We start from the raw sequence: 461373 nt of genomic DNA, 5'->3' as shown, positions 1-461373 counted from the left end.
GAATTATAACATGCACATTTTATTCGGCATGAATGGTGGGATGGTTACTGACACGGTGATTAATGGAGAAATTCGGATGCGTAATCGTGAAGTTCAAGGAATTGATGAAGAGAAAGTTTGGCATGATGCGCAAACGCAAGCACAATCTTTCTGGAAACGAGTAAATCAATAGCTTTCATTATAAATAAAAGGAGTGACGTTAATGAGTGATATTATGCATCCCATCTCAATTGAGGCTTTATTAAATTGGATTTTTAGTGAGTATCAACAAGATGGCACAATTTTTGGCATTCGTAAATTTTATCATGCGGATCCTACAAAAACGATTTCGTTATTTGGAGAAAAAATGGAAACCCCTTGTGGTCCAGCAGCAGGTCCTCATACACAATTAGCACAAAATATTATTGCGGCCTATTTAACAGGTTCTCGTTTTTTTGAAGTTAAGACAGTCCAGATACTGGATGGAGAAGATTTACCGGTGAGTAAACCATGTATCGCAGCAGCGGATGAATGTTACAACGTTGAGTGGTCCACAGAATTGCGCGTTCCCCAAGCTTATGATGAATACGTCAAAGCATGGTTCGTTTTGAAGTTACTGAGTAAAGAGTTCGAGCTAGGTGACCCGAATGGTTTCATTTTTAACATGAGTGTTGGCTATGATTTGGCAGGGATTCAATCACCAAAAATTGATCGTTATATTAACGAAATGCAGAACGCAGAAGGAACGCCGATTTGGGCGGAATGCCAAGCAGCTGCCAAAAAATATCTATCTTATTTTAAAAAAGTAGATGACTTATATATCGAAGCAATTAGTCCTAAAGTCTGTCATTCTATTACGCTGTCGACTTTACACGGCTGTCCATCAGATGAAATTGAACGAATTGCGGCCTATTTATTAAGTGAAAAAGGGCTCCATTCCTTTATTAAATGTAATCCAACCATGTTAGGTTATGAATATGCGCGTCAAACGATGGATGAGCTAGGGTTTGATTATATGGTTTTTGACGATCACCATTTTAAAGAAGATTTACAATTTGAAGAAGCAGTACCGATGTTACAACGTCTGCAATTATTAGCCAATAGTAAAAATCTAAGCTTCGGAGTTAAAATTACGAACACTTTCCCAGTAACGATTGCGGCAAATGAATTACCTGGTGATGAAATGTACATGTCAGGACGTTCGCTATTTCCTCTTAGTATTTCATTGGCACAAAAATTATCAGAAGCATTTGATGGGAAACTACAAATTTCTTATTCTGGCGGTGCAGATATTTTCAATAGTAAAGAAATATTTGATGCTGGGATTTGGCCAATCACTATGGCAACGACGCTATTGAAACCTGGTGGCTATCAACGAATGAATCAAGTTGCTAATGTATTAAGCGCAGCAGAATATCCTCAGATGGTTCATGTCAACTTGGATAAATTAGCCCAAGTTGTTGAGAAATCTAAAACACAATCGCGTTACCAAAAATCAATTAAATTACCAGAAAGTACCAAACTAAGAAAAACAGTTCCGTTAACAGATTGTTATATTGCTCCTTGTCGAAGTGACGGTGGTTGTCCAATCAATCAGGATATTCCTGCTTACCTTCGTTATGTAAGTGAAGGCAATTATTTAAAGGCCTTGCAAGTAATTGTCGATAAAAATCCATTGCCTTTTATTACTGGAACCATTTGTGCACATCCTTGTATGACTAAATGTACACGTCAATTTTATGAAGAATCTATTCATATTCGGGAAGTGAAGTTAGAAGCAGCTGAACATGCTTATGATGAATTATTGACGACACTAGAAAAGCCACAGCCAAAAGAAAATGCACCTAAAACAGCTGTTGTGGGTGGAGGTCCTGCAGGGATCTCTGCTGGGTATTTATTAGCACGTGAAGGCATGCCTGTTACTGTGTTTGAAAAATCCGAGACAATTGGGGGGGTTTGTAGCCAGATTGTACCAGAATTTCGAATTTCTATGGAATCTGTTCAAAAAGACGTTCAGTTAGCGGAATTTATGGGAGTTGAATTCCGTACAGGACAAGAGGCGCCATCATTGGCAGAATTGAAAAACCAAGGCTATACGAATGTTATTTATGCCATTGGTGCATGGAAACATGGGGTCCTTCGTTTAGAATCTGGGCGAGCATTGAACTCGTTAGAATTTTTAAAAGCAAACCGAGAAAATCCAACGATTAATCCTTACGGAGAACAAATTGTCGTCGTTGGTGGCGGAAATACAGCCATGGACTGTGCTCGTGCAGCCACAACATTACCTGGTGTTAAAAAAGTCTCAGTGGTTTATCGTCGGAATAAACGCAATATGCCAGCAGATGAAGAAGAACTTTATTTAGCCTTAGAAGATGGTGTCGACTTTTTAGAATTACTTTCGCCAATTAAACATGAAAATCAACAATTAACTTGTGAAAAAATGGTCCTAGGTGAACGAGATGCTTCTGGACGCCGTCGTCCGATTGGTACAGGAGAAATGATTGATATTCCTGCTGATACAGTGATTGCCGCTGTTGGTGAAAAAGTAGATACAGAATTTTACCAAGCATTAGGCATTCACACAGACAACTATGGGAAAGTCGTTTCAAATCAAGAAACATTGGAAACAAATATACCAGGCGTCTATGTCATTGGTGACGCTAATTTAGGACCAGCCACAATTGTTGAAGCAATTGCTGATGCAACCAAAGCGGCCAATAATATTTGTCTTGTCCACAATCATCACTATGAAAAAGATAATTTAAATAGTGATGTCGCATTTGTTAGAAACAAACGGGGTATCCTTGTGACAGACGAGATGTCTTGTAGTCAAGCTAGTCGTTGCTTAGAATGCTCCACAATTTGTGAATCTTGTATGGATGTCTGTCCAAACCGAGCAAATATTGTTGTGTACGTCGAAGGAAAACCACAAATTGTCCATGTTGATCGGATGTGTAACGAATGTGGCAACTGTGAAACATTTTGCCCTTATGCAAGTGCCCCTTACAAAGACAAATTTACCTTATTTAACAGTGAATCTGATTTTTATGACAGTACTAATTCAGGTTTCTATGTTCAAAATCCTGTGGATAAAATTTGTTTACTGCGTTTATGGGGAACGGTGTCAACAATTCAATTAACGGATCAAGGATTAGATGTACCAGAAGATTTAATCGCATTAATGGTAACTATGATTGAAGAATATGCTTATTGTATGCAAGCATAAAAGGAAATTTACGACTGGGGGATAAATAGATGTCTATTCTGCTCAAAGGTGGAACCGTCGTATCTGCATATAATCGTCGTCAATTGGATATTCGAATTGACGGCGAGCAAATTGTAGAGATGGGGGCAAATTTACCAGTAGAAAATTCTCAGATTGAGGATGTTACGGGGTGTTATGTATTACCAGGCTTTATTGATGCGCACACGCATCTGGAATTAAATAATGGCAAAGGTTCGTTAAGTACGGCGGATAACTTTACTACTGGAAGCCAAGCGGCGGTGGCCAAAGGTACGACTACGGTTATTGATATGGCTACACCTAATAAAGGTGGCTCATTGAAAGACTGTTTAGCTACTTGGAATCAATTGGCTGAAGGCAAGAGTTCATGTGATTATACTTACCATATGTCCATGATCGAATGGAACCCAACGATAGCTGCTGAAATTCAGGAAATGATTGCTGCAGGTATTACTTCCTTCAAAATGTATATGGCTTATGATAACTTACGGACCACAGATGCGGAAATTTTTGAAGCGATGAAGGAAATAAAAAAAGTTAATGGAATGTTAGGCGTTCATTGTGAAAATGGTGATTTAGTAGATGAATTAATCCAATCATATGTTTCTCAAGGAAAGCTAACCCCGCACTATCATCCGTTATCAAGACCGGCGGCTGTTGAAGCAGAAGCGGTAGCAAGATATTTGATGATAGCGGAAATGGCTGATTTGCCGGTTAATATTGTGCATTTAAGCACAAAGCGATCGTTAGAAGCGGTGGAACGGGCTCGTCAAAGAGGACAATCAGTCTATGTAGAAACTTGCCCTCAATATCTTTTACTAGATGATCACTTGTATGATGCGCCTAATTTTGAAGCAGCAAAATATGTCTGCTCACCGCCACTACGCAAACGAGAGGATCAACAGGCTTTGTGGCAAGGGATTAAAGAGGGAGCAATCAATACAATATCGACAGATCACTGCAGTTTTAATTTTCACGGACAAAAAACAGTTGGCAAAGATGATTTTAGTAAAATTCCAAATGGGATGCCAGGTGTTGAAACGAGACCAGAATTAATTTATACGGAAGGTGTGGCGAAGGGCCGAATCACCTTGGAAAAAATGGTTGCTCTGCTTTCTGAAAATATTGCTAAACAATTCTCGATGTATCCACAAAAAGGTGTGGTGCAAGAAGGCAGTGATGCCGATTTAGTTGTTTGGGATCCTAGAACAACCGGCGTGATTGCTGCGAGAACGCAGTTACAAAATGTCGATTATACACCATATGAAGGATTTGAAACACAAGGACAGGCTCGAATGGTTTATTTAAGAGGTCAAAAAGTTGCTGAAGCTGGGCAAGTCATCTTGGCAAATCAAGGAAAATTTGTTTTTCGTAAAGCAACTTAAAAATAGAAGGAGGAGAAGTTTTTTTGGAAAAAATTAAATGGACAGCAAATGAAATGCCGAAGACGGAGGATAAGTACTTACCTCTGATGTCTAAAGAAAAAATTGAGAAAGCTTTGGCTTTTCACAAAAGTTTTCCACAGTATTCAGAAACACCATTAGCAGAATTGAATCATATGGCCGCGTATCTGGGGTTAAATGATTTCTTTGTTAAAGATGAATCTTATCGCTTTGGTTTAAATGCTTTTAAAGTCTTAGGTGGTTCGTTTGCCATGGCTAACTATATTGCCGAAAAATTAAAGAAAGATGTTTCGGAATTAACATATGATGAATTAACTTCTGATCAATTACGATCAGCTTTTGGACAAGCTACGTTTTTTACAGCAACTGATGGCAACCATGGACGAGGAGTCGCTTGGGCTGCGAATAAATTAGGTCAAAAATCAGTTGTACTCATGCCGAAGGGTTCAACACAGACGAGAAAAGAAAATATTGAAAAAGAAGGCGCAACCGTCACAATCGAAGAAGTTAATTACGATGAATGTGTGCGAATGGCTAATAAAATGGCCGAAGAAACTGAAAACGGTGTCATGGTTCAAGACACCGCTTGGGACGGATATGAAAAAATTCCGACTTGGATTATGCAAGGATACGGAACGATGGCGTTAGAAGCCTCTCAGCAATTAAGAAAATTTGGCTCTGAACGACCTAGTCATGTTTTTGTTCAAGCTGGTGTCGGCAGTTTAGCTGGTGCAGTGATTGGTTATTTTGCTAATGCTTTTCCAGAAAACCCACCGATTATGGTTGTAGTTGAGGCGCAGGCGGCTGACTGTTTATATCAATCAGCAATTAAAAAAGACGGAGAAATTCGCTTTGTCGATGGTGATTTACAGACAATTATGGCTGGCTTAGCATGTGGAGAACCTAATACGATTTCTTTTGATATTCTAAAAAATCATACATCCTTCTTTGTTTCAGCACCAGATTGGGTTTCTGAAAAAGGAATGCGTATGTTGGGCGCACCATTAAAAGGGGATCCGCAAGTTGTATCAGGCGAATCTGGGGCAGTAGCAATGGGCTTAGTAGCTACAGTGATGCAAGATCCCGACTATCAAGAATTACGTGAGGCATTGCAACTGGATGAGACGTCAAACGTTTTAATGTTTTCTACCGAAGGGGACACTGATCCAGACAATTATAAAAAAATTTTATGGAGGTAAAAGGAATGGATTTTAATGCAGTAAATGCAGCAGCAGAAGGTTACAGAGAAGATATGGTCAAATTTTTAAGAGACCTTGTCAAAATTCCAGGAGAAAGTGCAGAAGAAGGCAATAAAATTGCGCGAGCAAAAGCCGAAATGGAAAAATTAGGTTTCGATAAAATTGACATTGATCCTCAAGGGAATTTACTTGGTTATATGGGGTCTGGTGAAAAATTAATTGCTTTTGATGGGCACATGGATACTGTCGGAATTGGTGAAATGAGTAACTGGAAATTTGATCCTTACGATGGCTATGAAACAGAAACTGAGATCGGTGGTCGCGGTACGTCTGACCAAGAAGGCGGGATTGTTTCGGCTATTTATGGCGCTAAAATCATGAAAGATTTAGGTCTATTATCAGAAAAATATACTGCTTTAGTAACAGTCACTGTCCAAGAAGAAGACTGTGACGGCTTATGCTGGCAGTACATTATCAAAGAAGACGGTATCCGTCCAGAATTTGTTGTTTCAACAGAGCCAACAGATGGTGGGATTTATCGTGGTCAACGAGGCCGAATGGAAATTAAAGTTGACGTCAAAGGCGTTTCGTGTCATGGCTCAGCACCAGAACGTGGAGATAATGCCATTTACAAAATGGCGGATATCTTACAAGATGTTCGTGCCTTAAACAACAATGGAGATACAGAAAGCACAGCGATTCGTGGTTTAGTTCGTATGTTAGATCCTAAGTACAATCCAGAGTGGCAAGAAGCCCGTTTCTTAGGACGTGGTACGGTGACTGTTTCGCAAATTTTCCATTCTTCACCAAGTCGGTGTGCTGTTGCGGATGGCTGTACCGTTTCACTAGACCGTCGAATGACTGCTGGAGAAACTTGGGAAAGTTGTTTAGAAGAAATTCGCAATTTACCAGCTGTTAAAAAATATGGAGATGATGTGACGGTTTCAATGTACAACTATGATCGTCCTTCTTATACTGATTTAACTTATGAAATTGAATGTTATTTCCCAACGTGGGTCATTCCAGAAAATCATGATGTAACAAAAGCCTTGATGGAAACGCATAAAAATCTCTATGGAGAAACACGGAAAGGCTCTGTAGAAACAGTGGAAATGCGTGAAGAACGCCCATTGTTAGATAAGTGGACCTTCTCAACAAATGGCGTTTCAATTATGGGACGTAATGGCATTCCTTGTATTGGTTTCGGGCCAGGGGCGGAAGCACAAGCACATGCACCAAATGAAAAAACTTGGAAAGATGATTTGGTTCGTTGTGCAGCCGTTTATGCGGCATTACCAACGGTCTATTGTGGTTAAGTAAAGGATTATTAGATAAGCAAAAAGGAGCAGATGGAATGGAAACGTTTAAAGAATATATTGAGAAATTAGATAAATTAGAATTTGAAAAAATGTACGAAAATGACTTTTTCCTAACTTGGGAAAAAACAAGAGATGAATTAGAAGCTGTTTTTACAGTTGCCGATACATTACGCTATTTAAGAGAAAATAATATTTCAACTAAAATCTTTGATAGTGGCTTGGGGATTTCTTTATTCCGCGACAACTCTACAAGAACACGTTTTAGTTTCGCTTCAGCGTGTAATCTTTTGGGCTTAGAAGTTCAAGATTTAGACGAAGGAAAAAGCCAAATTTCTCACGGAGAAACTGTTCGTGAGACAGCAAACATGATTTCTTTTATGGCTGATATCATTGGTATTCGTGATGACATGTACATTGGTAAAGGCAATGCTTACATGCACGAAGTATCAGAATCTGTCCAAGAAGGATATAAAGATGGGGTATTAGAACAACGCCCAACGTTAGTGAATTTACAATGTGATATTGACCATCCGACGCAAGCAATGGCGGATGCGTTGCATTTAATTCATGAATTTGGTGGCATTGAAAACCTGAAAGGGAAAAAAGTTGCCATGACTTGGGCGTATTCACCATCTTATGGAAAACCATTATCTGTTCCTCAAGGAATTGTTGGTCTAATGACCCGTTTAGGAATGGATGTCGTCTTAGCACATCCAGAAGGTTATGAAATTATGCCAGAAGTAGAAGAAGTTGCGAAGAAAAATGCGGCAGAATTTGGTGGAAACTTTACTAAAACGAATAGTATGGCAGAAGCATTCAAAGATGCGGATGTTGTTTATCCGAAAAGCTGGGCACCTTTTGCGGCAATGGAAAAGCGAACTGAATTATATGGCAATGGTGACCAAGCAGGAATTGATCAATTAGAACAAGAATTACTTTCTCAAAATAAAAAGCACAAAGATTGGGAATGTACAGAAGAATTGATGAAAACAACGAAAGACGGCAAAGCTTTGTATATGCATTGTCTACCAGCTGATATTACTGGTGTAAGTTGTGAAGAAGGTGAAGTGGAAGCTTCTGTTTTCGATCGTTATCGGGTCGAACTTTACAAAGAAGCTAGCTACAAACCGTATGTTATTGCGGCTATGATTTTCTTAAGTAAAGTAAAAAATCCGCAAAAAACCTTAACAGACTTAGCGGATAAAGCGACACCAAGAGAAGTAAAATAATGAATTTGGCATGAAGACAGATGCTTTTTCTTTACACAATGAATCATTAGAAGTTGCCTCTTCAACATGAACAAATAAGACCTTCCCAAGTCTATTCATGAATGTGTGATTGTCTCGAGTCAAGAACGCTTAGTCATGTGCGTTGACTTCATGCAACGACAACAGACAGTTAATACGAAAACTCGTTGTGAAAAAGAAAAAGCATCGTCCTTTTTATAAAACAGAAAATGAGGTGAAGCAATGGGCAAACGCGTCGTAGTAGCTTTAGGTGGCAATGCTTTAGGAAATAATTTGACGGAGCAGATGACTGCTGTAAAACAGACTTCCAAAGCGATTGCAGATTTGATTGAAGCAGGATATGAAGTTATTTTATCTCATGGCAATGGTCCTCAAGTGGGGATGATTCAATTAGCTATGGAAGAATTTTCCTTTAATAATCCACAATATCCAGTTGTTCCGTTATCCATGTGCGTAGCCATGAGTCAAAGTTACATTGGCTATGATTTAGAGAATGCGCTACAAGAAGAGTTGCGTCAGCGAAATATAAGTAAAGCCGTCACCACCATAGTCACTCAAGTGGTCGTGGATGAAAATGATCCGGCGTTCAAAAAACCAACGAAACCAATTGGTCGCTTCATGACAAAAGAAGAAGCAGAACAATTAGTCAAAGAAAAAAATATACAAGTGATGGAAGATGCTGGCCGTGGTTATCGCCAAGTCGTCGCTTCTCCTAAACCAAAAAATATTGTCGAACTTCTCACGATTCAAACATTGGTTGATGCTGGCCAAACAGTCATTGCTGGCGGCGGTGGTGGCATCCCAGTCATTCAAGAAGGGAACCGACTAAAAGGTGTAAATGCAGTCATCGACAAAGATTTTTGTAGTGAACGACTGGCTGAACAAGTGGATGCTGATCTGCTCGTGATTTTAACAGCAGTTGAAAAAGTTTGTATTAATTTTGGTAAAGAAAATCAAGAAGCCTTAGGGAATGTTTCAACAGAAAAAATGAAACAATATGCGCAAGAAGGTCAGTTTGCTCCAGGTTCAATGTTACCAAAAGTTGAAGCAGCGATTAAGTTTGCTGAATCTAAGCCAGGTCGAAAAACATTGATTACGTTATTAGAAAAAGCCAAAGAAGGATTATCTGGAAAAACAGGGACTTTAATTGAAAATAAAGAATCATAGAATGGAGGAAAACGATGACAAACAAAATGATTAATTCTGCACAGGCACCAGCTGCTGTAGGACCTTATTCACATTCTGTCTTAGCTGAAAATACGTTGTACATTTCTGGACAACTAGGATTAGATCCGCAATCGGGCGAAATGAAGACTACAGTGGAAGAACAAGCAAAACAAGCGTTTATCAATTTAGGTTCGATTTTAAAAGAGGTCGAAATGACCTATGATAATGTTGTGAAAACAACGGTATTTTTACAACATATGTCTGATTTTAGCAAAATTAACGAAATCTATGGGAATTACTTTTCAGAAGTTTTGCCTGCACGTTCTTGTGTAGAAGTAGCCAAGTTGCCTAAAGATGGGTTATTTGAAATTGAAGCAGTTGCTGTCAAAGGATAATTTTTAAGATGTTTCTGAGGGAAAAAGGATTGCATTCTTTACTGATTAAGGGGAACAATCCTTTTAGAATAAAAAGAAGAAGGAAACGATCCTATGAATGAAAAAAAAGAGCAAGCATTATTTGAATATGATGCGAAACTATCAATTTCTGAAGCAATTCCGATGGGATTGCAACACGTTGTCGCAGCAGTAGTAGGGATTGTCACACCGGGAATCATGATTGCCAAAGTTTGCCAATTAAGTCCTAGTGATACGACTATTTTGATTCAAACATCATTGATTTTTTCAGCAGTTGCAACGTTAATTCAACTTTTCCCTATTTTTGGAAAAGTGGGTTCACGGTTACCAGTTATGATGGGGGCAAGTTTTGCCTATGTACCGATTTTGATGGCCATCGGAGCTGATTTTGGGATTGCAGCAATTTTTGGTTCCCAATTAGTTGGCAGTATTCTTGTTATTATTGTTGGTTTGTTCATTAAAAAAATCCGTGTGTTGTTTCCGCCTTTAGTAACAGGAACGGTTATTTTAAGCATTGGACTATCCTTGTTTCCAGTTGCGATTAAATATATGGCAGGAGGAGCTGGTAGTGCTGATTTTGGTTCAGCCCGGAATTGGTTAGTTGCATTATTAACCTTTGCGATTGTCTTTTACTTCAATTATTTTGCAAAAGGATTTTTGAAGTTATCCGCAATTTTAAACGGAATGGTTATTGGTTATTTGATTTCTTTAGCTTTAGGGATGGTTAGTTTTGAACCAGTTCAAAATGCTAAAATCGTTCAGGTAATTACCCCGTTTCATTTTGGACTGGATTTTCAACTGGTACCTATCTTTACGCTTGTAGTGATGTTTATTGTTGATGCTGTTCAAGCCATCGGTCAATTTACAGCAACAACGGTTGGGGCAATGGATCGGGATGCAACGGATGAAGAATTATCTGGCGGAATTATGGGGAGTGGTTTCACTAACTTTATTGGCAGTTTATTTGGATCAATCCCAGTGGCAACTTTTGGACAAAATGTTGGTCTGGTTACGGTAACAAAAGTGATTAATAAGTATGTTCTGGTTTTCGCTTCAGTTATATTATTAATTGCTGGTTTTGTTCCGAAAGTAGCTGCGTTATTAACTACGATTCCTTACGCAGTAATTGGTGGCGCAACGATTTCAGTTTTTGCTTCTATTTCTATGACAGGTATTCGGATGATTGCTTCGCAGGAAATGACTCCTCGAAATACTGGGGTTGTCGGAACAGCTCTAGCATTTGGAATTGGTGTCACATTGTCTACTGGAAGCTTAGCTGGTTTTCCAACTTGGGTAACAACGATTTTCGGTAATTCGGAAGTTATCTTAACCACTTTGGTAGCAGTCCTTTTAAATGTCATTTTAAAACCAAAAAAGCGCGTAGCACTTGAGTGAAGATTGCTTTTTTTGATACGAAAGTGAGTAAGCTTTCGTATCCTTTTTCCCTTACGTTATCTATAAAAAAATGAACGAATAAAGGAGGAGAAGATGTTTACGTATTCCCTAAACTTAAAATTAAAAACAGATCGGAACTTTTTTGGTCCTGGCGTTGTCGAAGTTTTACAAAAAATTCAGCAAACTGGTTCACTAAACTTAGCGGCAAAAGAGATGAAAATGTCTTATAATAAGGCATGGCGAATTGTGCGGGTAGCTGAAGAAGAGCTATCTTTTCCATTAATTATCAAAAGCGTTGGCGGTTGTAATGGTGGCGGGTCAATTGTTACGGATCAAGGAAAAGAGTTGATTGATCAATATCTTTTATTTGAGAAAAAAGTGTATCAACAGGTAGAGGCATGTTTTGAAGAAATCTTTAAAGAACAGGATGTAGTATCGGAGGAACTGAAATGAGAGAAGTATTTCAGCGTTTGAAACAGGCAATATTGGAAAAGCAAGACACGATGTTATTAACGATTGGTACAAGTTCAGGATCTACACCACGAAGTCAAGGGGCTAGAATGCTGGTTTCCGCCGAAGGTAGAATAGCCGGAACTGTTGGTGGTGGCGCGGTTGAATTTCAGGCTGAACAAGTGGCAAAAAAGCTACTTATTGAGAAAGAAAATGCACAACGTCAATTTATTTTAGCACCGAATAATATTGCTGATTTAGGTATGGTCTGTGGCGGAAATGTCACGATTTTTTTCCATTATCTTTCATGGGAAACGCCATTTTTAAAAGAGTTGTGTGAGTCCATAGAAACGCATTTTCAAAATAATCAACAAGGTTGGTTAATGACTGAACTAGATCAAAACAATTTAGGAAAAGTATCCTTTTATAGTGAAACAGGCGAATTGATTGGTTCCACTTCTTGGGAGGGGGAATTAAGTTTGCTACCTAAAGGTATCCATTGTGAGCAAAAAGAGGACATAATTTTTTTAACAGAAGCAATCCTCCAAGTAGGGAAAGTGTATATTTTTGGAAGTGGACATGTCGCACGCGCATTGGTACCTATTTTAAACTATTTATCGTTTTATTGCGTTGTAGTGGACGATCGTCCAGAATTTTTGACGGCACAAGCTTTTCCACAAGCTGAGGAACTACGGGTTATTCCTTTAGAAAATTTAGCTGCGTTTATTGAAATAACGGCGGATGATTATGGTATAGTAATTACCAGAGGACACAATTTTGATTTCATCGTTGCCAAACAGTTATTGGAAACACCAGCCAAATATATTGGTGTGATGGGGAGCAAACACAAAATTGCTTCACAAGTTCGACGGTTAAAAGAGGTCGGTTATACAATGAATGAAATTGAAAGAATTTTCATGCCAATTGGCTTAGACATTGCAGCCGAAACACCAGAAGAGTTAGCGATTAGCATCGCGGGAGAATTAATTCAACAGCGCTATCAATAATGAGGACCTTTAAGTTGAATAAAAAAGTTTTTTTTGCTAAAAAATAATTTTTAGAACAAAGATTTGTGGTATAATCTAGATGATTGAACACTAAACTATATCAGAAATCGAGGTGCAAGAAATGTATTCAATTATTGTAAATGGTCAAAGTGAAACCTGTGAAACAAACAAAAAATTAATGGACTTTTTGCGGGAGGATCTGGGCCTAACTGGAACAAAAGATGGTTGTAACCAAGGCTCTTGCGGCGCATGTACGGTGCTAGTAAATGGAAAGGCTTCCAAAGCGTGTTTGTTTACTTTAGAAAAATTAGCTGGTAAAGAAGTCACGACAATTGAAGGTTTAAGCCAACGGCAAAAAGATGTCTACGCCTATGCGTTTGCAAAAACGGGTGCAGTTCAGTGCGGATATTGCATCCCTGGGATGGTTATTTCGGCACAAGGATTATTGAACAAGAAACCCGAACCCACAAAAGAAGACATTCAGAAAGCTTTACGCGGGAACATTTGTCGTTGTACAGGATATGTGAAAATAATAGAAGCCATTCAGTTAGCTGCTAAAATGTTTTGTGAAGAAACGAGCATTCCGGAAGAACATTCAAATGGTAAATTAGGGGAAGACTTCCAACGGGTCGATGCAGTGGAGAAAACCTTAGGAACAGGGATTTATGTAGATGACATTGACATAGAAGGAATGCTTCATGCATCTGCTTTGCGGAGTGCCTATCCTCGCGCAAAAGTTCTATCAATCGATAGTACCCAAGCATTGGCGCATCCTGACTGTGTGGCTGTGTTCACAGCTAAAGACGTTCCAGGAAATAATAAAATTGGTCATTTAGAATTTATTTCCGATTGGGATGTAATGATTCCAGAAGGAGAAATAACACGGTATGTTGGGGATGCAGTAGCACTCGTTGTTTCAAAAAGAAAAGAAACCTTACCAGAGATAAAAAATTTAGTGGAAGTTGATTACGAAGAAATGATACCGCTTACTTCTTGTGAAGCTGCTTTAGCAGAAGGTGCACCAGCTATTCATGAAAAGGGCAATATCTTGTCTCATGAACACTTGGTACGTGGCAACGCAGATGAAGTATTAGCAAATTCTGCGTTTGTAGTGACAGAACATTATTCCGTACCAATTAACGAACATGCCTTTATGGAACCCGAGTGTGCGATTGCACAGCCTGAAGGTGAGGGCATTTTACTCTTTAGTGCGGGTCAAAGTATCTATGATGAACAACGGGAAGTGGCTCGGATGTTAGGACTGGATAAGGAAAAAATTCATGTTCAATCAAAACTTGTTGGTGGTGGTTTTGGTGGAAAAGAAGACATGAGTGTTCAGCATCATGCATCCTTAGCTGCTTGGTTATTGAAGAAACCAGTAAAAGTACTGCTAAGCCGTGAAGAAAGTTTGATGGTTCATCCCAAACGCCATGGCATGGAAATGGACTTTACGACCGGCTGTGATGAAGAAGGCAATTTAACTGCAATGAAAGCAGTGATTTATGCGGATACTGGGGCCTATGCTTCTTTAGGAGGACCAGTATTGCAACGGGCTTGTACACATGCGGCAGGTCCTTACAAGTATCAAACGATTGATGTGGAAGGGTTTGCTGTATATACTAATAATCCGCCAGCAGGTGCATTTCGTGGATTTGGTGTTTGCCAAACGGCTTTTGCAATTGAAAGTAATTTAAACTTGTTAGCAGAAAAAGTCGGACTATCACCATGGGAAATACGCTTTAAAAATGCCGTCGCCCCAGGAGATACTTTACCGAATGGACAATTGGTCTCGAAAAATGCGGCGTTAAAAGAAGCCTTGTTAGCAGTTAAAGACGTCTATGAACAAGCGGAAGTTGCTGGAATTTCTAGTTTCTTTAAAAATAGTGGCGTGGGTGTGGGGCTACCTGATACAGGGCGTTGTATTATTTCTGTTGAAGAAGGAAAAATACATGTCCGCACAAGTGCTGCTTGTATCGGTCAAGGGATGGCAACCGTTACGACGCAAATTGCCTGTGAAACATTAAATTTACCACCAGAAATGATTGTTGCGGAAGCACCTGATACGAGAAGAACGCCGAATTCAGGAACGACAACGGCTTCGAGGCAGTCACTCTTCACAGGAGAAGCAACTAGAAGAGCGGCAATGCAATTACGGTATGAGCTTGATATGGGACGTGCTTTAAGTGATTTGGAAGGCGAAGAATTTTATGGGGAATATTCAGCGAAAACGGATCCATTAATTAATGATAAAAAAAGTCCAGTTAGTCATGCTGGTTATGGTTATGCTGCTGAAGTAGCTATTCTAGATGACAAAGGAAAAGTAGCTAAATTTGTGGCTGCGTATGATATGGGGCAAGTGGTGAATCCACGAGCTGCTGAAGGTCAAATTGAAGGTGGGATTGCAATGGGCATGGGGTATGCTTTAACTGAAAAATTTGCCTTAGAAGAAGGCTATGTTAAAGCAAAATATGCAACGCTAGGATTAGTGAACGCCACTCAAGTACCACCAATCGAAACAATTTTGGTTCATGCTGACAATCTTCACGAAGGTTTAGCCTATGGAATTAAAGGCGTAGGTGAGTTAGCAACAATCCCTACCGCACCAGCTTTAGCAGGCGCATATTTCGCCTTGGATGGTCAGCTCCGACCAAGTCTGCCTTTAGAAAATACCCCTTATCAAAAGAAAAAAAGATAAAAGGAGACAACTCATGTCACTCGTTAGTGTCATTATTCTAGCATCGGGCAATTCACAACGAATGGGCCAAAATAAATTGTTCTTAAAATATCAAGGAAAAACATTTTTAGAGCACACGTTAACCTTAGTGAACCAATTAGACGTATTAGAACGGATTTTAGTTGTTTCGCCTGAGAATCAGCCAGCGTTTCCTTTACCTAAGAACATTCAGTTGATTCTCAATCATCAATGGCAAGAAGGGCAAAGTAGCAGTATTCGTTTAGGAACTGAACAAGCTCGGGGAGCTGGCTATTTATACTTACCTAGTGATCAACCATTGTTAACACCTAAAATGCTACAACCCGTGTTAGATAAATGTCAGAGAAATAAAATTATAGTGCCATTACAAAAAGATGGTTGTCCTAGTAGTCCAGTATTATTCGGTAATCAATTTCGACAAGAACTATTAACATTGACTGGTGAAACAGGCGGACGCATGATTTGTGAACGCTTTCCAGAAGCAGTTCAGATGTTGAAAATAGCGACTCCTGGCCGTTTAAAAGATATCGATACGCCAGAAGAGTACAGAAAATTAATTCAAGAAACCAATAGTTAGAGAGGAAAAGCGTATGAAGGACTTGGTTTATTTAAATTATGCAGCGACTTCCTATAAAAAATTTCCAGCAACCATTGAGGCTTTGACTGGCTATTTAGCAGAAAATCAGTTCATGAATTACGGAAGAAATGCCCCTTTGCTTAGAGAGGGGCTTCCTCTTTTAGAGACACGTCAATTGTTAGCAGACTTTTTTCAGGCACCCAGTGCGGCTCAGATTACGTTTACGAATAACGCAACAACTTCCTTAAATCTTGCATTAGCGGGGATTTTACAACCTGGCGATCATGTGATTACGACCATGTTAGAACATCATGCAGTAGCTAGACCTCTTCACTTACTTGAGAAAGAACGAGGCATTTCAGTGACGTATGTTGCTTGTCAAAAAACGGGCCTGTTAGATGTAGAAGATATTCAGCGAGCCTGGCGAACGAATACAAAAGCATTGGTGATGACACACGCGTCGAATGTCTTAGGCACCATTTTACCCATTGAAGAATGTTTTCAATGGGCCCAACAGAAAGGATTATTAACCGTTTTGGATGTGGCTCAAACGGCGGGCTTTTTACCAATAAAAATGACCCAGATGGCCATTGATGTGTTAGCCTTTACTGGACATAAAAGCTTATATGGATTAGCAGGTATTGGTGGGTTAGCTTTTAGTGAGCGAGGGGCTGAAGCGGTCAAACCACTGATAACGGGCGGCACTGGTAGCCATTCTAATTCCTTTGATCAACCCTCTTTTTTACCAGATAAATTTGAAGCTGGTACGTTAAACAGTTTAGGTATTTTAAGCTTAAATAGTTCTGTTAAAGAGTTGAATAAAATTGGTTTAGCAGCGATTCAAAAGCACGAACGAACCTTAATGCAGAATTTTTTAAATGGTTTATCAGGGTTACCTGTCACAATTTTGGGAACCAAGGACGTGGCACAAACTGTCCCTGTTGTTTCTATCACACTGTGGAATCAGGAAGAAACAGTGGTGGCACAGCAACTAGCAGAACAATATGGCATTATGACGCGCGCAGGTTTGCATTGTGCACCATTAGCCCATGAAACAGCTGGGACTTTAGCAACTGGCACCTTACGTTTTAGCTTTGGTTGGCAGACAACGCCTGAAGAAATTACTTGGACAATTCACGCTTTACAAGAACTACTAATTTGAGAAGGAGCGGACAGCATGGATTTTTTATCACAATGTACATCAGGTGGCTGCGGGGCAAAAATTGAATCCCGTGTACTGAATCAATTGTTGCAACACTTACCCGAAACACCGGCAAATGAGCGGCTACTCGTCGGATTTGAACATGCCGACGACGCCGCGGTTTACCAAATAACGCCTGAAAAAGCTTTGATTTCAACGGTAGATTTTTTTTCACCAATGGTCAATGATCCGTTATCATTTGGAAAAATTGCGGTCGCTAATGCTTTAAGTGATGTTTATGCCATGGGCGGAACAGTCCTTTATGCGCTAAATCTTGTTTGTTTTCCACAAAAGATGTCAAAAGAATGGTTGGAACAAATGCTCTTAGGTGGCAGTTTAAAATTAAAGGAAGCGGGTGCTTTACTGGCAGGAGGCCATTCGATTTATGACCATGAACCCAAGTATGGTCTAGCGGTAACTGGAGAAGTTCATCCAGAAAATTTGTGGCATAATAATACGCCACAGGTGGGGGATGTCTTGATTTTAACTAAAGCATTAGGTGTAGGAATTATTCAAGCGGCTGTTCGGGGGCAATTGGCGAAGCAGACGGAACAAAAAATCGCACAAGATTCGATGGAACGTTTAAATAAATATGCCGCTGCGAATGCTCGATCCTACGCAGTACATGCTTGTACTGACGTGACTGGGTTTGGTCTATTAATTCATGCGAAAGAAATGGCTGATAATCAGGTAACATTACTGATTGATACAGAAGCATTACCAACCATTACAGGAGCGTTGGCCTACGCCGCAGAATGTTTAGTCACTGCAGCTGGGCAAAGAAACCGACAAACAATCGGAACGACAATCGATTATTCAAAAATTTCTATGGAAATGCAAGAACTTTTGTTTGATCCACAAACATCTGGCGGACTGTTAATTAGTGTCGCTGCTGACGAAGCGGCAGCCTGTTTAGCAGCTATTCAAAAAGAGGACCCTGTTGCCAAAATTATTGGCGAGGTTCTGCCAAAAGAACAACAAGCAGTAGTACTTTTATAGAAAGAAGGGCCAAATATGAAATTAGTAGATGCATTGGGGAAACCTTGCCCAATACCTGTGATTGAAACAAAAAAAGCTTTGGCGGAGTTAGGTTTAGCTGGAGGCACTATCGAGGTTTTAGTCGATAACGAAGTAGCTGTTGAAAATTTGAAAAAATTAGCTGCTAAAAAACAGGCCACTTTGACTGCGAAGCAGATAGAAGCCACGGTTTTCTCTGTCAAAATTACGGTACCTGAAGAAGCGACGCAACAAACAAGTCAGTCAGCAACAGATTTAGTAATTACGATTGGCTCCGATCAATTAGGTACTGGAGACGAGCAGCTAGGACGACTACTAATGAAAAGTTATCTTCAATCATTATCAGAAGCAGAAACTGTTCCTACACAGCTATTATTCTTTAATCGAGGGGCGTTTTTAACGAATCAAGCAGCGAACACCTTAGCTGATTTGCAACAATTAGTGGAGAAGGGAACCACGATTAAAACGTGTGGGGCCTGTTTAGATTTTTATCATTTAACAGACACCTTAGCCATCGGCTCTATTACTAATATGTACGAAATTGTTGAAACAATGAATCAAGCGGCTAAAGTAATTACGCTTTAACAAAAAAAGAAGGTGAAAAGATGGAGTATTTGCTAACCTTTCCGAATACACATTATGCTGTTCAGGCGGAACAAGTACTGTTGGCAAGAAAGGTGGCTGTTCGCGTCTTTACTTTGCCACCATCATTGACGGATGGCTGTGGGATCGGTTTACTCATTAATGAAGCGGAAATAACTCACAGTGTATGTTTTTTAGAAGAAGCAAAAGTACGCGTAGCCTCTATTTTTTCTGTGAAAAATGACCTTGGGGAAAGGAGGTACCAACTGTGGAGTCCTTAAAAAAGTGTTTTGATTTACAAGGAAAGGAGATTGTGTCAATTGTTGGTAGTGGTGGGAAAACAAGCTTAATGTGGGCGCTAGCAAAAACATATCGAAAGGAAGCTGTTCTGGTTAGTACAACCACAAAAATTGGGTTTCCCCAACGTCAATTGTATGATTATTTTTATACAAACCATTTTGAAAAAATAATGCCGAATATCTGCGGAATCACTTTAGCAGGAACCGCTATCAACAATCAAACAAAACTAACGATGCCTGCAATGACCTCGCTTCAAATATTGTTTCAGCACTTCACGAAAGTTTTTTTAGAAGCGGATGGATCCAAACAACGACCTTTGAAAGGCTGGTCCTCTTATGAACCCGTGATATTAAAGGAAACAACCACCACAATTGGTGTGCTTCCGATTTCTGTGATTGGTCAAAAGATAGATGAAACGACCATTCATCGGTTGCCGCTTTTTTTGGAATTAACCGATGCGCAACAACAAGAACCAATCACAGAAACATTGTTAGCTCAACTCATTGCTCATCCAAAAGGATTGTTTAAAGAGAGCCAAGGCAAACGAATTTTGTGTTTAAATCAAACCCATACGCGAAGAGAGTTCGTTCAAGCGATGAATGTCTGTCTTCAGTTACCCAAAAGCTGTTTTGAAAAATTAGACAAAATTATTGCTTGCAATATGGAATTAGAGAAAGGACTTATTTTATGGGAGAAATCAGTCAAAACATCCAAGAAAAATTAGTGATTGTTCGCGGAGGGGGCGATCTAGCGACAGGCGTTATCCAAAAATTATGGCACGTTGGCTTTAAAATACTAGTATTAGAAACAGAATGTCCTCTGGCCATTCGGCGGACTGTTTCAGTTTGTGATGCTATTTTCCAGAAAGAACAAAGAGTGGAAGATTTGGTTGCTGTTCGAATTACTTCATTAAAGGATTGCGCGAAATGTTGGCAGCAAAATAAGCTGCCTGTTTTTGTCGATCAAACAGCAAGTGCTATTCAACAATTGAAACCACTGATTGTTATCGATGCGATTTTGGCTAAGAAAAATTTAGGTACGCATCGAGGAATGGCACCGATTATGATTGCTTTAGGACCAGGCTTTTCAGCACCGCAAGATGTCGATGTTGTGATTGAGACAATGCGTGGACATAGGTTGGGACGTTTATACTTTGAAGGAACAGCTTTACCTAATACAGGTATTCCAGGTGAAATTGGCGGAAAAAGTGCGGAACGAGTTGTCCATGCTCCTGCTTCAGGACAAGTTACCCACCTTAAAAACATAGGGGATTTTGTGTTGAAAGGGGAAGCATTATTTTTTATCGATCAGGTTCCAGTTTATTCGCCTCTGACAGGGACTTTGAGAGGATTGATTTCAGAAAAGGTAACCTGTTATCAAGGGTTGAAGTGTGCAGATGTAGATCCTCGACCAGTTGAGAAAGTCGATTGCTTGACGATCTCCGACAAAGCTCGTGCATTAGGGGGAGCGGTTTTAGAAGCAATTTTTATGATTGGAAGAAGGAAAAACGTTTTATAAAAAAGAACCTAAATAATATTTTTTTTACCTTAAAAATATTGTTAAAAAGGTTTGGAGTGTGGTATAGTAAAGACGTAGTAAAAAATACTCTATCTCGAAAGGAGAAGAGTACATACTTAGTTAGATTAGTTTGTGAATAAAATCATTTGTTAAAAAATTTTTTTAGTAGTTAATGTAAGGGGTTACAATTGCATTTGAATGCATTGAAATATTTAGGACAACAGAAAGGAAATGAATGAAGATGGCACTAGTAAAAATTGTTTATGCAAGTATGACTGGAAACACAGAAGAAATTTCCGAGATTTTGGAAGAACAGTTTCAAGAAGCTGGAGTTGAAGTAGAACGTGAAGAATGTTCAGAAGTTGATGTAGACTTCTTTGATGATGCAGATGCTTGTATTATCGCAACGTATACTTATGGTGATGGGGAACTGCCTTTTGAATTTGAAGATTTCTTTGATGAATTAACTGAAAAGGATTTAGCAGGTAAGCCATTTGGCGTTGTTGGTTCCGGTGATCGTGAATATGGTGAATTTTTCTGTAAATCAGCGCATGATTTTGTAGGAGCTTTTGAAAAAGCTGGTGCTAAAAAAGTAGCTGAAACAGTTGAAATTGAAAACAATGCAGAAGAAGAAGACATCGAAATGCTAAAAACATTTGTTAAAAGTGTCGCCACAACTTTATCTGATAGCGTTGCCTAAGGATTTAAGAAAGTAGGAGTCAGAATGAAAAGGAATGATGAAGGTAGGTATTTCAATGTTTAATATTCTTCAGTCGACTCAATTATCTAGTAATACATTTGATTTTTGGCTGGAAGCGCCAAGAATAGCGACACATGCCCAGGCTGGACAGTTTGTTATTTTAAGAATTGACGAAAAAGGAGAGCGGATCCCTTTAACGATTGCGGAGACAAATCCACAAGCAGGCAGTCTTCGAATTATTTTCCAAGTAATCGGTAAGACAACAGCTGCACTTTCCCAACTTAAAACTTCCGACTCTTTGTTAGATATAACTGGACCTTTAGGTATGCCCACAGAAGTGAAGCAATATGGAACGGTGATGGTTATCGGTGGTGGAGTTGGCATCGCGGCTATTTATCCAATTATCAAGGCTTTAAAAGAAGCAGGCAACCGAGTGATTACGATTTTGGGGGCACGAACAGCTGAGTTAGTTCTGTTACAAGAAGAATGCCGTCGTTATTCGGATGAACTAATCATTACAACGGATGATGGTTCATTAGGTAAAAAGGGCTTAGTAACAGAAGCGATGGAAGAAGTTATTGCACGTGAATCTGTAGCGTGCAGTTGGGCGATTGGGCCCAGCATCATGATGAAATTTTGTACCTTGACAGCTGAAAAACATCAATTACCAATTTATGTTTCCTTGAATCCTATTATGATTGACGGAACAGGCATGTGTGGCGGTTGTCGGGTCACTGTTGATGGCACCATGAAATTTGCCTGTGTTGATGGACCTGAGTTTAAAGGCAATGAAGTAAATTGGGATGAATTCATTAATCGAATGAAGCAATATCAGGAAGAAGAAGCAGTTTGCTTTACAGATCGTTTGAAAGAGCAGGTGGAGAAAAATGGCTAGAAAAAGTCGTATAAAAACACCGATTGCGGAACAAGCACCTACTATCAGAAAGAGTAATTTTGAAGAGGTTTGCTTAGGCTATACATTAGCAGAAGGGCAAGAAGAAGCGGTTCGTTGTTTACAATGTAAAAATGCACCTTGTATTGCTAAATGCCCCGTGATGATTGATATTCCTGGATTTATTTTAGCTATTCGTGAAGGAAACATGGAACAAGCAGCCGATATTTTAAGTAAATATACGAATTTACCTGCTATTTGTGGACGCGTTTGTCCGCAAGAGAAACAATGTGAACAAGTTTGTAAATTAGGGAAAGCCAAAAACTTTGAACCAGTGGCAATTGGCAAATTAGAACGTTTAGTTGCCGATTGGGCATTAGAAAATCACATGTTTCCTAAGAAAACAGCGGAACCAACAAAAGGGAAAGTAGCAGTGGTCGGTTCTGGTCCTTCTGGGTTAACAGTTGCGGGGGATTTGGCAAAGCTCGGCTACGAAGTAATTATTTTTGAAGCGCTTCACGAAGCTGGCGGTGTATTAACCTATGGCATACCTGAATTTCGATTACCGAAAAAAATTGTTAAACAGGAAATTGCGAGTATTGAAGCCTTAGGTGTAACAATAGAAACCAATGTGGTAGTAGGTAAAACGATTACGATGGAAGAAATAATGTCAGAGTTTGATGCCTGTTATCTATCGGTTGGTGCAGGGGCACCAAACTTTATGGGAATCCCAGGAACTAGTTTAAATGGGGTTTATTCTTCTAGTGAATTTTTAACACGAATCAATTTAATGCATAGCTATGAGTTTCCAGAATATGATACACCGATTAAACGTGCTAAAAATGTCGTTGTGATTGGCGGCGGGAATGTTGCAATGGATGCCGCTCGTTCAGCCAAACGATTAGGCGCTGAAAATGTGAATATTGTGTATCGTCGTTCGTTAGAAGAATTACCAGCAAGAATTGAAGAATACCACCATTCCCTTGAAGAAGGAATTAACTATTATTGGTTGACGAATCCAATTGCTTATTTAGATGACCAACAAGGAAATCTAGCCGGTGTTGAATGTGTCAAAATGGTTTTAGGTGAACCAGATGCGTCTGGAAGACGACGTCCAGAACCAATTCCAAACAGCACGTTTACCATTCCTGCTGATGCAGTAATCGAGGCAATTGGCCAAGGAGCAAATCGAGTCTTGCTATCAACATATCCAGAAATAGAACTAAACCAATGGGGGTACATTCAGGCCGAACCTAAAACAGGAGCAACCTCAATACCTGGCGTTTTTGCTGGGGGCGATATAGTTACAGGTGCTGCCACCGTTATTTTAGCGATGGGCGCTGGGAAAATCGCAGCTAATGCAATTGATCAGTATGTCAAAACACAAAAAACAACAGTCACAAGCAATGTTTAGGAAAGATAAAAGGTGAAAAAATGAAAAAAACAATGGATGGAAACACCGCAGCGGCTTATATTTCATATGCGTTTACAGAAGTTGCCGCTATTTATCCTATCACACCAAGTTCAACAATGGCTGAGTTGGTAGATGAATGGGCGGAAAGTGGTTTAAAAAATATTTATGGTCAAAAAGTTCAAGTTATTGAAATGCAATCAGAAGCTGGGGCAGCGGGAGTAGTTCATGGTTCGTTAAAAACAGGTGCGTTAACCACTACTTATACTGCTTCACAAGGTTTACTGTTGATGATTCCCAATATGTATAAAATCGCAGGAGAATTGCTACCTTCTGTGTTCCACGTGGCGGCTCGGGCAGTAACGACAAGTGCGTTGAGTATTTTTGGTGACCATGGCGATGTGATGGCTACCCGCCAAACAGGTTTTTGTATGTTAGCAGAATCGAGTGTCCAAGAAGTAATGGATTTGTCGGCAGTTGCTCATTTAGCTAGCTTAGAAGGTAGTTTACCTTTTGTAAACTTTTTTGATGGTTTTAGAACGAGCCATGAACTACAAAAAATCGAAGTGATTGATTATGATGACCTGAAAGAAATGGTGAATCAGGAAGCTGTAACTCGTTTTAGAATGGGAGGCATGAATCCTAATCATCCCACTGTTTCAGGGACCGCTCAAAATCCTGACATTCATTTTCAACAAAGAGAAACAGTCAATAAAAATTACGAAGAAATGCCAAAAATTGTTCAAAAATACATGGAAAAAATTAACCATCTTCGTGGAACAACGTATGATTTAACCGATTATTACGGGGTTGAAGATGCAACAGAAGTCATTATTTCAATGGGGTCGGCTTCGCCAGTAATCAAACAAACAGTTGACTATCTCAATCAACAAGGACGCAAAGTTGGTTTTATCAATATTCATTTATATCGTCCATTTCCTACCGAAAACCTTCTTGAAAAATTACCAGCTACAGTAGAAAAGGTTGCGGTTTTAGATCGAACAAAAGAATCAGGAGCCGAAGGAGAACCGTTATTGTTAGATGTTCAAAGCGCTCTTTATCAACATGAAAATCGACCAATTGTGATTGGTGGACGTTATGGGTTAGGCTCTAAAGACGTAGCGCCTAATCAAATTAAAGCGATCTATGATCATTTGTTATTGCCATTTAAAGAATTAAAGCAACGCTTTACGGTGGGGATCGTTGATGATGTAACTTATCAATCATTGCCAGAAGAACCTACTTTAGATTTAACGCCAGATACTACCTTCCAAGCAAAATTTTGGGGCTTTGGTTCTGACGGAACTGTGGGAGCAAACAAGCAAGCGATTAAAATTATCGGAGATCATACCGACCTTTATGCACAAGCTTACTTTAGTTATGATTCTAAAAAATCAGGCGGTTTAACCGTTTCGCATCTGCGTTTTGGTAAAGAGCCAATTACTTCCACGTATTTAATTGAACAAGCAGATTTCATCGCTTGTCATAATGCGTCCTATTTGCATAAATACGACCTGTTAAAAGGTTTAAAAGATGGCGGAACGTTTTTACTGAATACTATTTGGGATCAAGAAAAGGTTCACCGTTTATTACCGGCTAAGTTAAAAAAATATATTGGGGAGCACCAAATCAAATTTTACATTATCAATGCGGTTGAGTTAGCTCGCAAAGTAGGCTTAGGTCGTCGGATCAATACAGTGATGTCTACTGCCTTTTTTGAAGTAACAGATATTTTAACGAAAGAGCAATATTTACCGTTACTTAAAGAAGAAGTGAAAAAGACTTATGGAAAAAAATCAATGGAAATTGTTGAAAAAAATTACCAAGCGATTGATGCTACCTTTGAATCGCTGCAAGAAATTGTAGTCCCAGAAGATTGGGCCACCATTGTTTTAGAACCAGAAAATCAAGAGTCGGAAGTTCCAGCTTTTGTGACAAATATTTTAGAACCAATCAATCGTCAAGAAGGGGATCAGCTGAGCGTTTCAGATTTGATTGAAAACGGAATGAAGGGCGGTGCCATTCCTATGGGCACTGCGGCTTATGAAAAACGTGGCATTGCGTTAGAAGTGCCTGAGTGGCAAATAGATAAGTGTACGATGTGTAATGAATGTGCCTTTGTTTGTCCACACGCGGCTATTCGACCGTTTTTAGCGGATGAAGAAGAACTGAAAGAAGCACCTGCAGGTTTTGCCATGCGCGAAATGCGTGGCACAGATGGATTGATGTATCGTATCCAAGTTTCTTTAGAAGATTGTACAGGTTGTGGTCTTTGTGTTCAGGCTTGCCCTGTGAAAGACAAGGCGATTTTAATGAAACCTTATGAAACTCAAAAAGAGCAAGCGATGAATTGGGCCTTTGCGATGACTCTTAAACAAAAAGCCAACCCAGTCAAAAAACTTTCTGTTAAAGGTTCCCAATTTAATCAGCCATTGATGGAATTTTCAGGTGCTTGTGAAGGCTGTGGCGAAACACCTTATATTAAGTTGTTGACACAATTATTTGGTGATCGAATGATGATTGCTAACGCAACAGGCTGTTCATCAATTTGGGGTGGTTCGTCACCAGTGACACCTTATACAACGAACGAATGTGGCCAAGGACCAGCTTGGAGTAATTCGCTGTTTGAAGATAATGCGGAATATGGTTATGGTATGTATATTGCCAATCGAACGAAACGTCAACATTTAGCTAATCTGGTTGAAGAAAGTCTTGCTAAAAATGTCGGATCAGATTCACTACAAGCCTTGTTAAAAGATTGGTTAGAACACATGGCTGAAGGGGAAGGAACACAACAGCGAGCCACCAAACTAGCGGCAGCATTAAGTGAAGAAGCCGATGAAGATCCACTTTTAACAAAAATTTACGAACAAAAAGATTTACTAGTGAAAACGAGTCAATGGATTGTCGGCGGCGATGGTTGGGCCTATGATATCGGGTTTAGCGGCATTGATCATGTCCTTGCCAGTGGGGAAGATGTTAATATTTTTGTTATGGATAACGAAGTATATGCCAATACAGGCGGGCAAACATCTAAAGCCACACCAGCTTCAGCCATTGCCAAATTCTCAGCGGGTGGGAAACATACCTCTAAAAAAGATTTAGGGATGATGGCAATCACTTATGGGAATGTCTATGTTGCACAAGTAGCTTTAGGCGCAAACTCAATGCAAACGATTAAAGCAATTGACGAAGCGGAGCGGTACCCAGGCCCATCAATTATCATCGGTTATACCCCATGTATTAATCACGGGGTCAAAGGCGGAATGGTTCGGACGTTAGATCAAGCCAAAGAAGCCGTTGAATCTGGCTATTGGCCACTTTATCGCTATAATCCAGAGTTAGTTAAGAAAGGCAAAGATCCGATGGTCATTGACTACAAGAAAACAGATTTTGATAAAATGCGTGATTTTCTTGAAAAACAAACACGTTACTCTGCGTTGCATACAATTAAAGAAAATCAAGAAGTAGTCGAACATTTACTTGATAAAACTAAAGAAGATGCAATTGAACGCTCTGAAAGTTATAACAAACTAGCCACACATATGAAAAAATAAAAAAACAAAGCCTCTTACTTGAGAGGCTTTGTTTTTTTATCCAATAATAATTTTTTCTGAAGGGTATTCGTAGCCTAAGTCACGTGTTTCTTTTGGTACAAAAATCATTAAGGTATAAAGCATACCAATACGTCCAATAAACATTAATAAGGCAATCATTAATTTACCTACTGTTGTTAAATCGTCTGTAATGCCCAAAGAAAGACCGGTTGTTCCAAAGGCAGAAGCGACTTCCACAATGATTGAAATCAAGGGCAGATTTTCAGTGGCTGACAAAAAGACGACAGCGAAAAAGCACATAATCAAAGATAACATGAAGACGACAATCGATTTTTTGACATCATCGTCATCTATTTTACGGCTAAAGATGCTAATATCATCTTCACTTTTTAAAAAGGCTAACAAATACAAGCCAATAATCGCAACAGTCGTTGTTCGAACACCACCACCAACAGAGCTAGGACTACAACCAATAAACATTAACACAGAAAAAATAATCAACGTTGTAATTTGGAAGTCCCCTAAATCATTAATTTGGAGGCCAGCGTTTCGTGTAGTCATCGAATAAAACATCGAACTTACCCAACGGCCACTTTCATTCATTGTCAAAAATAGGTGATCTTTTTCTAATAAGTAAATCAAAATAGTCCCACCAATAAACAGAACAATAAACGCTAGCAAAGCAATTTTACTAAACAATGAAAAGCGGAAAGGCAAGCCTCGTTTCTTCTTGCGAAAGTTCTTTTTCTTAAAATGTAACCACTCATGAATTTCCAGTAAAACGGGAAATCCAATCCCGCCAATAAAAATTAAGAACATAATTGCCAGTAAAAAGAGATAATCATGAGCAAAAGGGATAATTGAATCACCTGAAATATCAAAGCCTGAATTAGTCACTGCAGAAATAGCTTGATAAAATCCATAAAATATCGCATCTCGCCAGTTCGTATAATAACCACTTATATAAAAATAAAGCGAAAAGAGCGAGCCGAAGATTACTTGGAACCAAATTAAAATCAAAAAAGTGGTGCGGATCAGTCGAACAATTCCGCTCAGTCGCGGCTGATTCATGTCAGTCATAATTAACTGACGTTGCTTTAATGTGATTCGCCGTTTTGATAAAATAAAAAAGACCGTTGAAATCATCATAATCCCTAAGCCACCAACTTGGAAAAGAACCTCCAATAAGACAATCCCACGATCATTAAAAACCGAATTAATATCGACTGTGGTGAGTCCAGTAACACTGACTGTACTGATTGCTAAGAAAAATAAATCAATAAAAGGAACATGCGAGTCAGGTTCTCTGAAAATAGGGAGGCAAAACAATAAATAAGAAATAACCGTCATTAATATGTAATAAGCGACGATGATTTGAATAGATGAAAAATTTTTGCGAATAAATCGATCGCTTTTTCGCTGTGCTAGCCACAGCAAACGTGTATGGTTCACTAGATAACCTCCCAATTCTAATTAAACTAAGTATACCAAAACTTTTCGCCTCAAACGAATAATTCTGCCAGAAAATCCGTGAAATGACAAATAAAAATAAGAAATTCGTTAGAAATAATTGGAAAACATCCACAAACAAGCGAGAACATGATACTTTATGAAAGAATAGAAAAATAGGTTGTTCCCCAAACAACTTACTAATAATTGGTCAGTTTGTCTAACGATACAACTTTAAAAAGTAGTGGTAGCTTTTTTATTTCGGTTGATATGTGAATGTGTTCACTTTATGTAACAAACTGTTATTTTTATTCAAATGAAAAATAAGAAATTGTGTTGGTAGAAATCAATAGTTTATAAGGTGGGAAAACAATGAAAAAAGTGTTAATGGGAGTTCTTTCCCTAGGGTTATTATTAGGTGCAGCAACAGGTTGTACAAGCGATCAAGAAAAAGCTGCTGGTAAAACAAAAGCATCTTCTGAAAAAACAGAAGCAACATCTGGTGCCTCTGCTAATGGTTATACAGATCCAAGTGAACTAAAAGACAGTTATGATGTTGTTATTGTTGGTTCAGGTGGTGCAGGGATGACCGCTGCATTACAAGCCAAAGAAGCTGGCATGAATCCAGTTATTTTAGAAAAAATGCCTGTTGCAGGTGGGAATACAATTAAATCGTCTTCAGGAATGAATGCTTCACAAACAAAATTCCAAGAAAAAGAAGGCATTAAAGATAGCAACGATAAATTCTTTGAAGAAACACTAAAAGGCGGTAAAGGAACCAACGATCAAGAATTACTACGTTATTTTGTTGATCATTCAGCTGAAGCAATTGATTGGTTAGATACAAAAGGAATTACATTGAGCAATTTAACTATTACAGGTGGAATGAGCGAAAAACGCACACACCGACCTGCTGACGGATCAGCAATTGGGGGCTATCTAGTTGACGGGTTAGTACGTAACGTTCGCGAAGAAAAAATTCCATTGTTTGTTGATGCTGATGTGACAGACTTAGTTGAAGAAAACGGTCAAATCGATGGCGTAAAAGTGAAAATGAAAGATGATAAAGAAAAAACAGTTAAAGCAAAAGCAGTCGTTGTCACAACAGGTGGTTTCGGTGCCAACGAAAAATTAATTACACAATACAAACCAGAATTGAAAAACTATGTTACAACGAACCAAGAAGGAACAACAGGTGACGGTATCCAAATGATTCAAAAAGTTGGTGGTGCGTTAGTGGATATGAAAGAAATTCAAATTCACCCAACTGTTCAACAAAGCGATGCTTTCTTAATTGGTGAAGCAGTTCGTGGAGAAGGCGCAATCTTGGCTTCTCAAAAAGGAGAACGTTTTGTTAATGAGTTAGATACACGCGACAAAGTTTCCGCAGCAATCAATGCCTTACCAGAAAAATCAGCTTATTTAGTCTTTGACCAAGGCGTACGCGACCGTGCAAAAGCCATTGATTTCTATGATCAAAAAGGCTTCGTGGAAAAAGGTGAAACGATTGAAGAATTAGCTGAAAAAATTGGCATGCCTGCCGATACATTGAAAGCAACGATTGATACTTGGAACCAAGATGTTAATGCCAAAGATGACAAACAATTTGGCCGGACAACTGGAATGGAAGCTGACTTAAGCACAGCGCCTTACTACGCAATTAAAATTGCACCAGGGATTCACCACACAATGGGTGGCGTGAAAATCAACACGAAAACAGAAGTTTTACGTGAAGATGGCACACCAATTAAAGGTCTATATGCTGCTGGTGAATTAACAGGTGGCTTACATGGTCAAAACCGTATCGGAGGCAATGCCATCGCCGATATTATCATTTATGGTCGTCAAGCAGGTACGCAATCAGCAGAATTTGCCTCTGCTCAAAAATAACTAGCATTAAAAAGTCTGAAATTGTGGTCAAATAACTACAATTTCGGGCTTTTTTATTGCATACTAGCAGGATCATTAGTTGGAGTATAAACAGCCCTGCTAAAATGACTTTGGCGTAGATTCTGTTTTTTTCAGAAAAATGCACGACCATTTTAGCTAAAAATACTGCTTTTTTGCTGAAAATATAGTAAAATACGTAAGGAACTAACGGAAAGGTGTAGTGAACATGGCTCAATTATTTTTCAAGTATGGCGCAATGAACAGTGGTAAAACCATTGAAATCTTAAAAGTAGCACACAATTACGAAGAACAAGACAAACCAGTTGTTTTGATGACCAGTGGACTAGATACACGTGATGGTGTTGGGAAAGTATCCAGTCGCATCGGATTACGCAGAGATGCTATTCCAATTTTTGAAGAAACCAATGTCTTTGACTTGATTAATGATTTGTCTTACAAACCTTTTTGCGTATTAGTCGATGAATGTCAATTTTTAAACAAGCATCATGTCATTGAATTTGCACGAATTGTTGACGAATTAGATATTCCAGTAATGGCATTTGGGCTAAAGAATGATTTTAGAAATGAATTATTTGAAGGCTCAAAGTATTTACTTTTATATGCAGACAAATTAGAAGAATTAAAAACGATTTGCTGGTTCTGTCATAAAAAAGCAACTATGAACTTGCACTATATTGATGGCAAACCCGTTTATGAAGGGGATCAAGTCCAAATTGGTGGGAATGAAGCCTACTATCCTGTTTGTCGCAAACATTATTTTCATCCAAAAACAGTGAATGAAGAACAGTAAGGAGAGACACTATGTACGATCAATTACAATCTATTGAAGATCGCTATGAGGAATTGGGCGAATTATTAAGTGATCCAGCAGTCATTAGCGATACAAAACGTTTCATGGAATTATCGAAAGAAGAAGCTAATACACGTGAGACGGTTGAGGTTTATCGCCGATATAAACAAGTTGTTGAAGGGATTAGCGATGCCGAAGAACTTTTAAGTGAAAACTTAGATGCGGAAATGGCCGAAATGGCGAAAGAAGAACTTTCTGATTTGAAAAAAGAAAAAGAAGTGTTAGAAGACCGCATTAAAATTTTATTATTACCAAAAGATCCAAATGATGATAAAAATATCATCATGGAAATCCGTGGTGCAGCCGGTGGCGATGAAGCCGCACTTTTTGCTGGCGACTTATTTAATATGTACCAAAAATATGCAGAAGCACAAGGGTGGAAAGCGGAAGTTTTAGAAGCGAACGTCACTGGAATCGGTGGATATAAAGAAGTAATTATGATGATTTCAGGAGATAACGTCTTTTCAAAATTAAAATACGAAAGTGGCGCTCACCGCGTGCAACGAGTTCCTTCAACAGAATCACAAGGACGGATTCATACATCGACAGCAACCGTTGTAGTTATGCCGGAAGCCGAAGAAGTCGAAATCGAATTAGCTGATAAAGATATCCGTGTCGATATTTATCATGCAAGTGGCGCTGGTGGACAGCACGTCAATAAAACCGCTTCGGCTGTTCGATTAACCCATTTACCAACAGGAATCGTAGTCGCAATGCAAGATGAACGTTCACAGCTAAAAAACCGTGAAAAAGCAATGAAAGTTTTGCGTGCTCGTGTGTATGACCAAATTCAACAAGAAGCACAAAGTGAATATGATGCTAACCGTAAATCGGCGGTGGGGACCGGAGATCGTTCAGAACGAATCAGAACGTATAACTTCCCACAAAATCGAGTAACGGATCATCGTATTGGTTTAACCATCCAAAAACTAGACCAGATTCTTGCTGGCAAATTAGATGAAATCATTGATGCATTAGTCTTATATGATCAAACATCGAAATTAGAAGAGATGCAAAATGGCTAAACGTTACTTTGAAGTCCTTAACTGGGCTTCTTCTTTTTTAGAGGCGCAAGGCAAAGAAGGCTATGCTATTCACTATGTTTTTTTAGAACGTAAAGGTTGGGATAAAACGCAGTGGCTCCTGCATATGCAAGAAGAAATGCCCAAAGAAGAAGAGGAACAATTAAAAACGGATTTAGCCCAATTATTGACAGATTACCCAGCACAATATTTACTAGGACAAGCTGAATTTTATGGACATTCCTTTATTGTTAATGAACATACTTTGATTCCTAGACCAGAAACAGAAGAATTAGTCGAGCGTTGCTTAAAAGCCAATCCAGATACTCCTTTGACGGTCGTAGATGTCGGAACAGGGACAGGCGCCATTGCGATTAGCTTGAAACTGGCACGGCCCAACTGGCGAGTTATTGCCATTGATCTTTCAGAGGAAGCGTTGACTGTCGCTAAACAAAACGCGCAAGCATTAGGTGCTGGCATCGAATTTTATCATGGGAATGGCTTACAGCCAGTTACTTCTGAAAAAATTGATCTGCTTATTTCTAATCCGCCCTATATTAGTGAACAAGAATGGCATTTAATGGATGCAAGTGTCCGAACGTATGAACCTAAAACCGCTTTATTCGCTGAAAATAACGGTTTGGCCTTATACCAACAATTAATTCATGAAAGTCAAACGATGCTTAAAGCAGACGGTAAAATTTATTTTGAAATAGGGTTTCAACAAGGCGCGGCCCTCCAAGAATTATTGAGCGCCGCTTATCCACAAAAAACAATTAAAATTGAAAAAGATTTATCTGGCAACGATCGCCTCGCGATAGCCGAGTAACTAAGGTTCTTCGTCGCCACTTTTCTAGAAGGAGCGATTTGCAATGGAAACAAAAAAATTAACCAAACAAGAAATAGCCCAAGCAGCAGCAGCCATTCAAGCAGGCGAGCTAGTGGCTTTTCCAACAGAAACTGTTTATGGCTTAGGTGCCGATGCCTTAAATGAAGCGGCAGTAAAAAAAGTTTACCAAGTAAAAGGCCGCCCCAGTGATAATCCATTGATTGTTCATGTGAACAACGTTGAAATGGTCAAAAAATACGTGGCGACCTTACCAGAAGTCGCTACAAAATTGGTGTCTGCCTTTTGGCCGGGACCATTAACTTTAATTTTTAATGTGCCTAGGGATACATTTTCTAAAACAGTAACAGGTGGTTTAGAGACAGTCGCTTTTCGTATGCCAGATAACCAAGCGACCTTAGCTTTGATTGAACAAGCCAATGTTCCATTGGTCGGACCAAGTGCGAACACTTCTGGCAAGCCTAGTCCAACATCTGCAGAGCATGTTTATCATGATTTGCAGGGGAAAATTGCTGCCATATTAGATGATGGCCCAACGCAGATTGGGGTGGAATCAACGGTCTTAGATTTAACGGCGGAAGATGGTGTGCCAGTTATTTTACGACCAGGAGCAATTACCAAAGAGCAGTTGGAAAGCATTATTCCCCAAGTGAAAATCGATACACATTTGATTAGTGAAACTGCAGCACCCAAAGCGCCAGGGATGAAATACAAACACTATTCTCCTGATGCGGAAGTTTGGATTATAAGCGGTCAAACAGCAGAATGGCAAACGGCGATTCAGCAAGCAAAAGAACAACAGGAAAAAATCGGCTTATTTTTAAGTGATGAACAGGCAGCACAACTAGATACAGAAAATGCGTTTGTTTATTCTTATGGTGCAGAAACGGTTGAAAATGCCACAAAAGAACTATTTGCAGGGTTAAGAGCGTTAGATGAGCAAGGAGCTACCACGATTTTTGCACAAGGATTTGCAGAAACTGGTTTAGGCACTGCTTACATGAATCGCTTGAAAAAATCAGCTAATCAAAAATTTTTTGAAAAATAAGAGGTATTTGTAACGAAGCTGACACAGAAGTATGATACAATCAGACAAAAGAAAACAAAATGGAGTGTTGTTTGAATGGATTACAAAACGTATGACCCAGATTTATGGAATGCAATTGCAAGAGAAGAAGAGCGCCAAGAAAATAACTTGGAACTAATCGCATCTGAGAATGTCGTGTCAAAAGCGGTGATGGCTGCCCAAGGAAGTATTTTAACGAATAAATATGCAGAAGGTTACCCTGGCAAACGGTACTATGGTGGTTGTGAATTTATCGATATCGTAGAAAATTTAGCTATTGATCGTGCCAAAGAATTATTTGGTGCAAAATTCGCGAATGTACAAGCCCATTCAGGTTCTCAAGCCAATACAGCGGCATACCTTTCATTGGTTGAACCAGGTGATACCATTTTGGGGATGGATTTATCAGCTGGTGGTCACTTAACACATGGTTCGCCCGTTAACTTTAGTGGAAAAACCTATAATTTTGTCAGTTATGGAGTGGATCCTTCAACAGAAGTAATCGATTACGATGTCGTGCGAATTTTAGCAAGAGAACATCGTCCAAAATTAATTGTTGCTGGCGCAAGTGCGTATTCACGAACGATTGACTTCAAACGTTTCCGTGAAATCGCTGATGAAGTAGATGCCAAGTTAATGGTTGATATGGCGCATATTGCAGGCTTGGTGGCTTCAGGGTTGCACCCAAATCCAGTTCCGTATGCTGATATCGTAACAAGTACGACCCATAAAACATTGCGTGGTCCTCGTGGCGGTTTAATTTTGACAAATAGCGAAGAATTGGCGAAAAAAGTAAATAGTAGTATTTTCCCAGGCATTCAAGGTGGCCCGTTGGAACATGTGATTGCCGGAAAAGCCGCAGCTTTTAAAGAAGCTTTGGATCCAAGTTTTGCTGAATATAGTCAGCAAGTGATTGCAAATGCGCAAGCGATGACGAAAGTTTTCAATCAAGCGCCAGAAGCTCGTTTAATTAGTGGGGCAACAGACAACCACTTATTACTGATTGAAGTGACAGGTTTTGGTTTAAATGGAAAAGAAGCAGAAGCTATTTTAGATAGTGTAAATATTACTGTCAATAAAAATTCAATTCCGTTTGAACAATTAAGTCCATTTAAAACAAGTGGTATCCGTATTGGAACACCTGCGATTACTTCACGTGGTTTTAAAGAAGAAGATGCGGTAGAAGTTGCTAAATTAATCGTTCAAGTCTTAAAAGATCCAGAAAATACAGCAGTTCATGATGAAGTCAAAGCAGCTGTAGCAGCGCTAACTAAAAAATATCCATTATATAACTAACATCAGGGATAGCTGAAGCGCGATTCTCTGTACAAATAAGAGTCGGAGCTTAGGATTTAAGGAATTCAACTTGTGTCCTAGGCTCTTTTGTTTTACAATAAGAAAGAATAAAATAATGAAGGAGAATAGATATGGGAAAATTTCAAGTAATTGATCATCCGCTAATTCAACACAAACTAACAATGATTCGCGAAAAGAACTGTGGGACAAAGGTTTTCCGCGAAGTTGTCAACGAAATTGCTATGTTAATGGCTTATGAAGTATCACGGGATATGCCTTTAGAGGATGTTGTCATCGAAACACCGATGGGTAAATCAACACAAAAAACACTTTCAGGGAAAAAAGTAGCAATCATTCCTATTTTACGTGCCGGCATTGGCATGGTTGATGGGATTTTAGAATTAATTCCAGCAGCGAAAGTTGGACACGTTGGACTTTACCGTGATGAAGAAACATTGCAACCACATGAATACTTCGTGAAATTACCTGAAGACATTGCAAGTCGTCAATTATTTGTTGTTGACCCAATGCTAGCAACAGGTGGTTCCGCAATTATGGCCATCGATTCATTAAAAGAACGTGGTGCTAGCAACATTAAATTTGTATGTCTAGTGGCCGTTCCAGAAGGTGTGAAAGCTTTACAAGAAGCGCACCCAGATGTAGATATTTATACAGCAGCTTTAGATGAGCGCTTAAACGAAGACGGCTATATCGTTCCTGGTTTAGGGGATGCTGGTGACCGTTTATTCGGAACAAAATAATAACAAAAAACCGTTAGGTAACCGATTATGGTTACTAACGGTTTTCTTTTGCTTAAAGAACTTTTCTAGGTGTATAATAAAAAATAAAAAAACAAAGGAGGAGCTATGAAAAAGAATAAAAAAGTCTTACACGCTATCGCTGTGATTGCTAGTGTGATGTCAGTTTTGATGTATGTTTCATATATTCCACAAATTTATGGAAATTTACATGGGGAAAAAGGCAATCCGACGCAACCATTAGTGGCAATGATTAATTGTATTTTTTGGACGATTCATGGGTTATATGGAGACGATGGAGAAACACGAGATAAGTCCATTATTTTTGCTAATGTGCCCGGAATTATTTTTGGTTTTTTTGCGTTTATTACAGCATTATAGTTTCCGACGAATTGGAAAGTATTCCAATTCTGTACATAAAAAAGAGCGGGGGAAATTTCCCACGCTTGAAGAATTAAATCTTTTTCAATTGTTTGTAATTAATAACAATCACACCATTGCTGTGCACCATTAAGTGATTGTTTTTTTGCGTTTCGTCAATTTCGACGACAGCGGCATTTTTTAATTGTTTCGTAACAACGCCTGTTTGTGGCTGTCCGTGAACAAGAAAAGTAACATGGGTGTCAACGGCGAAATCCTTACCAGCATCCGATGGAACAACAGGAGTAACCATACCATTAAAATTTGACATACAAAAAACCATCCTTTCTTGATATCTCTATTATACCACATTTTCAGAAAAAAGTTTGTAAAGTCGCTATTTGGCTTATTTTAAAGAGATTTTGCATAAATAAATAACAAACAGACTTTACAAATAAAGTAGAAAGTCCTATAATAGATTTGTTTCAGGCCAGCTTAGCTCAGTTGGTAGAGCAACGCACTCGTAACGCGTAGGTCACAGGTTCGATCCCTGCAGCTGGCATAGATAGAAAAGACAAATACACCAATGTTTAATGTTAATTGGTATATTTGTCTTTTTTGTGTTTTGAAAGTTATCGATGCCTAAAATTGCCTACTTATTAAAAATTAGTATTTAAAACTTGTTATTTTATAGCTCAAAAATATCATAATTATCAAATTTGTCACTCATTGATTTTTGAGAATTAGGGTATAAATGACCATAAGTATCAATTGTTGTAGTAATTGAAGAATGACCTAATCGTTCTTTTATAGTAGTATTCTTTTCGTTATTGTGAATAAGAAGAGCTACATGTGAATGTCTAAAGTCGTGTAATCTTATAGGCTTAAGGTTCAAGTTGTTTTTTGCAATTATTTTTTTTATTTGTTTAGAGTAATAATCACTTGAAGGGTGTTTTTCACTGTATTGAAAAACAAGTAATTTGTCACTATCAATATTTTGAAAATTATCTATTAGTAATTTTGGTTGTATTTTTTGCCATTTTTTTAACATGGCGGTAATTTTTGTATTGATAGTAATATATCTGTTACTGCTTTCCGTTTTTGGTGTAGTAGTTACGTAATTACCATTTATTAGTTTAGCACTTTTATTTATACGGACTGTTTGATTATAAAAATCAATGTCATTCCACGTAAGAGCAATCATTTCTCCCGCACGCATTCCTGTAAAAAACGCAAACTGATAGAATACTTTTAAAAATGGTTTATTTTTATCAATATGAGAAATAAAGGTTGTAAATTCTTCTAATGTCCAAAAATCAATTTCTTTTTTTTGCACTTTTAATTTATCTATTTGGTTGCAAGGATTTTCGTAGGTTAATCCTTCTTTTATAGCTACGTTAAATAATTTCTGTAGATGAATAATAATCATATTAATAGTCTTGTTTGATAAGTTATCCTTTCTTTTAGGTTTACTTGTTAACAAAAATTGTTGGAAATCATAGATTTGTTGTTTTTTTATTAGCTTGATTTGAGTATTTTTAAAATAAGGTTCTATATAGTTTTTAAAAATTCTTTTTTGTGTTTGTTTGTAAGATGGCTTAAGGTTTTGTGTGTATCTTTCTTCGTAAATTTCGTAAATATCTTTCAAAGTTAAGTCAGAATTAGTTGTTAATTTATTTTCGTGGTATAACCTTAAATACTTTGATTCAATTTGTTGGGCTTCTTTTTTAGTTGAAACTGTAAGTCTCTTTCTACGTTGTTTGTTTGATATTGGATCAATTCCCAAACTAACGTCAACAAAGTAACCATTTTCTTTTTTTGTAATCATATGCAGGTCTCCTTTTTATTAATAATACATATTATCTTTTGCGAACATATGTTCTTTTTTCGTTTAAAAAAAATAAATCATATTTCATTTTTACAATATCGAAGTCTAAATTAAAGTAAGAAGATAGTTCGTAAATATTCATATTTTGGATAAAGGGTAATTCTTCTTTCAGCATTGAATCATTCAATAATAATTCAGTTGCGAATATATTTGCTTCATTTTCTAAAGTAGCCTCAAAAGCTAGGGTGTGCATATCTACACAAAATATATTTAAATGTTTGTGTAGGAAATAATGTCCTAGCTCATGAGCAATTATTTTATCTTGTGTTGTTTCATCAGTAATATTGCTATTAATGTGAATGATGTAAGTGTGATTGTAATATTGTAGAAAACCTTCTACATTGCCTAAGTTAGATTTTAAAATATAAATTCCTAAGAATTCGGAAATTCTTTTTGGATCATTAGATGAATAAAAATTAATTATACCTTCAACTTTGCTTTTTATTTTTGAGTAAATGTTACGTATTGGACTCACTCCTTGTCTTTTTTTGTCATATCGTCAACAGTTTTTATTGCATTTTTCATTGCAATTTTTAAAAGACGTGCAGTTTCTTCGTCAATATCTCCATTTTTTCCCATAAATAGAAGAGTATCTTCATTTTTTAATTCTTCTATAGTTTCTTTAATAGTACTATCTAGTTTTGTATCGTTTTTATCTGATATATCTAGCAAGTAATTTGCACTTACATTAAAATATTCAGCAATTTTCTTTATTGTTTCTGGATTAGGAGTAGAACGATTGTTCTCATAGTCACTAATTGAACTTTGTCTTAAATGAAGAATAGCTGCAAGCTCACTTTGTTTCATTCCTTTTTTCATTCGCAGCTTTTTCAATTTATCGGAAAATGCCATGTTTCTCACCTCTTTTCTGCAATAATATCACTAAATGTGATATGGATTAACTTTATTTGTAAAAAAAGAATATTAACCGTTGACAAAACGTAAAATGCGATATATACTTAAAACGTAATAAACGATATAACGGAATTATAGGAGGTAAAAAACGTTATGAAAATTAAGTTTTTGACAGCAAATGACGTTAGTGAATTAATGAATTGTTCAAAAGCTAAAGCCTATGGAATTATCAAAGAATTAAATAGCGAATTAAAAGAACAGGGAATGAAAACTTCGGCAGGAAGAGTGAATGAACAATTTTTTGCTAAAAAATTTGGTTTTGAGCATGAGTAATAAAATTGGATATTTTGTTTTATTAGAGTATCTGATTATATGTCGGATATTCTCATAAGGTAAAAAGCCTTAATAAAATTGAATAAACAAAAAAGCGTTCACGAGAAGAAAATGAATTTCTGTTTCGCAAACACTTAAAGTAATACCTAGACAATATTATTTTAAGCGATTTGATGAAATAATACAAGAATGAAATTTTTGTTCGAGGTTATAAGTCTGTTTGTGGTGTGGCAAGTCAGCCAATGAATGACTTGTAAGGTGGTAACGAGTATCTTTAATTAGAGCCACGTAGAGTGATTTTTTGTAGATAGAAGTTTTCTTGTTTATTGCTAAGGACTAGATTTCTTGTTCGTATTGAACGGTGGAAATGTTGGAAGTAATTCCGCTTAGCGTAAATCGGTATCTGTTTATGATAATCAGTTCATTTCTAATAGCCATGTCGAGATGACACGCTAGAAATGGATATGGAAGCATACTAGAAAACAAGTATGTGGAAATCGTTACAAAGGAGGATAGGGACACCGTATGAAGCAATTCTATTAATGAGCCGTGATGTATAATTACTAGCCGTTGAAGATCGATTCTAAGAATTGTTTTGAATGTAAGAATCAAAAATGTATTCTCACTAAGATGATTGTTTAAAAAAGTGGAAAAGATTTTTTCTAAAAGAATAATCAATCTTAGTTTAAGTATGCACAACTGGATTACTCTGGTTGTGTTTTTTTTATTCCAAATGAAAAACAGAATTTGTTATTAAGTGAATAAGGAGGATAAGAATGATAGAAGAGTTGTTACTTTTCGTTGAAAAGTTTGTTGAACGTATGAAACGACAGAAAAAAGCTTTTTCTATTTCGGATATAGAAAAGAGCTATAACTTAGAGCGTAAGAAGTTAGGTAAGAATACGGTTAAGTTAACAAACATGGAACGTTTAACAATTGAAAGTCGATTATTAAAAAATCAGATTTTACAACGAACATATAAAATAACAGGTTATCATGAACCTTGTCAAGTTGTGTTTTTTAGCTAGTAAGAAGAATTGCATAAAGAGAGAAAGGCAGTCAGCTGTTGACTGTTTATTTTTGTATAAAAATTAGTGAAAGAAGGAAATTATTTTGGCAAATAGAATTCAAGAAATTGCATTAAGTGATAAAAATTTAGGAAGTAAAATTAAAGCTGTTTATAAAACAGAACGTGATATTTATGTAAATGGGGTACCTGTTCGTGGTCGTGTGTTCACCGCTTCAAGCGAAAAGCAACGTGATTTTGAAATTTTTGTTCCTCATTTGCGAAATTCACAAATGTTGAATGGCCGTGAAGAAGTAAAATTAATTGATCCAGTAGCACGAATCAATGTAAAACGGAATAACATTGGTAATAGCCGCTCAATTGACATGGTAGTTTATGCAAAACGTTTAGAAGTAGTTGGAGGTAATAAATAATGGGATTATCATTTGAAAATAACACGATTGAAAATTTTGATGTAGTAGGAACATTTGGTACGATGAATTTCTTAGAAGTAGTTGCAATTAATGAACGTGATGGTGAAGGAAATGTGACTGACGATGTTCGTGAACAACGAGTAACGGTTTATTCTAGCAAATTAAATGACCAAGTAGAAATTGCGATTGATCCAGGCTATGACGTTAGTGATATTAATTATGATGATGAAATCGAGTTGACTGGAAATGTAACAGCTCGTGGATGGCTTAATGCTTACAAAGGTTTTAATGACAATGTACAAACAGAACAAGCGTTTAAAGTCCGTGCAGTGGGTATAAAAAAAGTAGGAGCTGTTAAACCAGCTCAACCTACACTACAAAAAGAAAATAAGAATCAAGCAAATGAGCAAAAATAAATATTACATTGAGGTAGATTAAATGAGCAAAAGAGAAGAATTAAAAAAAATAGGTGATGAATTGTATGAAGTTTTGGCACAAAACAACGTTACCTTTGAACAAGCAAAAGTAACGCTAAATTATCTTTCGATTAAATTAGATCATGAAATGCAACGAACAATGGTGTCTCTTAAGACGTTGTAAAATAGAGAATACTTTTTTCAGGAATGTAGTATTGAATATTGGAGCTGATAAATTCTAAAATTTTATCATCAATAATTGATTGGAATTTTTCAATTTTGAGTCTTTGGTTGTTGGCAAGAATAATTGTTACGGATTGCATGTCTATTTCACATGCTTTTTCAATTGTTTTTAGCATTATTATAGGACACCTCCTTTTGTTAATATTTTACCACTAAACCAGAAATTTCTGAAAAAATTAATTGGATGTGGGAATTGAAACGAAAGTAAATATCATATTCAGACGAATCGGTAGCACCGTTTAACAGCTAAAAAGGGCATTCTAACGAGTGCCCTTTTTACTATTAATTTGTGTTAACAAGATTTGTTAATAGACATTAATAATAAAGAAAAGGAGAGGTTAAATGAAACAAGGGAAACGCCTAGTTAGGAAAGAAAAAGAGTTGTTGAAAAGTTGCTGATTGAATCCAACAAATTGGTTAGTAGAAAGACGGTTGAAGAGTAGTGTGATTTTTCTTCATAAAGAAAGTGGTAATTTGAAGGAAATTTATTATTGAAAGGAGGTGGCGGAGAAGTAGTGTTAGACTTGGCGGAAAGAATGGGTGTAAAACAAGAAAAATATAGGAGGTTTTTAGAGAGAAAAATTAGAGTCTATCGTATGTGGCAAAGTTTTAGTTATTATAGTACATTGTATTTAAAACTTTATAACGAAACTAGTGAGTATCTTATCCAGTTTTTATTGTTAGATGATTTATTTTTTGAATGTGATGAAGCTGTTTTAAACTTGTTAGATAATTTTTTAGAACAATTAGTTAAAGCATATAATAATAAACTGCATGAAGATTTTGATAAGGGTATTTTTTTTGAGGAATACACAAGTAAAGTGAATTGATTGTGAAATTTGAATGCTTTATAATGGCTTTAGAATAGACGTTAGAAGAGGTGAGAAAAATGGTGATGACAATGAATGAAATTAAAGAGCGTGTGAAACCTGTAGCAGAAAAACACAATGTACCAGTCGTTTATGTCTTTGGTTCTTATGCACGTAATGAAGCGAAAGAAACCAGTGATATTGATTTTGCTGTAGATATTACAGGACAATCAGAAGAAGCCTATTGGAATTTATATGGAGATTTCTTTGAAGAATTAAAAGAAGCTGTAGCGCATGATATTGATTTAGTGGAGCTAGAAACTCTTGTTGATACACAAGATAAACCTGAAAGAAGAGAATTGTTAGCTACCATTTTAAAGGAAGGTGTAAAGGTATTTGAGAGATAGTACAGCAAAGGATTTACGTTTGTTAAGAGGAACGCTGATCTACATTGAAGATATAGAACAGACACTCAATCGTTTTGGAAGGGATTATGAAACCTTCTATCATGATAGAGTGTTTTTTAATGCAATCAGTATGTGTTTAATGCAAATTGGTGAATATACTGTTGGAAACAGTGGCTTTTCAGAAGAATTTAAAGAGAAAAATAGTGGTAAAGTTGATTGGAAAAGACTTAGGAATATGTTTGCACATTCGTATAGCACAATGAATGAACGTCAGATTTTTCGAATGGCTACAGAATATATTCCAGTGTATAAAGAATTTTGTAGACAAGAATTAGCACGGTTAAAAAAAGAAGGTAGGTAAATGGTAAAAAAATTATTTAGATATAGAGGTAGAAGAATTCGTTATTCTTCAAGAAATTTGTTGGTACTCTATAGAGTGTTATTTTTTATGCCAATTTTTGCTTGTTTAGGCTATTTTGTGGGCTATAAATGGATGTATCCTTTATATCTTTCAAATCCAACTGATTGGAAAATATATATTGTACCAGCGTTAATCATTATAGGTGTCTCGATAGGCTCAATCGTGCTAATTACATTGCTTGTTAAGGCTTCAATTATCAATTCGGGCTATTTTTCTAAAGTAGAACAACGTCAAGTGTTAGCTCGTATGATTATCGACAATGGCTATTATACGAAGAAGCAAGTTAAAGGTAGTGATGGTAAAACAAAAGAAAAAATAAAGTTCCCCAAAATTTATTATAAGTCTGCAAAAAATAGTATTTTCGTTTCATTTGAAACAGCAGGTAATAAATTTCAGGAAAAATTTGAAACCATTGGTGGTTTTTTGGAAACAGCGTTTCATGCGGACAATTTAAATAAAATTGATGAAAAAGGCTTTATTACCTATGAACTAGCTTCTGATGTTTACAATAAGCGTATTTGGATAAAGGATATGCAAGCTGATAAAGGAAAGGTTCAATTAATGAAAGGGTTGTATTGGTATTTTGATAAAGACCCACATTTATTATTAGGTGGTGGAACTGGCGGAGGTAAAACTTTTACCATTTTATCTCTAATTTATGCACTTTGCCGTGTGGGTGAAATGGAAATTTGTGATCCTAAAAATTCTGACTTGATGGCACTAGGTAAGTTACCAATGTTTGCAGGAAAAGTGCATACAGGAAAAATAGATATTGTTAATTGCTTGAAAAATGCAGTTGAATTAATGAATGCACGTTTTGAAATGATGAATAATAGCCCTGATTACAAAATGGGTAAAAATTATGCGTACTATGGTTTAAAGCCTAAGTTTATTGTGATTGATGAATTTGCAGCATTTAAAGCAGAATTAGCGAATGACTATGCGATTGATGGCGATGTAGATGAATATTTAACCCAACTTATTTTAAAAGCTCGTCAAGCAGGGATTTTCTTTATCGTTGCAATGCAACGTCCAGATGGTGAATTTATCAAAACGGCTTTACGTGATAATTTTATGTTTCGAATGTCAGTTGGCCGTCTTTCAGAAACAGGTATTTTGATGATTTTTGGTGATGAAAATAAAAATAAAAACTTTAAATATGTTGAAAAAGTTGACGGTCAAAAAGTCTATGGCCGTGGTTATGTTGCACAAGGAGGTTCAGTAGCAAGAGAATTTTATAGCCCGCAAGTACCACAAGATTTTGACTTCATTCAGGAATTTATCAAGATTTCTAAAGAACTAGGATATGAAGATATTTCAAAAGAAGTTCAAGAAGAAGTATCTCAAAAAATATCAAAACATGTGGATAAAGAAGCCCTTGCTGAAATTGATGAAGAGTTAGAAGCAGGGCAAGCAAAGTTAGCTAAGTTAAGTGAAAAATTTGGATAATAAGAAAGGAGCTTTTTATTGGATTCTAATGAAATAATCAAGCACGTTAGAGAACGAGTATATGTTGAAGTCAAGAAACGATATAAAAAGCCTGATTTAGATACACGTATTCGTGACATTCTCTATGAACAATCAGAAAGCTATGCAAAATTAGTTCGATTTTCTAATGGAAAGCGAATAAAAAAATTAACTGATCCTGTTGAGTTTGAAAAATTTATAGAAAATAAGGGAAATAAAATTGTTGAAGAAGTAATCTTTGCTTTGAATAAAAAGGAGGAAAAAGAAAGTGAAATTTAAATCGCAAGGACAAATGCTAAGTTATGTAAAAGAGAAGGAACAAAAAATAATTAAAGAAATTGACCGAAGAGCAGAAAAAGAAGGAGTTTCAGATGATAATAGATTGCTTGATTATAAGTCTTTAGTGACTTCTATTTTAGATGCAGAAGCTTTTTATGATGAAGATAGACCAGTTGAGGAAAAGAAATTCTCAACATCACAAGAAGTTGATAAGTATTTAGAAACAAGATTTAAGGAGCATATGGATTCTGCTTGGAAAGAAATGTTTGGTAAGTAGGTGTTAAGTATGTTTTCGTTTGAGGAAGTGATTTTACAACTTGAAAATAAAATTGCACTAAAAACATTAAAAAACTGGGCGAATAAAATAGAGAGATTAACAGATAAAAAATTTGAAAGGAAATATGCGAAAAATTCTAAAGGTTATACCTATTCGTTTAAAGTTTTCAGTTCTAATGATGTTGAATCCTTTTTTAAATTAATTGATCTAAGAAGTAAAAATATTCCTTTAGATATAGCTATTTCGGATGTTTTTATGTCAGAAGAAGAGAAAAAGAAGAAGGAAACTATTTCAATAACAAAAGCAGAGTTTCGAGAAAATCAAGCAACAGTGAAAGAGCTAATCGATTTAGTAAAGGACGTACTATCAGATAATGCAGAGATAAAAAAACGCTTGAAAGTTTTAGAAATGAAGTAAGGAATGGTAGGAGAGTAGACTAGAAGTTGCTAGGGATTGTTGCGTGCTTTGTAGATAGAATAGGGGTGGCGCCCCAAGGCGCCCGCCCCTATTCTATCGTTAACAAAAGTAGCAACGTATATCCCAAATACTTCTAGTCGTGAGGTGGGCTTGTCCCACCTCGAAAGTTTCTACCCCCGTTTTATAACATGGGGGTAGAATTTAATATACCATATAAAAAAGTTACTTAAACGCTATGTCCCACAAGGGATTGAGCGATTATAATTTTGTCACATTTTTCGACTAAAGTTGTCACATTTTTTGGAAGTAGGTTTAAAGCAGTGAGAGGTGTTGATTTAAAGCGGTATAGAAAAGAGCTAAAATTAAAACAGCAAGAATTGGCAAGTAAATTAGGAATTGAGCGTTCGTTAATTTCAAAAATAGAATCTGGAAAACGTGTTATTTCTAAAGAGTTAGAACAAAAGATTATTGATGTGTTGAACTTAGATGGTGGGCACGCTTCGGTAGAAGCAAAAATTGACTTTTTAAGAATACGATTTAAAACATTAGATGTTCGGACAGTTATTGAGAAGTTGTTGCACATGGATATGAACTGGTTTACTTATGAACCTAGAGGGTTTTATCATTATACAGAAACATTTTCATATAGCTCTATTCGGATTTTTCGGAATCCAGAAAACGTTAATATGGGAATTATGTTGGACTTGTCTGGTGAAGGTTGTCGACAACTAGAAGAAATTTTTGAAGAGGATAACAATAGATCGTGGACAGAATTTTTTCGCTCTCTGTATGATGACGATATTTTCGGTCAAGGTATTTTGGTAGATACAAAAATTACACGAATTGATATTGCTCTTGATGAATTGATTGTGAAAGGACAAGAAAATTTTGATTTATATGTTTTGAAAGAAAAAATGGAGCAAGGGCTTGTAGATACTACATTTAAGAATTTTGATTTTAGTGGGGGCTTTGCTTATGAAAATAAAAAAATGGTAAATAAAGGTTTGTCTCTTTATTTTGGCAGTCGTCAATCGCCATTATATTTTAACTTTTACCAAAAAGATTACGAGTTAGCAAGAAAAGAAAGTGTAAGTGTTGAGGAAGCAAGAGAAAAATATGAAATTAAAAATCGATATGAAATTCGCCTTTCAGATGAAAAGGCGTTTTTGTTTGTAGAATATTTTCTATCAAGCGGTGAGTCGTTAGACTGGTTAGTGAAAGAAATTATTAATCAATCTTTGACTGTATATGACATTGAAGATGATATGAAGGTCTATTGTAAATCTTGGTATGATGTTGTTGATAAATTGGAAGGCTTAAAATTATCTATTCAAGGTGAAAAACCGTCTATTGAAAAAACACTTCGGTGGTTATCAAATTATTTAGCCCCTTCATTAAAGATGATTAAAGAGATTGATAATCTGTTAGGAACAAATGAGCTGATGGAACGTATCGATTTAGCAGAACTAAAGGAGAAACACGAGGAAATTATTGAAATGGTGTGTGTTGATGCGAAAGATTTATTGTTTAATACTAATCAAAATAATAGTGTTCGGTCTTATATGGAACAAGAATTTGATTTAGAAGAAGCATATCCATTTTAAAGATTAAGGGGGGATATATGGATACAATTGATTTATTGCTAATTACTTTTGTTTTAGTAGTACTTAATTTTGAGATATTTATTTTTTCACTCTATTCGATGAGAAAGAGAAAAAAGCTAAATAATATTGATGAAGAATTTAGAAAACGTTCTGATGCTGATTCTTTATTAATAGATAATATTGTAGTTGAAAGGAGTTTATGTATATGGGCAAAGAATGTATTAAACAAAACACTAAAGTAGCAATTACTATTACTGGGAAAATGAAACAAACTAGAAATGACATACAAAAAACAAAAGAAAAAATAATTCAATTAGATAAACAAGGAGAATTGATTATTCCTTATTTAAAAACAGTCTTTGAAAAGCTTTTAGAATCTAATGAAGAACTTTTAAAAGAAATTTCAAGATATAGTTATACTTATGTAGCTTATGAAGAATTAATGACGGTTAAAGAGAAAGCAATTTGGGAAGAATTTTTTAGTGTAAAAAAAATATATGATAAAGAGCTTTCAGAATTTTCTAGTTTTAAAGAGAAATATAAATATTTTGAACCTAAAAACAGTGAAGAATTAAAACAACAAGCTCGAGTATTGTTAGAAAAGAAAGGGTATATTGTTGACAGTCCATTTGAAGGTGATTTTGAAAGATGGATTGGGGTTTACGCTAGACCAAAGGATAAACCAACTTATTTAGATCCAACGGATGGAGAAGAAGTTGGATTACAAGAAGTGTATAGTGTAGATGGATTTAAACAAGACTTTGCAGAATGGTTTGAAGGAGAAATTGTGGAAGGTAAAGTAAAAGAGATGCTTTAAATTTTTCAAATGCTAGGTGTTTTTTTGAAAACAGAACGTGCACCTTAATATATTTAATTGAATGAATCTGTGATGAAGCGATAGAAATTATTCTGTGGCTATTTATTATACAAAAAAATAATAATGAAAAGAGGAAATATTTTGAAGAAAACAACGATTATTCAAGGATTAGCAACAACAATCATTTTAGCAGGCATGGCAATGCCAATGATGGTTCAAGGGCAAGAAGGCGGACAAGTTCCACAAACAGTGAGAGCCGACTTTTTTCAACGTGCAAATGCAAGCTCTAACTCAATCATTAATGCGCCGAACGCTTCTGTGGTAACACCAGATGATGAAGCTGGTTCAAAATATAGTTTTATTGCAAAGTTTATTAAAGGTGTCACTACGGTTGAAACAGGTGGTGGTGGGTGGACGAATAATGTTTACGTTAATATACCTCCACAAAAATGGGACGGGAAAATCGGTCTTGATGTAACGAAAACGAAGAAAGGGCAATCGTGGATCCGTTACAACAATGTAGGTACAGCTGATGATGGGACACCAATTGATTTAAAAATTACCATTCAAGACTGGGAACAATACAAAAACGCACAAAATATGGTGTCAAATAATATTGTTGCCTTTAACAATGTTAGTGCGATTGCTACCTATCAAGGTGGTTTCTCATGGGTGAAACAAACTTGGACGTACCTAGAACATGGTACAGACAAAGAAAAGCCAGTTTCAGGCTACTATTCATGGATTGACGTAGATAATTTACAAGGAATGACAATTGGCAAAGAAACCTATAAAGCAATTGACAAATTATATGTACCGACAAAAGACACGATTATTAAATATAAAGAAGAAGCCGATGGTGGAAAAACTTTTTACGATTCTGATGATATTCCATTAGATGATGGTGACAATCGTGGTGATTTTACGTTTTTGTATTCTAATCGTTCTCGATTCGACTTCACATATAGTGAGGACTTCGCGACACGTGAAAAGAATTTAGGGTATCCTTTACCGCCAAAAAATAATAACCAGTATAGTTATTTTGGTTATAGTGCTAAAAAACCAGTTCGAACAGCGCCAATGATTCCTACTAAAACAGTGACAGATAGTGATGAAACAAATGTTGATAAGAATACCTTAGAAGGGTTAGGCGAAGTATATAGCTATACGATTACACATAAAGTTCCTGATGAAATGAAAGAATTCTACTACAGTAATTACGAAATGCAAGACGAGCTGGTTCCTGAATTAGAACGTGTGTCTGATGTGAAAGTCACGGACGAAGCAGGAAAGGACGTTACCAATAAATTTGAAGCGAAGCATGAAGGTAATTTAGTACGTATGGTCGCAAAAGCAGACGTATTAAAAACAGCGGATTTCTACAATCATGAATACAAGTTCAATTTTCAAACAAAAATCCGTGAAGGTGTTAGCTTAGATAAGTACCTTGTCGATGGCAAACTACAAATTCCAAATAAAGCAAAAATTATCCAAAACAACAAAGAAGTGCCAACTGATGAAACACATACAACTGTCACACCAAAAGACCCGTCTATCGCTAAGAAAATCCTTGAAGGCGATAAAGAAGTGGATTTGACCAGTGCCAAAGTGGGCGATGAAGTGACATTCAAATTAGATGTACAAGTGCCAAACACCAAAGATATGACGTCTTTAGTGATTCAAGATGATTTAGAAGATGTATTGGAAGCGAATAAAGAAGTGAAAGTTACTCTTTCAGATGGGACAGATATTACGGATCAGGGGAAAATTAGTGTTGATGAAAAAACACAAAAAGTTTCTTGGACTGCCAATGAACCAAACAAATTAAAAGAAAAACAATTGTTTGTGTACATTAAAGGGAAATTGAAAGACGTAGACTTTTCGCAATATGTCGATGATAAAGGGAATATTATGATTCCAAACGTGGCACAATTGGTGATTAATGATGAACCGACAAATTCTAACAAAGTGAATGTTACAACTCCACAAGAAAAACCAAAAGTATTACCAAATACTAATATGGATTTTGGAACAAGTGCAGGTGTAGCTACAGTGATTGCAATTTCATTAATTGGTGTGGTCGTAGCAGTGAAACGACAAAAAGATAGCAAAGAGGGCTAATTAATGAAAAAATGGATTGAAAAAAACAAATATTTTGTTGGAGCAATTGGAGTTATTCTCATTGCTCTTTTTTCATTCCTTCTTTTTGAAAACCAACAAAAAGAAGAAGTGAAAGAAGCTATAAATACAGTGGTATCAAGTGGCTTAGAGGAAGCGGAGAAGCCAAAAAAACATGTAGAGACAAAATCTAGTGAAACTGTTCAAAGTAATCAAGTAGATGTTATTACTGGTACGGAAGCACAAGAAGAAACACCTATTCCAACAGTGATTTCTTTAACCGAAGGCGAACGTCCGTCTGTTAAAACGATTCAAAATGCCCAAGAAAATTTTAATGAAGTGTCGGATTCTGTTTTAGGGTCTATTGAAATTGATTCTATTCAATTAAAATTACCTATTTTAATGGGTGATAGTTTTGACAATATGCTTTATGGAGCGTGTACTGTTTTATCAAAACAAACGATGGGAAAAGGAAATTATGCTTTAGCTTCTCACAATGCTGGGTATGAAGGATTACTTTTTACCTCGTTAAATAAAGTTTCTGTAGGGGATTTGGTCAAACTTAATGACCGTGAAGGACATTCGTTTATATATAAGGTAAAAGAGCAAAAGCATGTTGATATGACTGATACAACTATGTTGAATCTAACAAGAAAGCCAACATTAACTTTAATAACTTGTAACCAAGCCACAAAAACAACAGGAAGAATTATTGTGATTGCGGAATTAGTTTAGAGGAGGGAAAAAGTTGGTTGAAAAAATAAGGGAATTGTCAAAAGAAGAATTTGTCAATCAGTATATGTTTGATTTTAAGTCATTAATTTTCAAATCCAATAATCCTGAAAAAATAACAGCTAAACAAGAAAAACTCTTGGAATGTGAAAAGAAAATTGCTGTATTATTTTATGAAACATATAAACGAATGAAGGGGTATCCGCCTGATGAGAAAGAACTGGGTAGGATTGTTCAAAGAAATTTCCTTGACCGTTTAAAGTTATTTCGAGTGGAATATGATGTGATTAGTGAAGAAAAATTTTGTGGTCTACACGTAAAAATGGTCAAACAGCAAATGCCATTAGAAAAGTATCGATCCGATGATTTATCTTATATTTTAGGACGAGAAAAGAAGATAGCTATTAATTATTTTATCGCACATGATGATTTTCCTATGGGTTATGAAGAACTAATGATAAGTCGTTCTAAACAAGCAGTTACCCAAGGCTTGGAAGAGTTAAGGGGAGAATTTATGGAAAGATACCATAAATATTACAGAAAAATGGAAAGGAGTTGTATTTTATGAATCAACATATTATGCCAATTTTTAGAGAGCATAGTAAATTTTACCAAAGGTATTCAAATGTACCAGTTCCTGAAATGCTTCGCTTGCATGGATTCATAGTTGATGAAATGCCAATTGATGAAGCAGATATTGTTTATATGGAAGAATATAAAAATTCTTTACTTAAAATGGGGATTATTATTGATGAAGTACCTTTTAAGAAGGAATTTGTTGCGCAATACGTTTTTCATGGCGGTATAACTAGTTTGATGGCAGAAGGTCAATATTTGAGAAAGCCTAACGGGGATAAAATGTACAATTCGTATTATTTTTATTTGTATAAAGAAGGCTTTCAAACACATAAGGGGCATGTTAGAGAGAGAGTTTATGTTGAAAAGGCGATTAAATCTACTTTTTTAAAAACGTTTGAAAGTTGTTTGGGCTTATTAAGAGTAGGAGGGGAATATGAATTTAAAGAAAATTAAAAAGAAAGAGAAGAAAGAAAAAATACCAAAGGTTAAAACTTTTTCTCAAAAGAAAGCGAATCAGGTTGTGTTAATTGGCGCTAGTGTTTTACTGGTGATGTCAGGAGTTGGTGCGATTCGGGCCAATGTGATGGCAAGTAATGTAGACAATTTGTATTCAAAAGTGGATACGTTAAGCGAACAATCAAAAAAGAATAAAGTTGATAGAGAGGAGCTTGATTATTCAGCCCTCTCTTTTTATACTGAAAATTTTGCGAAAGAGTATTTGAACTATAATTCGAAAGCAAGTGATGAAGCGAAAAAGGCTCGTATTGATCGATTATCTAAATATTTATCACTAGATGTAAAAGATGTTGATGAAACAGAAAACCTACAAGGTAGTGTCTTGCGTACGTTTAAAAATACGTCTCTATCACGTATAGAGAAAATGGAAGATTGTTATTTGGTTTATCTAAATGTGAGTTATGAATGGGAGAAAGATAAAAAGACTGAAAATGTGACACAGAATATGGTTTTACCAATTCAAGTAAAAGACAATTTGTTTTCAATTGTAGGACGTCCTTATTTTGTAGCAAGTAGTTTACCACAAGGAAAAACAGTACCTCTAAAACAGACAGAAAATTCAATAGATGTTGATGGGAAAGAAAAACAATCTATAGAGAAATTTTTAAAGATGTTTTTTACAAAATATTCAGTTGGGAACAAACAAGAATTAATGCTGTTAATGAAAAATCCAACAACGACAGCAGGTCAAGACTCATTTGTTTCAATAGATTCTGGTGATATGAAATTTTTTAATACAAAGCAGAAAGACGTAACAGGGGTTCAAGTATCGGTTACTTTTTCAGATAAAACAACAAAATTAACGCATACAGAGGATTTTTCGCTTTGGTTATCTAAAACGGAAAATTCTTTTTTTATTAATGAAATGAAACATTATTTTAGTGAGAAAGAGGGAAATGACTAATGAATACAGGAAATTTAAGTAGTTTTTTAAGTACAGGTTTTATTACAATTTTAGCGGCTGGTGCGATTCTATTGATTTTAAAACATTGGAAAGGCGCTGAATGGGCAAAAATTGGTTCAGTAATTGTTATTGCCTTAATCTTACAGGACTTTGCGACGAATCAAGGAAAAAATATTTTTGCAGTTGTTAAATGGTTCCTAAGTTTAGTTGGAATTAAGATGTAGGTGAGTATATGAAATATTACGATTATTCGAGGGGCTTAAAAGCCCCTTATTCAATGCAAGTTATTAAGTCGCCTAAGGGTCAAGTGGTCTGGGTATTTGCACAACCTGTTAGCCTATCCTATCTCTTAATCCTATTTTTAGGGATTGTGTTAACTGGTTTGTTTTGGAAAGAAGTACCATTACCACAAATTTTAGGAATCAACTTAAATTTGTTAATCATGGTGTTGTTGCCGAATAAGGTTGCTCGTTGGTATTCCGAAAAGGAATTCGAAGGAAAAACAGGCTTTGGTTTTTTAAAAGATGGTTTTGTCTATGTGAAAAATTATGTGTTAGATAGTAGACCAATTGTAGCTTTCGAACGAGTAAAAGAAATAGAAGAGTTTTCGTTTAAACGATAAAAAATAAAAAGGAGTGTGAATATGCAACTAGAATATCCATTAACGAATCATATGAAAGGAAATATTGTTTTAACACAAGAAAAAACAGCGATAGCTTACTATCGTGTTCGTTCTGAAACCGTCATGTTGACTGATGTTGAAAAGAAATTAAAAACGAAAAGGAAAGTTGCTCGTGCGTTAAATCGTTTAAAAGCAAATGATGGATTTGAAATTAACCTTTTGCCAGTTAATGCCGACATTCGAGGGAAAATGGGTGCTATGCGTTCTTTAATTGATTCTAGTAATTATGAAGTAGGCGTAGATAAATTGATGAAAACGGCAATGGTTTTAGAACAAGAAATGGGCATGGTTTACGAATATACATGGGTAATTGGTGTACCTTTAATCAAAAAAGACTTGGCTGTTGATTTAAAAGAAACCGTTACTAACTCAATTAGTAACGTATCGGAAAAGTTTGTCAAAGGCTTAGGTTTTGATGTAGAACTAGCAGAAGATTGGGAAAAAGATTATCGAGAGCAAGAATTAGAAGTTTACCAAAATCTATCTGAATTGTTAGTTGAACGATTAACAGAAGATGAATTGTATTATTACCAAGCGTACCAATTCTTGAAAAATATTCCTCATGAGCGACAAGATGTTCTTTCTAGTCAAAATTTAGATAATTTAATGGCAACAAAAATTAAACCATTATTTGGCGGGGGGCTTCATTTAAATTGTGATTATGGCGAAAGCTATATATCCTACCTTCCAATGGGAGATGTAGGTGTTTTTCTTGATGGTAATCATTTTTTAGAGGTCGTTCAAAAAATGCCTTTCCCAGTTGAAGTGAAGATTCAAGCGACTTTTGCAGAAAGTAAAGGGCAATTGGCACTGTCTGGGCGTTCGTCACGTGCAAGAACTCGCACTAAGAATATCATGCAGGAAGCACACTTAGCTGGTTCTAAACAAAAACGAAAGATTGTTGAAGGTCAATTATCACTAGACGATTTAGACCAAAAAATTGATGATGGTGTGGATATTATTGACTGGAAAGCAGTGGTTGTTGTTAGTGGTAGTACAAAAAAACAAATGCGTGCAAGAAAAAAATATTTAATCAATCGTTTTGATAGTTTAGATATTCCACTTATTAAAGCAACGTTTGATAATCCTTATTTATTTCAATCCACTTTGTTTGGTAATTTTATCCGCATGCAGACTTCTCGTTGGCAACACACGTCAACGATTGAATCGTTTGCCGAGTTGAATTTCTTTACTTCACTTCATGCAGGTACGAAGTTAGGCTTTTACCTTGGACGAGTGGATACAACTTTGGAAGAAAAAGAAGATAGAAAATCTATTATTTCTAGTTCAAAAAATCTAATTTTTATGAACATGCTATTAGCGAATAAACAAAATGTTGATGGGAAGAAAACAAATAATCCCCACTGGGCTTTAACTGGCGATACTGGGAACGGAAAATCGGTTACAGCTAAAACATTGTTTATGCAAATGGCACTTTTAAAAGACAGAGTGTTATACATTGATCCGAAAAAAGAAATGCGAAAGCAATTTATGTATACAATCAATGCCCCTGAATATCAAAAGAAATATCCTTTAGATGTTGATTTTGTGAAGTCCTTTAATTTCGTCACTTTAGATGTTCGTGATACGAAAAATCATGGGGTACTGGACCCGATTGTTTTGTTTGATGAAACAGAAGCGATTGCAACAACTAAAGCAATGTTAACCAATATATACGAAGGAACATGGAACTTAAAGCAAAAAACAGAAATTAATGAAGCGATTGCGAAAGTTGTTTCGGAACGGAAAGAAGGAAAAAAGGTTGGGTTTTGGCATGTAATTGAGCGATTAGTGGAAAGTGAAATTTCTGACGTGAAAGATATGGGTAGATTTATTTTGTCGACTGTTAAAGGTTCAGTTTTAGAATTGGCGTTTTCTCATGGAGAAGTGGAAGGTTTGTCATTCGATAGAAAAGTAACCATTTTGGAAATCGAGGACTTAGATTTACCAACTGATAAAAATGAAAAGTTAGATGAAAATAAACGTCTTTCTGTTACATTGATGTTTGCTTTAGGAACATTTTGTTCGAAGTTTGGTTCAAGAAATCCAAAAGAAGAAACAGTGACGTTCTTTGATGAATCTTGGATTTTTCAATCTTCGCCAGAAGGTAAAGCGATTTTAAAATCAATGAAACGTATTGGTCGTTCGTTTAATAATTTCTTAGTATTGATTACACAATCAACAAATGATTTGGATGATAGTGAAGATGGTACTGGTTTTGGTACAGTGATTTGTTTTGATGAATTTCAAAATCGAGAAGGGGTTTTGAAATATCTCAATTTACCAGTGAACGAAATTAACATGAAATGGGTCTCAAATATGGTTCAAGGTCAGTGTTTAATGAAGGATATGTTTGGTCAGACTAATCGAATTGTTGTTCATGTAATTTTTGAGGAATGGTTGGAACTGTTCAAAACCGTTGATGATACAGAAGCTTCTAAAATGGAGAACCGCTTTGTTGCATAGGAAGGAAGTGAGAATATGCAGTATCTAATTGACAGTTATAGTGCGTATACGGTTGATGGTGGTTTGTTGGATAAAGGATGGCAAGTAGTGAATTGGTTCTTTGTAGATATACCATTCTTTATCTTACGAATGTTTGTTTCTTTTTTCCTTTTTTGTGAGAACGTCTTAAACCAATCTAGTTTCTTTGAAGGAAAACAAGAAACAGTATTGAATATGTCAAAAAATGTTCTAAGTGGCATTGGTGGCAAGGGATTTAGAGGTGGTTCTTTACTAGCATTAGCGATTCTTATTAGTGCATATTATCTGCTTTATCATTTCTTTTCCAGTCGTAGAAGCTTTTCAAAAGTATTCCTTCATTATTTAGCAGTTGTTGTTTTGTTTGGTTTTTGGTTTGGCTCTGTATCAACGTCAACAGGCACAACAAGTGGCTCAATGTTCTTGATTCAATCAACTAACGCAATTGCTAAAGGAGTACAAAGTACATTTACTTCAAGTGCTAATTTAGGAACAGAAGGATCTAAAGATGGAGAAGTATATCAAAGTCCAATTTTTGATGCCACAGTAAAACAAACATTTAATTTTGTGAATAGTGGTTCGCTAGATGGAAAAATGGAGAATGGTAAGAAATTAGATGAAGGTAAACTACTAGAAAAGCCTAAATTGTCTAAAAAAGAAAAAGCAAAGTTTGAGGATGAAAGAAGTACCTATATAAAAAATAATGAGAAAGATAATCCATACTTCTCACAGGACGGAGCAAAAACAATGGAAAAAGCTTTTGGCGTTGGTGTGGGGTTAGTCAATTTAGCAGTCTTAGCAGTGCCTGTCACGTATATTAATATTATGCTAAATGTAATTCAAATCATTGTTGATTTACTCATTCTTGTTTTTCCGATTATTGCGTTGGTGTCTTTCTTCCCTCGGTGTCAAATGATGATGTTTAAATTTTTTAAATCATTAATTGGCATTTTATTTTTACCTGTAGTTTTCGGTATATTTTTGTCTGTGTTATTTTGGATCAATAAGTTAATTGACCAAGCGTTTTTAGGATTGATGGATAAAGTAAGTAGTAGTTTATTAATGGTGATGTCTGGTGGTGTTTTTCTTTTAGGCACATTAATTGTTACTGCATTGGTGAAAATTATTTTGTATCGGAAAATTTGGAAAAGCAGATATAAAATATTATCATTCTTTTCTGATGGTCAAGTTCAACAACCTTCTTTTGAATCAAAAATGAATGAAAAAACAAAAGAAACGGTTGAGCGTACAGGTGAAATTGGTGTTGGAGCAGTAAAAGCAGGAATAGGTGCTTCCACTGGAAATTTAGCGTTGGCTGCTGATGGTGCTAGTCATTTAATGCCAAAGCATGACAAGGCATTGAACTTAGCTCAAGACCATTTTATTGACTATAATGGGCAATTTGCTGGTGTTAAAACAGGATTGAATTCATTGTTGAATCGTTCTACTCAAGAAGAACAACAACCATTAAAAGATGATTTATTGCCCAAAGAAGAAATTGTGGAAGTAGAAGAGCCAACCAATGTTGATAATGAGGGATTAGAAGAAATAGAAGATAAAGCTTTAACTGATGAAGTGGATAATTTTGAAGATTCAACAGATGATGAAATGGATAATTCTTTAGAAGAAATTGATGTTTCTGTATTAGATGAAACTGTATCTGATTCTGATACTTCTTTAGCTGATGAAAGTAATATTGAGTTAGAGCCAATTATTGAAAATGAACTTGATAGTTTAGATTCAAGTGTAGAATCAAGTGAAAATGGTAGAGAAGATCCAATTCATGAAGTTGATGAGCAAGAAATAGCGGACAATTTGAATGTTACGGTCGATAATTTTGATGAGTTGGCATTTGCTCGTGAAGAACGTGCATTTTTTGATGGTGGAGAGGATAGCGAGTTAATCACAAACAATAATGATTCATTAAATAACGTTTATTCATTTTACCAAACAGAAGAAAACTTCAATAATTTAGAACAAACAGAGGAACAATTTTTTGGTAGTGTGAATACGGAAGAATATAATTTTGATGTTGTAGAGGGCTGATGAAATGATTATCAGCCTTCTTTTTTATTGAAAGGAGAGATCATGAAGAAATTAGGCAAGGTTTTAATTGTTAGTTGTTTTATTTTTATTCTTCCTTTTTTATTATTTTTAGGTGTATTTTCTTCTAGTGAAAGCGGAGATTCTTCCCAGTTTCAGCCTGCTACACCACAGGAAAAAGTAGCATTAGAAGTTTCTAACTACGTGACGTCACACGGCGGAACGTTGCAGTTTGCTTCCGCTTGGATTGGCAATATGGAACATGAAAGTGGATTAAGTCCTGCTAGAATTCAAAGTGATTTGGCTTTTAATCCTTCTATTGCTTATAACGCTAGTTTAGGCGGTTATGGAATTGGATTAGGGCAATGGGATTCAGGACGAAGAGTTAATTTATTAAATTTTGCAAAAAGTCAAAAAAAGGAATGGAAATCAGTAGCTTTACAAATGGATTTTGCGTGGAATAAGGATGGTTCTGATAGTGACTTACTTAAAAGAATGTCTAAATCAAAAGATGTGAATACACTTGCGGTAGATATTTTGAAGCTGTGGGAACGAGCTGGAACAAAAGATGATCCTGTAGAACAAGTAAAAAGAAAGACTAGTGCTAATAATTGGTATAAGCGACTTTCTACAGGTTCCATGGGCGGAGGTTCAGCCAATATTGGTGGAGGAGAAATTGATATTTTAGAAAAAGTACTAGGACAAACTATTAATGGTGGTCAATGTTATGGCTTATCTGCTTTTTTTGTTGAAAAACAAGGAGGTCTACAAATGATGGGTACGGGGCATATGTTCGCAAGTGAAATTGGTAATGATTACAATTGGCCGTCAATAGGTTGGAAAGTGATAAAGAATCCAAACTACTCGGATATTAAAGCAGGAGATGTCATTAATTTTGGTCAAGGTGGTGTGGCTACTAGTATTTATGGGCATACTGGTGTAGTGGCAAGTGTTGAAGGTAAAAACAAGTTTACTACTTATGAGCAAAACGCTGAACAAGGTCAAATTGTTGCTAAGTATTCTCGAACTTGGGGATTAGATTTTCCACATGTAACGAGTTTAGTAAGAAAATAGGAGGGCTATGAATGGTAAGTTGTAAATCAGAAGTTGTTTCATTAAATATTATCAATAGCTATTTTTTAGGAATAAGGGAGATAAATTTTCCTGTCTATCAAAAGCAATTTAAACAAATAGATTTAGAATTATTTATAAGTTTAGCTGATTTTATGGGAAATTTAACAGAGCTAGAAAAAAATAATTATATACAATTGGTCTTAGAGGATTTAAAAAAATTTTTGATGTCTATTGAAAGTAAAAATTATTCTCGAACGGTTCAGAGAATGCTTTTAGATATGAAAACAGAGATAGCCAAGATAATTTAAGCTAAGGAGGAAGTTAAAAATGTTTTTAAATAAGAGAAGTGGATTAACCAATCGTCAGATAAAAGAAGTTTGTTCGAGATTTAACTGTAAAAAAAATGAATTTGCAGTTCAAAAGTATCAAGATGGTTTTTTAGTAGCTGTGAATAATAAAGAGTATCGTGTTAAATTTTCTGAGGGGATTTTTCAAAGATTGAGTATGTTAAAGAAGTACAACGCATTTCAAAGAAAGTAGGTAGAAAATGAAAAAGTTAAGTTTAGTAGTTTTATTATTAGGTGCTGGATTAGTATTTACTGCATGTGGAGGGAATACTAAAGGTCGTGAAACGGTGGTTTCGTCAACAACTGACTCTGTGAATATGAAACCAGTTGATGATATGACTTCTACGAAAGGAAGTGAAGTAACTGAAAAAAGTAGTACTAAACCTATGCAGATTAAAGATAAACTAGCAGAAGAAAAAGTATCTGATACTTACCAGTTGGTGGAGGACTTTGGAAATACTTATGCAAATTTTCCTAGTATCAATGATCGTAACGAAAAATTAAAGAAATTAATGACTGCTGAATGTGTAAAGAAAAATGGTATTGGTGTGAAAACTGGCGCAAAATTGGAAAGTAAAGGTGAAGTAAGCGCAATATATCAAAATGACAAAAAGGAATACGCAGTCTTACTTGATTGTGAACAAAACGGAACAAAAACAAGAGTACTTTTACTGGCAAAAGTGAAAGGTAATAAGGTAGTGGAAATGACCTATAATTCAGTGAAACAAGAGTATTAACCTTGATATATTTAGTTAATAGTATAATGTATGTATAAGTTAGGAGATGAGAAAATGAAAAAGGTAGTTTCAATTTTGTTGATGGTTGTTTCAATTTTTACGATATCTGCCTGTGGTTCTAAATTAGATAAAACAGGTGAAGAATTTAAAGATTCTATAATGAAAGATTCTGCATATGGTGATGAGTATTCGGAAGATGGTTTTAGTTTTTTAATGTATAAAGATAAAGACACTAATCGTTATTTGGCTGATGTTTGGGTTCCTGTTAAAGATGAAGCTAGTGCACTGGAGTATTTTTATTATTATGATGAAGATAAGCGGTTAGATAGTACTAAAAGTAAAGTAACCTTTGATGATATGAAAGCTAGAGGTAACTATGAGGTAGTGTATAAATCAGGGAAATTTAAGTGAAAATAAATTTTTTTAGATTGAAAAATTATTTAAGAAACATATGAAAATAATTAGTTTTAGGAATTCCTAAAGTTCTGTTAAAGTATTTTATAGAAGTTATTTAAGTTGTTTTTCAAATATATAATTTAAAAGGAAGAATAAAATAATTTGAGTTATTTTATTATTTCTTTTCACTTTAAAATGGCATATTACAAATTTGTTAGATTACGTTTATTCAATTGAATAGACGTATATATATGTTTGTGGTATTATTTATTTAATATTAAATGAATAAATTTTTTTTAATTTGATGTTGAATATAAATTTTTAGAAAGAAGGGATTATATGTATATGAAAAAAATTTTTATAGGTTTGTTTGGAATACTTAGTTTAGTAGGCTCTATGTTTATTTTCAACCCGCATGTTAATGCACAAATGACGGATAAAAAAGTCACTTTAGTCTCCCCTGATAGTTACAACATAGATTATAATACTAATCTAAATTTGAAAGTAGAATTAACATTTGATGATTCTGCTAAATCTGGAGATCAGGTGAATATAGCTTTACCAGATTACATGAATACTTATGCGGGAAATAGTCGTTTTAATGTAATAAATGAAAAAGGTGAAGTCGTAGGTGAAGTCATTTATAATGGTAATGGCACGTTGACTTTTGTAGCAGGTTCTTTTTTTGACACACATACCAATGTTAACATAGATTTCAATTTAATTACTAAACCAACTAATAGAGTATGGGAAAACAATACAGAGCAAGAAATTAAGTTAATAATAGACAATGAAGATGTTACTACTGGGATTAATAAAAAAGTAGTTGTAAGCACAAATACCCAATATACGGAATCCTTAACTCCAGCTCAATCATATGTCGAAAATAAAGAAGATATAGTTCATATGTATTCTACACCACAGTTTAAAAAAAGTGGAACATATAGCGTGGAGTTTGTTTCTGAGGAATACCCTGATGTGAAATATAACTGTGACTATATTAAAACGTATGGTATTAATTTGAACTACGGAAAAAATAAAGCCAACTATCAAAGGATAAATTCTGTTACAGATGCAGAAAAATACAATATAAAAGTTACTTGTACTGGCGATAGGGTTACTTTAACTATGGATGTTGAAGAAGGGTATGGATTTACTACTGCAGTGCCTGCATTGTTATCAGAAGAGTTGAAAAAAGAACAAAACAAAAATACTTTCTGGTTTAAAAATAACTCTGTACACACAGATGGTCAAACTTGGACTGGTAGAAAGCCTTTAGTATATGATTGGCAAAAAGGTGGGGGAACTGGAGGTACGACAGAACCAAGTACGACAGAACCAAGTACGACAGAACCAAGTACGACAGAACCAAGTACGACAGAACCAAGTACGACAGAACCAAGTACGACAGAACCAAGTACGACAGAACCAAGTACGACAGAACCAAGTACGACAGAACCAAGTACGACAGAACCAAGTACGACAGAACCAAGTACGACAGAACCAAGTACGACAGAACCAAGTACGACAGAACCAAGTACGACAGAACCAAGTACGACAGAACCAAGTACGACAGAACCAAGTACGACAGAACCAAGTACGACAGAACCAAGTACGACAGAACTAAGTACGACAGAATCAAGTGGAAATAAAAATGTGAATTCAGCGACAAACGATAGAATCTTACCTAAAACAGGTGAAAAGAAATCTTTTATATTCATTGCTTTAGGAGCTTTTTTACTTATGATAGGAACATTTATTTTTATTAAGACTAAAAATAAATAGATAAAGGATAAAGTATATTTATAGAGAAAACCCAGACTACATAAAAAAGTTTGGGTTTTTATTGTATGCATTGAAATTGACTTGCTGTGCAGTAGGTAATAAAAATCCTATTATAATGTTAAGATATAGATGATTTCTTTATCGCCGTCTTAAAAATTAAAAAGGTAGTGCTGTTGAAAAGTATATTAAAATATTCTATCAGACTGAAGATTCACATAATTTATAAGCTTTTTTTTTAGGTATATTTTTTAGAAATATTCCAAATGTTCAATGAATATTTTATTAAGAAAAGTGTTTAAAATAACATAAAGATAGACATAACTTCCACTATTGATAGTGTGCTGAAAACTGCATTAAATTAACCTGTATATAAAGTAAGAACACTGGATAATCTAATTTTTATTTAGAGACCAAGTTTAATATAGTTCTATAAATATAGTAGATTTATTAGGTTTTAAGCTTTTCAACAAAAACAACATTTTAGTGGGGTAAGAAAGTTATATTAAAAAATCCAATTGAAAACAATTTTCTTCAAAAATAATATTCAGAGTTTTTTTATGAGTTGAATATAGGATATCTTGGTTCTTGTTTAGAAGAGGTTCAACAACTTTAATTTAACATAGTTTTGAGGTGTCTTGTTTGAATAAAAAATGTTGGTAAAAATACTAGCATTAGAAAGCACAGGACTTTTTAAATACTATGAAAAAGATATTAATAATCTTAAGTTTTCTACATATCCAATCATAGTGCATAGTTTGTACTTCTAGAAAAGAGAAATTTATTAGTAGTAATAGTTTTATTTTTTATAGTGAGAAAAAAGTCTTTTATGTTCTTGTAAGTGTAATTAAAGAAATTTTAAGGATAGAGGTTAATAAAATAGATAAGAGTTTAAATGTGTATAGAGATAAAAATAGATGTGAATTTAGTGTTTGAGTTAAAAAGATGTATGTAAATGTCCAATTGTATTAATAAATTAGTATAGGACGTAAATTGAAATCATTTATAATCTATATATAATGAATTGAAAAAGATAGCTAAATTTTTCGAAGTTAAATAGTGGATTAGTTTTGGCTCAACAATTATAATATATTAATAATTATTATTTTTTTAAATTTAAAAATGGAAACGAGGATTAAAAATTTGTAGTAAAAAAACTAATAGAGCCTCACACGATAAATACAAATCTTTTTTTAGAAAAGAATATGATTTGTGGGGAATTATTATAATAAGAAAAGATTATATTGAATTTCCATTTTATATAGAATGTAATTGTGGACAATTAGCGGAAATAGTTCCTCATAAATATAAAGAATATGAATGTTCAAGATGTGGATGTTATTTTAAACGAGTAGTAGGAGGGTATATAGAAATAAAAAAAATGTCAAGTTTTTAAATGTATGACTATAGTAGTTTATGGTGTATAAGAGTGAGTAATTTTAAAAAGGAGGATATAGTATGATACATCAATATTTAAAAATTTTTATTTTAAGTGCAATTGTATTTTTAGTTTTTGATTTATTTTGGTTATTGGTGGTTTCAAAAAGGATGTACCAACAATTTATTGGTCATTTAATGGGAGATGTGCGTATATTTCCAGCAATTATTTTTTATGTAATTTATGTTGTTGGGGTAACAGTTTTTGTTTTGATTCCTGGGATAGAACGAAATCATTTAGGTTATCTATTATTATCTGGAGCTTTTTTTGGTTTTGTTTGTTATGCCACATACGATTTAACTAATTTAGCTACATTAAAAAATTGGCCAGTCTTAATGACTGTTATCGATCTTATCTGGGGAAGCTTTGTGACTATGGCTACAGTAGGGATTGTTTATTTTATAAATCTCAAGTTTTTTGAAGGGTCAGGTATATAATGATAACGTTGGAAAAATACCGTCTTATGAAAAGTATATTTTGCGGTGCGGAATTAGTTATAGAGAATAAAGAAGAGTTAAACAAAATAAATGTTTTTCCAGTAGCTGATGGAGATACTGGAAGCAATTTAGCCTCTTTGATGCATTCGATATTAAATAATGTAGCACCTCAACCTGATTCAATACAGAGTTTATTAAGTGATATTTCAGAGGCTGCTCTAATTGGAGCAAGGGGAAACTCAGGTTTGATTTTTGCGCAATATTTAAATGCTTTAGCAGAAAATTATTCCAAGGTTGATAATTCAACGAGTAACTTTGTGAATTCTCTTAAAGCAGCATCATTAAAAGCATATGAAGCTGTTATGGATCCTAAAGAAGGTACTATTCTTTCTGTTATTAGATTATGGTCTGAAACATTAGAAAAAGAGTTTTTTAAAACAAAATCTTTTTCAGAGGCGCTTGTGAAAGCCCTTCAATTGACAGAGAGAGCAGTTGAAGATACAAAATTTCAATTATCTGTATTGAAAAAAAATAATTTAGTGGATTCTGGAGCAAAGGGATTTTATTATTTTATTTTTGGATTTACAAAGGAGTACTGTCAAAAAACAGAAAATTTTTATGATTCGAATCCTTATCTTGTAAGCACAGGAGTAAATAAAAACTTATTGCATAGAATAACGGATAAACCAGAATATCGTTTCTGTGCAGAATTTATTTTAAACGAAGTGCAAATCACAACAGAAGATATGCGAAAAAGATTAAAATATCAAGGAGATTCTTTAATTGTAATTGGTAATCAAAAGAAATCTAAAATTCATATTCATACAAATTCACCAAAAAATGTATTAAAAAGCCTGGAAAAATTTGGAGAAGTTACTTATCAAAAAGTAGATGATATGTTAATGCAATATTTAGTTACAAAAAAAAGAAAATCTCCTATTGCAATTGTGACTGATTCTATTGCAGATTTACCAAGTAGTTATCTTCTGGAACATCAAGTACATTGCTTACCCATCAATATACTAAGTGATAACCAAGTTTTTTTAGATAAGCTAACTTTAGATGCAAAATTAATTAAAGAGAAGATAGTAAATAAGCAAAATCTTAGTACAGCACAACCTACCATTCCATCCGTGGATGCATTACTTTCTTTTTTGGAAGATAAATATGAACATGTATTAGTTTTAACCGTTTCTTCAGAACTCAGTGGAACATATCAATTAATTGCGCAGAGAATAAAAGAAATGGGATTATCAGAAAAATGGATCAAGCTGATAGATTCTAAAACTAATTCTGTAGCTCAAGGACTTTTAGTGAAGAGGGCGGTATCACTAATTGAAAAAAATATTGAATTTGAAATTATAGTTAAAAAATTGAAGAATCTTCGCTCAAAAACATTTATTTATGTTGCTGTGGCAGACTTAGAGCCGATGATTCAATCCGGTAGAATACCTCAAAAATTAGGAAGAGTATTAAAGAAGCTATCAGTTGTTCCAATCGTTAGTTTAGATAAATCTGGTCGGGGCGTTTTAAAGGGAATTTATTTAAACCAGAAACATAGTACTAACAAAATTACAAAAATAATTTCTGGTTTAGTAGAAAAGCATGAATTAGAAGAAGTAGCAATTGCGCATGTTTCTTCTTATGAAAATGCGAAAATGCTTTCGGATAAAGTTAAAATAATAACAGGTAAACCATGCGATGTCATAGATAGTTCTGCAGCAATAGCTATTAGTGCGGGTATAGGTAGCATTGCAATTGCGGGTATAAAGAAGGAGGAAAACGAATGATTTATTTAACAATTGGAATAGTGTTATTAATATATTTTTTAATATGGTTTGCAATTTCAACTTATAAGAAAAATTATGGATTGGTAGATATTGCATGGGGAGGAGGATTTGTTGTTGTCGCATGGACATGTTATTTAAAAACAGGAGTACATTCTAATCAGTCAATAATTATTTTAGCGTTAGTAACTATATGGGGCATTAGGTTGATTTGGCATTTAGCAAGAAGAAATTGGAATAAACCCGAAGATTATCGGTACGTAAACATGAGAAAACGTTGGGGGAACCATTATGTTTATTTAAAAGCTTTTCTGAATGTATTTTTGTTACAAGGCATATTACTGTGTATTATTGCATTACCTGTGATTCAAGCATTTTTTAATAGAGAGACTACTTTTAAATGGTGGCAATATTTAGGTATAATTATCTGGATAATAGGTTTCGTTTTTGAGTTTTTAGGAGATTATCAATTAGAGAAGTTCAAAAAAAATCCTGAAAACAAGGGGAAATTATTAACTACAGGATTGTGGTCCTTAACACGCCATCCTAATTATTTTGGTGAGGCAACCAGTTGGTGGGGGATTTTCCTTTTATCTATGAGTAGTATAAATGAAATTTGGCTGATTGTAAGCCCGCTTGTTATTACGTTATTATTGCTTTTCGTTTCTGGTGTTCCGTTATTGGAGGAAAAATATAAAGATCGTTTAGATTTTCAAGAATATGCAGAACGAACTGCTAAATTTTTTCCTTTTATTGGGAAAAAAGGAGTATAAGTTTTTTAACTTATTTTTCTAATTTTTATAGGGTTAATAGTTGTTAGATAAATAAATTAATTATATAATTGATTTTAAGATTAAGGGTCAGTAACTCACTTGGGAGATAGTGCAGGTTCAAATCCTGCTTGGCCCATTAAAAACAATAGATTTCTGTGATGATTTTTTTGATTTTAAGTAGTATATTATTTTTATTGCATTTAACTTAATAGAAATTAAAAGGTAAGTAAGGCATATTATAAGAAATAAAAAGCAGTCTCCCCGAAAGGATTTCTTTAAGAAAGAGATCCTTTCGGGGAGACTGCTTTTTATTATTTACGCCCAAGATAAATCTTTAAAAGTATATTCAATAGTTAAATTAGTCTCTTTCAAAACGCCTGATGTTAATTCAGGGTCATTAGCAACTAATTCGTAATCACCCCATACTAGACGTTCACCTGTGTTTATAGAGTAACATTCATAGGTTATTTTAGAATAAACAGTATATTCTGAACCAACATTAGTTGATATTGTTTCATCTGATAGAGTGGTGTCTTTATCAATTTTCTCAGTTTTTAATATATTACCTGCTTTGTCATAATAGGTTACCTTATAGAAATTAGGTTTAATATATCCTCTATTCGTAGCGTTGATAAAACCCGATTGTTTTAAGGTTATGTTTCCTAGAACGGGTTCTTTTTTATAAATGAATACTACAGTTTGACTTTCATTCAAATAAGTACCCGTACTAGAACCTTGAACAGAATCAAAAGTATACCCCTCAAAAATCTTTTGGTCCGCAGTATAAGAATCACCAACCGTACCAGTCAAAATAATATCCTCAGATAATTTATTGCCGTCTGTATCTTGATAACTAACAGTTACAGTGCTTGTTGGTATAGGACTTTTTTCAAAAATAAAAGTAACAGTTTGTGGGGTTTCTTCAAATTTACCAGATATATTTCCTATAACATTTTTGAAAGTATATCCCTCAAAAATCTTTTTGTCCGCAGTGTAAGAATCACCAATAGCACCAGTCAAAGTAATATCCTCAGATAATTTATTGCCGTCTGTATCTTGATAACTAGCAGTTACAGTACTTGTAGGTATAGGACTTTTTTCAAAAATAAAAGTAACAGTTTGTGGGGCTTCTGTAAAGCTACCAGATGTATTTCCTATAACATTTTTGAAAGTGTACCCCTCAAAAGATTTTTGTTCGGCGGCATAAGAATCACCAATATTTCCTTTTAAAATAATATCTTTAGAAAGAGTATCCCCATTAGAATCTTTATATTTTACAATAACCTGACCTTCTTTTACAAAAGGCTTATTGTCGTTTGAATACGTGTGAAGATAACCAATATATTTATATCCTGCCAAATCTACATTTGGAGTATAATTAGATCCTTTAGTTAGTATAGTTGAGTCAACAGTTGGTAGTATAACTTCATCTGCGTGTGCCTCATCATAATTGGTAAAGAAATTGCTTCCGCCTAAAACAATTAATAATGATAGAAAAGTTTTTAAATGTTTCCTTTTCCAAATTAATAAAAACAATACTAAAACTAATACGGAAAAACCAAGTAGTGAAATTAATATATTATTTTTCATAGCTCCAGTTTTTGGTAAAGTGTTTGAAGAAGTCTTACTTATTTTTTGAGGTAATTCTAACTTAGTATTATTTGTGGGTAGTATTGAATTAGTAGCAGAATCTGCTTTTTTAAAAACTAACTTAAAATTTTCTTTGTCATGAGTGACAGAACTAGTAGGTACTTTTTCAATAAGATTTTCTTGTTCAATTGAGGTTAAATTATCGTATAACGTGTATTCTGTAGTAACAAGTGAATTATTACCTGAAGCGTGTACATCTGTAAAAGATATACCGAAAGATAACGTAGTGAATATAAAGGTAAGAAATACAACTTTAAAAAAATTATTACGCAATAATAATCGTCCTTTCTATTTTAATTTATTGTATTTAGAGAAGTATAGCATATTGTGAACAAAATGTGAAAAAATAAATCTGTTATTTTTTTGGGAAAAAATCTTTTTTTAAAGGTATTTAATATAATTACATTTGTTATTTTAAATTTGTGATTTTTAAATAATTAGCATGTAAAATGTTTAAATTCACTAAAAATTCATAATATGATTTTTTTTAAATATTAAAAATTAGACTTTTTTTAGGTATCATTCAAAAAATGTTACTTAATTGAATAGTGAATCGATATTTTATTAATTTAAAACTTTGTAAAATTGGAATTAATAGGCTCATGAATAATTTGTAGTTAAAAGATGTTATAATTATAGGTCAAAAAAATGACTAGACTATTCCTATTTAGATATAAGTATTGTATTATTTATACGAAAAGGAATTGATTTAAATGTATTTATAGACAAAAATTCATTTTTTATTTACTCGTAACGCGTAGGTCACAGGTTCGATCCCTGCAGCTGGCATCTAAAAAAACAGACAGGCACTACCATCTGGTAGTGCCTGTCTGTTTTTTTAGATAAAATTTTGGATTAGTGCAAATGAAGCAATGCCTACCAGTACAATAAGCAATAAGTTTTTAGTAAGTATTGCGGCTAAAATGGTAGGAAATGAAGCGAATAAATAAGGAAGATTGAGGCTTGGTAAATGCCCAATTCTTTGTTCAAATAAGCTACTAAACCATAAGGCGGACATAATCACAATGGGAACAAAACTTAGATATTCTAATAATTTCTGTGGCAGACTGATTTTTTTTAAAAGTAAAAATGGCAGTATTCTTGAAAGCCAGGTTGCAACGGTACAGCCTAAAATTGTTAGAAAGAGATACTCAGAAGAAGGCATGTTTTATCATCACTCCTATTCCACACCCGATTAACGTGACAACTAAGACAATTAAATTACTGGGAATAAAAATTAGACCAATAGACATCAACCCAAAAGTAATCAGGACCATGATGAGTTGTAAAGCGATTTTCATGGAACGATCACTAATTATCTGCAGATAAAGTAAACCAATGAACATAGCCACGACCGCAAACTCAAGACCTAATGCTTGAGGGTTTGCAATAAAGCGCCCTAGATAGGCACCGATGATCGTCGAAAAAACCCAAGTCGCATAGGAAATCAAATTGGCAGCATTAAACCACTCAAAACTTAAACGTCCTTTGGTATGGTTTAATTTATTCATTCCTAGTGCAAAACTTTCATCCGTCAGTAAGGTTCCCAACCAGAGATTTTTACCGAGAGATTCGGCTTTAAAGTAAGGCGCAATGGTCATTCCCATAAGAATCATACGCGCATTTACTAAGAAAGTCGCTAACACAATAGATAAGATAGGGCTGCCGCCAGTCAACATACTAACTGTTACAAACTGAGCAGATCCTGCAAAAATAAAAAACGACATCGCACTAACAATAAGAGGGGAAAAACCTGCTGCTTGTCCTACGATACCAAAAGCAATGCCAATACCAATATAGCCAAAAACCGTTGGCAAGGCTTCACGAATGCCAGTGCGTGCATCTAATTGGTGGTTCATTCTCTTTTTTTCCTTCTTTCTGTATAAAATTTAAACACGTGTGTCTGAAAATCTAGACCTTCGATAATGAGGCACAACGAGCGAATGAGCGTTTTCATTATTAACCACTCCTTTTGAACAACTAAGATATATATTGTATAATACAATAAAGAATACTTTTGTTCAATATATTAAACTTTTGGATGATAAAAAGAAACAGAAGGAGCAACTATTTTGGAGATTAATACAATTATTGGCAATAATTTAAAAAAAATTAGACAAGAAAAAAAACTTACGTTAGATGAACTAGCTGGGATAACCGGAGTGAGTAAAGGGATGCTTTCGCAGATTGAAAAAGGAACCACCAATCCTACCATAAATACAATTTGGAAAATAAGTAATGGACTCAATGTTCCGTATACGTATTTATTAGAAGATGACTATGTTAAAGAAAATCCCGTGGTAAAAAAAACTGAGACGGTAACACAACATTCTGAAGATCACTCCTATCGAGTCTTTAATTACTACTCAGACAACCAGGAAAGAAACTTTGAACTCTTTCAGTTTGAATTAGATTCAGGGAAAAAGTATCAAGCTGTTGGGCATTCAAAACGTTCGACAGAATATGTCATGGTTATTCAAGGAACATTAGCTCTTGAAGTGGGCGATCAGAGATATCTTCTTCCTAAAGACGCCGCTATGTATTTTGATGCTAATCAAGTACACACGTATATAAATGACGGAACAGAGAAAGTCCAAGCAGTCGTCATTAACTATTATACGTAACAGTGTAAAATAAACATTAGGAAATCGCTGCATCTGTTATTTTATGGACAAAAAAAGTAAACAATGCTACCCTAAAAATAATAGAAAATGAAAGATAAAAGAAGAGGTCAAAATGAATAAAAAAATTGAAAGTCTTGGTAATACAGCATTAATTTTACTAAGTAATACGATTATTGTTGTGCCTTATTTACTTTACATTCAATTGAGTGATGGACACAACCTTCTAACAATTTTACCATTTGTCTTATTTTATACATTGCGTATGACAGGCATTTTTCTGGTTCGAGGAATTAATTTGTCTTTAACTAGTCTAGGTCTACTAAAGATTTCTCTATTGTTAGGCTTGGCAGGTTCCTTAATTGGGACCGCCGGCGCTTTTTCTTTCCCGCTTTATAGTATTTCAGGAATGTTGTTAGGACTTAGTGGGGCGTTGTTGCCACCAAGTAATCAATCAATTCGCTTTTTCTTGAAAGAAGAAGGTCAAAAAATCAGTCATAGCAATCTTTTAACGACAGTCTTATTGACCGCTGTTTTATTTGGCGCTTTATTTTTTAAAGCGACTGAGATTGGACTGGCGTTATTGGTGTACGCGCTCTATTTTCTGGTTGCTTTAGTAGCAATCAAGAGCTATCCTGTTTCATTAAACGAGCTAGAAGAAGAATCAGCAGAAGTTTCACGAAAAGAATTAATTCTGTTTATTATCTTTTTTGTGTTATTACTTTTATTAAGAAGTGGTCGCTTATTAACGAATGCGGTGGAATTTGATTATGCGATTGTTGGCGCCTGCTGTTTCTTTGTGGTGGCTGTCCTTTTCGTTAGTCATTATGGCAAACGCGGCGCGTATAAAGTATCGCTAGAAATGAATCTTGCGACCTTGATTAACGGGATTGTCGGGAACTATTTATTTTTGTTTGGTTCCATTTATGTTGCAGGGGTTTATGGCAGAGCTCATATGGGCATCTATCTCTATTTACCTTATGTTTTAGGGATGATTTTTGCAATGATTGCAGCTAGTAAAACGAAACAATGGTCAAACAACATACCAATGGTTGGTCTGGCGGGAAGTTTGGGAATATTACTTCTTACCTCGTGGACTATTTTAGGCCTGTTTCTCTTGAGTTTTTTCAAAAGCACATTGAACAGCTTTTTAGCTAGGCGATATTATCAAGAGACAGATTTGCCTAAAGATAGCCGCATCCTTATCAAATATACAACACAAACAAAAGGGAGTTTATTCCATCAATTTATTTTGATGGCGCTTATGTTAGTCACTGTAGTAGGCAAAGGTGGCACGACACAATTTTTATTAGAATTGACTGGCGGCAAAGGCATTTCAATGCAAACAAGTCAATTTTTAACTTTCATTAAAAATAGTAACTCGCTCTTAGTGTTATTGTTTATTGCAGTTTATTTCGTGGTCGTTTTTCGTCAAAAGAAACGATAATTTACAAATATTAATAAAAAAATACTTGGAAAAACAGTGATTGTGGCTGATTTTCCAAGTATTTTTTTATGAAAAGCTGTTTTTTTTTTTCGAAGATTCAAAAAAAATTAATCAATTGTTTCATTTTTAACAAGCTATTATTAGGTTATATGAATTTTATTGAAAGGGGATTAGTATGAAGAAAAAAACTTTTTCTTTTGTGATGTTAAGTATACTTCTCGCACAAAATTTCGGGTTTGCCGTAAATGCCTATGCTGTAACAACGACAGAAGCACAAACAGAGACCACTGATACAGCAAAAAAAGAGGCAGAGTTATCGAGCACAACACCAGCTTTACCTTTAGCAACAACGAATACTTCAGAAATGAATCAACCAACTGCAACAACTGAATCGCAAACCACAGAGGCGAGCACAACAGCTTCCAGTGGTGCTGCTACACCATCTGAACAACAAACAACGGAGGACAAGGACACCTCACTTAATGAAAAAGCCCTACCAGATGTTCAAGCGCCAATTACAGATGAACTACTTGACAGTATGAGTCTTGCGCCGATTGGTGGAACAGAATACAGCCAAACAGAGGTTCACCGCGAATTAAATACAACACCGGTAACCGCTACGTTCCAATTTGCTGTTGGAAACACAGGTTATGCACCTGGATCAGTTTATACAGTTCAATTACCAGAACATTTAGGTTATTCAACTGTCAGCGGAGAAGTGACAGGCATTGGCGCAACTTGGGCAGTCGATGCGGCAACCAAAACATTAAGTATTACGTTTAATCAACGAGTTTCAGATACTTCCTTTAAAGTAGAACTAAAAAGTTATCTAACAACAGAGGCGGAACCATTAATCAAAATTGAAACTCCAGGAAAAAATAAAAAAACCTACTCGTTTGATTTATATGAACAAGTGGAACCAATTCAATATAACGAACGAACCAGAACGACGGGATTAGATGGCGAAATTTTTTATAATTTAGACCGGACATTAACTGGCAATCAAACATTAGAATTATTAACAACAGAGACGCCAGGCGCTGTCTTTGGAAAACAAGATAACTTGGAACCTCAAGTTTTCAGTTACGATGTCGACATTAATGGTCAAATTTTACCAGAAACGCAAACCCTGTTAACACCTGGCAAAGATTATACATTAAGCGATAATTCACTCGGGCGGATTGCTGTAACTGTTCCAAACATGAATCAACAAAAAGCCTATTCCTTATCGATTAATCGGACAATTTATTTAGAGAGTGCTTCGGACTATAACTACTTATATTCGCAGCAGTATCCAACAACAAAAATTGGGTCAATTTCTTTGAAAAGTACGACAGGAACTAAACAAACAACCGATTTTACTGCTAAGACGAGTCAAACAAGTAAAGTAATTGCTGATCGTGAAATGCGTAGTATGTCCTATATCAGTTTTCAAAGCAAAGGGAAATATTATGTAACAATTTATGGCACGTTAACAGAAACAAAAGTGGGTCAACAAATCGTATTAGAGAGTACAAACGGTCAAGAAATTAAGAATCCTAAATTTACGGCGTATGGTCCTTTATATGAAAATGTAAAATTGGAAGACTATTTTGATATTAAAACTGAAGGTGGCAAGCTCACTTTAACGGCCACAAAAGATAGCTATTTAAGAATAAATATTTCTGATTTAACAATGGATTTTGACAAGAAGGACATTAATCTATCATTAAGTACACCTGTAATTGGTCCTAATAAAGCCATTCAATTAGTATCCGATCAATATATTGAACCAATTAGTGTTGTTAATCCTTTGAATGCTGAAACTGCTTGGGGTAATTATGATCAAAATGGTGCCTATTCATCAAGAACAACTGTCTCAGTTATGGGAAGCAAAGAGACACCGATTCAAAATTTAGAAATTAAAGTAAAGCATCCTAATTATCTTTCATTACGAGCTACAAAAGAAATTTATTTTTATTACAAGTTAGGAACGGATTATACAGTAACGCCAACGTCAGATGGTTCAGTTATTAAGTTCACTACGCCAATAACCAACGAAATCCAAATTCCAATTGGTTTTAATTATGTGCCAGATAGTTTGCCAAAAGATAAAAGTATCCCAGTCGATATGATACCAATAACAATGAGTGCTGAAGGTTTAACTCCAGTTGATACGACAGTAACTACTAATAGTAAGCGTGGTTCAGAACGAACACTTCAAAGTAGTAAAAATCAATTCCTTGTCAATGCACGAAATGATTCTTTTGACTCACTAAGCGTCCGTACAAAAATTCCAGCTGGCGCCGATGTTCTTTTTGACATTTATGATGTTTCAAACGATCAGGTAGATTCAATTTATCCACAATACTGGGATCGTGGCTATTATTTTGATAAACCAATGTCACCAGACAGTCCTGGATACCCAACGATTACTTTTGACGAAAATACCAATAGTTACACGTTTGATTTTGGAAAAACCAACAAACGTTACATTATTGAGTATAAAAACGCCAATGGCTGGATCGACGTGCCAACTCTTTATATAACAGGGACAGCTAAAGAACCACAATCGAATAATAATGAAGGGTCTGCTTCGGTTTCTGTTCAAAATGAAGCGTTAGACATTTTGAGTGCAACACAAGCGGCGAATCCAACATTAAAAAATGTAACAAAAACGACAGTAACAACAAAAAATATTGATAATAAAACACATCGTGTGAAAAATCCAACGATTGAATTAACACCAAAAGGCACAACCAATGCTCAAATCGATTTGAATTCTATTACCGTGAAAGGCGTGCCAGAAAATGTTTATTCATTAGAGAAGACTACAAACGGTGCGAAAATTATTTTTAAAGACTATACATTGACAGAAAACATTACGATTGAATACAATACTGTCTCTGCAAACGCTGGCCAAATCTATACAGAAACAACAATCGACTCTGAAACATTGAACCAGATGTCTGCTAGCAAGAAAAAAGTTGCCACTGCGCCAATCACATTGAAATTCTCAGAAGGCGATGCGGAAGGTATTGTTTATTTAGCAACTGCCACATTCTATACGCATAACATAGAGGATGAAAACCAAGCAATTGCGAAGGTTTCTTTTGAACTAATTGATAATGTCACGCATACAGCAACCGAATTTGCAACAGATGAAAAAGGTCAATACTCCTTTGATGCTATCATGACAGGTAATTATACTTTGCGAGTAACGAATGTACCGCAGGAATATTCCGTGGATGAAGAGTATTTGACAGGTAAAGCCATTAAGCTGGTCAAAGGAGACAATCAACTAAAAATTCCATTAACTAAAACAATTGATCACAGTCGTTTACAAGTCAAAGATTCAACGATTTATGTCGGCGATTCATGGAAACCAGAAGAGAACTTTGTTTCAGCGACAGACAAAACAGGTCAAGATGTCCCCTTCGAAAAAATCACTGTTTCAGGTCAAGTTGATACTAGTAAAGTAGGCGTTTATCCAATCGTATACAGTTACGAAGGTAAAGAAGAAACAGCTAATGTGACCGTCAAACCCGACCAATCTAAGTTAGAGGTTAAAGATACAACGATTTATGTTGGTGATTCGTGGAAACCAGAAGATAATTTCGTTTCAGCAACAGACAAAACAGGCCAAGACGTTCCTTTTGAAAAAATTGACGTTCAGGGAACAGTGAATGTTGATAAAATAGGCGATTATGAAATTGTCTATAAAAATGGCACAAAAGAAGCGAAAGCAATCGTTCATGTCCGTGATGATAGTCAGTTAGAGGTTAAAGATACAACAATTTATGTTGGTGATTCTTGGAAATCAGAAGATAATTTCGTTTCAGCAACAGATAAAACAGGTCAAGACGTTCCTTTTGAAAAAATTGACGTTCAGGGAACAGTGAATGTTGATAAAATAGGCGATTATGAAATTGTCTATAAAAATGGCACAAAAGAAGCGAAAGCAATCGTTCATGTCCGTGATGACAGTCAGTTAGAGGTCAAAGATACAACAATTTATGTGGGCGATAAATGGAAACCAGAAGATAATTTCGTTTCGGCAACAGACAAAACAGGTCAAGACGTTCCCTTCGAAAAAATCACTGTTTCAGGTCAAGTTGATACTAGCAAAGCGGGCATTTACTCAATCATTTACAGTTACGAAGGTAAAGAAGAAACAGCTAATGTGACCGTCAAACCCGACCAATCTAAGTTAGAGGTTAAAGATACAACGATTTATGTTGGTGATTCGTGGAAACCAGAAGATAATTTCGTTTCAGCAACAGATCGTGACGGTCATGCTATATCCTTTGATAAGGTTCAAGTAAAAGGGAAAGTTGATACAAAGAAAACAGGAGAGTACCAGATTTCCTATACCACTGAGCCAGTTAATGAAACCAAACCAGCTGTGCAGTCACGACTTTTCTCAATGTTTTCAAACGAAACACCTCGTCAATTAACGACAGTAGCAACTGTTCATGTGATTGATCGTAATCCTACACCGCTACCAGATAAAAATGAGAACAACCAGACTAGTTCCTCAACGAATCAAACCACGATAAAAAGTAGTCAGTATGTCACACACATTGTGAAACCTGACAAGCAAGGACGTTATCCAAAAACGGGAGAACAAACTAATGGTTTATATCGTGTGCTAGGACTTGTTGTATTACTTATTGTGATTATTAGTGGTATAGTCATCAAGAAGAAACGAAAATAATTAAATGAGCGTGGGGCAAAAGTTTAAAGTGACTTTTGTTCCACGCTTAAAAGATGAATAAGTGCATGAATGAGGGTAGCTGTTTCCTTGGAAAATAGGAAGTTTTACAAGTTACTTAGTTTAAGAACACCTATTAGCAGGTTTTTCTGTTAAGATAGTTGTTTTTATGAAATAGTTTGGAGGAATAATAAACGAGATGAACCAGCGAACTATTTATTATGGTAGTATCGGCACAGCCTTATTTCTTTCTTCAGGAATGTTAATTGCTTCAGTGAATAGCTATGCCAACGAAGTGACAACACCAGGCAAATACACCGTGACTTATGAAGTAGATGGCAAAATTGAAACAGCAACCATTACGGTCAAAGAAAATCAAACGGAACTTAAATTAAAAGACACGTTTGTAGGAGTTAATCAAGCATGGTCACCATTAGACAATGTTGTTTTTCTAAAAGATAAAGAGGGACGCCCTCTAAATTTAGAAAATGTAATTATAGAAAATAATGTAAATACTCAAAAAGTAGGCCTTTATTTTGTAACCTTCCGTTACGAGTCATACCTTTCTATTGCGAAGGTGTATGTCAACCCTACTAATTTTGCTGCAGAGGGGAATGTGCTTGCAGAGCTTCCTTATATTCAAGCAATGATTGGCCCAGAAAGACCAATTATTGCCTCAAGACAGGACAAGGAGCAACAAACAAAACAGGAGAAAAAGAAAAATAAAATTGAACAGGAACGAGTAAATAAAAAGGTGCTGTTAAATGATGAGTTGTTGAAAAAAATAGATACGATAGCCCCAGTGGAAATTACTGGAGGAGCGGCAAGTGGGTCCTCTCAATTTGGCACCACTTTAAGCTTCCTGTCAGGCTCACTTTTGTATGGAACAAGGAGAGTTTAAATGGAATTCTTGTTATTAGATGATCGGGAAAATTTAAAATTAGCGATTATTAGAAAGTTAGAGCAACAATATTCATTTTCTGAACGAAAAGATCGTTTATGTAAGCAATTAGCTATTTCTCCTTATTTGCTAGAACGGAACATAACAGAAATCAATGCAGATTTGCAACGCTTTGGTCTGATTAATGAGATGGAAATCAGTGAAAAAAATAATGAAATTTTTTTATCTCAAAGCCTTCGTATTTCTTCAAGTATTATTGAAGAATATTATTTAAAAGACTCGTTAGAATTTAATCTATTAAAAACGATTTTCTTTCATCAGTTTACCTCAATCAAAAAATATGGCGAAAAGCACGGGATGAGTCGAACGGTTGTATACAAAATTGTTGACCATATCCGGAAAGAATTGGGGCAATACGGTATTAAGTTATCCAAAAATTTACAACTTAGCGGCAATGAAATGGCGATTAGACAATATTTTACTATGCTCTATTACCGAATTTACAAAGATTCTGAAGAAGTATATAATCAAACAGATCTTCGCGCAGTGAACCAATTATTGGCTCAATTGAAAGGCTCTTATGAAAATATCACTAATTTTCATTTATTTAAACATTATGTATTGGTGGCGTTAGAACGAACGCAAAGAAAAGCTAATTATTTTTTATCCCAAGAAGAAAATCCATTCGCTTTTGACGAAGAAAGTTCGATTTATCAAGAAATTCAATGTTGGATCAACGAAGTAATGAAGGCGACTCATGCAGAGAAAAACGCAGAAATTCAAGGAATTATCGGCAATTTATCGGTCTATCAAAGTGAACTTATTTCGGAACATTTGCTGAGTTCTCACAATGAGGCAATTACGGCTACGAAAACATTATTCTTTTCTTATATACCGTTTACAATTTCGGAAGAAGAATTTTATCAAGAAATTGTTCCGATTATTTATCAACATCGTTTTATTACGCCGTTTATCGATATCACCTTACGAATTATGGATTTAGAATTTTTTCAGGAACGCTACCCAATTGTTTTTGATAGCTGTCGTCAGTTTTTATTTGCGTTGGACTGCTCGGCGTTTGAGTTTAGTAAGCTTTCTTTATTTTTTGATTTACTATTAGTGTTATCCCGTCTTTATGACCAAAGGAATGAAAAAAGCACGATCAATCTTTATGTGAATTTTACGCAAGGAGAAAAATATACTCAGTTTATCAAAGAACAAATCAAAATATTCGAATCTTTCAGCATTCACTTTCATTCAGCGATTCGACCAGATACTGATTTAGTAGTTTCAGATTATTTACCAAAAACGTTATTTTCAGTAAAATGTTTAATTTGGCTAGCGCCCCCGCGAGCCAGTGACTGGCAAAATTTTGGCAACGAAATTGTCCGAATTAATAAAGAGCTACAACAAACAAAACAAAGAAAAAGCGAATAACAGACGAGGGCGGGACAGAATTGTTTAGCTTCGAGGACCAAGTTGTACGCTGATTTTATCTGTTCGTATTTTACAGAGAAATATCGAAGCGTGTAGTGTTGATGCTATTCCCGCCGTTTATCAGGTTTTGAGTGTGGAACAAAAATCCAAAGGGATTTTTGTTCCACACTCGTTTTTTACGAGTAAGAATTGAGAATCAAAAAAAATATCGATATAATTAAAAATAGATGAGTTTTTATTTCCGTTAATTCTCATTTAAAAAAGAAAAAGGAGTGTATTTTTATGAAAAAATTTTTAAAAATTAGTCTCGTCTCAGTCATATTATTGTTGATTCTAACTAGTTGTGTCATTGTGAGGATGTGAGAAAATGAAAAAAAATATCTGGTTATCTGTACTGGCATTATTAATTTTGACTGGTTGTAAAATTAACATTAATAGTCCACAATCTGCCAGAGATGATAATTACGGTGAGACAACCCAGGCAAGTACTAGTATTAATGAAGTAGATGATAAGCTAGCTGGAACAATGTTTTCAAAAAAAGGAAGCGGTGATGATGTATTTACAAACTTAGCTTTTAAAAAGGGGCCAGTTATAGCAAACATTACTTTCAAAGGAACGGAAAAAATAGTTGTTCGGATCGTGGACAGTGATGGACAAGAAATTGCAAAGTTAATTGATACGCAAGGAAATTACATCGGAAAAACAATGGCTCAAATTCCTAAAGACGCAGATACGTATATTTTAGAAATTAAAGCAGAAGGAAGTTGGTCCATTCAATTTTCAGAAGCAAATACGAAAGCCAATCAATAGCTATTTTGGAAAGAAAGCAATCTATACCTATCTGAAGTGGAAGAAACGTAATTTTTGTAGAAAAATTAAGCATGAATAAATGGCGATCGAAAAGAAAAATTTTTATTGAATTCTCTAAAGTTTTTCTCAAATATAGTAGAATTCCTTTCTTTTCTTCTGTGAGAAAGATATAATAAAAAACGTATGAACAAAGGAAAAGGGATGACGAATGAATAGAAAAGAGAAAACAAATTTAGATAGTCGAATTGATTACGGCGTGATATTACCAGTTTTTCTTTTATCACTAATTGGTATGCTATCGCTTTACGTAGCGCTTTACAATGATCCAAGCAAACCTAAAATTGGTAGCTTGTTAATGAAACAAGGACTGTGGTATTTAGTCGGAGGATTAAGTATTGTCATTATTATGCATTTTAGCTCAAAATTACTCTGGCGGTTAACGCCCGTTTTTTATGCACTTGGATTAGTATTAATGGGATTACTACTGAAATTCTATGATCCCGTGCTAGCAGAGCAAACAGGTTCTAAAAACTGGATTCGCTTTGGTGGCACCACATTCCAACCATCGGAATTGATGAAGATTGCGTTTATTTTGATGTTGGCCTATATAGTGACCATGCATAATGTTAAATATGTGGACCGAACACTCAAAAGCGACTTTTGGCTAATCGCTAAAATGCTATTAGTGGCGATTCCGGTAATTGTTTTAGTACTTTTACAAAAAGACTTCGGGACGATGTTAGTTTTCTTAGCCATTTTTGGGGGAGTTTTCTTAATGTCTGGCATTACTTGGAAAATTATTGTGCCCGCCTTTATCATAGCTGCTCTAGTCGGAGCTGGAACCATCTACTTGGTAACAACAGAAACAGGAAGAGACTTATTGTCTAAAATTGGCATTAAAGCTTATCAATTTGATCGGATTGATTTATGGCTAAATCCTTTCCATACAGATCCAGATCGCTCATTCCAACCAGCGCTAGCATTAACAGCAATTGGTTCTGGGGGCCTTTTCGGAAAAGGCTTTAACGTGAGTGATGTGTATGTCCCTGTTCGTGAGTCAGATATGATTTTTACAGTTGTTGGTGAAAACTTTGGCTTTATTGGTGGCTGTTTCATTATTTTGTTGTATTTTATTTTAATCTACCGCATGATTCGCGTTTGTTTTGATACAAATAATGAATTCTATGCCTACATTGCCACAGGAATTATCATGATGATTTTGTTCCATGTTTTTGAAAACATTGGAGCGAATATTGGTTTACTACCATTAACTGGGATTCCATTACCGTTTATTAGTCAAGGTGGTTCTTCCATTTTAGGTAACATGATTGGGGTGGGCTTAATTATGTCCATGCGTTACCAACAAGAAACGGTTCGTACCAGAAGTGGTCGTTAAAGAAAGAAGAAAGAAGGGGTAGAAATGTACACACTTTATGAATATCCTAAATGCTCAACTTGTAAAAAAGCGAAAGCGTGGTTAGACCAACAAGGCGTTAAATACCAAGCAATTGATATTAAAGCAACACCGCCTAGTAGTGAACAACTAGCAAAATGGATGAAAGAAACCGGCTTGCCTGTTCGTCGTTTTTTTAACACAAGTGGGGTTTTATATAGAGAACAAGGCTTAAAAGATCTTGTTGACAGTTTTTCTATTGAAGAAGCAAGTCAGCGTTTAGCTGCGGATGGCATGTTGATTAAGCGTCCAATTCTCTTAAAAGACAATACATTTCTAACGAATGGTTTTAAAGAAGCAGATTACGAAGGAGTGCTTGGAAAATGAGTGAAATGAAACAAATCGATCAATTATGGATCTTACCAACAGAAGCAGGTTATAAAATTGGTTTAACTGCCGAAGCCCAAGAGGATTTAGGGAAGATTACTTTTGCAACATTTCCCAAAGTCGGACAAACATTAGCTAAAGGTGATTCTTTAATTGAATTAGAAGCGGAAAAAGCAGTCAGTGAATTCAGTAGTCCATTATCTGGTAAGGTAGTTGCGATTAATGAAGCGGCTGATCAAGAGCCAAGTGCATTAGATGAAGAAAATGCCTGGATTGCTGTTTTAGCAGATGTTGAACCAACAGAATTTGAAAATCTTTAGTCTTACGTTGACAAGGCCAATGTTTATTGCTATAATTTTCTCAATCTAATCAAAAGAAAGCTTTGAAAAGAAGAGTACATGTTAAGGACGTTTGAAGAGAGCCCTGTTTGCTGAGAATGGGTAACAGATTTAAGATGGAAGATGGTCTTTGAGCAGAGTAAGTGAGCGAAGCAGTGAACTTACTACGGGGCGCCCGTTACAGCCAACGGTATGCGAAGAATCAAGTACCGTATGAGGTTATTATTGAGAAATAATAGCGAATTAAGGTGGTATCACGAAATGACAAACTTTCGTCCTTTTTGCTGTAATAGCAAAAGGATGGAAGTTTTTTTGTTTTTATTAAGCAAATTCGTTTCATAAAAAGTGCGAAACCTTCAAAATAAGAAAGTAGAACAGAAAGAAGAGGAGAACAAAATGGCATTAATTGAATTACGTCATGTAAAAAAAGAGTTTTCCGGTAAAGCGGGTAAAGTCACAGCTTTAAAAGATATTGATTTAACGGTTGAATCAGGTGATATTTATGGCATTATTGGCTATTCAGGTGCAGGAAAAAGTACGTTGGTTCGCTTATTGAATGGACTTGAAACACCTACAGAAGGTGAAGTAGAAATTCAAGGACAAGATATTGCATTGTTGCCAAATAAAGAACTACGAAACTTCCGTAAAAAAATTGGGATGATCTTTCAACATTTTAATTTATTATGGTCACGGACAGTTCTAGAAAATATCATGCTCCCATTGGAAATTGCTGGTGTTCCAAAACAAAATCGGAAAAGCCGCGCAGAAGAGTTAATCAAATTGGTTGGTTTAGAAGGACGGGAAAATGCCTACCCAAGTCAACTCTCTGGTGGGCAAAAGCAACGAGTGGGGATTGCCCGTGCCTTAGCTAACAATCCTGACATTTTGCTTTGTGATGAAGCAACGAGTGCTTTGGATCCGCAGACAACCGATGAAGTGCTAGAATTACTACTAAAAATCAACCAAGAATTAAATTTAACGGTTGTATTAATTACCCACGAAATGCACGTGATTCGTAAAATTTGTAATCGCGTAGCCGTGATGGAATATGGTGAAATTGTTGAAGAAGGTAAAGTAATCGATATTTTCAAAAAGCCTCAAACAGAAATTGCGAAACGCTTTATCCAACAAGAAGCGGATAAAAACATTGAAGAAACGGAACTGGTTGTCGAAGAAATGTTGGAACAATATCCGAATGGAAAAATTGTTCGCCTACTTTTCCACGGCGAACAAGCGAAATTGCCAATTATCTCGCATATTGTCCAAGAATATCAAGTAGAAGTCAGCATTATTCAAGGGAACATTCAGCAAACGAAACAAGGCGCAGTGGGTTCTCTTTATATTCAATTATTAGGCGAAGAGCAAAATATTCTAGCAGCCATTGAAGGATTACGTAAACTTCGTGTAGAAACAGAGGTGATTGGAAATGAATAATCGTGGCTTAGCAAGTTTCTTTGATTTTTCGCAAATTGATATAAGTAAACTACAAGAAAAAACGATTGAAACACTCTATATGACAGGGATTTCAATCATAGTGGTCGCCATTTTAGGGCTGATTTTAGGACTACTACTTTTTGAAACGTCAGGCAGAAAAGGGATTTTGAGCCGATTACTGTATTGGCTAGTGGCCATTTTTGTAAATATTTTCCGTTCGATTCCGTTTATTATCTTAATCGTTCTGTTAATTCCTTTTACAAAAATTATTTTAGGGAGTATGTCTGGTGTCAAAGGCTCCTTACCAGCTTTGATTATTTCCGCAGCACCTTTTTATGCTCGCATGGTCGAAATCGCTTTTCGTGAAGTCGATAAAGGCGTGATTGAAGCAGCCAAAGCAATGGGGGCCAATCGTTTCCAAATAATTTGGAAAGTTCTATTACCAGAAAGTCTGCCAGCGCTTGTTTCTGGCTTAACCGTTACAACCATTTCCTTAGTGGGCTATACTGCAATGGCAGCTGCTATTGGAGCGGGCGGTTTAGGAAGTTTGGCGTATCAAGATGGCTTCCAACGTGGTCAAAATACAGTTACCTTAGTAGCAACGATTTGTATCTTAATTATTGTCTTTGCGATTCAATGGATTGGGGATACAGTCGCTAAAAAAATAGATAAACGATAAATGGAGGGAATAAGATGAAAAAACGTACATTATGGTCAGTAATTACTGTTGCAGTAGCTGTCTTAGTTTTAGGGGCTTGCGGCAATAAAAAGAGTGATGACTCGGTCTTGAAAGTTGGAGCTTCACCAGTTCCACATGCAGAGATTTTAGAACATGTAAAACCTTTATTAGAAAAAGAAGGCGTAAAACTAGAAGTGACGACTTATACAGATTACGTGCTACCTAACAAGGCGTTGGAAAGTGGCGATATCGATGCCAACTATTTCCAACATGTGCCGTTCTTTAATGAAGCGGTTAAAGAAAATGATTATGACTTTGTGAATGCAGGTGCGATTCATTTAGAACCAGTAGGGCTTTACTCGAAAAAATACAAATCGTTACAAGAAATTCCTGATGGTTCAACGATTTACGTTAGCTCTTCCGTTTCAGATTGGCCACGTGTTTTAACGATTTTAGAAGATGCTGGTTTAATCACGCTGAAAGAAGGGGTAGACCGGACAACTGCTACTTTCGATGATATTGATAAAAACACTAAAAAGTTGAAATTCAATCATGAAAGTGATCCAGCAATCATGACCACTCTTTATGACAATGAAGAAGGGGCTGCGGTTTTAATTAACTCAAACTTTGCCGTGGATCAAGGATTAAATCCGAAAAAAGATGCGATTGCCTTAGAAAAAGAAAGTTCACCTTATGCCAATATTATTGCGGTTCGTAAAGAAGACGAAAACAACGAAAATGTAAAAAAATTAGTCAAAGTGTTACGTAGCAAAGAAGTCCAAGATTGGATTACGAAAAAATGGAACGGTGCCATTGTTCCAGTCAATGAATAAAGAGAAAAAGACAATAGAATAAAAACTTGAGGTCGGGACAGGCGTGTTAAGCTTCAAGAAATAAGAAGAAAGTTCTGAAAGATGCTTTTTGTCTCTCAAGGACGTTCAGCTTATTTCCGAAGAAGCTACTCCTGTCCCGTTGTTTATTTAAAATTTTAGGGCTAGGCAGATATATCAGGTTGATTTACCTACCAAGCCTAAGTTTTTTTCTTTTAAAAAAGGACCATAAATGATAAAGTTACAAGGAATTTCTTAATTATCAGGAAAATTCAGGGACTATGCATAGGCATTTGCATTAGTTATTGTTATAATAATTAAGATAGATTTTTTGGAATGGAGGGAAAAAGATGTTACGTTTTTTTCCGCAAAAAAATAAATATGTAGAAGAAGCAAGCCAGTACGCCTTTGATAAAGAAGGCCAGATTCCACAGCACATTGCCATTATTATGGACGGAAATGGCCGGTGGGCACAGAATCGAAGACTGCCGAGAATTGCTGGACATAAAGAAGGCATGGATACGGTCAAAAAAATAACGAAGCATGCTAGTCATTTAGGCGTTAAAGTTTTAACACTTTATGCATTTTCAACGGAAAATTGGAAGAGACCAACAGATGAAGTCAATTTCTTAATGCAATTGCCTGTTGATTTTTTTGATACATTCGTGCCAGAATTAATTAAGGAAAATGTTAAAGTCAATGTAATGGGCTACCAAGAGTTTCTACCAAGCCATACGCAAGATGCTGTTAAGCGGGCCATTGAGCAAACCAAAGACAATACGGGCATGGTTTTGAACTTTGCTTTAAATTATGGGGCGCGTGCGGAGCTACTAACTGCCATGAAACAGATTGCTGCAGAGGTTTCAGAAAAAGCATATACGGCAGATGAGATTACAGAAGAAACGATCGCAGATCACTTAATGACTGGCTTTTTACCCACGGAACTTCGCGATCCAGAATTGTTGATTCGAACAAGTGGGGAAGAGAGAATTAGTAATTTCTTGCTATGGCAAATTGCTTATAGCGAGTTGTTTTTTACAAAAGCATTATGGCCTGATTTTTCAGGAGACACTTTAGAAACCGCGATTGCTTCTTTCCAAAATCGTAATCGTCGTTTTGGAGGTCTAAAAGAAACTACAGAAACAGAAGGGAGCGATCCGCAGTGAGACAACGTGTCATCACAGCTATCGTCGCATTAATCATCTTTATTCCAATTATCTGGTATGGTGGTTTTGCAATTGAGATTGCCGCTGTTGCTTTGGCAGTAGTCGGCGTGTACGAGTTATTCCGTATGAAAGGATTAACGTTATTAAGTTTTGAAGGTGTTTTATCAGCATTAGGGGCCGTTTTTTTAGTTATTCCAACAATTAAGTGGTTAAACTTTTTGCCGGAAATGCAAACAAATTTCATTTTATTTTATGTCACTGTGATGTTGTTGTTAGGTGCTTCGGTGATTTCTAAAAATACATATACGATTGAAGAAGCTGGCTTTCCAGTTATTGTCAGTTTATATGTAGGGATGGGGTTCCAGAACTTTATTAGTGCCCGTTCCGCAGGTTTTGAAGTCTTGTTATTTGCTTTATTCATTGTCTGGGCAACGGATATTGGTGCATATCTATTTGGACGCCGATTTGGTCGTCATAAATTGATGCCAGATGTTTCACCCAACAAGACAATAGAAGGTGCACTTGGTGGTATTTTATCAGCCGTGGTTGTAGCAGCGTTGTTTTTAGTTTTCACAGCTAATAAAGGGCTATTTCCTTATCCGATGCCGGTGATGCTCGTATTGACGGTTCTATTTTCTATAGTAGGGCAATTCGGTGATTTGGTTGAATCTTCTATCAAACGTCATTATGGCGTGAAAGACTCTGGTAACATCTTGCCAGGACATGGCGGTATTTTAGATCGTTTTGATAGTTTATTATTTGTATTCCCAATTATGCACTTATGTGGATTATTTTAAATTGATTAACAAAATTTAAAAAAGTATCGTCAAATAAGCAAAAATCCAGAAGAGAGACTCTTCTGGATTTTTGCTGTTTATTGGGTTAGTTTAGGTAACTTGTGAGTTATTTAATTTCTAAGAGTAATTGTATAAAGATGGCTAAAGTTTCTAAAAAATTAAATAGGTGATCGGATGTTAAATATCTGAAAATTCAGAGGGAAATTCGATTGTAAAAAATTAAATTATAACAATCGAATAACACTGGAATGTTTATTTCAATAAAGCCATTGACGTTTAGCATAGATAAATTTATACTTAAAAGAAGAAAAGCAAAATAATGTATTTTATAAGCTTGTTCAATCGTGGTGAGAGTTATTCATAAATTTAAACAAGTAAGGAGAAGATAATTTAGAGATTTGTGAACGCGTTCTTCATACAAGGTTATAGATTAGGATTATATTTTTGATAATCTAATGTAAAGGATTAATTCAATGAAAAAATTTTTAGAGAAGAGTATACATCAAGCCATAAAAGCTTGTTTTTTCATTTTGGGTAAACTACCTAAAAAGAAGTTATTTATTTTTGAAAGTTTTCATGGAAGACAATATAGTGATAATCCACGTGCAATTTTTGAGTACATAAGAGATAACTGTCCTGAATATCAATGTATTTGGGCAGTCAAAAAAGGATATGAGATGCCTTTTGTAGAAGAGAATGTTCCTTTCATTAAACGATTAAGTTGGAGATGGCTATGGATGATGCCAAGAGCTCAGTATTGGGTTTTTAACACACGGATGCCAGCTTGGATGTATAAGAATCAAACAACAATCTATATACAGACGTGGCATGGAACCCCTCTAAAGAAACTGGGCTTAGATATTGAAACAGTCAAAATGCCAGAGCATGAAACAGAGAGCTATAAACTAGAAGTTATTCAAGAAGCAAAGCGTTGGGATTATCTCATCTCACCTAATGCATACAGTACTAGAGTGTTTCGACAGGCCTTTCATTATGAAGGGAAAATATTAGAAGTAGGATATCCGAGAAATGATTTGTTAGTTTGTGAAAATAAGGACAAAATAGCTTTTTCTGTTTGCAATCAGTTAGGCCTTTCAGCCAATCAAAAAATTATTCTTTATGCCCCCACGTGGCGTGATGATGAGTCTATCCGAAAAGGAGCCTATCGTTTCACCAATCATTTGCCAGTTGAACAACTTTTAGAAATTGATCCTTCTATTGTTGTACTTACACGACTACATTATTTAATTGCAGAAAGTTTTGATATAAGTGCATTTGGTTCACGTGTAATCGATGTTTCTTCTTATCCAGATATCAATCAACTTTATTTAATCGCTGACTTATTAATTACAGATTATTCATCGGTTATGTTTGATTTTGCATTAACAAAAAAACCGATGCTATTTTTTATGTATGATAAGGAAAAGTATCAAAATAGTACAAGGGGATTCTATTTTGATCCAACAGCAATTTTGCCTGGAAAAATTGTGACAGACACAGATAGCCTAGTAACGTCTGTAAAAAACGTATTGTTTTCTAAAACGGAACAGGAACAACGTTTATATATGCAGTTTTTTCGTGAATTTTGCCTTGAAAATCAGGATGCCACTAGACAGCTGATTTCAGAAATTTTAAAGAGATAAAAAGCCGGAGGGTGTAGGTTGGAAAATCAAAAAGAAGTCCAAAAAGAATATGAAGAGTATCAATATATGTTAGATAATGAAACGTGGAAAAAGAAGTTAAGTCAATTTAAGCTGTTTTCTTCAGAAAAAATATCAAAAAATCCTAAGGTCTCAATCATTATTGCTAATTATAATAATGCACCATATCTTAAAAAGATGATGGATTCTCTTGTTCAACAAACCATTGGAATTGAGCAATTGCAAGTGATGTTTATTGATGATTGCTCCACAGACCATTCGTTAAAAGTAATAGAACCATATCTTGAAAGATATCCAAATATTGAAATTTATCAGCTACTTGAAAACACTGGAGGCGCTCACGGCCCAAGAAACGTAGGGATTGTAAATGCACGTGGTGAGTATAGTGTCTTCTTAGATGCAGATGATTGGTATGATTTAAATGCATTGAAATATTTATCAGACCTACTAGATGACTCTCACGATGATTTTGCTGTTTCTGGTCTAATACAGAGTACAGATGGCCACTTAATGTTAAAAAGTAAGCCATATTATATGGATGGTTCATTTAAAAATCGGTCTATCCAAGAATTGCCAGCTGAATTTTATGGGTGGTTAGGACCACAAGCTATCATGTTAAGAACTTCGCTGATACACAATAATAATTTACATTTTGTTAATCAACGGGTGGCTGATGATGTGCTGTTCTTTTATGAAGCTATGCGATTTTCAAAAACCATTACACAAGGGGAAAGGTTAACGACTTATTTAAATCGAGATGCAGATAATGAAAGTTTAAGTAAATCAATTAATCGGACATTTATGCTTTCCTGGTTGCGTGCGTTAAGCTATATCAATCAACAATTTCCAGATGATTTATCTAAAGAGCGGATGTTAGCACGCCGTTTAGAATGGCTAATTTATGACTTTTGTATTCGGAGGGATACTGGGTATCCATTCAGTAAAAAGCGATTACAGGACTTTAAAGTACAGATGGATCAGTATTTAGGTGAATTGAGTTTTGATCCTAGTCCGTATTTTAGAAGTGATGTGCGCCAAATCATTTGGACATTTTTACAAACTAACGATATTGATGGTTTGTATTGGTTTATTCAATGTCAGTCCATTCGTTGGGTGTTAGTCAATCGCTTTGGTTATGTTTCAAAAACAGAGAAAAGTTATTATTATCCAAGATTATTGAAACGATTCCCAGCAGTTCGCATGAATGCTTATGCAGAAGCAACGCAACGTGAAGGCAATACGCTTTCTTTAAATGTGTATACACACCAAAAAATTACAGGATTTGAAATAAAAGAGCTGAAAAATCCTTTTGAAACAAGACAAAGACTGGCGTTTAAAAAAATTAGTGAAACTAGTTATCAGGTAGAGTTGCCAGAAAAATTTTCAAATAAAGAAAGTAGATTTACGATAGTTTTTGATAATTATTTAGAAATTGGGGTTAAAGATTTTAGTAAGTTTTTTGCTTAATTTTATTCGTTCAAATCAGGATATTTTGAGTATACAACTATAAATGATAAGTGAGGGAAATTTGTTTTATGGAAAATGTGAAAGTGTCAGTTATTGTACCCGTCTATAACGTAGAAACCTATTTAGAAGAAGCATTAATGAGTTTGAAAAACCAAACATTGAAAGAAATTGAATTCTTAATTATTAATGATGGCTCTACTGATAATAGTCAAAAAATTATTGAAGAAATTGCACAAGATGATCCACGTTTTCGCGTTTTCAATGTTAAAAATGGGGGAATTGGAAAAGCCTTTAACTTGGGTGTTTCAGAAGCAAAAGGTGAGTATATTGCTGAATTTGAAAGTGACGATTATGTAGCGTTGCATGCCTATGAGCGTTTATACAATACGGCTAAAAGTCATCATGCAGATGTTGTCCGTTGTAACTGGGTTGAATTTTCTTCGGAAGAAGAGGTTGAGCGAGATATATTATGGCAACATCCCGATAAATACAATCAATTGATTGACTTAAAAACAACGGATTTAATTGTACAAGTTTATCCATGGAATGCCATTTATAAAAAAAGTATGATTGAGAAAGAAAACGTAACTTGGGATGAGGAAATTAAAAGTTATGGGGACACTGGTCTATTTTGGAAAATCAATTCAGCATCTCAGAATGTTATTTTTATTAAAGATTGTTTGTATTTTTATAGACAAGACAACCCAAATTCGACAGTAAATAATGTGGCAACAAAGGTTCCTTTCTTGTTTCAACAATTTAAACTAATTCGTTCAAACTTAATTGAACAAAATAAATTTGAACGCTACAAAGGTTATTTTTATAAACAAATGTTCGAAAAATACTTTTGGGCGATTGAAAAACTAACACATTTACGTGACGAGTCGGTTTATGAAGTGATTCAAAAGGTGGCTGTAGATTTTAAACAAGCTATAGAAATAGACCAGCTGAATGATATCGATTTTGAATACATCAAACAATTTTATCAAATTGCGAATGATCCAGTAGCTTATTATGAGGACTACTTGAAAAATCTGTATAAAGTTAGTGTAGTCATGCCGATTCACAATGCGTCCAAATATTTAAGACAAACATTAGAAAATGTTTGTGAGCAGTCTTTACGTGAGATTGAAATCATTTTAGTAGAGAATGGCTCTACGGATAATACAATGGATATTATTAACGAATTTGCAGTAAAAGATCCGAGAATTATGGGGATTTCTATTGGTAAAAGTAATCCTGGACACGCAAGAAATGTGGGCATTTCGATGGCACGAGGCCGGTATTTACAATTTTTAGATGCAGATGATCATTTTGAAGTGAATTTATTACAAGACGCTTATTATCGTGCATATGATAGTGCAACAGATATTCTTTTATTTGGTATGAAAGAAAAATTGCCAAATGGAGAAGTGCACGTGGTTCACAATCCATTACTAACTAATGGCGGACGTATGTCTGGTGAAGAAATTTCATTGGATGAAGTAACTCCTTATTTATATGACAAATTATTTTTATTAGAATACATCAAAGAAAATAACTTGGTAAACTTAGAACAATTTGTTGGCGAAGACGCTTATTTCACTTATACCGCATTATTAGGTACTGAAAAAATTGTTGCACTAAACAAATATTTGCTGACTCGAATTGTTAGACAAGATGGCTTGATGTCTACGTATGGAATGAATTATCGTGATGAGTTCAATTTACATGATAAAATGTTGGAGTACTTAAAACAACATGCTCCAAATCGGATTGAAGCATATCGTTTAAAAATTATTAATACATTAAACTGGTTTATTTTTGACATGAATCGTGTTGATCAAGCATTTAAAGAACGTTTCTATCAAGAATTAAAAGAGAAATACATCCAACAATTAGGGCTAGACTTAGTGAAAAAAGAAAAATATTCTAATGATCCAGAACAAGTAGAGCGTATCACACGAATCCAAAATATTTTACAATACAATCTAGAAATATATCAAAATATTTATAAAGATTTTGGGATGAAAAAAACCTTCATTATTCCGAATGTTCATATTCAAGAGCGTGGAGGTAAAGTAATTTTTGGACAAGAGAAAGCCCATGGAAATGGGACGGCAATTGAAATGTTTTCAATTATTATTGCAGATAACGATACAAGTAATGCCAGTGGAGTGATTGATTTCGTTTATATGGGTGACAATACAAAAATAATTCATGATAGTTTATTAGTATCTTTATTAATTAAAAAAGAAGGTACTACTTTAAAATCGATTGTTTTACAAGCCGAGTGGGAAAAAGGCTATACCTTACTACAAGAAAATATGTATTATACTTTCGTAGACAATGTTTTTACAATTTGGGCGGGCTATACTCAAAAATATGCAGCATTTGATTACAATGTTCGAATTTTGACTTCTCGAGAAGGGGAAACACATTTTAGTGTCGTTCGACAAAACCAAGGCTATATCCAAGATACAATGACAAGTATCGGTAACGAATTAACACCTATCAATAAAATTGAAGGAAATGAACCTACAACAATTAAAAAAGCTGTATCAAAAAGTCTTAAAAAAGCAAAAGGGTTGTTGAAATAGAAAGATTTTAAAGGAGATTAAAAATGAACGATTTATGGAATTTTTTAGATAATCATCCTGAAGAGAAAGAATTGATAAAGGTAAAAGCATTACAAGGTTATACAGTTGATGGAATTTTAAATGATCAACTTAATTTTGTTGCTCTAGATACTCTGTCTATTGGTCTGGAAAAATTTGGAAATATTCATTATAGTATCCAAATCCCAGAATTTAATGAATTACTAAGTAAGAAGATGGTAGTACTTTTTGTTCCTGCGGATGGAGTGGGACACTCTGGCGCCAAAGAAAGATATTTTGGATTGAGACAATGGAATACCCTGTCTCAATCTGTTCGAAAAAATACCATCATTCTTAGAATAGCTGATGTTGGCTTTGTGTCAGGATCCTATTACACATTATTTGAGCAAGAAATTTTGGATTTAATTGAAGCAAAGAAAACAGAATTTGGACTGAAGCATCAAGATATAATCTTCTATGGAAACTCTAGAGGCGGAACGGGAGCGTTATTATTAGGTATTACAGGTAATTACAAAACAGTTAGTGTAGATCCTGTAATTGATCGAGAGCCTTGGGTAAACAGCGCGGATGGTAGAATAGATCGTCAGTTAATGTTTGATTTCATAGAAATGGATTTTTCAAACCGAATAAAAAACAAGATGGAACAGTCAAACTATGAATTAGAAAATATCACGGTGATTGCTTCTGAAGCAAATAAAAAAATGTATGAGAAAATTTACCCCTTATCTAATGGTTTTACCTTAAAAAAATTAGAATTAATGATTGATTCTGAAAATACAATTGGTATACACGGCCTTACGATAATGGAAAGTATTCATTTACAGTTAGCATTAATAAATAATTATTTATTTGATTAAGTAACAGAGAAAGTAGGAGCGGAAGAATGAAAAAAGCAGCAATTATGGGCTGGTGGTATAACCAAAATTATGGATCAATCTTAACATACTATGCTCTAAACAAATATGTACAGAATAAAGGGTACGAGACGGTTATGATTGATGGACCACTAGGTTATAAAAACAGAAGTAACTTTCGAGCATGGATGCCTTTAGCGTATAATTTTTTTAAGAAAAATAATATGCCCTATACTGAACAATTAACAAAAGAAACGTTACCGACATTGAATGATTTAGAAAATCTAGATACCTTTATTTTAGGCTCTGATCAAATGTGGAATCCGTGGAATGGTTGGGTAGACGACGATGATTTCTTAGATTTTGTTTATCCTCGTAATAAAACAATTGCTTATTCTGTTTCATTAGGAAAAGCAGATACAAGTAAATATGATCCCAAATGGGTTGCAAACCGCAAAAAAGATATTACACAGTTTAATCATGTTTCTATGAGAGAAGATTTTTCTGTACAAATTATGAAAGATATTTTTCAAGAAGAAGTTATTCAGGCTTTGGATCCAACCTATCTTGTTGAAAGAAGTGAATATGATTCTTTAGCTGATCAAGCTACGTTTAAACGACAAGAATCAGGAGATTATATGGCTGTCTTTTTCTTGGATATTAACAAGGAAAAAGTTCGTGTAGCACTAGCGATCGCAGAAAAATTGGGACTGAAATTAGTGGTCTTGCCTAATCCCTTAAAAGGACGTGAACTAGCGAAAAAAACGTTTCCTAATACAGTAGAATATGTTTCTGAAGATACACCAGAAAATTTCTTAGCTGTTTATCGAGAAGCAAAATATATTATTACTGATTCGTTTCATGGCACTGTTTTTGCGACTATTTTCCAAAAACCGTTTTCAATTTTTTATAATGAACAACGTGGAATTGACCGCTTTAATAGCTTGATGAACCTGTTTGAGCTTGGCGAAACTAGACGTGTCTATGAGCAAAACACAAAACAAGAAATTGAAGAAAATAAAAATATTAGTTTAGCACTTGACTATCAAAAGACCGCTGGAAAGATTGCTAGAGAAAAAGAGATTTCAGATAAGTGGTTAACTGATGCGTTGACAAGTAAATTTAGCCCAGATGAAGACGAAGTATATGATGAATTTAGACGATATATTATCAATAAACCTTTGGATTTTTATCGAGCTAAAACAACTGTTCCGATTTCCGCAGCAATTATTTTATCGCCAAATGGTACGATAAAAAATTCCAACCCTAATGAAAGCTTTTGGAAGCTAACAGATAAAGAATTAATTTTTATGAATAATCATCGTGAAGTCACCACAAGATTTAATCGTGAAAAATTTAAGGGAAAAGAAACGTTCAGTCCTTTTAGAATCGTCGGCAAATATGTGAAAGATGAAAAAATCGAACATGTTATGTATTTGCATCCGATACAAAAACCTAAGCCTAAACCGAAACAAGGCACAGAAAAAAAAGCATTAGCAATTCCAGAGAATCTTTTAACAAGAAAACAATTAATTATGAAAATTGTACAAAATAAGAGAATTCGTTCGTGGAAACAAGATCTTTTAGAAGAATTACCAGATTTGGAATTATTTGTAGGTCGTGAATTAAAAGAATATGCTTCGAATTTTGTTGGTGGTCCAGCAGACCTTTTAATTTTTCCAAAAACGATAGAAGAAGTTGCTTTAATTGTAAAATATGCTAAAAATAATCAAATTCCTTTAACTGTTATCGGTAAAGGTTCAAATATTTTAGTCCGTGATGGTGGTATCCGCGGGATTACTTTAAATATGACTGCCTTGAATTATCGTAAAATTACGGGGAATGTTTTAACAGTTTCGGCAGGTGCAAGTTTAATTGAAACATCTTATTATCTACTAGAACACTTGAAATGCGGTTTAGAATGGGCAGATAATATTCCAGGAACCATTGGTGGCGCAGTTTATATGAATGCTGGGACAGTTAAGGATATTAATAGTATGTTTCTTGAAGCTACGATCGTAGATGAAAATGGAGAAATTAAAGTTTTAAATAAAGAAGATGTTCAATTTAGTCATCGCTATAGTTCATTTATGGATCATCCTGAGTGGATTATTCTAGAAACTAAATTACAGATTTCAGAAGGTAATTTAGAAAACATGGTAAATGACATGGTAGGAACTGTCGAAATTAGAGAAAGGATGCACCCACTAACACATCCAAATCATGGGTCAACTTTTACTTGGGGACGGGCGCCTCGATTAATTCAACAAGCTGGCTTAGTTGGTACTAGAATTGGCGGAGTAAAAGTATCTGAAAAACATCCAGGTTTCTTTATCAATGTTGAACAAGCCTCTGCTCAAGACTATGAAGCATTAATTTATTTAATTATTGCAAAAGTTTATGAATTTTCTGGATTTTTATTAAAACCAGAAGTGAGAATTTTAGGTGCAAATATGTGGGAAGCAAGTTTAACTTTTAAATAAACGGAGGAGTGTGTGACATGAAAAAAATAATCACGATAATTGTGTCTTTAGCAATTGGTATCGGTTGTGGTTTTTGGTCAGGATATTACATCAGTAAAAAATATTCAGAAAACCAAGAGACAACTATTTCTAAAAGTACTAACTCAGAACAACCTTTGATTGCAAATGGAGAGTATCAAGTAACAGCTAATTGGGATTGGAAAACATTAGTTGTTAAAGATAATGTGTGGACACTGGATGGCAAACGTATTTATGATGTTTCCACTACAAATGATAATATTGTGATTTTAAAGGGAAAAAATTTGAAATCACTTGTAGTTTATAAAATAGAAAAAGATAACGAAAAAATCAACTTATATTCTTACACAAAAGAAGGCGTTGGTAAAAAGGTACTGGCTACTTTAGTGAAAAAATAAATAATGCATTTAGTGTTTGAAATAAATTGAAAGTAACTTTGTTAGGAGAAGTTAGTTAATGAAATACAATACGAAAAATTATGACTATTTAATTGTTGGTTCAGGACCTTTTGGGGCAACGTTTGCATGTGAAGCAGCTAAACGAGGAAAAAAAGTATTAGTTATTGAGAAACGTGCTCATATTGGTGGCAATATGTATACACATAAAGAAAATGGCATTAATGTCCATGACTATGGTGCTCATATTTTTCATACTGACAATAAAGAAGTATGGTCTTATGTCAATGAATTGACGGAATTCAATGGCTACATCAATCAAGTAGTTGCTAATTACAAAGGAGAGCTCTACAACCTACCATTCAATATGAACACGTTCTACCAAATGTGGGGGGTAAAAACGCCAGCTGAAGCACAAGCAAAAATTTCAGAGCAACGGGAGGCAGCTGGGATTAAAGGAGCTCCAAAAAATTTAGAAGAACAAGCGATTCGTTTGATAGGAACGGACATCTATGAAAAATTAATTAAAGGCTATACAGAAAAACAGTGGGGACGTAAGGCTACGGAATTACCAAGTTTTATTATTCGTCGTTTGCCAACTCGTTTTACTTTTGATAATAATTACTTTAACCATCGCTATCAAGGCGTACCTGTCGACGGTTATACAGCTATGTTTGATAAATTGTTAGAGAGTGAATTAATTGATATTCAATTGAATAAAGACTTTTTGGCAGAGAAAGAAACTTACTTATCAGAGTTTCCAAAAATTGTTTATACAGGGATGATTGATGCATTCTTTGATTATTCTTATGGCGAACTAGAATATCGTTCAGTACGTTTTGAAAATGAAACAGTAGATTCAAACAATGCACAAGGTAATGCCGTAATTAATTATACAGATGCGGAAACTCCCTATACACGGATAATGGAATGGCGACATTTTGATCAAAAGGCCGATGAAAACAAAACAATTTTGACGAAAGAATACCCACAAGATTGGGATCGTTCAAAAGAAGCGTATTATCCTGTTAATGATGAGAAAAATTCGCTTTTGTTTAGAAAATACAAAGAAAAAGCAAACGCTCAAGAAAAAGTTATTTTTGGTGGACGTTTAGCCAATTACCAATACTATGATATGGACCAAGTTTTCGGAGCAGCTTTGAAGGCAGTCGCTAAAGAATTTGGTGAAATGGCCAACTAGTGAACGGTTAGACTCGGAGGAACAAATGGAAAAAGAACTGAAAGTTAGAACAAAATTACTTACCAAAGAATACAGTTTAGCGCAAACACGTATTGACAAATTGAAGACACTTTTTAGTATTTTTCAAAACAAAGTTCCCACATTTTGGGCGTTAAAAGGTGTTAGCCTCGACGTATATTCTGGAGAAACAATTGGTATTATTGGTTTAAATGGTTCAGGCAAATCCACTTTATCAAATATTATTTCAGGCATCACCCCTCAAACATCAGGAGAACTTGAAATAAATGGTGAAGTGTCAATTATTTCGATTGGTGCAGGACTAAATAATAATTTGACAGGACGAGAAAACATTCGAATGAAATGTTTAATGTTGGGAGAAAAAAATAAAGAAATTGATGCCAAAATCGATGATATTATTGAATTCTCAGAATTGGGTGTTTTTATCGATCAGCCTGTTAAAACTTATTCTAGCGGTATGCGTGCTAAGCTTGGTTTTTCAATTGCGGTTCATCAAAATCCAGATATTTTAGTGATCGATGAAGCGTTATCTGTAGGAGATCAAACCTTCTATAATAAAGGCTTAAAAAAAATGCTTGCATTTAAAGAGCAAGGCAAAACTATCTTTTTTGTCTCTCATTCTATTCAACAAGTAGAGCAAATTTGTGATCGTGTCGCTTGGATGCATTATGGGGACTTACGTGCATTTGGTGAAACTAAGCATATTTTAAAAGAATATCGTGCTTTCTTGCACCGTTATAATCATTTCACTGAACCGCAAAAAGAATCGTATCAGAGAGATGGCAAGGCCAAACAGAGAAATTTTTCTTTGGAACAACTTCAAGAAACAATTCTTGAAAAAGCCAATCAACAAGTAGGCAGTCGCCGGACGACTAAAGAAGTCATAAAATTTACTACTAAAAATAAGATTGGGGATAAAATGACTCTTGGTACGAAGAGCTTGTTAATTTTGCTACTTTGTATGATTTTTTATGTAAGTCTTACCTTTGTAAAGGGTATTTCATTAACAACAGCTTTCATTCATCCAGCGGAAACAATTCAACGTATATTTGTTCCTGAGAAAGTAGCAGGGAAGGATACAAACGCTGTGAAAACTACTAAAACTAAACCAGCTTCAACAAAAGAATCTAGGCAGCAGGAGGAAGTTCAGCCTAGCTCAACGAACGTACCAGAAAATAATAATAGCGAACAAGCTGTGTCAACGTATACTGTGGAAGTTGGAGATTCAGTCAGTTTGATTGCTGAAAATCACGGACTCACTATAGAACAACTTCAAACTTTGAATCCAGAAATCATTGAGGTACCTATTTATCCTGGACAAGTGTTGAAATTGAAAGAGGTGACTGAATAATGCGCGAGGTAAAATTAATTTTAGCGGAACAGTTTTCATACTTAGGCGTTGCACAACGAATTGCTAAATACAGTAATAAAGCATTATACCAAAGCCACATCTTAGGAAATTTATGGCAAATTTTAAGTCCTTTAATTCAGTTAGGTGTCTATTATTTTGCTTTTGGGATTGCCCTTGGTGGTGCTCGAACCGTAAAAGGAGGAGTATCCTATATCGCTTGGTTGATGGTAGGATTAAGTACATGGATTTTTTTAAGTACAGTAACGAAACAAGCTTCTAGTTCTGTTTATATGCAAGTTGGCATGGTCTCTAGAATGAAGTTTCCAATAAGTATTTTGCCAATGGTTAAAATATTTTCTGAGTTACCAAGTTATTTTGCATTCACTACGTTAGCAGCAATTGTGTCAATCTCGACAGGCGAAAAGATTTCTATTTATTGGATTCAGCTACCTTACTATATTGTAGCGATGATTATCTTTTTATATAGTTTTAGTCTAATTAATTCAACGATTGCTGCATTAATTAGGGATTATCAAATTTTCTTGAATTCTATTATCCAAGTATTAATGTATATGTCAGGGGTCTTTTGGGATTTGAGTACAAAGAACTTACCGTCTTGGTTATCAAAAATTCTTATGTTGAATCCTTACGCATATATTATTAATGGATTTCGAGATACATTTTTCTATAAAAGATGGTTTTTTGAAGATAAGCCCCAGCTTGTTGTTTTTTGGCTAACAACATTAGTAATATTTATCGTAGGAGCTCATTTACATGTTAAGTTCAGAAGCAAATTTGTTGATTATATGTAATATATGAAGAAGTAAAACCACCGTATACTGACAAGAATACGGTGGTTTTACTCTTTAATTGACAATAGCCTTCTCTTTAAAGAGAAGGCTATCTAACGAATCAATATTATTATTTTAAAGTTGGATCAGACTATTTCTAGTATTCAAGTATTTTTCATTTAAGCGATGTATTCCCTACCTCTAATACATCCTTGTATCTCTCTAGACACGCCAGTTTTGAATAAAATCATCAAAACAATTGAATGGTTCGTTTAAAAATATTTTTCGTGTTCTAATTATTATAACATAAAACTCGTCAACTGACCACTAGCTGACGAGTTCATAATTTTTCCAGATAAATAGACAGCCGTTTTCCGCCGACTGTCTAAGATTAAGATAGATTTGTAAAGAAGTGAATAAATGCTTCCTACTATCTCTTTATAACATGAGGAAAAGAAAACTGCAAAAGATAGCTGTGTTTTTTGAAAAAAAGATCAGCTGGTTTCCGCCAGCTGATCATCCGTTGAAAAGAGATATAAAGAAGTGAATAAAGCTTGCTTTACCTCTATTTTATACCATGTTTTGATTCAAATAACTATTCAGTATTAGTTATACTTAAATAATAAATATGTATACGGATATATTATTTTGAGGTATAGTCATAGAGAAAAGAGGGAACGTTTATGAAAAAATTTTGTTTAAGTTATAGCTCTGGTAAAGATTGTTTATTGGCGATGGATCGATTGATACAAGCAGGAAATCAGCCAGTAGCGTTAGTGACAACACTAAGTGATGAAATTAATCGTTCTTGGTTTCACGGGATACCAATCTCCGTCTTAGAAGCAGCGGCTGAAGCGTTAGATTTACCACTTGTTATCTCACATAACAATGAAACAAATTACACAGAAAAAGTGGTTGAGGCACTGCAGGAAACCCAAAAATTAGGTGCAGAAACGGTTTGTTTTGGCGATATAGATATTGAACAAAATGGTGCTTGGGATCGCCAAGTTGCATTAAGTGCTGGACTTGAACCACAATTACCTCTTTGGCAGGAAAATCGCGAAGCACTTGTGAAAGAATTCTTGGCAAAAGGGTACACAGCAATTATCAAAACGGTCAGCAAAGAGGCAGGCATTCCAATAAAATTTTTAGGAGAACCGTTAGATGAAACATTTATCACGTACCTTAAAGAACATCAATTAGATATTTGCGGAGAAAACGGGGAGTACCATACGTTGGTAATTGACGGCCCGCTATTTAAAAAGAGGCTCAATTATTATACTTCAGGAATTTATGAAAGTCCTTATGCTTATTCTTTGATTATTGATGCTTAAATGAAAGTAAAAGGACACAAGCTGCCACTTTTTCTAGCGATATGCTATAATTGACTTAAGAAAAGTAGAGAAAGTGAGTGGTTAATTATGGAAGAAACTGTCTTTTTTAATTTAGGAAATGCCCTTGCTTCAAAAAGAGATCAAAAAGAATTAATTAAAGAAGCCCAAATTGCGAAAGATACTCGAAAGATTCCAGGAAAACTGATTATCGTTGAAGATGAAGAAAATGGTACCCATATTTTATTTGAATTAGCTGATCAAACAGAACCGTCTGCTGAAACAAAAGAATTCAAAGTGAAAAAAGTGATTGATTAATAAAAAAGCAACTAATTTTTCTAAATTCGTAGTGCGCCCCCAAAGTTAGATTTTTTGGTCTAACTTTTGGGTCTCACTACAATTCGTTGCTTTTTTATATTTTTTTACACAAATGATACAAAAAGAATATCAAAATCAAATAAATGATTAGTATACTTGAAGAAACAAATAGGAAGCAAAGCAAACGTTTTGAGGTGTTCTTTCATGGAAAATCGAGGAATTTTATTTGATAAAGATGGTACGTGTATTCGTTTTGATACTCTTTGGCAAGCAGGTTTGAAAGCTTGTTTTGAAACACTAAGTATGTTAGCCCCTCATCATTCAGCAGAAATAAAAAAGATATTAGCTATTCAGGAGCAACGTTTTTTGCAAAAACATTTACTTGATGAAGTCCTTTATCAGGAACTTTATCAGGAATTGGCGCAATTTGAGGAATTAGTCGAACAGGGAATCAGCAGTCGATGGCTGGAGCAATTTTTTTATGATTATTTACGAAAAAATCTGAAAAAGATTGAACCAATTGGTGATTTAAAACAGTTATTTCTTGAGCTGAAACGGAAGAACTATAAAATTGGATTAGCAACTTCAGATACTTTGCCAGCGACTATGTTGATTATGGAATATCTTGGTTTAACAGAAATGTTTGATTTTATTGCGACAGGAGATCGTTACTTACCGAAACCAGATGCGGCCATGCTCCAAGCCTTTTGTCAGTCATGTCAATTGAAGCCGACAGAAGTAATTATGGTAGGTGATTCGCTCGTGGATGTTTTCATGGGAACTTGTCATGGTAAAGCGGGAATTGGTGTTTTAACAGGTAACTGCCAGTCAACTGATTTTGAAAAGTTTGAAGTAGCCTATTTTCGTGATATCCATGAAATACCTTATCAAGAATTATGGGAAAATACCAAGAATAAAAAAATCCTGAAAAGATGACGAGTCTTTTCAGGATTTTTTTATTAATCTAATTGAAGCAATTGCCGTTTCTTTTGTTGAAATTCTTCTTCTGTTAGAATTCCTTCATCAACTAACAGTTTTAAATTTCTTAACTCAGCCATTACGTCTTCAATAGCGCTAGGTGAGTTTTTTTGTGAATCAGATAGCTTTGGTTCAATCGGTTGGTTTTCATCACTCTTTATAGGAGTTGGTATTTCTTTTTCTTTTATTCGACGAACAATAGTGTCTAATGATGAAAGGGCTCGTTCGGCGTTGAAACGGGCTCTATCGATCGCTAATTGACGATCAAATTCAGTGGTTTGCTCACTAAGTGTCTTTAAAAAGGAAATAGTGATGGTTGGGCGTTGCAAATCATCTAGATTAATCAAAATATAGACACTACTGACGCGATCATAAGGTACGTTTTCTTCGGTGAAATGGGTATTTTTTTTCTCTAAAATTTTGTAATCAGCGATAATGCTTACTGGCAAAATTTTTGATGAACCAACCAGTCGAAATTTTTTTTCAGGTTCATCGAATTCAATCGAGCCAGCAATAGTTGTTGTAGGATTGAATAGCCGGTTGTCTTCTTGGACATTTCTTAAATCCGTCAATGTCCAAGTTTGGGTATATCCTTGTCCTTGGACACCGAGTTGACCTGCACATTTCTTACAGATTTGGTAATTATCTGAAGTTAAATATTTTCCTTTATTATCCTGACAAAGAGCACATAGATTTCCATAAACTTCAGCATTTTTTTCATTTGCTTTTGCGATTTCAGACTGCTTGTTTATTAACTCTTGTATTTGTTGTAAATCAGCTAAACTTTTTTTATCAACGGACCAAGTGGATACTTTAAGTTTTTTTAAACAGCTTTTTCCTACGCGATAAAAATCACTCGTAAAGTACTTGCCAGTTTCCTCTTCGCAAAGATAACATAAATTTCCCTTTGCTTGCATTGCTTGATCCTTTTTTATAATTTCTTCTTGACGTTTTATAATACTTTCCATTGTTCGATCTTTAATTTCTTTTGGTTTTAACTCTAAATGTTCTGCACAATGTTTACAGATACCGTGATTATCAAAGGTGATGATTTTACCAGGATTTAGATCACACAGTTCGCACATACTTTTCATGGGATGACTCCTTTTGGTTAAGATAAATTAATTTTACCATTCAACTCTATGAAGAACAAACCGAAAAAGCAAGTAGAACTAAGTGCCTACTTGCTTACAGACTATTTAATTGTAATTTCTTCAACAGCGATAGGATCTCCCATGCTGAACATACTGTCTCTGAAAGTAAAAGTTACAGGTTTTGTTTCATCAGCAAATTCATAAGGGTATGCTGCTTGGACAGTTGCGCCAGGATTAACTTTTTTATTTAACATGTCAATTCTATCTTTAATCGGAGAATCATTAACAATTCCATAAGTTAAATCTTCTGTTGTATCGCCGGTATTTTGTGATACGCTAACAAAGCTAGAGTATAACATTTGTACATCTTGTGCTTCCTTAGTGTTATTAGTCAAATCAAATAGTACATAAAAGATTGGTTTACCATCGAAACTTGTACCTTTTTGGAATTCGGTGATTTTTAATACACCATCAGGAACAGTCAATGTTCGATCTTTATAAGTCCCTTTATCTTCTTTAGCTTTTGTTTCAGTTGTTGCGGTAGCAGTACTTGAAGTTTTTTTAGTTTTATTAGTGTTGTTTGTTCCAGAACCACATGCACCTAAAATCAGAGTACTAATTAAAACTAATCCTAACATAGAAAATTTTTTCATTTTCACTTTACCTCCCATAGTTTAGTTAATGATTTGTAGCGCTTACTAAATAGTTGAAAACAATCCCCAATTAAATAACTTTGGACTACAAATCACTTAGTTTAAATGAAAATAAGTATACCGTCCTGTGTAAAAATAACACACCACAGTATACTTATTTTATCATTATTCCATAAAAATAACACCATTATTTTTATGGAATAATGAAAAAAGATAAAAAATCTAAAAACTTCGACCGCCGCCACCGAATGTGCCGCCGCCAGTTGAGTGGGTGGTGCTGCCACCACCGCCCATTCCGCCACTGCCGCCATTGTTTTTAGGAATACGACGAGTAGTGATGAAAGAGTTGGTTAACTGATCTGTGCGGGAGGTTAATTTTAACGTTGTTTTTTCCCTAAAAGGATATTGATAACTTGAAAATTTTAATTGATATTTAGAAATATTGATGCCTAAGAAGACCAAGCTGAGTATCAGCGCAGCAGCAAAAGCAATTACCATTTCCAGCGGGGTAATGACTTTATAACGAGTGATTTTACCTGTTTCGCTGTCCACACGATAGTGACCCCCAGGAACCCCTTTATCAACAAATGCTTGAGTTTCCTGAACAAAGGTTTGAGCAGCCGCAAAATAATTTCCTTGACTCATCCCATCCATTACTTTATCTAAGGTATCATCAATTCGTGCATCCGTCATATAATCAATCATGTTTCCAGAAGTAGAGATGTAGACTTTCCGTAAGTCCATATCAATGAGAAAAAGAATCGCATTTTGATCCTTGCCAACTTTATTTAAGAGATAATGATCTGCATATTCTTGTTCATCGCCATAGGTATTATTATTTGTGGTCACAATAAAGACAGAGGCTTTTGTTTTTTCTTCTAAAGGTTGTATCTCTTGTTTTAGTTGGTTGATTTGATCAGGTGTCAGTAATTGTGCACCATCATCAATTGAATTTTCAGCCGCCGAAACGGGTAGGGCAAGGCCAAAGGCAAGAAGTATTAGGAAAAAAATAGGTAAAAGTCGTTTTTTCATAGGAAATAACCTCCTAATAAAAAGAGTGCTAAGAGTCCAGCAAAAATGCCTAACGTTGCTAGCCCTAAACGAGTGTAACTAATTGGAAGTACACCGCTTACTTTACCTGTTTGTCCATTCATGGCGTAATAATAAACCTTTTTTGATTGTTCCTGACTGCGATAGGTGACTAACCAAATTGGTAAAAGCATATAGTGATTATTTTCTTGGTCTAGAGAAATATCCGTGCGAACATTTGTCAACGTAGTATAACCAGAAGCAGAGTCCCGTAACAATGATTCCGAATAATCTTGTAATTCTTGTTGGACGTGTTTTTTGATTGCTTCATATTCAATATCGCGTTTTTCTGCTTGAAAACCTGCTAGGTATTGGCTTTTGAAAGGCACTGCTTGATCAATTAAAAATGGTTGAACGCCTTCCACCATTTTTTGTTGGACGTTTTTTGACAAGGCATTTTTAACTAATTCTTTAAACGATAATTTTCCTGAACGTCCCACATTGAAACGTTTTGTTTCGGTGTATTCAATATCACCTACGCGCCAAATGCGAATACTTGTGCCAGTAGCTTGGAGTTGTCCATCGACTTCTGCATCAACGACCCAATAGGGGAAGTAAACCCCAGTTAATTTATCAATTTGATTTTTGCTGAAAAAATCTCGGGGAATGAACCATTTTTTCTTGGTCCAAGCGAGAAATTTTTCAATCGCTTCGTCTTTTTCAATTGTAAAGGGTAAGACATTTTCTGGTAAAAATTCGCCACTTAATCGACCAGCCAAGACAACTGGATTATGGCAATAATAACAGTATGTGGCTGCTGTTGTTGCATCGGTGACAATTTGAGCGCCACAGCTTGGACAATTAAAAATTTCCATTGTGCCTGCATCGGCAGTTGTTTCATTCTCAGTGGTCTCTGTTTGTTGCGTGGCGGAGGATTCTTCTTCCGCTGTGAAAGTCAAATTTTCCTCGGCGGTCGTTGTTGAGGGATTCTCTAAATGTGCCTCATGTTGCTGTTGCTCATAACGAGTCACTTCTTCTTCCGTGTAAATATTTAAACAATATTCACAATGAAATTTTTGATCTTTGGGATTAAATAAGAGCGGGCCGCCACAGTTGGGGCATTTATGGGTAAATGTTGTTTCCATTGCAACCGTCCTTTCTAATAGAGTGAGTAAATAACAGGAATCTGATTCAAAGAAAAAGGGTAGACTTGTGCCTGACCCTTTTCTTTAATTGTTCACTACTTGCTTATAAAGGAACCCCTTGGAATGGTTTACCACAATGTGGACAGAACTTAGGAATACCATTACTTAAGTCAACAATTTCGCTACATTCACTACATTTCATTTCTAATTTTGGCTTCTCGTTTGTTGGTTTTGGTGTACCACAGTTTGAACAAAACTTCCCAGTGTTTTCAGTCCCACATTGTGGGCAAGTCCAAGTGTCTGTAGACCCTTGTGCGTTTTGCTGGTTTTGTTTTTCTTGCATTTGTTGTTGGTTTGTTTGAGACGCTTGCGCAAAGTAGTTGCCATTCGCATTCATGCCCATACCAACGCCCATAAAGCCGCTCATAGCGCCACCTTCATTTTTACCAGCAGCCTCCATACCACGAGCCAAGGAACCTTGAACATAGCCTTCGCGAACACTTGGATCGCTGAGCATAGCTCCTTCATTTCGCATGTTGATTAATTTTGTTGAATCATCTGTATAAGAAATGCTCGCAACTGCTACAGAAACAATTTCCATGCCGCGATTGGTGCGCCAATCCTCATCAAGTGCAGTTTGCATATATTTGCTTAATTCAACACTTTTTGAGGGAACATAAGAAATACGTTGCCCATCAGCAGACATTTGATTGATTGCTGCTTGCAATGCTGTAATGAACTCTGCCAAATATTGTTCATTAATATCATTAATATCTACTTGCGTTTGATTTTTAGGAATCGCATTAGTATAAAATAGTAAAGGATCTGTAATTTTAATTGAGTAATTTCCGTGTGCACGTAAGAAAAGTTCGGCATTATAAAAATTATCAAAATAGTTTAATGGCGCAGGTGTTCCAAATTTAATGCCTTTAATTTCTTGCAAGTTAATATAAAAAACTTGTTGTTTTTGTGGAGTTACACCACCAAATTTGAAACGACTGAAGGTCTCTGCAATCGCATCTTTTAAAGAACCGTTAAACATTGAAGGCGCAGAATCATTTTTGACTGTATAATAGCCTTCTTCAGCAGTGTAATCGATGATTTTGCCCCCATCGACAAGAAGCATCATCATGTTGGGATAGACATGTACAACAGAACCATCTGTTAAAACATCGTCCGTTCCTTTACGATTAGAACCACGTTTATCATCTTTACGCACAAAAACACCTTTTGTCATGACGGTTGTGTCCCCCATATTATCAGGTTCAATAACCTCTAGCCATTGATCGGCCAAGCCACCGCCAACTGAACTTGTTGCTGCTTTAATAAGTCCCATGTTCATTCCTCCTAATAAAAAACTAATTGTTACAGCTAGTATACCACACAATGAATGCAGAGAAATCCAACGAAAGCCTGATGAAATGGAAAAAATTGATCAAACTTTATTAAGAAATTAAAAAAAGTATAGGTGAAACACAAGCATTTTAAAAAAAGTTACGTATAATAGAAGAAAAGACATATTATATAGTTAGGGGATTATTGAATGGAACGAAGCAATCGTAATAAAAAATCTTCAAAAAAACTACTTATTCTTGGTGTTTCTGCCTTGGTTCTAATCGCTGCTGCCGGTGGCGGGTATTATGCTTATAGTCAATGGCAAGCCAAACAAGAATTAGCCGAAGCGAAGAAAACAGCTACTAAATTTTTAAACGTATTGTCAAAACAGGAATTTGATAAGTTACCGTCTGTTGTTCAAGAAGCTAGCTTAAAGAAAAATGGCTATGATACTAAATCTGTTGTTGAAAAATACCAAGCAATTTATTCAGGGATTCAAGCAGAAGGAGTCAAAGCTAGTGATGTCCAAGTCAAAAAGGCGAAAGACAATCAATACACATTTACCTATAAATTATCTATGAGCACGCCTTTAGGCGAAATGAAAGATTTGTCTTATCAATCAAGTATCGCCAAGAAAGGCGATACCTACCAAATCGCTTGGAAGCCGTCTTTAATTTTTCCAGATATGTCAGGAAATGATAAAATTTCGATTCAAGTAGATAATGCCAAACGTGGAGAAATTGTCGATCGTAATGGTAGTGGGCTAGCAATTAACAAAGTGTTTGACGAAGTGGGCGTAGTGCCTGGCAAACTCGGTTCTGGCGCAGAAAAAACAGCCAATATCAAAGCTTTTAGTGATAAGTTCGGCGTTTCTGTTGATGAAATCAATCAAAAGTTAAGCCAAGGGTGGGTCCAAGCAGACTCCTTTGTACCAATCACAGTTGCTTCTGAACCAGTGACAGAATTACCAACAGGGGCTGCGACAAAAGATACAGAGTCACGTTATTATCCACTGGGGGAAGCAGCTGCGCAATTAATCGGGTATACGGGCACCATTACTGCAGAAGATATTGAAAAAAATCCAGAGTTAAGTAGTACGGGTGTAATTGGTAAAACTGGCTTAGAACGAGCGTTTGATAAAGAGTTAAGAGGGCAAGATGGTGGCTCACTAGTTATTTTAGATGACAAAGAGAATGTCAAAAAAGCTTTACAAACCAAAGAGAAAAAAGATGGTCAAACGATTAAATTAACGATTGACAGTGGCGTACAACAACAAGCCTTCGCTATATTTGACAAACGTCCTGGTAGTGCGGTCATTACCGATCCTCAAAAAGGCGATTTATTAGCAACGGTTAGTTCACCTTCGTATGATCCTAATAAAATGGCCAATGGTATTTCTCAAAAAGAATATGATGCTTACAATAACAACAAAGATTTACCATTCACAGCACGTTTTGCGACAGGCTATGCACCAGGCTCTACCTTTAAAACAATTACCGGTGCCATTGGTTTAGATGCAGGGACATTGAAGCCAGATGAAGAGCTAGAAATTAATGGCTTGAAATGGCAAAAAGATAAATCTTGGGGCGGCTATTTTGCAACACGTGTAAAAGAAGCAAGTCCAGTCAATCTGCGTACCGCTTTAGTTAATTCAGATAATATTTATTTTGCCCAACAAACATTACGGATGGGGGAAGACAAATTTAGAGCAGGTCTTAATAAATTCATTTTCGGTGAGGAACTAGATTTACCAATTGCCATGACGCCTGCTCAAATTTCAAATGAAGATAAATTTAATTCTGAAATTCTTTTAGCAGATACGGGCTACGGCCAAGGCCAATTGTTAATTTCGCCAATCCAGCAAGCTACCATGTATAGTGTTTTCCAAAATAATGGAACATTAGTCTATCCAAAATTAGTTTTAGACAAAGAAACGAAGAAAAAAGACAATGTAATCAGCGCCAACGCAGCGAATACAATTGCCACAGATCTTTTAGGTAGTGTGGAAGATCCTTCAGGTTATGTTTATAATATGTACAATCCGAACTTCTCATTGGCTGCTAAAACAGGAACAGCTGAAATAAAAGATAAACAAGATACAGATGGCAAAGAAAACAGTTTCCTCCTAACGTTAGATCGTAGTAACAATAAATTCTTAACAATGATTATGGTTGAAAATTCAGGAGAAAATGGTTCTGCAACAGATATCAGTAAACCATTAATTGATTACTTAGAAGCAACCATTAAATAAAAAGAGAAAATGAACGAAACGAGGTTTCTGTAAAAAGAAACTTCGTTTTCCCTTTTTAGAAAAAGGAAAGTGTGCTACAATGAAGCGACTAAATTGTAGAAGGAAAGGGATTCGTGTGCGAATTTTAGCAATAGATACATCTAACCAAACATTGAGTATTGCTGTGTGTGAAAATCAAAAAATTCTGGGAAGTTATACAGCAACGGTTAAAAGAAATCATAGCTTAACATTAATGCCGGCAATTGACTATTTGATGAGTCAATTGAACTTGGCGCCAACGGCAATTGATCGTTTTGTCGTAGCAGAAGGACCTGGATCATACACCGGCTTACGTTTAGGCGTGACGACTGCCAAAACATTGGCCTATACTTTGAAGAAAGAGCTAGTAGGCATTTCCAGTCTACAAACGTTAGCTGCCAATTGTGTTGGGCAAACCGGTTTAGTTGTGCCTCTTTTTGATGCGCGTCGTAAAAACGTCTATGCTGGTGCTTATCGGTTTGTCGATGGCGTGTGGCAAAATGAGTTACCGGACCAACATATTTCATTGCGGGAGTTATTAGAACAACTAAAAAATGAACCAAATCTTTTTTTTGTTGGTGAAGATGTTGAAAAATTCACTGAAGAAATAGCTCAAATCATTCCTCATGGGGAAATTTGTGATGTCCCGCAATGGCAAATTCCTAATGCTGCAGTTTTGGCTGCGTTAGGTAGTGTGGCTGAACCTGTTGAAAATGTTCATGGGTTCTTACCTGCATATTTGAAAAAAGTAGAAGCGGAAGAAAATTGGTTGAAGACACACACGCCTAATGGAGAAAGCTATGTGGAAAAACTTTAATTTTGTGACAAAATACTTTACAAAAAGACGGCAACGGTATATAACTAAAACCATTGCAATGAACCAGCAAGAATTTCAATTGCGTGAAATCACCTACCAAGATATTAAGGATTTACTAGCAATTGAACGTGAAGTTTATGCTGGGGAACTTCCTTGGACGATGTCTGCTTTCATGGCAGAACTTGGCTCAAAAGCGCCGCATCTCTATTTGTTAGCGGCAATTAACGGAAAAACAGTTGGCTTTATTGGTTGTCGGATTCAAGGAACGGATGCACACATTACGAATGTTGCTGTTCACACAGAATACCAAGGCTTAGGTTTAGGTCGTTCTTTAATAGAAGAAACGCGAATTTTTGCCAAGAAAAATCGTTGTGAAACCTTATCGCTAGAAGTACGAATGAGTAATGTTAAAGCCCAACGTTTATATCGAAAAATTGGCTTTGCCTCACAAACGGTGAAAAAAGGCTATTATGACGAAAATAATGAAGACGCACTAGAAATGATAATTGATTTAAAAGAAGAGTGAAGAAAAAATGTTAGTAACAAAAAAAGAAATATCTGTAGCAAATATTGGTGAAGAATTATGGCGTTTTAGTAATTCTTCTTATACAACTGGCTCCCCTTGGACAGAAACACAATTCGCGGAAGATTTTGCTCAGGAAAATAGCGAATATCTTTTTTTAGTTGAAAATGGCCAGTGGTTAGGCTATATTGCCTATCATTTTATTTTAGATGAAGCAGAAATTAGTCACGTTGTTGTGAATAGTCAGAAACAACACCAAGGAATTGGTTGTCAATTAATGAAAGCTTTTAAAGAATATGTTAAAAGTCGTGACATTACACAAATTTTCTTAGAGGTCAGAGAATCGAATACATTAGCTCAAAAACTTTATGAGAAAACAGGATTTCGGAAAGTAGCTGTTCGAAAAAATTATTATAAAGAACCGCAAGAAAATGCCTTTGTAATGTGTGCGAAATTAAGGAAGGAAGCCCAATGACAATTTTTACAAAAGAACGTAAATTATTATTAGCTGTGGAAAGTAGCTGTGATGAAACAAGTGTGGCTGTCATTGAAGATGGCGACAAAATTCTTTCCAATATCGTAGCTTCGCAAATTAAGAGCCATCAACGTTTTGGTGGAGTCGTTCCGGAAGTTGCGAGTCGTCATCATGTTGAACAAGTGACGATCTGTATTGAAGAAGCATTAACAGAAGCAAAAGTCACACCAGAAGAACTCAGTGGCGTTGCTGTGACCTATGGGCCTGGGTTAGTCGGTGCTTTATTAATAGGACTTTCTGCAGCAAAAGCATTTGCTTGGGCGCACCAATTACCACTTATTCCAGTCAATCATATGGCTGGGCACATTTATGCTGCCCGTTTTGTGGCACCGCTCGAATTTCCATTGATGGCCTTACTTGTTAGTGGGGGACATACGGAATTGGTCTACATGAAAGAAGATGGTTCTTTCGAAATTGTTGGTGAAACACGTGATGATGCAGCTGGTGAAGCGTATGATAAAGTCGGACGTGTGTTAGGGTTGCCTTATCCTAGTGGCAAAGAGATTGATGCTTTGGCCCATGAAGGCACAGATACCTATCAATTTCCACGGGCGATGCTAAAAGAGGATAACTATGACTTTAGTTTTAGTGGCTTAAAAAGTGCGTTTATTAACACGGTTCATAATGCAGAGCAACGTGGTGAAGCACTGTCTACAAAGGATTTAGCCGCAAGTTTTCAGGCGAGTGTGGTGGAAGTATTAGTGACTAAAACCATTCGTGCTTGTCAAGAATATCCTGTTAAGCAATTGCTAATCGCTGGGGGCGTTGCTGCGAATCAAGGATTACGAGAAGCAATGAGACATGCAATCAGTGAACAATTGCCAACAGTAACATTACTTATTCCGCCATTAAAACTTTGTGGGGATAACGCGGCGATGATTGGCGCTGCCGCTTTTATCGAAGCTGAAAAGAATCATTTTGCTTCGTATAACTTAAATGCAGAACCTGGCGTTAGTTTTATGACAATTAGTGAAGAAGGCTAGCCAGCTAGACAAAAATTTGCTATAATGAAGCCAGTTTAACAATGACATTCGATGATAAAGAGAGTACTTATTTCAACATCAGCTTAGCGATCTTGGGAAGGTGGGAGCCAAGAGTGATCGGAATGAGGAAGCGCACTTTTAGAATTCTGCTGAAAGCAGACGGCAATCACCGTTATCGATGAAGCAGGTCTATCCAAGTAGTATAGACAATTAGAGTGGTACCGCGGGTAAATTCTCGTCTCTGACAAAACAAAATATTTTGTTTTGTCAGAGACGTTTTTGTTTTTTTATACTTACAAATTAATCAGGAGGGTTCTTATGAACAACAAAGAAATCGTAGCAAAAGCGTTACATGATGTTTTAAATGAAGAATTAACGATGGATCAAATCGAACAATTATTGGAAAATCCTAAATCTGTTGATCATGGAGATGTGGCTTTTCCAGCCTTTTCATTAGCTAAAATTTATCGTAAAGCACCACAACAAATTGCAGCAGAATTAGCAGAAAAAATTGATGGCACAAATTTTGAAAAAATTGAAGTGGTAGGACCTTATTTAAACTTTTTCATGAATAAAGAAGCAGTCAGTCAAGCTGTCATTGGCGCAGTAGTCAAAGAAAAAAATAACTACGGAAACAGTACCTTTGGCAATAATGGCAATGTTCCTATTGATATGTCTTCACCAAACATTGCTAAACCAATTTCTATGGGGCACTTACGTTCTACGGTAATCGGGAATTCAATTGCCTTTATTTTAGAAAAAATTGGGTATCAGCCAATTCGGATTAACCACTTAGGTGACTGGGGTACACAGTTTGGTAAGTTAATTGTAGCTTATAAAAAATGGGGTTCTGAAGAAGCAGTTCGCCAACAACCAATTAATGAATTATTGCGCTTATATGTGCAATTTCATGAAGAAGCAGAAGAAAAACCAGAATTAGAAGACGAAGCACGTGCCTGGTTTAAAAAATTAGAAGAAGGAGATCAAGAAGCCAATGAATTATGGAAATGGTTCCGTAGCGAGTCTCTAAAAGAATTTGATAAAATCTATTCCATGTTAGAAGTTGAATTTGATTCTTATAATGGCGAAGCCTTTTATAATGATAAAATGGATGAAATTGTTACTTTATTAGAAGAAAAACATTTATTAACAGAAAATCAAGGCGCAGAAATTGTTGATTTGACAGAATATAATTTAAATCCAGCACTTATTCGTAAATCAGATGGTGCGACCTTATATATCACACGGGATTTAGCTGCTGCGCTTTACCGTAAACGGACGTATGATTTTGCCAAATCACTTTATGTAGTCGGCAACGAACAAAGCAATCACTTCAAACAATTAAAAGCAGTCTTGAAAGAACTAGGGTTTGACTGGTCAGATGATATGGAACACATTCCGTTTGGTTTAATTACTCAAGGCGGTAAAAAATTATCCACACGTAAAGGGAAAATTGTTTTATTAGAAGAAGTATTGAATGAAGCCGTTACTTTAGCAGGAAATCAAATTAACGAGAAAAATCCAGACTTAGCAAATCGTGAAGAAGTGGCGAAACAAGTAGGTGTAGGTGCAGTTATTTTCCATGACCTTAAAAATGATCGTCTAAATAATTTCGATTTTGTATTAGATGAAGTTGTTCGTTTTGAAGGCGAAACTGGGCCATATGTTCAATATACGCATGCTCGTGCGATGAGTATTTTACGGAAAGCAAACTTTACACCAGACGCTACACAACGTTATGCACTAAATGACAAGGATAGCTGGGAAGTCGTGAAGTTGTTACAAAAATTCCCTGAAACTGTGATGCAAGCTGCTGAAAAATATGAACCATCTGTTATTGCGAAACATAGCATTCATTTAGCACAAGCGTTCAATAAATATTATGCCCATGTTCGGATTTTGGATGAAGATGATCAAAAAGAGGCACGCTTAGCGTTAGTTTATGCAGTAGCTACTGTTTTAAAAGAAGATTTACGTTTACTAGGATTACATGCACCAGAAGAAATGTAGAAGTTTTTGTGAAAATTTTACTGCGTTGAACGCTAAACTTATTAAGCAAATATTAAAGTTAAGTTACAGATTGAGAAATTCATAGTAATTAAATAGCTGGGGTGCTATACTCGAGTCAAGTTATAAAAGGATTAGAAAAGGTGGCACCCAATTATATGACAGAAAAATGGCGTGAAGACGAAGAATATCTTTCTTATGTAGAAGATTTATTAGCAACCGAAGAAGTCCAAAAATTAGCAGAATACACACAACATATGCATTCAACTCGTTTAGAACATTCAATTAGTGTTTCCTATCATAGCTATAAATTAGCAAAGCGTTGGAACGGCAATGCTCGTGCAACAGCTCGTGCTGGATTATTACATGATTTGTTTTACTATGATTGGCGCACAACAAAGTTTGACGAAGGCTCTCATGCCTATGTTCATCCACGAATTGCAGCCAAAAATGCTGAAAAAATTACAGAGTTGTCTGATTTAGAGCGAGACATTATTATTAAACATATGTGGGGCGCAACTATTGCACCACCAAAATACAAAGAAAGTTACATTGTAACCTTTGTTGACAAATATTGTGCTGTGAAAGAAGCGGCGTTGCCGATGACGACAGCCATGAAAACCAAATGGCGTCAGTATTTTGGCCAACAGTCAATCTAAAAAGAGGTCGGGACAGAAGTGTTTAACTCCGAGAAATAAGAAGGAATTTCCGAAAATTGTTCTTTAATTTTTGGAGAATTTCGGCTTATTTCCGAAGGAGTTGCTTCTGTTCCCGCCGTTTATTAGTTTTTGAGCGTGGAGCAAAAATCCAAAGTGATTTTTGTCCCACGCTTTTTTTGTTTAACGTTGACTAAAAAGTCTAACATTCATCTATTTAAAATAAATATTAAAAGTAATTTTGTTCTGTTAATTTCTTTTGAGCATATCGATAGACTGCTTCTTGATTTTCAGTTGTCAATTGTTTGTAAACATTCATAATATTGGTCGGGACAACAAATGGCGTTTCTTCCGTTTCAGGAATACCTAAGATTTCAAGAGGTGATACATCTAAAACTTTAGATAAGGCGACAATTTTATCCCTCCCCATATTTTCAATCATTCCAGTTTCCCATTTCCTGACGGTACTTTTTCCAACACCAACAAAATTTCCAACTTGTTCTAATGTAAGATTTTTCTCCATCCGTTTTTGCTTTAAAAAATTCTCTTTCAAAAAAATCACCTCCGTAAAAACATTCTAGCACAAAAAGTGTCGCAAAAGAAACATGTTTTTTTGAAAGTAGATATAACAAATATAACAAAAAAGTTATTTGATTTTAATGATATTGACGTTTTTTTCACAAAATGATATAATTCCTGTGTCTTATTAGACACTAAGAGTGAAAAAGGGGGAGAGTAAAATGGAATCAAATTTAATACACTCAAAATTGAGAATGAAAGGAAAAAATGTTGAGTGGTTGGCAAATGAAATGACTGCATACGGACAACCAATATCCGCTTCAACGATTTACAAAAAATTAAAAGGAGAAGTTGTTTTCAAAGCAGCGGATATTAAATTGATTTCACAGTTGTTGGATTTGAAGAATGAAGAAATTATGACTATTTTTTTTAGTGAATTGGTGTCTAAAAAGACACATGTTGATATTGAAAGGATTGTGATGAATGAAAAAAATTATTAATAAGTTATTTTCACTTTGTTTAATTATCTTTATTATTTTAGGATCTAATACAAGTATTATTTCTTATGCGATGGATAATGAAAGTGGACAGCAAATTCGGTCTATATCTGTGGAGTATCCAGAAAATAAGACGGAAATAGTTGCAACAAAAGATTGGGCAACTGTTTCCTTGGCATTATCAATTTCCGAATTAACAAAGGGCGAGGTCCTTACGTTAAAAATGGCTAGTGAAAAATATTCCTATTCAATGACGCCTTTTGAAATTGGAGATGCACTCCAAGTGATTCCAAATGATGATGGTACTTGGACGATTAAAGCCTTACAAACAATCACAGATTACTCTGCTAACTTACAACTGAAATTGCGATATAATCAAAATTTATCAGAAGATTTTGAAGATCAAGTCGTTTTTACTTTTGGTGATTCACAAAAAGTTGCAATGATTAACATTGGGCAATATGTTGAGAAAGTTCCAGAAACTGAGCTCGTTCGGAAAGTTCCTTTAGGTTTTACGCCAGAAGGAAGAGTTGCTTGGGTCATCTATTTTAACTATAACCAAGCAGGACTTTCAGGTTCAGAAAAAACAACCTTTAAATTTTTAGATAATGTAGGTCCAAACCAAACATTAGCTGTTGACAGTATTGCCGCGTATCTCACCAAGCAGCCTATTTTAGAAGTAAATGGTGAAATGATTCGGAATTTAGAGCATGATGAATACAGTTACGATGCTAGTCAATTTTTCCAAAAACATGCTTCTAAAAGCGGACTTAATTATGAAGCGGAGAAATTTGAAGGAATACCAACGGCTACGGGCAGTTATCTTTCTAACAAAAACGCCTATTATATTTATTTAGAAACAATTCCAAATGAAAATATTCCAAGTGATGCCTTACTATCAAATTACACCTATATGCGTATTTCTAATGAGGGATTCGATGCTTGGGAAGATGAAGACATCGCTTATATCACTGCTGATGAAAATAGTGGAGGAACAGGTCAAGGTGGTGTTATTTTAGAAAAAATAGACGCAGAGACAGCTGAAGTGCTGCAAGGCGCTATTTTCAAACTTGTGAATAAAAAAACACAACAAGTTATTCAAGAGAATTTAAGGACCAATCAATCTGGACAAATCCGTTTAGCTGGTTTAGAACCTGATCAATATGAATTAATTGAGGTTAAAGCACCACCCGGCTATAAATTAGATGCAACGCCAGTATCATTTGAAATTAAATCAGGCCAAACTCAGACGATTCGTCTGAAAAAAGAAAATACACGTTTAGAAAATCAATTAAAAGTAGAAAAAGTAGATGAAAATAATGAGGCGAAGCGTTTAGCGGGTGCTGAGTTTTCGTTGTACGACCAAAAAGATAATTTAATAGAAAAAGGTGTCACGAATGAAAATGGCGAACTGTTATTTTCAAACTTATCACCTGATGGAGAATATTATTTAGTTGAAACGAAGGCGCCTAATGGCTATGAATTAGACGAAACTAAACATCCTATTTCATTTGCTGGAAAAGCCGACTACACTTTAACATATCGGGTGAAGAATACGCAGCAAGTACAAACTGGCTCTATTAAAATTGTCAAACAAGATAAAGACAGCAAAAAACGTTTAGCAGGCGCAGAATTTCAGTGGAAAGATACGGTGACAGGAAAGACAGGAACAGTGACAGTTGGAACCGACGGAACAGTCACAATTCCCAATTTATCCGTCAATCGTACGTATGAACTCACGGAAACAAAAGCACCAACAGGTTATGTATTAGATAAAACTGTGCATAAAGTCACGTTAACAACTGCACAAGCTAATAAAATAGTGACAGTAACCATTGATAATGTAGCGCAAAAAGGTTCCATCAAAATTGTCAAACAAGATAAAGACAGCAAAAAACGTTTAGCAGGCGCAGAATTTCAGTGGAAAGATACGGTGACAGGAAAGACAGGAACAGTGACAGTTGGAACCGATGGAACAGTCACGATTCCCAATCTATCCGTCAATCGTACGTATGAACTTACGGAAACAAAAGCACCCGCAGGCTATGTACTAGATAAAACCGTGCATAAAGTCACTTTAACAACTGCACAAGCTAATAAAGTAGTGACAGTCACCATTGATAATGTTGCGTTACGTGGCAATTTAAAATTAGTAAAACAAGATGGTTATTCAAAACAACGTTTAGCAGGTGCACAATTTAGATGGCGTGACACAGTGAATGGGAATACAGGCGTAGTAACTGCTAATACTAATGGTGAAGCAACTTTGTATAATTTTTCCGTCAACCGGATTTATGAAATTACAGAAATAAAAGCACCAAATGGTTATATACTTGACAAAACGGTGCATAGAGTTCTTTTACCTTCGAATTATGCTGGCAAAACCTACACGTTTACCAAAAATAATCAAGCACAAAAAGGCGCCATCAAAATTGTTAAGCAAGATGGATATACGAAACAACGTTTAGCAGGCGCACAATTTAAATTCCGAGACACAACCAATAATTATACTGCAACGTTTACAGCGGATAGAAACGGTGAAGTACTGATTCCTGGATTAGCCGGTGATCGTATCTATGAGATCACAGAAATCAAAGCGCCGAATGGCTATATCATAGATAGACGTGTTCATAAAGTTGATTTACGTGGACAAGGTGGTAAAACCTATACATTAGTTTTAAATAATCAAGCACAAAAAAGCGCCATCAAAATTATTAAGCAAGATGGATATACGAAACAACGTTTAGCAGGCGCACAATTTAAATTCCGAGACACAACCAATAATTATACTGCAACGTTTACAGCGGATAGAAACGGTGAAGTACTGATTCCTGGATTAGCCGGTGATCGTATCTATGAGATCACAGAAATCAAAGCGCCGAATGGCTATATCATAGATAGACGTGTTCATAAAGTTGATTTACGTGGACAAGGTGGTAAAACCTATACATTAGTCTTAAATAATCAAGCACAAAAAGGTGCCATCAAAATTATTAAGCAAGATACGGATACAAGAAAACGTTTAGCAGGAGCGAAATTCAGATTTCGCGATACCACCAATAATTATACTGCAACATTTACAGCAAATGGAAATGGTGAAGTACTGATTCCAGGATTATCATCGGATCGTATTTATGAAATCACCGAGATTCAAGCGCCAACTGGGTATGCGTTGGATAGGAAGGTCCATCGGATTGATTTACGAGGTCAAGGCACAAAAACGTATACGTTAGTGTTAAACAATAAAGCAAACTATGGTGCTATCAAAATTATTAAACAAGATGTTGAAACAAAAACACGTTTAGCGGGCGCTGTTTTTGAATGGAAAGATACAACTAATGGCTATACACAAAGAGTGACAACTGGGAGGGATGGTACAGTTACTATCAGTGGACTATCCGTAAACCGAGTGTATGAAATTAGAGAAGTTCAAGCGCCAGCTGGTTATTCACGAAATACTACGCCAACACGCGTCAGTCTGATGCAAAATCATGCGGGTCAAACAATAGCAATTGTTCGAGAAAATCGCAGAATACCAGTTTATAATCCACCGCCACCAACATATTGGCCCTATGTGCCGCCAATCACTAACTATAATCCACCTGTGTACTATAATCCGCCAAGATATTATTATGGGGGATGTGTCATGGTCATTGTGGTGGTGTGTTGGTAAAAAACAAATAGAGAGAAAGGAGTATTTAATGAGTCAATCCGCTTTACCTAAACTTGGGGTGATTTCAACGGGCGCCCTTTTTGTGACTGATTTAATTGGTGTTATTCTTCTTTCAATCGTCACTTCCTACATTCTATACCGTTATTTTTTTAAAAGAGGTCAAATTACATGAGTTATTTATATCAGTTATACAAAGTAATTATGTTCATCTTTTTAACCTATTTATTTACAAGTTTATTTCTCAGTTTTCGAACAAGAAAAAAAACAAGAAGAGAAGTCGAAGTAGCAGAAGAATTTTTCTGCTACTTTCTTGTACCGTGTGTAAACGAGGAGAAAGTCATCGGAGGAACATTAAAAAAACTGGTTGCTTTACCAATTCAGAAAAAAATAATTGCGATTGATGATGGATCAACGGACCAAACCAAAGCAATGATGGACAGTATTGCTGGTCCAATCCAAGTTCTGTCTCGTCAATTTCCCAATGCACAACAAGGCAAAGGCGCCGCATTGAACCACGCTTTCCAAATTGTATTAGCCGATGCAGAAAAAAAAGACTACTCAAGAAATCAAATATTGGTGGGAGTAGTGGATGCAGATGGTTTTTTTAGTGAGAATATTGTCAATGAACTAACTGATGTTTTTGCAGATACGACAATCTGTGCTGCACAAACAAGAATCAAAATGAAAGATGTCACAAATTTTATGTTTATTGCACAAGATGTTGAGTTTTTTACGATTAATAATTTTATTCAAAAGGCGCGTCGAGCAACAAAAACCATCGGACTTGGTGGCAATGGTCAGTTTTTTCGGTTATCCATGATTACCGAACACTTAGGCTATCAGCCTTGGGGAAATGCTTTGTTGGATGACTATGAGTTAACCATTAAATTAATGCTGAAAGAGTTATCGATTGCTTATATTGATGAGGCCTTTATGGCTCAAGAAGCGCTAAAGGATGTGAAGCGGTTTATTCGGCAACGAAGCCGTTGGGTCCAAGGGAATTTAGATTGTCTAGCGTATTTACCCAGGGTGATCAAATCAAAGTCATTAACGCTAAGACAGAAGTGCGGAATCTATTATTTTTTAGCTCAACCCTTTATTAATCTCGTCGCAGGAATTCTCGTTTTTGTTTTAACTGGGCTTCAACTGCAACACTTGTATAGGTTAGGTTTTTCGTTATCTCTAGGTATTAGTTTTGCTTTGGCTGTCAGTATTTCGCTCGTTTTCGGCATTTTTTTTACAATCAACTATTATCGCGAGTTGAAAAGTTTTCAATTAGCAGTACCGGCAAAATTGGGGCTAATTAGTTTACCTTTTACTATTTCCTACATGTACTTAATTTTATTTGTTAGTGTAGTAATGGCTTATTATCGGTTTATTAAAGGTAATACTACGTGGATAAAAACGGAACGCAATTGATTTTTTATTGCACTTTCCAGAGTTGCGTGGTATTATTTTTAATAGTTTAATAGCAATATGGTGATGGTGTTCACCACGAACTATTTATTGGACGAATAAATTAATGACGCCTACCAAACGGGAGAAGTGTACCCTTTGGTAGGCTTTTTCTGTACGCTAGGATCGGCGATAAGAAAATTGTAAAGGAGCATGTAAAGTGAAAAAAGAAACAAAGCAACTACTATCAATTGGCGGGTATATGACAAAATGGTTGCTCATTACCGCAATTATTGGTTTATTTATGGGGGCGTTATCCGCCTTTTTCTTAAAGAGTCTCACTTATGTAACAGATGTTCGTTTAGCAAATCCTTGGTTACTCTTTATCCTCCCCATTAGCGGTGTCGTTTTTACGTATTTCTATACGCGTTTTGGGAAAAATGCTAGCCGAGGAAATAACTTAGTGATTGAACAAGGCAATGGCGGGGAAGAAGATATTCCCTTGCGCTTAATTCCGTTAACGTTGTTTGGCACGATTACTACGCACTTATTTGGTGGTTCTGTTGGTCGTGAAGGGACGGCGGTGCAAATGGGGGGCGCAATCGCAAATGCTGTAGGAAAAGTCTTTAAACTGTCCGCTTTGGAACGACAAGTAATTATTATTAGCGGAATTAGTGCAGGTTTTAGTTCTGTTTTTGGCACACCATTAGCGGGAACGGTTTTCGGATTAGAAGTTTTGGCGATTGGAAAAGTTCGTGCAGAGGCACTTTTCCCAAGTTTTTTTGCAGGCTTATTTGCTAATTTTGTGACTGAAAGTTTTGGTGTAACACATACGCATTATCCGATGGGTAAAATTCCGACTTGGTCGGTTGAGCTATTCGTAAAATTATTTTTGGCATCGATTTGTTTTGGCTTGGCAGGTTGGGTTTTTAGTCGTTCCATTGTCTTTTTAAAAAAGACCTACGCAAATTGGTTTGCTAATGTCTACCTTCGTGCGTTTCTTGGGGCGTCCATTGTCGTTCTGTTTGTGCTCGTCTTAAACAACCAACGTTATTTAGGCTTGAGTTTACCTTTATTAGAAGATGCATTTGCAGGCAATGCGCAGCCTTTTGATTTTGTTGGGAAATTATTCTTTACGGTGTTATCCTTGGGTGCCGGATTCCAAGGAGGAGAAGTGACGCCATTGTTTGAAATTGGGGCTACGTTAGGTAGTTCTTTGGCCCCTTTGTTACATCTGTCAATTCCTTTTTTAGCAGGTTTAGGATTTATTGGTGTTTTTTCTGGCGCCACGAATACGCCGATTGCTTGTTTCATTATGGGCATTGAACTATTTGGTAGTGAAGCGGCGGTCTATTTTTTCATGGTCTGCTTAATTAGTTTTATGTGTTCAGGAAATAGCGGTATTTATGCTTCACAACAAAGTTTGTATCGCAAAGGAACAGCAGAATATCCTCTCTTTAATGCATTAAAAAATCGACGTAAATAAGATATTTTTTTATGAAAATATGCTAAACTAGAGAAGATGAGGTGAAGACATGAAAGACTATCAATATCCATTAGATTTAGATTGGACGACGGAGGAAATGGTGATTGTCACAAATATGTGGACAGCAGTTGAGCAAGCCAACGAAACAGGCTTACCTGTTGACAAATTCTTAACAACTTATCAACAATTTAAAACGGTCGTTAAAAGTATCGGCGAAGAAAAACGCTTAGGTCGTGAATTTGAAAATGCTTCAGGATATTCGTTATATCGTACGCTTCAACAAGCTAAAAAACAGGGAAGCGGTAAATTAAAGCTGGGGGATGATTAGATGACTGAAACGCAAAAATTTGTTCAAACAATTCAAAGTTGGCTTTTTGAAGCAGCCGATGTGATTCGAATGAACTTGGAATCAGAGTTAACCGTTCAACAGAAAAATGGCCGCACTGATTTAGTGACAAATATGGATGAACAAACCCAAGAATTTTTAATGAATAAAATTCAAACAAATTTTCCCGAAGATCAAATTTTAGGGGAAGAAAAAGGCTACAATACTTTAAAAAGTTTTGCTGGTCGCGTGTGGATCATCGATCCGATTGATGGCACAATGAATTTCGTGATGGAAAGAGAAAATTTTTGTATTATGTTAGCTGTTTATGAAGAGGGCATTGGTAAATTAGGTTTTATCTATGATGTGATGCGAGAAGAACTTTATTGGGGTGGCAAAGGGCTTGGCGTTTATCGGAATAATCAATTATTAAAAGCGCCTACTATGAAAGCCTTGGCAGATGGATTATGGGGCATGAATGCTTACATGCATGGAAAAAATATTCATCACGCAACGGAAATCGGACAAGCAAGCATGGGCGTGCGTATTAGCGGTTGTGCAGGTTTGGAAATTATTGCTATGTTAAAAGGCAACCATCATGGCTATTTATCTAATCTAAGTCCTTGGGATTATGCAGCAGGCTTAGTACTTTTGGAAGAATTCGGGTTTAAATACTCTGGTATTACAGGAAAACCATTAACTTTTGCGGGTCGTGAATACTTTATTGCAGCAACTCCTGAAACCTATGATGAAGTATTTACCCGGTATTTAAATGAATCGGAATAATCAAAGAAGAGCGTTGCTGAAAGGTAAGGCTCTTCCTCTTTTAAAAGAGAAAAATTTGTAAAAAAATGTCCTTGTTTTCAGAAAAAGCCGAATAATTTCTAAAACTTTCATTATTTTTGCAGGCGAAAGCCTTTTTTTAATGAAAAAAGTTTGCTATAATAAGCAGTCGGCTTTTATGGACTTAAGTAACATAAGCGTATATAGATAAGGAGCAATTAAATTGAAATACAGAGATGATATTCGTAACGTGGCAATTATCGCCCACGTTGACCATGGTAAAACAACCTTAGTAGATGAACTTTTAAAACAATCTGACACTTTAGATGGACACACACAATTACAAGAACGTGCAATGGATTCCAATGCACTTGAAAGTGAACGTGGAATTACTATCTTAGCAAAAAATACAGCCGTAGATTATAACGGTACACGTATCAACATTCTTGATACACCAGGACACGCGGACTTCGGTGGTGAAGTAGAACGTATCATGAAAATGGTAGACGGTGTTGTTTTAGTTGTCGATGCGTATGAAGGAACAATGCCTCAAACACGTTTCGTATTGAAAAAAGCATTAGAACAAAAAGTAACACCAATCGTGGTTGTTAACAAAATTGACAAACCTTCTGCTCGTCCTGAACACGTAGTAGATGAAGTTTTAGAGTTATTCATCGAATTAGGTGCAGACGACGATCAATTAGATTTCCCAGTTGTTTATGCTTCTGCTTTAAACGGAACTTCAAGTGAATCAGATGATCCAGCAGATCAAGAGCCAACAATGGCCCCAATTTTTGATAAAATTATTGAACATGTGCCAGCTCCAGTTGATAATTCAGACGAACCACTTCAATTCCAAGTCTCATTACTAGACTACAACGATTACGTTGGACGTATTGGGATTGGCCGTGTGTTCCGTGGCACAATGAAAGTCGGCGACCAAGTTGCGTTGATGAAATTAGATGGCAGCGTGAAAAATTTCCGTGTAACGAAAATTTTAGGTTTCTTTGGCCTACAACGTGTGGAAATTGATGAAGCAAAAGCGGGCGATTTAATTGCCGTTTCTGGAATGGAAGACATTTTCGTTGGGGAAACAGTTGTAGATGTTCACAATCAAGAAGCATTACCAATTCTACACATTGATGAGCCAACCTTACAAATGACTTTCTTAGTTAACAATTCTCCATTTGCGGGACGTGAAGGAAAATACATTACCGCTCGTAAAATCGAAGAACGTTTAATGGCTGAGTTACAAACAGACGTATCTTTACGTGTTGATCCAATTGGCCCAGATTCTTGGACTGTATCAGGTCGTGGCGAATTGCATTTATCAATTTTAATTGAAAACATGCGTCGTGAAGGCTATGAATTACAAGTTTCTCGTCCAGAAGTTATTGAACGTGAAATTGATGGAGTTAAATGTGAACCATTTGAACGTGTTCAAATTGACACACCTGAAGAATACATGGGTAGCGTGATTGAATCACTAAGTTTACGTAAAGGCGAAATGCAAGATATGATTAATGCCGGTAACGGACAAATGCGTTTAATCTTCTTAGCACCAGCTCGTGGCTTAATTGGTTATTCAACAGAATTCTTATCAATGACTCGTGGTTATGGTATTATGAACCACACCTTCGATCAATACTTACCAATGATTCAAGGAACGATTGGTGGCCGTCATCAAGGCGCGCTAGTTTCAATCGATACTGGTAAGGCAACGACTTACTCAATTATGAGTATTGAAGAACGTGGTACAGTTTTCGTTGAACCAACGACAGAAGTTTACGAAGGAATGATTGTTGGGGAAAACAACCGCGACAACGATTTAACTGTGAACATCACAAAAGCTAAACAAATGACTAACGTTCGTTCGGCAACGAAAGACCAAACATCAGTCATCAAAAAACCGAAAAAATTAACGTTAGAAGAATCATTAGAATTCTTGAATGAAGATGAATACTGTGAAGTAACACCAGAAAGCATCCGTTTAAGAAAACAAATTCTTAACAAAAACGAACGCGAAAAAGCAAACAAGAAAAAGAAAAAAGCTGAATAATTTTTTTGAAAAGTACAAAATGCCGATGGCTATTGTACTTTTTCTTTTAATAAGTAAGGGAGTTGTGTGGATAAGTGAATAAAATCGCCAAATCTCTGATAGTAGGGGTATTTCTATTAACTGGTTGTGCTAATAGTTCTGTTGAACGTTTATTACCTAAAAAACCAGACACAAATTATAGCTCATCGTGGAGATCATAATAAAGCTCCAGAAAACACTGTTGAAGCAATTAATGAAGCAGCTAACCAGAATTATAATGGTGTAGAATTTGATGTTCGTAGCAATAAAGATGGTCAATTATATTTAATGCATGACAATACATTGGATAGAACAACGAATGGACAGGGAAAATCAGAAAAATTTACCATGAAACAATTAAAAAAAGTAAGTATAAAAACGGCTAGTTATCCTAAATATGAAAACACATCAATAAAAATTCCGACGTTTGAAGAAGCAATTGAAGCAGCTGCAAATAATGGATTGATGGTTAATGTTGATGGATCCAAAGGAAACTGGTTAGATGAACATTTTGTTAAAAATGTCATGGACATCTTAAAAAAATATGAAATTTATGATCGTAGCTTTTTTGTGATTAGTGATGAACCAAGTCGAAATTTTGTGATTCAAAAGTATCCAGATGCTACTGTCTCATGGCTATGTGACAAAAAAGAAGATATTCCTAAAGAGATAAAAAAAATTAAATCATATAAAAACGCATTATTATCTGTTGCTAATGATATTGCGGATGAAGCGGTCATTGAGAAACTCAATGTTTCTGGAATTCGTTATCAAGTATACGGTGTTCAAACTTCAGAGCGATATCAAGAATTGAAAAAAATGAAAGTGCCTTTAATTGAAACAGATAAAGTTGTACCAGATAAAGCTGAATAATTTTTCGACAAATAAACATTTAAACCAACTATGCTCGTTTTACTACGAAAATAGTTGGTTTTTTTGATGGCAAAAACGAATTAATGCGTATTTTAAGATAAGGTTATTTTTTTATGTGTGGATAACTACTCGTTATCCACAACAAGCAAATGTCGCTATTTTTGAAAGCTTTTGATAGCAAGCTTTCACAATTTTTCATTCTTTTTGATGTTTCACGTTAACTGGTGTTTCACGATTGTGTCTTGTTTTAACACACCTTGTTCCTGTTAGATTAGCGTGTTAAAATGACTTGTAGAACAAAGATTGGAGCGCAATAAATGAGTGCATTACAAGAATTATTAAAAGATACATTTGGCTATGATGATTTTCGGCCAGGACAAGAAACGATTATTCGTCATGTATTGCGACAAGAAAATGTCTTAGGCATTATGCCAACAGGTGGAGGCAAATCAATTTGTTATCAGTTGCCAGCCTTACTTCTGGATAATTTAACATTGGTGATTTCACCATTAATTTCTTTAATGAAAGATCAAGTAGACGCCCTGAATTTAATGGGAATTCCAGCTACATATATTAATAGTACCATTTCCTATCAAGAAATGAATCATCGTATTCAATTAGCGGTTAACAAAGAAGTCAAGCTATTGTATGTTGCGCCAGAGCGATTAGAATCTTATGATTTTCAACAGATGCTGACACATGTACCGATTGATTTATTGGCAGTAGATGAGGCACACTGTATTTCACAATGGGGGCATGATTTTCGTCCAAGCTATTTGCGTTTAGCAGAGATTATCGATCAATTTCAACAACAACCAACCGTGATTGCACTAACAGCTACAGCAACGCCACAAGTAGCGGAGGATATTGTCAAGCAATTAAGAATTCCATCAGAAAATGAAATCAAAACAGGATTCGCTCGAGAAAATTTATCTTTTCAAGTCGTGAAAGATCAAAATAGAGACGTTTTTCTTTTGGAATATTTAAAGATGAATACTGGGCAATCAGGTATTATTTATGCAAGCACGCGGAAGGAAGTTGAACGAATTTATCATTTATTAGAGAATAAAAAAATTGCGGCTGGGATGTATCATGGGGGTATGAGTGAACAGCTACGTAGTGAAAATCAAGAAGCGTTCTTGTATGATCAAGTGCAAGTGATGGTAGCAACAAATGCCTTTGGTATGGGGATTAATAAGAGTAATGTTCGTTTTGTCATTCATGCACAAGTACCAGGAAATATTGAATCTTATTATCAAGAAGCCGGACGAGCTGGTCGTGACGGTCTGCCTAGTGATGCTGTGTTAATGTTTGCTCCACAAGACTTGCAAATTCAACAATACTTTATTGAACAATCTGAAATGACCATTGATTATAAGCAGAAAGAGTACTTGAAATTACGGGAAATGTCACAATATGCGAATGCACAAATGTGTTTACAAAAATATATTTTACGCTATTTTGGTGAAGAAGGGACGGACTGCGGTCGCTGCTCGAATTGTCTGGATAATCGAGAATTAGTCGATATTACGGTCGATGCCCAAAAAGTCTTGTCTTGTGTAAAACGTATGGGAGAACGTTTCGGTAAGGGCTTAGTTGGTAAAGTCTTGACTGGTTCAAAAGATCAAAAAATTGATCAATGGCATTTTGATCGTTTGCCAACATACGGACTAATGAAAGGTCGCACGCAAAAAGAAGTCACACAGCTGATTGATTATTTAACAGCAGAACGTTATTTAATTTCTTCTGATGGGCAATTTCCGTTGTTATCAGTCTCGACAGAAGGTGTTCAGGTGCTCTTAGGGGAACGGAAGGTCTTCCGAAAAGAAGACCAAAAAGTTCGAAAAGTAGCAGTGGATGATGCCTTGTTTGAACGATTGCGCGAATTACGTATGGACATGGCTCAAGAGGCAGGCGTGCCGCCATATGTAGTCTTTTCCGATAGTACACTTAAAGAAATGTGTGAAAAATTACCGCAAACAACGATTCAATTATTGCAAATAAAAGGGGTCGGCCAAAATAAATTAGATAAATATGGCACCGCCTTTTTAGAAGTAATTAAAGAATATCAAGAGACAAAAAAATGATATAGTTTGTTATTTTATTTAAAATTAAAAGCAGAAAATAAGAAAAAAGTCTTTTAATGTATTTGTTGTTGTATTGATAAAATAAGCTTGTTATATAAAGAGATTTCTTACTTAATATATCGCTTGGTTTTAGAAAATTTCTTAAAGGAAATTTTCTGAAATCATCATGTATCTAACTGAGAATTATGTTATAATTATTTAATTAAGATAGGGAGGTTCTGTACAAATGGACGAAGGAATTTCAAAGAAATTTGCCATTCAATTATTAGAAGACGATGCAGAACGCATTAAAATGCTTATTCGTAATCAAAAAAACAGTTTGTGCATTTCTCAATGTAAAGCATTTGAAGAAGTGGTGGATACACAAATGTATGGTTTTTCAAGACAAGTGACTTATGCGACCCGTTTGGGGATTTTAACTAATGATGAAGGACATCGCTTACTAAGTGATTTAGAACGCGAATTAAATCAATTATATACAGATGTTTATGAAGAAACACAAGAAAAAAACGAGATTGGCAAGGAGGGTTAAGCTTTGCCAAACAAAGTAAAGAAACGGCATTTGCTAGACTATAGTATTTTTATTCCATATTTAATTTTAAGTATCGTGGGATTGATTATGGTATATAGTTCCACATCCGCATTACAAGTAATGAAAGGTTTTTCACCTACGTCATTCGTTATTAACCAGGTTGCCTTTTGGGTGGTAGGGTTAGTTGCAATGTTTTTTATTTATAAGATGAAAACATCCGTTTTCCAGAATCGAAGTTTTATCATGTTTGCCATTGCAGTAATTACGGTTATGGTTTTAGCCGTTCGGATTCCTGGTATCGGGAAAGAAATTAATGGCGCACGTGGTTGGATTGAGATTGGTGGATTTTCGATGCAACCGGCTGAGTATTTAAAAATCATGGTTGTCTGGTACTTGTCTTATATTTTAGCACGGCGACAAAAGACAATTAATGGAGGCATAGATCAATTTAAACAAGCTGCCGGGCGCCCGTTGATGCTCGTTTTTGTATTAATTGCTCTAGTTGCAATCCAGCCTGACTTCGGGAATGCGGCCATTCTAACATTAATTACCATCGTGATGGTTTTAGCAAGTGGGATTAATTATATGTATACCTACTTGGTCGGTGGCTTGGGCATTTTAGGTAGTATCACGGCTATTCAGTTATTAATTATGTCTAAAGGAAAAATTTTCCCAGCGCGTTATCAATATATTTATAATCGTTTTGCTGTTTTTAAAAATCCATTTTTAGATGAACGGAACTTAGGCCATCAGTTAGCTAATTCTTATTATGCAATCAGTAATGGCGGCTGGTTTGGCAAAGGTCTAGGGAATAGTGTTCAGAAAAAAGGCTTTTTACCAGAAGCACATACGGACTTTATCTTTGCGATTACTTTAGAAGAGTTAGGCATTATCGGCGGTCTAGCGATTTTAGGATTGTTGATGTTTATGATTGCGCGAATTATTTTAGTTGGTGTACGCTCGAAGAAACCTTTTAATTCACTAATGTGTATTGGAATTGGTACAATGTTATTAATTCAAGTCTTTATTAATGTTGGTGGGATTACTGGGATTATTCCATTAACAGGAATTACTTTCCCGTTCTTGAGTCAAGGTGGGAATAGTTTGCTGATTATTTCGATTGCTGTGGCCTTTGTCCTGAATATCAGTGCAGATGAAACACGTCAGAAATTAGAAAATGAGTACTATTTATCTTTAGAACAGAACCGATAAATTTGAAGGAAATTGATGGTAGGAGTGACGTTATGAAAAAGGTATTAGTTGCCAATCGTGGCGAAATTGCGATTCGAATTTTTAGAGCTTGTACAGAATTAGATATCCGTACAGTAGCGATTTATGCTGCAGAAGATGAATATTCTGTACATCGTTTCAAAGCAGATGAAGCGTATTTAGTTGGTAAAGGGAAAAAACCAATTGAAGCCTATTTAGACATTGAAAATATTATCCAAATTGCCAAAAAATCGGGAGCAGATGCCATTCATCCTGGTTATGGCTTTTTATCTGAGAACTTGCGCTTCGCCGAACGTTGTGAAGAAGAAGGAATCATTTTTGTTGGACCTAAAACACACCATTTAGATATTTTTGGCGATAAAATTAAAGCGAAAGAAGCAGCTGTAGCTGCGGGGATTGCTTCGATTCCAGGCTCAGATGGGCCAGTAGCAACGGTGGAAGAGGTCGTAGCCTTTGGTGAAACGCATGGCTTTCCTATCATGATTAAAGCTGCTTTAGGTGGCGGCGGTCGCGGGATGCGGGTTGCCCACGATGCCAAGGAAGCACGAGAAGGTTACGAAAGAGCAAAAAGTGAAGCGAAAGCAGCCTTTGGTTCTGACGAGGTTTATGTTGAAAAGTATATTTCTAATCCTAAACATATCGAAGTACAAATTTTAGGCGATCATCATGGGAATGTCTTGCATTTATTTGAACGTGATTGTTCTGTTCAACGGCGCCACCAAAAAGTGGTAGAAGTCGCACCATGTGTATCAATGAATGAAGAACAACGAGCAGCCATTTGTTCGGCTGCTGTGCAGTTAATGGCGCATGTCGGCTACGTGAATGCGGGAACGGTTGAGTTTTTAGTAGAAGGGGATCAGTTTTATTTTATTGAAGTGAATCCTCGTGTTCAGGTAGAACATACTATCACAGAAATGATTACAGATATTGATATTGTGATCTCTCAATTACAAATTGCGCAAGGGCTTGATTTGCATAAAGATATGCATTTGCCAAAACAAAACGAATTGACATTAAAAGGCGCGGCTATTCAATGTCGGATTACGACTGAAGATCCACTGAACCAGTTTATGCCAGACACAGGGAAAATCGATACGTATCGTTCACCAGGTGGTTTTGGTGTGCGTTTAGATGTAGGGAATGCTTATTCTGGCTACGCTGTGACACCCTACTTTGATTCTTTATTGGTTAAAGTCTGTACGCATGGTTTCTCTTTTGAACAGGCAATCAGTAAAATGCAACGCTGCTTAAAAGAATTTCGGATTCGTGGCGTGAAAACAAATATTCCGTTTTTACAAAATGTTGTGAGCTATCCAGCGTTTCAATCTGGCGAAGCCAAAACAACCTTTATTGATAATACACCTGAATTATTTGAATTTCCTCGTATGCGCGATCGTGGCAATAAAACGATGAAATACATTGGAGAAGTAACGGTCAATGGGTTCCCTGGTATTGAACGAACGGAGAAAAAATATTTTGAAGCCCCGCGCGTGCCGACAGATATTGAAGTTCCAGAAAAAGTGATCACAGCTAAAAATATTCTAGACGCTCAAGGAGCAACCGCCGTCATCGATTGGGTTAAGAATCAAGAAAGTGTGTTAATGACAGATACCACGTTCCGTGATGCGCACCAAAGTTTATTAGCTACTCGTGTGAGAACACAAGATTTTAAAGCAATTGCTGGTCTAACTGATGCAGCCCTGCCTGAGCTGTTTTCTAGTGAAATGTGGGGTGGCGCTACGTTTGATGTTGCCTATCGCTTCTTAACCGAAGACCCATGGCAACGTTTAAGAAAAATTCGTCAGTTGATGCCAAACACACTTTTACAAATGCTGTTCAGAGGATCTAATGCGGTAGGCTATCAAAATTACCCTGATAATGTTATTGAAGAATTCATTAAAGAATCCGCTCGCCAAGGAGTCGATGTCTTCCGAATTTTTGATAGCTTAAACTGGATTCCTCAAATGGAAAAAAGTATTCAAGTCGTTCGGGATACCGGAAAAATTGCGGAAGCAGCAATTTGTTATACTGGGGACATCAATGATCCAGCCCGAGCAAAATATAATGTTCAATATTACCTTGATATGGCTAAAGAATTGGAAAATTTAGGCGCACAAATCATTGCGATTAAAGATATGGCTGGCTTATTGAAACCACAAGCTGCTTATCGTTTAATTAGTGAATTAAAGGCAGCCACGGATTTACCAATCCATCTCCATACCCACGATACTAGTGGCAATGGGATCATCACTTATTCAGCAGCCACTAAAGCAGGCGTTGATATTGTTGACGTCGCAATGAGTGCGATGAGTGGCGCAACTAGCCAGCCAAGTATGAACAGTCTATATTATGCTTTAGTCAATGGTGAACGGACGCCAACTATTAACATTGATAATGCACAGAAAATCAATCATTATTGGGAAGATGTGCGCATGTATTATCAACCATTTGAAAATGGGTTAAATGCCCCGCAAACAGAAGTCTATATGCATGAAATGCCTGGTGGTCAATACTCTAATCTACAGCAGCAAGCAAAAGCGGTAGGCTTAGGGCACCGTTGGGATGAAATCAAAAAAGTGTATCACACAGTGAATTTGATGTTTGGCGATATTGTAAAAGTGACGCCATCTTCAAAAGTCGTGGGAGACATGGCACTCTTCATGGTTCAAAATAATCTGACAGAACAAGATGTTTATGCGCGTGGTGAAGAACTAAGTTTTCCTGAATCCGTTGTGACTTTTTTCCAAGGTGATTTAGGTCAACCAGTTGGTGGGTTCCCGAAAGAGCTCCAACGAATTATTCTAAAAGGTCGACCAGCCTTCACAGAGCGACCAGGTGACTTAGCAGCACCTGTTGATTTTGCGAAAGTACAAGAAGAATTAGCCGAAAAAATTGGGTATCAACCTAAATTGGAAGAAGTTTTAAGTTATTTAATGTATCCACAAGTATTTTTAGAGTATCGACAAAAATACGAAACCTTTGGAGATATAACCTTATTAGATACGCCAACATTCTTTAATGGTATTCGTCAAGGAGAGACATTGGAAGTTCAAATTGAACGAGGAAAAACGTTAATTATTCGTTTAGATGAAATTGGCGAACCTGATATTGACGGAAACCGTGTCTTGTTCTTCAATTTGAATGGGCAACGTCGTGAGGTTTTAGTTAAAGATGCCTCTATTAAGTCAGCTGTTCAAGTTAAACAAAAGGCGGAACCAACTAATAAAGAACAAATCGGCGCAACGATGTCTGGTTCTGTTCTACAAGTATTGGTCAAACGTGGCGATAAAGTAGAAAAAGGTCAGCCGTTGCTGATTACAGAAGCCATGAAAATGGAAACGACTATCGAAGCACGTTTTGCGGGCACGGTAGATCACATTTATGTTGAAGAAGGCGAAGCAATCAGCTCAGGTGATTTGTTATTAGAAGTGAAAGAAAAATAAGATGAGAGGGGAAAAAATGAAGCGATTTTGGGCCTTTACTGCTGTTTTTTTAACAGTTCTACTCATCGGATATTTAGAGCCAGTTTTTTTCCCTGCTGAAAAACCAACCGAAACAGCTCAAAGTGGGCGCTTATCCAGCGCTCACACCGCTGTTCCTCATGAAGAATTGCCAACTTCTGGCTACGCAGCATACATAGGGAAAGATGTGGAAACCTTTATCCGCCAGTTTGGCAATCCTAAAGAAAAAATTAAAACAGGTCGTACGTATGAATTATGGACGTTCGGTTTGACGATGAATGATTACTTAGAAGTCAACGTTCGAGAAAATAAAGTCATCGCAATTAAGGCCTTTAACAATGACAAAATGATAGAACCGTTTAAGATAGATATGAAGCTTGCTGACTTGTCTGATTTAATGACGATTTATTCGAATTTTGCATTTAATTTTCATCATGAAGCTTACGATGTCGAGCTGATGGAAGAAGATATGAACTATCGACCACTGGTTGCTTTTGATAATGGCAGTTTTGCAGTGTTATTTTTTAATCAGCGGACAGGCGGTTTAATGGCAGTTAATTATGTCAATAAAGAAACGTTGCTCACGGAAATGCCGTATCAATTAAATGAAGGTTCTCCTTTGCCAGTTGATATAACGCAGTCAATGACCTTCGATCCTGTTCAAAGTAACCAAGCGATTTATGTCATGAATCTGGTTAAACAGCAAGAAAATCAAGCTGCTTTTTCAGTTTCCACACAAAGTCAAAAAGATGCCCAAACATTGTATCAAACGATGGCCAACCATACACCAACAGTTTTGTCAGCAAATCGACAAGCGGAATTGTTACAAACAAGAGAGGAACATACGGCTATTCATCCCTTTCAGTTGACTAAGGACGAATTTTCTTTATTAGTTAAAACGAGCAAACTTTCGTTGAGAGAACCAGCAGGTATTTTCCAAGAACCTGTTTATGATAGTACCTTTACTATTTTGTCGTGGTTTTCGGACCCGCAATATGATAGCTATTTTGCTGAGTCAGAAACGACAGAATTGGGCGTTGCCTTTTCCAATGAAGGTGTGTTAGTCTTATTAGAGAAACGACCAGAAAATAGGCAAATCACGGAGAGTAGTGAAAAGTTATGATTGTGACAGAACATTTATTTGCAATTGAAGATCAAACAGAATGCTTAATTTCAGCACTTTTAGAAAGTGATGCTGTTCAAAACTATAAAGAAACAAAAAAGGCTATGTATGCTTCGGCGGAAGTTGCTCAGTTACAAAAAGCATTTTTAGAAGCTAAGTCAGCTTTTGAACGAGTAGAAGCTTATGGAATTCATGCGCCCGATTTTCGGGAGAAACAACGAGCCCTACGTAAAGCAAAGCGGGCGCTTGATTTAAATGAAATCGTTGCAAATTATCGTTTTGCTGAGACAAACGTTCAAACGTTGCTAGATACAATTGGTTTAAAGATCGCGCAACTAATTTCTGAAGATATTAAAGTAGATGCTGGAAATCCTTTCTTTGAACGAGGAAAGAAACATTCAGGTTGTGGAGGAAGCTGCCATGCAAGCTAAAGAAGAAAAAGAATTTACGCTTCAAGAGCGTCGTTGCCTAATTGTTTGGGTATACACATTAAAACCGTTAAAACAGTTACGCCGATATGGACTGATTCACTATGTTTCACGAAAAATGAAATATGTGGTGATTTACATGAATGAAGAAAATATTGAAAGTAACATGGAAAAAATTAATCAGTTACATTTTGTTCGTAGTGTCGATAAATCGTATCGACCAGATGTCGAAATGAATTTTGCTGAAAAAATTGGTACCAAAGCGGCTTATCAAGAACAAGAAGACGATGGCTATGTAGTAGAGGAATTATCTACAGAGATTCGCTTAGCAGAGAATGTCTAATGCAAAAGAGTGAGAAATGTTATGAGAAATTTCAAACATTTTTCACTCTTTTTGTTATAATGAATTATAAAAGAATGATTGATAAAGGAGTCGAAACAATGCGTGTTATTTCTGGAGAATATGGTGGCCGACGCTTGAAAGCGTTAGATGGCGACAATACTAGGCCCACAACAGATAAAGTAAAAGAATCTATTTTTAATATGATTGGTCCATATTTCGACGGTGGAATGGCGCTGGATTTATATTCAGGAAGTGGCGGGTTAGCGATTGAAGCCGTTTCTCGTGGAATGGACAAAAGTATTTGTATTGAAAAGAATTTTGCTGCACTAAAAGTAATTAAAGAAAATATTGCGATTACAAAAGAACCAGAAAAATTTGAAGTTAGAAAAATGGATGCTAATCGTGCCTTAGAACAGTTTTATGAAGAGAAGCTACAATTTGATTTGGTCTTATTGGATCCGCCCTATGCCAAACAAGAAATTGTTTCACAATTAGAAAAGATGTTAGAACGGCAGTTATTAACAAACGAAGCCGTTATCGTTTGTGAAACAGATAAAACTGTCAAATTACCGGAAACGATTGGCACACTAGAAAAAACAAGAGAAACCGTTTACGGAATCACTCAAGTAACGATTTATCGTCAGGAGGCGTAGGATGCGTAAAATTGCTCTATTTCCCGGAAGTTTTGATCCGATGACAAATGGTCATTTAAATTTGATTGAACGCAGTGCGAAGTTATTTGACGAAGTCATTATTGGCGTTTTTATAAATACAAGTAAGCAAACATTATTTACGCCAGAAGAGAAAAAATATTTAATTGAAGAAGCAACTAAAGAAATGCCAAATGTGCGTGTTATTATGCAAGAAACCCAGTTAACTGTGGAAAGTGCAAAATCATTAGGGGCTAATTTTTTGATTCGTGGCATTAGAAACGTCAAAGACTACGAGTACGAGAAAGACATTGCTAAAATGAATCAACATCTGGCGCCAGAAATTGAAACGGTTTTTCTATTAGCAGAAGAACCATATGCACATGTAAGCTCCAGTTTACTAAAAGAAGTTTTACGTTTTGGGGGCGATGTGTCTGACTATCTTCCTCCCAATATTTATCACGCGTTAAAACAAAAGAAGAATGACTGGAGCTAAAATAATGAATAAAAAAACAGAGAAATTTTCGTTTAAATCACTCATTCCAATGGTATTGGCATTGCTGCTAATTGGTTTGTTTATCGTCCCCATTCCTTATTATATTGAAGGACCAGGAACGACTGAAAATTTAAAGGAGTTTGTAACTGTTGATGGAAAAAAAGATACGCAGTCTGGTGCTTTTTATTTAACAACGGTGGGCATTCGTTCGGCCACTATTTTTTCTGCCATAAAAGCAAACTTTTCGGATTTTCAAGAAGTTATGTCTAAAAAAGAATTAATGGGGGATAGTAGTAATAGCGAATACAATCGAATTCAACAATATTATATGGATTCCTCAAAAAACGCCGCAATTGAGCAAGCCTTAAAATTAGCGAAGGTTCCATATGAGATGAAATTTAAAGGTGTCTATGTGTTAGCGATGGAAGACAACTCAAGTTTTAAAGGAAAAATTGAAGTTGGCGATACCGTGACAGGCGTGGATGGCAAATCTTTTAAAAGCAGTGAAGAATTAATGAATTACATTAAAGCACAAAAAGTAAATCAAAAAGTCACTGTTCAATTTATTCAAGATGGCAAAGCAAAAGAAGCGACCGGCAAATTAATTGAATTGCCAACAGATAAAAAAGCGGGGATTGGTATTGGTTTGACCGATCATACAGAAATTGATTCTTCTATCCCAGTATCTATTGAAGCGGGTGATATTGGTGGGCCATCGGCTGGGTTAATGTTTACTTTGCAGACCTATGAACAATTAAGTCATAAAGATTTACGAAAAGGTCATGAAATTGCTGGAACGGGTACGATGAACAGTCAAGGAATCGTTGGTAGAATCGGTGGCATTGACAAAAAAGTTGTAACTGCCAGTGAGAACGGCGCAGAAATTTTCTTTGCACCTGATGATGAAATAACTCCAGAAATGAAAAAAGTTGAGCCAAAAATCAAATCGAATTATCAAGAAGCACAAGAAGCTGCGAAAAAAATTGGGACAAAAATGAAAATTGTCCCAGTAAAAACGGTTCAAGATGCCTTGAACTATCTAGAGAAATTAAAATAAAAGTACGCCTGGACCAAAAATTACTAGTGATTTTTGGTCCAGGCGCATTTTTTTGTTAAAAAATGCGTAATTATATTTTGAAGGGAGGACAAACGATGGATTGGTTGAAACAGTTACCCAAAAAGTGGCTATTGCTAGGTAGTGGCGCGTCTATGGTCATTTTGATAACTCTATTAGTGGGCATTTATTTGATGGTTAATAAGAAGGCACAAGTAGACACCACAATGTGGGAAGAGACAAGTCTGACCACTACGGCAGAGGCCGCCACAGATGCCACAAAAGAAAGGGCAGAAACAATAATCTATGTTGATATTAAAGGCGCAGTGAAAGTACCAGGAATCTATCAACTAAAAAATCAGCAGCGGATTTGGGATGCTTTAGCTTTAGCTGGAGGCGTGAGCGAGGAAGCTGATACTGCCCAGGTCAATTACGCTCAAAAAGTAAAAGATCAAATGATTATTTACGTGCCCAAAAAAGGAGAATCAGTGGCACAGTCATTAGAAACGCTGCAGGAATCAGCATCTGCTCAGCAAAATCAGGAGGAAAAGATCAACCTTAATACGGCAACAGAAGCAGAGCTACAAACGATTTCAGGAATCGGTGCGAAAAAAGCACAAGAGATTATTCGCTTTCGTGACGAACAAGGACCGTTTAAAACCGTCGAGGAACTGAAAAATGTTCCAGGTATTGGAGAGAAAACAGTAGAACGTTTAAAAGACATGTTGACAGTGACTGGCTAACTTTTAACAGAAAATTCCTGAGAATTCTTGACTATGGGATGCGGATAACATACTATTTGTAATAAGATTAAATGATTTGGCAAATCGAACACAGGAGTCATTAAAAATAAAGGAGGTTTATTATGGAACGAATTCCATGGGACCAATATTTTATGGGACAAAGCGTCTTATTATCATTAAGAAGTACTTGCACACGTTTAACTGTCGGAGCAACCATTGTTCGCGACAAACGAATTATTGCAGGAGGTTACAATGGTTCAGTCAGTGGGGGAACGCATTGTATTGATGAGGGATGTTATGTTGTTGATAATCATTGCGTTCGAACAATCCACGCAGAAATGAATGCAATTTTACAATGTGCGAAGTTTGGCGTCCCTACAGAAGGGGCAGAAATTTATGTGACACATTTCCCGTGCCTGCAATGTACAAAGATGATTTTACAAGCAGGGATTAAAAAGATTTATTATTTAAAGGATTACCGTAATGATGCGTACGCCCTAAATTTAATTGAACAAGTAGGTGCCACGGTTGAAAAAGTGACTTTAGTACCAAAATATTTTGCCGAATTACAATGGGGAGAAGAATTTGCCACACTTGAGGACAATCCTTCCTCAGCTGAGGAATAATTGGTTCTTCGTAGCTCTACTGACGAGTTGTGGGCTGTGGTGTCTTTTCGCACCTAGTCTATTAGGAGCTCTTCTTCTTTCTATCACTGTTATCCGTATTGTCTGTACAAAAAGTTTTCCTGTTATATTGGGAGGTTTTTTGTGCAGTTTTTTAATAGTAGGGGGCATATTGATTTTCCAGTGGTTAAAGCCAGTCTCTTTGTTGCCTAAAGAAGTCCGCTTGTCAGGACAGCTAACGATATTGCCAGATGAAATACAAGTAGATGGCGATCAAGTAAAATTTCCTGCCAATTGGATCGTAAAAGGCAAAAGGCAGAAAGTGATGGCATTTTATCAATTAAAAAGTGTGAAAGAAAAACAGCAATGGCAACAACTAGCCACAACCATTCAGGCAACCGCTGTAGGTATTTTAGAATCCCCCCAAGGTCAAACCAACAAAAATGGCTTCAATTATCAACTATTTTTAAAGAATCAAGGAATCGAAGCTATTTTATTCATTGAGGAGATAGGACAACCGCGTTCCTTTTTTTCTTGGCGGTTTAAAGAAATCATTAGCGGCTGGCGGAAATGGGCGATGGTACATATTCAGAAAAATTTTGCTGATACTAGTGCAATGTACATGAATGCGTTGCTTTTAGGTTTTCGTAATGAAGAATTTGCTGAAATAAGTGATAAATTTTCAGCATTAGGCATTTTGCATCTTTTTAGTTTGTCAGGGATGCATGTTTCTTTTTTCCTTCGTTTATTTCGCTTGCTGATGCTAAGAATCGCTCGTCGAACGCAAGAAAGTTATTTTTTGTGGCAATGCGGTTTTTCTCTGATATATGCTGGTTTAACAGGATTCTCAGTCAGTGTCATGCGGGCGCTTTTACAAACAAACCTCAATACGTTCAATCGACGGTTTAATTGGCAGATTCCGGCCCTCGATTGTTGGAGTTTAACTCTCTTAGTGCACTTGATTGTTCAGCCAACCCTCTTTTTATCAGTCGGTGGACAATTTAGTTACTTACTTTCCTTTGTTCTGCTGTTTTTAGAGCAAACATTAGTCGGTTATTCTTCGCCTTTCATTAAAAATTGTGTAGGCTCTTTCCTATTGGCTGTGGCTTCCTTACCTATTTTAGTCCAATCATTTTATGAATGGCCCTTGTTAGGGAGTTTCTTAACCTTTCTCTTGTTACCAATTTTTGAACGGTTCTTGTTACCGCTTTTGACGTTGAGCTTTTTTCTAGTGATTATTATGCCAGCACGCTATTTAGCAGTCTTGCTCGAACCACTATTTTTAACAATGAATGGCTTATTTGAGTGGGTGCTAGTTCACTTAAATCCGAAGCTGACCATCGGCTATTTAAATGCTTGGATACAAATTAGTTTGTTATTACTAATCGGACTTTCAATGATTTATTTAGCAGATAAGTCTAAAAAAATTTTTTTCTCAATCGGACTACTAATTATTTTGATAAATAGTAAATACCTTTCGCCAATTGGCATTGTTGCAATGATTGATGTAGGCCAAGGGGATAGTTTGTTTATCCAAGCGCCTTTTCACAGAAAAAATACACTGATCGATACAGGTGGTCGGTTGTCTTTTGACAAAGAAGCTTGGCGGCAACGGAAAAATAGTCGATCAGGAGCGGAATATTCAGTGATTCCTTTTCTCAAAAGTCAAGGAGTCAAACGTTTAGATGAAGTGATCATCACACACGCACATGAAGACCATTTTGGCGATTTATTAGCCATTGCGCAGAAGGTTCCAATTTCTGTTCTTTATTTCCCTAAAGGAGCAGCTGAAGCCAATTTTTCGTTTCACCAAGTCTTGAAACAACTCCAAAAAAGCGGGACAGACTGTCGGCCAATTTTAGCGCCCAAGCGAATTAATGGGCCCGTTTCTTTTCAAATTTTATCGCCAAATAAGAGCAGTATTGGGGGCAATAATGACTCGATAGTGTTTTCCACACAATTAGGTGGACGGCATTTTTTATTTACTGGTGACTTGGAAGCCGAAGGAGAAGAACAAGTGTTGGCTCGCTATCCCCAGTTGAAAATCGACATCTTGAAAGTCGGTCATCATGGTAGTAAAACGTCGTCTACTAAAAGATTTATCAAACAGCTTAATCCGCGAGAAGCATTGATTTCAGCTGGACTGAATAATCGTTTTAAACATCCTCATCAGGAGACATTAGCGACGCTGAAGGAGCAAAAAATAAATTATTATCGGACCGATCTTCAAGGAATGATTTATTATCAATGGTTACCTTGGCAAGGGCTTTCTAAAGCCAAATTTGTTAAAGAACAAGACTAGTATTTCCAGAAGTAACATGATAGGATAAACAAGAGAAACGAGAAAAGGAGCGAGCCAATGGAGTTACAAAAAGCTTTGAAAGAAGTGCGAGAGCAAAAAATCGCTCCAGTGTATTTATTAATAGGAACAGAACTTTATTTAACTGAATTATTTAAAACAACATTGATGAAAGAATTGTTGACGGAAGAGGATGATCAATTTAACTTTTTCTCATTTGATATGGAGGAAACACCTTTAAGTGCAGCGATTGCTGAAGCGGAAACAATTCCGTTTTTTGGTGATTATCGCCTTGTCTTTGTGGAAAATCCTTACTTTTTAACTGCCGAAAGAAAAACAAACGGTGTGGAACATGATGTCAATCTTTTATTGAATTATTTGGAAAGTCCATCACCAACAACTGTTCTTGTTTTTATGGCCTCATATGAAAAATTAGATGAACGCAAAAAAATTACCAAAGCATTGAAAAAAAATGCCACAGTAGTTGACGTCAATCCAATGGATGAAAAGGCTATTCGTCAGTACATTTCTCAAACGATTGAGAGCGAAGGGTACACTATTCGCTCCGATGCTTTTGATTTATTACTTCAATTGACAGACTTGAACTTATCAAAAATTATGGGAGAATTACAGAAGCTGTATTTATATGCCCTTGAAACGAAGACAATTACACGAGGTGCGGTTCAAGAATTAGTCCCTAAGTCTTTGGAACATAATGTTTTTGACTTAACCAATGAAGTACTTTCTGGAAACAGTGAAAAAGCTGTTCAATTGTATGAAGATTTACTTTTACAAGGAGAAGAAACCATTAAGTTAAATGCAATCTTATTGAATCAGATTCGCCTTTTTCTACAAACAAAAATTTTGGCTAAGATGGGCTATCAACAAGCGAATATCGCTGATACATTAAAGGTTCATCCTTATCGAGTCAAGTTAGCGTTACAACAAGTCCGACGATTTGAATTGTCTCGATTAGAAAGACTTTATGATGAATTAGTTGAAAATGATTACCGCATGAAAACGGGCCAAATGGATAAAGAATTACTATTCCAATTATTTATTTTAAAATTGACTGCACAAGCAAAATAAGAAAGTGCCAGAGGCAATCGTTGTATGACGATTGTCTCTGGCACTTTCTTTTTATTTAGCTCCTAATAGTTCTTCTTTTCCGTGAACAAGCTGTGTCAACATGGCACAGAAAGGTGTTGCTACGTTGTATTTTTGTCCTTTGCGCCAAACGGCACCATTGATGTAATCAATTTCTGTGAGACGATGATTTTTAATTAAATCTTGATACATAGACGGATAGTGCAAGCCAATACCGTTTGGATCATAAGTTTGAGCAATATGTGTATAGACTTCTGCTTGATCTAAATGAATGGCTTCTTTTTCTGCGACTGCTGCAAATTCACTGATTAATGTTTTAACAAGGGATTCACTAACAGGTAGTGCACCAAATTCGGCAATATTACAATCAAGGATTGTACACAAACCATTTAGCGTGCCATTGACACAGGCTTTCCGCCAAATAGAGTAGCGAACATTGCTACTATAGCTTGGATTTAAACCAGCTTGTTGGAAGACATCGACGACTTCTAAAGCAAATTCTTTACCAGAAGGATCAATATTTTCTAATTCAATTTCGCCATCACCTAAAAGTTTAACACGTCCCGGTCCTTCTAAACCAGCTGTCCACATGGTAATGCCAACCAAGATGTTTTCTTTTGGCACATATTTTTCTAGTACATCTTCATGACCTAAGCCATTTAATAAACATAGTACATACGTTTTTTCAGTAATCATTGGTTGAATCGCTTTAAACATTGCATCTAATTGTTGTGCTTTGGTTAAAGCAATAATTAAATCTACTTGTTCATTTTGATGGTCAATTTCTTCTGGTGAGAAGATTGGTAGTTTTGCGACAACTTCTTCTCCATTAAAATCAGCGATTAAACCATTTTTACGAATGGCTTCAATGTGCGCGGGCCATTGATCGATTAAAGTTACATCATTTCCGCCTTGATGCAACATAATTCCTAAACGGCTGCCCATAGCGCCGGCACCAGCAATTGCAATTTTCATGTATATCCATCTCCTTAAAAGTTCTTTAACCGTTATTATTATACAGCAAATTTCCTAAAAATGAATAAATGGGACTTGCAAATTTGTTATTTTTTAAATGTTTCCTAAAAAGTAAGGATTGCATCAAATGGTAAAGTAAGCTAAAGTAAAGCGTGGAAAAGTTTATAAATGAAAGTAGAGGAATCGTTAATGACGAAAGAAAAATTTTGTCGAGAATCACGAGTGATTCAAACACATCGTGTATTTCCCTTTGATTTAAATCCCTTTGGTGCACTATTTGGTGGGAAATTAATGTCTTTAATTGATGACGCCGCATCCATTTCCGTTTCACGACATTGTCGGAGAGGGGCAGTTACAGCATCTTTAGATAACTTGAATTTTTTAAAACCTTTAAAAGAAAATCACTCAGTGTGTGTTGAAACGTTTGTTTCTGGCGTGCATCATAAATCGATGGAAGTATTTGTTAAAGTTGTAGGAGAAGATTTAACAACTGGAGAGCGTTATTTAGCGGCGACTTGTTTTACAACTTTTGTAGCCATTCCGTCTCATATGAATCCCGAAAGTGACTTCCAATTAGCGGCAGTCGTCCCAGAAACTGCAGAAGAAAAGTTGATTTGTTCCAATTATGAAACGAGAAGACAACAACGTTTAGCTTTGCGAGAAGAGACTAAATTATTTAGTCAACATCTCACAACAGATTTACCGTGGATTGATTCACCTTTATAAAAAAATGTCCGAGTCTTTGTGAAAACAGACTTGGACATTTTTTGATGAAAAAAGAAGCTAACATGAATGCTAACTTCTATCTCACATTATTTAGCTAATTTGCTTAAACGAATTTTATCGCGGTTAGCTTTGTTTTTATGGATTAAACCTTTAGTTGCAGCCATATCAACAGCTTTAACAGCTTCGTTGTATAAAGCATCGACGTTATCAGCTCCAGCAGCTACAGCTTCTTCAAATTTCTTGATTGCTGTACGCATTGCGTTTGTTTGAGATGAATTTTTCGCATTCGCGTTAGCACTTGTACGTACGCGTTTGATTGCAGATTCGATATTTGGCATTTGTTTCACCTCCGATGATTTAGGTTTTACACTGGTCAGCCAATGTAATTCAACAGTAATCATTATACCTAATCCATTGTTCCATTGCAATAAAAGACGACAAGTTTTTTTCCTTAACAGACAATTTCAAGAAAAAAATAAGAAAATTTGCCAGAGCCTTAAGAAAAAAGCATACATTTTTTTTAAAACATGCTATGATAAAATAGATAAATGAAAAATGGTGGTGTCTTTGTGAGTATTGCATTATTGGTAACGATTACTTTGGTAATGGGTGTAATTTTTGTTAACGGTTGGACGGATGCGCCGAACGCAATTGCAACCGCTGTCTCGACTCGGGTGTTAAAGCCGAATGTCGCAATTTGGATGGCTGTTGTGATGAACTTTTTAGGTGCATTAGTCATGACCTTTTTTAATGCCCAAGTAGCTGAAACGATTAGCAACATTGTTAGTTTTGACGCAAATGGAAACGCTTCACAGGTGGCTTTGGCTGCTTCGCTTTTTTCAATTGTGGTTTGGGCAGTTGCTGCGTGGTATTTTGGTATTCCCACAAGTGAAAGCCATGCGTTAATTGCCGGCTTGACTGGTTCGGCAATGGCATTAGGTGGTTTGGGTGCAGTCAATGGCTCGGAATGGATCAAAGTGCTTGTTGGCCTAGTTGTTTCTACCGTTATGGGCTTTGGCGGCGGTTATTTGATTGCCAAACTTGTTGTGAAAGCTTTCTCGGCTGTGCCTAGAAGAAAAGCCAACAAATTTTTTACAGTTGGGCAAGCCTTTGGTGCAGGAGCTAATGCTTTTTTACATGGTGCGCAAGATGGGCAAAAATTTATGGGCGTGTTCATGTTAGTGCTTTTTTATAATAATTTAGTCGAAAAAACAGGTGGCGGTTTTGTGATTCCGTTATGGGTTATGGTTCTGTGTTCCATTACAATGGGCATTGGAACTTCTGTGGGCGGCATGAGAATCATTAAATCAGTCGGGATGGATATGGTAAAACTCGAACGCTATCAAGGCTTCACTGCAGATTTAAGCACGGCTATTTGTTTATTTTTAGCATCGGCTTTTGGGATTCCAGTTTCAACTACTCATACAAAAACAACAGCGATTATGGGAGTAGGTGCTTCTAAGCGAATCTCAAGTGTTGACTGGCGTATCGTGAAAGAAATGCTGATAGCATGGATTTTAACTTTCCCAGGATGTGGGCTGATCGCTTATGTGATGTCAAAATTATTTATTGCAATTTTTTAAGGAGAGAAAAACATGGCACGTAAAAAACAATTTGATTATTTTGGAGAATTAAACCAGTTAGCAACAAATGCTTATGAAGCAGCAAAGGTTTTGCAAGAAATTGTAGACAATTATTCATTAGAAAACTTAGTAAAAAAATCAGAAGTGATTCATCAATTGGAAAAAGAGAATGATGAAATTGTTCGCAAAATTTTAAATGAACTCTATATTTCCTTTATTACGCCAATTGATCGAGAAGATATTGTCGATATTACGGATCACTTAGATAACATTATCGATAGCATTAATAGTTTGTCTTATTTACTTAATCATTTAGTTGTCGAAGAAATGATTACGCCCGCGCTAGAATTAACTGCTTATATTGTTAAAGCGACAGAAGGCGTTAAATCAGCAACGAAGGAATTTGCAAAATTTAAGAATTCTAAAACGTTAGTTTCATTGATTGATGAAGTGAATACGATTGAATCTCAAGGCGATAAATTATACAGTAGCGCCATGAAAGATTTGATGACTAACGAAAAAGATTTATTAAAAGTTATCAAGTGGAAAGATGTTTACGATCAGCTTGAGCGCACGATTAATGATTGTGAATCAGCTGTTAATATTATTGTCGGAATTGTCATCAAAAATACGTAAAGAAAAGAGGGGGAGCTGTTGGTTAAAGTAATTATTGATGCTGATGATTTTGGGATGTCAGAAGCGATTAATCATGGCATTATCAAAAGTTATGTCGATGGTTTAACGACGTCGACACTTTTGATGCCCAATTTACCAACAGCAGAACACGCCGTTGCTTTAGCAAAAAATTATCCAGGCTTATTTGTAGGTCAGCATACGAATTTTTTATTAGGGAAACCTTGTGCGGACCCATGTATGATTCCTTCACTGGTAGATGAACAAGGCAATTTTCATCGCTCTTCTTATTATCGTCAACAAAAGCAAGTAACCTTCGTATATGAAGAAGTACGACTTGAAACGATTGCACAATTGACGCGCTTTAAGGAACTAACTGGACATTATCCTGAACATTTTGATTGCCACTCGATTGGGGATGAAGTGGTTGATCAAGTATTTTTAGAATTAGCAGAAGAGTACGGACTTCATACAACCCTGAAATATAGTGGGGAAAAAGAATATCCACCGCAACAAGGTTATTTCCAGGTGACACATTTGTTAGAGTCTGGCGCGTTATCTTATATTCACGAAGGCGTATCAGTGGAGAATTTTTTAGAAGATGACTTTGGTTTATTACGGATGCCGGAATCGGCAATTGCTGAGATGCATTTTGATGTTGGATATTTGGATCAATTTGTGTTAGACAATTCTTCTTATACCACTTTACGCTGTAAGAATTAGCAACGATTTGTGATCCTCGTGTTCGTCAGTGGTTTGAAGAACAGGAGATTGAGCGAATAACGTTTGGCGATTTAAAAAAATAAAACCGTTGCTTTCACTGTTGAAAGCAACGGTTTTATTTTTTATGAGAATAACCAGTAGCCAATTAAAATCGCACCTAAAATTACACGATACCAACCGAAAACTGTAAAATCGTTTTTCTTCAAGTAATTCAATAAGAATTTAATCGCAATGATGGAAACAACGAAGGCAACAATAGAGCCAGTTAATAAAATAATGATTTCTTCTGATCCAAACGTATTTCCTTTGGCCAAGAATTTAAAGATTTTTAAAAAACTTGCTCCAAACATTACTGGAATTCCTAAGAAAAATGAAAACTCTGTTGCAACAAAACGTGAAGCCCCAATTAAGATTGCCCCTAAAATGGTCGCTCCTGAACGTGAAGTTCCTGGAATTAATGCCAGTACTTGGAAAGCACCAACGATTAAAGCGGCTTTATAAGTGAAGTCTTTTAGATTAGTACACTTCGGTGCAACATTTTTATTTCGTTTTTCAATGATAATAAAAGCAATCCCATAAACAATTAACATAATCGATACTGTTAAAAAGTTATAAAAATGTGCATCTAAATAATCATCAAATTTTAGACCAATAACTGCCGCTGGTAAACAAGCGACTAAGACTTTAGACCAAAGAATCCAAGTATCTTTTTTCTCTTCGCCATTTTTCTTTGGTGAGAAAGGATTCAATTTGTGGAAGTATAAAATAACAACCGCCATAATTGCTCCCAATTGGATAACGACGTTGAACATTTCCATAAAATCTTTACTTAGATCGAGTTTAATAAACTCATCCACTAAAATTAAATGTCCGGTACTACTAATTGGAAGCCACTCGGTAATTCCTTCGATAATACCAAGAATAATTGCTTTCCATAGGTTAGCAAAAAGCATGTCACCATTCCTTTCTGAAATAAATGCAAAATACATCAAGTATAAGTATACCCGCTGACAAAGTAAATGCCAATGCAAATTCTTATTTTAAAATAAATTTTAGAATTATACAAAGGTGCCACTTGTAATTCATGAAACTTTTTTCTATACTAGTGATACTTTAAAAAATGGGGGAAGAGAAATGTTTGGATTTTTGAAGAAAAAGAATGAAGTTGTCGAAAATAATACAATGTATGCCGTTGCCAATGGAACCGTTATCCCAATTAGTGAAGTGAATGATCCTGTTTTTTCACAAAAAATGATGGGAGATGGCTACGCAGTAGTTCCAGAAAATGGTGAAATTTATGCACCTATTGAAGGAGAAGTTTTAAGCGTTTTCCAAACAAAACATGCCATTGGTTTAAAAATGACAAACGGTCTTGAAATTTTATTACACATGGGTATCGATACGGTGGAGTTAAACGGGGCACCGTTCACTATTAAAGTGAAAGAAGGCGACCAAGTGACTGCAGATACGGTGGTCGCAATTGCTGATTTAGAGGCAATTAAAGCAGCTGGTAAAGGAACTGAAATGGTTGTCATCATTACCAACATGGATAAAGTAGCACAATTTTCGTTAGAGAAAACTGGCGTGGTTACAGCTGGTACACCAGTTGGCTCTGCCACAGCCAATTAATGCATTAGACGAGGTCGGGACAGAACCGTTTAGCTCCGAGAAATAAGAAGAAATTTCCGAAAATTGATCTTTGATTTTTGGAGAATTTCGGCTTATTTCCGAAGGAGTTGGTTCTGTTCCCGCCGTTTATCAGTTTTTGAGCGTGGAGCAAAAATCCAAATTGATTTTTGTTCCACGCTCGTTTTTTTTGAACAGAAATAAAATTTTATTTTGGAATTAAAAAATATTTAGAAAAATAGTTGAAATTTTATTTCAAACAAGTTATAATGAAAGCGTATTAGAGAGGAGCTAAAAAGATGTATGGTATTTCAGTTTTTCTTGGTGAAGAGATTACAAACGATACAATTATTTATATCAAAAAGATGAAAGCGCTTGGATTTGATGGTATTTTCACTTCTTTACACATTCCAGAAGATGATACTTCCCTTTACCGCCAACGCTTGACTGATTTAGGGGCAATTGCTAAGGCAGAAAAAATGAAAATTATGGTAGATATTTCAGGTGAAGCGTTAAAAAGAGCGGGTTTTTCTTTCGATGAATTAGAGCCTTTAATTGAGTTGGGCGTAACTGGCCTCCGGATGGACTATGGCATTACGATAGAACAAATGGCTCATGCTTCACATAAGATTGATATAGGATTGAATGCTAGTACCATTACACTGGAAGAAGTGGCTGAGTTAAAGGCTCACCAAGCGGACTTTTCTCGCTTAGAAGCTTGGCATAATTATTATCCAAGACCTGAAACAGGCATTGGAACAACATTTTTTAATGAAAAGAACCGCTGGCTTAAAGAATTAGGCTTACAAGTTTTTACTTTTGTGCCAGGAGATGGGCAAACAAGAGGCCCAATTTTTGCTGGTTTACCAACATTAGAAAAACATCGTGGGCAAAATCCTTTCGCCGCTGCCGTTGGTTTGATGGCTGATCCTTATGTCGATGCTGTTTATATTGGTGATCCCAAAATTAGTGAGCGAACCATGGCTCAATTTGGTTATTATCACCAAACCAATCAATTTCTGTTAGAAGTAGCACCTAGCAAGAGCCGCTATTTGAAGCGAATACTTGGGACTCATACCAATCGTTTAGATGCTGCAAGAGATGTTTTGCGAAGTGAATTATCAAGAACGAGTGAAATGTTCAGAAAAGATGAAATTGCAACGATTGAGTCAGAGCAGACTGAAGCCCGTCCAGTGGGAACCGTAACGATTGATAATGAAAAATATGGTCGCTATATGGGAGAAATTCAAGTCACACTGGTGGACTTGCCGAAAGATGAAAAAGTCAATACGATTACACAAATTATTGAAAAAGATCAAACGATATTGCCGTTAATCAAGGCAGGCAATCAATTTACGCTAGTCACGGAAGGAACGATAGAGAATGAATTTAGAAAACTTAACAACTGAACGTAGAAATGAAAATACAATGGGCTTAGATGAGATGAGTGTCAAAGAAGCTTTACAAAAAATGAATCAAGAAGACCAAAAAGTTGCAATTGCAGTGGGTCAAGAATTAGCAGCCATTGAACCAGTGGTAGAAGCCATCATCAAAAGCTTCAATCAAGGCGGCCGCTTGATCTACATGGGCGCTGGTACGAGTGGTCGGTTAGGTGTCTTAGATGCAGCCGAATGCGTACCAACTTTTGGCGTCGAGCCAGAGATGGTTCAAGGCCTCATCGCTGGTGGTCAAAAAGCAATGACTGTCGCAGTAGAGGGTGCCGAAGATTCAAAAGAACTAGGTCGTCAAGATTTAGTTGATCTAAAATTATCAGCAAATGACATTGTTGTTGGGATTGCAGCCAGTGGTCGGACGCCTTACGTAATTGGCGGTTTAGAATATGCTACAACGGTGGGAGCAGCTACCGCAACTGTGGCATGTAATAAAAATGCCGAAATTAGTAAATATGCGCAAATGCCGATTGAAGTAGATGCAGGACCTGAATTTTTAACAGGTTCGACTCGCTTGAAATCTGGGACAGCTCAAAAATTAATTTTAAATATGTTATCAACTATTTCCATGATTGGTATTGGGAAAGTCTACAATAACTTAATGGTTGATGTAAAACCAACCAATGAAAAATTAGTGGAGCGTTCCAAACGGATTATTATGGAAGCAACGGGTTGTAGTTATGAAGTTGCCGAACTAAAATTTGTAGAAGCAGAAGAAAATGTGAAGTTAGCAATTGTAATGATTTTAACTGATAGTACTAAAGAAGAAGCAACACAAAAATTAATTGACGGGAATCAATTTATCAAGAATACATTAAATTAAGGAATTAGGAGGGTGTTTTAACATGGCAGAAGAAAGAATTAAACGCATTGCTGATGGGATTTATAAAGAAGTTGGTGGTCAAGAAAACGTGGACAAAGTCATTCATTGTATGACTCGTGTTCGTATGGATATCCGCGATTATGACAAAGTGGATATTGAAGGATTGAAAAAAATTGATGGCGTTATGGGCGTCGTAGAAGACGATACGTTGCAAGTAGTTGTTGGTCCAGGGACTGTTAACAAGGTTGCACAAGAAATGGTAGATCAAGCAGGTGTCAAATTGGGAGAACCATTTAATCATGGCACCGCAACTGATGATTCAGCAGGCAAATCTGGAAAAGATTTAGTAGAAGAAAAAGCCGCTCAAATGAAAGCACAACAAAAAGCGAAACAAAATAACACTTCACCATTTAAAAAAGTGTTAAAAGCCATTTCTAGTATCTTTGTTCCGATGATTCCTGCCTTTGTTGGGGCTGGTATTATTGGCGGGATTGCAGCTGTTATGTCTAACTTAGTTGTTGCTGGTGATATTTCAGCTTCATGGCAACAATATATTGATGTCTTAAATATCATTAAAAATGGGATTTTTGCTTATTTAGCTCTTTACACTGGGATTAACAGTGCCAGCGTTTTTGGTGCAACGCCAGCGTTGGGTGGTGTTATTGGGGCAGTCACAATGTTGACAGGAATGAATCCAGATGCACCAATCAGTAATATTTTCACTGGGGGAACATTATCTGCAGGTCAAGGCGGAATTATCGGTGTTATTTTTGCCGTATGGTTATTATCATTGTTAGAAAAACAATTGCATAAAATTGTCCCAGAATCAATTGATATTATCGTAACGCCAACCATTTCACTTTTAGTGATTGGCTTAGCAACTATTTTCTTAATCATGCCTGTAGCCGGAGCTATTTCTAATGGCTTAGTTGGTATTATCAATGTTGTCTTAGAAAAAGGTGGCATGGTTGCTGGCTTTACTCTTGGTTTAACCTTCTTGCCAATGGTAATGTTTGGTTTACATCAAATTTTGACGCCAATCCACATTGAAATGATTAATCAAACAGGGATGACTTTGTTATTACCAATCTTGGCCATGGCTGGTGCGGGACAAGTCGGTGCAGCTTTAGCATTATGGATTCGTTGTAAATCAGATAAAAAATTAGTTGAAATGATTAAAGGTGCCTTGCCAGTTGGGATTTTAGGTATTGGTGAACCATTAATCTACGGAGTTACTTTACCATTAGGACGTCCATTCATTACTGCTTGTATCGGCGGTGGTATTGGTGGTGCGGTGATTGGGGCCTTCGGTAATGTTGGTGCGATTGCTATTGGACCAAGTGGGGTGGCTTTAATTCCATTAATTGCCAACAACCAATGGCTTGCTTACGTATTAGGTTTATTGGCTGCTTACGCAGGTGGTTTTGTAGCAACGTTATTCTTTGGGATTCCTAAAGATATGCAAACAACTAAATAATAAATAGAAAAAGGAGAACTTGGCTTCTCCCTTTTTCTTTGTTAAAATTTAATTGCGTAGGAAATGGTGTATCAGGAGGGGTGTTTATGCAACAAAATATTGTCTTATCTATCCAAGATCGTCTACAACAATTACCAAAATCAGAACGAAAAATCGCAGAATATATTTTAAAAAATACAGAAACAGTTATTTCAATGAATGCGCAAGAGCTAGCGAAACAAGCAGGATCAAGTCCAGCGGCAATTATTCGCTTTTGTCATTCTATGGATGTGAATGGCTTCACAGAATTGAAACTTTTATTATCTGCAAATCTTGGCCAAATGAAGCAGCAAATGTACACTGAAGTTACTAAAGGGGAATCAACAGCTGATATTAAACAAAAGTTACAAGCGCGCTTTGTTCATGTGGTTGAGCGAAGCGGTCAGACATTAGAGGATGTCGCAGTGAATGAAGCCGTTGATTTGTTGGAAGAAACAGAAGTAATTTTTGTCTATGGGTTGGGTGCCTCTTCGTTGGTTGCTCAAGATATTTATCAAAAATTTACGCGATTAGGCCGAACGGTATTTACAACATTGGACCATCATTTATTTGCTTCTATGTTAGGCTCAACAGAAAAGCCTAGTGTTTTTATTGTTATTTCTAATTCTGGAACGAATAAAGAAGCAAGTACTTTAGCTGATTTAGCGAAGCAGCAAGGGATTCCTATTATTAGTATCACACAAGATGAAAAATCAGTGATTGGTGAAAAAAGTGATATCGTCCTCCAAACCTCTAGTGGGGAAGACGTGCCATTGAGAAGTGCGGCTACTGTTTCCTTGGTGGCACAATTGTATGTAGTCGATGTTTTATTTTTTGCTTATGCAGCAAAAAACTATAAGGAAACCTTAGAAAAAATTCAAATCTCAAGAAAAAATGTAGAACGTTTAAAAGAATAAACAAAAAGAGAAGGTTATCTGTCATTTTGACAGATAACCTTCTCTTTTTTTACAATAAACGGCGCTTTTCAGCGATCTTTTTTCCCTTTTCAATATAAGAAATATCATTAATTCCTTGAATGGTAAATGTTCCTTTTTCGTAAGTTAAGGTCGTCACGCTACCATTCTCCAGTGCCATCTGCATAGGCAAACTTGCATCAATTAAGGAAAGTAAAAAGGAAATTGTTAGTCCATGGGAAACCACCATGACTTTGCCGCCACCATTTTTTTCTCGATGATGAGCGATATCTTCGAAACCAGACCAAACACGATCACGGATAACTTCATAAGGCTCCGCCCAGTCAGCCGTATCGGCTTCAATAATAGCATTTGCTAACTCGCGATAGGTAATCTTCGTGGTCATCATGTCTTCATAACTTTTAAAAGCTAAAATGCGTGGCACCACACCCCAAAGTTCACCATCATAGCCGCCATCTAAAGAACCAAAACACCACTCACGAATCCGTTTATCGGTTAGGTAAGGAATCTTTTGGTGGTTTTGATGTTCTTGTAAAATAATCTGAGCGGTTTGCATGGCACGACCACTATCACTACTATAGGCTTCCTTAAAGTCTATGTCTCTAAGACCTAAGCCTAAATGATAAATGCCTTCTTCTCCTTGTTTGGTTAAGGGGGTATCTGACCAGCCTTGGGTACGGCCAATCGTATTAAACATCGTTTTTCCGTGACGAATAATATAAAGTGTCGTTGCTTCAGTCATTGCTACTCCTCCTAAGTTTCTTTAAATAGTGAATAAATCTCTAATTAAAAAATGGGTTTGTGGCTTTTTCATGTTGAATGGTTGTGGCATCACCGTGACCTGGATAAACAGGAAATTCTTCCGGTAAAGTGAATAGATAGGTCGTAATGCTGTGTAATAATTGTTGCATGTCACCAGTGTGTAAATCGGTACGACCAATACTACCTTTAAACAATGCATCCCCAACAACAACAAAATCATCAAAGACAAAGCTGACGCTACCAATTGAATGACCAGGTGTTGGGACTACGGAAAATTTCATGCCACCAATTTCATAATCGGTTAGTTTAAATTCATGTTCGGCGGGTTGAACAATAATATTTGCTATATCATCATGTCTGCCTAATCCTGAAAGATTCAAAATAGGATTGGAAAGCCACGCTTGTTCTAATGGACTAACATAAACAGGGATTTGATAATGATGGCGCAATTCTTCTACCGCACCAATATGATCATAGTGAGTATGTGTTAATAAAATAGCGGCTGGTTTCTTCCCTAAACGGGTAATTTCTTGAATTAGTTTTGCTCCTTCTGCACCTGGATCAATAATTAATAATGCTTCTTCATTATAAACAAGATAACAGTTCTCTTGAATAACACCTGTTCTAATTTGTTCGATCTGTATCATCTCAGGACCTCCTAAAGTTCTAACGATTCTCTTCAAGTATACCGAAGAATCTTAAGAATAGAAAGTTTTCTTGTTTATCCAAAGAAAAAATAAATCATTCTTAGAATGTTCGGTTTTTGCTTGTTTGAACATGGATTTTTTTTAAAAAAATCACATTTTTATAGTTATTAAGCGAAAGTTTATGTATAATCTTCATGTGATAGTAAGGAGGAGTATTAAATGTTTCATTTTGTAATAAAAGGAACAGGTTTTTCTAGTAAAAATTTGCAAGAGATTAAAGTCTATGAAGAGACACTTTTTTGTATAGATGAGGCCGGAGTAATTCAGGAAATAATTGAACCAGATGCTGAAGCGTATGAAACTGTGCTAGCAGAACAAAAAGAAGCACAACGTTTTCAAGAATTGCCCCAAGATTCTTATCTTTTACCCGGCTTTGTTGATTTACATGTCCATGCACCTCAGTGGGCACAATCAGGGACCGCTTTGGATATTCCATTGTATGAATGGCTGAATACGTACACGTTTCCTTTGGAGTCCAAGTTTGCAGATTTAGCATTTGCCCAACAAGTCTATGATGAATTGGTAACCCAATTGTTAGCTAATGGGACAACAACAGCCCTTTATTTTGCAACCATTCATTATGAAGCTAGCCGTTGTTTGGCAGAGATTTGTGCGGAAAAAGGGCAGCGTGGCTTAATTGGTAAAGTTGTAATGGATGATCTTAATGAGAATCCAGAGTACTATCGTGATCAAACAACGGAACAAGCATTAGAAGAAACGGAACGGTTTATTCAAGAAATTCAAACATTAGCGCAGCAAACAAAACAAGGCGTATATCCCGTTGTAACTCCGCGTTTCATTCCTAGTTGTACAGAAGAAGCACTTAAAGGATTAGGAGAATTAGCAGCGAAATATCAAGTCCATGTTCAAAGTCATTGTAGTGAGAGTGATTGGGAACATCAATTTGTTCAAGAACGTTTTGGAAAAAATGATGCTCAAGCATTGAATGATTTTGGTTTATTGACAGAAAAAGCAGTGATGGCACATGCAGGCTTTTTAGAAGAAGCAGATATGAATTTATTCCATGAAACAGGGACGGCTGTGGCGCACTGCCCAATCTCTAATGCTTATTTTGGTAATGCAGTAACACCGATTGCAAAATTAGTACATCAACATCAAGTAGAAGTTGGTTTAGGCAGTGATCTTTCAGGTGGTTTTTCACCAAGTCTTTTTGACAATTTAAAGCAAGCGGTTATTTCTTCTAGAATGTTAGAAGATGGCGTCGATGCTACAAAAAAACCAGAAGTACGAGGTGTTAAAACAGCACGGATTACAGTAAATGAAGCGTTTTATTTAGCTACTGCTGGTGGTGGTCAAGCACTAAGTTTGCCAATTGGAAAATTAGAAAAAGGGTATGCTTGGGATGTTCAAATTATTAATACAAGCTTGTCACAAGCACGAATCCCTAAAAATCCAGGGGAATCATTGCTTGATATTTTCCAAAAAATCTTATATTTAGCACGACCAGAGAATATTCGAGAAGTCTGGGTACAAGGTGAAAAAGTACATGATAAAAATTTAATGTCAGCAACTAAAGGAGTATAAAAAATGAGTGAAAAGAAACAAAATAATCTTCATTTAACAGTGGGGCCAGAAGATTCAGTATCTTTTGGGCAGGCCACTATGTTAGGGATTCAGCATGTCTTAGCAATGGACGTGTACGTCGTACCTGTGATCATTGCTTCAATTATTGGGATTAGCACAGCACAAACGTCTTCTTTAATCCAAGCGACATTCATAGCAGCAGGACTTGCCACGATTATTCAATCTCATTTTTGTATGAGATTACCAGTTGCGCAAGGCCCTTCATTTATTCCAATCGGGGCAATTGCAGGAATTTATTTTGCCAATAACCAACAAGGAAATGGCTGGGGCGCAGTTTTAGGTGCTAGTTTAGTGGGAGCAATTGTTGTTATTATATTAGGATTTACTGGTATCTTTAATCGTTTAATCACTAAATTTGTTCCACCAATTGTGGGAGGAACAATTATTTTTGTGGTGGGGCTTTCGTTAATGCCAGTCGCTTTATCGGATAATATTTACCATGCAAAAGGGGAATTAGGACAAAATATTTTATTAGCATTTATAGCAGCGGGGACGTTGATTTTCTTTGCACTCTTAGGTTCTGCTTTGAAAAAAGGGCGGATTTTCCGCGTTTCTTCTGTTATTTTGGCATTATTATTTGGGAGCATCGCGGCACAATTATTAGGGGTACTTGATTTATCAGCCGTTAGTGAAGCGGCTTGGTTTAGTTTGCCTCAGTTACCATTAGTTAACTTTTCTTTCCAATTTGATTGGTCAGCTATTGCCACGATGTTAGTTATTTATCTGGTTTTAATGGCGGAAACAACAGGCACTTGGTTTGCTGTGAGTCATGTTGTCGCTGAACCTTTGACCGAAGAAAAAATTAATCGCGGCGTAATTGGTGAAGGCTTAGGTTGCTTAGTTTCTTCATTCATTGGCGGCACGCCAGTAACTAGTTACTCTACAAATGCTGGGATTATTTCAATCACTGGAGTTGCTAGTCGCAAGGTTTTTGTGGCTGCAGGGGCGTGGTTTGTCTTATTTGGCTTATCTGGAAAACTTTCCACCTTGATTTCGGCCATTCCGGCACCAGTTATCGGCGGCGTTTTTGTGGTTGTTTGTGGCATCATTTCTGTAAGTGGAATGAAAGTCATGAGTGATGTAACAATTCATGAAAAAGAGATGTATGTAATTGCCGTTCCGATTATTATGACATTAGCGTTGACATTGTTACCAAAAGAGTTTTTGGAAACTCTACCACAATTTTTACAATATTTATTTAGTTCACCCGTGGCAACTGCCTCAATTGTTGCTATTTTATTGCAGGCCATTTTACCAAACGTTCAAGAAGGGTAAAAAGATTAATTTTCGTTAAAACGCCTTTGACAAGTGGCGGTAAATAGTGTAAATTAACAATGGTGTTTGTAAACACGAACGTTAAACGACCGAATGTTCGGTTTTTACGTTATTCTTGTAAATAACTAGGAGGCAGTAAGTATGAAAGTTTTTGATTATGAAGATGTCCAATTAATTCCCAATAAATGTATCGTGAATAGTCGTTCTGAATGTGATACTACAGTAACTTTAGGAAAACATTCGTTTAAAATGCCTGTCGTTCCAGCGAACATGCAAACAATTATTGATGAAACGATTGCGGAAACCCTTGCTGAAAATGGTTATTTTTATATCATGCATCGGTTTGATGAAGAGGCGCGAGTGCCATTTATTAAAAAAATGCAACAAAAGGGCTTGATCACGTCAATTAGTGTGGGCGTGAAAGAAGGGGAATACGCTTTTGTTGAAACGTTAGCCCGAGAAGGTTTAGTTCCTGACTACGTGACAATTGATATCGCCCATGGTCATTCAAATGCGGTGATTAATATGATTCAACACTTAAAAAAATTTTTACCAGAAACGTTCGTTATTGCGGGCAATGTTGGAACACCAGAAGCCGTTCGCGAATTAGAAAACGCTGGAGCCGATGCCACCAAAGTGGGGATTGGACCAGGAAAAGTTTGTATTACTAAAATTAAGACTGGCTTTGGGACAGGTGGCTGGCAGTTAGCGGCTTTACGTTGGTGTGCCAAAGCTGCTCGGAAACCAATTATTGCAGATGGTGGGATTCGGACCCATGGAGACATTGCAAAATCTGTGCGTTTTGGGGCAACTATGGTCATGATTGGTTCACTATTTGCTGGACATGAAGAATCACCAGGTGAAACAAAAGTGGAAGATGGCGTTGTTTACAAAGAATACTTTGGTAGCGCCTCTGAATTCCAAAAAGGCGAAAAGAAAAACGTTGAAGGGAAAAAAATCTGGTTACGCCATAAAGGGAAGTTGGCAGATACTTTAGTCGAAATGCAACAAGATTTACAATCTTCCATTTCATACGCGGGAGGTCGCGATTTAGAAGCGATTCGTAAAGTTGATTATGTGATTGTAAAAAATTCTATTTTTAATGGTGATACCATTTAAGATTCAACTATAGACTGAAAAGAAGACAGCACGTAGTGCAGAAATTAAAATGATTTCTGCATTACGTGCTTTTTTTACTTTACCTATCGTAGTAATCGTGTTAAGATAATTACAACGACAGACGTAGTACGATAGTTGAAGTACTTGAGGGAGGAATTTATGTGATTGGTAGTGATGCAATTCGAGGATACAACGATACCTTTATTCTCTCAATCTTACAATCCGGCGCTTCATATGGTTATGCGATTTCTAAACGCATTCGTGAAATTTCTAAAGAACAATATTCGATTAAAGAAACGACACTTTATTCTGCTTTTACACGTTTAGAGAAAAATGGCTACATTGAATCATTTCCAGGAGAAGTAACGCATGGCAAAAAGCGGACCTATTATCAAATAACCCGTGCAGGAGAGCGTTATTTAGAGGAAAAGTTACTAGAATGGGAAGTAACAAAAGACGTCGTCGAAGCATTTGTAAAGGAGATGGGAAAATGAAAATTATAGAAGAATTTATTGATAGCTTATTTTCAGGCGTTGTTGAAACATCTGAAACAAAACAATTAAAGGCGGACTTATTAGCAAATGCTGAGGATCGTTATGAAGATTTGCTCAGCCAAGGAAAATCGGAAAATGAAGCAATTGGTACAATTATTTCTGAATTTGGTACTATTGATGAATTAATGGAAGAATTGAATTTAGAAAATAAACAAGTGGATGAAACAAACGATTCAATGAACGGTTTGCCAGAAATTTCAGTGGAGGAAGGACTTGACTATTTAGCTGTCCAACGTAAAGGTGCTATTCAAATTGGTCTTGGTGTTGTTGCAATCATGGTGGGTGTTGGCTTGCTGGTTGGTATGCGTGGTGTTCTTTCTAACGGTCTCGGTTTAGTTTGTCTTTTCATAGGTGTGGCAATTGGCGTTCCATTATTTATTGTTGCTGGTAATCGGTTTGTTGCAATGGATAAACAACTGGGGCAACGATTGATTCCGACTAAGTTAAAAAAAGAAGTTGCACAAAGAGAACAAAGTTTTCAACGATCATTTATTTTTTGTATGGCAGCGGGCGTCGTTTTTTGTATTTTGGGTTTAATCCCAGTTGTTGTCTTTAGTAGTGGCCTTCATCTGATGATGCGCCGTTCCATGCATCAAATGATGGGCGGACAGTATTATAATGGAACGATGGGGATTAGTTGGCTCTTCTTTTTAGTATCGGTTGGCGTCTTCTTGTTTATATTTGGTGGAGTAATTAAAGGAAGTTTTAATAAATTGTTGAATGAAACTTATTTTTATTCAGAACATGTTGGTCATCCTGATTTTGCCCCTCAGCAAACAAAAACAGAGGAAGGACCTGTGGGAAATCCTGTCGGTGCAATTATTGCATCCGTTTATTGGCCCTTAGTTGTTGCACTCTATTTATTTATTAGTTTTGTTTTAGGGGATTGGCGGTTTAGTTGGTTAATCTTTATGTTCGCAGGAATCTTTTATAACACCATCCAAGCATTTTTACACAAACATTGAGACAAACCTGTTAATAGTAAAACAGAAAAGTGGGACATTCGTCAAAACGGCTGTTCCACTTTTCTTGTATTTTCGATTGACAAAAGCATTAAACTGGATTACTTTTAACTCATCCAATTGTTGAGGTGATGGCTATGTGGCAACTTAAAAAAGAACAAAGTGTTCCCATTTATCGCAGTATTATGGAAATGATTGTTCAAAAGATTCAAACAGGCGAATTATTACCAGGTGAAAAAATCCCTTCGGAACGTAAACTGGCAGAATACTTGTCTGTCAATCGTTCAACCGTTGTTCATGCATTAGATGAACTGGTGGACTTAGGCTGGATTGTGCGAAAAAGAGGGAGTGGAACGATCGTCAACGAAGGAAAATGGGGGGTAATGATGACGCCACGAACGGATTGGCATCGTTATTTAGAACAAAATGTGTTCAAACAAGCTCATCCCTTGGTGGCAGAGATTGAGTTACGTGCTAAACAAAATTTGCCGACTGACTTAGATATGTATACAGGTGAGTTACCGTTAGACTTAATTCCCAGTTTCGATTTTCCAGCATTAAATTGGAAACAATTTTTAAAAGAGGAAGCACAAGATGAATTAGGTTATTTGCCGTTAAGAAAAGAAATCCAAGCCATTACAGCAACGGAATATCAGCTTCATTTACCAAGTGAAAGTTTATTGCTTACTTCAGGTGCGCAACAAGCACTTTTTTTAGTTTTACAAGTTTTATTGAGACAAGGAGATAGTGTTGCCGTAGAAGATCCATCTTTCTTCTATGCCTTACCAATTTTCCAAGCTGCTGGTGTGCGCTTATTTGGTGTGCCCATGACAGAGGAAGGGATTGATCTTGAAGCGCTAGAACAAACAATCCGACAACATCGCATCAAAATGGTTATGGTTAATCCTTCCTTTCAAAATCCGACTGGGACAGTGATGCCTTTAAGAAAAAGAGAACAGCTCGTGAAAGTCTGTCAAACGTATCAAGTTCCTATTTTAGAAGATGATGTTTTTGGGCAGCTAAGTTTTATCCCGAAAACAGAAATTCCTCCTTTAAAAAAATTAGATCCAGACAATGTCTTGTATATCGGTTCGTTGTCAAAAATTTTAGGTTCGACCACGAAAATTGGTTGGTTAAGTGCGCCCGCCTCCGTGACGAAACAAATTGCAGAAGCCAGAAAAATGATGGATGTTTCGTTGAGTATTTTTCCGCAGATGCTCGCTAAAATGGCGATTGAAGATCCTTCTTTTTCTGAAAAAATTACGTTATTAAATAAACAAGTGGAACAACGAGCAACAGCTGTATATCAAGTATTTAAATCGTTGCCAGAATGGGAAGTTTCGCCAGTAAAAGGCGGCTTTTATTTATGGGCACATTGGCGTCAAGGGGCACTTAAGCTAGAAGAGTGGCAAGTGTTTTTACGAGAAGGTGTTTTGGTAGCACCAAGTGTCGCTTTTAGTGAAAAACGTGGAAGTATTCGCTTGAACTGTTCCCGAATTTCACCAGAAGAAATGCCTCTTTTTTGTGAGCGAATGGTACGGATTACACGACAGCTTTCTGAAAATAGACAAACAAAAATAGAACACTAAGTAAGATTTTTCTTATAAAAATCATTTGCTGAGAGAAAACGCTACAACTTCCCTTTTCTAAACGAATATCCAATGCTATACTTAAAAAGTAAAAACAAAAAAACAAATGAGGTGTTTTCCATGTCTTGGGAACAAGTTTACCAACAATGGTTAAATGAAGAAAATATTCCAGAAAATTTAAAAAATGAATTAAAGGACTTAAATACAGACCCTGAAAAATGTGAAGATGCATTTTACGCACCATTAGAATTTGGGACTGCCGGGATGCGCGGGATTTTAGGCGCCGGTATTAATCGGATGAATATCTTTACGGTTCGTCAAGCAACAGAAGGACTTGCACGTTTTATGGATACGCAAGATCCTGAAACAAAACGTCGCGGTGTAGCCATTGCCTATGATTCACGTCATATGTCTCCAGAATTTGCAATGGAAGCAGCTAAAACATTAGCTAAACATGATATTCCTTCTTTTGTGTTTGAAAGCTTACGACCAACACCAGAATTATCTTTTGCGGTCCGCTACTTTAAAGCTTTTGCGGGAATCATGATTACGGCTTCTCACAATCCAGCTGCCTATAATGGCTACAAAGTCTATGGTGAAGACGGTGGTCAAATGCCGCCAGCTGATGCAGATGCATTAACTAAATATGTTCGTAGTATCGAAAATCCTTTGAAAATTGATGTCTTATCAGATGAAGAAGTTGCCCACAGCGGTTTAATTAACATTATTGGTGAAGAAGTCGATAATGCGTATTTGAAAGAAATTAAAACAGTTACGATTAATCAAGAATTAATTAACGAAATGGGTAAAGAATTAAAATTAGTTTACACTCCCTTACATGGAACTGGGAAAATGTTAGGAGAAAAGGCATTAAAACAAGCCGGTTTTGAAAAATTTGTTTTAGTACCTGAGCAAGCCGTTGCTGATCCTGACTTTACTACAGTTAAGTCACCAAACCCTGAAGAACATTCGGCATTCGAATATGCGATTCGTTTAGGGGAAAAAGAAGGCGCTGATTTATTGATTGCAACAGATCCAGATGCTGATCGTTTAGGTGCTGCTGTGCGGATGCCAAACGGAGACTACCAAGTATTAACAGGAAATCAATTAGGTTCAATTATGATTCATTATATTTTAGAAGCCCATCAACAAGCAGGCACGTTGCCTCAAAATGCTGCGGTTCTAAAATCAATCGTTTCTAGTGAACTTGCTACAGCGATTGCTGAGAAATATAATACGAAGATGTTTAATGTTTTAACAGGTTTCAAATTTATTGCTGAAAAAATTCAACAATACGAAGAAGACCACAGTCAAACGTTTATGTTTGGTTTTGAAGAAAGTTATGGTTACTTAGTGAAACCTTTTGTTCGTGATAAAGATGCAATTCAAGCGTTAGTTTTATTAGCAGAAGTAGCGGCTTTCTATAAAAAACAAGGAAAAACATTATACGATGGCTTACAAGATATCTTTGAAGAATTTGGTTACTTTGAAGAAAAAACTATTTCCGTAACAATGAGCGGAATTGAAGGAAGCGGTAAAATCAAAGCTTTAATGGCAAAATGTCGTGAACAAGCGCCAACTGAGTTTGCCGGGATTCAAGTTACTCAAACGGAAGATTTTAAAGAATTAACACGCATTTTTGCAGATGGTCAAACAGAACAATTACAAACGCCTCCTTCTGATGTGCTGAAATATCATTTAGAAGATGGCAGTTGGATTGCTATCCGACCATCAGGAACAGAACCAAAAATTAAATTCTATCTAGCGACAAAAGCAACAAGTAGTTCAGAAGCTTCTGAAAAAATTGCTGCGTTTGAAGCAGTCGTTAATGAATTAACAAAATAAAATAAACGAAACAGGCTGTACGGAAAAAAGTACGAATGTTAGTGTTTGTGTCAAAAGCTAATTGACTTTTGACACAAACACTTTATTTAACTAAGGAGGGAATGCTATGAAAATTGGCTTTATCGGTGCTGGCAGTATGGGCGGTGCCATGATTAAAGGGTTACTAAAAGCTGAGGCAGTCAAGAAGGAACATTTATATGTGAAAGGCGGCTCAAGTGGAACAGCAGAAGCACTTCAAAAAGAGTGGGGCTTTCAACTTGTCACAGATTATGCACTTTTCCAAGAATGTAAGGTTATTTTTATTGCGACAGGAGCAAAGGTCGTGTTACCTGTCCTTCAGGAATTAGCCCCTCATTTTTCCAACGAAAGTCTATTGATTTCTGTTGCAACAGGTCATACCATACAAGAAGCACAAATGGCCCTTGGCAATAAAGAAGCTAAAGTTGTTCATGCCATTCCTAATACACCAGTTAGCGTGAATCAAGGCGTGATTGGCGTAGCCTTGGCACCAACAATTGAAGGCCAAACGAAGGACCTGGTAATGGAACTTCTTGCTACTTTAGGGTTAGTCAAAGAAATTCGTGAAGCACAACTGGAAACTTTTGGCACTGTGGCTGGTTGCAGTCCAGCTTTTGTTGATATCTTTATGGAAGCATTGGGAGATGCAGCAGTCTTAGAAGGGTTACCAAGGGACTTATCTTATGAAATTGTCGCTCAAATGATAAAAGGAACGGCGACCTTAGCCTTAGACACGAAAAAACACCCAGGAGCATTGAAAGATGAAGTGACTTCTCCAGGAGGAAGTACGATTCGCGGTGTCGTAGCTCTAGAAAAAAATGGCTTCCGTTATGCCGTGATGGATGCAGTTCAGCAAGCCAACCACGAATAGATGAAGAAAGTTGGAAAATCGACAAGTTTGTCATTTTTCCGACTTTCTTTGTGCCATATTTTTCGTAGGAAAGAACAATCGCAGTTCTTATTTTAAAAAACTCTGTGTTATAATGAGTGGAAAGTGAGGCGACTATAATGAAACAAATGGAAGAAATCAAACAAGTAAGTCAATTATATAAAGTATTAAGTGATCCAACACGTTTAAGAATTTTGCTACTTTTAAAAGAAGGCGAGCATAACGTAACGGCGATTAGTGAACAATTGGAAATGGAACAGTCCGCCGTTTCTCATCAACTAAAATTATTAAGAGATAGCCGGGTTGTCAAGGCACGTCGCGAAGGAAAAACGATTTTTTATACATTAGATGATCATCATGTAATAGATATTTTAAATCAGACCTTTGAGCATATTGAACATCGATAAAAAGTAGGAAAAAATAGCGTAACTAGAATAGCGCTGTTGATGGAGGTAAAAATGAAGGATACCTTAAAGATCGGGTTACTAGGATTAGGGACTGTAGGCACTGGCGTTTTAACTCTCTTGAAAGAACATCAAGAGAAAATTTCACAAGTGACAGGAATGAATGTAGTCATTGAAAAAGCATTTGTCCGAAATCTTGAAACGAAACAAGCGCAAGCGGAAGAATACGGTCTGTCTTTAACAACTTCAATTGATGATATTTTAGAAGATAAAGAGATTCAAATCGTTGTGGAATTAATGGGAACCATTGAACCAGCCAAAACGTATATCATGAAAGCTTTAGAAAAGGGCAAACATATTGTGACTGCCAATAAAGATTTACTGGCGCAACATGGGAGTGAATTAGTAGCGTTAGCCCAAAAACATCATTGTGATTTATATTACGAAGCAAGTGTTGCTGGCGGGATTCCTATTTTAAGAACAATTGCTAATAGCTTAGCGGCAGACAATATTCAACAAGTTTTAGGAATTGTGAACGGTACGACGAATTATATGCTTACGCAAATGGTTTCTGCTGATAAAAGTTATGAAGAAGCTTTAGCAGAAGCGCAAGCGTTGGGATTTGCTGAAGCGGATCCGACAAATGATGTCGATGGAATCGATGCAGCCTATAAAATGGTTATTTTAAGTCAATTTGCTTTTGGGATGAATGTTTCATTACCACAAGTTGATATTCGTGGAATTCGCGGATTGTCTTTAGATGATGTCGCTATGGCTAAACAACTGGGGTATGAAATCAAATTGATTGGCTCTGCTGAACAAAATGAGAATAGTATCTCGGTGGAAGTAGCGCCTATGCTAGTCAATCAAAAGCATCCTATTGCATCTGTTCGTAATGAGTACAATGCAGTATTTATAAAAAGTGCAGGCGTGGGCGAATCAATGTATTACGGTCCAGGAGCTGGCGCTAAACCGACAGCAACCAGTGTTGTCAGTGATTTAATTACGATTGCTAAAAACATTCGCTTGACAACGACTGGCCATATGTTCAATTCGTATCAACATAAAACCCAATTGACGCGTTCCGAAAATGTATTTGGGCAGTACTATTTTTCGTTAGATGTTCCAGATACACCAGGACAATTTTTGCAGTTGACACAATTAATGACTAAAGCAGAAGTCAGCTTTGATCAATTAGTTCAACAGAGATCAGATGGACAGCGAGCAAGAATTGTTGCCATTACACACCAGATATCAAAAGCACAAATGCAACAAGTTGTGACAGCTATTCAAAATACGGAAGCCTTTCAGTTATTGAATGTAATGAAGGTTATAGGAGATGAGTAAACATGTATGAAGGTTTGTTAAAACAGTATCAAGCGTATTTGCCCGTAACAGAAAAAACACCAATGATTTCTTTAGCCGAAGGAAATACGCCACTGATTCCTTTACCTAATTTATCCAAAGAATTAGGTATTCAATTATATGGAAAATACGAAGGCTTAAATCCCACTGGCTCATTCAAAGATCGCGGGATGGTGATGGCTGTAGCAAAAGCGGTAGAAGAAGGTGCCAAAGCGATTGTTTGTGCTTCTACAGGAAATACTAGTGCCGCCGCTGCTGCGTATGCCACAAGAGCAGGCATTAAAGCGTATGTAGTGATTCCAGAAGGAAAAATCGCACTGGGAAAATTGGCGCAAGCTATTATGTATGGGGCGGACATTATTTCGATTCCAGGTAACTTTGATGAAGCATTAAAAGCGGTGCGAGAGATTGCGAAAACTGAGGCAGTTGCGCTAGTTAATTCAGTGAATCCTTATCGCTTAGAAGGGCAAAAGACAGCAGCTTTTGAAGTTTGTGAACAATTAGGTCAAGCGCCCGATGTCTTAGCGATTCCAGTTGGAAATGCCGGCAATATTTCCGCTTACTGGAAAGGCTTTAAAGAATGGCATGAAAAACAAGGAACAACTTTACCAAGAATGCATGGTTTTGAAGCAGAAGGTGCCGCAGCAATCGTGAAAGGACAAGTGATTGAGCAACCTGAAACCGTGGCGACAGCGATCCGGATTGGAAATCCTGCTAGTTGGCAATTAGCAGAACAGGCACGCGATGAATCGGGTGGTTTCATTGATGCCGTGACAGATCAAGAAATTTTAACGGCTTACCGAAAAATTGCTGCTCAAGATGGGGTTTTCATTGAACCTGGTTCGGCTGCCTCATTAGCTGGAGTTATTCAACATGTTAAAAGCGGTAAAATCAAAGCAGGTGAAACCGTCGTGGCAGTCTTTACTGGTAACGGACTGAAAGATCCTGATACAGCAATGGAGACAGAAGTAACTATTTCAAAAATGAGTGACGTGGAAGAAATGCGTCTGCACTTACGAAAAGGAGTCGCAACACTATGAAAATAAGAGTACCTGCCACTAGTGCCAACTTAGGACCTGGCTTTGATTCATGTGGCATTGCATTATCCGCTTATTTAACAATCAACGTTTTAGGTGAAAGTGAATTTTGGGAAATTCAACATACTTTGGGAGAAGAGATTCCTACTAATGAAGAGAATTTATTAATTCAAACGGCATTGAAAATTGCACCAGAATTAACACCAAAAGTTATTCGGATGGTTTCTGACATTCCCCTTGCAAGAGGACTAGGCAGTAGCTCAAGTGTGATTGTAGCAGGAATTGAATTAGCTAACCGACTAGCACATTTAAATTTGTCCCCTAAAGAAAAGGTCCGTTTGGCCACAGAGATGGAAGGACATCCGGATAATGTGGCCCCAGCTATTTTAGGAGATTTCGTGGTGGCTAGCCATGTAGAAAACCAAGTCTACCATGTCAAACATCACTTTCCAATGTGTGATGTCATTGCATTTATTCCAGAGGAACCATTATTTACCGAAAAAAGTCGTGCTGTTTTGCCCGAAAAATTGGCTTATAAAGAAGCAGTCGCGGCCAGCTCAATTGCCAATGTAATGATTGCCGCAATTTTAAACGGGGATTTACCTTTAGCAGGCAAAATGATGGAACAAGATAAATGGCATGAAACGTATCGTCGTTCATTGGTTCCTCACTTAAAAGAAATTCGTCGTTTAACTCAGCAAAAAGGTGCTTATGGCTCTTTCTTAAGCGGTGCTGGTCCTACTGTTCTAATCTTATCGCCAGAAGAACGAACCAACGAAATTGTTCAAAGCTTGGAGAAATTATCTACCAAATCGAGCATCCAAATTTTCAATATTGATCAAGAAGGCGTTCAAGTCTTTTAAAAAAACGAGAAAAAATCACTAGTGATTTTTTCTCGTTTTTTTTAATCCTCGGAGGTTTCCGTGGAATAATAACTATGATCTTCTAAGTTCAAAGCATTAAGAATCATTGAGGCAGTTTCTTCAATTGAAAGAGAAGCGACATCAATAACGATACAACCTAATTTTTGATAAAGATCATTAGCAAAAGCCAGTTCTCGCCGAATTTTTTCAATATCTGAATAAGAAGTATTTTCAGGCAATCCATATGCGCGCATTCGTTCTTTACGAATCCCGTTTAAAACATTGGGATCGTTGGTTAAGCCAACAATTTTTTTAGGGTCCATTTCGAATAATTGTTTCGGTAAATGTGCTTCAGGAATTAGTGGCAAATTAGCAACTTTTAAGTTCTTGTTGGCTAAAAAGAGACTTAGCGGTGTTTTAGAAGTTCGGGAAACACCAAGAAGTAACACATCCGCTTCTAAAAAGCCTCGTGGGTCCTTGCCATCGTCATATTTGACAGCAAATTCCATTGCTTCAATTCGTTTAAAATAATTTTCATTCAGATGATGTAAGGCACCTGGTTCCCGCATAGGTGCGACACCTGTTAATCGTTCGATTTCCGCAACAGGTGGTGTCAAAATGTCAAAATGGAACAATTGATGCTCATTGAAAAATTGATTAGCAATCGCCACGAGATGATCATTAATGATAGTATGCAGTACCATGGCCTCTGCTTTTTTGGCATCTTCTAACGCTTGCACCAGTTTATCTTCGTCTTTAACGAATGTTCGTCTAATCAAAGTAAAATCAACAGTGGGGTACTGGGCCATTGAAGCAGCCGCCAATTTTGAAGCGGTCTCGCCAGCAGAATCTGAGATGACAAAAATCGTCACACATTTTTTTTCTTCAGAAATAGTCATAGAGGGTAAGTCCTTTCTTGCATTTTTAATAATTTTATTATACCATAAGTCCAGAATCTATTTCGTAATGATTCTGATTTAGGTTGGTGAGGGAGGAAATGGCGATGGCACCAGTAAAAACCAATATTGAACAAGCCTTAGAAACCATGAAAGCCAGTGGATTAAAATATACTAAAAAACGAGAATTACTGATGAGCTATTTGATTAAGCGAAATCGGTATGTTTCTGCACGTGAAGTGTATGAATTTATGAATGAAACCTTTAAAGGAGTCAGTTATGATACGGTTTATCGTAACTTGCATGACTTTGAGCGCTTAGAATTGCTAGAAAAAACAGAATTAAATGGCGAGCAAAAGTTTCGCTTCCGTTGTTGCCAAGAGGTGGAACATCATCATCACTTTATTTGTACGGTTTGTGGCAAAACGGAAGAAATTCACATGTGTCCGATGAATTTTTTTGAAGAACAGTTAAAAGGTTGTTCAATTGAAGGACATCGCTTTGAAATACTTGGTCGTTGTGCCGATTGTTGCGAAAAATAGCGAATAAGACGAAAAATCAAACAAAAATTTCGTATTTTATCAGTAGAGTGGTTGACGGTTATTTATGCTTTAGCTATAATATAACAAGGACAGTATTTTAATTTGTGGGTTTTTCCCACAAATAAGAAAAACGGTTACTTTTTAAGCTCGGAGGGAGGGAATAACATGTCAAAAACAGTCGTTCGTAAAAACGAATCTCTTGATGATGCTCTTCGTCGCTTCAAACGTTCCGTTTCAAAAGCGGGTACTTTACAAGAATCACGTAAACGTGAATTCTACGAAAAACCAAGTGTAAAGCGTAAGAAAAAATCTGAAGCAGCTAGAAAACGTAAAAAATTCTAGTTTTGAATGAATTGGAGTTGGTGGTATGTCATTGCTAACCACATTGAATGACGACATTAAAACAGCGATGAAAGCTAAAGACAAAGAAACTTTAGCCGTACTTCGTATGTTAAAGACTGCCATTCAAAATGATCAGATTAAAGCGGGCCGTGAATTGAACGGAGAAGAAGAACTCACTGTATTGTCTCGTGAGATGAAACAGAGAAAAGATTCTTTATCAGAGTTTGAAAAGGCGGGACGCGACGATCTTGTTGAAAAAGTAAAAGTTGAAATAGCAATTGTTGAAAAATATATGCCTCAACAACTAACAGAGGAAGAAATTCGTCAACTAGTTCAAGAGGTAATGACGCAAACTGGCGCCACTTCACCAAAAGATTTTGGTAAAGTGATGGGCGCTATGATGCCGAAAGTCAAAGGCAAAGCCGATGGCAACCAAGTTAACGCAATTGTGAAAGAATTATTACAAGAAAACTAAGAGCGTTATCGAAACTAGGACAGGATACTGTCCTAGTTTTTTTATGTAAAGAGAAAACCGGTAGCTTTTTACGGTTTTCTCTTTTTTGACTTTCAAAGTCAAATCAGGTACGACTTCTTTTTAAACAGATAAGAATGTGGTATCATTGTAAAGGACTATATAATAAAGGAGATGGACGTTTTTTGACAGATAATCAGTCAAAATCTTTGGAATTAATACTTACTGATTCTGATGATGCACACATGCTTTTAGGAACACATGATAAACATATCAAATTTTTAGAAGAGAATACCCACGTAACGATTAATAGTCGTGGCGAAGTTATTCAGTTAATTGGCGAATCATCAGAGGTAGAGTTAGTCGCTTCCGTGTTAAGAGCGCTGCAAACATTAATTCAACGAGGCATCAAAGTGCATACGCCAGATGTCGTTTCTGCTTTAAAAATGGCCAAAGCTGGAAATTTAGAGGCGTTTATTGCCATGTATGAAGAAGAAATTATGAAGGACCATCATGGTCGGGCCATCCGAATTAAGAATGTTGGTCAAAAAAAATATATCGATGCAGTTAAAACTCATGACGTCATTTTCGGGGTGGGGCCTGCGGGGACAGGAAAAACCTTTTTAGCCGTGGTGATGGCGGTAGCAGCTTTGAAAAAAGGCGAAGTACAAAAAATTATTTTAACTCGTCCAGCGGTGGAAGCTGGCGAAAGCTTGGGCTTTTTACCAGGTGACTTAAAAGAAAAAGTCGATCCTTATTTACGTCCAGTTTACGATGCCTTATATCAAATTTTTGGTATGGATCATACAAATCGCTTAATGGAACGCGGCGTTATTGAAATTGCCCCGCTTGCTTATATGCGTGGTCGTACATTGGATGATGCTTTTGTCATTCTAGATGAAGCACAAAATACCACGGTTGCCCAAATGAAAATGTTTTTAACTCGTTTAGGGTTTAGTTCAAAAATGATTGTTAATGGAGATACTAGTCAAATTGACTTGCCACGTGGTGTAACAAGTGGTTTAGTTAACGCCGAGCGTACGTTAAAAGACATTGAAAAAATTGCCTTTGTAAATTTTGAAGCCAGTGACGTTGTGCGTCATCCGGTTGTAGCACAAATTATTCAAGCCTATGAAAAAGAACAACAAAAGCATTCCTAAGCAGTTAGGGAAGGAGTGAAAGTACCTTTTGAAAAAAGTACTTACAAAGTTAGGGGATCGTTTAGGTAAGGCCTACTTACCTATTTTATTAGCCGTTTTTTCTCTTCTTTTATTTATGATTATGTTTGGCAGTGTCCATCAGAAAAGAGTAGAAATTAAAGAAGGTCAACTGGCCGAGAAAACCATTCGTGCAAATAAAAATATCGAGAATACCTACGAAACAGAACAAAGAAAAAAATTGGCAGCAGAAGCTGTCACCCCCGAATATATTTATCAAGAAGATACGGCATCTGTCCAACATAATCGTATTGATAAATTATTTAAATTGATTGATTCTGCGAATGAAAAAGTAGACAAAGAGTACAGCAATAAGCAAGCGAAGGCCAAAAAGGAAGAAACGATTCCTGCGCCGACCGTGGAAGAACGAGTAGCTAGCTTAAAGTCATTGTTTGAATCTTTACCGCAAGATGAAGTTACGTTTTATCAAAGTTTTCCTAATGTTTTTTATCAAACAATCTTTACATTAACCTCTGAGCAATTGGATAAGGTTCGTTCAGAAAGTTTGATGTTGGTGGATGACGCAATGCAAAATCACGTTCGAGAATCTGATTTGGATAAAATTCGCCAAGAAGCTAACGGTAAAATTCAATACTTAGATATTACGAGTACCATGCAACAAGTCATTCGTTACATTGTTAACCAAGGGATTGTGGTAAACGATATTGCCAATGAAAAACGAACAGAAGAGCTGCGTCAAAAAGCGATGAATGCTGTTCAACCCGCAATGATTTATCAAGGCGAAATTATTGTTCGTGAAGGTACTCAAATTGATGCAAAAGCGGTCGAAAAACTTGAGTTACTAGGAATGACTAGTCAAAATACCTCTATTTTTCCGATGGTGGCATTAGCATTAGCTATTTTACTTCAAGTTGAAGTGTTAATTTTCTTTACAAAACAAGTGACTGAGCCTTCGCGACAACGCTCGTTTATTATCTTTTACACGGGTGCTATGCTAATCAGTGTTATTTTAATGAAATTCTTCCAGATTTTCCAAACAGAGCAGTTGATGTATATTCCCTTGTTCTATCCGGCAGCCTTTGCGCCGCTGATTCTAAATCATTTTGTAAATCGTCGTTCAGGGATAATCGCTGCCATTTTCCAAGTCGTTTTTGCGTTATTTATCTTTTATAATTCTATTGGCACAAACTCGTTGACGGTTATTCTGATTATGTACTTATTCTCAGGATTTCTAGCAACAGTTGTTAAACGGAAACGGATGAGTGAGCAAGTTTTCCCAGCTTTAATGTGGGTAGTGGTCTTTCCTGTTTTCATGGCGGTTGTCTTAATGATTTATCAAGGAATGAGTTTAACAGATGGTAAAACGTGGACAGCTTTAATTTGTGCAGGTGCAGGAACGGTACTTTCATTTTTAGCAACAATGGGCTTGCATCCATATATCGAATTATTAGTGACTGATGATAGTATGATTGTCTTGAATGAATTAAGTAATCCGAACCATCCGTTGTTAAAACAACTGTTAGAAGAAGCGCCAGGTACCTATCATCATAGCATGATGGTGGCTAGTTTGAGCGCTAACGCTGTTGCTGAGATTGGTGGACGGTCGCTATTAACACGAGTTGCTTGTTATTACCATGACATTGGCAAAATTAAACACGCCAATTTCTTTGTGGAAAACTTACCTGCTGGCGCAGAAAATCCACATAACTTTTTATTGCCAGAAGATAGTAAACAAATTATTTTTGGCCACGTAATTGATGGCGCCAAAATTTTAGAAGAGTACAATATGCCGCAAATGGTGATTGACATTTGTCGTCAACATCATGGCACAACATTGATGAAATTTTTCTATGTGAAAGCAAAAGAACGCAATCCTGAAATTAAAGAATCAGACTTCCGTTATCCTGGGCCACGTCCACAAACACGAGAAGCAGGGATTGTGAGTATTGCTGATACTTGTGAGGCTGCTGTGCGGGCGATGGATCATCCGACCAACGAAAAAATTCAAGCCTTTGTGCATAATGTGATTCAAGATAGAATTTCAGATGGCCAATTAGATGAATGCGGGTTAACGATGAAAGAGATTCGCATCATTGAAAAATCATTAATTAATGGATTATGCAGTACCTTCCATTCACGGATTAAGTATCCAAAAATGAAAGCTGAAGCAGAAGAAATGAAAGATGAACAAGAAAAGAGAGATGACTAATGGATATTACTTTCATTGATGAAACCGAGAAAGTACCAACAGAAGAAATCAAAGAAATCGAAAATTTGCTGCAATTTGCAGCGGGTTTTCTAGAAATTGCCGAAGATACGGAGATGTCGGTGACTTTTACAGATAACGCAGGTATCCAAGTGATTAATCGTGACTATCGGGGCAAAGATATGCCTACAGATGTCATCAGTTTTGCTTTAGAGGATGAAGGGGAAGACGAATTGCCAATTATTTTTGATGATGAAGAGTTGGCAGAGCTACCACGTAATCTAGGTGATTTAATTATTTCAACAGAGCGAGCAGCAGAACAAGCAGTTGAATATGGGCACACATTGGAGCGAGAAATGGGCTTTTTGGCAGTACATGGCTTTTTACATTTGAATGGGTACGATCATATGGAACCTGAAGATGAAAAAGAAATGTTTGGTTTACAGAAAGAGATTTTAGATGCGTATGGCCTTAAAAGATGAGCAAACAGGAAAAAATAAACATTTTATTAATTCATTAGAATTTGCCTGGCAAGGAATCAAAACAGTTTTTCGAGAAGAACGTAATATGCGCAAACATGTGGCGTTTGGCGTCACGGCCATTGTGTTTGGTTTCTTGTTTTCCTTAACACTTGCTGAATGGCTGTGGTTGTTATTGGCCGTTTTTCTTGTCTGGTTGGCAGAAATTATCAACACAATTTTTGAAAATGTCGTAGATATGTTTACGGATTTTCACTTTCATCCAATCGGAAAAAAAGTCAAAGACATGGCCGCAGGAGCTGTTTTATTAACAGCCGGTTTCGCAGTGCTAGTAGGACTAATTCTATTTGTACCAAAAATTTTACAAATCATTCAAATGTGGAAATAAGAGGAGAAATACAATGACAACTGAACATAAATCTGGTTTCGTAGCCATTGTCGGCAGACCAAATGTTGGAAAATCAACATTGTTAAATCGAATTGTCGGCCAAAAAATTGCAATTATGAGTGACAAAGCACAAACAACTCGTAATAAGATTCAAGGAATTTATACAATTCCTGAAGCACAAATTGTTTTTATCGATACTCCAGGGATTCACAAACCTAAACACCGCTTAGGCGATTTCATGGTGGAAAGTGCCTACAATGCGATGCGTGAAGTAGATGCTACTTTATTTATGGTAAGTGCTGATCAAAAACGCGGGAAAGGTGACGACTTTATTATTGAACGATTGAAAAATAATAATAGTCCAGTCTACTTGATTATTAATAAAATTGACAAAGTCCATCCAGATGATTTATTGAGTATTATTGAAGACTATTCGAAACAAATGGACTTTAAAGAAATTATTCCCATTTCTGCCACTGAAGGAAATAATTTTGAGCATTTGATGGATGTTCTCGTTGAGCAAATGCCAGAAGGACCACAATATTTCCCTGATGACCAAATTACGGATCATCCAGAATATTTTATCGTTTCCGAATTAATTCGTGAAAAAGTGTTACTTTTAACAAGAGATGAGATTCCTCATTCTGTCGCTGTCGTTGTGGACTCAATGAAACGGGATGAAAACGATAAAGTCCATGTCCAAGCAACCATTATTGTGGAACGGGACAGTCAAAAAGGTATCATTATTGGCAAAGGCGGAAAAATGCTGAAACAAATTGGTACCAAGGCGCGTCAAGATATTGAATATTTATTAGATGACAAAGTGTATTTGGAGCTTTGGGTAAAAGTCCAAAAAGACTGGCGTGACAAAAAAATCTATTTACAAGATTTTGGTTATCGCAAAGAAGAATATTAAGAAAGTAGTGTTTGGGAAGCGAGTGTATAAACGAACTTTCCAAACACTACACTAATTTACATAAGAAATGGAAGTGAATTGAATGGCATTAGGGGAGACCAAAGGCATTATTTTATTTACGAAGGATTTTAAAGAGAAGGATAAACTCGTCAAAATTTTTACAGAATCCTATGGAAAATTGATGTTTTTTGTGAAAGGCGCGCATCGAAAAAATAATCCTCTTTTGCCAGCGATTCTGCCATTTACAGAAGCCGTCTACATCGGAAATTTTAGAGAAGAAGGCTTATCTTTTCTCAATAGCAGCAAAGAAGTTCAACCTTTTCGAAACATTCAACAAGACATATTTATTAACGCATATGGAACATATATTTTAAACTTAGTCGATGCAGCAATTGAAGATCAGCACTATGATCCAAACTTATTTCAATTTACCCACATGGCATTATCCGCTTTAAATGAGCAAAAAGATCCGGAAATCATTACAAATATTTTTGAAATTCAATTGTTAGAACGGTTTGGTGTACGACCAGAATGGCATCATTGTGTGGCTTGTGGCGAAACACAAGGGAAATTTGATTATTCCTCAAAATATAGCGGTGTGCTTTGTGAAAAACATTGGCATTTAGATGAACAGCGCTACCATGCAGATCCTAGAGCAATTCATTTTATTCGCTTATTTTCGCAAGTCTCCTATGAAAAAGTCCAAAACATTCAAGTAAAAGAAGAAACTAAGAAAAGTATTCGAGAAACGATTGATATGTTATACGATGAATATGTCGGGTTGCATTTAAAAAGCAAAAAATTTATTGATCAAATGAAAACGTGGGAAAATACGTTAAAAATTCCACCACGAAAGAAGGAAGAAAAAGAAACATAAACAAGCAGTCGTTTTTCTAAAAAAAATTTGACAACTTCCCTCAGACACCGTATTATGATAGAGAAGTTAAATACGTACGAAGAAAAAGAGAAGTAAAAAGAACCCTCTGTTAAGCGAATCTGGGAGAGTGGGAGCCAGAAACACGGAACTTTTGAAAGGCACTTTGGAGTACGACAAACGAAGCTGCCGATGAACACATCGGAAGTAGGGTGGAACCGCGATAATTATTCGTCCCTATGTCTATTAATAGGCATGGGGACTTTTTGCTGTGAATCACTACGATTGGCGCAAATGCGACAGAGTAGATGATGAACAGTACAAGGTGACCAAAGGGAACGTTGTAACCGAATAAAAAAAGCAAACAGTTAACACCAAAAGAAAAATAGTAACGTTTATTCAAAAAAGCTCAATTGGCGCAAAAGTGTCAGAGCAGATGTGGAACAGCACAAGGTGACCAAAGGGAACGTTGTCTCCTCTATGTTAAAACAAACTGCTTAGCCAAAAACATGGAGTAGATGATGAACAGTACAAGGTGACCAAAGGGAACGTTGTCTCCTCTGTGCTAAAACAAACTGTTTAGCCAAAAACATGGAGCAGATGTGGAACGTTATAACAGAATAAAAATTATCCCATTCTACAAAATTGTTTCTCTGTAGCCCTTTTTAAATTTACATTCCCGAAGCAAAGCCAATCCCTATGTCTATAAAAAATATTCCAAGGAGGAAAACAATGAAAAACAAGTTAACCGTACAAGAAATGATTTTAACCTTGCAAAAATTTTGGTCATCTAATGGCTGTATGTTAATGCAAGCCTATGATACAGAAAAGGGAGCCGGTACCATGAGTCCTTACACGTTTTTACGTGCCATTGGACCTGAACCATGGAATGCTGCCTACGTAGAACCTTCTCGTCGTCCAGCTGATGGACGCTATGGTGAAAATCCAAACCGTCTATACCAACATCATCAATTCCAAGTTGTAATGAAGCCTTCTCCTGAAAATATCCAAGAACTTTATCTAGAAAGTTTGAAATTATTAGGAATTGATCCATTAGAACATGACATTCGTTTTGTAGAAGATAACTGGGAAAATCCTTCAATGGGCTGTGCTGGTTTAGGTTGGGAAGTTTGGTTAGATGGCATGGAAATTACCCAATTTACGTATTTCCAACAAGTCGGGGGCTTACAATGTCATCCTGTCACTTCTGAAATTACTTATGGGTTAGAACGCTTGGCATCATATATCCAAGAAGTCGAAAGTGTCTATGATCTAGAATGGACACAAGGCGTTAAATATGGTGAAATTTTTGTCCAACCTGAATATGAACATTCAAAATATTCCTTTGAAATTAGTAACCAAGAAATGCTTTTAGAAAACTTTGACAAATTTGAAAAAGAAGCTAAACGCTGTATTGAAGAAAGCTTAGTTCACCCAGCCTATGATTATATTTTAAAATGTAGCCATACATTCAATTTATTAGATGCTCGCGGCGCTGTCTCTGTAACGGAACGTGCAGGATATTTAGCCCGCATTCGGAATATGGCTCGTTCCGTAGCGAAAATTTTTGTGGCTGAACGTGAAAAATTAGGGTTCCCATTATTAAATAAAGATCAAAGTGTATCCAAGGAGGCAGAATAACATGGCAAAAGATTTATTATTAGAAATTGGCTTAGAAGAAATGCCCGCACATGTTGTCACACCAAGCCGTATCCAACTTGAAGAAAAAGTAATCAAATTTTTAGATGAACATCACTTAGACTATGAAACAGTGCAATCCTTTGCCACACCTCGTCGTTTAGCCGTGAAAGTAACTGCGATTCCTGAAAAACAAGCGGATGTTGAAGAAGAAGTAAAAGGTCCAGCGAAAAAGATTGCTTTAGATGCTGAAGGAAATTGGTCAAAAGCTGCACAAGGTTTTGTACGCGGCCAAGGAGTCACAACTGAGGACATTGTTTTCAAAGAATTAAATGGTGTCGAATATGTCTATGTGACGAAGTTTACCAAAGGCCAAAGTGCCAAAGAAGTATTAACAAAATTAAATGACGTGATTACAAGTCTAACTTTCCCGGTAACAATGCACTGGGCAAACTATGATTTCGAATATATTCGTCCAATTCACTGGATTGTGGCACTACTTGATGATGAAGTAATTCCTTTCAAAGTGTTAGACGTGACGACAGGGCAAACTTCTCGTGGCCACCGTTTCTTGGGAGACGATGTGACGTTCCAACATACTAATGAATATGAAGCAAAATTAAAAGAACAATTTGTAGTGGTTCAACCGAATGAACGGAAACAAATGATTGTTGATCAAGCGAACGCACTCGCTGCAGAAAAAAATTGGCAGTTAGCTTTAGATGAAGAGTTACTGGAAGAAGTTACAAATTTAGTGGAATATCCAACTGCATTTGTAGGCAGTTTTGATGAAAAATATTTATCTGTTCCAGATGAAGTATTAGTGACTTCTATGAAAGAACACCAACGTTACTTTGAAGTTCGTAACGACCAAGGCTTATTAATGCCGCATTTTATCGCTGTTCGTAATGGGGATAATGTTCACCTTGAAAACGTGATTAAAGGAAATGAAAAAGTGTTAATTGCTCGTTTAGAAGATGCAGAATTCTTTTACAATGAAGATAAAAAATTAACGATTGAAGCATGTGTTGAAAAACTAAAAAATGTGACTTTCCATGAAAAGATTGGCTCAATTTATGAAAAAATGCAACGGGTTGCTCTAATTGCACAAATCATTGGTCGAAAAGTTGGCTTATCTGAGGAGGAATTGGAAGATTTAAAACGTGCCTCTGAAATTTATAAATTTGACTTAGTAACAAATATGGTTGGTGAATTCCCAGAATTACAAGGAATTATGGGAGAAAAATATGCCTTATTACAAGGCGAAAAACCAGCTGTAGCAACGGCTATTCGAGAACATTATCTACCAACTTCCAGTGAAGGTGAATTGCCAGAAACAGCAATCGGGGCTGTTTTAGCCTTAGCCGATAAGCTTGACAGCGTCTTTTCATTCTTCTCAGTTGGTATGATTCCAACAGGTTCTAACGATCCTTATGCACTTCGTCGTCAAACCTATGGCGTTATCCGAATTATTGAAGATAAAGGCTGGACCTTCCCATTAGTCCAATTACAAACAGAAGTTGATGAAGCAGTGAATCAAGATGTTGAGAAATATGGCGTTTTACTAAACGAAGGACAAGCAGAAGTCGTTGAATTTGTGAAAGCTCGCTTACGTCAATTATTAATGACGAAAAATGTTCGCCATGACATTATCGATGCAGTGGTGTCTGCTGAGCAAGCCGATTTATCGAAATTATTTGCTTCAGCGAATATTTTAAAAAGCCGTTTTGAAGATCAAGATTTTAAACCATCAATGGAAGCCTTAACGCGTGTTATTAATTTAGCGAAAAAAGGTCAAGAACTTTTAGGTGATACTGAAGAAGGGATTGATCCAAGTCTGTTTGAAAATAAGGCAGAAAAAGAACTGTATCAAGCAGTTAACGATTTATCTGAAGCATTTGCGACACGCACGATTGCAGAAAACTATGAAGCACTAGTAAATCTACGTCCGTTAATTGATGCGTACTTCAATGAAACGATGGTTATGGTTGAGGATGAAAAAGTCAAACAAAACCGATTAAAACAATTAATGCAAATTGCTAAAATGGCGTTATCAATTGCTAGCTTAGATTTATTAATTGTAAAATAAAAAGCGCTGTTTTTCGACCGCTAAGGAGGAACCGACAGCATGTCTGAAACAACGTTTGAACAAATTTTAACACAATTATCAAAGCCAGCTGTTCGTGCGCTAACGAATGAAAAAATCGACAGTGTGGATGAACTCTACGCACGAGGCCGAAAAGCGTTACTTTCGTTGCATGGCTTTGGTCCAAAGTCTATTCGAACTATTGAAGAGATGACTGGGAAAGAATTGAAGTAAAAAAAGGATCGCCGTTTAGAGGCGATCCTTTTTTTATTTACGTTTTTGTTTTCCAGCATTGCGACCTTTATTGCCGTTTGCTTTTGGTTGGTTCGTTTTTTGTGTTACTTTGTTTGTTTCTTTTGGTGTCACATCCTTAATAGGAGTAACCACTTGTTTTGGTGGGTTATTTTTCAATTCTTCTTGTACTTGTTTTTTAATTCTTGGACGTAAGAGGATATTTGTGATGGCAGATTGAATACATGTGAAAATACCACCAACTACCCAGTAAAGCGCTACGCCTGCAGGTGAGCTAAAGGACATGAAAACAATCATTAATGGTGAAACAATCAGCATTGATTTCATTGTTTTCTTTTGTTCTTCAGGAATACCAATCATTGAAATATAACCTTGAGCTAAATAGGCTAAACCAGCTAATGCCACTAAAATCATATTTGGTTGCCCTAAATTCATTCCTAAGAAGCTTGCCGTGGCAATACCTTTTGTATAACGAGCAGCAAAGAACAGAGAAGAGAAAATAGGCATTTGAATTAATAAAGGCAAACAACCAATTCCGCCAACCATACTCACATTGTTTTCTTTATAAATCCTTTGTAGTTCTGCTTGTGCGGCCATTTGTTCTTCACGCGTACTTGCTTGTTTCATTTTTGCTTGTGCAACATCCACTTGAGGTTTGATTGCTTGCATTTTTTCCGTTTGGATAAAGCTTTTTTTCGATTGATGTAAGCCTAACGGTAAAATAATGATCCGTACAATAATGGTGATAAAAATAATCGCCCAACCATAGTTCCAATTAAAGTTATCGACAAGATAAGTAATTGCATTACTCATCGGTAAAACAAGGAAGTTATAGACAAAACCTTCACCAGTTGGTTGTCCATCTGCTCCTGTTTTCACACAGCCTGATAAAAACATTACTAAAAATAGTAAGCCAGAGCCGTAAAGCCATCGGTTTAATTTACGCATGTAATTCGGTCCTTTTCTAAAAAATTTTTACATGGTTAACTATACTTGAAACAGCGCTCTTTTTCAATCAAAATCGAAAAGAAGCTCTTACAAAAATCAATAAAAAGCAGGAACTACTTGCTGTTCAAGGCTTCTTCCCGAAGAAATCAATCGTTAGAAAGTAAGTTTATTGGATTACTTTAAATTGTTCCGTTTCTTCTAACAAAGGGTCTTCTTGAATATCAACATACGTTACACGTCCCGCTGGACTGGGGGAATCTTTGATTTTTTTGATAAATGTTTCCATTATGTCTTCAGGTGCAATTGCTGTGATTGAAACGGACCCGTCGTCTTCGTTTCTCACTGAACCAGTGACACCTAATTGATCTGCCACCATTTTGGTCATGTAGCGGAAGCCAACACCTTGGACACGCCCTTGTACATTCATTCTTAGTTTTTCCATGAGAGACACTTCCTTTGCTTTTTTCTTTATGATAGCGATTTTTCTTGGTTCTAGCAAGTATCCAAGCAAGCTAGAAGCATGCTATAATACAAAGGCGAGGTGACTTATGAAAGAAATTACATCAACGAAAAATAACCAATTAAAAGAATGGAAAAAATTACACAAAAAGAAGTACCGAGAAGAACTGAACCAATATATAATAGAAGGATTTCATTTAGTTGAAGAAGCTGTGAAGGCCAACGCCGATGTTCAGTGGATTTTGTTTAACCAAAGAGGTCAACAAGAATGGGGAACTTGGTTAGCTGAACAAGAAACAGAAAAATTAATTTTTGTTAGTGATGAGGTTTTAAATAGCTTGTCGGAGCTGCCAACTTCACAAGGAATTTTGGCAATTGTCACCTTGGAAACGCAACAAGAGCAGTCGCTTTCTTTTAAAGGTGGTTGGTTACTTTTAGATAATATCCAAGACCCTGGTAATGTTGGTACGATGATTCGCACAGCTGATGCAGCAGGTTTAGCAGGTGTGATTTTAGGTAAGGGCACAGCAGATATTTACAATACAAAAGTGTTGCGCTCAATGCAGGGAAGTCACTATCATTTGCCGGTTCTCCAACGAGAATTGACCGAAGTGGTTCAGGCATTCAAGAAGCAAGGTCTACCAGTTTTCGGTACAGAACTAAATGAAGCTGCGATTGCTTATTATGAACAAGAGGCAGTGGAAAATTATGCGTTGATTTTAGGCAATGAAGGTAGCGGGGTTTCGCCAGAATTGTTAGCAGAAACCACGAAAAATCTTTATATTCCAATGAAAGGTCAAGCAGAATCATTGAATGTCGCTATCGCAGCGGGCGTGTTAATGTTTTATTTTGAAAATAATCAATAACAGAAATGAGTGTCAAAAAATGCTGACTATCAAAAAGACAACCCAGTTAACAGAAAAAGAATTAGAAACCATTATGGCTATTTGGCTGCAAACGAATCTAGAAGCTCATCCATTTGTCGCGCCAACTTATTGGCAAGAAAATAAAGCATTTGTCCGCGCTGCGTTACCAAAAGCAACACTGATTTTAGCAGAAGAAGAGGATCAGATAATTGGGTTTTTAGGATTAATGGATAACTATATCGCAGGAATTTTTATAAAAAAAGCGTTTCAAGGGAAGGGCATCGGTCAGAAATTACTGCAAGTAGCAAAAGAAGAACAGGATGTCTTATCTTTGGCTGTTTACAGGGAAAATCAAGCAGCTTATGCCTTTTATCAAAAACAAGGCTTTGTCCAACAAAAGCGAACCATCGATGAAACGGGAAACGAAGAATGTCATCTTGTTTGGCAAGCGCAGTAGGAGCGACATTTCTAGTTTTAAGGCTTGCTATTTTTCTGAAAATATCTTATACTGTTAAAGGTGTGATTTTCACACACGAAATCCACATTCTTTTCCATCTGCGAAGTGGTGCTACTACGGTAGTTCTTCAAGGAGTTGACGAAAAGAAGAGGAAAATAAAAACCAAACTGGAGGAAACACAACATGGCAGTAATTTCTATGAAACAATTACTAGAAGCCGGCGTACACTTTGGTCACCAAACTCGTCGCTGGAACCCAAAAATGAAGAAATATATCTTCACAGAAAGAAACGGTATCTACATCATTGACTTACAAAAAACAGTGAAATTAGTAGATGCAGCTTACGATTACATGAAAAACGTTGCAGAAGAAGGCGGCGTTGCTTTATTCGTAGGAACTAAAAAACAAGCACAAGAAGCAATCAAAGATGAAGCAATCCGCGCTGGTCAATACTATGTAAACCATCGTTGGTTAGGTGGTACGTTAACTAACTGGGATACAATCCAAAAACGTATTGCTCGCTTGAAAAAAATCAATGCAATGGAAGAAGACGGCACTTTCGAAGTTTTACCTAAGAAAGAAGTTGCTGGCTTAAACAAAGAACGTGAACGTTTAGAAAAATTCTTAGGTGGTATCGCTGATATGCCAAGAATTCCAGATGTAATGTACATCGTTGACCCACGTAAAGAACGCATTGCTGTTCAAGAAGCACACAAATTAAACATTCCAATCGTTGCAATGGTTGATACAAACTGTGATCCTGATGAGATCGATGTTGTAATCCCTTCAAATGATGATGCAATCCGCGCCGTGAAATTAATCACTGCTAAAATGGCTGATGCTTTCATCGAAGGTAACCAAGGGGAAGACCAAGCAACTGAAGAGTTATTCGTTGAAGAAACACCAGAAGCAACTTCAATCGAAGAAATCGTTGATGTTGTTGAAGGAAACAACGAATCAGCTGAATAATAATGATTACGGAGCTGTCTCAAAGGCTAGGCGACAAAAAGCCTGATTCTCCTTTGAGATAGCTTTTTTAAAAAGAATTGATAATATCCGAGGAGGACACAAATAATGGCAGACGTTACAGCTAAAATGGTAAAAGAATTACGCGATATGACTGGCGTTGGAATGATGGACGCTAAAAAAGCATTAGTAAAAGTAGAAGGCGACATGGAAAAAGCCGTAGACTTTTTACGTGAAAATGGTATGGCTAAAGCAGCGAAGAAAAATGACCGCATTGCGGCTGAAGGTTTAGCAAACGTAGCAACTGTAGGTAACGTTGCAGCAATCGTTGAAGTAAACTCAGAAACTGACTTCGTTTCTAAAAACGAAATGTTCCAAGATTTAGTTAAAGATATTGCGACTAAAGTTGCTGAAAACAAACCAGCTACGATGGAAGAAGCAATGGCTATTAAAACTGAAAAAGGCACAATCGAATCTGATTTAATCGAAGCAACAACTGTTATCGGTGAAAAAATCAGCTTCCGTCGTTTTGAAGTTGTCGAAAAAGCTGACAATGCTGCATTTGGCGCTTACTTACACATGGGTGGCCGTATTGCTGTATTAACAGTTATCGATGGCACAACTGACGAAGAAGTAGCGAAAGATGTTGCTATGCACATCGCGGCAATCAACCCTCGCTATGTCAATGAATCTCAAATTCCTCAAGAAGAATTAGAACACGAAAAAGCTGTGTTAACTGAACAAGCATTAAACGAAGGTAAACCAGCAAATATCGTTGAAAAAATGGTTGTTGGTCGTCTACAAAAATTCAAAGCAGAAATCGCTTTGGTTGACCAACCATTTGTTAAAGATCCAGATATGACTGTCGAAAAATTTGTTGCTTCTAAAGGCGGCGAAGTGAAATCATTCGTACGTTTTGAAGTTGGCGAAGGTATCGAAAAACGTGAAGATAACTTTGCGGATGAAGTAATGAGCCAAATGAAAAACTAAGAGCATCAAACGCTCGGTTGAAAAGCCGTGAATCATAAGTATCTAAACAGACAGCGATCCCCAAAGGAAGCTGCATAAATTGATTACTGCTTGATTCAAGGCAGTCTTTCAGCCATTTGGGAACGCATAACTTTGATATGCGCTCCCTTTTTTTAGGCAAAACCAGTGGATCGCACTGCTTGGTCTAAAAAATCATTTTGGTGAAAAGTCATCTAAATGAGGAATTGAATGATTTTTAGAGAATCTTGGAGGGAATTATGATGGTTAAACCTAAGTATCAACGTGTCGTATTAAAGTTAAGTGGAGAAGCGCTAGCCGGAGAAGACGGTTTTGGCATTAAACCACCAGTCATTAAAGAAATCGTCCAAGAAATTAAAGAGGTCCATGAATTAGGTATCGAAATGGCCATCGTGGTTGGCGGCGGAAACATCTGGCGTGGACAAATTGGTGCTCAAATGGGCATGGAACGTGCACAAGCAGATTATATGGGCATGTTAGCTACTGTGATGAATGCCTTAGCATTGCAAGATACATTAGAAAATCTTGGTGTGCCTACACGTGTTCAAACATCAATTGAAATGCGTCAAATTGCAGAACCATACATTCGTCGTCGTGCAGAACGTCATTTAGAAAAAGGCCGCGTTGTTATTTTTGCCGGAGGAACAGGAAATCCTTACTTCTCGACAGATACAACGGCTGCGTTACGAGCTGCAGAAGTAGATGCGGACGTCATCTTAATGGCGAAGAACAATGTTGATGGTGTTTATTCTGCGGATCCACGTGTGGATGAAACAGCGACAAAATTTGAAGAACTAACACATTTAGATGTTATTTCTAAAGGGCTGCAAGTAATGGATTCAACAGCAAGCTCATTAAGTATGGATAACGATATTCCTTTAGTTGTCTTTAACCTAAATGAAGCAGGAAATATCCGTCGTGCCATCCTTGGTGAAAATATCGGAACAACTGTAAGGGGGAAATAAAGAATGTCTAAAGAAGTTTTAGCAACAGCCAAAGAAAAAATGACAAAAGCGGAAGAGAGCTTACGCCGTGAATTAGGTCAAATTCGTGCTGGTCGTGCGAACGCAAGTCTATTAGATCGTATTCAAGTAGAATATTATGGTGCACCAACACCAGTTAACCAATTAGCAAGTATCAATATCCCAGAAGCACGTGTATTAATGATTACACCGTTTGACAAAAATTCTATCGCTGACATTGAAAAAGCTATTCAAATGAGTGATATCGGCATTAGTCCAACCAATGATGGAAATGTCATCCGTTTAGTGATTCCACAATTAACGGAAGAACGTCGGAAAGAATTAGCCAAAGACGTGAAAAAAGAAGCGGAAAACTCAAAAGTTGCTGTCCGTAACGTTCGTCGTGATGCAATGGATGAGTTGAAAAAAGCTCAAAAAAATGGCGACATCACTGAAGATGAATTACGTTCATTTGAAAAAGATGTTCAAAAATTAACAGACGATAGCATCAAAAATATCGATGCGATTACTGCTGAAAAAGAACAAGAACTTTTAGAAGTATAAAACCAATCACTAATAAAAATTATTGAATCCAGAGAAGCAAATGCTCTGGATTTTTTTGTATAGATGAGGAAGGCGTATCTCAACGCTCTCTTTGCGAAAGTCATTCTAAAGTAATTATTTCAGAAAACGCTTTCTTTAATAAATTTTTTTATTCTACCAGAATTTTTTTCTTTGTGTAGGGAGGATCACTTAAAAATATAGAGAAACTTTGAAATATCAGCCTTTTAAAATTTTCCTTCACAAATTGAATCCTAAAATTTGATGATAAGAGTTGTTATTTTTAGCAATTGTAATTTGCGATTCATTCTCAATTAGGCTAAAATGAGTGAGAACGGAAAAACGATTAAAACAAGTTGGAGGGAATTGTACATGTCTGTGTTAGAAATCAAAAATTTACACGTATCAATTGAAGATAAAAAGATTCTAAAAGGAGTCGATTTAACAATTAATACTGGAGAAATCCATGCAATTATGGGGCCTAATGGAACTGGTAAATCTACTTTATCAGCAGCAATTATGGGAAATCCTAACTATGAAGTCACAGAAGGAGAAATTCTATTTGACGGCGTCAACGTTTTAGATTTAGAAGTAGACGAACGCGCTCGCCTAGGCTTATTCTTAGCAATGCAATACCCAAGTGAAATTCCAGGGATTACCAATGCTGAATTCATGCGTGCAGCAATCAATGCAAAACGTGACGAAGACAACAAAATGTCAGTCATGCAGTTCTTAAAAAAATTAGATAGCAAAATGGAATTATTAAATATGCCTGAAGAAATGGCTGAGCGTTACTTAAACGAAGGGTTTTCTGGCGGCGAGAAAAAACGAAATGAAATTTTACAATTATTGATGTTAGAGCCTACGTTTGCCATTTTAGATGAAATTGATTCAGGCTTAGATATCGATGCGTTAAAAGTAGTTTCTAAAGGGGTTAATGAAATGCGCGGCGAGAACTTTGGTGCGTTAATTATTACCCATTACCAACGCTTATTGAACTATATCACGCCGGATGTTGTTCATATCATGATGGAAGGCCGCGTTGTGAAAACCGGTGGGGCTGATTTGGCAAAACGTTTAGAAACAGAAGGCTATGCTGGTATCAGCCAAGAATTAGGTATTGATTACAAAGAAGAAGCGTAAGGAGGACAAGATAAATGAAAAAAGTAAATCTAATGGATTATCTTGACGAAGTCACCGCTTTTTCACTAGAACATGAAGAACCAGCTTGGATGACTGAATTGCGAACAACGGCTTTAAAAAACGCTGACGAAAGTGAGTTACCACATATTGATCGTGTGAAATTTCATCGTTGGCCTTTATTAAATGTTCACATGGAAAGTTATGTGCCTTCTGAAGGAAATGTCGCAAGTTTTGATCAAATGAAAGACAATCCTTTAATTGTTCAACAAGGATCTTTTCATGCTTTTGAGCAATTGCCAGCCTCATTAGCGGAACAAGGGGTAATTTTTACAGACATTTTTACTGCTTTACAAGAGCACCCAGAATTAGTTAAAGAATACTATATGACTAAAGCCGTATTACCAGAAGAAGACAAGCTGACAGCAGCTCATGCAGCTTTCATGAATAGTGGCGTTTTCTTATACGTTCCTAAAAACGTAGTGATTGAAGAGCCCATTGAATCTTTGTTTATTCAGGATTCAGATAGCAACCAACCTTTCTTTAAACATGTTTTAATCGTTGCAGATAATCATAGTGAATTCAGTTATTTAGAACGTTTTCAATCAACTGGTCATCACGCAGAGAAAGCTTCTGGAAATATCGTTGTGGAAGTGATTGCGAAAGATGGCGCAAAAGTTAAATACTCAGCTGTGGATCAATTAGGGCAAACTGTAACGACTTATATGAATCGTCGTGGCTATATTATGCGGGATGCCTCTGTCGATTGGGCTCTAGGCGTCATGAATGATGGCGATGTTGTGGCTGATTTTGATTCTGATTTAGTTGGCGAAGGCGCTCATTCAGAAGTTAAAGTTGTTGCAATTAGTGCAGGTAAACAAACACAAGGCATCGACACACGAGTGACAAACAAAGCGCCACATTCGATTGGTCATATTTTACAACATGGAGTCATTCGTGAACGTGGTACTTTAACGTTTAATGGAATTGGCCACATTTTAAAAGGAGCAAAAGGAGCCGACGCACAGCAAGAAAGTCGTGTTTTAATGCTGTCTGATAAAGCTCGTGGTGATGCCAATCCAATTCTTTTAATTGATGAAAATGAAGTGACTGCCGGACACGCAGCCAGCGTTGGTCGAGTAGATCCAGAAGAAATGTATTATTTAATGAGCCGCGGCTTGCGTAAAGAAGAAGCGGAACGTTTGGTGATTCGTGGCTTCCTAGGTTCTGTCATTACAGCAATTCCAGTTAAAGAAGTACAAAATGAATTTGTAGAAGTAATTGAAGGGAAGTTAAACGCATGATGGATGCAGCAACCATTCGTCAATCGTTTCCTATTTTATTTCAAGAAGTTAATGATGAACCGCTAGTTTATTTAGACAATGCTGCAACAACCCAAAAACCAACGGCAGTGTTAGATGTTTTACGACATTATTATGAAACCGATAATGCCAATGTTCATCGTGGGGTGCACACGTTAGCCGAACGAGCAACGAAGGACTATGAAGCCTCCCGCGAAAAGGTTCGCCAATTTATACATGCTAAAGAAACAGCGGAAGTTTTATTTACACGAGGAACAACAACCAGTTTGAATTGGATTGCCAAAAGTTATGGTGACTTGGCAGTTACAGCCGGGGATGAAATCGTCATATCTTACATGGAACATCATTCAAACATTATTCCCTGGCAACAATTAGCTCAACGTACAGGGGCCATTTTGAAGTATATAGACGTCACTGAAGACGGCTTTTTAGACATGGCAAGTGCACGTCAACAAATTACAGAAAAAACGAAAATTGTTTCGATTGCTCATGTTTCAAATGTGTTAGGGGTCATTAATCCAATCGAAGAATTAACACAATTAGCTCATCAAAATGGCGCTGTGATGGTGGTAGACGGCGCGCAAGCAGTTCCTCATATGCCTGTGGACGTTCAAGCCATCGATGCTGATTTTTATGCATTTAGTGGTCACAAAATGTGTGGACCAACTGGAATTGGTGTCCTTTATGGCAAACGTCATTTATTGGAACAAATGGAACCTGTGGAATTTGGTGGCGAAATGATTGACTTTGTTCATCTTCAAGAAAGTACTTGGAAAGAGCTTCCATGGAAATTTGAAGCTGGCACACCTAATATTGCTGGGGCAATTGCCTTAGGTGCCGCCATTGATTATTTAACTGAAATTGGTTTAGAGGCCATTCATCAACATGAAGCAGCCCTTGTTCACTATGTTTTGCCGAAGTTGCAAGCTATCGAGGGCTTGACGATTTATGGTCCACAGGATCCAAAAGACCACACAGGTGTGATTGCTTTTAATATTGAAGGTTTACATCCACATGATGTGGCTACGGCGTTAGATATGGAAGGGGTTGCTGTCAGAGCGGGTCACCATTGCGCGCAACCGTTATTAAACTATCTGAGCGTGCCAGCAACTGCACGGGCAAGTTTTTATTTATACAATACCAAAGAAGACGCAGATCGCTTAGTTGAAGCGATTAAAGCGACAAAGGAGTTTTTCCAGCATGGCACTTTCTAAATTAGATAACTTATATCGCCAAGTCATTTTGGACCATTCTAGCCACCCACATCACCACGGAACGCTAGATGCGTCTAGCCAAACAATTGAACTGAATAATCCTACTTGTGGAGATGTGATTGAACTGGATGTGGCCATTGAAGACGGTGTGATTAAAGATATCGCCTTTCAAGGAAGTGGCTGTTCCATCAGTACCGCAAGTGCTAGTATGATGACTGATGCGGTATTAGGAAAAACAATCGCCGAAGCAACGGCCTTAGCAGAGGATTTCTCTCAACTTGTTCAAGGAAATGAAGTGGCCGAAGATGAAAAATTAGGCGATGCAGCAATGTTAAGCGGCGTAGCTAAATTTCCAGCTCGGATTAAATGTGCAACCCTGGCTTGGAAAGCCTTAGAGCAGGCTGTTGCTAATAACGGCCAAGGCGAAGCCGGTCATTTACATTGTGAAAAATAAAGAAAGGGTGACGACGAATTGAGTACAGTACCTGAATTAGAAGAATATAAATTTGGCTTTCACGACGATGTGGAACCAGTCTTTAGTACCGGAGACGGCCTAACCGAAGACGTCGTTCGCGAAATTTCTCGCGTGAAAGGCGAACCAGAATGGATGCTTGACTTCCGTTTAAAATCGTTAGAACAATTCAATAAAATGCCCATGCAAGAATGGGGTCCAGACCTGTCAGATATTGACTTTAGTAAAATTAAATATTACCAAAAACCGAGTGACAAACCCGCACGCGATTGGGATGATGTACCTGATAAAATCAAAGAAACCTTTGAAAAAATTGGGATTCCCGAAGCTGAGCGTGCTTATCTAGCTGGGGCTTCTGCTCAATATGAATCAGAAGTTGTTTACCACAATATGAAAGAAGAATTTGAAAAATTAGGCATCATTTTTACAGATACTGACTCTGCTTTAAAAGAATATCCTGACCTATTCAAAGAGTATTTTTCAAAACTTGTGCCGCCAACAGATAATAAACTGGCCGCTTTAAACTCAGCTGTTTGGTCAGGTGGAACCTTTATTTATGTACCAAAAGGCGTTCGAGTTGATGTACCATTACAAACATATTTCCGAATCAACGCTGAAAATACCGGCCAATTTGAACGGACCTTGATTATTGTCGATGAAGGGGCTAGCGTTCACTATGTTGAAGGTTGTACGGCACCAACGTATTCAAGTAACAGCTTGCATGCGGCCATCGTAGAAATTTTTACAAGAAAAGATGCTTATTGTCGTTATACCACTATTCAAAACTGGTCAGATAACGTCTACAACTTAGTAACCAAACGTGCTAAAGCTTACGAAGGTGCCACTGTCGAATGGATTGATGGTAACCTAGGAGCTAAAACAACCATGAAATACCCAAGCGTTTACTTAGATGGCAAAGGTGCCCGTGGCACGATGTTATCGATTGCCTTTGCTGGCGCTAACCAAATCCAAGATACTGGGGCCAAAATGATTCACAATGCGCCGAATACCTCTAGCTCAATTGTTTCAAAATCAATTGCTAAAGACGGCGGCGAAGTTAACTACCGTGGCCAAGTGACTTTTGGAAAAGACAGCGCAGGCTCGATTTCCCACATCGAATGCGACACGATTATCATGGACGAAAAATCAAAATCAGATACGATTCCATTTAATGAAATCCATAACAGCCAAGTGTCCTTAGAACACGAAGCCAAAGTTTCAAAAATTTCTGAAGAACAATTATATTATTTAATGAGTCGCGGCTTATCTGAAGCCGAAGCGACAGAAATGATTGTTATGGGCTTTGTTGAACCATTTACGAAAGAATTACCGATGGAATATGCGGTTGAGTTGAATCGCTTGATTAGTTATGAGATGGAAGGTAGTGTAGGTTAAACCTGTTATAGGAGCTAGAACCCTTGATATATAAGGGCTCTAGCTTTTTTATTTTGCCTTGATAGTAGAAATGACCAGCTTTTTACTGATGAGCCATCATATCAGCAAACTCTTGACCAGTTTTCTTAGGGGCGCTGTTTGCAATATCCGTATAGATAGATTACGTTACTTTTCTATTTATGTTGATGAGTCTATTCCAAATGATAAGCAAGCTATATCAGAAGCAATTGAACGTCTGAAAGAATTAATCTATCTATTCAGAAGAAGGTGGGAGAAGGGATTACAGCAAGCTTAAAAGAGCCACTGGAAACGGAGTACACTCTTACTCTAATTGATGGACAACCAACTCAAGCTAATCATATCTTCGGTAGAATGATACAAGTAATTGAATGAATAGGATAGAGAACCCCACCCCGTTGTTATTTGACCGTACTAAGGATACGCTTTAAATGAGCTACATGGCTCACAGGGGGTATTCTTTTTTGACTTTTGTAAAAGGTTAATAAGTTTTGAGACATGAAACGAAATGAAACACGGCTTTATAAACATTGATATACTAGGGTTTCTGTATTTCATATGTAAATGAAACGAAAAATAATTTTTGGCTGAAAATCCTTAAAAAGTGCTACATAGTTGTGGGAGTTATTGCAGATGAAACAGACCTACAAATATTTCATATAGTATAAAAGAAAACGCTATATTGATTGTTTTTTACCATTGTGATATCATTATTTTAGAACAATTACCTAGAGTTCCCTGCAAATGAATTTGCTATTATACAAAATAATAGCGGTATGAAAAAGCCCCTGCATGTTCTATTGACGTCAAAATTTGTTTTGATATCATGATTATGCATATCTGGACTAGAGTATGAGTCTATGATGTCACGACTTTGTGTTGTATCACTCAGTGAGAAGCAGGGGATTTAATCAAGCTAATAAAAGTTGTTAGCTAAGTTAAGAGTGAAGCGTTAACAAGACTGTTTAACTTCTAAATCTATAATTATAACGCAGGGGAGGGTCTTAATGACCTAAATAATTATAGGAGGTAAATGTCATGATAATGTCAAAAATTGTTCTAGTTAAACAGTGGCTCAAACAAAAGACATATAAAAATGGAAAAATCAGTATTAGATTACTTTTTATTTTTTTTGCAGAAATAATGGGTTATGTAGGCGTATTTAAATTATTCTGTAAGTTAATTGTAATCGTATTGAGTAATCTGTATAAAGTCTTGCCTTTTCTAATAGAAGTTGTCCAATTATTAGAAAACTTGGCTTCATCTCTTTCTTATAAAAGAAGGGGATTTTTTTTATGGATTTTGCTAAATCTAGGCTTTACGGGGTATCAAATAAAAAATATTTGTCAGAACTACTGCAGTTGGAATTAAAAACTTTAAAAGATGTTGATAGTAATTACGAAGTGGAACCATTTTTTAAAGAAGTTAATGGAAAAATTAGAGAATTATATAACCCATCAGATGCTCACAAAAGAGCACTTAAAAATATTGTTAAGAGACTGAGCTATATTGGTTTTCCACATTACATATATGGGGGGATTCCTCTTGTGGGATATGTGGACAATGCAAGTAGACATTTGGAGAAAGAATATTTGCTATTGCTAGATATCACAAATTTTTTTCCTAGTACTAAAGATTCATATGTTTATGATTTTTTTCATAATACGATGTCTCAGCCAGCGGATATAGCAAAAATTTTAACTAATTTGACGACTATAAAGAAAGATGAAAAGCGTTTTTTACCACAAGGTTTTTCAACAAGTCCTATGCTAAGTTTTCTATCTTATCATCAAATGTACGAAGAGTTAGATGTTTTTTCGAAAAGAAATAATTTTACTTTTTCAGCTTACTATGATGACTTTACATTTTCATCCGATAAGTTTATCCATACTAGTAAGCGGAGAGAAGCAATTGCAATAATAGAAAAATATGGTTTACAGGTCAATAAGAAAAAAACAAGATTAACAATATGTAATCATACAAGAGTTACAGGAGTGATTATTCATGGTGATACTAAAAAGGCTCCTAAAAAGCTTCATAAGAAGATGTATGATTATTATAGATTACTGCTTGATATGGACAAGGATCCGACTAAATATACTCAAGATGAGTTTATTGATACTTGTAATAGACTTCAAGGATGCATCGCAGCGATACAATCTATAGAAAAAGAAAGAAATTTGGAACATTATAAGAATACATTGCGTTATATAAGAACTAAATTTGATGTTCCAGTAGAGAAGAAAAAGAAACATTTATACTTTAAAAATGTACAAATAAATAATTGAAAATACTTATTAAAGTAAGGTTTCGTATTTTTTGGTGAAAAAATAACGAGCAAGCACTTTTATATGAACTTAAGTAAGTTGTTATACAATGTTTCTAATTAAATTATTTATTGTAGGGTTAAGGATTTAAGAACTGTACCTATACAAAAAGTTTAACTTTGAAATTTAAAAGCATATTAGATGATATATCATATGGTGGTTTATTAATAATTATGAGCTACATTAATTACAAATCTTTTTTTTAGCATAGTAATGTTCTTATCGTAAATTTTAAAACGAAAAGATAGTAGTTTTATGAAGAAAATATCCAATAAAATGGCGGGATCTTTTGCTGATTAGTAAATGCTTTAAAAATAAAAAATGATAGAGATAGTTTATGAATAGGAGTGATTTTATGGTTTTACCAAAACCAGAAGGAAAACAAAGTGATATTCTATACCTTTCTGAGGTAGATAATATTGTAGTGTTGGGAACTGCAGGAAGTGGAAAAACGACAATAGCATTGTTAAGAGCTATGAAAATGGCAGAAACTTATCCAGACGATAAAGTACTTTTGCTAACATATAATAGAACGCTTATAAATTATATGGAATTTATTTTATCGAATAAACCTAAAAACTTAGTGATTGAAAATTACCATAAGTTTGCACGTGGATATTTAAATTCTAGAGGGAAAATGAAACATAATTGCATTCTAAATTCTAAAAATGAATTAATTCAAGAAGCGGTAAATGCTGTAAAAAAAATATATCCTAATGAAACAACTTTGGATCGTCATATAGATATATTTATTGATGAAATAGAATGGATTCAAAAAATGGGAATTTCAAATAAAAATGCGTATATTAAAGTAGAAAGAACTGGACGAAGCGATACTAGGATTCTCAGGAAGAACAGATCCTTTTTTTATGAGGTTTTTGAGAAATACCTTGATCTTAGAAATGAAAATGGATACTTATATGATTGGGATAGCTTAGCTTTAGCTATTTGTGAAGAGGCTAAATATGATGATATGGAAAGATACTATAAATATATCCTCATAGATGAAGGTCAAGATTTTTCTCCGATGATGTTAAAATCTTTGAGTTTATTGGTACCCGATGATGGTAGTATAAATTTTTTTGGAGATGCTGCTCAACAGATTTATGGTAGCAGAATTTCTTGGCGGTCAGCAGGATTAGATAATGTGAAAATTTATAAACTAAGAAAAAACTATCGTAATAAATCAGGAGTTGGTAAATTGGCAAAAGCGATTTCGGAGTTGCCTTTTTTTGAAATGGATGATAACGATAAGGTTGATTCAATAGTTCCTATTGCTGAAGGTCCAAAACCAATTGTTATGAAAGTGAAAAATATAGAAGAAGAAATAGATTTTGTGGCCAACCTTGTTAGTGGATCTGATTCATCGCGAACTGTTGCAGTGCTTTTAAAAACAAGAGAAGATGTGAGAATTATAGAAGATACCTTTACGAGTAAAGGTATAAAGTATACAACACTAAAAAAAGATATGAATAAGTGGAATGGTAACGACTCTATCTACATTGGAACTTATCATTCAGCAAAAGGCCTAGAGTTTGATATTGTAATACTACCATTCATGAGTGATAAATTTATGCCCACTGAAGAAGAAATTGAAAAATATGGGAGTAAAGACGATGCTCTGTCCGAAGAAGTCAAGTTGATTTATGTCAGTGTAACTAGAGCAAAAGCGGGGGTAATTATAACTTACTTTGAAGAATTGACTGAATTACTACCTACAGATGAAAATTTGTATGATTGGAGGATAGGAAATGACAGAATTTGATCGCTATGTTCAGGAGAGGGGAATTACTAGATTATGTCATTTTACTAAGTCTAAAAATTTGCCATATATATTAGGAACTGAGGGGAAATTATTAGCAAATAACTTTATTAAAGATGAGGACTTAGAAAAAAATGATGTATCGAGATTAGATGGCAAAGAAGATTATATTTGTTGCTCTATACAGTACCCTAACCTCTTTTATTTTGATAAAGTAATCACTAGTAACAAAAGGAATATATTTAAAGATTGGTCTATTTTGTTAATATCAACGAGCGTAATAAATGATGAAACTTTGTTTTGTCCGTGTAATGCAGCAACTAAAGGTGGTATACTAATAGAAAAAGGAATTGATGGTTTTAGAAAGCTCTATTCTGAAAAAGTAGTAGGCAAAAGAGAAGTTTCCAGAAGCAAGAACATGTTAATGAATTTACCAACTGATAATCAGGCTGAAGTATTAATTAGACATTCTATACTGAAAGAAAATATTAAGGGTGTTGTATTTGGCAGTGAAGAACAAGCTAGAAGAGAATTAATAAATCTTAGATTAGCTCAATGTGATATTACTAATATTGATATCTTTATTTGTTCGGAAATGTATGAAAGAACTTTAGCATATCAATTGCGAAATGCTATTATTCCTGATGAAAATATCTATATCGAAGGTGAGTGAGATGATGAAGTTAATAGAAGAAAAATATTTAGGCTCGCTTTTGGGTATTGCGATTGGTGATGCTTTAGGCTGGCCACAAGAAAGAAATAAAAGAAGTAGTAAAAAAAATATGGATACAAGCTTTCGTGAATGGTATAAAGCCTCTGGATATGGAAAAACTTACACTGAAGAGATTATACAAGCAGGTAGCTACAGTGATGATACCCAACTTACTTTAGCAACAGCAAGAGCACTGAACTATACTAATTTTTTGTCATATTTTGGAAGAATTGAATTACCATCATGGCTTGTTTATGAACGTGGTGGAGGTGGTGCAACTAAACGTGCAGCAATTTCATGGTCTAAAGGGGTTCCACCATGGAAGCAGAATAAGAAAAATATAAAAGATTATTTTAATGCAGGTGGGAATGGAGTAGTAATGCGAATATTGCCACATGCATATGCTAAAAACATTACTAATGAAGAAATGTATCAAAAAGCATTTTTAAATGGAATTTCGACTCACGGACATCCAAGAGCATTATTGAGTTCTTTAGTATATTGTAGAGCTGTAAAATACCTTATAAATAAAAATGAACAGTTACAATATGGTGAGTTGGTGGAATATCTGATCGATACTAAAGAAGATTGGGTAAAAATGCCAGAGCCAAATAATATAAAAGATTGGATAAATGCATCATTTGAGTTAGGGATTGATTATAAAAGATTATGGGTAAAAACAAGTGAAGAAATACTTGAAGGTTTACTGTTAATAAAAAAGGCTTTATCTAATGGATTGCTTGACAATACAGCTCAAACTTTGTCTCAGCTTGATTGTAATAATCCTAAAATCAAAGGTTCTGGAGTAGTTACTTGTTTGACTTCTATTTATATCGCATCTAAATATTCTGTTGATCCTCAAAATGGGTTGTTAGAAATAGCATTCTTTGAAGGTAGTGATACTGATACGAATGCTGCTGCTACAGGTGGTTTGTTAGGAGCTATTTATGGGACATCATGGATTAAAGAAGAATGGTATAATGTTCAAGATACAGGTTATATAAGTCTTTTGGCTGAGACAGTTCCAGATTCAAATATACCTGATCGAAAAGATATGTGGAGTTTATCAGATTCAGAAAAATTTTATAAAGAAATCGAAGTTAACAGTGATAAAAATAAGATGTTTAAGTTGGGATCATTTAATGAATTGAAAATTATCGATAAATATCTCATAAAATCAAAAACGTATACTAAAGAAATTTTCGTTTTAAAAAATGATTTGAGTCCAACATTTTACTGTAAAATGACGAAACAGTCTAACGAATATTCAAATATAAGACCAGATGTTATTAAGTCGGAAAAAAAATACAATTTATCCATTGACCAAATGTTATCCTTACAAAAAAACTTATCAGAGAGAATAACTCTATCTAAATTTATTTCTTTGTTAAATGAGGCAATTTTAAATTTTGAAAATATATCATCTAAAGAATTAGATGAGTCAGTAATAAAGACAATTTCAAAAAAAATAGAGAAAAAGTGCTCATATAAGAATGATTTGAGTGCATTTGTAAGCAAGGCCTATTTATATTATAAAAAACAATTGTAGATTTTTAGTCAGAAAAGAGCTTATCTCAAGTAGAGAAAGCTCTTTATCTTTAATGTATGTTGCTCCCAATAACATATTATAAATTGACCAGATTTTGACCATCCTAATTTGACAGTCAATGATAAATATTGATTCTTTAAACTACTATAAGAACTCTTAATAACTTGGTTTGATAGTTAATGACACTGGTTGAGAAGCCGATTCCAATATGAAGGCTCTGTCGGCTAGTTTTTCACTCTACCAACAAATAATCAACTAAAACAACAACGGAAAGCCAAACAAGAAACATACTAATCATGCTTCTTCAAAGAAAGTACAAATAAAAAAGCGATGACTCGAGAAGAAAATCTCTATGGAGTCATCGCTTTTTCTTATATTTTAGTTAAAAAATTATTTTACTAAAGGTTGAAGTAACTTGTTCCAAAAACTAATAAGTGGGCCAGCACCAAATGCACAAATAATTGTACCAATCCCAATTGGACCACCAGCAATAAAGCCAATTAATAGGACCAACAAATCTTGTGCTTTTCGAACAGAAGCGTAAGGTTTGTTGATTTGTTGACAGATGGTTGGCGCAATCGCATCATAGGGGGATTCGCCTTGATCTGTAGCCATGTATAAGGCGCAGCCAAATGTAAAAATCAGGACTCCGACGAATAAAGAAAGTAGTTTGCCAATTGTTGAGCCTCCTAAACTATTGGCGTAAGGTTGAAGCCAAGTAGAAATCTGTTGAATCAAAATTCCTACTAAAAGCATATTTAAAATAGTTCCTAGACCAATGGCTTTTTTGTTTTTTAAATAGACATAGAATAAAATAAACGCATTGACAATAATTTGAAAAATGCCTAATTGCATACCAAACATCGAAGAAAGTCCGATATTCATAGCAGTGAAAGGATCAACTCCTAAACCTGCCACTCTTAAAGTGGATGCGCCAATCCCGATAATAACTAAACCAATTAAAATTAAAAGAACATTTTTGACTAGTTTCATGGTAAGCCTCCTGAATAGATTTTGTGTGTGATAGTACAAAGTCTGCAACAAAAATTCATAGAGAATTTTGTTGCAGACTACTTTTTAACCAGCTCCGTGTTGGAACGAAGGATATAGAGACATCCCGCCATCTACAAAGAGTGTTGTTCCGGTTACGTATGAGGATTCATCAGAAGCTAACCAAGCGGCCGCAGCAGCTACTTGATTTGGTTTACCAATAATGCCCATAGGAACCATGTTCGTTGTTTGTTTTAACTGTTCGGGATCGGAAAATTTTTCAGCATTAATAGGTGTGTTAATCGCTCCAGGCGCAATACAGTTGGCACGAATACCATATTCCGCATATTCCAAAGCGATTGTTTTCGTGAACATTTCGGTTGCGCCTTTACTTGCCGCATAGTGAAGTGAGCGAACGTTGGCCAAGGAATTCTTTGGTGAACGGAGGACATATTAATGATTGACCCTTTGATTTTTTGATCTCTAAATATTCGGAGTGCTTCTCTAGAACCCAAAAAGACACCGTTTAAATTGACATCAATGACACGTTGCCATTCTTTTAATGGCATATCAATTGTCGGAAAAGAAGCCTCCACACCGGCGTTATTTACCCAAATGTCAACATGACCAAACTCTTTTAAAGCGGTTTCAGCTAACGCTTTAATATCTTCTTCATTAGAGACATCAGCCTTCACGAATTTTACGCGGTCTGCGTGCTTGGCTTGGACATCTTCAAATTCTTTAGGCAGCTCACCGACATAGTCAGCAACAACATTCATGCCCTCTAAGATATAACGCAGAGTAATAAATAATCCTAAACCCGTAGCTGCACCAGTGACAACGGCCACTTTACCATGTAATTCTCCATGCATTGATTCATTCCCCCTAAAATTACTATTAATACTTTCATGGTAGCACATGTCAATCAGCGTGTTGATAAAATACGACAAACTGTCGGAAAAGTTTAGGCTCTAAAGTTAGCTACTATTGTTGAAGGTCTTTAAAATAAATACTGGTCGTAGTAATCAATTCCTCTCATTTATACAGTTTTCTAAAAAAACACAAAATATCTAGGCGAAGTGGTCAAGTCCAATGGTTATTTATGAGTGAATATGCTAAAATAAAACTTGTCTTACATAAGGAAAGATTTGTTCACTAACAGTGGCGACTGTTCTCAGTAAACAGTTGCGCTGGTTTATCGGGAAGGGAACAGAGCAAGTTTTACGAGACTTTCCCATGTAATAATAAAAAGCACTGAACGTCAGTGAATGAAGGAAGAAGGACATCTATGAAAACAATTATCACATTCATTATTGTCTTCGGTATTCTTGTTCTCGTACATGAATTTGGCCACTTTTATTTTGCAAAACGAGCGGGTATTTTAGTTCGTGAGTTTGCAATCGGAATGGGACCAAAGATTTTTGCGCATCGTGGAAAAGATGGCACCACTTATACGATTCGCTTATTGCCGATTGGTGGCTATGTGCGAATGGCTGGGATGGGCGAAGACATGACAGAAATCACACCAGGTATGCCTCTATCTGTTGAGTTAAATGCCGTGGGTAATGTGGTTAAAATTAATACAAGTAAAAAAGTACAATTACCTCATAGTATTCCGATGGAAGTCGTTGATTTTGATCTTGAAAAAGAATTATTCATCAAGGGCTATGTCAATGGAAACGAGGAAGAAGAAACCGTTTATAAAGTTGACCATGATGCAACGATTATTGAAAGTGATGGAACCGAGGTGCGGATTGCGCCACTTGACGTTCAATTTCAATCAGCGAAATTAGCGCAACGCATTTTGACGAACTTTGCGGGACCCATGAATAACTTTATCTTAGGGTTTATTCTGTTTACGTTAGCGGTTTTTCTACAAGGAGGCGTCACTGATTTAAACACGAACCAAATTGGAGAAGTGATTCCTAATGGCCCAGCCGCAGAAGCTGGGTTGAAAGAAAACGATAAAGTCTTATCGATTAATAATCAAAAAATCAAAAAATACGAAGATTTTACAACAATTGTGCAGAAGAACCCCGAAAAGCCGTTGACGTTCGTAGTTGAGCGTAACGGCAAAGAAGAGCAACTAACAGTGACACCAGAAAAACAAAAAGTGGAAAAACAAACGATTGGTAAAGTCGGCGTTTATCCTTATATGAAAACCGATTTACCGTCAAAATTGATGGGCGGTATTCAGGATACTTTAAATAGTACGACACAGATTTTTAAAGCACTCGGCTCACTATTCACAGGCTTTAGTTTAAACAAACTAGGTGGGCCAGTCATGATGTTTAAATTATCGGAAGAAGCATCCAATGCTGGAGTAAGTACAGTTGTATTCTTAATGGCCATGTTGTCAATGAACTTAGGGATTATTAATTTGTTGCCGATCCCAGCTTTAGATGGCGGGAAAATTGTCTTAAACATTATTGAAGGTGTACGTGGAAAACCAATTAGTCCTGAAAAAGAAGGCATCATTACGTTAATTGGCTTTGGGTTTGTCATGGTGTTAATGGTGTTAGTTACTTGGAACGATATTCAACGCTTTTTCTTTTAAGGAGAAAGCTTAAGTAAAAAAGTGTGTAAAGAAATCAAAAATAGTTGATTTTAAAATAGAGGAGAGTTTTAATGAAACAGTCAAAAATGTTAATTCCAACGTTAAGAGAAGTACCAAATGATGCAGAAGTCTTAAGTCATCAAATTCTGTTGCGCGCAGGCTATATTCGTCAAGTCGCTGCAGGGATCTATTCTTATTTACCTTTAGCCAATCGTGTTTTAGAAAAATTAAAAACGATTATGCGAGAAGAATTTGAGAAAATTGATGCAGTTGAAATGTTAATGCCTGCGTTATTACCCGCAGAACTTTGGAAAGAATCAGGCCGTTATGAAACTTATGGACCTAACTTGTATCGCTTAAAAGATCGCAATGACCGTGACTATATCTTAGGCCCAACGCATGAAGAAACCTTCACAGAATTAATTCGTGATGAAATCAATTCTTACAAACGATTACCTTTGAATTTATACCAAATTCAAACAAAATATCGTGATGAAAAACGCCCGCGTTCTGGCTTATTAAGAGGCCGTGAATTTATCATGAAAGATGGCTATTCTTTCCATGCCGATGAAGCTAGTTTAGATCAATCATACCGTGATTACGAAAAAGCTTACTCACGCATTTTTGAACGCTGTGGACTAGAATTCCGTGCCATCATTGGGGACGGTGGTGCCATGGGTGGTAAAGATTCTAAAGAATTTATGGCGATTTCTGAAATTGGGGAAGATACTATTTGCTATTCAACAGAAAGTGATTATGCTGCCAATTTAGAAATGGCAACAAGTCTTTATACGCCGAAAAAATCACATGAAACACAATTAGATTTAGAAAAAATTGCAACACCAGAAGTGGGTACAATTGCCGAAGTGGCAAACTTCTTTGAAGTTGAGCCACAACGTATTATTAAATCAGTACTATTTATTGCCGATGAAGAGCCAGTAATGGTCTTGGTTCGTGGCGATCATGATGTCAATGATGTCAAATTGAAAAACTTCTTAGGCGCTGATTTCCTAGATGAAGCAACAGAAGAAGATGCTCGCCGTGTCTTAGGAGCGGGCTTTGGTTCAATTGGTCCAGTAAATGTTGCCGAAGATGTTAAAATTTATGCAGATTTAGCTGTTCAAGATTTAGCCAACGCCATTGTTGGGGCTAATGAAGATGGCTATCATTTGACAAATGTAAATCCAGATCGTGACTTCCAACCAATTAGTTACGAAGATTTACGCTTTGTTCAAGAAGGCGATCCTTCTCCTGATGGCAATGGTGTCTTAGCCTTTACTAAAGGAATCGAAATTGGTCATATCTTTAAATTAGGAACGCGTTACAGTGATGCTATGGGCGCAACAGTTTTAGATGAAAACGGTCGTGAAAAATCAGTGATCATGGGTTGCTATGGTATCGGTGTTAGTCGTTTACTTTCAGCAATCGTTGAACAAAATGCAGACGAGCGTGGTATTAATTGGCCAACAGGAATTGCGCCATTTGATTTACACGTGGTCCAAATGAATGTGAAAGATGAGTACCAAACAAAACTATCACAAGAAGTTGAAGCAATGATGACTGAAGCGGGCTACGAAGTATTAGTTGATGACCGCAATGAGCGCGCAGGTGTAAAATTTGCTGATGCTGATTTAATTGGTTGTCCAATCCGTATCACAGTCGGTAAAAAAGCAGTCGATGGTGTGGTAGAAGTCAAAATCAAACGTACTGGTGAAATGTTGGAAGTACGCAAAGAAGAATTAGAAAGCACACTTTCTATTTTGATGAACACAACATCAGAAGCGGAATAATAATGAAAAGGGCGGACAGAATGATTAGGATAAACTGTTTCCGCCACTTATCAGCGTTTAAGCTTGAAGCAAAAATCTAAAGTGATTTTTGTTTCAAGCTCTTCTTAGCTCTTTTTAGAAAAGAAACAAGATTGTTTTTTTACAAAAAACGAGTATACTTAATAGAGAAGCGAATGCAGAGAAACCGAAAAAAGGCACTTGACAGATTTGTCTGAGGGCCTTTTTTCAATGATAGAAGGAGGTTCATTTTGTGACAGAAAAAGCACGCGATTTATTTGATAAACTGATGACGCAAATTCAGTTAGATGACACAGCGAAAGAACATCCCTTAATTCAAAATGGCCGGATTGACAAGGTCATTGTTCACCAACAAAGTCGCTTATGGGAATTTCATTTAAGTTTTGATGAATTGATGCCAGTGATGCTATATCAAACATTTATGCAACAATTGGAACTAGCTTTTCAACAAATTGCACAGGTTTCCGTTCAAATAACCACAAATCAGACAACATTTACTGAGGAACAATTAACGGATTATTGGCAGTTGGCCTTGTTAAATAGTCAATGCAATACGCCGTTAGTTCAGAAAGTCTTAAAAACACAGACACCACAATTTGAAGATCGGAAAATTATCTTACCTGTTGATAATGAAGCAGTTATTCCTTATTTGAAGCAACAATATTTACCAATTATTGAGGAACTTTATTTCTCTTACGGGTTTCCTAAATTTCATATTGAACCAAAAATGGATCAACAGCAAGCTGCAGAAGTGTTGAAAAAGTTTGAAGAGCAAAAATTAGAACAAGCCGCAGCCTTTCAACAACAAGCTGCTGAATCGCTTGTTAAACATGAACAAATGAAAAAAGAAAAACAACAACAAGCGCCTGCGTTTGATGGTCCAATTCGTTTAGGTCGGAATATTCCCAATGATGAACCCATTATGCCAATGGGAAACATACTGGAAGAAGAACGTCGGATAACGATTGAAGGCTTTATTTTTGATAAAGAAGTGCGTGAATTGCGTTCTAAACGAAAAATTTTAATTTTGAAAATTACTGATTATACTTCCTCTTTCGTGGTGAAGAAATTTTCGAATGGGGAAAAAGATGAACAAGTTTTTGATGCGATTCAACCACAAAGTTGGATTCGTGTTCGTGGTAGTGTACAAGAAGATACCTTCATGCGTGATTTAGTCATGAATGCTCAAGATTTGATGGAAGTCGCCCATGCGCCAAGAAAAGACTACGCGCCAGAAGGTGAAAAACGTGTAGAATTACACATGCATAGTAACATGAGTACAATGGATGCGACCAATAAAGTCGGTGACTTGGTGGCGCAAGCGGGGAAATGGGGTCACAAGGCCATCGCAATTACGGATCATGGCGGCGCCCAAGCGTTTCCTGATGCCCATGCTGCAGGTAAAAAAGCAGGCGTTAAAATTTTATACGGCGTGGAAGCTAATATTGTTGATGATGGTGTACCCATTGCTTACAACGAAGAACATATTGAATTAACAGATGCTACCTATGTGGTCTTTGACGTGGAAACAACGGGGCTTTCCGCTGTTTATGATACCATTATTGAATTGGCCGCTGTCAAAATGCACAAAGGAAATGTCATTGAGACATTTGAGCAATTTATTGATCCTGGCCATCCATTATCTCAAACAACGATCAATTTAACTGGGATTACAGATGAAATGGTGCGCGGTTCAAAATCCGAAGAAGAAGTTTTACGCATGTTTAAAGAGTTTTCAGAAGGAACTATTTTAGTGGCCCACAACGCTTCTTTTGATATGGGGTTCTTAAATACAAGTTATGGCAAACATGGAATACCTGAAGCGGCTAATCCCGTCATCGATACATTAGAATTATCCAGATTCTTGTATCCACATTTCAAAAGCCATCGTCTAAATACCTTATCGAAAAAATTTGGCGTCAACTTAGAACAACATCACCGCGCCATCTATGACTCGGAATCAACGGGTCATTTGTGCTGGATTTTCTTAAAAGAAGCGAAAGAGAATCATGATATGCATTTCCATGATGATTTGAATCGTCATATTGGCGAAGGAGACTCATACAAACGAGCTCGGCCTTTCCATGCAACGATTTTAGCAACAACTCAAGCAGGATTAAAAAATCTTTTTAAATTGATTTCGATGTCCAATGTAGATTATTTTTTCCGAGTACCACGGATTCCTCGTTCGCAATTATCGAAGTTAAGAGAAGGGCTTTTAATCGGTTCCGCATGTTCAAACGGCGAAATTTTTGAAGCAATGATGCAAAAAGGTGTCGAAGAAGCAAAAAATCGTGCCAAATTCTACGATTATATTGAAGTTATGCCCAAACCAGTTTACGCGCCATTAATTGAACAAGAATTGGTGAAAAATGAAGCAGATTTGGAAGAAATTATTAGTAATCTAGTGAAAATCGGTGACGAACTTGGCAAGCTGGTTGTCGCCACTGGAAATGTTCATTATTTAAATGAAGAAGATGCCATCTATCGGAAAATTTTAGTCGGGTCTATGGGTGGCGCTAATCCGTTAAATCGCCATAGTTTACCAAAGGTTCATTTCAGAACCACCGATGAAATGTTAACGGAATTTCAATTTTTAGGACAAGACGTCGCTAAGCGAATTGTAGTAGAAAATCCCAACAAAGTCGCTGATTTATGTGAAGAAGTTATTCCAGTAAAAGACGATTTGTATACGCCGAAAATTCCTGGGTCTGAACAAGAAATCACTGATTTAAGCTACAATCGTGCGCGCGAATTGTATGGCGATCCTTTACCAGAAATTGTCGAAAAAAGGTTAGAAAAGGAACTGAATTCGATTAACGGAAATGGTTTCTCGGTCATTTATTTAATTTCTCAAAAACTGGTGCATAAAAGTAATGAAGATGGCTATTTAGTTGGTTCACGGGGCTCTGTCGGTTCGAGTTTTGTTGCGACAATGACAGGGATTACTGAAGTAAATCCTTTAGCGCCACATTATTATTGTCCTGAGTGTCAATATTCTGAGTTCTATGAAGATGGTTCCTATGGTTCAGGGTTTGATATGCCTGAAAAAGCCTGTCCAAAATGTGGCGCTCGATTGTTTAAAGATGGTCACGATATTCCTTTTGAAACGTTCTTAGGGTTCCATGGCGACAAAGTTCCCGATATCGATTTGAACTTTTCTGGCGATTATCAAGCCGAAGCCCATAACTACACGAAAGTTCTTTTTGGTGAAGAATATGTTTACCGGGCAGGAACCATTGGTACAGTAGCCGACAAAACAGCGTATGGCTTTGTTAAAGGATATGAAAGAGATCATAATTTACATTTGCGCGGCGCTGAAATTGATCGCTTAGCCAAAGGTTCAACAGGGGTTAAACGGACGACTGGGCAGCATCCCGGCGGTATTATTGTAATTCCTGATTACATGGATGTTTATGACTTTACGCCAATTCAATACCCTGCTGATGATCAAGAGGCAGAATGGAAAACGACGCACTTTGATTTCCATTCCATTCACGATAATATTTTAAAACTTGATATTCTGGGACATGATGATCCAACCGTGATTCGGATGTTACAAGATTTATCCGGGATTGAGCCAAAAACCATCCCAACAGACGATCCAGAAGTGATGCGTATTTTTGAAGGACCTGAGGTTCTAGGTGTGGATGCAGAGCAAATTTATTCTAAAACAGGAACGTTAGGAATTCCTGAATTTGGGACACGTTTCGTTCGAGGTATGTTAGAACAGACCCATCCATCAACTTTTGCAGAATTACTTCAAATTTCTGGACTGTCTCACGGAACCGATGTGTGGCTAGGGAATGCAGAAGAGTTGATTCGCCGTGGCGAAGCCAATCTTGCTGAAGTAATTGGTTGTCGGGATGATATCATGGTTTATTTAATTCATGCTGGTTTGGACAGTGGGATGGCCTTTAAGATTATGGAAACGGTACGTAAAGGACAATGGAATAAGATTCCTGATGAACTACGGGATACGTATTTAAATGCGATGAAGGAAAACAACGTCCCTGACTGGTATATTGATTCTTGTTCTAAAATTAAATATATGTTCCCGAAAGCCCATGCGGCAGCATACGTATTAATGGCATTGCGGGTCGCTTACTTTAAAGTTTATTTCCCAATCTTATATTACTGTGCATTTTTCTCCGTTCGGGCGGATGACTTTGACTTAGTGGCAATGTCACAAGGAAAAGAAGCTGTGAAAGCACGAATGAAAGAAATTACGGACAAGGGGATGGACGCCTCCACTAAAGAGAAAAACTTATTAACGGTTTTAGAATTATGTAATGAAATGTTGGAACGGGGCTATAAATTTGGCATGATTGATTTGTACAAATCAGATGCTGAAAATTTTGTGATTGAAGGGGATACCTTGATTGCACCTTTCCGAGCAGTGCCAAGTTTAGGACTCAACGTAGCGAAAGCTATTGTCGCTGCGCGAGAAGAGCAACCGTTCTTATCGAAAGAAGATTTGGCAACACGAGGCAAAGTTTCTAAAACGTTGATTGAATACATGAATGAAAATGGTGTCTTAAAAGACTTGCCAGATGAAAACCAATTATCATTATTTGATATGTTATAAAAGAAAAATCTTTTAGAAGAAGGCCGGTGAAGCAACTTATTCACCGGCTTTTTTTAGTCATCAAATAAATTAGAAAATCATTGCTAGAAGCGTTTTAATTACTTATTAAAAAGCCATCTTTATTTAATTATGTTGAGCTTGTGCATAAAAAGTAAAATGCTTATGATAAATGAAGAGCTTTATTTTTTTATTAAGAAAGGAATTGGTTATATGGACAAAAAGCAATTACGATGGTTTACCGTCGGGTTAATTGCCTTTAACATGGTCTGGGGTCTTGGAAATGTTGTGAATAATTATGCACAACAAGGGATTTCAGTGGTCACTTCATGGCTTTTGATTTTAGTTTTATATTTTATTCCCTATGCGTTAATCGTAGGACAGTTAGGTTCAACATTTAAAGACAGTAATGGTGGGGTTAGTTCGTGGGTGCAAAATACCAGTACTAAACGTCTAGCCTATTATGCAGCATGGACTTATTGGGTAGTGCACATTCCTTACTTGGCACAAAAACCACAAGCAATTTTAATTGCCTTAGGTTGGGCAGTTCAAGGGAATGGAAACTTAGTCAATACGATGCCAATCGTAACGGTATCATTTATTTCATTAATAATTTTCTTGGTTTTCTTGTTATTATCAACAAAAGGGTTAACCACTTTAAAAGTTATTGGTGGTTTAGCTGGAACCGCCATGTTTGTGATGTCTATTTTATTTATTTTATTAGCGGTAGGCGCACCATTTATTAATTCAACGGTTGAATTTGCGACGCCAAACATGTCACAAGTCAGCACTTACATTCCTAAATTTGACTTTAGTTATTTTACAACCGTATCGATGTTAGTTTTTGCGGTAGGTGGCGCTGAAAAAATTTCTCCTTACGTAAATGCAACTAAAAATCCAGCCAAAGAGTTCCCTAAAGGAATGATTTTCCTAGCAGCAATGGTTGGTTTATCGGCTGTTTTAGGTTCATTTGCAATGGGAATGTTATTCTCAAGTGACAATATTCCTAAAGATTTAATGGCAAATGGTGCCTACAGTGCCTTCCAAAAATTAGGCGCATATTATGGTGTCGGTAATCTCTTAATGATTGTTTATGCTTTGACGAATACAGTGGGTCAAGTGGCTGCGTTAGCCTTTTCAATTGATGCTCCACTGAAAATTCTTTTAGCTGAAGCAGATCCAGAATTTGTTCCAAGTTGGTTACGCAAACGTACGAAAAAAGGTACGTTAATTAATGGTTACCTATTAACAGGTATTTTAGTAAGTATTATTATCGCTTTACCGATGTTTGGGTTGAAGGACATGAACGAAGTGGTTAAATGGCTAACTAACTTAAATTCTGTAGTTATGCCAATGCGTTACTTGTGGGTCTTCTTTGCCTATATGCTTCTAAACAAAGCATACAAACAATTTAATTCAGAATATAAATTTGTTAAAAATCCTAAAATTGGTTTTGTGTTTGGTCTTTGGTGTTTCCTATTTACAGCCTTTGCTTGTATCCTAGGAATGGTGCCTAAATTTGAGTATGCCTCAGACCCTCAAGGCTGGTTGTTCCAATTAGCTTCTAACATTGTGACACCAATCGTCTTAATTCTATTAGGAATGATTTTACCAGCAATTGCACGTCGCGAGAAAAAAGACACGATTTTGCCAATTGATTCAGCAGAATAATTGGTTACATGTTTCAAGGATAAAATAGTCAGTTTAAGTATTTTGCGTGAGATAAATGGTCAATAGGACTGTTTGTCTCACGTTTTTTTCTGTCGATTTTTCTCTAAAATTTCTATTGTCTCTTAAAAATATGAGAAAATCAGAAGAATTTCTCCTGTATACTAAAGGTATCTATCATTAAAAAATGGTTATTAACGGAGAAAAAGGAAGTGAACCTCATGACTAAAACACTTGAAACACAACCAGAAGAGAAAACGGTCTTTCTTTGTAAAGAAACGAATCCAGATTTTTTAGGACGAGAAATTTATGCGGATAATGTTGAAACACCGTATAATTTTTACTTAATTCGCAAGCTTTATTTAGCGAAAGAGTACCAAAATTTAGCAGAAGGGGAACAATTTTTTGAGGCTTTATGTGAAAGTTGGGATGAATCAGAACAGTTTGAAGAGTTAATTGTTAAAAAGATTTATGTCTATGTTGAAACGGAGTTAATGTACTACACTGTTTATTTTGGAAGCTTTGAGCCGACCACTCGTGACTTACGATTCGCACTAAAACAATGGATGTATGAAATACCGACAACTAAAAATAAAAAAACAGTCCGTACGAATGAAACCAATGTGCAAGTAGTGCCGCAAGAAAATCAATTAACGGAATTAGCTGGTGAAATTGCTGTCTTACGTGAAATGTTGACACTTTTAAAAGAAAATTTAGCCTCCTTGAATGAAGCCGTTAATCAAACGAGAAATCCCGTCATTTCTAGACAAATAAAAACGATCCATTTGAAAAGAGCTTCTCCTGTGATAGCCGCAGAACAGGCATCTCTGAAAATATCAGAGGATACTAATCCGGAACAACCAGACGTCAATCTCTCGCCTGATAATCTGGAAAAGCAAGAAGTTGAAACTACTGTAGCACCAAGTGAAGCAGTGCTTCCTGTTAACAAACCAGCGCTTGAAGAACGAGCGAAAGAACCAGTGTTATCTGAACCAGCGCCATTTAAAGAAGCGCTGCCAGAAGAACCTCAAGAAAACCAGCAGAGCACCGCGGCAAAACCTTTATTTACTTTTCTACAAGAAACAGAAAAAAGCTCGCTAAATTCAGTGAATGAGTCTGCCGAAAAAGAAGAGGAGCAGAAGCCAGAAAAAGAAGCTGTCTCTATGGAAAGAGAAGAAGAAAGTTCATCAAGTCGGACAATTCCTGCGGACTTTCAACGACAATTGGACGAATTAGAAGATGAAATTTATCGTCGCTTTATGAGTCGCCAGTTAGAGGATACTGATGGAAATCAAGCAGTTCCGAAAATAACGATTGAAAAAAGACAGTTAGAAGCACAAATGCTTGAAGCAAAAGCATTCTCACAATCATTTAAACAAGTTCAAAAGAAAAAGGCAGGAGACGTGCAAATTTGCAATCAGTTAAGTTGTATGAAATTAGAAAAAGGATTAGATAAATTTTTAGACGAAGTTACAGAATATGTTGAAAAGCGGACCCTATTTAATAAAAAGGTTCGTTGTCCGCTCCCAGTAATCAGAGAATTGGAAGGCTATGGGCAATTAAACCAGTATATGCAGAAAATCCTTGACTGTTATTAATCGTTTATTTAGGAGAAGGTAAGACAAAACCGTTCAGTTTATCAGCTTTTAAGCCTGAAACAAAAATCACTTTGGATTTTTGTTTCAGGCTCTTTCTTATTATCTCTGGAAAAGATTTCAAGAGAATTTTTGAAATACTAGTGAAAATCCTATAAATTGTAGTATAATTTTCAAAGATGAATGAAAGGCGTGAAGTCATTGAAAGACAAACAAGTGTATGCAGTAGTTGACCTTGAGACGACTGGAACAGATCCTACAAGTGATCGGATCATTCAGTTTGGATGCGTTCTCGTTCAAGATGGAAAGATTATTGCGAACTTTGCGACAGATGTGAATCCCAATCAAGTAGTACCAAAACAAATTCAAAGTTTAACGGGGATTAGTAATACGCAAGTTCAAAAAGCGCCTTATTTTGAAGATGTAGCACATACAATTTATCATTATCTGGAAGATACTATTTTTGTGGCGCATAACGTCCACTTTGATTATAATTTTTTAGCTCGTGAACTGGTACGGTGTGGCACGCCGCCACTTACCATTCCAGCCATTGATACAGTGGAATTGGCACAGATTTTTTTACCGACAGAAAAAAGTTTCCGTTTAAGTGATTTGTCGGAAAGTTTAGGTTTGTCTCATGAGAATCCCCATCAAGCAGATAGTGATGCGCAGGTTACAGCCGAACTTTTGTTATTAATTCAAGAAAAAATGAAATCTTTACCATTAGTCACTATGGAAAAAATTGCGGAATTAAGTCAACAGACAGCGCGGGAAACCAGTGCCTTTATTCAACAAACGTATGAACAAATGAAAAAACAAGTCACACCATTAAATCCAGCTTATCAAGTGGTCAGTGGCATTGCTTTACGCAAAAAAGAAGTTCCTCTTTTTGAAGAAACGTTCTATCAGACTAGTACGTATCCCAAAACTAAAAAAGCCAAAGAAAAACTGTTTGGGGAACGTTTCGCTTATCGTGCGGAACAGAGTCGGATGATGAATTTAGTCTATGATCATTTTACAGAAGGAACGACAAAAGATTTATTTATTGAAGCGGCGACTGGAACGGGAAAAACATTAGGCTATCTGTTGCCAATGAGCTATTTAGCAACGCCAGAAAAACCAGTCATTATTTCAACAGTTTCGATTGTTTTACAAAATCAATTAGTGGAAAAAGATTTACCATTAGCCAATCATATCTGCCAAGGGAAATTACGAGGCATTGTTATTAAAAGCCATCGACACTATCTTGATTTACAACGCTTTAAGGCAACGTTGAATCAGCCAACTCCGCAAAAACAATACGCTCTTTATCAAATGGGCGTTCTCGTCTGGTTGCTAGAAACAGAAACGGGCGATTTAGATGAACTACAATTGACGAATTTAAATCATTTATTCTGGAAAGAAGTTACACATCGCGGATTGGATTTTCTTTCAAAAAAAGATGAACTTTATGAAGTTGACTTTTTAAGACATCTGTATAAAAAAGTCGCTCAAAGTAACGTGTTGATTGTTAATCATGCATTTTTGGCGCAAGAGTCGCTAAGGAAACAACCGTTATTACCTGAAAGTCCGTGGCTAATTATTGATGAAGCACATCATTTACCAGACATCGCTAGTCGGATGGCGAGCGAACGAGTGAACAGTGTGATACTAAAAAAACAAGTCACACATTTTATTGAAAAAGAACAACTTTTTGTTGCTTTACAGCAAATTTTTCAACAGTTTTCTGAAGAGCAGCGGTTTGTAAAAATTTATCAGCAAGGTTTACTGGATTTTGTGGATGAATGGCAAGATTTTCTTTTTGAATTGCATCGTTTATTTAGTAAAACGCAGAAGCGGATAGACCATCAGGAGTTGCTTTTAACCAAAGAACGTATTGATTATTTATCTGCTGCGGGAGAAAAACATAGTCAAACGCTCCAGCTTTTACTGCAGGAGTTGTTAACTATTCAAAGTAAGTTACAGCAAACAATTATGAGTCAGTTGGAAACCTTTAGTTTGGCTGATCGCATCGTTTTTGTTCGCTTGTTTCAATTTTTTGATGAAATTGAACGTATTCATCACTGTTTTACCATTTATCTTGATGATTGGCGTCCACGTTGGGTAAAAGAATATTTACCACAAAATGAAGACCATGGCTTGATTGAAATTCATGACTTAGAAGCTAGTTTGCTTCCTGAAACAAAGTGGTATCCGCGGTATGAACGAATTATTTATACAAGCGGCACATTGAAGTTTGGCAACAATAAAAAGTATTTACCGCAACGGTTAGGTTTAACAGAGGTGACGTTCAAAACCCTGCCAACGCCATATAACTATGCAGAAAATGCGCGAGTCTATGTACCGGAAGAAGCAGTAGCCATTCAAAATGCCTCTTCCTATGAAATGGGTCAATACATTTCAGATACCATTGAAAAATTGATGGCGCAAGAGGAACGTTCGCTGTTGGTTCTTTTTACTTCGCATGAATTATTGTCCACCGTGTATCATCAAGTCCAGCCGAGATTATTGGAAAAAGGACAAGAGGTCCTCGCCCAAGGGATTAGCGGCAGTCGTGAAAAAATTCTTAAACGGTTCTCTAATGGAAAACCGAATGTCTTGCTAGGAGCCGATAGCTTTTGGGAAGGTGTGGACTTACCAGGAACAGCTTTACAGTTATTGATAGTCACGCGTTTGCCTTTTGAAAACCCGAAACGACCACTTGTGCAAGCAAAATATGCGTATTTAGAAGCAGAAGGGATACAACCATTTGCTCAAGAAGCGGTACCGAAAGCAGCCTTACGTTTGCGACAAGCACTGGGCCGTCTAATCCGTTCTGAAGAAGACAGAGGGGCATTGCTGATTCTGGATCGTCGTTTAGTCACTGCAAAATATGGCAAACGATTAATCAAAGCGTTTCCCAAAGGACTCTCAGTAAAAGAAGCGCCCATGCCTGAAATTTTAGAAGAATTAAAGGAATTTTTAAACAAATAATCGATTATTTTTAGGTCATATTTGTGAAAGGCCGCTATTTTTCTGCTATAATAAGACCCAGTAAGTTTAGAGAGGATGGAAGGATTTTTGGAGGAATTAGAAGAAAAGAAAGAGAAGAAACGGATTACTGTCCTTTTAACCCTATTGGCAATCCTTTTAGCAATTCTTGTAACAATAATTATCTTTTTTGTACGAACCAATCAACCAATGGCTCAAGCCAAAAAAGAAGCAACCGCAATTGCCAAAACTTCTGCTAATTTAGAAACAGTTGATAAATTTTACTGGTTTACACGCAAAAATACGTATTTTACTTTAACCGGCAAAAATGATAAAGGCACAGAGATTGTCGTGATTGTCCCTAAATCGGGAGAAAAAGTCACGGTCTTAAATCAAAAAGATGGTCAAACTGAACAACAAATAACAGACATTGTTGCTAAAGCCCATCCCGATGAATCGGTGATGAAAGCTACGTTAGGGCTTTATGATAAGCGCCCTGCATGGGAAGTGGTCACCGAAAATGATCAAGGAGTACTAACATATTATCTTATGAGCTTTGATAAAGGCGAAGAGATCAACGTTGTCAAAGATATTTAATTTAGATAGGTTTTGATGAAAGTGGGAGTGAAAGGTGTATGAACGTATCGAATCGAGCACAGCAATTGACTCCTTCTGTTACATTAGCAGCTGCCGCCAAAGCGAAAGCATTAAAAGCAAAAGGTGTAGATGTTTTAAGCTTAACGGTTGGGGAACCAGATTTTGTAACCCCGAAAAATATTCAAAAAGCAGCAATTGCTTCAATTGAGGATGGAAGAGCAAGTTATTACACACCTTCTGGCGGCATTCCTGAATTAAAGCAAGCAATTGTCTCTTATGTGGAACGAGAATATCAACTTCGTTATCAACCCAAGCAAGTTATTGTGACAGATGGTGCCAAATATGCGCTGTATCTATTATTTCAAGCCATTTTGAACGTTGGGGACGAAGTGATTATCCCTGTCCCTTATTGGGTAAGTTATGGTGAACAAGTCAAGTTAGCAGAAGGCAAGCCAGTGTTTGTATCAAGCACGCAAGAGCAATCATTTAAAGTGTCAGTCGCACAATTAGAAACTGTACGAACGGACAAAACAAAAGCAATCATTTTAAATTCACCATCTAACCCAACTGGTGTTATTTATACGGAAGAAGAATTACGCCAAATTGGTGAATGGGCAGTTGCTCATGATATCCTCATTATTGCAGATGATATTTATGGTCGTTTGGTGTACAATGGACATCGGTTCACACCAATTGCAACCATCTCAGAAGCAATTCGCCAACAGACAATCATTATTAATGGCGTTTCCAAAACATATGCAATGACAGGCTGGCGCATTGGTTTTGCAGTCGGGGATGAAAAAATTATTCAAGCAATGACACAACTCGCTTCACAATCCACCAGTAATCCAGTCGCAGTTAGCCAATATGCGGCAATTGAGGCTTTAACAGGTGAACAGTCGACAGTTGAAGACATGCGTCAGGCCTTTGAAAAACGCCTAAATCATATCTATCCAAAAGTAGCAGCTTTGCCAGGCGTTTCGCTAATAAAACCTGAAGGCGCCTTTTATCTATTCCCGAATGTCAAAAAAACGTTAGAAATTTGTGGGTATGATAACGTGACTAACTGGGTGGAAGATTTATTACAAGAAGCGCATGTTGCTCTGGTAACGGGAGAGGGCTTTGGTGCACCAGAACATGTGCGGATGAGCTATGCGACAGATTTAATGACGTTAGAAAAAGCGATTGAGCGAATGAATGACTTTATAGAAAAGAAACGAATTCAGCACAACGCCTAAAAGAATAAACTAAGAAATGAACGGAGAGACAAACGTGGAACAAATTCAAATTATTGATTCAAACAAACATGTTGGAGAAACAGTAAAAATTGGCGCTTGGATTGCTAACAAACGCTCAAGCGGAAAAATTGCCTTTTTACAATTACGTGACGGGACAGCCTTTTTTCAAGGTGTCGTGTTCAAACCAAACTTCATTGAAGCCTTTGGTGAAGAAGTTGGTACAGAAAAATTCCAAGAAATTAAACACTTATCACAAGAAACAGCAGTCATGGTTACTGGTGTTATCAAAGAAGATAGCCGTTCTAAATTCGGCTATGAAATGGATATCACTGATTTAGAAGTCGTTGGCGCTTCAGAAGATTACCCAATTACGCCGAAAGAACACGGCACAGATTTCTTAATGGATCATCGTCATTTATGGTTACGTTCAAGCAAACAACATGCGATCATGTTAGTTCGTAACGAAATTATTCGTGCTACTTACGAGTTCTTTAACGAACAAGGATTCATTAAAATTGATAGCCCAATTTTAACTGGCTCAGCACCAGAAGGCACAACAGAATTATTTGAAACAGATTACTTCGGACAACCAGCATTCTTATCACAAACAGGTCAATTATATGCAGAAGCTGGTGCGATGGCATTTGGAAAAGTCTTTACTTTTGGACCAACCTTCCGCGCGGAAAAATCCAAAACTCGTCGTCACTTAACGGAATTCTGGATGATTGAACCAGAAATGGCATACACAACTCATGAAGAATCACTAGATATTCAAGAAGCCTACGTAAAACATTTAATTAAATCAGTATTGAAAAATCAACAATATCCATTGGATGTTTTAGAACGTGATACAGCTTTACTGGAAAAATATGTTTCGGAACCATTCAAACGTATTACTTACGATGATGCGATTGAGTTATTACAAAAAGAAGAAGCAAACAATGATTATGATCACATTGAATGGGGCGAAGACTTTGGTAGCCCACATGAAACTTTTATTTCAAATTACTATGGCGTTCCAACATTCATTTTAAATTATCCAAAAGCAATTAAAGCCTTCTATATGAAACCACATCCAACACGTGAAGATGTTGTAATTTGTGCCGATTTAATTGCACCAGAAGGTTATGGTGAAATTATCGGTGGTTCAGAGCGTGCAACTGATTATGATTATTTGAAAGAAAAAGTAGCTGAGTTTGGCTTATCTGAAGAAGAATACAGCTGGTATTTAGATTTACGTAAATACGGTTCTGTGCCACATTCTGGCTTCGGATTAGGTTTAGAACGTGCTGTTACGTTCATTACTGGTAATGAACACATTCGTGAAGCGATTCCGTTCCCACGTATGTTAAACCGTATTTATCCATAGAGAACAATAAAAAAAAGAACTTCAGCAAAAGCCGAAGTTCTTTTTTTTAATTCTGCCATAATTTTTGCATCTGGTCCAAAATATCAATGACTTCTGTCGTGAAAAATAAGGAGCGGTTGGGTTGAGTACCTTTGATTGCTTCAACCATATTGTAGATTTCATAATTCATGGCTTCAGCTGAGTACCCAGAAACGATGGTCTCAACCGTACCGTCATTGTAGTGAACAATCGCTTCATCTGCACGTGGATAATCTGTAATGGTAATATAGGCATCTTCAAAAGCAACAATTCCTTGCTTTGGCATTTTTGCTTGGAATGTTAATGAAATAGTCGCCAACTCATTTTCTTTATTCCGAAGCAATGTCACCGATTGTTCATCAACACCAGTAGAGAAGGGAACCATGCTAGAAGCTAAAACGTCTGGCTGTGAGCTGAGAAACCAACGAGCAAACGAAACCGCATAAGTACCAATATCTAACAATGCGCCGCCTGCTAAGTCAGGATTAAAAAAGCGATTTTTAGGATCGGGTTCTTTGTAACTTCCAAATGGTGCTTGAATCATTTTTAACTGACCAAATTTGCCAGCATCCATCAAGCGACGTAATTCGTCGTATAGTGGCATGTTAAAAATAGTCATGGCTTCTGCTAAAATAAGGTCATTTTTTTCTGCAACTGCCAAGGCTTGTTTTAATTCTGCCGCGTTCATCGTAATAGCTTTTTCACACAACACATGTTTTCCGGCCTGGAGCGCTTTTAAAATGTGTTCAGCATGTTGTTTATTTGGTACTGCTATATAGACAACATCGATTGTTTCATCTGCTAGCAATTCTTCATAAGAACCATAGGCTTTAGGGATTGAATAATCAGCGGCAAATTGTTCTGCTTTAGTCAATGTCCGCGAAGCAACAGCTGCAAGTTGGCTAGTTTCTTGTTTAAACGTTGAAGCAAATTCGTGGGCAATCCCACCTAATCCGACGATGCCCCATTGATATAATTTTTTTGTCAAAAGAAGTCCTCCTAATCTATGCAATTTCTTCAAATCTTCTTCATTATTTATTATACTGTAAACAAGAGAAATTAGAAAACAAGGACAATTTTGTAAATATGATAAAATCCAGAGATAAAAAGATGCTTTTTTTAGAGAATTTCAGTAAAATAGAAAATGGAGGCGAATGATTATGCATCAAGTTTATGTAGATATTATTGTTGACGCAATTATTGAACAGTACCAAACAGAAGAAAATTTTTACTCCGCTTATCAAATTCAAGCAGCCGATTGGCAAGCTTGGAAAGAAGGCCAATTTGGTTTGGACAATGAAGTCATGCAAAAAATTAAGAATTTGTTTACGGATTATGAGTGGATGCTGACTCAAAAAATACTCCGCCAAACCATCTTATTTCCGGAAAAACGTAACCTAGCTGTTTCGGAATATAAACGGTTAAAAACAACAATTGCCAAAAAATGGTTACAATCTGATTTGGGCGTTGTAGAATTGATTCCCAACAATAAACAGGAACAAGAAATTGCTGCTGGTTATATCGATTTGAAAGTGACGCTGGCCTATGGTGAATGGGGTTTTGATGATATTATTACATTCCGGTTACCAGCTACGATTCAACGACAATTGGAAGGTTCAAAAGTTGAATTATTAGATTGGGTCAATGAAAATCTGATGGATACTTACGTAGGTGAATAACGAATAGGAAGGATGGTCTTTTGAAATACACAATTGCTGGGATTTTATCTGTGATTATTATGTTTGGTGCGGTAATTTTTGTCTTTTTTGGCAAAAAGCCAGTTGAAGAATCTGTTCACACATCAACTGAAACAACAGTGAAATCGTCCACTAAAATTTCTGAAAGTAGTACAGTTTCTTCAACTGCTACCACTGAATCAAGTACTGAAATCACGAGCGTAAGCAGTGATGAAAGTTGATAATTTTCTGTGAAAATGATACAATTATTCGGTTATAGTAACAAATGAAATCAATCACGAAAGTGAAAGATAGTGAAACATTTTATCGGAAAATAAAAGATGAAGTGGGGAATTAATGAAGTGAGCAACTATCAGAAAAAAAGAAAAAAGCAGCTGAATTTGCCAAAGTTATTCTTAGGCGTAGTTGTCGTCGGTTTGGCCTTTGTCTTTTCGTTATCTGTCCTTTCTGATTCAGATAAGGGACAAAGCGAGTCAGTCAATCGCCAAAATGAAAACATCTCAAAAGAAGAATTTGTTGCTGAAATCACACCGTATGCACGTGAATTACAAGAATCTTACGGGGTGTTACCAAGTATTATTATGGGGCAAGCAGTTTTAGAATCAAATTTTGGACAAAGTCAATTAGCATCGAAATATAACAATCTTTTTGGGATTAAAGCATATGGCAATCAACCAAAAGTCAATTTAGAAACAAAAGAGTATGTCAATGAGGTCTGGATTACGATTCAGGGTGATTTTCGAGTTTATGACAATTGGGAAGAATCCATGCGAGATCATACCAAGTTATTTGTTGATGGGGTCGATTGGGATCCAAATTTATATGAAAAAGTCTTGTTAGCCAAAAATTATAAAGAGGCCGCACAAGCGCTTCAAGATGCTGGATACGCAACGGATCCTACATACGCTGATAAGATCATTCATGTAATTGAAGAATACAATTTAAATAAATACGACCGTTAAGCATGGAGGAACGATGACAATGAGCGAAAAGTGGATTCCAGAAATTATGACGCCGCTGAAACAAGATATTGTAAAAATGCCAGAGATTATTCGGCAAGCCAGTGGCATTAAAATTTTTGGCCGTAAAATAAAATCAATTATTTTTACGACAGATATTGCGATTATCCGCAATACGGATGCACAGGCAGTGATTGCTGTATATCCTTTTACACCGCATCCAGCGATTACAAAAGGCATTATTGAAGCAGCGGATATTCCTGTCTTTTCAGGAGTCGGCGGCGGTTTAACGCAAGGCATGCGTTCTGCTTATATGAGTTTATTTGCAGAAGCACAAGGCTCAATGGGTGTTGTTTTGAATGGTCCTACACCAATTGAAACAATTAAAATGGTGGATGAAGCAATCGATATTCCTATTATCAGCACAGTAACTTCTATTCATACGCCAATTGAGGAAAAACTTGCGGCTGGCGTGGATATGATTAATATCAGTGCAGGAAAAGACACTGCAGCCACCGTACGCTATTTCCGTGGCAAGTATCCAGAATTACCGATTATTGCAACAGGAGGACCAACTGAATCGAGTATTCATGAAACCATTATCGCTGGAGCGAATGCTATTACATATACGCCCCCTAGTAACGGTGAATTATTCAGCAAAAAAATGAAAAAATATCGTGAACAAGAAAAAGCAACCGATGAAGAATAAAAAACGCTTTGGCAGCCGATCCTGCCAAAGCGTTTTTGGCTATTTAATGTTCGCTTTTACGGAACAATGGAAGAATGAACCAATTATTTGAAAATTCTAATGAAAAAAAGTTGTTAAACCATTGAAAGTTAGAGATTTTTGTACTATCCTAGAGAAACATAGAAGCTTGTATAAGGTCAAAATACGGTTGACCGTCTCTACCCAGCACCGTAAATGCTGGTCTATAAGTGAAGAAGAGCGGATAGCCCTTTTTTGCTTTGGCAAAATGGGCTTTTTTCTTTTGTTAGAACACGAATATAAATAGCACTTTGTTTTATTTCGTTCGTTTTTAACGAACCGTCCTTTCCTCAGGATGAGAACAAAGCATCTATCGAAAAATAAGTAAAGGAGTTCATATTGTGAAGGAATTAGTCGAACGTATTAAAAATGATGGCCGTGTATTAGGTGAAGGTGTTTTAAAAGTAGATAGTTTTATTACGCACCAAGTGGATCCAGAATTGATGGAGGCTATGGGTAATCGTTTTGCTGAGGTTTTCGCAGAAGCAGGCATTACCAAAGTAATTACAATTGAAGCATCAGGAATCGCTCCTGCCTTATACGCAGCGCAAAAATTAGGCGTGCCAATGATCTTCGCGCGTAAGGCAAAAAGTTTAACCATGGATGAAGAGCTTTTAACAGCTTCAGTTTATTCATTTACAAAACAAGTGACAAGTCAAATTTCCATTTCAAGAAAATTTTTATCTGATGCTGATAAAGTGTTGATTATTGATGACTTTTTAGCTAACGGACAAGCTGCTAAAGGATTGGTAGAATTATGCCAACAGGCTGGTGCAAAGGTTGAAGGAATTGGTATCGTAATTGAAAAATCATTCCAAGATGGTCGTCAGTTATTAGAAGACATGGGCTTAAATGTAGTCTCTTTAGCACGTATCGCTTCATTAAGTGAAGGAACGGTGACGTTTTTAGAGGAGGATGCATAATCTTGGATACAAAACAATTGAATACACAACAACAGACGGAAACACCAAATGGGAAAGCCGCCGTTTTAGGATTGCAACATTTATTAGCGATGTATGCTGGAGCAGTTGCCGTACCTTTATTAATCGGAACCGGCTTGAATTTTGATTCGCAACAAATGACGTATTTGATTTCAATCGATATTTTTATGTGCGGCGTTGCGACACTTTTACAATTGACGGTGAATAAGTTTTTTGGGATTGGCTTGCCAGTCGTTTTAGGTTGTGCCATTCAAGCAGTTGCGCCTTTAATCATGATTGGTACGAACAAAGGGGTTGGGGCAATTTACGGTTCAATTATTGCTTCGGGCATTTTTGTCGTTCTTATTGCAGGATTTTTCTCAAAAATTAAACGTCTATTTCCGCCTTTAGTCACCGGCACAGTCATTACAGTTATTGGTTTGACCTTAATTCCTGTTGCTGTTGAAAAAATGGGTGGCGGCTTAGCAACGGACAAAAGTTTTGGTGATCCTAAAAACTTGCTTCTCGCATTTGTAACAATTGCCTTAATCATTGTTGTGCAAGTTTGGGGACGTGGCTTTATCAAGTCAATTGCCGTGTTAATCGGCCTAGTCGGCGGCACAATTTTAGCTGCATTTCTGGGATTAGTTGATTTGTCTCCTGTTGGTCAAGCTACGTGGTTTCACTTTCCACAGCCATTTTATTTTGGCAAACCAACGTTTGATCTTTCTTCTATTGTGTTGATGATTATTATTTCAATTGTTAGTATGGTTGAATCAACAGGTGTTTATTTTGCCTTAGGAGACATTACAGGGAAAAAAATTGGCGAAGATGATTTACGTCGTGGGTATCATGCAGAAGGCTTAGCCGTCATTTTAGGAGGGATTTTTAATACGTTTCCTTATACAGGTTTCTCGCAAAATGTCGGGTTAGTTCAATTATCTGGGATCAAAACACGTCGGCCAATCTATTTTTCTGCTTTTTTCTTAATTATTTTAGGCTTATTACCAAAAATTGGTGCGATGGCCCAAATTATCCCAGAGCCAGTTTTAGGCGGCGGAATGCTGGTTATGTTTGGAATGGTGGCTGTCCAAGGAATGCGCATGTTGTCAAAAGTTGACTACTCAAATGACAAAAATTTATTAATTATTGCCATTTCGATTGGCTTTGGTTTAGGCTTTAATATTATGCCAACGCTCTTTAATAAAGTACCAGAAACTGTTAGCATGTTTACTGGTAATGGAATTGTCATGAGCAGCATTACCGCAATTATTTTAAATCTTTTATTCAATGGTTTAAAAGAAACCTCAGAAAGTAACGAATAGTTTCAAAAAAGTATGATAGATAAGGTCAGGTGGCTTTTCTTTCATACTTTTTTGACCTAATCATCGTTTAGAAAAATTTAATGTTTTCATCAATTTGAAGAGAATAAGAGAAAAATGCTTGGTTACAAAGAGACGAATAGTAAGTTACCGCTGTTTTATCCTAAAATATGTTAATAAATTCTGATGAGAAAACCTAAGGGAAACACTGCTGGCACTTGAAGTTGAGCCTTTTTCCTTGTATCATGTAAAAAGAGCACTCTTAAAGGCTAGACTGCGACGAGAAACCGCAGAAGGATTTTAAGGATAAAACTGTGATGGAAAGTTGTGATGAACTTGGATAAACCACTATTACCTGGTCAAGTGATTGGTATCATTGGTGGCGGACATTTAGCAAAAATGATGGCCCTTAGTGCAAGAGAAATGGGGTTTCGAGTGGGTGTGCTAGATCCACAAATTGATTGTCCTGCTGCACAAGTTGCCGATTGGCAATTATTAGGAGCATATAATGATCCTGAAGCGTTAGAGAAATTGGCAAAACGTGCCCAAGTGATTACGTATGAATTTGAACATGCAGATGTTGATGCGTTAACAGCGATTCAACATTTGGCGAATATACCGCAAGGAACAGACATTTTAGCAATTACGCAAGATCGTTTAATGGAAAAAAGTTTCTTGGAAGATAATAATATTGTGATTGCACCTTATGCAACGATTGTTAGTCCGACTGATATTCAAGAAGCAATTGATGGCATTGGTTATCCGTGTATCTTGAAGAATACGCGAGGGGAAGGTCGTTATGTACTACATAGTACTTCAGACTTAGCGCCATCCATGAATCTTCTGAGAGAAGGAACCTGTGTCTTGGAAGCTTGGATTCCTTACGAAAAAGAATTATCTGTTCTGATTTCTGGTAATGGTCGTGGCGAATTTGCGACATTTCCAGTTGTGGAAACAATTAAAAAAGAGCGTAAGCTACATGAAACGATTGCGCCAGCCCGAATTGATGACGAAGTCAGTGGCGAGTTGCAACGAATTGCTAAGGTGATTGCTAAAGCTGTTGGTTTAGTCGGCACCCTTTCAATTGAAATGTTTTATACAGAAACAGGCGGGATTTATGTAAATAAAATTTTACCTCGTCCAGAAGATGCTGGGAATTTTTCTATAGATGCTTGTTCTTTTAGCCAATATGATACGCATATTCGTGGTTTATGTAATTGGCCAATGCCAACGATTCAACTGTTGTCAGAAGCGGTTACGGTCAATGTGCTTGGGAATGAAGCCTATGAAACGATGGACATTATTAATGAACATCCAGATTGGCATTTCCACTATTATGGGCACAGTGAAGCAAAAGAGCAACGAGCGATGGGGCATATTACTATATTAACCAAAGAAATCGATGAAACACTGGAAGAAATTAAAGAAACAAAGATTTGGTCGTAATTATTTTTCAAAAATTGAGGAGTAAAGAGGGGATAAGGCACAATGATTGATCGTTATACAAGACCCGAAATGGGCGCAATTTGGACAGATGAGAACCGCTACAAGGCATGGCTAGAAGTTGAAATTTTGGCGGATGAAGCTTGGGCAGAACTTGGCGAAATTCCTAAAGAAGATGTACAAAAAATCCGAGAAAATGCATCATTTGATGTTGCACGTATTTTAGAAATTGAAGCAGAAACTCGTCATGATGTTGTCGCTTTTACTCGTGCCGTTTCAGAAACGCTTGGTGAAGAGCGAAAATGGGTGCACTATGGCTTAACCAGCACAGATGTTGTGGATACTGCCTATGGTTATCTATTGAAACAGGCGAATGATATTTTACGGAAAGATTTACAAACATTTACGGAGATTGTCGGAGCCAAAGCCAAAGAGTATAAACATACGGTCATGATGGGCAGAACGCATGGCGTTCATGCAGAACCGACTACATTTGGTTTGAAATTAGCGTTGTGGTATTCTGAAATGAAACGCAATATTGAACGTTTTGAACATGCAGCCAAAGGTGTCGAAGCAGGTAAAATCAGTGGAGCCGTGGGTACCTTTGCCAATATTTCACCATTTGTTGAAGAATATGTTTGCGAACATTTGGGAATCCGTGCTCAAGAGATTTCGACACAAGTTTTACCACGTGATTTACATGCAGAATATGTTTCTACCATGGCATTAATTGCGACAAGTATTGAAAAATTTGCGACAGAAATTCGTGGTTTACAAAAATCAGAAACACGTGAAGTAGAAGAATTTTTTGCAAAAGGACAAAAAGGATCTTCGGCAATGCCGCATAAACGGAATCCAATTGGTTCTGAAAATATGACTGGTTTGGCACGTGTGATTCGTGGTCATGTCATTACTGCCTTTGAAAATGTGAGTTTATGGCATGAACGAGATATTTCTCACTCGTCTGCTGAACGGATTATTATTCCCGATACGACGATTTTGCTAAATTACATGTTGAATCGTTTTGGTAATATTGTCAAAAACTTAACGGTCTTCCCAGAAAATATGAAACGTAACATGGATGCGACCTATGGACTAATTTACAGCCAACGTGTCTTGTTAAAATTGATTGACCATGGCATGACACGTGAAGAAGCGTATGATTTGGTCCAACCAAAAACAGCTTACGCATGGGATCATCAAACGGCGTTCCGTCCGTTGTTAGATGCGGATGAAAAAATTACTTCTGTCTTATCAAAAGAAGAGCTAGATGATGCTTTTGATTACCATTATCATTTAAAAAATGTTGACACGATTTTTGAACGTGTTGGTTTAGGATAAAAAAGAGCGTTCAGGAAAAAACACCAGTTTCTTCCTGAGTGCTTTCTTCTTTTTCAGAAAAAACATTGGAAATTGTTTAGTAACAATTGGAAGAAAAGATATTAAATTTTAGCGAGCAAACGTCAAAAGGTAAATGAGTGACTCATACCTTTTGACGTTTGCTCGCTATTTGTTTGGTTGTTCCTTAGATTCTAAAGGAGATATTTTCAAAAAAAGATGAAATTTAGGCATTTTCATAGGTGGAAAGCGTCATCAAACCCTTATGGGATAAGAAGATGCCATTTTTTAATTATGGGTTTAAAAATTCAAAATTTTTTTTTGTGTGTCTTCAGCTATAATTAGTCTATTAACGATAAGTATTAAAAGAATGGGGGAAAGTTGATTGTAATGAAATTGTCACAAGTCCCAAATAAAACGACAGGGAATGGAATAAAAATATTCGGTTATCTCTGTTTTGTAGTTAGCTGTTATCTAATCTTTTTACGCTTCGAAGTTGCTTTAGCCCAACAACCAGAGCCACAGCCACTGGCGGGTTTCACAGTTGAAAGTGTGATACCAGATAATCAGCTAGATAAGAACCAAACTTATTTTTATTTAGGCGTTCAGCCAAGTAGTCAGCAGATTATTCAAGTGAAAATCAGAAGTTTGCAAAAAGAGCCCGTAACTGTCGCTTTAAGTATTCATGATGCAGTGAACGGAACGGATGGACAGATTGATTATACGCAGACGAGCCCCAAACTAGATTCTAGTTTGACGAATTCCATCACACAAATTGTTCATTTGCAAAATAAGGAAACTACGGTCACTGTAAAAAACTTTGAAGAAAAAATAGTGAATTATGAAATCAAAACACCCAAAGAGCCATTCTCTGGAGTTAAATTAGGCGCATTACGGTTTGTTAAACAATTAGAGGATGAATCATTAACAAGTAATCAGTTTACATCAACTTATGCTTATACTATTTCCGTCATGCTGACAGAAGATAAACAACCATTTGATGAAGGAGCAGAATTACAACTAAAAAAAGTTGGTACAACGATCAGTGCTGGTCAACTTGTGGTTCAAGTAACATACCGAAACCAGCAACCAAAAGTTATGAAAGGAGCAACCATTACCAACTGGTTAACCAAAAAAGGTCAGACAAAAGAATTACTAAAAAAAGTACAAGCAGATGTAACAGTGGCACCTAATTCGCTATTGGCTATGGATCTGCCATTGAATGAAGTTGTCCTGCCAGCGGGAACTTATACTATTCACAGCCAAGTAAGCGCTGGTAATCGCGAATGGCAGTGGCGAAAAGATTTTACAATTACACAAACGCAAATAAAACAATGGTCGACGAGTACACCTTCAGCAAAAAGGCAACCGTTTTTGTTAGTGGGGAGTAGTGCAATAGTCCTCGTTGTAATTAGCATTTATTTTTATCTTAAAAAGAGTAGAACTAAATAGTAAAGAAATAAAAAGGAAAAGCAGGTGTTGGTTATGAACAAGAAAATGACTCATCTAATCTGTGTCATATTATTAGGAACGATGATTTTACCAATTAATGGCTTAGCTGAGGGGACTGAGTCAACAACAGTAACGAGTGAAATGCAACAAATTATTGAAGATTCATTACCTAAGCTATCAGAACCGTCCAAGCAAACGATAGAGACAACTGAAACAACCGATTCTTCAACTGAAAAAACTCAAGCAACTGAAGCAACGAAAGATGTAGAAACTGCTTCCTTTACTTGGTCACAACAAGAAGCAGAACGGCAAGTAACTGCCGGATCAGATTTTTATCTAAAAATAATTAGCAATGCAACCTGGGCGGAAATCCAATTGCCTCAGGAAATTCAATACAATCCGCAAAAAAACCAACAATTGCAGGAGCACGGTTCTTATAATCAAGAACAACATAGCTTGATTTTAAGAGACTTTGCCCAGTTGGGGGAAAGTTACTTGCTGTTAACGACAACAAAAGCAGGAACCTTTACCTTGTCAGTCAAAGATAAAAACCAAGAAACGTTGGCTAATAATTTAGACGTGACGATTGCGAAAGAGCAAGTAGTAGTGCCAAAAGAGACCCAGAAGAGTAGTGAGCAGAAGCAAACGAAGGAAAATGAAAAAAGCAACCCTGTCGCTAAGTCTAAAAACATTGCCGCCAAAGCGAATGGGATTACGGTCGGTTTGACTGCTCCAACCACTTATCGCACATATACTGATCCCGCGACAGGAACAGCACCAGATTACTTAACTGTTTCTTTACCAGTTTCCATCGACCAAGCAGGCCTTACTGGTACTTCGATTGAGCTTCCTTATGGCTTTTATCCAAGTAAAAGCGACCCAGTTTTTAAAGACTTTGATAATACGACACCGATTTTTTCGTTGGTGACACCTAGTGCACCTAGCGCCAACTCGATTGTGGCTTCGTATGTAAATGATACAACCAATAAAAAATTAATTATTCGCTTGAAAGAAACCAAGACAACTTTAGAGACGATTAATTTACGTTTTAAATTTAATAATGTCTATGATGCTAAAATCCCACCTGAACAAATCGTATGGAATAATCTCCAAGCAAAGGTATTTGATAATACAGGGACACAAATAGCAAGTTCAGCGGCAAATAAAACCGTAAAAACTGATGTGGCTGGTTCTAGTGCTTCATATGTACTTTCTGGTTACGCAGTTCCTAGTAACGACAGTTATTTTGACGGTGATATTATTGTGACAAACGCTTATCGGTTTAATTATTTAGCTAGAGCGAATTTAGACCCTAGTTATAATCATCAAGTGTATGTTGAGATTCCCACGGGAGCTACATTTAAGGGAAGCTTAGCTAATGCATTATTAAAAACAGGGGTCACAAATGCACAAGATCCTAGTGTGCCAGCAGGTTTTACTCGGTACTATCAGAAATTAGTAACTCTCTCACCAAACATTTTAGAAAACCCAGCAACTCGAGTTGATTTATCCTATCTTAACACAAGGGTTACTTTGAATAAAACGTATGCAGAAGGGAGTACTTTTTCTGTTAATTTTGGAATGAAAGTAAAATTTCTGAATGGAAAAATAAATACGCTTACCACTACGAAAAGTTATACAAAACGTTCTCGGCCAGATTTTCAATTGTCAGGAACAGGCAATCATTCGGTTGTTAACACTTCTACTAACACAGTTAATAACTTAGACGATTTAGCGACAGCTGGTAATTTTTACGCTTTTGGTTATGGTTCATTTAGCGACTCTGCTGCTATTAAGAATACTGGCGCTAAACCAATTCAAGGAGTGACATACAAATTACAAGAATTAACTGCAGGCTCAGCTAAAGGAAACTTCACTGATTTATATATTTATGGTGTTACTGATGGAGTGAGTGCCCCCGCCTATTATCGGCCTTTGTATCATATTAAAAATGCCATAACCGGAACGAGTCGTTCTGTTTGGAGCAGTACACCGGCTAAGACTGGTAGCTTTAGTCCAGCTTTACCGACTTTAGCAACCAATGAGTATATTTCAACCATTGATATTATTCCTATGGGAACCGATGGCACAACTGCCAATTCGTTGCCTCCTGGAAATGGGATGTCACTCCGATACCGGATCAAAAGTTGGCCTACTGGGAAGTGGCCAGATGGGACAGTGCTTTCTAAGATGACTAATCCAATCACCTTTGGAGCCACGATGCAGTATCAAGATGCAACAGGGACTCCTACAGAGCTTAAATTAAACAATAATGTAGTCTATTATAATAAAGGGGTAGCCTTACGTGCTTCTGTTTACCTTACCAGTGTTAATAGTGAGAATAAACTGCCTGGGGACACGATTAACTATGAAATAAGCGGGAGAAATAGTGGCTACTATACAGATACTTCTTCTGGGGATTGGGAGAATCCTATTATTACAATTAAAGTTCCCAAACAGTTACGTTTAAAAGCGACCACGAAAAAAGATTATATTGATGAGAGTAACCAAGTTACCTATCCAGCTTCGGTGACCGTTGAAACCTTAGCTATAAATGACACAACTTACAATTATTATCGGTTTAAGACGTCCAGCACGGCTTATAAATCTAAAGTAACGGGAAAGGCTAGTTTTTTTCGGATTCCTTTAGAATTTGTAGTGGATAGTTCAGCTGCTTCTGGAAGCTATCAAATTCCTTATATCGCCTATAGTAGCCCTAAGCCAACTGATTTCTTTCATGGTGTACTTACTCAATTATCTGCTGCAGAGGCTAAAAAAATCGGTGTAGACAACACGAAAGAAAATAGCTACGAGATCAACTCATCTCCTTTTAATATCGGCTTTTCTGTCGTGGATTCTTCTAAGTTAGACAGTGCTACTAATGCTCGTGGTTCCGCAACGCAAGCTTGGTCAAATACGAATATCTTTGCGGTAGACCGCAAAGGCACCCCGCAAATGCAAACGGTCATTAAAAATTCTGGTAATACAAACTTCACTAGCGTTCGCTTGTATAATATTTTGCCTTCTTCTAGTGATGGTCGTGGTTCAACAGGCAGCATCGGGTTTACAAACTTGACCAGTAATAATGGGACAGCCAAAATTTACTATACAACTAAGCCTATCTCACAATTGCCTAGTTATACTAACAACGATTTACAAGCGTGGAATGCCACTAAACTAACCAGTTTAGGTTTCACTACAACTAAACCCGCTAATTCAGCATTAATCACAGCAATCTATGTCGATTTTGGCGCAACGACAATCAAACCAGGTGGGACCTTAGATGCGATTATGAATTTTTTAGTGCCAGATGCAGATAATCAAAAAGCCATTAACCAATTTCAATATTCTGCTAAAGAAGCTAAAGCAGGAGCAACTTTAGCGGCAGTCAGTGATAAAATTACCTTTAGTACAGAGTTTGCTCAAGTAGCGTATGAACAAAATTTACCGAGTATTATAGTTCCTGGAAGTGGAGTGAAAGACTTACCTTCTCCGCAAACGATCCAGTTAGATGTAAATGATGCCGGCAAAATTGTCATTCCAACAGCCAAACCAACGCTTAGTGGTTATACTTTTGTGGAATGGCAAGATGTTGCAACACCAACCAAAAAATATCAACCGGGTGCAACGATTAGCTTTACGTCTACGTCAACTACCACAAAAATAACTCTGCAAGCTATTTGGAAACCAATCTCAGTGAATGTGACTTTTAATGCCAATGGGGGCTCGGGTGGTACGGCTGCTAAAGCCTATACTTTTGGAACAGTAGTTAATTTAACCACGGTTGTGAAGCCAACCAGAACCGGTTACACTTTCCAAGGTTGGGCGACAACAGCCAGTGCCACAACACCAGATATTACAACAAACCCTCTCGTTAATTATGCTTCAGCTAAGACCTATTATGCTGTTTGGAAGGGGAACGCTTATACCGTAAAGTTTGATGCGAACGGGGGAACTGGTACCATGCCTAACGCTAGTTTTATTTATGGAACAGGCAAGCCATTACCAGCCAACACCTTTACAAAAGAGAGTAATACGTTCCTTGGTTGGTCGAAGACACGGACAAGTGCAGTTGTCTATACGGATAAACAAATAATTTCGACATTAACTGCTACTAACAATGGGACTGTAACTTTGTATGCGAAATGGAGTGGCCAACGACCTGTATTGATGGGAACGCCAAGTACGTTTGATTTTGGCAAACAAACGATTTCGCCAATGGCAAAAAGTTATGGACTAAATTCAGCAAGCTATGTCGGAAGTCCCGAATTACAACAAGCTGGTTTTATGTTACGTCTAGAAGATAATCGACCAACTAGTACAGGTTGGAAATTAAACGTTAGTTTATCTGAATTTAAAGATAAAACTGGTAAATCTTTACCACAAGGAGAAGGAATTGCCTTGAACTTTGCGGACACTCAACTTCAAAAAGTTCAATATGCTAATACAGCTGAGGAATCAGTAACGACTGGTTTTACCAATGGACCGACGTTAGGGTCTCAAGCTTTTCGATCGGGTGCTACAGCTCAATCAATAATCACAGCAACTGGAGCACAAGGAAGTGGAACTTGGCAACTATATTTTCCTTTTGAAGAGATAAAATTAACTGTGCCTGCAAATGTAGGAGAAATATCAAAAGTATATCAATCGACAGTAACTTGGTCATTGGACGATGTAGTCTAATCTTAGTATGATTTACTTAGAAGGAAAGTTAATTGTATTAAGAAAAAACGCTTCTAAGTTTTACAGGAATATAAAAAAACAAACGTATTGTTAAATACGTTTGTTTTTTTATATACTTTTTTCGATTTATCCTTTATAATGTAACTTCGATAGTTACATTAACTATTAAATGCAAACAAAGGAGGAGAAGTATGGATAAACAACAACGAGGCATTCAAGTGATTAGAATTTGGCTAGGGGTGACGATGCTAATTCATGGAGTGATGAAAGTAACGTCATTGGAAGATACTTTAGCGTTTTTTGCTAGTATTGGTTTGCCAAGTCTTTTTGTTTATGGTGTAGCAGCAATTGAATTAATTGGCGGATTATTTATGATTATTGGCTTTTTAATTCCATTGGTATCAGTAGGATTCATAGCAGTTTTAGTCGGAGCTATTTTTTCTTTTGGTTTGGCAAGTGGTTTTAGTGGTTATGAGTACGAATTATTTTTAGCAATAACCAGTTTGGCTATTTTGATTAGCCATGCCGATAAAAAGTATCTTACGTTAAAACTCTATTTTTAATAAATCAAAGCAATAAAGAGTTGGTCAAACTAGTTGTGATTGCGAAAAAAGCCCTAAAACAGTGATAGTTAGCTGTTTTAGGTTTTTTTTATCCGGAAGGTCAAAAAAGGTCAATTTTATTATTGACCTTTACTGACCAATAGGGTATAATAAATTTATAAGGTTTACAAATACCTTAACTTTTGAAGAAATCCATCAAAAGTCGGATAATAATAATTGTAAAGAATGTTAAAATAAAAAAAGACAAAACAATAAACGGGAGGGATCGTTTATGAATATTGAAAAAATGACAACAACGCTACAAGAGGCGATTGCTGAAGCTCAAAAAGTTGCGGTGACACGGCAACATCAAGAAATTGATATCGCACATTTATGGAAAATTTTTCTTCAACCAAACCATTTTGGGCGTAATTTTTACACAGATGCGGGTTTAGATGTTGACGCATTTGAACGAGAAGTAGATAACGCGTTAGATGAATATCCAAGTGTGGCAGGCGGTAATGTGCAATATGGTCAAAATTTAAGTCAAAATTTGTTCCATTTATTGCAAGAAGCTGATTCACTTCGAGAAGAATTCCAAGATGAATTTTTATCAACCGAAATTGTACTTTTAGCTTTAATGAAATTGAAAAATTATCGTTTAACAAAATATTTAATGCAACAAGGCATTACAGAAAAAGAGTTAAGAAAAAATATTGAAGAGGTGAGAGGAGGAGATCGTGTGACTTCTCAAAACCAGGAAGAACAATATAAAGCACTAGAAAAATACGGTGTTGACTTAGTACAACAAGTAAAAGCAGGAAAACAAGATCCAATCATTGGTCGTGACGAAGAAATTCGTGACGTTATTCGGATTTTATCAAGAAAAACTAAAAATAATCCAGTCTTAATTGGTGAACCAGGTGTTGGTAAAACAGCGATTGTTGAAGGATTAGCACAACGAATCGTTCGTAAAGATGTTCCCGAAAACTTAAAAGATAAAACTATTTTTTCTTTAGACATGGGCGCCTTAATTGCGGGAGCAAAATTCCGTGGCGAATTTGAAGAACGGTTAAAAGCTGTTTTAAAAGAAGTGAAAAAAAGTGATGGCAAAATCATTTTATTCATTGATGAAATTCATAATATCGTCGGAGCTGGTAAAACAGAAGGCAGTATGGACGCCGGGAATTTATTAAAACCGATGCTAGCACGTGGTGAATTGCATTTAATCGGTGCCACAACGCTTGATGAATATCGCCAATATATGGAAAAAGATAAAGCCTTAGAACGTCGTTTCCAAAAAGTATTAGTCAAAGAACCAACAGTAGAAGATACAATTTCTATTTTGCGTGGCTTAAAAGAACGATTTGAAATTCACCACGGCGTGAATATTCATGACAATGCTTTAGTTGCTGCCGCTACTTTATCCGATCGCTATATTACTGATCGTTTCTTACCAGATAAAGCGATTGACTTAGTCGATGAAGCAAGTGCAACGATTCGAGTAGAAATGAATTCGATGCCAACAGAGCTCGATCAAGTAACACGTCGGTTAATGCAACTAGAAATTGAAGAAGCGGCCTTGAAAAAAGAATCAGATGATGCAAGTAAAAAACGGTTAGCCAACTTGCAAGAAGAATTAGCAGATTTGCGTGAAGAAGCCAACTCAATGAAAATGCAATGGGAAACGGAAAAAGAAGAAGTTAATGCGGTTTCCAACAAACGTGCAGAGATTGATAAAGCAAAACACGAATTAGAAGATGCTGAAAATAATTATGATTTAGAACGAGCGGCTGTTTTGCGTCATGGAACAATTCCACAATTAGAACATGAATTGAAAGAATTGGAAGAAAAGAACGCTAAAGATAACGTCAAAATGGTACAAGAATCGGTTACTGAAAACGAAATTGCGCAAGTGGTCGGTCGTTTAACCGGCATTCCTGTGACAAAATTAGTTGAAGGCGAACGAGAAAAATTAATGAAACTGAATGAAACATTACACAAACGTGTGATTGGTCAAGATGAAGCCGTGGATGCTGTTAGTGATGCGGTGATTCGTTCAAGAGCAGGCTTACAAGATCCAAATCGCCCACTTGGTTCGTTCCTTTTCTTAGGACCAACTGGTGTTGGTAAAACAGAACTTGCTAAAGCTTTAGCTGAAGATTTGTTTGATTCTGAAGATCATATGGTACGGATTGACATGAGTGAATACATGGAAAAACATGCCGTGTCTCGTTTGGTTGGTGCCCCTCCAGGCTATATTGGTTATGAAGAAGGTGGCCAGTTAACAGAAGCTGTTCGTCGAAATCCATATACAATTGTCTTATTAGACGAAATTGAAAAAGCGCACCCAGATGTCTTTAATATCTTATTACAAGTTTTAGATGATGGTCGTTTGACAGATTCTAAAGGTCGGGTCGTTGATTTTAAAAATACAGTTTTAATTATGACAAGCAACATCGGTTCTCAGCTTTTACTGGAAGGTGTGACACCTGAAGGAACAATTCCAGAAGAAGTTGAAAGTCAAGTCATGAATATTCTAAAAGGACACTTTAAACCAGAGTTCTTAAACAGAATTGATGATACCATTTTATTCACACCATTAAGCTTGGATAATGTGAAAGGAATCATTGGTAAAATGACCGCACAACTTGCTCATCGTTTAGAGCAACAAGAAATTGTGTTGGAAATCACTGATGAAGCTAAAACATGGATTGCTGAAAATGGGTATGAGCCAGCTTATGGAGCTCGTCCGTTAAAACGTTTCATTACTCGTGAAGTCGAAACACCATTAGCAAAAGAAATTGTTTCTGGACGAGTAATGCCAAAAACAAAAGTCACGATTAGTCTATTAGACAATCAATTAGTTTTTGAAAATGAACCAATAGAAGAAGTATAAAAAAAGAACGAGCGAATTCGCTCGTTCTTTTTTTCTAGTGAAGTTTATACGTGTTATTTTCTACTTTAGTTAAATTATTACGTTTAATGTATTCCAAGATTTTAGGATCATCTTTCACTACAACTAAGTAATCCTTACCCTTAATCTTTTCATTAAAAGTAGAAGAATCGTTTAAATCGTAAATCACAGAAGATTTTTTATTAAATAATTTATATCGTAAGAAGAAACCTGAGTAACCAGCATCATTTTTGCTAGCTGGTGAATAGACAGCATATGAATGTGAAGTGTCTCTGTCTTTTAAAGTATTTTTTGAATTAGGTAAGGCTTGCTCTATGTGTTCGCGTAAGCTATTTGGATAACGATTACTTAAAAAGATTGATGAGTAATCAGATATTCGAACAAATATAACACAGGAGAACAATAGCGTTAATGACAACAAGGAAGTCATGATGATTTTATAATTGTCTGTTTTAGCAATATAACACAGCAGTTGCACAATAATAAAAGCAATCAGGAAGTTAAAAATACTTCCAGCATAACGATCAAAACTCCCTAAGTTTAAAGCTTCTGGAGTCGGCATAGAAAGAAGATACATCGCCCATAAAATACACATATAACCTAAAAATAAAACCAAACTACTGATAATTTGTAGCTTTAATGTTTTAATCGGAATAGCAGTTTTTTTATTAAGATAGAAGGCAATCCCTAGTGCGATTATAATAAAAAGTAACAATTCGTATAGAAAATTTGAACTTGTAAAGGAGAACATTCTAAGTAAAAATCGTTTACTTATTTCAACAATATCTGAGAAACTTTTTTCTGAAAATATTTTTTTATAGTAAGCAATACTCATATCATGCTTCCCAGACATTCCATCTGGATATACATATTTTGTATGGCGTAGCCAAAGAAAAAAAGAAATCCATGGCGTTAGTAAGACTAATAAAAATTGGAACAGTTCTTTTTTTGTACAACGTTCTTTCCCTAAGACATAGCAATTCCAAAAACTTATAAATAAAAATATAGTATTTAATCCAATGAAAATAACTCCGCTATTTTTCACTAGTAAAAGGCTAATCATTAACGGACTTGACAGGATTAAGCCGCGTTTGAAATCATGATAATAATAAAAAATAATATTCATGGTTGCCGTTCCCAAAAGCAGCAATAGATTGTCTACCAAAAGATCCATTAGAGAAGTTGGGCCTTTAAACAAGTAAAATGAAAAAACAGCCAAAAAGAATACGAGTAGTTTTTTTACATTTTTATTTTGTTTTTGCGAAAAGTTGGTAGAAAAAATATTTTTCCAATTAAAGATGGTCGTTATGGAAGCTAAAATTAATAATATTTGTGCAAAAATAGCATTACTTTCTGTGACGCCTACTAATTTAATAAAATAATAAATAAAAACAGCCGATCCTGTTGGATAAGAAGTAAACATTATGACATCCGTTTTAAAACTAGGAAAGCTATTTGTCAGAGACATTGATTTAACAATTAAAGCCCAATGTGAAAAATTATCGTAATGCATGAATAGTCTGTTTCGACTAACAAGAAAGAAAATAAAACTAAATAACAGGAAAAAAAGTATACCTGGCGATAATAGATCTTTTAAAGATTGCCGAATACTTTTATTTTTCCAAAAATCAAACAACAATAAGAATATACCACTGAAAATAATAATAAGTATCATGACTTTTAGAATATTAAGAAGGCCGCCTAAAAACATAGCTACAATTATTGAAGAGAAAATAATAATAGGAATAAAGTCACGTGGCACTTCTTTTTTTCTTAGATATATGCCGTAACCGACAAAGCTTAAAATAAAAGCAGTTATGCCAATAATAAAACGAAACATGTATAAACCCCCAAATGTAAAATGTAAAATCATAACTATTATAGCTTAAAATATCCTTTATACATAGACAATTAATTTAAAATAATATATTTGTCTCTTAATTTAATTTTTGAAAGTAAGCAATAAAAAAGTAAGGATTAGAAAGAAAAAACGCAAAAGTTAGACTATTATGCTAACTTCTGTGTTTTTTCTTTCTCCCTATATCTACTTTTACAATCGTTGCTTAATTTCTTCCAACAAATCCTCTTCTGAAGAAACTACCCGACCATTCAATTTAATCAAACCAACTGTGTAAAGGTTTAAATAATGGAATTGATTTTCAGCGATTTCGTTCAAAGCATCAAGCTTTTGGTGATTATCAGCACCTTGTTGGCGGCTGTCTGTGTAAAGGGCAACCACTGGGATTCCTTTGGCATAAGCAACACCAATTTCGGAAGCTACGCCCGCATCAATGGTTGGACCGTCTAATAAAGCAACAAATAAATCGCTAGCAAGGACCTTTTCTGTATCTGCTAAGGCAATCATTTTACTATCGGCATAAGCAGATTTGTCGTTAATCGCCGCATTTTCTTGTGGTAAATAAAGATCGATTGTTTTATCCAATTGTCGAATTTGTTCGACTAAATAGGCATTATAACGTAAGTCAGCTTGCGAAAATAAAGGTCCTGCAAAATAAATTTTTGTCATTTGTCTGTCTCCAATCCAAGGTTTTAGAAATAATCACTGAAATAAGCTTCTTGGTCAGGAAAAATCCGTTCCAAAGAATTTAAAGTTTCTTTATCTGTATCAATGCGCTCAATTCGATGTAAGTACGAAGGGCGTCGGTAATTCATGACTAAACAAGTTAGTGTTTGAATATCTAAGTGAACGGCGGTGCCTAAAGGTTCATCCGTAATGGTTACTTGATCATTTTCATCCCAAATTAAGCCAAAAATACCATTGTTCCACTCAGCGACAGGATCTTTAACGACAAAATGGAAGGGCTTAGCCGTACTTTCAAAAGGAAAGTTTTCTAAAAAGGCTTTGACATCGACAATTCGAGCCATATAATAGGGCTCAATGCTTTCTTTAATTTGGCTATCTTCTAAAAGAAAAGCTAATGGTTCGTTTTTATAGATATCGCCCTTGACCCAATAAACCATCGAAAAATGCGCAGTAATAAAATTCCACAAGCCATTTCGGGCTTCTTGGTTCAAGTAAAACATTTCCTTAATATGAAATACCTCATCGGCCACCCAATAGAAAAGTACTCCTAAAGGTTCTTGATTGGCACCATAATAGACAGCAGCAGTCCGTTCTTCCTCGTTTTCGAAACGCCAATATTCTTCCCAGTTGAAGGCACTACGAATGAGCGCGCCGTGATTTTGACGAGCGAATCGCGCATAGACATCAAAGACATCTGGGTGATCGACAGCTAACCGTTCAATCATTCCTGGAACGGGAACAGTTTTTGGTAATTGCGTATCCCGAATTTTAAAAGATAACTTGTCGGACATGATTTCCCAACCTTTACGTCGATAATAAGGAATGTTGTAAGGGAAAAGATAAGAAATCCACTGTTTATCTTGGCGCATTTCTTCTAATGCTGTTTGAATCAAGTCTTTCATTAAACCGTGGTTGGCATATTCAGGATAGGTACCGACACCAGTAACGCCGCCCATTTTATACAAAGCACCATGGATATTGACTTCGCATGGATAGATAGCAATTTGTGAAATTAATTGATTTTCGTGAAACCAGCCAAATACTTTTGAAAGTTCTAAAATCGGTTGTTTTGATTTGATAAATGCGCGTTTGTTTTCAAAACCACTTTCTTCAATATCTGCTTCAGTCACTTGAAAAACATAGGAAAGAAGTTCATTAAATTGATCAATGTGTTCTTCCTCAACAGGCTTTAAGGTCAGTTGCTTTCGAAATTCTTGTTCATCCATTTTTCCATCTCCAATAAATTTACTGTTTTTAGTATACCAAATTTTTCGAAACTCTGTTAGCCTTTCGAAACCAAAAGAATAAAAGGGAAGTGCTTTAAATCTTCTTCAAAAATTGGTATAATGAAAAGTGCTGATTATCCTAGACCTTTAAACATGATAATTTGATAAAAAAGGCAACTAAAATATAACAATTGATTGATGAAGCTAGCAGGGAGCTAGCTTTTCTTAAAAGAAATGAGGCAAAAAATGAACAATAAAGAAATGAAAGCAAGACAAGAGAAAATTCGTAATTTCTCGATCATTGCCCACATTGACCATGGGAAGTCAACTTTAGCCGACCGGATTTTGGAAAAAACAAATACAGTTAGCAGTCGAGAAATGCAAGATCAATTACTTGATTCAATGGATTTAGAGAGAGAACGCGGCATTACCATCAAATTAAACGCAATTGAATTAAACTATACAGCCAAAGATGGTGAAACCTATACTTTCCATTTGATTGACACACCAGGGCACGTCGATTTCACCTACGAAGTTTCTCGTAGCTTGGCAGCTTGTGAAGGGGCTGTTCTAGTTGTTGATGCGGCGCAAGGAATTGAAGCGCAAACGCTAGCAAATGTCTATTTGGCATTGGATAATGACTTAGAAATTTTACCTGTTATTAATAAAATTGATTTACCCGCCGCTGATCCAGAGCGTGTTCGGACAGAGATTGAAGACGTAATTGGAATTGATGCATCGGAAGCTGTTTTAGCAAGTGCAAAAGCAGGGATTGGGATTGAAGATATTTTAGAACAAGTGGTGGAGTATGTACCAGCTCCATCAGGCGATATTGAGGCTCCTTTAAAGGCTTTGATTTTTGACTCTATTTACGATAGTTATCGGGGGGTCGTTTTAAACATCCGTGTAATTGACGGTGTCGTTCGTCCTGGGGATAAAATCCAAATGATGAGTAACGGTAAAACGTTTGATGTAACAGAAGTCGGCGTTTTTTCACCGAAACCAATTGCTCGTGATTATTTAATGGTTGGTGATGTGGGCTATATCACCGCTAGCATTAAAACGGTTCAAGATACACGGGTCGGGGATACAGTGACTTTGGCCGACAATCCAGCAGCAGAAGCACTACCAGGCTACCGCAAAATGAATCCAATGGTTTATTGTGGCTTATATCCAATTGATACGTCGCGCTACAACGATTTACGGGAAGCATTAGAAAAATTACAATTAAATGATGCGGCGTTACAATTTGAACCGGAAACATCGCAAGCTTTAGGGTTTGGTTTCCGTTGTGGTTTTTTAGGTTTGCTGCACATGGATGTTGTTCAGGAACGTTTGGAACGAGAATTTAATTTAGAGTTAATTACAACAGCACCGTCCGTAATTTATCATGTTAATAAAACAGACGGAACAACCGTTGTTGTTGATAACCCAGCTGAATTTCCAGAACCAGTAACGATTGAATCTGTGGAAGAACCTTATGTTAAAGCGCAAATCATGGTGCCAAACGATTATGTAGGAGCAGTAATGGAATTATCACAACGTAAACGTGGCGAATTCATTACAATGGATTACTTAGACGATTATCGTGTAAACGTAGTTTATGAAATTCCGTTATCTGAAATCGTGTTTGACTTTTTCGATAAATTGAAATCAAGTACAAAAGGCTATGCATCCTTAGATTACGAAATGGCTGGCTATCGTACCAGCCGCCTAGTGAAAATGGATATTCTATTAAATGCTGAAAAAGTGGATGCGTTAAGCTTTATTGTTCACCGAGATTTCGCATTTGAGCGTGGTAAAGCGATTGTTGAGAAACTGAAAAAACTAATTCCACGTCAACAGTTTGAAGTCCCAGTTCAAGCGGCGATTGGTCAAAAAATTGTGGCTCGTTCAGATATTAAAGCCTTACGCAAAAACGTACTGGCTAAATGCTATGGTGGCGATGTTTCTCGTAAACGTAAATTGTTAGAGAAACAAAAAGAAGGGAAGAAACGGATGAAACAAATTGGATCCGTGGAAGTTCCTCAAGAAGCCTTTATGGCGGTTCTGAAAATGGATGAAGATGATCAGAAAAAATAAACAGAAAAGAGCCTGGGACAAAAATCACTTTGGATTTTTGCTCCAGGCTAAAAACCTGATAAACGGCAGGAACAGAACCAACACTACGCGTTGCTCCGATCTCAACAACTTCTAAGGTGTTTTCTCGACATGCGTCTCGTCACAGTACAGCCTTCAAAAGAGCTACAGCTCTAAGAGTTGCGATGTTTCACTGTGAAGCATGAACAGATGAAATCATCGTACCTACTTGGTGAAGGTCCTTCGGAAATAAGCCGAAATTGACTTTCTCACACAAGTGTTCGGCGTATCTTAATCCTTCCAAGTGTTGAGAATCACGAAGAACGTAGTGATTCGATGATGCACAATACCTACTTGGTCTCCAAAAATTAAAGAGCAATTTTCGGAAATTTCTTCTTATTTCTCGGAGCTAAACGGTTCTGTCCCGACCTCTTTTCTAAACTACTTAAAAACGATAAAGGTGTGTAGACAATGAATACTATCTTAACAGGTGATCGTCCAACTGGTAAATTACACCTAGGACATTACGTAGGTTCCTTAAAAAAACGAGTAGAAATGCAAGCAGACCCTACAAATCAATTATTTGTCATGATTGCAGATTTACAAGCATTGACAGATAATGCAAAAAATCCCGAAAAAGTTTCAGCCAATGTTTTAGAAGTTGCTTTGGACTATTTAGCAGTTGGTTTAGACCCTACGAAAACAACAATTTTTATTCAATCGCAAATTCCACAGTTAGCTGAATTAACAATGTACTATCTAAATTTAGTGACCACGTCACGTGTTCGTCGGAATCCAACGGTCAAAGCAGAAATTGAGCAAAAAAAATTTGGCGAGGGTGTTCCGACAGGATTCTTTATTTATCCCGTTTCACAAGCTGCTGATATTACTGCCTTTCAAGCGAACTTAGTCCCAGTTGGGGAAGACCAAAAACCAATGTTGGAACAAGCGCAAGAAATTGTGCATAGTTTTAATCAGACGTACGGTGAAGTTTTAGTTAGACCGGAAGCTGTGTTACCACCAAAAGGCATGGGACGCTTGCCAGGAATTGATGGCAACGGAAAAATGAGTAAGTCTTTAGGTAATGGTATTTATCTTTCAGATCCAGCTGAAGTGGTTCAGAAAAAAGTAATGAGTATGTATACCGATCCAAATCATATTCGTATAGAGGACCCAGGACAAGTTGAAGGAAATATGGTCTTTACTTACTTGGATGTCTTTGGGAAAGAGAAAGAATATATTGAAGAATTAAAAGAGCACTATCGTCATGGCGGTTTAGGAGATGTGAAAATTAAACGTTACTTAATTGATGTCCTAGAAGAAGAACTCGCACCGATTCGTCGACGTCGTGAAGAGCTGGCTAAAAATCCAGAAGCGATTATGGAAATGTTGCATAAAGGAAGTCTTGCTGCTGAAAAAGTGGCAGCACAAACCTTAACAGAAGTCAAAAAAGCAATGGGAATTCAATACTTCTAAGCAATAAAAGAACTGGAACAAGTCAAAAGAAGAATGACTTGTTCCAGTTCTTTTTAAGTGGTTTGAAATTGACTATTATATAAGCTGGCGTAAAGAGTCGGAGCTTGTAATAGTTCCTGATGCGTTCCTTTTTCAATAATATCGCCATTTTTCATCACTAAAATTAAATCAGCATTTTCAATCGTGGATAATCGATGAGCGATAACGAAGCTTGTTCGATTTTCTGTGACAGTTTCCATCGCTTTTTGAATATGGGCTTCTGTTCGTGTGTCCACACTCGAAGTTGCTTCATCGAGAATAACAACGGGCGGATTTGCTAAAATGATTCGGGCGATGGTTAATAACTGTTGTTGCCCTTGTGATAATGCACCATTTTCGCTAGAAATAATTGTGTCATATCCTTGAGGAAGGGTCCGAATAAAATAATCACATTGAGCAATTTTAGCCGCTTCAATTATTTCTTCACGAGAAGCGTCTTTTTTTCCATAGGCAATATTATCTGCTACGGTTCCTTCAAATAGCCAAGTGTTTTGTAATACCATGCCAAATAAATTTCTTAGATTTTGTCGAGAAAGTTTCGTAATATCAATCCCATCAAAAGTAATGGCGCCTTGATTTATTTCATAGAAACGCATCAATAAGTTGACTAATGTTGTTTTACCAGCGCCGGTGGGTCCCACAATGGCCACTGTTTTTTTCGGTTGAACAGAAAAATCAACATTCTTCATTAAAATTTTTTCTGGTGTGTAGCCAAATTGAACATTTTTAAATTCAATGGCTCCTTTAGGAGAAGAAATAGTTTCTAAATGAGTTGCTTCTGGCTGTTCATCAGCTTCATCTAAGATAACAAAAATCCGATCAATGGAAGCCATCGCTGCTTGAATTGAGTTAATGACATAAGAAGCGGTAGAAATCGGCTCAGAAATTTGGTTGATATATTGCAAATACGCTTGCAAGAAACCAATCGTAATACCACCAGATAAAACGAGCATTGCGCCTAAGATAGCACTAATAATAAAAGCCAACTGATTAATAAAACGAATAGCTGGATAAATCGCAAAATTTAGAAACTGTGCTTTTTTAAAGGCACGATAATGTTGTTGATTAACAGCAGCAATTGTTTTTTCAGCATTTTGCTGTTGATTAAAGGTTTTTGTGACCAAATTTCCTGCTAAATATTCTTCCATTTTATTATTTAATTGACCTAATTCAGCTTGACTTTGATCAGCAAACACCTTGTTTTTATTCGCAATTTTTGTCGTCATGAAAGTACTACCGCCAATTAGTAGCAACACTAAAATAGTTAATTTTGCATCAATATAGAACAACATAATTCCTGCAAAAAGGATAGTCACGACGGAAGTGAAAAATTGGTTGATGCCTGTTAAAAGAACTTGTGACAATTGGTTTAAGCCAGTTGTTGAACGACTAATGATATCGCCCACTTGGTGATTGTCAAAGAAGGCCATTGGTAAAGTTTTAAACTTTTTTGTCACTTCTTTTCTAATTCTTAAAGTAACCCGTTCGCTTAAAGAAGCCATTGCTCGTTCCTGGATAAAAGAAGTGATACTACTAATGATTGAAAAGAGAATTAAAAGTAAGACGGGACCTAAGAGTGCTTCTTCAACTAAAGGAAGTGTCATGCCTTTGAGCCCGACACGCTTGATCGCTTCTAAGAGGTTATCAATCCCGATTGCCATAATATAGGTCATGGCAACAATTAATAAGTTTCCAATTAAACTGCAGATCATTAGACCATAAAAGATTGGATGCTCAGGTTTAATCATTTTCCAGAAACGTTTAAAGCTTTGAAGATTCATTGTTTTTTTCATTGTATGGCTTGAAAAGAAAACTTTCTTTCAAGCAGTCACATCCTTTCTTTAATTACTTGGGTAAGATACCTTGCGATTTAGCAAAGTCTTGGTAATAGCTATTAGTGGTAAGTAAATCAGCGTGGGTGCCTTGACCAACAATCCTTCCTTCATCTAGGACGATAATATTGTCAGCGTTCATGATTGTACTTAACCGTTGAGCAACAATGAGTAAAGTTTTGTCCGCCATTTGTGCATGTAAAGCGGCACGTAGAGCGGCATCAGTTTTGTAATCTAATGCAGAAAAGCTATCATCGAAAATATAAACGTCTGCCGGTTTGATTAAGGCTCGCGCAATACACATTCTTTGTTTTTGACCACCAGAATAGTTGGCCCCGCCTTGTGCTACGAAACTTACAATCCCTTGTGGTAAGGAATCGATAAATTCAGAAGATTGTGAAATTTCTAGTGCCGTTCTTATTTCTTCTGTAGTTGCTTTGGCATTTCCCATTAATAAGTTTGATAAGATTGTCCCACTGAAAAGAAAGGCTTTTTGTGGCACATAACTGATGATTTGGCGAATCGTTTGCTGAGATAATGAGCGGATATCTGTGCCAGAATAGCTAATCGTGCCGGCTGTGACCTCATTTATTCGTAAAAGTAACTTAACTAAAGTACTTTTACCAGCGCCAGTTGCCCCAACAATCGCCGTTGTTTTTCCTTTAGGGATGACAAAACTAACATTTTCTAAAACAGGATCAGCTGTTTCTGTGTATTGAAACGTGACGTGATCGAAGCAAATCAAGGCTTTCTCAGGATGATAAGCAATGGTTGCTTCAGTATGAGGATCGCTAATTTCAATTTCTTCTGACAAAACTTCTTGCAAGCGATTCAAGGAAGCAACGGACCGTGGAATGACAACTAATACCATAGCCGCGATCATTAAGTAGGCCAAAGTTAGAAGCGTATATTCAATCACAGCTGTAACGGTGCCAATTTGTAGGGTGCCTACCGCCACTAAATTACCGCCAAACCACAAAATAGAGGCATACACAACGCCCATTAATAAAAAGGCAACAGGAGTAATCCAAGCAAAGATTCGATTCACTTTACTCATGCGTTCAGCATAATTTTTAAATGTTTGATTGGTTCGCTGCTCTTCAAAGTCTTGATTATTGAACGCACGAATCATATTAATTCCAGTAAAGAACTCTCGTAAAGTCGTAGTAATTCGATCCATTTTTGGTTGAATTTTTAAAGATAAAGGGGTGCCTTTTTTCATTAAAAAATAAACAACGACTAAGTAAAATACGATGGAAGCCAATGTTACCCAAGCGAGTGAAACTGAATAAGAAAATGTCATCACTAAGGCAAATAAACTAATAATAGGCGCTGGAAAGATTAATTGGCAAAACAGCACAATCATTGTTTGAACATTATCTACATCGTTGGTCATTCTAGTTAGCAAAGAATTTGAACCAAATTTATCAACATTTTTCATCGAGAATTGTTGAAATTTTTTAAAGAACAATCCTCTAACTTGAAAACCAAATTTAGCAGCTACTAAAGCAGACAAATAGCTAGAAATAATTGCGGCAATTGTTCCAATGAATGCCATAAGAAACATTTGTATGCCAATCGTTTTAATTACTTGTTGGTCACCGCTAACGATGCCCACATCAATCAACTTGCCAACTAATTTAGGGACGCCAAGGGTTCCTGCGATTTGCAAACAGATGGTTAAAGTTGTCGCAAGAACAATCCATTTATTTTCTTTAATAAACTCTTTCATTAATTTCATGAAATTTCCTCCTTAAACAATACCGTTTTAGCTGTTACAAAGAGTCATTGTACACGTTCAAGTAACTTGAATGTCAACAGTAGAAATGCTAAACTTTTTGATGGAGGGAACAGTATGGAAAAAAATTACACAATAAAAGATGTTTCTGAGTTGTTAAATATCCCTAAGTCCACGATTCGTTATTGGGACGAGCAAGGGTTGATTAGTACAACACGCAATGAAGAAAACGGATATCGAACCTTTGATTTAGAAGATTTGTTCAAAATATATGATATTGATTTTTATCGAAAAATGGGGATTCCTATCAAAGATATGTTGAATTTGTATAAAAAGACTCCTACCGATCTCTATGCCACCATGGAAGCAACAGAAGAACAACTGGGGCAAGAAATAAAAAGGCTTCAGCATAAATACAAAGAAATCAAGAAAAGAAAATTACATTTACATGCGTTAATTGATTTAGAAACATTGGTTTTTTCAGATGAACCAATTCCTTTTGATAAAATTGTTGTTGTTGATATTGAGGATCCAGAAGAGATGAAAGTTTACATGGAACACATTTCAACTTTAGGTATTTACGGGGATTTAAGTGAATCCAATGAACTGACGTATGGGATTTGTTTGGCAAATCATGTGAATAAAAAAAGTTTAGACAAAGTGATTTGGCTCAAAGAACCAAGTAGCCAATACAAAGGCTTTATTTTAAAAGTCAATACACAAGATACCCGTTTGAATAATATCGAAGAAGTAAAAAAGCGTTTAGCAAAACAAGGATTTGAAACAGGCATCGTTGTCGGAGAGCATATCTTGACACAACTAGAAGAGGAAAATCAATATATTGAATATTATTATGGTTGGATTGAAATTTTAGGGGAAAAGTAAAACAATTTAAAAAAAAGAAACTAGTAATAGCAAATGTAGCTAAGCTAGTTTCTTTTTTTGGTAAATGTAATGAAAATTACATGAAAAAATTTTTAGTTTTTAAAACAATTTAGAACGAATGTTATTAAAGGGAAAACAATAAAAAAATTACTCTTAAAGCTAGAACTTACCTATATTTGTATTTTTTTAGGGAAAGTCAATATATTTGCTTCATATAAAACGTGTTATTTAATTCGTAATTTTTTGTTGAAATATCGGGTTTTTTTCTTTTTTTAGCCAATATAATGTGTTACTTTTTGATTATAAGGAGAAACGGAAAATCGTACGTTAAAAAAAGTTGTTGTAGCTAAATAAAGAAAGAATTGAAGGTTGAAAAGTATTTTATGGAGGTGGATATTGAGAAACAATGAGTAATTGTAAAAGTTGTTTGAAGATGATTTGTTTAAGTAAATGAAAAGAACGAAGGAGAATGTAAATGAATAAAGCGGTTAAAAATTTTGTGAGTTACCTTATGATTACCATGCTGTTTATTTTAAATTTGTTACCAATGATGAACGCATTTGCTCAAGAAGTAACGAGTGATGCTGAGAATACTGTTGAAAAAGACGGGCTCAAAGTAATAGGGAAAATAGAAGATACATCGTCTCAAGAAGATATTAAAACGGTCACTTACGAAATAACAAATACACGAGATGTACCAATCAAAAATCTCATTTTAAAACAAAAAAATAACAATGATAGTCCAATCAAATTTGTATTAGATACTTTAAGCGAAGAGCGAGGACCTACGTCTTTAGAAGAACAAGCAAAGGTTGAAACAAATGAGAAAGATCAAACAACCGATATTAAACTGCTTAACCTTCAACCAAATTCGACAAGAAAGATTACCATAAATGGGCAAATAACTACAAAAGCGTCGAGCAAGTTATTGGTCAGCGTACTAATAGAAGATAATGAAAAAGGGACACTAGTAATTGATTTACCTAGTAAAGATATGCTAGCAGATAAAGAGTTTGTTTCGAAGGAAAAACAGGAAACTTCAGAAACAAAAGTAGAAAATCAGGCAAGCGAAACAGCCTCTTCTACAAATGAAATGACCGCAACTACTAGTAACGAAACAAAGCCTGAAGCAGGAAAGGCGACAGAAAGTATTCAAGAGACAGCACTAACGCAGGCTACCGAAAGTCCTGAGCAACCTCCATTAAAGGCGCAACCTACTGGTCCGTTAGTGCCACCAACACCTGGTCGGGGGTTTAATACACCGATTTATCAAAGCGTTCATAGAGGAGAACTTTTTTCAACGGGAAATACCAACTTAAAAATTGCGAATGAAAATACGGGGGCTGCGCAAACATTTTTAAACACACGAGGAGCAAGTAGTGGTTATGCAATTAACAATTTTCCTTTAGAATTTGCAGATGTTGACAATGATCCAAATACGTATAACTCTAGTCGGGCTTATATTGATTTAAATGGTGCAAAAGAGATTGCTTGGGCGGGCTTATTTTGGAGTGCCTCTAGATATAAAGGCCCTGCTTACGGAACAAATCTTTCTGATGAAGAAATTAGTGCACCAGTTCAATTTACAACACCAAATGGAACCGTACAGCGTGTTTCGCCCCAAAGGTACCATCGTATCGATCAAGATGCAACAAACCCAGGACAACGTTTCGGATACAATAATACTGGATTTTCTAATTATGCAGATGTAACTTCAATTTTACAAGGGGATAAAAGTGCGACAGGAAGTTATACGTTAGCAGATATTCCTATGACAAGTAGTTTAAATGGTCAATATCAATATTATAACTTTAGTGGTTGGAGTTTGTTTGTTGTTACAAAGGATCAGGCAAGTAAGTCAAGAGCTTTTAGTATTTACTATGGAGCACGTGGCAATGCTGCTGGAACTAATAATGAATTTACTATGAGCAACTTTTTAACAGCAAAACAAGGAAAGCTTGATCCAATTGTGACCTGGTTTACTGTTCAAGGAGATAAATACTGGACTGGAGACAACGCACAAATTAAAAATAGCGCAGGAACTTGGGTAAATATTTCGAACACGCTCAATCCAGTTAACAATGCTATGAACGCAACTGTGACAGATAACGATGAACATATGGTAGACAAGTATCCAGGGAAATTTGCGCCGGATCATCCTAATTTTTTAGATATTGATATCGATCGTATGGCAATTCCCGAAGGTGTTTTAAATGCTGGACAAAACCAAATTAATTTTAGAACAACAAGTAGTGGTGACGATTATTCTACGAATGCGATTGGTTTTGCTGTAAACGCAGAAACACCTGAATTTGAAATTAAGAAAGAAATTGTGGAACCAAAAGAAACTTACAAAGTTGGTGAAACAATCACGTATCGTGTCTCACTAAAAAATACAAAAGCTGATTCAGAAGCGATAAATTCAGTTTCGAAGGATGCACTAGATGGTCGCTTAAATTATTTGCCAGGCTCTTTAAAAATTATTAGTGGACCAAATTCTGGTGAAAAAACGGATGCTTCAGGCGATGATCAAGCAGAATATGATGCAACCAATAAACAAATTATAGTCCGTGTTGGCAATGGTGCAACTGCTACACAAGGAGGTAGCTACAAAGCTGATACAGCTGAAACAATTTACGAATTTAAAGCGCAGATAAATGAACGAGCAAAAGCAAATGAATTAGTGCCTAATAGCGCAACCGTTGAGGCAGTAGATATTTTAACATCTGCAAAAGTCAACGAAACTTCTAATATAGTAGAAGCAAAAATTGCGGACGAACAAGTAACTGGCAAATTAACCGCAACAAAAACCGTTAATAACGACAAACCCAAACTAGGGGAAGCAATCGAATACACCATTAGCTTCCGCAACACTGTCGAAAATGGCGTCTTAAACAAAGTGGTTATCACAGACCAACTACCAAAAGGACTAACGTATGTCAAAGATAGCCTAACAAGTGTCGGTGATGAACCCAAGCCAACCAGCTTGAAAGAAGCCAACGGCATAATCACGGCGGAATACCCAAGTATCACTGATACAAAAGAGCGGAGTATTCGCTTCAAAGTGATTGTTAATGAAGAAGCCAAAGCGGGCGAAACAATTCTTAACAAAGCCAAAGTAGATGACACAGTTAATCCGCCCGAAGAACCAGAGGTGCCTGTGGTACCAGAAGCGAAAGCAGGCAAACTAGCCGCTACAAAAACCGTTAATAACGCTAAACCAAAACTAGGGGAAGCAATCGAATACACCATCAGCTTCCGCAACACCATCGAAAATGGCGTCCTAAACAAAGTAGTTATCACAGACCAACTACCCAAAGGACTGACGTATGTCAAAGATAGTCTAACAAGTGTCGGCGATGAACCAAAACCGATCAGCTTGAAAGAAGCCAACGGCACAATCACAGCGGAATACCCAAGTATCACCGATACGAAAGAGCGGAGTATTCGTTTCAAAGTGATTGTTAACGAAGAAGCCAAAGCGGGCGAAACAATTCTTAACAAAGCCAAAGTAGATGACACAGTTAATCCGCCCGAAGAACCAGAGGTGCCTGTGGTACCAGAAGCGAAAGCAGGCAAACTAGCCGCTACAAAAACCGTTAATAACGCTAAACCAAAACTAGGGGAAGAAATCGAGTACACAATCAGCTTCCGCAACACCATCGAAAATGGCGTCCTAAACAAAGTAGTTATCACAGACCAACTACCCAAAGGACTGACATATGTCAAAGATAGCCTAACAAGTGTCGGCGATGAACCAAAACCGATCAGCTTGAAAGAAGCCAACGGCACAATCACAGCGGAATACCCAAGTATCACCGATACGAAAGAGCGGAGTATTCGTTTCAAAGTGATTGTTAACGAAGAAGCCAAAGCGGGCGAAACAATTCTTAACAAAGCCAAAGTAGATGACACAGTTAATCCGCCCGAAGAACCAGAGGTGCCTGTGGTACCAGAAGCGAAAGCAGGCAAACTAGCCGCTACAAAAACCGTTAATAACGCTAAACCAAAACTAGGAGAAGCAATCGAATACACCATCAGTTTCCGCAATACCATCGAAAACGGCGTCCTAAACAAAGTGGTTATCACAGACCAACTACCAAAAGGACTAACGTATGTCAAAGATAGCCTAACAAGTGTCGGTGATGAACCAAAACCAACCAGCTTGAAAGAAGCCAACGGCACAATCACAGCGGAATACCCAAGTCTCACCGATACGAAAGAACGGAGTATTCGCTTCAAAGTGATCGTTAACGAAGAAGCGAAGGCAGGCGAAACAATTCTCAACAAAGCCAAAGTAGATGACACAGTTAATCCGCCCGAAGAACCAGAGGTGCCGGTGGTACCAGAAGCGAAAGAAGGCAAACTAACCGCTACAAAAACCGTTAATAACGCTAAACCAAAACTAGGCGAAACTATCGAGTACACCATTAGCTTCCGCAACACTGTCGAAAATGGCGTCCTAAACAAAGTGGTTATCACAGACCAACTACCAAAAGGACTGACATATGTCAAAGATAGCCTAACAAGTGTCGGCGATGAACCAAAGCCAACCAGCTTGAAAGAAACCAACGGCATAATCACGGCGGAATACCCAAGTATCACTGATACAAAAGAGCGGAGTATTCGCTTCAAAGTGATTGTTAATGAAGAAGCCAAAGCGGGCGAAACAATTCTCAACAAAGCCAAAGTAGATGACACAGTTAATCCGCCCGAAGAACCAGAGGTACCCATTACACCCGAAGAACCAATCACACCTCGAATAAAAGAAGGCAAACTAACCGCAACAAAAACCGTTAATAACGCCAAACCAAAACTAGGGGAAGCAATCGAATACACCATTAGCTTCCGCAACACTGTCGAAAATGGCGTCTTAAACAAAGTAGTTATCACAGACCAACTACCAAAAGGACTGACGTATGTCAAAGATAGCCTAACAAGTGTCGGCGATGAACCAAAACCAACCAGCTTGAAAGAAGCCAACGGCACAATCACAGCGGAATACCCAAGTATCACCGATACGAAAGAGCGGAGTATTCGTTTCAAAGTGATCGTTAACGAAGAAGCCAAAGCAGGCGAAACAATTCTCAACAAAGCCAAAGTAGATGACACAGTTAATCCACCCGAAGAACCAGAGGTGCCTGTGGTACCAGAAACGAACGCAGGCAAACTAACCGCAACAAAAACCGTTAATAACGCTAAACCAAAACTAGGAGAAGCAATCGAATACACCATCAGTTTCCGCAATACCATCGAAAACGGCGTCCTAAACAAAGTAGTTATCACAGACCAACTGCCAAAAGGACTGACATATGTCAAAGATAGCCTAACAAGTGTCGGCGATGAACCAAAACCAACCAGCTTGAAAGAAGCCAACGGCACAATCACAGCGGAATACCCAAGTATCACTGATACAAAAGAGCGGAGTATTCGCTTCAAAGTGATTGTTAATGAAGAAGCCAAAGCGGGCGAAACAATTCTCAACAAAGCCAAAGTAGATGACACAGTTAATCCGCCCGAAGAACCAGAGGTACCCATTACACCCGAAGAACCAATCACACCTCGAATAAAAGAAGGCAAACTAACCGCAACAAAAACCGTTAATAACGCCAAACCAAAACTAGGGGAAGCAATCGAATACACCATTAGCTTCCGCAACACTGTCGAAAATGGCGTCTTAAACAAAGTGGTTATCACAGACCAACTACCAAAAGGACTAACGTATGTCAAAGATAGCCTAACAAGTGTCGGTGATGAACCCAAGCCAACCAGCTTGAAAGAAGCCAACGGCACAATCACAGCGGAATACCCAAGTATCACCGATACGAAAGAGCGGAGTATTCGTTTCAAAGTGATCGTTAACGAAGAAGCCAAAGCAGGCGAAACAATTCTCAACAAAGCCAAAGTAGATGACACAGTTAATCCGCCCGAAGAACCAGAGGTGCCTATTACACCCGAAGAACCAGCGAAAAATAAAAAGGAAACAAAAAAAGTTGTTACAGACCAGAACAAACCTACAAAAAATAGTAAAAATGAAATTACCATAAACAAGAAAGAAACGTCTAAATCATCCTATTTACCAAAAACAGGAGAAAAAGTCCAAAAAATATTTGCATATCTGGGTGTAGGACTGATCTTAATTGTATTAATTCTCTATGTTATAAAGAGAAACAAAGAAAAAGAAGAGTAAACAAAATCGATTGTTTTAGAACGACTAATTAGCTGAAAATTTAAGAGTTGGCAACATAAGTCAAAATGACCTATGTCGCCAACTCTTTTTGATTTATAACAAGAAACCCAACATATTATTAACAATATGAATAGCCATAACAAATACAAGCGAACGATTTGATTTTAAGTAAGCTGCAGATAATAAAATAGCTCCTGGCAGATAAATGAGAAAATCAAGGGGCTGTTGTGTGTGCATAAAGGTGAATAAAAAAATTGAAATTATAGTCGCACTGGCTATACCAATTGTTTCCGATAAACAATTCATTAATACTTGCCGAAAAACTAGTTCTTCAGCAATTGGCCCCACGATTGCTAAGAAAAATAGAGTAACAAGCAATGGGACTTGTGCACCAAATGAGAGAACATCTTGTTGATTAGCAATTGGATTATTACTCATGATTTTTTGAATAATAACATCGACTAAAAAAATCAGCCCCACCCATAAGAAAATGCTAAAAATACGCCAAAGAGTCTCTTCTTTAAAATAGTCGAACCCAGCAACGATTTCTTTCCAAAATAAAACTATTCCCACAATAGCAGTAATAGTTAAACCTGTTACGAGATTTGCAAAAGATGATTCTACTAAATTATTATCAAATAACAGTGAAATAGCTAATAATAATAAAGAACCAGCTTGCATTAAAACTGTGAAAAAATATACCACAATTAAACTAATTGCTCTAGTGTTTTTACGGATAAAATTCAAAAATAGTCCTCCTCAAAAATAATTAGATAATATCCTTTGTGAAAATAACAAGTTCTCAGCTTTTATACAACAAATACGCACTAGCGAAACCGCTTTATGAGTGAGATTTATCCAATTATTTTTTAAGTTCTTAAATAGTTATTAAAAAAATATCAGATAAACGTTTTCACAAAAAAAGTCAATTCGGTAAATTTTTACCTTAAAATGATACAAAATCTATAATTTGTTTCTCAAATCCTATAATTTGTTCCTTAAAAAGATATTATGAAAACGCTATTATATTTATGAAAGGAGCGAAATGAATGAAGAAGAAAAACGGGTTTTTTCAAAATGTATGGCGTTATAAGGCCTTAATTCTTATGGCGTTACCAGGATTTATCTGGTTTATATTTTTCTTCTATATACCAGTCTTAGCCAATGTGGTCGCATTTAAAGATTTTCATATTTCACCAGATGGTTTCTTAGCTAGTCTAAGAGAAAGTCCTTGGGTTGGTTTTGAAAACTTTAAATTTTTATTTGCGTCAAAAGATGCTTGGTTAATTACTAGAAATACCATTTTGTACAATGTCGTCTTTTTAGCCTTTAACTTATTCTTCGCGATTGCTTTTGCTATTATTATGAGTGAATTAAGAAATCGTCGCTTGGTTAAAGTTTATCACACGATGTCATTGCTACCATATTTCTTATCTTGGATGGTTATTAACTATTTTGTTTATGCCTTTTTAAGTCCAGATAAAGGGATTTTGAATCAATGGATTACTGGTAATGGCGGTACAATGATTAACTGGTATGCAGATCCACGTTGGTGGCCAGTAATTTTTGTCTTCCTAAATGTTTGGAAGAGTCTAGGCTACAACAGTATTATCTACTATGCTTCTGTGATGGGGATTGATCCGACATACTATGAAGCAGCGATGGTAGATGGTGCCAACAAATGGCAACAAATAAAAAATGTTACGATTCCACAAATTTTACCAATGATGTCTGTTTTATTAATTTTAAACATCGGCGGTATCTTCAGAGCAGACTTTGGTTTGTTCTACATCGTACCAAGAAATTCAGGTGCGCTTTACAACGTGACAAGTGTGTTAGATACCTATATTTACAATGGCTTAACGGCTACTGGTGATGTAGGCATGACGGCAGCTGCAGCGTTATATCAATCTGTCGTTGGGGCATGTTTATTATTAATTGCGAATTTAGTTGTTCGTCGAATTGAACCAGATTCAGCACTATTTTAGGAGGAAGGATTATGAAAAAGAAAAAAGTCACTAGCGTTAACGTTCGATCCTTCAACCCGACAGCGAATTTGATTTTCAATATTGTCATTGCTATTTTTGCTATTTCCTGTGTGGTTCCGTTTTTCTTTGTTATTATGATTTCATTGACAAGTGAAGGATCATTAGCAGCAAACGGCTACCGGTTTTGGCCAAAAGAATTTTCATTGGAGGCCTATCGTTACATTTTCCAAGGGGCAATGAGTCAACGTATTATTCATGCCTTAGGGGTAACGGTCTTCATTACGGTGACAGGGACGATTGTCAATGCAACAATGACGTCATTATATGCCTATGTCATTTCTCGTTCCAACTTTCCATTTAAAAAATTCTTTACATTGTTTGCTTTAATTACAATGTTATTTTCACCAGGGATGGTTGCGAACTATTTAGTAATGACAAACTTATTGCAATTGAAAGATACAATTTGGGCGTTAATTTTGCCTTTAGCTTTAGGACCATTTAATATTTTAGTGATGCGAACGTTTTTCAAGAAAACCGTGCCTGACAGTATTATTGAATCGGCACGTATTGATGGCGCAAGTGAAATGCGCATTTTTGTCAGCATTGTGTTACCACTAGCCGTTCCAGGGATTGCCACAATTAGTTTGTTTGCGGCTTTGGGTTATTGGAACGATTGGTTCAATGCATTACTTTACATTCAAAAAGATACCTTGGTACCATTACAGTATTTATTGATGAAAATTCAAAACAACTTAGAGTTCTTATCAAGAAGTACGGATATGGGTGCAGCAGCACAAGAAGGGTTAGGCGTTCTACCAAGTGAATCGGCTCGAATGGCGATTGTTGTCTTATCTACGTTACCAATTGCGTTAACTTACCCATTCTTCCAAAAATATTTCGTGGGTGGTTTAACAATCGGCGGCGTGAAAGAATAAAATTGTACAGGAGGAAATAAGGAATGAAAAAATGGCAAAAAGGATTAGCCGTAGCTGGCGCAGCAGCTTTAGCTGTAGGACTAAGCGCGTGCGGTAAATCTTCAAAAGATGCAGCGTCAAAAGGTGATGATAGTACACCAACGTTATTAATGTATCGTGTTGGGGACAAACCAGATAATTATGACCAATTAATCGATAATGCGAATAAAATTATCGAGAAAAAAATTGGGGCAAAATTAAAAATGGAATTTGTTGGTTGGGGCGATTGGGACCAAAAAATGTCAACAATTGTTGCTTCTGGTGAAAGCTATGATATTTCATTAGCACAAAATTATGCAACGAATGCACAAAAAGGCGCCTATGCTGATTTAACTGATTTAGCACCTAAATATGCAAAAGAAGCCTATGATCAATTGCCAGATAACTATATTAAAGGAAATACGATCAATGGAAAACTGTATGCGTTCCCAATTTTAGGTAACTCTTACGGTCAACAAGTTTTAACTTTTAATAAAGAATATGTCGATAAATACAATTTAGATATTAGTAAAGTCGATGGTAGTTATGAAAGTGCAACGGAAGTTCTAAAAGAATTCCATAAAAAAGAACCAAATATTGCTGCTTTTGCTATCGGCCAAACATTTTTTGCAACAGGTAATTATGACTTCCCTATTGGTAACCAATATCCATTTGCAGTAAAAACAACTGATACTGGTTCACCAAAAATTATTAACCAATATGCCGACAAAGACATGATTAATAACTTAAAAGTCTTACATCAATGGTATAAAGATGGCTTGATTCCAACAGATGCTGCTACAAGTACAACACCATATGACTTAAATACCAATACTTGGTTCATGCGTCAAGAAACACAAGGTCCTATGGATTATGGTGATACAATCTTAACACAAGCTGCTGGCAAACCACTTGTTTCTCGTCCACTAACAGAACCATTAAAAACAACAGCACAAGCGCAAATGGCTAACTATGTTGTTGCAAATACGTCTAAAAACAAAGAAAAAGCTGTTGAATTGCTAGGTTTATTAAACAGCAATCCAGAATTGCTAAACGGACTTGTTTATGGTGAAGAAGGCAAACAATATGAAAAAGTTGGCGATGATCGTGTGAAATTATTGAAAGATTACACACCAACAACTCATTTGAGTGCTTGGAACACAGGAAACAACTTAATCATTTGGCCAGAAGAATCTGTCACTGAAGACATGGTTAAAGAACGTGATAAGAGCATCGAAGAAGCAAAAGATTCACCAATTCTTGGTTTTACTTTTGTAAATGATAAAGTGAAAACTGAAATCACTAACGTTGCTACAGTTATGAACCGTTACGCAGCAAGCTTAAATACAGGAACTGTTGATCCAGAAGAAACACTTCCAAAATTAATGGATGACCTAAAAACAGCTGGCTGGGATAAAGTTCAAAAAGAAATGCAAACACAATTAGACGAATATATCCAATCTCAAAAATAATCACAGGAGGCTGAGGCATTAGTTGAGCGCTTTTGGCTCAGCCTTTTACATAATAGAAAGGAAGAGGAAGATGGAAAGTACAGGGATTCAGCGGTTGTTTTACCTTTCCTGGACAGTAATCAAACTAAATTTACTGTTTGTTTTATTTAGTTTAGCTGGAGGGATTATTTTTGGTGTTGGTCCAGCACTCCAAATGATGACTGATTTCATTTTGGAAGAGGGCATGAATTATCAAGCAATCACCGTTAAACGAGCATTTGAATCATGGAAAGCACATTTTAAAAGAAGTAACTGTTATTTTTTACTTTTTCTCTTCACTTTAGGATTTGTTTTTTATAATATTTATTTAGCCGTTCAATTTACCGGAATAATGTGGTTAATTATTACATTTATTTTATTTTTTGTTTCCCTAATACTCGTTATTTTTTACATTTATATGCTACTATATGAAGGAAGCTATTTTATCTCAACTATTGATTTAATGAAGCTTTCATTTATCAGTATCTTTTTAAACCTCGGTGTATTTTTTAAAGTCTTATTCGGTGTAATTAGTATCGTTGCTTTAACTTGGAAAATGAAAGGACTGCTACTATTTGCTTCGTTTGCCTTAATTATGATGTGGTGTGCCTATGTCACGCGTAAAAATCGCCAGTTTATTGATGGAAAGTTGGAACAAAATGAAGCGAATCTTCAAAAAACTGTTTAAAAAAAAATATTTATTAAATCGATTAGTACAAAAATACAGTCTACTGTTAACAAGTATTATTTTGTTAACGGTGGCTGCTTTGTGCGTTTATGTTACTTATACAATTAACTTATCAATTGATTCACAAAAAAATAACGCCGTTTCCCAAATTGACAGCTATGTAACGAATAAAAATAATGCGGCGACCAATATGATTAATGAATTAGCTGGCTCTGCAAGTAAAATTGAAAACATGCGAAAATATATGGAACTTTCTCCTCCTGAGTATTTTGACTATACGTACAGCCAATGGTCGGAAGATCGGGTCAGTACCCACTTTGGAAATAATTTAAGTACATTATTTAGCACCTTTCCTGACTTAGAAGAAGTGATTATTCGCTTAGATGAATTTGATCAGGTTTTGTTCGCCAATCGCACAGCTACAAATGGGAAAAAAATGGATATGTCATCAATTAAAAAACATGGCTTTCAACTAATGCGAATTATCTCCGATCCTTATACAGGACAACCGCTGGGAGAGTTGTACACTGTGTTTTCAAGTCAAGAGTTGCTAGGCAACCAAGCAGACTTATTGAAAAAATCAGGTATTAATGCGTTTATCTATGATAGTGCTGGGAATCAAATTTTTTCTGAAAAAGCACAATTTACCAAAGAAGAAGAGCGGCAACTAGATAAAAGAATGCACACCGATAGTGACATTCAACAGGTTTTTCATAATCGCTACGATATTACGGAAATAGAAAGCAGTGGCCGGAGTACCATTCTCTTATTAACAAGCCGCCGAGTCTTATTTCAACAATTGTTTATGAATTATGCGGCCATTTTAGGGATTGGGTTACTTTTGATTGTTATTTTATTAGTGGGCTTAAACCGCCTGTTTAAACGCTATTCTCAACAAGTTCAATTAATTTTAGAAGCGACACGAGCCATTGGCGATGGCAATTTAAAAGAACGAATTGACACAAATCAAGTTCAGGAAGAGTTGAATGATATTGCTTCCGCGATTAATTTTATGGTAGACAGTTTAGATCAATACATTCACGATATTTATACTTTAGAAATTAAGCAACGCGATGCCCACATGAGAGCGTTACAGTCGCAAATTAATCCTCATTTTCTTTATAATACGTTGGAATATATTCGCATGTATGCCTTGAGTCGGCAACAAGAAGAACTAGCTGATGTTGTCTATGCTTTTTCAACATTACTTAGGAATAATATTAACCAAGAAAAAACCACGACTTTGGCAGAGGAAATCTCATTTTGCGAAAAATATGTGTATTTATATCAAATGCGTTATCCCGATCAATTTGCCTATAAGTTTGAAATAGAAGAAACAATTGCTGATGTTGAAATTCCTAAGTTCATCATTCAGCCGCTTGTCGAAAATTATTTTGTGCATGGTATTGACTATCAACGACAAGACAATGCTATCAAGGTCCACGCCTACCGAGAAGATGAAAAAATTATTGTGGCTGTTGTGGATAATGGAAAAGGAATTACCGCCAATCGGTTAGAGGAAATTCGCGAACGTTTAAATCAAACAGAAATAGAAACGGAACAATCCATTGGATTAAGAAATGTTCATGAACGTTTACAACGCTTTTTTGGGGAGAGTTATGGTTTAACCATTGAAGGGAAAGAAGGAGAAGGGACGACAATTCGTCTTTCGTTTGTAGCATAAGGGGTGAAAAGATGTATCGAGTGATGTTTGTTGATGATGAATATATGATTTTAGAAGGCTTAAAATGGATTATTCCTTGGCAAGAGTTAGGCTTTGAAATTGTTAAAACAGCGCGTAGTGCGCAAGAAGCATTGGCTTTTTTAGAAACAGAATCCATTGATGTTTTATTAACAGATATTACGATGCCGGAAATGAGTGGGATCGAATTAATTGAGCAAGCAAAGAAAAAAGGACATCAATTTATTAGTTTAATTTTATCAGGTTATCAAGAGTTTGATTATGTCAAAAAAGGCATGGCTTTGCAGGTCCAAGATTATCTTTTGAAACCAGTCAATAAGCAAGAACTATTAGCCAATATCCAGAGAATTAAAACAGAATTGGACCAACAAAAAAAATCCCATGCCCGCGTGCGTCTATATCTAGAAAATGGCTTGATGCGTTGGCTTAATGATGAAATCAGCGAAGGGGAATACGAAGAGTTAATGCAGCAATTTACGACTATAAAACCAGGTGATTTTACCGTTTTATTGGTTGAAGCTGAGATGCCATTTTTAGAAACAATCAAGGAACTATTTATGAAAAAAGGTCAACTGTTATTCATTGAAAGTTGGATGAGTACGTACCACCAATTGTTACTTATCTATAAAGGGGCTAGACAAGAAGCGTTCTTATTTATTCGTGAAATTGAAGCGATTCTAGCTGGTCAAGGTCAGATTTTTGTAGGGGAATCTGTCAATGAATGGGAAACGGTTTATGAAAGTTATGAGAAAGTAAAACAGTTGCAAGCAATTGAAACGTTCTATCAAGAATTTCTGCCAAATAATCAAAAAGAACAAATGAATCGTTCGGCAGAAGATTTTACTTTTCTAGCGTTTAACCAAGCCTTGATGATTGGGGATATGCAGACCATTCAACGGGAATTAGATGCCATTTTCAATCAGTTAAGTCAACAACACGCTACGCCAGAATATGTACGCTATGTAGTCTTTTTACTTTTTTCAGATATTTCCCGTCAGTATCCAACTGTGTTAGAAGAAAACTATGAAAAAATCGTGGAAGAAATTCGAGCCAGCAACAATCTTAATACACTGTATGCGTTAATGCAGCAAGTCTTGGCAGAAGTGAAAAATAAACCTAAAATAAAAAAATATTCAGAAAGTGTTAGCCAAGCTGTAGAAAGAATTGAACAAGGCTATTTAGAAGAATTAAACTTAAAAACGGTGGCGGATGAGCTTCATTTGAATCCTAGTTATTTAGGCCAAATTTTCAAAAAAGAAACCAAGCGGAGTTTTTCTCAATATTTGAATCAAGTGCGTACCAAGCATGCCCAGAAATTATTATTGTACACGGATGATACAATCAACGAAATTTCAGAAAAAGTAGGATTTAACAATACCAACTATTTTTCAAAAATGTTTAAAAAATTAAATGGAATTACCCCAAAAGAATTTCGAGAGCAATACCAATCAAATTACGCAGGTGTCGAAGAATAAAAAGAAAGATGTTCAATTTTTATGAACATCTTTCTTTTTATTATTTTTCTGTACTTAATGAAAACGGTCGTTCTGCTGTGTTTTGTGGATTCGGGACAATCCCTAATTGATAATCTAAAGTCCCGCCGTTTAATAGTTCTTGATGAGTAAAATAAGGCGCAGTATGTTTTTCTTGGTTTAACTGAATTTCATGAATAAATTGTTGTTGGACTTTGTTTGGTGATGTCTGAATGGTTAATTGTTTACCATTTGACAGTTTTACTTCCGCCGTCTGGACTAAAGGCATCCCAATTACATATTCACCAGTTCCTGGTGTGACGGGATAAAAGCCTAAGCTATTAAAAATATACCAAGCAGACATGCTACCATTGTCTTCATCACCTGGATAGCCAGTTGGTGAAGCATCAAATGTTTGCATTAGTTGTTTTAAAAGTGGTTGAGCCATCTCTGGTTTGCCGATGTAGCTGAATAGAAACGGATAATGGAAACTTGGTTGATTTGAGATGGCTAATTGACCAAAATCAATTGCCGCCATTTCACTCATTTCATGAATTTCAAAACCATAGCCTTCAACGTTAAAGTTAGGCGCTTGATTGCAGAGCTGAATTAATTTTTTTTCGAAAGCTAACTCGCTACCATATAGTTTAATCAAACCTGCAAAATCTTGATAAACCGCAAAACTTGATTGCCAAGCACTTCCTTCGGCGTAATCTTTGCCCCAACGAATATCTAAAAAGTCAGGACGGAAATTACCTTCAGTATCCTTGGCTTGCATAAAGCCAGTTTCAGGATTAAAAAGTTGTTGATAATTCAAGGCTTGTTGACGATAAAACGTTGCGGTCTCTGAATCATTCAGTGTTTTTGCAACTTGCGAAATACAGAAATCGCTGTACGCATAGTCTAAGGTATGATTGACAGATTCATGATAGGTTGAAGGAACATAGCCATATTTTAGATAATCCAGAGTTCCTTGACGTCCATAATTTTCTCGTTCGCTTTGTTGTGTGGCGCCTTTTTTCATCGCTTCTAGGAACTGAGACATCAAGTCAGGACGAATCTTTTTCACGGCGGCATCAGCAATGACAGCGTCAATCAAGGTGCCGGGCATTAAACCACGCTCATCTGGAGATAACCATTTTGGCAAGAAACCTGTTTCGTTGTAACTATTTAAAAAGCCTTCTAGCATCTCTTCGTATTTTTCTTGAGCAATTAGTGAGAACAATGGGTAGACCGTTTTATAAGTATCCCAAAAGCCATTATTGGTATATAGTACACCAGGACGAACCGTTTGCGAGAACGTATCATAATGAATCGGCTGCTGATTTTCGTCCAATTCATAAAAGGTTTGCGGAAATAGGAATGTTCGATACAGTGTATGATAAAACGTTTTAGTATGTTCAGGATTTTCATGCGTTACTTTAAGGCGATCGAAATAATTATGCCAATCTGCGATTCCTTGTTGCAGCATCTCAGTAGAACGTAAAGAGATTTCTCGTGCTAAATTTAACTGCGCTTGTTTTTCAGAAATAAATGAACTACTAAAATGAACAACTTGTTGAGCAATATTTCCAAAAGAAAGAAGGATTTTGCCATCTTCACCTGAAGAAGGGGCAAACCATTTGGTTAAAGGCTGTTCAAAATGAAGCACAAAATAAAAACTAAAATCTGGATCTTCACAACCAGAATAGTTGATGACTTTTACAGCCACTTGATGGTCATCTAATTGTTTTACTTGATAACGTCCAGGCAGAGTTAGCAGTAAGTGATTATCTTTTTGTTGATAATCAATGGTTAAGATACCACCATACATGCTTGGGATTAATTGAGAAGTTATTTGATAGCGTAATTGAGTTAAGTTAATTTCGACAGGAGAAAAAAGGCTTTCTTCTGGACGATAAGAACTTTGGGCATGGAATAAAGAAAGTTCCGACAATGAACCACTGACAGGGGTCATTAATAAATGGCTAAAATCACCCATCCAAGGACTTGGTTGATGCGTTACTCGATAGCCTTGAAATGTTCGATCTTCTGGATGAAACCACCAGCTGCCTTTTTGGTCAGTTGTTTGCGGGGCGTAAAAATTCATCCCAAATGGCACGCCAGTATAGGGTAGACAATTCCCATTTGAAAAACTATGTTGGTTGGCAGTTCCGTGTCGCGTATCAATCGCTTGAATATTCATGAAAGTAGCTCCTTTGTTTTAAATGATATATCATATAGGCTGATTATAGCACAAAAAACGAGAAATGAAAGCGTATTTATTTGCTTTTTTATTTATTTTTAACGAATTGGTATATTCAATTTGAAGAGGGAATTGACAAGCGTGTTACAATGGATAAGGAATCGATATTGGAGTGATTGTTATTTATTTTTTTAGTACAAAAAGTCAGCAATTTTTTGCGTATGTTTGGGCCATTTTCCCAGTCATCGCCTTTATTTTGGTTAGTTTTTATACATTGGATTTTTTATTTTCCCCAAGCTATTTAATTATGGTGCCTGTATTTACTATTATGTTTAAAATTAACTATAAAAAAGATTATTCGTTTGTAGCGCTGCTCAAAATGAGTATCAGGCAATTTGTGATCAGTTTTTTAGCATTTATAGCCAGTAGTTCCTTTAGCTGGTCTATTATTTTAAATAGTAGTGTGACATTTTTAATTGTTTATTTATTTTATTCATCTGTGACACCGATGCGGTATCATAGTTATTTGATGATGTTTACGTTTTGTCAGTTAATCCAGGTTAAAGGAAATACATTTTTGATGCAATCTCAAGTTGTGGCCTTTTTAATTGGTCTTTTTTTATTGGCTTTAACATTAAACGCTTGGTGGCAAACAGGATTAAGTCAGCTAACCAGCTTAAAGAGTAGAGGCCATGTTCGCTTTTTTAAAAGCATTCAATTAAATATGAAACAACAAAAATTGGCGGTTATTAATTTCTGGCACGACTTACAACAGACTTTTTTTGGGATCACAAGTTTCAAACAATTTTTAGAAAGTCCTGACGAAAGGGTGCAACGATTTCGTTTAGCTATTCGTATGAGTTTCACCATTACGCTGAGTTTTATTTTAATGTGGAGTGTAGGAGGCATTAAAATAATTTGGATTCCGATGAATGTTTTTCTACTCTTGCATCCAGTGAAAGCAGAAATGAACACGCGTATTAAGACACGTTTTTGGGGGACTCTTTTAGGATGTTTCCTTAGTCTGTTTGTTGTCAATTGGCTTCAATTGCCACTGACACACCTCGTTGTTTCTAGTTTGATTGGCATTTTTGTTTATGCCCTAAAACCAGGAACCGTGTTACAAGTGACAATGGCAACGATTTTTGGGTTATGTTTGGCAACAATTAGTTTACGAGGGATGTATGCCGCAGAGTTGCGGGTCTCTTTTGTATTATTGGCAATTTTTGTTGTTTGCTTAATTGATTTAGGTTTATTTGTTTATCAGCGTATCTTGCGTTTTTAAAAAGTGTGGCACAGAGGGTTATTTACCCGTTGTGCCACACTTTTTAATTTTCTAAATTCGTTAATTTTTCCAAGTAATGATTTTCTATTTGCGGAAAATCTATTTTTTCTGGTGCTGCATCAGGGGTTTCAACTACTTGCTTCAAGCGGTTGAGAACAATTGACCAACCAGCGATATCTTTATGGCGAGGTGTTGTAAAATTTTCTGGGAGAGATTCTGAAAAGACTAACAGGGTCTGATGAGGTGCTTGTTCTTTTAAGTCAAAATAGATGATACCAGTATCCCAAGTCACGCCCAGATATTTTTCCTCTGCATAATCAGTGAAAGGCATTGTTTCTTCAAAATCGGGCAGAATAAACCGCCAAAACCCGTTAACACCTAATTCACCAATCTCTAATTCTGGAAACCATTGTTTTAGCTTGTCTGTCTCAGTGAGGTAGCGCCAAATCGTTTGAGGGCTGGCTGAAATTGCCCGTTCTGTACCAAAATAAATCGTCTGGTTTTCTAAGCGAAAGGTATCTTTCATTTTGTTTCTCTCCTTTATTTATTATTCATGAAGTTCTAAAGGTAGTCCATCTGGATCAAAAAAGAAGGTCATTTTTTCACCCGTAAAATCATCTACTCGTAGCGGTTCTGTTTCAATTCCTTGCTCATTTAAAAAAGCAATCACTTCTTCAATATGTTCAACTTTAAAAGCTAAATGACGTAATCCTAAAGCTTCAGGATAAGAGGGGCGAGCGGGAAATTGATCAGAAATGAAAATTTCCAATTCTTGGCTGCCTAATTTTAAATCTAATTTAATATCGTTTTTTTCGGGACGATGATTTTCGCGAAGAACTTCAAAGCCCAACTTTTCGACATAAAAATTTTTAGTTGCTTGATAATTTGAGGCATTGATTGCCACATGATGAATTTCTTTAAAAAACATTTTTCATACTCCTTTTCGTTTTTTCCCTCTGTAGTATAGCAATAAAGAAGCAGCTAAAAAAGCGTTCTGTTTGACTCTTTAAGAAAAGATAAGGGATTTGTAAAAAAATAAAATTATTTTTTCGAAAGAAAGCGCTTGCCAAAAAAAGAATAATCGAGTATGATGTATATACAACTTAATTGTATATACAAGTTTGAGAGGAGAATGTAAAATGGGTAAGTTTCAAAGCGATGCACAACAGTTGTTGAAAGCAGTAGGAGGCAAAGAAAATATTTCAGCTGTTTCTCATTGTGCAACTCGAATGCGTTTTGTATTAAAAGATCCAAAAAAAGCGGATGTACCTGTGATTGAAGATATTCCTTCTGTAAAAGGAACCTTTACAAATGCTGGACAGTTTCAAGTAATTATTGGGAATGAAGTCCCACAATTTTATAATGATTTTTCTGCAATTTCCGGTTTAGAAGGGGTTTCAAAAGAAGAAGGGAAAGCAGCTGCCAAAAGTAATTTGAGTCCTGTTCAACGAGTTGTTTCTGTTTTAGCTGAGATTTTTACACCATTGATTCCTGCACTTGTTATCGGGGGATTGATTTTAGGATTCCGCAATATTTTGGAAGGGGTTCCATTTGGCTTTCTTGATGGTCAAACAATCGTGGAAGTTTCTCAATTTTGGAATGGAGTCAATTCATTCTTATGGTTAATCGGCGAAGCAATTTTCCACTTCTTGCCAGTTGGGATTACGTGGAGTATTACGAAGAAAATGGGAACCACACAAATTTTGGGGATTGTCCTAGGGATTACATTAGTCTCACCACAACTTCTGAATGCTTATTCAGTTGCGACGACTAAAGCAGCAGAAATTCCTTTCTGGGATTTTGGGTTTGCTCAAGTTAACATGATTGGTTATCAAGCGCAAGTTATCCCAGCTATGTTAGCCGGCTTCTTGCTTGCCTATCTTGAAATTTTCTTTAGAAAAGTGATTCCTCAAGCAATTTCAATGATTTTTGTCCCATTGTTTGCTTTAGTACCAACAGTATTGGCTGCACATGTCATTTTAGGACCAATCGGTTGGACGATTGGTAGTTGGGTTTCTGATATCGTAAATGCAGGATTAACGTCAACATTTAATTGGTTATTTGGCGCCGTCTTTGGCTTTATGTACGCACCATTAGTCATCACTGGGTTGCATCATATGAGTAATGCGATTGATTTACAGTTGATTGCTGACTTTCAGTCAACCAACTTATGGCCAATGATTGCTCTATCAAATATTGCACAAGGTTCAGCGGTTTTAGCAGTTATCTTTATGCATCGTGGAAACAAAAAAGAAGAACAAGTTTCGATTCCAGCGATGATTTCTTGTTACCTAGGTGTGACTGAACCAGCGATGTTTGGGATCAACTTAAAATATGTTTATCCATTTGTTGCGGGCATGATTGGTTCGGCAATGGCCGGAATGTTTGCCACTTTAATGGGCGTTCGTGCGACAAGTATCGGCGTCGGTGGCTTGCCAGGAATTTTATCTATTGTGCCACAATATTACTTGCCGTTTTTAGTCGCAATGGTGATTGCGATTATCGTACCAATGGGCTTAACTTATATTTTCAGAAAGAAAGGCATCTTTAATAAAGTCGATCCAATTGATGAAGCAACAGGGATGTTATACAGCGAAGAAGGGTAATCGCTTTTTGAAGTTAAGAAGAATTCGTAGACATTTGTCTACGAATTCTTCTTCTTTTTATAGAAACTATTGGCTTTTTTCTCTCTTTCAGTTAGACTAAAAAGGTTGAGAAAAGGAGAGCGTAAAAATGGATATTTATTTAAAAAAAGCAATTTTACACATTATTGATCGAGAAACTGGGACGCCGGTTTTCTCTGAAAAGGAACTAGATTTAACCACTGAGTATATTCGAACGTATTTAACTGCAAAAATTTCAAAACTTTCGACTGCACAAACAAAGACTGGAACATTGGCGGAAAATAGTTCCTTTGTTGACTCCTTACGTGGGATTCCTAGTGATTTTGTGAAGAAAAGCCAAGAAGTTACCCAACATTGGTATGATGTTTATTCAGGAAGCGAAGATGCGCCTAGTGCTGATATTTTGTTCATTTTATATGAATTAGATACGGTGTTACATGTCGCAATGATTAAATTAAACTATAAAGAAAGTTACACGCATTACGTCGACTATGAAGAAGAATCCGTTTATAACAAACTGATTATCAACCGAGCAATTTTGTCTTCAAAATCACAAAAACCAGATGAAGGGATTACGGTTGACTTAGATACATTAGCGTTTGAATTACTAGAGAAAAGATATGAATTTTCAGGAGAAAAAATCTGGTATTTCTCTGAAAAAGTGATTGAGACGCAAGCGGCACCTTCCATGGAAGAAAATATCAAAGAAATTAAAAAAGCAGTCAAACGCATTGGAAAGAAATTTAACGAAGATGAGTTTGAACTAATGGCTTCTGTAAAAGAAGCGGTATATGATAGCATTGAGGAAACGGGAACGATTGACAATGAGCAGATTGCTGAGCAAGTGTTTAAAGAAAATGTATCAGCTAAATTAGCTTACCAAGAAGAAGTGAATGAGTCGAAGTTTGTCGATAAAACACCGCCAGTCAGAGAATCTCGCGAAATTTCTGAAAAGAAATTTGGCAAACAAAAGTTAAAAATGGATAACGGTATTGAATTAATTGTTCCGTTAGATGTTTACCGCAATGGCGATTTAATTGAATTTGTTAATAATCCAGATGGTACAGTGTCCATCATGCTAAAAAATATCGAAAAAATTAGTAATCAATTATAAAGAAAAAACCGTTGGTCGCTTGCCAACGGTTTTTTCTTTATTTTAATTTTTCTAAAGCTTTTTCAGGGACTTCTTTTTCTGTCACTTCATTCCAGCTGATCACGCCTTTACGGGGATTAACTTTCAATTTTAGATAGGCTTTCATACGCAAAGGTTGATCACGGGATTCGTTTAATTCCACGGTTTTTTCTTCACCGTTTTTATTAAACGCAGATTGTTGATAGTAATAAATGGTCATTGCTTCACCAGAATTTGTTTTTTCATCTTTCTTTTCACCAGATGTTGTGATTTGTGTATAATAGGCTTCTCCACCGTAATAGTAATTATAAACGCCCCAGCTACCACCGGCTAAAATGACTATGGGAATTAATATTTTTAGTAATGTTTTCATTTTCCTCACCTCAAGGAATAGTATGCCTTTTTTTTAGGAAATTCGCCATATTTTTTTCCGTTAATTGAGTGACAATTTTGTTAGTTTTGGTACTTTCTTGAAAAATTCATCATTTTTTTAAACAAAAGACAACGTTTGTCGCTCCCTTTTTTTCACTATCATGCTACAATAAAGAAAAAAAGATGGAGGTAGAGGACAATGATGCCCTTTTATTTTGGAATCGATCCAACCTATATATTGGTAATTATTGGAATTGCGATTTCTGGTGCGGCCTCCGCATATGTTAACAGTACCTTTCGTAAATATGATCAAGTACGAAGCAGTAAACATGTTACAGGCACGCAGGCAGCACAATATATTTTACAAAAAGAACAAATTAATGATGTTGGAGTTCAGCAAATTGCGGGTGATTTAACCGACAATTATAATTCTGGAAACAAAATGTTGAGCTTATCCGAAGCCACTGCTCAATCGACATCGGTCGCGGCTATTGGCGTGGCGGCTCATGAATGCGGACATGCGGTACAAGATCATACGAACTATGTGCCTTTACGTCTTCGTGCAGCCATTGTTCCAGTTGCCAACATTGGCTCAACCATCTCCTTTCCACTAATTTTGATTGGTGTATTATTTAGTTGGAATCAAACGTTAATCAACATTGGAATTTTGGCTTTTTCATTAGCCTTGATTTTTCAATTGGTGACCTTACCGGTGGAGTTTAATGCGTCTAGACGTGCATTAAGTATTCTTTCTGAAGGTGGGTTATTAACAGAAGAAGAAGTCCCTATGGCCAGAAAAGTTCTTTTTGCAGCTGCACTTACCTACGTAGCAGCGGCGCTTTCGACCTTTTTACAACTTTTACGTTTGGTTATTTTATTTGGTGGCAATAACCGACGAGACTAAGTGCTAGTAAAGGTCTTTCTATTACGCATAAAAGTAATAATATGTTATGATTAAAGTAGAAAATAACAGAGGAGCTGAAGGAAATGAAAGCATCAACAAAAATTGGTATCGGTTTAAGCATTGCTGCAGTTGCAAGTGTCTCTGTTGCAGTCATCGCTTCTGAAAAAATTATTAAGAAGGTATCTCATGTTTCCAATCGTTATAAAGTTAAAAAGTTTGTAGACGATAAATTTGATGGAAACCAAAAATTATTATCGATTGTCGATGATTTATCCGATGATGAATTAGATTCTGTTTTAAATGTTGTTGATCGTGTGAAAGATGGCGGTTCAAAATTAGCTGAATATGGCGAAAAAGTTAAAGACAATACAGATTCTTTAAAAGAACGCTTTTTCACATTTATTGAAGATGCAATGAAGTAAAAAAGATGGCCTAGGCCATCTTTTTTTATAAAAATAATTCTTTTGTTTCAACATAATAGCCTCTGCCACCAACTAGAACTTGATCAATTTTCTTTTGGGATGTAGTGTTCAAACGCACTAAGACTTCTGAAGGAGCGTTTAAGGTATAACCTTGGGCAAAGGTGTAATTGGTTTTTTGTAAAATTTGGTGATGGTACAGATAACAAGCTAACGCACCGTTTGATGTACCAGTAGCGGCTTCTTCATCGATGTCATAAAGGGGCGCAAAATTCCTACAAATGATATTTTCTTCAGACAAAGCAAAAAGATGCATCCCGATAACTCCGTACTTTTGACTAAGTAACTTAATTTTTTCAAAGTTTGGTTGTAAATCCTGTAATAATTGCGCATTTTTAATGGGAACCAAAATATCTTTTAGACCCGTTGACACAATCTGGATAGGAAAAGCAGTTGCCACTGCGTTTAAATCAAAGCAGCCGCTCAATTCTTCTAAAGTGAGCGTATCATAAAAAGTTGGGACAGTTTGTTCCATAAATAGTTGTTCATCGTTCGCCGTGATTGCGAGCAAACCGCTGTTCGTTTCGATTGTATATGCTGTTTGCAATAATTTATTTAAGTGCTTCATGATGGTGAAAGCGCCAATTGTCGCGTGGCCACATAAGTCGACTTCTTCTTTTGGTGTAAAATATTCAAGTCGGAAATCAGCAACCTTTGAGTCTGAAATAAAAGCAGTTTCTGCAAATCCTAGTTCTTTAGCGATGGCCATTTTTTGGGTTCTCGTTAAGGGCTGTGTCATAAAAACAACGCCTGCTTTGTTGCCACCTTCGTGGTTTTTACTAAACGCACTAGCGACATATGCGGTAATTTTCATTGGAACGCCTACTTTCTAATTGGGAATAAAAAACATACGAGTAAAAAACGGATGTACTACTTTCTTAATAACAAATAACAAAAGATTAAATCATCCATTTTTTTTAAAGATAAGCCAGTTTGTTCAAAAAACTTTTCCAAACGATAGTGTAAAGTATTTCGATGCATAAATAAATCTTTTGCAGTGGAGCTAATATTGCCTTGATTTTTCCACAAAGCGCTGATGATTGGCTGAATATCGGTGTCTTTATTTAATAAACGACGATAATACTCAACAAGTACATTTTGGCTCATGGCTTCTTTGGTAAAATAGTGGAGGGCGACATCGGTTAAACTAAAAACAGTCGTCCGACTAGAGGAATTAAGTTCTTCTGAAAAAATACGTTGTTCTTCATGGAAACAACGCCGGAGAATGTCTTCAGAGGAATAAAAATTGCCAACAAATACAGCGCTAGTGCAATCAAAGTCTGTATCTAATGTTAAAAAGATCCCTTGAATTTCTTCTTGTTGAAAGGTATTTTTTGACTGTTCTTCAACTAAAATATACATATTATTACTTGGACTGAAACAATCAACTGTATCTGGAAACATCTTTGTTAAATTAAATTGCCATTCAGCTTGTAATTCTTTTGTGACATTCGTCTGAATTTGCAACATACGAAAGGTCCCTTCGGCAGGTAATTTTGCCTGTTGAAATAAGTAACTGAACCAAGGATGGTTACCAGTAATGGTTGGGTTTTCAGAAATCGGGAAAAGCGCTTCCAACAAATGCTGTTCTTTAATACTTAAGAAAGCTTTATTCACAATGAAAAATTGGTCGTCAACAGGAATTGAATAGGTGGCTTCGGAACCAATTGTTTTTGATAAATAGCCTTTGGGATAAAGCTGAGATAAATTTTCAATAATCATAGACACACCTCACTGATTTATTGTACCATGAAGCAAGACAGAAGTTTAGTGGGAAAAAGCCGAAAGGTGGAAATTAATTGGGAAAAAAAGAAACAACGTTAACACAAGAAGAAAAAGAATTTTTTATGCGAGAAGCCATTGCAGAAGCGAAAAAAGCAGAAGGTTTGGCTGAGGTGCCTATTGGAGCTGTAATTGTTCGGCAAGGGGAAATTATTGGCCGCGGGCATAATCTGAGAGAAGCACGGCAAGAAGCAACGGCGCATGCAGAAATGTATGCAATCCAAGAAGCGTGTTGCGGGATAGAAAATTGGCGTCTAGAAGAAACCCAATTATTTGTAACTTTAGAGCCTTGTCCAATGTGTAGTGGGGCGATGCTTTTAGCACGAATTCCAGAAGTTTATTATGGCGCAACTGATCCTAAAGCAGGCACTGCTGGGACTTTGATGAATTTATTAGAAGATGAACGCTTCAATCATGTGGCCTATGTCGAAGCAGGCGTTTTAGAAGAAGAGTGTCGCTTATTGCTAGTTCAGTTCTTTAAAAAGTTACGGGCAAAGAAAAAAGAAGAGAAACTTTTAAAAAATCAAAAGAAAGACTAGTCAAAAGAATAAAAATACGTTATACTAGGTTTTGCCGAAAGGCTAGGACAATGGCGGGCTAGTGAATTGTGTCAGATCCGGAAGGAAGCAGCACTAAGCAAGTGCCGCCATGTGTCTGAATTATAGTTGATACCAAAGGCTTTAAGCCTTTTTTTATTTGTTTTGAATTAAAAAGGGGCAATGTTACTTGCCATATTTATTTAGAACTTCTATCAGATTTGTTTTAACTTTTTTTGTTACATGAGTATAAATTTTTAAAGTTGTGTCCGTGTCAACGTGGCCTACACGTTCCATTATTGTTTTAGCGGGTACATTTAATTCTGCAAGTAATGAAATATGTGAATATCTAAAAATATGGCTTGATATAGTTTTGTTTATTTTTACCTAGCCTTTCATTAGCTTTCTTTAGAGAGGCATTAAATGAATTCACTTGAATTGGTTTGCCCGTTTTGCCAACAAATAGATAATTTGTTGGCTCTTTGAATTTTATTTCTTTTTCTAAAATTAACTCTTCGATTATTTCGACTGCTCCGTAAATACCACTAGCATTATGGTATTTGTGGAGCAGTATACATAAAAAAACATAAGTAATATGTTCTACTCTCTAAGGGAAGCATGCGCTCAGCTACATTTGGTAAGATAAATTCGGGAGTATGGATATTGTTAAAATGACAATGGATTATTTTTTGCTGCGCATTCAAATATCTAAAAATTATGTTGTTGCATTAGACTTTGAATATGGAGTTTTAGCAAATGTTTCAGATGGTTATAAGTTCAGGTTTCGAAAATGGAACAAATATAGAAACAATTTTGAACGCTATGCGCCTAGCTAAACCAGTATGATGTAACATTAGAATTATTGGATGATTGTAGGTGGTATCTCAATTTGTCAATCCACATCCACTAGATGGCAAAGTAGACTTAACAGTTTTATTTGTAATAGTTATACAGATACTGATAAACTAGAATCTAATAAAGTATTGACAGATACAGAAACCGAAAAAACATCGAATTCCTATATAAAAGTTGGTGATATAATCAAAATGAAATTTAATATTGATGTATAGGTTACTGGTAAATTTATTCCAGAGTAGATAAAAGAGAATAGTTACGAGGTACAAGAAGTAACAAAAAGTAACAAGAGGCACGGAGTATTGCTTGAAGGTACCTTATCATAGATTGGTAAAAGTGACGTTGAATTGTTGTCAGACGTAATAACCACCTAGACAAACAATTAGAAGCAATGTTTTTGGTTGAATACGGCGTAAAATTATCCGATATTGCATATTAATGTAGTGCAGATTATAAATACTTAATTTAATTAAATGGATTAGCAAATCCTAATTCCAAGCATTGCAGCATTAAAAGTATTCCCTTAATTTTGGAATGCATATAAGCATGAAAAAATCCCAAACTTGTCTTAAGTAAATCTTAAAATTATGATATACTTTGTTGGGTAATACGGGAAGGAGTTAAAAAATTGAATAAACGTGCGAGGAAAACAACAAATAATAAAGAATTGATTTTGCTTCTTATAGGGGTTTGGAGTGCCTTTTTCTTTTTTAATATGTATATGCCGACTGTGAGAGCTGATGACTTAGTTTATGTAAATAGATTAGATAAATTAGGTTATTTTGGGGCTTCTATAGAGCATTACAAAACATGGAGTTCAAGAGTTATTATTGAACTATTTTTGATGTTCTTCTCTAAACATTTTATGTTATGGAAGTTACTAAATTCGACAATAATGACGGGAAATATAGTATTGCTATGCAAATATGTTTTCAAGAATTTATATTTCAAAAATTTGTTATTAGTTTTTTCTATATATTGTCTAATTCCGTTAACAATAATGGGGGAAACTGGTTGGATAGCTACTACTTTAAATTATCACTGGCCAGTAGCATTCGGTTTACTAGCTTTTTATCCTTTTTTTCAGCTATTAAGTGGCAAAGAAATAGATAAAAGAATATATTGGGTAAGCATTCCTTTATTAATATTCTCAGCTAATCAAGAACAAGTTAATGTATGCTTTTTTGTTTTAACAAGCCTTGTAAGTCTATATTTATTATTTAGAAGAAAGTATGATTATAAGTTATCAGCGCTTTCGGTAATAAGTTTAGTGGAATTAATTTTTTCTTTGACAGCCCCAGGAAACACATTAAGGGCTGCAAATGAAATCAATAAATGGTTTCCTGAATATAAAAATTTTAACTTTTTGAACAAGTTGGATCTTGGTATTTCATCATTTGGAAAGCCATTTTTTCTAGACACGAATATTTTATTTTTAGTACTTTTTTTTATAATATTCCTTCTATCTTATAAGAAATGTCAGAACTATTATGTACGTATACTAACTTCATTGCCTTTTTTTCTAAATCTGGTTATTTTTTTCGGTAATACAATGAAACAAAACTTTACTTATGTCAATGGAAATAAACGATCGATGATTTGGGCTAGCAGTAATCTGGACAACCATTTTACAAAACTAGGAACGAAACTATCAATTTTTTACCCTGGAACTTGGATAGTTACTTTTATAATTTTAGGATTATTATTATGTTTAATTATTGGAATTTATTTAAGTTTTGATGATAAAAAAACCGCTATCTTTTTAGCGATATTGATGATAATGGGTTTTTGCTCAAGGGTAATCATGGGTTTTTCTCCTACGGTTTGGGCTTCAGGCATGCGAACATATTATATACTTTTCATTGTTGTCGCTATAATAGTCCTAACAGCCATTAAAGAAATAATGAAAAATATAAGTCCACAAAAGAAAGATTTATTGTCATTTAATTTGACCATGTTAGGTATTAGTACCTTCATATTAACGGTGATAAACAGATAAAATAATAAAGAGATCGAAACAGAAGTGTTTAACTCCGAGAACCAAGTAGGTACTGTTTAACATCTATTTGCTTTGCAAATAGTGTTTCTCAGCAATAAGAAGTAATTTCCGAAAATTGCCATAAAACACAACGAGGAACGAGTTGATGTTGCATGATACCTACCTGGTGTTCTTTAATTTTTGGAGACCAAGTAGGTATTGTTCATCATCGAAACACTACGTTCTTCGTGATTCTCAACAATTTCGACTTATTGTTTTCTCGCCAAAGGCTCGTCACAGTTTTATCCTTGTAAGTTCCGAAGGACCTTCACCAAGTAGGTACGATGATTTCATCTGTTCATGCTTCACAGTGAAACATCGCAACTCTTAGAGCTGTAGCTCTTTTGAAGGCTGTACTGTGACGAGACGCATGTCGAGAAAACACCTTAGAAGTTGTTGAGATCGGAGCAACGCGTAGTGTTGCTTCTGTTCCCGTCGTTTATCAATTTTTAAGCCTGGGACAAAAATCCAAAGTGATTTTTGTCCCAGGCTCTTTATTTAGCTACTTGTCAATAAGGAATGATGAGCTGTGCAGAATCAATTCTGATTTGTCAGTTTCATAAATTATAGAGCCAATAATAACGGCTTGCTTCTTTTTAAATTTATGCCCAATCACCATTTCTAAAAACAGGAACAATCGTCCCGTCTTCTTTAATGCCGTCAATATTCATTTTGTCAGATCCTACCATAAAGTCCACATGTGTTTGGCTACGATTTAAACCAGCTGCAGCTAATTCTTCTTCGCTCATCTCCGTGCCGCCTTGTAAGTTGAAGGCATAGGCCGAACCAAAGGCTAAATGATTAGAGGCGTTTTCATCGAACAATGTATTATAAAAAATCAAACCGGATTGTGAAATTGGTGAAGGGTCGGGTACTAAAGCAACTTCTCCTAAGTGTTTGGCACCTTCATCAATAGCTAAGAGATTTTTCAATGCTTCTTCACCTTGTTCAGCTGAGAAGTCAACAACTTTTCCATCTTTAAATGTAAATTTCATGCCCGAAATGATTGTGCCAGCATAACTTAGTGGTTTTGTACTAGAGACATAACCATCAACGCGGCGACTATCTGGAGCGGTGAAAACTTCTTCTGTTGGCATATTAGCCATGAATTCTTCTCCACGCGCGTTATAACTACCAGCGCCTTCCCATAAATGGTTTTTAGGCAAACCAATCGTTAAATCTGTCCCAGGAGCTGTGTAGTGTAAAGCAGTAAATTGTTGTTCGTTTAATTCAGCCGCTTTTTCTTGTAATTTTTTATCATGGATATCCCAAGCAATGACTGGGTTTTCTTCATAAATTCGTGTTGTTTTAAAAATTTCATTCCAAAGTGCATCAACTTGTTCTTCACTTGTTGCTAATTCTGGAAAGACTTTAGCTGCCCAGCCTTCACTAGCAGCAGCTACAACAGTCCAACTTACTTTGTTGGCTTGCGTTGCTTTTCGTAGGTTGACCAATGCTTTCCCATTAGCCGCTTGGAAAGCTGCTACACGTTGTGCATCCACGCCAGCTAATGCATCAGGATTAGAAGAAACCACGCTAATTCGGCTTGCGCCTTTGACAATCCAATCATCGGTTTGATCAATTTTATATTGAGGAACATTTTCAATACGATCAGTTGCAGCATGAGCTAAAAATTCACGTTGAATGGTTTCGTCGCTCCATTGAACAATTACTTCGGCCGCGCCTAAGCGATAAGCTTCTTCCGTAATTAAGCGGGCAAGGGGCGCTTGATCGACACTGATTTGTAAAACAACCGTATGATTGTCCTGAACATTGACACCCGTTTCAGCAATTAAACGTGCATATTTCTTTAGATTTTCATTAAAATTCTCTAAGGTCATTCGTGATTCCTCCTTCATTTTGATGGGTAATGACTGCTCATATCATAACACGGAAGAGCAGGGAACTCAACGAAATAAAGCCTTTATCAACTGTTATTTTAAGTCGGGGTAAAAGTTGTCGTGCTCCCGCTCAGTGAACTTTTGTACAAAGAGTTGTTCTAATTTTGCATAATAGAAAAATCGTGTTACAATAACCATAAGCATTTATTTGGAAGCGTTGTATATGAATGAATAAAGGGGATAGGGAATTATGGCAAGAAAAAAAACCATTACGAAAGAGCAGATTTTAACAGCTGCCTATGAAGTAGTCGCCACTGAAGGATTTTCGAAGTTCACTGCACGTAATATTGCTAATAAAATGAAATGTTCCACCCAACCGATTTATTTGGAATTTAAAAACATGGATGATTTACGCGATGCTTTATTCCAAAAAATTCATAAATACTTAGCGAAAGAAGTATTTCCAGTAAAACATACCGGGAATACAATTGTTGATTTGGCTTTAAACTATATTCATTTTGCGACAAGTGAAAGTAAGTTATATCGTGCGCTTTATTTAGAAGAATATGGTGGCGGCAAAAAAATGCAAGAATTCTCTTATCACTATTTTACTGAAGCGGTAAAAGCTGATCCTGAGTATGCTAATTTAAACGATGTTCAAATTGACTCTTTACACATGGGAACATGGGTGGTCGCTACTGGTGTGGCTGCATTGATGACTTCTGGAATTATCCATCCTTCAGAAGAACAAATCATTCATTTAATGAAAGATAGTATTGAAGCAATTCTTGAACGAGATGAACCAATTGATATTGACCTATAAAAATTAAAAAAAGTGTAACCTCATGCTGATAACTTCTGTGAGGTTACAGCAAAAGACTGTTTCTTAAAAGAACGGTCTTTTTTTGTTAAGTGTATTAATGGTAGATTATTCGCAACCATGCTACAGTAAAGAAGAGAAATAGAAAGGGGCAAAAAACATGAACCGAGTGAAAGATAAGCGTTTATGGCTAAGTATTGTAGGAATTACCGGACTAGGGCTCTTGTCGGGCTTATTTTCAGTAAATGCGAGAGAATATTATCAAGCGTTGAGATTACCAAGTTTTGCTCCGCCAGGCTGGTTATTTGGACCGGTATGGTTGGTGTTGTATATTTTTATGGGCATTACTTTTTATTTCATCTTAGTTCATCCAAATAAACAACAGAAAAAACGGATGATTACGCTATTTATTTTACAATTTATTGCGAACTTTTTCTGGACATTTTTCTTTTTTTCTTTACAAAATAATTTAGTATCTGTGATTGATATCTCTTTGTTATGGCTATTATTAATAGTTCAACAGTGGGACTACTTGCGTTATAAATTAATAACGCGTGGCTGGTTGATGATTCCTTATATTCTTTGGGTTACTTTTGCGGCAGCTTTAAATTACAGTATTTTATTTTTAAATTAGGAATATCAAAACACCAGAGAAAAATGGAAAATCGCCATTTTCTCTGGTGTTTTTTTTGTTTATTTTAACGTAGTTATTCTGCGGCAGTTGCTAATTTTTTCGCAAATTCTTCTAAACGTTGGATGTCGTCTTCTTCAGCGGCTAGATCAACTTTAACACTGTCGGCGCCTTTTTTTGCCCCAATTTGAGTAAAGACTGCTTCGAAGTCGTCCACCGATTTACAAAAATCATCATAAAACGTGTCTCCTGAACCACAAACGCCGAAGATTTTTCCTGATAAATCAATCTCTTGTAAGTCTTCATAAAAGTCGACAATTTCATCAGGTAAATCGCCATCGCCATACGTATATGTAGCTACTACACAGATATCGGCCTCTTCAAAATCAGCGGCATCGACTTGCGTACACTCATCAATTTCGACCTCTAATTCTAAATCTTCAAATGCTTCTGCAACAATGTCGGCAATTTCTTCTGTATTCCCAGTCATGCTTGCATACACAATTTTAGCTAACGTCATAAACTTTCTTCCCCCTCATACAATTCTGTCACTTATTATAGCAGATGCGCATTTCTTATAAAAGACTAGCGAGTGCTTTTATTAAGGGACTTTTTGAAAATTGGTGTTTGAACAATCTTTTTTGCAAAAAATGTGATAAAATAATTTGAATGAAACAAGTTTAGGAGAGATAGTATGATTACATTAAAATCACCACGAGAAATTGAAATGATGGATGAATCAGGGGAATTATTAGCGGATGTTCACCGTCATTTACGGACGTTTATTAAACCTGGCATTACAAGCTGGGATATTGAAGTATTTGTGAGAGACTTTATTGAAAGTCATGGTGGCGTGGCGGCTCAAATTGGCTATGAAGGCTACAAATATGCTACCTGTTGTAGTATCAACGACGAAATCTGCCACGGATTTCCTCGTAAAAAAGTATTAAAAGATGGCGACCTAATCAAAGTAGATATGTGTGTCGACTTAAAGGGCGCAATCTCTGATTCATGCTGGTCTTATGTCGTGGGTGAATCAACACCTGAAATTGATCGCTTGATGGAAGTAACCAAAAAAGCGCTATATCTTGGGATTGAACAAGCACAAGTAGGAAATAGAATTGGCGACATTGGTCATGCAATTCAAACGTATGTAGAAGGAGAAGGCTACGGGGTAGTTCGCGACTTTGTAGGTCACGGTATTGGCCCAACTATCCATGAAAGTCCAATGATTCCTCACTATGGTGAAGCAGGTAAAGGACTACGTTTAAAAGAGGGAATGGTTATTACCATTGAGCCAATGGTTAACACAGGAACTTGGCGCATGAAAATGGACCCAAATGGTTGGACTGCTTATACTGAAGATGGCGGTCTAAGTTGTCAATATGAACATTCATTAGCGATTACGAAAGAAGGTCCAAGAATCTTAACGTCACAAGGCGAAGAATTGACTTATTAATAAGGAGAGTGTGTGATGAAGTTTCTCGACAACATCAAAAAGAATCAATCTTTGATGCGTTTTATTGAGACAACGCAAAGTCACATGGTCACAGCCGAAATAGGCAACAGCTCAGTGGTTGTTGCCTATTATTTATTACTCTCGCTGTTTCCATTACTGATTGCGGTAGGTAATGTCTTACCTTATTTAAGAATCGACCCTAATTCTGTGTTGCCTTATATTGCAGAGGCCATTCCGAAAGATGTTTATATGAACTTAGAACCAGCGATTCGTTCACTATTGACTCAACGTTCAGGCGGGTTGCTTTCTGTTTCCGCTTTAGCAGCATTTTGGAGTGCCAGTCAAAGCATTAATGCACTACAAAATGCGATGAATAAAGCTTTTGGTGTCGAACAAAGGAAAAATTTTATTCTCGTAAGAGTGGTCTCATTTTTAGTTATTTTGTTATTTATGGTAGCGATTGTTGGTGTAGTAGTAATTTTAGGTTTGGGTCAGTACATTATTGAATTACTGCAACCAATTTTCCACTACTCAACATCTGTGATCGATACTTTCCAAGCGTTAAAATGGCCGTTAACGACCGTTGTTTTATTAGTGATTATGTGTTTGATTTATGCGGTCGTTCCTAATCGGAAATTATCGTTACGTTCTATTTTGCCAGGGGCTATTTTTTCGACAGTCGGTTGGATGCTATTATCACAAATTTTTGGTTTGTACGTAAAATATTTTAGTTCTAGAATCGCAAGTTATCAAATCATCGGGAGTTTTATCATCTTGATGTTATGGCTGAATTTTGCTGCCACGATTATTATTTTAGGAGCAATTGTCAACGCTGTCGTTGATGAATACTTATCTGGAGATAAAGAAAAAAAACAACCAAGTTTTGAACAACGCTTGTTTAGATGGTTTAAAAAGAAAAAATAAATGGATTTCTTTAAAAAAGTCTAAACCGTTGCCAGAACACATGTTTCAGCTTGTAAATGCTTCAGTTTACGGTATAATATACCCTGAACGAGAAGAAAGTGGGTTCGACTATGTCACTATTTATTTATGAAGTTTTGATACGTTTATTTATGACATTTATCTTATCTTTGCTATTAACACCACTTGTTAAGCTTCTAGCGTTTCGGATTGGCGCCTATGATGCACCAGGAGAGCGACGAATCAATACCAAAAATATGCCTACAGCAGGAGGACTTGCAATCTATATTGCTTTTGCTAGTTCATGTTTATTGATTTTTCGTTCGATTATCCCACAAGATTATATTTGGCCGATTATTTTGGCTGGTGGAATGGTTGTTTTGACAGGCCTCATTGATGATATTAAAGAGATTACTCCAATGAAAAAAACAATCGGTATTTTGTTAGCAGCATTAGTTATTTATTTTGTTGCTGGAATTCGGATAGATTTTGTGACGTTGCCAGTCGTTGGAATGATTGATTTGCGCTGGTTTAGTTTACCACTAACTTTATTGTGGATTTTAGCGATTACGAATGCAGTAAATTTAATTGATGGTTTGGATGGTTTAGCATCAGGCGTATCCATTATTGGATTAACCACGATTGGTATTACAGGGTATTTTTTCCTACATGCTAAAACGGTCTATATTCCAATTGTTATTTTTATTTTAGTTGCGAGCATTGCGGGATTTTTCCCATACAATTTTTATCCGGCTAAAATATTTCTAGGAGATACCGGGGCGTTATTCCTCGGGTTTATGATTGCAGTAATGTCGTTACAGGGCTTAAAAAATGCCACGTTTATCACGGTAATTACGCCAATGGTGATTTTAGGTGTGCCTATTACGGATACGGTTTATGCAATTATTCGACGGCTATTGAACAAGAAGCCCATTTCCTCAGCAGATAAAATGCATTTGCATCACCGCTTGTTATCTTTAGGTTTTACCCATAAAGGGGCGGTCATGACTATTTATGCGTTAGCGTTAGTTTTTTCCTTTGTTTCTTTATTGTTCAGCTATTCAAGTACAGTAGCATCAATTTTATTAATTGTCTTTTGTTTAATTGGCTTAGAATTATTTATTGAATTAATCGGTCTAGTTGGCGAAGGACATCAACCGTTGATGTATTTGTTACGGATTTTAGGGAATCGTGAATATCGTCAGGAGCAAATGAAAAAGCGACTTGGCAAGCATTCTAAGAGAAAGTAAAGAAATCTTTAGGTTGCTTTGCGAGAGCGTAAACCTATGATATAATTCCATTAAACTTAAAAAAGTATATGTGTGAAACATATGCTTTTTTTTTAAGACGATGTTTCAGTAGTAAGGAGAAATGAGCATGCAAGAAATGGTAACAATCTCGATTGTCACTTATAATAGTCGTTACATTTTTAATGTATTAGACCAATTAAAAGCCGAACTAGGTACTAATAGTATCTATGATATTCATATCTATGACAATCATTCTGAAACAGCGTATCTTGAAAAATTAACAACATATGAACCATTTATTACTATCCATCGCGCTGAAGAAAATCAAGGGTTTGGTCATGGTCATAATCAAGTGTTATTCAATGCTTCGACAAAGTATGCAATTATTTTTAATCCCGATGTTTTGGTTACTAAAGACGTGCTTGATCGTCTATTAGACCGTATCAAAATAGATAAGAACATTGCAGTCGTTAGCCCTAAAGTGTTAAATGAAGATGGCACGACGCAATATTTAGTTCGTCAAAAATTAGATGTCTTCGATTATATGTTACGTTTTATTCCCTTTCAATTTGTAAAGAAAATTTTTGATAAACGTTTGAGTATTTATGAATGTCGCGATTTGTCGGATACAGAAACAACGGATATTAAAATGGGCTCAGGCTGTTTTATGTTGATTGATCGTGAAAAATTCGTTGAAATTGGTGGGTTCGATGAACGTTTCTTCATGTACTTTGAAGACAACGATTTATGTTTACGCTTTGGCAAAGCAGGCTATCGGATTCTCTATACGCCTTTTGAAACGGTTGTTCACATGTATGAAAAGGGCGCCCATAAAAGTCGAAAATTGTTTAAAATCTTTATGCAATCAATGGGGAAATTTTTTAACAAATGGGGCTGGAGGTTCTTTTAATGAGTCAAAGATTAGCGGTAGTCATCGTCTTATATCAAATGAAAATGGTTGATACGCCGAATTATTTGTTATTAAAAGAAGTGGTAGATCACCCCCAATTGCACTTATTTATTTATGACAACAGTCCACTTCCTCAAGAAGATGCATTATTTTTACAACAAAATGTTACTTATCGACATAATCCTGATAATCCAGGACTTGCGACCGCTTATAATGAAGCGATTGCTTTTAGTCAAGCGAATCAATGTGAATTATTGTTGCTCCTTGACCAAGACACAGAAGTGCCAGCCTCTTATTTTGATACGTTGATCATCATGCCATTAGATCCGACTGTGGCAGTCTATGTTCCAATTGTAGAAGCAAATGGACAACAAATTTCGCCAATATATAGTGATCAATATGTTGGACTTAAAGGAGCAAAGCCAACAGCAGGGATAGCCAACCAACCGTTGATGGCTATCAATTCTGGTACAGTTATTACGGCAGAAACGCTACGCTGGTTGGAAGGATTTTCGGAAGAATTTCCTTTGGACTATTTAGACCATTGGTTCTTTTATCAATTAAATCAAGCCAATAAAAAGATTGAAGTCTTACCAATCCACCTAAAACAAGAATTGTCTGTTTTAGATTATCGTACAATGAGTCCTCAACGTTATCGCTCTATTATTGAAGCAGAAACGTTATTTTATCGTCGATATGATCAAGAAAAGTTTTCCCATCATCGACGCCATTTATTTTTACGCAGTAGTAAGCAATTTTTAACTGTCAAAAATCGCCAAATTTGGCGGCAAACATTGGCAGAATTTCTCAAGTTAATGAAAGGATAATCTATGATCTCAGTTTGTATTGCGACATATAATGGAGAAAAATATCTCGCGGAACAATTAGATAGTATTCTTTTACAAGTCAGTGAAGAAGATGAACTAATTATTTCAGATGATGGTTCTACTGATCATACGTTGGAAATTTTGAGGACGTATGCAGCGAATTATCCCCAAATTCAATTGTTACAAGGTCCAGGGCAAGGAGTGATTGCTAATTTTGCATTTGCGCTTACGCATACGAATGGCGAAGTAATATTTTTAGCAGATCAAGATGATGTTTGGTTGCCAAATAAAGTAACGACGGTGACAGAATATTTTGAAGCGCACCCTGACATCCAAGTGGTTATTAGTGACTTGAAAATTGTTGATGCGGATTTACAAGTTACCAATCCCTCTTATTTTAAGTTTCGAAAAGTCAAACCAGGGTTTTGGCGAAATGCGATAAAAAGTGGCTATATTGGGGCAGGTATGGCCTTTCGTCAAGAAATGAAAAACGTCATTTTACCCATTCCGCCAGAAGTTCCTATGCATGATATGTGGATTGGCTTATTAGCTGCACGGAAGAAGCAAACGGGTCTCATTAAAGAACCATTAGTGCTTTACCGAAGACATGGAGCGAATGTCAGCCCCATTATTACCAAAACAAGTTTCCAACAAAAATTAAATTGGCGTGTGAATTTATTAAAAGCTTTACATCAGCGTTTAAAGGAACAGCGCTAAACTTTTACAGATTTGTAAAATTTACGTAAAAAACATGACAAACCCTATGCTTAATGCGATAATAGGGAAGGATATTTGGTTTTATAGAAACTAAAAATAGAAGTTATTTAAGGAGATTGTTCATGAAAGGAATTATTTTAGCAGGCGGAAGCGGGACACGCTTATATCCGTTAACAAAAGCAACATCAAAACAATTAATGCCAATTTACGACAAACCAATGATTTATTACCCAATGTCAACGTTAATGTTGGCGGGAATTAATGAAATTTTGATTATCTCTACACCAGAAGATACACCACGTTTTGAAAGCTTATTCGGCGATGGCCATGATTTAGGCATTCATATCGAATACGCGGTGCAAGAAAGCCCAGATGGTTTGGCGCAAGCATTTATTATTGGTGAAGAATTTATTGGTGATGATAGTGTCTGCTTAGTTTTAGGGGACAATATTTATTATGGTGGTGGCTTATCAAAAATGTTGCAACGAGCGGCTTCTAAAGAGTCAGGGGCAACAGTCTTTGGTTACCATGTAAATGATCCAGAGCGTTTCGGCGTGGTAGAATTTGATGAAGAGATGCGGGCGCTTTCTATTGAAGAAAAACCAGCACAACCGAAGTCAAATTACGCAGTGACAGGTTTGTATTTTTACGACAATGAAGTGGTTGAAATTGCGAAAGGGATCAAACCGTCAGAACGTGGGGAATTAGAAATAACAGACGTTAATAAAGTCTACCTTGAAAAAAATAAACTTTCTGTTGAGGTAATGGGCCGTGGCTTTGCTTGGTTAGATACAGGCACACACGAATCCTTATTAGAAGCGTCAACATTTATTGAAACAATTGAAAAACGTCAAAATTTAAAAGTCGCTTGTTTGGAAGAAATTGCTTATCGAATGGGCTATATTACAAAAGAACAATTGGTAGAATTGGCACAACCATTGAAGAAAAATGGCTACGGCCAATACTTGCTACGTTTAGCAGCAGAATAGGAGCGAAGAAACGTGAAAGTTATTGATACAAAATTACAAGATGTCAAAATTATCGAAATGGATGTTTTCGGTGATCATCGTGGCTTTTTTACAGAAAGTTATTCCAAAGCTAAATTTGCAGAACATGGATTAGACTTTGATTTTGTCCAAGATAATCATTCATTATCAACAGAAGCAGGTGTCTTGCGTGGATTGCATTTTCAAAAAGGCGAAGCTGCGCAAACAAAACTAATTCGTGTTGTAACAGGTGCGGTATTAGATGTGATTGTTGATATTCGTAAAGGGAGTCCAACCTATGGTCAATGGGAAGGCTACATTTTATCAGAACATAATCACCGTCAGCTTTTAGTACCAAAAGGTTTTGCCCATGGTTTTGTCACTTTGACACCGAACGTGAACTTTATGTACAAGTGTGACAATTACTACAATGCGGCAGCAGACGGCGGTATTGCTTTTAACGATCCAGCGTTAGCTATTGATTGGCCAATTGCGCCAGAAAAAGCGATTACGTCAGAAAAGGATCAAAAACATCCAACCTTAAAAGAATTTGAAGCGGAAAATCCGTTTATCTATGGCGAAATTTAAGAAAAAAGTAGGAGAGTTTCAATTATGAAAAAAATCATCGTAACAGGTGGAGCTGGTTTTATCGGCTCAAATTTTGTTCATTATGTTGTAAAGAATCATCCAGAAGTTCATGTAACTGTATTAGATAAATTAACGTATGCAGGAAATGAAAAAAATCTTGAAGGTCTACCAAGTGATCGCGTGGAATTAGTCGTAGGAGATATCGCTGATGCTGAATTAGTTAATCGTTTAGTCGCTGAAACAGATGCGGTCGTTCACTATGCTGCTGAATCGCATAACGACAACTCATTAAACGACCCATTCCCATTTGTACAAACCAATCTGATTGGGACGTACACATTGATCGAAGCTTGCCGTAAAAATAATGTTCGTTACCACCATGTATCGACTGATGAAGTTTATGGCGATTTACCTTTAAGAGAAGATTTACCAGGACATGGAGAAGGCGAAGGGGAAAAATTCACTGCCGAAACGCCTTACAATCCTTCAAGTCCTTATTCTTCAACAAAAGCAGGATCTGACTTGTTAGTCAAAGCGTGGGTTCGTTCTTTCAACTTACAAGCAACAATTTCAAATTGTTCAAATAACTATGGTCCATATCAACATATTGAAAAATTTATTCCCCGTCAAATTACCAATGTCTTAAGTGGCATTACACCAAAACTTTATGGTGCTGGTAAAAATGTTCGTGACTGGATTCATACAAACGACCATTCTTCGGCTGTTTGGGCAATTTTAACAAAAGGGCAAATTGGCGAAACATATTTAATCGGAGCCGATGGTGAAGAAGACAATAAAACAGTGATGGAATTAATTTTAGAATTAATGGGACAACCTGTTGATGCCTATGAGCATGTCAACGATCGTGCAGGACATGACTTACGTTATGCGATTGATTCAACCAGATTACGCGAAGAATTAGGTTGGGAACCAGAATTCACGAATTTCCGTGAAGGCTTGGCAGAAACAATCAAGTGGTATACAGAAAATGAAGACTGGTGGCGTGCAGATAAAGAAGCTGTTGAAGCAAAATATGCACAAAATGGTCAGTAATTTTTTCTGACATGTGAGATAACAGTCGAAAGGCGATGGCAAAGTACAAAAGCTACTTTGCCCTGCCTTTTTTTCAAGAAGGAGTGAAAAAAATGATTTTAATTACTGGTGGAAATGGCCAATTGGGCACAGAATTACGTCACCTATTAGATGAACAAGGAATTGAGTATGTTTCAACGGATTCAACAGAATTAGATATTACTGATGCGGATAGTACGTTGGCAAAAGTGAAAGAAATTCAACCAAGCGTCATTTATCATTGTGCTGCTTATACAGCTGTTGATAAAGCAGAAGACGAAGGCAAGGAATTAGATGAAAAAGTGAATGTAGATGGCACACGTCATATTGCAGAAGCTGCTAAAGCAGTGGGGGCGACACTTGTTTACGTAAGTACAGATTATATTTTTGATGGAACTAAAAAAGAAGGTGTCTATGCAATTGATGATCAACCGAATCCTTTAAATGAGTATGGTCGGACGAAGTTATTAGGTGAACAAGCGGTACAAGAAATCCTGGACGACTATTATATTATTCGAACATCATGGGTATTTGGTCAATACGGTCATAACTTTGTCTTTACCATGCAAAAATTAGCGGAAACAAGAGACCAACTAACGGTAGTGGACGATCAATTTGGCCGCCCAACTTGGACAAGAACGTTAGCGGAATTTATGGCATTTGTTATTGCAGAAAAAGCGCCATTTGGTGTTTATCATTTGTCTAATGAAAACAGCTGTAGCTGGTATCAATTTGCTAAAGAAATTTTAAAAGATACTGAAGTGGAAGTACTGCCAGTGGATTCAACTCAATTTCCACAAAAGGCGCAAAGACCACAATATTCTGTCATGGATTTAAGTAAAACAGAAGCGTTAGGCTTTAAAATTCCTACTTGGCAAGAAGCCTTAGCGCAAATGCTAGAAAATGTTCAACAATAAAAACTTAACTAAAGAGTTTTTTGGTGGAGAGAAAGTGGAAAGGTGTTCTTCTATGAAAGTTCTTTTAATCATTCCTGCTTACAATGAGGAAGAAAACATTTTGCGGACGATTGCTTCCATTGAAACATTTAAACAGGAAGTTACGCATTTTCAACATGAATTGGATTATGTGGTAATCAATGATGGCTCGACAGATAGAACCAAACAAATTTTAGAAGCCAACCAAATTAATGCCATTCATTTAGTGTTGAATTTAGGTATTGGCGGGGCAGTACAGACAGGCTATAAATATGCCTTAGAAAATGAGTATGATGTGGCGGTTCAGTTTGATGGTGATGGTCAACATGATATCAATAGTTTACCTGTCTTACTGGCACCATTAGCAGAGGGTAAATGCGATTTTTCGATTGGCTCTCGTTTCCTTCCTGGAAACGAAGCGGCTTTTCAAAGTACGAAAATGCGCCGTTTTGGTATTCGTTTGTTATCTTTTTGCATTCGAATGGCTTCTGGTAAAACAATTTATGATGTGACTTCGGGGTATCGAGCGGGAAATCGGAAAGTGATTGCTTTTTTTGCAAAGCGCTATCCGACAAACTATCCCGAACCAGAATCGATTGTTCACTTAATCAAAAAACGCTTTGTGATTGTTGAAAGACCTGTCAATATGATGGAACGGCTTGGTGGTGTTTCTTCGATTCGTGCATTGGCTTCTGTGAAGTATATGCTGGAAGTCGGCTCAGCAATTCTGATTGCGGCCTTTATGAAGGAGGGAGATTGATGTTACCAACCGTGTTGTGGTTTGTTTTATCTTTATTTGCAATTGGCTTTTTCTTATACATTATTCGAGGGATTAATAAAAATATTTTTCTCCTAAAAAATGCCTTGATTTGGTTATTAATCTCAATTGTTTTAATTATTTTTGCTATTTTCCCGCATGTGGCAGAATGGTTAGCAATGGCCTTTGGGTTTGAAACAACGTCAAACTTCTTATTATCAGCTGCAGTGATTGTCCTTTTAATTATGGAAATTAAAAATTCTGTGTTGATTTCAAAACACGAAAATCGCATTAAAACATTATTGCAGGAATTATCTATCATGAAATCTGAAGAAAATAAAAAAGATCGCTAATGTGTAGTGACCCTTAAAAGTTGGACCTGAAAGTCTAATTTTTAAGGGTCAGCTCAATGAATAGCGATCTTTTTTATTTAAGATTCATAATCACAATGCCGACAATAATAACCACAGCACCAATAAGGGCATTCGTTGTAATCGTTTCTTTTAGAATAAGATTTGAAGCGATTAAAATAGCGATGTTTGTACAGGCAACGCCTAAAGGAACAATGTAAGAAACATCGGAACGACTAATAATTAACATCCATAAAATAAAACTAATTAAATAACAAAATAAACCTAATAAAGATATAAGTGAGATATTCATTGAAAAGATTGTTTGTTGGAGTTGGATGTTCAAACTGCTAGAACCTAGTTTAAATAAGACCAGACCAGCAGAAGACAGAAATACGTAAATAATAAAAAGAACCATAATTTCCCTTCTCTCAAAAATAGTTTCCGTGCAAAAAATGCAAGACCTCCATTATTGTAGCATAATCTCCTAAAAATTGGACAAGTTTTTTTAATATAGCGAAATCAGTTAAATTTTTCTTTATAAAAAGGGGTCTACTATTGAAAAGCTAGGCGTTTATCGATAAAATAGAAATGTTGTTTAAAATGGCATTTTTGTATCCAAAAATTTTAGATAAAAATAGTTTATTACGGAAGGAATAAGTATATGTTTAAAGAAACATTTTCAATTTTCAAGAATATTTTTCAGAACAAAAAATTGTTATTACAATTTTCATTTAATGATTTTAAGGCCAAGTATGCTGGTTCAGCACTAGGAATTGTCTGGGCGTTTTTAACGCCATTAGTAACTGTTTTGACGTATTGGTTTGTCTTTTCTGTAGGCCTTCGTTCTAGAGCTGGCGACAATATGCCGTTCATTGTCTATTTAGTAACAGGGATGGTACCTTGGTTCTTCTTTTCAGATTCGTTATTATCAGCCACGAATGTGTTTCGTGAATATAGTTATTTAGTTAAAAAAGTCGTGTTTAATGTACAAATTTTACCAACGTCTAAAATTTTATCGAACTTGTACACCCACTTGTTTTTCATTCTAATTGGTTTTGTAATTACTACAGCTAACGGTTATTATCCAAGTTTGTACAGTTTGCAATTAATTTACTACTTAGCTTGTTTATTAGTCTTTTTAACAGCAATTACGTGGATTACTGCTTCAACACAACCATTTTTACCTGATATTATGCAATTTATCAATATCATTATGCAAACAGTTATGTGGACATTGCCAATTTTATGGCAACCAACTGGAATGATTGCGACAATCTTAAAAATCAATCCATTATATTATATTGTTCAAGGATACCGCGAATCTTATTTAGGCGGTGCATGGTTCTGGGAACATTGGCAATATAGCTTATATTTCTGGGGAGTTACTATTGTTTTACTATTAATTGGCTCAACCGTGTTTAGACGCTTAAAACCACATTTTTCAGATGTACTATAAGGAGAGAACGACATGTCAGAATATGCAATCGATATCCAACATATTACCAAAACATACAACATGTATAAAAAGCCGTCCGATCGGTTTAAAGAAGCGCTTAGTCCAACAAAAAAATCTTACCACGATTTGTTTTATGCGTTAGACGATGTCACGATGCAAATTAAAAAAGGCGAGATGATTGGTTTTGTCGGCGAAAATGGCTCTGGGAAATCAACCATGTTAAAAATTATTACAGGAGTACTAACACCAACCTCCGGGTCCATGGTGATTAATGGGAAAATTTCAGCGTTGCTTGAATTAGGTTCAGGTTTTAACCCAGAATATTCAGGATATGAAAATATTTTCTTAAATGGAATGGTCCTAGGTTTTTCCCGAGAAGAGATGGAAGAGCGTGTCCAAGATGTCATTGATTTTGCTGACATCGGTGATCATTTGTATCAACCAGTTAAAACGTACTCTAGTGGTATGTTTGTCCGCTTGGCTTTTGCGGTAGCTATTAACGTGGATCCCGATATTTTAATTGTCGATGAAGCGTTGGCTGTCGGGGATTTAGAGTTTCAATTAAAATGTATGGAAAAATTTACGGAAATTAAAAATTCTGGTAAAACAATTTTATTTGTTTCTCACGATGTAAACTCCATCCGTCGTTTTTGTGACAGAACTTTTTGGTTGCAACACGGGAAAGTCGTTGAATATGGAGATACGATGGACGTGACTACCAACTACGAAAACTTTTTGAAAAAGAAATCAATTAAAACAGTTGACCGCGAAGCGACCATGAAAGATGAAACCCCAACGCCAGATATTATTGAAGTGGATCATGCGGAACTTTTAAACGCGGATTATGAACCATTAGAAATGGTAACGCAAGATGAAAAAGTGATTGTAAAAATTGAATATACTGTCAAAAACGACCAAATTAAGAAGCCTGTTTGTGGGGTCGCTATTCGAACAGTGGACAATCATTATGTCTGTGGCTTAAATACGTTGTTAGATGGCGTGCAAATTCCTTGGAAAAAAGGACGGAATGTTTTTTATTTAGAATATGAAAAAATGTCATTATTAACAGGTGAATATTATTTTGATATTGCTTTCTTTGAGGAACATGCAACAGTCCCATTAGTCTACAAAACAAAATACGTGACGATGTTTATTACCGGTCGTTATGCCGGAGAAGGAATTGTCATCTTAGATCATAAATGGAAGGATACGACAAAAGATGAAGTATGATTTTGAAATGGAAACAGACGAGAGTACCAGTGTTGGGAAAATCGTAGCACAAATCAAAGAAAATAGTGATGTCTTGGAATTTGGTCCAGGTAATGGGCGGATGACTAGCTATTTGATGGAAGAAAAAAAGTGCCGGGTCTCAATTGTTGAATTAGACAAAGAACTTTATGATCATGTCAGTCAATTTTCAACAGATGCCTTTTATGGCAATATTGATGAAAATGATTGGGTCGAATACTTTGCTGGTAAGACGTTTGATTATATCGTTTTTGCGGATGTGTTGGAACATTTAATGAATCCTCAAAGCGCCTTAGCAAAAGTCAAACCGTTTTTAAAACCAGGCGGTCAAATCTTAATCACTTTCCCTAATTTGGCGCATAATTCGGTCTTAATTGATTTATTTAATAATCGTTTAACATGGAATGAAACTGGGCTGTTAGATGCTACGCATAAATCATTCTATTTACAAGAAGGATTTGAAAAAGTTTTTGCAGAAGTTGGTTTATACATTGCCAAAGAAGATTTTACATTTAATCAAGTTGGCTACAACGAAATTCCTACGACGTATGAAGCGTTACCTGTAGAAGTACAAGCAGCTTTTAAAGCGCGTCCCTTTGGCGAAGTGTATCAGTACTTTTTTGCCTTGACTGCTGAACCTGTAGAACAGCCAGAGCGAGTGACACCTGTAAATTCATACAATGAAAAAAACGTTCATATTTTAATTAATTGCGGCGAAGAAAAAGAGACTGAGTTGGATCAACCAGTTGATTTACAAAAACCTGAAACAAAACAGTTCCAACTGAAGATACCAGAAGACGTCCAACTGATAAAATTATTCCCAAGTTTAACGGGGGCAATTGTCAAATTATCCATGACGATAGACGGCCAGACAGTCCCAGTCGCAGCCACGAATGCTTTTCTGGTACAAGAGAATGTCTATTATTTCTTAGATACGCAAGTACCTGTAATCGAAGTAACCGATGCACAAATGGCAGGCAAAGACCTGACAGTAGACATTGATTATTTCTTTGAAGGCAACTATTCAGAACGTGAAAATACCTTTATTCATGCATTGTTAGATGAAAGAAATCAATTTTTAGAAGAAATGAATAAACAGACGGAGACAGCCCCTATGCCTACTGGAAAATATAAACGAATCACATTAACTAAATTTGATAAAATGATTAACTTAACCATCGATGATATTGCTCGCGATGTAGAAAATAACGTTTCTGTTATCAGAGGGTGGGCGTATGACAAACAAACAAATTATCCGCTAAGATTCAGTATTGCAGAAGCTAGTGAATCAGTCACTTATACGGTGGAAACAGAATATCGTCGGGATGTTATTGATATGTTTGAATTAGAAGGCGATCAAGATTATGGTTTTGTCATTACGATTAAAGATCCAGAAGATTTACCAGCCTACACGTTAAACATTGACACCAAATCAGGCCAGAAGGTTCAATACGTGGTGGAGCGTCCAAACATGGTTCAACCGGGCACGAAATTTGATCGAGCATGGCGTTCGATTCAGACACGTGGTTTGATGGGCTCAGTGAAGTGGTACTTTAAACGACAAGAAAAAGCAGAATCCCCTGTTGACGTGGAGGCAGTTTTAGCGGAAATTAAAACGTTCCAATTTCAGCCTAAAATTTCTGTCGCTGTGCCTGTTTATAATGTCGAAGAAAAATGGCTTGCAGCGTGCGTTTCTTCTTTACAAAATCAGTACTATGAAAATTGGGAGTTATGTTTAGCAGATGATGCATCGCCAAGCGAACATATTAAGCCCATGCTAGAAAAATATAAAGAACTAGATCAACGAATCAAAGTTATTTATCGCGAAGAAAACGGACATATTTCAGAAGCAACTAACTCAGCTTTGTCGATTGCTACTGGCGATTTTGTTGGTTTCATGGATAACGATGATGAATTAGCGCCACAAGCATTATATGAAGTGGTCAAAGCTTTAAATACAGACCCAACGATTGATTTTCTTTATACTGATGAAGATAAAATTACAGAAAATGGTCGTCGCTTCAACGCGTTTTACAAATCGGACTGGAATCCAGAACTGATTTTAAACCATAATTACATTACACACTTTGTTGTTGTGAAACGTGATTTATTAGAAAAAGTAGGCGGATTGAACTCAGCATATAACGGCGCTCAAGACTATGATTTCGTATTACGAGCAACGGAACAAGCAACGAAAATCAAGCATATTCCTGGTATGATGTATCATTGGCGTGCCATTGAATCATCGACTGCTCTAAACCCTGAAAGCAAAGGTTACGCCTATGTAGCTGGTCAAAAAGCGGTCCAAGCGGCAACGGAACGCCGTGGCTTAAAAGCACAAGTAGAGATTGCCGAATTTTATGGTTCCTATAAAATTAACTATCTTTATGATCATGTGCCGATGGTATCATTGATAATTACGAATGATACAGAGAATATGAATAGTTACTTACGTCAATTATTAGAAAAAACTGCCTATACAAATTATGAAATTCTATTGCCTGCACGCTTCGAGAATCAAATAAATATCCAAAATGACCGTCTTCGTTATGTTTCGACAGAAACTCGTCATGGCATGATTCAAGCTGCTAAGGGAGAATATGTGGCTTTATTAAATGCTGGATTGGTACCAACGAAAAATGATTGGTTAAAAGAGTTAATGAACATTGGTCAACAAGAGACCTCTGGTTTAGTGACTGGCCGCGTAGTTGACGCACGCTATCGCGTGGAAACAGTAGGAGTATCAGTTGATACAGACAAAGGTCGATTACTTTATCCCGAAAAAGGCACCCCTGGTAAAAGCTTAGGTTACTATTACAGAATTGCTTTACCAAGAAATATTCAAGCAACAACTGAAGACTGCTTACTATTCAACAAACAACTTTACCTAAATTTAGAAGGAATTAACGAAAGCTTAGGAAAAGAGTGGATGGGTGTCGATTTATCGTTACAATTTGCTAGCGCTGGTAAACGAAATGTATATGTGTCCTATGCAATTTTGAAAGCAGACGAAAAAATGCAAAACCATGATAAAAAAGGATCTTATAAAGAACTTGCGGAAAAATGGACCGCGGAAGCTTTAGTTGATCCCTACCGAAATCCGAAACATCTATAAGGAGAATGCACATGAATGAAGACATTAAGGTGATCTTTGATAGTATCTATCGCGACAAAACAACAAATAATTTAACCATTACAGGTTGGGCGTTAGATACAATCACTAAAGAAAGCCCAACTTTCACAATTAATAATGAAAACCAAGTGTCCGCTTATAACATTCAGCGCGTTTTACGTGAAGATGTTAATCAAATTTATCAAACAGAGCCTGCGATTGAAGCTGGCTTTGTTGTTACACTTGAAGGAATTAAACAAAAAAAAGTACTCCCTTTTCATTTTCAATCATCAGCACATGTTGTAACGGTGGATTTTCCCTTGAATAAAAAATATCCAGTGATTCCAGGGACAGAAGATAAAGTAACTCGTCTTTGGATAAAAGCCAAAAAAGGATTTAAGTATATGGCTAAAAATGGTATTTCTCATACCATTCAACGAGCGAAAATTGAGAAACTAAGAAATCAAGCTTCGTATCCTAACTGGTTAGCTAGAAATGAAGTACTAGACATAGAAGCGATGACGCAAGAAATCGCAACATTTCATTATCAACCTAAAATTTCCATTGCGATGCCAGTGTATAATGTTGAAGAAAAATGGCTTCGGTTGTGCATTGATTCTATTTTGAATCAAGTCTATACTAATTGGGAATTATGTATGGCCGATGACGCCTCAACAGATTCCAATGTCAAAAAGATTTTAACAGAGTACCAGCAATTGGATGAGCGAATTCGGGTCGTCTTTCGTGAACAAAATGGTCATATTTCCGAAGCAACCAACTCTGCTTTAGCGATTGCTACCGGAGAATTTGTCGCCTTACTAGACAACGATGATGAATTAGCGATCAATGCTTTTTATGAAGTGGTTAAAGTGCTTAATGAAAACCCAGAACTGGATTTAATTTATAGTGATGAAGATAAGATTGACATGGATGGAAATCGTTCTGATCCAGCCTTTAAACCAGATTGGTCACCTGATTTACTTTTAGGAACCAATTACATTTCGCATTTAGGCGTGTATCGTCGGAGTATTCTAGAAGAAATTGGTGGCTTTCGAAAAGGTTACGAAGGTTCTCAAGACTACGATTTAGTCTTAAGATTTACTGAAAAAACGACAAAAGAACGCATCAAACATATTCCAAAAGTTCTTTACTATTGGCGGATGCTACCGACCTCAACAGCAGTGGACCAGGGTTCCAAAGGTTATGCTTTTGAAGCGGGACTAAGAGCCGTGCAAGATGCGCTTGTTCGTCGAGAAATTAATGGCCATGCAACGCATGGGGCGGCGAATGGCTTATACGATGTTTATTATGACATTGAATCTGAAAAGTTAGTCTCAATTATTATTCCAACTAAAAATGGCTATAAAGACGTACAACGTTGTGTTTCATCGATTATTGAAAAAACAACCTACCAAAATTACGAGATTATTATGGCTGACAATGGAAGTACAGATCCAAAAATGCACGAATTATATGCAGAATTTGAAAAACAATTGCCTGGCCGCTTTTTCGTTGAATCAATCGATATTCCATTCAATTTCTCAACTATTAACAATCGTGCAGCGAAAAAAGCGCACGGAGAGTATTTGTTATTTTTAAATAATGATACCGAAGTGATTACAGAGAATTGGTTAACTTTGATGGTTTCATTTGCTCAGCAAGAACGGATTGGCTGTGTAGGTGCGAAATTATTGTATCCAAATAATACGGTTCAACATGCAGGTGTTATTTTAGGATTAGGTGGTGTCGCTGGGCATGGCCATTATGGGTATCCCCATGGTGACTTAGGCTATTTTGGCCGGTTAGCTATTAATGTCAATTATTCAGCAGTAACTGCCGCATGCTTACTTATGAAAAAAGCAGATTTTGATGCAGTTGGTGGTTTTGAAGAAGCGTTTACCGTAGCTTTCAATGATGTTGATTTATGCCTGAAAGTCCAAGCTTTAGGACGTGACAATGTTTGGCTTCATGAAGCAGAGCTTTATCATTTTGAATCTCAAACTCGTGGATATGATGATAAAGGCAAAAAGAAAAAACGTTTTGAACAAGAAAAAGTGATGATGGAAGAAAAATGGGGACCTTTAATTGAAAATGATCCATTTTATAATCCTAATCTGACAAGGGATATTCCCAACTTTTCATTACGAATTGACTAGATGCAATTGCGGATGACGAAATGGAGCGAAAAGATGGAACAACAACTAACTACAAGAAAAGAAAAACAACCATTAAGCAACCAAGCTGAGCAGAGCGCTCGCTTGGTTGATCATTTGTTACGCTGGCGCTATCTGCTAGCGGCAGTCATTTTTATTTTACTGGTCGCCTTTAAAGTCCATGGGAGTTCATTAAACATGTGGGATGCGTATGTTTCTGAATATGCGGATGGACAAAAAAGTTCATTAATTGCTGGTGAACCAAGAGGTGTTCGTTCGGATGAATGGCTCGTTCAAACCCCATTTAGTCTCTCTCAAACACAAACGGGTTTGAAAACACATAATGATGTGATTACGTTAAATGGGCAAGACATGGTGGTAGGCTATAATTCGCCAGCGTGGAATTTGGCCACGTTAGCGAAACCTTTTACGTGGGGCTACGTGCTGCTGGGTAAAGAATATGGATTATCTTGGTATTGGAATCTTAAATTAATTGGTTTGATTTTATTCTCTTTTGAAATTGGTTTGATCGTCACGCGGCGGAATAAATATTTAGCTTTGTTAGCAAGTGTTTGGATTCCGTTTTCTTCGGCCCTTCAATGGTGGTTTGTCTCGCCAGTTGGAGATTTAGTATTTTTTGGCTTAGGTTTTTTAGTGGGAATTTATAATTATTTCTATTATCATAGTAGTGTTCGACGTCGTGTCATTTGTGCGATAACGGCTGTTATTATGGCCTCAGGATTTGTTTTAGTTATTTATCCTGCGTTACAAGTACCACTTGGTTATTTGATTTTATTATTTTTAATTTTATTCTTTTTAGAGTTTCGTAAAAAAATTAAGTTGGATAAGTGGGATGGGGTCCTGATAGGTGGGGCACTCTTGATGACGGCGATTATTGTTGGCGGATCGCTATATGGCTCATTGGATTCCTTAAAAGCAGTAATGGATACCGCTTATCCAGGAAAACGGGTAAGTTTAGGTGGCGATATACCCAAACGAGATATTTTGTTATTTTTAACAAACTGGAAATTACCGTTTCAAGACGTTCCATATTCCAATAATTCGGAAATCAGTAGTTTTTATCATTTATTTTTTGTTATTTTGCCGCTCTCACCATTTATTTTTTATAAAAAAATAAAAGAAAACATTTACGGTTTTGTCTTATTCGTGTATTGTTTATTTAACTTAGTTTGGATGAGCGTTCAATTTCCAACAATTTTTGCTAAGTTGACATTGTGGTCTTATGTGCCAGAACAACGGGCGATGTTATCCTTTGGGTTTGCCGCTGTGTTGTTGAGTTTATGGTTCATCGATTATTTATGGAATCGCCAAGCAAAAATTCCAATGATGGCCTGGTTAGGGGCGCTAGGATTAAATGTTGTTCTGTATTTCTTTGTTTTATATACGGGCAATTTACGGTTATACGTTACACGAATGGATATCATTGGTGTCTTGGTTGTCGCTACCGTTTTAATTGTTGCTTTATTTAAACGTTGGCGCACGTTATTTGTCCTTGTCTTATTAGGAATCATTCTGGTTTCTGGTGCCTTTGTCAATCCAATTTCTCGAGGCGTTTCTGCTGTCTATGGAAAAAAATTAGCGGTAGAAGTGGAAGAAATTAACAAAAAAGACCCCAACCAATTGTGGGTGGGCGAACGCTTGATGTATGGCTATTTGCCAATGTTAGGTGTGCATACCTTTAACGGTGTCGCTTTTACACCTGACTTAGAGGCTTGGAAACCATTAGATCCAAAAGGAAAAGACACATTTATTTATAATCGCTATGCGCATATCAATGTCGAAGTAGGGAATCAGACCCCTGTTTTAGAGTTGATGCAAAAAGACGCGATTATTGCTCGTTTATCTCCAGAAAAATTAAAAGAATATGGGATTAAATATGCGGTCGTTTATAAACCATTAGAACCGTTAGACACACCAACGATTCATTTTGAAAAATTATATGGACCTGATCAGAACGGGGCATATATTTATCGAATAAACGACTAGTGATTCATTCATGGAATGAGGTTTGAATATGGGAAAAGTATTGAATAGAATCGGTCGACTTATTTTATTAGTTACAATGATCGGCTCGTATACGATGTGGGTCGTAGGAATTGATGCGCCAGTCACAAAATATATGTATGCCAATAGTTCAATTTTATTATTAACAGCAGTAATACTTGTATTGCTATTAAATTGTACGAAATTAAAATTTATTGACTGGCTGACCGTAGCGTTGGCACTAGCCACCTGGCTCTTGTTTCACTTTACGGAATCAATCCGTCATAGCACAATGCAAACAGATACAATGATTCCTTTAATTATTTTGTTGGTACTTTGTTTTAAAGTTTGTGTCTTTGATCGTTTGGATCAAACACTTTTATTAATTGTCTCTTTAGTTGCTTTGAGTGCGACTTTGTATCGGATGTCCGTGGAGTTGCCTCAGTTGATTCCAGCAGACGAAATTTTTAAAGAATCAAATAAACTAGAAAGTATTTGGATTAATACCAATACGATTGGTGCCACGTTGATGTTTTCAACAATGATGGCCAGTAGTTTGATCAAAGCATATAGAAATAAGGTTTTTAACCTGCTGCTTTTACCTGTATACATTGGTGGTGTTTTAGGTACATGGGTCAGTCAATCAAAAACCTCTTTTGCCATTTTAGTTGGTTTTATTCTGGTGGATAATCTTTTACCAAAACGTTTCTTGCAACGTTCGAAAGTTTGGCTGTTTGGTTTTGTCGGAGTAGCTGCATTGGGACCATTGTTATTTTACTTATGTGCGGAATCGGATACTGTGGATTTATTTACAGGAAGAGAACGAATTTGGCATGAGTTTTTTGCTAAATGGTTATCTAATCCTCAACATATTAAAGTCGGTATGGAGCCTTTTGTGGCCTCATGGAAACCGCTAGGGACACATAATGCTTTTCTATTTACGTTAAGTAATTTTGGTGTCATTGGCTATCTGATTTTATTTGGTTTTTTAGTCAGTATGATTTTATTGATTGGTTTCCGCAAAAAAACATTGGATCGTTTGCAAGTTAGTTTACTTTTAGGCTTCCTTTTAATCTGGATTCATTCATTTATGGAAGATATTTTATTAGCGCCTCATTGGATGCCGATTGTTTATAGTTTCCTTGGGCTAGCCTTCTACTTCCGGCCAGAGAAAAAACGAGGAAGACATGAAAGACCAACGACGCCTAAAAGAAGAAAACGAATGAAACAAACAAGTCCTGTTAGCAATGAAGAGCGTCCAATAACACCTGTTGACGAAGAGGGCTGGGATCAACCTGAAGAATTAAGTCGTGTCCAAAGACATCGCAGATAATTTTCATCCTATAGAACTTTCTTGTCTGCTGACATTATGGTAATATAGGGATTGCATGTTATTACAAATAATGTAATTACTGGAAGTGAAGAGAGGAAGTTTTTAATGACATCAAAAAGTGAATGGAGTAATGCAAGACGAATTGTAATTATTTTAGCAGACGTTTTGCTCTATAATTTATCAATCATCTTAGGGTTTATGGTGAAATTTGGCCGAGAAATTCCTTCATTTAACTTTGTGGCTTATGAAAAATCTGCAATTTACATTTCAATCTTTTTTATCTTTTTGAATTTGTTGTTAGGTGCGTATATTTTTTATAATCGCAAAATTAGTGACATCATTTTTGTCACGGTGATTGGTCAAATTTTAATGACTTTAACGATTATGATTGTGACATTTGCCGGACGTTGGTTTACGTTCCCGCGTTCTGTTTTAGGATATTCCTTTATAATCGGAATTATTGTTCTAAGTCTTTGGCGAATTCTTGTTTATTATCTTTACTTAAAGGTCAGCAATGAGCGAAAAGTTGTTTTACTAGGTAAAGAAAATCAAGTTATGCGGTCAATTCAAAACTTTATGTCTGATAAAAATAACAAGCATAAAGTAACGAGCGTTGTTGTCAGCAATTACTATGAAAACTTAAAAAAAATTATCGATGAAATCGATATTGTTTATATTTCAAGTAATGTTGATGAGAACGAAAAAGTAAAATTGTATCAATTAATTGTTAAACACAAGAAAAAAATCTTTTTAGATACAAGTTTTGAAAATCTAATTATGCTAAAACCAAACATGATGAACTTTGAAGATGAAAGTATTATCGAAGTCTCAAATTTTGAAATCCAACCAGAAGAGAATTTTATTAAACGTTTATTCGATATTTTAGTCTCTGTTTGCCTATTTGTGATTACCTCCCCCTTAATGCTTATTGCAGCAATTTTAGTCAAAGCAACCTCACCGGGACCAGTGATTTACAAACAAACTCGGATTACATTAGATCAACGTGAGTTCTCGATTTTAAAATTTAGAACGATGTCGGCAACAGCGGAAGCAAAATCAGGTCCAGTCTTATCTACAAGTAACGACAGTCGCGTCACTACAGTTGGTAAATACTTGCGCGCTTTACGTATTGATGAGTTGCCACAACTAATCAACGTTATTCGCGGAGATATGTCTATTGTCGGACCACGTCCTGAACGACCATTCTTTGTTAATCAATTTAATCAGGAAAACCCGAATTACTATTTACGTCACAATGTACGTGCGGGGATTACCGGCTATGCCCAAGTTTATGGGAAGTATGCTTCTGACTACAATAGTAAATTGAACTTTGATTTACTGTACATCAAGAATTATTCATTACTATTGGATATGAAAATTCTGCTTCAAACCATCAAAATTCTCTTTGATAAAGTATCATCAAGAGGATTGGATGAGTCTGAAGAACGTGAAGAATTGACGATGGATTATTGTAAAGAGAATGCTATTAGAATTTACCGTTAAAAGTTTGAGACATAAGTTATTTAAGCTTATGTCTCAAACTTTTTTTGGAAACAAGGAACGTTGAAATAATAAAAGAGCTATGCGATAATATAAACTGTTACATTCTTACATAAAATGCAACGAGGAGTGAACAAATGGAAACAGCACTTGTTTCAATTATTATGCCTATGTACAATGCAGGCAAATTTTTATCAAAATCTATTGAAAGCGTTCTGGAACAAACCTATCAGAATTGGGAATTATTACTCATTGATGATGGAAGTAAAGATGATTCTATTGATATTGCACTTGCCTTTATGGAAAAAGATTCAAGAATCTTTTTACTGAAAAATGAACAGAACATGGGCATTGCAAAGACCAGAAATAAAGGAATTGAAGCTTCAAAGGGACAATATATTGCCTTTTTAGATAGTGATGATCTATGGCTTCCTAATAAATTAGAAGTTCAAATCAAGTGGATGGAAGAAAAAAAACTTTTATTTACATGTAGTTCTTATTTTGTATGTAATGAAGGGGGCAAAATTACTCATGAGCGTAATTTTAGTGAGGGACCACAAAGCTATCAAGATCTTTTAAAAACAAATACTATCGGCTGTTTAACGGTCGTGGTTGAGTCTAAGCTGCTTAAACGCCATTTAATGCCGGATTTAAAACATGAAGACTATGCTACTTGGTTAAACATTTTGAAAGAAATAAATACGGTTTATTTTATTAACGAAAAATTAGCCATTTATCGTAAGCTAACCACCTCTACATCTTCTAACAAATGGAATACAATCAGTTGGGTTTGGAAAATTTTGCGTCAAAATGAACAGTTTTCAGTTATTAAGAGTTCATTCTACTTAATGCGTTTTTTATTCTATACAACATTTAAATATGCAAAGAATGAATAGGGAGGAAAAGGAGAAGTGGAACAAACAACACAGACGCAATTAGTAGAAATTCAACAAGTTGTTTTACGCATGTCAAAATATTTTGTAGCTTTTTGTGAAGAACATAATCTAACCTGTTATTTTTGTGGAGGCGGTTGTATTGGAGCAATCCGCAGTCAAGGCTTTATTCCATGGGATGATGACTTAGATTTCTTTATGCCAAGACCAGATTATGAAAAATTAAAAGTGCTTTGGCCTAAATATGCAGATGCAGAGCGGTATCCATTGTTAGTTGCTTCAAAAACGTATAATGATCATAATTCATTTATGACAATTAGGGATGCACAGACAACGTTTATTAAAACCTATCAAGATGGATTGGCAATTCCTCATGGTATTCCTATCGATATTTTTCCTTTAGATGGTGCGCCAAAAGGAAATTTTCAAAGGAAGAAACAAAAAATTTGGGCATTAATTTATGCTTTATTCTGTTCACAAGTGGTACCAGAAAAACATGGTGGCATTTTAGCAACGGGGAGTCGAGTATTATTGAATATTTTTCCATCGAAAAAGGTTCGCTATCATATTTGGCGCTTTGCTGAAAAAAGAATGACCAAATATTCCTTTGGCTCAACTCCTTATGTCACAGAATTATGTGTCGGACCACGCTACATGGGTAATATTTATCATTTGGAAGATTTTAAATCTGCTATTTTTGTTCCGTTTGAAGATACAAAAATGCCAATACCAGTGGGCTACAAGCGCTACTTAACAGAGGTTTTTGGGGATTATATGCAATTGCCACCAGAGGAAGATCGCCAACCCCATCATGAAGCGCTAATTGTTGATACTAAAAAATCATACACAGAATATCTTAAAAAATAAATAAAAGATGAAAACAATCGATTAAAGATCTGTTTTCATCTTTTTACCATTTAAAAGTAAAAAATTGATATAGGAATGTTAAAAAAGCGTAATTGAATTTGAAATAAAGGTATGAGATAATAATTGGTGTTAGTTTTAAAATGTGAAAACAATTAGTTGAAGGTTATAGGATGCACATTTTTTTAAGGATTAATGGCGAGTATTTAAGAAAGATACATATTATTAAATATATAAGGAGAGTTTCATGAAAAAAATCATTTCAGGTATGTTAATTTGTACCGTATTATTAAATAGTTTTAGTGTGATTGCATCAGGAGAAGAGCTTGTAAAAACAGAAACAACGGGGGAGACTGGCTTGGTCACTCAAGCTACGTCAGAAAAAACGACTAATTCAACGGAGGATACATCTTCTGTTACAGAAGAAAATACCTCTGAAAGCGATAGTTCTGCTTCAAGCACAAAAGAAGAGCCTCTTGATTCTTCAACAAATAGTACAACCGAAGAACATTCTTCTGTTTCAGAAACAAGCACAACAGATGGTAAAACAGAAGCATCACAAAGCTCTGAAGTAGAAAAAAAGAACATTGACCAAGATGAAGCGGATTATCAAGAAGCAGCACGTGAAGGAACGAACCATAAAAAAGGAACATATGCTATGAAAAACGGCATTTCTTCTAGGGTAGCGCGAGCAACAGTTGCGAACGTCTATGCGAATGATCCTAATTTGCCTGGCAAGAATTTTATTGACGTTTCTAGTTGGAATGGCGACATTTCAGTAGCTGAATATCAAAAAATTAAAAGTTATGGTGTAACAGGCGTCTCGGTTAAATTGACAGAAGGAACTTGGTATGTTAACCCATATGCTGCTGGCCAAATTAGAAATGCCAAAGCTGCTGGCTTAAAAGTTTCAGCATATCACTATAGTATGTATGTCTCTGCTGCGACAGCACAAGATGAAGCAAGATATTTTGCTCAGGCGGCGGCTAACTCTGGCTTAGATAAAAATACCATAATGTTTAATGATGCGGAAGATCCAACGCTTACAAACAATGGACGAAACGCCCATGCTAATTCTATTGCATTTAACCAGCAATTAAAGGCACTGGGGTATAAAAATGATGCGTTGTATGTCGGCAAATGGTGGTTAACAGCTGGTTATATCGATACCTCCGCCTTCGGAAGAGACAGAGTATGGGTAGCGCAATATCCATATACTCCTGATAGTTCCATGCAGTGGAATAATGACCATGGTGCTTGGCAATGGTCTTCGCAAATGTATTTCCCTGGCTTAGCTAACTATGAAGGGCGTCCATTTGATATTTCCATGACCTATAGTAATTTTTTAAATATGGGTAATAGTAGTGGCCCTGACTTAAGTAAGTATTACACAACTAATCCAGGTCGAGTAATCATGAAAAATGACGATACTTTTTACCAAGATGTGGCGTTTAGAATTCCTGGTTGGCGAGTTAAAAAAAATACACTAGTTACCATTAAGGGAATTGAATATAGTTCAGCAGGAATTCCTCGATTGGTCACAGACCAAGGTTATTTAACAGCAAATAAAGATTATGTATTGGCAGCACAAAGCAATATTGATTTGTATTTTACGACAAATCCTAAAAAAGTTCGTTTGAAAAGCGATGATTATTTCTATGCTGACCCAGAATTTAAGCAAAGATTGTCTAAGGTTTCGAAGGGAACAATAGTAGAAGTTGAAGATTTAGCTTATACTCAAAGTGGTATATTTCGATTGAAAACAGCGAAAGGATATTTGACTGCAAATAAAAATATAGTTGAACAATATAAAGGATTAGAAGATATTTACTACACATCTAATCCTGGACAAGTAATTACTAGAAATGAAGATACCTATTACAAAGATGTAGAATTTAAGACAAAAGCAAATAAAGTAACTGCAGGCAGTGTTTTAACCGTAACTGCTATTGAGAAAACAAAATCAGGAATTCCTAGATTGAAGACGGCGAATGGGTATTATTTCACGGCTAACAAGAACTATGTAGTAGCTACTGGATCTTGGATTGCCAACTATCATACGGTTAATCCGGGGCAAATTATTATGAAAAATAATGATAATTTTTATGGGGATCCAGACTTCTTATATAAAGGAGCAGCTGTTTCCAAGGGAAGTTTAGTTCCTGTCGTGGGAATCGAGTACCGTGAAAATCAAGTTCCTCGTTTGATTACCCCAAATGGTTATTTAACGGCTAATAAAAGTTATGCCCAAAAAGTTGTGCCAAACATCAAAGATTATCTATATGATTATCCAGAGTATGTAGTTATGAAAACAAATGATTATTATTATCAAGATGTAAATTTCAGTAAAAAAGGTGAGTTTGTTTCCAAAGATACATTAATCAAAGTTTTAAGTGTTGATTATACCGAAAACGGATTGCCTAGATTAAAGACTGCCAAAGGTTATATAACTGCTAACAAATCATATGTTACAAAATTGGTATCAAATTCAGATAATTACTTCACTGAAAATCCGCACCAAATTATTATGCGAGTGTCAGATAAACTATATACTGATGTAGAGTTTCGTAATGCTAGCAGAACCTTATCATCTGGGACTGTCGTTCCAGTTAAGGGCATTGAGTATTCCTCTAAAGGTGTTCCTCGCTTGAAGACAGAAGAAGGATATCTTACTGCAAATAAAAACTATGTGACAGCTGCTGGAAATACCAATAACAATTACTTTGTCACTAATCCAAAAAAAGTTAAGCTCTTAATTGATGATTGCTTCTACAATAATGTTGAATTTACTAAAAAAGGACAGGCCGTTAAGAAGAATACGATTGTTGAAGTTGAAGCAATCGAATATACAAATAATGGCATACCAAGGTTAAAGACGAAACATGGGTATTTAACTGCTAATAAGTGGTATGTAGCAAAAGTTGATTAAGCTATCCGCCAATAAACAGCCTTATTGATTAAAGTAAAGAGAATATTTGAAAGGTTAAATATATATTGACATCTTTGTTGAACTTATTTTTGTACGAGTTCGACAAAGGTGTTTTTTTAAAGAGAAAAAGATTTTATTGGTCAAAAAATTTCGCTATTTATAAAGGGGCTAAAAGTGTTGTTGAAATTGATGAAAAGCATAACAATCATTTTTTATTCAATCAATATCGAAATAAAAAAAGTAATAAGATAAAACCTAAGACTATTAAAATATATAAAATAAAATACCGCCAATATTTACAGTTCGATTAAGGTCTAAGATAAATTATTGAAACTTACTGATAGTTATGAGAAAATGTAAAAGATTGAATGCAGTTTTGGCTGTATTGATGAATATATAAGTTAAACAAAATTGAAATAAAACTAGTTGTTGACTAGTTAGGGAAAGGATTTTGTATCAAATGATTACAGCTTTAATTATTGCCGGTGGGGTCGGTAAACGAATGGGGCAGGAGATTCCTAAACAATTTATTATGGTAGAGGAAAAACCGATAATTATCTACACATTGGAATCTTTTCAAAAGCATCCACTCATTGATCGAATCTTAGTTGTGTGTAAAAAAGGTTGGGAACAAACACTAGATGCCTATGCAAAAGAGTACCATATTGACAAATTACAATGGATTATCCCAGGGGGAAATTCTGGTCAAGAATCAATTAACAATGGGGTTAATTTCTTAAAAGAACATTCAAACCCAGAAGATACTATTGTTATCCATGACGGAATTCGTCCATTAGTTGATGAATTAGTTTTATCTGATGTAATTGTTAAGTGTCAAGAATACGGCAATGCAGTGACTTCGTTGCCATATAATGAACAAATTTTTGTAAAAGAAACTGAGGAAACAACTCGACAATATATTAATCGTGAAACATTACGTCGCGTGTCAACGCCACAAGCCTATAAATTTGAAAAATTAACTTGGGCTTACGAAAAAGCATTCCGTGAGAATATTGGTATTTCTGAATCGTCATATACGAATACTATGATGGTGGATTTAGGCGAAACATTGTATTTTGCTTTAGGCTCAGATAAAAACATTAAGTTAACCACACAAGATGACTTACAGTTATTTAAAGGCTTCTTGAAAATGAAAGAAGAGTAGTGGAGGGGATACCATGTTATTTACAGATGATAATTATTTATCAGACGTTGAACGAGTTTTAGAGAAGACACCAGATTGGACGAAAGTAACAAATAAATCTGTTTTTATAACTGGTGCTTCAGGCATGATTGGGACCTTTTTAATTGATGTACTTATGTACCAAAACAAAACGAGAAATGCGAATATTTCAATCTGGGCGATGGGACGAACATTGTCGCGTTTGGAAGAGCGATTTACTAGTTATTTAGAAGATCCGTTATTCCATATAGTTATTGGAGATGTGACAGAAGAAATTCAGGTAGCAGAAGCTTGTGACTATGTGTTGCATTGTGCTAGTAATACACATCCTAAATCATATGCCAGTGATCCAATTGGAACGATTATGACCAATATTGCTGGTACGCAGCATATTTTAGATTATGCGGTTAAAGCGAATAGTGAAAAAGTGTTATTTTTATCAACTGTTGAAATCTATGGAGAAAATCGTGGAGATGTTGATAAATTTACAGAAGACTATTGCGGTTATATTGACTGTAACACGCTACGGGCTGGTTATCCTGAAGGGAAACGAGCAAGTGAATCATTATGTCAAGCTTATATTCAAAAATATGGTATTGATGTTGTTATTCCAAGAATTAGTCGTACGTTTGGGCCTACTATGTTACTTTCGGATAGTAAAGCTTCTTCTCAATTTATTATGAATGCAGTCCATAAAGAAAACATTGTGTTAAAAAGTGCAGGGACCCAACTATACTCTTATGCATACGTTGCAGATATTGCATCTGCTCTTCTGTTTTTATTAGTTAAAGGGCAAACAGGGGAAGCTTACAATGTTTCAAACGAACATTGCGATATTACGTTACGCACTTTTGCGGAAACATTAGCCAATGTGGCTGGAACAAAAGTGATTCATGGGGAAGCCACCGCCCAAGAAAAACAAGGATTTTCTAAAGCAACAAAAGCACTACTAGACAATCAAAAAATCTACGCATTAGGTTGGCGGCCACTGTTTGACAGTATGGAAGAACCATTAAAACATACAATTAAAATTTTAGAAGGTAGCGGAAATTGATATGCCCAAAATTAGTATTATTGTTCCTGTATACAATGTAGAAAAATATTTAGAAAAATGCGTACGCTCTATTTTAGCTCAAACGTTTACTGACTTTGAATTGATTCTTGTAGACGATGGCTCTCCAGATAGTTCCGGAGCAATGTGTGATCAGTTTGCTGAACAAGATCAACGAGTAAAAGTTATCCATAAAGAAAATGGAGGGCTCAGCGATGCTCGTAATGCTGGAATTGAAATAGCAACAGGTGAGTATTTAGGTTTCGTAGATAGTGATGATTACATTGCAGATGATATGTATGAACTATTATATACAAATATCGTAAAAGAAGATGCCGATTTATCAATCTGTGGTATTTATGATGTCTATGAGGGGAAAGAGCCAATTGTAAAAAGTTTAATACAGGGAACTTTTTCCAGAGAAGAAGCATTATTGTTAATTTTACAAGGAAATATTATCTCCGTACATGCTGTAAATAAGTTATATAAACGAAAACTCTTTGCGGATCTAAGATATCCTAAAGGAAAGTATCATGAAGATTCATTTATTATAGTAGATTTGTTGTCTGAATGTCAGAAAGTTTCTATTGATTCAACACAAAAATATTACTATTATCATCGAATGGGCAGCATTAATACAGAAACATTTTCAGATAAACAATTTGAGTTTATAGAAGCTTGGGAGAAGAATGAACTTAAATTGAAAGGTAAGGGAGCAGTTATAGAAGAAGCTGCCCATCAAAGAGTTTGTTTTGCGAATTTTTTAGTATTAGATAAAATTTTGATTAGTAATGCTTCGAAGGAAAAAGAAACGAAACAAATTGTTCGCTATCTTCGGAAAAACTTTATTTTTATTATGAAAAATAAAGTTTTTACAAAAAGTCGTAAACTATCAATGATTTTACTTATGTTTGGTCTTCCTTTTTATAAAATACCAATTAAATTGAAAAGAAAATATATAGAAAAAACAATAGATTAACAAGTTGTAATCTAAAAGTTGTTTTAAATAATTGGAGGATATGATGATTATTAATTTATCACAGCAGATGCAAAAAATAGAAAAAAGGATAGCTATACCATATATTGTTTTTTTTGAGTTAGTTCTAATTTGTCGAATGGTTAGCATTTATTCGACTTTACCAACAAAAATAGATTCATTATTTACCTTGATAATTATGCTATTGTCAGGTGTTTACTTCATATGTCACTTCTTGCCAATTTTTATAGAAAAAAAACAAAGAAGAATAGAATACTGGCTAATTGCTTTTATAGGAATTTTATTTTTAACAACATTTATTAATCATACGTATGCTTTTTCAGAGAACATTAAGTTGATCATTTGGCAATGTATCTTTTTCTTTTCCGTTTACGAAGTAGGGCGTTCGAATGATAAATCTGTTTTTAAAGCTTTTGAGTATGTACTTTTAATTGTTTGGACCGCATTAGTCATCGTTGGGTTATACTTATTTTTTGCGCGAATCAGCTTTTCAAAACCAGTAGAGTCTTTGTATTACGGAATGAGAATCGGTTTTTTTGAAAATCGATTATATGGTGTTTTTGTGGAGCCTAACTATGCATGTACCATCTCATTAGTTTGTATTTTGGTTGGCGTGCGGAATTTTATTAATACCAATAGCAAATGGTTAAAAGTGGTTTGTGCAATGGTGATTTTTCTACAATTTAGTTATGTAGCATTGTCTGGATCAAGATCAGGAGTTATTCAGTTGATTTCAATGGTAATTTTCGGGATGTTCTTTACAATTTGGTTCTTTCAAAAAAATACATCCAAAGCAGTTATAAAAAAAGTTGTGCAAGCAGTATTAGTTTCTTTTTTCTGTGGTGCTATTGTTTTCGGGGGCTTACAGTTAATAGAAAAAGGGTATATTGCTGCTGCAAATTCAGTGAATATTGAAGTACCAAAAGTTTTAGATAATAAAGAAAATGAAATTCTAGGAAATAAGAAAATTACTACTAAGAGACCAGATGTTGAGGGGAAAGACGATATTTCAAATAGTCGATTTGCTCTTTGGCAAAGTGCGATAGATTTAATGAAATTAAATCCTATATTTGGCACTTCTCCAAAAGGTTTTGCAGATATAGCTAAAGATAAATTGCCTCAATCTCATATTGCTAAGACAGCTCAAACACCGCATAGTTTTTTCTTCTATTTATTAGCAGCTACAGGGATTTCAGGTACAATTGTATTTCTAATTTTCTTGCTATCTAAAATGTTTAACTCTGCTAAATTGCTGTTTAGCGTTCGAATTAAAAATTATATGGATTTTGTGTTAGATAACCAAATTGTGTTAGTCATTTTAATTTCTGGATTACTGATAACTGAAGTCATTTTAACAAGACGTTTTGCAACAGTTATCTTTTGGTTATACTTAGGTAAAATTCAGTATCGTACTGACATGGAAAATGATTTGATTAGAGGAAATGAGCAATGATGCTCATTTTTTCTACTATACAATTGATTATTATATAAGTGGGAGAGTAATATCATGCAAAAACTTACGTTAAACGAAGTTCAGGCGAAGGCTGTTGAAATATTAGTGTATATCGATAATATTTGTCGATCTAACAACTTGCATTATACATTATTTTATGGAACCTTGATTGGTGTAGAACGTCATAAAGGTTTTATTCCTTGGGATGATGATATTGATATAGTTATGCCGAGACCAGATTATGAAGTGTTAATTAAAATCCTTGAAAACGACTCTAACTATCAATTACTTTCTTTTGAAACAAGGAAACATTTTCGTTATCCTTTTGCAAAGTTAGTTGATCCTAATACTGTAGCTCATTCAAAACAATATTTTGGTGGAGAAGATAAGGACTTAGGAGTTTTTGTAGATATTTTTCCAATTGATGGCATCCCTGATAGTCAAAAGGAGAGAAACGAACTGAGAAATAAAACGGAACAGTATCGGTTAAACTTAATGGATACTTTAGGCTTAAGCTATGCGCGAAGTTTTTATCTTAGTAAGGCTTTAATAAAATTAATAACACGTTATCCTCATCATTTTAAAACAAAAAAAACAGGAAACGATCAATATTGGCGTGATTTATATCAAACGGAGGCAAAAAAAATCCCATTTGGAACAACAAATCATTGTGGTTATCTCGAATGGATTCATATAGATTGGGGTGTGTTTCCTAATGAGTGGTTTTTGGAATATGAAGATGTAGAGTTTGAAGGACATCAATTTATGGCCATTAAAAAGCGAAAACAATTTTTGACTTTACGCTATGGAGATTATATGAAAATGCCTCCGGTAGAAGAAAGAATCACTCATCATCCCTATGATTTTTACCAAAAATAAAGATTATTTATAGGCTTTTTAGAAAGAGGGCGTACTTAAATGGACCAACAATATACAGCAACTGTTGTTATGGCTACCTATAATGGAGAAAAAAACATCTTAGAACAGTTGGATTCTTTAAAAAATCAATCGAAAAAAATTGATGAAGTATTGATTTGGGATGATTGTTCTACAGATTCTACAGTTAAAATAATTGAAAAATTTATCTCTGAAAATAAATTAGGTGAAACGTGGCATTTGAAAATCAATAAGGAAAATTTAGGTTGGCGCAAAAATTTCTTTAATCTATTGAATGCTGCTACAAAAGAAATTGTTTTTACTTGTGATCAAGACGATATTTGGGATGTATCTAAAATTGAAGTGATGTGTAACGCTTTTGTAAACACTGATGTCAAAGTTTTAGTAAGCGATTATACTGAATTAGTAGAACCGGGAGGATTAGCAGAGGAATTAAAAAAAATTGATTCAGTTAAACTGCCTAATCAAAAAGAAGAACAGGTTGTATTTAATGAAAACAATTTATTTTTACGTCGACCAGGTTGTGTATATGCAATTAGAAAGAGTTTTATTGCAAACGTTAATCTATACGCATCTGAAATGGAAAATCCTGTACATGATATGGCGATGTGGGGAAGTTCTTTACTAAGTGATGGGCTCTATATCGTTAGGGAAGAATTAATTAGATGGCGTAAACATGGACAAAGTTCCTTTAAAAAAGAAATTGATTTAGCTAAGAGACAAAACCACTTTGAAGAAAGATTGAATACTTTACGCCGGAGATTACAGCGTACAAAGGCTGCAAAGAATTATTTAAATAATCAACCACATGTTGAAGAATTTGAATATAAAGACAAAGTTCTTTCAAACTTGATTAAAGAGTTGAATATGCGAGTATCTTTATTAGAACGAAAAAAAATTATTCCGATTCTATGTGCCTTTTTTAAGTATCATCATAAGTTTTATTTTAGCACAGATATGTACCATATCATGAAATATAAAATTAGAAAGTGAGCATAATGCTATGAATTCAAAAGCAAAAATGGTGGCTAAAAACCTTTATTATACTGTGGCTGCAAATTTTGCAACGTTGGGTATTTCGGTTCTCTTAAATTTATTTGTTCCTAAGTTGCTAGGCGTTACAGAATACAGTTATTGGCAACTTTATGTTTTTTATTCTTCATATGTTGGATTTCTCCACTTAGGCTGGATTGATGGTATCTATTTAAAAATCGGGGGAGAAGAATACGAAAATTTAGATAAAAGAAATCTCGGTTCTCAATTCTGGTATTTAGCGATTTTTGAATGTTGTATTTCTGCTTTTGTCATTCTTTGGGCTTACTTTTTCATGCCGAAAGAATATCAAGGGATTATTTTGATATTGACGGCCATTGTTTCAGTAATTACAATTGCAAAAACGTTTATTCTGTATGTTTTTCAGTCAACAAATCGTATTAAGGAATATGCTCAATTATCCAGAAATGATCGCTATTTATATGTCCTGTTCATTGCAATTTACTTTGCATTAGGAGGACGAGATTTTTATTGGCTAATCATTATGGATATACTTTCTAAACTGATTATTACGGTTTGGGGAATGTTTAGAGTTAAAGACATGTTGCGTGTGAACATGATGAGTTTGAAGGAAGTTACTCCTGAAATAGTTGATAATATTAACATAGGTAGTAAACTAATGCTCAGTAGTATAGCAAGTATGCTAATAATGGGAACCATTCGCTTTTTTGTTCAACAGCGTTGGACTATCGAAACCTTTGGTAAATTGTCCTTTACTTTAAGTTTATCAAATATGTTTTTAACTTTTATTAATGCTGTTGGAATTGTAATGTTTCCGTTGTTAAGACGGACAAATAAAGAGCGATTGCCGTCTTTATTTGTCACATTAAGAGGTGTTTTTGTTCCGTTGACGTATGCAATTCTGCTGTTATATGTACCCGTCAAATTTGTTTTAGGTATGTGGTTACCCGAATATAGCGAGAGTTTGAAATTTATGGGAATTCTATTTCCTATAGTTATTTATGAAGGTCGGATGTCTTTACTAATTAATACGTATTTAAAAACGTTGAGAAAAGAAAAAACAATTTTATTTGTTAACGTATTGACACTTGCCTTGTCGTTAATCCTGTCGCTGTTTGTGATTTTCGTTGTTGGGAACTTGAATTTAACTGTTGGGTTGATATTAGTAAGTTTAGCATTTCGTTGTAATTTAGCGGAAATTTTTCTATGCAAAGATATGAACGTTAAAATAGGTAATAGTACTGTATTGGAAACGTTGGTTACATTATTGTTTATCTTTAGTAATCTTTGGTTTGGCGGTAGTATTTATAGTTTCATTTCTTATGGAATTGTGTACATTATCTATTTCTTATTCATTCATAAGAGTTTTGTGAATAACGCAAAGAATTTAAAATATTTAGTAAAAGGTTGAGAAAGTTATTTTCTCTCCTTTTTTATTGAAAAAAACAAACTGTAGTCTTTGACACCTAAAAATGGTAAAATTAATGTATTATTTTAATTGGAGTGGGAAACTTGAGGAACTTTTTAATCACAGGCGGCGCCGGCTTTATCGGCTCAACCTTAGCAAATTATTATAGTAAAGACAATCAAGTTGTGGTCATTGATGATTTATCAATGGGCCAAACTGAAAATTTAAACGCATCTGAAAACATCACGTTCATTGAAGGTAGCGTGACTGATCAACAATTAATGGAAAAAGTACTACAAGAGTATCAGTTCGATTACATTTTTCACTTAGCAGCGATTGCTAGTGTAGCAGACTCAGTAGCACGTCCAGTGGAAACACACCAAGTGAATTTTGAGAGTGTGTTACAATTACTGGAATTAATTCGGAAATACCAGAAAGATTTAAAACGTTTGGTGTTTGCTTCTTCTGCAGCAGTTTACGGCGATGAGCCAACTTTACCAAAACAGGAAGAATCAGTAATTCGTCCATTAACGCCTTATGCGGTGGATAAATTTGCTTCTGAAAAATATGTGTTAAACTATTGTCATTTATATGATGTTCCGACAAGCGCTGTTCGGTTCTTTAACGTTTATGGGCCAAACCAAAATCCTAATTCCCCTTATTCTGGCGTTATTTCGATTGTGATGGACTCTTACAAACGCTTATTAGCCAATCAAGAAGTGACATTCAATATCTTTGGTGATGGAAAACAATCTCGTGATTTTGTCTTTGTTGAGGACGTGGTTCAAGCGTTGAATCTTGTCGCTCATTCTGACCAATCACTTGGGGAAGTATATAATGTCGGAACAGGGAAAGCAACCGATTTAAATGAGTTAATTTCTTCTCTAAATGATATTATGAAAGTCACTTTGCCAGTTGAATACAAAGAAGCGCGAGCTGGGGACATCAAAGATTCTTTAGCGGATATATCTAAATTACGTGCCATTGGATATGAACCAAAATATAGTATCCAATCTGGTTTAGATAAATACGTTAATTATGAATTAAAAGATTAAGAGAATAAAAAGACGGATTTGAGACTAAATTGTTTATAAGACTTAAAGAGTAGGATATCAGTCGCTTTGATTGATGTCCTACTCTTTCTTTTAGTTTTTCCCATATTTGAACCCACCTCACTCCAATGGTACAATAAACAAGATTGGAGTGAGAGCATGACAGATATTATTGCACATCGAGGAAGTAAAGGCACCCATCCTGAAAATACGTGTATTGCTTTCAGAGAGGCTGTTCGTATTGGTGCTGAAGGAATTGAATTAGACGTTCACCTATCTAAAGATGGTTATTTAATCGTTATGCATGATGAAACGGTGGATCGTACGACAGATGGTCATGGTGAAATCCAACAGTTAACATTAAACGAATTAAAACAACTAGACGCTGGAAGCTGGTTTCAGAAAAATCCTTCTGTTCAATGTGTTCCAACATTGGAAGATGTTTTAAATTGTCTTGTAGAAGAACAATTCAATGGTTTTTTGAATATTGAACTTAAAACGGATATTATCCATTATGAAGGAATTGAGAAAAAAGTCGTCCAACAAATGAATCAAAAAAACTGGCCGTTTCGTTATTTATATTCCAGTTTTTATTTTCCAAGTTTAGTTAAATTAAAAAAAGCTGATCCTAAGACAGAAATTGCCTTTATTTATGAATCTGCAGAGGATTTAAGTCAAGCGGGACCGGCATTCGCGCTTGTCGATAGTTTACATCCAAAAATGTCTTGGGTGTTGGCTCATGAAAAAGAACTTATCACAATTGGCAAACCGCTGCGGCCGTGGACTGTTAATCGGATGGAAGAAATGGAAAATTGTTTTCAGCTAAAATTGGCAGGTGTTCATACAGATTTTCCTGAAGAAGCAAAATTTGCTCGTCAAAATTGGCAAGAAGAAGGAGAAACATAATTGGAGAAAGTATTAGTTATTGTAGGACCCACCGCGGTGGGGAAAACAGCATTAAGTATTGCTTTAGCAAAAAATTTTAATGGTGAAATTATTAGCGGTGACTCCATGCAAGTTTATCGCTCGTTAGACATTGGCACCGCTAAAGTCACAGAAACAGAAAAAGAAGGGATTCCTCACTATTTAATTGATTGCCGTGAAGTCAGCGAGACTTATTCTGCTGCTGATTTTCAGAGAGAGGGTCGTCAAAAAATCAAAGAAATTACTGAAAAAGGGAAACTACCAATTATCGTTGGAGGAACAGGTTTGTATATTCAATCACTTCTTTATGATTTTCAACTAGGAAGTCGTGAGATAGATGACTCGCCTGAAATTAGAGAAACGTACAATTTATTTGCGGAAGAAAAAGGGAATCAAGCCTTATGGCAGTTATTAAAACAAAAGGATCCTCTAGCGGCTAACAGCATCCATTTTAATAATCGCAAAAAAGTGATTCGTGCGTTAGAGGTCTTTGATAAAACCGGTTATAGTATTTTGACCCCGAAGGAAAAACCAGCTCGTCTCTATGATTATTATTTATTAGGTTTGGAAACAGATCGCGCTTTATTGTATGAGCGTATTAATCAGCGGGTGGATCAAATGATGACAAAAGGACTGTTGGAAGAAGCAAAACAGATGTTTCAGCAACCACATGCACAAGCAGCTCAAGGCATTGGCTATAAAGAATTTTTTCCGTATTTTTCCGGTGAACAATCATTAGAGATGGCGGTTGAAACAGTCAAACAGCAATCACGGCGATATGCCAAACGTCAATTGACTTGGTTTAGAAATCGAATGGCTGCGCATTGGTGGGATTTGGTTCAACAGCCAACAGATTTGCCCAAGTTGGAAAAAGAAGTAGCGGAATGGCTACAACAGAAGGAGAGTGAGTAGGCGATGACCACTCATGAAAAAGTTATTTTAGTAGGAGTTGAGACGGAAAAAAATTATCAGACATTTTCTGCATCAATGGAGGAACTGGCGAATTTAACGGAAACTGCTAATGGAGAAGTGGTGTTTGTTTTAACGCAAAAACGACCACAAGTTGATCGACAAACCGTAATCGGTAAAGGGAAATTGGAAGAATTAATTCAATTAACAGATGCCTATGAAGCGGATCTTGTGATTTTTAATCACGAGCTCACACCGCGTCAAAATCAACTGTTATCTGAAGCGTTAGCTGTACGAGTAATTGATCGTGTACAATTAATTTTGGATATCTTTGCTTTGCGTGCGCGCTCCAAAGAAGGAAAGTTACAAGTTGAATTAGCACAATTGGATTATTTATTGCCTCGCTTGGCTGGTCAAGGAAAACAGTTGTCCCGACTTGGAGGAGGTATTGGGACACGCGGGCCTGGTGAAACAAAATTAGAGTCGGACCGCCGACACATTCGGAATAAAATCTTAGGCATCCGTCGTGAGTTAAAAGAAGTCACTGCTCATCGTGAACGAAGCCGCCAAAAAAGACAAAATTCAGAACTATTTCAAATTGGCTTGATTGGTTATACCAATGCTGGCAAATCAACCATTCTCAACATGTTGACAACAGCAGGAACTTATTCAGAGGATCAATTGTTTGCAACGTTAGATCCTTTAACCAAAAAATGGCAATTGCCTCAAGGCATGGAAGTTACTCTGACAGATACGGTCGGCTTCATTCAAGATTTACCAACACAACTGATTGAAGCCTTTCAGTCGACATTGGAAGAAAGTCGGACGATGGATTTACTGCTCCATGTAGTGGATGCAAGTGCGCCAGATCGGTTACAACATGAACGCACAGTTCAAACATTGATGAAAGAATTAGCGTTGGAAAATATTCCGTGCTTGACGGTTTATAATAAAAGAGATCAAGTGGACAGTAAAGAATTTGTCCCAACCTTATTTCCCAATGTATTGATCTCAACTAAAATTTCTGAAGATAAAGAACGACTGGTTCAAGCTATCCGTGCCCAAATGATGGAATTACTCGAGCCTTATCAATTAGAAATTAGCCCAACTGATGGACAACTATTAAGTGAACTTCGCCGGATGACACTAATGGTTTCAGAAGAATATGCTGAAAATGAAAATCGGTATATCGTGAAAGGATTTGCGAAAAAAGAGTCTAAATGGTTGGCTGAATCCGAAAAAGAATAAAAAATGGTAAGTTGATTAGAAATGATTTGTAAAAACAAATCATTTCTATTTTTTTGATTAGTAGTAGAAAATCAGCCGTGAAAAGATGGAAAAGTCCATATTTATCAGGTTTTTTGTTTTATGTTAGAAAATCTAACATAAGTTCTTGACAATTTGTCATTCTATTGTTATTCTAAGAAATAACTAAGAGAGGAGGATGGAGATGAGAGAAAAAGAGTTACGCCGTTCCATGTCAGTTTTTCCAATTGGTACAGTTATGAAACTAACGGATTTGACCGCTCGACAAATTCGCTACTATGAAGAACAGGGATTGATTCATCCAGAACGTAGTGAGGGCAACCGACGCATGTATTCTTTAAATGATATTGATGTTTTGTTAGAAATTAAAGATTATTTATCTGATGGATTGAACATGGCAGGGATTAAGCGTGTGTATGAAATGAAATTAGAAGAACAAAAAAACACCGCCGAGGCAACTCGTCCGTTAACCGATGCAGATGTTCGTCAGATTTTATACGACGAAATTCTTTCGCAAGGAGGACTTACTCAGCAAAATCCGTTCCAATCGAATGTACCAAGGCTTTAACGTTTCAGCAGCCAATAAAAATGAAGGATGGGGATCAGACCGATGACAAGAAAAGCCAAAACGGCAGAAGAGATTAAACATATTGCAGAAGAAGAAAACGTACGTTTTTTACGACTAATGTTTACCGACATTATGGGAACAATTAAAAATGTTGAAGTTCCTGTGAGTCAGCTAGATAAAGTATTAGATAATAAAATGATGTTTGATGGGTCATCCATTGAAGGATTCGTTCGTATCGAAGAAAGTGACATGTATTTATACCCTGATCTATCTACATGGATGATTTTTCCGTGGGAAAGCGACCATGGAAAAGTTGCGCGCTTAATTTGCGATATTTACAATCCTGATGGTACCCCTTTTGCTGGAGATCCCCGCGGTAATTTAAAACGCGCCTTAGCAGATATGAAAGAATTAGGCTTTACTTCTTTTAACTTAGGACCAGAACCAGAATTTTTTCTATTTAAATTAGATGAGAATGGTGAAATTACCACTGATTTGAATGATAAAGGTGGCTATTTTGATTTTGCGCCAACCGATTTAGGTGAAAATTGTCGCCGTGATATTGTTTTAGAGTTAGAAAGTTTAGGCTTTGAAGTGGAAGCTTCGCATCATGAAGTAGCACCTGGTCAACATGAAATTGACTTTAAATATGCTGATGTAGTTGATGCTTGCGACAATATTCAAACGTTCAAATTAGTTGTGAAAACTATTGCGCGCAAACATGGCTTGCATGCAACATTTATGCCAAAACCTTTGTTTGGAATTAATGGTTCTGGTATGCACTGCAATATGTCATTATTTAATGAAGAAGGTAATGTTTTTTATGACGAGTCAGGAGAGATGGGCTTAAGCCAAACTGCGTATCATTTCTTAGGTGGTTTATTAAAACATGCCCGTGCCTATACTGCGGTATGTAACCCAACAGTGAACTCTTATAAACGCTTGGTACCAGGTTATGAAGCACCTGTTTATGTAGCTTGGAGCGGCAGAAATCGTTCACCACTCATTCGAGTTCCTGAGTCTCGTGGTTTATCGACTCGTTTAGAGTTACGTTCTGTCGATCCTTCAGCGAATCCGTATTTAACAATGGCTGTCTTATTACAAGCAGGTTTGGATGGTATTCGTAATGAACTTACGCCACCGCCAGCAGTTGATCGTAACATTTATGTGATGAATGAGGAAGAACGTCAACATGCACAAATTGAAGATTTGCCATCAACCTTACACAATGCCATCAAAGAATTACGTAAAGATCAAGTAATGATTGATGCATTAGGTCGTCACATTTTTGCCAATTTTGTAGAAGCAAAACGAATGGAATGGGCAGCCTTCCGTCAAACCGTTTCTGAATGGGAAAGAGAACAATATTTGGAGTTGTACTAAAAGCCGTTACTTTTAATAATCTTAATGTTTAGAAAGAGGGAGATAAGTCGAAACGCTTATCTCCCTCTTTCATTCTTTAGTTTGTGAACGAATAGATAATTTCTATTTCACAAAATAAAGTAATTTTAATTCAGTGAAATAGTTTGTTTATAGGGGATAAAGTGGTTTTTTCTCAATTTCTCTTTTATTTTTAAGCAAAAAAATTGACAAAATCTTTCATAATTTGTGAAATTCCGCTATAATAAACAAGAATATGCGTGCAACTATTCTATTTTTTAGATATAAAGGATGAGAAAAACATGCGGAAAATGAAAACAATGGATGGGAATGCTGCAGCAGCTTATATTTCCTACGCCTTTACAGAATTAGCAGCCATTTATCCAATAACACCAAGTTCAACAATGGCTGAGCTTGTTGATCAGTGGTCGGCCGAAGGTAAGAAAAATATCTTTGGTCAACCTGTGAAAGTAGTCGAAATGCAATCGGAAGCTGGTGCTGCCGGGGTGGTCCATGGCTCTTTAAAAACAGGCGCGCTTACCACGACCTATACGGCTTCACAAGGGTTACTTTTAATGATTCCTAATATGTACAAAATAGCTGGAGAACTATTACCATCTGTTTTTCATGTGGCGAGCCGAGCTTTAACTACGAATGCTTTAAATATTTTTGGTGATCAAGGAGACGTAATGGCCGCACGCCAAACAGGCTTTGCTATGTTGTCAGAAAGCAGTGTACAAGAAGTGATGGATTTGGCACCAGTGGCTCACTTGGCTTCGATTGAAGCGAGTGTTCCATTTATGAACTTTTTTGATGGCTTTAGAACAAGTCATGAAATTCAAAAAGTGGCAGTTCTTGACTATGAAGAATTAGCACCCTTAGTAAATCAAGAGAAATTAGCCGAATTTCGTCGACGAAGCATGAACCCGAATCACCCTTCCGTTAGTGGAATGAACCAAAATCCAGATATTCACTTTCAACAACGAGAAACAATAAATCCTTATTATGAAAAATTACCTGGTATTGTTCAAAAATATATGACAGAAATAAACCGGTTACGGGGAACCAATTATGATTTGGTGACGTATTATGGCGCAGAAGATGCAGAAGAAGTGATCGTTACAATGGGTTCAGTTGCGCAAACAATTGAACAGACTGTTGATTATTTACAAGAAAAGGGAAGAAAAGTTGGCTTCCTTAATGTCCATCTTTATCGACCATTTCCAGTTGAAACATTTCTCGAAAAAATACCACAATCAGTTAAAGCAATTGCTGTTTTGGATCGGACGAAAGAGCCCGGTTCTGGTGGCGAACCGTTATTATTGGATGTCCAAAGTGCGATGTATGAAGCGGACATTCGCCCAACAATTATTGGTGGGCGCTATGGTTTAGGTTCTAAAGATGTACTGCCAAATCAAATTGTTGCGGTTTTTGATGAATTAATGAAAGAACGTTCTGCCATGAAGAAGCGTTTTACAATTGGGATTGATGATGATTTAACTTATACTTCATTAGAAGTTGGCAAACCACTTGATTTGACGAATCCGAAAACCTATCAAGCTAAATTTTGGGGCTTTGGTTCTGATGGCACAGTAGGGGCGAACAAGTCAGCAATTAAGATTATCGGTGATCATACAGACAAGTTTGCGCAAGGCTTTTTCTATTATGATTCAAAAAAATCAGGCGGGTTGACCGTTTCTCATTTACGTTTTGGCGAGACGCCTATTCGTTCAACGTACCTCATTGAACATTCTGATTTTGTAGCCTGTCATACAGCCGCTTATTTGCATACCTATGATTTAGTAAAAGGGTTAAAAAAAGGCGGTACTTTCCTCTTAAATACCATTTGGAATGATGAACAACTAGCACGATTTTTACCAAATCAATTAAAACGGTATCTAGCTGAAAATGAGATTCAGTTTTATACAATCAATGCAGTAAAATTAGCTAGTGAAGTCGGACTAGGCGGGCGAATTAATACCGCAATGGAAACAGCTTTCTTCAAATTAGCGGAAATCATGCCTTTTGAGCAAGTGTTACCAATTTTAAAAGAAGAAGCACTGAAAAGTTATGGTCATAAGTCCATGAAAGTTGTCGAAAAAAATATTCAAGCAATCGATAAGACCGTTGAATTGTTGCATCAGGTACCTGTTCCAGAAGAGTGGAGAACGCTTGAAGTTCAACCGCGAAAACGTTCAGAAAATGTTAGTGATTTTGTTCATGAAATTGTTGAACCGATTAATCGTCAAGAAGGCAATGCGTTATCTGTTGCGACACTAGCGAAAAATGGGATGACAGATGGGCGGATGCCTTTGGGAACTGCGGCAGTTGAAAAACGTGGGGTGGCATTAGAAGTACCTGAATGGATTAGCGATCGGTGTACCATGTGTAATGAGTGTGCCTTTGTATGTCCCCATGCGGCGATACGACCATTCTTAGCCGATGAAGAAGAAATGACTGAAGCTCCAGAAGGATTCATTGTGCGTGATCTACGTGGTGCCGACGGCTTGAAATATCGTATCCAAGTCTCAGTCAAAGATTGTACTGGCTGTGGTCTTTGTGTTGAAGCCTGTCCAGCTAAAGGCAAAGCTTTAGTAATGAAACCTTATGAAGAAGAAAAAGAGCAGGCTATGAACTGGGCGTTTGCTATGACGTTACGTCAAAAGGAAAATCCAGCAAAACCTAATACTGTTTTAGGTTCGCAATTTAATAAACCTTTATTAGAGTTTTCTGGTGCTTGTTCTGGTTGCGGCGAAACGCCTTATGTTAAATTATTGACGCAAATGTTTGGTGACCGAATGCTGATTGCTAATGCCACAGGTTGCTCATCGATTTGGGGTGCTGCAGCGGGTGTGACACCTTACACTACGAATGAACAAGGACAAGGTCCAGCCTGGTCAAATTCTCTTTTAGAGGATAATGCCGAGTTTGGTTACGGCATGTTGTTAGCAACGCAAGCGCGTCGCGAACGTTTAGCTAGTAAAATGACCAAAGCTTTTTCTGTAGCCAGTGACTCATTGCGTCTATTGATGGAAGATTGGATAGCACATCTGTCCGAAAGTGAAGGTACGCAACAACGTGCAGCTAAATTACGTGCAGCTTTGCTTGAAGAAAAAACGAATCAACCTTTATTGGAAGCAATTTATGACGATCAAGATCTTTTTGTCAAACCAAGTCAGTGGATGATTGGTGGGGACGGCTGGGCCTACGATATTGGCTACGGCGGGATTGACCACGTGTTAGCCAGTGGCGCGGATGTAAATATGTTAGTTCTAGATAATGAAGTCTATTCCAACACAGGTGGCCAAACTTCCAAAGCAACTCCTGCATCAGCGATTGCGAAATTTGCTGCCAGTGGGAAATATGCTTCTAAAAAAGATTTAGGGATGATGGCAATGACTTATGAAAATGTCTATGTCGCTCAAATTGCCTCAGGTGCAAACCAAATGCAGACGATTAAAGCTTTTGAAGAAGCAGAAAAATTCCCTGGACCATCGATTATTATTGCTTATACACCATGTATTACACATGGTTTAGCAGGTGGGATGAGTCAAACGTTGAAAGAAGCGAAAGATGCAGTTCATTCAGGTTACTGGTCTTTATATCGCTATAATCCATTATTGCGAGAAAAGGGCAAAGAACCAATGACATTGGATTTCAAAAAACCAGATTTTTCATTAATGAAAGAGTTTATGCGCCAACAAGTTCGCTTTGCATCCTTAGAATCTAGTCAACCAGATACAGCGGAATTGTTATTTAATAAAACAATTAATGATGCTAAGAGACGTTTCTATAATTATGCTCGTTTAGCTGGTCAAGAAGAAAAAATTCGAGCAAAACTAGAAAAACAAAGTGAACCAGAAATAACTGCGCCAGAGAACGAGAAGCCACGAGTGAAAAAAGAACGCGTAGTTGATCCGGAAGCGGAAGCAAGAAGGGCTGCCCGCCGCGCAGAACGAGCAGCCAAGAGAAAACAACGTGAGCAAGATTAAATAGAAGTCAAAAAAACGTGTCTGAGCTTTTTGCTTAGACACGTTTTTTAGTTAGAAATGCGATTTTTTGATGAAAAATTTCAGGTTATTTGAAAAAGTTCCTAAATTTTTTTGATGTTTCCGCTTGCGTTCTGTGATGAAAGAAAATAATGTGGTATACTTGTTAGGAAATCTTGAGAGAGAAGTGAGGGGTATGATGTCGTTTCAATTGAATCAATTATTAGATTTGAATTATTGGCAGCAAGTCATCTCAACGGATTTCTTATCTAAGGATTTTGTTATCAATATCATAGATATCCTAGTCGTATGGTACCTCGTTTACAAATTAATCATGCTTGTTCGTGGAACAAAAGCAGTTCAACTATTAAAAGGTGTCGCTGTTTTTATCATTATCCGCATTCTAAGTGAGATAATTGGTCTACATACATTATCTTGGTTAATGAATCAAGTTATCATGTATGGTGTAATCGCCGCGGTTGTTATTTTTCAACCAGAAGTGCGAAGAGGGCTGGAACATCTAGGGAGAAGTTCGTTTTTTCGCCCGAATAAAGGTGCGCAACAAGAAGATGAGCGTATTATTCAGGCCTTTGACAAAGCCATTCAGTACATGTCAAAACGGAAAATTGGTGCTTTGATAACCATTGAACGCAATACTGGTTTAGATGAATACATTGAGACAGGTATTGATTTGGATGCCGATATTACTGGTGAATTACTGATTAATATTTTCATTCCAAATACACCACTACATGATGGTGCAGTGATTATCAAAAATGAAAAAATTGCTGTTGCTAGTGCGTATTTACCGCTATCAGAAAGCAATTTAATTCCAAAAGAATTTGGAACGCGCCATAGAGCCGCAGTCGGTATCAGTGAAGTCAGTGACGCCATTACGATTGTTGTTTCTGAAGAAACTGGTGACGTTAGTTTGACGTTGAACAACGAATTAATTCCTGGCCTAACGCAAGAAGAGTATTTAACAATTTTGCGTAAGGAGTTAATTTCGGAATCATCGGAAGATAAAAAAAGTGCTTTACAGCATTTTATCGATGATGTAACAAAGGGGGTTAAACGCAAATGAGAAAAGCCTCCCAAAAAAGCTGGTTTAATGGTTTGCTTTCATTGCTGTTTGCATTGTTGTTATTTTTTAATGCCAATGCAACAGGCAATAATCCCTCCAATTCAGGTTCAAGCCAAACGTATAGTGAAACACTGAATAATATTCCGGTCCAAGTCCAATACGATAAAGACAAATATTATGTCTCTGGATTTGAAGAGAGTGTAAATGTTCATTTACGTAGTGCGAACCGCATTCAATTAAACATGGAATCAAATGCTGACACACGAAATTTCCAAGTGGTCGCAGACTTAACCAAATTGCCATTAGGGACTTCGGAAGTGCCTTTGACAGTGCGGGGACTAAGTTCAGCTGTTACAGCTGAAATTGAACCGAAAACAGTGACTGTAACGATTGAAAAGAGAGTAACAAAAAAATTCGATGTAGAAGCACAACTTTCTGATAACATTGAAAAAGAAGGGTACAAAGTAAAAAATATTTCTGTAGATCCAAAAACCGTAGAAGTAACAACTGGAGAAGAAACAGCGAAAGCAATTGACAAAGTGATTGCGCCAGTCTCAAGTGCCAAACAAACAATTGATACGATTAAACAAACGGTAAATGTTCAAGCGCTGGATGCCAAAGGTCAAGTCCTAAGTATCGAAAATCCAGCACCACAAGTCAAAGTAACAGTAGGCTTAACTGCGCCAACAAAAGATGTACCACTGAATGTTAGTATGACAGGTACGCCACCAGCTGGGATCGCTCATTACAATTATAGTTTATCAACGTACCAAGTTAGGGTCAGTGGCCCGCAATCAATTTTAGATACGCTAGAATCAATTGAGGTACCGGTAGATATTTCTGATATTCGCAAAGAAACAAAACAATCAGTGACTATTCCCGTTAATGGAGAATACGTAGTTACACCAGATGAGGTTGACGTTTCTTTGAGCCCCGTGTACAATCAACAACAGTCATCAAATACAAATGAAACTTCAGGGGAACCTGCAAGTTCAACAACGGTTGGCTCAGGTAGCCAAGCAGTACAACCAAGTACATCCAGTCAAGTAGAATCAAATACTTCTGAAACAACAAGTGAGGGATCAACAGTAGAAAGTACAACTGCTGGTTCAACTGAAAATACAGAGAATCAAGTGACTAAGGAGAATCAAAATGGGTAAATATTTTGGAACAGATGGTGTAAGAGGAATTGCAAATAAGGAGTTAACACCTGAATTAGCTTTTAAATTAGGGCGTTACGGTGGTTATGTGTTGAGTCAACATGAAGATAGTTCAAGAAAACCTCGTGTTCTCGTAGGCCGCGATACACGTATTTCAGGTGAGATGTTGGAACAAGCATTGATTGCTGGGTTATTATCAGTCGGGATTGAAGTTTTCCAATTAGGGGTGATTTCAACACCTGGTGTAGCATATCTTACTCGTTTACAAAAAGCATCCGCTGGCGTAATGATTTCAGCTTCACATAATCCTGCGGAAGACAATGGGATTAAGTTTTTTGGGGCAGATGGCTTCAAATTAGTAGACGATCAAGAAGCAGAAATTGAAGCATTGTTAGACGCAGAAGAAGACACCTTACCAAGACCTTCTGCAGAAGGCTTAGGCTCGTTAGATGAATTTCCAGAAGGTTTACTAAAATATTCGCAATTTTTAGTTCAAAGTATTCCTGGCGATTTAGCAGATATGACTGTTTGTTTAGATGCTGCCAACGGAGCAACCGCAACAGCAGTCAATCGTGTCTTCGCAGATTTAGAGACAGATTTCTATACAATGGGAACAAGTCCTAATGGATTGAATATCAATGATGGTGTGGGTTCCACTCATCCTGAAGCTTTGGCAGAAATGGTTGTTGAAAAAGGCGCAGATGCTGGTTTGGCTTTCGATGGCGACGGCGATAGAATTATTGCGGTCGATGAATTAGGACGAATTATCGATGGTGATAAAATCATGTATATTTGTGCCAAGTATTTAGCTGAGAAAAAACGTTTGAAAAAAGATACAATCGTTACAACAGTGATGAGTAATCTAGGTTTCCATAAAGCTGTAGAAGAAATTGGCTTAAAAGATGTGGTAACGCAAGTGGGTGATCGTTATGTTGTAGAAGAAATGCGTAAAAATGATTACAATTTTGGTGGCGAACAATCTGGTCACATGATCTTTTTAGACTACAATACAACAGGTGATGGCATGCTTTCAGGGATTCAATTGTTGAATGTTATGAAGCAAACGGGCAAAAAATTATCTGAATTAGCGGATGAAGTGACGATTTATCCACAAAAATTAGTCAATATTCGTGTCACAGATAAAAATGGTGCAATGGAAGTTCCAGCAATCAAAGCAGTTGTCGAACAAGCAGAAGCAGAAATGAATGGCGAAGGTCGTATTTTAGTTCGTCCTTCTGGAACAGAACCATTGTTACGTGTGATGGCCGAAGCGCCAACACAAGAAAAAGTTGATTATTACGTTGATAAAATTGCCGAAGTAGTACGTGCAGAAATCGGCGTTGAATAAGAACCAATTAGAAACCAGACACTTAATGCTAGCTTGCGTTAAGTGTCTGGTTTCTTTGTTGGAAATCAAAAAAAGAAAATAGCTAATAAGCTCCGTCTATCATTGACATAGAGCGGTTAAAAGGGTACTATTTTAGAAGTAAGATGCACCGCGTATCTTCTTTTTTTATTCGATAAAATCAAGAAGGGAGCGGATGTAAATCAATGGAGTTATAGAATGGAGGAGCGAAATGAAAGAAAAAATGTCCGTCAAGACAATTGTAGCAATTGGAATTGGCTCTGCAGTTTTTGTTATTTTAGGTCGATTCGTTGTGATTCCAACTGGGATTCCTAATACGAACTTAGAAACGTCGTATCCATTTCTTGCTTTAATGTCAGTTGTTTTTGGACCAGTAGCTGGAGGGCTAATTGGTTTGATTGGTCACACATTAAAAGATTTTACCACGTATGGTAGCGCTTGGTGGAGCTGGATTATTTGTTCAGGAATTATTGGCATTATTTTTGGCTTCGCTGGTCGTAAAATGGATCTTCAACATGGTGAATTTACAACAAATGACATGGTGCGTTTCAATATTTTCCAAGCCTTTGGTAATATCGTCGTTTGGGGCTTAATCGCGCCTAGTTTGGATATTTTGATTTATAGTGAACCCGCAAGTAAAGTGTTTACACAAGGAGTATTCGCGACTGTTTCAAATATTGTCGCTGTGGGTATTATTGGAACATTGTTGATGAAAGCTTATGCATCAACAAGAACAAAGAAAGGCAGTTTATCAAAAGATTAAGAAACTGTCGAAATAATTTAAATGGTTAAGGGTCTGCCCTAGTAATTACTTTGCTAATGCTCAGACCCTTTCTTTTATGGAGAAACTGAGGTGAGGCCGAATGAAAAAACCAATCATTACTTTTAATAATTTTTCCTTTCAATATCATAGCCAATCTGAACCGACATTAAAGGGGATTCAATTAACCATCTATGAAGGAGAAAAGGTTTTAATCGTTGGGCCTAGTGGTAGTGGTAAATCAACATTGGCGCAATGTATCAATGGGTTAATTCCCAATATTTATGAAGGTGAAATTCAAGGAACAGCTACGGTTGCTGGTAAAAATATCCAAGAAACAAGTCTCTTTGATTTGTCTTTTGATGTAGGAACTGTTTTGCAAGATACCGATGGGCAGTTTATCGGCTTAACGGTTGCTGAGGATATTGCTTTTGCTTTAGAAAACGATGCAGTTGAACAAGCAGAAATGAAAAAAGCGGTCCACAAATGGTCCGAGATTGTTGAGCTGAATCAGTTATTGCAACACCGTCCACAAGATTTGTCAGGTGGTCAAAAACAACGTGTATCTATGGCGGGCGTTCTAATTAACCAATCAAAAATTTTACTTTTTGATGAACCTTTGGCTAATCTTGACCCACGAGCGGGACAAGAAACAATGACTTTGATTGACACCATTCAACAAGAAACAAAAGCGACTGTTTTAATAATAGAACATCGCTTAGAGGACGTTCTTTGCGAATCAGTTGATCGAATTATTGTCATGAATGAGGGCGCAATTATTTCTGATACAACGCCAGATGAATTGTTACGTCAAGATACGTTGACCCAACAAGGGATTCGTGAACCTTTGTACGTTACAGCCATGAAATATGCTGGGATTGATTTAACACAAGTTAGTCATTTAGACAAATTAGCCGAAGTATCAGGCGAAACGGTTTTGCCTAAAATGACACAGTGGTCTGTCCAACCTAGTTCAGTTAGTGCAGTCAAAGGAGCTGAACTATTACGTTTGGAACAAGTGTCCTATCAATATGATCGTCACGGTGAAAAAGTGTTAGATGACTTCTCAGTAACTATTCATCATGGAGAAATGATCAGCGTTGTAGGAAAAAATGGTGCCGGGAAGTCTACACTTTCTAAAATAATTTGCGGGTTCATCACGCCTCAATCTGGCAAGATTTTATGGGAAGGACAGGATTTTTCCAATTATTCAATCAAAGAACGTGCAGATAAAATTGGTTATGTGATGCAAAATCCCAATCAAATGATTTCTAAAAAAATGATTTTTGAAGAAGTGGCTTTAGGATTAGTTTTACGAGATGTGCCACAAGCAGAAATTGAGGAACGTGTGACGAATATTTTACATATTTGTGGGCTGTATCCCTTCCGGAACTGGCCGATTTCTGCATTGAGTTTTGGGCAGAAAAAACGGGTAACTATTGCATCAATCTTAGTTTTAGAACCTGAATTATTAATTTTAGATGAACCAACAGCTGGGCAAGATTTTAAACATTATACAGAAATGATGACATTTTTAGAAGAATTGAACCGCTTAGGTGTGACTATTTTAATGATCACTCACGATATGCACTTAATGTTGGAATATACAACACGTGCGTTAGTAGTTTGTGATGGACGTTTACTAGCAGATGCGACTCCAGTTGCTGTTTTAACAGATGAAAAATTAATTCAAGCGGCTTCTTTAAAAGAAACGAGCTTGTTTACCTTTGCTAAAGCGTTAGGCTTGGAAAATCCCTTGCTATTTACGGAAAAATTTGTTGCTTACGATCGTGAGGTGCGTTTTGGATGAGTGAACGACAAATGTTAGGCTATCATCCTGATTCAACCTGGATTCATCGCTTAAACGGCACAAGCAAATTAGTCTTTTTAATCGTTGTCTCTGTGGCTTGTATGACCACGTATGATACTCGTTATCTGTTAGGAATGTCTGTGGTTTCGCTTGTTTTGTTAAAATTATCAAATATTAAATGGCATCAAATATCTTTTGTTATTAAATTTATTGCTATTTTTTCTTTGTTAAATATCTTAACGGTTTACCTTTTTGCACCTGAATATGGGGTTGATTTATATCAATCACGTACCGTGATTTGGGAAGGAATCGGACGGTTTACTTTGACACAAGAAGAATTATTTTATGAATTTAATTTAGTTTTAAAATATTTCTGTACGATTCCGTTGGCATTAATCTTTTTATTAACAACAAATCCTAGTGAATTTGCCTCCAGCTTGAATCGAATTGGTGTGAGTTATCGGATTAGTTATGCAGTAGCGCTGGCTATTCGTTATATTCCCGATATCCAAGAAGATTTTTTTAATATTTCTTTAGCACAACAAGCGCGAGGCTATGAGATGTCTAAAAAGGGACGGTTAGGCCAACGAATCAAAGGCGTAGCACAAATCGTTTTACCCTTAATCCTATCTAGTTTAGATCGAATTGAAACTGTGAGTACCGCTATGGAATTAAGGCGTTTTGGTCAAAAGAAAAATCGAACGTGGTATGCGCAACAACCTTTTCATCTGCGTGATTTTTCGGTAATGATACTTGCCTTATGCTTATTAGGAATCAGTTTCTGGTTGTTCCATGTGAATGGTGGACGGTTTTATAATCCATTCCAATAAATAACAAATTGATAAGGTTCTATAAATAGAACGGATATTTTTTTATTATTAAGAATCTAGTACTTTCTCTTACTATGAGTGTACTAGATTCTTTTTTTACAACTTTAAAGAACTAGACCAATTTTCGTTTTTTAGATTTTTGTTGACAATCGCCTACTTTTAATTGTATGATTGTTTATGTTTCTACGGAATATATTTAAAAAGGAGGTATATAGACCAATATTGGATAGCGCCAGACCTGAACGTTCAGGTGACGAGGAGAGAGCTTATCGAAGATTCGGCGGGTGGCTCTAGGGACTGCACTCTACAGATAACAAAGAAAAACTAATTGTGAAGTTAGAACAAAGCGGTTATCACGCAGGTAGAAACATATAATGGGATTTGCTAGTTAAACAGGACCTAGTAAATACAGAATTTCAATTGGAAAGTAGGAATTAGCATTATGTGTGGAATTGTCGGAATGATTGGAAAAGAAAATGTCACGGAAAGTTTGATTCAAGGATTAACAAAATTGGAATATAGAGGTTATGATTCTGCTGGGATTTGTGTGAATGATCAAAGCCAACAGCCCCATGTAGTTAAGGCAGTTGGGGGCATTGCCGATTTAGCAGCAAAATTAACGCCAGAAATCGATGGAACAGTTGGTATTGGTCATACTCGTTGGGCCACTCATGGCGAACCAACTGTCGCCAATGCACATCCCCATGTTTCAAGCGATCAACGCTTTGCATTAGTGCATAATGGTGTCATTGAAAACTTTGAAGAATTAAAAGAACAATTTTTAAGTGGTGCTCACTTAATTGGTGATACAGATACTGAAATCGTCGTTCAATTAATTGCTCATTTTGCTGAAAATGGTTTTTCAACAAAAGATGCTTTTAAAGCGGCTTTAGCCGAAATTAAAGGTTCATACGCTTTTGCATTAATGGATAAAATGGACCCCAATACTATCTACGTAGCGAAAAATAAAAGCCCGTTACTTATCGGTCTAGGTGAAGGCTTTAATGTTATTTGTAGTGACGCGATGGCGATGATTAAAGAAACCAATCAATTTGTTGAGATTGTTGATGGTGAAATTGTAACTGTTACAGCGGACAAAGTAGTAATCGAAACGCCAGAAGGACAAGTAATCAACCGAGAACCTTTTGAAGCGCAATTAGATTTAAATGACATTGAAAAAGGAACATATCCGTTTTATATGCTCAAAGAAATTGATGAACAACCTGCAGTGATGCGCAAAATTGTTCAAGCGTATACTCAAGGTGAAAAAGTGACTTTAGATGAGGCGTTACTTGAAAAAATTAATCAATGTGACCGAATTTACATTATTGCTTGTGGGACAAGTTATAATGCAGGTTGGGTCGGAAAATCTTTAATTGAAACGATTGCCAGTATTCCTGTGGAAGTTCATTTATCAAGCGAATTTGGCTACAATATGCCTATTTTATCTGAAAAACCGTTCTTCATTTTCTTAAGTCAAAGTGGTGAAACGGCAGATAGTCGCCAAGTACTGGTACAGGTTAATGAATTAGGGCATCCATCACTTACATTAACAAATGTTGCTGGCTCAACATTATCACGTGAAGCGGACGATACCTTGTTATTACACGCAGGACCAGAAATTGCTGTCGCTTCCACCAAAGCTTATACTGCTCAAATCGCTGTCTTAGCTATTTTAGCAAAAGCAATTGGCGAAGAACGCCAAACATTAGCAGCCGTCTCATTTGATGTGGCTCACGAATTGAGCGTGATAGCAGCTGTCATGGAAACCTTGATTGATGAAAAACAACAAATGAAAGCCTTAGTGGAAGATTATCTGACGTATACTCGAAATGCCTTCTATATCGGGCGAGGAGTCGACTATTATGTGTCGATGGAAGCGGCCTTGAAGTTGAAAGAAATTTCCTACATTCAAGCAGAAGGCTTTGCGGCAGGTGAATTGAAGCATGGAACGATTGCCTTAATTGAAGAAGGAACACCTGTGATTGGGATTGTGACAGATGCCAAAGTCGCAGCCCATACAAGAGGCAATTTAAAGGAAGTCGAAAGTCGTGGAGCAAGAAATATTGTGATTGCCTTGGAATCCTTGGCAAAACCACAGGACCAACTGATTATTCCAGATGTTCATCCGTTACTTTCTGCCTTAGTTAGCATTGTTCCAGGCCAATTATTAGCGTACTATGCAACCTTACAAAGAGGCTACGATGTTGATAAACCAAGGAACTTAGCCAAAAGTGTAACTGTTGAGTAAATCAAGAACCTGAGAGAGATGTTTAACGGGTTCTCATAAGTTTTAATATCTGAGGTCGGGACAGAAGCGATTAACTCCGAGAAACGCGTAGTGTTGCTTCTGTTCCCGCCGTTTATAAGTTTTTGAGCGTGGAGCAAAAATCCAGAGTGATTTTTGTCCCACGCTCAAATATTTTTTATAAAAGAAAGATATTCAGTCAAAAATGAAAGATTCCAAAGAAATTCTTTTTTTCCGTTGAAAACTGTTTGCATTTTAGCAAAATTAGATATAATTAATAAGAACCGAAAAATAAGAATTAGCCAGTGAGGTAACTTTGTTTGAAAGAAAGCAAAAAGTAGGTTAAGCTGAAAAGTGCTAATTTATTTAACAAAAAAAGATTGTGAGTTGTTTGATATGGATCAGTTTAGTACATTAACTGAACAAGAATTTACTACCTTTGCAATGACACATCCTGCAGGTAACTTTTTAGAAACACCCGAAATGAAACATTTATTGGAACGACGTGGCTGGCATTGTGAATACGTTGGCGTCAAACGAGAAGGCCAACTAATTGCTGCGTGTATCCTAAGCAAGAAAAAAGTCAAAATTGGTTATGCTTTCGACATTGACGGCGGAATTTTGATGGATTATACAGATAAAAAATGTGTAGAAGCCTTTTTCACAGGCTTAAAAAAATATGTGAAAAAAAATGATGGCCTTTATTTAACCTTTACTCCAAATAAACAAATTTGTTTACGTGATTTTAATGGCAGTGAAGTTGAAAAGGTCAATCAAGAAACATTTGACTATTTCACATCAATTGGTTTTGAACACCAAGGGTTTGATGTGCACAATTTTGATGGCGCGCCACGTTGGCTGTTTGTCAAAGATATGGCTGGATTAACAGAAGAAGATCTTTGGAAATCTTATGGAAAAGATGCTAAATATGACATCAAGAAAACATGGGAATATGGAGTAACAACCCGAGAACTTCGTTACGAAGAGCTACCTCTCTTTAAGAAATTAACGGAAGAAACAAGTGCACGACGTAATTTTGAAGATAAGGATTTAGCTTATTACCAAGCTGTTTATGAAGAGTTTGGCGAACGAGCAAAATTTATGGTGGCGGAACTAAACTTTGCTACTTATTTAGAAAATCTTCATGAGAAATTACGCAAATTACAAGAGACGCTCAACGAAGTCAATGAAGCGTTAATTGCCAATCCTAAAAGCCGTAAAAAAAATAACCAGAAACGTGAATTTGAAGATGAAGTTCGTACCGTGCGCAAACGGATTGACGAGGCTAAAGAAATGAAAACATCAGATGAACCTGAAATTTTAGCAGGTGCCTTATTCATTGTTCATCCACAAGAAGTTGTTTACTTGTTTAGTGGTACGTATGAAAAATATAAACAATACTATGCACCGTATTTAATTCAACATAAAATGTTAACTTACACAGTAGAAAATAACATTCCCAAATATAATTTTTATGGCGTTGACGGTGTCTTTGATGGAAGTGATGGGGTTCTTAAATTCAAACAATCCTTTGGTGGTCATGTCGAAGAATTAATGGGTAATTTCCAATGGAAAGCCAAACCAATGAAATATGCCTTATATCACGCATTAAAAACAATTAAAGAAAAAGTCTAAAATTAAAACCCAATCCTTAAAAAGGAATGGCAAAGTGAGGCGTTTAAATGGAAAATCAAGTCGAGGTTATGACGTATGCACAGTTAAAAGAAATTATGCAGGTGTTAGAAGCAAACGAAGCGATTACAGAAGATACAAAAGTCTTTATTGATACAGGCTGGGATAGCGTGCAAGAAGTAGCCCCAGATGCAGTCAGTATTGAAAAAGTTGCTAAATTTACAGTAGCAGATGTTTTAACAAACGAAAGTTTTGCTGGGTATAGTTTAGAAGAAAAGGCGGAGAAGATGAACGCTGAAGGCGACCTAGAAACGGCAATTATTATTCGTAATCTTTACTAAAAAAGTCCGTTTGAATAGTTAAAATCGAGGTCGGGACAGAAGTGTATAGCTCCGAGCAACGCGTAGTGTTGGTTCTGTTCCCGCCGGTTATCAGGTTTTGAGCCTGGAGCAAAAATCTAAAGTGATTTTTGTCCCAGGCTCATCTGCTTTAAATAAGAAATAAAGGAGGTTAGATATGAGTACCATTCATGAATTTCCCAAAAACTATGAACGTTTTATTGCGCAAGGAGAAGAAGCACTTGTAGAACATAATCAGATCGCCGCTTTAGAAAATTTTCAACAAGCCTATCAGCTACAACAAACGCCGCCAGTAAACCAAAAAATTGTCCAATTATTGTTGGAAATGGGTGAAGCTGACGAAGCACTAGCATTGGCAGAAGCGTTCCAAGAGTCTTATTTTGAGAACCTTGAAACAGCGGCAATTTATATGCAAATTTATAGTCAAAGTCGTCGCTTTATTGAAGGGTATATTTTATTGAAGCAATTACTTCAAACTAAAAAAATAACGCTAGCACAACAAAAAACGTTAGAACAGCAATTAATGCAAGTGGAAGAGGCGTATCAACAATTAGAAACGCAGCAAATTCAAGCAATTAAAAGGAACTTGTTAGTAAGCGATCAATTGCCCGTTTATCAACAATTAGCGAACATTAAAACCAGTTTATATTTGCCTAAACCAGTATTTGTGGAAGTCGCAAAAGATTTAGTTATGAACCAAGCACTTAGTTATTTTGCTCGGGAATGGTTCATTGAAGAATTAGCACTGTTGCAATTTTCAGAACAACTGACCTTTCTTTGGTATGACAATCAGCCTCAGACAGTCTTACTAGAAGGAAAAACTGGACCGTTAAATACGCCGATCTATTCCGAAATTTGTACTGAACTTAGGAATCGTTTAGAAAATGATGATCCAATTATGCTACAGCATTTGGAAGAAGAAATTCGATTGCATCTTGCCTATTTGTATCCATTAGCAGAGACTGTTATTTCAAATCCAACTATCTGGGTCTTGGGTTATTTGGCAACCTATTATCCTGAATATATTGAAAAAGAATTGACTGAAGCAAAAGGCCATCAAATCGATGCTGTTCAAAATGTTCAACAGGTGATACGAACGGCATTTACACAAATAATGCTTTAAAAAATGGCACGTCCTAAAAGCGAGGACGTGCCATTTTTTCGGTTTCAGAAATTTGCTGAATCTGCTCTAATTGCTTTTCTTGACTGATTATTGCGGATAATAGAAAAAAGCAAGGCAGAAATAAGTAAAAAGAATTCCTTGAATCAAGCAAATCACAACGAACAATGGCGTTGCTCCTGGAAAAGAATCAGAAATCCGTGTAATTAAAAATTCAACTAACCATAAAATCATTGAAAATAAAAATAATTTTTTCTGACGAGTTCTCATAGTCCGCAACAACCTTTCTGGTGATTTTCACTTCTCTATCATAACATAGAAAACGAGCTGTTTTTTCTCAAAAATTTTGTTACTTCATAAGAAAAATGGGAAATAAACAAGTTTCAGGAAGTAATAAATGTACCCGAAAAGAATACTTAATCCATCTTAATCAAACCATACAGTCACGTTTATTGCAAAAGAAGTGTTTTTGGATGGAACAAATTATTTCATAAACACAAATATTTCTTTGTTGTTTGTATAAATGTCATAAAAGTGATTACTTACTACTTTTTGATTTTTAGACATATCCGTATCGGTCAGTGGTGCCATCTCTACTCCTAAATTCGATGAAGTATTGAACCAAACGTAATTAGGGAAGTATAGACCGTCATTTGGTGGCACAATTTTTGAAAGAATTGGGTAGTTTCGACTTGTATTAGCATAAACAGTTGAATTTTTGAAAAACGTATTTAAATAAACTTTTTTTCGTTCGTTTGTTACAACATTTTTTAAATCATCTGTTAAAACAGCTGCTTGGCGATTGAATGCTTCTTTTTGATAGTTTAATGTGGAAGAATACACCAAAACAAACGATAAAATATAATAAGATAACAAGCTGGCCACAAGTAACGAAGTTAGATAAATTGCTTTCACTTGTCGATTGTTAAATAAACTTAACATGCTGATTGTAACAAAAACAGCAAATCCGTAAATATAGCGAGGCGCATCACCTGCGATATTTCTTGAATAGACAATAAAAATACCAAAACTTAAGAGAGAAGCAAGTCCTAAATACAAGATACAATAAAGGAAACTTAGGCCTAAGTTGATTTTGCTATTTGATAGATGACTAATAAAAAATAAAACAAGCAGTAGGAGCAGTAATAAGAGCCATAAACGATTACTCTGGTTCAACAGCTCTGAAAAATAATGGTAACTATTTTGATAAGCCACACTGGGAATATCATGCAAACTTGGTAAGGCCTGACTGCCCCCAATGTTGTTTGTTGCGGAAGGTACAAATTTTAACTCGATAAGGTAGCTGACTATAGAAAGTAGATAAGCGATAGCAGCAAGTGCGACTTTTTTACAAAGAGCAATGAAATTTTCTCCAGCAAGTAACTGCTTGAAAGTAAGGAATAAGACCATAACTATATAAATTCCTGACGAGGCTTGGTATGTATTAAACATAACAAACAGTGAAAAGAAAGAAACCAAGAAAAACGTAAAAGAATTACACTGCCACCAATAAAAAGGAAGAAACGAACAAAAAATACTCAATGCCATATAGGGACTATCAAACCTGAAACTAAGACATTGGAGGAACCAAGGATTGAGGCCAATTAAAGTAGCTACTAAAGAGGAACCCCAACTAATTTTTTGGTCATTGATGATATAAATAGCTAGTATGCTTGTGAGAGATAAGATAAGACCTGTCAGAAACGGTGTGGTCAAGCCCAGATCTGTCAAATGACGATTTCCTTGAACAAACCATGAGAGAAATTCACTGCCCCAACGTGCGTAAGTCGTACCAAAATCTGTCATTCCAGCGACTTGGCGAGCATTATCATCTAAATAAGGGAAATTGATAATGCCGATGGATAAAACTGCCACTTGATAAATTAAAATGATCAATAGAAGATAGGTTTTATTTTCAATACACCAGTTCTTTAAATCAATTTTTTTTGATTCTGTAGGTAATTGTTTCATCATTGTACTCCACTCCAATAATTATTTAACAATTAAAATATACCATAACGAGTGGAATGAAGAAATTGCTTTTGTTATTTTCTCATCCTGACAGAACACTAAGGATAGGCAAAACAAAAAAATCCCAACTCTTTATTAAAGAGTTGGGATTTTACCAAAAAGCCACCTGCCGGGCTTGAACCGGCGACCCCCACCTTACCATGGTGGTGCTCTACCAACTGAGCTAAGGCGGCACTTTCAAAGGCTAAACTGCGACGAGTAATCGTCAAAGTTCCTTTTGAAAAATCGTACAAATCTCGTGCACAAGAAATAGAATAACGTATAGATGAAAGTTTGTCAATTGCTCTTTCGTAAAAAAAGAAAAATGATTTTTTCTAAGAAAAACTGTTGACAATCTCTTTTTTCTCTAGTAAAGTGTAAATCAACATCACAGATAACTATTCATTCGTTGAAGAGAAGAGTAAATTTTGATGACCTTCAAAAGAGAGTCCTGATTGGTGAAAAGGGACAAGGTTCAGAAAAGTTGAAGATGGCCTCTGAGAATAAATTGCTGATAAGTAAGCAATTTCGGCTAAGCACCCGTTACCATGTGCACCAAGTTAATAAAGACTTGGATAAGAGATGAGATATAAAGAATCAGTTATATTTCGAAAAAAGGTGGTACCGCGAATCATTCGCCCTTTACTAGCAAAATGCTAGTGAAGGGCTTTTTGCTGTGAATCACTACGACTGGCGCGAAGCGACAGAGTAGATGATGAACAGTACAAGGTGACCGAAGGGCAAGTTGTGTCATTTGCACGAAAGTGTTCCTACGATTCTCGCCAAGGCTGTGATTCTCGTCACAGTCAAATCCTGTTGAGCACTACGACTGGCGCGAAGCGACAGAGTAGATGATGTCTGCGGTTACTCGACGCAGTATGGCCTTTGTAAGTGATGAACAGTACAAGATGTTCGAAGAGAACATTAACACTAGTCTGTTTGATTTTGAAAATAAACGAAAATCAGTTTAGAATGAATAGAAATAAAAAAGCAGTGATATAGTAAGTACAAGACTTTATTTGTCTAACAGAGAGCCTAGGTAGCTGAGAATAGGTGACAAAGACGTTTTGGAAAATGGCTATTGAGCAAGCGCTCCGAGTGTTAAACACAAGGCGGCGACGGGGGCTCCCGTTATCGAGCTAGGGTATCGAACATATTGTTCCGTACTTGAAAAGGGAATTTGTGTGAGCAAATTCTGAACATGAGGTGGTAACACGCAAAAAAGCGTCCTCAACGATACAACTTGAGTTGTGTCGTTGAGGATGCTTTTTTCTTTTTTGTGAAAAAATGCAGGTTGGTAAGAATGAAGGGGGATAAAGAATGATTGAACTAAAAAATATCAGTGTGACATTTCAACAAAAAAAACAAGAAATTCAGGCTGTCCAAGATGTTTCTTTGACAATTGATAAAGGGGATATCTACGGAATCGTTGGGTATTCCGGTGCTGGAAAAAGTACGTTAGTACGGGTAATTAATTTATTGCAACGACCAACAGCGGGCACCGTTATTATTAACAAAGAAAATATTTTAACTTTTTCTAAAAAGGAATTACGACAACAACGAAAAAAGATTGGAATGATTTTTCAACATTTTAATTTGATGAAAGAGCGGACCATATTTAGTAATATCGATTTTTCATTAAAATATTCTGGGCTAAGTAAAACTGAGCGGCGTCAAAAAATCAGCCACTTATTAGAGCTAGTTGGACTAAGTGAAAAACGGGACGCTTACCCCAGTCAACTATCAGGAGGGCAAAAACAGCGGGTTGCGATTGCCCGCGCTTTAGCAAATGATCCTGAAATTTTACTTTGTGATGAAGCGACGAGTGCGTTAGATCCAAAAACAACAGGACAGATTTTAGCTTTGTTAAAAAAGTTAAATCAAGAACTGAACTTGACGATTGTCTTAATCACCCATGAAATGCAAGTGGTTAAAGAAATTTGTAATAAAGTTGCGGTGATGGAAAATGGCTGCGTTGTCGAATCAAACGATATTGTTTCGATTTTTAGTCAACCCCAACAACCTTTAACCAAAGATTTTATTCGGACAGCAACTCATATTGATCAAGCATTAACCACGATTCTTGAACATCCTAAATTAGCTAATTTAGATAAAAATCAAGAATTAATTGAATTTTCTTATGTGGGAGATCAAACGAACGAGCCATTAATTGCACAATTGTATAGCCAATATCAGGTGTATACGAATATCCTATATGGCAATGTCGAAATTGTTCAAAACGTTCCTATTGGCCATTTAATTGTGGTGCTTTCTGGTGATGAGGCCCAGCGTCAACAAGCCCTTACTTATTTAGCGAAACAAGGCGTGCGAACCAATGTTTTGAAAACCTATCAGCAAACGAAGCAAAAGCAGAATTTACAGGTGATTTAAAAAAGGAGTGAACTGAGAATGTATCAATTATTTGAGAAATATTTTCCGAATGTTGTCCAATTAAAACAAGAGTTTCTTCAAAGTACATGGGAAACAGTATACATGGTTTTTTGGACAGCCTTGATTGCTGGCGTGTTAGGAGTCTTATTGGGTGTCGTGCTTGTCAGTACTGGCCCCAGTGGTGTTTTGAAAAATCCACCCCTGTATAGTATCTTAGAAAAAATTATTAATGTTTGCCGTTCTATTCCTTTCATCATTATGCTCGCACTGATTCAACCATTAACACGAATTTTGGCAGGAACAACAATTGGTACAACCGCAGCGTTAGTCCCATTAGTTATTGGCGTAATCCCGTTCTTCGCGCGCCAAATTGAAAATGCGTTATTAGAAGTGGATCCTGGCGTTATCGAAGCGGCAGAAGCTATGGGGACGAGTCCCTTAGGGATTATTTTTCGGGTTTATCTAATTGAAGGGTTACCAAGTATTATTCGTGTTTCAGCAGTGACAATTATTAATTTAATTGGATTAACAGCCATGGCAGGAGCTATTGGGGCAGGTGGTCTGGGCAACTTAGCGATTACTCGAGGCTACAATCGGTTTCAAACCGATGTGACATTTATGGCCACGTTAATTATTTTAATTATGGTATTTATCAGTCAAGCCATTAGTAATCAATTAATCAAAAAAACATCACATTAGAAAAAGGAGAAATGACAAATGAAAAAATTGAGTAAATTAATTGGACTTATTGGGGTATTAGCTTTTACGATTGCAGGTTGTGCATCGGGGTCTGCGAAGGATACTAAGACAGAAACCGTTAAACTAGGGGTTGTAGGAACAAAAAATGATGAATGGGAATCGGTCAAAGACCGTTTGAAAAAGAAAAATATTGATCTACAATTGGTAGAATTTACAGACTATACGCAACCAAATGCAGCATTAGCAGAAAAAGAAATTGATTTAAATGCCTTTCAGCATCAAATCTTTTTAGACAATTACAATAAAGAGCATGGGACGAAATTAGTATCAATTGGCAATACAGTCAATGCACCATTGGGAATTTACGCTAATAAATTGAAAGATATCACGAAAATTAAAGACGGCGGAGAAATTGCTATTCCTAATGACCCAACGAATGGCGGGCGGGCGTTAATTTTATTACAAACTGCGGGACTGATAAAAGTTGATCCTGCGAAACAGCAACTACCGACTGTCAGTGATATTACTGAAAATAAACGCCAATTGAAAATAACTGAATTAGATGCTACGCAAACAGCGCGTGCTTTACAAGATGTCGATGCTTCAGTGATTAATAGCGGCATGGCTGTCGATGCTGGGTATACACCAGATAAAGATGCTATTTTCTTAGAACCGGTAAACGAAAAAGCGAAACCTTATGTGAACATTGTCGTGGCTCGAGAAGAAGATCAAGAGAATAAACTTTATCAAAAAGTTGTAGAAGAATATCAACAAGAAGAAACGAAAAAGGTCATTGCAGAAACATCAAAAGGCGCCAATGTTCCAGCCTGGGAAACATTTGGTAAAAAATAAAGGAGGCATTTATAATGAGTACAACAACGATTCAAACAATCCAAGAAGCTATTGCTACGGAAAAGGAATGGATAATCCATTTAAGACGTCATTTTCATCAATACCCTGAAGCAAGTTTAAAAGAATATGAAACGATTAAGCGCATTAAAGAAGAACTACTAGCCTTAGCTATTCCTTTTGTAGAAGTAGGGGAAACGGGTGTTTTAGCAACCATTGAAGGAGGTCTTGGCGCTGGCAAAACGATTTTGTTACGTGCAGATATTGATGCGTTGGAATTGCCAGATGCAACAGGCGCTGCCTATGCTTCTAAAAATCCAGGACTCAATCATGCTTGTGGACACGATGGTCATGCGGCAGCATTGCTAGGGGCAGCTAAAGTGCTCAAAAAACATCAGGATACCTTTTCAGGAACGGTTAAACTGGCCTTCCAGCCAGCTGAAGAAATTGGTGCAGGCGCTCGACAATTTGTGGAAGGAAATTATTTAGAAGCAATCGACCAAGTGTTTGGGATTCATTTAGATTCCAGTGTGCCAGTCGGAAAATTAGTTGCTACCAAAGGCGCCACCAACGCCTCTTGTGATATTTTTAAAATTGAAGTCAGTGGTCAAAGTAGTCACGTCGCCCAACCACAGAATGGCCGGGATGCTGTTTTAGCAGCGGCCAGTATCGTTGTGGAATTACAAAAAATTGTAGCGCGCGAGATTGATCCTTTAGATTCTGTCGTAGTAGGAATTGGCGTTTTACAAGCAGGAACACGCTATAATATTGTAGCAAACCATGCAACCATTGAAGGCACTGTTCGAACATTTAGTCAGGAAACGCGCCAATTTGTTTTACAACGAGTCGAAGAAATTGCCCATGAAATTGCCCAGTCTCATCGCACAGAAATTGCTGATTTTTCTGTTTATGCGGCAGCGAATCCATTAATTAATGAAGAACAAGCAACCAACCGTGCACAGCAGGTAGCCAGTGAGATTGTTGGTTTTGAAAATGTTGTGACCGATCATCCTAAAAGTTTAGGGGCGGATGATTTTGCTGATTACTTAGCGGTAATTCCTGGTATCTATGGACGGGTCGGTTCACGAAACCCTGAAAATCCTGCTACTCATTTTGGACACCATCATGAACAATTTGATATTGATGAACGTGCCTTACTTTTAGCAGCAGAGTACCACGTACGCTATGCATTAAACTATTTATCAGAATAACAGGGATAGGGAGCCGACAAAATGATGGTTTGTGGGCTCCTTTCGTTATAAACCAACGTGGCTTGCTTTCTTGTCATTCTATGGTAGAATACAAGCATAAGAAAGGTGATTCACATGTTTTTTGTTTTAACTGATAAATTAACAAGAAAAGTAGCTCCCGATAGTTTAAGAACAGATGAAGCACTGTTGTGGAGCCGAGCAATTAATTTCTTCATCGCTTGATAGCACATTTTTTGACTAGAAAAGCTAGTCTTATTTGAGTGTACGTACAAGCGGTTGTCGGGATTTCTGTCAGGATGGACGACGTGCAGACGTGGTTCTTTTTTTGTTGTCCCAAAATAATCAGTTAACAAGAAAGAAGTGACGAAAATGAGTATTTTAACTATTGAACATTTAACGCATCGATTTGGCGAAAAGGTCTTGTATGAAGAGGCTTCATTGCAAGTGAATAAAGGGGATCATTTAGGCTTAACTGGCCAAAATGGGGTCGGCAAATCCACCTTAATTAAAATTTTAACGGGGGAAGTATTGCCAGACGAAGGAACGATTCAGTGGCAAAAAAATTGTAAGATTGGGTACTTGGATCAGCACGTTTCTGTAGAACAATCACTAACGATGGTTGATTTTTTGAAACAAGCCTTTCAAGAACTTTTTGATAAAGAGGCGAAACTGGCAAAACTTTATGAAGAATACAGTCAAACGGCTTCGGAAAAACTTTTAGAACAAGCAGGCAAATTACAAACAGATTTAGATGAAAGTAATTTTTATCAAATCGACACGATTATTCAGGATTTAGCCAATGGGTTAGGACTACAAGCAATTGGTTTGGATAAAAAGTTAGGGGAGCTAAGCGGTGGTCAACGTTCAAAAGTGATTTTAGCAAAATTATTGTTAGAGGCCCCTGATGTGTTACTTTTAGATGAACCCACCAACTATTTAGATGATACACATATTCAATGGCTTATTCGCTATCTGAATAATTTTGAAGGAAGCTTTCTATTAGTCTCCCATGATTATCAATTTTTAAATGAAGTGACGAATTGCATCGCAGACATTGAGTTTGGCAAATTAACCAAATATACTGGAAATGTAGAAAAATCTTTTGCACAAAAAGAGCAGAATAAACAAACCTATTTGAAACAGTATCAGGCCCAACAAGAAAAAATTGAAAAAATGGAAGCCTATATTCGTAAATACAAAGCTGGAAATCGAGCAACGATGGCTAAAAGTCGACAAAAACAATTGGACCGGTTGGAACGATTGACTCCGCCAGGTTCCTTGACTAAGCCAGCGATTGAATTTCCTTATCAAGGGTTAGTTGCAACGCAAGCACTAACGACCCAGAAGTTAGTTGTCGGCTATCGGGAACCTTTGTTAGAACCGTTAGATTTAATGGTTCATGTCGGTGAAAAAGTCGCATTGAAAGGCTTTAATGGGATTGGCAAATCAACATTAATTAAAACGTTAACCAAAGTGATTCCTTCATTAGATGGAGAATTTCATTATCCGCTGAATACAAAAATTGCTTATTTTACCCAAGACTTGGCGTGGCCTAATGAGCAGTTAACGCCGCTAGACTATTTATCAGATCGTTTTCCAGATACAACGATTAAAGAGCGAAGAAGTCATTTGGCTAGAGCAGGTTTACCAGATAAGTTAGCAATGCAGTCGTTAGCCCTGTTAAGTGGTGGTGAGCAAACAAAAGTAAAACTAGCGGAACTAATGATGCAAACAAGTAATTTGTTATTTTTAGATGAGCCAACCAATCATATTGATGAAGCGGCCAAAAAAAGTTTACAAGAAGCAATTCACGTTTACCCAGGAACGGTTTTTCTGGTTTCCCATGAAGCAGATTTTTATGAGGAAATTGTGGATCGAGTAATTGATATTGAGGAATTAGTTAAATAAAGAAGAAAGAACCAAGTTGAGGGGGAGTCAACTTGGTTCTTTCTTCTTTATTATTTATTTACTCATTAAGCCATCATGGATTTTTGTTAAATTCCAGTTCATCATGCTGTAGTACGTATCGCCTTCTGTTCCTTCTTTGGCAAGAGAGTCTGTGAAAAGTGTATCGTAAATTGGTCGTTTCACTTCTTTTGAGACCCGTTCCATACTACGTTTATCGACACTGGTTTCAACAAATAACACAGGTGCTTTTGATTTCTTAATGGTATCAATAATCGTGGTCATTTGTTCAGGTGTTCCTTGACTTTCTGTGTTAATTTCCCAAATATAAGCGGCATTTAAATCATAAGCTTTGGAGAAATATTTAAAGGCACCTTCACTTGTAACTAATAATTTTTTATCATCAGGAATATCAGCAAATTTAGCTTTGGCTTCCTCATGTAATTTGCTAAGTTTTTCGGTATAATTTTTCGCGTTTTCTGTATAGAAACCTTTATTTTTTGGATCTTTTTCTACTAACACGTCACGAATGTTTTCTACATATTTAATGCCATTTTCAATGTCTAACCAAGCATGTGGATCTTCTGTTTGTTCTTGACCGGCACTTGTTAAATATTGTGGCGTAACATTTTTGCTTGTAGAAAAGTAATCTTTATTCTCAACTTTTTTGGCCGTTTTCATTAATTTGTTAAACCAGCCATTTCCGCCTGTTTCTAAGTTCAAGCCGTTAAAGAATAAAATGTCCGCTTCAGAAGCTTTCGCAATGTCTTCTGGTAACGGTTCATATTCGTGAGGGTCTGTCCCGATTGGCACAATACTATGCAGCTCAATTTTGTCTTGCCCAACATTTTTCACTAAATCGGATAAGATCGAGTTCGTTGTCACAATTGCTAATTTTTCTTTCTTTTCAGCGGCTTGATTCCCGCAAGCAGCTAACGTTAACCCTGCTAAAAGTGTTAAAAAAAATAAACTAAATTTTTTCATTCGTTGATTCCTCCATTTCTTTCTGACGGTTTACAAATACTAGGCCTTTCTTTGGTGAGAAAAAGAAAGCCAATAAAAAGAATAAGGCGGCGGTTAAAACAATCGTCGCACCAGAAGCTAAGTTATAAGAATAACTAAAGAATAGGCCAATCACTGAACTTAAAATCCCAAAAGTAGAGGCTAAGCCAATCATTGTCGGTAAGTGATTTGTTAATAGATAAGCTGTTGCCGCTGGCGTAATCAGCATGGCAATGACTAAAATAGTTCCGACGGTTTGCAAAGAAGAAACAGCGACTAATGTTAGTAAAAACATCAATGCATAGTGGAAAAATTGAATATTTAAACCATAGGCCTGAGCCATTGTGGGATCAAAAGAAGTGAGTTGCAACTCTTTATAAAACAATGCCACAAAAATCAAAACAATCACGCCGACGACACAAGTAATTAAAATATCGGTATCTGCGACCGCTAATACATTTCCAAACAGAATATGATATAAATCGGTGGAACTTTTTGCAAAAGAGATAAAAATAATCCCTAAAGCAAAAAAAGAACTAAAGACAACACCAATGGCAGTATCATTTTTTAGTGGACTTTTTTGGGTAATAAAGCCGATCGATAATGCAGCTAGTAAGCCAAAAATAGAAGCGCCAAAAATATAATTGAAACCAAACATATAAGAAACAGCGACCCCTGGTAAAACAGCATGGGAAATCGCATCACCCATCAAAGACATCCCACGTAAAATAATGAATGAACCAATTACCCCTGAAATGAGTCCGACAATTACAGACGTCAAAAGGGCATTTTGTAAAAATTGATAACGGAATAAACCATCAATAAATGCAGCAATCATTTTGCAACCCCCTGTATTAATAAATCACCTAACAAATCACCGTATGCTTCTTGGAGCGTTTCTGCAGTAAACGTTTGTTCAACAGGACCCGCAGCAATTAGCCGGTTTTTCAAAACGATTAATTCATCAAAATAGTGGGATACTTTGTGCAAATCATGGTGAACAATGATAATCATTTTACCTTGACTTTTTAATGATTTGAGAATATCCATAATCACTTTTTCACTAGACATATCAATGCCGACGAAAGGTTCATCTAAAAAAATCACCTCAGCACCTTGGGCCAAAACACGGGCGATAAACACACGTTGTAATTGGCCACCAGAAAGTTCGCCAATCTGGCGTTGCGCATAGTCTTCTAATTGCACCATTTTTAATGCAGCCATGGCTGCTTGCTTTTCTTTCTTTCCTGGGCGTTTTAATAGTCCCAAGTTTGGATAGGTTCCTAGCAAGACCGTTTCAAAAACGCTAATTGGGAAACTAAGATCCAAGGCGCTACGTTGTTCTACATAGGCAATGGTTGTTTTTTGTTGGTCAATCGCTTGATTATTTAACAAAACATCACGTTCCTTTGTTTTAATCAAGCCTAATAACCCTTTAATAAATGTTGACTTTCCAGCACCATTTGGTCCGATAATTCCAGTAATTTTACCGGAGGGAATAGTAACGTGGATATTATTTAAAGCGGTCCGTCCTTGATATTGAACGGTTAACGCTTGAACAGCTAAGTTAAAGCTTTTTCTCATGAAATTCCTCCTTTTTAGGTTTGCCTTAAAATCAGTATAAGGGATAGTTTAAGAAAATGCAAATAATTTTTAGGTGCACCTAAATACAAGCGCTTTTTTCACAAAGAAAACCGTTTCTTTCAATAAATTAAGGAGGATCCCATGATTTTTATGACAAAAAATGGTAGAATATGAATGAAAACGACTATTATTTTATATTGACGGAGGATATCATGACCGAAAACTATCAAGATGACACCTTACGCATCTTCAGTTTAAATGCAAATCGACCACTTGCTGAAAAAATCGCAGCATCAGTAGGAACAGAATTAGGAAAAAGCACCGTGCGCCAATTTAGTGATGGCGAAATTCAAATTAATATTGAAGAAAGTATTCGTGGCGATCATGTCTACATCATCCAAGCAACGAATGCCCCTGTAAATGATCATTTGATGGAACTGCTTATTTTAATTGATGCATTAAAACGTGCTAGCGCAAAAACAATTAATGTTATTTTGCCTTACTATGGTTATGCTCGCCAAGACCGCACAGCGAAACCAAGAGAACCCATTACTGCGAAATTAGTTGCTAATATGTTGGTAGAGGCAGGCGCAACACGTTTGTTGACATTAGACTTGCATACTGTTCAAGTCCAAGGATTTTTTGATATCCCAGTAGATAATTTATTTACAATGCCTTTGTTTGCTCATTATTATCGTCAACAAGCATTAGTAGGGGAAGAAATTGTGATTGTTTCGCCTAAAAACAGTGGTGTTCAACGCGCACGTAGTTTATCGGAGTACTTAGATGCGACCTTAGCAATTGTCGACCATGAAGAGATTGATGGGGTGCGTCAAGAAGGTTACGTTATTGGGAATGTCGCTGGGAAAAAATGTATTCTTGTTGATGACATTTTGAATACTGGTCAAACGTTAGCCACAGCGGCGGAAGTTTTAATGAAAAATGGTGCGCAAGAAGTGTATGCTTGCGCCTCGCATGGTTTGTTATCAGAAGGCGCAAAAGCAACCTTAGAAAATGCGCCAATTAAGGAAATTAGTATTACTGACTCTGTTTATACGACAGCAGACCGCCAACCAGCAACCTTGAATATTATTTCTTGCGCTGAGTTAATGGGGGAAGCGTTACTTCGTATTCATGAAAATAAACCAATGAGTCCATTATTCCGTTTAGAACCAAAAGGAGAATAAGTGATTCCTTAAACTAGAAATAGGTCTAACAACTTTAACAGTGTTGGACCTATTTTTCTTATCTCTTTTATAAATAGAAGAGAAAGTATTCTGATTTTGTGTTTTAAGCTTTTTATGCTAGAATAACGCCAGAACATAAGGAAAGGGACGAGTCATTTGGAACCCATTTATTTAGATCATGCGGCAACAACACCGCTTCATCCAACGGTCATTCAAGCGATGACTGAAAATATGCAAACGACTTTTGGCAATCCATCAAGTATTCATCAGTTTGGACGAAAGGCACACGGTCTTCTGGAAGAAGTGCGTCAAACGATTGCCGAGAGCTTACAAGCCAAACCCCACGAAATTATTTTTAATAGTGGTGGCACAGAAGGGGATAACACAGCCATCTTGGCAGTTGCTTTTTCTCGTCAAAAGGAAGGAAAACATATTATTACTACGGCAATTGAACATCCCGCTGTATTACGAACGATGGAATACTTAGAAACGTTAGGCTTTGAAGTGACTTACTTGCCTGTGAATGAAAATGGTCAGATTTCAATGGATCAATTCAAAAAGTCTTTACGCGAAGAAACGATCTTGGTTTCAATGATGTATGGCAATAATGAAATTGGAAATCGATTACCAATTGCTGAAGTTGGTGCAATTCTTAAAAATCATTCGGCGATTTTTCATACAGATGCCGTCCAAGCTTATGGAAGTGAAGTCATTTTACCTCATGAATTAGGGATCGACTTATTAAGTATTTCCGCTCATAAAATCAATGGTCCAAAAGGCGTAGGGTTTTTATTTAAAAGCGATGCAATCCAATTACCACCTCTTTTACACGGTGGGGAACAAGAAGAAAAACGACGTGCGGGCACGGAAAACTTAGCTGGAATTATTGGCATGGGTACTGCCGTTTCATTACTAACTTCTACAGAAAAGCAAGCAAGAAAAACAGCTTATCAAAGTTTTCAAACGATTATTTTAAAAGCGTTAGAAGAAGCCAATATTGATTTTTCAATTAATGGTGAACCAACCAATCGTTTAGCGCATGTCTTAAATCTTCATTTAAAAGGAATTCCCAGTGATTTGCTCTTAATGCATTTGGACTTAAGAGGTATTGCGATTTCAACAGGCTCGGCTTGTACAGCGGGAACTGTGGATCCTTCGCACGTGTTGACAGCGATGTATGGAGAAAATTCCTCAGCTATTAAAGAATCAATCCGGATTAGTTTTGGCTACGGGAACACACCAGAAGAAATTGCGACTTTTTCTGAAGTACTAGTTGCAGTGATTCAACAATTGAAAAAATAATCTGATTGCGGCAGCTAAAGGTTTTCGCTATAATGAAGATAACAATGAAAATAACGAGGTGGAACCCATGGCATTTACAACAACGGCTGCTGTTGAAGGCTCAACAGTTTTTTACAAAGTACATCCTAGTGCAAAACGCTATACATTAAAAGATAACGGCTTTACTGAAACAAAATCAGGGAACTTTCAATTGATTCGTTCCTTAGATCCAACGCCTCAGAGAAATGAAGGCTTCAAATTGAAAATTACGATCACTGCTGATCTAAAAGAGTTGAAAATGTCCATTACAACGGCAAATGGTTTAAAACCAATGAATATTTTCAAGAATGAACAACATGAAATGAGTAAAGAAAAATACTTTTTCTTAATGGATGGCTTAATTAGTCGTGGTGTATTAGAGAAAGTAGAATAATTTAGAGAAACCTGAAGAAACAAGTGAAAGTAGCTTGTTCCTTCAGGTTTTCTGTTTCTTTGAAAGCAACAGCTTGTTGGCTGTGTCTTTGTTCCAAGTATTTTCTCATTATACGCCCGGCTTGCTTTACTTATTTCAAAAAAATAGTATAATGAAAAGCACTGAAAAGTTACGACCTTCAAATCGTGGATGATTTCAGAATCTAATTGAAATGATGGTGATAAAATGGCAGATAACAGCAAAACGCGTGTCGTGGTAGGCATGAGTGGCGGTGTCGATTCATCTGTCACAGCGTTGCTTTTAAAAGAGCAAGGCTATGATGTAATTGGGATCTTTATGAAAAATTGGGACGATACAGACGAAAATGGTGTCTGTACCGCAACTGAGGATTATAAAGATGTCGCAAAAGTAGCGGATCAAATTGGGATTCCGTATTATTCGGTTAATTTTGAAAAAGAATATTGGGACCGTGTGTTTGAATATTTTTTAGCAGAATATCGGTTAGGACGGACACCAAATCCAGATGTCATGTGTAATAAAGAAATTAAATTTAAAGCATTCCTAGATTATGCTATGCAACTAGGCGCTGACTATGTTGCAACTGGCCACTATGCACAAGTAGAAACGGATGAAAATGGCGTAGTGCATATGTTACGTGGAATTGATAATAATAAAGATCAAACCTATTTTTTAAGCCAATTATCACAAGCCCAATTAGCAAAAACAATGTTTCCATTGGGGGGCATGGAAAAATCAGAAGTTCGTGCAATTGCTGAACGTGCTGGATTAGCCACAGCCAAGAAAAAAGACTCAACGGGCGTTTGTTTTATTGGTGAAAAGAATTTCAAAGAATTTTTGAGTAATTATTTACCAGCTAAAAAAGGCAACATGGTGACAGAAGATGGCGAAATCAAAGGACAACATGATGGTCTGATGTATTATACTATCGGTCAACGCCAAGGCTTAGGAATTGGTGGCGGCGGTAAAACACAAGAACCATGGTTTGTGATTGGGAAAGATTTAACTACCAATACATTATATGTGGGACAAGGATTTCACCATGAAAAACTATATGCAACACATTTAGAAGCTAGTGAGGTTCATTTTACTGTTGATACGCCAATGCCAAAAGAGTTTGACTGTACGGCTAAATTCCGTTATCGTCAAGCAGATATTCCAGTGCATGTTTCCTTATCTGAAGATGGCACAAAAGCAACCGTTACGTTTAAGGAACCAGCGCGCGCAGTCACTCCAGGTCAAGCTGTTGTTTTTTATGATGGGATGGAATGCTTAGGGGGCGGCTTAATTGATCGCGCCTACCAAGATGAAAAAGAACTACAATACGTCTAAAAAGTTTCACGAGTTGTGAAACAAAAAGGATGAAGTCAACCAAAAAAAAAGCGGATATGCTGGTCATAAAACCAGTAAATATCCGCTTTTCTTTTTTATTTTATATACCTATTTTTTTAAAATAAGAAAAAAGAGAAAAATTAAAAATTAAAATTGTGGATAACTTTTCTGTGTATAACTCAGGCATCATTTTTCTCTTTTTTTAATTCGGCGGTGCTTCGACGAACCCATAGAAGGTTAATGAGAACCAGACAAGAAGTGGAAATAAAGACCCCACGATAACCGAAAGCGGCAGATACGCTTGAACCAATCATAGGACCAATCACATTTCCTGTCGCTTGGAAAGATTGATTGTAACTGAAAATACGACCTGCAGCGTCACTTGGGGAATAACGAGTAATCAACGTTTGAACAGCTGGTAGTAAACAGGCATCGGAAATCCCAACTAAGAAACGAAGCATGGCAAGCTGCCAGACATTTTGAACAAAGGCCATTGGTAGGTAAACGAAAATGGCTAAAATTAAACCAATTGTCAAGATGCGTTCACTGCCAATACGATCGCCTAACCGGCCGAAACGTGGGGCGGCTATTAACGTTGCAATCCCTGGAATAGAAGCAATGACTCCGCTAATTAAGGTGACATTTCCGTGACCACCCAACAATTGTTGAATATATAAACTGATGATGGGACTAATTGAATTATTGGAAGCTTGAATGATTAATGTCGTAATAAACATTCCAAGAATCACGTGGGGATGTTCTAGTTTTTTTAAAATTTGTTTCCCAGATGCGGCTTGATTTTTTTCAATTGGCACAAACTCTTCATGGACAAAGACGAGACTCAAAACAAAAACGAGTAATAAAATCGTACCAGTAATAAAAAAGGTTGGCCGATAACCGAAAATAGACGCAGTGACACCGCCCAAAAGAGGACCAAGCAACGTGCCGGTAACAGAACCAGTGGCTAAAGTACCAAGCACTTGGCCGCTTTTTTCCTTAGGTGTGCCTGTAGCAACTAACGCAGTCGCATTACTGATATAACCAGAAAAAACACCTTGTAATAAGCGTAAGCCAATCAATTGATAAACACTTGTGACTGCGCCCATTAAACTAATGACGATAGCCATCCCTAATGAAGCGCGTAATAACATTAACTTGCGTCCTTTTCGGTCGGCTAAACGGCCCCACCAAGGAGAAACAATGGTCGTGACTAAAAAAGTGGAGGAGAACGTGATTCCGCTCCAAAAATTCAATTGTTGGTGGGTAAAAGTACCTAATGTGTTGATATAAAGAGGCATGAATGGCATCACTAAGCTAAAGCCAATACCAGCCATAAATGTGCCAAACCATAAAACAAGCAGATTTTTTTCCCAAGGTTGTCTTGGACGGAAAATTTTACTTTTAATTAATTCATACATTCTATTTCCTCACTTTCTAGTAAAGAAATTCAAATTTGGCTTTGGCGAGTCGTTGATCATTCAATGCTTTATGCAATTCATTCGCAAAAAAGCCTTCTTTTAAATTTAGTGGATTTTTTGTAGCGTATACATATAACGTATAGGTGTGCACACCAGAGCGAGGACTTAACCCCAGATAACGTTCGGTTAACTCAGGTAACGTTTCAGTGGCAAGCGCAGGAATCATCTGTTTCCCCAAAGGAGAAGCAAGACTATTTTTTCCTTGAATGGTAGGCTTGAGTGCTGTTCGACTAAAGTCTTCAGGAATCTCATTGGTTACAGGAACATTGGCAGCTAACCAATGAATAAAAGGGAAACCGATTAGAGGAATCGTGTCATAATCAATTAATTCCCAGGATAAATAGCGGGCTTCTTTAGGAATGGCCGCTAAAGAAATAGGAAAAGATAAAATAGGACGTTCGTGTAATAAAAATTCTGCACTGGTTCGTTTGCCATAACGATCGGCCAAATGAGAACGGTTGGTAATATGCATGCCAAACAGCCTTCTTTCAAAAATGATGTTTACAAATTATTATTATAAACTATAATTTATAGTTTAAAAATAGTCAATAGATATGATAAACTAATACTTGTCCAAAATTTAAGAATTGGAGGCGTCAGAAAGATGGCAAAAAAACGGAATTTAACGAAAGCCAAAATCCTTGAAAGTGCCCGCAACCTAGCGGAAGAATTGGGCGTTCAACAATTAACCTTTCAAAATTTAGCCGTTGATTTAGGCATCAAGTATCCTTCACTCTATAATCACTTTAAAAATATTGCTGAAGTAAAAAATGCTCTAGTGGACTTGTTAATTCAAGAATTAAATGATGCATTGCGACGAGCCTTAGTGGGTAAGAGTGGCGCAGAAGCAATTCGGATATATGCTGAAACGTACCAACAATTTGCTTTTGAAAATTCTGCAGTCTATGAATTACTTATCAGTGTGCCGAAAACGCAAAACCAACAATTAATTGAAGGCATCCATGAAACCAATCAAATTATCTTACAACTTTTAGCTTTTTATCCATTTAATAATGAAGAACGACTGCATAAAAGTCGAGAATTACGTAGCTTAATCCATGGTTATATTACCTTACGTTTTTTAGGTTATTTTCAACGCGAAGAAGCCACGCCAGAAGAAAGTTATCGTCGCATGATTGAAGATTTTATTGCTTCTTTAGAAGTGGCAGGATAAAATAAATTTCAAAAATTTCTCAGTCCGAAACCAAATCCTTGCAACTTTTTCAGAAAGTGACTATGATACCTACAGTAGCAAAAAAAGGAGCGGTTCAATGTATCAAGTAATTACAATGTATGGCGACAATGAACCTTGGTGGTTTTTTGATGATTGGCAAGAGGACATTGTTCAAGAAAAAACCTTCGATAACTTGACCGATGCAGAGACATATTATGTGGAAGTTTGGCAAAAACTTTCTCAGAATTATACATACGTCAACACAAAGCCTAATTATTTAACGGCTTTCTGGAATGATGGGGAAGAACGCTGGTGTGAAGAATGCGATGAAGATTTACAACAATACTTCGGTTTAGCATTACTAGAAAATCATCATGCAGTTACTTTTGAAAATAAAGCTGAGTTTACCACAATATCCAATCATTTTGGCAAAACAAAATTCTGCAAACGGAAAGTTATTTGAAACGCATGAGTTTAAAGAAAAACCTCAGGGAATTTTCTTTAAACTCTTTTTCTATTCTCGGAATTTAGAGAAAATCGAGCTAATATTTGGTATAATACGAAAAGATAGCACTCAAAAAGGAGCGAAACTAGTGGTTGCAAAACAATTAATTATTGCCGAAAAACCTAGCGTAGCAAAAGATTTAAGCCGCGTTTTAGGAGCAAATCAAAAAAATAAGAATTATTATGAAGGACCCAACGTGATTGTCACCTGGGCTTTAGGCCATCTCTTAGGACTAAAAATGCCAGAAGATTTAAACAAAGAATGGCAAACGTGGCAAATGGAAACTTTACCGATGATTCCTAAGAATTTAGGGATTAAACCGTTACCGAAAACGGGACATCAATTAAAAGCGATTAAACAATTAGCCAATCGTAAAGATGTTTCTGAAGCCGTGATTGCCACCGATGCTGGTCGTGAAGGTGAATTAGTGGCCCGCTGGATTTTAGAATATGTCCGTTTTAACAAACCAGTCAAACGCTTATGGATTTCATCTCAAACAGACAAATCCATTAAAGACGGGTTTAAGAAAATTCGCCCAGCGAAAGACTACGATAATTTGTATTACTCTGCCTTGGCGCGCGCAAAAGCTGACTGGTTAGTTGGGCTAAACGTCACACGGGCCTTGACAGTGAAATATCAAGATAACTTATCCGCAGGTCGTGTTCAAACACCAACTTTAGCAATGGTACGCCAACAAGAAAAAACGATTGAACAATTTAAGCCTCAAACTTATTTTACTATCTCGTTATCTGTTGAATCAGAAAAAGCAAAGATGACCCAAAAAAATCCATACGCTTTAAAAGAACGGCAGGAAGCAGAACAATTAGTCAAAGAACTCTCAAAACAAAAGGGCTTAGTTACCGATATCCAAGAAAAAGTTAAAACAGAAAATGCGCCGTTACCATATGATTTAACCGAAATCCAGCGTGAAGCCAATCAGCGATTCCAATTTTCTTCAAAGAAAACGTTGTCTCTTGTACAAAGTTTATACGAAACCCATAAAATTGTTTCCTATCCTCGAACTGACAGCAAATATCTAACGACGGATATGAAAGGAACGATGAAAGAACGACTTCAAGCCATTGCTGATTTTTCACCAGAAGTGAAAGGCTACCTTAAAAATGGGGCCGTTGTTAAACAACAAAAAGTTTTCCAAAATGCAAAAGTCACAGATCACCATGGGTTGATTCCAACTGAACAACGTCCTCGTTATGAAAAGCTAAGTAATGATGAACAAAAAATCTATCAAATGATTGTTCAACGATTCTTAGGTTTGTTTGCTGAGCCAAATCAAACCAAACAAACAAAAGTTACAGTCGCTTTTGGAAAAGAAACATTTGTCTTTCATCAAAATAAAGTAGTTGTTGCTGGCTGGAAAACAACAGCCGAACAGCCGCTGTCCATTGTCCAATGGCAAAAAGGCATGACCGTTGCGCCAAACTTTACCATTAACAAAGAATTAACGTCGCCGCCAAAACCATTAACCGAAGGAACGTTGTTAGGAAAAATGGAGAAACACAGTTTAGGCACACCGGCAACGCGAGCTGAAATCATTGAAAAACTGATTAAATCAGAATTGATGGAACGAACCAATAGCGGTTTAAGTGTCTCTGCCAAAGGAAAGCAACTATTAGACTTGGTGAATCCATCACTTGTGACACCTGAACTAACGGAAAAATGGGAAAAATCGCTCGAAGCAATCGCTTCGGGTCAACAAAAGAGTCAACTTTTCTTAAAGGATATTGAAGAGGATACGAAAAAATTAGTCCGTGAAATTAAACAAAGCGAGAAAAAATATCAAGATTTTTCCATTACGCAAAAAAAATGTCCAGATTGTGGCTCAAACTTACGGGAAAAAAATACAAAAGATGGGAAGATTTACGTTTGTACAAACCAAGAATGTTCTTATCGTCGGCGAAAAGATCCTAAAGTATCCAATCACCGTTGCCCACAATGCCATAAAAAAATGGTCATCATAGAAGGAAAAAATGGTCGTTCTTTCAAATGTAAATTCTGTTCGATTACTGAAAAAATTCCCGATAAAAAAGAACGAAAACAAAAAATGACTAAACATGAAGAACGTCGTTTGATGAAAAAATATTCACAACCAGACGAACCAGAAGAAAGTGCTTTAGCACAGGCCTTAAAAGCCGCTATGAACCAAGAGTAGCGATTTGACGAATGTTGGCTCTAAATAATCAAGTCATCCTTGTTGGTCTTTAGTAAACTTTCAAATAGAAAGAGAGGGACACGGATGCTCGCAAATTTAAATCAAGCAATGGATTATATTGAAGAACATTTAACGGAAGAAGTATCCTTCGATGAATTGGCGAAAAAGACAGGGATTTCTGTTTACCATTTTAAACGAACTTTTTCGTTTATTGCGGGGATGAGTCTGGCTGAGTATATTAAAAAGAGACGTTTGGCGGAAGCAAATCTAGCATTACTTGCTGGTGAAAAAGTGACAGATGTAGCTTTTAAATATGGTTATCAAAGTATTGAAGGATTCTCAAGAGCTTTTCGCGATTGGTCAGGACAAGCACCTTCTGAAGTAATGAAAACATAAATCCAAAAAACGTTCCCTAAATTCTCTTTCTATATTGATATTAAAGGAGGACAATCAATGGATGTTAAATTGATTGAAAAACCAGCGTTTCAAATAGTCGGAGTTAGTCAGAAGGTTCCCTTGCAGTATCAAGGGGAAAATCAAGCAATCATGGAATTAGCACAGCGCATTACACCACAACAACGAGCGGAAATGCATACATTTGATGATGTATATCCTCATCAAGTAGTAAATGCTTCTTTTGACTTTCAAGAGGGACGAACAACAGAAGGTGGAGAAATGACACACATGATTGGCTTTGCCACTTTGCAAGAAAATATCTATGAAGATTTGGAGCAACTAAGCGTACCTGCTCATACATGGGCGGTTTTTCCTAATGAAGGTCCTTTCCCACAAACATTACAAGAAACCTGGGCAAGGATATTCTCTGAATGGTTGCCTTCATCTGGTTACCAAGTCGTTGCAGCACCAGAAATTTCGTTTACGCAATATCAAGGACCAGCAGAAGCTAAGTACAGTGAAATCTGGCTCGCTGTTACAGCTACTAAATAAAGAAAACCCACCATTGAAAAATGGTGGGTTTTTCCGCCAAGAAGGAGAAAGTTTGGTATAATAAACGTGAAGAAAAAAAATCAGACCTTCTAAACTGAAATCTAGCTATGGATAAGAGATGCGACTACGGAATCATGGAGAAAAAATAATTCTCCGAGGTTTTAGAGTCATGTTGTTTAGAATGGTACCAAAACCTGCCAGATTTCAGAGCGGATGAGCTGCCTGTTTTAGAGTCATGTTGTTAAAAAACAAACTATCACCTCAAGCAATCCGTAATTTTCATCACAAGATTAGAATTTTTATCATCAAAGACGAGCTGCTTCAATTTTCGAAAACTAATCAAGTGATAAGTCAAAATGTTGATAGATTGAGATTAGTTCTTCCTTTTTTTAGGAAGGGCTTTTTTTATTGATAGAAGAAAGGGAAGAAATCTTGGTAGCACCTAAAAAAATTGTGAGAAATGCTTCTGTATTGTTTGGTTTCTGCATCAGAAAGTTGTATACTTAGATTGGAATTATTCTATATTACATGCATTTTCACACTTTTTGGAAAAGTTCACTTGAATTTTCTTTTAGTTTCGTAGATAAAAGGAGTCATCGCTAATGGAAATGAACAATTCAGGTAAGCTTGTTTCTTTGTGTGGAGGCAAATCAGGGAGGAAATAATATGTTTGATATTGTAACATTGGCGAGAATCCAATTTGCGATGACAACAGTTTTCCACTTTTTCTTCGTACCGTTTTCAATAGGATTAGCACTTGTTGTAGCAATTATGGAAACAATGTACGTTGTGAAAAAAGAGGAACGTTATCGTAAAATGGCCAAGTTTTGGGGAAATATATTCCTATTAAGCTTCGCTGTTGGGGTTGTAACCGGGATTATTCAAGAATTTCAGTTTGGGATGAACTGGTCTGATTATTCTCGATTCGTCGGAGATATTTTTGGTGCACCGTTGGCGGTAGAAGCGCTCTTAGCTTTCTTCTTAGAGTCAACATTCTTAGGTTTGTGGATCTTTACTTGGGATAAAATGAATCCGAAAGTTCACGTAACCTTTATCTGGTTAGTCGTATTCGGTTCAATGATGTCTGCTTTCTGGATTTTAGTTGCCAATAGTTTTATGCAACATCCAGTAGGTTATGTCATCAATAATGGCCGTGCTGAAATGGTGGACTTTGTAGCTGTCATCAGCAATCCAAAAGTTTGGTATGAATTTTCACACGTTATCATGGGCGCCTTTACATTGGGCGGCATGGCAGTAGCTGGTATGGCTGCTTTCCAATTGTTGAAAAAACGGGATATTTCATTCCACAAAGCATCTATGCGCATTGGCTTATGGGTTACTTTGTTCGGTTCAATCGGCGTTTTATTAGCTGGCGACTTGCAAATGAAAGCTCTAATTGAAGGACAACCAATGAAATTTGCGGCGATGGAGGGGGCCTATGAAGACTCTGATGATCCTGCTGCTTGGACATTGATTGCTTGGGCAGATGAACGAGAACATAAACAAGTTTTTGGTATCGATATTCCATATATGCTAAGTATTTTATCGTATAACAAATTATCAGGTTCGGTTGATGGAATGGATACAGTCAACAAGCGTTTGGTAGAAAAATATGGGGATGATAAAAATTATTATCCACCAGTTAACACTTTATTCTGGAGCTTCCGTATCATGGCTGGTTTTGGTGCCTTAATGTTATTGGTTGCTGCCTTAGGACTATTCTTTACAAGGAAGAAAAAACCATCGCTGTACGAGAAGAAATGGATGCTGTGGATTGTTGCTTTATGTACGTTCGCACCATTCCTTGCCAATACAACAGGTTGGTTAGTCACTGAATTAGGTCGTTATCCGTGGACTGTCTATGGATTATTTACGATTGAACAAAGTGTTTCACCAAATGTATCGGTTGCTTCATTAATTACGTCAAATGTCATTTATTTCTTATTATTTGCTGGTTTAGGTAGTGTCATGGTTTACTTGGTTATTTTAGAATTACGTAAAGGACCAGACTATGAAGCGAAAAAATTAGCGAAAGAAAATGAACCAGCGTTGGATCCATTTGATAAGGGGGTATTTGGCGAATGAGTACACTACAATTATTATGGTTTGTCCTTATCGGCGTCTTGTTCTCAGGTTTCTTCTTCTTAGAAGGATTTGACTTTGGTGTTGGAATGGCCGTTCAAACGTTGGCACACAATGACGACGAAAAAGATCAAGTCGTTGCAACAATTGGACCTGTTTGGGATGGAAATGAAGTTTGGCTATTAACAGCGGGCGGCGCAATGTTTGCCTCTTTCCCATATTGGTATGCTTCATTATTTAGTGGCTACTATTTAATTCTATTTACGATTTTATTTGGCTTAATTATTCGCGGAGTTTCCTTTGAATTCCGCCATAACATGCCGGAAGGTAAACGTCGTCGGATGTGGAACTGGACGCTATCAATTGGTAGTTTCCTTGTACCGTTCTTCTTTGGTATTTTGTTTATCAGCTTAGTCCAAGGAATGCCTTTAGATGCAAACGGCAATATGCATGCGCAATTTACGGATTATTTTAATCTGTTTTCAATTGTTGGTGGAGTAGCCTTAACATTACTTTGCTACTTACACGGCATGAACTATATTGCTTTAAAAACAGAAGGCCCAATTCGCGAACGTGCTCGAAATTATGCAGAAATCTTATACGGCGTTTTATATGTCGGTTTAGTTGTTTTTGCAGTGTTGATGTACTTCAAAACGGACTTTTATGAAAAGAACTTTGCGGTCACTTTAATTTTAACGTTAGCAATTGTGGTCTTAACGGTCATTGCCAATGTTGGGGTGTTTAAACGCAAAGAGATGTTAGCTTTTCTAGCGAGTGGTTTAACATTAGTTGTACTAGTTGCTCTCTTGTTCAGTGGCTTGTTCCCACGTGTTATGATTGGTAGTGAAGGTTTTGATTTGTTGATTAAAGATGCAACAAGCACACCATATACACTAAAAATTATGACGTGGATTTCTTTAAGCATTTTACCATTCGTGTTAGCTTATACTGCTTGGTCCTATTATATTTTCAGAAAACGTATTTCACAGACAGCCGTACCAGAGGGGTATTAAATCTATGATTGATAAAGACATCTTACAGATGCCTAAAATCAAAAAAATTCTTGTCTTGCTTGCAGGTTTTTCTTTCCTGCAAGCAGTCTTTATAATTGGGCAAGCTTTTTTTCTTTCAAAAGCCATTGTCGGCCTTTGGAGTGGCGGGCATCTTAACCAACAACTACAGAGTATTTTACTCTTTTTTATTTTTTATCTTGGTCGACATGTTATTACGTATTTTCGTGAGAGAATGCTCGATACATTTAGTTATGAACGCTCGAAAGAATTACGCGAACAATTATTAACCAAAATTTTTCGTTTGGGGCCAAATGTTGTTCAAAAAAATGGAACTGGAAATATGGTTACCATGGCTTTAGAAGGCATCAGTCAAACCGAAAATTATTTACAATTGATTTTGACGAAAATGATGAATATGATGATTATTCCTTGGATTATTTTGGCCTTTGTTTTTACACAAGATATTCGTTCAGGCGTAACATTGCTGATTGTTTTTCCGATTATTATTATTTTTATGATTGTGTTAGGTTATGCAGCACAAAGTAAAGCGGACAAGCAATATGCGGCGTTTCAAATGCTTTCCAATCATTTTATTGATTCCTTGCGAGGAATTGACACGCTGAAACTGTTTGGGTTGAGCAAAAAATATGCTGGGAGTATTTACCATACAAGTGAACGATTCAGAAAAGCGACCATGAGTACATTGAAAATTGCTATTTTATCAACCTTTGCGTTAGACTTTTTTACGACATTATCGGTAGCTGTTGTGGCAGTTTTCCTTGGATTAAGTTTATTAAACGGCACGATTTTATTATTTCCTGCCTTGGTTACTTTAATTTTAGCACCTGAGTTCTTTTTACCGATTCGTGATTTTTCAAGTGATTATCACGCAACCTTAGATGGAAAAAACTCTTTTCAAGCGATCCAAGCGGTATTAGCATTGCCAGAAGCAGAACAGACCGATGTGCTCACGTTAGATGATTGGCATCAAGAAAGTCAGTTGTCAGTCACAGCGTTAAATTTTTCCTATGAAGATGCAACGCAAGAAGCGATTCAATCGTTGCAATTCTCTGTTGATGGTCGCAAAAAGATTGGAATTATCGGGGCGAGTGGTTCTGGTAAGTCAACGTTAATTAATTTATTAAGCGGCTTTTTATTACCAACAGAAGAAACGAGTCAATTGGCAATAAATGGCCAAACGATTCCACATTTTTTACAAAAAGACTGGCAAAAGCAAATCCTTTATATTCCGCAAGCGCCATATATTTTCCAGGATACTTTGGCAAACAATATTCGCTTTTATACACCTGAAGCAACAGATGAGGCGATTCAGCAAGCGATTCAGTTAGTTGGCTTAGACGAGCTGGTTAAAGATCTTCCCGAAGGAATTCATACCTTGATTGGGGAAAGCGGTCGAATGTTAAGTGGGGGACAAGCGCAACGAGTAGCGTTGGCCCGCGCCTTTGTTGATCAAAAACGCCACGTCTTGCTGTTTGATGAGCCGACAGCGCATTTGGATATTGAAACAGAAGTTGAAATGAAAGAGCGCATGTTGCCATTAATGAACAATCATCTTGTCTTCTTTGCGACACATCGTCTGCATTGGATGGAAGAAATGGATTACATTTTAGTGATGGAAAAAGGTCAATTAGTGGAACAAGGAACGCTAGCAGAGTTGATTGAAAAAGATGGCTACTATGTTCAATTAATGAAGCAAATGAGAGGAGGACGCCAATGATGGAAAAACAGCCGACAACGAAAGACGTTTGGAAAAACGATCAATGGGTTCGTCCTTTCTTAAAACGCTATAAAAAAACCTTGTATTTTGCCTTACTTTTAGGCTTCTTGACGTTCTTTAGCGCAGGGGCATTAATGTTTACTTCTGGTTACTTAATCAGTCGTGCGGCTTCCTTACCAGAGAATATTTTATTAATTTATATTCCCATTGTTTTAACAAGAGCATTTGGGATTGGCCGTCCTGTTTTTCGTTATGTGGAGCGTCTAACGAGTCATAACTGGGTGTTAAAAATGACCTCTGATCTGCGCTTAAAACTTTATAATGTGCTAGAAAAAGATGCGATTTTCTTTAAGACAAAATATCGCACTGGGGATATCTTAGGTTTGCTTTCAGAGGATATTAATCATATCCAAAACTTGTATTTACGAACGATTTTCCCAACCGTTATTGCTTGGATTTTGTATATCTTTTTAGTGATTGCATTAGGTTTCTTTTCTTGGTGGTTTGCTTTATGTATGTTACTGATGTTAGGAGTGGTTGTTTTTCTATTGCCACTTGTTTCAGTTCTAGTGAATGGTGCGCGTCAAGAAAAACATAAATATGCCAAAAATGAGTTATATCAAACACTAACCGACAATATTCTAGGTGTGTCTGATTGGGTATTTAGTCAACGAGGCTCTGAATTCGTTGCTCGTTATGAGACAGATGAAGCAAACGTTCGTGCATTGGATGAAAAAATGAAGCAATTTAACCGTGGCCGAGACTTTGTTTTACAACTTCTGTTTGGCGTGATTGCGATTGCTGTCTTAGCTTGGACTAGTGTACGGTTTCCAGGTAATCATGGGGGCGCAGCCAATTGGATTGGTGCCTTTGTTTTAACCGTTTTTCCGTTAATTGATGCCTTTGCTCCGCTACCTGCTGCAGCACAGGAAACAACGATTTATAAGGATTCCATTCGTCGTTTTAATGAGCTTCCTGAAGGGGAAGATGACTCAACAGAAGCGCCTGTTCAGCCAAATGGTACCAGTTTATCGATAGAACATTTGTCTTTTGCATATGAAAATCAAGAGAAAAAGGTATTAAATGACTTATCGTTAACAATTCCTGAAAAACAAAAATTAGCGATTTTAGGGCGCAGTGGTTCCGGAAAGAGTACGTTGGCTTCGCTCATTCGTGGTGATTTACGGCCTACTTCGGGAGAAATCCTTTTAGGAAACATCCCAACTGAGGCATTTGGAGAGACGATGACTGAATATATTGGGGTTATGCACCAAGCACCGTACCTATTTCGAACAACCATTTTAAATAATATTCGGATTGGTAGAGAAGAAGCGAGCGAAGCAGAAGTTTGGACGGTTTTAGAAAAAGTTGGCTTAAAAGAAATGGTTGCCCAATTACCAGAAGGTTTACAAACAATGGTGGATGAAGCAGGTTTGCGTTTTTCTGGTGGCGAACGACATCGCTTGGCACTAGCGCGGATTCTTTTGCAAGATACACCGATTGTGTTATTAGACGAACCAACTACTGGTTTAGATCCAATTACAGAACAGCAATTGCTGGAAACCTTTTTTGAGGCATTAAAAGATAAAACCGTCATCTGGATTACCCACCATTTGCAAGGCGTAACTTTGATGGATCAAGTGATCTTTATTGAAGATGGCCAATTAGAGATGAGTGGTACACCAGAAGAATTACTTGCAACCAATGCGCATTATCAAAAACTTTACCGAATTGATCGTGGCATTAGTTCTTTCGAGGAATAAAAAAACGACTGGTTGTTGATTAAAGCAAACAATCAGTCGTTTTTCTATTTCAATTAATGGCAATTCTTCCATAAAACGTTTAAAATGAACGATGTAATAAGAGCTCAGTTAAGGAAAGTAAGGTTTCTTTTGCTGTGCCATCAGGCAATTGTTGAATATCAGTGATTGCTTTGTTGGTTACTTTTTTAGCAAAAGCTTGTGCTTCTGTAACGCCATGATAGTCATTGACTAGCGCCGCAACTTCAGCTGCCTCTTCTAAGGTAATGGCGCGTCCTTTATCCAAATAAGGGCTGAATACGTCAGGTGCTGCTTGATAAGCGAAGAGAAGGGGTAACGTATAAACACCTTGTGACAAGTCTTCTAAAGCGGGCTTTTTCAAAGTTTCCGTGTCGGCAGTATAATCTAAAATATCGTCATAGACTTGAAAAGCAATGCCAATATGACGGCCAATTCGTTTAGCTAAACGTTGGACTTCTTTTGAACTATGACCGAAATAGGCCCCTTCAAGACAACTTAGTGAAAAAAGTTCGGCTGTTTTGCCGTTGACACTTCTTAAATAAGCAGGAATCGACATGCGGCGGTCAAATCGATGACTCATTTGATCGAGTTCACCAAGTAATAACCGTTTCATTCCTTGTGCATTGATTTTCATAAATTCAGAGCCATTCATGGCATCTGCAATCAAAGTAAAGAATTCAGTGAATAGTAAATCACCTGTGTAAACAGCCACGTCTTTACCATATTGTGATTGAATAGTCACAGCGCCTCGGCGCAATGGAGAATCGTCAATAATGTCATCGTGAATCAACGTAGCCATATGTAGGATTTCCAAAGATGCAGCTATTTTTAATAGTTGTTGTTTCTCTTGTTTTTCTTCATCACCCAGTTGAGCAAAAAGAAAGAAAAAAGCGGGGCGTAATAATTTGCCACCAGAACGAGCCAAAGTTATTAAGGCTTCTTCAATGTCTTCGTTGCGTGTATGCAACGTTTGTTCAATTAATTCACATGTTTCCGTTAAAGAACGTTCAACGTCAGGAAACGACTTCCAAAATGTGTTCATAAATATACTACGATCCTTTCAGTGGTTCAATACTATTTGATTGTATACGAATTGGCGACAGAAATACAGTAATTAAGTTTTAAAAGTAACAAAGTTTGTAAAAAAGTAGCGGAGGGATAGTTTGAATCGAGAAATATTTTTTGAATTAGTAGAATTAAAAGCAAAAACAGCTAGTGTTTTGCCATTTTTGTTAGGAATTTGTTTTAGTTGGTACCAATATGGTCGGCTCCATGTTGGTTATGTTTTAATTTTTTTCATTGCGATGTTTATTTTTAATATGGCGGTCGATATTTTAGATAATTATAATGATTACCATCATGCCACAGAAGTTCATGATTATAAGGAAAAAACGAATATTATCGGTCGAGAAAATTTATCTTTGCCATTAATACGCAAAATGATTTTTTGGATGATTCTCGTTTCTGCTTTAATGGGGATTGGGTTGTCATTTATTGTCGGCTGGCCGTTATTAATTATGGGTCTTTATTGCTACTTAATTGGTATTTTTTATTCATCAGGACCGAAACCTTTGTCCAGTCTACCATTAGGGGAAGTTTTCTCAGGATTTACAATGGGGTTCATGATTACCCTTATTTGTGTCTACATTAATACGTTTGAAGTTTTCAATTGGTCAGCAGCTAATTTATGGGGGATTTTCTTAGTCGCCTTACCTAACACTTGTTACATTGCTAACTTAATGTTAGCAAATAATATCTGTGACTTAGAGGAAGATGAAAATAACAAGAGATATACATTAGTTCATTACCTTGGTAAAGCAAGTTCTTTGAAATTATTCGTCGGATTAAATACAATAGCAATGTTAGCCATTTTGTTAGCTGTCGGTTTAGGATTAACCCCGCCAACAATGTTACTCATGCTTTTAACTTTACCTTTTGTACGGAAACAAACCCAAGCCTTACTGAAGGAACAAGTGAAGAGTAAAACATTTGTTTGTGCTGTGAAAATCTTAGCTGTGGGAGCAACTGCACAAGTGCTATTTTTTGCCATAGGTTTGTGGTGGCTGTAAATTTTTTATAGAGTGGAAGGGAATCAAAATGAATAAGAAACATGTTGTTATTTTAGGTGCTGGTTACGCAGGCTTAAAAACATTACGCGAATTACAAAAAGGCGCCAAAGACGTCGAAATTACTTTAGTGGATCGTAATAACTATCACTACGAAGCAACGGACTTGCATGAAGTTGCTGCTGGAACACAACCAGCTGAAAAAATCACATACAATATTATGGATGTTGTCAATGAAAAAATGACCACCTTTATCCAAGGAACAGTTAAAACAATTGATGCTGCAACACAAACAGTTGCTTTAGAAGATGGTCAAACAATCAATTATGATTACTTAGTTGTTTCTCTTGGGTTTGAATCAGAATCATTTGGTATCCCTGGTGTGCAAGAACATGCTCTACAAATGGTAGATGTGAAAACGGCTTTAAACGTGTATGAACATATCCAAGAACAAATGCGTCAATACAAAGCGACTCAAAACGAAGAATTCTTAAAAATTGTTGTCTGCGGAGCAGGCTTTACAGGGATTGAATTATTAGGTTCTCTTGTTGAAAACAAACCAAAATTTGCTGAAATCGCAGGTGTCTCAGCAGATCAAATCCAAATTTATTGTGTCGAAGCAGTTACTCGCCTATTGCCGATGTTTAACGAAAAACTTGCGAACTATGGTGTGCAATTATTAAAAGATTCAGCTATTCATTTATTATTAGGTAAACCGATTAAAGAAATCAAACCAGGCGCAGTTGTTTATCAAGATAACGAAGCAGGCGACTTGGCAGAACTTTCTGCCAAAACAATTATTTGGACAACGGGTGTTAGTGGAAGCCACGTTGTAGGCGATTCTGGCTTTGAAGCTCGTCGTGGTCGTGTCATGGTTCAACCAGATTTAACAGATGCGAATTATAGCAACGTCTATATTATTGGTGACTGCTCAGCAGTTATGGATACAGAAACTAATCGACCTTACCCAACAACAGCGCAAATCGCCTTGAAGATGGGTGCTCATGCTGCTAAAAATATTCAAGCACAATTGAAAGGGGAAGCAACTAAACCTTTCAGCTTTAAATCACAAGGTTCTGTTTGTTCTATCGGAAATACACGTGCCTTAGGAATCGTTGGTAAAACAGACATTAAAGGATATCCAGCTTCATTCATGAAAAAAATTATCATGAACAAAGCGCTCTTTGAAACAGGTGGTACCAAAGAAATGATGGCTAAAGGTCGTTTCGACTTATACCATTAAGAATCAGCAAAATAAGAAATAATGGAACAGTGGTTGAGAGACCATTGTTCCATTTTTCTTAAATGAAAGTTTTTAAAAAATTTCCATGATTTTTCAAGTAAAATGAGGTGGGCACTTTTGTTCGATTCCATTTTTATGTATAATGAGAAGTGATGGAAAGAGGGAAGTTAAATGGCACAAAAAAGAGCAACAAATAAGAAAAAAAGTACGACAAAGAAAAAGACCAAAAAACAACAGCAACAACAAGAACGTTTAAATTATATGTTTCTTGGCCTGATTTTTATTTTATTCGGTGTCTTTGGACTCTTTCGCTTAGGGTTTTTAGGCACGTTATTAGCAAATTGTTTACGCTTAGTTGTAGGTAATACCTTTCCATTTGCAGCGATTTTACTAATCCTGTATGGCTTATTAGTCATGATTTATGGGAAAGATTTTCCGTTAAAAAGAGGGCGCCCTATTTTTGGGGCTGTTCTGATTTATATTAGTGTTTTGTTATTTTTCCATGCCTTTATGTTTCGAAATGTTAGTGGCAGTCAACCAGATATTTTAGGTAACACTTGGGAATTTTTGCAAAGCGATTTAAAAGCCAACCAAGTGACGCAAAACGTAGGGGGCGGTATGATTGGCGCGCTGCTTTATCAAGGAACGTACTTTTTGGTGGCACAATTTGGCAGCTATTTAATTGCCACATTGCTACTGTTAGCGGGTATTTTCTTGATGAGTATGTGGGATTTTCAGCAAATTGTTGATCATTTCCAAAGTATTCAAGATCGCCTAAGTCATGTTTCGGCAAAATCACAGGCGCGACAAGAAGAAAAAGAGGCGAAGCGAGCAGCGAAGAAAGAAGCCAAAGCTGCAGAACGCCAAGCAAAAATTGAAGCCGCTGCCCAACAAAAATTACAAGAGCGGGAACGCATGGAACAAGCGGCAGCCGAGCGCTTAACAAAAACACCAGTTGAAACCCATCAACCAATGGTGGAAGAACCGGCTGCACCAACGCCTGTTCAAATTGATTCGTTTCAACAGCAAAATCAGGCGATGCCTGTACCACCAATCGCAGCAACAAAACCTCAACGAGAGCAGGAAGAAGAGGCGTCAGATGAAGCTGGTGTTCTCGAATTTGAAATTTCTGAAGAAGCGGAAGATCGTGATTATCAACTACCACCAACTGATTTGTTAGATACAATTCAAGCAACGGATCAAAGTAGTGAATATGAAAAAATCGAAAAAAATATTGGCGTCTTAGAACAAACCTTCAAGAGCTTTGGTGTTGATGCTAAAGTAGTCAAAGCTAGTTTAGGACCATCTGTCACAAAATTTGAAGTTCAACCCGCTGTTGGGGTAAAAGTTAGCAAAATTGTTAACTTGACGGATGACATTGCTTTAGCGCTTGCGGCCAAAGACGTTCGTATGGAGGCCCCAATCCCTGGCAAATCACTAATCGGGATTGAAGTTCCTAATAGTGCAATTAGTACAGTATCCTTTAGAGATATTGTTGAGGCACAACCAAGTCATCCAGATAAACTACTAGAAGTACCTTTAGGTCGAGATATTTCAGGGATGGTTCAAACTGCGGATCTATCAAAAATGCCGCATTTATTAATTGCAGGATCGACAGGGAGTGGGAAATCGGTTGCTATCAATGGCATCATCACAGGTATTTTGATGCAAGCGAAACCCCATGAAGTAAAATTAATGATGATTGACCCGAAAATGGTGGAATTGAATGTGTACAACGGGATTCCTCATTTATTAACGCCAGTGGTTACTAATCCGAGAAAAGCAGCCCAAGCCCTACAAAAAGTAGTTCAAGAAATGGAATTTCGTTATGAAAAATTTGCAGCAACAGGCGTCCGAAATATTACTGGTTACAATCAACTAATTCAACAGAAAAATGCGGAAGATGGCGAAAATCGTCCGATTCTACCATTTATTGTTGTCATTGTTGATGAGTTAGCTGATTTAATGATGGTGGCAAGTAACGAAGTAGAAGATGCGATTATCCGCTTAGCCCAAATGGCACGGGCAGCGGGTATTCATATGATTTTAGCGACACAACGGCCAAGTGTGGATGTCATTACAGGAATCATCAAAGCAAATGTCCCTTCTCGAATGGCTTTTGCGGTCTCAAGTGGGACAGACTCGCGTACCATTATTGATACCAACGGGGCGGAGAAACTATTAGGTCGAGGCGATATGCTCTTCTTACCAATGGGAGAAAATAAACCAATTCGTATCCAAGGGGCCTTTATCTCTGATCAAGAAGTCGAACGAGTGGTTGCGTTTGTAACGGACCAACAAGAAGCTGAATATCAAGAAAGCATGATGCCAACAGATGAACCGACCACTTCAGGCGGTGGCGAAGCTCCTCAAGATGAGTTGTTTGAAGAAGCGAAAAACTTGGTGGTTGAAATGCAAACAGCTAGTATTTCATTGCTACAAAGACGTTTTAGAATTGGCTATAATCGTGCGGCTCGCTTAGTGGATGAATTGGAAGCACACGGAGTTATTGGACCATCAGAAGGTAGCAAACCAAGAAAAGTCTTTCTACAAGCGGAATCAGAAGAGGCAGCAACTGAAACGCCAGAACAATAAACAAAAAGAACAAAAATAGATAAATTTATCTATTTTTGTTCTTTTTTTATAATTTCAGCAAAGCATCATGTTATAATCATCATTTTCTGGTAAAATAGAAAGGAATAGTGCGGTTGGGAGGGAGCGTATCATGAGAAGAAAGAGCGTGCTTTATTTAGAAGTAGCAGATCAGATTAAAGAAGATATTTTGAGTGGCAAGTATCCAGTAGGAACGTTTTTACCAACAGAAACAGAATTGGAAGAGATGTTTAACGTTAGTAAAATTACGATTCGGCGGGCAATCGAAATGTTAGCAACGGAAGAATTTGTTGAGAAAAAAAGTGGCCGGGGCACAACTGTTTTAAGCAATCGTCCCTATAATAAACTATCAAAAGCAGGGACGTTCACTGAATTTTTGAATGAATCAGGTCAGAAAGTAACTAAAAAAGTTTTACAAGTTGAAAACTTGACGTTGTCAAAAGAGATGACGGCTTATCAATTTTTAGGAGAAGAAGTGGTTCACCTTTCACGGTTATATCTAATCGATGAACAACCCTATATTTATTTTAATTACTATTTGCCAGCTGCCATGAAAGACGTATCATTGACTGAATACAAGGAAGAATCCTTGTATCGTTTGATGGATCGCCATGCCATTGAAATTTATAAATTTGAAGACCGTTTTGAAGTTGCAACTTTGACAGAAGCAGAGCAAAAGATGTTGCAAACAACTGAAACAACGGGCTTAAAAAGAATTCGGCGTTCGTTAAGCCCAACAGGTCGTTGCGTAGAATATTCAGAAGCTATTTATAATACGAAGATTCATCCTTATGTGATTGAATATGAAGCATAACTTTTAAAAGAATAACAGTGCACTTACAGTAATGTAAGTTCATTGTTATTCTTTTCTATTGTCGTTTTTTTTCGTTTTCGATACACTAAATGAGTGAGAAGAATAGGAGTGGAAAATATGTTAGAAGTACAAAATTTAAAAAAAGTTTACGGAAACGAAATTAAATATGAAGCCTTAAAAGGGATTAATTTAACTGTCCAAGATGGTGAATTTATTGGTATTATGGGACCTTCTGGAAGTGGGAAAAGTACACTTTTAAATTTATTGGCAACAATCGATAGTCCAACAGACGGTGAAATACTTTTAAATGGAAAAAATCCAAACAATTTGAATCAAGAACAAATTGCTAAATTCCGTCGTACAGAATTAGGATTTGTTTTTCAAAGCTTTAATTTAATGCCAACATTAACCGTTGAAGAAAATATTGTTTTGCCATTGACGCTTGATGGAGAAAAAGTCTCTGTAATGAAACGACAATTAGCAGAATTAAGTGAGCGTTTAGGTATCAATCATCTGTTGAAAAAACGAATTGCAGAAATTTCTGGTGGACAAGCACAACGGGTCGCCGTTGCGCGGGCAATGATTCATCATCCACAATTATTATTGGCTGATGAACCAACAGGAAACTTAGATACGAAATCATCTAAGGATGTGATGGGTTTGTTACAACAATTAAACGAAGAAGAAGCGGCGACTATTTTAATGGTGACCCATGATCCGCTAGCCGCAAGTTATTGCAAGCGCATCGTCTTTATTAAAGATGGTGAATTAATTGATGAAATTGTCCAAAATGGCAATCAAAAAGAGTTCTACGATTTAATCATGATGAAACTGGCTGAGATTGAAGGTGTCGATAATGAATTTTAATCAGTTTGTTATAAGAAACACGATTCGAAATAAGCATTTATACTTGGCTTATTTCCTAAGTACAATGTTTTCTGTGATGATCTTTTTTACGTTCACTGGTTTTGTCTTTCACCCAGCCTTAGCTAATGGTTTAAATCCTAAAGCACAAATGGGAATGACGGCTGCGGCTATTATAATCTATGGTTTCTCTTTCTTATTTGTTTTATACTCGATGGATGTCTTTATCCAATCTCGAAAAAAAGAGTTTGGAACCTTGATGATTCAAGGGATGAGTCCAAAACAGTTAAAGAAAATGATTTTTATTGAAAACTTAGTGATTGGTTTCTTTGCTACAATTTTTGGTAGCATTTTAGGTGTTGGATTTTCACAGTTTATTTTATGGATTAGCAATTTATTGATGCATCTAGGTTTAGGTTTTTATTTGCCAGTGATGCCGTTTATCATTACTGTCATTTCATTTGCGGTATTGTTTTTAGTAATTTCTTTCTTTATTCAATTCCGCTTGCCAAAAGCGACACTTCAAGAGCTATTAAAAGCAGGAGAAATGGGTAAAGGTGAAATCAAAAGCTCTAAAGTTAAATCTTTCTTAGCCGTGTTACTTTTAATTGTCGGTTACGGAATTGCTTTAGTTGCTAAGGGACAGTTAGTTTTAATGGTGATGTTCCCAGTAATTTTCTTAGTTATTTTAGGGACAAAATTCTTATTTGACCAATTGAGTGTTTCTGTCATTGAACGTTTAAAACGGAAACCAAAAATCTTTTGGAAAAAAACCAATATGGTCGTTTTATCAGATTTGGCTTTCCGTATGAAAGATAATGCACGTTCGTTCTTCTTGGTTTCGGTGATTTCAACGGTCGCTTTTGCTGCCATTGGAACGTTATACGGCGTGAACGAGATGATTTTTAAAGGAATAAGTTCTGTACCGTACGAACTGACATTGTCTGATTCGACCAACCCAGAAAATCAAGAAATGAAACAATTTGCGACAAAAACATTCCAAGAAAAAAATATTCAGTTTGATCAGATTGATTACACAATGTACAAAACAAGTGCCGGTATCCAATTGATTAAAACATCTGAATATAATAAACTTGCAAAATTTATAGATGAACCAACTTTAACAGGTGAGAAAGTAGTTAATTTATCACAAAAAGATGCTCCTTCTGCTGCATCAGTAGATGTCAAATCTGTTCAATTGGGAAATGATCAAGTTTTAAACATTGATAAAACAGAAGAAACCAATGTATTACCGACTTTTGGCGGTGTGGTTGTTATCCCAGATAGTACCTCAACTGATGGAATCAAAGCGGAAACAGAAACAATTTGGCAGCCCAAAGCAGGAACCAATCGTGAAGAATTGATAAAAGCAGAAAATATCATTGGTGACAAGTATCCCATGTTAGTAGGAACAGCTGCAATGTCGGCAGCCATTACGCAACATTATACGCCAGTTCTATTTGTCGGACTATTTATCGGTATCGTGTTCTTTGTCTCTGCGGGTAGTTTCTTATACTTCCGTTTATACAGTGATATGAATACAGACGTTGAAAAATTCAAGATGATTTACAAACTTGGTTTGACGAAAAAAGAATTGAAGAAAATGATTTACCAACAAGTAGGTATTTTATTCTTTACCCCAATTGTTGTTTCATTTATTCATGGAGCTGTTGCTTTGAAAGCAATGTATGCTGTCTTAGATCAGCCAATGCAATTAGCTGGCTGGGAAGTTTTAGGTGTTTTCTTATTGATTCAGGTCGTTTACTATTTAATTGCCAGAACGTTCTACTTCAAAAAAGTTTATCACTTAGTGAAAGATTAATTATAAAAAATCGTTAAGTATACACGCTTAACGATTTTTTTTGATGCTCTTCGTGATATTGCATTCAAAGTGAGAATACGTTATAGTTATGAAGCGAATGTAATAGCAGAAATGAGGAAAAGAAATGCAGAAAGAATCCATTTATGGACTGACGAGAGAACAGCTTGTGGACTGGTTTTTAGCCCATGGCGAGAAGAAATTTCGCGCAACACAAGTGTGGGAATGGTTGTATACAAAACGTGTTGCTTCATTTAGTGAAATGTCGAACATTTCTAAATCGCTGATGACTTTATTAGAAGAGAATTTTTCATTAAATCCATTAAAACAAGTCATTGTGCAAGAAGCGCAGGATGGTACTGTGAAGTATTTATTTGAATTACCAGATAAAAATATGATTGAAACAGTCTTAATGCGTCAAGAATATGGATTATCTGTTTGTGTGACCACTCAAGTTGGCTGCAATATTGGGTGTACATTTTGTGCTAGCGGGCTATTAAAAAAACAAAGAGATTTAACTGCTGGCGAGATTGTCGCCCAAATTATGTGGGTACAACATTATTTCGATGAACGTGGGTTGGATGAACGTGTTAGCCATGTCGTTGTGATGGGAATTGGTGAACCATTTGATAATTATGCCAATGTCATGAACTTTTTACGAACGATTAATGATGATAAAGGGTTGGCTATTGGTGCCCGCCATATTACAGTTTCAACAAGTGGTTTAGTGCCAAAAATTCGTGAATTTGCAGACAGTGGACTACAAGTAAACTTAGCAATCTCATTACATGCTCCTAACAATGAAGTCCGTACATCAATTATGCGGATTAATCGTAGTTTTCCAATTGAAAAATTAATGGCAGCAATTGATGAATACATTGAAAAAACCAACCGGCGTGTTACATTTGAATATATTATGTTGAGTCAAGTGAACGACCGACCAGAACATGCTCAACAATTAGCAGATTTACTACGGAATAAGAAAAAACTTTCTTATGTTAATCTGATTCCGTATAACCCAGTGAGTGAACACGATCAATATAGCCGAAGCTCTAAAGAAGCGGTATTAAAATTTTATGATGTACTCAAAAAGAATGGCATCAATTGTGTTATTCGTAAAGAGCACGGAACAGATATTGATGCGGCTTGCGGACAATTACGCAGCAAACAAATGAAAAAAGAAAAAGTCAAAAACCAATAACGTAGTTAAAATCGGATCAGAAAGGTTTCTTTTTGATTCGATTTTTCATTTATTTAATGAAAAATCGTCGGTTTCTCAGTTCTTGTTTATAAACAAAAGATGAATGCTCTAAAACTTTTATGACAAATTTTCTTTTTGTGGTTTTCAAACTTGAAATTCTAAAAGAAATAGCTATACTGAAAAGAGATCGTTACAGAATTTTTCATGAAAACAGCTATTATTTTCGTTATCTTTTCAAGAAAGTGAAAATTTTGTTACGCTTGTTTAGTTTAAATGAAATGAGGGAGTCTATGGAGAAAAAGCAATTAAAAAGAGAGATCACAACGTTTGGCGCGTTATCCACGGTAATGGGTACGGTGATTGGCGCTGGTGTTTTCTTTAAAGCTGCGAGTGTCGTTGGACACGCACAGTCAGCTAGTTTAGCTATCTTTGCTTGGGTGTTAGGTGGTGCCTTAACCATTTGTGCAGGATTAACCAGCGCCGAACTTGCTACAGCAATCCCTGAAACAGGTGGCGCCGTGAAGTATATTGAATATACATATGGTAAATTAGCTGGTTTTCTTTTAGGTTGGGCACAAAGTATCATTTATTATCCTGCCAATATTTCGGCGTTATCCATTATTTTTAGTACACAACTAATCAATTTGTTTCATTTATCGGCAAATTTATTGATTCCAATTGCCATTCTTGCGGGAACCAGTATCACGATAATTAATTTATTAGGAACAAAAATTGCTTCTTTGGTCCAATCAACGACATTGGTAGTAAAACTGATTCCAATTGCCTTGATTTCTTTAGTGGGGTTATTTACTCCAGGACAAGTAGCTGTTTCGCTTTTTCCCATTGAAACAACAGCGAATACTGGCTTTTTAGTTGCTTTTAGTGGTGCCTTAGTTGCCACCATGTTTGCTTATGATGGCTGGCTAGGTGTGGGTAACGTGGCTGGTGAAATGAAGCGACCAGAAAGAGACTTGCCTAAAGCCATTATTTTTGGTTTGTTATTGATTACTTTAATTTATGCCTTAATTAATTTTGTGTTTCTAAAAACATTACCAATTGAGCAAATCGCTGGGAATTTGAATGCAGCTTCGGATGCTTCTGTGGCTATTTTTGGACCAATTGGCGGCAAAATCGTAACTATTGGGATTTTAATCTCTGTATATGGTGCGTTAAACGGCTACACAATGACAGGGATTCGGATTCCTTATGCCTTAGCCTTAGATAATCTGATGCCTTTTAGTCGTCAGTTTCAAAAGTTGTCTAAACGTTTTGTTGTTCCTTACGTTGCTGGAATTTTTCAGTTAGCCGTGGCCATTATTATGATGTTTTTCGGGACCTTCGATTTATTGACGGATATGTTAGTTTTTGTTATGTGGCTGTTTAATCTATTAATTTTCTTAGCCGTTTTTATTTTAAGAAAACGAGAACCTGAATTAAAACGTCCGTATAAAGTTCCTGGCTATCCAATTATTCCAATTATCGCAAGTCTAGGTGGTATCTTTATCTTGGTTACAACGAGTATTACACAGCCTATTCTTGCATTGATTGGTATAGGGATTACGCTTCTAGGAATTCCAGTTTATTTAGTTAATAAACAAAAAACGAAGCCAAAAACGTAAACGATCCAATCGGATTATCATAGTTTTTCTCAAAAATTTTGTGATTCAGAGAAATTTTTGAAAACTAAACGCAAGATTTTTTTAGTATAATATTAAGTGTCTAGGAGTTCCACTATTTTGGGGAAGATAGATGGACAGCGCAAACTTCAAAAAAAGAACCTTCATCTTTATTGGTGAAGGTTCTTTTTTTTTGCTGAAATCATAAAATAAATGCGTAGTTTATTAGTGAGAGGAGGAAATGAATGACTGAAAATGTAAAAAAATTAGCCCATCAATTAATTGAATGGGGCGTTCTTCATGGAGCGCAAGACGTTTATTTTTTACCTAATGATACTGAAATAGCCATCTCTTTTCGGACAGGGATGCAACGGACACCTTACACACAAGTTTCCGCAGAAATAGGCGAAAAGTTAATTTTCCACTTTAAATTTATCGGCGGCATGGATGTCGGAGAAAGACGAAAAGCACAATTAGGCGCGACAACTTATCTAATTGGCGAGACGAAGCAACGCTTGCGTTTATCATCTGTGGGAGATTTTCAGAATCGAGAGAGCTTAGTGATTCGTTTTTTGCACCGATTTGGTGAACAAGCTGAACATTTTTTCTTTCCCCACCAGCTGAATGAAATTGAAGCATCTTGTCAGAAACGAGGACTTTATTTATTCAGTGGGCCAGTTGGTTCTGGGAAAACAACAACCATGTATCGTGTGGCTAAACAAAGAAGTGGCGAACAACAAGTGATAGCAATTGAGGATCCTGTTGAAATTGAGGAAAAGCAGTTTTTACAGTTGCAAACAAATGAAAAAATTCAGTTAACGTACGAAGCCTTGATCAAAGTTTGCTTGCGCCATCATCCTGATATTTTGATTATTGGTGAAATTCGTGATGGCGAGACGGCTCAAGCAGTTATTCGAGCCGCCTTAACGGGTCATACTATTTTTGCGACAATTCACGCCCGTAACTTATTGGGGGTGCAACGGCGTTTGATAGAATTAGGTGGCCCAGAGCATGAATTGGCTGAATGCTTGCAAGGTATCATTTACCAACAGATTTTGACAACCACGATTAATAAGGAACAAGTAGCGGGAATTCTTTATGATTATTTCTTCTTTAAGGAAGCTGTTATAAAGAGTAGTTGGCAAAAGAATCTAAGAAAGGCGTGGGCGTATGGGTTTATTACAGAAAAAACGTATTTTCAAGCCATCGAATAAACTAACAAAAAAACAACAGCAGCTTTTTTTGAAACTATTAGCGGATTTACTTGCCAATGGTTTTAATATACAAGAAAGTTTTTCCTTCATGAAAAAATCAAACGCATTACCTCAGCACAGTATAACTTTTTTAGTTGAAGGTTTTTCCTCAGGCATTGCCTTACAAGCTTTAGTCGAAGAATTAGGATTTTCAACAATGGTCTCGGCTCAATTATCGTTTGCTACCGCACACGGGGATTTGGTAGGGACACTACAAGCGATTTCCGAACATTTTTTTCAAACGGAAAAATATCGGCAACAGTTCTTTAAAATAATTAGTTATCCGCTGCTCCTGATTGTTTTTTTGATTCTCGTCATTGTTGGTATTCGGCAATTTTTATTGCCCCAATTAATGGAAAATGATACCAATAGTTATTCTAAAAATATTGGGATTCTTCTGATTGTGTACAGTCCGTACATTCTGGTTACCTTAGTTTTTGTCCTCTCATTTAGTTTCTTTATTTTAAGCCGTTATTTGAAGCATCAGTCTGCTATTCAGCGAGCGTTCATTTATCTGAAATTGCCAATTATCCGTGGCCTTTATCGGGAATACGTCAGTGCTTTTTTTGCACTAGAATGGGGGAAGTTGCTCGCACAAGGATTAGAAATGAAAGAAGTCATCGATTTGATGCGCCATACAACCAATTACCCCTTAATGAAAGAATTAGCTGGAGCAATTAGTGAAGGTCTGCTAGTTGGTGAAACCTTACATAGACAATTAGCTGCTTATCCTTTTTTTACAAAAGCATTGGGTTTAATGATTCAACAAGGAGAAGTAAAAGGAAAATTAGGCAAGGAGTTGATGGTTTATAGTAATGTCTGTTTCCAAGGTTTTTTCAAAAAAATTGAACGAGTTATTACTCTTGTTCAACCATTTATTTTTATCATAATTGCTTGTTTAATTATCGGTGTTTATGGGGCAATGTTGCTGCCTATTTATGGCAATATGGAAGGAGTTTTATAATGAAAAAGAAACAAAAATACGCAGGGTTTACATTATTAGAAATGTTGATTGTCTTATTGATTATTTCCGTATTGATTTTACTTTTTGTCCCTAACTTAGCGAAACATAAAGAAACAGTTGATAAAAAAGGCAATGAAGCAATCGTAAAAATTGTGGAATCACAAATCGAGCTCTATACACTAGAAAAAAATAGGACGCCTTCCTTAAATGAATTAGTCAACGAAGGCTACATTACTAAAGAACAGTTAGATAAATATATAGCAGAAAAGCAATGAACAAGTCAGCAGGATTCACATTAATGGAAACACTTGCTAGTTTGACGATTGTTTGCTTTATGACTATGCTCCCAACACTCGCTATTCACCGCTGGCAAGAAACGTTAAAAATTGAACAGTTTCTTGCTACGGTAGAAAAACAACTTCGTTTTGCGCAACAGCAAGCAATTGTTTTAGAGGAAACACAAGAAGTTTGGTTTTTTGAAGAACAACAAAGCTTTTCATTTCCTGATAAATTGAACCAATCAGCTGGAAGGACTTCGCTAGCTGTACCTGAAAAAATGACAGTGAGTGGTCCAAACAAGCTCAGTTTTCTTCATTCGTCAGGGAACAATGGCCGTTTAGTGAAATATATTTTTACTTGGACTGAAAAGAAACAGCAACTTATTTTACAATTTCAGATGGGGAGTGGCAAATATACGAAGAAAATTAACTATTTATAGTGGTTTTATTTTATTAGAGAGTCTCGTTAGTTTTAGTGTTGTATGTGTGGTAGCAGGGATATTCTCCCTGACTATTACACAATTAATTCAGCAAAATTATCAACGGGAGCAACAATTAACGCGTACTCGTCTAGGATACGAAGCAATTTTATTTTTAGAGCAGACGGGTGATTTACGTTTCAAAGAGCGGATATATCAAGGAGAAACTTACCGATTTTCTTTGATGGAGAACGAGGGAAGAAGGATACTAAAAGTCACAGATTCAAGAGGAGCGATTTTGATTGGTGAATAAAAAATATGCGGGTTTTACGATGTTAGAGTGTTTAGTGGCACTAGTCGTTTTAAGTTGTATGTGTCAATTGTTTCAGTTGATGATTCAACAAAGTTTTATCGGAAATCAATATTTGAAAAACAATGATTCGAAATCCTGGCATATATTTTTAATTCAATTAGAAAAAGAATGTCAAAAGCTTGTTTTCCAAACAGGCTCTGCTCAAGAGATTTCTTTCCTCGACTCAGAAACAAACAAGACTATTTCAATTCAAATCAAAGAAGATAAAATTATTAAGCGAGTCAATGGTAAAGGCTATCAACCGCTGTTAATTGGTATCAAAAATGGCCAGTTTAAAAATGAAGGACAATCGTTTACTTTGGAAGTTACTTTTACTTCTGGAAAAACATTTGATAGTTTTTTTCCGATAAAGGGAGAATTTTAATGAAGCAAAAATATTCAGGAAACTTATTGTTCACGGCCATGGCCTTTGTTTATTTGATGAGTTTTCTCGCCCTTCAGTTACTAGAAGAACGTCAGTTAACACAAAAATTTACGCAAGCTACCCAGGAATACTATGCAGGGAAAAGTATCCTTCATTTATTTCTTGCAGATGTTAAACAAAATAGACGAAAGTTAAAAACAGAAGAAAAGCTCATGTACGAGCAAGTAACCCTCGATTATACATACAAAAATGAACAATTAAGAATAACTGTTTTATTAAACAAATCTGGTCGAAAATACCAATATCAAGAGAAAGTTTCTCATCAAAAAAAAGCGGAAACAATGCTGGAATAGCGTTGTTTTTCTACAAATTATTAGATTTTAGAAGAAAGACAGTAAAGGCATTGATTATTCTTTCTTTTTTCGTTAAAATAAAACAGGTATGGAAGTTGTTACATTTTGAATAGAATAGAGGTGCTAATTTGTTCCCAGAAAAAATTGAAGAGGCTTTCGAGCCAATGGAACAAGCAATCCAGTTATTGCAACAGTCATTGGATACTTCTTTTTTAGATGCGTATATTGAAAATGGTGAAAATATTTTAGATGATTTTCAAGTACGAGTACTTGACGGAGTACCTAATCCAGAGACAGTGAAACAATTAGAAACGCTGTATCATACGATTAAAAATATTGATTTAGCTCCTGAAGATGTGCGACGCTTGTCCCAATTACTTTTGTTAAAAGGAACGAGAAAAGAGCAGCTTCAAGCAAATCATCAATTGACGCCAGACGGTATTGGCTTTTTGTTTGTTTATTTAGTAGAACAATTAACAAATAAATCAGAGACATTAAAAATTTTAGATCCTGCTTCAGGAATGGGAAATTTACTGTTAACGGTTCTGCTGAACCTTGAAACAGCTGGTTACAAAGTTTCTGGTTATGGTGTGGATATCGATGAAACACTTTTGGCAGTATCTTCTGTGAACAATGCTTGGTCACAAGCTAATATTCAGTTGTTCCATCAAGACGGATTGCAAGATTTGTTATTGGATCCAGTTGATTTAGCATTAAGTGACTTACCGATTGGCTATTATCCAAATGATGAGCGAGCAAAGGGATTTGCTGCTGCTGCTGAGGAAGGCCATAGTTATGCGCATCATTTATTAATGGAGCAAGCTATGAAATACGTGAAGCCAGCAGGGTTTGGCTTATTCTTAATCCCGACCAATATTTTAGAGACTGAGCAAAGTGAATTCTTTAAAAATTGGTTGACAAAAAATGTCTATTTACAAGGAATGATACAGTTACCTGATGAATTGTTTAAGTCAGAACAATCACGTAAAAGTATCTTGCTTGTTCAAAACAAGGGTGCAGATGCTGAGCAAGTGAAGGAAGTTTTGTTAGCAAAACTTGCCTCTTTGAAAGATATCAATAAAGTAACGGAGTTCTTTAAACAATTTGAAGCTTGGAAAGCTTCAAATTTAAAATAAAATAGTAACGAAGAGGAGAAAATTATGTCTAAAACAATTGCAATTAATGCAGGTAGTTCAAGTTTAAAATGGCAATTATACCAAATGCCAAATGAAGAAGTGATCGCTAAAGGAATCGTTGAACGTATTGGCTTAAAAGATTCTATCTTCACAATTAAATATGGTGAAGGACAAAAATATGAAGTAATTGTTGATATTGATAACCATGAAGTGGCAGTAAAAATGTTACTAGACCAATTAATCGACTTAAACATTTTAGGTTCTTATGATGAAATTACTGGTGTTGGTCACCGTGTAGTTGCTGGTGGAGAAGAATTTAAAGATTCTGTTGTTATTACAGACGAAGTATTAGAAAAAATTGAAGCTTTATCTGAATTAGCACCTTTACACAACCCAGCGAATGCAATGGGAATTAAAGCATTTAAACATATCTTACCAGAAATCATTAGCGTGGCAGTCTTTGATACGTCGTTCCACACAACAATGCCAGAACACAACTATTTATATAGTGTACCGCGTGAATATTATGAAAAATTTGCTGCACGTAAATATGGGGCACATGGAACAAGTCATCGTTATGTCTCTCAACGTGCTGCAGAAATGCTAGGTCGTCCAATTGAAGACTTGAAAATTATCACTTGTCACTTAGGAAATGGTGCTTCAATCACTGCAGTTGATGGTGGAAAATCAGTCGATACATCGATGGGCTTCACTCCTCTTGCTGGTGTTACAATGGGGACTCGTTCAGGGGATGTTGATGCGTCACTATTGCCTTATTTAATGACAAAACTTGGCTTGACTGATGTACAAGACATGGTTGATATTTTAAACAAAAAATCTGGTTTATTAGGTTTAACAAATGGTTTATCAAGCGACATGCGCGATATTCAATCAAATCTAGATAAACCTGAAGTTCAAACAGCATACAACATTTTTATCGATCGTATTCGTAAATACATTGGTAGCTATGTCACTGTTATGAATGGCGTTGATGCGATTGTCTTTACTGCTGGAATCGGTGAAAATGCAGTTGGCGTTCGTAAAGATATTATTGATGGCATGACTTGGTTTGGTTGTGAAATCGATGATGACAAAAATAATGTACACGGTGAAGAAGCAGTTATCTCAACTGATGATTCAAAAATCAAGCTTATGTTAGTACCAACTGATGAAGAGTTAATGATTGCCCGTGACGTAGAACGTCTAAAATAATTAAACGAACACATCTTGTGAGATGCTCTCACAAGGTGTGCTTAATAGGTAAATAAGAAAAAACTGAGCCAACTATCAAAAGTGATAGTTGGCTCAGTTTCTTTTTATTTTTCTTCATTTTTTGGTAATTTGTTGTCTAAATCCGTCCGTACAACGAGAACATCGCAGCTAGCGTTACGGATAACTGATTCAGAGACAGAGCCAATAAATAAACGCTCAACGGCATTTAATCCAGTTGCTCCTAACATAATTAAATCAATGTTGTATTCTTTTGGTAATTCTTTGGCAATAATGTTCTTAGGAGAACCATAGGCTAGAACGCTAGAGACTTTTGTTTGTCCCATATCCACCGCTTGTTGTTGGTAGGTGTCTAAGGTTTCTTTTGCCATTGACATTGCTTCTTCTGCTAGCGCACCATCAAAAGAGGACACTGATTGGAAAGAGCGCGTATCAACAACATGTGCTAATAGTAATTCAGCATCGTTTCGTTTAGCGACGTTGACCGCTTTTTTAAAGGCTAAGTCTGCTTCGTCAGAACCATCGATTGCTATCATAATTTTTTGATATTGTTGTAACATAATAACCGCTCCTTTCAGCGTAAAAAAAATCATTAATTGTTTCTATAATAATTGTAAAACAAATAAAGAAAAAAAGAAACTGAAACCGCTTCTTTTTTTCTGAATATTGGCATTTTTTTGTAAAAAAAGAGGTCGGGATAGAAGCGTTTAACTCCGAGAAATAAGAAGGGATTTCCGAAAATTGTTCTTTAATTTTTGGAGAATTCCGGCTTATTTCCGAAGGAGTTGCTTCTGTTCCCGCCGTTTATCAGTTTTTGAGCGTGGAGCAAAAATCCAAAGTGATTTTTGTCCCACGCTCTTTAAATTCATCGTCTTTTATGACATTTTTTTTGCAAAAGTTAAACTAAACAACGTTGAAAGTAATAAAACAAAAAAGATAAAACCAATTGACAATAACGGGCGATTAAAAATAGCCGCTAGAACACCTAGAATGGCGATAATCAAGTAATAACGCCCAAAACGTTCGATAAACTGTTGACTTTCTGTTGCAGTTTCTTTTTTTAAGAGTGGTAAAAAAGCTGCACTTTTCTTCATCAAATAATAACTGGCTACGCCTGTGACAACGGCGAGTAATAGTACGAGTATACGAATCATCTTGTCCTCCAAAAAAAAACAACTTGCCAGAGCAAATTGTTTAGAAATCTTCATAAAAATGGTAAAATCCGTCGATGCCGGTAATCGTCCTAGAGTATTGAACCCGCAAGATAAGCAGGTGGGTTCCTCGATCGCAGTATTGAACTACCAAAAGAAAAGGCATGTTACCAACTTTGATACAAGCAGGATCCCTAGATATCAATAAAAATGTTCGGTCAACACAGTGAAAGGACAACGCGTACATCACAGATTTACCATCTTTATAATAGCATACTCTCTCAAAATCGGCAACGAGATTGTTTCTTTTTTTGAAAGCGTATTATTTTGTTATTTTTTCTGTTTCCATTCTTGGATACGCTTGAGTTGCTGATGTAAGGCTTGTTCATATTTACCAATATCAATCGGCTCGTAATAACGTGCCTCTTTTAATTTGTCAGGTAAGTATTGCTGATTGACCCAACCGTTTTCAAAATTATGTGGGTATTGATAACCAATACCACGGTTTAATTCTTTGGCTCCAGCATAGTGGGCATCACGCAAATGATCAGGAACGTCTCCCACAGAGCCTTGTCGAATATCTGCCAAAGCAGCATCAATCGCTGTGACTGCAGAATTTGATTTTGGCGATAAACATAAATCAATGACGACACTAGCTAGAGGAATCCTAGCTTCTGGAAACCCTAGCTTTTCGGCGGCTTGAACAGCGGTGACTGTCCGAGCGGCGGCCGCAGGATTCCCAAGACCGATATCCTCGTAAGCAATGACCATTAAACGACGACAAATAATCGGTAAATCACCTGCTTCAACTAAGCGACCCAAATAATGAAGTGCAGCATCTACATCGCTTCCTCGGATCGACTTTTGGAAAGCGGAAATCACGTCATAATGGGCATCGCCATCTTTATCATGGGTTATGGCTTTTCGTTGCACGCACTCTTCAATAATCGGTAAGGTGATCTTAATTTCGCCTTGTTCATTTTTGGGTGTTGATTTAACAGCTAATTCTAGTCCATTTAGCGCACTACGTAAGTCACCGTTCGTTGCGCGTGTCAAATGTTGTAATGCTTTTTCTTCTAAGTGGACGGGATAATCGCCTAAGCCACGTGTGCTATCGGTTAAGGCTTCTTGAATCGCTTGCTGAATGTCTGTTTCTGTTAAAGGCTTTACTTCAAAAATTTGCGTGCGACTACGAATCGCAGGATTAATTGTGATATATGGATTTTCGGTAGTGGCTCCAATCATAATAATTCGTCCGTTTTCTAAATGAGGGAGCAAAAAATCTTGTTTTGTTTTATCTAATCGGTGAATTTCATCAAGCAGTAAAATCACTGTGCCACTCATTTTGGCTTCTTCAGCAACGATTTGTAAATCTTTTTTAGTGTCTGTGGCCGCGTTCAACATGCGAAAGGCATAATTTGTTGAACCAGCGATTGCGCTGGCAATACTGGTTTTACCAGTGCCAGGCGGCCCATAAAGAATCATCGATGAAAGCATTTTGGCTTCGACCATCCGACGAATAATTTTACCAGGGCCGACTAAATGTTGTTGACCAACCACTTCGTCTAAGTGACGAGGTCGCATTCGATAGGCTAAAGGTTGTTGCATAAAAGGACCTCCTTTTTCATAATCATCTTATTATAACATAAAGAACGTACATTCGCTTTTTGGTGGTTTTTTGGGTTTTAGATGGATATAGCGGAAGGTTTCGTGTATGATAGGGAGTGGTGAAAGAAATGAAAGAAACGATAAATATCTTTAACACAAAAACAACTGAAGAAGTGGCACAATATTTGTTAGGGATGTATTTAGAGAACGAAACAGCAACAGGCGTTTTAGGTGGGTACATTGTGGATGCAGAAGCTTATTTAGGTCCTGATGATGAGGCGGCCCATAGCTTTGGCTTGAGAAAAACGCCACGCTTACAAGCCATGTATGACAAACCAGGCACGATTTATTTATATACTATGCACACGCATTTAATTTTAAATATGGTGACACAAGAACAAGGCAAACCACAAGGGGTGATGATCCGTGCGATTGAACCTGTTGAAGGTGTTGACAAAATGATTGAAAATCGCCAAGGACGTCAAGGCGTGGAATTGACCAATGGACCAGGTAAATTAGTTGCAGCCTTAGGAATTGATAAGCAATTATATGGGCAGTCGATTTTTTCTAGTTCGTTACGGCTCGTGCCAGAAAAACGAAAATTTCCGAAAAAAATTGAGGCACTACCACGAATTGGGATTCCCAATAAAGGTCGTTGGACAGAGTTGCCTTTAAGATACGTCGTGGCTGGCAATCCATATATTTCTAAACAAAAAAGAACAGCAGTAGACCAAATAGATTTTGGCTGGAAGGATGAAGAAAATGAAAAAAGCAACAATGCTCACATACTTAGAGGAACAACTTGAAAAACACTTAGCAGATTACGAAGTAGGCCTTGATTGGGATCGCAAAAACCATACCATCGAAGTCATTGTTCGTTTATATGCAGAAAACAATGAACAAGTGGCGATTGATGATGTTGACGGTACGCTTTCAGAAGAAGAATTCATTGAATTTGAAGATGGCTTGTTATTTTATAATCCGCAAAAGTCAGTCGTTGATGATGAAGAGTATTTAGTCACAATTCCTTATGAAGGAAAAAAAGGGCTACGCAAAGCAGTTTTAGACGGATTCATTCACTATTTAAAAGTGGTTTTAGATGAAGGGCAAAGTGATTTGTTAGACTTTTTATCAGATGAAACAGCGGAAGTTTTTGAATTGCATTGGGAGCCAGCAGATTTTGAAGCGATGATTAAAAAAGTGGCAGAAACAGAAAAAGAACAATGGATTGCGTATCCAAGTTATTAATTTAGAGGTGAGAACATGAAGTGGACAGAAGTAAAAGTAGAAACGGCTAGCGAAGCAGTTGAAGCAATTTCAAACATTATGATGGAAGCTGGCGCAAGTGGTGTGGCCATTGAAGATGCGTTGGACATTGAAAATTTTGAAAGTGATCTGTATGGGGAAATTTTAGATAAAGAGCAATTCACCCACATTAAAGAAGGGGCGATTGTGATGGCTTATTTTCCTGAAACAACCTTCTTACCAGAAATTTTACCATTTATGAAAGAAAATATTTTACGCTTGCCTGAGTACGGCTTATCCATTGGTAAAAACGAAATGACAATTAGTGAAGTAGCAGAAAGCGACTGGGCAACTGCTTGGAAAAAATATTATCATCCTGTCCGTGTCACACGATTCTTAACGATTGTGCCAAGTTGGGAAGCCTATCACGCACAAGATGAAGCAGAAAAAATTATCACATTGGATCCGGGCATGGCGTTCGGCACAGGCACGCATCCAACGACTCGTTTAACCTTGCAAGCTTTAGAAACTGTTTTACGTGGTGGCGAAACAGTTCTAGATGTAGGAACGGGTTCTGGTGTTTTGAGTATTGCCAGTCGCTATTTAGGGGCTAAAGACGTCTACGCATATGATTTAGATGAAGTAGCAGTTGCAGCGGCAAAAGAAAATATGGATTTAAATCCCATTGCGGCCGATGTTCATGTGTCAGCCAATGATTTACTAAAAGGGATTGACCATTCTGCTGATGTAATCGTCGCAAATATTTTGGCAGATATTATTGTGTTAATGATTGAAGATGCTTGGCGTTTGCTAAAACAAGACGGTACCTTCATTATTTCTGGAATTATTGAAGATAAAAAAGCAATGGTTTTAGAAGCACTAACGAAAGTCGGGTTTGTGGTGGACCAACTCTTTAATCAAGGCGATTGGTATGCGATTATCTTGAAGAAACCAGAGGAAGAGTAAAATGCAACGGTATTTCATGAAAGAAGATTATCAAGAAAAAGATTTGTATAAAGTCGCAGATGAAAACTATCATCATATTGTGCGAGTTATGCGAATGACGCCGAATGATCGTTGTTATTTAGTATTTCAAAATAAAACTGCCATTTTAGCTGAGATTGTGGAAATTGATCCAACGTCTGTTTACTTTAAAGAAATTAGTAAAGAAGAAATGGACAAAGAATTGCCAATTGAAGTGACGATTGCGTGTGGGTTACCAAAAGGGGACAAGTTAGAATGGATTGTTCAAAAAGGCACGGAGCTAGGTGGCAATCAGTTTATCGGCTTTCCTGCGAAAACTTCCGTTGTCAAATGGGACCACAAAAAAAGAGCAGCCAAAGAAAAAAGATTACAAAAAATTGCCACAGAAGCGGCGGAACAATCGCATCGGCAGCAGACACCAAGTGTTTCTTTGGTGGAAAAAACACAAGAAATCATTGCGCAATTTGACTCATATGACACAGTCTTGGTTGCGTATGAAGAATCAGCAAAACAAGGAGAAAAAAGTCAGTTAGCACAAGTATTATCCACTTGCCAGCCAGGCGCACGTTTGTGTGTGCTCTTTGGACCTGAAGGTGGCTTTGCACCGCAAGAAATTGAACAATTTCTGCAGGCTGGGGCGAAACTTTGCGGGTTGGGTCCGAGAATTTTACGAGCAGAAACAGCACCGTTGTATCTTTTAAGTGCGGTTAGCTACCAAATGGAACTTTTAAATTAAACGAAAGCCCGCCTGTAAAATTCTTGTAGGCATTCTCTTTGAATAAACAGAGAGTAAAAAAGCGACAGTGATTGAAATTTAAGGGAAATTTAGTATAATAGAGTTGTTGAAAGTGCTACTGTTTCAAGTGGTACTTTTCTTTTTTATTAAAATAGATAAAACGTGAACGAAGTGTTCTTTATCCAAAGGTCACCTTCATAGAGGAGTGAATACCATGCCAAAAGAAGAAATACTGACAGGCCCAGCGGTCATCAAAATTGTAAGTACCTATATGGGACCAGAACATGTTGAGTTGGTTCAAAAAGCATTAACTTATGCTGAAAAAGCACACGAAGGTCAAGTCCGACAATCAGGTGAACCTTACATCATCCATCCGATTCAAGTGGCAGGCATTCTGGCTGAATTACATATGGATCCCCATACTGTAGCAACAGGATTTTTACATGATGTTGTCGAAGATACGGACGTAACACTGGACGATTTAAAAGAAGAATTTGGCGAAGACATCGCAATGTTAGTCGATGGCGTAACGAAACTAGGAAAAATTAAATATAAATCTCATGAAGAACAATTAGCTGAAAATCATCGAAAAATGTTATTGGCAATGGCGCAAGATTTACGGGTTATTATGGTGAAACTAGCCGATCGTTTGCACAATATGCGCACATTAAAACATTTACGTGAAGATAAGCAACGACGGATTGCACAAGAAACTTTAGAAATTTATGCGCCTTTAGCACATCGCTTAGGGATTAGTCGAATTAAATGGGAATTAGAAGATACGGCCTTACGTTATATTAACCCCAACCAATACTATCGAATTGTTAATTTGATGCAAAGCAAACGCGATGAACGTGAAGCTTATGTGGCAGAAGCAGTCGAAGATATTCGTTTAGCTACGGAAGATTTAGAAATTTACGCAGAAATATATGGTCGACCAAAACATATTTATTCAATCTATCGTAAAATGAAGGACCAAAAGAAACAGTTTAATGAAATCTATGACTTATTAGCCATTCGTGTTATCGTCGATTCCATTAAAGATTGCTATGCCGTGTTAGGGGCGATTCATACACGTTGGACACCAATGCCAGGTCGCTTTAAAGATTATATTGCTATGCCAAAAGCGAATATGTATCAATCTATCCATACGACAGTTATTGGACCAAAAGGGAATCCAGTAGAGGTCCAAATTCGGACCCATGAGATGCACCAAATCGCCGAATTTGGGGTGGCGGCTCACTGGGCCTATAAAGAAGGCAAAGCGGAAAAAATTGAAACAGATGAACTGACGAAGCAAGTCGATTGGTTCCATGAAATTATTGAATTACAAGATGAAAGCTATGATGCTTCTGAATTTATGCAAGGTGTTAAAGAAGACATTTTTAGTGACAAAGTCTATGTCTTTACGCCAAGTGGAGATGTAACCGAACTGCCAAAAGGCTCCGGACCACTAGATTTTGCCTACAGCATTCATACTGAAATTGGAAATAAAACAACCGGTGCGAAGGTCAACGGCAAAATGGTACAGTTAGACTATGTCCTAAAAAATGGGGATATTATTGAAGTCTTAACATCACCGAATTCTTTCGGACCTAGTCGCGACTGGCTGAAAATGGTTAAAACAAGTAAAGCCAAAAATAAAATCAAACGTTTCTTTAAAGAACAAGACCGTGAAGATAACATTATTAAAGGGCATGATGCTGTCATTAAATACATGACAGAAATCGGCTTTACACCGAAAGAATTTTTAACGAAGAATAAAATGGCGGAAGTGCTAGATAAATTTAAATTTCAAACGGAAGATGATTTATTTGCGGCAGTAGGTTATGGCGAAGTAAGTGCGCAAGTAGTGTGCAATCGTTTAACAGAAAAAGAACGCCGCGAACAAGAGTTGGAACGCCAACGTCAAGAAGCAGAAGAGTTGTTAAATCAGCCAGCTAAAAAAGAATCAGAAAAAATGAAAGTTCGTCATGAAGGCGGCATCGTGATTCAAGGGGTGGACAACCTATTGATTCGTTTAAGCCGCTGTTGTAATCCAGTGCCTGGTGATGAAATCGTTGGTTACATTACCAAAGGACGGGGCGTTTCAATTCATCGTGCGGACTGTCCTAACGTACAACATCAAGAAGAACTAGCACAACGTCTAATTGAAGTTGAGTGGGAAGATACCGAGCACAGTCGCAAAGAATACGCTGCCGATTTGGAGATTTACGGCTATGATCGTAGTGGCTTACTAAGTGATGTTTTACAAGTCATTAGTTCGATGACAAAAAATTTAGTCGGCGTTGAAGCTCGTCCATCCAAAGATAAGATGGCCCAGATTCATGTCACTGTGAAAATTCAAAACCTTTCTCATTTAAAAACCATCGTTGACAAAATTAAAAGTGTACCAGATGTTTATAGTGTTCGTCGAACCAATGGGTAAGTGTTAAAAGTGAGGCAAAAAAGATGAAAGTAGTTATTCAAAGAGTCAGTCAAGCACAAGTTGCGATAGAAGAGCAGATAGTGGGACAAATCAAACAAGGCTTCATGGTGCTGGTGGGCATTCATCAAGAAGACACGCCAGAAGATGTGGCTTATGTTGTTGGCAAAATCAGTAAATTACGTGTTTTTGAAGATGACGAAGGAAAAATGAATCGCAGCATTCAAGAGATTGAAGGATCAATTCTGAGTATCTCTCAATTTACCCTCTATGCAAAAACTAAAAAAGGCAATCGTCCCAGTTTTATTGAAGCGGCTCGTCCAGATGTGGCGATTCCTTTGTATGAATTATTTAATCAACAATTAGAAGCAGAAGGAATAGCGGTAGCCACAGGAGAATTTGGCGCGGATATGCAAGTGTCGTTGACCAATGATGGTCCAGTGACCATTGTGATTGATACACGAGAAAAATAATTGATTTTCCTGTCGGAACCCCTTGACTTTCTAAGAGAACTTTAGTAGTTTATAGATAATATTAAAAATCTACGAAGGAACGAGTAAGTTTCATCTGTCTGCGAAGAGAGAGTTGCCGTGGCTGAGAGCAACTTCAACAGTGAAAGTGAAAGACATTCTGGAGATGGACGGAAGAAAAGCCGTCCCGTTACGAGCGTTAATCGTTGAGGAAAGAGTAAAATCTTTCAAAACTAGGTGGTACCGTGTAAAAGAGACTTTTACGCCCTTGTATGTTCAACATACAAGGGCTTTTTTCATTTTTAGAAAAAAGAAAATGGCGCACACATTTTTGTGGAATGATAGAAGGAGAGAAAGACAATGAGTTATCAAAAACCAAAAGGAACAAACGATATTTTGCCAGGAACTTCTGAAAAATGGCAATTTGTGGAAGAAACAGCTCGTTTGATTTTTAAAGATTATCAATACCAAGAAATCAGAACCCCGATTTTTGAACATTATGAAGTGATATCTCGCAGTGTTGGCGATACTACAGATATTGTTTCAAAAGAAATGTATGATTTTTATGATAAAGGAGACCGTCACGTGACGCTACGTCCTGAGGGGACAGCGCCAATTGTTCGGGCCTTCGTTGAAAATAAATTATATGGTCCGGAATATACGAAACCATATAAAACCTATTACATGGGGCCAATGTTCCGCTATGAACGCCCACAAGCTGGTCGTTTGCGTCAATTCCATCAAATTGGTGTGGAAGCATTTGGTAGTGAAAACCCAGCATTGGATGTTGAAATTATGGCTATGGCTTTGGACTTCTTCAAACAATTAGGCATCCAACAAATCAAATTAGTTATTAATTCCTTGGGGGATAAAGAAACACGTGCTACGTACCGTCAAGCATTAATCGATTATTTAGAGCCCCATATGGCAGAATTAAGCGAGGATTCACAACGTCGCTTACACGAAAATCCATTGCGGGTGTTAGACAGCAAAGATAAAAAAGACAAGGTGATTGTCGCAGAAGCACCCTCCATTTTAGATTATTTAAATGAACCATCTAAAGCACATTTTGAAGCAGTAACTGATATGTTAGATTTACTAGAAATTCCTTATGAAATTGATAGTAATATGGTTCGCGGACTGGATTATTACACACACACAATTTTTGAGATTATGAGTGAAGCGCCTAAAATGGGTGCGCAATCAACTATTTGTGCAGGAGGCCGATACAATGGTTTAGTTGAAGAATTAGGCGGTCCAGACACACCAGGTTTTGGTTTTGGTATGGGCATTGAACGAGTGTTGCTAACAATGGAAGCTGAAGAAGTTGTGATTCCAGCGTTATCTGAATTAGACGCATATGTGGTTGGCATTGGTTCAGAAACCAACGTCGCAGCTTTGCAACTTGTTCAAAGCATTCGTAACTTTGGTTTCTCAGCTGATCGTGATTACATGAATCGCAAACCAAAAGCGCAATTTAAAACGGCCGATAAATTACAAGCAAAATTAGTTTTAACAATCGGTGAAAATGAATTGAATGAAGGCATTGTCAACGTAAAATCAATGGCAACACGCGAAGAAAAATCTTTCCCGTTAAGTGCTATTCATGATTCATTTGATGAAGTGTATGACGAAATGATGACAAAAATGATTGAAGAATAAAAAGGAGAGATTGAGAAATGGCAAAACGCACAACCTATTGCGGCAATGTATCTGCCGAATTTATTGAAAAAGAAGTTGTATTAAAAGGATGGGTTCAAAAACGTCGTGACTTAGGAGGCGTTATCTTTATTGATTTACGTGACCGTGAAGGAATCGTCCAAGTGGTCTTTAACCCAGAAAAGTCAAAAGAAGCATGGGAAATTGCTGATAAATGTCGTAGTGAATACGTCATCGAAGTTAAAGGTCAAGTCGTTTATCGTGATAAAGAAGCGATTAATCCAAAAATGAAAACTGGCGAGTTTGAAGTGATGGCGACTGACATTACGATTTTAAATACTGCGAAAACAACGCCATTTACCATTGAAGATGACAATAACGTTAATGACGAATTGCGCATGAAATATCGTTATTTAGATTTGCGTCGTCCATCAATGACAAACAACATTAAATTACGTCACCAAGTAACGAAAACAATCCGTCACTATTTAGATAATCATGACTTTTTAGACATTGAAACTCCTTATTTAGGCAAATCAACACCAGAAGGCGCTCGCGATTATTTGGTTCCTTCTCGTGTCCATGCCGGTCATTTTTATGCTTTACCACAATCACCACAACTCTTTAAACAATTATTAATGGGGGCAGGCTTCGATCGCTATTACCAAATCGTTCGTTGTTTCCGTGATGAAGATTTACGAGGCGACCGTCAGCCAGAATTTACACAAATCGATATCGAAACGACCTTTTTAACACCAGAAGAAATTCAAACATATACAGAAAATATGTTGGCTGAAGTGATGAAAGAGACAAAAGGAATTGAGATTTCTGTTCCGTTTCCACGAATGAGCTATGACGAAGCAATGGCACGCTATGGTAGCGATAAACCCGACACTCGTTTTGCTATGGAATTAATTGATGTTGCAGATGTAGTGAAAGACGTAGACTTCAAAGTTTTCCAAGCAGCGTTGGAAAATGGTGGACATGTGAAAGCTTTGAATGCAAAAGGCGCCGCAGATAAGTATTCTCGTAAAGATATGGATAACTTAGGGAAGTATGTGAGTCAATTTGGCGCAAAAGGCTTAGCTTGGTTAAAAGTTGAAGAAGATGGCTTAAAAGGACCGATTGCTAAATTCTTAACAGAAGTTAGTGATGAATTAATTGCTGCTACCAATGCAGAAGTCGGTGATATTTTAATGTTTGGTGCCGATAAACCTGAAATCGTAGCCGCTGCTTTAGGTGCGGTACGTACACGTTTAGGTAAAGAATTAGGTTTAATTGATGAATCGAAATTCAATTTCTTGTGGATTGTGGATTGGCCGTTGTTTGAATATGATGAAGAAGCTGGTCGCTATGTTTCTGCTCATCATCCATTTACACAACCAAAAGCAGAGGATGTGGACCGCTTAGCAACAGACCCAGCCTCTGTGTATGCTGAAGCTTACGATGTTGTCTTAAACGGCTACGAATTAGGCGGTGGCTCATTACGGATCCATACACGAGAATTACAAGAAAAAATGTTTGAAACGTTAGGTTTTACAAAAGAAGAAGCACAAGACCAATTTGGTTTCTTGCTAGACGCATTAGATTACGGCTTCCCGCCACATGGAGGGATTGCTTTAGGGCTAGACCGCTTAGCAATGCTATTGGCTGGGGAAGAAAATATTCGTGAAGTGATTGCCTTCCCTAAAAACGGGAAAGCAATTGACCCAATGAACAACGCACCAAGTTTAGTTTCTCCATTACAATTGTTTGAATTAAACATTGATGTAACAGCCATTGACGAATAAGTGTTAAATCCAAAGAAAGAGTGACTTCATTGACGGATGAGGTCACTCTTTTTTTGGAAAGGAAAAAGATAACGAAAGACTTAAAAAGTGGCTGAGCTAAAAATCTGCCAATTGGCTGTTTTTTCTTTTTAGAAAACTTTGTATGATAACTGAGTGTATAAAGGAGCGAAACAAATGACAAAAATAATTTTAACAATTGGCGGTTCCGATCCTTTTTCAGGTGGCGGGATTCAAACAGATTTAAAAACGTTTGAAAATCATCAAGTCTTTGGCTTATCAACTTTAACTTGCCTTGCTACAGCCCCCAAGAATCATTTTCAGATTCATGACCTTGAGACTTCTTTGGTGAAAGAGCAACTCGCTTCCATACCTGCCGGGAGTTTAGACGGCATCAAGATTGGCTTGATTCACAGTGAAGAAAGTATGTTACAAATTGCAACCTTTTTGAAAAAGCACGCAGGTCTGCCGGTGGTGTTGGATCCTGTCTTGGCTTTTAAAGAAACGACTTCAGTTTATGAAAAAAGATACATGCAGTTATTGATTGAAAAACTTTTTCCATTCGCAACGATTGTAACGCCTAATTTAAAAGAAGCAGAATTACTCATTGGCAGAAAATTAACAACCGTCGAAGAAGTCCAACAAGCAGCGGAAGAGTTAAACTCTTTAGGAGCGGCAACGGTGGTGATTAAAGGCGGTAATCGTTGGCTTGGCCAAGAAGCATGTGACTTTTTTTATGATGGACAACAACATATTCAATTGATCAAAGAAAAAGTAATGGCCCACACCATTGATGGCGCTGGTTGTTCCTTTGCCTCTGCAATTGGTGCGAATTTAGTTAAAGGATATCCGTTAATTGAAGCAGTTGATTTAGCAAAAACATACGTTCATGAAGCCATTGTTTCTGGGGTCCAGCTAAATGCAGCTTTTGGAAGTGTGTGGCATGAAGGATTACTAGCAGGAGGTGTGGCGGATAATGACAAGAAAAATTAGTCTATATGCAGTAATTACCGCTTTAACAGTGGCTGTGTCAATGGTCTTTATTATCCCCGTCCCAGCAACAAATGGCTTTGTTACATTGGCGGATGCAGGGATTTACATTGCTAGTTTACTTTTTGGTCCGATTGGTGGCTTGACAGTCGGAGCTTTAAGCGGTGGTTTAATTGATTTATTGTCAGGCTATCCACAATGGTTCGTTTTTTCGTTATTGATTCATGGCGGACAAGGGTGGTTAGCAGGTCACTTCTTTAATAAAAGTAAAAAGATGCAAACGCTAGGATTACTTTTAGCCAGTCTCCTCATGATTAGCGGGTATGCTTTAGCGACTAGCTGGCTTTACGGCGTGGGTGCGGGGATTGCCTCTTTACCAGGGAATATCATTCAATCCTTATTTGGGGTGATTGTAGCATTGCCCCTTAGTCAAACATTAAAACGTGTGTTACCAAAAAATGGTCGTTTAGAAGAAAGAAGGATGAACAAATGACTATCGATGAAAAAATGTTAAAAGAACAGTTAGTGACAATTACAGAAGAAGTCATTACAGCAGGTAATTTAAAAAAAGGGGACCTATTCGTTTTGGGTTGTACCACCAGTGAGGTAGTAGGTGGCGTCATTGGTAAAAATTCCAGTGCCGAAGTAGGACAATGGATTGTCTCAACCTTAATTGAACAATTAGACAAAAAAGGCATCTCTTTGGCTGTCCAAGGATGCGAACATATTAATCGTGCTTTAGCGATTGAACGTCGTGTGGCTGAAGAAAAAGGCTTTGAAATTGTCTCTGTAGTACCGCAATTACATGCTGGCGGTTCTTGTTCAGTGGCTGCCTTTGAAAAATTTGATGAACCTGTGGAAGTGGAGCATATTGTTGCTCAAGCAGGGATTGACATTGGCGATACATCTATCGGTATGCATGTAAAACATGTGCAAGTTCCTCTTCGCTTGAGCATTCGAACGTTAGGTGCGGCCCATGTTACAGCATTATATTCTCGTCCTAAATATATTGGTGGACCAAGAGCCCATTATGAAACAACCCAAGAACGAAATCGTTAAGATTTCGTTCTTTTTTCATTTCTATAAACATTTGATGAATCTTCCGTAATTATTATAGGAATCTCTTTTTTTCTCTCGGTAAACCACGTATAATATGAAAAGAAATGTAATTTATTGAAAACCTGAAACGAGGCTATTATTTATGAAAAAAATTTATGACGGACTGCCAGTTCATGACTATACAACAAAATTTTCCGTGTCGATTGTCTATGCTATTCTTGCATCAATTGCCATGAACTTTTTCTATCAACCAGGAAATATTTATTCCAGTGGCTTAACAGGCTTGGCACAAATTTTAACAACCCTCTCAACAAAAATTGTCGGTTTTAATGTGCCTGTCTCCATTACATTGTATCTGTTAAATGTGCCGTTATTCTTTATTGCGTGGAAGAAAATAGGTAAGAAGTTTACAATTTTTACTTTCATTACCGTGACTTTAACTTCATTATTTATGCATATTGTTCCGCAAACGGTGATGACTCAAGATCCAATTATCTGTGCTATTTTTGGTGGGGCGATTTCTGGATCAGGAATTGGTTTTGTTTTAAAAAACGGGGTTTCTTCTGGGGGCTTAGATATTCTAAGCATTACCATTCGGAAAAAAACGGGGCGTTCCGTTGGCTCGATTTCAATTTATTTTAACGCACTAATTGTCTTCGTTGCAGGTTATTTATTTGGCTGGCAGTACATGTTCTACAGTGCGTTATCAATTTTTGTAAGTGGAAAGGTCACAGATGCTGTTTATACTAAGCAAAAGAAAATGCAAGTTATGATTGTCACTAAAAACCCAGATCGAGTCGTGGATGAGATTCAAAAGAAAATGCGCCGCGGTATTACAATTATTCATGAAGCGGAAGGGGCATATCGCCACGACCGCCAAACTGTTTTGCTAACTATTGTGACACGCTTTGAGTTGCCAAGTTTAGAAGCAGCCATGAAAGAAAGCGATCCGAATGCCTTTGTCAGCATCTCAGATAATGTCAAAATTTTAGGACGTTTTTACGAAGAAGATTACAAATAAAAGGATATGAAGCAACGAGAGAATGGCTGTGTCTATTCTTTCGTTGCTTTTTTTGAAAAATAAGTAAAAAAATGCTTTGTGTGAGGACCTGAAATTCCCATTTAAACAAGAAGTTAATTGAAAGACGTTCGTGAATTCCTTTGCTTTTGGTTTAATTAAATCTAATTATTCGGAAATAAGTAGCTATTGTTTCTCGCAAACGAATGCTTTGTTTGGATTTGAAAGAAAACGATGAAAAAAGAATCATTTTTATTGAAAAGACCCAAAAAAACTGGTACACTAAGTGTGTAATTGATAAGTACTTTTAATACTGTTATGAATAAATAGTAGGAAAAACGAACATCAATTCTATTTTTTTAAAGTTCATAGGTCGTTTTCAGTCTTACTTGGACATATTTCGACCCACAAAAGGAGCGCATCATGTTAAAAGAATTTAAAATGATTGAAGCAGTTGCTCCAGATATGCTCGATGTATTACAAGAAAGATTCCAAATTCTTCGCAATATTTATTGGATGCAACCTATTGGACGTAGAAGTTTATCAGAAACGATGGGAATTACAGAGCGAGTCTTGCGTACAGAAACAGATGTTTTAAAGCAGCTCAACCTGATTGAACCTTCAAAAAGCGGGATGACATTAACAGAACGCGGTTTGGAAGTCTACCAAGGCTTAGAATTAGTCATGAATCAATTGCTTGGTATGCACCAAATCGAAAAAGAAATGACACAGTACTTTGGCATTCAACGTTGTATCGTTGTTGCAGGAGATAGTGATATCCAAAAGAAAGTTCTTTCGGACTTTGGAGATGTCTTAACCAATACGCTGAATTTACTCTTACCAAATGGTGAGAATACAATTGCGGTTATGGGTGGGACAACAATGGCCATGGTGGCCGAAAATATGGGATCACTAGAAACTGAAAAACGTCATAATTTGTTTGTTCCAGCCAGAGGAGGGATTGGTGAAGCAGTTTCTGTCCAAGCCAATTCAATTAGTGCTGTAATGGCCAACAAAACGGGTGGTAACTACCGGGCGTTATATGTCCCAGAACAATTGAGTCGTGAAACGTATAATAGCTTATTACAAGAACCCTCGATTCAAGAAGTTCTTACGTTAATTAGTCATGCCAACTGTGTGGTGCACAGTATTGGTCGAGCGTTGCACATGGCGGCACGCCGAAAAATGTCTGATGACGAAATGGTTATGCTCAAACAAAAAAATGCCGTGGCAGAATCGTTTGGTTATTTCTTTGATGAAGAAGGAAAAGTGGTCTATAAAATTCCACGAATTGGCCTTCAATTAAAAAACTTACAAGAAATTCCTTATGTCGTCGCAATTGCGGGCGGCAAAACGAAAGCCAAAGCCATTCGCGCATATATGAAAAATGCACCAAAACAAACGTGGCTCATCACAGATGAAGCTGCCGCAAACGAGATTTTAAAAGGGGTAACCCTTTAAAATAAAAAATTTTTGATTTTCATAAGGAGGAAATCTTTAATGACAGTTAAAGTAGGTATTAATGGATTTGGACGTATCGGACGCTTAGCTTTCCGTCGTATCCAAGATGTAGAAGGAATCGAAGTAGTTGCAATCAACGACTTAACAGATGCTAAAATGTTAGCACACTTGTTAAAATATGACACAACTCAAGGCCGTTTCAACGGTACAGTTGAAGTTCACGAAGGTTCATTCAACGTTAACGGCAAAGAAATCAAAGTTTTAGCTAACCGTAACCCTGAAGAATTACCATGGGGCGAATTAGGCGTAGACATCGTTTTAGAATGTACTGGTTTCTTTACTTCTAAAGAAGCTGCTGAAAAACATTTAACTGCTGGTGCAAAACGTGTAGTTATTTCAGCTCCTGGTGGTAACGATGTACCAACAATCGTTTACAACACAAACCATGAAACATTAACTGGAGAAGAAACTGTAATTTCAGGCGCTTCTTGTACTACAAACTGCTTAGCTCCAATGGCTAAAGCTTTACATGACAACTTTGGTGTTGTTGAAGGTTTAATGACAACTATCCACGCTTACACAGGTGACCAAATGACATTAGACGGACCACATCCTAAAGGCGACTTCCGTCGTGCGCGCGCTGCTGCTGCAAACATCGTACCTAACTCAACTGGTGCTGCTAAAGCAATCGGCTTAGTAATCCCAGAATTGAACGGTAAATTAGATGGCGCTGCTCAACGTGTTCCTGTAGCTACTGGTTCATTAACTGAATTAGTTACTGTATTAGACAAAGAAGTTACTGTTGATGAAGTGAATGCAGTAATGGAAAAAGCTGCTAACGAATCTTATGGTTATAACACAGACGAAATCGTTTCTTCTGATATCGTAGGTATGACTTACGGTTCATTATTCGATGCAACTCAAACAAAAGTTATGACAGTTGGCGACAAACAATTAGTTAAAACTGTTGCTTGGTATGACAACGAAATGTCATACACTGCTCAATTAGTTCGTACTTTAGAATACTTCGCTAACTTATAAGATTTATTCTTATCATTAGTGAAATTTGAACAATTGTGAAATAATAAGCGGGGAAGCAACGCGCTTCTCCGCTTTCTTTTTTTAAAAAAGAAAAATCCTAAAATTGACAATACAGGAGGTCTACTCATGGCTAAAAAGACAATTAAAGATGTAGATTTAAAAGACAAAAAAGTCCTTGTCCGTGTTGACTTTAACGTTCCGTTAAAAGATGGCGTGATCACAAACGATAATCGTATCGTAGCGGCTTTACCAACAATCAAATACGTGATTGAAAATGGCGGAAAAGCAATTCTTTTCTCTCATTTAGGTCGTGTAAAAACAGAAGAAGACAAAGCTGGCAAATCATTAAAACCAGTGGCTGAACGTTTAAGCGAATTACTAGGTCAACCAGTTACTTTTGTTCCAGAAACACGTGGTAAAGAATTAGAAGATGCTGTTAACAATATGAAAGACGGCGACGTTTTAGTATTTGAAAACACTCGTTTTGAAGATGTTGACGGCAAAAAAGAAAGCGGCAATGACGCTGAATTGGGTAAATACTGGGCTTCTTTAGGCGATGTATTTGTCAATGATGCTTTTGGTACTGCACACCGTGCACATGCCTCAAACGTTGGAATTGCTTCAACTGGTATCCCAACAGTTGCTGGTTTCTTAATGGAAAAAGAAATTAAATTCATCGGCGAAGCTGTTGAAAATCCAAAACGTCCATTCGTAGCAATCTTGGGAGGCGCAAAAGTTTCTGACAAAATCGCTGTCATTGAAAACCTAATTGAAAAAGCCGACAAAATTTTAATCGGTGGCGGTATGGCTTACACATTCATGAAAGCACAAGGCTATAGTGTTGGTTTATCTTTACTTGAAGAAGATAAAGTGGACTTAGCAAAAAGCTTAATGGAAAAAGCTGGCGACAAATTAGTTTTACCGGTTGATACAGTTGTCTCTAAAGAGTTCAGCAATGACGCTCCTTTCCACACGGTTCCTTCAACTGAAATCCCAGATGATGAAGAAGGCTTGGATATCGGTGAAAAAACAATTGAATTATTCGCTAACGAATTACAAGGTGCGAAAACAGTTGTTTGGAATGGTCCAATGGGCGTATTTGAAATGAGTAACTTTGCCAAAGGAACAATTGGTGTTTGTGAAGCGATTGCTAATTTAGAAGACGCAACAACAATCATCGGTGGCGGGGACTCTGCTGCTGCAGCAATTCAATTAGGCTACGAAAATAAATTCTCACACATCTCAACAGGTGGCGGAGCAAGTTTAGAATTATTAGAAGGCAAAACTTTACCAGGTTTAGCTTCTATTAACGATAAATAATCAGTTTAAAAGACAATATTTTTAAAAAAAGAAAAGGATGTGCTTTTCATGCGCAAACCAATTATCGCTGGTAACTGGAAAATGAACAAAACTTTAAGCGAAGCACAAAGCTTTGCAGAAGCAGTCAAAAATGCTGTTCCATCAAACGACGTTGTTGACGCTGTGATTGGATCTCCAGCATTATTCTTAGCTCCTTTAGCTTGGAACCTAAAAGATTCTGAAGTGAAATTAGCTGCACAAAACTGCTACTGGGAAAACGCTGGTGCCTTCACTGGTGAAAACTCACCAGCTGCAATTGCAGATTTAGGTGTGAACTATGTGATTATCGGACACTCTGAACGTCGCGAATATTTCCACGAAACAGATGAAGATATCAATAAAAAAGCCAAAGCAATCTTTGCAAATGGTATGACACCAATCTTCTGTTGTGGTGAAACTTTAGAAACGTATGAAGCTGGTAAAACAGCGGAATGGATCGAAGGTCAAATCACTAACGGCTTAGTTGGTTTATCAAACGAACAAGTTGCTTCAATGGTTATCGCTTACGAACCAATCTGGGCAATCGGAACTGGTAAATCTGCAGATGCTAATATTGCAGATGAAATCTGTGGTGTTGTTCGTTCAACAGTTGAAAAATTATACGGCAAAGAAGTTTCTGAAGCTGTTCGTATTCAATACGGTGGTTCTGTTAAACCAGAAAACATCGCTGAATATATGGCAAAAGAAAACGTTGACGGTGCTTTAGTCGGCGGCGCAAGCTTAGAAGCAGATTCATTCTTAGCTTTATTAGATGCTGTAAAATAAGAAATCACTAACGGTAACGTTTTCTCAATGACTTTTGCAAAAAAATGTTTGCATAGTTTGCGAGAATTAACTACAATCATACATGAGGGAATCCCCTTAGTATAAATACAAACTCAAAGGAGAGACAAAACATGTCAATTATTACTGATATTTACGCACGCGAAGTCTTAGACTCACGCGGTAACCCAACAATCGAAGTAGAAGTTTACACTGAAAGCGGAGCTTTCGGCCGTGGAATGGTTCCTTCAGGAGCTTCAACTGGTGAATACGAAGCAGTTGAATTACGTGATGGCGACAAAGCTCGTTACTTAGGTAAAGGTGTTACTAAAGCTGTAGATAACGTAAACAACATCATTGCTGAAGCAATCATCGGTTACGATGTACGCGATCAAATGGCTATCGATAAAGCAATGATCGATTTAGATGGAACTCCTAACAAAGGTAAATTAGGTGCTAACGCTATTCTTGGTGTGTCTATCGCCGTAGCTCGTGCTGCTGCTGATTACCTAGAAGTGCCTTTATATCATTACTTAGGCGGATTCAATACAAAAGTATTACCAACTCCAATGATGAACATCATCAACGGTGGATCACATGCTGACAACAGTATTGACTTCCAAGAATTCATGATCATGCCTGTAGGTGCGCCTACATTCAAAGAAGCTTTACGTATGGGTGCAGAAGTATTCCACGCATTAGCTTCAATCTTAAAAGGTCGCGGCTTAGCTACTTCAGTAGGTGACGAAGGTGGTTTCGCTCCTAACTTAGGTTCAAACGAAGAAGGTTTCGAAGTAATCATCGAAGCTATCGAAAAAGCTGGCTATGTTCCTGGTAAAGACGTTGTTCTTGCTATGGATGCTGCTTCTTCAGAATTCTACGATAAAGAAAAAGGCGTTTACGTTTTAGCTGACTCAGGCGAAGGCGAAAAAACAACTGAAGAAATGATCGCGTTCTACGAAGAATTAGTTTCTAAATACCCAATCATTTCAATCGAAGACGGCTTAGACGAAAACGACTGGGACGGATTCAAAAAATTAACTGAAGTATTAGGCGACAAAGTTCAATTAGTTGGTGACGATTTATTCGTAACAAACACAACTAAATTAGCTGAAGGTATCGAAAAAGGTATCGCTAACTCAATCCTAATCAAAGTTAACCAAATCGGTACTTTAACTGAAACATTTGAAGCAATCGAAATGGCTAAAGAAGCTGGCTACACTGCAGTTGTATCTCACCGTTCTGGTGAAACAGAAGATTCAACAATCTCTGATATCGCTGTTGCAACAAACGCTGGCCAAATCAAAACTGGTTCATTAAGCCGTACTGACCGTATTGCTAAATACAACCAATTATTACGTATTGAAGATCAATTAGGCGATGTAGCTGAATACAAAGGCTTAAAATCTTTCTACAACTTAAAAAACAAATAATTCATTTAATGAATAACGCTTAAAGGGACAATTGGTTAATGAACCAATTCTCCTTATACTCGGACGTAAAAACACGCCTTTCTGCAAAGAAAGGCGTGTTTTTTTATATTTATAAAAATATTGAAAAAAATAGATTAGAAATAACTTCAACCGTACATCGTTCTATAATCACTTGTTTAAAAATAACAAAACATTAACAAAACAACATTATATTAAAATTTGATAAAACAAAATAATTGTTATTTTATAATTTTAGTATTGACTGGTTTCAGATAACGCTGTACGCTTAAAGAAATAGTATAGAATTTCACAAAAAATGAAAACACAAATTTAACTTGGAGGATGTTGAGTAGTGAGCAACGGGAAAAAGATTTTTATTAGTCATAGTTCAAAGGATCAAGAATATGTGGATGCGTTTATCCAATTGTTGAAAAAGTTTGGGTTTCGAACACAGGATATTTTTTATAGTTCCACTATTGAAACAGGTGTACAGCCAGGAGAATTAATTTTTGACACGATTAAAAGGGAGCTAACCAATCAACCTGTCATGCTGTATTTTTTATCTGATCATTATTATCAGAGTATTCCATGTTTAAACGAAATGGGTGCTTCTTGGATGCTATCAGATAAACACTATCCAATTGCGTTAAATAATTTTTCTATGAAAGATATGAAAGGTGTTATTAGCAGCGAGCGTTTGGCGATTGCGTTTAATGACAAGACAAGTACTAATGAAATAAACTGCTTATTAAAAAAGTTATCTCATGACACAGATGTACAAGCTGAACCAGATTTTGAACTAAACGTTGAGAAAAATATTCAGCCATTCCAAAATAAACTGACACAACTGATTCGGCAAGCAAGTTATTTAAAACCTGATGAAAAAGGATATTTTGAAACGACTCTTAGCACTCATCGTCCTGTGTATGGCACAGCAAAAGGGGTGTATGACTGTTTCAAATTACCTAGCTTAATTGAGCCTAAAAGCTTAGGGTTAGACACGCTATCAGAGGATGAAAGCCATTGGTTATTCTTTTTTCTTACGTGGGGAACTTTTCAAGAAGGCGAAAAAGTGCGGTTTAAATTGAAAAAGGATAAGGCGTATAACAATCGGGAATTTAGTGATATTGGTAAATGTAAAAATATTTACGTCTCTTATTTAGAGAAGGTAGAGTAATTGGAGGAGGTAATAAATGAAAATGAATTGGCGTCAGTTGGTTGGTACATATCGTATTTCTGATAATGGCAAACAATATCAAAATGACTGGTTAAATAAGCAAGTTGATTTAGCCCCAGAACTTCGTAAATCTTTTGATAGTGACTATCGTAGAGTAATTAAAAGTGATGCATTTAGACGTTTACAAGACAAAACACAAGTTTTTCCTTTAGAACGTAATGATTTTGTAAGAACGCGTTTAACGCATAGCTTAGAAGTGGCAATGCATAGCAGGGATATACTTAGATTAGTTATTTCACAGTTGAACGAACGAAACATTGAGGTTATGGAATTATCAGAATGCTATCGGTTGTTAGAAACAGCTGCATTAATCCATGATATTGGCAATCCCCCTTTTGGACATTTTGGGGAAGAAGCCATTCGTATTTGGTTTGAAAAAAATGGTCCTTTGTATGCTTGTTGGTCTGATTTTTCGGAGCAACAACAAAATGATTTTCTTAACTTTGAAGGAAACGCTCAAACCATCCGACTTTTAACAAAACTACATCATGATAATGGGACTTCTAAAGCAGGAATGAAACTAACAGCCACGACATTAGATACAGTTATCAAATATACGGCATCTTCAGATCAATTAAATAAGCAACAGCTTTTGTCTAAAAAAGTTGGCTATTTTTACTCGGAAAAACAAGTCTTTAACGCCATTAAATTTGCGACAGGAACACAAAATAAGCGACACCCATTAGTCTTTTTGTTAGAAGCTTCAGATGATATCGCCTATACTTTTTCAGATATCGAAGATGCCTATAATTATGGTTTATACAGCTATCAAGATTTAAAGCAGTTTGTTGATGCGCAAACAGGAACAAAAAAATTTTTAATGTTAGAAAAAGATAAAACAGAAGAAGCTACCTTACAAGAATTTTTGAGAAAGACACAAAGGGCTGTTTGTCAAAGCGTAGCGAAAAATTTTGCTAATCATTATGACTTAATTATGAGAGGTATCTATCATAATGAAATTATCATTGAAGATTGTGATGAAGTGAAATGCTTTCAGGCATTAAAAAACTTTTCTAGAGCCTATGTTTTTCAAACAAAAACAATTTTGGATCAAGAGGTATTGGGCTTCAATATCATCAATCGTTTACTAGATGAATTTGTTCCAGTCGTACTAAAATACGAAAAAGTTTCCATGAATAAGTATGAGGAGCGAATCTTTAATAATATTTCGGAAAGCGCGAAAGCGTTGTATAGAAGAGAAGCAAAGAACGCTACAGAAGCAGAAAAAGACTATTATCGTTTGAAAATGGCGGTGGACTTTGTATGTAATATGACGGATGGATATGCCAAAAAAGTTTATGATACATTATTCACTTAAAATTTGAGAAAAAGCTTCTCAGCGGTTGCCGCCGCTGAAGAAAACTAGTTCAGTGCACAGGCTGATCGTTTCAGTAAAAATTTTAAAGATGCTAGTAATTTCACTGAAAATCGGGTACACTAAAATTAGCTAGTGTAACTAGCAAAAAAGGCAACTGGAATAGATAGGTTGTGCTGTCTATGAAGGGCTTTGTTTGTCAGGTGGTGCTGACATGCAAAGTGCCTTTTTTCTTTTTCTCAACATTTTAAGGACAAAAAACGATTGCAACATGTCACAATCGCTAACCTCGGAGAAAAAGGAATTTTTCTCCAATGGCCATTTCGATAACCTGTTGTGTGTTTCGAAACATTCAGAACGGTGGTGCGTTCTTTCAGTGCCTAATTATCCAATTCGTTTCTTGTTCCTCTATTTACAGTATACTGAATGAAAGCCTATTCTGCAATGATAGAATCAGGTTCCTGTGATTAAATAACATAAAAAATGGGCTCCTTATATAAAGAAAAATAACAAAAGAAATTTTGAATATTGACGTTTTTTTTAGGTACGTTATGATAAATGAGAGGTGATTTTATGTTAAAAACGCAAATTGTTGATTATTTACGCAATCAAACAGCTTTTTTTGAACCATCTTTAGTCAGTGAAATTTTCACAGCAAGCAATATTGCAACGACATTTTCTATCAAACGAAATACAGCTAGTCACTATTTAAATCAGTTAAACGAAGAAGGAATTCTAGTTAAGATCAATACACGACCAGTTTACTTTTTTCATAAAGAAGCGTTTCAGCAACAAAACTATCTTTTAAAAAGAACTGTTTATCAAAGTTTCCAAGAAATGATCGATGAACAGCCTGTTTTTGATCGCAAAAGTGATTTTTTTCAGTCGGTCATTGGTTATCGCGGTAGTTTAGCCCAGACCATCGAACAATTAAAAATGGCAGCGCTTTATCCAGGCGGTGGATTGCCTGTCTTAATTACAGGTGAAAGTGGTACGGGTAAAAGTTTTTTAGCATCCTTATATTATCAGTTTTGTCTTTCAAAAGAACTACTTGACGATTCAGCACCTTTTGTAACAGTTAATTGTGCGCAATATGCCAACAATCCAGAGCTTTTAACTAGTCAATTATTTGGACATCTTAAAGGCGCTTTTACGGGAGCAGATTCCGATAAAATTGGGGCCTTTCAAAGTGCAGAAGGGGGCGTTTTATTTTTAGATGAAGTTCATCGTTTGAGTCCTGAAGGGCAGGAAAAATTGTTTACATTTTTAGATCAGGGTATTATTTATCGAATGGGTGAAACCAATCGGCCCATTCCTGTTACGTGTCGGTTGTGCTTTGCCACAACTGAAGAAATTTCTAGCACCTTTTTAACGACATTTTTAAGACGAATTCCTATTCAAATTAAAATCCCAAGTCTTGCTGAACGCACTCAAGCGGAAAGAAAACAATTAATTATGCGAGCATTTTATGAGGAACAGCAAGCTATTCAAAAAGCAGTTACTATCACGCCACAAGTTATCCAACTTTTAGAAAACCACCATTATGTAGGCAATGTAGGTGAATTAAGAAATAATATAAAAATTATTACTGCACGCAGCTTTGCCGCCAATCTTGATAAACGTGTTATTCCAATCACTTTGCACGATCTACCGAAAGAATTTCTGGATCAATCAATCAAACTAGCTCCTGATGAAAATGAATTGCCTATTCGTTTAGATGAGCAAACAAATCTGGTTAGTTTGTTAGAGGAAACAGAGCTTGCGCAAAGAAGAATTATCCAGAGTTATGAACGAATCCTTCGTCTTTATGTCTCTCACCATCATCATCTTTCCACTGCTAATAACGACATCTCGAAAGAAATTGAACGCTTATTCGATGATTTATTATTTGAAAAGAAGCGAGAGAAAAATCACGAAATGCTATTGTTTATTACGCAAAATATCCGTCAATTATTGGAAACGATTGAATCGTCTTATCAAATTCGGTTTAATGGCAGTTTAGTCTATGCATTAAGCACCTATCTGTTTCAACGAAGATGTATTGATTGGTTTCCAGAAAAAGAACCTACAACAGTCATTGACGAACTTTTAACAGAAGTTCAAACCAAATTAGCAACTAGTTATGGCTACGCTGAACAACTGTTAACTTTAGTGAAACGTTCATTAGATATTGAACTATCCCAGATGGATCGAATTATTGTCACCATTTATCTTCACTATTCGGGTTCAGTAAAGGAAAGTCACTATCCGAAAGCGGTGATTGTTGCCCACGGATATGCCACAGCAAGTAGTATTGCGAATGTTGCAAATCGGCTGTTAGATGTGCCAATTTTTCAATCGTTTGACATGCCGTTAGATGTTACTCCCAAAAAAATTTCCGAACACTTAATTCACTATATGGAACGTCAAGAAACGAGGAATGGTTTAGTAATTCTTTTTGATATGGGTTCATTGAAAGAAATTTATCAGTATTTTCCGGCAGAAGAAGAAGGTCCTTTTTTATTAATGAATAATGTGACAACAAGCTTGGCTCTGTCTATAGGAGAAGCCATTAAAGACGAAGTTTCTTTTGAAGAATTGCCCCAAAAAGCGTTAACGGTTCATCCAAATGAATGGGAAATCATATTACCTGAAAATAAAAACGGAACGTGTCATTTTAACAACGTGTAGTACCGGAATTGGCACAGCCGTTAAAATTAGAGATTTACTTGGAAAAAGTTTACCTGCGGAAGCACAATTAAAGATTATTCCTTGTGAATATAATCAATTACGTAATGCAGAGTCGATCAAAGAAAGTTTTCCAGAATATGAGATTGTCGGCATCATCGGTACAAACAACCCGTCTTCAAATGACCTCCCGTATATCTCTTTAGAAGAGTTGATTGCAGGAAAAGGAATTACGACCCTTTTAGAATGGACAAAGAGAGAATTAACTAAAGATATGCTGTCCTATGTAAATCATGAGTTGATTCGTAACTTTTCATTAGATCGGGTCATTCAATCAGTGACGATTTTAGATACAGAAAAAATTATTCGACAAGTAGAAGTCTTTTTAATTCAATTAGAAGAGCGGTGGCAACAAACAATTCAAAATGATCGTAAATTAGCGGTATATGTCCATGTCAGTTGTTTAATTGAACGATTAATCCGGAATGAACCTATTGAAAATTATAATGGCGCTGAACAACTAAAGCAGTGTCAAAAAACGGTCTTGCAAGAGTTAAAAGAGGCGTTTAGTGTCATTGAAAAAGTTTATAGTGTCAATATACCTGAATCGGAGCTTTTTTATGTCTATGATGTGTTGTTTGGAAAAACGGAGTTTAACAACGCAGAAAGCGATTTTTAAAATAAAAAGGAGGGAGTGCCACTTTTTTGGCACTCTTTTTGCTATATAAAGAAGTAAGTGAGGTGAAGAAAATGGAACGTAAAATTATTCTGGCAACACATGGTAATTTCGCTGCAGGGATTCAGACATCATTAGCTTTAATTTGTGGTGAAACAAAGAATGTGGAATGTCTTTGCGCTTATATGGAACAACCTTATGATTTAGCCAAGACGGTCAAAGACATTTTAAAGAACAATCAACAAAATGAATTAATTGTGATTACAGACCTATTTGGCGGAAGCGTGAATAACGAATTCTTTAATTATGTGGGGAAACAAGCAATGCATTTAATTTCAGGATTAAATTTAGCAACGTTAATTGAAATATATACCCAAATAAATACTGTTGATTCATTAGTTGATTTAGTAAAACGTGCCGTTGAAAACGGACAAGAAAGTCTTTGTTATTGTAACGAGTTATCTAGTAAAGAAATTTTAGAAGAAGAATTTTAGGAGGAAATGAAATGATTAAATTGTTAAGAGTCGATCATCGCTTGTTACATGGTCAAGTGGCTTTTTCATGGACCCAAGGCTTAGGCGCCGATTGTATTTTAATCGCAAATGATGACGTACCTAAAAATGATATTCGAAAAACAACCATTAAGCTAGCTAAACCAGCAGGAGTAAAACTGGTCATTAAAACGATTGAAGATGCGATTGCCGCACTAAAAAGTGGTGTTACAGAAAAATACAAACTTTTTATTGTAGTTGAAAGTGTGGAAGATGCTTATCGATTGGCTACTGCTTATCCAGAAATAAAAGAAATTAACTTAGGAGGAATGAAAGTAAGGGAAAATACTCGAAACATTTCTAAAGCAATTAATATCACACCGGATGAAGAAAAAATGGTTAAAGAATTGGTCGCAAATGGTTGTGAAGTTGAAATTCGACAAGTCCCAAATGACAAAAAAGTAGCAGCATTAAATGTCTTGTAGAAAGGAGAAATAAAAATGATAGGACAAGCGATTCTTTTAGGTTGCATCGCTTTTATTGCGCAGTCGGAATATGCTTTAGGAACCTCGTTGCTTTCAAGACCAATTGTAACCGGTTTATTTGTCGGAATTGTATTAGGTGATGTCAAAACGGGCGTAATCATGGGCGCGACCTTAGAGTTAGCTTTCATCGGTTCTTTTTCAGTGGGCGCATCAATCCCACCTGATGTAGTGACTGGTGGGATTCTTGGTACAGCGTTTGCTATTACTGCTGGCGCAGGAACAGAAACAGCCTTAGTCTTAGGCTTGCCAATCGCAACGTTAACGTTGATTCTTAAAAATATTTATTTGGGTTTGCTCATCCCAATCATGAGTCAAAAAGCTGATCAGTATGCTGAAGAAGGAGCATATAAAGGGGTGGAGCGCATGCATTTACTTGCAGGCTTTGGCTTATCGTTCATGCTAGCGCTCATTGTAACTATTTCATTTGCCGTGGGCAGCAACACCATTAAAGGCTTACTTGATCTGATCCCTGAATTTATTCAACATGGGTTGTCTGTTGCAACGGGGATTATTCCAGCGCTAGGATTTGCGATGCTTGCACGCTTACTGATTAACAAACAAGTGGCGCCATATTTCTTTTTAGGTTTTGTCTTAATGGCCTACTTTAAGTTACCTGTAACAGGAGTAGCAATTTTGGGTGCCATTACAGCAGTAATTGTTGTGAATATCATGAATTATGCCAAAGGAAAGAATGAGACAATACAAACAACAAGTGGGGAGGTAATTGATGATGACGAAGACTTCTAAAACTAAGACAGAAAACTTAATTACAAAAAAAGAACTTAATCAAGTCTTTTGGCGTTCATTTCAAATGGAATTTTCATGGAATTATGAACGTCAGATGAATATGGCTTATGTCTATGCCATGATCCCTATTTTAAAGAAATTATATCCTCAAAAAGAAGAGATGGCGGCAGCTTTAAAACGGCATCTTGCTTTCTTTAATACTACGCCGCATATCGTGACGTTTATTTTAGGAATTAATGCTGCAATGGAAGAAGAAAATGTTCTGGACGAAAATTTTGAAGTTGGAACAATCGATAGTATTAAAACCTCGTTAATGGGACCTTTAGCTGGTTTAGGTGATTCCTTTTTCTGGGGAACCTTACGCTTGATTGCAACAGGTGTTGGAACTTCGTTAGCTTTACAAGGGAATGTGTTAGGGCCAATTCTATTTTTACTCATTTTTAACGTCCCCCATGTGATTGTTCGTTATTTACTGAATCGTTGGGGCTATAAATTAGGAACTGGTTTTCTCAAAAAAATTCAAGCAAATGGCATGATGGAAAGTCTCACATTAGGCGCTTCAATAATTGGTTTGATGGTGGTAGGTGCTATGACCGCCTCCATGATTGATTTAACTATCCCGATTACAATCAGCGGAAGTGGCAAAAATGCAGTCACGGTTCAAAGTATCTTTGACGATATCATGCCTAAATTATTACCGCTTGCATCTTTTGGTTTTGTTTTTTATTTATTGAAAAAAGAAGTAAAACCTTTAGTGATTTTAGGTGGCATGGCAATTGTCGGAATTCTTGGCTCATTAATTGGTCTATTTTAGGAGGCAAAATATGAAAACGATGCTGGATTATATAAATGAGGAGCAAGCAGCTCTAACTCAGATTCTTAACCAATTTCAATTAACTGATACAGACGTTTCAAAGGTCACGCACTGTCTAATTTTAGCAACTGGCTCGTCACATAACGCTTGTCAGGCGGCTAAAGTTTACCTTGAAGAAGTGGCGCCTATTTATGTGGAAATCCAAGAGCCGTTCAATTTTGCTCATTATGGCAAAGTGGATGATCGGTTTGATCTGGTCGTAGCGGTTTCGCAAAGTGGTAAAAGTGCTTCAACAATTGATGCCATTGCAAAAATTAAAAACCAAACGTCTGTAAAAACAGTGGCCTTGACAAGTGATGTCACCAGCCCGATTACGGAGGTTGTGGATGAAGTCCTGGATTTAAAAATGGGGCTTGAAACAGTTGGTTTTGTCACAAAAGGCTATACGGCAACACTTTTAAATTTATTTCTATTTGGTTTGAAACTGGGCTATCAAAAGTATCAATTAACAAAAGTAGAGGTTGAAGAAGAATTAGCAAAACTTGCCAAAGCAATTCAGGAAATCGATTCGGTGATTTATAAAACCGAACAATTTTGGCAAAAAACGAAAAAAGAATTAACAGAGGGGACACGATTTATCGCAATTGGTTATGGGCCTAATATTGGTACGGCAAAAGAGTTTGAGACGAAGTTTACAGAAACAGTTCGCTTACCTTCCCAAGGATTTGAAGTCGAAGCCTATATGCATGGGCCTTATCTTGAAGCGGATACTACACATCTTTTGTTTTTTATTGAAAATCAAAGTCCTATTCAAGCACGTAGCCAAGCCTTGAAAAACTATCTAGCCAGTTATGTTGGCCAATGTTACACAATTACAACGCGTTCAACGAGAGCATCAAATACGTTAGAGTTAGCAAGTGATGTCGAAGAAAAAATTAGTCCTTTATTATTAGTTATTCCATTTCAATATTTGGCGTATCAAGTAGCTACAAGTAAAGGAATTGATTTATCTCAACGGATTTTTGATGATTTTGATTGTGTCCTAAAAAGTAAAATAGCAAAGAAAGAGGGAAATCAGCCATGTTAAAATTTAATGAAGAACAACAAATCAAAGACATACGAGGTGCCTTAGCCTTGCGTTCAGATGTTGAAAAAGTTGTTGATCAAGTTTGGACGAAAGGATTTGATGCGGTCTATTATTTAGGAATCGGCGGTACTTATGCTTCAGCCATGCAAGCAGTTACTTATGCGAATGGAAAAAGTAATTTACCAATCTATGTTCAACATGCTGCTGAGTATTACACAACAGGCAATAAACGTTTAACAGAAAAATCATTCGTCATCTTGTCTTCCGTTACTGGGACAACACAAGAAGTGGTGCAAGCCGTTCAAGAAATCAAAAAGGTCGGCGCAACGTTATTTGGTTTTATCGATGCAAAAGACAGTCTTTTAGCAGATTTATGTGATTATGTGGTGACTTATCCAGCCCCAGGAACTGAGCAAATCAAGTTCTTTATGGTAGCTGATCGTTTAATGCAAAAAAACAACGAATTTACAGATTACGAAAATTATTACCAAGAATTGGAAGAATATTTGCCTACAGGTTTAGCTGAAGCCGAAAAAAGTGCCGATGCGTTTGGCTTAGCTTTTGCGGAAAAACATCGTCATGATAGCATTCACTATTTTATTGGCGCAGGAAACCAATGGGGAGCGGTCTATTCTTATGCAATGTGCTATTGGGAAGAGCAAAGTTGGCTTCGTTCAAAATCAATTCATGCAGCAGAGTTCTTACATGGAACGCTAGAAATTGTAGATGAAACTACGCCAGTAACGTTGTTTATTGGAGAAGACGAGCAGCGACCATTGGCAGAACGAGTAGCAAAATTATTGCCGAAAATCTGTGCCAATTATACAATTATTGATTCGAAAGCGTATGAACTTCCAGGAATTAGTGAAAAATATCGTGGTCGAGTTGTTTCATTTCTCCTAATGCATGCGGTAACGCAACGAATTGATGCGCATGTAGAAAAATTAAATTGTCACCCATTAGAGATTCGTCGTTATTATCGTCAATTTGATTACTAAGACAAAATAGCCTCTTTTTCCAGTAAGCCTGTGGTAGACTGAAGAGAGAATACTTCAGAAAGTAGGAAAACCAATGACAAAACCGAAAATCTATACAATGACCTTTGCCAGTGTTTACCCGCTATACATCCAAAAAGTAGAACGTAAAAATCGAACGCAAGCGGAGGTTGACGAAATTATTTACTGGTTAACTGGTTATGATGAAAAAGGCTTGCAGCAACAATTGGCTCAAAAAGTAACGATGGAAACATTTTTTGAAGAAGCACCCAATTTTAATGAAAACGCCCAATTGATCAAAGGCGTAATTTGTGGCTATCGCGTGGAAGAAATTGAAGATCCTTTAATGCAAAAAATCCGTTACCTAGATAAATTAATCGACGAATTGGCCAAGGGAAAAGCGATGGAAAAAATTTTAAGAACATGAAGAGGTCGGGACAGAAGTGTTTAACTCCGAGAACCAAGTAGGTACTGTTTAACATCTATTTGCTTTGCAAATAGTGTTTCTCAGCAATAAGAAGGAATTTCCGAAAGATGCTTTTCGTCTTTCGAGGAATTTCGGCTTATTTCCGAAGGAGTTGCTTCTGTTCCCGCCGTTTATCAGTTTTTGAGCGTGGGACAAAAATTCAAAGTGATTTTTGTCCCACGCTCTTCATGTTTTCTTGTACACGGAATTTAACTATTTCCTGTATTAACGAAAGAGGTAACTCTTGCGTGTAGGGAAATTGAATGGCACCTTTCGAGGTTTTAAAAGGGCGTAATTCTTTGCTGAAACGTTGGATGGCTGATGGCGTAGGATAGAAACCTAAATGTTGCTTGGCCGCCGCAAAATGCACTAAATTGCCATTTAAGTAAAAGGTCGGCATTCCATAAGCGATTTTTTCAGTAGTCTCCTGAGGAACAACCGCTAAAATTGCTTGGTAGATTTCTGTTAACTGTGTTTGATGTTGGGATTGCTGGCGTATATAGTTTGCAATGATGGTCATCTAAAAACACCTCCGTTTGTTTCAGTATACTATGTAAAAAATAAAAGGCGAAGAGGATACAAAAAAACCGTCTAGTATTTTTTCTTTACTAAACGGCTTTTAGCTTAAATAACTACCTAAAGGGTCTTGCATGGAAATGTTTGTCACTCCTTAGTTTAATTGTTTTAAGTGTGCAATTGCTTCTTCAATTGTGTGACCAGTTGCTGTTTTACTTTCATTTTTTGCATCAAAAACAATGAAAATATTTTTGTCTGTGTCTAATTGAATACGGTATTGAATGTTTTTTACTTTGTAAGTCATAGTTATTCTCCTTTCATAAAGTACTCTAAAAAGGCGACGATAACTGATAACGAAATTCCATTGTTACTATACCACTGGAAAATTATTTTTGCAACAAATAACATTTTTTCTTTACTATTCCTTAGACTTCTTTGTTAACTACTTCTTTACATTCTTTTTCAAGAAGCATAAAATAAATACATTACTAGTTTTTGAATAGGAGATCGATGTGAAAAAGAGAGTTGAGAAAATTAAACGATGGCCCTACCGCTATCTTCTGTATGGAATCGGGTTCATCATATTAATTATTTTTAGTAATTTATATCTGCAATGGTGTCAGAATAACTTGTCTGTTGATTTAGCCTTCAAGTTTGCTTTTTCGTGGCATACGGAAAAGTTTTTCTTAGGTTGTTTTGTGCTAAGTGTTTTTTTACTTTTTTTATGTAGTTTGGCAGGTTCATTAGGAGTTGGCGCTCTTTTATATAGTGTCATAATAGGTGTTTTAGGATTTGCGGACTATCAAAAGATGTTTTATCGTGTCGAACCTATTTACCCAGACGACTTAAAAATGATCACAGAAGTTAGTTTATTAAAAGAAATGGTTGGTTTATGGCCGTTTATTTTTGTGGTTGCGTTAGGTTGTGTAGCACTTTTTTTCTTAGGAAAAGCTTTTTATAAAAGTTTCTTTTTATCGAAGAAAAAACAAACAATTCGTGTGTTAAGTCTTGTTCTTTCGATTGGTCTATTTTCATATATTGGTGATTTTAACAATCCGCAAAATTTGTTACGTAAAGCCTATAATAAAACCGCGTTATGGATCCCTTACAGCCAAAAAATGAATTACTACAATACGGGATTTATTGGTGGTTTTCTATATAATTTAAAAGTAGAGGCTATGGACCAACCAAAGGGTTATTCAAAAGAAGCTATTTCAGAAATTACTCAGAAGTATCAAAAGTTGGCCGAGGCGAAAACAGTGCCGAGCAATCAGCAACCCAATATTGTGTTTGTCATGAGTGAAAGTTTTTCAAATCCAGATCATCTGAAAGGCTTGTCCATTATTGGTAATCCTTTAGCTGATTATCATCAAATCGCTGATAAAACTTACAGCGGCCAGATGCTTTCACAAAACTACGGGGGCGGAACTGCGAATATTGAATTTGAAGCCTTAACAAGTTTTTCGATGGAATTAATGAATGCCCAAATGACTACACCTTATACAATGATGATTCCTAAGATGACGGAATTGCCTTCCATTGTTTCATTACTTAAGGAACAAAAGTACCAAACAACGGCTATTCATCCGTACAATACATCTATGTATAAACGAAAAGATGTGTATAAAATTTTAGGTTTTGATCAATTTATCAATGAAAAAACAATGAACTATACAGATAAACTAGAAAATAATCCTTACATTTCAGATCAAGCAGCATATCAGGAAGTGACGACACTGCTTAAAGAAAAAGAGCAACCGCAATTCATTCATTTAGTTACTATGCAAACACATATGCCCTATGAAAATAAATACACAACGTCCAATTATTTTTCTCAAGGAAACGGCAATCAAATCGCGCTCAATAATTACTTGCAAGATATTGCCTACAGTAGCGAAGCTTTGAAAAATTTCCTACAAGAAATCGAAAAAATGCCCAAACGCACATTAGTCGTTTTTTGGGGAGATCACTTACCAAGTATTTATGATGAAAACATTCAAGCGTTGAATGAAGGGGCAGCCCTTCACCAGACAGAATTTCTAATGTATGATACGGCGAACCAGTTAACAGAAAAAAATCAGCATCAAGCAACCATTAGTCCATTTTATTTTGCTCCCTCACTTTTCCAACAAAGTGGCTTACCGCAATCGGGATTTTACGCTATGCTAAATGAGGTACAAGAACAATTGCCTGCTTTTGAAAAGGGGAATTATTATCTCGGTGGGGAATGGAAAAAAACAGTAGAAATGAATAAAAAGCAAGAACAACTATATGAGGAATACCGACTGATTCAATATGACATTGTTTCAGGGAAGCAATATAGTTTAGAAAATCAATTTTTTAGCTAAGAAAAACACACGAAACATTCGTGTGTTTTTTGATTTTTATTTTAAAGTTTTACGATAAACAATGACATAATAGCTGAAAGCTAACAGACAAGCAAAACTTAAAAAGTAAAGCGGCAAGACCCAAATGGTACCATTGTGAAAGTAACTAATCAAATAGGTAAAGAAACTAACAAACAAGTAATAGACAAAACTAAAAATCCCACTGGCAGTACCAATTACAGATTCATAGCCTTTTAAGGCCATACTTAAGGCATTGGGCAAAGTAATATTAATCCCTAAGAAAAAGAGAAAAATAAACAAAATAAGACCAATGATTGTTTCAAATTGTGTCATTATTAATAAACAGCAAGCCGCAAAGATACTTAGCAGCAAACCAGCAAAGGCAATTTTTTCCGCTGACCAATATCCCAGCAACCAATTGATAAGAACCGCAGCAAGAATACTAGACACAGCTAGAACTAAACCAAGAAAGCCATATTGGACACTGCTAAAGCCAAAGTGATTGATGAAAATAAACGGGGCTTCTGCATAGTAGCTAAATAATAAACCATTAATGCCACCAATCAATAAGCCGTAGCACCAAACTTTCGAGTCGAAGGAAAGGCGTTTCGCCACAGACCAAAAAGGCGCTTTCGTTAAGGTATTTCCTAAGTGAAAGGTTTCTGGTAAACGATAAAAACTATAGAAAAGTAATAGAACAGCCATGACAATTAAGGTGCTAAAGACATGCTGATAGCCAAAATAGGTTTGAACAAGTCCGCCGACTAAGGGTCCGATGGCAGGAGATAGCGATAGGGCAGCGCTTGTTTGAGCAAAAATTTTCCCTCTTTGAAGATCGTTAAAGCTTTCCCGCATCATCGATTGGGTAATAACAGAACCAACGCTTGCACCAAATGCTTGAATTAAACGGAAGAATAACAGCCAAGGAAATGTCGGACTCAAAAAAAGGCCAATATTTCCAATTAAATAGCATAAAATTCCTAATAACATAGCTGGGCGACGTCCAATCGTATCGGATAGAATTCCCCAGAATAAAACGCCAACGGCAAAGGCAACAAAATAAATACTCATGGTTAATTGTGCCACGCTATCGTGAATGTTAAAAACAGAACTAAGCGCTGGCAAAATAGGTGTGAAAATCGACTCGCTGATTTGTGGAAATCCCACAAGCAAAATAATAATTAGTAATGATGGGACGGTGTTTCGGGTGTTTTTCATGATTTTTCTCCTTAAAAGTTTAATCTAATCAAAAACACCCATTGTCTTTTACAACCGCCAAATTTAAAATAAGTAAAATAATGTCACCAACTTTCCTTGAAATTTTTTATTATACAAAGTCTAAATGAAGAAGCGCTTCTTCTTGACTAAATTCATAAGTGTAGCGACCGGATAAACCGGCAAGCTCACCTGATGCTTGAAATAGTTCACCTGGGCAGTCTAAAAGACCCTGTGTAAACGTCCCTTTTTCGCAAGCAGTAAAGGTGCCTTTTTTTCCTAAATAAGTTCCTTCGAAATGTAGGAAACCGACCACTTGAGCCATAGCTTCAAGCCCATCTGCCATTGAAGAGCCTTGATAAGTCATTAAGTATTCCACAGAAGCTGTCCCAGATAAGGCGCCTGACAATTGATAAGTAGCGCTCGCTTGATTCACTGGGAAATTTTCATTAAGATTGTCAATCGGTTGTTCTTGCCAACTAGATACAGTAAATGCTGCTTGCTCCATTGCTGTCCCTTCTTTCTTATTAATAAGAATAGGGTAGCGGGAAGCGCATTATTTGTCAACAATCCACCACTTTAACTCTTCATTTTTTTTACAAAAGAATGTAACGCTAAGCGGTTGATGTGATAAACAGTTCCTTGTTTTTGAATAAAGTCGCGCTCTCGAAATTGTTTAAAGGTATAAATAAGATGGCGATAACTAACCCCTAAGTATTCGGCAATCTCAGTATGTTTTTCTTTATAAACATCTTCGTGATTAGCGGCAACCAATAGCAATTCCGCTAGCCGATAACTTAGTTCATAGGTCTGATTCGTTGTAAAGTGGTCCACCCGTTGGAGCATTTTTTTCCCTAGATAATGGCTGAGTTGCTGCATAAAAAGTACCTTGTTTTTTAAAACAGTTTCTGCGTAAGCTAAAGGTACAGCCAAACAACAGGTTTCACCTAAGGCGATAACGTCCTTGGTTATCGTTTCCGCTTGAACTAATGTTAAATCGCCAATTAAATCACCTGTCGTTAAAAACTGAACAATGGATTGGCGGCCATTGCGTTCTGTTTTTAAAATTTTCGCTTTTCCTTTGATTAAATAAAAAAGATAATTTAATGGCTCTGCTTGGTGATGAATGAATTCTTGATTTTCAAAATCGATAATAAAACTGTGTTTTAAATCAGTTTCATTAAAAAAAGGCGTATTTTTAGCTAATTCTTGTTTCGGTGATTGTTGGTAGGCTGTTTTAAGCATTTTTTTCTCCTTATAATAGGAGATATCTCCTATTTGTTTCTTCTATTGTAGCACATAATAGACGTATCAAGAGTAGAGGAGTTTTTATAATGTGGAAGAAAAAAATTGTGCTATCGTTTCTTTTTTATTTAATTAGTGCATTGGGCATCAGTTTGACAATTCAAGCAGGCATTGGAGTTAGTAGTTTTAATGCATTTAATGTGACCTTCGCAACACTTACTCATTTAAAAGTCGGAACTGTTACCACAGCTATCAATTTCGCTTTTTTAGGCACGTGTTGGTTGTTAGATCAGCAGCGTAAAATTCAGGACTATTTGATTATTTTGGTGGCGTTAATTGGCTTTGGTTTTGTCATTAATTTTTTCTTATATCAATTATTTGGTTCGCTTGTTTTTCAAAATTATTTGGTTAAAATTGTTCTATTTATTTTAGGGACAATCATAGCAGGAATCGGGATAGGACAGGTAGTTGCGCTAGGTGTTTTGCAATTTCCCATTGAAAAATTTTGTACACTTATTTCTGAAAGAACGCGCTATAGTTTTCAGTTTTATCGTTATTTAGTTGATATTTTTTGTGTCAGTTTAGCACTAGGATTGTCCATTAGTTATCATTTGCCGATTTTTGTTCGTGAAGGAACCGTGATTAGTCTTTTCTTACTTTCTTGGGTTATTAGTTGGTCGAGAAAGCGGGGACAACAGCGTATTTTACGAATACAAATCAAGAAACTGGAATCCGAATGAAAGGATTTCAGTTTTTTTCAAATGAGCAGAACTTTTATTTGAAAAAAAGAGTGGAAAACGGTATACTAATTAAGTAATTATTCATAACATTGGTTCTCCAATCAATGTTAAATAGTTTTTTCATGAGGGAGTAACTGACAGTATTTATGCTGTGACAACATCACCAACTCCGAAAGCAATTTCTGGTGTTGTCTTAAACGGTGAGACTTATGTATGTTCGACGAAGTAGCATACACAAGTCTATTTTTTTTCATTTATTTTTGATGAAATGTAAAATAGTACTTGGAGGATGCTGCAAAAAATAGAGGAGGAAGAACATGTCAGAAGAAAAGAAAACACAATTGTCTGAAGCGTTTTACGCACAAGACGACACAGTTGTTTTGGAGAAAATGAACACAACAACTGATGGATTAAGTGCACAGGAGGCTCAAAAGCGTTTAGAAACGTACGGGGAAAATGTGCTAGATGAAGGGAAGAAAAAATCACTTGCCGTGAAATTCTTTGAGCAATTCAAAGATTTTATGATTATTGTTTTATTAGCGGCAGCGGTCATTTCAGCCGTCTTTTCCCATGATGTGGTAGACTCGATTATCATCTTAGTGGTTGTTATCTTGAACGCCATCTTTGGGGTCATTCAAGAAGCCAAAGCGGAACAAGCCATTGAAGCATTAAAAGAAATGTCTTCACCAAATGCGAATGTTCGCCGTGATGGACACGTCATTACTGTTAAAAGTGATGAATTAGTACCAGGCGACATTGTTTTATTAGAAGCAGGGGATGTCGTTCCAGCTGATTTACGTTTATTGGAAGCGAATAGCTTAAAAATTGAAGAAGCAGCGTTAACCGGTGAATCTGTTCCAGTTGAAAAAGAAGTAACCATCTTAGAGGGAACCGATATTGGTATCGGTGACCGGATCAATATGGCTTATTCCAATAGTAATGTGACGTATGGACGTGGTCTTGGCGTTGTGGTTGGCACAGGGATGAATACAGAAGTCGGTAAAATTGCTGGCATGCTAGCAAGCGAACAAGAAACGGAAACGCCTTTAAAACAAAACTTAAACCAATTGGGTAAAATGTTAACAATTGCCATTTTAGTCATTGCAGCGGTGATGTTTGTGGTAGGAATGATGAATGGTCGTTCATGGATTGACATGTTATTAACGTCAATTTCGTTAGCTGTAGCGGCAATTCCAGAAGGATTACCAGCGATTGTCACGATTATTTTGGCTTTAGGGACTCAAAAAATGGCCAAGAAAAATGCGATTGTCCGTAAGTTACCAGCCGTTGAAACATTAGGAAGTACAGATATTATCTGTTCAGATAAAACAGGTACGTTAACCTTAAATCAAATGACCGTTGAAGCGTTGTATACAGATGGTCAAGTTTTATCTGCTTCCACAGAAATTCCTGCTGATAATATGGCTTTAAAAATCATGAACTTTACGAATGATACAAAAATCGCTCAAGATGGTTCATTAATTGGTGACCCAACAGAAACTGCCTTAGTACAATTTGGTTTAGATCATGCGTTTAACGTAACCGAAAAAGTAGCAGCTGAACCTCGTGTGGCAGAGATTCCTTTTGACTCTGATCGTAAATTAATGACTACTGTTCATGAATTAAAAACAGGTGGCTTCCTAGTTTCTGTCAAAGGTGCACCAGATGAATTATTGAAACGTTGTACGGAAATCTTATCAAATGGAGAAACAAGTCCATTAGATGAAACAAAACGTCAAGAAATTTTAAAAACCAACACTTCATTAGCGAAACAAGCCTTACGTGTTTTAGGAATGGCTTATAAATATGTTGAGACGATTCCAGCCGAAATGAGTTCTGAACTTGTGGAAAAAGATTTAACATTTGCTGGTTTAGTCGGTATGATTGACCCAGAAAGAAAAGAAGCTGCAGATGCTGTAAAAGTCGCGAAAGAAGCGGGTATTCGTCCAATTATGATTACGGGTGACCACCGTGATACAGCAGAAGCAATTGCGGCACGTTTAGGCATCATCAAAGAAGGCGACGACGATGCAGTCATTACAGGCGCTGAATTAAATGAATTGTCAGATGAAAAATTCGCACAAGTCGTGGGACGCTACTCTGTCTATGCTCGTGTTTCACCAGAACACAAGGTTCGGATTGTTAAAGCGTGGCAACAAGAAGGAAAAGTGGTTGCGATGACTGGTGATGGCGTAAATGATGCCCCAGCCTTAAAAGCTGCTGACATCGGGATTGGTATGGGAATTACCGGAACAGAAGTATCAAAAGGTGCTTCAGATATGGTACTTGCCGATGATAACTTTTCAACAATTATTGTAGCGGTAGAAGAAGGACGTAAAGTCTTCTCAAATATCCAAAAAACGATTCAATATTTACTTTCAGCTAACTTAGGGGAAGTATTAACCTTGTTTATTGCAACAATGCTCAATTGGGATACCTTGTTACCTGTTCACTTATTGTGGATTAACTTAGTAACGGATACTTTCCCAGCGATTGCGTTAGGTGTGGAACCAGCAGAACGTGATGTGATGAGCCATGAACCTCGTGGTAAAAAATCGAACTTCTTCTCTGGCGGCGTTTTAAGCAGTGTTGTTTATCAAGGGATTACGCAAGGGGCATTGACTTTGATTGTGTATAAAATGTCAATTATGTTCCCAGCACATACCGCGGCTAACACAAACTTATCGGCGCAAGCGTTGTATGATTTACAACACGGCGATGCTTTAACCATGGCCTTCGCTACTTTGGGATTAATTCAATTGTTCCATGCCTTTAATGTGAAGTCGATTTATCAATCAATTTTCAAAGTTGGCTTATTCCGCAACAAATCATTTAACTATGGGATTCTTGTTTCGTTCTTGCTATTAGCTGCAACGATTGTTATTCCAGGATTTAATGATTTATTCAGCGTCACACATTTAGATGCATATCAATGGGCAATTGTAGCAGGTACTTCTTTTGCTATCATCCCAATTGTGGAAATTGTGAAGTTCTTCCAACGTAAAGCAGGTAAAGGTGCTTAATAAATAAGTAAAGAAAATTGGCTGGTACTTAAACCAGTCAATTTTTCTTTATGTAAGGAGTGAAAGGGCTTGAAACGGAAAATTATTTTCGAAACACAACGACTTATTGTCAGAGAATGGCAGATGGAAGATGAAGTGGAATTGAAAAAATTTTTGCAAGATGAAAATGTGATGTATGCCTATGAACACGCTTTTTCTGATGAAGAGGTTGCAAACTGGCTAAAGTGGAACTTACAGTCCTATCAAGAATGCGGCTACGGCTTATGGGCGTTAGAGAAGAAGCGAACAGGCGAAGTTATCGGCGAGTGTGGCCTCACCAATCAATTAGTAAAAGGCAAGAGCTATCCAGAAATTGGTTATCATTTATGTGGAAAAGAATGGCACAAAGGGTATGCGATTGAAGCTGCCGCAGCGACAAAGCAATACGCATTCGATGTATTAAATTTTCCAGAAGTTATTTCAACGATTCGTGATACGAACTTAGCCTCTATGAATGTCGCTATTCGAAACCAGATGCTTGTTAGGGATCGATACATTAAAACATACCGTGGCAAAACGATGCCTCACTATGTTTTCTCTGTTAAAAATCAAAAGAATAAAGACTGAAAAAGTGCCACTTGTCAGATGGAATAGAAAAAGTGTAAAATGGAGTGAAAGAGAAAAGGGAAAAGAGGGATGGTTATGAGACCAAATTTAGGATTTTACGTTCAAACAATCAATGATATCGTTAAAACAACAGAAGATATTGGCGAAGTCATGAATCCATATTACGAAGAAGTTCGTCAAGCGATTGATAAGAATAAAGTGAATGATTTAACAGCCGAACGAATTGCAGAAATTCAAGCAAAATTTAAAGAAGGTACTGAAAAATATGAATTAATGCTCAAAAAAGTCGGAACATTAAAACCGACGCCACAAGTACTTGGCATTCATAAAAAATTTCAACATGCTTATACAGAATATGTAGCAGGATGCAATGAAATGATTTTAGCAACAGATCCAGAAACAGGTATTGATGCAGATTTATTTAATGCTTCAGAGGAAAAGCAGGATCAAGCAACGGATGAATTAACCTTTGCCATTACACGGATGAGCAACATTCTTTTGAAAAAATAAAAAACTAATAAAAATAACTAACGAATTTAATATTTTTTTCATGTCTTTTTTATGGACAAAAGAGAAAGTGTATTGTATTATTAATTCATACCAACAACAACCTTTTTATTTTTCATTTTACTCTTATTGAGTAAATACTCCTTTTCCATCGGCAAAACTGCCGGTGGTTTTTTTGTTATTTTTTTATTTAATAATAAAACAACCTTTGATTTTATAAAAATCAAAGGTTGTTTTAGCTTGTTAATTTTCAACATTTCGCACATAATCATCAAAGTATTGAATTAACTCTTTCTTGATTTGTTGATAATCTGCTTCAGAATAGTTCTTTTCTTCTAGTGTGCCATTAAAAAATGGCAAATTTAGTTCTTCTTTTAAACGTTCAATCACTTCTTCTTGCTTCATAAGGACCCCTTCTCAACGAATTGTTCTCTTCTATTATAGAACATTGTAGTCATCCGTCAATTGCTCAAAGGCAATTTTCATTTCCTCTAGACGTTCATTCAATTGATGGGTTTCATCTTCTTCATTGAAAAAATGTTGTTTTAATTCAAAATAAAAATTTTCGAAGGCTTGGAAAAAAGGCTCAGACTTGTTATTTTCAAGAGCAGGAACACTTGTGTAGAGAACACGAGCGCTATGGTAGTAAGTGCAAACCTCGTTAATATTTAATAAAATACGCGCTTCTTCTGGGCGTGGTCGACTTGTAACTAAGTCATGTAAAGATAAACTTTTTGTATGGGTTTCAGATAAATAAAATAAAAATAGTTCCAATTGCTCTTTTGTTGCAGACATGAAAACTCCTCCTCAAACAGTAGTAACATTTATTATAAATGAAAATGAAAGTGCTTGAAAAGCAATGCGCTCAGCAAAAATAATTATTTTAAGTGAAAACTATAGTTGTTGCTTTAGCATTCTTTTTAATCATGATAAACTGAGAGAAGTATAGTAGGTCCTGACAGAGGAGGAAACAAATGAAAATTGTGATTATTGGTGCATCATTCGCAGGTATTTCCGCAGCAATTGCTTCAAGGAAAAAATATCCCCAAGCAGAAATTTCTTTAATTGACAAACAAGCAACAGTGGGGTATTTATCTGGTGGCTTAAGTGCGTATTTTAATCATACCATCAATGAATTACACGAAGCACGTTACATAACGGAAGAGGAATTACGTCGTCAAAAGATTCAGTTGCTTTTAAATAGAGAAGTCGTGGCAATGGATGTTGAGAACCAATTGATTGCTTGGGCACGAAAAGAAGAGCAACAGTGGTATTCTTATGATAAATTGATTTTAGCGACAGGCGCGAGCCAGTTTTCCACGCAAATTCGTGGTAGTCAAACAGAAAAACTACTCAAATATAAATTTTTATCAGGTGCTTTAGCGGCTGTTCCATTACTGGAAGAAAGCCAGACAGTAGCCGTCATTGGTGCAGGACCCATTGGAATGGAAGCTATTGATTTTCTTGTGAAAATGAAGAAAACGGTCCATGTCTTTGAAAGTTTAGAAAATCTATTGCCTAAATATTTTGATAAAGAAATGGTTGCAGAAGTTCAAAAATCTTTGGAAAAACAAGCAGTAATTTTCCATTTTGAAGAAACGGTCCTAGGAATTGAAGAAACAGCAAATGGTATTGTTCTTGAAACAAGCGAGCAGGAAATTTCTTGTGACAGTGGGATTTTTGCTTTAAACTTACATCCTCAATTAGCCTATTTGGATAAAAAAATTCAACGGAATCTGGATCAGACAATCGCGGTGGATCCTTATTTACAAACTTCAGTGCCGAATGTTTTTGCCATCGGAGATTGCATTTCAGTTATGAATGAACCAGTCGCGGAAACTTTTTATGCTCCGTTAGTGAACAATGCGGTACGAACTGGCTTAGTAGTCGCCAACAATTTAGAAGAAAAAACACACCGATTCATTGGCTCTTTGCGAACAATGGGAACAAAAGTAGGGGACTATTACCTTGCTAGTACAGGTCTAACCGAAATGGAAGGTTTATTTTTTCCGCAAACACTTGCTTCCGTAATTGTTAGACAGCCAGCGCCGCCTCTACAACATGGGACAGAAATTTTAGGCAAATTAATCTATGATAAAGTGACGCAACGAGTCCTTGGGGCACAGCTTTGTTCAAAAAACAATTGTTTAGAAAAAATAAATACTTTAGCATTAAGTATCCAAACAGGTCAGACACTGACAGACCTATTACAAAAAGATTATTTTTATCAACCTTCCTTAACCAATATTTATGATATTACAAATTTGATGGGTGCTTCGGCTTATTGGAGAGAGAACGATGAAAGTTGAGACGTTATTGGAAAAGAAAGCAATGCGACAATTATTAACGGTGCAACAAACTATCTTAGCAGGCGGCACCTGCTCAGTCTCTGATTTAACAGCATTCTTAGCGGTCACAAAAGCCTCCTTTGAAAAAGACTTAGAGGATTTACATTATTTTTTGAAACCTTTTGGACAGGATTGTCAGCTTACTTATGATGGCCAACAGCTATCAATCACCTTATCGGATTTTTTTTCGTTGAATCATTTAATTGAAGCATTTGTAAAAGAGTCTCTTAAATTTCAACTTTTAGATTATTTATATCGTAATAAAGAGTTTTCTATTGTTCAATTAACGACTAAATTTATGATTAGTGAGTCTTCTTTATTTCGAAAGATTAAAGAACTCAATCAATTGTTAGCCGCCTTTGATTTGCAAATAAAAAATGGACAACTACAGGGAGAAGAATTGCAGATTCGTTACTTTTACTTTCAGTTGTATTGGTATATTACTCCCTATGAAACACACCAGAAAAAAACGATGTCGCCGTTAAATAAACGGATAATTGAAGGGATTGAGACTGGCTTAGGTTTTACTTTTAATGAACATAATGCGTTAAAAGTTAGCCTTTGGTTGAGTATTACGAAAAAGCGCTTAGCGGTCACTTCAAAAAAATATCAACAATTGAGAAAGAAAATGAGTGATTTTAAAGAAGATCCGTTATTTAAGCAAGTTCGACAATTGTTTTTCCGTTTTTCTAGTCGCTATTCATTAGAATTAGATGAAGGAGAAAGCATGATTCATTTTGTTTTTCTAATCACAATGTCGGTCTTACCAGAATCAGCCTTTGATGAATATTCCTTAATTCGGGGACGTCGTTCCGCTGTTTCTTTAGCTGATACGTTTATCTTGGAAAATGTGGTCTTGTATTATCGGCCCCATAAATTTGAACCTACTCTTGAGAAAACCATGGCTTACTATTTTTCACAAATTCATGGAAAACTGTATTTTTTTAAAGGAGAATTGGAAGTCTTTGATAGGGCCCATATCTGGGAAAAAGAACAGCAATTATCTAGTCGGGAATTAGCTTCTTTTTCAACAACGTTATTAGAAAAAGCTTTAGCTTGTTTTGATGAAACGTATCAACCAGGAGATAGTTTGCATGAACTTTCTCTGGTCAAATATTTAAGCGTGTTGGCATTAATTGAATTTAAAATGATTGGTGAAATAAAAATTGGGATTCACTTAGCAATGGATGCTCTTTATCAAGCGGCGTTAACACAAGTATTAATGCTCAGTCTTAAAAATATGAATGGCACGCTGGTGGAGAGGTATCAGCCTGAGCAAACATATGATTTAATTGTAACTAATTATCAGCAAACGAGCTATCAAGGAACACCGGAAGTCTATGTTTTGTCAGAATTAAGTTCGACCTATGATGTGCAACAATTAAAAAAGAAAATACGTACCTTGCGGGAGAAATAAACAAAAGGTTGGTGTGACGGAAATTGTCTGATCCTCGCACCAGCCTTTTTACAACTAAAAGTCGAAAATTAGGCTTTTTTAAACAAAAATGTTTCTTTTTATTGAAAAATTAGAGATAATAAAAATATTATTGAAAGCGTTGTCTTTGTTGGTTTTAGTAGAAATCCTTTCAATTTTTTTAAAATAAAAAAAGTTTTTGACATGTTTAGTTATTCTTTTGTTTGTAAGATAGGGACATAAAGAAAACGATTTCAAAAACGTTTAGGAGGAATTATCATGGCAGAAGAAAAATACATTATGGCGATTGATCAAGGAACGACTAGTTCTCGTGCAATTATTTTTGATAAAAAAGGAAACAAAATTGGTAGTTCACAAAAGGAATTTACTCAATATTTCCCTAATGCAGGTTGGGTGGAACATAATGCCAATGAAATTTGGAATTCTGTTCAATCCGTTATTGCAGGTTCTTTAATTGAGTCAGGAGTGAAACCTACAGATATTGCTGGAATTGGGATTACAAACCAACGGGAAACAACCGTTGTTTGGGACAAAGCAACTGGGTTACCCATTTATAACGCAATTGTTTGGCAATCACGCCAAACGACACCTATTGCCGATCAACTAAAAGAAGATGGCTACAGCGAAATGATTCATGAAAAAACTGGGTTAATCATTGATGCTTATTTCTCAGCAACGAAGGTTCGTTGGATCTTAGATCATGTAGAAGGTGCACAAGAACGTGCAGAAAACGGCGAATTGATGTTTGGAACAATTGATACTTGGCTCGTTTGGAAATTAACGGGAGATACTCATGTCACTGATTATTCAAATGCAAGTCGGACGATGTTGTTTAATATCCATGATTTAGATTGGGATCAAGAAATTTTGGATCTTTTAAATATCCCACGAGTGATGTTACCGAAAGTCGTTTCGAACTCTGAAGTGTATGGACTAACAAAAAATTACCATTTTTACGGAAGTGAAGTTCCTATCGCTGGGATGGCTGGTGACCAACAAGCCGCCTTATTTGGTCAAATGGCCTTTGAACCTGGGATGGTTAAAAATACCTATGGAACAGGCTCATTTATTGTCATGAACACTGGCGAAGAACCTCAACTTTCTAAAAATAATCTGCTTACCACTATTGGCTATGGCATTAACGGCAAAGTATATTATGCCTTGGAAGGAAGTATCTTCGTGGCTGGTTCAGCGATTCAATGGTTACGAGATGGCTTAAAAATGTTGCAAACGGCTGCGGAATCTGAAGCAGTAGCCAAAGCGTCAACAGGGCACAATGAAGTTTATGTGGTTCCTGCATTCACTGGTTTGGGTGCACCATATTGGGATTCACAAGCGCGTGGGGCTGTCTTTGGATTGACACGCGGTACCACGAGAGAAGATTTTGTCAAAGCGACACTTCAAGCAGTTGCGTATCAAGTTCGTGACATTATTGACACGATGAAAGAAGATACAGGCATAGATATTCCCGTCTTAAAAGTAGACGGTGGAGCAGCAAACAATGATTTCTTGATGCAATTCCAAGCAGATATTTTAAACACTGCTGTTCAAAGAGCCCATAACTTAGAAACAACGGCCTTAGGCGCAGCTTTCTTGGCGGGCTTAGCGGTTGGCTTCTGGAAAGACTTAGAAGAAATCAAAGCATTCCAAGAAGAAGGACAACAATTTGAACCCATTATGGCGGAAGAAGAACGAGAAGATTTATATGAAGGTTGGCAACAAGCAGTAGCAGCTACCCAACAATTCAAACGTAAAAATAAGTAAATGGAAAAGGGGAATTTTCTATGACTTTCTCAATAGAAACACGCCGACAATCAATCGACGCTTTAAAAACACAACACTTAGATGTCTTAATTATTGGTGGTGGCATTACTGGCGCAGGCGTTGCCCTGCAAGCCAGTGCCGCTAAAATGAAGACAGGGTTAATTGAAATGCAGGATTTCGCAGAGGGCACCTCTTCACGATCAACCAAATTAGTTCATGGTGGTATCCGCTATTTGAAAACGTTTGACGTGGAGGTGGTGGCAGATACAGTGAAAGAACGAGCCGTCGTTCAATCCATTGCGCCACACATCCCTAAAGCGGACCCCATGTTATTGCCGATTTATGATGAGCCAAATGCAACATTTAATCTATTTTCTGTCAAAATAGCAATGGATTTATATGATCAGTTAGCTGATGTAACAGGTACCAAGTACGCCAACTATCTGTTAACAAAAGACGAGGTTTTGGCACGTGAGCCACAACTAAAAAGTGAAGGTCTACAAGGTGGCGGTGTTTATTTAGATTACCGAAATAATGATGCTCGTTTAGTTATTGAAAATATTAAACAAGCAGTAGCTGACGGGGCGCATGCTGTGAGTCGGGTTCAAGCGGTGGGCTTTTTATACAATGATGAAGGGAAAATTACTGGCATTCAAGCAAAGGACCTACTAACTGACGAACAGTTTGAGATTCACGCAGATGTTGTGATTAATACTACTGGTCCTTGGTCAGATAAATTAAGAGGCTTAGACAAAAACGATTCATTTACACCACAAATGCGTCCAACCAAAGGGGTCCACTTAGTTGTCGACAAAAGCCGTTTAAATGTTCCTCAACCAACGTATTTTGATACAGGTAAACAAGATGGCCGCATGGTCTTCGTTGTTCCAAGAGAAGAAAAAACATATTTTGGGACGACGGATACAGATTACCATGGAGATTTTCAACATCCAACAGTAGAACAAAGTGATGTGGATTACCTATTGGAAGTAGTAAATAATCGTTATCCAGAGGTGCAATTAACAATTGATGATATTGAAGCCAGCTGGGCTGGCTTACGACCTTTAATTTCTGCTAACGGTGGCTCAGATTATAACGGGGGAAACAATGGCAAACTTTCAGATAAAAGTATTGATGAAGTCATTGATGTCGTTGACAGATACCAAAAAAACCAAACAGATAAACGAGAAATTGAAGAAGTCCTAAACCATCTAGAAGACAGTTTGGTGGAAAATAAAGTCAATCCTTCAGCTGTCTCTCGAGGCAGCTCATTGGAAAGATCAGCGGATGGCTTGCTCACTTTGGCTGGTGGGAAATTAACAGATTATCGTAAAATGGCAGAAGGTGCGATGAAAATGATTCAAACCATCTTAGCAGAAGAATACCAAAAAGAATTCACCTTAATTGATTCTAAAAACTATCCAGTTTCAGGCGGGAAATTGAACCCTGCAACGGTAGACGAAGAATTAGAAGCGTTGGCAAAACATGGCGTATCTAAAGGGTTAAGTGAAAAGGATGCACTATACTTAGCTCATTTATATGGCTCCAACGTACCAACTGTTTTTGAAATGATTGATGATGCCAAAGTAATTCCTGGTTTAACCTTAACAGAAACTATCTCTTTAAACTATGCGATGGAAGAAGAAATGGCTTTAACACCCGTCGACTTTTTATTGCGACGGACCAACCACTTATTGTTTATGCGTGATCGTTTGGACCAAGTGAAAGCGGGAGTCATTGAAGAAATGGCACAGCATTATCAGTGGACAGCGGAAGAAAGAGCACGACACATTGAAACATTAGAAAAAGTAATTGAAGAATCAGATTTAAAAAATTTGAAAGTAGGGTGAAGAAAAAATGGGAACTTCGATGATGACACAATTATTCGGTGAATTTTTCGGAACGATGATTTTAGTTTTACTAGGGGATGGCGTCTGTGCCGCAGTTAACTTGAAGAAAAGCAAAGCCTTTGCTTCTGGTTGGGTCGTTATTGCTTTAGGTTGGGGCGCTGCTGTTACATTAGCTGTTTACATGTCTGGGTATATGAGTCCAGCGCATTTAAATCCTGCTGTAACAGTTGCGATGGCAATTACTGGAAACTTTGAATGGGGCATGGTTTTACCTTATATCGTAGCTCAAGTCCTAGGCGGTTTTATTGGTGGTTTAGTTGTCTGGTTAGCTTATTTACCCCATTGGAACATTACAGAAGACAAAGGTGCTATTTTAGGAACCTTCGCCACTGGTCCAGCTGTCCGTAACTATCCAGCCAATGTTTTAACAGAAATTATCGGCACATTTGTCTTGGTTTTTGGCTTACTAGCCTTTTCTCAAAACGACTTAGCGGCTGGCATTAATCCAATGCTTGTTGGGATTTTGGTCTTAGGACTAGGTCTATCATTAGGCGGACCTACAGGTTATGCAATTAACCCTGCACGTGATTTAGGACCTCGTTTAGCGCACCAAATTATTCCTGTGAAAACAAAAGGTGATTCTGATTGGGCTTATTCTTGGGTGCCAATTGTGGGACCTATCTTAGGTGCTTCATTAGCTGCAGTAATTTATTTATTCACTATTTAATAGAAAAAACGAATAACTAACTGAATAGAAAAAAAGAACGAACCCAGAAATCTACACTAATTTTTGGGTTCGTTCTTTTTTATTGTAAATCGAAAATAGCGATACTTATTTTACTGAAAATTAATTCCCAATCTTCCCGGGTTAACTCTTCTTCTAAAATATAAATTCGTTCAATTTTTTTAGGCAAATTAAACATAGGATAATCAGTAATTACAATGTCGCAAGTAGAAAAATTCGTTCGTTCAAAAATAATGTCCTCACTAAACGCTTGTTTAATTTTCATCATGATAAAACTCGCAATGTAAAAATCGCGAGAATACGACACGCCAATTTTTATTTTAGTACGTGGGCTATAATGTTTATAGATTCTTAGTAGTAATTCGCATATCCAATTAGGATTTTCTTGGTCTTTAAATTCTAATTGATAAGGGAAGTTACCTGAAAAACTTTGATAAAAATCATAAATTTCCTTCTGTAAAGTCTTTTGGCTAGCACTGTTTTTATTGACTAAGAAATCTAGAATTGCTGTATTTGGTTGTTTAGAAATAAACAGTTGATTGTAAACAACATTTTTAAACAAAATAAGTAAAAAGTAATGACGATCAACTTCGCGCATTTCTGAAATCTGAAAAACTTGGCAAAAATCGGTTAGTAAGGCATCTACGTAGTAATATTCGGGACAAGAAATTTCAATTAAAGAAGCCAGTAAATATTCAGCTTGTTTTGCTGAATCAAAATTATCAATTGCGATTGGTGCAATGATATTGATGACTTCTTTTTGTGTTTTTGAAAAATCTGATTGACAACAAAAGATAGTTTGAGTAGGTTCCGAATAAAGTGATAAATAAGGGTGCTTTTCAAATTCTTTTTGGAGTTCTACTTCACAAGTATAGGGGAAGCGGTATTTCGCAATGTGTAAGAGTAAATTTAATTTTAATCGGGAAGCAAACTCTAACCGTTCAAGTATTTCTGGTTTAATGTGTTGAGTCAGTATATCTTCAAAATAAGTAGACGTATACTTTGGTAAGGCTAAAGTGTTTAAGAATATAGTCCAATAAACATCTAGGAATGCATAGATAACTTGAAACTCAGTACCTTTTATCACTTTGCTAGCTGAAGGTGAAAAATGTACCGAAATACCGTAAAGAGCTAGTAACTTATTAATATTATTGAGTCTTTTATAAATATAAGAAGAACTAAAATTTGTTTCTTGACTGACTTTCCAGACAGAATTGTTTTCTTTTTTGATAATTGCTTGGAAAAGAATAAAGTCAGTAGAATTTAAACAATAATAGTTAAACAATAAGAAATAATGAGAAAGAAAATCATTTTCAGACGTATGTAACGAAATTTTTCCATGATTTATTTGGATTTTTAAGGTACTTTCATTAATTTCGGCTAAGTCTTCTTGGATTTCATGAAGATAGATTGATAAATTTTTATTGGACAAATCGAATGTTTTTGCAACGCTAGACAAATTAAGATTGGTTTGTTTAGCCAAATATAAAAAAACAGCCAACTTTTTTTGTGTTTTTTTTGACAGTAGATATTTTTTTATAGCATCCTGGGTTTTTATAGGACTCACTCCTTAAAAATAATTTCTCTTTTATTATAAAAGTTATTAAATAAAAAAGTAATAAAAATGCTTAATACTTGTAGTACTAAGACAAAGGTCTGTCATTTAATAACCAGGCGCTCACTAAATTTTTTTAATAGATGAGTAACCTAATGTATAGAAATTGATAACACTGGAGATTAATACCGTAAAAGTGGTTCTGTATATTTGTAAAATAAAAACGAGCCTGGGAAAAAATCCAAAGTGATTTTTTTCCCAGGCTTAAAAACTGATAAGCGGTGGGGACAGAAGTACTTACGACGAAGATTGCTCTATGATTACTCGTCGCAATTAGGACTTTGAGAGGCAAGGATCGAATCACATCAATCTCTACATGAAAATTACTAAGAATTGAGTTATTTCACTGCAAAAAAAGGAACAGTTGAAAGCAATGTATTTACATGGGGAAAGAATGGGCCTGCCCAAATTAAAGAACACTAGGCTTTTTCAATTCTAGTATGTTTCATGCGAATTTTTGGAAATTCCTTCTTATTTGTTTTTTTCATGGAATCAGTTGTCTCTGTTGAGCCTTTTAGAAATCTGTCCTGACCTCGTTACGATGAGCAAAGAGAGCGGGTTCTTTTTTTATCAAATAATTTTCCAAAGTGACATGATCAACTAAAGAATCAATCACCCCTTCTTTAGAAACTGAAAATCCTGCAGCCTGAATTGCTATTTGAATGGCTGCTTCAGTCGGATAACCTTTCGAAAGATAGGAGGCGAGCGCGCTGATAAAGCTGTCACTGGCACCAGTACTATCCACAGCTATATTTTCTGTTGCAGGGAAATAGTGGCACACTTGGGGTGTTTTTAATAACACGCCTTTTTTTCCTAAAGTAACAATGACATTTTTTACGCCCATTTCTAAGAAGTACGCCGCTTTCTCTTCTAATGTACCAGTATCTGGTTGAAGTTCCAATAATTCATCTTCATTGGGAATGAAAAAATCAACCTTTTCTAGTATATTCACTGGAATATGATGAATAGCAGCTGGTTTTAAAATAATCGGTACCCCTGAATGTTGGGCGATTTCACAAGCTTTCTCTACAGCAGACAAAGGAATTTCTGTTTGAATGAGACAAAAACTGGCATCCATAAATAGGTGTTTTTGCTGTGCGATTTTTTTAGGCGTAAGCGCTGTGTTTGCGCCAGGTAAGATTGAAATCATGGAGTCGCCGCTTGTCTCAACATAAATATAAGCTTGACCAGTCTCAGTATCTTGAATACGTGTGATACCATCTGTCGTAACGTGGTATTTTTCTAATTCTTTATATAAGTAATTCGCATCTGTGTCTGAGCCTAAACAACCAATTAGGGTGGCCTGATGGCCCAGTTTGGTTAAGCCAACAGCTTGATTTAATCCTTTTCCGCCGGGGAATTTAGCATAGCTAGACAGAAAATTTGTTTTGCCGTTATGTGGTAAATTTGTTGAATACAGATAATTATCAACGTTTAAACTACCCACTACAATCATTTTGCTATGTGGATTAACACTAGACACGCCTAATGTATTTTTGTGATCTAGCACCAATTTTTCAGCCTCATTAATCAAGGCTGTTTTTTCTTTGCGTTTGTTAAGCAATAACAAGGCTAACTGGCTGCCAAACGTCTCTGTATCTAACAAGACGGAAGAAATATGATCAGGTAAAAATGAACGATCAATTTTTCGCTTAATTGCGAGTAAAGAGTAATTATCGGGGGTTCGTAAACCGCTCTGCTTTAAAAGCTGTTCCAAAAAAACAGCCTGGGTATAGTCATCGGTAAGGATACCCGTAATCCCATCTGTGATAAGCTGATTACTGAAATCAGCAGGGATAGTAGTTAAAATATTTTCTTTACTAAAGGGTAAATTGACATCAAACAAGGCTTTTTTATAGCCTGCAATAATTGCTTCTTTATATTTTGGGTTAGTGACGAAATAACTAATTTTTTTATGGTTATTCTGTAATAATTCTTGGGTTAAAACATAACTAGCTTCTTCATAAAGCCCCGCTAGAGAAGGCAATTCGTTAGTTGAGTGATTGACGAAATAGTAAGGGATCGTTAATTCTTCTATAAATTTCGCGTATTGTTTACTGTTTTCATTGATTGGGTCCCAAATAATGCCACTGGCTTGTTTTAAAGTTGGCGAGGTAATATTTTTCAGTTCTTGTTCTAAACTACCGTGACTATTTAAAATCAAGCAGCTATAGCCATTTTCTTGAGCTTTATCAATAAAGCTCGTAACCCAAGCCTCAAAAGTTTCATGGCTATTTAATAATAACACGAAGGTTTTTGTAGTACTATTTGTGACGAGATTTGCTGAGTAAGGTGTGTAGTTGTAATCTCGAACAATTTTTAAGACACGCTCACGGGTTTCTTTACTAATAGTTTGATCTTTATTATTTATAATTTTGGATACAGTTGAAGCGGAAACGCCAGCCAATTTTGCAATATCTTTAATATTCATCATTTTCGTCCTTTCACTGAACTCTTTTTTATAGTAAGCATTCTAAAAGCAGAAAGTCAAGAAAAAGCCTAATTATTTATTATTTAGAAATTCTGCTTGACTTTTAATGAAAGCGCTGTTAATCTCAAATTAAGAAAACGTTTCCGGAAATGTTTTTCCTAAATGTGAATGGAGGAAGAAAAATGGATACAAAGAAAAGACCGATCATTATTGATACGGACCCAGGAATTGATGATGCTGTAGCTTTAGCGATTGCACTGAATCATCCTAACCTAGAAGTTCGCTTAATAACGACGGTTGCAGGGAATGTAGATGTAGAAAAAACAACAAATAATGCTTTGAAACTTGTCGATTTTTTTGGGAAAAAGGTTCCTGTAGCCAAGGGGTGTAATTGTCCGTTACTTATTCAATTGGAAGATTCTGCTGAGATTCATGGGGAGACTGGCATGGATGGCTTTGAGTTTCCGCAACCTATCTCTACGTGTTTAGATATTCATGCAGTGGAAGCTATGCGAAAAGAAATTTTGTCTAGTGATGTTCCTTTGACCATTGTTCCAATTGCTGCATTAACGAATATTGCTTTGTTACTGACCCTCTATCCAGAAGTCAAAGAAAATATTGCAGAAATCGTCATGATGGGTGGCTCATTAGCAAGGGGAAATACAAATACAAGTGCCGAATTTAATACGTATGTCGATCCACACGCTGCACAAATTGTTTTCCAATCAGGTGTCCCGCTAACAATGGTAGGATTAGATGTTACAAGTCAAGCTGTGTTAACGAATCATGAAGTAACAGCCATCAGAGCGCTTGGCAGAGTGGGGGAAATGTTTTATGGTCTTTTCCGTCATTATAGAGGCGGCAGTTTAACTACAGGTTTGAAAATGCATGATGTCTGCGCGATTGCCTATTTAACTTCACCAGAATTATTTGAGACAACTGAAACGTTCATTGAAGTTGCTTTGGAAGGTCCAGCTGCGGGAGCTACTGTTGCAGATTTAAAAATGAAGTATCATAAAAACACGAATGCCGTTGCCTGTATAGATGTAAATGTTGAAGCTTTTCAAAAATGGGTTGTCGAAAAAATGAAAGCGGTTAATTAACTGAAGGAGGATAAGTATGATTGAAAGTTTATTGGTATTGGTCGTTTTAGTTGCTGTAGCCTATTTGATTGTAAAAAATTATCATCCCGCACTCAGTTTAATTATTGGTGCGCTTGTTCTACTTGCCTGTGCATGGATGTTAGGACATCCTATTTATCCTGCAGGAGAAGGAACCGGTTTTGGATTATTTGATATTTTCTTGAAGTTTAAAGATACAATTATTGCACAAGTGAGTTCAGCAGGAATTGTAATTATGATTCTTTTTGGTTATTCAGGCTATATGAATGCAATCGGGGCCAATCAGATGGCTGTCAACTTTTTGGTGAAACCATTAATGAAGATTAAACGTAAATCGTTATTTGTCCCTGTGGTCTTTTTAATTGGAAATTTAATGTCACTAGTAGTTCCTAGTGCATCAAGCTTAGCGATTATTTTAATGTCTATATTATATCCGATGCTAGCCAGCATGGGGATTTCATCATTAACTGCTGCAGGTGTGATTGCAATGACGGCAACTATCATGCCAACACCTTTAGGCGCGGATAACGTAATCGCCGCAAATACCCTTGGTTATGATGTGTTAAATTATGTTGTATGGAATGCCAAAATTTCGCTGCCATCGTTATTAATCATTGCGGTTGCACAGTACTTCTGGCAAAAATACTGCGATAAAAAAGAAGGTGAGGCTGCCTATGTCTCATTAAATGAAGAAGGCTTAAGCAAACAAAAAGAATTTGATGTTCCTAAATTTTATGCAATATTGCCAATATTACCGCTATTATTAATTGTTGGAGTGGGAATCGCAGGAATGTTTGTCAAAGGAATAACGATGGATATTTTTGTTCTTACATTTATTTCTTTCTTCATTGCGGTATTGGTTGAGACGCTTCGCTTGAAATCTTTTAAAAAGGTTCAAGATACGGCTGTCGAGATGTTTAAAGGAATGGGGCAAGGGTTTAGTCAAGTCGTGATGCTTGTCGTAGGCGGTTCATTATTCACGTCTGCGATTCAAACGTTAGGAATTATTGATAGTATTATGGCATCTGTCGAAGCGTCAAGTTCAGCAGGAATCGTTACGACCTTAATTTTCAGCGGTGCAACGACCCTTTTTGGAATTTTAAGCGGTGGTGGACTGGCAATGTTTTATGCGGTTATCGAACTAATCCCTGGGATTGCCGAAAAAGCTGGGATTGATGGTATTTTAATTTCCTTGCCAATGCAGATGATCGCGAATTTAACTAGAACGATTTCTCCTGTAGCAGCAGTTGTCATGATTGTCGCATCAACAGTAGGAGTTAGTCCCATCAGAATTTTAAAACGGACGAGTGTACCGACCATCATTGGCATTATTAGTGTGATTGTCTTGTCGATTCTATTGTTACCTTATTAAGAGAATACACAATGAAAATTAGAGTGGCTGATGAGAAAGAGTTACCGATGATTCTTCAATTTTTAACAGAAGTAAAGGCATACATGGACGTTGTGGGCATTACACAGTGGACAAAGGACTATCCTTCTCAAGGAGATATCCAAGAAGACATTACAAAAAAACGATTGTATTTGTTAGTGCACGAAGAAATGATTTTTTCAATGGCAACGTTCTGTATGGAGCAGGAACAAGACTTTGTTTGGCTAAAGCGCTTTGCAACTTCGCCTAATTATATTGCCAAGGGTTATGGCAGTTTATTGTTCCATGAATTGGAGAAACGGGCAGTCTGGGAAGGAAGACGTAAAATGTATGCTCAAACTAATCATACAAACCATAGAATGATTCGATTTTTCGAAAGTAAAGGGTTCACAAAAATTCATGAATCTTTACAAATGAATCGCTTAGACTTTGGCTCTTTTTATCTATACGTTAAAGAATTAGAGAAACAATCCATCGTTTAAAATAAGAAAACAGGAGTCAGATGCAAAAATTATTTAGCATCTGATTCCTGTTATTTTCCAAGGAAATAGTCAACTTAATTATACAAATAAAACACAAACACATTCGGGAACGGCAACATCTTTTTGAATCATTTCTAATAAGCCAGTTTCTTGGTTCCGACGATAAAGTGTTAAATTATCAGAGTCTTGATTAGCGACAACAACGAAATCTTCAGAAGGATCTAAATCGAAATCTCTTGGAATATCGCCTTCTGTTGAAATTAATTGAATTCGTTCAATCGCTTCGCCGTTTTCTGAAACAGCATAGACAGCAATCGAGTTATGGCCACGGTTTGAAGCATAAAGGAAACGGCCATCAGAAGAAATACGAATTGCAGCACCACCATTAAACGCATCATAATCAGCAGGTAAAGTAGAAACTTTTTGTAATTCAGTGAAAGAACCATCTGTTTCATCATATGAAAGAACTGAGACAGTGCTATCTAATTCACCAAATAGATAAGCCAATGATTTTGTTGGGTGGAACACTAAATGACGTGGACCAGTCCCTGGCTCAGTCACGAATTGAGCGATTTCAGAAAGCTTTCCATCTAAGCTAACATTATACGTATACACACGATCGGTTCCTAGATCACAGACGACTAAGCGTTGATCAGGTGTTAAATCTGTGTAATGAACATGGGCATTGTTTTGGTTTTCATGAGGACCAGTTGGCTCTGTATGAATCACTTTGTCAGCATCTTCCAAAGAACCATCTTCTAAGATACGATACACGTGAACGATACCTTGGTGATAATTTGCTGCATAGACAAGTTGTCGGTTTTCGTCAACAGCTACATAACATGGTGGCGCACCTTCCTCAGTTACTTTATTCAATAAGTTAAAATGGTCCATTTCTGGTTGATAAGCGGCAGTGCCACCTTCACCGTCAACACTAGTGACGCTAAAAAGTTCACCCTTTTGACTCAGAGCAAGATAGGTAGGACTCGTTTCTTCTAACAAAAGTGTCGCTTCTGTTAAACGACCTTGTGTCGTATCTAATGCAATTTTATAAATGCCTTGGCTGGCTCTTCGAGTATAGGTACCTAGTAAAATTTGTTCTAACATCACAATTCCTCCAATTTGTTTCAACACAATCACTTTTTATGAAAGTGCTTTTATATAATGTAGTATACCATAAGAAGTCTAAGAACAATAAAACTTTCTATCTGAGATGTTCGCATTTTAAAGTGGTTTGTGCTATTATGATGAGAGACTGTGATGACAGTCATTTTTTGATTTTTAGAGGGGTGACGAACATGTACGACAATACGGATAATAACGGGACCGTTCGTTGTTCATTTTGTGGGAAAACACAAGAAGAAGTAAAAAAAATTGTTGCTGGTCCGGGTGTCTATATTTGTAATGAATGTATTGATCTATGTAAAGAGATTATTGATGAAGAATTTTATGATGAAGCAGTCCGAGAATTAACGGATGTGCCAAAACCCCAAGAAATTTTAAATGTTTTAAATGAATATGTTATTGGACAAGAACGTGCAAAACGCACACTTTCTGTTGCTGTTTACAATCACTATAAACGTGTGAATCAATCAGAAACAGCTGCAACTCAAGATGACGTTGAATTGCAAAAAAGTAACATTTGTTTAATTGGACCAACAGGTTCAGGTAAAACTTTCTTGGCTCAAACGTTAGCAAAAACATTAAATGTACCTTTTGCGATCGCTGATGCGACCAGTTTAACAGAAGCAGGTTATGTAGGGGAAGATGTTGAAAATATCCTTTTAAAATTGCTACAATCTGCTGACTATAATGTTGAACGTGCGGAAAAGGGCATTATCTATATTGATGAGATTGATAAAATTGCCCGTAAGAGTGAAAATGTTTCGATTACTCGAGATGTTTCAGGTGAGGGTGTTCAACAAGCCTTACTAAAAATTCTTGAAGGAACAGTTGCAAGTGTACCACCACAAGGGGGCCGCAAACATCCACATCAAGAATTTATCCAAATTGACACAACGAATGTTCTCTTCATCGTTGGTGGAGCATTTGATGGAATTGAAACTATTGTTAAAAACCGCTTAGGCGAAAAAACTATTGGTTTTGGTAAAACTAATTCTGCTTTAAATGAAGAAGAAAGCATCATGCAACATATTATTCCAGAAGATTTATTGAAATTTGGTTTAATTCCAGAATTTATTGGACGCTTACCTGTAATGGCTGCGCTTGATAAATTAACGAATGATGATTTAGTTCGAATTTTAACAGAACCGAAGAATGCCTTGGTGAAACAATATCAAAAATTATTGTCTCTTGATGACACTAAATTAGAATTTGAACCAGAAGCATTAAAAGCCATCGCAGCCAAAGCTATTGAACGTAATACTGGCGCACGCGGACTTCGTTCAATCATTGAAGAAATTATGATGGACGTAATGTTTGATGTTCCTTCAGATGAAAGTATTGAAAAAGTTATCATTACTAAAATGGCAGCTGAAGGTACCGGTAAACCAACAATTATTTATAACAAAAAAGATAAAGAAGCTGTATAAGATTGAAGCTGAAAACAGCTCTTTCGGCGGATCTCCGAAAGAGCTGTTTTTGTTAAGCTTTTGAATGAAAGACTGAATAGAAGAACGGAGGAAAACAATGAACGTACATAATGCAGAAATCGTGATTAGTGCGGTATCCCCTAAACAATATCCTGAATCTCAGTTACCGGAGATTGCTTTAGCTGGACGTTCGAACGTTGGGAAATCATCTTTTATTAATACCTTGATTAATCGTAAAAATTTAGCAAGAACTTCAGGCAAACCTGGTAAAACGCAAACGCTAAACTTTTATTTAATTGAGGATGCCTTACATTTTGTGGATGTTCCTGGCTATGGTTATGCCAAAGTTTCTAAAACAGAACGTGCGAAGTGGGGAAAAATGATTGAAACGTATATCACGCAACGTGAGCAATTACGTGCAGTCGTTTCTTTAATTGATTTACGTCATCCGCCGACCCAAGATGATATCCAAATGTATGAATTTTTGAAATACTATGATTTGCCAGTTATTATTGTGGCAACTAAGGCAGACAAAATTCCGCGGGGCAAATGGAACAAACACGAGAGTGTCATCAAAAAAGCCTTGAATTTTGATAAACAAGATGACTTTATTATTTTCTCTTCTGAAACAAAAGAAGGAAAAGAAGCAGCTTGGACAGCAATTGAAAAGTTTCTATAGAAAAAAACAAGCAAAATTACTCTTTTGCTTGTTTTTTTGCTTCTTCTTTTTTTGCTTCTTGTCGTTGTTTTGCCAGTTCTTCAAGAGGGACTTCTTTCTTTAATGGATCAACGGCGAAAGAATCGAAGAGTTTATCTAAGTCATTGGAACGTTCAAATTTTAATCCCATTTACTAAGCCTCCATTCCTTTTTTTATAGTGTAGCACGTTTTTTTTCATTTGGATAGCAACAGAAATGTAAGAATTCGTAATAGGTGCACCTGGTGTGATTTCTCGTAACTAGGACTTGCCAAACATGAAAAAACAAGCTATTCTTTAGTAAGAATTAGTTAGAAAGAAGGCACTTTATGAAAAATCCGTTAATCGGCGGTGTTCGTTTTTATCAACGATTTATTTCTCCAGGATTGCCTGCACGTTGTCGCTATTACCCAACGTGTTCACAATATATGATTGATGCAATTCATACACATGGAAGTGTCAAAGGAACAACGATGGGAGTAGCACGGATTTTACGATGTCATCCTTTTGTTAAAGGCGGCATTGACTATGTTCCATTGAAATTTCGCTTGACGAAAAATCCTGATGAGACCTATCATGGACCGTATACGTATCGAAGAAATAAGAAAACAGAAGTAGAAAAGGATGGATAAATATGGCAATTTTAGCATTTGATCTTGGCGGTTCTTCCGTGAAATACGGCGTTTGGACAGGCAAAGAATTAACAAATCAAGGGAGCTTTCCAACACCTGGCTCTTGGGAAGAAATGAAAGCGCATTTATATTCGGTTTATGCAGACAAAAGAAATGAGTCGATTAGTGGTGTTGCTTTTAGTTCACCTGGAGTAGTTGACGAAAAAAGTCAACAGATTTTAGGGATTTCCGCCATTCCATATATTCATCATTTTAACATTTATGAAGAATTAGAAGCGTTGTTTGGGTTACCAGTGACTATCGAAAATGATGCGAATTGTGCTGGTTTAGCTGAGATATATGAAGGCGCGGCGAAAGGGAAAAAAGAAGTGCTTTTTGTCGTTATTGGGACAGGAATTGGCGGAGCGATTTTTCGAAATGGCGAATTGTACAAAGGTGCTCATTTATATGGAGGCGAGTTTGGACTGAACTTTTTAAGTAATGGCCAAACATTCAGTGAAATTGGCACAGCTGTCAAAATGGCTCAGCGTTATTGTGAACGAATTGGAGTCGAAAAACAGGCGGTGACAGGAGAAGAAGTTTTTGAACTGGCACAACGAGGGGATGAGGTTGCTCGCGAAGAAGTCAATAATTTTTATGATTATTTAACACAAGGATTATTCGGATTACAGTTTTCTTATGATCCTGAAATGATTGTACTTGGAGGCGGTGTTTCTGCTAAAGAAGGCTTATTAGCAGAGATTAATCGCCGGATGCTAACGCATTTACAGACCTTTGAATTAAAAGATTTTGTTCCAGAAATCGTGACCTGCCATTATCAAAATGATGCCAACTTGATTGGCGCAGCCGCCAACTTTCAAGCAAAAACGAATTGGGAACTATAAAGAAACAGCCGATTGTTGTTCTCTTCAATCGGCTGTTTCTTTATTTATTTACCTTGTCGTCAGTGTTTTCTTCTGCAGCAATCCGCGCTTGAACTTGTTGGCGTAGAGCTTCTAGTTCTTTTTCCTTCTTTTCTAATTCAGCTAAATCTTCAGAAATTTCATGGGCTTCTTCTGCTGGCTTAGGTTGTAAAAAGACGTTTAAACCAATCGCTATAAAGGTCCCAATGAATGTATCCAACACACGTTCCATTGCGTATTGAAAGGAATCGCTTTGCGGAATACTTAAAGAAATCATTAAAAGTGTCGCAGTTGCAGAAATGATTCCAGCATTGTTATTAATCCCATCAGAAACAACGATGACGATAATGACTAAAAGTGGTAGTAGCAGTAATTCTACTAAGTGTTGATTAGGAAAATAATCTTGTGCTAATACATAAAGCAAAGCTAAAAAGCCACCCAATGTGTTTCCAATAATGCGCGATTTTCCAAAAGACAAACTGGTATTTAAATCTTGTCTTAGCGAAAAAACAGCTGCTAAACAGGCAATCATAGGTGAGCCACGATGGAAAAATTGAAATAAAAGAATACACAGCATGACAGCAATTGCTGTTTTTAACGTTCGCATGCCTAAACGAAATCGACCCACTATCATAAATATTCGCTCCTAAATAACTTTTCTCTTTAATGATAACCGAAATAGAGGTAAAATTACTAGAGAAAAGTGAAGAATTATTATTTTTTAAGGGGAGTATGCATGAAAATTGGTTTACGAACAGTCAAGACAGCCATTAGCGCTGCATTAGCAATGATTATTGCGGAAAAACTGGGATTACTTTATGCCCCTTCGGCAGGGATTATTTCGGTTTTAAGTGTTACTAGCACGAAAAAAACATCTGTCATGACAGGGATTTATCGTTTGTTATCCTTAGCTTTAGCAACTATTTTAGCGTATATTTGTTTTACTTTTTTAGGTTTTACAGCGATTGCTTTTGGTATTTTTTTGTTATTATTTATTCCAGCAGCTGTGTATTTTCAATTATCTGATGGGATTGTTGTGAGTTCCGTTTTGGTAACTCATTATTTAGTCGAAAAAAATCTTTCTTGGGCGATTATTGGAAATGAGTTTTTATTAATGAGTATTGGTGTGGGACTAGCGTTATTAGCTAATTCTTATATGCCTGATACAGAAAAACGTTTAAGAGAAGACCAAGAAGTCATTGAAACAATGTTTCGTAAAATTTTAAGGGAAATGGCGCTACATTTAAACAACGCTGCAGGAGAGCGAAATTTGGTCATGTATTGTGCAGATTTAAAAACCTTTATTCGCACAGGCGAGACGTGGGCCAAAAATCATGCCGAGAATCAATTGCTGTCTACCAATACGTACTATTTAGAGTACTTTGCGATGAGAAAAATGCAAAGTAATATTCTAAAAAACATGTTGGAATTATTAGAAGATATTACTGTTGATGCGCAACAAGTTCGCTATATTCAACAATTGTTGGAATATACGGCAGAAACATTTGCAGAGAATAATGATGGACAAGAAATTATGAATCGAATTAAGAACGTTTATGAAACCTATCGCACAAAACCATTGCCGCAAACAAGAAATGAATTTGAAAATCGGGCGCGGCTCTTTCAGTTTTTACAATTATTTCAGTCGTTCATCCAAATCAAAGCGGACTTTGCCAAATTACAACTAGATAAATAAACAGAAAAAGAAACCTTTTTAAACAGAGGTTTCTTTTTTGTTCTCTTAAAAATTCAGGCAAGTTCTTTAGTATTCATTGAGAATGTGTTAAACTAATGAGAAAGAAAAATAAAAGGAATGACCGCAATGGATAATGCTCAAGTGAAGAGAAAACATTTCCGTTTTCCAGCTTATGATGATGAACAGGGCGTAAAATTACCAACAGATAATGAACGTAACTTATTTCAAGATGATCTGATTGGTAAAGCAATGTCTGGTAGCAGAAGAACTGCAACATCTGCCGAAGATACTAGACAAAGCACACCATCCGTCCAACAACCAACAACGAATCAATCAACTACAAATAAACAAACACAACAATTAACGGCAGCACAACAAGAGCAATTAGCACGTCATCGTTCTAATTTGCCAGACTATACAAAACATGCTAGTAAAGCAACGAAAAATAAACAAGCAACGAAAAAAAATAATAGCCTTTTTGGGACACCAAAAGGAAATGGCTGGACACAAACGTATAAAAAAAAAGAAGTCGTAGCGAAACCAAGTAGACCTGCCGCATCACCATTAGTGCAAAAAACGACACCTTCTTATTTTGTTCCTAAATATATCCCGGCTTCTGTGATTCCTGAGGAACAGGAACCTAGTTTTACTGAAGAAGAGTTGCTAAAAGCAATGAAAAAAGATCGTCGTTCATATGTCATTCTTGATGATGAACCAACGGCTTTTCAAGTGAAAGATACGGAAGAAGATCCAACGGTGCGGAAATTTAATATTCCAACCTCAGAACCTGAGATTCCTTTAACTAGACGACAATATCAACAAATCAAACCAGACTTAGAACGTTTTGGCGAAGATGCGTTAGATTTACGTTCGCGTTCCCGTTTGAATGCCGCAAAGAAAAATGCTAAAAGTCAAACTGCTTATGGGAAAAAATTAGCTAAAGCGAATGCTCAAGTGGAGCCGGAAGCACCTGTGACAGAAGAGAAGAAAAAGGGCATCTTGGATAAACCATTAAGTGGGATGCTAGAAGATTCAAGTTCTGTATTAGAAAACAGTAAATATTTTAGTTAAGAGATGAAACTTGCATGTGGATTTGAAACATGTAAGTTTTTTATTCTGTTTTAATAGTTGATTATTTTTTTGTTTTATACGATAATGAATCTCGTATGATTGAAATTTTTTTAAAAAAGGTATGTTTTATATAGTGACAGAGAAGAGGATTATAATGGGAAATCAAGAGAACAAATTATACCATTTTGTCGGAATTAAAGGTTCTGGCATGAGCTCATTAGCGTTGGTCTTACACCAAAAAGGCTACAACGTTCAAGGATCAGACGTAGAAGAGTATTTCTTTACACAACGGGATCTTGAAAAATCAGGTGTCCCTATTTTACCATTTAATGCAGATAATATTGATAAAGACATGATTGTTATTGCTGGAAATGCTTTTCCAGATACCCATGAGGAAATCGCCCGTGCCATCGAATTAGGCGCAGAAGTAATTCGTTACCACGATTTCATTGCTCGTTTTATCGAACCCTATACAAGCATTGCTGTAACAGGGTCACATGGGAAAACAAGCACGACTGGTTTGCTAGCACATGTATTAAGTGGTATCAATCCAACTAGTTATTTAATAGGGGATGGCACTGGCCACGGCGAACCAGATGCTGATTTCTTTGCATTTGAAGCGTGTGAGTATCGTCGTCATTTCTTGGCTTATTCACCAGATTATGCGATTATGACGAATATCGATTTTGATCATCCAGATTACTACAAGAGCATTGAGGATGTTTTTTCAGCGTTCCAAACAATGGCTCATCAAGTCAAAAAAGGAATTTTTGCTTATGGTGATGATAAGTATCTTCGTCAGTTAGAATCAGAAGTGCCAGTTTATTATTATGGCGTCAGTGAAGAGGATGATATCCAAGCACGAAATATTCAACGAACAACGGAAGGCTCATCTTTTGATGTTTATCACAAGGATGATTTTGTAGGTCATTTTGTCTTACCAGCATTTGGCCATCACAATATCATGAATGCGCTAGGTGTGATTGCTGTGGCTTATTTTGAAAAACTTGATATGCAAAAAGTCGCAGAAGAAATGCTAAGTTTTAAAGGTGTAAAACGTCGTTTTAGCGAGAAAAAAGTCAGTGACATGATTATTGTTGATGATTATGCGCACCATCCAGCTGAAATTAAAGCAACGATTGATGGCGCTCGTCAAAAATATCCTGACAAAGAAATTATTGCTGTCTTCCAGCCACATACATTTACACGAACAATTGCGTTAATGGATGAATTTGCTGAAGCACTGGATTTGGCAGATGAAGTATTCTTATGTAATATTTTTGGCTCTGCGCGTGAAACACAAGGCGAGGTACGCATTGAAGATTTAGGCGAAAAAATTCAAAAAGGTGGACAAGTAATTACCGAAGATAATGTGTCGCCTTTACTAGATTTTGAAAATGCAGTGGTGGTCTTTATGGGTGCTGGCGACGTTCAGAAATTTGAACAAGCTTACGAAACATTACTAAGTAACACAACTAGAAACGTTTTATAAGAGAACATAAATAAAATCGGGACAGGGGTATCTGGCTTCAAAAAATAAGAAGCTGCTCCTGTTCCGTTGTTTGTTTTTAAAATCTAGCATGGCAGATAAGTTGGTTTTGTTTAAACATCCTTTAAAGACTACTTTTTAACTTGCCTTTTAAGTACATTTTGGTACAATTATCTTATCAATAACGGAGGTGTACTAATTTGAATATCGGAAAACCGAGAAAATTAGGCAAAACCATCGAAGATATCGAAGAGGGAGATTCGTTGTCCTTGACAGAGTCAATTGAAGACAAGGACTTATTACTTTACTTGGGCTTGACCAATGATGCGAATCCTTTATATATCCAACATGATTATGCCCAAAAAACAGAATATGAAAAACCAATCGTACCATCAATTATGCTGATGGGAATTATCACTAGTGCGATTTCAAAACATTTGCCAGGACCAGGTTCCCATGTTGTGAATTTCTCTGTGAACTTTGTGGAACCCGTTTTTCATTACGAAACATTGACTTTCCAATTAGAAGTAATCAAAGTCGACAAAATGAAAGATGTGATTACCATTTCAGTTGAGGCTGTTAATGAGCAAGAAAATCGCGTGTTAGATGCAGTGGTGATGGTTCAACCACCCCAAGTGACGATTGATGAATTAACAGAGAAAGAAGGGACTTTAACTTATGAATAATCAAGAGTATATCCAAACTGGCACAGGTTTGAATAAATTTTATGCCAAAATTTACGGATTTTTAGCGTTAGGAATTGGTATTAGCGCAATCATGGCTTATGCAATGACAACTGTCTTTTTACCTGTTCTAGCTACTTTATTCCAATCAAGCTTAGCTTTTTGGATGATTTGGCTTGTTGAAATTGGCTTAGTTTTATATCTAGGCGCAAAAGCACAGAAGAATCCAACCATTGCGATTGCAGGATTTGTTGCGTATGCATTATTAAATGGTGTCACTTTATCCGTGACGTTATTAATGTATACTGGTGGAACAGTGGCCGGCGCATTTTTAAGTGCAGCAGCTACCTTTGGCGCGATGTCATTAGTAGGTGTCTTTACGAAGAAAGACCTATCAGCAGTTGGTCATGCCGCTTATAGTGCCTTAATCGGAATTATCATTGCGATGTTGCTAAATATGTTCCTTTTACACAGTAGTGCTGTAGAATTCTTTATTTCCATTTTAATGGTCCTAATTTTCTCAGGGATTACTGCTTATGATAACCAACGTATACGCCAAGTCTATGCGCAAACAGGTGATCAAGCAGGTACTGGGATGGCCGTTTTCTTCGCATTACAATTATACCTTGACTTCATCAACTTATTCTTAGCTTTCTTAAGAATTTTTGGTAAAAACAACTAACATGAACGTAAAAGAGGTCGGGACAGAAGCGTTTAACTCCGAGAAATAAGAAGGAATTTCCGAAAATTGTTCTTTAATTTTTGGATAATTCCGGCTTATTTCCGAAGGAGTTGCTTCTGTTCCCGCCGTTTATCAGTTTTTGAGCGTGGAGCAAAAATCCAAAGTGATTTTTGTCCCACGCTCTTTTTTTAACCCATTCCAATAGCGAAATTCAACAGTTTATCGGAGTATGTTGGATTTTCTAAATCGGTTTTCATTGTTTCGTTCAGTAGACTGAGCTGATCGGTAATGATGCCATCGACGCCATAAAAAATCATTCGCGTCATAACATCTTCATCATTTGCTGTCCAAGCATAAACCTTTTTCCCATCATGATGAGCGGCATTTACAAAGTTACGATTCATTGTACTGTATTCCATAGTAAAAAAGTCAACTGGCATTTTAGGTGGTCCCACAATGTTAAAAGAAATAACGTAGCCTACATAAAAGCGTGGTTCTTCTTTCTTTAAGGCCATCGCCGTATCATAGGTTAAGGTATGAAGGATATGACCGTTTTCTAAAATATTTTCACGGTATTGTTTGACAAAGCGCTGCACTAAATCAGGGCTATCTTGAGGCGTGGTTTTGATTTCAATTAATAAACGTTGTTTTAATTGATTGGCTTTGGCTAAATAATCATCGAAAGAAACCATTTTAGCAGTTTGACCATTTTCTGTGACATTCATATTCGTTAATTCTTTAAGTGTTAATTGATTCGGTCGTTTATTAACGCCCGTTAACGCCCGTAAATTAAAATCGTGCATGACAATAAATTGATGGTCTTTGGTTTCTTGAATATCCATTTCAACATAATCAGGTTTTGCCTTATTGGTCTCGATTAAAGAGTCTAAGGTGTTTTGAACGCCATTGTTACCATTGACACCACGATGGGAGATGGTAACCGGTTTTCGGTCAGGTGTATGACTTAGGTAATTCGTATTATAGGTGCCTACACCAATTCCGAAGATGATTGCAATCAAACAAAAAAGAACGACTCTGAAGGTGGTCCATTCTACCCGAACCTCTGATTTCGGGGTGAACCATTCTGGCGTGTCAGGCAAAATCCCTTCATCCTCCATATCATCAACAATAATGTAAAAAATAGCAACACTAGACAACACCAAGTTTAAAAGCATCATAACCTGAAGGAGTGTCATAGCGATGACAGCGCTAGGTAAAGACCACTCAGGTTTAAACGTTTCAACGGCGGTTTGACCTAAAAATATCAAGAAATAGCCAGCCGTAAAAATCCCTAAAACAGTTCCTCCAATGATAATAAATTGCCCTAAAATCTGGAAAAAGCGTCGCTTTGTAATTTGCCAACTACGTTTCAAAGACTCACGAAAACCAACATCACGTAAAATCAACTCTGGAAGGGCAAAAGCAAGTCGAATCGCTAAATATAAGATAATCAGTTCTAACAATACGAAACCAATAATAATAATGACGCGATTTGCAAAAATAAAATCTAAGATAAAGGCTGGAATCTTAACTCTTGTTAATAAATAAGAGCGGAAGGTTAACCCACTTAATGGTAAAATCAAAAAGAAATATGCCAGGAAAAACAGAAAGGTAATTCCTCGAACTTTTTTGATCTGAAGCAAGGTGCCGTGCAATAATTGCGTTAGAGTAATTGGTTGCTTTTTCTTAATAAAATAAACACTAAGCAATAAAAAGGTAAATTCAAAAAAGAGCGCCAGTAAAATTAATAGCCCAATTAGTAGAAAAGTCAAAAGGACATAGGGATGTTGCGTAGCAATTGCCCCTAAGTTATCGTAGGAAATATAATCAATCCCACCTTCTTTGAGTACCAATTTGGACAAACTTGTCAATAAAGGCAATAGAACGAATAACATAAATCCGTGCATCAAGAGCACGTCGCGAAAATACGCCGTTGTTCCTTTAAGAAAATCTAGCGTATTCACAATACTATTTTTAAAATAACTAAACATCAAAAGTCCCCCAGTTTCTACCAAAATTCCATAATAAAAGGACTAAATCAAACTGACACAGGCAGAGTTTTGATTTAGTCCGTTCGCTTTTTTATTTATTTTACATTCCCAGTAAGCTAGTTAAAAATGTACCGCCATAAATTAACGCAAGACTATATAAATAGATAGAAGCAGGTTTTGCTAGTAAAATAATCAGAGTAAATTTTTTCACAGACATTTTTGTTAAACCGGCCATTAAACAAAGCGCATCATCCGGTGCAATCGGGAAGAAAATTGCTAAAGCAAACAATCGTTCAAAACGTTTTTCATTGTCTAACCAACCGATATACTTGTTATATGTTTTATCACTGACAAGGCTCATAATGAATGGTTTCCCATAATTACGACCTAATAAGAAAATGATAATAGAGCCAAGTGCAATACCAACGTAATTATAGACGAAGCCCATTGTTGGCCCGAAAATCAAGACCCCTGCAGCACAGCTAACACCACCAGGAATAATCGGAATAACCACTTGAATAATCTGAATTAACATGAAAATAATCGGACCGAGAATGACAGATTGCCCTACTAGTCCTCTTAGTGCATTGATGTCCTTGAAGACACCTAATCGGATAAAATAGATGGTTGCAATTATGGTTGCAACAATGCCCAAAATGGAAATAATATTAACAATTTTTCTAGATAGGGTAACACTCACATTTCTCATCTCCTTTAGTTATACTCATCGTACTTTTAGTATATAACTTTTTATCAATAAAAAACATCGTTTGTTCTTTCTGCAAACGAACAAAGTTGTAAGATACGCATCATTTGATAAGTTTATTATACAAAAAAAGAGACAGAAAAGACATCCTACTTAAGACCCATTCTGCACTGATCTTTCGAAAGAGAGTTGAAGAAACGAAAGTGGCACATCTTTTAGTAATATTATAGAGGGGCAAAGAGTGAAATTAAATTTGCATCTACGTCTTTAATGATTGCGTATCGTTGGCCCCAAGGTGCATTCCAAGGTTCTTTAAAAACAATGTAACCAGCTTGGCTCATTTTTTTCACGGTGCTATCAACTTCTGCGGCCGTTTCACAAAGAAAAGCAAGTTCGATTTTATCGCCTTGCTGACTAGGCGCAAACCCATAGACGCCAGTAATCATTTGTAGTGAATTTAAAGAAATCCTGACGCCATTGTTTTGTAATTCTGTGTAATCGGGCGAAGCTTCTCCCAGCACGTTAAAACCTAGCGTTTGGTAAAAAGAGAGTGCTTGTGTCATATCGTTGACGATAATACCGACCATATCTAACTTCATCCTCATAACCTCCGATCTATGATAAAATAAGTGTAAGGGATTTTTTGGTAAAAACCAAACGATTTATAGCGAAAGTGCTTAAAAAAATTAGAATGTAACAGTTTACAACGAAGAATAAGAAGACTATAATTATGTTAACTAGTTTTAGGTATACCTAAAAGTGAAATGTGTGAACAAGATAGATTGAGGGATGTTGGATGAAAGAAAAGAAAACGGAAAAAATGCTTAATTATGCAAATGGGCCTAGTTTAGAAGAGATAAATAATACCGTCGAGGTACCTAAAAACGCAAGCTTTTGGCGAACTTTGTTAGCCTATAGCGGACCTGGCGCTTTAGTGGCTGTTGGTTATATGGATCCAGGAAATTGGATTACGTCAATTGCTGGCGGAGCGGAATATAAGTACACGTTACTTAGTGTGATTTTGCTTTCTAGTTTAGTTGCCATGTTACTACAAAGTATGGCTGCGCGCTTAGGAATCGTGACAGGAATGGATTTAGCCCAAGCGACTAGAGAGCATACAAGTAAACGAACGGGCGTTGCCTTGTGGGTGGTGACGGAGTTAGCCATAATGGCTACAGATATCGCTGAGGTAATTGGTGGTGCCGTTGCTTTGCAATTATTATTTGGTTTTCCATTATTAATTGGTGTGTTGATAACAACGTTTGATGTTTTATTACTTTTGCTACTGACAAAGTTAGGCTTTCGCAAAATCGAAGCAATTGTTTCTTGTTTAATTGCAGTCATCTTTTTTGTTTTTGCTTATGAAGTGGCATTAGCAGATCCAAATGTTGGTGAAGTATTACGAGGTTTTATTCCAGACACAAAAATAGCGACAGATAAATCCATGTTATTTTTAGCCTTGGGAATCGTTGGAGCGACAGTCATGCCTCATAACTTATATTTGCATTCTTCCATTGCGCAAGCTCGGAAATTTGATCGTAACGATGATGCTGAGAAAGCCAAAGCAATTCGTTTCACTACTTGGGATTCAAATATTCAATTAACTGTTGCTTTCGTCGTAAATTGTTTGTTGCTAATCCTAGGGGGAGCATTATTTTATGGAACCAACAGTGAATTAGGTAAATTCGTTGATTTATTTGATGCTCTGAAAAATCCAGATATTGTTGGTAATATTGCTAGCCCAGTGTTAAGTATTCTTTTTGCAATTGCTTTACTGGCTTCGGGTCAAAATTCAACGATTACAGGTACGCTGTCAGGACAAATTGTAATGGAAGGCTTTATCCATTTAAAAATGCCGTTGTGGGCAAGACGAGTGTTAACTCGTTTGTTAGCAATTGTGCCAGTCATTATCTGTGTCATTATTTATGGCGGTAGCGAAACGGCTGTTGAAGACTTGTTACTTTATACGCAAGTTTTCTTAAGTATTGCTTTGCCAGTGTCGATTATTCCTTTAACGATGTATACAAGTGATAAAAAATTAATGGGCCAATTTGCGAATCCAGCGTGGGTGAAATTTTTAGCTTGGATTATTGCAATTGCCTTGACGTTATTGAATTTATTTTTAATTTATGGCACATTAACTGGTTTAACGAATTAATAAAAACAAAGGCTGACTGGAAAAGTTGGCCTTTGTTTTTTCATAGAATTTGCGCGTAAGAAATGGTAGAATAGGAAAGATGAAATACAAGGAAGAGAGGCTTTCACGTGACAGATTATTTAAATGTAGGAAAAATTGTGAACACACAAGGAATCAAAGGAGAAGTTCGGGTCATTTCGAAAACGGATTTTCCAGAAGAACGTTATCAAAAAGGGGCAACGTTACTGCTATTTCAAGAGAAAAAAGCACCAATTGAATTGGTCGTGAAGTCCCACCGCAAGCATAAGAATTTTGACATTTTAAGCTTTGAAGGACATCCAAATATCAATGATGTTGAAAAATATCGTGACGGTATTTTAAAAGTTGCAAAAGACAATCTCGCTGAATTGGCAGAGGACGAATTTTATTATCACCAAATCATTGGTGCCACTGTTTATGATGAAACCGGTAGTGAACTGGGAAAAATTAAAGAAATTTTATCTCCTGGTGCGAATGATGTGTGGGTCGTCCAACGACCAAAGAAAAAAGATTTGCTTTTACCG

At 36.5% G+C, this 461373-nt stretch carries 403 protein-coding genes, 2 tRNA genes, 2 other RNA genes, 6 pseudogenes, 2 riboswitches and 4 other annotated features (2 of these 419 cut by a window edge); of the genes and pseudogenes, 343 read left to right on the top strand and 70 right to left on the bottom strand.

The features are described from left to right. The 23 genes from ssnA to nifJ (IGJ52_RS10030) all read left to right on the top strand — a co-directional run. Positions 1-172 carry the final stretch of a putative aminohydrolase SsnA gene (gene ssnA, locus IGJ52_RS10140; RefSeq protein WP_438792071.1) on the top strand. The gene continues 1163 nt to the left of window position 1, outside the view, so 172 of the gene's 1335 nt are visible here — the last part of the coding sequence; its start codon lies beyond the left edge, outside the window; it ends in the stop codon at positions 170-172. A gap of 30 nt (positions 173-202) precedes the next feature. Then, positions 203-3208 carry a putative selenate reductase subunit YgfK gene (ygfK, locus tag IGJ52_RS10135; protein ID WP_438792070.1) on the top strand — a complete coding sequence of 1002 codons (3006 nt, stop codon included), beginning with the start codon at positions 203-205 and terminating at the stop codon, positions 3206-3208. A gap of 29 nt (positions 3209-3237) precedes the next feature. Next, on the top strand, positions 3238-4611 hold the full coding sequence (gene hydA / locus IGJ52_RS10130; protein ID WP_002382662.1) for a dihydropyrimidinase: 1374 nt from the start codon (positions 3238-3240) through the stop codon (positions 4609-4611). 23 nt (positions 4612-4634) lie between these two features. Beyond that, the gene (gene dpaL / locus IGJ52_RS10125) at positions 4635-5828 is read left to right on the top strand and encodes a diaminopropionate ammonia-lyase (protein ID WP_002356589.1); all 1194 of its coding nucleotides are present in this window, start codon (positions 4635-4637) and stop codon (positions 5826-5828) included. Then, complete coding sequence (locus IGJ52_RS10120; RefSeq protein ID WP_002362247.1) at positions 5819-7144, top strand: YgeY family selenium metabolism-linked hydrolase; 1326 nt, start codon at positions 5819-5821, stop codon at positions 7142-7144. The genes dpaL and IGJ52_RS10120 overlap by 10 nt, the downstream gene beginning before the upstream one ends. A 38-nt stretch (positions 7145-7182) precedes the next feature. Continuing rightward, complete coding sequence (ygeW, locus tag IGJ52_RS10115) at positions 7183-8376, top strand: knotted carbamoyltransferase YgeW (protein ID WP_002359643.1); 1194 nt, start codon at positions 7183-7185, stop codon at positions 8374-8376. 240 nt (positions 8377-8616) lie between these two features. Next, positions 8617-9561, top strand: a complete 945-nt coding sequence (gene arcC / locus IGJ52_RS10110; RefSeq protein ID WP_002362589.1) for a carbamate kinase — start codon at positions 8617-8619, stop codon at positions 9559-9561. A 14-nt stretch (positions 9562-9575) separates the two neighbouring features. After that, positions 9576-9956 carry a RidA family protein gene (locus tag IGJ52_RS10105; protein ID WP_002419483.1) on the top strand — a complete coding sequence of 127 codons (381 nt, stop codon included), beginning with the start codon at positions 9576-9578 and terminating at the stop codon, positions 9954-9956. Between the two features lie 93 nt (positions 9957-10049). Then, positions 10050-11369, top strand: coding sequence for a nucleobase:cation symporter-2 family protein (locus tag IGJ52_RS10100; RefSeq protein WP_002356594.1), 1320 nt, complete (start codon positions 10050-10052; stop codon positions 11367-11369). Between the two features lie 93 nt (positions 11370-11462). Next, positions 11463-11822, top strand: a complete 360-nt coding sequence (locus IGJ52_RS10095) for a winged helix-turn-helix domain-containing protein (RefSeq protein ID WP_002356595.1) — start codon at positions 11463-11465, stop codon at positions 11820-11822. After that, positions 11819-12826 carry an XdhC family protein gene (locus tag IGJ52_RS10090; protein WP_002419484.1) on the top strand — a complete coding sequence of 336 codons (1008 nt, stop codon included), beginning with the start codon at positions 11819-11821 and terminating at the stop codon, positions 12824-12826. The genes IGJ52_RS10095 and IGJ52_RS10090 overlap by 4 nt, the downstream gene beginning before the upstream one ends. 121 nt (positions 12827-12947) lie before the next feature. After that, on the top strand, positions 12948-15521 hold the full coding sequence (xdh, locus tag IGJ52_RS10085) for a selenium-dependent xanthine dehydrogenase (RefSeq protein WP_202573618.1): 2574 nt from the start codon (positions 12948-12950) through the stop codon (positions 15519-15521). Positions 15522-15534: 13 nt separating this feature from the next. Then, positions 15535-16116 (top strand): molybdenum cofactor cytidylyltransferase, encoded by a 582-nt coding sequence (mocA, locus tag IGJ52_RS10080; protein WP_002419486.1) that lies wholly within the window; start codon positions 15535-15537, stop codon positions 16114-16116. 13 nt (positions 16117-16129) lie between these two features. After that, positions 16130-17278, top strand: a complete 1149-nt coding sequence (gene sclA, locus IGJ52_RS10075; protein WP_438792069.1) for a selenocysteine lyase SclA — start codon at positions 16130-16132, stop codon at positions 17276-17278. A gap of 15 nt (positions 17279-17293) precedes the next feature. Beyond that, positions 17294-18316: a selenide, water dikinase SelD gene (gene selD, locus IGJ52_RS10070; RefSeq protein WP_002362241.1), complete on the top strand. Its 1023-nt coding sequence runs from the start codon at positions 17294-17296 to the stop codon at positions 18314-18316. Between the two features lie 15 nt (positions 18317-18331). Then, a complete protein-coding gene (gene yedF, locus IGJ52_RS10065; protein ID WP_010816679.1) occupies positions 18332-18919 on the top strand; it encodes a sulfurtransferase-like selenium metabolism protein YedF in 588 nt (195 codons plus the stop codon). A 20-nt stretch (positions 18920-18939) separates the two neighbouring features. Continuing rightward, the gene (locus IGJ52_RS10060) at positions 18940-19197 is read left to right on the top strand and encodes a DUF3343 domain-containing protein (protein ID WP_002387137.1); all 258 of its coding nucleotides are present in this window, start codon (positions 18940-18942) and stop codon (positions 19195-19197) included. Beyond that, the gene (gene yqeC, locus IGJ52_RS10055; RefSeq protein ID WP_002419488.1) at positions 19185-19940 is read left to right on the top strand and encodes a selenium cofactor biosynthesis protein YqeC; all 756 of its coding nucleotides are present in this window, start codon (positions 19185-19187) and stop codon (positions 19938-19940) included. Before IGJ52_RS10060 ends, yqeC begins: the two co-directional genes overlap by 13 nt. Beyond that, on the top strand, positions 19904-20734 hold the full coding sequence (gene yqeB / locus IGJ52_RS10050) for a selenium-dependent molybdenum cofactor biosynthesis protein YqeB (RefSeq protein WP_002419489.1): 831 nt from the start codon (positions 19904-19906) through the stop codon (positions 20732-20734). Before yqeC ends, yqeB begins: the two co-directional genes overlap by 37 nt. Positions 20735-20969: 235 nt before the next feature. Beyond that, positions 20970-21434: a flavodoxin gene (locus tag IGJ52_RS10045; protein ID WP_002382673.1), complete on the top strand. Its 465-nt coding sequence runs from the start codon at positions 20970-20972 to the stop codon at positions 21432-21434. A gap of 37 nt (positions 21435-21471) precedes the next feature. Further along, positions 21472-22329 carry a sulfide/dihydroorotate dehydrogenase-like FAD/NAD-binding protein gene (locus IGJ52_RS10040; RefSeq protein ID WP_161633694.1) on the top strand — a complete coding sequence of 286 codons (858 nt, stop codon included), beginning with the start codon at positions 21472-21474 and terminating at the stop codon, positions 22327-22329. Beyond that, positions 22322-23740 (top strand): NADPH-dependent glutamate synthase, encoded by a 1419-nt coding sequence (gltA, locus tag IGJ52_RS10035; RefSeq protein ID WP_438792068.1) that lies wholly within the window; start codon positions 22322-22324, stop codon positions 23738-23740. Before IGJ52_RS10040 ends, gltA begins: the two co-directional genes overlap by 8 nt. A gap of 20 nt (positions 23741-23760) precedes the next feature. Continuing rightward, on the top strand, positions 23761-27294 hold the full coding sequence (nifJ, locus tag IGJ52_RS10030; protein ID WP_438792067.1) for a pyruvate:ferredoxin (flavodoxin) oxidoreductase: 3534 nt from the start codon (positions 23761-23763) through the stop codon (positions 27292-27294). A 36-nt stretch (positions 27295-27330) separates the two neighbouring features. Here the strand turns inward: nifJ (IGJ52_RS10030) and IGJ52_RS10025 are convergent, their stop codons facing one another. Next, complete coding sequence (locus IGJ52_RS10025; RefSeq protein WP_010715390.1) at positions 27331-28746, bottom strand: TrkH family potassium uptake protein; 1416 nt, start codon at positions 28744-28746, stop codon at positions 27331-27333. A 369-nt stretch (positions 28747-29115) separates the two neighbouring features. On the opposite strand from IGJ52_RS10025, the gene IGJ52_RS10020 reads away from it, so the two are divergent. The 8 genes from IGJ52_RS10020 (at position 29116) to IGJ52_RS09985 (ending at position 36874) form a co-directional block, all read left to right on the top strand. Continuing rightward, positions 29116-30633, top strand: coding sequence for a flavocytochrome c (locus IGJ52_RS10020; protein ID WP_002356617.1), 1518 nt, complete (start codon positions 29116-29118; stop codon positions 30631-30633). Between the two features lie 226 nt (positions 30634-30859). Continuing rightward, complete coding sequence (locus IGJ52_RS10015) at positions 30860-31444, top strand: thymidine kinase (RefSeq protein ID WP_002356618.1); 585 nt, start codon at positions 30860-30862, stop codon at positions 31442-31444. A gap of 11 nt (positions 31445-31455) precedes the next feature. Next, complete coding sequence (gene prfA / locus IGJ52_RS10010) at positions 31456-32529, top strand: peptide chain release factor 1 (RefSeq protein ID WP_002356619.1); 1074 nt, start codon at positions 31456-31458, stop codon at positions 32527-32529. Continuing rightward, positions 32522-33355, top strand: coding sequence for a peptide chain release factor N(5)-glutamine methyltransferase (gene prmC, locus IGJ52_RS10005; protein WP_002382680.1), 834 nt, complete (start codon positions 32522-32524; stop codon positions 33353-33355). Before prfA ends, prmC begins: the two co-directional genes overlap by 8 nt. Before the next feature lie 43 nt (positions 33356-33398). Further along, on the top strand, positions 33399-34421 hold the full coding sequence (locus IGJ52_RS10000; protein WP_002419492.1) for an L-threonylcarbamoyladenylate synthase: 1023 nt from the start codon (positions 33399-33401) through the stop codon (positions 34419-34421). A 75-nt stretch (positions 34422-34496) separates the two neighbouring features. After that, on the top strand, positions 34497-35735 hold the full coding sequence (gene glyA, locus IGJ52_RS09995) for a serine hydroxymethyltransferase (protein WP_002356623.1): 1239 nt from the start codon (positions 34497-34499) through the stop codon (positions 35733-35735). Positions 35736-35866: 131 nt separating this feature from the next. Continuing rightward, positions 35867-36496, top strand: coding sequence for a uracil phosphoribosyltransferase (upp, locus tag IGJ52_RS09990; RefSeq protein ID WP_002356624.1), 630 nt, complete (start codon positions 35867-35869; stop codon positions 36494-36496). A gap of 105 nt (positions 36497-36601) precedes the next feature. Next, positions 36602-36874: a membrane protein gene (locus tag IGJ52_RS09985; protein ID WP_002356625.1), complete on the top strand. Its 273-nt coding sequence runs from the start codon at positions 36602-36604 to the stop codon at positions 36872-36874. Between the two features lie 73 nt (positions 36875-36947). On the opposite strand, the gene IGJ52_RS09980 is transcribed toward IGJ52_RS09985, so the two are convergent. Further along, positions 36948-37184 carry a hypothetical protein gene (locus IGJ52_RS09980; protein ID WP_002381528.1) on the bottom strand — a complete coding sequence of 79 codons (237 nt, stop codon included), beginning with the start codon at positions 37182-37184 and terminating at the stop codon, positions 36948-36950. 158 nt (positions 37185-37342) lie between these two features. Here IGJ52_RS09980 and IGJ52_RS09975 point away from each other — a divergent pair. Then, a tRNA-Thr gene (locus IGJ52_RS09975) sits at positions 37343-37415 on the top strand. A 126-nt stretch (positions 37416-37541) separates the two neighbouring features. Here IGJ52_RS09975 and IGJ52_RS09970 read toward each other — a convergent pair. From IGJ52_RS09970 to IGJ52_RS09960, 3 genes are read right to left on the bottom strand one after another with little or no spacing between them, the layout of a single operon-like run. Continuing rightward, on the bottom strand, positions 37542-38681 hold the full coding sequence (locus IGJ52_RS09970) for a tyrosine-type recombinase/integrase (RefSeq protein WP_284955187.1): 1140 nt from the start codon (positions 38679-38681) through the stop codon (positions 37542-37544). Between the two features lie 31 nt (positions 38682-38712). Beyond that, on the bottom strand, positions 38713-39216 hold the full coding sequence (locus IGJ52_RS09965; RefSeq protein ID WP_438792066.1) for an ImmA/IrrE family metallo-endopeptidase: 504 nt from the start codon (positions 39214-39216) through the stop codon (positions 38713-38715). Beyond that, positions 39213-39593 carry a helix-turn-helix domain-containing protein gene (locus IGJ52_RS09960; RefSeq protein WP_438792065.1) on the bottom strand — a complete coding sequence of 127 codons (381 nt, stop codon included), beginning with the start codon at positions 39591-39593 and terminating at the stop codon, positions 39213-39215. Before IGJ52_RS09960 ends, IGJ52_RS09965 begins: the two co-directional genes overlap by 4 nt. 156 nt (positions 39594-39749) lie before the next feature. On the opposite strand from IGJ52_RS09960, the gene IGJ52_RS09955 reads away from it, so the two are divergent. The 5 genes from IGJ52_RS09955 to IGJ52_RS09935 all read left to right on the top strand — a co-directional run bounded on the left by IGJ52_RS09955 (position 39750) and on the right by IGJ52_RS09935 (position 41969). Beyond that, positions 39750-39929 carry a hypothetical protein gene (locus IGJ52_RS09955; RefSeq protein ID WP_016615081.1) on the top strand — a complete coding sequence of 60 codons (180 nt, stop codon included), beginning with the start codon at positions 39750-39752 and terminating at the stop codon, positions 39927-39929. Between the two features lie 776 nt (positions 39930-40705). Further along, on the top strand, positions 40706-40957 hold the full coding sequence (locus IGJ52_RS09950; RefSeq protein ID WP_284955189.1) for a hypothetical protein: 252 nt from the start codon (positions 40706-40708) through the stop codon (positions 40955-40957). An 85-nt stretch (positions 40958-41042) separates the two neighbouring features. Next, complete coding sequence (locus tag IGJ52_RS09945) at positions 41043-41369, top strand: hypothetical protein (protein ID WP_048949394.1); 327 nt, start codon at positions 41043-41045, stop codon at positions 41367-41369. Beyond that, a complete protein-coding gene (locus tag IGJ52_RS09940; RefSeq protein WP_002380876.1) occupies positions 41369-41785 on the top strand; it encodes a DUF961 family protein in 417 nt (138 codons plus the stop codon). Before IGJ52_RS09945 ends, IGJ52_RS09940 begins: the two co-directional genes overlap by 1 nt. Positions 41786-41807: 22 nt before the next feature. Continuing rightward, complete coding sequence (locus tag IGJ52_RS09935) at positions 41808-41969, top strand: hypothetical protein (protein WP_284955190.1); 162 nt, start codon at positions 41808-41810, stop codon at positions 41967-41969. Here the strand turns inward: IGJ52_RS09935 and IGJ52_RS09930 are convergent. Next, positions 41956-42144: a hypothetical protein gene (locus tag IGJ52_RS09930; protein ID WP_002371434.1), complete on the bottom strand. Its 189-nt coding sequence runs from the start codon at positions 42142-42144 to the stop codon at positions 41956-41958. The two genes, IGJ52_RS09935 and IGJ52_RS09930, sit on opposite strands and share 14 nt — an antisense overlap. A 226-nt stretch (positions 42145-42370) precedes the next feature. On the opposite strand from IGJ52_RS09930, the pseudogene IGJ52_RS09925 reads away from it, so the two are divergent. The 29 genes and pseudogenes from IGJ52_RS09925 (at position 42371) to IGJ52_RS09785 (ending at position 67352) form a co-directional block, all read left to right on the top strand. Further along, positions 42371-42523, top strand: a pseudogene (locus tag IGJ52_RS09925) (DUF6906 family protein). A 41-nt stretch (positions 42524-42564) separates the two neighbouring features. Beyond that, positions 42565-42858, top strand: a complete 294-nt coding sequence (locus IGJ52_RS09920) for a hypothetical protein (RefSeq protein WP_284955202.1) — start codon at positions 42565-42567, stop codon at positions 42856-42858. Between the two features lie 59 nt (positions 42859-42917). Next, positions 42918-43244, top strand: coding sequence for a nucleotidyltransferase family protein (locus IGJ52_RS09915; protein WP_002394268.1), 327 nt, complete (start codon positions 42918-42920; stop codon positions 43242-43244). After that, on the top strand, positions 43234-43605 hold the full coding sequence (locus IGJ52_RS09910) for a HepT-like ribonuclease domain-containing protein (RefSeq protein ID WP_284955191.1): 372 nt from the start codon (positions 43234-43236) through the stop codon (positions 43603-43605). The genes IGJ52_RS09915 and IGJ52_RS09910 overlap by 11 nt, the downstream gene beginning before the upstream one ends. Then, entirely contained in the window at positions 43606-45114 is a 1509-nt protein-coding gene (locus IGJ52_RS09905; RefSeq protein WP_438792064.1) for a cell division protein FtsK, read from the top strand. An 18-nt stretch (positions 45115-45132) separates the two neighbouring features. Next, positions 45133-45411 carry a hypothetical protein gene (locus IGJ52_RS09900; protein ID WP_284955193.1) on the top strand — a complete coding sequence of 93 codons (279 nt, stop codon included), beginning with the start codon at positions 45133-45135 and terminating at the stop codon, positions 45409-45411. After that, a complete protein-coding gene (locus IGJ52_RS09895) occupies positions 45401-45688 on the top strand; it encodes a hypothetical protein (RefSeq protein ID WP_010777932.1) in 288 nt (95 codons plus the stop codon). The genes IGJ52_RS09900 and IGJ52_RS09895 overlap by 11 nt, the downstream gene beginning before the upstream one ends. Positions 45689-45697: 9 nt before the next feature. Further along, the gene (locus tag IGJ52_RS09890; RefSeq protein ID WP_002410060.1) at positions 45698-46105 is read left to right on the top strand and encodes a hypothetical protein; all 408 of its coding nucleotides are present in this window, start codon (positions 45698-45700) and stop codon (positions 46103-46105) included. Between the two features lie 320 nt (positions 46106-46425). After that, a complete protein-coding gene (locus IGJ52_RS09885; RefSeq protein WP_002399520.1) occupies positions 46426-47709 on the top strand; it encodes a replication initiation factor domain-containing protein in 1284 nt (427 codons plus the stop codon). A gap of 17 nt (positions 47710-47726) precedes the next feature. Beyond that, on the top strand, positions 47727-47951 hold the full coding sequence (locus IGJ52_RS09880; RefSeq protein WP_131769113.1) for a hypothetical protein: 225 nt from the start codon (positions 47727-47729) through the stop codon (positions 47949-47951). Further along, on the top strand, positions 47915-48526 hold the full coding sequence (locus tag IGJ52_RS09875) for a Phi-29-like late activator (RefSeq protein ID WP_131769112.1): 612 nt from the start codon (positions 47915-47917) through the stop codon (positions 48524-48526). Before IGJ52_RS09880 ends, IGJ52_RS09875 begins: the two co-directional genes overlap by 37 nt. 123 nt (positions 48527-48649) lie before the next feature. Beyond that, on the top strand, positions 48650-50647 hold the full coding sequence (locus IGJ52_RS09870; protein ID WP_165483250.1) for an isopeptide-forming domain-containing fimbrial protein: 1998 nt from the start codon (positions 48650-48652) through the stop codon (positions 50645-50647). A gap of 3 nt (positions 50648-50650) precedes the next feature. Next, a complete protein-coding gene (locus tag IGJ52_RS09865) occupies positions 50651-51379 on the top strand; it encodes a class A sortase (protein ID WP_438792063.1) in 729 nt (242 codons plus the stop codon). Between the two features lie 13 nt (positions 51380-51392). Next, positions 51393-51944: a hypothetical protein gene (locus tag IGJ52_RS09860; protein WP_016626360.1), complete on the top strand. Its 552-nt coding sequence runs from the start codon at positions 51393-51395 to the stop codon at positions 51942-51944. Continuing rightward, complete coding sequence (locus IGJ52_RS09855; protein WP_002365204.1) at positions 51941-52408, top strand: hypothetical protein; 468 nt, start codon at positions 51941-51943, stop codon at positions 52406-52408. The genes IGJ52_RS09860 and IGJ52_RS09855 overlap by 4 nt, the downstream gene beginning before the upstream one ends. Continuing rightward, entirely contained in the window at positions 52389-53375 is a 987-nt protein-coding gene (locus IGJ52_RS09850; RefSeq protein ID WP_284955197.1) for a conjugal transfer protein, read from the top strand. Before IGJ52_RS09855 ends, IGJ52_RS09850 begins: the two co-directional genes overlap by 20 nt. Next, positions 53375-53599: a hypothetical protein gene (locus tag IGJ52_RS09845; RefSeq protein ID WP_284955198.1), complete on the top strand. Its 225-nt coding sequence runs from the start codon at positions 53375-53377 to the stop codon at positions 53597-53599. The genes IGJ52_RS09850 and IGJ52_RS09845 overlap by 1 nt, the downstream gene beginning before the upstream one ends. A gap of 8 nt (positions 53600-53607) precedes the next feature. Further along, the gene (locus tag IGJ52_RS09840) at positions 53608-53997 is read left to right on the top strand and encodes a conjugal transfer protein (RefSeq protein ID WP_284955199.1); all 390 of its coding nucleotides are present in this window, start codon (positions 53608-53610) and stop codon (positions 53995-53997) included. Positions 53998-54018: 21 nt separating this feature from the next. Beyond that, positions 54019-56523, top strand: coding sequence for an ATP-binding protein (locus tag IGJ52_RS09835; protein WP_100966727.1), 2505 nt, complete (start codon positions 54019-54021; stop codon positions 56521-56523). Between the two features lie 15 nt (positions 56524-56538). Further along, positions 56539-58584: a hypothetical protein gene (locus IGJ52_RS09830; protein WP_438792062.1), complete on the top strand. Its 2046-nt coding sequence runs from the start codon at positions 56539-56541 to the stop codon at positions 58582-58584. A gap of 42 nt (positions 58585-58626) precedes the next feature. Continuing rightward, positions 58627-59655 carry a phage tail tip lysozyme gene (locus IGJ52_RS09825; RefSeq protein ID WP_271851746.1) on the top strand — a complete coding sequence of 343 codons (1029 nt, stop codon included), beginning with the start codon at positions 58627-58629 and terminating at the stop codon, positions 59653-59655. An 11-nt stretch (positions 59656-59666) separates the two neighbouring features. Beyond that, positions 59667-59963: a hypothetical protein gene (locus IGJ52_RS09820; protein ID WP_033640536.1), complete on the top strand. Its 297-nt coding sequence runs from the start codon at positions 59667-59669 to the stop codon at positions 59961-59963. Positions 59964-59982: 19 nt separating this feature from the next. Beyond that, positions 59983-60206: pseudogene (locus IGJ52_RS09815) on the top strand (hypothetical protein). After that, a complete protein-coding gene (locus IGJ52_RS09810) occupies positions 60203-60739 on the top strand; it encodes an EF0163 family protein (protein ID WP_271851749.1) in 537 nt (178 codons plus the stop codon). Before IGJ52_RS09815 ends, IGJ52_RS09810 begins: the two are co-directional and overlap by 4 nt. Before the next feature lie 54 nt (positions 60740-60793). Then, positions 60794-61150: an LptM family lipoprotein gene (locus IGJ52_RS09805; protein WP_141893180.1), complete on the top strand. Its 357-nt coding sequence runs from the start codon at positions 60794-60796 to the stop codon at positions 61148-61150. Positions 61151-61474: 324 nt separating this feature from the next. Continuing rightward, positions 61475-62920: an Ig-like domain-containing protein gene (locus IGJ52_RS09800; protein ID WP_438792061.1), complete on the top strand. Its 1446-nt coding sequence runs from the start codon at positions 61475-61477 to the stop codon at positions 62918-62920. Positions 62921-64378: 1458 nt separating this feature from the next. Continuing rightward, positions 64379-64792 carry a DUF2177 family protein gene (locus tag IGJ52_RS09795; protein ID WP_142477127.1) on the top strand — a complete coding sequence of 138 codons (414 nt, stop codon included), beginning with the start codon at positions 64379-64381 and terminating at the stop codon, positions 64790-64792. Then, a complete protein-coding gene (locus tag IGJ52_RS09790) occupies positions 64792-66582 on the top strand; it encodes a DegV family protein (protein ID WP_174115033.1) in 1791 nt (596 codons plus the stop codon). The genes IGJ52_RS09795 and IGJ52_RS09790 overlap by 1 nt, the downstream gene beginning before the upstream one ends. Further along, entirely contained in the window at positions 66579-67352 is a 774-nt protein-coding gene (locus IGJ52_RS09785) for a DUF1295 domain-containing protein (RefSeq protein WP_174113029.1), read from the top strand. The genes IGJ52_RS09790 and IGJ52_RS09785 overlap by 4 nt, the downstream gene beginning before the upstream one ends. Positions 67353-67667: 315 nt before the next feature. On the opposite strand, the gene IGJ52_RS09780 is transcribed toward IGJ52_RS09785, so the two are convergent. The 3 genes from IGJ52_RS09780 to IGJ52_RS09770 form a co-directional block, all read right to left on the bottom strand. Continuing rightward, complete coding sequence (locus IGJ52_RS09780; protein ID WP_271851803.1) at positions 67668-69275, bottom strand: MucBP domain-containing protein; 1608 nt, start codon at positions 69273-69275, stop codon at positions 67668-67670. 565 nt (positions 69276-69840) lie between these two features. After that, positions 69841-70167, bottom strand: a complete 327-nt coding sequence (locus IGJ52_RS09775) for an AzlD domain-containing protein (protein ID WP_002362235.1) — start codon at positions 70165-70167, stop codon at positions 69841-69843. Continuing rightward, positions 70154-70861 (bottom strand): AzlC family ABC transporter permease, encoded by a 708-nt coding sequence (locus IGJ52_RS09770; RefSeq protein WP_002356628.1) that lies wholly within the window; start codon positions 70859-70861, stop codon positions 70154-70156. Before IGJ52_RS09770 ends, IGJ52_RS09775 begins: the two co-directional genes overlap by 14 nt. Before the next feature lie 213 nt (positions 70862-71074). On the opposite strand from IGJ52_RS09770, the gene IGJ52_RS09765 reads away from it, so the two are divergent. The 26 genes from IGJ52_RS09765 (at position 71075) to IGJ52_RS09640 (ending at position 103357) form a co-directional block, all read left to right on the top strand. Next, on the top strand, positions 71075-71626 hold the full coding sequence (locus IGJ52_RS09765; RefSeq protein ID WP_438792060.1) for a helix-turn-helix domain-containing protein: 552 nt from the start codon (positions 71075-71077) through the stop codon (positions 71624-71626). A gap of 112 nt (positions 71627-71738) precedes the next feature. Beyond that, positions 71739-73070 (top strand): hypothetical protein, encoded by a 1332-nt coding sequence (locus IGJ52_RS09760; RefSeq protein WP_438792059.1) that lies wholly within the window; start codon positions 71739-71741, stop codon positions 73068-73070. Positions 73071-73245: 175 nt separating this feature from the next. Beyond that, complete coding sequence (locus IGJ52_RS09755; RefSeq protein ID WP_438792058.1) at positions 73246-77766, top strand: bacterial Ig-like domain-containing protein; 4521 nt, start codon at positions 73246-73248, stop codon at positions 77764-77766. Positions 77767-77962: 196 nt separating this feature from the next. Next, a complete protein-coding gene (locus tag IGJ52_RS09750; protein WP_016614561.1) occupies positions 77963-78664 on the top strand; it encodes a bacterial Ig-like domain-containing protein in 702 nt (233 codons plus the stop codon). Next, complete coding sequence (locus IGJ52_RS09745; RefSeq protein WP_016614560.1) at positions 78665-80101, top strand: helix-turn-helix domain-containing protein; 1437 nt, start codon at positions 78665-78667, stop codon at positions 80099-80101. It abuts the gene before it with no gap. A gap of 367 nt (positions 80102-80468) precedes the next feature. After that, positions 80469-80912 carry a hypothetical protein gene (locus tag IGJ52_RS09740; RefSeq protein WP_002381534.1) on the top strand — a complete coding sequence of 148 codons (444 nt, stop codon included), beginning with the start codon at positions 80469-80471 and terminating at the stop codon, positions 80910-80912. A 208-nt stretch (positions 80913-81120) separates the two neighbouring features. Continuing rightward, a complete protein-coding gene (locus IGJ52_RS09735) occupies positions 81121-82308 on the top strand; it encodes an FtsW/RodA/SpoVE family cell cycle protein (protein WP_002367107.1) in 1188 nt (395 codons plus the stop codon). A 24-nt stretch (positions 82309-82332) separates the two neighbouring features. Then, a complete protein-coding gene (locus IGJ52_RS09730; protein ID WP_002359675.1) occupies positions 82333-82692 on the top strand; it encodes an arsenate reductase family protein in 360 nt (119 codons plus the stop codon). A gap of 5 nt (positions 82693-82697) precedes the next feature. Beyond that, positions 82698-83012, top strand: coding sequence for a glycine cleavage system protein H (locus IGJ52_RS09725; RefSeq protein WP_011109554.1), 315 nt, complete (start codon positions 82698-82700; stop codon positions 83010-83012). Positions 83013-83065: 53 nt separating this feature from the next. Continuing rightward, positions 83066-83313 (top strand) — a binding site (T-box leader). Between the two features lie 113 nt (positions 83314-83426). After that, a complete protein-coding gene (locus IGJ52_RS09720; protein WP_002364465.1) occupies positions 83427-84464 on the top strand; it encodes a methionine ABC transporter ATP-binding protein in 1038 nt (345 codons plus the stop codon). Then, on the top strand, positions 84457-85143 hold the full coding sequence (locus IGJ52_RS09715; protein WP_002362617.1) for a methionine ABC transporter permease: 687 nt from the start codon (positions 84457-84459) through the stop codon (positions 85141-85143). Before IGJ52_RS09720 ends, IGJ52_RS09715 begins: the two co-directional genes overlap by 8 nt. Before the next feature lie 14 nt (positions 85144-85157). Then, positions 85158-85976: a MetQ/NlpA family ABC transporter substrate-binding protein gene (locus IGJ52_RS09710; protein WP_002359679.1), complete on the top strand. Its 819-nt coding sequence runs from the start codon at positions 85158-85160 to the stop codon at positions 85974-85976. A 347-nt stretch (positions 85977-86323) separates the two neighbouring features. Then, complete coding sequence (locus IGJ52_RS09705) at positions 86324-87139, top strand: isoprenyl transferase (protein WP_002362225.1); 816 nt, start codon at positions 86324-86326, stop codon at positions 87137-87139. Then, positions 87136-87936, top strand: a complete 801-nt coding sequence (locus tag IGJ52_RS09700) for a phosphatidate cytidylyltransferase (protein WP_002359680.1) — start codon at positions 87136-87138, stop codon at positions 87934-87936. Before IGJ52_RS09705 ends, IGJ52_RS09700 begins: the two co-directional genes overlap by 4 nt. A 473-nt stretch (positions 87937-88409) precedes the next feature. Next, positions 88410-89579, top strand: coding sequence for a CDP-glycerol glycerophosphotransferase family protein (locus IGJ52_RS09695; RefSeq protein ID WP_002419505.1), 1170 nt, complete (start codon positions 88410-88412; stop codon positions 89577-89579). An 18-nt stretch (positions 89580-89597) separates the two neighbouring features. Then, positions 89598-91064: a glycosyltransferase family A protein gene (locus IGJ52_RS09690; RefSeq protein ID WP_002419506.1), complete on the top strand. Its 1467-nt coding sequence runs from the start codon at positions 89598-89600 to the stop codon at positions 91062-91064. Between the two features lie 68 nt (positions 91065-91132). After that, entirely contained in the window at positions 91133-93643 is a 2511-nt protein-coding gene (locus tag IGJ52_RS09685; protein WP_002382694.1) for a glycosyltransferase family 2 protein, read from the top strand. A 23-nt stretch (positions 93644-93666) separates the two neighbouring features. Next, complete coding sequence (gene cpsF, locus IGJ52_RS09680; protein ID WP_113792636.1) at positions 93667-94518, top strand: casular polysaccharide biosynthesis protein CpsF; 852 nt, start codon at positions 93667-93669, stop codon at positions 94516-94518. A gap of 26 nt (positions 94519-94544) precedes the next feature. After that, complete coding sequence (gene murB / locus IGJ52_RS09675) at positions 94545-96998, top strand: UDP-N-acetylmuramate dehydrogenase (RefSeq protein ID WP_010827634.1); 2454 nt, start codon at positions 94545-94547, stop codon at positions 96996-96998. A 17-nt stretch (positions 96999-97015) separates the two neighbouring features. Continuing rightward, positions 97016-97414 (top strand): lipoprotein CpsH, encoded by a 399-nt coding sequence (cpsH, locus tag IGJ52_RS09670; RefSeq protein ID WP_002382696.1) that lies wholly within the window; start codon positions 97016-97018, stop codon positions 97412-97414. A 58-nt stretch (positions 97415-97472) separates the two neighbouring features. Next, on the top strand, positions 97473-98612 hold the full coding sequence (gene glf / locus IGJ52_RS09665; RefSeq protein ID WP_002382697.1) for a UDP-galactopyranose mutase: 1140 nt from the start codon (positions 97473-97475) through the stop codon (positions 98610-98612). Beyond that, positions 98596-99981: an ATP-binding cassette domain-containing protein gene (locus IGJ52_RS09660; RefSeq protein WP_002419508.1), complete on the top strand. Its 1386-nt coding sequence runs from the start codon at positions 98596-98598 to the stop codon at positions 99979-99981. The genes glf and IGJ52_RS09660 overlap by 17 nt, the downstream gene beginning before the upstream one ends. Then, positions 99981-100793, top strand: coding sequence for an ABC transporter permease (locus tag IGJ52_RS09655; RefSeq protein WP_002362627.1), 813 nt, complete (start codon positions 99981-99983; stop codon positions 100791-100793). The genes IGJ52_RS09660 and IGJ52_RS09655 overlap by 1 nt, the downstream gene beginning before the upstream one ends. A gap of 662 nt (positions 100794-101455) precedes the next feature. Continuing rightward, positions 101456-102106: a diphthine--ammonia ligase gene (locus IGJ52_RS09650; RefSeq protein ID WP_002419509.1), complete on the top strand. Its 651-nt coding sequence runs from the start codon at positions 101456-101458 to the stop codon at positions 102104-102106. A gap of 87 nt (positions 102107-102193) precedes the next feature. Continuing rightward, on the top strand, positions 102194-102421 hold the full coding sequence (locus tag IGJ52_RS09645) for a hypothetical protein (protein ID WP_002362220.1): 228 nt from the start codon (positions 102194-102196) through the stop codon (positions 102419-102421). 204 nt (positions 102422-102625) lie between these two features. Next, positions 102626-103357: an HAD family hydrolase gene (locus IGJ52_RS09640; RefSeq protein WP_002419511.1), complete on the top strand. Its 732-nt coding sequence runs from the start codon at positions 102626-102628 to the stop codon at positions 103355-103357. A gap of 23 nt (positions 103358-103380) precedes the next feature. On the opposite strand, the gene IGJ52_RS09635 is transcribed toward IGJ52_RS09640, so the two are convergent. The 5 genes from IGJ52_RS09635 to IGJ52_RS09615 form a co-directional block, all read right to left on the bottom strand. Continuing rightward, positions 103381-104493 carry an SHOCT domain-containing protein gene (locus tag IGJ52_RS09635; protein WP_002415882.1) on the bottom strand — a complete coding sequence of 371 codons (1113 nt, stop codon included), beginning with the start codon at positions 104491-104493 and terminating at the stop codon, positions 103381-103383. 101 nt (positions 104494-104594) lie between these two features. Next, positions 104595-105146, bottom strand: coding sequence for a DUF5067 domain-containing protein (locus IGJ52_RS09630; protein ID WP_010783600.1), 552 nt, complete (start codon positions 105144-105146; stop codon positions 104595-104597). Positions 105147-105368: 222 nt separating this feature from the next. Then, on the bottom strand, positions 105369-106178 hold the full coding sequence (locus tag IGJ52_RS09625) for a TPM domain-containing protein (protein WP_438792057.1): 810 nt from the start codon (positions 106176-106178) through the stop codon (positions 105369-105371). Beyond that, positions 106175-107320: a hypothetical protein gene (locus tag IGJ52_RS09620; protein WP_002382709.1), complete on the bottom strand. Its 1146-nt coding sequence runs from the start codon at positions 107318-107320 to the stop codon at positions 106175-106177. Before IGJ52_RS09620 ends, IGJ52_RS09625 begins: the two co-directional genes overlap by 4 nt. A 103-nt stretch (positions 107321-107423) precedes the next feature. Continuing rightward, complete coding sequence (locus IGJ52_RS09615; protein WP_438792056.1) at positions 107424-108656, bottom strand: SPFH domain-containing protein; 1233 nt, start codon at positions 108654-108656, stop codon at positions 107424-107426. 207 nt (positions 108657-108863) lie between these two features. On the opposite strand from IGJ52_RS09615, the gene pbp4 reads away from it, so the two are divergent. The 7 genes from pbp4 (at position 108864) to IGJ52_RS09580 (ending at position 116448) form a co-directional block, all read left to right on the top strand. Continuing rightward, positions 108864-110906 (top strand): penicillin-binding protein PBP4(5), encoded by a 2043-nt coding sequence (pbp4, locus tag IGJ52_RS09610; protein WP_438792055.1) that lies wholly within the window; start codon positions 108864-108866, stop codon positions 110904-110906. Positions 110907-111021: 115 nt separating this feature from the next. After that, positions 111022-111741, top strand: coding sequence for a tRNA (adenosine(37)-N6)-threonylcarbamoyltransferase complex dimerization subunit type 1 TsaB (tsaB, locus tag IGJ52_RS09605; protein ID WP_002362637.1), 720 nt, complete (start codon positions 111022-111024; stop codon positions 111739-111741). Next, positions 111713-112267: a ribosomal protein S18-alanine N-acetyltransferase gene (gene rimI, locus IGJ52_RS09600; protein WP_002382714.1), complete on the top strand. Its 555-nt coding sequence runs from the start codon at positions 111713-111715 to the stop codon at positions 112265-112267. Before tsaB ends, rimI (IGJ52_RS09600) begins: the two co-directional genes overlap by 29 nt. 7 nt (positions 112268-112274) lie before the next feature. Then, complete coding sequence (rimI, locus tag IGJ52_RS09595) at positions 112275-112739, top strand: ribosomal protein S18-alanine N-acetyltransferase (protein ID WP_002382715.1); 465 nt, start codon at positions 112275-112277, stop codon at positions 112737-112739. Continuing rightward, entirely contained in the window at positions 112736-113782 is a 1047-nt protein-coding gene (gene tsaD / locus IGJ52_RS09590; RefSeq protein WP_002382716.1) for a tRNA (adenosine(37)-N6)-threonylcarbamoyltransferase complex transferase subunit TsaD, read from the top strand. Before rimI (IGJ52_RS09595) ends, tsaD begins: the two co-directional genes overlap by 4 nt. A 42-nt stretch (positions 113783-113824) precedes the next feature. Next, positions 113825-114028, top strand: a binding site (T-box leader). A 72-nt stretch (positions 114029-114100) separates the two neighbouring features. Continuing rightward, positions 114101-115792 carry an arginine--tRNA ligase gene (gene argS, locus IGJ52_RS09585; protein WP_010827625.1) on the top strand — a complete coding sequence of 564 codons (1692 nt, stop codon included), beginning with the start codon at positions 114101-114103 and terminating at the stop codon, positions 115790-115792. A 155-nt stretch (positions 115793-115947) separates the two neighbouring features. Continuing rightward, entirely contained in the window at positions 115948-116448 is a 501-nt protein-coding gene (locus IGJ52_RS09580) for an HD domain-containing protein (protein WP_002356666.1), read from the top strand. 226 nt (positions 116449-116674) lie between these two features. Here the strand turns inward: IGJ52_RS09580 and IGJ52_RS09575 are convergent, their stop codons facing one another. Then, positions 116675-117007 (bottom strand): helix-turn-helix domain-containing protein, encoded by a 333-nt coding sequence (locus IGJ52_RS09575; RefSeq protein ID WP_002382719.1) that lies wholly within the window; start codon positions 117005-117007, stop codon positions 116675-116677. 178 nt (positions 117008-117185) lie between these two features. Between IGJ52_RS09575 and IGJ52_RS09570 the strand changes: the two genes are divergently transcribed. The 22 genes from IGJ52_RS09570 to holA all read left to right on the top strand — a co-directional run bounded on the left by IGJ52_RS09570 (position 117186) and on the right by holA (position 144231). After that, positions 117186-117464: a hypothetical protein gene (locus tag IGJ52_RS09570; RefSeq protein WP_010715384.1), complete on the top strand. Its 279-nt coding sequence runs from the start codon at positions 117186-117188 to the stop codon at positions 117462-117464. Continuing rightward, positions 117448-121134 carry a SpaA isopeptide-forming pilin-related protein gene (locus IGJ52_RS09565; protein ID WP_438792054.1) on the top strand — a complete coding sequence of 1229 codons (3687 nt, stop codon included), beginning with the start codon at positions 117448-117450 and terminating at the stop codon, positions 121132-121134. The genes IGJ52_RS09570 and IGJ52_RS09565 overlap by 17 nt, the downstream gene beginning before the upstream one ends. Before the next feature lie 168 nt (positions 121135-121302). Further along, complete coding sequence (locus IGJ52_RS09560; RefSeq protein WP_002420020.1) at positions 121303-122553, top strand: glycosyltransferase family 2 protein; 1251 nt, start codon at positions 121303-121305, stop codon at positions 122551-122553. A gap of 50 nt (positions 122554-122603) precedes the next feature. Then, positions 122604-122673: riboswitch (Fluoride riboswitch) on the top strand. 76 nt (positions 122674-122749) lie between these two features. Next, a complete protein-coding gene (locus IGJ52_RS09555) occupies positions 122750-124015 on the top strand; it encodes a voltage-gated chloride channel family protein (RefSeq protein ID WP_002397134.1) in 1266 nt (421 codons plus the stop codon). 49 nt (positions 124016-124064) lie between these two features. Beyond that, a complete protein-coding gene (locus IGJ52_RS09550) occupies positions 124065-124343 on the top strand; it encodes a UPF0223 family protein (RefSeq protein ID WP_002356679.1) in 279 nt (92 codons plus the stop codon). Next, on the top strand, positions 124344-125126 hold the full coding sequence (locus tag IGJ52_RS09545) for an inositol monophosphatase family protein (RefSeq protein ID WP_002382726.1): 783 nt from the start codon (positions 124344-124346) through the stop codon (positions 125124-125126). It abuts the gene before it with no gap. Between the two features lie 220 nt (positions 125127-125346). Continuing rightward, a complete protein-coding gene (typA, locus tag IGJ52_RS09540) occupies positions 125347-127182 on the top strand; it encodes a translational GTPase TypA (protein ID WP_010715382.1) in 1836 nt (611 codons plus the stop codon). Between the two features lie 141 nt (positions 127183-127323). Beyond that, positions 127324-128073 carry a glycerophosphodiester phosphodiesterase family protein gene (locus IGJ52_RS09535; protein ID WP_438792053.1) on the top strand — a complete coding sequence of 250 codons (750 nt, stop codon included), beginning with the start codon at positions 127324-127326 and terminating at the stop codon, positions 128071-128073. Positions 128074-128390: 317 nt separating this feature from the next. Next, positions 128391-130160, top strand: coding sequence for a DNA helicase RecQ (gene recQ / locus IGJ52_RS09530; protein ID WP_202254563.1), 1770 nt, complete (start codon positions 128391-128393; stop codon positions 130158-130160). Positions 130161-130386: 226 nt separating this feature from the next. Next, the gene (locus IGJ52_RS09525; RefSeq protein WP_002356684.1) at positions 130387-130692 is read left to right on the top strand and encodes a YlaN family protein; all 306 of its coding nucleotides are present in this window, start codon (positions 130387-130389) and stop codon (positions 130690-130692) included. Positions 130693-130695: 3 nt separating this feature from the next. After that, a complete protein-coding gene (locus tag IGJ52_RS09520; RefSeq protein ID WP_219259872.1) occupies positions 130696-131904 on the top strand; it encodes an FtsW/RodA/SpoVE family cell cycle protein in 1209 nt (402 codons plus the stop codon). A 32-nt stretch (positions 131905-131936) separates the two neighbouring features. After that, positions 131937-135365: a pyruvate carboxylase gene (locus IGJ52_RS09515; protein WP_219259874.1), complete on the top strand. Its 3429-nt coding sequence runs from the start codon at positions 131937-131939 to the stop codon at positions 135363-135365. A 16-nt stretch (positions 135366-135381) separates the two neighbouring features. Further along, positions 135382-136506 carry a CAP-associated domain-containing protein gene (locus tag IGJ52_RS09510; RefSeq protein ID WP_325823026.1) on the top strand — a complete coding sequence of 375 codons (1125 nt, stop codon included), beginning with the start codon at positions 135382-135384 and terminating at the stop codon, positions 136504-136506. Then, complete coding sequence (locus IGJ52_RS09505; protein WP_002356689.1) at positions 136503-136937, top strand: YlbF family regulator; 435 nt, start codon at positions 136503-136505, stop codon at positions 136935-136937. The genes IGJ52_RS09510 and IGJ52_RS09505 overlap by 4 nt, the downstream gene beginning before the upstream one ends. Continuing rightward, positions 136927-137277: a YlbG family protein gene (locus tag IGJ52_RS09500; RefSeq protein ID WP_002359714.1), complete on the top strand. Its 351-nt coding sequence runs from the start codon at positions 136927-136929 to the stop codon at positions 137275-137277. The genes IGJ52_RS09505 and IGJ52_RS09500 overlap by 11 nt, the downstream gene beginning before the upstream one ends. A gap of 59 nt (positions 137278-137336) precedes the next feature. Then, complete coding sequence (rsmD, locus tag IGJ52_RS09495) at positions 137337-137930, top strand: 16S rRNA (guanine(966)-N(2))-methyltransferase RsmD (protein ID WP_002414371.1); 594 nt, start codon at positions 137337-137339, stop codon at positions 137928-137930. Between the two features lies 1 nt (position 137931). Continuing rightward, a complete protein-coding gene (gene coaD / locus IGJ52_RS09490; protein WP_002356693.1) occupies positions 137932-138423 on the top strand; it encodes a pantetheine-phosphate adenylyltransferase in 492 nt (163 codons plus the stop codon). Next, positions 138410-139480, top strand: coding sequence for a SepM family pheromone-processing serine protease (locus IGJ52_RS09485; protein WP_033601296.1), 1071 nt, complete (start codon positions 138410-138412; stop codon positions 139478-139480). Before coaD ends, IGJ52_RS09485 begins: the two co-directional genes overlap by 14 nt. A gap of 62 nt (positions 139481-139542) precedes the next feature. Next, the gene (locus IGJ52_RS09480) at positions 139543-140220 is read left to right on the top strand and encodes a helix-hairpin-helix domain-containing protein (protein ID WP_174092332.1); all 678 of its coding nucleotides are present in this window, start codon (positions 139543-139545) and stop codon (positions 140218-140220) included. A gap of 122 nt (positions 140221-140342) precedes the next feature. Further along, positions 140343-140846, top strand: coding sequence for a ComE operon protein 2 (locus IGJ52_RS09475; protein WP_002356697.1), 504 nt, complete (start codon positions 140343-140345; stop codon positions 140844-140846). 34 nt (positions 140847-140880) lie between these two features. Beyond that, positions 140881-143145: a DNA internalization-related competence protein ComEC/Rec2 gene (locus tag IGJ52_RS09470; RefSeq protein ID WP_438792187.1), complete on the top strand. Its 2265-nt coding sequence runs from the start codon at positions 140881-140883 to the stop codon at positions 143143-143145. A 57-nt stretch (positions 143146-143202) separates the two neighbouring features. Then, positions 143203-144231: a DNA polymerase III subunit delta gene (gene holA / locus IGJ52_RS09465; RefSeq protein WP_002362655.1), complete on the top strand. Its 1029-nt coding sequence runs from the start codon at positions 143203-143205 to the stop codon at positions 144229-144231. A gap of 51 nt (positions 144232-144282) precedes the next feature. Here holA and IGJ52_RS09460 read toward each other — a convergent pair whose 3' ends face one another. Then, positions 144283-145224 (bottom strand): 2-dehydropantoate 2-reductase, encoded by a 942-nt coding sequence (locus IGJ52_RS09460; RefSeq protein WP_002381566.1) that lies wholly within the window; start codon positions 145222-145224, stop codon positions 144283-144285. Positions 145225-145392: 168 nt separating this feature from the next. On the opposite strand from IGJ52_RS09460, the gene IGJ52_RS09455 reads away from it, so the two are divergent. Beyond that, on the top strand, positions 145393-145950 hold the full coding sequence (locus IGJ52_RS09455) for an acyl-CoA thioesterase (protein ID WP_002382741.1): 558 nt from the start codon (positions 145393-145395) through the stop codon (positions 145948-145950). Between the two features lie 86 nt (positions 145951-146036). Here the strand turns inward: IGJ52_RS09455 and rpsT are convergent, their stop codons facing one another. Next, on the bottom strand, positions 146037-146288 hold the full coding sequence (rpsT, locus tag IGJ52_RS09450; protein WP_002356703.1) for a 30S ribosomal protein S20: 252 nt from the start codon (positions 146286-146288) through the stop codon (positions 146037-146039). A gap of 210 nt (positions 146289-146498) precedes the next feature. Between rpsT and IGJ52_RS09445 the strand changes: the two genes are divergently transcribed. The 3 genes and pseudogenes from IGJ52_RS09445 (at position 146499) to IGJ52_RS09435 (ending at position 148972) form a co-directional block, all read left to right on the top strand. Continuing rightward, entirely contained in the window at positions 146499-147533 is a 1035-nt protein-coding gene (locus IGJ52_RS09445) for an inorganic phosphate transporter (RefSeq protein WP_002356704.1), read from the top strand. Positions 147534-147545: 12 nt separating this feature from the next. Then, positions 147546-148169 (top strand): DUF47 domain-containing protein, encoded by a 624-nt coding sequence (locus tag IGJ52_RS09440; RefSeq protein WP_174092335.1) that lies wholly within the window; start codon positions 147546-147548, stop codon positions 148167-148169. An 18-nt stretch (positions 148170-148187) separates the two neighbouring features. Continuing rightward, positions 148188-148972 (top strand): annotated as a pseudogene (locus IGJ52_RS09435) (ChbG/HpnK family deacetylase). 39 nt (positions 148973-149011) lie between these two features. Here the strand turns inward: IGJ52_RS09435 and IGJ52_RS09430 are convergent. Next, the gene (locus IGJ52_RS09430) at positions 149012-149842 is read right to left on the bottom strand and encodes an undecaprenyl-diphosphate phosphatase (RefSeq protein WP_002356708.1); all 831 of its coding nucleotides are present in this window, start codon (positions 149840-149842) and stop codon (positions 149012-149014) included. A gap of 115 nt (positions 149843-149957) precedes the next feature. On the opposite strand from IGJ52_RS09430, the gene IGJ52_RS09425 reads away from it, so the two are divergent. The 5 genes from IGJ52_RS09425 to IGJ52_RS09405 all read left to right on the top strand — a co-directional run bounded on the left by IGJ52_RS09425 (position 149958) and on the right by IGJ52_RS09405 (position 155201). Beyond that, on the top strand, positions 149958-150518 hold the full coding sequence (locus tag IGJ52_RS09425; protein ID WP_002380597.1) for a PTS sugar transporter subunit IIA: 561 nt from the start codon (positions 149958-149960) through the stop codon (positions 150516-150518). Between the two features lie 296 nt (positions 150519-150814). Next, a complete protein-coding gene (locus IGJ52_RS09420; RefSeq protein ID WP_002382746.1) occupies positions 150815-151924 on the top strand; it encodes a DUF871 domain-containing protein in 1110 nt (369 codons plus the stop codon). Further along, positions 151899-152789 carry an N-acetylmuramic acid 6-phosphate etherase gene (gene murQ, locus IGJ52_RS09415; RefSeq protein ID WP_002381571.1) on the top strand — a complete coding sequence of 297 codons (891 nt, stop codon included), beginning with the start codon at positions 151899-151901 and terminating at the stop codon, positions 152787-152789. The genes IGJ52_RS09420 and murQ overlap by 26 nt, the downstream gene beginning before the upstream one ends. A 22-nt stretch (positions 152790-152811) precedes the next feature. Continuing rightward, entirely contained in the window at positions 152812-154266 is a 1455-nt protein-coding gene (locus IGJ52_RS09410) for a PTS transporter subunit EIIC (protein WP_002382747.1), read from the top strand. An 86-nt stretch (positions 154267-154352) separates the two neighbouring features. Further along, on the top strand, positions 154353-155201 hold the full coding sequence (locus IGJ52_RS09405) for a MurR/RpiR family transcriptional regulator (protein ID WP_033601023.1): 849 nt from the start codon (positions 154353-154355) through the stop codon (positions 155199-155201). A gap of 49 nt (positions 155202-155250) precedes the next feature. Here IGJ52_RS09405 and IGJ52_RS09400 read toward each other — a convergent pair whose 3' ends face one another. Together IGJ52_RS09400 and IGJ52_RS09395 are read right to left on the bottom strand one after the other, a co-directional pair. After that, a complete protein-coding gene (locus IGJ52_RS09400) occupies positions 155251-155961 on the bottom strand; it encodes a histidine phosphatase family protein (RefSeq protein ID WP_002359733.1) in 711 nt (236 codons plus the stop codon). 40 nt (positions 155962-156001) lie between these two features. Beyond that, a complete protein-coding gene (locus IGJ52_RS09395; RefSeq protein ID WP_002356716.1) occupies positions 156002-156628 on the bottom strand; it encodes an MBL fold metallo-hydrolase in 627 nt (208 codons plus the stop codon). A gap of 219 nt (positions 156629-156847) precedes the next feature. On the opposite strand from IGJ52_RS09395, the gene guaD reads away from it, so the two are divergent. The 12 genes from guaD (at position 156848) to thrB (ending at position 170213) form a co-directional block, all read left to right on the top strand. After that, the gene (gene guaD, locus IGJ52_RS09390; RefSeq protein WP_173975607.1) at positions 156848-158233 is read left to right on the top strand and encodes a guanine deaminase; all 1386 of its coding nucleotides are present in this window, start codon (positions 156848-156850) and stop codon (positions 158231-158233) included. Between the two features lie 3 nt (positions 158234-158236). Further along, positions 158237-159568 carry a nucleobase:cation symporter-2 family protein gene (locus IGJ52_RS09385; protein ID WP_002359736.1) on the top strand — a complete coding sequence of 444 codons (1332 nt, stop codon included), beginning with the start codon at positions 158237-158239 and terminating at the stop codon, positions 159566-159568. Positions 159569-159709: 141 nt separating this feature from the next. Beyond that, positions 159710-160687 carry a GMP reductase gene (gene guaC, locus IGJ52_RS09380; protein ID WP_002362677.1) on the top strand — a complete coding sequence of 326 codons (978 nt, stop codon included), beginning with the start codon at positions 159710-159712 and terminating at the stop codon, positions 160685-160687. 161 nt (positions 160688-160848) lie between these two features. Beyond that, positions 160849-161181, top strand: coding sequence for a PadR family transcriptional regulator (locus tag IGJ52_RS09375; protein WP_002382752.1), 333 nt, complete (start codon positions 160849-160851; stop codon positions 161179-161181). Beyond that, positions 161178-162206, top strand: a complete 1029-nt coding sequence (locus IGJ52_RS09370; protein WP_002415717.1) for a permease prefix domain 1-containing protein — start codon at positions 161178-161180, stop codon at positions 162204-162206. Before IGJ52_RS09375 ends, IGJ52_RS09370 begins: the two co-directional genes overlap by 4 nt. A 134-nt stretch (positions 162207-162340) precedes the next feature. Then, positions 162341-163792 carry a PLP-dependent aminotransferase family protein gene (locus tag IGJ52_RS09365; RefSeq protein ID WP_438792052.1) on the top strand — a complete coding sequence of 484 codons (1452 nt, stop codon included), beginning with the start codon at positions 162341-162343 and terminating at the stop codon, positions 163790-163792. Between the two features lie 120 nt (positions 163793-163912). Then, positions 163913-165637 (top strand): phospho-sugar mutase, encoded by a 1725-nt coding sequence (locus tag IGJ52_RS09360; RefSeq protein ID WP_438792051.1) that lies wholly within the window; start codon positions 163913-163915, stop codon positions 165635-165637. A 106-nt stretch (positions 165638-165743) separates the two neighbouring features. Then, positions 165744-166526 (top strand): pyrroline-5-carboxylate reductase, encoded by a 783-nt coding sequence (proC, locus tag IGJ52_RS09355; RefSeq protein ID WP_002362189.1) that lies wholly within the window; start codon positions 165744-165746, stop codon positions 166524-166526. Positions 166527-166642: 116 nt separating this feature from the next. After that, positions 166643-166951: an ArsR/SmtB family transcription factor gene (locus IGJ52_RS09350; RefSeq protein ID WP_438792050.1), complete on the top strand. Its 309-nt coding sequence runs from the start codon at positions 166643-166645 to the stop codon at positions 166949-166951. Positions 166952-167002: 51 nt separating this feature from the next. Beyond that, positions 167003-168295, top strand: a complete 1293-nt coding sequence (locus IGJ52_RS09345; protein WP_010715370.1) for a homoserine dehydrogenase — start codon at positions 167003-167005, stop codon at positions 168293-168295. Between the two features lie 2 nt (positions 168296-168297). After that, on the top strand, positions 168298-169353 hold the full coding sequence (gene thrC, locus IGJ52_RS09340; RefSeq protein WP_002368976.1) for a threonine synthase: 1056 nt from the start codon (positions 168298-168300) through the stop codon (positions 169351-169353). Further along, positions 169350-170213 carry a homoserine kinase gene (gene thrB, locus IGJ52_RS09335; RefSeq protein WP_438792049.1) on the top strand — a complete coding sequence of 288 codons (864 nt, stop codon included), beginning with the start codon at positions 169350-169352 and terminating at the stop codon, positions 170211-170213. The genes thrC and thrB overlap by 4 nt, the downstream gene beginning before the upstream one ends. Positions 170214-170254: 41 nt before the next feature. Here the strand turns inward: thrB and IGJ52_RS09330 are convergent, their stop codons facing one another. Then, positions 170255-171112: a pyruvate, water dikinase regulatory protein gene (locus IGJ52_RS09330; RefSeq protein ID WP_002382760.1), complete on the bottom strand. Its 858-nt coding sequence runs from the start codon at positions 171110-171112 to the stop codon at positions 170255-170257. A gap of 98 nt (positions 171113-171210) precedes the next feature. Here IGJ52_RS09330 and IGJ52_RS09325 point away from each other — a divergent pair, with 98 nt between their 5' ends. From IGJ52_RS09325 to IGJ52_RS09270, 12 genes are all read left to right on the top strand, one after another. Beyond that, positions 171211-171651: a Fur family transcriptional regulator gene (locus IGJ52_RS09325; protein ID WP_002387080.1), complete on the top strand. Its 441-nt coding sequence runs from the start codon at positions 171211-171213 to the stop codon at positions 171649-171651. Positions 171652-171816: 165 nt separating this feature from the next. Further along, the gene (gene rpsU, locus IGJ52_RS09320) at positions 171817-171993 is read left to right on the top strand and encodes a 30S ribosomal protein S21 (protein ID WP_002356740.1); all 177 of its coding nucleotides are present in this window, start codon (positions 171817-171819) and stop codon (positions 171991-171993) included. Between the two features lie 25 nt (positions 171994-172018). Beyond that, entirely contained in the window at positions 172019-172468 is a 450-nt protein-coding gene (locus tag IGJ52_RS09315; RefSeq protein WP_002356741.1) for a GatB/YqeY domain-containing protein, read from the top strand. A 242-nt stretch (positions 172469-172710) separates the two neighbouring features. Further along, entirely contained in the window at positions 172711-173625 is a 915-nt protein-coding gene (locus IGJ52_RS09310; protein ID WP_369810298.1) for a PhoH family protein, read from the top strand. A gap of 28 nt (positions 173626-173653) precedes the next feature. Then, positions 173654-175852: an HD family phosphohydrolase gene (locus tag IGJ52_RS09305; protein WP_002382763.1), complete on the top strand. Its 2199-nt coding sequence runs from the start codon at positions 173654-173656 to the stop codon at positions 175850-175852. Then, the gene (ybeY, locus tag IGJ52_RS09300) at positions 175852-176331 is read left to right on the top strand and encodes an rRNA maturation RNase YbeY (protein WP_002356745.1); all 480 of its coding nucleotides are present in this window, start codon (positions 175852-175854) and stop codon (positions 176329-176331) included. Before IGJ52_RS09305 ends, ybeY begins: the two co-directional genes overlap by 1 nt. Then, positions 176315-176716, top strand: coding sequence for a diacylglycerol kinase family protein (locus tag IGJ52_RS09295; protein ID WP_002382764.1), 402 nt, complete (start codon positions 176315-176317; stop codon positions 176714-176716). The genes ybeY and IGJ52_RS09295 overlap by 17 nt, the downstream gene beginning before the upstream one ends. A gap of 13 nt (positions 176717-176729) precedes the next feature. After that, positions 176730-177632, top strand: a complete 903-nt coding sequence (gene era / locus IGJ52_RS09290; protein WP_002359745.1) for a GTPase Era — start codon at positions 176730-176732, stop codon at positions 177630-177632. Positions 177633-177714: 82 nt separating this feature from the next. After that, positions 177715-178509 carry a DNA repair protein RecO gene (recO, locus tag IGJ52_RS09285; protein ID WP_002374343.1) on the top strand — a complete coding sequence of 265 codons (795 nt, stop codon included), beginning with the start codon at positions 177715-177717 and terminating at the stop codon, positions 178507-178509. Between the two features lie 729 nt (positions 178510-179238). Further along, positions 179239-180147: a glycine--tRNA ligase subunit alpha gene (glyQ, locus tag IGJ52_RS09280; protein ID WP_002379669.1), complete on the top strand. Its 909-nt coding sequence runs from the start codon at positions 179239-179241 to the stop codon at positions 180145-180147. A 1-nt stretch (position 180148) separates the two neighbouring features. Continuing rightward, entirely contained in the window at positions 180149-182233 is a 2085-nt protein-coding gene (gene glyS, locus IGJ52_RS09275) for a glycine--tRNA ligase subunit beta (protein WP_438792048.1), read from the top strand. 39 nt (positions 182234-182272) lie between these two features. After that, positions 182273-182464 (top strand): DNA-directed RNA polymerase subunit alpha C-terminal domain-containing protein, encoded by a 192-nt coding sequence (locus IGJ52_RS09270; protein ID WP_002382766.1) that lies wholly within the window; start codon positions 182273-182275, stop codon positions 182462-182464. Between the two features lie 33 nt (positions 182465-182497). Here IGJ52_RS09270 and yidC read toward each other — a convergent pair whose 3' ends face one another. Next, positions 182498-183430: a membrane protein insertase YidC gene (gene yidC, locus IGJ52_RS09265; RefSeq protein ID WP_002382768.1), complete on the bottom strand. Its 933-nt coding sequence runs from the start codon at positions 183428-183430 to the stop codon at positions 182498-182500. A gap of 166 nt (positions 183431-183596) precedes the next feature. Continuing rightward, a complete protein-coding gene (locus IGJ52_RS09260; protein WP_010706543.1) occupies positions 183597-183872 on the bottom strand; it encodes an acylphosphatase in 276 nt (91 codons plus the stop codon). A gap of 106 nt (positions 183873-183978) precedes the next feature. On the opposite strand from IGJ52_RS09260, the gene IGJ52_RS09255 reads away from it, so the two are divergent. The 15 genes from IGJ52_RS09255 to IGJ52_RS09185 all read left to right on the top strand — a co-directional run bounded on the left by IGJ52_RS09255 (position 183979) and on the right by IGJ52_RS09185 (position 200620). After that, positions 183979-184755 (top strand): TrmH family RNA methyltransferase, encoded by a 777-nt coding sequence (locus IGJ52_RS09255; protein WP_002356757.1) that lies wholly within the window; start codon positions 183979-183981, stop codon positions 184753-184755. A 19-nt stretch (positions 184756-184774) separates the two neighbouring features. Then, on the top strand, positions 184775-185212 hold the full coding sequence (locus tag IGJ52_RS09250) for a GNAT family N-acetyltransferase (RefSeq protein WP_002382772.1): 438 nt from the start codon (positions 184775-184777) through the stop codon (positions 185210-185212). A 183-nt stretch (positions 185213-185395) separates the two neighbouring features. Beyond that, complete coding sequence (gene rpsB, locus IGJ52_RS09245) at positions 185396-186181, top strand: 30S ribosomal protein S2 (RefSeq protein WP_002356759.1); 786 nt, start codon at positions 185396-185398, stop codon at positions 186179-186181. 105 nt (positions 186182-186286) lie between these two features. Then, on the top strand, positions 186287-187168 hold the full coding sequence (gene tsf, locus IGJ52_RS09240; protein WP_002356760.1) for a translation elongation factor Ts: 882 nt from the start codon (positions 186287-186289) through the stop codon (positions 187166-187168). Between the two features lie 260 nt (positions 187169-187428). Next, positions 187429-188151 carry a UMP kinase gene (pyrH, locus tag IGJ52_RS09235; protein WP_002356761.1) on the top strand — a complete coding sequence of 241 codons (723 nt, stop codon included), beginning with the start codon at positions 187429-187431 and terminating at the stop codon, positions 188149-188151. A 3-nt stretch (positions 188152-188154) separates the two neighbouring features. After that, positions 188155-188712 (top strand): ribosome recycling factor, encoded by a 558-nt coding sequence (gene frr, locus IGJ52_RS09230; RefSeq protein WP_002356762.1) that lies wholly within the window; start codon positions 188155-188157, stop codon positions 188710-188712. A gap of 369 nt (positions 188713-189081) precedes the next feature. Further along, positions 189082-189852, top strand: a complete 771-nt coding sequence (gene sufC, locus IGJ52_RS09225) for a Fe-S cluster assembly ATPase SufC (RefSeq protein ID WP_002356763.1) — start codon at positions 189082-189084, stop codon at positions 189850-189852. Positions 189853-189866: 14 nt separating this feature from the next. Next, the gene (sufD, locus tag IGJ52_RS09220; RefSeq protein ID WP_002368983.1) at positions 189867-191153 is read left to right on the top strand and encodes a Fe-S cluster assembly protein SufD; all 1287 of its coding nucleotides are present in this window, start codon (positions 189867-189869) and stop codon (positions 191151-191153) included. Beyond that, the gene (locus IGJ52_RS09215; RefSeq protein WP_002376739.1) at positions 191150-192385 is read left to right on the top strand and encodes a cysteine desulfurase; all 1236 of its coding nucleotides are present in this window, start codon (positions 191150-191152) and stop codon (positions 192383-192385) included. Before sufD ends, IGJ52_RS09215 begins: the two co-directional genes overlap by 4 nt. Next, on the top strand, positions 192372-192839 hold the full coding sequence (gene sufU / locus IGJ52_RS09210; protein ID WP_002356768.1) for a Fe-S cluster assembly sulfur transfer protein SufU: 468 nt from the start codon (positions 192372-192374) through the stop codon (positions 192837-192839). The genes IGJ52_RS09215 and sufU overlap by 14 nt, the downstream gene beginning before the upstream one ends. Positions 192840-192857: 18 nt before the next feature. Then, positions 192858-194252, top strand: coding sequence for a Fe-S cluster assembly protein SufB (sufB, locus tag IGJ52_RS09205; protein WP_002356769.1), 1395 nt, complete (start codon positions 192858-192860; stop codon positions 194250-194252). Between the two features lie 1313 nt (positions 194253-195565). Then, a complete protein-coding gene (locus IGJ52_RS09200) occupies positions 195566-196558 on the top strand; it encodes a reverse transcriptase family protein (protein ID WP_438792047.1) in 993 nt (330 codons plus the stop codon). Between the two features lie 394 nt (positions 196559-196952). After that, positions 196953-198362 (top strand): 3'-5' exonuclease, encoded by a 1410-nt coding sequence (locus IGJ52_RS09195; protein ID WP_181366881.1) that lies wholly within the window; start codon positions 196953-196955, stop codon positions 198360-198362. Beyond that, the gene (locus IGJ52_RS09190) at positions 198349-199032 is read left to right on the top strand and encodes a DarT ssDNA thymidine ADP-ribosyltransferase family protein (protein ID WP_109537999.1); all 684 of its coding nucleotides are present in this window, start codon (positions 198349-198351) and stop codon (positions 199030-199032) included. Before IGJ52_RS09195 ends, IGJ52_RS09190 begins: the two co-directional genes overlap by 14 nt. Before the next feature lies 1 nt (position 199033). Further along, positions 199034-200620 carry an ADP-ribosylglycohydrolase family protein gene (locus tag IGJ52_RS09185; RefSeq protein WP_010730022.1) on the top strand — a complete coding sequence of 529 codons (1587 nt, stop codon included), beginning with the start codon at positions 199034-199036 and terminating at the stop codon, positions 200618-200620. Between the two features lie 390 nt (positions 200621-201010). On the opposite strand, the gene IGJ52_RS09180 is transcribed toward IGJ52_RS09185, so the two are convergent. Beyond that, entirely contained in the window at positions 201011-201613 is a 603-nt protein-coding gene (locus tag IGJ52_RS09180; RefSeq protein ID WP_002389010.1) for a YczE/YyaS/YitT family protein, read from the bottom strand. An 84-nt stretch (positions 201614-201697) separates the two neighbouring features. Continuing rightward, positions 201698-202482 (bottom strand): annotated as a pseudogene (locus IGJ52_RS09175) (SDR family oxidoreductase). 416 nt (positions 202483-202898) lie between these two features. Here IGJ52_RS09175 and rseP point away from each other — a divergent pair. From rseP to asnS, 9 genes are all read left to right on the top strand, one after another. Beyond that, positions 202899-204167 carry an RIP metalloprotease RseP gene (gene rseP / locus IGJ52_RS09170; RefSeq protein ID WP_010715366.1) on the top strand — a complete coding sequence of 423 codons (1269 nt, stop codon included), beginning with the start codon at positions 202899-202901 and terminating at the stop codon, positions 204165-204167. A 71-nt stretch (positions 204168-204238) separates the two neighbouring features. After that, positions 204239-205957, top strand: coding sequence for a proline--tRNA ligase (locus IGJ52_RS09165; RefSeq protein ID WP_002400832.1), 1719 nt, complete (start codon positions 204239-204241; stop codon positions 205955-205957). Positions 205958-206207: 250 nt separating this feature from the next. After that, positions 206208-210563, top strand: coding sequence for a PolC-type DNA polymerase III (locus IGJ52_RS09160; RefSeq protein WP_002400824.1), 4356 nt, complete (start codon positions 206208-206210; stop codon positions 210561-210563). A 210-nt stretch (positions 210564-210773) separates the two neighbouring features. Further along, positions 210774-212231, top strand: a complete 1458-nt coding sequence (locus IGJ52_RS09155; RefSeq protein WP_002356790.1) for an amino acid permease — start codon at positions 210774-210776, stop codon at positions 212229-212231. A gap of 218 nt (positions 212232-212449) precedes the next feature. Beyond that, on the top strand, positions 212450-213826 hold the full coding sequence (locus IGJ52_RS09150; protein ID WP_010715363.1) for a hypothetical protein: 1377 nt from the start codon (positions 212450-212452) through the stop codon (positions 213824-213826). Positions 213827-214006: 180 nt separating this feature from the next. Further along, positions 214007-216796, top strand: a complete 2790-nt coding sequence (locus tag IGJ52_RS09145; RefSeq protein ID WP_025189228.1) for an ATP-dependent DNA helicase DinG — start codon at positions 214007-214009, stop codon at positions 216794-216796. A gap of 75 nt (positions 216797-216871) precedes the next feature. Then, complete coding sequence (locus IGJ52_RS09140; protein WP_002382785.1) at positions 216872-217390, top strand: cell wall elongation regulator TseB-like domain-containing protein; 519 nt, start codon at positions 216872-216874, stop codon at positions 217388-217390. Between the two features lie 38 nt (positions 217391-217428). Then, positions 217429-218628: a pyridoxal phosphate-dependent aminotransferase gene (locus IGJ52_RS09135; protein ID WP_010715361.1), complete on the top strand. Its 1200-nt coding sequence runs from the start codon at positions 217429-217431 to the stop codon at positions 218626-218628. A gap of 16 nt (positions 218629-218644) precedes the next feature. Then, entirely contained in the window at positions 218645-219997 is a 1353-nt protein-coding gene (asnS, locus tag IGJ52_RS09130) for an asparagine--tRNA ligase (RefSeq protein ID WP_264547378.1), read from the top strand. A gap of 46 nt (positions 219998-220043) precedes the next feature. Here the strand turns inward: asnS and IGJ52_RS09125 are convergent, their stop codons facing one another. Continuing rightward, the gene (locus IGJ52_RS09125) at positions 220044-221003 is read right to left on the bottom strand and encodes a Gfo/Idh/MocA family protein (RefSeq protein WP_002389307.1); all 960 of its coding nucleotides are present in this window, start codon (positions 221001-221003) and stop codon (positions 220044-220046) included. Between the two features lie 166 nt (positions 221004-221169). Between IGJ52_RS09125 and IGJ52_RS09120 the strand changes: the two genes are divergently transcribed. The 12 genes from IGJ52_RS09120 to clpB all read left to right on the top strand — a co-directional run bounded on the left by IGJ52_RS09120 (position 221170) and on the right by clpB (position 238036). Next, entirely contained in the window at positions 221170-221694 is a 525-nt protein-coding gene (locus IGJ52_RS09120; protein ID WP_002382789.1) for a hypothetical protein, read from the top strand. Between the two features lie 59 nt (positions 221695-221753). Beyond that, the gene (locus IGJ52_RS09115; protein ID WP_002384259.1) at positions 221754-221933 is read left to right on the top strand and encodes a hypothetical protein; all 180 of its coding nucleotides are present in this window, start codon (positions 221754-221756) and stop codon (positions 221931-221933) included. Positions 221934-222032: 99 nt separating this feature from the next. After that, the gene (locus IGJ52_RS09110; protein ID WP_002366997.1) at positions 222033-222674 is read left to right on the top strand and encodes a glycoside hydrolase family 73 protein; all 642 of its coding nucleotides are present in this window, start codon (positions 222033-222035) and stop codon (positions 222672-222674) included. Positions 222675-222693: 19 nt separating this feature from the next. Then, entirely contained in the window at positions 222694-223380 is a 687-nt protein-coding gene (locus IGJ52_RS09105) for a hypothetical protein (RefSeq protein ID WP_010816649.1), read from the top strand. A gap of 146 nt (positions 223381-223526) precedes the next feature. Then, positions 223527-223624, top strand: a riboswitch (purine riboswitch). 154 nt (positions 223625-223778) lie between these two features. After that, the gene (locus IGJ52_RS09100; RefSeq protein ID WP_002356804.1) at positions 223779-224360 is read left to right on the top strand and encodes a xanthine phosphoribosyltransferase; all 582 of its coding nucleotides are present in this window, start codon (positions 223779-223781) and stop codon (positions 224358-224360) included. A 2-nt stretch (positions 224361-224362) separates the two neighbouring features. Next, complete coding sequence (locus tag IGJ52_RS09095; RefSeq protein WP_002408809.1) at positions 224363-225682, top strand: nucleobase:cation symporter-2 family protein; 1320 nt, start codon at positions 224363-224365, stop codon at positions 225680-225682. A gap of 327 nt (positions 225683-226009) precedes the next feature. After that, on the top strand, positions 226010-227125 hold the full coding sequence (gene purK / locus IGJ52_RS09090) for a 5-(carboxyamino)imidazole ribonucleotide synthase (protein WP_002408810.1): 1116 nt from the start codon (positions 226010-226012) through the stop codon (positions 227123-227125). Positions 227126-227167: 42 nt separating this feature from the next. Further along, positions 227168-228463, top strand: a complete 1296-nt coding sequence (gene purB, locus IGJ52_RS09085; protein WP_002400818.1) for an adenylosuccinate lyase — start codon at positions 227168-227170, stop codon at positions 228461-228463. A 387-nt stretch (positions 228464-228850) separates the two neighbouring features. Further along, positions 228851-229912 (top strand): DUF916 and DUF3324 domain-containing protein, encoded by a 1062-nt coding sequence (locus IGJ52_RS09080; protein WP_002408812.1) that lies wholly within the window; start codon positions 228851-228853, stop codon positions 229910-229912. A 33-nt stretch (positions 229913-229945) separates the two neighbouring features. Continuing rightward, on the top strand, positions 229946-234595 hold the full coding sequence (locus IGJ52_RS09075) for a WxL domain-containing protein (protein WP_438792046.1): 4650 nt from the start codon (positions 229946-229948) through the stop codon (positions 234593-234595). Positions 234596-234786: 191 nt separating this feature from the next. Further along, a complete protein-coding gene (locus IGJ52_RS09070; protein WP_002368998.1) occupies positions 234787-235158 on the top strand; it encodes a DoxX family protein in 372 nt (123 codons plus the stop codon). A 271-nt stretch (positions 235159-235429) separates the two neighbouring features. Beyond that, entirely contained in the window at positions 235430-238036 is a 2607-nt protein-coding gene (gene clpB, locus IGJ52_RS09065; protein ID WP_438792045.1) for an ATP-dependent chaperone ClpB, read from the top strand. 34 nt (positions 238037-238070) lie between these two features. Here the strand turns inward: clpB and IGJ52_RS09060 are convergent, their stop codons facing one another. The 3 genes from IGJ52_RS09060 to IGJ52_RS09050 all read right to left on the bottom strand — a co-directional run bounded on the left by IGJ52_RS09060 (position 238071) and on the right by IGJ52_RS09050 (position 241825). After that, entirely contained in the window at positions 238071-239894 is a 1824-nt protein-coding gene (locus tag IGJ52_RS09060; RefSeq protein ID WP_438792044.1) for a hypothetical protein, read from the bottom strand. A 210-nt stretch (positions 239895-240104) separates the two neighbouring features. After that, positions 240105-240581, bottom strand: coding sequence for a nucleoside 2-deoxyribosyltransferase (locus IGJ52_RS09055; RefSeq protein WP_438792043.1), 477 nt, complete (start codon positions 240579-240581; stop codon positions 240105-240107). Between the two features lie 23 nt (positions 240582-240604). Continuing rightward, complete coding sequence (locus tag IGJ52_RS09050; protein WP_002356813.1) at positions 240605-241825, bottom strand: GNAT family N-acetyltransferase; 1221 nt, start codon at positions 241823-241825, stop codon at positions 240605-240607. A 246-nt stretch (positions 241826-242071) separates the two neighbouring features. Between IGJ52_RS09050 and lepA the strand changes: the two genes are divergently transcribed. Next, on the top strand, positions 242072-243907 hold the full coding sequence (lepA, locus tag IGJ52_RS09045) for a translation elongation factor 4 (protein WP_002362155.1): 1836 nt from the start codon (positions 242072-242074) through the stop codon (positions 243905-243907). Positions 243908-244375: 468 nt separating this feature from the next. Next, entirely contained in the window at positions 244376-245380 is a 1005-nt protein-coding gene (trpS, locus tag IGJ52_RS09040) for a tryptophan--tRNA ligase (RefSeq protein WP_002356846.1), read from the top strand. A 53-nt stretch (positions 245381-245433) separates the two neighbouring features. Here trpS and IGJ52_RS09035 read toward each other — a convergent pair whose 3' ends face one another. Both IGJ52_RS09035 and IGJ52_RS09030 read right to left on the bottom strand, forming a co-directional pair. Further along, entirely contained in the window at positions 245434-247212 is a 1779-nt protein-coding gene (locus tag IGJ52_RS09035) for an ABC transporter ATP-binding protein (protein WP_438792042.1), read from the bottom strand. Positions 247213-247264: 52 nt separating this feature from the next. Further along, positions 247265-248992, bottom strand: a complete 1728-nt coding sequence (locus IGJ52_RS09030) for an ABC transporter ATP-binding protein (protein WP_438792041.1) — start codon at positions 248990-248992, stop codon at positions 247265-247267. 66 nt (positions 248993-249058) lie between these two features. Here IGJ52_RS09030 and IGJ52_RS09025 point away from each other — a divergent pair, with 66 nt between their 5' ends. Beyond that, positions 249059-249874 (top strand): MerR family transcriptional regulator, encoded by an 816-nt coding sequence (locus tag IGJ52_RS09025; protein ID WP_002395516.1) that lies wholly within the window; start codon positions 249059-249061, stop codon positions 249872-249874. A gap of 475 nt (positions 249875-250349) precedes the next feature. Next, complete coding sequence (locus IGJ52_RS09020; protein ID WP_438792040.1) at positions 250350-256064, top strand: isopeptide-forming domain-containing fimbrial protein; 5715 nt, start codon at positions 250350-250352, stop codon at positions 256062-256064. 93 nt (positions 256065-256157) lie between these two features. Here IGJ52_RS09020 and IGJ52_RS09015 read toward each other — a convergent pair whose 3' ends face one another. Further along, positions 256158-256745 (bottom strand): CPBP family intramembrane glutamic endopeptidase, encoded by a 588-nt coding sequence (locus IGJ52_RS09015; RefSeq protein ID WP_002419528.1) that lies wholly within the window; start codon positions 256743-256745, stop codon positions 256158-256160. Positions 256746-257113: 368 nt separating this feature from the next. Between IGJ52_RS09015 and IGJ52_RS09010 the strand changes: the two genes are divergently transcribed. From IGJ52_RS09010 to IGJ52_RS08985, 6 genes are all read left to right on the top strand, one after another. Then, on the top strand, positions 257114-258052 hold the full coding sequence (locus IGJ52_RS09010) for an ABC transporter permease (RefSeq protein ID WP_002389270.1): 939 nt from the start codon (positions 257114-257116) through the stop codon (positions 258050-258052). 11 nt (positions 258053-258063) lie between these two features. Next, on the top strand, positions 258064-258987 hold the full coding sequence (locus IGJ52_RS09005; RefSeq protein ID WP_002359877.1) for a carbohydrate ABC transporter permease: 924 nt from the start codon (positions 258064-258066) through the stop codon (positions 258985-258987). 23 nt (positions 258988-259010) lie between these two features. Next, positions 259011-260477, top strand: a complete 1467-nt coding sequence (locus IGJ52_RS09000) for an ABC transporter substrate-binding protein (RefSeq protein WP_002369012.1) — start codon at positions 259011-259013, stop codon at positions 260475-260477. A 70-nt stretch (positions 260478-260547) separates the two neighbouring features. After that, entirely contained in the window at positions 260548-261183 is a 636-nt protein-coding gene (locus tag IGJ52_RS08995) for a YesL family protein (protein ID WP_002362905.1), read from the top strand. Then, positions 261137-262867, top strand: a complete 1731-nt coding sequence (locus IGJ52_RS08990; RefSeq protein ID WP_252654106.1) for a sensor histidine kinase — start codon at positions 261137-261139, stop codon at positions 262865-262867. The genes IGJ52_RS08995 and IGJ52_RS08990 overlap by 47 nt, the downstream gene beginning before the upstream one ends. 11 nt (positions 262868-262878) lie before the next feature. Next, positions 262879-264360 (top strand): response regulator transcription factor, encoded by a 1482-nt coding sequence (locus tag IGJ52_RS08985; protein WP_002356858.1) that lies wholly within the window; start codon positions 262879-262881, stop codon positions 264358-264360. A 40-nt stretch (positions 264361-264400) separates the two neighbouring features. Here IGJ52_RS08985 and IGJ52_RS08980 read toward each other — a convergent pair whose 3' ends face one another. Then, the gene (locus IGJ52_RS08980; RefSeq protein ID WP_002419529.1) at positions 264401-266542 is read right to left on the bottom strand and encodes a GH92 family glycosyl hydrolase; all 2142 of its coding nucleotides are present in this window, start codon (positions 266540-266542) and stop codon (positions 264401-264403) included. 172 nt (positions 266543-266714) lie between these two features. On the opposite strand from IGJ52_RS08980, the gene IGJ52_RS08975 reads away from it, so the two are divergent. After that, positions 266715-267827: an FUSC family protein gene (locus IGJ52_RS08975; RefSeq protein ID WP_438792039.1), complete on the top strand. Its 1113-nt coding sequence runs from the start codon at positions 266715-266717 to the stop codon at positions 267825-267827. Positions 267828-267870: 43 nt separating this feature from the next. On the opposite strand, the gene IGJ52_RS08970 is transcribed toward IGJ52_RS08975, so the two are convergent. After that, positions 267871-268353: an SRPBCC family protein gene (locus IGJ52_RS08970; RefSeq protein ID WP_002356863.1), complete on the bottom strand. Its 483-nt coding sequence runs from the start codon at positions 268351-268353 to the stop codon at positions 267871-267873. A 21-nt stretch (positions 268354-268374) separates the two neighbouring features. Further along, positions 268375-268755, bottom strand: a complete 381-nt coding sequence (gloA2, locus tag IGJ52_RS08965) for an SMU1112c/YaeR family gloxylase I-like metalloprotein (RefSeq protein WP_002356864.1) — start codon at positions 268753-268755, stop codon at positions 268375-268377. Positions 268756-268966: 211 nt separating this feature from the next. Between gloA2 and treP the strand changes: the two genes are divergently transcribed. After that, positions 268967-270433, top strand: coding sequence for a PTS system trehalose-specific EIIBC component (gene treP / locus IGJ52_RS08960; protein ID WP_438792038.1), 1467 nt, complete (start codon positions 268967-268969; stop codon positions 270431-270433). Positions 270434-270560: 127 nt separating this feature from the next. Then, positions 270561-271565, top strand: coding sequence for a nucleoid-associated protein (locus tag IGJ52_RS08955; protein WP_010715347.1), 1005 nt, complete (start codon positions 270561-270563; stop codon positions 271563-271565). A gap of 37 nt (positions 271566-271602) precedes the next feature. Here the strand turns inward: IGJ52_RS08955 and IGJ52_RS08950 are convergent, their stop codons facing one another. Further along, the gene (locus IGJ52_RS08950; protein ID WP_010822997.1) at positions 271603-271956 is read right to left on the bottom strand and encodes a YxeA family protein; all 354 of its coding nucleotides are present in this window, start codon (positions 271954-271956) and stop codon (positions 271603-271605) included. Between the two features lie 198 nt (positions 271957-272154). Here IGJ52_RS08950 and IGJ52_RS08945 point away from each other — a divergent pair, with 198 nt between their 5' ends. After that, positions 272155-272859: a zinc metallopeptidase gene (locus tag IGJ52_RS08945; protein ID WP_002384290.1), complete on the top strand. Its 705-nt coding sequence runs from the start codon at positions 272155-272157 to the stop codon at positions 272857-272859. 83 nt (positions 272860-272942) lie between these two features. Continuing rightward, on the top strand, positions 272943-273281 hold the full coding sequence (locus IGJ52_RS08940; protein WP_002356871.1) for a hypothetical protein: 339 nt from the start codon (positions 272943-272945) through the stop codon (positions 273279-273281). 25 nt (positions 273282-273306) lie between these two features. Here IGJ52_RS08940 and IGJ52_RS08935 read toward each other — a convergent pair whose 3' ends face one another. Both IGJ52_RS08935 and IGJ52_RS08930 read right to left on the bottom strand, forming a co-directional pair. Beyond that, positions 273307-274152 (bottom strand): PhzF family phenazine biosynthesis protein, encoded by an 846-nt coding sequence (locus IGJ52_RS08935; RefSeq protein ID WP_002419533.1) that lies wholly within the window; start codon positions 274150-274152, stop codon positions 273307-273309. A 56-nt stretch (positions 274153-274208) separates the two neighbouring features. Further along, positions 274209-275060: a PucR family transcriptional regulator gene (locus tag IGJ52_RS08930; protein ID WP_002383772.1), complete on the bottom strand. Its 852-nt coding sequence runs from the start codon at positions 275058-275060 to the stop codon at positions 274209-274211. A 77-nt stretch (positions 275061-275137) separates the two neighbouring features. Between IGJ52_RS08930 and tadA the strand changes: the two genes are divergently transcribed. Together tadA and ffs are read left to right on the top strand one after the other, a co-directional pair. Next, a complete protein-coding gene (tadA, locus tag IGJ52_RS08925; protein ID WP_438792037.1) occupies positions 275138-275659 on the top strand; it encodes a tRNA adenosine(34) deaminase TadA in 522 nt (173 codons plus the stop codon). A 37-nt stretch (positions 275660-275696) separates the two neighbouring features. Continuing rightward, an RNA gene (gene ffs, locus IGJ52_RS08920) (signal recognition particle sRNA small type) lies at positions 275697-275793 on the top strand. A 49-nt stretch (positions 275794-275842) separates the two neighbouring features. Here ffs and IGJ52_RS08915 read toward each other — a convergent pair. Beyond that, positions 275843-275995 (bottom strand): hypothetical protein, encoded by a 153-nt coding sequence (locus tag IGJ52_RS08915; RefSeq protein WP_229202735.1) that lies wholly within the window; start codon positions 275993-275995, stop codon positions 275843-275845. A gap of 1144 nt (positions 275996-277139) precedes the next feature. Here IGJ52_RS08915 and IGJ52_RS08910 point away from each other — a divergent pair. Then, positions 277140-278510, top strand: coding sequence for a DUF6056 family protein (locus IGJ52_RS08910; RefSeq protein ID WP_002419536.1), 1371 nt, complete (start codon positions 277140-277142; stop codon positions 278508-278510). 641 nt (positions 278511-279151) lie between these two features. Here the strand turns inward: IGJ52_RS08910 and IGJ52_RS08905 are convergent. Then, the gene (locus IGJ52_RS08905) at positions 279152-280390 is read right to left on the bottom strand and encodes an aminopeptidase (RefSeq protein ID WP_438792036.1); all 1239 of its coding nucleotides are present in this window, start codon (positions 280388-280390) and stop codon (positions 279152-279154) included. A 250-nt stretch (positions 280391-280640) separates the two neighbouring features. Here IGJ52_RS08905 and IGJ52_RS08900 point away from each other — a divergent pair, with 250 nt between their 5' ends. Then, the gene (locus IGJ52_RS08900; protein WP_002356883.1) at positions 280641-281213 is read left to right on the top strand and encodes a TetR/AcrR family transcriptional regulator; all 573 of its coding nucleotides are present in this window, start codon (positions 280641-280643) and stop codon (positions 281211-281213) included. A gap of 157 nt (positions 281214-281370) precedes the next feature. Continuing rightward, positions 281371-281844, top strand: coding sequence for a TspO/MBR family protein (locus tag IGJ52_RS08895; protein WP_002419752.1), 474 nt, complete (start codon positions 281371-281373; stop codon positions 281842-281844). 73 nt (positions 281845-281917) lie between these two features. On the opposite strand, the gene IGJ52_RS08890 is transcribed toward IGJ52_RS08895, so the two are convergent. After that, the gene (locus IGJ52_RS08890) at positions 281918-282361 is read right to left on the bottom strand and encodes a flavodoxin (protein ID WP_002356885.1); all 444 of its coding nucleotides are present in this window, start codon (positions 282359-282361) and stop codon (positions 281918-281920) included. A gap of 174 nt (positions 282362-282535) precedes the next feature. Between IGJ52_RS08890 and map the strand changes: the two genes are divergently transcribed. From map to IGJ52_RS08830, 12 genes are all read left to right on the top strand, one after another. After that, positions 282536-283300 carry a type I methionyl aminopeptidase gene (map, locus tag IGJ52_RS08885; RefSeq protein ID WP_002356886.1) on the top strand — a complete coding sequence of 255 codons (765 nt, stop codon included), beginning with the start codon at positions 282536-282538 and terminating at the stop codon, positions 283298-283300. Between the two features lie 15 nt (positions 283301-283315). Next, a complete protein-coding gene (locus IGJ52_RS08880) occupies positions 283316-284224 on the top strand; it encodes a YihY/virulence factor BrkB family protein (protein WP_002419751.1) in 909 nt (302 codons plus the stop codon). Between the two features lie 110 nt (positions 284225-284334). Continuing rightward, positions 284335-285471, top strand: a complete 1137-nt coding sequence (locus tag IGJ52_RS08875) for an MraY family glycosyltransferase (protein WP_002366956.1) — start codon at positions 284335-284337, stop codon at positions 285469-285471. Positions 285472-285592: 121 nt separating this feature from the next. Further along, on the top strand, positions 285593-286381 hold the full coding sequence (locus IGJ52_RS08870; RefSeq protein ID WP_002419750.1) for a glycosyltransferase family 2 protein: 789 nt from the start codon (positions 285593-285595) through the stop codon (positions 286379-286381). Continuing rightward, entirely contained in the window at positions 286381-287208 is an 828-nt protein-coding gene (locus IGJ52_RS08865) for a glycosyltransferase (RefSeq protein ID WP_438746282.1), read from the top strand. Before IGJ52_RS08870 ends, IGJ52_RS08865 begins: the two co-directional genes overlap by 1 nt. 3 nt (positions 287209-287211) lie before the next feature. Beyond that, a complete protein-coding gene (locus tag IGJ52_RS08860) occupies positions 287212-287925 on the top strand; it encodes a glycosyltransferase family 2 protein (protein WP_002419749.1) in 714 nt (237 codons plus the stop codon). Positions 287926-288047: 122 nt separating this feature from the next. Further along, positions 288048-288914: a glucose-1-phosphate thymidylyltransferase RfbA gene (gene rfbA / locus IGJ52_RS08855; protein ID WP_002364387.1), complete on the top strand. Its 867-nt coding sequence runs from the start codon at positions 288048-288050 to the stop codon at positions 288912-288914. A 12-nt stretch (positions 288915-288926) separates the two neighbouring features. Further along, positions 288927-289499: a dTDP-4-dehydrorhamnose 3,5-epimerase gene (gene rfbC / locus IGJ52_RS08850; protein WP_002356893.1), complete on the top strand. Its 573-nt coding sequence runs from the start codon at positions 288927-288929 to the stop codon at positions 289497-289499. 24 nt (positions 289500-289523) lie between these two features. Then, positions 289524-290552: a dTDP-glucose 4,6-dehydratase gene (gene rfbB / locus IGJ52_RS08845; protein WP_002359895.1), complete on the top strand. Its 1029-nt coding sequence runs from the start codon at positions 289524-289526 to the stop codon at positions 290550-290552. 92 nt (positions 290553-290644) lie between these two features. Further along, the gene (rfbD, locus tag IGJ52_RS08840; RefSeq protein ID WP_010715344.1) at positions 290645-291487 is read left to right on the top strand and encodes a dTDP-4-dehydrorhamnose reductase; all 843 of its coding nucleotides are present in this window, start codon (positions 290645-290647) and stop codon (positions 291485-291487) included. Between the two features lie 52 nt (positions 291488-291539). Next, the gene (locus IGJ52_RS08835) at positions 291540-292265 is read left to right on the top strand and encodes a glycosyltransferase family 2 protein (protein ID WP_010715343.1); all 726 of its coding nucleotides are present in this window, start codon (positions 291540-291542) and stop codon (positions 292263-292265) included. Next, positions 292265-292615 carry a DUF2304 domain-containing protein gene (locus IGJ52_RS08830; RefSeq protein WP_002419746.1) on the top strand — a complete coding sequence of 117 codons (351 nt, stop codon included), beginning with the start codon at positions 292265-292267 and terminating at the stop codon, positions 292613-292615. The genes IGJ52_RS08835 and IGJ52_RS08830 overlap by 1 nt, the downstream gene beginning before the upstream one ends. Before the next feature lie 73 nt (positions 292616-292688). Here IGJ52_RS08830 and IGJ52_RS08825 read toward each other — a convergent pair whose 3' ends face one another. Then, positions 292689-293030 carry an EamA family transporter gene (locus IGJ52_RS08825; protein ID WP_002356899.1) on the bottom strand — a complete coding sequence of 114 codons (342 nt, stop codon included), beginning with the start codon at positions 293028-293030 and terminating at the stop codon, positions 292689-292691. Positions 293031-293276: 246 nt separating this feature from the next. On the opposite strand from IGJ52_RS08825, the gene IGJ52_RS08820 reads away from it, so the two are divergent. The 34 genes from IGJ52_RS08820 to IGJ52_RS08655 all read left to right on the top strand — a co-directional run bounded on the left by IGJ52_RS08820 (position 293277) and on the right by IGJ52_RS08655 (position 340570). Then, a complete protein-coding gene (locus IGJ52_RS08820) occupies positions 293277-294071 on the top strand; it encodes an ABC transporter permease (protein ID WP_002356900.1) in 795 nt (264 codons plus the stop codon). 12 nt (positions 294072-294083) lie between these two features. Beyond that, positions 294084-295301 carry an ABC transporter ATP-binding protein gene (locus IGJ52_RS08815; RefSeq protein ID WP_002356901.1) on the top strand — a complete coding sequence of 406 codons (1218 nt, stop codon included), beginning with the start codon at positions 294084-294086 and terminating at the stop codon, positions 295299-295301. After that, positions 295291-298434 (top strand): glycosyltransferase, encoded by a 3144-nt coding sequence (locus IGJ52_RS08810; RefSeq protein ID WP_438792035.1) that lies wholly within the window; start codon positions 295291-295293, stop codon positions 298432-298434. Before IGJ52_RS08815 ends, IGJ52_RS08810 begins: the two co-directional genes overlap by 11 nt. 11 nt (positions 298435-298445) lie before the next feature. Continuing rightward, on the top strand, positions 298446-300587 hold the full coding sequence (locus IGJ52_RS08805; protein WP_219259928.1) for a glycosyltransferase family 2 protein: 2142 nt from the start codon (positions 298446-298448) through the stop codon (positions 300585-300587). After that, a complete protein-coding gene (locus IGJ52_RS08800; protein WP_241708778.1) occupies positions 300588-302591 on the top strand; it encodes a YfhO family protein in 2004 nt (667 codons plus the stop codon). It begins immediately after the preceding gene. Positions 302592-302619: 28 nt separating this feature from the next. Next, positions 302620-303921, top strand: a complete 1302-nt coding sequence (locus IGJ52_RS08795; protein ID WP_438792034.1) for an EpaQ family protein — start codon at positions 302620-302622, stop codon at positions 303919-303921. Between the two features lie 105 nt (positions 303922-304026). After that, positions 304027-305424, top strand: coding sequence for a sugar transferase (locus IGJ52_RS08790; RefSeq protein ID WP_025188476.1), 1398 nt, complete (start codon positions 304027-304029; stop codon positions 305422-305424). 134 nt (positions 305425-305558) lie between these two features. Next, on the top strand, positions 305559-306317 hold the full coding sequence (locus tag IGJ52_RS08785; protein WP_002419740.1) for a glycosyltransferase family 2 protein: 759 nt from the start codon (positions 305559-305561) through the stop codon (positions 306315-306317). Between the two features lie 15 nt (positions 306318-306332). Next, positions 306333-307181 (top strand): LicD family protein, encoded by an 849-nt coding sequence (locus IGJ52_RS08780; RefSeq protein ID WP_002425972.1) that lies wholly within the window; start codon positions 306333-306335, stop codon positions 307179-307181. Positions 307182-307425: 244 nt separating this feature from the next. Beyond that, a complete protein-coding gene (locus tag IGJ52_RS08775; RefSeq protein ID WP_317095134.1) occupies positions 307426-310107 on the top strand; it encodes a DUF5776 domain-containing protein in 2682 nt (893 codons plus the stop codon). A gap of 460 nt (positions 310108-310567) precedes the next feature. Then, positions 310568-311272 (top strand): IspD/TarI family cytidylyltransferase, encoded by a 705-nt coding sequence (locus IGJ52_RS08770; protein WP_002378508.1) that lies wholly within the window; start codon positions 310568-310570, stop codon positions 311270-311272. A gap of 13 nt (positions 311273-311285) precedes the next feature. Next, positions 311286-312344: an NAD-dependent epimerase/dehydratase family protein gene (locus IGJ52_RS08765; RefSeq protein ID WP_002419735.1), complete on the top strand. Its 1059-nt coding sequence runs from the start codon at positions 311286-311288 to the stop codon at positions 312342-312344. Position 312345: 1 nt separating this feature from the next. Beyond that, on the top strand, positions 312346-313320 hold the full coding sequence (locus IGJ52_RS08760) for a glycosyltransferase family 2 protein (protein ID WP_002369106.1): 975 nt from the start codon (positions 312346-312348) through the stop codon (positions 313318-313320). A 40-nt stretch (positions 313321-313360) separates the two neighbouring features. After that, entirely contained in the window at positions 313361-314791 is a 1431-nt protein-coding gene (locus IGJ52_RS08755; protein WP_002369109.1) for an O-antigen ligase family protein, read from the top strand. A 54-nt stretch (positions 314792-314845) separates the two neighbouring features. Further along, positions 314846-315670: a LicD family protein gene (locus IGJ52_RS08750; RefSeq protein ID WP_002425966.1), complete on the top strand. Its 825-nt coding sequence runs from the start codon at positions 314846-314848 to the stop codon at positions 315668-315670. A gap of 39 nt (positions 315671-315709) precedes the next feature. Beyond that, the gene (locus IGJ52_RS08745) at positions 315710-316681 is read left to right on the top strand and encodes a glycosyltransferase family 2 protein (RefSeq protein ID WP_002366937.1); all 972 of its coding nucleotides are present in this window, start codon (positions 315710-315712) and stop codon (positions 316679-316681) included. A gap of 10 nt (positions 316682-316691) precedes the next feature. Further along, positions 316692-318113 carry a lipopolysaccharide biosynthesis protein gene (locus IGJ52_RS08740; RefSeq protein ID WP_002366935.1) on the top strand — a complete coding sequence of 474 codons (1422 nt, stop codon included), beginning with the start codon at positions 316692-316694 and terminating at the stop codon, positions 318111-318113. A 92-nt stretch (positions 318114-318205) separates the two neighbouring features. After that, entirely contained in the window at positions 318206-319165 is a 960-nt protein-coding gene (locus IGJ52_RS08735; RefSeq protein ID WP_029656444.1) for a GDP-mannose 4,6-dehydratase, read from the top strand. 156 nt (positions 319166-319321) lie between these two features. Then, on the top strand, positions 319322-320068 hold the full coding sequence (locus IGJ52_RS08730; RefSeq protein WP_010816632.1) for a glycerophosphodiester phosphodiesterase: 747 nt from the start codon (positions 319322-319324) through the stop codon (positions 320066-320068). Further along, a complete protein-coding gene (gene miaA, locus IGJ52_RS08725) occupies positions 320069-320998 on the top strand; it encodes a tRNA (adenosine(37)-N6)-dimethylallyltransferase MiaA (protein WP_010816631.1) in 930 nt (309 codons plus the stop codon). It begins immediately after the preceding gene. Between the two features lie 3 nt (positions 320999-321001). Next, positions 321002-322243, top strand: coding sequence for a GTPase HflX (gene hflX, locus IGJ52_RS08720; RefSeq protein WP_002425963.1), 1242 nt, complete (start codon positions 321002-321004; stop codon positions 322241-322243). Between the two features lie 202 nt (positions 322244-322445). After that, positions 322446-322829 (top strand): MerR family transcriptional regulator, encoded by a 384-nt coding sequence (locus IGJ52_RS08715; protein ID WP_002388239.1) that lies wholly within the window; start codon positions 322446-322448, stop codon positions 322827-322829. A 42-nt stretch (positions 322830-322871) separates the two neighbouring features. Beyond that, positions 322872-324212, top strand: a complete 1341-nt coding sequence (gene glnA / locus IGJ52_RS08710; RefSeq protein WP_002356929.1) for a type I glutamate--ammonia ligase — start codon at positions 322872-322874, stop codon at positions 324210-324212. A 257-nt stretch (positions 324213-324469) separates the two neighbouring features. After that, positions 324470-328201 (top strand): pyruvate:ferredoxin (flavodoxin) oxidoreductase, encoded by a 3732-nt coding sequence (gene nifJ / locus IGJ52_RS08705; protein WP_002419728.1) that lies wholly within the window; start codon positions 324470-324472, stop codon positions 328199-328201. A 196-nt stretch (positions 328202-328397) separates the two neighbouring features. Continuing rightward, positions 328398-329282, top strand: a complete 885-nt coding sequence (gene cdaA / locus IGJ52_RS08700) for a diadenylate cyclase CdaA (RefSeq protein WP_002389035.1) — start codon at positions 328398-328400, stop codon at positions 329280-329282. Continuing rightward, positions 329279-330442 (top strand): CdaR family protein, encoded by a 1164-nt coding sequence (locus IGJ52_RS08695; RefSeq protein WP_002374494.1) that lies wholly within the window; start codon positions 329279-329281, stop codon positions 330440-330442. Before cdaA ends, IGJ52_RS08695 begins: the two co-directional genes overlap by 4 nt. Beyond that, entirely contained in the window at positions 330435-331790 is a 1356-nt protein-coding gene (glmM, locus tag IGJ52_RS08690; protein WP_002356936.1) for a phosphoglucosamine mutase, read from the top strand. Before IGJ52_RS08695 ends, glmM begins: the two co-directional genes overlap by 8 nt. A gap of 229 nt (positions 331791-332019) precedes the next feature. After that, positions 332020-332571: an ECF-type riboflavin transporter substrate-binding protein gene (locus tag IGJ52_RS08685; RefSeq protein ID WP_002356937.1), complete on the top strand. Its 552-nt coding sequence runs from the start codon at positions 332020-332022 to the stop codon at positions 332569-332571. A gap of 100 nt (positions 332572-332671) precedes the next feature. After that, positions 332672-334378: an ABC transporter ATP-binding protein gene (locus IGJ52_RS08680; RefSeq protein ID WP_438792033.1), complete on the top strand. Its 1707-nt coding sequence runs from the start codon at positions 332672-332674 to the stop codon at positions 334376-334378. Next, complete coding sequence (locus tag IGJ52_RS08675) at positions 334375-335208, top strand: energy-coupling factor transporter transmembrane component T family protein (protein WP_002356939.1); 834 nt, start codon at positions 334375-334377, stop codon at positions 335206-335208. Before IGJ52_RS08680 ends, IGJ52_RS08675 begins: the two co-directional genes overlap by 4 nt. A 442-nt stretch (positions 335209-335650) precedes the next feature. Further along, positions 335651-337459, top strand: a complete 1809-nt coding sequence (gene glmS / locus IGJ52_RS08670; protein WP_438792032.1) for a glutamine--fructose-6-phosphate transaminase (isomerizing) — start codon at positions 335651-335653, stop codon at positions 337457-337459. A gap of 393 nt (positions 337460-337852) precedes the next feature. After that, positions 337853-339091 carry an aminoacyltransferase gene (locus IGJ52_RS08665; protein WP_438792031.1) on the top strand — a complete coding sequence of 413 codons (1239 nt, stop codon included), beginning with the start codon at positions 337853-337855 and terminating at the stop codon, positions 339089-339091. 47 nt (positions 339092-339138) lie between these two features. Further along, positions 339139-339429, top strand: coding sequence for a hypothetical protein (locus tag IGJ52_RS08660; RefSeq protein WP_002356942.1), 291 nt, complete (start codon positions 339139-339141; stop codon positions 339427-339429). Positions 339430-339604: 175 nt separating this feature from the next. Beyond that, on the top strand, positions 339605-340570 hold the full coding sequence (locus IGJ52_RS08655; protein ID WP_438792030.1) for a hypothetical protein: 966 nt from the start codon (positions 339605-339607) through the stop codon (positions 340568-340570). A gap of 87 nt (positions 340571-340657) precedes the next feature. Here IGJ52_RS08655 and IGJ52_RS08650 read toward each other — a convergent pair whose 3' ends face one another. The 3 genes from IGJ52_RS08650 to IGJ52_RS08640 form a co-directional block, all read right to left on the bottom strand. Continuing rightward, the gene (locus tag IGJ52_RS08650) at positions 340658-340837 is read right to left on the bottom strand and encodes a hypothetical protein (protein WP_002383739.1); all 180 of its coding nucleotides are present in this window, start codon (positions 340835-340837) and stop codon (positions 340658-340660) included. A gap of 213 nt (positions 340838-341050) precedes the next feature. Then, entirely contained in the window at positions 341051-342541 is a 1491-nt protein-coding gene (locus IGJ52_RS08645) for a glucosyltransferase domain-containing protein (protein WP_438792029.1), read from the bottom strand. A gap of 157 nt (positions 342542-342698) precedes the next feature. Then, positions 342699-342771 (bottom strand) — tRNA-Thr (locus IGJ52_RS08640). A gap of 206 nt (positions 342772-342977) precedes the next feature. After that, positions 342978-343223 (top strand) — a binding site (T-box leader). Between the two features lie 338 nt (positions 343224-343561). Then, positions 343562-343812, top strand: a binding site (T-box leader). 85 nt (positions 343813-343897) lie between these two features. Here IGJ52_RS08640 and IGJ52_RS08635 point away from each other — a divergent pair. The 5 genes from IGJ52_RS08635 to IGJ52_RS08615 all read left to right on the top strand — a co-directional run bounded on the left by IGJ52_RS08635 (position 343898) and on the right by IGJ52_RS08615 (position 349635). Further along, positions 343898-344968 carry a methionine ABC transporter ATP-binding protein gene (locus tag IGJ52_RS08635; RefSeq protein WP_033600874.1) on the top strand — a complete coding sequence of 357 codons (1071 nt, stop codon included), beginning with the start codon at positions 343898-343900 and terminating at the stop codon, positions 344966-344968. 18 nt (positions 344969-344986) lie between these two features. Continuing rightward, entirely contained in the window at positions 344987-345667 is a 681-nt protein-coding gene (locus tag IGJ52_RS08630) for a methionine ABC transporter permease (RefSeq protein WP_002381703.1), read from the top strand. Between the two features lie 18 nt (positions 345668-345685). Further along, positions 345686-346519 carry a MetQ/NlpA family ABC transporter substrate-binding protein gene (locus IGJ52_RS08625; RefSeq protein WP_010715331.1) on the top strand — a complete coding sequence of 278 codons (834 nt, stop codon included), beginning with the start codon at positions 345686-345688 and terminating at the stop codon, positions 346517-346519. 14 nt (positions 346520-346533) lie between these two features. After that, a complete protein-coding gene (locus tag IGJ52_RS08620; protein WP_010816628.1) occupies positions 346534-347727 on the top strand; it encodes an amidohydrolase in 1194 nt (397 codons plus the stop codon). 369 nt (positions 347728-348096) lie between these two features. Further along, the gene (locus IGJ52_RS08615; RefSeq protein WP_010715329.1) at positions 348097-349635 is read left to right on the top strand and encodes an ABC-F family ATP-binding cassette domain-containing protein; all 1539 of its coding nucleotides are present in this window, start codon (positions 348097-348099) and stop codon (positions 349633-349635) included. A 54-nt stretch (positions 349636-349689) separates the two neighbouring features. Here IGJ52_RS08615 and IGJ52_RS08610 read toward each other — a convergent pair whose 3' ends face one another. From IGJ52_RS08610 to IGJ52_RS08600, 3 genes are read right to left on the bottom strand one after another with little or no spacing between them, the layout of a single operon-like run. After that, on the bottom strand, positions 349690-350616 hold the full coding sequence (locus IGJ52_RS08610) for a metal ABC transporter substrate-binding protein (protein ID WP_438792028.1): 927 nt from the start codon (positions 350614-350616) through the stop codon (positions 349690-349692). Then, positions 350603-351472 carry a metal ABC transporter permease gene (locus IGJ52_RS08605; protein ID WP_002377030.1) on the bottom strand — a complete coding sequence of 290 codons (870 nt, stop codon included), beginning with the start codon at positions 351470-351472 and terminating at the stop codon, positions 350603-350605. The genes IGJ52_RS08610 and IGJ52_RS08605 overlap by 14 nt, the downstream gene beginning before the upstream one ends. After that, positions 351469-352218 carry a metal ABC transporter ATP-binding protein gene (locus IGJ52_RS08600; protein ID WP_002425953.1) on the bottom strand — a complete coding sequence of 250 codons (750 nt, stop codon included), beginning with the start codon at positions 352216-352218 and terminating at the stop codon, positions 351469-351471. The genes IGJ52_RS08605 and IGJ52_RS08600 overlap by 4 nt, the downstream gene beginning before the upstream one ends. Before the next feature lie 212 nt (positions 352219-352430). Between IGJ52_RS08600 and IGJ52_RS08595 the strand changes: the two genes are divergently transcribed. The 4 genes from IGJ52_RS08595 to mnmA all read left to right on the top strand — a co-directional run bounded on the left by IGJ52_RS08595 (position 352431) and on the right by mnmA (position 356469). After that, on the top strand, positions 352431-353405 hold the full coding sequence (locus tag IGJ52_RS08595; RefSeq protein WP_002362076.1) for a ribose-phosphate diphosphokinase: 975 nt from the start codon (positions 352431-352433) through the stop codon (positions 353403-353405). A gap of 156 nt (positions 353406-353561) precedes the next feature. Further along, positions 353562-354707, top strand: coding sequence for a cysteine desulfurase family protein (locus IGJ52_RS08590; RefSeq protein ID WP_002366913.1), 1146 nt, complete (start codon positions 353562-353564; stop codon positions 354705-354707). Between the two features lie 67 nt (positions 354708-354774). Further along, positions 354775-355119, top strand: coding sequence for a DUF1831 domain-containing protein (locus tag IGJ52_RS08585; protein WP_002356959.1), 345 nt, complete (start codon positions 354775-354777; stop codon positions 355117-355119). A gap of 225 nt (positions 355120-355344) precedes the next feature. Next, positions 355345-356469 (top strand): tRNA 2-thiouridine(34) synthase MnmA, encoded by a 1125-nt coding sequence (gene mnmA, locus IGJ52_RS08580; RefSeq protein WP_002362075.1) that lies wholly within the window; start codon positions 355345-355347, stop codon positions 356467-356469. 179 nt (positions 356470-356648) lie between these two features. On the opposite strand, the gene IGJ52_RS08575 is transcribed toward mnmA, so the two are convergent. Together IGJ52_RS08575 and IGJ52_RS08570 are read right to left on the bottom strand one after the other, a co-directional pair. Continuing rightward, a complete protein-coding gene (locus IGJ52_RS08575; RefSeq protein WP_002360011.1) occupies positions 356649-357887 on the bottom strand; it encodes a multidrug efflux MFS transporter in 1239 nt (412 codons plus the stop codon). A gap of 16 nt (positions 357888-357903) precedes the next feature. Beyond that, positions 357904-358419 carry a YbhB/YbcL family Raf kinase inhibitor-like protein gene (locus IGJ52_RS08570; protein WP_002419713.1) on the bottom strand — a complete coding sequence of 172 codons (516 nt, stop codon included), beginning with the start codon at positions 358417-358419 and terminating at the stop codon, positions 357904-357906. A gap of 132 nt (positions 358420-358551) precedes the next feature. On the opposite strand from IGJ52_RS08570, the gene IGJ52_RS08565 reads away from it, so the two are divergent. The 8 genes and pseudogenes from IGJ52_RS08565 (at position 358552) to cydC (ending at position 369340) form a co-directional block, all read left to right on the top strand. After that, positions 358552-359121: a TetR/AcrR family transcriptional regulator gene (locus IGJ52_RS08565; protein WP_002356965.1), complete on the top strand. Its 570-nt coding sequence runs from the start codon at positions 358552-358554 to the stop codon at positions 359119-359121. 97 nt (positions 359122-359218) lie between these two features. Next, positions 359219-359584 (top strand): DUF1033 family protein, encoded by a 366-nt coding sequence (locus IGJ52_RS08560; RefSeq protein WP_002356966.1) that lies wholly within the window; start codon positions 359219-359221, stop codon positions 359582-359584. A 130-nt stretch (positions 359585-359714) separates the two neighbouring features. Continuing rightward, the gene (locus tag IGJ52_RS08555; protein WP_438792027.1) at positions 359715-361796 is read left to right on the top strand and encodes a DNA topoisomerase III; all 2082 of its coding nucleotides are present in this window, start codon (positions 359715-359717) and stop codon (positions 361794-361796) included. Between the two features lie 84 nt (positions 361797-361880). After that, positions 361881-362744: pseudogene (locus IGJ52_RS08550) on the top strand (AraC family transcriptional regulator). A gap of 666 nt (positions 362745-363410) precedes the next feature. Further along, positions 363411-364829, top strand: coding sequence for a cytochrome ubiquinol oxidase subunit I (locus tag IGJ52_RS08545; protein WP_002356974.1), 1419 nt, complete (start codon positions 363411-363413; stop codon positions 364827-364829). Next, positions 364826-365839: a cytochrome d ubiquinol oxidase subunit II gene (cydB, locus tag IGJ52_RS08540; protein WP_002356976.1), complete on the top strand. Its 1014-nt coding sequence runs from the start codon at positions 364826-364828 to the stop codon at positions 365837-365839. The genes IGJ52_RS08545 and cydB overlap by 4 nt, the downstream gene beginning before the upstream one ends. 4 nt (positions 365840-365843) lie before the next feature. After that, the gene (gene cydD / locus IGJ52_RS08535) at positions 365844-367577 is read left to right on the top strand and encodes a thiol reductant ABC exporter subunit CydD (RefSeq protein WP_002364369.1); all 1734 of its coding nucleotides are present in this window, start codon (positions 365844-365846) and stop codon (positions 367575-367577) included. Beyond that, positions 367574-369340 (top strand): thiol reductant ABC exporter subunit CydC, encoded by a 1767-nt coding sequence (cydC, locus tag IGJ52_RS08530; RefSeq protein ID WP_016614724.1) that lies wholly within the window; start codon positions 367574-367576, stop codon positions 369338-369340. The genes cydD and cydC overlap by 4 nt, the downstream gene beginning before the upstream one ends. Positions 369341-369419: 79 nt before the next feature. Here the strand turns inward: cydC and IGJ52_RS08525 are convergent, their stop codons facing one another. Next, entirely contained in the window at positions 369420-370400 is a 981-nt protein-coding gene (locus IGJ52_RS08525) for a polyprenyl synthetase family protein (protein WP_113792581.1), read from the bottom strand. Positions 370401-370521: 121 nt separating this feature from the next. Here IGJ52_RS08525 and IGJ52_RS08520 point away from each other — a divergent pair, with 121 nt between their 5' ends. From IGJ52_RS08520 to IGJ52_RS08440, 17 genes are all read left to right on the top strand, one after another. Beyond that, positions 370522-371427, top strand: a complete 906-nt coding sequence (locus IGJ52_RS08520) for a prenyltransferase (RefSeq protein WP_002360016.1) — start codon at positions 370522-370524, stop codon at positions 371425-371427. Between the two features lie 28 nt (positions 371428-371455). Continuing rightward, positions 371456-372667, top strand: coding sequence for an NAD(P)/FAD-dependent oxidoreductase (locus tag IGJ52_RS08515; protein ID WP_438792026.1), 1212 nt, complete (start codon positions 371456-371458; stop codon positions 372665-372667). A 171-nt stretch (positions 372668-372838) separates the two neighbouring features. Beyond that, a complete protein-coding gene (locus IGJ52_RS08510; RefSeq protein WP_113792580.1) occupies positions 372839-375262 on the top strand; it encodes a DNA translocase FtsK in 2424 nt (807 codons plus the stop codon). Between the two features lie 130 nt (positions 375263-375392). After that, positions 375393-376094 carry a GntR family transcriptional regulator gene (locus IGJ52_RS08505; protein ID WP_002419703.1) on the top strand — a complete coding sequence of 234 codons (702 nt, stop codon included), beginning with the start codon at positions 375393-375395 and terminating at the stop codon, positions 376092-376094. A 117-nt stretch (positions 376095-376211) separates the two neighbouring features. Next, on the top strand, positions 376212-376961 hold the full coding sequence (locus IGJ52_RS08500; RefSeq protein WP_002419702.1) for an ABC transporter ATP-binding protein: 750 nt from the start codon (positions 376212-376214) through the stop codon (positions 376959-376961). Continuing rightward, entirely contained in the window at positions 376951-378780 is a 1830-nt protein-coding gene (locus IGJ52_RS08495) for an ABC transporter permease (protein ID WP_002419701.1), read from the top strand. The genes IGJ52_RS08500 and IGJ52_RS08495 overlap by 11 nt, the downstream gene beginning before the upstream one ends. Positions 378781-378904: 124 nt before the next feature. After that, entirely contained in the window at positions 378905-379978 is a 1074-nt protein-coding gene (gene rlmN, locus IGJ52_RS08490) for a 23S rRNA (adenine(2503)-C(2))-methyltransferase RlmN (protein WP_002356987.1), read from the top strand. Positions 379979-380268: 290 nt separating this feature from the next. After that, complete coding sequence (locus tag IGJ52_RS08485; protein ID WP_010816624.1) at positions 380269-381597, top strand: APC family permease; 1329 nt, start codon at positions 380269-380271, stop codon at positions 381595-381597. 242 nt (positions 381598-381839) lie between these two features. Further along, on the top strand, positions 381840-382808 hold the full coding sequence (gene comGA, locus IGJ52_RS08480) for a competence type IV pilus ATPase ComGA (RefSeq protein WP_002374519.1): 969 nt from the start codon (positions 381840-381842) through the stop codon (positions 382806-382808). Further along, positions 382765-383811, top strand: coding sequence for a competence type IV pilus assembly protein ComGB (gene comGB, locus IGJ52_RS08475; protein WP_061101237.1), 1047 nt, complete (start codon positions 382765-382767; stop codon positions 383809-383811). Before comGA ends, comGB begins: the two co-directional genes overlap by 44 nt. After that, entirely contained in the window at positions 383811-384086 is a 276-nt protein-coding gene (comGC, locus tag IGJ52_RS08470; RefSeq protein WP_438792025.1) for a competence type IV pilus major pilin ComGC, read from the top strand. Before comGB ends, comGC begins: the two co-directional genes overlap by 1 nt. After that, entirely contained in the window at positions 384083-384529 is a 447-nt protein-coding gene (gene comGD / locus IGJ52_RS08465) for a competence type IV pilus minor pilin ComGD (RefSeq protein WP_002419697.1), read from the top strand. Before comGC ends, comGD begins: the two co-directional genes overlap by 4 nt. Further along, a complete protein-coding gene (locus tag IGJ52_RS08460; protein ID WP_002419696.1) occupies positions 384495-384821 on the top strand; it encodes a type II secretion system protein in 327 nt (108 codons plus the stop codon). The genes comGD and IGJ52_RS08460 overlap by 35 nt, the downstream gene beginning before the upstream one ends. Next, the gene (gene comGF / locus IGJ52_RS08455) at positions 384811-385245 is read left to right on the top strand and encodes a competence type IV pilus minor pilin ComGF (RefSeq protein WP_002357060.1); all 435 of its coding nucleotides are present in this window, start codon (positions 384811-384813) and stop codon (positions 385243-385245) included. Before IGJ52_RS08460 ends, comGF begins: the two co-directional genes overlap by 11 nt. After that, on the top strand, positions 385245-385598 hold the full coding sequence (comGG, locus tag IGJ52_RS08450; protein ID WP_002419693.1) for a competence type IV pilus minor pilin ComGG: 354 nt from the start codon (positions 385245-385247) through the stop codon (positions 385596-385598). The genes comGF and comGG overlap by 1 nt, the downstream gene beginning before the upstream one ends. Positions 385599-385726: 128 nt before the next feature. Further along, positions 385727-386734, top strand: coding sequence for a class I SAM-dependent methyltransferase (locus IGJ52_RS08445; protein ID WP_002425943.1), 1008 nt, complete (start codon positions 385727-385729; stop codon positions 386732-386734). 24 nt (positions 386735-386758) lie between these two features. After that, positions 386759-387946, top strand: coding sequence for an acetate/propionate family kinase (locus IGJ52_RS08440; RefSeq protein WP_002419691.1), 1188 nt, complete (start codon positions 386759-386761; stop codon positions 387944-387946). A gap of 104 nt (positions 387947-388050) precedes the next feature. Here the strand turns inward: IGJ52_RS08440 and IGJ52_RS08435 are convergent, their stop codons facing one another. The 4 genes from IGJ52_RS08435 to IGJ52_RS08420 form a co-directional block, all read right to left on the bottom strand. Further along, positions 388051-388524 (bottom strand): universal stress protein, encoded by a 474-nt coding sequence (locus IGJ52_RS08435; protein WP_002357065.1) that lies wholly within the window; start codon positions 388522-388524, stop codon positions 388051-388053. Positions 388525-388839: 315 nt separating this feature from the next. Beyond that, complete coding sequence (locus IGJ52_RS08430; RefSeq protein ID WP_002357068.1) at positions 388840-389172, bottom strand: hypothetical protein; 333 nt, start codon at positions 389170-389172, stop codon at positions 388840-388842. A 7-nt stretch (positions 389173-389179) separates the two neighbouring features. After that, a non-coding RNA gene (gene ssrS / locus IGJ52_RS08425) (6S RNA) lies at positions 389180-389373 on the bottom strand. A gap of 72 nt (positions 389374-389445) precedes the next feature. Beyond that, entirely contained in the window at positions 389446-390723 is a 1278-nt protein-coding gene (locus tag IGJ52_RS08420; protein WP_002419690.1) for a replication-associated recombination protein A, read from the bottom strand. A gap of 128 nt (positions 390724-390851) precedes the next feature. On the opposite strand from IGJ52_RS08420, the gene IGJ52_RS08415 reads away from it, so the two are divergent. The 29 genes and pseudogenes from IGJ52_RS08415 (at position 390852) to IGJ52_RS08275 (ending at position 420153) form a co-directional block, all read left to right on the top strand. Next, complete coding sequence (locus tag IGJ52_RS08415) at positions 390852-391529, top strand: DNA-3-methyladenine glycosylase (protein WP_010715314.1); 678 nt, start codon at positions 390852-390854, stop codon at positions 391527-391529. Beyond that, positions 391486-391971: a DUF3013 family protein gene (locus IGJ52_RS08410; protein ID WP_010713278.1), complete on the top strand. Its 486-nt coding sequence runs from the start codon at positions 391486-391488 to the stop codon at positions 391969-391971. Before IGJ52_RS08415 ends, IGJ52_RS08410 begins: the two co-directional genes overlap by 44 nt. Positions 391972-391986: 15 nt before the next feature. Beyond that, on the top strand, positions 391987-392934 hold the full coding sequence (prmA, locus tag IGJ52_RS08405) for a 50S ribosomal protein L11 methyltransferase (RefSeq protein WP_002357075.1): 948 nt from the start codon (positions 391987-391989) through the stop codon (positions 392932-392934). A 1-nt stretch (position 392935) separates the two neighbouring features. Continuing rightward, on the top strand, positions 392936-393688 hold the full coding sequence (locus tag IGJ52_RS08400; RefSeq protein ID WP_010823775.1) for a 16S rRNA (uracil(1498)-N(3))-methyltransferase: 753 nt from the start codon (positions 392936-392938) through the stop codon (positions 393686-393688). 214 nt (positions 393689-393902) lie between these two features. Beyond that, positions 393903-396116, top strand: coding sequence for a RelA/SpoT family protein (locus IGJ52_RS08395; RefSeq protein WP_002357079.1), 2214 nt, complete (start codon positions 393903-393905; stop codon positions 396114-396116). A gap of 23 nt (positions 396117-396139) precedes the next feature. Beyond that, on the top strand, positions 396140-396586 hold the full coding sequence (dtd, locus tag IGJ52_RS08390; RefSeq protein ID WP_002357080.1) for a D-aminoacyl-tRNA deacylase: 447 nt from the start codon (positions 396140-396142) through the stop codon (positions 396584-396586). Between the two features lie 139 nt (positions 396587-396725). Continuing rightward, entirely contained in the window at positions 396726-396947 is a 222-nt protein-coding gene (locus tag IGJ52_RS08385) for a hypothetical protein (RefSeq protein ID WP_002383130.1), read from the top strand. Continuing rightward, complete coding sequence (hisS, locus tag IGJ52_RS08380; protein WP_002419687.1) at positions 396944-398245, top strand: histidine--tRNA ligase; 1302 nt, start codon at positions 396944-396946, stop codon at positions 398243-398245. Before IGJ52_RS08385 ends, hisS begins: the two co-directional genes overlap by 4 nt. 17 nt (positions 398246-398262) lie before the next feature. After that, on the top strand, positions 398263-400032 hold the full coding sequence (gene aspS / locus IGJ52_RS08375) for an aspartate--tRNA ligase (RefSeq protein WP_002377079.1): 1770 nt from the start codon (positions 398263-398265) through the stop codon (positions 400030-400032). A 153-nt stretch (positions 400033-400185) separates the two neighbouring features. Then, positions 400186-401022 (top strand): bifunctional hydroxymethylpyrimidine kinase/phosphomethylpyrimidine kinase, encoded by an 837-nt coding sequence (locus IGJ52_RS08370; protein ID WP_002419686.1) that lies wholly within the window; start codon positions 400186-400188, stop codon positions 401020-401022. After that, positions 401006-401512 (top strand): ECF transporter S component, encoded by a 507-nt coding sequence (locus IGJ52_RS08365; protein WP_002395212.1) that lies wholly within the window; start codon positions 401006-401008, stop codon positions 401510-401512. The genes IGJ52_RS08370 and IGJ52_RS08365 overlap by 17 nt, the downstream gene beginning before the upstream one ends. Further along, entirely contained in the window at positions 401509-402078 is a 570-nt protein-coding gene (locus IGJ52_RS08360; RefSeq protein ID WP_002419685.1) for a TIGR01440 family protein, read from the top strand. Before IGJ52_RS08365 ends, IGJ52_RS08360 begins: the two co-directional genes overlap by 4 nt. Before the next feature lie 142 nt (positions 402079-402220). Next, complete coding sequence (locus tag IGJ52_RS08355; RefSeq protein ID WP_002357090.1) at positions 402221-403099, top strand: YitT family protein; 879 nt, start codon at positions 402221-402223, stop codon at positions 403097-403099. Between the two features lie 420 nt (positions 403100-403519). Beyond that, positions 403520-404557 (top strand): sugar-binding transcriptional regulator, encoded by a 1038-nt coding sequence (locus IGJ52_RS08350; RefSeq protein ID WP_002357092.1) that lies wholly within the window; start codon positions 403520-403522, stop codon positions 404555-404557. 39 nt (positions 404558-404596) lie between these two features. Continuing rightward, a complete protein-coding gene (gap, locus tag IGJ52_RS08345; RefSeq protein ID WP_002357093.1) occupies positions 404597-405598 on the top strand; it encodes a type I glyceraldehyde-3-phosphate dehydrogenase in 1002 nt (333 codons plus the stop codon). Positions 405599-405724: 126 nt separating this feature from the next. Then, positions 405725-406918, top strand: coding sequence for a phosphoglycerate kinase (locus tag IGJ52_RS08340; protein WP_002357094.1), 1194 nt, complete (start codon positions 405725-405727; stop codon positions 406916-406918). A 48-nt stretch (positions 406919-406966) separates the two neighbouring features. Continuing rightward, the gene (tpiA, locus tag IGJ52_RS08335; RefSeq protein WP_002362045.1) at positions 406967-407722 is read left to right on the top strand and encodes a triose-phosphate isomerase; all 756 of its coding nucleotides are present in this window, start codon (positions 406967-406969) and stop codon (positions 407720-407722) included. 131 nt (positions 407723-407853) lie between these two features. Continuing rightward, a complete protein-coding gene (eno, locus tag IGJ52_RS08330) occupies positions 407854-409152 on the top strand; it encodes a phosphopyruvate hydratase (RefSeq protein ID WP_002357098.1) in 1299 nt (432 codons plus the stop codon). A gap of 352 nt (positions 409153-409504) precedes the next feature. After that, positions 409505-410329 (top strand): toll/interleukin-1 receptor domain-containing protein, encoded by an 825-nt coding sequence (locus tag IGJ52_RS08325; RefSeq protein ID WP_002360036.1) that lies wholly within the window; start codon positions 409505-409507, stop codon positions 410327-410329. 16 nt (positions 410330-410345) lie between these two features. Next, complete coding sequence (locus IGJ52_RS08320) at positions 410346-411707, top strand: deoxyguanosinetriphosphate triphosphohydrolase (protein ID WP_002419683.1); 1362 nt, start codon at positions 410346-410348, stop codon at positions 411705-411707. A gap of 211 nt (positions 411708-411918) precedes the next feature. After that, positions 411919-412134, top strand: coding sequence for a hypothetical protein (locus IGJ52_RS08315; RefSeq protein WP_002357102.1), 216 nt, complete (start codon positions 411919-411921; stop codon positions 412132-412134). Positions 412135-412277: 143 nt separating this feature from the next. Further along, positions 412278-415050 (top strand): annotated as a pseudogene (locus IGJ52_RS08310) (sigma 54-interacting transcriptional regulator). Positions 415051-415121: 71 nt separating this feature from the next. Then, on the top strand, positions 415122-415541 hold the full coding sequence (locus IGJ52_RS08305) for a PTS sugar transporter subunit IIA (protein WP_002389037.1): 420 nt from the start codon (positions 415122-415124) through the stop codon (positions 415539-415541). An 11-nt stretch (positions 415542-415552) separates the two neighbouring features. Continuing rightward, complete coding sequence (locus IGJ52_RS08300) at positions 415553-416023, top strand: PTS sugar transporter subunit IIB (protein WP_002357106.1); 471 nt, start codon at positions 415553-415555, stop codon at positions 416021-416023. A gap of 15 nt (positions 416024-416038) precedes the next feature. Continuing rightward, positions 416039-416830: a PTS mannose/fructose/sorbose/N-acetylgalactosamine transporter subunit IIC gene (locus IGJ52_RS08295; protein ID WP_002357107.1), complete on the top strand. Its 792-nt coding sequence runs from the start codon at positions 416039-416041 to the stop codon at positions 416828-416830. Continuing rightward, positions 416811-417644 (top strand): PTS system mannose/fructose/sorbose family transporter subunit IID, encoded by an 834-nt coding sequence (locus IGJ52_RS08290; protein ID WP_438792024.1) that lies wholly within the window; start codon positions 416811-416813, stop codon positions 417642-417644. Before IGJ52_RS08295 ends, IGJ52_RS08290 begins: the two co-directional genes overlap by 20 nt. Positions 417645-417654: 10 nt before the next feature. Continuing rightward, positions 417655-418731 (top strand): SIS domain-containing protein, encoded by a 1077-nt coding sequence (locus IGJ52_RS08285; RefSeq protein WP_325822458.1) that lies wholly within the window; start codon positions 417655-417657, stop codon positions 418729-418731. Further along, positions 418725-419729, top strand: a complete 1005-nt coding sequence (locus IGJ52_RS08280) for an SIS domain-containing protein (protein WP_002369188.1) — start codon at positions 418725-418727, stop codon at positions 419727-419729. Before IGJ52_RS08285 ends, IGJ52_RS08280 begins: the two co-directional genes overlap by 7 nt. 73 nt (positions 419730-419802) lie before the next feature. Continuing rightward, the gene (locus IGJ52_RS08275; RefSeq protein ID WP_002419678.1) at positions 419803-420153 is read left to right on the top strand and encodes a DUF2200 domain-containing protein; all 351 of its coding nucleotides are present in this window, start codon (positions 419803-419805) and stop codon (positions 420151-420153) included. 199 nt (positions 420154-420352) lie between these two features. Here IGJ52_RS08275 and IGJ52_RS08270 read toward each other — a convergent pair whose 3' ends face one another. Both IGJ52_RS08270 and IGJ52_RS08265 read right to left on the bottom strand, forming a co-directional pair. Next, a complete protein-coding gene (locus tag IGJ52_RS08270) occupies positions 420353-420712 on the bottom strand; it encodes an iron chaperone (RefSeq protein WP_002400669.1) in 360 nt (119 codons plus the stop codon). Between the two features lie 150 nt (positions 420713-420862). Continuing rightward, entirely contained in the window at positions 420863-421012 is a 150-nt protein-coding gene (locus IGJ52_RS08265) for a hypothetical protein (RefSeq protein ID WP_002357118.1), read from the bottom strand. Positions 421013-421220: 208 nt separating this feature from the next. Between IGJ52_RS08265 and IGJ52_RS08260 the strand changes: the two genes are divergently transcribed. Next, entirely contained in the window at positions 421221-423056 is a 1836-nt protein-coding gene (locus IGJ52_RS08260; RefSeq protein WP_438792023.1) for an LTA synthase family protein, read from the top strand. A gap of 36 nt (positions 423057-423092) precedes the next feature. On the opposite strand, the gene IGJ52_RS08255 is transcribed toward IGJ52_RS08260, so the two are convergent. From IGJ52_RS08255 to IGJ52_RS08245, 3 genes are all read right to left on the bottom strand, one after another. Next, entirely contained in the window at positions 423093-424274 is a 1182-nt protein-coding gene (locus IGJ52_RS08255) for a Bcr/CflA family efflux MFS transporter (RefSeq protein ID WP_202256190.1), read from the bottom strand. A 109-nt stretch (positions 424275-424383) separates the two neighbouring features. Next, positions 424384-424779: a DUF3224 domain-containing protein gene (locus IGJ52_RS08250; protein ID WP_002419936.1), complete on the bottom strand. Its 396-nt coding sequence runs from the start codon at positions 424777-424779 to the stop codon at positions 424384-424386. 71 nt (positions 424780-424850) lie between these two features. Next, complete coding sequence (locus tag IGJ52_RS08245; RefSeq protein ID WP_438792022.1) at positions 424851-425516, bottom strand: cyclic nucleotide-binding domain-containing protein; 666 nt, start codon at positions 425514-425516, stop codon at positions 424851-424853. A gap of 89 nt (positions 425517-425605) precedes the next feature. Here IGJ52_RS08245 and IGJ52_RS08240 point away from each other — a divergent pair, with 89 nt between their 5' ends. The 4 genes from IGJ52_RS08240 (at position 425606) to IGJ52_RS08225 (ending at position 430395) form a co-directional block, all read left to right on the top strand. Beyond that, positions 425606-426256, top strand: coding sequence for a YczE/YyaS/YitT family protein (locus IGJ52_RS08240; RefSeq protein WP_438792021.1), 651 nt, complete (start codon positions 425606-425608; stop codon positions 426254-426256). 317 nt (positions 426257-426573) lie between these two features. Then, a complete protein-coding gene (locus IGJ52_RS08235) occupies positions 426574-429279 on the top strand; it encodes a cation-translocating P-type ATPase (RefSeq protein ID WP_002419934.1) in 2706 nt (901 codons plus the stop codon). A 69-nt stretch (positions 429280-429348) separates the two neighbouring features. Then, a complete protein-coding gene (locus IGJ52_RS08230) occupies positions 429349-429885 on the top strand; it encodes a GNAT family N-acetyltransferase (RefSeq protein ID WP_002425928.1) in 537 nt (178 codons plus the stop codon). A gap of 69 nt (positions 429886-429954) precedes the next feature. Further along, positions 429955-430395 (top strand): hypothetical protein, encoded by a 441-nt coding sequence (locus tag IGJ52_RS08225; RefSeq protein WP_002385841.1) that lies wholly within the window; start codon positions 429955-429957, stop codon positions 430393-430395. A gap of 240 nt (positions 430396-430635) precedes the next feature. On the opposite strand, the gene IGJ52_RS08220 is transcribed toward IGJ52_RS08225, so the two are convergent. Both IGJ52_RS08220 and IGJ52_RS08215 read right to left on the bottom strand, forming a co-directional pair. Then, positions 430636-430797: a hypothetical protein gene (locus tag IGJ52_RS08220; RefSeq protein ID WP_002357133.1), complete on the bottom strand. Its 162-nt coding sequence runs from the start codon at positions 430795-430797 to the stop codon at positions 430636-430638. A 33-nt stretch (positions 430798-430830) separates the two neighbouring features. Further along, on the bottom strand, positions 430831-431187 hold the full coding sequence (locus IGJ52_RS08215) for a hypothetical protein (protein ID WP_002419931.1): 357 nt from the start codon (positions 431185-431187) through the stop codon (positions 430831-430833). Positions 431188-431366: 179 nt separating this feature from the next. Here IGJ52_RS08215 and IGJ52_RS08210 point away from each other — a divergent pair, with 179 nt between their 5' ends. From IGJ52_RS08210 to IGJ52_RS08190, 5 genes are all read left to right on the top strand, one after another. Then, a complete protein-coding gene (locus tag IGJ52_RS08210) occupies positions 431367-432701 on the top strand; it encodes an FAD-dependent oxidoreductase (protein ID WP_010715306.1) in 1335 nt (444 codons plus the stop codon). Further along, complete coding sequence (locus IGJ52_RS08205) at positions 432691-434157, top strand: helix-turn-helix domain-containing protein (RefSeq protein ID WP_010715305.1); 1467 nt, start codon at positions 432691-432693, stop codon at positions 434155-434157. The genes IGJ52_RS08210 and IGJ52_RS08205 overlap by 11 nt, the downstream gene beginning before the upstream one ends. 276 nt (positions 434158-434433) lie before the next feature. Next, positions 434434-435939, top strand: a complete 1506-nt coding sequence (glpK, locus tag IGJ52_RS08200) for a glycerol kinase GlpK (protein ID WP_002357138.1) — start codon at positions 434434-434436, stop codon at positions 435937-435939. A 20-nt stretch (positions 435940-435959) separates the two neighbouring features. After that, positions 435960-437789, top strand: coding sequence for a type 1 glycerol-3-phosphate oxidase (gene glpO, locus IGJ52_RS08195; protein WP_002366863.1), 1830 nt, complete (start codon positions 435960-435962; stop codon positions 437787-437789). Between the two features lie 7 nt (positions 437790-437796). After that, positions 437797-438516, top strand: a complete 720-nt coding sequence (locus IGJ52_RS08190; protein WP_002357140.1) for an MIP/aquaporin family protein — start codon at positions 437797-437799, stop codon at positions 438514-438516. A 79-nt stretch (positions 438517-438595) separates the two neighbouring features. Here the strand turns inward: IGJ52_RS08190 and IGJ52_RS08185 are convergent, their stop codons facing one another. Together IGJ52_RS08185 and IGJ52_RS08180 are read right to left on the bottom strand one after the other, a co-directional pair. Then, entirely contained in the window at positions 438596-440101 is a 1506-nt protein-coding gene (locus tag IGJ52_RS08185; RefSeq protein ID WP_002366862.1) for a helix-turn-helix domain-containing protein, read from the bottom strand. 562 nt (positions 440102-440663) lie between these two features. Beyond that, positions 440664-442583: a PfkB family carbohydrate kinase gene (locus IGJ52_RS08180; RefSeq protein WP_033601028.1), complete on the bottom strand. Its 1920-nt coding sequence runs from the start codon at positions 442581-442583 to the stop codon at positions 440664-440666. Between the two features lie 146 nt (positions 442584-442729). Here IGJ52_RS08180 and rihC point away from each other — a divergent pair, with 146 nt between their 5' ends. The 3 genes from rihC to IGJ52_RS08165 are packed head-to-tail and all read left to right on the top strand — an operon-like array spanning position 442730 to position 445573. Continuing rightward, positions 442730-443683, top strand: coding sequence for a ribonucleoside hydrolase RihC (gene rihC / locus IGJ52_RS08175; protein ID WP_002383111.1), 954 nt, complete (start codon positions 442730-442732; stop codon positions 443681-443683). 16 nt (positions 443684-443699) lie between these two features. Then, a complete protein-coding gene (gene dcuC / locus IGJ52_RS08170; protein ID WP_002419926.1) occupies positions 443700-445073 on the top strand; it encodes a C4-dicarboxylate transporter DcuC in 1374 nt (457 codons plus the stop codon). 11 nt (positions 445074-445084) lie between these two features. Further along, positions 445085-445573, top strand: a complete 489-nt coding sequence (locus IGJ52_RS08165) for a GNAT family N-acetyltransferase (protein WP_002407510.1) — start codon at positions 445085-445087, stop codon at positions 445571-445573. 78 nt (positions 445574-445651) lie between these two features. Here IGJ52_RS08165 and IGJ52_RS08160 read toward each other — a convergent pair whose 3' ends face one another. Further along, positions 445652-446680: a lactonase family protein gene (locus tag IGJ52_RS08160; protein ID WP_002366856.1), complete on the bottom strand. Its 1029-nt coding sequence runs from the start codon at positions 446678-446680 to the stop codon at positions 445652-445654. A gap of 191 nt (positions 446681-446871) precedes the next feature. Here IGJ52_RS08160 and clpX point away from each other — a divergent pair, with 191 nt between their 5' ends. After that, complete coding sequence (clpX, locus tag IGJ52_RS08155) at positions 446872-448125, top strand: ATP-dependent Clp protease ATP-binding subunit ClpX (RefSeq protein ID WP_002357154.1); 1254 nt, start codon at positions 446872-446874, stop codon at positions 448123-448125. Between the two features lie 97 nt (positions 448126-448222). Next, positions 448223-448804: a ribosome biogenesis GTP-binding protein YihA/YsxC gene (yihA, locus tag IGJ52_RS08150; RefSeq protein WP_002357155.1), complete on the top strand. Its 582-nt coding sequence runs from the start codon at positions 448223-448225 to the stop codon at positions 448802-448804. Positions 448805-448820: 16 nt separating this feature from the next. Here the strand turns inward: yihA and IGJ52_RS08145 are convergent, their stop codons facing one another. Further along, positions 448821-448973, bottom strand: coding sequence for an SPJ_0845 family protein (locus IGJ52_RS08145; RefSeq protein ID WP_002362024.1), 153 nt, complete (start codon positions 448971-448973; stop codon positions 448821-448823). 177 nt (positions 448974-449150) lie between these two features. Here IGJ52_RS08145 and yidD point away from each other — a divergent pair, with 177 nt between their 5' ends. Continuing rightward, complete coding sequence (yidD, locus tag IGJ52_RS08140) at positions 449151-449453, top strand: membrane protein insertion efficiency factor YidD (protein WP_002357157.1); 303 nt, start codon at positions 449151-449153, stop codon at positions 449451-449453. Between the two features lie 2 nt (positions 449454-449455). Continuing rightward, on the top strand, positions 449456-450337 hold the full coding sequence (locus IGJ52_RS08135; protein ID WP_002365792.1) for an ROK family protein: 882 nt from the start codon (positions 449456-449458) through the stop codon (positions 450335-450337). A gap of 40 nt (positions 450338-450377) precedes the next feature. Here the strand turns inward: IGJ52_RS08135 and IGJ52_RS08130 are convergent, their stop codons facing one another. After that, the gene (locus tag IGJ52_RS08130; RefSeq protein ID WP_086280282.1) at positions 450378-450989 is read right to left on the bottom strand and encodes an FUSC family protein; all 612 of its coding nucleotides are present in this window, start codon (positions 450987-450989) and stop codon (positions 450378-450380) included. 102 nt (positions 450990-451091) lie between these two features. On the opposite strand from IGJ52_RS08130, the gene IGJ52_RS08125 reads away from it, so the two are divergent. The 5 genes from IGJ52_RS08125 (at position 451092) to IGJ52_RS08105 (ending at position 455976) form a co-directional block, all read left to right on the top strand. Continuing rightward, positions 451092-452051, top strand: coding sequence for an aromatic acid exporter family protein (locus IGJ52_RS08125; RefSeq protein WP_002419923.1), 960 nt, complete (start codon positions 451092-451094; stop codon positions 452049-452051). 117 nt (positions 452052-452168) lie between these two features. Next, positions 452169-453122 carry a hypothetical protein gene (locus IGJ52_RS08120; protein WP_002360064.1) on the top strand — a complete coding sequence of 318 codons (954 nt, stop codon included), beginning with the start codon at positions 452169-452171 and terminating at the stop codon, positions 453120-453122. A 154-nt stretch (positions 453123-453276) separates the two neighbouring features. Beyond that, entirely contained in the window at positions 453277-454614 is a 1338-nt protein-coding gene (gene murC, locus IGJ52_RS08115) for a UDP-N-acetylmuramate--L-alanine ligase (protein ID WP_002357163.1), read from the top strand. Between the two features lie 197 nt (positions 454615-454811). Beyond that, positions 454812-455297 (top strand): MaoC/PaaZ C-terminal domain-containing protein, encoded by a 486-nt coding sequence (locus IGJ52_RS08110; protein ID WP_002357164.1) that lies wholly within the window; start codon positions 454812-454814, stop codon positions 455295-455297. Then, complete coding sequence (locus IGJ52_RS08105) at positions 455290-455976, top strand: Bax inhibitor-1/YccA family protein (RefSeq protein ID WP_002364139.1); 687 nt, start codon at positions 455290-455292, stop codon at positions 455974-455976. Before IGJ52_RS08110 ends, IGJ52_RS08105 begins: the two co-directional genes overlap by 8 nt. Positions 455977-456164: 188 nt before the next feature. Here IGJ52_RS08105 and IGJ52_RS08100 read toward each other — a convergent pair whose 3' ends face one another. The 3 genes from IGJ52_RS08100 to IGJ52_RS08090 all read right to left on the bottom strand — a co-directional run bounded on the left by IGJ52_RS08100 (position 456165) and on the right by IGJ52_RS08090 (position 459272). Next, positions 456165-457967, bottom strand: coding sequence for a glycerophosphoryl diester phosphodiesterase membrane domain-containing protein (locus tag IGJ52_RS08100; protein ID WP_438792020.1), 1803 nt, complete (start codon positions 457965-457967; stop codon positions 456165-456167). Positions 457968-458067: 100 nt separating this feature from the next. Continuing rightward, the gene (locus IGJ52_RS08095) at positions 458068-458676 is read right to left on the bottom strand and encodes a TVP38/TMEM64 family protein (RefSeq protein ID WP_002383106.1); all 609 of its coding nucleotides are present in this window, start codon (positions 458674-458676) and stop codon (positions 458068-458070) included. Positions 458677-458897: 221 nt separating this feature from the next. Continuing rightward, positions 458898-459272, bottom strand: a complete 375-nt coding sequence (locus IGJ52_RS08090; protein ID WP_002419919.1) for a VOC family protein — start codon at positions 459270-459272, stop codon at positions 458898-458900. A 197-nt stretch (positions 459273-459469) separates the two neighbouring features. Between IGJ52_RS08090 and IGJ52_RS08085 the strand changes: the two genes are divergently transcribed. Together IGJ52_RS08085 and rimM are read left to right on the top strand one after the other, a co-directional pair. Beyond that, positions 459470-460831: an Nramp family divalent metal transporter gene (locus tag IGJ52_RS08085; protein WP_002360069.1), complete on the top strand. Its 1362-nt coding sequence runs from the start codon at positions 459470-459472 to the stop codon at positions 460829-460831. 107 nt (positions 460832-460938) lie between these two features. Beyond that, positions 460939-461373 carry the 5' portion of a ribosome maturation factor RimM gene (gene rimM, locus IGJ52_RS08080; protein WP_002360070.1) on the top strand. The gene runs 90 nt beyond the window's last position, so 435 of the gene's 525 nt are visible here — the first part of the coding sequence; the start codon lies at positions 460939-460941; its stop codon lies beyond the right edge, outside the window.

Origin of the sequence: Enterococcus sp. DIV1758 (genome assembly GCF_051711985.1) — a bacterium.
GTDB lineage: Bacteria > Bacillota > Bacilli > Lactobacillales > Enterococcaceae > Enterococcus > Enterococcus faecalis.
This window is presented reverse-complemented; position numbering and strand designations above follow the sequence as displayed.

What these genes read in the sequence shown, in the direction of transcription:
- IGJ52_RS08660 (WP_002356942.1), top strand. Translation starts at nt 339,139, where the DNA reads ATGGAAAATCAAGTCGAGGTTATGACGTATGCACAGTTAAAAGAAATT.
- IGJ52_RS08890 (WP_002356885.1), bottom strand. Translation starts at nt 282,361, where the DNA reads ATGACGTTAGCTAAAATTGTGTATGCAAGCATGACTGGGAATACAGAA.
- IGJ52_RS09360 (WP_438792051.1), top strand. Translation starts at nt 163,913, where the DNA reads ATGTCTTGGGAACAAGTTTACCAACAATGGTTAAATGAAGAAAATATT.
- rfbD (WP_010715344.1), top strand. Translation starts at nt 290,645, where the DNA reads ATGATTTTAATTACTGGTGGAAATGGCCAATTGGGCACAGAATTACGT.
- IGJ52_RS09720 (WP_002364465.1), top strand. Translation starts at nt 83,427, where the DNA reads ATGGCATTAATTGAATTACGTCATGTAAAAAAAGAGTTTTCCGGTAAA.
- guaC (WP_002362677.1), top strand. Translation starts at nt 159,710, where the DNA reads ATGAAAGTTTTTGATTATGAAGATGTCCAATTAATTCCCAATAAATGT.
- gloA2 (WP_002356864.1), bottom strand. Translation starts at nt 268,755, where the DNA reads ATGTTTTTTAAAGAAATTCATCATGTGGCAATCAATGCCTCAAATTAT.
- IGJ52_RS09005 (WP_002359877.1), top strand. Translation starts at nt 258,064, where the DNA reads ATGAAAAAGAAAAAAGTCACTAGCGTTAACGTTCGATCCTTCAACCCG.
- IGJ52_RS09915 (WP_002394268.1), top strand. Translation starts at nt 42,918, where the DNA reads ATGGTGATGACAATGAATGAAATTAAAGAGCGTGTGAAACCTGTAGCA.
- yidC (WP_002382768.1), bottom strand. Translation starts at nt 183,430, where the DNA reads ATGCGTAAATTAAACCGATGGCTTTACGGCTCTGGCTTACTATTTTTA.
- tpiA (WP_002362045.1), top strand. Translation starts at nt 406,967, where the DNA reads ATGCGCAAACCAATTATCGCTGGTAACTGGAAAATGAACAAAACTTTA.
- IGJ52_RS09790 (WP_174115033.1), top strand. Translation starts at nt 64,792, where the DNA reads ATGATAACGTTGGAAAAATACCGTCTTATGAAAAGTATATTTTGCGGT.
- IGJ52_RS09155 (WP_002356790.1), top strand. Translation starts at nt 210,774, where the DNA reads ATGGACAAAAAGCAATTACGATGGTTTACCGTCGGGTTAATTGCCTTT.
- IGJ52_RS09060 (WP_438792044.1), bottom strand. Translation starts at nt 239,894, where the DNA reads ATGTTTCGTTTTATTATTGGCATAACTGCTTTTATTTTAAGCTTTGTC.
- IGJ52_RS08730 (WP_010816632.1), top strand. Translation starts at nt 319,322, where the DNA reads ATGACAGATATTATTGCACATCGAGGAAGTAAAGGCACCCATCCTGAA.
- IGJ52_RS09420 (WP_002382746.1), top strand. Translation starts at nt 150,815, where the DNA reads ATGTATGGTATTTCAGTTTTTCTTGGTGAAGAGATTACAAACGATACA.
- IGJ52_RS08610 (WP_438792028.1), bottom strand. Translation starts at nt 350,616, where the DNA reads ATGAAAAAATTTAGTTTATTTTTTTTAACACTTTTAGCAGGGTTAACG.
- sufC (WP_002356763.1), top strand. Translation starts at nt 189,082, where the DNA reads ATGTCTGTGTTAGAAATCAAAAATTTACACGTATCAATTGAAGATAAA.
- IGJ52_RS08495 (WP_002419701.1), top strand. Translation starts at nt 376,951, where the DNA reads ATGAATTTTAATCAGTTTGTTATAAGAAACACGATTCGAAATAAGCAT.
- IGJ52_RS08120 (WP_002360064.1), top strand. Translation starts at nt 452,169, where the DNA reads ATGACCGCAATGGATAATGCTCAAGTGAAGAGAAAACATTTCCGTTTT.
- IGJ52_RS08940 (WP_002356871.1), top strand. Translation starts at nt 272,943, where the DNA reads ATGAAAGCATCAACAAAAATTGGTATCGGTTTAAGCATTGCTGCAGTT.
- IGJ52_RS08365 (WP_002395212.1), top strand. Translation starts at nt 401,006, where the DNA reads ATGACAAGAAAAATTAGTCTATATGCAGTAATTACCGCTTTAACAGTG.
- cydD (WP_002364369.1), top strand. Translation starts at nt 365,844, where the DNA reads ATGATTGATAAAGACATCTTACAGATGCCTAAAATCAAAAAAATTCTT.
- purK (WP_002408810.1), top strand. Translation starts at nt 226,010, where the DNA reads ATGAACTTGGATAAACCACTATTACCTGGTCAAGTGATTGGTATCATT.
- yidD (WP_002357157.1), top strand. Translation starts at nt 449,151, where the DNA reads ATGAAAAATCCGTTAATCGGCGGTGTTCGTTTTTATCAACGATTTATT.
- IGJ52_RS08795 (WP_438792034.1), top strand. Translation starts at nt 302,620, where the DNA reads ATGGGAAAAGTATTGAATAGAATCGGTCGACTTATTTTATTAGTTACA.
- IGJ52_RS08270 (WP_002400669.1), bottom strand. Translation starts at nt 420,712, where the DNA reads ATGACCATCATTGCAAACTATATACGCCAGCAATCCCAACATCAAACA.
- IGJ52_RS09445 (WP_002356704.1), top strand. Translation starts at nt 146,499, where the DNA reads ATGAAAAATGGTGGTGTCTTTGTGAGTATTGCATTATTGGTAACGATT.
- IGJ52_RS08905 (WP_438792036.1), bottom strand. Translation starts at nt 280,390, where the DNA reads ATGACCTTAGAGAATTTTAATGAAAATCTAAAGAAATATGCACGTTTA.
- IGJ52_RS09620 (WP_002382709.1), bottom strand. Translation starts at nt 107,320, where the DNA reads ATGGAAACAACATTTACCCATAAATGCCCCAACTGTGGCGGCCCGCTC.
- IGJ52_RS08510 (WP_113792580.1), top strand. Translation starts at nt 372,839, where the DNA reads ATGGCACAAAAAAGAGCAACAAATAAGAAAAAAAGTACGACAAAGAAA.
- IGJ52_RS08415 (WP_010715314.1), top strand. Translation starts at nt 390,852, where the DNA reads ATGAAAGAAACGATAAATATCTTTAACACAAAAACAACTGAAGAAGTG.
- holA (WP_002362655.1), top strand. Translation starts at nt 143,203, where the DNA reads ATGGAGTTACAAAAAGCTTTGAAAGAAGTGCGAGAGCAAAAAATCGCT.
- IGJ52_RS08340 (WP_002357094.1), top strand. Translation starts at nt 405,725, where the DNA reads ATGGCTAAAAAGACAATTAAAGATGTAGATTTAAAAGACAAAAAAGTC.
- IGJ52_RS08575 (WP_002360011.1), bottom strand. Translation starts at nt 357,887, where the DNA reads ATGTATGAATTAATTAAAAGTAAAATTTTCCGTCCAAGACAACCTTGG.
- IGJ52_RS09015 (WP_002419528.1), bottom strand. Translation starts at nt 256,745, where the DNA reads ATGCAAGCTGGTTCTTTATTATTATTAGCTATTTCACTGTTATTTGAT.
- IGJ52_RS08295 (WP_002357107.1), top strand. Translation starts at nt 416,039, where the DNA reads ATGATAGGACAAGCGATTCTTTTAGGTTGCATCGCTTTTATTGCGCAG.
- IGJ52_RS08130 (WP_086280282.1), bottom strand. Translation starts at nt 450,989, where the DNA reads ATGATAGTGGGTCGATTTCGTTTAGGCATGCGAACGTTAAAAACAGCA.
- IGJ52_RS08265 (WP_002357118.1), bottom strand. Translation starts at nt 421,012, where the DNA reads ATGACTTACAAAGTAAAAAACATTCAATACCGTATTCAATTAGACACA.
- IGJ52_RS09840 (WP_284955199.1), top strand. Translation starts at nt 53,608, where the DNA reads ATGAAATATTACGATTATTCGAGGGGCTTAAAAGCCCCTTATTCAATG.
- IGJ52_RS08970 (WP_002356863.1), bottom strand. Translation starts at nt 268,353, where the DNA reads ATGAAAGATACCTTTCGCTTAGAAAACCAGACGATTTATTTTGGTACA.
- IGJ52_RS10000 (WP_002419492.1), top strand. Translation starts at nt 33,399, where the DNA reads ATGGAAACAAAAAAATTAACCAAACAAGAAATAGCCCAAGCAGCAGCA.
- IGJ52_RS08875 (WP_002366956.1), top strand. Translation starts at nt 284,335, where the DNA reads ATGTCACTATTTATTTATGAAGTTTTGATACGTTTATTTATGACATTT.
- IGJ52_RS09150 (WP_010715363.1), top strand. Translation starts at nt 212,450, where the DNA reads ATGACTAAAACACTTGAAACACAACCAGAAGAGAAAACGGTCTTTCTT.
- rpsB (WP_002356759.1), top strand. Translation starts at nt 185,396, where the DNA reads ATGGCAGTAATTTCTATGAAACAATTACTAGAAGCCGGCGTACACTTT.
- IGJ52_RS08305 (WP_002389037.1), top strand. Translation starts at nt 415,122, where the DNA reads ATGGAACGTAAAATTATTCTGGCAACACATGGTAATTTCGCTGCAGGG.
- IGJ52_RS08865 (WP_438746282.1), top strand. Translation starts at nt 286,381, where the DNA reads ATGAGTCAAAGATTAGCGGTAGTCATCGTCTTATATCAAATGAAAATG.
- IGJ52_RS08740 (WP_002366935.1), top strand. Translation starts at nt 316,692, where the DNA reads ATGAATTCAAAAGCAAAAATGGTGGCTAAAAACCTTTATTATACTGTG.
- IGJ52_RS08695 (WP_002374494.1), top strand. Translation starts at nt 329,279, where the DNA reads ATGAGAAAAGCCTCCCAAAAAAGCTGGTTTAATGGTTTGCTTTCATTG.
- IGJ52_RS08320 (WP_002419683.1), top strand. Translation starts at nt 410,346, where the DNA reads ATGAAAATGAATTGGCGTCAGTTGGTTGGTACATATCGTATTTCTGAT.
- glpO (WP_002366863.1), top strand. Translation starts at nt 435,960, where the DNA reads ATGACTTTCTCAATAGAAACACGCCGACAATCAATCGACGCTTTAAAA.
- IGJ52_RS08570 (WP_002419713.1), bottom strand. Translation starts at nt 358,419, where the DNA reads ATGCATATTACCAACCGTTCTCATTTGGCCGATCGTTATGGCAAACGA.
- IGJ52_RS08810 (WP_438792035.1), top strand. Translation starts at nt 295,291, where the DNA reads ATGAAGTATGATTTTGAAATGGAAACAGACGAGAGTACCAGTGTTGGG.
- IGJ52_RS08435 (WP_002357065.1), bottom strand. Translation starts at nt 388,524, where the DNA reads ATGTTACAACAATATCAAAAAATTATGATAGCAATCGATGGTTCTGAC.
- IGJ52_RS08220 (WP_002357133.1), bottom strand. Translation starts at nt 430,797, where the DNA reads ATGAAGCAAGAAGAAGTGATTGAACGTTTAAAAGAAGAACTAAATTTG.
- IGJ52_RS09315 (WP_002356741.1), top strand. Translation starts at nt 172,019, where the DNA reads ATGTCATTGCTAACCACATTGAATGACGACATTAAAACAGCGATGAAA.
- comGD (WP_002419697.1), top strand. Translation starts at nt 384,083, where the DNA reads ATGAACAAGTCAGCAGGATTCACATTAATGGAAACACTTGCTAGTTTG.
- IGJ52_RS08955 (WP_010715347.1), top strand. Translation starts at nt 270,561, where the DNA reads ATGGATATTTATTTAAAAAAAGCAATTTTACACATTATTGATCGAGAA.
- rihC (WP_002383111.1), top strand. Translation starts at nt 442,730, where the DNA reads ATGTTTTTCCTAAATGTGAATGGAGGAAGAAAAATGGATACAAAGAAA.
- IGJ52_RS09905 (WP_438792064.1), top strand. Translation starts at nt 43,606, where the DNA reads ATGGTAAAAAAATTATTTAGATATAGAGGTAGAAGAATTCGTTATTCT.
- IGJ52_RS09580 (WP_002356666.1), top strand. Translation starts at nt 115,948, where the DNA reads ATGACAGAAAAATGGCGTGAAGACGAAGAATATCTTTCTTATGTAGAA.
- IGJ52_RS08980 (WP_002419529.1), bottom strand. Translation starts at nt 266,542, where the DNA reads ATGAATATTCAAGCGATTGATACGCGACACGGAACTGCCAACCAACAT.
- thrB (WP_438792049.1), top strand. Translation starts at nt 169,350, where the DNA reads ATGAAAATAAGAGTACCTGCCACTAGTGCCAACTTAGGACCTGGCTTT.
- IGJ52_RS09020 (WP_438792040.1), top strand. Translation starts at nt 250,350, where the DNA reads ATGAATAAAGCGGTTAAAAATTTTGTGAGTTACCTTATGATTACCATG.
- IGJ52_RS09850 (WP_284955197.1), top strand. Translation starts at nt 52,389, where the DNA reads ATGAATTTAAAGAAAATTAAAAAGAAAGAGAAGAAAGAAAAAATACCA.
- IGJ52_RS08750 (WP_002425966.1), top strand. Translation starts at nt 314,846, where the DNA reads ATGCAAAAACTTACGTTAAACGAAGTTCAGGCGAAGGCTGTTGAAATA.
- IGJ52_RS08225 (WP_002385841.1), top strand. Translation starts at nt 429,955, where the DNA reads ATGGTTATGAGACCAAATTTAGGATTTTACGTTCAAACAATCAATGAT.
- rimI (WP_002382714.1), top strand. Translation starts at nt 111,713, where the DNA reads ATGGAGAAAGCTATGTGGAAAAACTTTAATTTTGTGACAAAATACTTT.
- IGJ52_RS08090 (WP_002419919.1), bottom strand. Translation starts at nt 459,272, where the DNA reads ATGAAGTTAGATATGGTCGGTATTATCGTCAACGATATGACACAAGCA.
- IGJ52_RS08825 (WP_002356899.1), bottom strand. Translation starts at nt 293,030, where the DNA reads ATGGTTCTTTTTATTATTTACGTATTTCTGTCTTCTGCTGGTCTGGTC.
- IGJ52_RS08870 (WP_002419750.1), top strand. Translation starts at nt 285,593, where the DNA reads ATGAGCATGCAAGAAATGGTAACAATCTCGATTGTCACTTATAATAGT.
- IGJ52_RS08565 (WP_002356965.1), top strand. Translation starts at nt 358,552, where the DNA reads ATGGCAAAAAAACGGAATTTAACGAAAGCCAAAATCCTTGAAAGTGCC.
- IGJ52_RS08135 (WP_002365792.1), top strand. Translation starts at nt 449,456, where the DNA reads ATGGCAATTTTAGCATTTGATCTTGGCGGTTCTTCCGTGAAATACGGC.
- IGJ52_RS09800 (WP_438792061.1), top strand. Translation starts at nt 61,475, where the DNA reads ATGTATATGAAAAAAATTTTTATAGGTTTGTTTGGAATACTTAGTTTA.
- IGJ52_RS08625 (WP_010715331.1), top strand. Translation starts at nt 345,686, where the DNA reads ATGAAAAAATTGAGTAAATTAATTGGACTTATTGGGGTATTAGCTTTT.
- IGJ52_RS08990 (WP_252654106.1), top strand. Translation starts at nt 261,137, where the DNA reads ATGGAAAGTTGGAACAAAATGAAGCGAATCTTCAAAAAACTGTTTAAA.
- upp (WP_002356624.1), top strand. Translation starts at nt 35,867, where the DNA reads ATGGGAAAATTTCAAGTAATTGATCATCCGCTAATTCAACACAAACTA.
- yihA (WP_002357155.1), top strand. Translation starts at nt 448,223, where the DNA reads ATGAACGTACATAATGCAGAAATCGTGATTAGTGCGGTATCCCCTAAA.
- recO (WP_002374343.1), top strand. Translation starts at nt 177,715, where the DNA reads ATGGCATTAGGGGAGACCAAAGGCATTATTTTATTTACGAAGGATTTT.
- IGJ52_RS09050 (WP_002356813.1), bottom strand. Translation starts at nt 241,825, where the DNA reads ATGGATGAACAAGAATTTCGAAAGCAACTGACCTTAAAGCCTGTTGAG.
- IGJ52_RS09400 (WP_002359733.1), bottom strand. Translation starts at nt 155,961, where the DNA reads ATGACTGAAGCAACGACACTTTATATTATTCGTCACGGAAAAACGATG.
- IGJ52_RS09985 (WP_002356625.1), top strand. Translation starts at nt 36,602, where the DNA reads ATGAAAAAGAATAAAAAAGTCTTACACGCTATCGCTGTGATTGCTAGT.
- IGJ52_RS08160 (WP_002366856.1), bottom strand. Translation starts at nt 446,680, where the DNA reads ATGTTAGAACAAATTTTACTAGGTACCTATACTCGAAGAGCCAGCCAA.
- selD (WP_002362241.1), top strand. Translation starts at nt 17,294, where the DNA reads ATGGATTTTTTATCACAATGTACATCAGGTGGCTGCGGGGCAAAAATT.
- IGJ52_RS08300 (WP_002357106.1), top strand. Translation starts at nt 415,553, where the DNA reads ATGATTAAATTGTTAAGAGTCGATCATCGCTTGTTACATGGTCAAGTG.
- IGJ52_RS09545 (WP_002382726.1), top strand. Translation starts at nt 124,344, where the DNA reads ATGACTGAAACGCAAAAATTTGTTCAAACAATTCAAAGTTGGCTTTTT.
- IGJ52_RS08285 (WP_325822458.1), top strand. Translation starts at nt 417,655, where the DNA reads ATGAAAACGATGCTGGATTATATAAATGAGGAGCAAGCAGCTCTAACT.
- IGJ52_RS08485 (WP_010816624.1), top strand. Translation starts at nt 380,269, where the DNA reads ATGGAGAAAAAGCAATTAAAAAGAGAGATCACAACGTTTGGCGCGTTA.
- IGJ52_RS09865 (WP_438792063.1), top strand. Translation starts at nt 50,651, where the DNA reads ATGAAAAAATGGATTGAAAAAAACAAATATTTTGTTGGAGCAATTGGA.
- IGJ52_RS08095 (WP_002383106.1), bottom strand. Translation starts at nt 458,676, where the DNA reads ATGAGAAATGTGAGTGTTACCCTATCTAGAAAAATTGTTAATATTATT.
- IGJ52_RS08500 (WP_002419702.1), top strand. Translation starts at nt 376,212, where the DNA reads ATGTTAGAAGTACAAAATTTAAAAAAAGTTTACGGAAACGAAATTAAA.
- IGJ52_RS08410 (WP_010713278.1), top strand. Translation starts at nt 391,486, where the DNA reads ATGAAAAAAGCAACAATGCTCACATACTTAGAGGAACAACTTGAAAAA.
- IGJ52_RS08680 (WP_438792033.1), top strand. Translation starts at nt 332,672, where the DNA reads ATGAAAAAACCAATCATTACTTTTAATAATTTTTCCTTTCAATATCAT.
- IGJ52_RS10020 (WP_002356617.1), top strand. Translation starts at nt 29,116, where the DNA reads ATGAAAAAAGTGTTAATGGGAGTTCTTTCCCTAGGGTTATTATTAGGT.
- IGJ52_RS09345 (WP_010715370.1), top strand. Translation starts at nt 167,003, where the DNA reads ATGAAGGATACCTTAAAGATCGGGTTACTAGGATTAGGGACTGTAGGC.
- IGJ52_RS10045 (WP_002382673.1), top strand. Translation starts at nt 20,970, where the DNA reads ATGAAGATGGCACTAGTAAAAATTGTTTATGCAAGTATGACTGGAAAC.
- xdh (WP_202573618.1), top strand. Translation starts at nt 12,948, where the DNA reads ATGTATTCAATTATTGTAAATGGTCAAAGTGAAACCTGTGAAACAAAC.
- IGJ52_RS09805 (WP_141893180.1), top strand. Translation starts at nt 60,794, where the DNA reads ATGAAAAAGGTAGTTTCAATTTTGTTGATGGTTGTTTCAATTTTTACG.
- IGJ52_RS08645 (WP_438792029.1), bottom strand. Translation starts at nt 342,541, where the DNA reads ATGATGAAACAATTACCTACAGAATCAAAAAAAATTGATTTAAAGAAC.
- cydC (WP_016614724.1), top strand. Translation starts at nt 367,574, where the DNA reads ATGATGGAAAAACAGCCGACAACGAAAGACGTTTGGAAAAACGATCAA.
- comGC (WP_438792025.1), top strand. Translation starts at nt 383,811, where the DNA reads ATGAAAAAGAAACAAAAATACGCAGGGTTTACATTATTAGAAATGTTG.
- IGJ52_RS08945 (WP_002384290.1), top strand. Translation starts at nt 272,155, where the DNA reads ATGATGCCCTTTTATTTTGGAATCGATCCAACCTATATATTGGTAATT.
- IGJ52_RS09030 (WP_438792041.1), bottom strand. Translation starts at nt 248,992, where the DNA reads ATGAAATTAATGAAAGAGTTTATTAAAGAAAATAAATGGATTGTTCTT.
- IGJ52_RS09325 (WP_002387080.1), top strand. Translation starts at nt 171,211, where the DNA reads ATGGCGATGGCACCAGTAAAAACCAATATTGAACAAGCCTTAGAAACC.
- IGJ52_RS09295 (WP_002382764.1), top strand. Translation starts at nt 176,315, where the DNA reads ATGGCCTTAAAAGATGAGCAAACAGGAAAAAATAAACATTTTATTAAT.
- IGJ52_RS10060 (WP_002387137.1), top strand. Translation starts at nt 18,940, where the DNA reads ATGGAGTATTTGCTAACCTTTCCGAATACACATTATGCTGTTCAGGCG.
- IGJ52_RS09570 (WP_010715384.1), top strand. Translation starts at nt 117,186, where the DNA reads ATGGAATCAAATTTAATACACTCAAAATTGAGAATGAAAGGAAAAAAT.
- IGJ52_RS09640 (WP_002419511.1), top strand. Translation starts at nt 102,626, where the DNA reads ATGGAAAATCGAGGAATTTTATTTGATAAAGATGGTACGTGTATTCGT.
- IGJ52_RS09560 (WP_002420020.1), top strand. Translation starts at nt 121,303, where the DNA reads ATGAGTTATTTATATCAGTTATACAAAGTAATTATGTTCATCTTTTTA.
- trpS (WP_002356846.1), top strand. Translation starts at nt 244,376, where the DNA reads ATGAATACTATCTTAACAGGTGATCGTCCAACTGGTAAATTACACCTA.
- IGJ52_RS08665 (WP_438792031.1), top strand. Translation starts at nt 337,853, where the DNA reads ATGGATCAGTTTAGTACATTAACTGAACAAGAATTTACTACCTTTGCA.
- IGJ52_RS09940 (WP_002380876.1), top strand. Translation starts at nt 41,369, where the DNA reads ATGGGATTATCATTTGAAAATAACACGATTGAAAATTTTGATGTAGTA.
- IGJ52_RS08440 (WP_002419691.1), top strand. Translation starts at nt 386,759, where the DNA reads ATGTCTAAAACAATTGCAATTAATGCAGGTAGTTCAAGTTTAAAATGG.
- IGJ52_RS09845 (WP_284955198.1), top strand. Translation starts at nt 53,375, where the DNA reads ATGAATACAGGAAATTTAAGTAGTTTTTTAAGTACAGGTTTTATTACA.
- IGJ52_RS10095 (WP_002356595.1), top strand. Translation starts at nt 11,463, where the DNA reads ATGTTTACGTATTCCCTAAACTTAAAATTAAAAACAGATCGGAACTTT.
- map (WP_002356886.1), top strand. Translation starts at nt 282,536, where the DNA reads ATGATTACATTAAAATCACCACGAGAAATTGAAATGATGGATGAATCA.
- IGJ52_RS08105 (WP_002364139.1), top strand. Translation starts at nt 455,290, where the DNA reads ATGAATAATCAAGAGTATATCCAAACTGGCACAGGTTTGAATAAATTT.
- IGJ52_RS08395 (WP_002357079.1), top strand. Translation starts at nt 393,903, where the DNA reads ATGCCAAAAGAAGAAATACTGACAGGCCCAGCGGTCATCAAAATTGTA.
- IGJ52_RS08525 (WP_113792581.1), bottom strand. Translation starts at nt 370,400, where the DNA reads ATGAACACATTTTGGAAGTCGTTTCCTGACGTTGAACGTTCTTTAACG.
- recQ (WP_202254563.1), top strand. Translation starts at nt 128,391, where the DNA reads ATGAGTGCATTACAAGAATTATTAAAAGATACATTTGGCTATGATGAT.
- IGJ52_RS09505 (WP_002356689.1), top strand. Translation starts at nt 136,503, where the DNA reads ATGATTGTGACAGAACATTTATTTGCAATTGAAGATCAAACAGAATGC.
- glyA (WP_002356623.1), top strand. Translation starts at nt 34,497, where the DNA reads ATGGATTACAAAACGTATGACCCAGATTTATGGAATGCAATTGCAAGA.
- IGJ52_RS08210 (WP_010715306.1), top strand. Translation starts at nt 431,367, where the DNA reads ATGAAAATTGTGATTATTGGTGCATCATTCGCAGGTATTTCCGCAGCA.
- IGJ52_RS09180 (WP_002389010.1), bottom strand. Translation starts at nt 201,613, where the DNA reads ATGAAACTAGTCAAAAATGTTCTTTTAATTTTAATTGGTTTAGTTATT.
- IGJ52_RS09970 (WP_284955187.1), bottom strand. Translation starts at nt 38,681, where the DNA reads ATGATTACAAAAAAAGAAAATGGTTACTTTGTTGACGTTAGTTTGGGA.
- IGJ52_RS09455 (WP_002382741.1), top strand. Translation starts at nt 145,393, where the DNA reads ATGAAAGTAGAGGAATCGTTAATGACGAAAGAAAAATTTTGTCGAGAA.
- IGJ52_RS08995 (WP_002362905.1), top strand. Translation starts at nt 260,548, where the DNA reads ATGGAAAGTACAGGGATTCAGCGGTTGTTTTACCTTTCCTGGACAGTA.
- IGJ52_RS09655 (WP_002362627.1), top strand. Translation starts at nt 99,981, where the DNA reads ATGCGCGAGGTAAAATTAATTTTAGCGGAACAGTTTTCATACTTAGGC.
- IGJ52_RS10090 (WP_002419484.1), top strand. Translation starts at nt 11,819, where the DNA reads ATGAGAGAAGTATTTCAGCGTTTGAAACAGGCAATATTGGAAAAGCAA.
- IGJ52_RS09075 (WP_438792046.1), top strand. Translation starts at nt 229,946, where the DNA reads ATGAACAAGAAAATGACTCATCTAATCTGTGTCATATTATTAGGAACG.
- mocA (WP_002419486.1), top strand. Translation starts at nt 15,535, where the DNA reads ATGTCACTCGTTAGTGTCATTATTCTAGCATCGGGCAATTCACAACGA.
- IGJ52_RS08630 (WP_002381703.1), top strand. Translation starts at nt 344,987, where the DNA reads ATGTATCAATTATTTGAGAAATATTTTCCGAATGTTGTCCAATTAAAA.
- IGJ52_RS09475 (WP_002356697.1), top strand. Translation starts at nt 140,343, where the DNA reads ATGGAACGAATTCCATGGGACCAATATTTTATGGGACAAAGCGTCTTA.
- IGJ52_RS08085 (WP_002360069.1), top strand. Translation starts at nt 459,470, where the DNA reads ATGAAAGAAAAGAAAACGGAAAAAATGCTTAATTATGCAAATGGGCCT.
- IGJ52_RS08125 (WP_002419923.1), top strand. Translation starts at nt 451,092, where the DNA reads ATGAAAATTGGTTTACGAACAGTCAAGACAGCCATTAGCGCTGCATTA.
- IGJ52_RS09880 (WP_131769113.1), top strand. Translation starts at nt 47,727, where the DNA reads ATGGATACAATTGATTTATTGCTAATTACTTTTGTTTTAGTAGTACTT.
- IGJ52_RS08715 (WP_002388239.1), top strand. Translation starts at nt 322,446, where the DNA reads ATGAGAGAAAAAGAGTTACGCCGTTCCATGTCAGTTTTTCCAATTGGT.
- glmS (WP_438792032.1), top strand. Translation starts at nt 335,651, where the DNA reads ATGTGTGGAATTGTCGGAATGATTGGAAAAGAAAATGTCACGGAAAGT.
- IGJ52_RS09820 (WP_033640536.1), top strand. Translation starts at nt 59,667, where the DNA reads ATGGTAAGTTGTAAATCAGAAGTTGTTTCATTAAATATTATCAATAGC.
- gltA (WP_438792068.1), top strand. Translation starts at nt 22,322, where the DNA reads ATGGCTAGAAAAAGTCGTATAAAAACACCGATTGCGGAACAAGCACCT.
- IGJ52_RS09870 (WP_165483250.1), top strand. Translation starts at nt 48,650, where the DNA reads ATGAAAAGAGGAAATATTTTGAAGAAAACAACGATTATTCAAGGATTA.
- IGJ52_RS08400 (WP_010823775.1), top strand. Translation starts at nt 392,936, where the DNA reads ATGCAACGGTATTTCATGAAAGAAGATTATCAAGAAAAAGATTTGTAT.
- IGJ52_RS09140 (WP_002382785.1), top strand. Translation starts at nt 216,872, where the DNA reads ATGGAAGGATTTTTGGAGGAATTAGAAGAAAAGAAAGAGAAGAAACGG.
- IGJ52_RS08205 (WP_010715305.1), top strand. Translation starts at nt 432,691, where the DNA reads ATGAAAGTTGAGACGTTATTGGAAAAGAAAGCAATGCGACAATTATTA.
- IGJ52_RS09120 (WP_002382789.1), top strand. Translation starts at nt 221,170, where the DNA reads ATGATTATGCATCAAGTTTATGTAGATATTATTGTTGACGCAATTATT.
- IGJ52_RS08860 (WP_002419749.1), top strand. Translation starts at nt 287,212, where the DNA reads ATGATCTCAGTTTGTATTGCGACATATAATGGAGAAAAATATCTCGCG.
- IGJ52_RS09715 (WP_002362617.1), top strand. Translation starts at nt 84,457, where the DNA reads ATGAATAATCGTGGCTTAGCAAGTTTCTTTGATTTTTCGCAAATTGAT.
- IGJ52_RS08600 (WP_002425953.1), bottom strand. Translation starts at nt 352,218, where the DNA reads ATGAGAAAAAGCTTTAACTTAGCTGTTCAAGCGTTAACCGTTCAATAT.
- cpsF (WP_113792636.1), top strand. Translation starts at nt 93,667, where the DNA reads ATGAACGATTTATGGAATTTTTTAGATAATCATCCTGAAGAGAAAGAA.
- IGJ52_RS09980 (WP_002381528.1), bottom strand. Translation starts at nt 37,184, where the DNA reads ATGTCAAATTTTAATGGTATGGTTACTCCTGTTGTTCCATCGGATGCT.
- IGJ52_RS08685 (WP_002356937.1), top strand. Translation starts at nt 332,020, where the DNA reads ATGAAAGAAAAAATGTCCGTCAAGACAATTGTAGCAATTGGAATTGGC.
- IGJ52_RS08250 (WP_002419936.1), bottom strand. Translation starts at nt 424,779, where the DNA reads ATGGAGCAAGCAGCATTTACTGTATCTAGTTGGCAAGAACAACCGATT.
- IGJ52_RS09510 (WP_325823026.1), top strand. Translation starts at nt 135,382, where the DNA reads ATGAAGCGATTTTGGGCCTTTACTGCTGTTTTTTTAACAGTTCTACTC.
- rfbB (WP_002359895.1), top strand. Translation starts at nt 289,524, where the DNA reads ATGAAAAAAATCATCGTAACAGGTGGAGCTGGTTTTATCGGCTCAAAT.
- IGJ52_RS08635 (WP_033600874.1), top strand. Translation starts at nt 343,898, where the DNA reads ATGATTGAACTAAAAAATATCAGTGTGACATTTCAACAAAAAAAACAA.
- frr (WP_002356762.1), top strand. Translation starts at nt 188,155, where the DNA reads ATGTCTAAAGAAGTTTTAGCAACAGCCAAAGAAAAAATGACAAAAGCG.
- IGJ52_RS09810 (WP_271851749.1), top strand. Translation starts at nt 60,203, where the DNA reads ATGAAAAAGTTAAGTTTAGTAGTTTTATTATTAGGTGCTGGATTAGTA.
- murB (WP_010827634.1), top strand. Translation starts at nt 94,545, where the DNA reads ATGAAAAAAGCAGCAATTATGGGCTGGTGGTATAACCAAAATTATGGA.
- IGJ52_RS08830 (WP_002419746.1), top strand. Translation starts at nt 292,265, where the DNA reads ATGTTACCAACCGTGTTGTGGTTTGTTTTATCTTTATTTGCAATTGGC.
- IGJ52_RS08770 (WP_002378508.1), top strand. Translation starts at nt 310,568, where the DNA reads ATGATTACAGCTTTAATTATTGCCGGTGGGGTCGGTAAACGAATGGGG.
- IGJ52_RS08775 (WP_317095134.1), top strand. Translation starts at nt 307,426, where the DNA reads ATGAAAAAAATCATTTCAGGTATGTTAATTTGTACCGTATTATTAAAT.
- IGJ52_RS08145 (WP_002362024.1), bottom strand. Translation starts at nt 448,973, where the DNA reads ATGGGATTAAAATTTGAACGTTCCAATGACTTAGATAAACTCTTCGAT.
- IGJ52_RS09935 (WP_284955190.1), top strand. Translation starts at nt 41,808, where the DNA reads ATGAGCAAAAGAGAAGAATTAAAAAAAATAGGTGATGAATTGTATGAA.
- IGJ52_RS09750 (WP_016614561.1), top strand. Translation starts at nt 77,963, where the DNA reads ATGAACCAGCGAACTATTTATTATGGTAGTATCGGCACAGCCTTATTT.
- IGJ52_RS08275 (WP_002419678.1), top strand. Translation starts at nt 419,803, where the DNA reads ATGACAAAACCGAAAATCTATACAATGACCTTTGCCAGTGTTTACCCG.
- IGJ52_RS09635 (WP_002415882.1), bottom strand. Translation starts at nt 104,493, where the DNA reads ATGAAAAGTATGTGCGAACTGTGTGATCTAAATCCTGGTAAAATCATC.
- murQ (WP_002381571.1), top strand. Translation starts at nt 151,899, where the DNA reads ATGAATTTAGAAAACTTAACAACTGAACGTAGAAATGAAAATACAATG.
- IGJ52_RS09955 (WP_016615081.1), top strand. Translation starts at nt 39,750, where the DNA reads ATGAAAATTAAGTTTTTGACAGCAAATGACGTTAGTGAATTAATGAAT.
- sufD (WP_002368983.1), top strand. Translation starts at nt 189,867, where the DNA reads ATGAAAAAAGTAAATCTAATGGATTATCTTGACGAAGTCACCGCTTTT.
- murC (WP_002357163.1), top strand. Translation starts at nt 453,277, where the DNA reads ATGGGAAATCAAGAGAACAAATTATACCATTTTGTCGGAATTAAAGGT.
- IGJ52_RS09185 (WP_010730022.1), top strand. Translation starts at nt 199,034, where the DNA reads ATGATGAAGTTAATAGAAGAAAAATATTTAGGCTCGCTTTTGGGTATT.
- IGJ52_RS09550 (WP_002356679.1), top strand. Translation starts at nt 124,065, where the DNA reads ATGAAAGACTATCAATATCCATTAGATTTAGATTGGACGACGGAGGAA.
- IGJ52_RS08950 (WP_010822997.1), bottom strand. Translation starts at nt 271,956, where the DNA reads ATGAAAACATTACTAAAAATATTAATTCCCATAGTCATTTTAGCCGGT.
- IGJ52_RS10100 (WP_002356594.1), top strand. Translation starts at nt 10,050, where the DNA reads ATGAATGAAAAAAAAGAGCAAGCATTATTTGAATATGATGCGAAACTA.
- IGJ52_RS08545 (WP_002356974.1), top strand. Translation starts at nt 363,411, where the DNA reads ATGTTTGATATTGTAACATTGGCGAGAATCCAATTTGCGATGACAACA.
- prfA (WP_002356619.1), top strand. Translation starts at nt 31,456, where the DNA reads ATGTACGATCAATTACAATCTATTGAAGATCGCTATGAGGAATTGGGC.
- comGG (WP_002419693.1), top strand. Translation starts at nt 385,245, where the DNA reads ATGAAGCAAAAATATTCAGGAAACTTATTGTTCACGGCCATGGCCTTT.
- clpB (WP_438792045.1), top strand. Translation starts at nt 235,430, where the DNA reads ATGAATATTGAAAAAATGACAACAACGCTACAAGAGGCGATTGCTGAA.
- IGJ52_RS09760 (WP_438792059.1), top strand. Translation starts at nt 71,739, where the DNA reads ATGAATAAAAAAATTGAAAGTCTTGGTAATACAGCATTAATTTTACTA.
- IGJ52_RS08985 (WP_002356858.1), top strand. Translation starts at nt 262,879, where the DNA reads ATGTATCGAGTGATGTTTGTTGATGATGAATATATGATTTTAGAAGGC.
- glmM (WP_002356936.1), top strand. Translation starts at nt 330,435, where the DNA reads ATGGGTAAATATTTTGGAACAGATGGTGTAAGAGGAATTGCAAATAAG.
- IGJ52_RS09735 (WP_002367107.1), top strand. Translation starts at nt 81,121, where the DNA reads ATGAATAGAAAAGAGAAAACAAATTTAGATAGTCGAATTGATTACGGC.
- IGJ52_RS09080 (WP_002408812.1), top strand. Translation starts at nt 228,851, where the DNA reads ATGAAATTGTCACAAGTCCCAAATAAAACGACAGGGAATGGAATAAAA.
- IGJ52_RS09500 (WP_002359714.1), top strand. Translation starts at nt 136,927, where the DNA reads ATGCAAGCTAAAGAAGAAAAAGAATTTACGCTTCAAGAGCGTCGTTGC.
- IGJ52_RS09395 (WP_002356716.1), bottom strand. Translation starts at nt 156,628, where the DNA reads ATGATACAGATCGAACAAATTAGAACAGGTGTTATTCAAGAGAACTGT.
- IGJ52_RS08835 (WP_010715343.1), top strand. Translation starts at nt 291,540, where the DNA reads ATGAAAGTTCTTTTAATCATTCCTGCTTACAATGAGGAAGAAAACATT.
- glpK (WP_002357138.1), top strand. Translation starts at nt 434,434, where the DNA reads ATGGCAGAAGAAAAATACATTATGGCGATTGATCAAGGAACGACTAGT.
- IGJ52_RS08255 (WP_202256190.1), bottom strand. Translation starts at nt 424,274, where the DNA reads ATGAAAAACACCCGAAACACCGTCCCATCATTACTAATTATTATTTTG.
- hisS (WP_002419687.1), top strand. Translation starts at nt 396,944, where the DNA reads ATGAGTTATCAAAAACCAAAAGGAACAAACGATATTTTGCCAGGAACT.
- arcC (WP_002362589.1), top strand. Translation starts at nt 8,617, where the DNA reads ATGGGCAAACGCGTCGTAGTAGCTTTAGGTGGCAATGCTTTAGGAAAT.
- sufU (WP_002356768.1), top strand. Translation starts at nt 192,372, where the DNA reads ATGGCACTTTCTAAATTAGATAACTTATATCGCCAAGTCATTTTGGAC.
- IGJ52_RS08180 (WP_033601028.1), bottom strand. Translation starts at nt 442,583, where the DNA reads ATGATGAATATTAAAGATATTGCAAAATTGGCTGGCGTTTCCGCTTCA.
- tsaD (WP_002382716.1), top strand. Translation starts at nt 112,736, where the DNA reads ATGACAATTTTTACAAAAGAACGTAAATTATTATTAGCTGTGGAAAGT.
- IGJ52_RS09525 (WP_002356684.1), top strand. Translation starts at nt 130,387, where the DNA reads ATGGACGAAGGAATTTCAAAGAAATTTGCCATTCAATTATTAGAAGAC.
- hydA (WP_002382662.1), top strand. Translation starts at nt 3,238, where the DNA reads ATGTCTATTCTGCTCAAAGGTGGAACCGTCGTATCTGCATATAATCGT.
- IGJ52_RS09255 (WP_002356757.1), top strand. Translation starts at nt 183,979, where the DNA reads ATGAAAGAAATTACATCAACGAAAAATAACCAATTAAAAGAATGGAAA.
- IGJ52_RS09260 (WP_010706543.1), bottom strand. Translation starts at nt 183,872, where the DNA reads ATGGAAAAACTAAGAATGAATGTACAAGGGCGTGTCCAAGGTGTTGGC.
- IGJ52_RS09485 (WP_033601296.1), top strand. Translation starts at nt 138,410, where the DNA reads ATGACTGGAGCTAAAATAATGAATAAAAAAACAGAGAAATTTTCGTTT.
- IGJ52_RS09385 (WP_002359736.1), top strand. Translation starts at nt 158,237, where the DNA reads ATGAGTGAAAAGAAACAAAATAATCTTCATTTAACAGTGGGGCCAGAA.
- IGJ52_RS08760 (WP_002369106.1), top strand. Translation starts at nt 312,346, where the DNA reads ATGCCCAAAATTAGTATTATTGTTCCTGTATACAATGTAGAAAAATAT.
- IGJ52_RS09740 (WP_002381534.1), top strand. Translation starts at nt 80,469, where the DNA reads ATGAAAAAAAATATCTGGTTATCTGTACTGGCATTATTAATTTTGACT.
- IGJ52_RS08615 (WP_010715329.1), top strand. Translation starts at nt 348,097, where the DNA reads ATGAGTATTTTAACTATTGAACATTTAACGCATCGATTTGGCGAAAAG.
- rlmN (WP_002356987.1), top strand. Translation starts at nt 378,905, where the DNA reads ATGCAGAAAGAATCCATTTATGGACTGACGAGAGAACAGCTTGTGGAC.
- IGJ52_RS08190 (WP_002357140.1), top strand. Translation starts at nt 437,797, where the DNA reads ATGGGAACTTCGATGATGACACAATTATTCGGTGAATTTTTCGGAACG.
- IGJ52_RS08820 (WP_002356900.1), top strand. Translation starts at nt 293,277, where the DNA reads ATGTTTAAAGAAACATTTTCAATTTTCAAGAATATTTTTCAGAACAAA.
- IGJ52_RS09770 (WP_002356628.1), bottom strand. Translation starts at nt 70,861, where the DNA reads ATGAACCACCAATTAGATGCACGCACTGGCATTCGTGAAGCCTTGCCA.
- mnmA (WP_002362075.1), top strand. Translation starts at nt 355,345, where the DNA reads ATGGCAGATAACAGCAAAACGCGTGTCGTGGTAGGCATGAGTGGCGGT.
- lepA (WP_002362155.1), top strand. Translation starts at nt 242,072, where the DNA reads ATGAACAATAAAGAAATGAAAGCAAGACAAGAGAAAATTCGTAATTTC.
- IGJ52_RS08100 (WP_438792020.1), bottom strand. Translation starts at nt 457,967, where the DNA reads ATGTTTAGTTATTTTAAAAATAGTATTGTGAATACGCTAGATTTTCTT.
- IGJ52_RS08430 (WP_002357068.1), bottom strand. Translation starts at nt 389,172, where the DNA reads ATGAAGATTTCTAAACAATTTGCTCTGGCAAGTTGTTTTTTTTTGGAG.
- yedF (WP_010816679.1), top strand. Translation starts at nt 18,332, where the DNA reads ATGAAATTAGTAGATGCATTGGGGAAACCTTGCCCAATACCTGTGATT.
- IGJ52_RS09890 (WP_002410060.1), top strand. Translation starts at nt 45,698, where the DNA reads ATGTTTTCGTTTGAGGAAGTGATTTTACAACTTGAAAATAAAATTGCA.
- prmC (WP_002382680.1), top strand. Translation starts at nt 32,522, where the DNA reads ATGGCTAAACGTTACTTTGAAGTCCTTAACTGGGCTTCTTCTTTTTTA.
- IGJ52_RS08650 (WP_002383739.1), bottom strand. Translation starts at nt 340,837, where the DNA reads ATGAGAACTCGTCAGAAAAAATTATTTTTATTTTCAATGATTTTATGG.
- ygeW (WP_002359643.1), top strand. Translation starts at nt 7,183, where the DNA reads ATGGAAACGTTTAAAGAATATATTGAGAAATTAGATAAATTAGAATTT.
- dcuC (WP_002419926.1), top strand. Translation starts at nt 443,700, where the DNA reads ATGATTGAAAGTTTATTGGTATTGGTCGTTTTAGTTGCTGTAGCCTAT.
- glyS (WP_438792048.1), top strand. Translation starts at nt 180,149, where the DNA reads ATGGCAAAAGATTTATTATTAGAAATTGGCTTAGAAGAAATGCCCGCA.
- IGJ52_RS09685 (WP_002382694.1), top strand. Translation starts at nt 91,133, where the DNA reads ATGGAAAATGTGAAAGTGTCAGTTATTGTACCCGTCTATAACGTAGAA.
- IGJ52_RS09405 (WP_033601023.1), top strand. Translation starts at nt 154,353, where the DNA reads ATGCAACAAAATATTGTCTTATCTATCCAAGATCGTCTACAACAATTA.
- IGJ52_RS09195 (WP_181366881.1), top strand. Translation starts at nt 196,953, where the DNA reads ATGGTTTTACCAAAACCAGAAGGAAAACAAAGTGATATTCTATACCTT.
- IGJ52_RS09725 (WP_011109554.1), top strand. Translation starts at nt 82,698, where the DNA reads ATGAAACAAATCGATCAATTATGGATCTTACCAACAGAAGCAGGTTAT.
- IGJ52_RS08745 (WP_002366937.1), top strand. Translation starts at nt 315,710, where the DNA reads ATGGACCAACAATATACAGCAACTGTTGTTATGGCTACCTATAATGGA.
- IGJ52_RS08930 (WP_002383772.1), bottom strand. Translation starts at nt 275,060, where the DNA reads ATGATTATTGAAAATTTATCTCAGCTTTATCCCAAAGGCTATTTATCA.
- IGJ52_RS09010 (WP_002389270.1), top strand. Translation starts at nt 257,114, where the DNA reads ATGAAGAAGAAAAACGGGTTTTTTCAAAATGTATGGCGTTATAAGGCC.
- rsmD (WP_002414371.1), top strand. Translation starts at nt 137,337, where the DNA reads ATGAATTATAAAAGAATGATTGATAAAGGAGTCGAAACAATGCGTGTT.
- eno (WP_002357098.1), top strand. Translation starts at nt 407,854, where the DNA reads ATGTCAATTATTACTGATATTTACGCACGCGAAGTCTTAGACTCACGC.
- IGJ52_RS08280 (WP_002369188.1), top strand. Translation starts at nt 418,725, where the DNA reads ATGTTAAAATTTAATGAAGAACAACAAATCAAAGACATACGAGGTGCC.
- IGJ52_RS08315 (WP_002357102.1), top strand. Translation starts at nt 411,919, where the DNA reads ATGCAAAGTGCCTTTTTTCTTTTTCTCAACATTTTAAGGACAAAAAAC.
- IGJ52_RS09755 (WP_438792058.1), top strand. Translation starts at nt 73,246, where the DNA reads ATGAAGAAAAAAACTTTTTCTTTTGTGATGTTAAGTATACTTCTCGCA.
- IGJ52_RS08215 (WP_002419931.1), bottom strand. Translation starts at nt 431,187, where the DNA reads ATGTCTGCAACAAAAGAGCAATTGGAACTATTTTTATTTTATTTATCT.
- IGJ52_RS09630 (WP_010783600.1), bottom strand. Translation starts at nt 105,146, where the DNA reads ATGAAAAAATTTTCTATGTTAGGATTAGTTTTAATTAGTACTCTGATT.
- gap (WP_002357093.1), top strand. Translation starts at nt 404,597, where the DNA reads ATGACAGTTAAAGTAGGTATTAATGGATTTGGACGTATCGGACGCTTA.
- glf (WP_002382697.1), top strand. Translation starts at nt 97,473, where the DNA reads ATGAAATACAATACGAAAAATTATGACTATTTAATTGTTGGTTCAGGA.
- IGJ52_RS09730 (WP_002359675.1), top strand. Translation starts at nt 82,333, where the DNA reads ATGTACACACTTTATGAATATCCTAAATGCTCAACTTGTAAAAAAGCG.
- IGJ52_RS09430 (WP_002356708.1), bottom strand. Translation starts at nt 149,842, where the DNA reads ATGCTTTTTGCTAACCTATGGAAAGCAATTATTCTTGGTATTATCGAA.
- IGJ52_RS09875 (WP_131769112.1), top strand. Translation starts at nt 47,915, where the DNA reads ATGGGCAAAGAATGTATTAAACAAAACACTAAAGTAGCAATTACTATT.
- IGJ52_RS09855 (WP_002365204.1), top strand. Translation starts at nt 51,941, where the DNA reads ATGAATCAACATATTATGCCAATTTTTAGAGAGCATAGTAAATTTTAC.
- treP (WP_438792038.1), top strand. Translation starts at nt 268,967, where the DNA reads ATGGGTAAGTTTCAAAGCGATGCACAACAGTTGTTGAAAGCAGTAGGA.
- asnS (WP_264547378.1), top strand. Translation starts at nt 218,645, where the DNA reads ATGAACGGAGAGACAAACGTGGAACAAATTCAAATTATTGATTCAAAC.
- IGJ52_RS09775 (WP_002362235.1), bottom strand. Translation starts at nt 70,167, where the DNA reads ATGCCTTCTTCTGAGTATCTCTTTCTAACAATTTTAGGCTGTACCGTT.
- IGJ52_RS09310 (WP_369810298.1), top strand. Translation starts at nt 172,711, where the DNA reads ATGCTTTTAGGAACACATGATAAACATATCAAATTTTTAGAAGAGAAT.
- IGJ52_RS10040 (WP_161633694.1), top strand. Translation starts at nt 21,472, where the DNA reads ATGAAGGTAGGTATTTCAATGTTTAATATTCTTCAGTCGACTCAATTA.
- IGJ52_RS09440 (WP_174092335.1), top strand. Translation starts at nt 147,546, where the DNA reads ATGGCACGTAAAAAACAATTTGATTATTTTGGAGAATTAAACCAGTTA.
- IGJ52_RS08805 (WP_219259928.1), top strand. Translation starts at nt 298,446, where the DNA reads ATGAATGAAGACATTAAGGTGATCTTTGATAGTATCTATCGCGACAAA.
- IGJ52_RS08585 (WP_002356959.1), top strand. Translation starts at nt 354,775, where the DNA reads ATGGCATTTACAACAACGGCTGCTGTTGAAGGCTCAACAGTTTTTTAC.
- IGJ52_RS09365 (WP_438792052.1), top strand. Translation starts at nt 162,341, where the DNA reads ATGTGGCAACTTAAAAAAGAACAAAGTGTTCCCATTTATCGCAGTATT.
- IGJ52_RS09330 (WP_002382760.1), bottom strand. Translation starts at nt 171,112, where the DNA reads ATGACTATTTCTGAAGAAAAAAAATGTGTGACGATTTTTGTCATCTCA.
- IGJ52_RS09410 (WP_002382747.1), top strand. Translation starts at nt 152,812, where the DNA reads ATGGCAGAAGAAAGAATTAAACGCATTGCTGATGGGATTTATAAAGAA.
- IGJ52_RS08605 (WP_002377030.1), bottom strand. Translation starts at nt 351,472, where the DNA reads ATGATTGCTGCATTTATTGATGGTTTATTCCGTTATCAATTTTTACAA.
- IGJ52_RS09135 (WP_010715361.1), top strand. Translation starts at nt 217,429, where the DNA reads ATGAACGTATCGAATCGAGCACAGCAATTGACTCCTTCTGTTACATTA.
- IGJ52_RS10105 (WP_002419483.1), top strand. Translation starts at nt 9,576, where the DNA reads ATGACAAACAAAATGATTAATTCTGCACAGGCACCAGCTGCTGTAGGA.
- IGJ52_RS08505 (WP_002419703.1), top strand. Translation starts at nt 375,393, where the DNA reads ATGAGAAGAAAGAGCGTGCTTTATTTAGAAGTAGCAGATCAGATTAAA.
- IGJ52_RS08290 (WP_438792024.1), top strand. Translation starts at nt 416,811, where the DNA reads ATGATGACGAAGACTTCTAAAACTAAGACAGAAAACTTAATTACAAAA.
- comGA (WP_002374519.1), top strand. Translation starts at nt 381,840, where the DNA reads ATGACTGAAAATGTAAAAAAATTAGCCCATCAATTAATTGAATGGGGC.
- yqeB (WP_002419489.1), top strand. Translation starts at nt 19,904, where the DNA reads ATGGGAGAAATCAGTCAAAACATCCAAGAAAAATTAGTGATTGTTCGC.
- IGJ52_RS09165 (WP_002400832.1), top strand. Translation starts at nt 204,239, where the DNA reads ATGAAACAGTCAAAAATGTTAATTCCAACGTTAAGAGAAGTACCAAAT.
- IGJ52_RS09615 (WP_438792056.1), bottom strand. Translation starts at nt 108,656, where the DNA reads ATGGGACTTATTAAAGCAGCAACAAGTTCAGTTGGCGGTGGCTTGGCC.
- IGJ52_RS09250 (WP_002382772.1), top strand. Translation starts at nt 184,775, where the DNA reads ATGCTGACTATCAAAAAGACAACCCAGTTAACAGAAAAAGAATTAGAA.
- cdaA (WP_002389035.1), top strand. Translation starts at nt 328,398, where the DNA reads ATGTCGTTTCAATTGAATCAATTATTAGATTTGAATTATTGGCAGCAA.
- IGJ52_RS09190 (WP_109537999.1), top strand. Translation starts at nt 198,349, where the DNA reads ATGACAGAATTTGATCGCTATGTTCAGGAGAGGGGAATTACTAGATTA.
- IGJ52_RS09055 (WP_438792043.1), bottom strand. Translation starts at nt 240,581, where the DNA reads ATGACAAAAATTTATTTTGCAGGACCTTTATTTTCGCAAGCTGACTTA.
- IGJ52_RS08785 (WP_002419740.1), top strand. Translation starts at nt 305,559, where the DNA reads ATGGAAACAGCACTTGTTTCAATTATTATGCCTATGTACAATGCAGGC.
- IGJ52_RS09650 (WP_002419509.1), top strand. Translation starts at nt 101,456, where the DNA reads ATGAAAAAATTTTGTTTAAGTTATAGCTCTGGTAAAGATTGTTTATTG.
- IGJ52_RS09745 (WP_016614560.1), top strand. Translation starts at nt 78,665, where the DNA reads ATGGAATTCTTGTTATTAGATGATCGGGAAAATTTAAAATTAGCGATT.
- IGJ52_RS09785 (WP_174113029.1), top strand. Translation starts at nt 66,579, where the DNA reads ATGATTTATTTAACAATTGGAATAGTGTTATTAATATATTTTTTAATA.
- IGJ52_RS08240 (WP_438792021.1), top strand. Translation starts at nt 425,606, where the DNA reads ATGTGGAAGAAAAAAATTGTGCTATCGTTTCTTTTTTATTTAATTAGT.
- IGJ52_RS09370 (WP_002415717.1), top strand. Translation starts at nt 161,178, where the DNA reads ATGAAAATTATAGAAGAATTTATTGATAGCTTATTTTCAGGCGTTGTT.
- purB (WP_002400818.1), top strand. Translation starts at nt 227,168, where the DNA reads ATGATTGATCGTTATACAAGACCCGAAATGGGCGCAATTTGGACAGAT.
- IGJ52_RS08560 (WP_002356966.1), top strand. Translation starts at nt 359,219, where the DNA reads ATGTATCAAGTAATTACAATGTATGGCGACAATGAACCTTGGTGGTTT.
- IGJ52_RS09200 (WP_438792047.1), top strand. Translation starts at nt 195,566, where the DNA reads ATGGATTTTGCTAAATCTAGGCTTTACGGGGTATCAAATAAAAAATAT.
- IGJ52_RS08900 (WP_002356883.1), top strand. Translation starts at nt 280,641, where the DNA reads ATGGCAAGAAAAAAAACCATTACGAAAGAGCAGATTTTAACAGCTGCC.
- IGJ52_RS09110 (WP_002366997.1), top strand. Translation starts at nt 222,033, where the DNA reads ATGAAGTGGGGAATTAATGAAGTGAGCAACTATCAGAAAAAAAGAAAA.
- coaD (WP_002356693.1), top strand. Translation starts at nt 137,932, where the DNA reads ATGCGTAAAATTGCTCTATTTCCCGGAAGTTTTGATCCGATGACAAAT.
- comGB (WP_061101237.1), top strand. Translation starts at nt 382,765, where the DNA reads ATGGGTTTATTACAGAAAAAACGTATTTTCAAGCCATCGAATAAACTA.
- IGJ52_RS08165 (WP_002407510.1), top strand. Translation starts at nt 445,085, where the DNA reads ATGAAAATTAGAGTGGCTGATGAGAAAGAGTTACCGATGATTCTTCAA.
- rpsU (WP_002356740.1), top strand. Translation starts at nt 171,817, where the DNA reads ATGTCAAAAACAGTCGTTCGTAAAAACGAATCTCTTGATGATGCTCTT.
- IGJ52_RS08420 (WP_002419690.1), bottom strand. Translation starts at nt 390,723, where the DNA reads ATGCAACAACCTTTAGCCTATCGAATGCGACCTCGTCACTTAGACGAA.
- IGJ52_RS09930 (WP_002371434.1), bottom strand. Translation starts at nt 42,144, where the DNA reads ATGCTAAAAACAATTGAAAAAGCATGTGAAATAGACATGCAATCCGTA.
- IGJ52_RS08350 (WP_002357092.1), top strand. Translation starts at nt 403,520, where the DNA reads ATGTTAAAAGAATTTAAAATGATTGAAGCAGTTGCTCCAGATATGCTC.
- tsf (WP_002356760.1), top strand. Translation starts at nt 186,287, where the DNA reads ATGGCAGACGTTACAGCTAAAATGGTAAAAGAATTACGCGATATGACT.
- IGJ52_RS09710 (WP_002359679.1), top strand. Translation starts at nt 85,158, where the DNA reads ATGAAAAAACGTACATTATGGTCAGTAATTACTGTTGCAGTAGCTGTC.
- ygfK (WP_438792070.1), top strand. Translation starts at nt 203, where the DNA reads ATGAGTGATATTATGCATCCCATCTCAATTGAGGCTTTATTAAATTGG.
- IGJ52_RS08755 (WP_002369109.1), top strand. Translation starts at nt 313,361, where the DNA reads ATGATGATTATTAATTTATCACAGCAGATGCAAAAAATAGAAAAAAGG.
- IGJ52_RS09515 (WP_219259874.1), top strand. Translation starts at nt 131,937, where the DNA reads ATGAAAAAGGTATTAGTTGCCAATCGTGGCGAAATTGCGATTCGAATT.
- hflX (WP_002425963.1), top strand. Translation starts at nt 321,002, where the DNA reads ATGACCACTCATGAAAAAGTTATTTTAGTAGGAGTTGAGACGGAAAAA.
- IGJ52_RS09105 (WP_010816649.1), top strand. Translation starts at nt 222,694, where the DNA reads ATGAGCGAAAAGTGGATTCCAGAAATTATGACGCCGCTGAAACAAGAT.
- rseP (WP_010715366.1), top strand. Translation starts at nt 202,899, where the DNA reads ATGAAAACAATTATCACATTCATTATTGTCTTCGGTATTCTTGTTCTC.
- clpX (WP_002357154.1), top strand. Translation starts at nt 446,872, where the DNA reads ATGTACGACAATACGGATAATAACGGGACCGTTCGTTGTTCATTTTGT.
- rimI (WP_002382715.1), top strand. Translation starts at nt 112,275, where the DNA reads ATGTTAGTAACAAAAAAAGAAATATCTGTAGCAAATATTGGTGAAGAA.
- IGJ52_RS08935 (WP_002419533.1), bottom strand. Translation starts at nt 274,152, where the DNA reads ATGAAAATTACCGCATATGTCGCTAGTGCGTTTAGTAAAAACCACGAA.
- cpsH (WP_002382696.1), top strand. Translation starts at nt 97,016, where the DNA reads ATGAAAAAAATAATCACGATAATTGTGTCTTTAGCAATTGGTATCGGT.
- rpsT (WP_002356703.1), bottom strand. Translation starts at nt 146,288, where the DNA reads ATGCCAAATATCGAATCTGCAATCAAACGCGTACGTACAAGTGCTAAC.
- IGJ52_RS10015 (WP_002356618.1), top strand. Translation starts at nt 30,860, where the DNA reads ATGGCTCAATTATTTTTCAAGTATGGCGCAATGAACAGTGGTAAAACC.
- IGJ52_RS08595 (WP_002362076.1), top strand. Translation starts at nt 352,431, where the DNA reads ATGACCGAAAACTATCAAGATGACACCTTACGCATCTTCAGTTTAAAT.
- IGJ52_RS08360 (WP_002419685.1), top strand. Translation starts at nt 401,509, where the DNA reads ATGACTATCGATGAAAAAATGTTAAAAGAACAGTTAGTGACAATTACA.
- IGJ52_RS08800 (WP_241708778.1), top strand. Translation starts at nt 300,588, where the DNA reads ATGCAATTGCGGATGACGAAATGGAGCGAAAAGATGGAACAACAACTA.
- IGJ52_RS08790 (WP_025188476.1), top strand. Translation starts at nt 304,027, where the DNA reads ATGACATCAAAAAGTGAATGGAGTAATGCAAGACGAATTGTAATTATT.
- IGJ52_RS09070 (WP_002368998.1), top strand. Translation starts at nt 234,787, where the DNA reads ATGGATAAACAACAACGAGGCATTCAAGTGATTAGAATTTGGCTAGGG.
- IGJ52_RS08815 (WP_002356901.1), top strand. Translation starts at nt 294,084, where the DNA reads ATGTCAGAATATGCAATCGATATCCAACATATTACCAAAACATACAAC.
- rfbA (WP_002364387.1), top strand. Translation starts at nt 288,048, where the DNA reads ATGAAAGGAATTATTTTAGCAGGCGGAAGCGGGACACGCTTATATCCG.
- argS (WP_010827625.1), top strand. Translation starts at nt 114,101, where the DNA reads ATGAACAACAAAGAAATCGTAGCAAAAGCGTTACATGATGTTTTAAAT.
- IGJ52_RS08675 (WP_002356939.1), top strand. Translation starts at nt 334,375, where the DNA reads ATGAGTGAACGACAAATGTTAGGCTATCATCCTGATTCAACCTGGATT.
- IGJ52_RS09645 (WP_002362220.1), top strand. Translation starts at nt 102,194, where the DNA reads ATGGAAGAAACTGTCTTTTTTAATTTAGGAAATGCCCTTGCTTCAAAA.
- thrC (WP_002368976.1), top strand. Translation starts at nt 168,298, where the DNA reads ATGTATGAAGGTTTGTTAAAACAGTATCAAGCGTATTTGCCCGTAACA.
- IGJ52_RS09115 (WP_002384259.1), top strand. Translation starts at nt 221,754, where the DNA reads ATGTTTGGTGCGGTAATTTTTGTCTTTTTTGGCAAAAAGCCAGTTGAA.
- IGJ52_RS09705 (WP_002362225.1), top strand. Translation starts at nt 86,324, where the DNA reads ATGTTACGTTTTTTTCCGCAAAAAAATAAATATGTAGAAGAAGCAAGC.
- guaD (WP_173975607.1), top strand. Translation starts at nt 156,848, where the DNA reads ATGTTTCATTTTGTAATAAAAGGAACAGGTTTTTCTAGTAAAAATTTG.
- IGJ52_RS09035 (WP_438792042.1), bottom strand. Translation starts at nt 247,212, where the DNA reads ATGAAAAAAACAATGAATCTTCAAAGCTTTAAACGTTTCTGGAAAATG.
- dtd (WP_002357080.1), top strand. Translation starts at nt 396,140, where the DNA reads ATGAAAGTAGTTATTCAAAGAGTCAGTCAAGCACAAGTTGCGATAGAA.
- IGJ52_RS08880 (WP_002419751.1), top strand. Translation starts at nt 283,316, where the DNA reads ATGAAGTTTCTCGACAACATCAAAAAGAATCAATCTTTGATGCGTTTT.
- proC (WP_002362189.1), top strand. Translation starts at nt 165,744, where the DNA reads ATGAAAATTGGCTTTATCGGTGCTGGCAGTATGGGCGGTGCCATGATT.
- cydB (WP_002356976.1), top strand. Translation starts at nt 364,826, where the DNA reads ATGAGTACACTACAATTATTATGGTTTGTCCTTATCGGCGTCTTGTTC.
- IGJ52_RS08765 (WP_002419735.1), top strand. Translation starts at nt 311,286, where the DNA reads ATGTTATTTACAGATGATAATTATTTATCAGACGTTGAACGAGTTTTA.
- IGJ52_RS08655 (WP_438792030.1), top strand. Translation starts at nt 339,605, where the DNA reads ATGAGTACCATTCATGAATTTCCCAAAAACTATGAACGTTTTATTGCG.
- IGJ52_RS08895 (WP_002419752.1), top strand. Translation starts at nt 281,371, where the DNA reads ATGAACCGAGTGAAAGATAAGCGTTTATGGCTAAGTATTGTAGGAATT.
- IGJ52_RS09625 (WP_438792057.1), bottom strand. Translation starts at nt 106,178, where the DNA reads ATGAAAAAACGACTTTTACCTATTTTTTTCCTAATACTTCTTGCCTTT.
- glnA (WP_002356929.1), top strand. Translation starts at nt 322,872, where the DNA reads ATGACAAGAAAAGCCAAAACGGCAGAAGAGATTAAACATATTGCAGAA.
- IGJ52_RS09950 (WP_284955189.1), top strand. Translation starts at nt 40,706, where the DNA reads ATGATAGAAGAGTTGTTACTTTTCGTTGAAAAGTTTGTTGAACGTATG.
- IGJ52_RS09000 (WP_002369012.1), top strand. Translation starts at nt 259,011, where the DNA reads ATGAAAAAATGGCAAAAAGGATTAGCCGTAGCTGGCGCAGCAGCTTTA.
- sclA (WP_438792069.1), top strand. Translation starts at nt 16,130, where the DNA reads ATGAAGGACTTGGTTTATTTAAATTATGCAGCGACTTCCTATAAAAAA.
- pbp4 (WP_438792055.1), top strand. Translation starts at nt 108,864, where the DNA reads ATGGAACGAAGCAATCGTAATAAAAAATCTTCAAAAAAACTACTTATT.
- IGJ52_RS09480 (WP_174092332.1), top strand. Translation starts at nt 139,543, where the DNA reads ATGCGTAATTATATTTTGAAGGGAGGACAAACGATGGATTGGTTGAAA.
- IGJ52_RS09145 (WP_025189228.1), top strand. Translation starts at nt 214,007, where the DNA reads ATGAAAGGCGTGAAGTCATTGAAAGACAAACAAGTGTATGCAGTAGTT.
- IGJ52_RS09270 (WP_002382766.1), top strand. Translation starts at nt 182,273, where the DNA reads ATGTCTGAAACAACGTTTGAACAAATTTTAACACAATTATCAAAGCCA.
- era (WP_002359745.1), top strand. Translation starts at nt 176,730, where the DNA reads ATGACAACTGAACATAAATCTGGTTTCGTAGCCATTGTCGGCAGACCA.
- IGJ52_RS09565 (WP_438792054.1), top strand. Translation starts at nt 117,448, where the DNA reads ATGAAAAAAATTATTAATAAGTTATTTTCACTTTGTTTAATTATCTTT.
- IGJ52_RS08235 (WP_002419934.1), top strand. Translation starts at nt 426,574, where the DNA reads ATGTCAGAAGAAAAGAAAACACAATTGTCTGAAGCGTTTTACGCACAA.
- aspS (WP_002377079.1), top strand. Translation starts at nt 398,263, where the DNA reads ATGGCAAAACGCACAACCTATTGCGGCAATGTATCTGCCGAATTTATT.
- IGJ52_RS09695 (WP_002419505.1), top strand. Translation starts at nt 88,410, where the DNA reads ATGAAAAAATTTTTAGAGAAGAGTATACATCAAGCCATAAAAGCTTGT.
- IGJ52_RS08515 (WP_438792026.1), top strand. Translation starts at nt 371,456, where the DNA reads ATGAATAAGAAACATGTTGTTATTTTAGGTGCTGGTTACGCAGGCTTA.
- IGJ52_RS09460 (WP_002381566.1), bottom strand. Translation starts at nt 145,224, where the DNA reads ATGAAAATTGCAATTGCTGGTGCCGGCGCTATGGGCAGCCGTTTAGGA.
- IGJ52_RS09920 (WP_284955202.1), top strand. Translation starts at nt 42,565, where the DNA reads ATGGGTGTAAAACAAGAAAAATATAGGAGGTTTTTAGAGAGAAAAATT.
- IGJ52_RS09835 (WP_100966727.1), top strand. Translation starts at nt 54,019, where the DNA reads ATGCAACTAGAATATCCATTAACGAATCATATGAAAGGAAATATTGTT.
- IGJ52_RS09960 (WP_438792065.1), bottom strand. Translation starts at nt 39,593, where the DNA reads ATGGCATTTTCCGATAAATTGAAAAAGCTGCGAATGAAAAAAGGAATG.
- nifJ (WP_438792067.1), top strand. Translation starts at nt 23,761, where the DNA reads ATGAAAAAAACAATGGATGGAAACACCGCAGCGGCTTATATTTCATAT.
- glyQ (WP_002379669.1), top strand. Translation starts at nt 179,239, where the DNA reads ATGAAAAACAAGTTAACCGTACAAGAAATGATTTTAACCTTGCAAAAA.
- prmA (WP_002357075.1), top strand. Translation starts at nt 391,987, where the DNA reads ATGAAGTGGACAGAAGTAAAAGTAGAAACGGCTAGCGAAGCAGTTGAA.
- IGJ52_RS08355 (WP_002357090.1), top strand. Translation starts at nt 402,221, where the DNA reads ATGAAAAAAATTTATGACGGACTGCCAGTTCATGACTATACAACAAAA.
- IGJ52_RS09825 (WP_271851746.1), top strand. Translation starts at nt 58,627, where the DNA reads ATGAAGAAATTAGGCAAGGTTTTAATTGTTAGTTGTTTTATTTTTATT.
- IGJ52_RS10120 (WP_002362247.1), top strand. Translation starts at nt 5,819, where the DNA reads ATGGAGGTAAAAGGAATGGATTTTAATGCAGTAAATGCAGCAGCAGAA.
- IGJ52_RS09830 (WP_438792062.1), top strand. Translation starts at nt 56,539, where the DNA reads ATGCAGTATCTAATTGACAGTTATAGTGCGTATACGGTTGATGGTGGT.
- IGJ52_RS08620 (WP_010816628.1), top strand. Translation starts at nt 346,534, where the DNA reads ATGAGTACAACAACGATTCAAACAATCCAAGAAGCTATTGCTACGGAA.
- ybeY (WP_002356745.1), top strand. Translation starts at nt 175,852, where the DNA reads ATGGATATTACTTTCATTGATGAAACCGAGAAAGTACCAACAGAAGAA.
- IGJ52_RS08245 (WP_438792022.1), bottom strand. Translation starts at nt 425,516, where the DNA reads ATGCTTAAAACAGCCTACCAACAATCACCGAAACAAGAATTAGCTAAA.
- IGJ52_RS09215 (WP_002376739.1), top strand. Translation starts at nt 191,150, where the DNA reads ATGATGGATGCAGCAACCATTCGTCAATCGTTTCCTATTTTATTTCAA.
- pyrH (WP_002356761.1), top strand. Translation starts at nt 187,429, where the DNA reads ATGGTTAAACCTAAGTATCAACGTGTCGTATTAAAGTTAAGTGGAGAA.